General features: G+C 63.5%; 345 protein-coding genes, 2 tRNA genes and 2 pseudogenes (1 of these 349 only partly in view). 198 read left to right on the plus strand and 151 right to left on the minus strand.

Annotated elements, in window-relative coordinates; translation table 11 throughout:
• Positions 1 to 144: 144 nt before the first annotated feature.
• Both NFG58_RS08675 and NFG58_RS08680 read left to right on the plus strand, forming a co-directional pair.
• On the plus strand, positions 145 to 1,419 hold the full coding sequence (locus NFG58_RS08675) for a sugar transferase (RefSeq protein ID WP_348827982.1): 1,275 nt from the start codon (positions 145 to 147) through the stop codon (positions 1,417 to 1,419).
• 21 nt (positions 1,420 to 1,440) lie between these two features.
• Positions 1,441 to 2,802, plus strand: coding sequence for an O-antigen ligase family protein (locus NFG58_RS08680; protein ID WP_348827983.1), 1,362 nt, complete (start codon positions 1,441 to 1,443; stop codon positions 2,800 to 2,802).
• 4 nt (positions 2,803 to 2,806) lie between these two features.
• On the opposite strand, the gene NFG58_RS08685 is transcribed toward NFG58_RS08680, so the two are convergent.
• Together NFG58_RS08685 and NFG58_RS08690 are read right to left on the minus strand one after the other, a co-directional pair.
• On the minus strand, positions 2,807 to 4,111 hold the full coding sequence (locus tag NFG58_RS08685; protein WP_348827984.1) for a PIG-L family deacetylase: 1,305 nt from the start codon (positions 4,109 to 4,111) through the stop codon (positions 2,807 to 2,809).
• A complete protein-coding gene (locus NFG58_RS08690) occupies positions 4,095 to 5,282 on the minus strand; it encodes a glycosyltransferase (RefSeq protein WP_348827985.1) in 1,188 nt (395 codons plus the stop codon). Before NFG58_RS08690 ends, NFG58_RS08685 begins: the two co-directional genes overlap by 17 nt.
• A 294-nt stretch (positions 5,283 to 5,576) precedes the next feature.
• On the opposite strand from NFG58_RS08690, the gene NFG58_RS08695 reads away from it, so the two are divergent.
• The 3 genes from NFG58_RS08695 (at position 5,577) to NFG58_RS08705 (ending at position 9,116) form a co-directional block, all read left to right on the plus strand.
• Complete coding sequence (locus tag NFG58_RS08695; protein WP_253028604.1) at positions 5,577 to 6,677, plus strand: glycosyltransferase; 1,101 nt, start codon at positions 5,577 to 5,579, stop codon at positions 6,675 to 6,677.
• 123 nt (positions 6,678 to 6,800) lie between these two features.
• Complete coding sequence (gene galE / locus NFG58_RS08700; protein WP_348827986.1) at positions 6,801 to 7,823, plus strand: UDP-glucose 4-epimerase GalE; 1,023 nt, start codon at positions 6,801 to 6,803, stop codon at positions 7,821 to 7,823.
• Positions 7,824 to 8,012: 189 nt separating this feature from the next.
• Positions 8,013 to 9,116 (plus strand): glycosyltransferase, encoded by a 1,104-nt coding sequence (locus NFG58_RS08705; RefSeq protein ID WP_348827987.1) that lies wholly within the window; start codon positions 8,013 to 8,015, stop codon positions 9,114 to 9,116.
• Between the two features lie 98 nt (positions 9,117 to 9,214).
• Here NFG58_RS08705 and NFG58_RS08710 read toward each other — a convergent pair whose 3' ends face one another.
• Both NFG58_RS08710 and NFG58_RS08715 read right to left on the minus strand, forming a co-directional pair.
• Positions 9,215 to 9,949 (minus strand): lipopolysaccharide kinase InaA family protein, encoded by a 735-nt coding sequence (locus NFG58_RS08710; RefSeq protein ID WP_253028607.1) that lies wholly within the window; start codon positions 9,947 to 9,949, stop codon positions 9,215 to 9,217.
• Between the two features lie 3 nt (positions 9,950 to 9,952).
• The gene (locus tag NFG58_RS08715) at positions 9,953 to 11,059 is read right to left on the minus strand and encodes a glycosyltransferase (protein WP_348827989.1); all 1,107 of its coding nucleotides are present in this window, start codon (positions 11,057 to 11,059) and stop codon (positions 9,953 to 9,955) included.
• 195 nt (positions 11,060 to 11,254) lie between these two features.
• Between NFG58_RS08715 and NFG58_RS08720 the strand changes: the two genes are divergently transcribed.
• Both NFG58_RS08720 and NFG58_RS08725 read left to right on the plus strand, forming a co-directional pair.
• Positions 11,255 to 12,253 (plus strand): NAD-dependent epimerase, encoded by a 999-nt coding sequence (locus NFG58_RS08720; RefSeq protein ID WP_348827990.1) that lies wholly within the window; start codon positions 11,255 to 11,257, stop codon positions 12,251 to 12,253.
• Positions 12,254 to 12,411: 158 nt separating this feature from the next.
• Complete coding sequence (locus NFG58_RS08725) at positions 12,412 to 13,755, plus strand: UDP-glucose/GDP-mannose dehydrogenase family protein (protein ID WP_253028610.1); 1,344 nt, start codon at positions 12,412 to 12,414, stop codon at positions 13,753 to 13,755.
• 184 nt (positions 13,756 to 13,939) lie between these two features.
• On the opposite strand, the gene NFG58_RS08730 is transcribed toward NFG58_RS08725, so the two are convergent.
• Positions 13,940 to 14,743, minus strand: coding sequence for a lipopolysaccharide biosynthesis protein (locus NFG58_RS08730; RefSeq protein WP_253028611.1), 804 nt, complete (start codon positions 14,741 to 14,743; stop codon positions 13,940 to 13,942).
• 217 nt (positions 14,744 to 14,960) lie between these two features.
• Positions 14,961 to 16,778: an EAL domain-containing protein gene (locus tag NFG58_RS08735; RefSeq protein WP_348827991.1), complete on the minus strand. Its 1,818-nt coding sequence runs from the start codon at positions 16,776 to 16,778 to the stop codon at positions 14,961 to 14,963.
• Positions 16,779 to 17,171: 393 nt separating this feature from the next.
• Between NFG58_RS08735 and NFG58_RS08740 the strand changes: the two genes are divergently transcribed.
• Positions 17,172 to 17,903, plus strand: coding sequence for a 2OG-Fe dioxygenase family protein (locus NFG58_RS08740; RefSeq protein WP_348827992.1), 732 nt, complete (start codon positions 17,172 to 17,174; stop codon positions 17,901 to 17,903).
• Positions 17,904 to 18,210: 307 nt separating this feature from the next.
• Here NFG58_RS08740 and NFG58_RS08745 read toward each other — a convergent pair whose 3' ends face one another.
• The 6 genes from NFG58_RS08745 to NFG58_RS08770 all read right to left on the minus strand — a co-directional run bounded on the left by NFG58_RS08745 (position 18,211) and on the right by NFG58_RS08770 (position 26,239).
• Positions 18,211 to 19,332: an aminotransferase class I/II-fold pyridoxal phosphate-dependent enzyme gene (locus NFG58_RS08745; RefSeq protein WP_348827993.1), complete on the minus strand. Its 1,122-nt coding sequence runs from the start codon at positions 19,330 to 19,332 to the stop codon at positions 18,211 to 18,213.
• Between the two features lie 109 nt (positions 19,333 to 19,441).
• Positions 19,442 to 20,872, minus strand: coding sequence for an FAD-binding oxidoreductase (locus tag NFG58_RS08750; protein WP_348827994.1), 1,431 nt, complete (start codon positions 20,870 to 20,872; stop codon positions 19,442 to 19,444).
• Entirely contained in the window at positions 20,872 to 22,632 is a 1,761-nt protein-coding gene (locus tag NFG58_RS08755; RefSeq protein WP_348827995.1) for an ABC transporter ATP-binding protein, read from the minus strand. The genes NFG58_RS08750 and NFG58_RS08755 overlap by 1 nt, the downstream gene beginning before the upstream one ends.
• A gap of 3 nt (positions 22,633 to 22,635) precedes the next feature.
• Positions 22,636 to 23,469, minus strand: a complete 834-nt coding sequence (locus tag NFG58_RS08760) for an ABC transporter permease (RefSeq protein WP_045993012.1) — start codon at positions 23,467 to 23,469, stop codon at positions 22,636 to 22,638.
• Entirely contained in the window at positions 23,466 to 24,446 is a 981-nt protein-coding gene (locus NFG58_RS08765; protein WP_045993011.1) for an ABC transporter permease, read from the minus strand. The genes NFG58_RS08760 and NFG58_RS08765 overlap by 4 nt, the downstream gene beginning before the upstream one ends.
• Before the next feature lie 95 nt (positions 24,447 to 24,541).
• Complete coding sequence (locus NFG58_RS08770; RefSeq protein WP_348827996.1) at positions 24,542 to 26,239, minus strand: ABC transporter substrate-binding protein; 1,698 nt, start codon at positions 26,237 to 26,239, stop codon at positions 24,542 to 24,544.
• Positions 26,240 to 26,497: 258 nt separating this feature from the next.
• On the opposite strand from NFG58_RS08770, the gene NFG58_RS08775 reads away from it, so the two are divergent.
• The 3 genes from NFG58_RS08775 (at position 26,498) to NFG58_RS08785 (ending at position 29,711) form a co-directional block, all read left to right on the plus strand.
• Positions 26,498 to 27,196: a GntR family transcriptional regulator gene (locus tag NFG58_RS08775; RefSeq protein WP_045993010.1), complete on the plus strand. Its 699-nt coding sequence runs from the start codon at positions 26,498 to 26,500 to the stop codon at positions 27,194 to 27,196.
• Between the two features lie 182 nt (positions 27,197 to 27,378).
• Positions 27,379 to 28,686, plus strand: a complete 1,308-nt coding sequence (locus NFG58_RS08780; protein ID WP_348827997.1) for an ArgE/DapE family deacylase — start codon at positions 27,379 to 27,381, stop codon at positions 28,684 to 28,686.
• Positions 28,687 to 29,222: 536 nt separating this feature from the next.
• Positions 29,223 to 29,711: a lysozyme gene (locus NFG58_RS08785; protein ID WP_052704367.1), complete on the plus strand. Its 489-nt coding sequence runs from the start codon at positions 29,223 to 29,225 to the stop codon at positions 29,709 to 29,711.
• Positions 29,712 to 29,783: 72 nt separating this feature from the next.
• Here NFG58_RS08785 and NFG58_RS08790 read toward each other — a convergent pair whose 3' ends face one another.
• Both NFG58_RS08790 and NFG58_RS08795 read right to left on the minus strand, forming a co-directional pair.
• Positions 29,784 to 30,404 carry a TetR/AcrR family transcriptional regulator gene (locus tag NFG58_RS08790; protein ID WP_045993008.1) on the minus strand — a complete coding sequence of 207 codons (621 nt, stop codon included), beginning with the start codon at positions 30,402 to 30,404 and terminating at the stop codon, positions 29,784 to 29,786.
• A gap of 130 nt (positions 30,405 to 30,534) precedes the next feature.
• On the minus strand, positions 30,535 to 31,002 hold the full coding sequence (locus NFG58_RS08795; protein ID WP_348827998.1) for a DUF3592 domain-containing protein: 468 nt from the start codon (positions 31,000 to 31,002) through the stop codon (positions 30,535 to 30,537).
• A 119-nt stretch (positions 31,003 to 31,121) separates the two neighbouring features.
• On the opposite strand from NFG58_RS08795, the gene NFG58_RS08800 reads away from it, so the two are divergent.
• Positions 31,122 to 31,583, plus strand: coding sequence for a TerB family tellurite resistance protein (locus NFG58_RS08800; protein WP_253028722.1), 462 nt, complete (start codon positions 31,122 to 31,124; stop codon positions 31,581 to 31,583).
• Between the two features lie 126 nt (positions 31,584 to 31,709).
• Positions 31,710 to 32,951, plus strand: a complete 1,242-nt coding sequence (locus NFG58_RS08805) for an FAD-dependent oxidoreductase (protein WP_348827999.1) — start codon at positions 31,710 to 31,712, stop codon at positions 32,949 to 32,951.
• 223 nt (positions 32,952 to 33,174) lie between these two features.
• Here NFG58_RS08805 and NFG58_RS08810 read toward each other — a convergent pair whose 3' ends face one another.
• Positions 33,175 to 33,717: a hypothetical protein gene (locus NFG58_RS08810; protein WP_315900896.1), complete on the minus strand. Its 543-nt coding sequence runs from the start codon at positions 33,715 to 33,717 to the stop codon at positions 33,175 to 33,177.
• A gap of 260 nt (positions 33,718 to 33,977) precedes the next feature.
• On the opposite strand from NFG58_RS08810, the gene pyrC reads away from it, so the two are divergent.
• The 3 genes from pyrC to NFG58_RS08825 all read left to right on the plus strand — a co-directional run bounded on the left by pyrC (position 33,978) and on the right by NFG58_RS08825 (position 58,707).
• Entirely contained in the window at positions 33,978 to 35,018 is a 1,041-nt protein-coding gene (gene pyrC / locus NFG58_RS08815; protein ID WP_045993004.1) for a dihydroorotase, read from the plus strand.
• Between the two features lie 469 nt (positions 35,019 to 35,487).
• Positions 35,488 to 58,254 carry a VCBS domain-containing protein gene (locus tag NFG58_RS08820; RefSeq protein ID WP_348828000.1) on the plus strand — a complete coding sequence of 7,589 codons (22,767 nt, stop codon included), beginning with the start codon at positions 35,488 to 35,490 and terminating at the stop codon, positions 58,252 to 58,254.
• Positions 58,255 to 58,377: 123 nt separating this feature from the next.
• Positions 58,378 to 58,707: a hypothetical protein gene (locus tag NFG58_RS08825; RefSeq protein ID WP_045994806.1), complete on the plus strand. Its 330-nt coding sequence runs from the start codon at positions 58,378 to 58,380 to the stop codon at positions 58,705 to 58,707.
• A gap of 103 nt (positions 58,708 to 58,810) precedes the next feature.
• Here the strand turns inward: NFG58_RS08825 and NFG58_RS08830 are convergent, their stop codons facing one another.
• From NFG58_RS08830 to NFG58_RS08850, 5 genes are read right to left on the minus strand one after another with little or no spacing between them, the layout of a single operon-like run.
• Positions 58,811 to 60,739 (minus strand): LapD/MoxY N-terminal periplasmic domain-containing protein, encoded by a 1,929-nt coding sequence (locus NFG58_RS08830; protein ID WP_222517248.1) that lies wholly within the window; start codon positions 60,737 to 60,739, stop codon positions 58,811 to 58,813.
• A gap of 33 nt (positions 60,740 to 60,772) precedes the next feature.
• Positions 60,773 to 61,483 (minus strand): transglutaminase-like cysteine peptidase, encoded by a 711-nt coding sequence (locus NFG58_RS08835; RefSeq protein WP_213230663.1) that lies wholly within the window; start codon positions 61,481 to 61,483, stop codon positions 60,773 to 60,775.
• Positions 61,484 to 61,507: 24 nt separating this feature from the next.
• Complete coding sequence (locus NFG58_RS08840; RefSeq protein WP_108133790.1) at positions 61,508 to 62,683, minus strand: cation diffusion facilitator family transporter; 1,176 nt, start codon at positions 62,681 to 62,683, stop codon at positions 61,508 to 61,510.
• A complete protein-coding gene (locus NFG58_RS08845) occupies positions 62,680 to 63,849 on the minus strand; it encodes a 1-acyl-sn-glycerol-3-phosphate acyltransferase (RefSeq protein WP_348828001.1) in 1,170 nt (389 codons plus the stop codon). The genes NFG58_RS08840 and NFG58_RS08845 overlap by 4 nt, the downstream gene beginning before the upstream one ends.
• The gene (locus NFG58_RS08850) at positions 63,846 to 64,796 is read right to left on the minus strand and encodes a recombination-associated protein RdgC (RefSeq protein WP_045994811.1); all 951 of its coding nucleotides are present in this window, start codon (positions 64,794 to 64,796) and stop codon (positions 63,846 to 63,848) included. Before NFG58_RS08850 ends, NFG58_RS08845 begins: the two co-directional genes overlap by 4 nt.
• A gap of 209 nt (positions 64,797 to 65,005) precedes the next feature.
• Here NFG58_RS08850 and NFG58_RS08855 point away from each other — a divergent pair, with 209 nt between their 5' ends.
• The 8 genes from NFG58_RS08855 to NFG58_RS08890 all read left to right on the plus strand — a co-directional run bounded on the left by NFG58_RS08855 (position 65,006) and on the right by NFG58_RS08890 (position 76,351).
• Entirely contained in the window at positions 65,006 to 65,425 is a 420-nt protein-coding gene (locus NFG58_RS08855; RefSeq protein ID WP_348828002.1) for a thioesterase family protein, read from the plus strand.
• A 142-nt stretch (positions 65,426 to 65,567) separates the two neighbouring features.
• A complete protein-coding gene (gene gyrA, locus NFG58_RS08860; RefSeq protein ID WP_222569874.1) occupies positions 65,568 to 68,321 on the plus strand; it encodes a DNA gyrase subunit A in 2,754 nt (917 codons plus the stop codon).
• 103 nt (positions 68,322 to 68,424) lie between these two features.
• Positions 68,425 to 69,528 carry a 3-phosphoserine/phosphohydroxythreonine transaminase gene (gene serC / locus NFG58_RS08865; protein WP_253028713.1) on the plus strand — a complete coding sequence of 368 codons (1,104 nt, stop codon included), beginning with the start codon at positions 68,425 to 68,427 and terminating at the stop codon, positions 69,526 to 69,528.
• 102 nt (positions 69,529 to 69,630) lie between these two features.
• Positions 69,631 to 70,725, plus strand: coding sequence for a prephenate dehydratase (gene pheA, locus NFG58_RS08870; RefSeq protein ID WP_045994814.1), 1,095 nt, complete (start codon positions 69,631 to 69,633; stop codon positions 70,723 to 70,725).
• 47 nt (positions 70,726 to 70,772) lie between these two features.
• The gene (locus NFG58_RS08875; protein WP_348828125.1) at positions 70,773 to 73,076 is read left to right on the plus strand and encodes a bifunctional prephenate dehydrogenase/3-phosphoshikimate 1-carboxyvinyltransferase; all 2,304 of its coding nucleotides are present in this window, start codon (positions 70,773 to 70,775) and stop codon (positions 73,074 to 73,076) included.
• A complete protein-coding gene (gene cmk / locus NFG58_RS08880; RefSeq protein WP_045994816.1) occupies positions 73,073 to 73,774 on the plus strand; it encodes a (d)CMP kinase in 702 nt (233 codons plus the stop codon). Before NFG58_RS08875 ends, cmk begins: the two co-directional genes overlap by 4 nt.
• Positions 73,775 to 73,950: 176 nt before the next feature.
• Positions 73,951 to 75,627: a 30S ribosomal protein S1 gene (gene rpsA, locus NFG58_RS08885; RefSeq protein ID WP_253028711.1), complete on the plus strand. Its 1,677-nt coding sequence runs from the start codon at positions 73,951 to 73,953 to the stop codon at positions 75,625 to 75,627.
• A 343-nt stretch (positions 75,628 to 75,970) separates the two neighbouring features.
• Positions 75,971 to 76,351, plus strand: coding sequence for a histone-like nucleoid-structuring protein, MvaT/MvaU family (locus NFG58_RS08890; RefSeq protein WP_108133796.1), 381 nt, complete (start codon positions 75,971 to 75,973; stop codon positions 76,349 to 76,351).
• 424 nt (positions 76,352 to 76,775) lie between these two features.
• Here NFG58_RS08890 and NFG58_RS08895 read toward each other — a convergent pair whose 3' ends face one another.
• Complete coding sequence (locus tag NFG58_RS08895; RefSeq protein ID WP_045992373.1) at positions 76,776 to 77,582, minus strand: helix-turn-helix transcriptional regulator; 807 nt, start codon at positions 77,580 to 77,582, stop codon at positions 76,776 to 76,778.
• A gap of 361 nt (positions 77,583 to 77,943) precedes the next feature.
• On the opposite strand from NFG58_RS08895, the gene NFG58_RS08900 reads away from it, so the two are divergent.
• Entirely contained in the window at positions 77,944 to 78,240 is a 297-nt protein-coding gene (locus NFG58_RS08900) for a hypothetical protein (protein ID WP_045992371.1), read from the plus strand.
• Between the two features lie 309 nt (positions 78,241 to 78,549).
• Here NFG58_RS08900 and NFG58_RS08905 read toward each other — a convergent pair whose 3' ends face one another.
• The 4 genes from NFG58_RS08905 to NFG58_RS08920 form a co-directional block, all read right to left on the minus strand.
• Complete coding sequence (locus NFG58_RS08905; protein ID WP_348828004.1) at positions 78,550 to 79,434, minus strand: DNA replication terminus site-binding protein; 885 nt, start codon at positions 79,432 to 79,434, stop codon at positions 78,550 to 78,552.
• Between the two features lie 3 nt (positions 79,435 to 79,437).
• Positions 79,438 to 79,674, minus strand: coding sequence for a DNA gyrase inhibitor YacG (gene yacG / locus NFG58_RS08910; RefSeq protein WP_045992369.1), 237 nt, complete (start codon positions 79,672 to 79,674; stop codon positions 79,438 to 79,440).
• A 49-nt stretch (positions 79,675 to 79,723) separates the two neighbouring features.
• Positions 79,724 to 80,329, minus strand: a complete 606-nt coding sequence (coaE, locus tag NFG58_RS08915; protein WP_045992368.1) for a dephospho-CoA kinase — start codon at positions 80,327 to 80,329, stop codon at positions 79,724 to 79,726.
• Between the two features lie 179 nt (positions 80,330 to 80,508).
• Positions 80,509 to 81,366: an A24 family peptidase gene (locus tag NFG58_RS08920; protein WP_348828005.1), complete on the minus strand. Its 858-nt coding sequence runs from the start codon at positions 81,364 to 81,366 to the stop codon at positions 80,509 to 80,511.
• 199 nt (positions 81,367 to 81,565) lie between these two features.
• On the opposite strand from NFG58_RS08920, the gene nagZ reads away from it, so the two are divergent.
• A complete protein-coding gene (gene nagZ, locus NFG58_RS08925) occupies positions 81,566 to 82,579 on the plus strand; it encodes a beta-N-acetylhexosaminidase (RefSeq protein WP_108133799.1) in 1,014 nt (337 codons plus the stop codon).
• 22 nt (positions 82,580 to 82,601) lie between these two features.
• A complete protein-coding gene (locus NFG58_RS08930) occupies positions 82,602 to 83,180 on the plus strand; it encodes a hypoxanthine-guanine phosphoribosyltransferase (protein ID WP_045992365.1) in 579 nt (192 codons plus the stop codon).
• Between the two features lie 401 nt (positions 83,181 to 83,581).
• Here the strand turns inward: NFG58_RS08930 and NFG58_RS08935 are convergent, their stop codons facing one another.
• The gene (locus tag NFG58_RS08935; RefSeq protein WP_348828006.1) at positions 83,582 to 85,318 is read right to left on the minus strand and encodes an AMP-binding protein; all 1,737 of its coding nucleotides are present in this window, start codon (positions 85,316 to 85,318) and stop codon (positions 83,582 to 83,584) included.
• 127 nt (positions 85,319 to 85,445) lie between these two features.
• Positions 85,446 to 85,901 (minus strand): MerR family DNA-binding transcriptional regulator, encoded by a 456-nt coding sequence (locus NFG58_RS08940; protein WP_083970354.1) that lies wholly within the window; start codon positions 85,899 to 85,901, stop codon positions 85,446 to 85,448.
• A gap of 305 nt (positions 85,902 to 86,206) precedes the next feature.
• On the opposite strand from NFG58_RS08940, the gene NFG58_RS08945 reads away from it, so the two are divergent.
• The 5 genes from NFG58_RS08945 (at position 86,207) to NFG58_RS08965 (ending at position 92,123) form a co-directional block, all read left to right on the plus strand.
• Positions 86,207 to 87,373 (plus strand): acyl-CoA dehydrogenase family protein, encoded by a 1,167-nt coding sequence (locus NFG58_RS08945; protein WP_348828008.1) that lies wholly within the window; start codon positions 86,207 to 86,209, stop codon positions 87,371 to 87,373.
• Between the two features lie 49 nt (positions 87,374 to 87,422).
• On the plus strand, positions 87,423 to 88,550 hold the full coding sequence (locus NFG58_RS08950; RefSeq protein ID WP_222517236.1) for an enoyl-CoA hydratase/isomerase family protein: 1,128 nt from the start codon (positions 87,423 to 87,425) through the stop codon (positions 88,548 to 88,550).
• Between the two features lie 59 nt (positions 88,551 to 88,609).
• Complete coding sequence (gene mmsB / locus NFG58_RS08955) at positions 88,610 to 89,518, plus strand: 3-hydroxyisobutyrate dehydrogenase (RefSeq protein ID WP_348828009.1); 909 nt, start codon at positions 88,610 to 88,612, stop codon at positions 89,516 to 89,518.
• Positions 89,519 to 89,655: 137 nt separating this feature from the next.
• Positions 89,656 to 90,837 carry an acyl-CoA dehydrogenase gene (locus NFG58_RS08960; protein ID WP_348828010.1) on the plus strand — a complete coding sequence of 394 codons (1,182 nt, stop codon included), beginning with the start codon at positions 89,656 to 89,658 and terminating at the stop codon, positions 90,835 to 90,837.
• Positions 90,834 to 92,123, plus strand: a complete 1,290-nt coding sequence (locus NFG58_RS08965) for a CaiB/BaiF CoA-transferase family protein (protein WP_348828011.1) — start codon at positions 90,834 to 90,836, stop codon at positions 92,121 to 92,123. Before NFG58_RS08960 ends, NFG58_RS08965 begins: the two co-directional genes overlap by 4 nt.
• Before the next feature lie 155 nt (positions 92,124 to 92,278).
• On the opposite strand, the gene NFG58_RS08970 is transcribed toward NFG58_RS08965, so the two are convergent.
• The 5 genes from NFG58_RS08970 to NFG58_RS08990 all read right to left on the minus strand — a co-directional run bounded on the left by NFG58_RS08970 (position 92,279) and on the right by NFG58_RS08990 (position 98,457).
• Complete coding sequence (locus NFG58_RS08970) at positions 92,279 to 93,388, minus strand: DUF1513 domain-containing protein (RefSeq protein WP_348828012.1); 1,110 nt, start codon at positions 93,386 to 93,388, stop codon at positions 92,279 to 92,281.
• Positions 93,389 to 93,392: 4 nt separating this feature from the next.
• Positions 93,393 to 94,523: an imelysin family protein gene (locus NFG58_RS08975; protein ID WP_348828013.1), complete on the minus strand. Its 1,131-nt coding sequence runs from the start codon at positions 94,521 to 94,523 to the stop codon at positions 93,393 to 93,395.
• A complete protein-coding gene (locus NFG58_RS08980) occupies positions 94,520 to 95,938 on the minus strand; it encodes a di-heme oxidoredictase family protein (RefSeq protein WP_348828014.1) in 1,419 nt (472 codons plus the stop codon). The genes NFG58_RS08975 and NFG58_RS08980 overlap by 4 nt, the downstream gene beginning before the upstream one ends.
• Positions 95,939 to 96,065: 127 nt before the next feature.
• Complete coding sequence (locus NFG58_RS08985; RefSeq protein WP_222517230.1) at positions 96,066 to 97,346, minus strand: imelysin family protein; 1,281 nt, start codon at positions 97,344 to 97,346, stop codon at positions 96,066 to 96,068.
• 277 nt (positions 97,347 to 97,623) lie between these two features.
• Positions 97,624 to 98,457, minus strand: a complete 834-nt coding sequence (locus tag NFG58_RS08990; protein ID WP_045994921.1) for a pyruvate, water dikinase regulatory protein — start codon at positions 98,455 to 98,457, stop codon at positions 97,624 to 97,626.
• 417 nt (positions 98,458 to 98,874) lie between these two features.
• Between NFG58_RS08990 and ppsA the strand changes: the two genes are divergently transcribed.
• The 3 genes from ppsA (at position 98,875) to ggt (ending at position 103,952) form a co-directional block, all read left to right on the plus strand.
• On the plus strand, positions 98,875 to 101,247 hold the full coding sequence (gene ppsA / locus NFG58_RS08995; protein ID WP_045994922.1) for a phosphoenolpyruvate synthase: 2,373 nt from the start codon (positions 98,875 to 98,877) through the stop codon (positions 101,245 to 101,247).
• A 172-nt stretch (positions 101,248 to 101,419) separates the two neighbouring features.
• Positions 101,420 to 101,971 carry a hypothetical protein gene (locus NFG58_RS09000; RefSeq protein ID WP_348828015.1) on the plus strand — a complete coding sequence of 184 codons (552 nt, stop codon included), beginning with the start codon at positions 101,420 to 101,422 and terminating at the stop codon, positions 101,969 to 101,971.
• 142 nt (positions 101,972 to 102,113) lie between these two features.
• A complete protein-coding gene (gene ggt / locus NFG58_RS09005; RefSeq protein WP_348828016.1) occupies positions 102,114 to 103,952 on the plus strand; it encodes a gamma-glutamyltransferase in 1,839 nt (612 codons plus the stop codon).
• Positions 103,953 to 104,022: 70 nt separating this feature from the next.
• Here the strand turns inward: ggt and NFG58_RS09010 are convergent, their stop codons facing one another.
• Both NFG58_RS09010 and rraA read right to left on the minus strand, forming a co-directional pair.
• Entirely contained in the window at positions 104,023 to 105,897 is a 1,875-nt protein-coding gene (locus NFG58_RS09010) for a glycerophosphodiester phosphodiesterase family protein (protein ID WP_108447825.1), read from the minus strand.
• A gap of 141 nt (positions 105,898 to 106,038) precedes the next feature.
• Positions 106,039 to 106,524 carry a ribonuclease E activity regulator RraA gene (gene rraA, locus NFG58_RS09015; protein WP_045994927.1) on the minus strand — a complete coding sequence of 162 codons (486 nt, stop codon included), beginning with the start codon at positions 106,522 to 106,524 and terminating at the stop codon, positions 106,039 to 106,041.
• Positions 106,525 to 107,232: 708 nt separating this feature from the next.
• On the opposite strand from rraA, the gene NFG58_RS09020 reads away from it, so the two are divergent.
• Complete coding sequence (locus NFG58_RS09020) at positions 107,233 to 112,188, plus strand: tandem-95 repeat protein (protein ID WP_348828017.1); 4,956 nt, start codon at positions 107,233 to 107,235, stop codon at positions 112,186 to 112,188.
• Between the two features lie 193 nt (positions 112,189 to 112,381).
• Here NFG58_RS09020 and acnB read toward each other — a convergent pair whose 3' ends face one another.
• Positions 112,382 to 114,985, minus strand: a complete 2,604-nt coding sequence (gene acnB, locus NFG58_RS09025; protein ID WP_348828018.1) for a bifunctional aconitate hydratase 2/2-methylisocitrate dehydratase — start codon at positions 114,983 to 114,985, stop codon at positions 112,382 to 112,384.
• Positions 114,986 to 115,236: 251 nt separating this feature from the next.
• Between acnB and NFG58_RS09030 the strand changes: the two genes are divergently transcribed.
• From NFG58_RS09030 to NFG58_RS09055, 6 genes are all read left to right on the plus strand, one after another.
• A complete protein-coding gene (locus NFG58_RS09030; RefSeq protein WP_348828019.1) occupies positions 115,237 to 115,710 on the plus strand; it encodes a DUF1289 domain-containing protein in 474 nt (157 codons plus the stop codon).
• A complete protein-coding gene (locus tag NFG58_RS09035; RefSeq protein ID WP_045994931.1) occupies positions 115,707 to 116,339 on the plus strand; it encodes a tRNA-(ms[2]io[6]A)-hydroxylase in 633 nt (210 codons plus the stop codon). The genes NFG58_RS09030 and NFG58_RS09035 overlap by 4 nt, the downstream gene beginning before the upstream one ends.
• A gap of 32 nt (positions 116,340 to 116,371) precedes the next feature.
• On the plus strand, positions 116,372 to 120,283 hold the full coding sequence (locus NFG58_RS09040) for an AAA family ATPase (RefSeq protein ID WP_348828021.1): 3,912 nt from the start codon (positions 116,372 to 116,374) through the stop codon (positions 120,281 to 120,283).
• 550 nt (positions 120,284 to 120,833) lie between these two features.
• On the plus strand, positions 120,834 to 130,883 hold the full coding sequence (locus NFG58_RS09045; RefSeq protein WP_348828023.1) for a retention module-containing protein: 10,050 nt from the start codon (positions 120,834 to 120,836) through the stop codon (positions 130,881 to 130,883).
• Between the two features lie 635 nt (positions 130,884 to 131,518).
• Entirely contained in the window at positions 131,519 to 136,372 is a 4,854-nt protein-coding gene (locus NFG58_RS09050) for a retention module-containing protein (protein ID WP_348828024.1), read from the plus strand.
• On the plus strand, positions 136,338 to 137,066 hold the full coding sequence (locus tag NFG58_RS09055; protein WP_185696450.1) for a type I secretion C-terminal target domain-containing protein: 729 nt from the start codon (positions 136,338 to 136,340) through the stop codon (positions 137,064 to 137,066). Before NFG58_RS09050 ends, NFG58_RS09055 begins: the two co-directional genes overlap by 35 nt.
• Positions 137,067 to 137,288: 222 nt before the next feature.
• Here NFG58_RS09055 and NFG58_RS09060 read toward each other — a convergent pair whose 3' ends face one another.
• From NFG58_RS09060 to queC, 4 genes are all read right to left on the minus strand, one after another.
• Positions 137,289 to 137,594: a YkgJ family cysteine cluster protein gene (locus tag NFG58_RS09060; RefSeq protein WP_124804677.1), complete on the minus strand. Its 306-nt coding sequence runs from the start codon at positions 137,592 to 137,594 to the stop codon at positions 137,289 to 137,291.
• A gap of 111 nt (positions 137,595 to 137,705) precedes the next feature.
• Positions 137,706 to 138,551 (minus strand): 6-carboxytetrahydropterin synthase, encoded by an 846-nt coding sequence (locus NFG58_RS09065; protein ID WP_124804678.1) that lies wholly within the window; start codon positions 138,549 to 138,551, stop codon positions 137,706 to 137,708.
• On the minus strand, positions 138,551 to 139,204 hold the full coding sequence (queE, locus tag NFG58_RS09070; protein WP_124804679.1) for a 7-carboxy-7-deazaguanine synthase: 654 nt from the start codon (positions 139,202 to 139,204) through the stop codon (positions 138,551 to 138,553). Before queE ends, NFG58_RS09065 begins: the two co-directional genes overlap by 1 nt.
• The gene (gene queC, locus NFG58_RS09075; protein WP_124804680.1) at positions 139,197 to 139,928 is read right to left on the minus strand and encodes a 7-cyano-7-deazaguanine synthase QueC; all 732 of its coding nucleotides are present in this window, start codon (positions 139,926 to 139,928) and stop codon (positions 139,197 to 139,199) included. The genes queE and queC overlap by 8 nt, the downstream gene beginning before the upstream one ends.
• 257 nt (positions 139,929 to 140,185) lie before the next feature.
• Between queC and yegQ the strand changes: the two genes are divergently transcribed.
• Positions 140,186 to 141,502, plus strand: coding sequence for a tRNA 5-hydroxyuridine modification protein YegQ (gene yegQ / locus NFG58_RS09080; RefSeq protein WP_124804681.1), 1,317 nt, complete (start codon positions 140,186 to 140,188; stop codon positions 141,500 to 141,502).
• Between the two features lie 98 nt (positions 141,503 to 141,600).
• Positions 141,601 to 142,011 (plus strand): SRPBCC family protein, encoded by a 411-nt coding sequence (locus NFG58_RS09085; RefSeq protein ID WP_045990888.1) that lies wholly within the window; start codon positions 141,601 to 141,603, stop codon positions 142,009 to 142,011.
• A gap of 63 nt (positions 142,012 to 142,074) precedes the next feature.
• Here NFG58_RS09085 and NFG58_RS09090 read toward each other — a convergent pair whose 3' ends face one another.
• From NFG58_RS09090 to NFG58_RS09130, 9 genes are all read right to left on the minus strand, one after another.
• A complete protein-coding gene (locus NFG58_RS09090; RefSeq protein ID WP_348828025.1) occupies positions 142,075 to 143,580 on the minus strand; it encodes a diguanylate cyclase in 1,506 nt (501 codons plus the stop codon).
• A gap of 310 nt (positions 143,581 to 143,890) precedes the next feature.
• On the minus strand, positions 143,891 to 144,127 hold the full coding sequence (locus NFG58_RS09095; protein ID WP_045994332.1) for a DUF2789 domain-containing protein: 237 nt from the start codon (positions 144,125 to 144,127) through the stop codon (positions 143,891 to 143,893).
• A 98-nt stretch (positions 144,128 to 144,225) separates the two neighbouring features.
• Positions 144,226 to 145,272: an asparaginase gene (locus NFG58_RS09100; RefSeq protein WP_124804683.1), complete on the minus strand. Its 1,047-nt coding sequence runs from the start codon at positions 145,270 to 145,272 to the stop codon at positions 144,226 to 144,228.
• 43 nt (positions 145,273 to 145,315) lie between these two features.
• Positions 145,316 to 146,545, minus strand: a complete 1,230-nt coding sequence (locus NFG58_RS09105) for an MFS transporter (protein ID WP_045994330.1) — start codon at positions 146,543 to 146,545, stop codon at positions 145,316 to 145,318.
• Positions 146,546 to 146,627: 82 nt separating this feature from the next.
• A complete protein-coding gene (locus tag NFG58_RS09110; protein WP_045994329.1) occupies positions 146,628 to 147,128 on the minus strand; it encodes a hypothetical protein in 501 nt (166 codons plus the stop codon).
• Between the two features lie 119 nt (positions 147,129 to 147,247).
• A complete protein-coding gene (locus NFG58_RS09115; protein WP_124804684.1) occupies positions 147,248 to 148,594 on the minus strand; it encodes a DEAD/DEAH box helicase in 1,347 nt (448 codons plus the stop codon).
• A gap of 218 nt (positions 148,595 to 148,812) precedes the next feature.
• Positions 148,813 to 149,394 carry an ABC-type transport auxiliary lipoprotein family protein gene (locus tag NFG58_RS09120; protein ID WP_124804685.1) on the minus strand — a complete coding sequence of 194 codons (582 nt, stop codon included), beginning with the start codon at positions 149,392 to 149,394 and terminating at the stop codon, positions 148,813 to 148,815.
• Between the two features lie 82 nt (positions 149,395 to 149,476).
• On the minus strand, positions 149,477 to 151,165 hold the full coding sequence (gene pqiB, locus NFG58_RS09125; protein ID WP_108133774.1) for an intermembrane transport protein PqiB: 1,689 nt from the start codon (positions 151,163 to 151,165) through the stop codon (positions 149,477 to 149,479).
• Complete coding sequence (locus tag NFG58_RS09130; protein WP_239452601.1) at positions 151,162 to 152,577, minus strand: paraquat-inducible protein A; 1,416 nt, start codon at positions 152,575 to 152,577, stop codon at positions 151,162 to 151,164. Before NFG58_RS09130 ends, pqiB begins: the two co-directional genes overlap by 4 nt.
• 194 nt (positions 152,578 to 152,771) lie before the next feature.
• Between NFG58_RS09130 and NFG58_RS09135 the strand changes: the two genes are divergently transcribed.
• From NFG58_RS09135 to NFG58_RS09160, 6 genes are all read left to right on the plus strand, one after another.
• Positions 152,772 to 153,761 (plus strand): calcium/sodium antiporter, encoded by a 990-nt coding sequence (locus NFG58_RS09135; protein WP_108133773.1) that lies wholly within the window; start codon positions 152,772 to 152,774, stop codon positions 153,759 to 153,761.
• Positions 153,762 to 154,067: 306 nt separating this feature from the next.
• Entirely contained in the window at positions 154,068 to 155,477 is a 1,410-nt protein-coding gene (locus tag NFG58_RS09140) for a cytochrome ubiquinol oxidase subunit I (protein WP_108133772.1), read from the plus strand.
• A gap of 4 nt (positions 155,478 to 155,481) precedes the next feature.
• Positions 155,482 to 156,480: a cytochrome d ubiquinol oxidase subunit II gene (gene cydB, locus NFG58_RS09145; protein WP_108133771.1), complete on the plus strand. Its 999-nt coding sequence runs from the start codon at positions 155,482 to 155,484 to the stop codon at positions 156,478 to 156,480.
• 145 nt (positions 156,481 to 156,625) lie between these two features.
• Complete coding sequence (gene cydD, locus NFG58_RS09150) at positions 156,626 to 158,290, plus strand: thiol reductant ABC exporter subunit CydD (RefSeq protein WP_260425379.1); 1,665 nt, start codon at positions 156,626 to 156,628, stop codon at positions 158,288 to 158,290.
• Positions 158,274 to 160,076, plus strand: a complete 1,803-nt coding sequence (gene cydC, locus NFG58_RS09155; RefSeq protein ID WP_124804687.1) for a thiol reductant ABC exporter subunit CydC — start codon at positions 158,274 to 158,276, stop codon at positions 160,074 to 160,076. Before cydD ends, cydC begins: the two co-directional genes overlap by 17 nt.
• A 47-nt stretch (positions 160,077 to 160,123) precedes the next feature.
• On the plus strand, positions 160,124 to 161,119 hold the full coding sequence (locus tag NFG58_RS09160) for an adenosine deaminase (protein WP_124804688.1): 996 nt from the start codon (positions 160,124 to 160,126) through the stop codon (positions 161,117 to 161,119).
• 316 nt (positions 161,120 to 161,435) lie between these two features.
• Here NFG58_RS09160 and NFG58_RS09165 read toward each other — a convergent pair whose 3' ends face one another.
• The 6 genes from NFG58_RS09165 to xdhA form a co-directional block, all read right to left on the minus strand.
• Positions 161,436 to 162,398 (minus strand): cytochrome-c peroxidase, encoded by a 963-nt coding sequence (locus NFG58_RS09165; protein WP_124804689.1) that lies wholly within the window; start codon positions 162,396 to 162,398, stop codon positions 161,436 to 161,438.
• A 648-nt stretch (positions 162,399 to 163,046) separates the two neighbouring features.
• Positions 163,047 to 164,093, minus strand: coding sequence for a rhodanese-related sulfurtransferase (locus NFG58_RS09170; protein ID WP_124804690.1), 1,047 nt, complete (start codon positions 164,091 to 164,093; stop codon positions 163,047 to 163,049).
• 153 nt (positions 164,094 to 164,246) lie between these two features.
• Positions 164,247 to 165,542, minus strand: a complete 1,296-nt coding sequence (gene guaD / locus NFG58_RS09175; protein WP_124804763.1) for a guanine deaminase — start codon at positions 165,540 to 165,542, stop codon at positions 164,247 to 164,249.
• A 294-nt stretch (positions 165,543 to 165,836) separates the two neighbouring features.
• Positions 165,837 to 166,676 (minus strand): xanthine dehydrogenase accessory protein XdhC, encoded by an 840-nt coding sequence (xdhC, locus tag NFG58_RS09180; RefSeq protein ID WP_124804691.1) that lies wholly within the window; start codon positions 166,674 to 166,676, stop codon positions 165,837 to 165,839.
• A complete protein-coding gene (gene xdhB, locus NFG58_RS09185) occupies positions 166,673 to 169,081 on the minus strand; it encodes a xanthine dehydrogenase molybdopterin binding subunit (RefSeq protein ID WP_348828026.1) in 2,409 nt (802 codons plus the stop codon). The genes xdhC and xdhB overlap by 4 nt, the downstream gene beginning before the upstream one ends.
• Positions 169,065 to 170,543 carry a xanthine dehydrogenase small subunit gene (xdhA, locus tag NFG58_RS09190; protein WP_124804693.1) on the minus strand — a complete coding sequence of 493 codons (1,479 nt, stop codon included), beginning with the start codon at positions 170,541 to 170,543 and terminating at the stop codon, positions 169,065 to 169,067. Before xdhA ends, xdhB begins: the two co-directional genes overlap by 17 nt.
• Before the next feature lie 364 nt (positions 170,544 to 170,907).
• Between xdhA and NFG58_RS09195 the strand changes: the two genes are divergently transcribed.
• Positions 170,908 to 171,579 carry a TetR/AcrR family transcriptional regulator gene (locus NFG58_RS09195; RefSeq protein ID WP_348828027.1) on the plus strand — a complete coding sequence of 224 codons (672 nt, stop codon included), beginning with the start codon at positions 170,908 to 170,910 and terminating at the stop codon, positions 171,577 to 171,579.
• 186 nt (positions 171,580 to 171,765) lie between these two features.
• Here NFG58_RS09195 and NFG58_RS09200 read toward each other — a convergent pair whose 3' ends face one another.
• Positions 171,766 to 173,193 carry an NCS2 family permease gene (locus tag NFG58_RS09200; RefSeq protein ID WP_249742876.1) on the minus strand — a complete coding sequence of 476 codons (1,428 nt, stop codon included), beginning with the start codon at positions 173,191 to 173,193 and terminating at the stop codon, positions 171,766 to 171,768.
• Between the two features lie 294 nt (positions 173,194 to 173,487).
• Between NFG58_RS09200 and hrpB the strand changes: the two genes are divergently transcribed.
• From hrpB to NFG58_RS09215, 3 genes are all read left to right on the plus strand, one after another.
• On the plus strand, positions 173,488 to 176,070 hold the full coding sequence (hrpB, locus tag NFG58_RS09205) for an ATP-dependent helicase HrpB (RefSeq protein ID WP_348828028.1): 2,583 nt from the start codon (positions 173,488 to 173,490) through the stop codon (positions 176,068 to 176,070).
• A 110-nt stretch (positions 176,071 to 176,180) separates the two neighbouring features.
• Entirely contained in the window at positions 176,181 to 177,113 is a 933-nt protein-coding gene (locus NFG58_RS09210; RefSeq protein WP_204248984.1) for a glutaminase, read from the plus strand.
• A 108-nt stretch (positions 177,114 to 177,221) separates the two neighbouring features.
• A complete protein-coding gene (locus NFG58_RS09215; RefSeq protein ID WP_348828030.1) occupies positions 177,222 to 177,689 on the plus strand; it encodes a YchJ family protein in 468 nt (155 codons plus the stop codon).
• Between the two features lie 214 nt (positions 177,690 to 177,903).
• On the opposite strand, the gene hutU is transcribed toward NFG58_RS09215, so the two are convergent.
• The 3 genes from hutU to hutI all read right to left on the minus strand — a co-directional run bounded on the left by hutU (position 177,904) and on the right by hutI (position 181,933).
• The gene (gene hutU / locus NFG58_RS09220) at positions 177,904 to 179,595 is read right to left on the minus strand and encodes a urocanate hydratase (RefSeq protein WP_213228994.1); all 1,692 of its coding nucleotides are present in this window, start codon (positions 179,593 to 179,595) and stop codon (positions 177,904 to 177,906) included.
• Between the two features lie 36 nt (positions 179,596 to 179,631).
• A complete protein-coding gene (gene hutG, locus NFG58_RS09225) occupies positions 179,632 to 180,615 on the minus strand; it encodes a formimidoylglutamase (protein ID WP_287164515.1) in 984 nt (327 codons plus the stop codon).
• A gap of 106 nt (positions 180,616 to 180,721) precedes the next feature.
• Positions 180,722 to 181,933, minus strand: coding sequence for an imidazolonepropionase (gene hutI, locus NFG58_RS09230; RefSeq protein WP_348828031.1), 1,212 nt, complete (start codon positions 181,931 to 181,933; stop codon positions 180,722 to 180,724).
• Between the two features lie 705 nt (positions 181,934 to 182,638).
• Here hutI and NFG58_RS09235 point away from each other — a divergent pair.
• Positions 182,639 to 183,961, plus strand: coding sequence for a YjiH family protein (locus NFG58_RS09235; RefSeq protein WP_348828032.1), 1,323 nt, complete (start codon positions 182,639 to 182,641; stop codon positions 183,959 to 183,961).
• 85 nt (positions 183,962 to 184,046) lie between these two features.
• On the opposite strand, the gene hutC is transcribed toward NFG58_RS09235, so the two are convergent.
• A complete protein-coding gene (gene hutC / locus NFG58_RS09240; RefSeq protein ID WP_348828034.1) occupies positions 184,047 to 184,754 on the minus strand; it encodes a histidine utilization repressor in 708 nt (235 codons plus the stop codon).
• A 167-nt stretch (positions 184,755 to 184,921) separates the two neighbouring features.
• Here hutC and NFG58_RS09245 point away from each other — a divergent pair, with 167 nt between their 5' ends.
• Positions 184,922 to 185,623, plus strand: a complete 702-nt coding sequence (locus NFG58_RS09245; RefSeq protein ID WP_348828035.1) for a DUF938 domain-containing protein — start codon at positions 184,922 to 184,924, stop codon at positions 185,621 to 185,623.
• Positions 185,624 to 185,684: 61 nt separating this feature from the next.
• Here NFG58_RS09245 and NFG58_RS09250 read toward each other — a convergent pair whose 3' ends face one another.
• The 4 genes from NFG58_RS09250 to NFG58_RS09265 form a co-directional block, all read right to left on the minus strand.
• Positions 185,685 to 186,635, minus strand: a complete 951-nt coding sequence (locus NFG58_RS09250; RefSeq protein ID WP_348828036.1) for an NAD(P)-dependent oxidoreductase — start codon at positions 186,633 to 186,635, stop codon at positions 185,685 to 185,687.
• 63 nt (positions 186,636 to 186,698) lie between these two features.
• Entirely contained in the window at positions 186,699 to 187,991 is a 1,293-nt protein-coding gene (locus tag NFG58_RS09255; protein WP_045994308.1) for a TRAP transporter large permease, read from the minus strand.
• A 6-nt stretch (positions 187,992 to 187,997) separates the two neighbouring features.
• Entirely contained in the window at positions 187,998 to 188,510 is a 513-nt protein-coding gene (locus NFG58_RS09260; RefSeq protein WP_045994307.1) for a TRAP transporter small permease, read from the minus strand.
• A gap of 140 nt (positions 188,511 to 188,650) precedes the next feature.
• Positions 188,651 to 189,625 carry a TRAP transporter substrate-binding protein gene (locus tag NFG58_RS09265; protein WP_222516863.1) on the minus strand — a complete coding sequence of 325 codons (975 nt, stop codon included), beginning with the start codon at positions 189,623 to 189,625 and terminating at the stop codon, positions 188,651 to 188,653.
• Positions 189,626 to 189,792: 167 nt separating this feature from the next.
• Between NFG58_RS09265 and NFG58_RS09270 the strand changes: the two genes are divergently transcribed.
• Positions 189,793 to 190,833 carry a LacI family DNA-binding transcriptional regulator gene (locus NFG58_RS09270; RefSeq protein ID WP_108447857.1) on the plus strand — a complete coding sequence of 347 codons (1,041 nt, stop codon included), beginning with the start codon at positions 189,793 to 189,795 and terminating at the stop codon, positions 190,831 to 190,833.
• A gap of 60 nt (positions 190,834 to 190,893) precedes the next feature.
• On the opposite strand, the gene NFG58_RS09275 is transcribed toward NFG58_RS09270, so the two are convergent.
• From NFG58_RS09275 to NFG58_RS09305, 7 genes are all read right to left on the minus strand, one after another.
• Positions 190,894 to 191,163, minus strand: coding sequence for a hypothetical protein (locus tag NFG58_RS09275; protein WP_315900842.1), 270 nt, complete (start codon positions 191,161 to 191,163; stop codon positions 190,894 to 190,896).
• Positions 191,164 to 191,346: 183 nt separating this feature from the next.
• Positions 191,347 to 192,600, minus strand: a complete 1,254-nt coding sequence (locus tag NFG58_RS09280; RefSeq protein ID WP_108133744.1) for a TRAP transporter large permease — start codon at positions 192,598 to 192,600, stop codon at positions 191,347 to 191,349.
• Positions 192,597 to 193,097 carry a TRAP transporter small permease gene (locus NFG58_RS09285; protein ID WP_315900841.1) on the minus strand — a complete coding sequence of 167 codons (501 nt, stop codon included), beginning with the start codon at positions 193,095 to 193,097 and terminating at the stop codon, positions 192,597 to 192,599. Before NFG58_RS09285 ends, NFG58_RS09280 begins: the two co-directional genes overlap by 4 nt.
• Entirely contained in the window at positions 193,098 to 194,135 is a 1,038-nt protein-coding gene (locus NFG58_RS09290) for a TRAP transporter substrate-binding protein (protein ID WP_213229009.1), read from the minus strand. It lies immediately after the preceding gene.
• Between the two features lie 407 nt (positions 194,136 to 194,542).
• Positions 194,543 to 194,815 (minus strand): type II toxin-antitoxin system YafQ family toxin, encoded by a 273-nt coding sequence (locus NFG58_RS09295; RefSeq protein WP_222516862.1) that lies wholly within the window; start codon positions 194,813 to 194,815, stop codon positions 194,543 to 194,545.
• Positions 194,815 to 195,072, minus strand: coding sequence for a type II toxin-antitoxin system RelB/DinJ family antitoxin (locus NFG58_RS09300; protein ID WP_045994821.1), 258 nt, complete (start codon positions 195,070 to 195,072; stop codon positions 194,815 to 194,817). Before NFG58_RS09300 ends, NFG58_RS09295 begins: the two co-directional genes overlap by 1 nt.
• Positions 195,073 to 195,179: 107 nt before the next feature.
• The gene (locus NFG58_RS09305; RefSeq protein WP_222516861.1) at positions 195,180 to 196,799 is read right to left on the minus strand and encodes a glucan biosynthesis protein D; all 1,620 of its coding nucleotides are present in this window, start codon (positions 196,797 to 196,799) and stop codon (positions 195,180 to 195,182) included.
• A gap of 268 nt (positions 196,800 to 197,067) precedes the next feature.
• Between NFG58_RS09305 and NFG58_RS09310 the strand changes: the two genes are divergently transcribed.
• Both NFG58_RS09310 and NFG58_RS09315 read left to right on the plus strand, forming a co-directional pair.
• Entirely contained in the window at positions 197,068 to 198,129 is a 1,062-nt protein-coding gene (locus NFG58_RS09310) for an HlyD family secretion protein (protein ID WP_222516860.1), read from the plus strand.
• A 37-nt stretch (positions 198,130 to 198,166) separates the two neighbouring features.
• The gene (locus tag NFG58_RS09315; protein WP_261395492.1) at positions 198,167 to 199,246 is read left to right on the plus strand and encodes a DUF2955 domain-containing protein; all 1,080 of its coding nucleotides are present in this window, start codon (positions 198,167 to 198,169) and stop codon (positions 199,244 to 199,246) included.
• Between the two features lie 184 nt (positions 199,247 to 199,430).
• On the opposite strand, the gene NFG58_RS09320 is transcribed toward NFG58_RS09315, so the two are convergent.
• The 3 genes from NFG58_RS09320 to umuD form a co-directional block, all read right to left on the minus strand.
• Positions 199,431 to 200,696, minus strand: a complete 1,266-nt coding sequence (locus tag NFG58_RS09320) for a beta-propeller fold lactonase family protein (RefSeq protein WP_222516858.1) — start codon at positions 200,694 to 200,696, stop codon at positions 199,431 to 199,433.
• Between the two features lie 470 nt (positions 200,697 to 201,166).
• The gene (locus NFG58_RS09325) at positions 201,167 to 202,435 is read right to left on the minus strand and encodes a Y-family DNA polymerase (protein ID WP_108133736.1); all 1,269 of its coding nucleotides are present in this window, start codon (positions 202,433 to 202,435) and stop codon (positions 201,167 to 201,169) included.
• Positions 202,432 to 202,881 (minus strand): translesion error-prone DNA polymerase V autoproteolytic subunit, encoded by a 450-nt coding sequence (gene umuD, locus NFG58_RS09330; RefSeq protein WP_045994834.1) that lies wholly within the window; start codon positions 202,879 to 202,881, stop codon positions 202,432 to 202,434. The genes NFG58_RS09325 and umuD overlap by 4 nt, the downstream gene beginning before the upstream one ends.
• Positions 202,882 to 203,306: 425 nt before the next feature.
• Between umuD and NFG58_RS09335 the strand changes: the two genes are divergently transcribed.
• Both NFG58_RS09335 and NFG58_RS09340 read left to right on the plus strand, forming a co-directional pair.
• A complete protein-coding gene (locus tag NFG58_RS09335; RefSeq protein WP_124804705.1) occupies positions 203,307 to 204,197 on the plus strand; it encodes an AbaSI family restriction endonuclease in 891 nt (296 codons plus the stop codon).
• A gap of 72 nt (positions 204,198 to 204,269) precedes the next feature.
• A complete protein-coding gene (locus tag NFG58_RS09340; RefSeq protein ID WP_124804706.1) occupies positions 204,270 to 205,367 on the plus strand; it encodes an ADP-ribosylglycohydrolase family protein in 1,098 nt (365 codons plus the stop codon).
• A 268-nt stretch (positions 205,368 to 205,635) separates the two neighbouring features.
• On the opposite strand, the gene NFG58_RS09345 is transcribed toward NFG58_RS09340, so the two are convergent.
• The 8 genes from NFG58_RS09345 to NFG58_RS09380 form a co-directional block, all read right to left on the minus strand.
• Positions 205,636 to 205,935, minus strand: coding sequence for a DUF2442 domain-containing protein (locus tag NFG58_RS09345; protein WP_124804707.1), 300 nt, complete (start codon positions 205,933 to 205,935; stop codon positions 205,636 to 205,638).
• 179 nt (positions 205,936 to 206,114) lie between these two features.
• The gene (locus tag NFG58_RS09350) at positions 206,115 to 207,110 is read right to left on the minus strand and encodes an ion transporter (RefSeq protein ID WP_124804708.1); all 996 of its coding nucleotides are present in this window, start codon (positions 207,108 to 207,110) and stop codon (positions 206,115 to 206,117) included.
• A gap of 184 nt (positions 207,111 to 207,294) precedes the next feature.
• Positions 207,295 to 209,502 (minus strand): exodeoxyribonuclease V subunit alpha, encoded by a 2,208-nt coding sequence (recD, locus tag NFG58_RS09355; protein ID WP_124804709.1) that lies wholly within the window; start codon positions 209,500 to 209,502, stop codon positions 207,295 to 207,297.
• Positions 209,499 to 213,491 (minus strand): exodeoxyribonuclease V subunit beta, encoded by a 3,993-nt coding sequence (recB, locus tag NFG58_RS09360; RefSeq protein ID WP_124804710.1) that lies wholly within the window; start codon positions 213,489 to 213,491, stop codon positions 209,499 to 209,501. The genes recD and recB overlap by 4 nt, the downstream gene beginning before the upstream one ends.
• The gene (gene recC, locus NFG58_RS09365; RefSeq protein ID WP_348828039.1) at positions 213,488 to 217,210 is read right to left on the minus strand and encodes an exodeoxyribonuclease V subunit gamma; all 3,723 of its coding nucleotides are present in this window, start codon (positions 217,208 to 217,210) and stop codon (positions 213,488 to 213,490) included. Before recC ends, recB begins: the two co-directional genes overlap by 4 nt.
• A gap of 617 nt (positions 217,211 to 217,827) precedes the next feature.
• On the minus strand, positions 217,828 to 218,049 hold the full coding sequence (locus NFG58_RS09370; protein ID WP_124804712.1) for a hypothetical protein: 222 nt from the start codon (positions 218,047 to 218,049) through the stop codon (positions 217,828 to 217,830).
• Positions 218,050 to 218,269: 220 nt separating this feature from the next.
• Positions 218,270 to 218,629, minus strand: a complete 360-nt coding sequence (locus tag NFG58_RS09375; RefSeq protein ID WP_108133728.1) for a hypothetical protein — start codon at positions 218,627 to 218,629, stop codon at positions 218,270 to 218,272.
• Between the two features lie 553 nt (positions 218,630 to 219,182).
• A tRNA-Pro gene (locus tag NFG58_RS09380) sits at positions 219,183 to 219,259 on the minus strand.
• Between the two features lie 205 nt (positions 219,260 to 219,464).
• Here NFG58_RS09380 and NFG58_RS09385 point away from each other — a divergent pair.
• The 7 genes from NFG58_RS09385 to NFG58_RS09415 all read left to right on the plus strand — a co-directional run bounded on the left by NFG58_RS09385 (position 219,465) and on the right by NFG58_RS09415 (position 225,397).
• Positions 219,465 to 219,818, plus strand: a complete 354-nt coding sequence (locus NFG58_RS09385; protein WP_045991507.1) for a CidA/LrgA family protein — start codon at positions 219,465 to 219,467, stop codon at positions 219,816 to 219,818.
• Positions 219,818 to 220,546, plus strand: coding sequence for an LrgB family protein (locus NFG58_RS09390; RefSeq protein WP_045991506.1), 729 nt, complete (start codon positions 219,818 to 219,820; stop codon positions 220,544 to 220,546). Before NFG58_RS09385 ends, NFG58_RS09390 begins: the two co-directional genes overlap by 1 nt.
• A gap of 75 nt (positions 220,547 to 220,621) precedes the next feature.
• A complete protein-coding gene (locus tag NFG58_RS09395) occupies positions 220,622 to 220,795 on the plus strand; it encodes a DUF2970 domain-containing protein (RefSeq protein WP_083970217.1) in 174 nt (57 codons plus the stop codon).
• 135 nt (positions 220,796 to 220,930) lie between these two features.
• Entirely contained in the window at positions 220,931 to 222,043 is a 1,113-nt protein-coding gene (coxB, locus tag NFG58_RS09400) for a cytochrome c oxidase subunit II (protein ID WP_253556447.1), read from the plus strand.
• A 211-nt stretch (positions 222,044 to 222,254) separates the two neighbouring features.
• On the plus strand, positions 222,255 to 223,886 hold the full coding sequence (gene ctaD, locus NFG58_RS09405) for a cytochrome c oxidase subunit I (RefSeq protein WP_221621195.1): 1,632 nt from the start codon (positions 222,255 to 222,257) through the stop codon (positions 223,884 to 223,886).
• Positions 223,887 to 223,901: 15 nt separating this feature from the next.
• Complete coding sequence (locus NFG58_RS09410) at positions 223,902 to 224,537, plus strand: cytochrome c oxidase assembly protein (protein ID WP_124804714.1); 636 nt, start codon at positions 223,902 to 223,904, stop codon at positions 224,535 to 224,537.
• Complete coding sequence (locus NFG58_RS09415; protein ID WP_045991504.1) at positions 224,534 to 225,397, plus strand: cytochrome c oxidase subunit 3; 864 nt, start codon at positions 224,534 to 224,536, stop codon at positions 225,395 to 225,397. Before NFG58_RS09410 ends, NFG58_RS09415 begins: the two co-directional genes overlap by 4 nt.
• A gap of 21 nt (positions 225,398 to 225,418) precedes the next feature.
• Here NFG58_RS09415 and NFG58_RS09420 read toward each other — a convergent pair whose 3' ends face one another.
• The gene (locus tag NFG58_RS09420; RefSeq protein WP_045991503.1) at positions 225,419 to 225,610 is read right to left on the minus strand and encodes a DUF2909 family protein; all 192 of its coding nucleotides are present in this window, start codon (positions 225,608 to 225,610) and stop codon (positions 225,419 to 225,421) included.
• Here NFG58_RS09420 and NFG58_RS09425 point away from each other — a divergent pair.
• From NFG58_RS09425 to ihfA, 13 genes are all read left to right on the plus strand, one after another.
• Complete coding sequence (locus NFG58_RS09425) at positions 225,609 to 226,364, plus strand: SURF1 family protein (RefSeq protein WP_124804715.1); 756 nt, start codon at positions 225,609 to 225,611, stop codon at positions 226,362 to 226,364. The genes NFG58_RS09420 and NFG58_RS09425 overlap by 2 nt on opposite strands.
• Positions 226,365 to 226,569: 205 nt before the next feature.
• Positions 226,570 to 227,223 carry a hypothetical protein gene (locus NFG58_RS09430; protein ID WP_185696454.1) on the plus strand — a complete coding sequence of 218 codons (654 nt, stop codon included), beginning with the start codon at positions 226,570 to 226,572 and terminating at the stop codon, positions 227,221 to 227,223.
• Complete coding sequence (locus tag NFG58_RS09435; RefSeq protein WP_124804716.1) at positions 227,216 to 228,256, plus strand: COX15/CtaA family protein; 1,041 nt, start codon at positions 227,216 to 227,218, stop codon at positions 228,254 to 228,256. Before NFG58_RS09430 ends, NFG58_RS09435 begins: the two co-directional genes overlap by 8 nt.
• Complete coding sequence (gene cyoE / locus NFG58_RS09440) at positions 228,249 to 229,169, plus strand: heme o synthase (RefSeq protein WP_124804717.1); 921 nt, start codon at positions 228,249 to 228,251, stop codon at positions 229,167 to 229,169. Before NFG58_RS09435 ends, cyoE begins: the two co-directional genes overlap by 8 nt.
• Positions 229,170 to 229,323: 154 nt before the next feature.
• Entirely contained in the window at positions 229,324 to 229,791 is a 468-nt protein-coding gene (locus NFG58_RS09445; protein WP_045991499.1) for a DUF2489 domain-containing protein, read from the plus strand.
• A gap of 319 nt (positions 229,792 to 230,110) precedes the next feature.
• The gene (locus NFG58_RS09450; RefSeq protein WP_045991498.1) at positions 230,111 to 230,923 is read left to right on the plus strand and encodes an OmpA family protein; all 813 of its coding nucleotides are present in this window, start codon (positions 230,111 to 230,113) and stop codon (positions 230,921 to 230,923) included.
• Positions 230,924 to 231,190: 267 nt separating this feature from the next.
• Positions 231,191 to 233,089: a threonine--tRNA ligase gene (thrS, locus tag NFG58_RS09455; protein WP_348828040.1), complete on the plus strand. Its 1,899-nt coding sequence runs from the start codon at positions 231,191 to 231,193 to the stop codon at positions 233,087 to 233,089.
• A gap of 94 nt (positions 233,090 to 233,183) precedes the next feature.
• A complete protein-coding gene (gene infC / locus NFG58_RS09460) occupies positions 233,184 to 233,723 on the plus strand; it encodes a translation initiation factor IF-3 (RefSeq protein WP_083970214.1) in 540 nt (179 codons plus the stop codon).
• Positions 233,724 to 233,811: 88 nt separating this feature from the next.
• Entirely contained in the window at positions 233,812 to 234,006 is a 195-nt protein-coding gene (rpmI, locus tag NFG58_RS09465; protein ID WP_045991495.1) for a 50S ribosomal protein L35, read from the plus strand.
• A gap of 37 nt (positions 234,007 to 234,043) precedes the next feature.
• The gene (rplT, locus tag NFG58_RS09470; protein ID WP_045991494.1) at positions 234,044 to 234,397 is read left to right on the plus strand and encodes a 50S ribosomal protein L20; all 354 of its coding nucleotides are present in this window, start codon (positions 234,044 to 234,046) and stop codon (positions 234,395 to 234,397) included.
• 176 nt (positions 234,398 to 234,573) lie between these two features.
• Complete coding sequence (pheS, locus tag NFG58_RS09475; RefSeq protein WP_045991493.1) at positions 234,574 to 235,593, plus strand: phenylalanine--tRNA ligase subunit alpha; 1,020 nt, start codon at positions 234,574 to 234,576, stop codon at positions 235,591 to 235,593.
• A 65-nt stretch (positions 235,594 to 235,658) separates the two neighbouring features.
• Complete coding sequence (gene pheT, locus NFG58_RS09480) at positions 235,659 to 238,040, plus strand: phenylalanine--tRNA ligase subunit beta (protein WP_348828041.1); 2,382 nt, start codon at positions 235,659 to 235,661, stop codon at positions 238,038 to 238,040.
• 57 nt (positions 238,041 to 238,097) lie between these two features.
• Positions 238,098 to 238,394 carry an integration host factor subunit alpha gene (gene ihfA / locus NFG58_RS09485; protein WP_045991491.1) on the plus strand — a complete coding sequence of 99 codons (297 nt, stop codon included), beginning with the start codon at positions 238,098 to 238,100 and terminating at the stop codon, positions 238,392 to 238,394.
• A 270-nt stretch (positions 238,395 to 238,664) separates the two neighbouring features.
• Here the strand turns inward: ihfA and NFG58_RS09490 are convergent, their stop codons facing one another.
• The gene (locus tag NFG58_RS09490) at positions 238,665 to 240,044 is read right to left on the minus strand and encodes a nucleobase:cation symporter-2 family protein (RefSeq protein ID WP_108133571.1); all 1,380 of its coding nucleotides are present in this window, start codon (positions 240,042 to 240,044) and stop codon (positions 238,665 to 238,667) included.
• A 241-nt stretch (positions 240,045 to 240,285) separates the two neighbouring features.
• Positions 240,286 to 240,492, minus strand: coding sequence for a DUF2788 domain-containing protein (locus NFG58_RS09495; protein ID WP_045991489.1), 207 nt, complete (start codon positions 240,490 to 240,492; stop codon positions 240,286 to 240,288).
• A gap of 152 nt (positions 240,493 to 240,644) precedes the next feature.
• Here NFG58_RS09495 and NFG58_RS09500 point away from each other — a divergent pair, with 152 nt between their 5' ends.
• Both NFG58_RS09500 and NFG58_RS09505 read left to right on the plus strand, forming a co-directional pair.
• Complete coding sequence (locus tag NFG58_RS09500; RefSeq protein ID WP_045991488.1) at positions 240,645 to 241,109, plus strand: flavodoxin domain-containing protein; 465 nt, start codon at positions 240,645 to 240,647, stop codon at positions 241,107 to 241,109.
• A complete protein-coding gene (locus NFG58_RS09505; RefSeq protein ID WP_045991487.1) occupies positions 241,109 to 241,477 on the plus strand; it encodes a hypothetical protein in 369 nt (122 codons plus the stop codon). Before NFG58_RS09500 ends, NFG58_RS09505 begins: the two co-directional genes overlap by 1 nt.
• A gap of 139 nt (positions 241,478 to 241,616) precedes the next feature.
• On the opposite strand, the gene ppnN is transcribed toward NFG58_RS09505, so the two are convergent.
• Positions 241,617 to 242,990 (minus strand): nucleotide 5'-monophosphate nucleosidase PpnN, encoded by a 1,374-nt coding sequence (gene ppnN / locus NFG58_RS09510; RefSeq protein WP_045991486.1) that lies wholly within the window; start codon positions 242,988 to 242,990, stop codon positions 241,617 to 241,619.
• Between the two features lie 26 nt (positions 242,991 to 243,016).
• Complete coding sequence (locus NFG58_RS09515; protein WP_222516845.1) at positions 243,017 to 243,307, minus strand: hypothetical protein; 291 nt, start codon at positions 243,305 to 243,307, stop codon at positions 243,017 to 243,019.
• Positions 243,308 to 243,548: 241 nt separating this feature from the next.
• Here NFG58_RS09515 and NFG58_RS09520 point away from each other — a divergent pair, with 241 nt between their 5' ends.
• Positions 243,549 to 244,466, plus strand: a complete 918-nt coding sequence (locus tag NFG58_RS09520) for a LysR family transcriptional regulator (RefSeq protein WP_045991484.1) — start codon at positions 243,549 to 243,551, stop codon at positions 244,464 to 244,466.
• 80 nt (positions 244,467 to 244,546) lie between these two features.
• Here NFG58_RS09520 and gcvP read toward each other — a convergent pair whose 3' ends face one another.
• Together gcvP and gcvH are read right to left on the minus strand one after the other, a co-directional pair.
• Positions 244,547 to 247,441, minus strand: coding sequence for an aminomethyl-transferring glycine dehydrogenase (gene gcvP, locus NFG58_RS09525; RefSeq protein WP_348828043.1), 2,895 nt, complete (start codon positions 247,439 to 247,441; stop codon positions 244,547 to 244,549).
• 146 nt (positions 247,442 to 247,587) lie between these two features.
• Positions 247,588 to 247,980 carry a glycine cleavage system protein GcvH gene (gcvH, locus tag NFG58_RS09530; protein ID WP_045991479.1) on the minus strand — a complete coding sequence of 131 codons (393 nt, stop codon included), beginning with the start codon at positions 247,978 to 247,980 and terminating at the stop codon, positions 247,588 to 247,590.
• Between the two features lie 564 nt (positions 247,981 to 248,544).
• Between gcvH and NFG58_RS09535 the strand changes: the two genes are divergently transcribed.
• Together NFG58_RS09535 and gcvT are read left to right on the plus strand one after the other, a co-directional pair.
• Positions 248,545 to 249,936: a sodium:alanine symporter family protein gene (locus tag NFG58_RS09535; protein ID WP_045991478.1), complete on the plus strand. Its 1,392-nt coding sequence runs from the start codon at positions 248,545 to 248,547 to the stop codon at positions 249,934 to 249,936.
• Between the two features lie 83 nt (positions 249,937 to 250,019).
• Positions 250,020 to 251,129, plus strand: coding sequence for a glycine cleavage system aminomethyltransferase GcvT (gene gcvT, locus NFG58_RS09540; RefSeq protein ID WP_348828045.1), 1,110 nt, complete (start codon positions 250,020 to 250,022; stop codon positions 251,127 to 251,129).
• Positions 251,130 to 251,292: 163 nt separating this feature from the next.
• Here the strand turns inward: gcvT and NFG58_RS09545 are convergent, their stop codons facing one another.
• From NFG58_RS09545 to NFG58_RS09570, 6 genes are all read right to left on the minus strand, one after another.
• Positions 251,293 to 251,886: an alpha-ketoglutarate-dependent dioxygenase AlkB gene (locus NFG58_RS09545; protein ID WP_348828046.1), complete on the minus strand. Its 594-nt coding sequence runs from the start codon at positions 251,884 to 251,886 to the stop codon at positions 251,293 to 251,295.
• A 186-nt stretch (positions 251,887 to 252,072) separates the two neighbouring features.
• The gene (locus NFG58_RS09550; RefSeq protein ID WP_181248681.1) at positions 252,073 to 252,645 is read right to left on the minus strand and encodes a phosphatase PAP2 family protein; all 573 of its coding nucleotides are present in this window, start codon (positions 252,643 to 252,645) and stop codon (positions 252,073 to 252,075) included.
• A gap of 144 nt (positions 252,646 to 252,789) precedes the next feature.
• Entirely contained in the window at positions 252,790 to 253,950 is a 1,161-nt protein-coding gene (locus NFG58_RS09555; RefSeq protein WP_348828047.1) for a glycosyltransferase family 1 protein, read from the minus strand.
• A gap of 163 nt (positions 253,951 to 254,113) precedes the next feature.
• Positions 254,114 to 255,049 carry a LysM peptidoglycan-binding domain-containing protein gene (locus tag NFG58_RS09560; protein WP_348828048.1) on the minus strand — a complete coding sequence of 312 codons (936 nt, stop codon included), beginning with the start codon at positions 255,047 to 255,049 and terminating at the stop codon, positions 254,114 to 254,116.
• The gene (locus NFG58_RS09565; RefSeq protein ID WP_222569043.1) at positions 254,992 to 255,867 is read right to left on the minus strand and encodes an acyltransferase; all 876 of its coding nucleotides are present in this window, start codon (positions 255,865 to 255,867) and stop codon (positions 254,992 to 254,994) included. Before NFG58_RS09565 ends, NFG58_RS09560 begins: the two co-directional genes overlap by 58 nt.
• A gap of 130 nt (positions 255,868 to 255,997) precedes the next feature.
• Complete coding sequence (locus tag NFG58_RS09570) at positions 255,998 to 256,900, minus strand: LysR family transcriptional regulator (protein ID WP_108133579.1); 903 nt, start codon at positions 256,898 to 256,900, stop codon at positions 255,998 to 256,000.
• A gap of 182 nt (positions 256,901 to 257,082) precedes the next feature.
• On the opposite strand from NFG58_RS09570, the gene NFG58_RS09575 reads away from it, so the two are divergent.
• The 3 genes from NFG58_RS09575 (at position 257,083) to NFG58_RS09585 (ending at position 260,151) form a co-directional block, all read left to right on the plus strand.
• Positions 257,083 to 257,784, plus strand: a complete 702-nt coding sequence (locus NFG58_RS09575) for a CoA transferase subunit A (RefSeq protein ID WP_348828049.1) — start codon at positions 257,083 to 257,085, stop codon at positions 257,782 to 257,784.
• A 57-nt stretch (positions 257,785 to 257,841) separates the two neighbouring features.
• On the plus strand, positions 257,842 to 258,501 hold the full coding sequence (locus NFG58_RS09580; RefSeq protein ID WP_045991471.1) for a CoA transferase subunit B: 660 nt from the start codon (positions 257,842 to 257,844) through the stop codon (positions 258,499 to 258,501).
• Between the two features lie 357 nt (positions 258,502 to 258,858).
• On the plus strand, positions 258,859 to 260,151 hold the full coding sequence (locus tag NFG58_RS09585; RefSeq protein ID WP_045991470.1) for an MFS transporter: 1,293 nt from the start codon (positions 258,859 to 258,861) through the stop codon (positions 260,149 to 260,151).
• A gap of 9 nt (positions 260,152 to 260,160) precedes the next feature.
• Here the strand turns inward: NFG58_RS09585 and NFG58_RS09590 are convergent, their stop codons facing one another.
• The 3 genes from NFG58_RS09590 to NFG58_RS09600 all read right to left on the minus strand — a co-directional run bounded on the left by NFG58_RS09590 (position 260,161) and on the right by NFG58_RS09600 (position 262,438).
• Positions 260,161 to 260,919 (minus strand): DUF1338 domain-containing protein, encoded by a 759-nt coding sequence (locus NFG58_RS09590; protein WP_348828050.1) that lies wholly within the window; start codon positions 260,917 to 260,919, stop codon positions 260,161 to 260,163.
• Between the two features lie 237 nt (positions 260,920 to 261,156).
• Positions 261,157 to 261,420: a GrxA family glutaredoxin gene (locus tag NFG58_RS09595; protein ID WP_045991468.1), complete on the minus strand. Its 264-nt coding sequence runs from the start codon at positions 261,418 to 261,420 to the stop codon at positions 261,157 to 261,159.
• A gap of 187 nt (positions 261,421 to 261,607) precedes the next feature.
• Positions 261,608 to 262,438, minus strand: a complete 831-nt coding sequence (locus NFG58_RS09600) for an inositol monophosphatase family protein (RefSeq protein WP_108133581.1) — start codon at positions 262,436 to 262,438, stop codon at positions 261,608 to 261,610.
• A 121-nt stretch (positions 262,439 to 262,559) separates the two neighbouring features.
• On the opposite strand from NFG58_RS09600, the gene hybE reads away from it, so the two are divergent.
• A complete protein-coding gene (gene hybE, locus NFG58_RS09605) occupies positions 262,560 to 262,979 on the plus strand; it encodes a [NiFe]-hydrogenase assembly chaperone HybE (protein ID WP_108133582.1) in 420 nt (139 codons plus the stop codon).
• Positions 262,980 to 263,118: 139 nt separating this feature from the next.
• Complete coding sequence (locus tag NFG58_RS09610; RefSeq protein WP_108447995.1) at positions 263,119 to 263,889, plus strand: 3-hydroxybutyrate dehydrogenase; 771 nt, start codon at positions 263,119 to 263,121, stop codon at positions 263,887 to 263,889.
• A gap of 373 nt (positions 263,890 to 264,262) precedes the next feature.
• Here NFG58_RS09610 and NFG58_RS09615 read toward each other — a convergent pair whose 3' ends face one another.
• Entirely contained in the window at positions 264,263 to 264,802 is a 540-nt protein-coding gene (locus NFG58_RS09615; protein WP_045991464.1) for a response regulator transcription factor, read from the minus strand.
• Positions 264,803 to 264,823: 21 nt separating this feature from the next.
• Complete coding sequence (locus tag NFG58_RS09620; protein ID WP_045991463.1) at positions 264,824 to 266,083, minus strand: ATP-binding protein; 1,260 nt, start codon at positions 266,081 to 266,083, stop codon at positions 264,824 to 264,826.
• Between the two features lie 317 nt (positions 266,084 to 266,400).
• Between NFG58_RS09620 and NFG58_RS09625 the strand changes: the two genes are divergently transcribed.
• Both NFG58_RS09625 and NFG58_RS09630 read left to right on the plus strand, forming a co-directional pair.
• Positions 266,401 to 267,729, plus strand: a complete 1,329-nt coding sequence (locus NFG58_RS09625; protein ID WP_348828051.1) for an HlyD family efflux transporter periplasmic adaptor subunit — start codon at positions 266,401 to 266,403, stop codon at positions 267,727 to 267,729.
• Positions 267,726 to 270,878, plus strand: coding sequence for an efflux RND transporter permease subunit (locus NFG58_RS09630; protein ID WP_348828052.1), 3,153 nt, complete (start codon positions 267,726 to 267,728; stop codon positions 270,876 to 270,878). The genes NFG58_RS09625 and NFG58_RS09630 overlap by 4 nt, the downstream gene beginning before the upstream one ends.
• A 145-nt stretch (positions 270,879 to 271,023) precedes the next feature.
• On the opposite strand, the gene NFG58_RS09635 is transcribed toward NFG58_RS09630, so the two are convergent.
• A complete protein-coding gene (locus tag NFG58_RS09635; RefSeq protein WP_348828053.1) occupies positions 271,024 to 272,577 on the minus strand; it encodes an alkaline phosphatase D family protein in 1,554 nt (517 codons plus the stop codon).
• Positions 272,578 to 272,888: 311 nt separating this feature from the next.
• Between NFG58_RS09635 and NFG58_RS09640 the strand changes: the two genes are divergently transcribed.
• Positions 272,889 to 274,478 carry a peptide chain release factor 3 gene (locus tag NFG58_RS09640; protein ID WP_348828054.1) on the plus strand — a complete coding sequence of 530 codons (1,590 nt, stop codon included), beginning with the start codon at positions 272,889 to 272,891 and terminating at the stop codon, positions 274,476 to 274,478.
• Position 274,479: 1 nt separating this feature from the next.
• Complete coding sequence (locus NFG58_RS09645) at positions 274,480 to 275,259, plus strand: TatD family hydrolase (RefSeq protein ID WP_348828055.1); 780 nt, start codon at positions 274,480 to 274,482, stop codon at positions 275,257 to 275,259.
• Between the two features lie 54 nt (positions 275,260 to 275,313).
• On the opposite strand, the gene NFG58_RS09650 is transcribed toward NFG58_RS09645, so the two are convergent.
• Positions 275,314 to 276,342 carry a folate-binding protein gene (locus tag NFG58_RS09650; protein ID WP_348828056.1) on the minus strand — a complete coding sequence of 343 codons (1,029 nt, stop codon included), beginning with the start codon at positions 276,340 to 276,342 and terminating at the stop codon, positions 275,314 to 275,316.
• A gap of 192 nt (positions 276,343 to 276,534) precedes the next feature.
• Here NFG58_RS09650 and NFG58_RS09655 point away from each other — a divergent pair, with 192 nt between their 5' ends.
• The 10 genes from NFG58_RS09655 (at position 276,535) to NFG58_RS09700 (ending at position 290,835) form a co-directional block, all read left to right on the plus strand.
• Positions 276,535 to 276,732, plus strand: a complete 198-nt coding sequence (locus NFG58_RS09655) for a hypothetical protein (RefSeq protein ID WP_045991458.1) — start codon at positions 276,535 to 276,537, stop codon at positions 276,730 to 276,732.
• A complete protein-coding gene (locus NFG58_RS09660) occupies positions 276,732 to 277,151 on the plus strand; it encodes an OsmC family protein (protein WP_348816073.1) in 420 nt (139 codons plus the stop codon). The genes NFG58_RS09655 and NFG58_RS09660 overlap by 1 nt, the downstream gene beginning before the upstream one ends.
• A 77-nt stretch (positions 277,152 to 277,228) precedes the next feature.
• Entirely contained in the window at positions 277,229 to 279,259 is a 2,031-nt protein-coding gene (gene uvrB / locus NFG58_RS09665) for an excinuclease ABC subunit UvrB (RefSeq protein ID WP_253556291.1), read from the plus strand.
• A gap of 366 nt (positions 279,260 to 279,625) precedes the next feature.
• Complete coding sequence (locus NFG58_RS09670) at positions 279,626 to 281,131, plus strand: fumarate hydratase (protein WP_045991456.1); 1,506 nt, start codon at positions 279,626 to 279,628, stop codon at positions 281,129 to 281,131.
• A gap of 171 nt (positions 281,132 to 281,302) precedes the next feature.
• Positions 281,303 to 282,736: a cardiolipin synthase gene (gene cls / locus NFG58_RS09675; RefSeq protein ID WP_222569036.1), complete on the plus strand. Its 1,434-nt coding sequence runs from the start codon at positions 281,303 to 281,305 to the stop codon at positions 282,734 to 282,736.
• Between the two features lie 248 nt (positions 282,737 to 282,984).
• The gene (locus NFG58_RS09680; protein WP_348828057.1) at positions 282,985 to 283,902 is read left to right on the plus strand and encodes a LysR substrate-binding domain-containing protein; all 918 of its coding nucleotides are present in this window, start codon (positions 282,985 to 282,987) and stop codon (positions 283,900 to 283,902) included.
• Between the two features lie 1,235 nt (positions 283,903 to 285,137).
• Positions 285,138 to 286,472: a TolC family protein gene (locus NFG58_RS09685; RefSeq protein WP_222516831.1), complete on the plus strand. Its 1,335-nt coding sequence runs from the start codon at positions 285,138 to 285,140 to the stop codon at positions 286,470 to 286,472.
• 11 nt (positions 286,473 to 286,483) lie between these two features.
• Positions 286,484 to 287,290 (plus strand): efflux RND transporter periplasmic adaptor subunit, encoded by an 807-nt coding sequence (locus NFG58_RS09690; protein ID WP_222516830.1) that lies wholly within the window; start codon positions 286,484 to 286,486, stop codon positions 287,288 to 287,290.
• Positions 287,287 to 288,696 carry an HlyD family efflux transporter periplasmic adaptor subunit gene (locus tag NFG58_RS09695; RefSeq protein ID WP_222516829.1) on the plus strand — a complete coding sequence of 470 codons (1,410 nt, stop codon included), beginning with the start codon at positions 287,287 to 287,289 and terminating at the stop codon, positions 288,694 to 288,696. The genes NFG58_RS09690 and NFG58_RS09695 overlap by 4 nt, the downstream gene beginning before the upstream one ends.
• Positions 288,697 to 288,711: 15 nt before the next feature.
• Entirely contained in the window at positions 288,712 to 290,835 is a 2,124-nt protein-coding gene (locus NFG58_RS09700) for a site-2 protease family protein (RefSeq protein ID WP_348828058.1), read from the plus strand.
• A 1,932-nt stretch (positions 290,836 to 292,767) separates the two neighbouring features.
• On the opposite strand, the gene NFG58_RS09705 is transcribed toward NFG58_RS09700, so the two are convergent.
• Positions 292,768 to 293,370 (minus strand): hypothetical protein, encoded by a 603-nt coding sequence (locus tag NFG58_RS09705; RefSeq protein ID WP_181248679.1) that lies wholly within the window; start codon positions 293,368 to 293,370, stop codon positions 292,768 to 292,770.
• Positions 293,371 to 293,976: 606 nt separating this feature from the next.
• Positions 293,977 to 294,585: a hypothetical protein gene (locus NFG58_RS09710; RefSeq protein WP_348828059.1), complete on the minus strand. Its 609-nt coding sequence runs from the start codon at positions 294,583 to 294,585 to the stop codon at positions 293,977 to 293,979.
• Positions 294,586 to 294,930: 345 nt separating this feature from the next.
• On the opposite strand from NFG58_RS09710, the gene NFG58_RS09715 reads away from it, so the two are divergent.
• Entirely contained in the window at positions 294,931 to 306,069 is an 11,139-nt protein-coding gene (locus NFG58_RS09715) for an Ig-like domain-containing protein (protein WP_348828060.1), read from the plus strand.
• A gap of 94 nt (positions 306,070 to 306,163) precedes the next feature.
• On the opposite strand, the gene NFG58_RS09720 is transcribed toward NFG58_RS09715, so the two are convergent.
• Complete coding sequence (locus NFG58_RS09720; protein ID WP_348828061.1) at positions 306,164 to 307,255, minus strand: bifunctional nicotinamide-nucleotide adenylyltransferase/Nudix hydroxylase; 1,092 nt, start codon at positions 307,253 to 307,255, stop codon at positions 306,164 to 306,166.
• A gap of 245 nt (positions 307,256 to 307,500) precedes the next feature.
• Between NFG58_RS09720 and NFG58_RS09725 the strand changes: the two are divergent.
• Positions 307,501 to 308,397, plus strand: a pseudogene (locus NFG58_RS09725) (YihY/virulence factor BrkB family protein); the annotation flags it as partial.
• A gap of 231 nt (positions 308,398 to 308,628) precedes the next feature.
• Positions 308,629 to 308,910 carry an acylphosphatase gene (locus NFG58_RS09730; protein ID WP_348828126.1) on the plus strand — a complete coding sequence of 94 codons (282 nt, stop codon included), beginning with the start codon at positions 308,629 to 308,631 and terminating at the stop codon, positions 308,908 to 308,910.
• 144 nt (positions 308,911 to 309,054) lie between these two features.
• On the opposite strand, the gene NFG58_RS09735 is transcribed toward NFG58_RS09730, so the two are convergent.
• The 3 genes from NFG58_RS09735 to NFG58_RS09745 all read right to left on the minus strand — a co-directional run bounded on the left by NFG58_RS09735 (position 309,055) and on the right by NFG58_RS09745 (position 312,289).
• Complete coding sequence (locus NFG58_RS09735) at positions 309,055 to 309,996, minus strand: nucleoside hydrolase (RefSeq protein ID WP_348828062.1); 942 nt, start codon at positions 309,994 to 309,996, stop codon at positions 309,055 to 309,057.
• Positions 309,997 to 310,024: 28 nt separating this feature from the next.
• Positions 310,025 to 310,936, minus strand: a complete 912-nt coding sequence (locus NFG58_RS09740; protein WP_348828063.1) for a ribokinase — start codon at positions 310,934 to 310,936, stop codon at positions 310,025 to 310,027.
• A gap of 408 nt (positions 310,937 to 311,344) precedes the next feature.
• Positions 311,345 to 312,289: a D-2-hydroxyacid dehydrogenase gene (locus NFG58_RS09745; RefSeq protein ID WP_348828064.1), complete on the minus strand. Its 945-nt coding sequence runs from the start codon at positions 312,287 to 312,289 to the stop codon at positions 311,345 to 311,347.
• Positions 312,290 to 312,528: 239 nt separating this feature from the next.
• On the opposite strand from NFG58_RS09745, the gene NFG58_RS09750 reads away from it, so the two are divergent.
• Positions 312,529 to 312,801 carry a zinc ribbon domain-containing protein gene (locus NFG58_RS09750; protein WP_045994967.1) on the plus strand — a complete coding sequence of 91 codons (273 nt, stop codon included), beginning with the start codon at positions 312,529 to 312,531 and terminating at the stop codon, positions 312,799 to 312,801.
• Positions 312,802 to 312,846: 45 nt separating this feature from the next.
• Positions 312,847 to 314,625: an aspartate--tRNA ligase gene (gene aspS, locus NFG58_RS09755; protein WP_045994968.1), complete on the plus strand. Its 1,779-nt coding sequence runs from the start codon at positions 312,847 to 312,849 to the stop codon at positions 314,623 to 314,625.
• A gap of 67 nt (positions 314,626 to 314,692) precedes the next feature.
• Here the strand turns inward: aspS and ubiM are convergent, their stop codons facing one another.
• Positions 314,693 to 315,964 carry a 5-demethoxyubiquinol-8 5-hydroxylase UbiM gene (ubiM, locus tag NFG58_RS09760; RefSeq protein ID WP_348828065.1) on the minus strand — a complete coding sequence of 424 codons (1,272 nt, stop codon included), beginning with the start codon at positions 315,962 to 315,964 and terminating at the stop codon, positions 314,693 to 314,695.
• 228 nt (positions 315,965 to 316,192) lie between these two features.
• Here ubiM and NFG58_RS09765 point away from each other — a divergent pair.
• The 11 genes and pseudogenes from NFG58_RS09765 (at position 316,193) to NFG58_RS09815 (ending at position 325,579) form a co-directional block, all read left to right on the plus strand.
• Positions 316,193 to 316,946 (plus strand): annotated as a pseudogene (locus tag NFG58_RS09765) (YebC/PmpR family DNA-binding transcriptional regulator).
• A gap of 18 nt (positions 316,947 to 316,964) precedes the next feature.
• Positions 316,965 to 317,516 (plus strand): crossover junction endodeoxyribonuclease RuvC, encoded by a 552-nt coding sequence (ruvC, locus tag NFG58_RS09770; RefSeq protein WP_108133601.1) that lies wholly within the window; start codon positions 316,965 to 316,967, stop codon positions 317,514 to 317,516.
• Between the two features lie 398 nt (positions 317,517 to 317,914).
• Complete coding sequence (gene ruvA / locus NFG58_RS09775) at positions 317,915 to 318,526, plus strand: Holliday junction branch migration protein RuvA (RefSeq protein ID WP_045992044.1); 612 nt, start codon at positions 317,915 to 317,917, stop codon at positions 318,524 to 318,526.
• A gap of 2 nt (positions 318,527 to 318,528) precedes the next feature.
• The gene (ruvB, locus tag NFG58_RS09780; protein WP_348828066.1) at positions 318,529 to 319,557 is read left to right on the plus strand and encodes a Holliday junction branch migration DNA helicase RuvB; all 1,029 of its coding nucleotides are present in this window, start codon (positions 318,529 to 318,531) and stop codon (positions 319,555 to 319,557) included.
• 18 nt (positions 319,558 to 319,575) lie between these two features.
• Positions 319,576 to 320,265, plus strand: coding sequence for a protein TolQ (gene tolQ / locus NFG58_RS09785; RefSeq protein ID WP_045992046.1), 690 nt, complete (start codon positions 319,576 to 319,578; stop codon positions 320,263 to 320,265).
• A 15-nt stretch (positions 320,266 to 320,280) separates the two neighbouring features.
• On the plus strand, positions 320,281 to 320,721 hold the full coding sequence (gene tolR / locus NFG58_RS09790; protein ID WP_108133603.1) for a protein TolR: 441 nt from the start codon (positions 320,281 to 320,283) through the stop codon (positions 320,719 to 320,721).
• A gap of 8 nt (positions 320,722 to 320,729) precedes the next feature.
• Positions 320,730 to 321,995, plus strand: a complete 1,266-nt coding sequence (gene tolA, locus NFG58_RS09795; RefSeq protein WP_348828067.1) for a cell envelope integrity protein TolA — start codon at positions 320,730 to 320,732, stop codon at positions 321,993 to 321,995.
• 95 nt (positions 321,996 to 322,090) lie between these two features.
• On the plus strand, positions 322,091 to 323,350 hold the full coding sequence (gene tolB / locus NFG58_RS09800) for a Tol-Pal system beta propeller repeat protein TolB (RefSeq protein WP_240184157.1): 1,260 nt from the start codon (positions 322,091 to 322,093) through the stop codon (positions 323,348 to 323,350).
• A gap of 58 nt (positions 323,351 to 323,408) precedes the next feature.
• Positions 323,409 to 323,960 carry a peptidoglycan-associated lipoprotein Pal gene (gene pal, locus NFG58_RS09805; RefSeq protein ID WP_045992086.1) on the plus strand — a complete coding sequence of 184 codons (552 nt, stop codon included), beginning with the start codon at positions 323,409 to 323,411 and terminating at the stop codon, positions 323,958 to 323,960.
• A gap of 31 nt (positions 323,961 to 323,991) precedes the next feature.
• Positions 323,992 to 324,801: a tol-pal system protein YbgF gene (ybgF, locus tag NFG58_RS09810; protein ID WP_348828068.1), complete on the plus strand. Its 810-nt coding sequence runs from the start codon at positions 323,992 to 323,994 to the stop codon at positions 324,799 to 324,801.
• A 13-nt stretch (positions 324,802 to 324,814) separates the two neighbouring features.
• Entirely contained in the window at positions 324,815 to 325,579 is a 765-nt protein-coding gene (locus tag NFG58_RS09815) for a YciK family oxidoreductase (RefSeq protein ID WP_045992050.1), read from the plus strand.
• 243 nt (positions 325,580 to 325,822) lie between these two features.
• On the opposite strand, the gene NFG58_RS09820 is transcribed toward NFG58_RS09815, so the two are convergent.
• Positions 325,823 to 326,485, minus strand: coding sequence for an HAD-IA family hydrolase (locus NFG58_RS09820; RefSeq protein WP_222516818.1), 663 nt, complete (start codon positions 326,483 to 326,485; stop codon positions 325,823 to 325,825).
• The gene (gene ubiG, locus NFG58_RS09825) at positions 326,482 to 327,207 is read right to left on the minus strand and encodes a bifunctional 2-polyprenyl-6-hydroxyphenol methylase/3-demethylubiquinol 3-O-methyltransferase UbiG (RefSeq protein ID WP_108133608.1); all 726 of its coding nucleotides are present in this window, start codon (positions 327,205 to 327,207) and stop codon (positions 326,482 to 326,484) included. Before ubiG ends, NFG58_RS09820 begins: the two co-directional genes overlap by 4 nt.
• 145 nt (positions 327,208 to 327,352) lie before the next feature.
• Here ubiG and galU point away from each other — a divergent pair, with 145 nt between their 5' ends.
• On the plus strand, positions 327,353 to 328,243 hold the full coding sequence (gene galU, locus NFG58_RS09830) for a UTP--glucose-1-phosphate uridylyltransferase GalU (RefSeq protein ID WP_045992053.1): 891 nt from the start codon (positions 327,353 to 327,355) through the stop codon (positions 328,241 to 328,243).
• A gap of 4 nt (positions 328,244 to 328,247) precedes the next feature.
• Positions 328,248 to 329,540 carry a nucleotide sugar dehydrogenase gene (locus NFG58_RS09835; protein WP_348828069.1) on the plus strand — a complete coding sequence of 431 codons (1,293 nt, stop codon included), beginning with the start codon at positions 328,248 to 328,250 and terminating at the stop codon, positions 329,538 to 329,540.
• Positions 329,541 to 329,704: 164 nt separating this feature from the next.
• On the opposite strand, the gene NFG58_RS09840 is transcribed toward NFG58_RS09835, so the two are convergent.
• Entirely contained in the window at positions 329,705 to 330,271 is a 567-nt protein-coding gene (locus tag NFG58_RS09840; protein ID WP_348828070.1) for a Fe-Mn family superoxide dismutase, read from the minus strand.
• A 234-nt stretch (positions 330,272 to 330,505) separates the two neighbouring features.
• On the opposite strand from NFG58_RS09840, the gene NFG58_RS09845 reads away from it, so the two are divergent.
• From NFG58_RS09845 to NFG58_RS09855, 3 genes are read left to right on the plus strand one after another with little or no spacing between them, the layout of a single operon-like run.
• A complete protein-coding gene (locus NFG58_RS09845) occupies positions 330,506 to 331,375 on the plus strand; it encodes a hypothetical protein (protein ID WP_348828071.1) in 870 nt (289 codons plus the stop codon).
• A gap of 32 nt (positions 331,376 to 331,407) precedes the next feature.
• On the plus strand, positions 331,408 to 333,288 hold the full coding sequence (locus NFG58_RS09850) for an autotransporter assembly complex family protein (RefSeq protein WP_348828072.1): 1,881 nt from the start codon (positions 331,408 to 331,410) through the stop codon (positions 333,286 to 333,288).
• Positions 333,289 to 333,322: 34 nt separating this feature from the next.
• The gene (locus NFG58_RS09855) at positions 333,323 to 337,426 is read left to right on the plus strand and encodes a translocation/assembly module TamB domain-containing protein (protein ID WP_348828073.1); all 4,104 of its coding nucleotides are present in this window, start codon (positions 333,323 to 333,325) and stop codon (positions 337,424 to 337,426) included.
• A gap of 127 nt (positions 337,427 to 337,553) precedes the next feature.
• On the opposite strand, the gene NFG58_RS09860 is transcribed toward NFG58_RS09855, so the two are convergent.
• The 8 genes from NFG58_RS09860 to can all read right to left on the minus strand — a co-directional run bounded on the left by NFG58_RS09860 (position 337,554) and on the right by can (position 346,498).
• Positions 337,554 to 338,600 carry a hydrolase gene (locus tag NFG58_RS09860; protein ID WP_348828074.1) on the minus strand — a complete coding sequence of 349 codons (1,047 nt, stop codon included), beginning with the start codon at positions 338,598 to 338,600 and terminating at the stop codon, positions 337,554 to 337,556.
• 27 nt (positions 338,601 to 338,627) lie between these two features.
• Entirely contained in the window at positions 338,628 to 339,557 is a 930-nt protein-coding gene (locus NFG58_RS09865; protein WP_045992059.1) for a LysR family transcriptional regulator, read from the minus strand.
• 108 nt (positions 339,558 to 339,665) lie between these two features.
• Positions 339,666 to 340,694, minus strand: coding sequence for an oligopeptide/dipeptide ABC transporter ATP-binding protein (locus NFG58_RS09870; RefSeq protein ID WP_222569618.1), 1,029 nt, complete (start codon positions 340,692 to 340,694; stop codon positions 339,666 to 339,668).
• 65 nt (positions 340,695 to 340,759) lie between these two features.
• On the minus strand, positions 340,760 to 341,782 hold the full coding sequence (locus NFG58_RS09875; RefSeq protein WP_045992060.1) for an ABC transporter ATP-binding protein: 1,023 nt from the start codon (positions 341,780 to 341,782) through the stop codon (positions 340,760 to 340,762).
• Positions 341,783 to 341,792: 10 nt separating this feature from the next.
• Positions 341,793 to 342,734 (minus strand): ABC transporter permease, encoded by a 942-nt coding sequence (locus NFG58_RS09880; RefSeq protein WP_045992061.1) that lies wholly within the window; start codon positions 342,732 to 342,734, stop codon positions 341,793 to 341,795.
• Entirely contained in the window at positions 342,731 to 343,777 is a 1,047-nt protein-coding gene (locus tag NFG58_RS09885; RefSeq protein ID WP_045992062.1) for an ABC transporter permease, read from the minus strand. The genes NFG58_RS09880 and NFG58_RS09885 overlap by 4 nt, the downstream gene beginning before the upstream one ends.
• 104 nt (positions 343,778 to 343,881) lie before the next feature.
• Positions 343,882 to 345,453 (minus strand): ABC transporter substrate-binding protein, encoded by a 1,572-nt coding sequence (locus tag NFG58_RS09890; protein WP_108133617.1) that lies wholly within the window; start codon positions 345,451 to 345,453, stop codon positions 343,882 to 343,884.
• A gap of 397 nt (positions 345,454 to 345,850) precedes the next feature.
• On the minus strand, positions 345,851 to 346,498 hold the full coding sequence (can, locus tag NFG58_RS09895) for a carbonate dehydratase (RefSeq protein WP_045992064.1): 648 nt from the start codon (positions 346,496 to 346,498) through the stop codon (positions 345,851 to 345,853).
• A gap of 222 nt (positions 346,499 to 346,720) precedes the next feature.
• Between can and gorA the strand changes: the two genes are divergently transcribed.
• The 12 genes from gorA to NFG58_RS09955 all read left to right on the plus strand — a co-directional run bounded on the left by gorA (position 346,721) and on the right by NFG58_RS09955 (position 359,744).
• Entirely contained in the window at positions 346,721 to 348,082 is a 1,362-nt protein-coding gene (gene gorA / locus NFG58_RS09900) for a glutathione-disulfide reductase (RefSeq protein WP_240184148.1), read from the plus strand.
• A gap of 459 nt (positions 348,083 to 348,541) precedes the next feature.
• Positions 348,542 to 349,120 (plus strand): diaminobutyrate acetyltransferase, encoded by a 579-nt coding sequence (ectA, locus tag NFG58_RS09905; RefSeq protein WP_045992066.1) that lies wholly within the window; start codon positions 348,542 to 348,544, stop codon positions 349,118 to 349,120.
• 86 nt (positions 349,121 to 349,206) lie between these two features.
• A complete protein-coding gene (ectB, locus tag NFG58_RS09910) occupies positions 349,207 to 350,472 on the plus strand; it encodes a diaminobutyrate--2-oxoglutarate transaminase (protein WP_045992067.1) in 1,266 nt (421 codons plus the stop codon).
• Positions 350,473 to 350,666: 194 nt separating this feature from the next.
• Positions 350,667 to 351,059: an ectoine synthase gene (locus NFG58_RS09915; RefSeq protein WP_045992068.1), complete on the plus strand. Its 393-nt coding sequence runs from the start codon at positions 350,667 to 350,669 to the stop codon at positions 351,057 to 351,059.
• A 283-nt stretch (positions 351,060 to 351,342) separates the two neighbouring features.
• Entirely contained in the window at positions 351,343 to 352,314 is a 972-nt protein-coding gene (locus NFG58_RS09920) for a transporter (protein ID WP_348816107.1), read from the plus strand.
• A gap of 589 nt (positions 352,315 to 352,903) precedes the next feature.
• Positions 352,904 to 353,911 (plus strand): TRAP transporter substrate-binding protein, encoded by a 1,008-nt coding sequence (locus NFG58_RS09925; RefSeq protein ID WP_222569603.1) that lies wholly within the window; start codon positions 352,904 to 352,906, stop codon positions 353,909 to 353,911.
• 57 nt (positions 353,912 to 353,968) lie between these two features.
• Positions 353,969 to 354,598, plus strand: coding sequence for a TRAP transporter small permease (locus NFG58_RS09930; RefSeq protein WP_315901175.1), 630 nt, complete (start codon positions 353,969 to 353,971; stop codon positions 354,596 to 354,598).
• A 2-nt stretch (positions 354,599 to 354,600) separates the two neighbouring features.
• Complete coding sequence (locus NFG58_RS09935; protein WP_108133621.1) at positions 354,601 to 355,881, plus strand: TRAP transporter large permease; 1,281 nt, start codon at positions 354,601 to 354,603, stop codon at positions 355,879 to 355,881.
• A 73-nt stretch (positions 355,882 to 355,954) separates the two neighbouring features.
• A complete protein-coding gene (locus NFG58_RS09940; RefSeq protein ID WP_045992071.1) occupies positions 355,955 to 357,097 on the plus strand; it encodes a mandelate racemase/muconate lactonizing enzyme family protein in 1,143 nt (380 codons plus the stop codon).
• A complete protein-coding gene (locus NFG58_RS09945) occupies positions 357,094 to 357,957 on the plus strand; it encodes an amidohydrolase family protein (RefSeq protein ID WP_348828075.1) in 864 nt (287 codons plus the stop codon). The genes NFG58_RS09940 and NFG58_RS09945 overlap by 4 nt, the downstream gene beginning before the upstream one ends.
• Before the next feature lie 50 nt (positions 357,958 to 358,007).
• The gene (locus NFG58_RS09950; RefSeq protein ID WP_348828076.1) at positions 358,008 to 358,820 is read left to right on the plus strand and encodes an NAD(P)-dependent oxidoreductase; all 813 of its coding nucleotides are present in this window, start codon (positions 358,008 to 358,010) and stop codon (positions 358,818 to 358,820) included.
• 165 nt (positions 358,821 to 358,985) lie between these two features.
• Positions 358,986 to 359,744, plus strand: a complete 759-nt coding sequence (locus tag NFG58_RS09955) for a FadR/GntR family transcriptional regulator (protein WP_213227835.1) — start codon at positions 358,986 to 358,988, stop codon at positions 359,742 to 359,744.
• A 579-nt stretch (positions 359,745 to 360,323) separates the two neighbouring features.
• On the opposite strand, the gene NFG58_RS09960 is transcribed toward NFG58_RS09955, so the two are convergent.
• Complete coding sequence (locus tag NFG58_RS09960) at positions 360,324 to 360,779, minus strand: type 1 glutamine amidotransferase domain-containing protein (RefSeq protein ID WP_348816115.1); 456 nt, start codon at positions 360,777 to 360,779, stop codon at positions 360,324 to 360,326.
• Between the two features lie 694 nt (positions 360,780 to 361,473).
• On the opposite strand from NFG58_RS09960, the gene NFG58_RS09965 reads away from it, so the two are divergent.
• The 6 genes from NFG58_RS09965 (at position 361,474) to yidD (ending at position 366,325) form a co-directional block, all read left to right on the plus strand.
• Positions 361,474 to 362,325 (plus strand): ATP-dependent zinc protease, encoded by an 852-nt coding sequence (locus tag NFG58_RS09965; protein WP_108133627.1) that lies wholly within the window; start codon positions 361,474 to 361,476, stop codon positions 362,323 to 362,325.
• A 61-nt stretch (positions 362,326 to 362,386) separates the two neighbouring features.
• Positions 362,387 to 363,901: an inactive transglutaminase family protein gene (locus NFG58_RS09970; protein ID WP_348828077.1), complete on the plus strand. Its 1,515-nt coding sequence runs from the start codon at positions 362,387 to 362,389 to the stop codon at positions 363,899 to 363,901.
• A 3-nt stretch (positions 363,902 to 363,904) separates the two neighbouring features.
• Positions 363,905 to 364,885, plus strand: a complete 981-nt coding sequence (locus NFG58_RS09975) for an alpha-L-glutamate ligase-like protein (protein ID WP_348828078.1) — start codon at positions 363,905 to 363,907, stop codon at positions 364,883 to 364,885.
• 72 nt (positions 364,886 to 364,957) lie between these two features.
• The gene (locus tag NFG58_RS09980; RefSeq protein WP_348816116.1) at positions 364,958 to 365,476 is read left to right on the plus strand and encodes a transcriptional repressor; all 519 of its coding nucleotides are present in this window, start codon (positions 364,958 to 364,960) and stop codon (positions 365,474 to 365,476) included.
• Between the two features lie 5 nt (positions 365,477 to 365,481).
• Positions 365,482 to 365,925 (plus strand): phosphoribosyl-AMP cyclohydrolase, encoded by a 444-nt coding sequence (hisI, locus tag NFG58_RS09985; protein ID WP_213227839.1) that lies wholly within the window; start codon positions 365,482 to 365,484, stop codon positions 365,923 to 365,925.
• A 100-nt stretch (positions 365,926 to 366,025) separates the two neighbouring features.
• On the plus strand, positions 366,026 to 366,325 hold the full coding sequence (gene yidD, locus NFG58_RS09990) for a membrane protein insertion efficiency factor YidD (protein ID WP_348816173.1): 300 nt from the start codon (positions 366,026 to 366,028) through the stop codon (positions 366,323 to 366,325).
• 268 nt (positions 366,326 to 366,593) lie between these two features.
• On the opposite strand, the gene NFG58_RS09995 is transcribed toward yidD, so the two are convergent.
• Complete coding sequence (locus NFG58_RS09995; RefSeq protein ID WP_348828079.1) at positions 366,594 to 367,019, minus strand: SufE family protein; 426 nt, start codon at positions 367,017 to 367,019, stop codon at positions 366,594 to 366,596.
• Between the two features lie 173 nt (positions 367,020 to 367,192).
• Between NFG58_RS09995 and NFG58_RS10000 the strand changes: the two genes are divergently transcribed.
• The gene (locus NFG58_RS10000) at positions 367,193 to 367,612 is read left to right on the plus strand and encodes a hypothetical protein (protein ID WP_348828080.1); all 420 of its coding nucleotides are present in this window, start codon (positions 367,193 to 367,195) and stop codon (positions 367,610 to 367,612) included.
• A complete protein-coding gene (locus tag NFG58_RS10005) occupies positions 367,612 to 367,770 on the plus strand; it encodes a hypothetical protein (RefSeq protein ID WP_156088610.1) in 159 nt (52 codons plus the stop codon). Before NFG58_RS10000 ends, NFG58_RS10005 begins: the two co-directional genes overlap by 1 nt.
• Positions 367,771 to 367,891: 121 nt before the next feature.
• Here NFG58_RS10005 and NFG58_RS10010 read toward each other — a convergent pair whose 3' ends face one another.
• Positions 367,892 to 369,094, minus strand: coding sequence for a site-specific integrase (locus tag NFG58_RS10010; RefSeq protein WP_348828081.1), 1,203 nt, complete (start codon positions 369,092 to 369,094; stop codon positions 367,892 to 367,894).
• A 537-nt stretch (positions 369,095 to 369,631) separates the two neighbouring features.
• On the opposite strand from NFG58_RS10010, the gene NFG58_RS10015 reads away from it, so the two are divergent.
• The gene (locus NFG58_RS10015) at positions 369,632 to 370,666 is read left to right on the plus strand and encodes a DNA-binding protein (protein ID WP_213227851.1); all 1,035 of its coding nucleotides are present in this window, start codon (positions 369,632 to 369,634) and stop codon (positions 370,664 to 370,666) included.
• Positions 370,667 to 370,683: 17 nt separating this feature from the next.
• On the opposite strand, the gene NFG58_RS10020 is transcribed toward NFG58_RS10015, so the two are convergent.
• Positions 370,684 to 371,061, minus strand: a complete 378-nt coding sequence (locus NFG58_RS10020) for a hypothetical protein (protein ID WP_348828082.1) — start codon at positions 371,059 to 371,061, stop codon at positions 370,684 to 370,686.
• On the opposite strand from NFG58_RS10020, the gene tssI reads away from it, so the two are divergent.
• The 6 genes from tssI to NFG58_RS10050 all read left to right on the plus strand — a co-directional run bounded on the left by tssI (position 371,060) and on the right by NFG58_RS10050 (position 380,592).
• Positions 371,060 to 374,281 (plus strand): type VI secretion system tip protein TssI/VgrG, encoded by a 3,222-nt coding sequence (tssI, locus tag NFG58_RS10025; protein WP_348828083.1) that lies wholly within the window; start codon positions 371,060 to 371,062, stop codon positions 374,279 to 374,281. The genes NFG58_RS10020 and tssI overlap by 2 nt on opposite strands.
• A gap of 107 nt (positions 374,282 to 374,388) precedes the next feature.
• On the plus strand, positions 374,389 to 374,925 hold the full coding sequence (locus NFG58_RS10030; protein WP_348828084.1) for a hypothetical protein: 537 nt from the start codon (positions 374,389 to 374,391) through the stop codon (positions 374,923 to 374,925).
• Positions 374,858 to 379,225, plus strand: a complete 4,368-nt coding sequence (locus NFG58_RS10035; protein WP_348828085.1) for an RHS repeat-associated core domain-containing protein — start codon at positions 374,858 to 374,860, stop codon at positions 379,223 to 379,225. The genes NFG58_RS10030 and NFG58_RS10035 overlap by 68 nt, the downstream gene beginning before the upstream one ends.
• A complete protein-coding gene (locus NFG58_RS10040) occupies positions 379,222 to 379,605 on the plus strand; it encodes a hypothetical protein (protein WP_157033035.1) in 384 nt (127 codons plus the stop codon). The genes NFG58_RS10035 and NFG58_RS10040 overlap by 4 nt, the downstream gene beginning before the upstream one ends.
• A 231-nt stretch (positions 379,606 to 379,836) precedes the next feature.
• Positions 379,837 to 380,079, plus strand: coding sequence for a hypothetical protein (locus NFG58_RS10045; protein ID WP_253029262.1), 243 nt, complete (start codon positions 379,837 to 379,839; stop codon positions 380,077 to 380,079).
• A gap of 39 nt (positions 380,080 to 380,118) precedes the next feature.
• On the plus strand, positions 380,119 to 380,592 hold the full coding sequence (locus NFG58_RS10050) for a hypothetical protein (RefSeq protein WP_348828086.1): 474 nt from the start codon (positions 380,119 to 380,121) through the stop codon (positions 380,590 to 380,592).
• Between the two features lie 458 nt (positions 380,593 to 381,050).
• On the opposite strand, the gene nfuA is transcribed toward NFG58_RS10050, so the two are convergent.
• The gene (gene nfuA, locus NFG58_RS10055) at positions 381,051 to 381,641 is read right to left on the minus strand and encodes a Fe-S biogenesis protein NfuA (RefSeq protein ID WP_045992189.1); all 591 of its coding nucleotides are present in this window, start codon (positions 381,639 to 381,641) and stop codon (positions 381,051 to 381,053) included.
• Between the two features lie 320 nt (positions 381,642 to 381,961).
• Between nfuA and metH the strand changes: the two genes are divergently transcribed.
• The 5 genes from metH (at position 381,962) to NFG58_RS10080 (ending at position 390,793) form a co-directional block, all read left to right on the plus strand.
• Positions 381,962 to 385,663, plus strand: coding sequence for a methionine synthase (gene metH, locus NFG58_RS10060; protein WP_108133418.1), 3,702 nt, complete (start codon positions 381,962 to 381,964; stop codon positions 385,661 to 385,663).
• Complete coding sequence (locus NFG58_RS10065; protein WP_222516796.1) at positions 385,663 to 387,078, plus strand: MATE family efflux transporter; 1,416 nt, start codon at positions 385,663 to 385,665, stop codon at positions 387,076 to 387,078. Before metH ends, NFG58_RS10065 begins: the two co-directional genes overlap by 1 nt.
• Before the next feature lie 140 nt (positions 387,079 to 387,218).
• Positions 387,219 to 388,871 (plus strand): nitrite/sulfite reductase, encoded by a 1,653-nt coding sequence (locus NFG58_RS10070; RefSeq protein WP_045992193.1) that lies wholly within the window; start codon positions 387,219 to 387,221, stop codon positions 388,869 to 388,871.
• Complete coding sequence (locus NFG58_RS10075; RefSeq protein ID WP_045992194.1) at positions 388,864 to 389,406, plus strand: DUF934 domain-containing protein; 543 nt, start codon at positions 388,864 to 388,866, stop codon at positions 389,404 to 389,406. The genes NFG58_RS10070 and NFG58_RS10075 overlap by 8 nt, the downstream gene beginning before the upstream one ends.
• Positions 389,407 to 389,959: 553 nt before the next feature.
• Positions 389,960 to 390,793 (plus strand): AraC family transcriptional regulator, encoded by an 834-nt coding sequence (locus NFG58_RS10080; protein ID WP_348828087.1) that lies wholly within the window; start codon positions 389,960 to 389,962, stop codon positions 390,791 to 390,793.
• A 57-nt stretch (positions 390,794 to 390,850) separates the two neighbouring features.
• Here the strand turns inward: NFG58_RS10080 and NFG58_RS10085 are convergent, their stop codons facing one another.
• Positions 390,851 to 391,297, minus strand: coding sequence for a hypothetical protein (locus NFG58_RS10085; protein ID WP_222516794.1), 447 nt, complete (start codon positions 391,295 to 391,297; stop codon positions 390,851 to 390,853).
• 246 nt (positions 391,298 to 391,543) lie between these two features.
• Positions 391,544 to 392,161 carry a DNA endonuclease SmrA gene (gene smrA, locus NFG58_RS10090; protein ID WP_108133414.1) on the minus strand — a complete coding sequence of 206 codons (618 nt, stop codon included), beginning with the start codon at positions 392,159 to 392,161 and terminating at the stop codon, positions 391,544 to 391,546.
• 207 nt (positions 392,162 to 392,368) lie between these two features.
• Here smrA and NFG58_RS10095 point away from each other — a divergent pair, with 207 nt between their 5' ends.
• The 5 genes from NFG58_RS10095 to NFG58_RS10115 all read left to right on the plus strand — a co-directional run bounded on the left by NFG58_RS10095 (position 392,369) and on the right by NFG58_RS10115 (position 394,945).
• A complete protein-coding gene (locus NFG58_RS10095; protein ID WP_124804750.1) occupies positions 392,369 to 392,800 on the plus strand; it encodes a gamma-glutamylcyclotransferase family protein in 432 nt (143 codons plus the stop codon).
• An 81-nt stretch (positions 392,801 to 392,881) separates the two neighbouring features.
• Entirely contained in the window at positions 392,882 to 393,232 is a 351-nt protein-coding gene (locus NFG58_RS10100) for an arsenate reductase family protein (protein WP_108133412.1), read from the plus strand.
• Positions 393,233 to 393,303: 71 nt separating this feature from the next.
• Positions 393,304 to 393,924: an NAD(P)H:quinone oxidoreductase gene (gene wrbA / locus NFG58_RS10105; protein WP_045992200.1), complete on the plus strand. Its 621-nt coding sequence runs from the start codon at positions 393,304 to 393,306 to the stop codon at positions 393,922 to 393,924.
• Positions 393,921 to 394,325 (plus strand): DUF2069 domain-containing protein, encoded by a 405-nt coding sequence (locus tag NFG58_RS10110; protein ID WP_045992201.1) that lies wholly within the window; start codon positions 393,921 to 393,923, stop codon positions 394,323 to 394,325. The genes wrbA and NFG58_RS10110 overlap by 4 nt, the downstream gene beginning before the upstream one ends.
• A gap of 131 nt (positions 394,326 to 394,456) precedes the next feature.
• On the plus strand, positions 394,457 to 394,945 hold the full coding sequence (locus tag NFG58_RS10115) for a cytochrome c (RefSeq protein ID WP_348828088.1): 489 nt from the start codon (positions 394,457 to 394,459) through the stop codon (positions 394,943 to 394,945).
• Positions 394,946 to 394,957: 12 nt separating this feature from the next.
• Here NFG58_RS10115 and NFG58_RS10120 read toward each other — a convergent pair whose 3' ends face one another.
• Positions 394,958 to 395,785, minus strand: coding sequence for a cytochrome b/b6 domain-containing protein (locus NFG58_RS10120; RefSeq protein ID WP_348828089.1), 828 nt, complete (start codon positions 395,783 to 395,785; stop codon positions 394,958 to 394,960).
• A 264-nt stretch (positions 395,786 to 396,049) separates the two neighbouring features.
• Between NFG58_RS10120 and pdxH the strand changes: the two genes are divergently transcribed.
• Positions 396,050 to 396,691 carry a pyridoxamine 5'-phosphate oxidase gene (gene pdxH, locus NFG58_RS10125; protein WP_108133409.1) on the plus strand — a complete coding sequence of 214 codons (642 nt, stop codon included), beginning with the start codon at positions 396,050 to 396,052 and terminating at the stop codon, positions 396,689 to 396,691.
• Positions 396,692 to 396,769: 78 nt separating this feature from the next.
• On the opposite strand, the gene NFG58_RS10130 is transcribed toward pdxH, so the two are convergent.
• Positions 396,770 to 399,517 (minus strand): bifunctional acetate--CoA ligase family protein/GNAT family N-acetyltransferase, encoded by a 2,748-nt coding sequence (locus NFG58_RS10130; protein WP_348828090.1) that lies wholly within the window; start codon positions 399,515 to 399,517, stop codon positions 396,770 to 396,772.
• A 228-nt stretch (positions 399,518 to 399,745) separates the two neighbouring features.
• Here NFG58_RS10130 and NFG58_RS10135 point away from each other — a divergent pair, with 228 nt between their 5' ends.
• Both NFG58_RS10135 and NFG58_RS10140 read left to right on the plus strand, forming a co-directional pair.
• Positions 399,746 to 400,681, plus strand: coding sequence for a histone deacetylase family protein (locus NFG58_RS10135; protein WP_124804755.1), 936 nt, complete (start codon positions 399,746 to 399,748; stop codon positions 400,679 to 400,681).
• Between the two features lie 329 nt (positions 400,682 to 401,010).
• Positions 401,011 to 401,643, plus strand: coding sequence for an XRE family transcriptional regulator (locus NFG58_RS10140; RefSeq protein WP_045992207.1), 633 nt, complete (start codon positions 401,011 to 401,013; stop codon positions 401,641 to 401,643).
• Between the two features lie 31 nt (positions 401,644 to 401,674).
• Here the strand turns inward: NFG58_RS10140 and NFG58_RS10145 are convergent, their stop codons facing one another.
• Complete coding sequence (locus NFG58_RS10145; protein WP_045992208.1) at positions 401,675 to 402,532, minus strand: formate dehydrogenase accessory sulfurtransferase FdhD; 858 nt, start codon at positions 402,530 to 402,532, stop codon at positions 401,675 to 401,677.
• A 236-nt stretch (positions 402,533 to 402,768) separates the two neighbouring features.
• Between NFG58_RS10145 and NFG58_RS10150 the strand changes: the two genes are divergently transcribed.
• The 11 genes from NFG58_RS10150 to glp all read left to right on the plus strand — a co-directional run bounded on the left by NFG58_RS10150 (position 402,769) and on the right by glp (position 413,612).
• The gene (locus tag NFG58_RS10150; RefSeq protein WP_045992209.1) at positions 402,769 to 403,200 is read left to right on the plus strand and encodes a DUF3305 domain-containing protein; all 432 of its coding nucleotides are present in this window, start codon (positions 402,769 to 402,771) and stop codon (positions 403,198 to 403,200) included.
• Positions 403,197 to 404,009, plus strand: coding sequence for a DUF3306 domain-containing protein (locus NFG58_RS10155; protein ID WP_108449299.1), 813 nt, complete (start codon positions 403,197 to 403,199; stop codon positions 404,007 to 404,009). The genes NFG58_RS10150 and NFG58_RS10155 overlap by 4 nt, the downstream gene beginning before the upstream one ends.
• 119 nt (positions 404,010 to 404,128) lie before the next feature.
• Complete coding sequence (locus NFG58_RS10160) at positions 404,129 to 405,931, plus strand: 4Fe-4S binding protein (protein WP_108449300.1); 1,803 nt, start codon at positions 404,129 to 404,131, stop codon at positions 405,929 to 405,931.
• Complete coding sequence (locus NFG58_RS10165; protein ID WP_108449301.1) at positions 405,928 to 406,587, plus strand: molecular chaperone TorD family protein; 660 nt, start codon at positions 405,928 to 405,930, stop codon at positions 406,585 to 406,587. The genes NFG58_RS10160 and NFG58_RS10165 overlap by 4 nt, the downstream gene beginning before the upstream one ends.
• Before the next feature lie 2 nt (positions 406,588 to 406,589).
• Complete coding sequence (locus tag NFG58_RS10170) at positions 406,590 to 406,802, plus strand: twin-arginine translocation pathway signal (protein ID WP_108449424.1); 213 nt, start codon at positions 406,590 to 406,592, stop codon at positions 406,800 to 406,802.
• Between the two features lie 18 nt (positions 406,803 to 406,820).
• Positions 406,821 to 409,676 carry a formate dehydrogenase subunit alpha gene (locus NFG58_RS10175; RefSeq protein WP_222516786.1) on the plus strand — a complete coding sequence of 952 codons (2,856 nt, stop codon included), beginning with the start codon at positions 406,821 to 406,823 and terminating at the stop codon, positions 409,674 to 409,676.
• A 34-nt stretch (positions 409,677 to 409,710) separates the two neighbouring features.
• A complete protein-coding gene (gene fdh3B, locus NFG58_RS10180) occupies positions 409,711 to 410,334 on the plus strand; it encodes a formate dehydrogenase FDH3 subunit beta (RefSeq protein ID WP_045992214.1) in 624 nt (207 codons plus the stop codon).
• A gap of 9 nt (positions 410,335 to 410,343) precedes the next feature.
• Complete coding sequence (locus NFG58_RS10185) at positions 410,344 to 411,387, plus strand: formate dehydrogenase subunit gamma (protein ID WP_222516785.1); 1,044 nt, start codon at positions 410,344 to 410,346, stop codon at positions 411,385 to 411,387.
• 149 nt (positions 411,388 to 411,536) lie between these two features.
• Positions 411,537 to 411,866 carry a DUF1244 domain-containing protein gene (locus NFG58_RS10190; RefSeq protein WP_108133399.1) on the plus strand — a complete coding sequence of 110 codons (330 nt, stop codon included), beginning with the start codon at positions 411,537 to 411,539 and terminating at the stop codon, positions 411,864 to 411,866.
• Positions 411,867 to 411,886: 20 nt separating this feature from the next.
• The gene (gene moaB, locus NFG58_RS10195) at positions 411,887 to 412,399 is read left to right on the plus strand and encodes a molybdenum cofactor biosynthesis protein B (protein ID WP_045992220.1); all 513 of its coding nucleotides are present in this window, start codon (positions 411,887 to 411,889) and stop codon (positions 412,397 to 412,399) included.
• Complete coding sequence (gene glp / locus NFG58_RS10200) at positions 412,389 to 413,612, plus strand: gephyrin-like molybdotransferase Glp (protein WP_348828091.1); 1,224 nt, start codon at positions 412,389 to 412,391, stop codon at positions 413,610 to 413,612. Before moaB ends, glp begins: the two co-directional genes overlap by 11 nt.
• Positions 413,613 to 413,798: 186 nt before the next feature.
• Here glp and NFG58_RS10205 read toward each other — a convergent pair whose 3' ends face one another.
• The 6 genes from NFG58_RS10205 to NFG58_RS10230 all read right to left on the minus strand — a co-directional run bounded on the left by NFG58_RS10205 (position 413,799) and on the right by NFG58_RS10230 (position 416,798).
• Positions 413,799 to 414,374: an ACP phosphodiesterase gene (locus tag NFG58_RS10205; protein ID WP_348828092.1), complete on the minus strand. Its 576-nt coding sequence runs from the start codon at positions 414,372 to 414,374 to the stop codon at positions 413,799 to 413,801.
• A 10-nt stretch (positions 414,375 to 414,384) separates the two neighbouring features.
• Positions 414,385 to 414,738: a TusE/DsrC/DsvC family sulfur relay protein gene (locus NFG58_RS10210; protein ID WP_108449306.1), complete on the minus strand. Its 354-nt coding sequence runs from the start codon at positions 414,736 to 414,738 to the stop codon at positions 414,385 to 414,387.
• Between the two features lie 9 nt (positions 414,739 to 414,747).
• Positions 414,748 to 415,038: a sulfurtransferase complex subunit TusB gene (gene tusB / locus NFG58_RS10215; RefSeq protein WP_108449307.1), complete on the minus strand. Its 291-nt coding sequence runs from the start codon at positions 415,036 to 415,038 to the stop codon at positions 414,748 to 414,750.
• 112 nt (positions 415,039 to 415,150) lie between these two features.
• Positions 415,151 to 415,531, minus strand: a complete 381-nt coding sequence (locus NFG58_RS10220; RefSeq protein ID WP_045991751.1) for a DsrE family protein — start codon at positions 415,529 to 415,531, stop codon at positions 415,151 to 415,153.
• 81 nt (positions 415,532 to 415,612) lie between these two features.
• Positions 415,613 to 416,005, minus strand: a complete 393-nt coding sequence (tusD, locus tag NFG58_RS10225; RefSeq protein ID WP_045991750.1) for a sulfurtransferase complex subunit TusD — start codon at positions 416,003 to 416,005, stop codon at positions 415,613 to 415,615.
• 121 nt (positions 416,006 to 416,126) lie between these two features.
• The gene (locus NFG58_RS10230) at positions 416,127 to 416,798 is read right to left on the minus strand and encodes a Bax inhibitor-1/YccA family protein (protein WP_348828093.1); all 672 of its coding nucleotides are present in this window, start codon (positions 416,796 to 416,798) and stop codon (positions 416,127 to 416,129) included.
• 319 nt (positions 416,799 to 417,117) lie between these two features.
• On the opposite strand from NFG58_RS10230, the gene NFG58_RS10235 reads away from it, so the two are divergent.
• The 4 genes from NFG58_RS10235 to NFG58_RS10250 all read left to right on the plus strand — a co-directional run bounded on the left by NFG58_RS10235 (position 417,118) and on the right by NFG58_RS10250 (position 421,862).
• Positions 417,118 to 417,207: transfer RNA gene (locus NFG58_RS10235), tRNA-Ser, on the plus strand.
• A 380-nt stretch (positions 417,208 to 417,587) separates the two neighbouring features.
• On the plus strand, positions 417,588 to 418,913 hold the full coding sequence (locus NFG58_RS10240) for an MFS transporter (RefSeq protein WP_348828094.1): 1,326 nt from the start codon (positions 417,588 to 417,590) through the stop codon (positions 418,911 to 418,913).
• Positions 418,914 to 419,209: 296 nt separating this feature from the next.
• Positions 419,210 to 421,594: an arylsulfatase gene (locus NFG58_RS10245; RefSeq protein ID WP_348828095.1), complete on the plus strand. Its 2,385-nt coding sequence runs from the start codon at positions 419,210 to 419,212 to the stop codon at positions 421,592 to 421,594.
• 70 nt (positions 421,595 to 421,664) lie between these two features.
• On the plus strand, positions 421,665 to 421,862 hold the full coding sequence (locus NFG58_RS10250) for a hypothetical protein (RefSeq protein WP_124804775.1): 198 nt from the start codon (positions 421,665 to 421,667) through the stop codon (positions 421,860 to 421,862).
• A gap of 205 nt (positions 421,863 to 422,067) precedes the next feature.
• On the opposite strand, the gene NFG58_RS10255 is transcribed toward NFG58_RS10250, so the two are convergent.
• Positions 422,068 to 422,865, minus strand: coding sequence for a M48 family metallopeptidase (locus tag NFG58_RS10255; protein ID WP_045993710.1), 798 nt, complete (start codon positions 422,863 to 422,865; stop codon positions 422,068 to 422,070).
• Positions 422,866 to 423,080: 215 nt separating this feature from the next.
• Here NFG58_RS10255 and gdhA point away from each other — a divergent pair, with 215 nt between their 5' ends.
• Both gdhA and NFG58_RS10265 read left to right on the plus strand, forming a co-directional pair.
• Positions 423,081 to 424,433: an NADP-specific glutamate dehydrogenase gene (gene gdhA / locus NFG58_RS10260; protein ID WP_045993711.1), complete on the plus strand. Its 1,353-nt coding sequence runs from the start codon at positions 423,081 to 423,083 to the stop codon at positions 424,431 to 424,433.
• Between the two features lie 231 nt (positions 424,434 to 424,664).
• Positions 424,665 to 425,441, plus strand: coding sequence for a hypothetical protein (locus NFG58_RS10265; protein WP_124804776.1), 777 nt, complete (start codon positions 424,665 to 424,667; stop codon positions 425,439 to 425,441).
• 80 nt (positions 425,442 to 425,521) lie between these two features.
• On the opposite strand, the gene NFG58_RS10270 is transcribed toward NFG58_RS10265, so the two are convergent.
• A complete protein-coding gene (locus tag NFG58_RS10270; protein ID WP_222569499.1) occupies positions 425,522 to 427,228 on the minus strand; it encodes a potassium/proton antiporter in 1,707 nt (568 codons plus the stop codon).
• A gap of 188 nt (positions 427,229 to 427,416) precedes the next feature.
• On the opposite strand from NFG58_RS10270, the gene NFG58_RS10275 reads away from it, so the two are divergent.
• Entirely contained in the window at positions 427,417 to 428,643 is a 1,227-nt protein-coding gene (locus tag NFG58_RS10275) for an ABC transporter substrate-binding protein (protein ID WP_052704430.1), read from the plus strand.
• A gap of 86 nt (positions 428,644 to 428,729) precedes the next feature.
• Here NFG58_RS10275 and NFG58_RS10280 read toward each other — a convergent pair whose 3' ends face one another.
• Together NFG58_RS10280 and NFG58_RS10285 are read right to left on the minus strand one after the other, a co-directional pair.
• Positions 428,730 to 429,509, minus strand: coding sequence for an alpha/beta fold hydrolase (locus NFG58_RS10280; protein WP_045993713.1), 780 nt, complete (start codon positions 429,507 to 429,509; stop codon positions 428,730 to 428,732).
• Positions 429,510 to 429,712: 203 nt separating this feature from the next.
• Positions 429,713 to 430,402 (minus strand): 7-cyano-7-deazaguanine/7-aminomethyl-7-deazaguanine transporter, encoded by a 690-nt coding sequence (locus tag NFG58_RS10285; RefSeq protein ID WP_045993714.1) that lies wholly within the window; start codon positions 430,400 to 430,402, stop codon positions 429,713 to 429,715.
• Positions 430,403 to 431,113: 711 nt separating this feature from the next.
• Here NFG58_RS10285 and NFG58_RS10290 point away from each other — a divergent pair.
• Positions 431,114 to 431,443 carry a metalloregulator ArsR/SmtB family transcription factor gene (locus tag NFG58_RS10290; protein ID WP_045993715.1) on the plus strand — a complete coding sequence of 110 codons (330 nt, stop codon included), beginning with the start codon at positions 431,114 to 431,116 and terminating at the stop codon, positions 431,441 to 431,443.
• A 162-nt stretch (positions 431,444 to 431,605) separates the two neighbouring features.
• On the opposite strand, the gene sohB is transcribed toward NFG58_RS10290, so the two are convergent.
• Entirely contained in the window at positions 431,606 to 432,637 is a 1,032-nt protein-coding gene (gene sohB / locus NFG58_RS10295; RefSeq protein ID WP_348828096.1) for a protease SohB, read from the minus strand.
• Positions 432,638 to 432,780: 143 nt separating this feature from the next.
• On the opposite strand from sohB, the gene NFG58_RS10300 reads away from it, so the two are divergent.
• Positions 432,781 to 433,089, plus strand: a complete 309-nt coding sequence (locus NFG58_RS10300; RefSeq protein WP_045993717.1) for an SCP2 sterol-binding domain-containing protein — start codon at positions 432,781 to 432,783, stop codon at positions 433,087 to 433,089.
• A 38-nt stretch (positions 433,090 to 433,127) separates the two neighbouring features.
• Here NFG58_RS10300 and nudC read toward each other — a convergent pair whose 3' ends face one another.
• The 4 genes from nudC to NFG58_RS10320 are packed head-to-tail and all read right to left on the minus strand — an operon-like array spanning position 433,128 to position 435,887.
• A complete protein-coding gene (gene nudC / locus NFG58_RS10305; protein ID WP_348828097.1) occupies positions 433,128 to 433,904 on the minus strand; it encodes an NAD(+) diphosphatase in 777 nt (258 codons plus the stop codon).
• Positions 433,904 to 434,680: a DNA polymerase III subunit epsilon gene (gene dnaQ, locus NFG58_RS10310; RefSeq protein WP_253556376.1), complete on the minus strand. Its 777-nt coding sequence runs from the start codon at positions 434,678 to 434,680 to the stop codon at positions 433,904 to 433,906. The genes nudC and dnaQ overlap by 1 nt, the downstream gene beginning before the upstream one ends.
• Before the next feature lie 47 nt (positions 434,681 to 434,727).
• On the minus strand, positions 434,728 to 435,162 hold the full coding sequence (gene rnhA, locus NFG58_RS10315) for a ribonuclease HI (RefSeq protein ID WP_231498692.1): 435 nt from the start codon (positions 435,160 to 435,162) through the stop codon (positions 434,728 to 434,730).
• A gap of 23 nt (positions 435,163 to 435,185) precedes the next feature.
• A complete protein-coding gene (locus tag NFG58_RS10320) occupies positions 435,186 to 435,887 on the minus strand; it encodes a methyltransferase domain-containing protein (RefSeq protein WP_231498691.1) in 702 nt (233 codons plus the stop codon).
• 208 nt (positions 435,888 to 436,095) lie between these two features.
• Between NFG58_RS10320 and gloB the strand changes: the two genes are divergently transcribed.
• The 7 genes from gloB to NFG58_RS10355 all read left to right on the plus strand — a co-directional run bounded on the left by gloB (position 436,096) and on the right by NFG58_RS10355 (position 446,421).
• Positions 436,096 to 436,863 carry a hydroxyacylglutathione hydrolase gene (gloB, locus tag NFG58_RS10325; RefSeq protein WP_348828098.1) on the plus strand — a complete coding sequence of 256 codons (768 nt, stop codon included), beginning with the start codon at positions 436,096 to 436,098 and terminating at the stop codon, positions 436,861 to 436,863.
• A gap of 74 nt (positions 436,864 to 436,937) precedes the next feature.
• The gene (locus tag NFG58_RS10330) at positions 436,938 to 438,131 is read left to right on the plus strand and encodes a transglycosylase SLT domain-containing protein (RefSeq protein ID WP_348828099.1); all 1,194 of its coding nucleotides are present in this window, start codon (positions 436,938 to 436,940) and stop codon (positions 438,129 to 438,131) included.
• 45 nt (positions 438,132 to 438,176) lie between these two features.
• Complete coding sequence (locus NFG58_RS10335; protein ID WP_213227913.1) at positions 438,177 to 440,003, plus strand: extracellular solute-binding protein; 1,827 nt, start codon at positions 438,177 to 438,179, stop codon at positions 440,001 to 440,003.
• Positions 440,004 to 440,193: 190 nt separating this feature from the next.
• Entirely contained in the window at positions 440,194 to 441,267 is a 1,074-nt protein-coding gene (locus NFG58_RS10340; RefSeq protein WP_083970510.1) for a microcin C ABC transporter permease YejB, read from the plus strand.
• A 2-nt stretch (positions 441,268 to 441,269) separates the two neighbouring features.
• Positions 441,270 to 442,343 (plus strand): ABC transporter permease, encoded by a 1,074-nt coding sequence (locus NFG58_RS10345; protein ID WP_231498690.1) that lies wholly within the window; start codon positions 441,270 to 441,272, stop codon positions 442,341 to 442,343.
• Positions 442,333 to 443,922, plus strand: a complete 1,590-nt coding sequence (locus tag NFG58_RS10350; protein WP_348828100.1) for a dipeptide ABC transporter ATP-binding protein — start codon at positions 442,333 to 442,335, stop codon at positions 443,920 to 443,922. The genes NFG58_RS10345 and NFG58_RS10350 overlap by 11 nt, the downstream gene beginning before the upstream one ends.
• Before the next feature lie 204 nt (positions 443,923 to 444,126).
• Positions 444,127 to 446,421: a diguanylate cyclase gene (locus NFG58_RS10355; RefSeq protein ID WP_348828101.1), complete on the plus strand. Its 2,295-nt coding sequence runs from the start codon at positions 444,127 to 444,129 to the stop codon at positions 446,419 to 446,421.
• Between the two features lie 140 nt (positions 446,422 to 446,561).
• Here NFG58_RS10355 and NFG58_RS10360 read toward each other — a convergent pair whose 3' ends face one another.
• The gene (locus tag NFG58_RS10360) at positions 446,562 to 447,257 is read right to left on the minus strand and encodes a pseudouridine synthase (protein ID WP_348828102.1); all 696 of its coding nucleotides are present in this window, start codon (positions 447,255 to 447,257) and stop codon (positions 446,562 to 446,564) included.
• Positions 447,257 to 448,072 (minus strand): amidohydrolase, encoded by an 816-nt coding sequence (locus NFG58_RS10365; protein ID WP_045993728.1) that lies wholly within the window; start codon positions 448,070 to 448,072, stop codon positions 447,257 to 447,259. The genes NFG58_RS10360 and NFG58_RS10365 overlap by 1 nt, the downstream gene beginning before the upstream one ends.
• Before the next feature lie 220 nt (positions 448,073 to 448,292).
• Between NFG58_RS10365 and rarD the strand changes: the two genes are divergently transcribed.
• Entirely contained in the window at positions 448,293 to 449,192 is a 900-nt protein-coding gene (gene rarD, locus NFG58_RS10370) for an EamA family transporter RarD (protein ID WP_045993729.1), read from the plus strand.
• On the opposite strand, the gene NFG58_RS10375 is transcribed toward rarD, so the two are convergent.
• Positions 449,168 to 451,597 (minus strand): EAL domain-containing protein, encoded by a 2,430-nt coding sequence (locus NFG58_RS10375; RefSeq protein WP_348828103.1) that lies wholly within the window; start codon positions 451,595 to 451,597, stop codon positions 449,168 to 449,170. The genes rarD and NFG58_RS10375 overlap by 25 nt on opposite strands.
• 285 nt (positions 451,598 to 451,882) lie before the next feature.
• Between NFG58_RS10375 and NFG58_RS10380 the strand changes: the two genes are divergently transcribed.
• From NFG58_RS10380 to NFG58_RS10395, 4 genes are all read left to right on the plus strand, one after another.
• The gene (locus NFG58_RS10380; protein WP_348828104.1) at positions 451,883 to 453,040 is read left to right on the plus strand and encodes an FAD-dependent oxidoreductase; all 1,158 of its coding nucleotides are present in this window, start codon (positions 451,883 to 451,885) and stop codon (positions 453,038 to 453,040) included.
• Between the two features lie 99 nt (positions 453,041 to 453,139).
• Complete coding sequence (gene sulP / locus NFG58_RS10385; RefSeq protein WP_348828105.1) at positions 453,140 to 454,852, plus strand: sulfate permease; 1,713 nt, start codon at positions 453,140 to 453,142, stop codon at positions 454,850 to 454,852.
• A 303-nt stretch (positions 454,853 to 455,155) separates the two neighbouring features.
• Positions 455,156 to 455,842 carry a DNA-binding transcriptional regulator CsiR gene (csiR, locus tag NFG58_RS10390; RefSeq protein WP_108449393.1) on the plus strand — a complete coding sequence of 229 codons (687 nt, stop codon included), beginning with the start codon at positions 455,156 to 455,158 and terminating at the stop codon, positions 455,840 to 455,842.
• Positions 455,843 to 456,129: 287 nt separating this feature from the next.
• Positions 456,130 to 456,342 (plus strand): ribbon-helix-helix protein, CopG family, encoded by a 213-nt coding sequence (locus NFG58_RS10395; RefSeq protein WP_108449394.1) that lies wholly within the window; start codon positions 456,130 to 456,132, stop codon positions 456,340 to 456,342.
• A gap of 156 nt (positions 456,343 to 456,498) precedes the next feature.
• Here the strand turns inward: NFG58_RS10395 and NFG58_RS10400 are convergent, their stop codons facing one another.
• The 4 genes from NFG58_RS10400 to NFG58_RS10415 all read right to left on the minus strand — a co-directional run.
• Complete coding sequence (locus NFG58_RS10400; protein WP_045993735.1) at positions 456,499 to 458,403, minus strand: protein kinase; 1,905 nt, start codon at positions 458,401 to 458,403, stop codon at positions 456,499 to 456,501.
• A gap of 64 nt (positions 458,404 to 458,467) precedes the next feature.
• A complete protein-coding gene (locus NFG58_RS10405; protein WP_348828106.1) occupies positions 458,468 to 460,168 on the minus strand; it encodes a dihydrolipoyllysine-residue acetyltransferase in 1,701 nt (566 codons plus the stop codon).
• Positions 460,169 to 460,189: 21 nt separating this feature from the next.
• Positions 460,190 to 461,167: a transketolase C-terminal domain-containing protein gene (locus tag NFG58_RS10410; protein ID WP_045993737.1), complete on the minus strand. Its 978-nt coding sequence runs from the start codon at positions 461,165 to 461,167 to the stop codon at positions 460,190 to 460,192.
• 1 nt (position 461,168) lies between these two features.
• Positions 461,169 to 461,373: the end of a thiamine pyrophosphate-dependent dehydrogenase E1 component subunit alpha gene (locus tag NFG58_RS10415; protein ID WP_045993738.1), read on the minus strand. 1,004 nt of this gene lie beyond the right edge of the window; the window shows 205 of its 1,209 coding nt (coding positions 1,005-1,209); its start codon lies beyond the right edge, outside the window; its stop codon occupies positions 461,169 to 461,171.

Here is a 461,373-nt window from a genome sequence, read left to right on the forward strand (position 1 = left end):
GGGGGGGCGGGGTTAAGCAATCGGTTGACATTGCCCTTGATATTCATGGTGAATGATCATGTGTGCGGATTAAATACTCTTGGTCTATAGATGAATATTCTAAATTTATTTTTTTAAAAAACTGCGTATTGGTAGGGTGAATTTGTGAGTTATACCTATGAGCGTCGCCATTCAAGATGGTATGAGAAGTTTCTATTGGGTGTGCCTTTTCAAATTTTATTTGGGTTGCCTTTTGTGGTAATTTTTCCTTCTTTGGAAAGGTGGGGGTGGGGATTTTGGGACAATCCTAGCGACAACCGTATTAATACCATGTGTGCGATAGCTTTGGCTTTCGTGATAATTACATTTTTCTTGCGTAGGTTCACGAGATTTCCTGGCGTACGTGTGGCTGCTTATGTTGCTCCGACAGTAAGTTTGGCATTTCTTGTAATTGTTGCTATTTTTCTTTTCACGAGGGAGGCTTATACTCGGCAAGTTCTTTTTATGGGATACTTGGCGTGTCTTGTCTGGTTTTTTTCAGGTTACTTTATAGGTCGACGCTATCGACAATTAAAGATTGGAGTCGTCCCCGTCGGCAATGCTTTGGACATGGAGTCGCACTCAAGGATAGAATTGAGACGCCTAATTTCACCAGAGCCAGATGGGGTGCGTTACGATGCGATAGTCGCGGATTTAAGAAGCGATAACTTGGGTGCGAAGTGGGAAAGATTCTTGGCTGAGTGCACACTATGCAGAATTCCTGTATATCATGTAAGGCAAATTCAGGAGTCAATGACTGGAAAGGTAAGGGTCGATCATCTATCCGAAAATGAATTTGGTTCTTTGATGCCTTCTGCCATTTATTCAAGTGTGAAGCGTGTCATTGATTTGCTTGGAGCTTTATTGCTACTTCCTCCCTGTATTCCTATAATGCTGTTCACGGCTGTATTGATCCGAAAAGAAAGTGAAGGACCTGCCATTTTTCGGCAGAAAAGGATGGGTTATAGAGGGGAGGCCTTCGAGGTTTATAAGTTTCGTAGTATGTATGTTGGCAAAGTGGGGAAGGGATTCACTGACGGGGAAGACGATCCCCGCATAACGCGAGTGGGGAAAGTCATTAGAAAGTATAGGATAGACGAACTTCCCCAACTTTTTAATGTCATTAAAGGCGAGATGAGTTTTATTGGCCCTCGGCCAGAGTCGATGGAGCTCTCAGAATGGTACGAAAAAGATGTACCTTTTTTTAGGTATCGGCACGTTGTTCGTCCCGGTATTTCAGGGTGGGCCCAAGTCGAGCAGGGTTATGCTGCAGAAGTTGAAGGTATGATTGAAAAACTTCAATATGACTTTTATTATATAAAGCATTTCTCTCTTTGGTTGGATGTTCTTGTTTTGTTCAAGACCGTGAAGACTGTGTTTACCGGTGACGGCGCAAGATAAAATTAATTTGGTCGATAAGAAATGTTTCAAGAAAAAGATTGTGCTGTTGCTTTCTCTTCCACCTCTACACCGAAATGGATGTATATTTTTTGTCTTGGACTGACGTTCATCTATGGGGGGCTACGTATATGGCTTCCTGATGTTGGCCAGAAGGCAGGAACCGTAATAGCCTTGCTTGCATTGGTCCTGATTCTATGGAAAGGAAAGACGCTTCGAAGCAGTATGGTTTTCTGGTGTCTGCTAGGAGTCCTGATTGCACAACTGTTAAGCTGGGGGGCAGGGTACTATCACCATCCGGACTGGTTACCAGACAACCCCGAGCTGGATCGACTTGGTAAGTGGTTTTTGTTCGTAGGTGTCGCATTCTGGCTTGGTGGTATGCGTAAGCATGTGTGGACAATGTTGCTGCTCTCACTCATAGGATTTATTGCAACTTGCTTTCTTTTTGAAGGTTCGATTGAACAGTGGTTGCGAGGCATCCAGGGGAAGAGAATTGACCTTGATATAAGAAATGCCCAGCATGCCGCCATGTTTTTTGGCGTGGCTGTTATTGGTTTGTTGTGCTTTTCTAAGCGTTGCTTTTCACTTGGCCGTTTATCAGTGTTGATGGTTCCTTTTTGGGTCATTTCATTCGCAGTTTGCCTGCTGGGTGTATTCGTGACTCAGACTCGTGCAGTGTGGCTTTCGCTGACGGTAACCACGTTTCTCGCGATTCTTATATTTTTGATAGTCATATTCAAGGGGGCTGTCTCTAGAAGTATAAAAAGGCAAGGAATCGTTGCACTTGTGTGTATTATCTCTTTACTTGCAACTGCAGGTGCTGTCTTCAACGATACTCTCGAAAGACGTCTTTCGGCCGAAAACTCGGTTATGGCGAATGCTTGGCAAGGCAACTGGGAAGAAGTGCCTTACAGTAGTATTGGTAACCGGCTCCACACGTGGCGGGCTGGCCTCGAGTGGTTTGCGGAACGTCCAATCGTCGGATGGGGAGGTGAGGGCCGAGGCTTGGTGATCGACCATACGGATTGGCTTCCTCAGGCGGTGAAGAACGAGTATGGACATCTCCACAACACGCTACTGGACTTCGTCGTGAGCTACGGCCTGCTGGGGTTGTCAGTCATTATTGTTCTTGTTATATGGACTGGGTTAGGAAGCTGGAAGGCCTGGCGAGCAGGCGTTATGCCGACGGAGGTTTTTGCGTTTGGCTGGGCATTTTTTGTCTACTATTTTATTGTTAGCCTATTTGAATCCTATAGCTTCTTCTGGACAGGGTCCTACATCCAAAATGTCGTGATGGGTGTGGTGGTCACCTTTATCTGGCGCTGGCAGTTGGAAACCGGTAATTCGGTTTTCTCATGTCGAAAGAAGCTGACTGCCTCATAGAGGCTCAGGACTTTTTGCTCTGTTCAATGTGCTGTAGCACGAAATTTTCATGTGCCTTGATATGGGTTTGGAAGTAATCGTGACCGCTGTATTCACTCCAGTCTGCAGAGGGGGTTCCGCTCAGTAACCTCTTAAGCTTTCGTTTCAGTTGTCGCTCAAGCCCTGGCGTGCCTCCAAGATCGTGCATGGAGTGCAGCGCCAGGGTTTTTTGTTTCTGAGCTTCCAAGCTAAGCGGAAAGCTGGCGATCTTGTCGTCTCGAGGTGTTGGTGCGTTGATTTGGGTTGGCCACACTCCCGCAGCGGCGTGGGCGGGTCCCCTCGGGAATCCGCGGGTGCTCTTCAAATGGTTGGCGTAGAGCAGGAGGTGGTCCGGTGCGTGTTCGCTTTGCTCGATGGCTGCCTGCAGGTGGCGGGTGCTGGCGATATGGTCGGCGTGAGGGTCGATGTCTGGATGGGGCGTGATGATGGTTGTTGGTTTGATTTTGTTCAGTAGCGCTGCGAGGTCGCTCTGGAGATTTTCCCCGGTATTTTGCGCTTGCCCGTCGGTGGGGAGAGAAAGTTTGTTCCACCGGCGATAGGCGTCTGGTGTGAGCGTCGGTGCCGAGTGTGAGGGTACGAGGGTGTTTGGCGTTTCATGCAGCGCTGCAAGGGTGTCGTTGAAGTAGCCTAGCATGATGAGTTGCTCTGCCGGCACACCGGCGAGCAGCGGGGTGGTGGCGCTATTCCAGGCGCGAATAAAGCCCTTTCGCTGTGAAGCCTCCTCGAGTGAATCATCGAGCCCTGGCCAATATTGCTTGTCGAGGCGTTTAAGGCGCTCGCCCGCGGTGATGGTGACGATCCAGGTGTTCTTGGGGTGCTGGCTGTAGACACCGAAGGCAGCGAGTTCGGCGTCATCAGGGTGGGGCGCGATGATAAGGATTGGTCCGTTCGCCAGGTCCGGATTGCGAAAGCCGATTAGGGTGGCGTCCGCCTCAAGCGTCAGATGTTTCAGCGTTAGCTGGAGTTGGTCGAGTGACTCTATGCCTGTGAGGTTGATCAAGCGCTTGCCGGTCTCATTGGGCTCGAAGTACTGGGTAAAGCGTTCCGTAGGTTGGCTGTTGCTTCGGTCGATGATTGTGACTGCAGGCAACTTCCAGCGAGACGTTGCCCGGTAGCGTACCTCCAGCATCCAGGTGTTGGGTCGAACGTCGCCCGCGCTCAGTGCAGCGATGGCGGGGTCAGCCAACTGAATGATGCCATTGTGGTCGATGTTGGCCTTGCATTCCCAGTCGGGGGCAAGCGGCAAGTGGTGGTCACGCTGGATGGGCATAAAGGCGTTCCGAAGGGGCTTCTGTCAGTGCCATAAGTTGCGCGATAACGCCTTGCGGTTCAAATGCTTTGATCATCTTATCATCGACGATGACAGGGTCTTGAACGGCTTCCAGAAGCTTTTCAGCAAGGCCAGCATCGCTGGGCTCGGCCAGCAGTCTAGCCTGTGGGCCCGTCAATACCTCTCTGATGCCGCCTGGCACTTTGCAGGCGACGCACTGGGTGCCGAGGGCCAGGGCTTCGATCAAGACGATACCGAGCCCTTCGAAGTCGGAGCTGAGCACCAGGGCGGTTGCGTGTTTCATCCAGGGGTAGGGGTTGTCTCGTTGGCCCAGAAAGTGGACCCGAGCGGCAAGACCGATATCCAGCGTCATTTCTTCCAGGTGGCGACGTTCGGAGCCATCGCCAATGATCACCAGATCGTGGTCGAGGCCTTGATTCACCGCCAGGTGGTAGGCCTTGAGCAGCCGTTGCTGGTTCTTCACTGGAACCAGTCGTGCAACATGTACAAGGTAGGGGCGGGGGATGGCCGGTTCTGCCGTCTCTGTTGCCTTGCGACGTATGGCTTCGATCGGTACCGCGTTGTAGAGAAGTTCACTCCTGCTGACTTTTACCCCTTGGCGATCCAGATAGTCGCCGACTTCCTGTTGCACGCCTCTGGAGACGTGAAGTAGCTGCTTGCCCTGGTACATGGTTCTCGTTAGCCAGCGGCCTTTTGCGGTATTCGGAAATCGCCCTGTCACGGCTTCGACGACGCGCCAGGTGCGTTCGTCATCGAACGCCCAGAGGTTTTCGAAGGCGCCTTGGCCTCGAATGAGGATCAGATCGAAACGACCATGTTGAGCTTCCAGTGCTGCCACATAGTGTTTGAAGGCATTTGAGCAGCGCCTGCCGCGCCAGACGAACCCTGACTGCTTGATAAGGGGAGACAACAGCGCCTTGTCGGCAAGATGAATGAAGCGACCTAGGCCCTGGCGACTCTCGCGGTCTACGTCGTATTGGTGGAGCCGGCAGGTTTCTCTATCGGCTGACGAGACTTCCCCCTTGAGGACCAGCAGATGGGCCTCGTGGCCGGCGCTTTGCAGCGCCTTTGCAAGGGTTCTTGTGGCCTGCTCTATCCCGCCCATGCCCATTCTTCTTAGCACGAGCAATACGCGCTTTTTGTCCTTCATGCTCCCGGTCCCAGCTTTTTCTTTGATTTTTCGTTAGTTTAGCAGGTGATTGGTCGGTGCGAATGGCCGAAATAGCGCAGTTTATGATCCAGCATAGTCGGCCCAGTGGAGAGCGGGCGCCCATGGAGTAAAGGGTAGAGGTGGAGAGGAAGCATCGCCGTTGATGTTTCGAGAGGGGGTGGCTCGAACCTGCATAGCATTATGTGGTCTCATTGTTCACTTTTGCGATCGCAGGACACAAGGGCGCCTATCATGAGAACGCTGGTGGTGGTGAGATCCCTCAAGATGGGCGGGATGGAGCGGGTGGCGGTCAACCTGGCAGATGCCTTTCATGAGGCGGGCTATGAAAGCCATCTGGTATATTTTCGCAAGGTCAAGCGCCCCCTAAGACCAGAGCATTCCGAGGTCAAGGTGCATCACTTGCCGCTGCAACAGCGTAATCGATTGACGCTGGTTGGCTATGGCCTAGAAGTGTTGGCCCGCCTGTTACTCAATCCGCTGATGGGCAGGGCGTTGTTCCTGGGGCTTGGCGTAATGGGCGGCGTCGTGTTTCGGCACTGGTTGAAGCGCTTCGAGCAAGAGCACGGAAGAGTAGACCGTATCGTCTTTCGGGGCATCGGTACCTTCGAGCTGGTCTGGAGCTTTCGCGACAAACGTGCCCGCTACGTGCTCGAAAATATCTTCCACTTCAATGGTGCCAGTCGTCGCAAGGCCCTGTTTGCTCGCTGCCTATACCATCGCCGGGATATCGTGGCAGTGTCTCAGGGGGTGGCCGAAAGCTTGCGCAAGGCGCAGACACTCTGGAAATTTCGCCCACGCTCTCTCACGGTGATTCCCAATCCTTGTCCGCTGCGCTCGATCCGTGAGGCGATGCTGGAAGCCAATGACGCAATACCATCCGAGCCATACCTTTTGAACGTGGCGCGTCTGGTGCCGGCCAAGGGGCACGACCTGCTTCTGCGTGCCTACGCGCGATCCGGTACTAGCTTGCCGCTGGTGCTGGTGGGGGATGGTCAGGAACGAGATAGCCTGGTGGCCTTGGCGAACGAATTAGGCATCGCTGACAAGGTCATCTTCGCCGGTAATCAGCACAACCCGTACCCCTGGATGCGCCACGCTCGGCTGTTTGTGCTCAGCTCGCGTTTCGAAGGCATGGGCATTGTGCTGTTCGAGGCGCTAGCCTGCGGCACGCCAGTATTGTCGGTGGACTGCCCGGGAGGCGTGCGAGAGATTCTCAAGGGTGAACTCGAGACCTGTCTGGTTGAACGTAGCGAGGAAGCCCTCGCTGTCGGAATCACCGCTGCACTCGAAGGGCCCAAGCCTGAAGTGCGTGAGCAATGGCTTGACGACTTCAGACCTGAGCGGGTGGCCCAGGCCTTCGTTATCCGTCGATGAAAGCCCGTTAGTGATGGCCCGTTAGATGGCCTGTGGTTTTAGGCTGGCTGATGTAGGCATCGTGCGCCCATGTTTTGGGGGGCTGTCGAATCGGCGCCAGACTCTCTTAAGGAGACAGATGTCATGAAGGTATTGGTCACCGGTGGAGCAGGCTATATCGGGACCCACACCCTGGTCGAGCTGATCTCCGCCGGGCATGAGGTCGTTGTCTACGATAGCTTCTGCAACAGCTCACCCAGGGCTATTGCAAGGGTTGAAGAGCTGGTCGGGCAGAAGGTGCCTGTGGTCCGTGGGGATATCCGGGATCGCGCCTGTCTGGACAGAGCCTTTGCCGAGCACTCGGCGGAAGCGGTGATCCATTTTGCGGGCCTGAAGGCCGTCGGCGAAAGCTATCGGCAGCCGCTTTCCTACTACGACAGTAACGTGACGGGCACCCAGCGTTTGCTCGAGGCCATGGAGGAGGCTGGGGTCAGATCGATCGTGTTCAGTTCCTCCGCCACGGTTTACGGCGAGGACGCGCCGGTGCCTTACGTCGAGGCCATGGGACGAGGCAGACCTTCCAACCCCTATGGCGCGACCAAGGCCGTGGTGGAGCAGATGATCGAGGATCTGGTCCGGGCCGACGATCGCTGGTCCGCGTCCTTGCTTCGCTACTTCAACCCGATCGGCGCGCATCCCTCCGGGCGTATCGGTGAGGATCCCCAGGGTATCCCCAACAACTTGCTGCCGTTTATCTCCCAGGTGGCGGTGCGGCGTCTGCCGGAGCTGTCCATCTTCGGGGACGACTATCCAACCCGGGACGGCACCTGCGAGCGTGACTATCTGCACGTGGTAGATCTGGCTGTGGGGCACGTCAAGGCGCTGGAGGCGATGAAGGAAATGACATCGTCGGGTGTCGCAACCTATAACCTGGGCACCGGCAGGGGCACGACGGTCCTCGAAATGGTCCGTTCCTTCGAGCAGGTGACGGGGCAGCGGGTACCGTATCGCATCGCTTCACGCCGTGAAGGCGATCTGCCTGCCTTCTGGGCAGACGCCTCGAAGGCAAGATTGGAGCTTGGCTGGAGCGCAGAGAAAACGCTGGAAGACATGATGCGGGATAGCTGGAGTTGGCAGTCGGCAAATCCTGAGGGGTATGGAGGCTAGTTGAGATTTCTATTTTGGCAGGCGTGGCGCATGGCTGTGACTTCCGTCTAATGCTGTAAAAACTGCGCTAGAACGCTTGTTTTGTGTTTAAGCACATCAGTTGCGCACGGTAGGGCCAAGTATCTGTTCTGGTGAACGTAAGAAGCCGCTGATGATAGGGAGTCCATTCCTTGGTCGGATGCTTCCTGCATGCCTTCTCGCAGCGTATTACGCGTTCTTTTTATCGTGGATCATCTGGACTCAGGCGGAGCGCCTGTAGTGGTCAGGGATTTGATCGCAGTCATGGTCAGCGCTGGTGCAGAGGTCACCCTGCTGATCCTGAGTGACCGACAACGTCACCGTCTGCCTGCTGAGGTGCACCTGGTGACGATGCCCTATGTGGTCAAAGGGAACCTCAGCAAATGGATGCGCTATCGGGCCCACGCGAAGATGCTGGATCGCTGGTTGAAGGAGCAAGCTCACGCCTTCGATCTGGTTTATGCGCACCTGCACCACGCCCATCAGGTGGTATCGCGCTCAGGGCTCAGGGACGTCGCCTGGTATTGCCTGCATGCCGACCCGGTGATTGGCTTTCTCGGCAACAAACATGGCTTCTCGCGGTTATTGAAGAAGCGCAAGGTGCGCGCCTTGTACCAGGGCCGCAAGCTGGTCACCGTATCTCAGGCGATGCTGGATCGATTGTGTCTGCACTTTGGTGTGACGCCGTCTCGTGGCGTGGCCATCCATAATCCGGTCGCCATCGACGATATTCGCCGCTTGGCGGGCTGTGACGTCGATGACGTACCTGATGACTACCTACTCTATGTGGGGCGAATGGATATTCGCCAGAAGCGGCTGGACCGACTGCTTGACGCTTATCTAGCCAGTGGCACCGTCCTGCCATTGATCATGGTAGGTGGAGGGGCAGGGCTAGACGAGGTCAGGTCGATGGTAAAAAAGCGCCAGTTGGAGGGGCGAGTCCTGACCCTGGGGCCCCGGGAAAATCCCTATCCGTATATCGATCGGGCGCGAGCGCTGCTCCTGAGTTCCGACTATGAGGGGTTTCCGCTTGTTCTGCTCGAAGCTTTGGTCTGCCAGACCCCCGTTATCAGCGTCGATTGTCCCACCGGCCCGGCAGAGATACTGACCGGTGATTTGGCGTCGTGGCTCGTACCGCTCGACAGCATCGAGGCCTTTGGCGCCTGTATTGCTCGCCTGGTGAAGGACACGCCGCAGATTGATGACACCCAGTGTGAGCACTATCGGCTGGAGAACGTCGTCGAGCGTTACCTGGCGCTGCATGATGACGATTAGCGCACAGCCGCATTTGGGCGGCCCGCTAGCCCAGGAAAGCAGTGCCTACACTGGCTTTGTCAGGGAGAGCTGTCGCCGAGCTCGTGTTGGCTGAAACGCTACCTGCTGTCCTGGCTGAGATCCCCGTCGAACTGATCCAGGTAGTGGTGGAGGCGGGCGGAGACTTCCTTTAGGTTGTCGTGGCCACGCAGTTTGTTGGGTGTCAGCGAGTCTTCCAGCAGGCGCCATCGCTTGGCCGCCTGGCGTGGCAGGGGCCTGACGTGGGCGTCGACCCAGGTGAAGTCACCCTGCTTGTCGATCAGTAGGTTGTTGAAGTGAAGGTCGCGGTGGACAAAGCCTGCCCGGGCCAGTTGGGCCACTTCTTTGCTGAACTTGTCGAGAAAGCTCGTCTGCTGAGGGCGGGGGAGTTGATCAAACACATCGCCCGCCGTTGTCGCACCGCTGACCCGCTCCATCAAAAGAAGTGATGCGTTTCTGTTGAGGGGATTAAGGCTCAAACCCCAGCCGTGGAAACGTGGCGTGCGAAGTCCCGCCCGCTCGAGGATGCGCATGCTGAGGTACTCCTTGCGCGCATCCGACTGGGCCAGCCAGCGTTTTTCGAGATAGTCCCGTGTCAGCCACTTGAAGGGCTCGAGCGTCTTCGAGAACTTGTCCGGCACCACCTTGGCCAGAATCCTGCCGTCCTGGGAGACAAAAAAGCGGCTGGAGCCCACCGCCTCGAAGGCGGCGGTGGTCGTGGTCTGAGACAGCGCAAGACGCTCCGGCAGGTCGCGGGTGTGGAACATCAGGTAGCGTCGGCGCCGGTCGTTGAAGGGAATATCCAGAAGCTGCATGGTTCAGGCTGACCCTGACTGCAGGGCTTCGAACTTCGGCAGCACGTTTTGTGTGAGAAACTGCTGGTAGTGCCGCGGTTCGATGGTGACGGGCGCCTCGGCCATGCGCGCCATGGCGCTGGCAAGCCCTGCCTCGTCGTTGCGTGCCACCAGAAAGTCCTTAAGCTCCTGGGTCAGGATCTCCTTCGGGCCACTCGGGCAGTCGACGCTGATCACCGGGGTGTGCAGCAGCAGCGCCTCGATCAGTACTCGCGGCAGGCCTTCTGCGTCCGAGGTCAGTACCATGGCCAGGGCGTCTTGTATGTAGGGGTAGGGGTTGGCGGTATAGCCAAGCCAGTGGATGTGATCATCGAGCCCCAGCTCGCCGATCATGTCCCTTAGTCGTTGTTCATTCTCTGGCTTGCCTTTGCCCAGCAGCACCAAGGGTATATCGAGACCATGCTCGTCCCGGGCCTGGCGATAGGCCTGCAGTAGGCGGTCCTGGCGTTTGCGCGGCTCGATGGCGGCAACCGACAACAGGTAGCGGCCTTTTTCGACCCCTGGTGGCAGGCTCAGAGGCTCATCTGCCATTGCGACAAAGGGCTCCCGCTCGTAGGGATTGTAGATCGGGATGATCGTCTCGGCTTCAAGTCCCACCACCTGCTCTAGGTTTTCCTTGACGCCCTCGGACACCGCGATCACCTTGCGCCCGCCGTAGAAGCGGCGCACCTTGGCAAAGGCCTTGTCCCGGGCGGCCGGGTCACTGAACTTGGCGCTGACGTCGGACTTGATCCAGAAGTAGAGGTTGGGCCAGTCCAGGTGCCGGGTGATCTTGTCGCAGGAGCAGGAGATCACCACCTCTGGCCGCCAGGTTTTAAGGGCCTTCTGGACCTTGCGGGCCTGCCACTTTTCGGTCAGTACCGTGGAGGTCGCCTTGGTCAGGCGCGTGACCACCGCCAGGTTCTCGATATCGAGGCCATCAGGAAGGCGGTGCTCTACCTTGTCGCGCAGGGTGAAGACCTTGACGGCGTGACCACGCTGGCGCAACTGATCCGCCGTGTACAAAAGCGACTTCTGGGCGCCGCCCCCGTAGAGGTCTTCGATGACAAAGGCGATTCGCTGATGGTTCACGGTGGCTCCGGTTGAGAATCAGTGGCGGCTGCGGACACCAAAGTTTACCACAGAGCCTTGGTTGGTCTCTTTGCACCTAGAATCTGTTTGCTGCTCAAGTCGCCGGCTCGTACGCTGCGAAGGTTCGTCAAGTGGGCTTTCCTAATTTCAGTGGTATCGCGTTACAATTGGCCCAGTTTTGGAACAGGTGTACATATGAAGATTCTGATTACCGGGATGGCGGGTTTTATCGGTCACGCGGTTGCCAAGCGGTTGAGTGGTCAGGGGCACGAACTGGTCGGTGTCGACAACTTGAATGACTACTACGATGTGGCCTTGAAGGAGGCGCGCCTTGCCGATCTCAAGGGGTGTGAGGACGTCCGCTTCGAGCGTCTGGATATCGCTGATCGTGAGCACGTGGAGCGCCTGTTCAAAGAGGAGGGCTTTGACAGGGTTATCCATTTGGCGGCGCAGGCTGGCGTGCGTTATTCGCTCGAGAACCCTCACGCCTACGCGGATGCCAATCTGGTGGGGCACCTCAATATTCTTGAGGGCTGCCGTCACGGTCGGGTGGAGCACCTGGTCTATGCCTCGTCCAGTTCGGTCTACGGGTCCAACGACAAGGTGCCCTTCGCCACCGACGATGACGTCGACCACCCCATCAGTCTCTATGCGGCCACCAAGAAGGCCAACGAGCTGATGGCCCATACCTACTCCCACCTGTATGACCTGCCCACCACGGGGCTCAGGTTCTTTACCGTCTATGGCCCCTGGGGGCGTCCTGACATGGCGCTGTTCAAGTTTACACGAGCAGTGCTGGAAGGCCGGCCCATGGACGTCTACAACCATGGCGACATGTCCCGGGACTTCACCTACATCGACGATATCGTCGAGGGCGTCGTACGCGTGCTGGACGTGGTACCGACTCCTCGGGGCAGTACCGAGGTCACCACCGATACGGCCTCTGCTCCCTACGCGCTCTACAACATCGGCTGTGGTAGCCCGGTGTCGCTAATGGACTTCGTTCGTGCCATCGAGAAGGCGGTGGGGCGAGAGGCGATCTGCCACTACAAGGACATGCAGCCGGGTGATGTGCCGCGCACCTGGGCGGACACCGAAGCACTGTATCAGGCAACCGGGTATCGCCCGCAGATGCCGGTGGAAGAGGGCGTCAAGCGCTTTGTCGACTGGTATCGCCGGTTCTACGCGGTGTAAGCCATGTGTCAGCCAAGGGGCGACAAAGGGCGATAGGTTGTGCCTGCGGGCTTCTCTCGCTATCCCATTTGACCCAGGCGAAGAAACGGCTGTGCCATTTGCAGGGCGGGATTGTTATCCTTTGCCGATCAAAAATTTCATTGAGTGAGTGACAAGGGATGAAGATCACCATTTTTGGCACCGGCTACGTGGGGCTCGTCACCGGGACCTGCCTGGCGGACGTCGGTCACGATGTCATCTGCATGGACGTGGATGAGAACAAGATTGCACGCCTCGAAGCCGGGGAGATCCCGATCTTCGAGCCGGGCCTTGAGCCCATGGTCAAGGCCAACGTGTCGGCTGGGCGGCTCAAGTTCACTACCGATGCCGCCAAGGCGGTCAACCATGGTGTGTTGCAGTTTATTGCTGTGGGCACGCCGCCGGATGAAGACGGCAGCGCGGATCTGCAGTACGTGCTGGCGGTGGCCAAGGCCATCGGCGAGCACATGCAGGACGACAAGGTGGTGGTCGACAAGTCCACCGTGCCGGTGGGCACCGCCGATCGGGTCAAAGCGATGGTGGAGTCCCAGCTCGAGCAGCGCGGTGTCAGCCTGAACGTTGACGTCTGCTCCAACCCTGAGTTTCTCAAGGAAGGCGCGGCCATCGAGGACTTTGCCCACGGTGCGCGCATCGTGGTCGGTACCGACTCCGACAAGGTCAAGCAGCTGATGCGGGAGTGCTACGCGCCCTACATCCGTCTGCAGGAAAAGCTGATGTTCATGGACGTGCGGGCGGCGGAGCTGACCAAGTACGCCGCCAACGCCATGCTTGCCACCAAGATCAGCTTCATGAATGAGATCGCGAACCTGGCCGAGCGCCTCGGCGCCGACGTGGAGCAGGTGCGTCGCGGCATCGGCAGTGATCCGCGGATCGGCTACCACTTCATCTACCCGGGCTGTGGCTACGGCGGTTCCTGCTTTCCCAAGGACGTCCAGGCGCTGGCGCGCACCGCCCGCGAGGTGGATTACGAAGCCGAACTGCTGGGGGCGGTGGAAGCGGTAAACCAGCGCCAGAAGCAGACGTTGTTCGCCAAGCTGGCCAGCGCCTTCGACGGCGACCTCAAGGGCCGCACCATCGCCATCTGGGGGCTGTCGTTCAAGCCCAACACCGATGATATGCGTGACGCCCCCAGCCGTACCCTGATGGAGGCCCTGTGGGAGGCTGGCGCCAGGGTCCAGGCCTATGATCCTGAGGCCATGGGCGAGACCCGACGCATTTACGGCGAGCGTGATGACCTGATGTTGGCGGGGGATCGCATCCAGGCGGTCAAGGGCGCCGACGCCCTGGTGATCTGCACCGAGTGGAAGGAGTTCCGCTCGCTGGACTTCCCCTGGCTCAAGGAGCAACTGTCGATGCCGGTGGTGGTGGATGGCCGTAACCTCTACGACCCCGAAAGCGTGCGTCGTGCAGGGCTGATGTACTACGCCGTCGGTCGTGGTGATTCGCTTGAGGGCGTTGCGTAAAGAACGCTGAAGGAGAAGGGGCTATCTGGAAGGCGTTTTAACAGACAGCGCGTGAGCCGCATTGCCTGCTAGCTCTAATAAAGATAGCCGTAAAGAGAAGCGCCCCGAAGGCCTTGGCCTTCGGGGCGTTTTGTTATTGGCGCTGGTGTCCCGCTGGTGTCCGCCTGGCGGGAGCGAAAGGCCCTTAGTCCTTGCGGGCTGACGCCTTGCGCACCGTGCCGGCGAATTCGGCCAGGAAGGCGGCCATCACCGCCAGCATGCCGCCCAGCACGATGGCGAGAGCCATGATCAGAGCCTTGCTGGTGCCCACCGGTTCGCGACTCTGGGATGCCACGCGCTGAATGTTGCCTTCGGCGAGGTAAGCCAGCTTCTCTTCGATGTCGACCACATTTCCGGTGTAGGTGGCCACCAGCTCCGCAGCGCTCTCGGAGGAAGACTGCTTGGCGGCCTCGAGGCTCTCGTTGGCGCTGGCGAGCTGCTGCTCCAGTGTCTCGCGACGCTTGGCGAGAAGTTCATCCTGGTCAGCTTTAACTGTGTCCAGAAGCGTTTGGTGGTACTCCTGGACTAGGTCGGCATGGTCTTCGTCAGCCTCGGAGGACAGGGTCAGGAAGGCAACGTTCTCGGGCGCCTTGGCGGTGGTCTCGAAGCCCAGCCTGTCGAGGGATTTTTCTTCGAGTACTTGGCTGGAGACCGCATCGAAGTAGTAGTTGTCGATCTTGGCGACCACGCTCTCCGGGGTTTCCAGTACGCCGACACCGGCGCCACCGCTGGGCTCGCGTTCAGCCACGTTGTAGATCGATACGTAGCGGTAGCTATCAGTCATGGTCAGGGCAAAGGCAAGTGCCAGCAGCACGATGACCACAAACACCCCAGCCATCATCTTCCAGCGCCTGACCAGGATCAGGGTGATATCGACCAGCGATATCTCGTCATCCGCCGGTGGCCTTGGATAGTAGTGCTCCGGAGGTTGGGTGGGGGTGTTTGCCATTGCAGTGAGGTCCTTGCTCGCGCTTCGCCGTGTCCGAGGAGTCGGTGGCGGAGTGTTCAATGTTATGTAGAAAGTCGATGGCACAATTCATTGCGAGGTGCCTTGCAGAGGATACAGAAGCCGCTGTATCGCGCAAGCGCCTGCGTGCAAGATGAGGCTATGAAAGGGCTGGTGCGCAATGGTTGGTGCGAAGAGGGGCATCCTGATGAGGGCGCGCCTAGTGACTCATTTTGCCTGTTGGTAAAAGGACTGACTTGTCGGCACGCAACAGTCTCGCTGCCAGATCGGCATCCATGGGGCGGTGGTAGTAGAAGCCCTGGAGCAGGTCGCAGCGCATTTCCTGCAGTAGCGCCTGCTGCTCGTCGGTTTCCACGCCTTCGGCGACGACCTCGAGGCCGAGGCGGTGGCCAAGAAAGATGCTGGCTTCCATGATCGCCCTGTCCCTGGGGTCCTGGGTGCACTCGGCGATGAAGGTGCGGTCGATCTTGAGCGCGGTGATCGGCAGCACCTTGAGGTAGCTCATCGATGAGAAGCCGGTACCGAAGTCGTCGATGGCGATCTTGTAACCCTGGTCATAGAGTCTGCGCAGGCTGTCCAGCACGTCCTGGCCGGCCTCGATCAGCACATTCTCGGTGAGCTCGATGCCGATCTCGCGAGGCCCCAGGCCGTATGACGCGACGCAGGAGGCGAAGGCCTCGAACATGCCGGGCATCACCGCGTGGCGTCCGGAGACATTGACGTCCACGCGCACTTGGCGGCTGCCCTCGGCGCGCCATTGGCACTGCTGCTCGCACACCTTGTGCAGCACCCAGGTCTCCAGGCGTTTGATCAGTTCGCTGCGTTCGGCCACCGGGATGAACTCTACGGGGGAGATGGCTTCACCGTCTCGGGTCGTCCAGCGTAGTAGCGCCTCGAGGGAGTCGATATGCCCGCTGGCGGCAGCCACCTGGGGTTGGTAGACCAGGCCCAGCTCGCCGCCGCCGTCCTGATCGAGCAGGCGTTGCAGGCGTTCGGCGATGGTGTGCTGGCGCACCATCGCCGCGTGGGCCTCGGGGCTGAAGAACTGATAGGTGTTGCGGCCGGTGAGCTTGGCCCGGGTCTTGGCGGCGTCAGCACTGCCCACCAGTTCCTGCACCTCGCTGCCATTGTCGGGAAAGGTGCTGATGCCGATCGAGGCGTGTATTCTCAGCTCGCGGCCGTCCACCCGCATCGGGCGGGAGAGGCTTTCCAGCAGGCGCTCTGCCACCTGTATGGCGTCGGTGGCCATGTCCACCTGGGGCAGGGCCAGCACGAAATCATCGGTACCGAAGCGGCAGAGCAGGTCATCGCTGCGCCGGAAGGCCTGCAGGCGATTGGCCGCCTGACGGATGACCTTGTCGCCGCAGTCGTAGCCATGGGTGTCGTTGATCTCGTTGAAGTGGTCGAGGTCGACAAACAGGATCAACAGGCTGTCGTTGTGGCGCCGACATTCTGCCAGGGTCCGCTTGAGCTCGATTTCGAAGGCGTGGCGGTTGGGCAGGCCGGTCAGGCGGTCGAAGCGCGTCATGTAGTCCAGATCACGACGCGCCTTGCGCTCACCCGCCAGGTCGATGTCGATACAGAACATCAGCGGATTGTCGGTTTCCCGGCCCAGCATCACGTGGTGGGAGAAGACCGGTACGCTGGCGCCGGAACGGTGCTTGAGCTCGAGCTCTTCGGCGGGGATCTCCACGCCGCGGTGGACCCACGCCTGGTGAGCATCGATCACCGCGTCGACCATGGCCTCGGGTATCAACAGCTGTTCCAGACGCTTGCCCAGGGCTTCCTGCTCGCTGTAGCCATACAGCGCCTGACTGGCGCCATTCCAGTAGATGACGCGCCTGTCCCTGTCATACCCCTGCACCGCGACGCGTGAAAGGCTCATCAGCAGTTCACGAAAGCGCCAGTCGCTGAGCGTCAGGGACGGCAGCGGGAGGGCGTTCTCTGCGCCGCTGCCGGCATCGGCAGCGGTCGAGCGTGGTGTGTGGAATCTGTCACCGATGTGCAATGGCGTCATTTCCTGAGCAGGGGCAGCGAGGTGTGCCAGAGGGTGTGCCCGAACAAAAGTAACGAATCCGCATATATCGGCAGTGTCGTACAAATTGTCGCTAGCAGCGAGTACCAAACGACGGAATGAGTTTTTCCATTATCGGAATAAACGTCGCAGATACTCTCTTTTGGCAGCAAGTTGGTCAACGAAGTTTCTTCGTTCGCGGTATTTGACCGCTGTGTGGGCGCTCCACATGATCCTCGGTGTTGCATATGCAACATCCATGAAGTGCACATGTTTGTGCACAAAACCGAGGTTAATGACATGAAAATAGCGCAGAAAGTCGCACAAGGTCGGCATCTTGCCGCCATCGAGACGATCAACGTTGGGCTCCGGATTCCTGAATCCGGGTACTGGGATTTGTCGGTCCTTGAGGAGGTCGCCTCTCAGTCCTGGAGCAAGACGCGCCTGGCGCATATTGATCTGTCCGCCTGGCAGTCATTTCTCGGCGACCTGCCGCGGGACCCCTACGTCAATCGCCGCTGGAAGCGCATGTCCTGGCTGCACCTGAACGACGAGGGTGAGGTTGAAACCCTGAGCGAGTGTCCCATGGCCCAGGGCGGGCGCTTCAATGACGCCGCCAGCATGGCGGATCGGCTGCGCTACTACGAGCCGCTGTTGCCCGAGTTTACCGAGCGCGAGGACGTCAAGGCGTTCGTCAAGGCCTGGGCGGAGCTATGGGGGCTCGAGCGCCGCGCGCCCATTCTGATGCAGATCACCGGTGTACGTGGTGACGGCACCATGGATCCGTTGCAGGGGCAGGGTATCCACGCCGATGGCTGCAAGTACCTAAGTATCGTGGTGCTTAATCGCGACAACGTCAGTGGAGCGGTGAACACCCTGTATCGGGACAAGGCCGGCCGGCAGGAAGTCGGCCGGGTGACGCTGGCGCCGGGGGAGGTGCTGCACCTGCGTGACGATCGGCTGTTCCATAGCGTCGATGCGATCACCCAGTGCGAGCCAAGCGCCCCTTTCGAGCGCTTTATCATCATCATCAACGCCTGCTTCGTGGACGAGTTCCAGAATCGCATGTTGCGCCGCCACTTCCCCCAGGCGGTGTTGAACGAAGCGATACTGGAGAGCGCCAGCTGAAGGCCGGCGTCCACCAGGCAAGGTGGTGGCGTCGGTGGCGTTTCACCGACCTTTAGGGTCCGTGGCGAGGTCCGGGTCGAGGAGCCGGGCCAGCCGCTTGCTATGCAGGCATGCGATAGGGCCTACGGCGCTTACATCAACCCAGCATTACCGCCAGGCGACCTCGGTCGCCTGGCGGTACTTTTTATTGAGACATTCTCTGCTATTGAGACCTCGCCTGCCGTTAATATCCTGTCTGCCATTGAGGTCTCGCCTGCCATCGAAACCTTGCCTGGAAACTGACTTCTCCATCGCCTCAGTCTTGGCCTCAGACTCCTTCACGCACCGCCTGCTCCAGGCGGGCAAGTCGCCCGGGCTCGAGGGCGTCGGCCACGGCGGTGATGCGCAGCACATGGCCGAGGGCCGGGTGTGCCGGGCGTGCGATCAGCTTGCCTTCGTCCAGCAGGTCGGCGTTGACCCGCTTGGCCAGATCCGCGCCGGCCAGTCGAATGCCGATAAAGTTGGTGCCGCTCTCCAGCACGTCGGCGCCCAGCGCCTTGAAGTGCTCGGCCAGGCGCGCCCGGCGCTCCAGCACCGCCTGGATGTGGGCGTCGGTCTCGTCCTGGTGGTCCAGCACCACCTCGGCGGCGGCCAGGCTCAGGGTCGACACCGCGTAGTGGATGCGCACCTTCATCAGCATCGCCAGGGTGTCGGGCTCGGCGATGGCGTAGCCGACGCGCAGCCCGGCCAGGCCGTGGGCCTTGGACAGGGTGCGACAGCGAATTACCCCCGGCAGGGCGCGGGTAAAACTGGGCTTGGCAGCGTCGTCGCGGAAGTCGTGGTAGGCCTCGTCCAGCAGCAGCCAGCAGTCATCAGGCAGGGCGTCACGCAACCGCGCGACCGTAGCCTCGTCGTGGACGAAGCCGGTGGGGTTGTCCGGGTTGGCCAGGTAAACGAGTCGGGCGTGGTGGCGGTGGGCGGCGTCGATCAGGGCGTCGATGTCCGGCGCCAGGTGGTCGGCGGTCTCCTCGTAGTCGACCTCGATCAGGCGGCAGCCCTGGCCCTTGGCGAAGTAGCCGAAGGTGGGGTAGGTGCCGGCGGAGCTGACCACGCTGGTACCGGCGGGGGCGGTGGCCCGCAGCACCAGCGCCAGCAGGCTGTCGCAGCCGGCGTCCACCAGCAGGGTGTCCAGGTCGAAGCCGTGCAGCCGGACGAGGCGTTCGCGCACGCCCAGGGCTTCGGAGTCACCGTAGCAGTAGACGTGCTCGACCATGGCGTCACCGAAGTGCTCGCGCAGGGCGCGATGGGGCATGTCCAGGCCTTCGTTGGAGCCCAGACGGTGGGGGATCTCCTTGCCGATACGGCGCTTCAGCACCCAGATGCCAGGGAAGGGGTTGTCCGGTCCCGGGGAGTAGAGGTGGTCGGCGAAGGTGGGGGTATCGGATGCCATGGGATGTCCTGTGGGAGTTGGCTTGAAGGGTGCGGAGGCCTGTCAGAGGGTGGTCCGAGAGCGTTACGACAGCGGCCTATGCTAATAGGTCACGTCAGGTCAGGTCAGGTCAGGTCTGTAGCGCGGTCCAGGGCACCACCTTGTGGCGGTTGAGCAGGCCATGGGGGTCGAGGGTGCGCTTGAGTGTTGCCATCAGCGCGAGTTCCTCGGGGCTTCGTGAGATAGCCAGCCAGTCGCGCTTTTCCAGGCCGATGCCGTGCTCGGCGGAGATCGATCCCTTGACCCGGGCCAGCGGCTCGTAGAGGCAGGCCTCGACTTCGTGGCGGGTGTCCGGATCATCGCTGCCCACACCCACCGACAGGTGCAGGTTGCCGTCGCCCAGATGGCCGAACACCGCCAGGCGTACCTGTGGCCAACGGGCCTCGAGGCGTGCCTGGACCTCGGCGACATAGTCCTGCATCTCGCCGATCGGCAGACTGACGTCGAAGGCCATGATCGGCGAGAGCGCCTCCACCAGTCCTTCGATATCATCGCGAATCGCCCAGAGCTTGTCGCGCTGGCTTTCCGACTGGGCGATCGCGGCGTCGACCACCCAGCCCTGTTCGACGGACGCTTCGAGTGCCGCCTCGAACTGCTGGCGGTGGTGGTCCTCGTCGTTGGCCAGGGACTCGACCAGGGCGTAGTAGGGCGCGTCGGTGTCCAGCGGCGGCTGATGACGTTCTTGTTCGGTGATCAGGGCGAAGTGGTTCTGCCACATGGCCTCGAAGGCGGCGAGGCTTCCGCCAAGGCTGTCACGCAGGTGCGCAAGCAACGACGTCATTGAGGTGAAGTCGGGGCAGGCGACCAGCGCGGTGCGGGTGTCGCCAAGCGCCGGCTGCAGCTTGAGCACCGCCCGAGTCACCACGCCCAGGGTGCCTTCGCTGCCGATGAACAGCTGCTTGAGGTCGTAGCCGGCGTTGTTCTTGAGCATCGGGCTCATGGCGCTGATCACCTGGCCATCGGCCAGCACCGCCTCGAGCCCCAGCACCTGCTGGCGCATCATGCCGTAGCGGATCACCCGGTTGCCGCCGGCGTTGGTGGCGATATTGCCACCGATGCTGCAGCTGCCCCGGGCGCCTAGGTCGAGCGCGAACTGCATGCCGACCTCGCGGGCGGCCTCCTGGACCTTCTGCAGCGGCGCGCCGGCCTGCACGGTGATGGTGCCGGCCACCGGGTCGATCTCCTCGATGGCGGCAAGACGCTCGAGTGACAGCGCCAGCTCGTCCGGGGCCGCCTCGGCGCCGTGGACCAGCCCGGTCAGGCCGCCGTGGGTGACGATCGGCTGGCGGGCCTGGTGGCACAGGGCGAGCACCTCTGCCACCTGCTCGGGGGTGCCGGGCCGCACGATGGCCGCGGCGCGACAGGGCGCACCGCTCAGCCAGTCCACCTGGCGGCTTGCCACGTCGTCGCCGGTCAGCACCTGGGCGGCGCCCAGGCGCTCGCGCAGTGTCTCGATCAGCGTGGCAAGCGATGACGATAGTTGCTGGGAGGTGACGGCCATCAGTGGGTGGTCTCCTCTTTGCTGGTCTTGTCATCGGTGGTCTTGTCGCGGCCGGGAATGGCGGCGAGCAGTTCGCGGGTGTAGTCGGCCTGAGGTCGGGTGAAGACTTCCTGGGCGCTGCCCTGTTCGACGATGCGCCCCTTCTGCATGACGATGATGCGATCGCAGATCTGGGCGGCGACGCGCAGGTCGTGGGTGATGAACAGTAGCGACAGCGAGAAGCGTTGCTTCAGGTCCTCGAGCAGCTCCAGCACCTGGGCCTGGATCGATACGTCCAGCGCCGACACCGCTTCATCGGCGACGATCAACTCCGGGTCCAGTGCCAGGGCGCGGGCGATGCCGATGCGCTGGCGCTGACCGCCGGAGAACTCATGAGGGAAGCGGTCGGCGCTGCCGCCAAGCCCCACCAGTTCGAGCAGCTCGTCGGCCTTGGCCAATGCCTGGTCGCGGGGCACGCCGTTGGCGATGGGGCCCTGGGCGATGGCCATGCCCACCCGGGTGCGCGGGTTGAGTGAGGCGTAGGGGTCCTGGAACACCATCTGCACCCGGTGGCGCTGGCGCCGCAGGGCGTCGCCCTTGAGCTCGGACAGGTCTTCGCCGCCGAGCAGGATCTCGCCGCTGTCGGGACGCTCCAGGCGCACGACGCAGCGCCCCAGGGTCGACTTGCCGGAGCCCGACTCGCCGACGATGCCGATGGTCTCGCCGCGTGACAGGGTGAAGCTGACCTCGTCCAGGGCGCGTACCTCACGGGAGGGCTTGAACAGCCCGCCGCGGGAACGGAATACCCGATTCAGGTCGCGTACCTCGAGGATCGGCGTCGGCGCCATCGGCTCGCGCTCGGGCGGTGCGGCGTCGCTGGGAATGGCCTGGATCAGCGCCCGGGTATAGTCGTGACGGGGGTTGTCGAGCACCTCGTCACGGCGACCGATCTCGACGATCCGGCCGTGTCGCATCACGCACACTCGGTTGGCGATCTCGGCGACCACGCCGAAGTCGTGGGTGATGAACATCACCGCCATATGGTGGCGACGTTGCAGGTCGGCGATCAGCTCGAGGATCTGCGCCTGGGTAGTGACGTCCAGCGCGGTGGTGGGCTCATCGGCGATCAGCAGCTTCGGTTCCAGCGCCAGCGCCATGGCGATCATCACCCGCTGACGCTGGCCGCCGGAGAGTTCGAAGGGGTAGGCGCGGATGGCCCGTTCGGGCTGGGGCAGGCGGACTTCCTTGAGTAGCTCCAGCGCCCGGGCCTGACGCTCGGCGCCCCTGAGCTCGCCGTGGGCCTCGAATACCTCGGCGATCTGGTCGCCGATGCGCATCAGCGGGTTGAGGGCGGTCATCGGCTCCTGGAAGATCATGCCGATCTTCTTGCCGCGCAGCGCCCGGTGGCGCTTCTCGTCGAGGGTCAGCACGTCCTCGCCCTCGAACATCACCCGCCCGGCCACCGGGCGCACGCCCTTGGGCAGAAGGCCCATGACGGTGTTGGCGGCCATGGACTTGCCGGAGCCGGATTCGCCCACCACGCACAGGATCTCGCCGGGGCTGACCTCATAGGACAGCTCTTCCACGGCGTATTCGCGATCGGCGCCGGCGGGCAATGCGACGCTCAGGCCCTCGATGCGCAGGATCGGTTCCGGGGCGGGATCGCCGCTGTGATCGCCACAGAGATCGCCGGCGGTGGCGCTCTTCGGCACCTTCTCCGGTTCGCTGCGCGGTGCAGTGGAAGCGCTGGTGCCGCTGGCGCTGTTGTCAAAGGTATTCATGGCTCAGCGCTCCCGTGCGAGTTTGGGGTTGAGGGCGTCATCGAGCCCTTCGCCGACCAGGTTCAGCGCCAGCACGGTCAACAGGATCGCAAGGCCGGGGAAGAACGACAGCCACCAGGCCTGGCGGATCACGGTGCGCGCAGCGCCGATCATGTAGCCCCAGGACATCACGTTGGGGTCACCGAGGCCGAGAAACGACAGCGCCGACTCCAGCAGGATGGCGGTAGCCACCATCAGCGAGGCCAGCACGATGATCGGCGACAGGGTGTTGGGCAGGATCTGGCGCAGGATGATCTGGGTGTTGGTCTGGCCGACCAGGCGCGCCGCCTCGACGTATTCGCGATGGCGCAGCGACATGAACTCGGCGCGCACCAGGCGGGCCACCGGCGGCCAGCTGACGATGGCGATGGCAAGCACGATGGAGGTCACGCTGGGCTGCATGATCGCTACCAGCACGATGGCCAGGGCGAAGTTGGGGATGGTCTGGAAGAACTCGGTGAAGCGCATCAGAGCGTCGTCCACCAGGCCGCCGTAGTAGCCGGCGATGGCGCCCAGCGGCACGCCGATGGCCAGCGCCACGGCGGTGGACACCAGGCCGATCAGCAGCGATACCCAGGCGCCGTGCATCAGTCCGGCGGCGACGTTGCGGCCCATGGTGTCGGTGCCGAGCCAGAAGCCGTCCTGGGCCAGCGGCGGCAGGAAGGGGCGCTGCACCATGCGCCAGGGGGATTCCGGGAACAACACCGGGGCCAGCACGGCCATCAGGATGATCGCCCACAGGATAATCAGTCCCACCAGGGCGCCTCGGTTCTGGGCGAAACGGGCGAAGAAACTCATGCGGCGGCCCCCTTGATGCGTGGATCGGCCAGTCGATAGACCAGGTCGGTGGCGATGTTGAACAGGATCACTAGGGCGGCGGAGAAGAAAAAGATGCCGAGCAGCAGGTTGTAGTCACGCTGCATCAGCGCCTCGTACATCAGCCGGCCGATGCCCGGCCAGGCGAATACTGTCTCGGTGAGGATGGCGCCGCCGACCATCTGGCCGGCCTGCAGCCCCGCCAGGGTGATGATCGGCAACAGGGCGTTGCGCAGGATATGGCGGCGCTGAATGACCCTCGGCGCCAGGCCCTTGGCCTTGGCGGTCTTGACGAAGTCCTGCTGGGCGGCGTCGAGCATCGAGGCGCGGGTCATGCGCGTATAGATGGCCATGAAGAACAGGCCCAGGGTGGTGGCCGGCAGCACCAGATGCTTGGCCACGTCCAGGGCGTAGGCCAGGCCTTCCAGGTTGGCGCCGACGGTGAACATGCCGTAGGCGGGCAGCCAGTCCAGGTACACCGAGAACAGCACCACCGCCATCAGCGCCACCCAGAACAGCGGCGTGGCGTAGAACAGCAGGGCCAGCGCCATGATCAGCGAGCCCGAGGCCTTCTTGACGCGCATCGCGGCCATGGAGCCGGCGAGGATGCCGAGCACCAGCGACAGCACGAAGGCGGTACCGGTCAGCAGCAGGGTGGCGGGCAGGCGGTCGAGGATCAGGTCCAGCACCGGCATCTGCTGGCGGTAGGAGTAGCCGAAGTCCAGGGTCAGGATGCCGGACACGTAGTGCCACAGCTGGACATACATGGGCTGGTCCAGCCCGAACTGCTCGCGCAGCTGGGCGATGAAGGCTTCATCGGCGGCCCCGGCTTCCCCGGCCAGGATGGCCGCCGGGTCGCCGGGGGCGAGCTGGATCAGCACGAAATTGAACACGACGATCAGCAGCAGCACGATGGCGGCCTTCAACAGTCGTGAAATGATCAGGCGGGCGTAGAGCATGGTGAGGTCCCGGGCAGTAAGCCTGTGGTGATGGCAGCAGCAAAATCAGGGCTGGCGCGGCCCGTGGTGGGCCGCGCCGTATCGCCTTTTTTGGCTCAGTCGGCGATCCAGGCGTCCTTGAAGCCGTCGTTGACGCCCACCGCCGAGGTCACCAGATTGTTGACGTTGCAGCGGTAGATGGTCGGGAAGCCGAGCTCCAGCAACCAGCCGAGCGGTGCGTCCTCGAGCAGGATCTGCTGCACCTCGTGGTAGAGACGCTCACGCTCGCTGTCCGGATAGGCAGTGGCGGCGGCGTTGAACAGCTCATCTACCTCGGGGTTCTGGTAGCCCTCGACGTTGTTCCAGGGGGAGCCCTTCTCGGTGTTGGTGGACAGGTAGGTCCGCGAGATGCCGAGCGCCGGGTCGCCGTACTGGTACAGGTAGGTGAAGGCCAGGTCGAAGTCGCGCTCACCCAGGCGCTGGTTCCAGCCGCCCACGTCGGTGGCCTCGGTGCGCACGTTGATGCCCACCTCCTTGAGGTTCTGCTGTACCGCCTCGGCCCAGCGATTCCAGGTCTCGCCGTAGGGCAGCGGCAGCAGGGTGACTTCCTCGCCGTCGTACCCCATCTCGTCGAGCAGTTCCTCGGCCTTGTCCGGGTCGTAGCTGTAGCCCTCGAGGCCCGGGTCATTGAACTTGGCGTTGGAGCCAAACGGCCCTGCCGGCACCTGGCCCATGCCATTCCACAGCACGTCGCGGGCGAACTCGCGGTCCATGGCGTACATCACCGCCTGGCGGAAGCGCTTGTCGGCGGTCGGTCCTTCACGATTGTTCATCCACAGCATGGCGAAGGGGCTGAAGTACTCGTGGCCCTTCTCGGTCACGCAGGTGTTGTCCATGGCGGTCAGCCGGGGGACGTCGAAGTTCTCCACGGTGCCGTAGGGCAGCACGTCGACGGTACCGTTCTCGTAGGCCACCGCGCGGGAGGCGCCGTCCGGGATGACGTGCCAGTTGATGCCATCGAGGTAGGGCAGGCCTTCCTCGTAGTAGTCATCGAAGCGGGTCAGCTTGATGACGGTGCCGCGGTCCCAGCTGTCGAACTGGAACGGGCCGGTGCCGATGGGATGGTTGTTGGCCTCGTTGTTGCGGAAGTCAGTGCCGGCGTAGATGTGCTCGGGCACCATGGTGAAGGTGCCGGCCTCGAACGAGATCAGGAAGGGGCCGAAGGGCTTCTTCAGGGTGAACACCACGGTGTGGTCGTCGGTCGCCTCGATGCTCTCGACGTGCTCGAGCACCGCACGGGCGCTGGGGTTCAAGTCGCGGTGGAAGACGTCGGCGGAGAACACCACGTCTTCGGCGGTGAAGGCCTCGCCGTCATGCCACTTGGCGTTTTCCTGAAGGTGGAAGGTGTAGGTCAGGCCGTCTTCGCTGACCTCCCAGCTCTTGGCCAGTTGCGGCATCGGCTCCATGTCGGTGGAGTAGCGCAGCAGGCCTTCGTAGATGTTGCCGGCCACCGTGCGGGTTGGGGCGTTCTGGATCATGCCCAGCACCAGGCCCGGCGGCTCCGGCTGGATGATGGTGTCGATGACACCGCCGCGCTGGGGTTCCTGGGTGGCCTCTTGCTGGGCGTCCTGGCCGTCGTCCTGGGCCAGCGCCGGGGTGGCCGCCAGCGGCAGCAGGGCGGCGAGCCCCAGCGTCAGCAGGGAGGCGTTGAAGCGAGAGGCGCGTGCCTGAGTCGAGCTTGCCCGGGGCGAGGGGGACAGCGGCGAGCAAGATGGCAGAAAGGCGACGCGGGGGTGGCGGGAGTTCGAGGTCATATCAGGGCACCTTGGTGGCCCGGAGGTGTTGCCAGAGGTGCGTGAAACCAGGGGCAGAAAGCGCCGCCAGTGCGCTGTTGCCGGGCTTTCGCGTCGCTGAGGCCAGCTCCGGGACTGTTGTTGTTGGGGATTTCCGTAAGCCCTTTAGAACCTAGCAGCCTCGGCACAAACTGTCGACAGTCGGCAATCGACTGTTGTTCGGCGCTGGATGCGGTCATACTGGGGTATGACCCTTCAGGCCAACTACGGGAGTCGAGCATGGCCAATCCTCGGGACCCCTCAGCCGCGCCCTTCGTGGTTCAGCGCAACCTGGTGGACCAGGTGGTCGACTACTTGACCGAGGCGATCCTGGCCTCGCGCTTCGCACCGGGCGAGCGGTTGTCGGAGGCGGGGCTGGCGGCGGAGCTCGGCATCAGCCGGGCCCCGGTACGCGAGGCCGCCAGGCTGATGGAGAGCCGTGGCTTGCTGGTATCGCGACCGCGGCGCGGGTTCTTCGTGCGTACCCTGGATGTGGCCGAGCTGAGCGACGTCTTCGATCTACGCATCGGTCTGGAACGCCACGCCTTCGAGCGTGTGATGACGCGCTTCGACGCGGCTATCGAGCAGCGTCTGCATCGGCAGATCAGTCGTCTGTGCGAGGTCGCCGCCGGTGATGACGAGGGGCTCAAGATCGAGGAGGACCTGGCCTTTCATCGCCTGGTGTTCGAGCTGGCCGACAACGCCCGGCTGGCACGTGCCTTCGACGACCTGAGCTTCGAGCTGCGGCTGTGCATCACCCTGATCACCCGTACCCACGAGACCCCCGAAAGCATCGCCGCCTCCCACTGGCGGCTGCTGGAGGCACTGAAGAGCGGTGATCCTCAGCGCTGCCGGGACGAGGTGGACTACCATATTGGCGTGGCCAGGGACTCGGTGATCGAGCGGTTGGCCGATCACGCCGGGGTGGCGCGTGGCTGAACGAGTGGGCGACGTCGGGAGTGACGTCGTGGCTCAAATATAGTGAGGGAAGTCCTGGTCGAACGGTGGGCCCAGGGCCGCGGCTAGAGCCTGTATCGGGTGCGGTGGGCTTGTGCTGCAGGTGCTCGAAGGTGCATAACTAGTAAGCGTAAAACACATTTAACATGCGGAATTTGCCGTCAATGACGACACCACAACTATCCACCGATGCCCTGGACGCCAACGAACGGCGGCTGCTCGATGCCTGCGACGACTTGATGCCGGAGACCCTTGCCCTGACCAGCGCTCTGGTGCGCGAGTACAGCGTGCTGGGGGCGGAGGCCGGGGTACTTGAGGTGATGGAAAGCCATCTGCTGGACATGGGGCTGCCTGTCGAGCGCGTCCCACTGCCCGAGAAAGGCGCAGATGCCGAGCAGGCACCGGTGGCCAGGGGCGTCGACCGACACAACCTGATCTCGGTGATCAACGGCACCTCGTCCAGGCCGCACCTGATCTTCAACGGCCACCTGGACGTGGTGCCGGCGGAGCCGCTGTCGATGTGGTCTCGTCCGCCCTGGGAAGCCTGGCAGGAGGATGGCTGGCTATACGGGCGCGGCGCCGGCGACATGAAGGCCGGCATCGCCGCCATGGTGACGGCGGTGGCGGCGATGAAGCGGGCGGGGCTCGAGATCGATTTTCCGCTGACGCTGCAGACGGTGATCGAGGAAGAGTGCACCGGCCATGGTGCGCTGGCCTGCCTGGCCCGTGACGGCCGCGGCGACTTTGCGCTGATTCCCGAGCCGTTCGGGGCGACCCTGACCACGGCTCAGATCGGCACCCTGTGGTTCAAGGTGTCGCTGGACGGGGTGCCGGCCCACGTGCTGGATACCGCCGCCGGGGCCAACGCCATCGAGGCGATCCAGTCGGTGGTGGCGCCGCTCAAGGCACTGGAGGCGGAACTGAACGCCGGGCGCGAGCCGCCATATGACGAGATCGAGCACCCGTTCAACCTGAATATCGGCAAGATCGAAGGGGGCAACTGGGCGTCCAGCGTGCCGTCCCGAGCGACCCTGGAGGGGCGCATCGGCTTCGCGCCCGAAGTCCGGGTGGAAGACATCATGGAAAAGGTGCGGCGCTGCGTCGAGGCGGCCAGCGCCTCGCTGGGCCCGGGCATCTCCGGACTGGACGTCGAGTTTCACGGTTTTCGCTCCGAGGGCCACCACGTCGACACCGACAGCCCCGGAGTCGCCCTGCTGGCCGATTGCCATCGTGCCCTGACCGGTGAAGAGCTGCCCTCGGTGGCGTTGACCTGCACCACGGATCTGCGAGCGCTCAATCGACACGGCATCGCCGGGACCTGCTACGGGCCCGTAGCCGAACGCATCCATGGCATCGATGAGCGGGTCGAGATTGCCTCTATCCAGCACACCCTCAAGGCCTACGCGCTATTTCTGTATCGCTGGGGGCGCTGGGCCGAGGGCCAGGCCGCTTCCGATACCTGTCCGCAGTGATACCCATAGTCCGGCCAGCGCTGGCCCGGCCAGCCCTGGCCGGGCCCTCACGATCGCTGTGCAAGCCTGGCCTGCACGCTCGGTCCACAAGCTCAGCCTGCAAGCTCAGCGCGAAAGCCTGACCCGCAGGCCTGTCGGCAAGACCCGCCCGCCAAATCCCTCGCCTCAAGCTCGACCCGCCAAGGTTGACTGGGCCGAGCACTTTCGTCTGTGACCGCCGAACGACTCGGTTTCTGTTGTCCTGAGTCGGGGTTTTGCCGTCAGCAGGCTGCCAATCTGAAGGCGTTGCTCCATGGAGTGGAGCGGCGGGTGCTGCACGCGCGGTCTCAGGAATGTCGACCTTTCATGCAGAGCCCGCGTCAATTGGCACGGAGGGTGGCATGGCAACACAAGTGGGCAGCAAGGATGAACCGGAGGATAATCTCGCAGCCAGCGGGAAAAGGCGTACAGGGCCGAGACCGGTTTCGCTCTACGATGCGATCGACGCGGAGGTCAGGCCTCCGCCCGGTCGGCTGAGCCCGAGAGGGCGGCGATGGTTGATCAACGCCGAGGGCTGCCGGCTGATGCCCTATCTCGACCTGAGTGGAGCGCCCATCCACCACTGGCAGAAGGGGGCGACGATCGGTGTGGGCCATCTGATCATTCGACAGCAGTGGCCGCGGTTTGCCAACGGCATCGACAGGAACTGGGCGGAGTCACTGTTGCGCCAGGACCTGCGGCACGTGGAGCTTGGGGTGCTCGATCGCCTCGAGGCCTGTCGTCCCTGGGTGGGCGCGCGAGGTCTTCGTCAGCACCAGTTCGATGCCCTGGTGTTGCTGGCCTTCAATATCGGACTGGCGGCATTTTCGAACTCTTCACTGGTGGCCATGCTGTGTGATTCCCGTACCGTGACCCCCTACGCGACGCTTGAACAGGCGTGGCTTGCCTGGAAGTACGCTGGCGGCGAGGTGATGCCAGGACTGGAGCGGCGTCGCGCCGAGGAGTGGCGCATCTTTAAAGAGGGTGACTACGGGCCTGACATCTAGGCAAGTTTTCTTGTAGGGAGCCCGCTAGAAGAGGTGCCCGAAGCGGGGTGGGGCAAGGAGTCAGCCCTATCTTCAAGTCGGTGCATGCCCCGCCAGAAAAAGCTCGGTCGCGTAGCGTGCGCGGTGGTCTCTCGCCTCCAGTGTCAGCGAGGGTGGGCGCCCGACCAGCGAATCGAGCATCCATTCCCCGAGCACCATGCCGGTAAACAAGCCGGCCGAGGTGCGCGGGTCCTTTACCACCAGCTTGCCGCGGGCATGCTGGTCGCGCAGGTAGTCGGCCAGTTCACGGCGGGTACGATCCGGGCCGTGATCGAGAAACAGTGCTCCCAGCTCCGGGGCGCGCTCGGCCTCGGCGGCGATGCCACGAATCAGGCGGATGTTGGCGTTTGGCAGCGCCAGGTCGATCAGGTCTCGGGCAAGCTCCTCCAGCACCTCTTGCGGCGGACGCTCGCCGGCCTGTCCCAGTCGACACCAGACACTGGACGCCTGGGCTTCCAGGGCCGCGGTGAACAGCCCCTCCTTGTTGCCGAATAGCTTGTAGAGGGTGCTTAGCGAGCCGCCCGCGCGGGCGACGATGTCATTGACGCTGGCGCCGGCGTAGCCCTTGTCCAGGAATACCTCGCGGGCGGCGGCCAGCAGCCGCTGGCGGCGGGCCTCGCCCTTCGGTGTAGAGCATGAATCTGCGGACGTCATCGTGGCTTCCATCAATCCAGGAGGGGGCGATATCAGGCTGTCGGGACGATTGTAGTCTGCATTACACATTCATGTTTCAACGCCAGGTTGTACGGGGGGCTGGCGACAGCGAGTGGGCGTGCGGCGTGATTCAGGTCTTGAACGAGAACAGGGCAAAGGCGCCGAGGCTTGCCACCAGCAGGAAACCCGCCAGGCCGATGCGGCCCCAGGGCAGTGAGGCGTTGCCCAGATGCATCAGCTCAGGCTTGCGCGGTGAATAGCGCACACGCACGACGCTACCTACGGGGTAGCCGGCGATGTAGGCATCGGCGTCTTCCTGTCGGGTGAAGGAGGGAACGCCATCGAATCCCGCGTTGTCGGATTGAATACGCCGACCGTCGATGGTGGCTTCGAAGCGCAGCACTGCCAGGTAACGCCTTTGCTGATCGTCTCGCTCGCGCTGGTGGCGCTGGGCTTCCGCCAGCCGGACCTCGGCGTGGGTCACGGTGGCCTCGGTGGTCGGCCAGCGGTTGATGTCGCGGACCTTGTACGCGCCGACGCCGGCGATGACGGCGCCGATCAGAGCGGCGAGGGAGACGATCAGCAGCGGATGAGGCATGGTGGTATTCCGAATGAGCCCATGAATGTCGAGGGCGAAGCAGGGGGCGCCGTCACGGGCGGTTCATGAGCCTCCTGGAAAGCGCAACTCCTGGAAGGCGCAACAACGAGGAAAACACGATGACGATGATGGCGTCCCTGAAGCGTTGGATCAATGATGTGGCGCAGCAAGAGGATGCGTCGTCCAGGGTGGACCTGTCACTGGCCACGGCGGTGTTGCTGTGCGAGGTGATTCGTGCGGACTACCGCCTGGATGACAGCGAGATCCATCTGATGCGCAGCCAGCTCAAGGAACAGTTCGAACTCGAGGACGAAGCGCTGGACGAGCTGATGACACTGGCTCGGGAAGAGGCCGAGGGTGCGGTGGATCATCACCGCTTCGTGCGTGAGTTGCGTGATCGCACCGGCTATCAGGACCGGGTGGCGCTGGTACAGCAGATGTGGGCGCTGGCGTTTGCCGACGGCGAGAAGGATGCCCTGGAGGAACACCGTATTCGCGCCCTGGCGGAGTTGTTGCACGTCAGCCACTCGGACTTCGTGCGCACCCGCATCGTCGAACAGAATCGCGCCGAGGGTGTGTAGCGAAGGTCTTGGCGCTACAATAAGTTTTTCTGCATATTACGCCGTGGTCGCCATGGTTTTACTGGCGACGGGCGGCGTGTCCAGGTAATCACTCGTCATCAGACGTTATAGGACAAGGAGGGAATGATGTCGCGCAAGATGGTGGTAGTGGGAGCCGGCATGGTCGGTGTGTCGGTGGCGTGGCATCTGAGGCGCCGTGGCCACCAGGTCACACTTGTCGACCGCCGTGAGCCCGGTCGCGAGACCTCCTACGGCAACGCCGGCATCATCCAGCGCGAGGCGGTGCGTCCCTATGCCTTCCCGCGCGATCTGGCGACCTTGTTGCGGGTGGTACCCAATCGTCAGATCGACATTCGCTATCGGCCGGGCGCGATGTTCGCAAGCGCCGGGACGCTGCTCAAGTACTGGCAGAACTCGGCGCCCGCCCGTTACGAACAGATCGTACCGGAGTACGCCTCGCTGATAGGCGGCTGCCTGGAGGCCCACTCGGCGATGATCGAGGCTTCCGGTGCCGACGCGCTGGTACGTCGCCAAGGCTGGCTCGAGGTCTATCGGAGCAGCAAGGCGCTGGGCGAGCGAGCGGCCCAGGCTGAGTTGGATGCCAAGCGCTTCGGCATCCGCTTCGACTACCTCGACAGCGAGGCGCTGGCGCGCCTTGAGCCGGATCTGGAGCCCGGACTTGCCGGGGCGATCCACTGGCTCGATCCCTGGACGGTGGCAAATCCGGGTGATCTGGTGGCCGCCTACGCCAAGTCATTTTCCGATAATGGCGGTGAGATCATCCAGGCGGACGTCACCGATGTGCGCCGGCAGGGCGATACCTGGCGCATCGACACTTCGGGCGACACCCTGGAGGCAGATGGGCTGGTGATGGCGTTGGGTCCCTGGTCACAGGACTGGATGAAGGCCCTGGGTCTGTCGATCCCGCTGTTCGTCAAGCGTGGCTACCATATGCACTATGGTCAGTCGGATGACGCCAGGCTGACCCACTGGGTGATGGACGCCGAGGTAGGCTATCTGCTGGCGCCCATGAGCAGCGGGATTCGCCTGACCACGGGGGCCGAGCTCGAGCGCCTTGATGCGCCGGCCCACCTGGAACAGCTGGAGGCAGCGGAGCAGCAGGCACGCAAGCTGTTTCCGCTGGGGCAGCGTCTCGAGCCCACGCCGTGGAAAGGCGCCAGACCCTGTACCCCGGACATGAAGCCGGTTATCGGTGGCGTACCCGGGCAGTCAGGCTTGTGGCTGGCCTGTGGCCACGGTCATCAGGGCTTCACCCTGGGCCCGGTGACCGGCAAGCTGCTGGCGCAGGTCATCGATGGCGAGCAGCCGGACATCGACATGGCGCCGTTCAGGGTAGACCGCTTCTGATCCCGCGCTGGCGCCGGCCCATGCCGGAAGTGCGTTAGCGCCGTCCCATGCTGGTAGTCCGGGGCCATGCCGCCTCTGCAAGGGGCGGTATGGCGTGGCTGTCAGCGAGGGCGAAAGAGGTGGGGAAGCGGCGGGCAAGCGCCGTTGTCGGCGGCGGCGGGGCTGGTCAGGTTGGGGCCAGTCGGTGACCAGACATCGGCCCCGTCATGATCTGAGGCCTTTATCAGGCCTCGTCGGCGTCCCGACGGTGAAGGCCGGAGGCTGAGTTACCGTCGTTCGAGGTATCGTTCGAGGTAGCGTTCGCGCTATTGGTCGAGCTATGGGTCGAAAGAGCGGGCTCAGCGCCGGATGACCCGCGGCGATCGGCCAGGGCGCGTGCCAGCAGCTTGATCAGCAGCGTCACCAGGAACACCAGCCAGCTTGCCGTCGCCAGTACATTGAACAGCAGCATCTTCTGGGCGCCGCTCATCGGTGTAATCAGATGGTCGATGCCGATGGCCAGCAGAAACGCCAGGTTCAGCGGCAGCGCCAGGATGTGCATCCACATCTCCGTGCGCCGCTTGCGGACGTGGTAGCGGCCCAGCATCACCCGCACCGGGCGGTGAACGAAGCTTACCAGGATCATGCTTCCGAGCAGCAGCAGGGCGGCCAGGGCCGGCTCGGCGCTGCCGATATGCAGCGACACGCTGATCGACCAGTAAAGCATCAGCCACATCAGGCCTGCCAGGGTGGCGACGAGGTCGGCGTAGTGACGAACCTTGGGCATGTAACTCTCGCTAGGATGTTTCTGTAATAAGTCTGCGCGCGGCCAGAGGCCCTGGGACTCGTCGGCTCGTTGACGGCGCCTTGACAACGTATCGCCCCGGACATCGATGGTAACGTGCCGCGACTCCTCGACGGTGCGGATCAGATCCGGGCGCATGTCCCTCGAATGATACGCGAAATCTCACCCCGTTTGGGCCATGAAACCTTGCCCTTTACGGTATACTGCGCCCGACCATGGATCACTCGACGACAGGATAACAAGTGACTGCGATTACCTTGACCCGGCCCGACGACTGGCACCTCCACCTGCGCGACGGCGTCGCTCTGGCCTCCGTGGTGGCCGATACCGCCCGCCAGATGGGCCGTGCGATCATCATGCCGAACCTCAAGCCGCCGGTGACCAATCTGGACCAGGCACTGGACTACCGCCAACGCATCTTGGCTGCCTTGCCTGCGGAAAGCCAGTTCGAACCGCTGATGACCCTCTATCTTACCGATCGCACCACTTCGGAAGACATCGAGACGGCCTGGGGCAGCGGCAAAGTGCAGGCGGTCAAGCTGTATCCGGCCGGGGCCACCACCAATTCCGACTCAGGCGTGACCGATCTGCGTCACTGCGAGGAAGCGGTAGCCACCATGGCGCGGCTGGGGATGCCGTTGCTGGTGCATGGCGAGGTGACCGATCACGAGATCGACATCTTCGATCGCGAGGCGGTGTTCATCGAGCGGGTCATGAAGCCGCTGCTGTCCCGTCATCCTGACCTCAAGGTGGTTTTTGAGCATATTACCACCGCCGACGCGGCGCGCTTCGTGGCCGAGTCGCCGTCGAATATCGGCGCGACCATCACCGCTCATCACCTGCTCTACAACCGCAACCATATGCTGGTGGGCGGGATTCGCCCGCACTACTACTGCCTGCCGATCCTCAAGCGCGAGCGTCATCGGGAGGCGCTGATCGAGGCGGCGACCTCGGGCGACAAGAGCTTCTTCCTCGGCACCGACAGCGCGCCTCATGCCCGTCACGACAAGGAAAGTGACTGTGGCTGTGCCGGCGCCTATACCGCGCTGACGGCCATCGAGCTGTACGCCACCGCCTTTGAACAGGCCGGCGCGCTGGATCGGCTGGAAGGGTTCGCCAGTCACCACGGTCCCGACTTCTATGGCCTGCCGCGCAACAGCGACTCGATCACCCTGGACAAGGTCGAGTGGCAGGTTCCGGCAGAACTGCCGTTTGGCGAAGGCAAGACGCTGGTACCGCTGCGTGCCGGTGAAACCCTGGGCTGGAAGATGCGCCAGGACTGACAGACCTGATGCGATGACCTGGCGTGGCGACCTCGAGCCGCGGCCTGGTACCCGGACCTCATACTCGGATGAGATGTTCTGGACGGTAATCTGCTTTAGCTAGCCCTGATGATATGACTCAGGGTTTCTTGACCACGAAAACGGGGCGCCCCAAAAGGGCGCGCCGTTTTCGTATCTGGCGCCTGGGCAGCGCCGAGGTGCGGGCGAGGGGAATGCCATGGAAGGCGGCTCTGTATTGGAGGAGGGCTCGACAAGGACTGACGTGAAGCATCAAAGGGGTAGCGAAGAGGCATGGGAAAGTTGGGCCATTGGATTAGAGGTAGTTCATTGTCCTCTAGTACAGTATTGACCTATACCCCATGCATGTAATGTGCGCATAAGCACAGTTTTGTTGCTGCCGGACTAGGTTTGTCATCCCTTTGTTCACAAGGCCTAGGTCTGTCATCCAAAAAAAGAGAGACGCGCCCCTATGATCATCGCCATCGTCGTACAAGTTACCGGCCAAGCCTGGGCCAGAGATGCGGAAGGCAATCTGAGGCCCCTGGCCGAGGGCGACCGCCTGACTGAGGGCGAGGTGGTGATCACCGAAACCGGCGCTCGAGTGAACCTCGTGCAACCCGATGGCACCCGCCTGGCGCAGCTCGGTGGCGAAGTCGAGGTGGCGATTAGCGAGGCGATCAACGAGCAAGGGTCGGCCGATGACGAGGTGATAGAAGACGCCGAGGTCGCCAGGGTCCTGGCGCTGCTCGAAGAGGGCGAAGGAGATCTGCTCGAGGCGTTGGAAGCTCCTGCCGCTGGCTCCGCGGGGGGCGCCGGCGTCGAGGGCGGGCACGATTTCGTGCGTCTTTTGCGTATCGTCGAGGAAGTGTCGCCGCTGTCGTTCGAGTACGGCTATCAGCGCGAGGCCTACGACGTTCAGGAGCAGGATGGCGGGACCGCGGCCGATGAGGACGAGTCCGTCACCCTGACGGGGCTCGATGGGCCTGCGGGAGCAGCAGGCAGCGCCGATATCGGCTTTTCCTCTGCCGAACAGACCGTCAGTGAGGCAGGACTTCCTGGCGGTAGTGCATCAGGCACCGCCGCGACATCAGCGAGTGGCAGTTTTGGTGTATCCGCTCCCGATGGCCTGTCGTTCATTACCGTTGGCGGCAGTGGTCCGATCAGCTTGGATCGACTCAATGGCCTGTCCGGCAATCCGCTGACCATCGAGACGCCCCTGGGCAGCCTGACGCTGACAAGCTATAGCGGCGATGACACCGGTGGTAGCGTTGCTTACACCTACGATCTGACCGACAACGTCGACAACGACAGCGTCGACGGCGCAACCGACGATGGCGTGGTCGACAGCATCGAGATTAGTGCTGTCGACAGCGATGGCAGTACCACCAGTGGCACTCTGGATATCGCGATTCTCGACGATGCGCCCGAGGCGGTGGATGATGCCACCACGACCGGCGAGGACACAGCGGTCACCTACAACGTGCTGGTCAATACCGACGGCACCAGCGATGTCCAGGGTGCGGACGGTGCCAGTGTCACCGACGCGAGCTTGCGTGATCCGAGCCAGGGCAGTGTGAGCTTCGACAGCAACACCGGTGAGGTGACCTTTACCCCGGCGGACGGCTTCGAGGGCGACGCGGTCATCGACTACACCATCACCGACGCCGATGGCGACACCAGCGACGCGGTGTTCACCGTCACCGTGGCGGCGGACTCCACGCCCACCGTCAGCGTGCCGGACGAATCCCCCGAGTCCGAGGGCGGTCAGTTCAGCGTCAGCGAGGCGGGCCTCCCGGGCGGCAGCGCGGCGGGCGACGATAGCCAGAGCACCAATGGCAGTCTGCCGATCACCACCGGTGGCGATAGCTTGGCCTCGCTGGTGATCAACGGCCAGAACGTGACGGGCGGCGGCACGGTCGAAGGCGACTACGGCACCCTGAGTGTCAGTGTCTCTGACGGCGAGTACAGCTGGAGCTACACCCTGGACGGCAGCACCCAAGACCACACCAGCCAGGGCACCGGCAGCGACGACCTGGCGGATCAGTTCGCCATCGTCGTTACCGACAGCGATGGCGACGAGGCCTCGACTAGTCTGACCATCGACGTCAACGACGATGTGCCCGTGGCCGTGGATGACGCCGCCAACACCGGCGAAGACACCCCCGTCACCTACAACGTGCTGGCGAACGACACCCAGGGCGTGGACGGTGCCAGTGTCAGCGACGCCACCCTGCGTGATCCAAGCCAGGGTAGTGTGAGCTTCGACAGCGACACCGGTGAGGTGACCTTCACCCCGGCGGCAGGCTTCGAGGGTGACGCGGTCATCGACTACACCATTCGCGATGCCGATGGCGACACCAGCGACGCGGTGTTCACCGTGACGGTGGCGGCGGACTCCACGCCCACCGTCAGCGTGCCGGACGATTCCCCCGAGTCCGAGGGCGGTCAGTTCAGCGTCAGCGAAGCCGGATTGCCGGGCGGTAGCGCGGCAGGCGACGGTAGCCAGACCACCGGCGGCAGTCTGCCGATCACCACCGGCGGCGACAGCCTGGCCTCGTTGGTGATCAACGGCCAGAACGTGACGGGCGGCGGCACGGTCGAAGGCGACTACGGCACCCTGAGTGTCAGCGTGTCTGACGGTGAGTACAGCTGGAGCTACAGCCTGAATGGCAGCACCCAGGACCACACCAGCCAGGGCACCGGCAGCGACGATCTGGCGGATCTGTTCGCCATTGTCGTTACCGACAGCGATGGCGACGAGGCCTCGACTAGTCTGACCATCGACGTCAACGACGATGTACCCGTGGCCGTGGATGACGCCGCCAACACCGGCGAAGACACCCCCGTCACCTACAACGTGCTGGCGAACGACACCCAGGGCGTGGACGGTGCCAGTGTCACCGACGCCACCCTGCGTGATTCGAGCCAGGGCAGCGTGAGCTTCGACAGCGACACCGGTGAGGTGACCTTCACCCCGGCTGCAGGCTTCGAGGGCGATGCGGTCATCGACTACACCATTCGCGATGCCGATGGCGACACCAGCGACGCGGTGTTCACCGTCACCGTGGCGGCGGACTCCACGCCCACCGTCAGCGTGCCGGACGATTCGCCCGATGCCGAAGGTGGGCAGTTCAGCGTCAGCGAGGCGGGCCTCCCGGGTGGCAGCGCGGCAGGCGACGGCAGCCAGAGCACCGGCGGTAGTCTGCCGATCACCACCGGCGGCGATAGCCTGGCCTCGCTGGTGATCAACGGCCAGAACGTGACGGGCGGCGGCACGGTCGAAGGCGACTACGGCACCCTGAGTGTCAGCGTGTCTGACGGTGAGTACAGCTGGAGCTACAGCCTGGATGGCAGCACCCAGGACCACACCAGCCAGGGCACCGGCAGCGACGATCTGGCGGATCTGTTCGCCATTGTCGTTACCGACAGCGATGGCGACGAGGCCTCGGCCAGTCTGACCATCGACGTCAACGACGATGTGCCGAAGGCTCGTGATGACAGCGACACTATTGCCGAGGAGACCGCTTCTGTTTCCGGCAATGTGCTGGGCAACGACACCACCGGCGCCGACACCTCCGATGCCGATCCGGCCAGCGTAGCGCTGGACGCGCCGACAGGCGCCGGCCAGTACGGCACCCTGACGCTCAACAGCGACGGCAGCTACACCTATCAGCTCGACAACGATGATCCGCGGGTGCAGGCGCTCAGCGGCGAAGAGCAACTTACTGAGACCTTTGCCTACACCCTGACCGACGCCGATGGCGACACCTCACCGGCGACGCTGACCATCACGGTGACGGGGACCAATGACGGCGTCAGCCTCTCGGGCCTGGCGAGTGAAGGCAGCGACGTATCGGTCAGCGAGGCGAACCTCGCCGGCGGCAGCGATGCCGACAGCAGCGCACTGACCCAGCCTGGCAACTTCACGTTCGCCAGCGTTGATGGCGTGGCCAGCGTGCAGGTGGGTAATCAGTCGTTGACCCTGGCCCAGCTGCAGGGTCTGACCGCCGATAGCCCGGTGGTGGTCGATACCGAATACGGCAGCCTTAGCCTGACCGGCTTTACACCGGCAGATAGTGCCAACCCGGCCGCCGGCGGCAGCGTGAGCTACAGCTACACCCTGGACACCCGCGTCGACAATGACAGCCAGGCTGAAGCCACGGATGCCGGCTTCACCGAGACGGTGACCCTGGTGGTCACCGACGATGACGGCAGTGCGGCCAACGGTAGCCTCAGCATCGCCATCGCCGACGATAGCCCGTTCGCGAGTAACGACAGTGACACCATTGCCGAGGAGACCGCGTCGATCACCGGCAATGTGCTGTCCAACGACACCACCGGCGCCGACACCTCGGATGCCGATCCCGCCAGCGTGGCACTGGACGCCCCGACGGGCGCCGGCCAGTACGGCACCCTGACGCTCAACAGCGACGGCAGCTACACCTACCAGCTCGACAACGACGATCCGCGGGTGCAGGCACTCAGCGGCAAGGAAACCCTCACCGAGACCTTTGCCTACACCCTGACTGACGCCGATGGGGATACCTCACCGGCGACGCTGACCATCACCGTGACCGGCACCGACGACGGTGTCAGCCTCTCGGGGCTGGCGAGCGAAGGCAGCGACGTTTCTGTCAGCGAAGCGAATCTGGAAGAGGGCTCCGCGGCGGATGCTGCGGCTCTGACCCAGCCTGGCAACTTTACGTTCGCCAGCGTTGATGGCGTGGCCAGCGTACAGGTGGGCAACCAGTCGTTGAGCCTGGCCCAGCTGCAGGGTCTGTCCGCCGATAGCCCGGTGGTGGTCGATACCGAATACGGCAGCCTTAGCCTGACCGGCTTTACACCGTCGGATAGTGCCAACCCGGCCGCCGGCGGCACCGTGAGCTATAGCTACACCCTGGACACCCGCGTCGACAACGACAGCCAGGCTGACGCCACGGATGCCGGCTTCACCGAGACGGTGGCCCTGGTGGTCACCGACGATGACGGCAGTGCGGCCAACGGCAGCCTCAGCATCGCCATCGCCGACGATAGCCCGTTCGCGAGTAACGACAGCGACACCATTGCCGAGGAGACCGCGTCGATCACCGGCAATGTGCTGGCCAACGACACCACCGGCGCCGACACCACCGAGGCTGATCCGGCCAGCGTGGCACTGGACGCGCCGACGGGCGCCGGCCAGTACGGCACGCTGACGCTCAACAGCGACGGCAGCTACACCTACCAGCTCGACAACGACGATCCGCGGGTTCAGGCACTCAGCGGCAAGGAGACCCTCACCGAGACCTTTGCCTACACCCTGACCGATGCCGATGGGGATACCTCACCGGCGACGCTGACCATCACCGTGACCGGCACCGACGACGGTGTCAGCCTCTCGGGGCTGGCGAGCGAAGGCAGCGACGTAGCGGTGAGCGAAGCCAATCTCGCCGGCGGCAGCGATGCCGACAGCAGCGCACTGACCCAGCCTGGCAACTTTACGTTCGCCAGCGTTGATGGCGTGGCCAGCGTACAGGTGGGCAACCAGTCGTTGACCCTGGCCCAGCTGCAGGGGTTGTCCGCCGATAGTCCGGTGGTGGTCGATACCGAATACGGCAGCCTTAGCCTGACCGGCTTTACACCGGCAGATAGTGCCAACCCGGCCGCCGGCGGCACCGTGAGCTACAGCTACACCCTGGACACCCGCGTCGACAACGACAGCCAGACTGACGCCACGGATGCCGGCTTCACCGAGACGGTGACCCTGGTGGTCACCGACGATGACGGCAGTGCGGCCAACGGCAGCCTCAGCATCGCGATCGCCGACGATAGCCCGTCCGCGAGTAATGACAGCGACACCATTGCCGAGGAGACCGTTTCTGTTTCCGGCAACGTGCTGGCCAACGACACCACCGGCGCCGACACCACTGATGCCGATCCGGCCAGCGTAGCGCTGGACGCGCCGACAGGCGCCGGCCATTACGGCACGCTGACGCTCAACAGCGACGGCAGCTACACCTATCAGCTCGACAACGACGATCCGCGGGTCCAGGCGCTCAGCGGCGAAGAGCAACTCACTGAGACCTTTGCCTACATCCTGACCGACGCCGATGGCGACACCTCACCGGCGACGCTGACCATCACGCTGACGGGGACCAATGACGGCGTTAGCCTTTCGGGCCTGGCTGCCGGGGGCGGCGACGTATCGGTCAGCGAAGCCAATCTGGAAGAGGGTTCCGCGGCGGATGCTGCGGCACTGACCCAGCCCGGCAACTTCACCTTTACCAGCGCCGATGGCGTGGCCAGCGTGCAGGTGGGCAACCAGTCGCTGACCCTGGGCGATCTGCAGGGTCTGTCCGCCGATAGTCCGGTGGTGGTCGATACCGAATACGGCAGCCTTAGCCTGACCGGCTTTACACCGTCGGATAGTGCCAACCCGGCCGCTGGCGGTACGGTGAGCTACAGCTACACGCTGGACACCCGCGTCGACAACGACAGCCAGGCTGACGCCACGGATGCCGGCTTCACCGAAACGGTGGGCCTGGTGGTCACCGACGATGACGGCAGTGCGGCCAACGGCAGCCTCAGCATCGCGATCGCCGACGATAGCCCGTCCGCGAGTAACGACAGCGACACTATCGCCGAGGAGACCGCTTCCGTTTCCGGCAATGTGCTGGGCAACGACACCACCGGCGCCGATACCACCGAGGCCGATCCGGCCAGCGTAGCGCTGGACGCCCCGACGGGCGCAGGCAATTACGGCACCCTGACGCTCAACAGCGACGGCAGCTACACCTACCAGCTCGACAACGACGATCCGCGGGTGCAGGCGCTCAGCGGCAAGGAAACCCTGACCGAGACCTTTGCCTACACCCTGACCGATGCCGACGGGGACACCTCACCGGCGACGCTGACCATCACCGTGACCGGTACCGACGACGGCGTCAGCCTCTCGGGGCTGGCGAGCGAAGGCAGCGACGTAGCGGTGAGCGAAGCCAATCTGGAAGAGGGTTCTGCGGCGGATGCTGCGGCACTGACTCAGCCTGGCAACTTCACGTTCGCCAGCGTTGATGGCGTGGCCAGCGTGCAGGTGGGCAACCAGTCGTTGACCCTGGCCCAGCTGCAGGGCCTGTCCGCTGATAGCCCGGTGGTGGTCGATACCGAATACGGCAGCCTTAGCCTGACCGGCTTTACACCGGCAGATAGTGCCAACCCGGCCGCCGGCGGCACCGTGAGCTACAGCTACACCTTGGACACACGCGTCGATAACGACAGTCAGGCAGGTGCCACGGATGCCGGCTTCACCGAAACGGTGGGCCTGGTGGTCACCGACGATGACGGCAGTGCGGCCAACGGTAGCCTCAGCATCGCGATCGCTGATGATGCGCCGGAAGCGGTGGCCGACACCAACAGCATTACCGAAGAGACCGCCACGGTCGGCGGCAATGTGGTCGCGGGTGGTACCGGTGCCGATACCCTGGGCGCCGACGCCACCACGGTGACCGCCGTCAGCAGTAACAACGCCAGTGGCAACAGTGCCAGCACGGTCGACGGCAATCTGGTCATCGAGGGGCAGTACGGCACTCTGACCATCGCCTCGGACGGCAGCTACAGCTACGCGCTGGATAACACCAATCCGGCGGTGCAGGGCCTGGACGGTGACGAAAAGGCCACCGAGGTCTTCACCTACACCCTGACCGATAGCGACAACGACGTCAGCAGCACCACCCTGACGCTGACCATCCAGGGTCAGGAAGATGATGCGCCGACCGTGACGGTCGAGGACAGCGACGCCGACGTCAGTGGCGCCGACAACAGCGTGACAGAAGCCAGTGGCGAGACCGTCACCGGCAGCTTCACGGTGGGCGGCAGTGCCGGCCTTGCCAGCGTCACCATTGCGGGGGTGGAGCTGGTCGGGGCGGACTTTACCACCCCGGTGACCATCCCCAATGACGCGGGCCAGGGCAGCCTGAGCATCACCGGCTTCGATGCCGACAGCGGTACCTTCAGCTACAGCTACACCGAGACCGGCGGTGCGGCGACCCACAACGCGGCTGACGACAACATCGTCGACAGCTTCGCGATCGTGGTCACCGACCACGAAGGTGACACTGCCAGCAATAGCCTGGATATCCAGATCCTGGATACCGCGCCGGAAGCGGTGGCTGACACCAACAGCATTACCGAAGAGACCGCCACGGTCGGCGGCAATGTGGTCGCGGGTGGTACCGGTGCCGATACCCTGGGCGCCGACGCCACCAAGGTGACGGCCGTCAGCAGTAACAACGCCAGCGGCAACAGTGCCAGCACGGTCGACGGCAATCTGGTCATCGAGGGTCAGTACGGCACTCTGACCATCGCCTCGGACGGCAGCTATAGCTACGCGCTGGATAACACCAACCCGGCGGTGCAGGGCCTGGACGGTGACGAAAAGGCCACCGAGGTGTTCACCTACACCCTGACCGATAGCGACAACGACGTCAGCAGCACCACCCTGACGCTGACCATCCAGGGTCAGGAAGATGATGCGCCGACCGTGACGGTCGAGGACAGCGACGCCGACGTCAGTGGCGCCGACAACAGCGTGACAGAAGCCAGTGGCGAGACCGTCACCGGCAGCTTCACGGTGGGCGGCAGTGCCGGCCTTGCCAGCGTCACCATTGCGGGGGTGGAGCTGGTCGGGGCGGACTTTACCACCCCGGTGACCATCCCCAATGACGCGGGCCAGGGCAGCCTGATCATCACCGGCTTCGATGCCGACAGCGGCACCTTCAGCTACAGCTACACCGAGACCGGCGGTGCAGCGACCCACAACGCGGCTGACGACAACATCGTCGACAGCTTCGCGATCGTGGTCACCGACCACGAAGGTGACACCGCCAGCAATAGTCTGGACATCCAGATCCTGGATACCGCGCCGGAAGCGGTGGCCGACACCAACACCATTACCGAAGAGACCGCCACGGTCGGCGGCAATGTGATCGGCGGTACCGACAGCGGAGCGAGTGCTGGTGATGCGGCCGACACTCTGGGCGCCGATGCCACCACGGTGACGGCGGTGACCTACACCGGTGCTGACGACAACACCACCGCCGGCACGGCCAACGCCGATGGTGACCTGGTCATCGAGGGGCAGTACGGCACCCTGACCATCGCCTCGGACGGCAGCTACAGCTACGCACTGGATAACACCAACCCGGCGGTGCAGGGTCTGGACGGTGACGAAAAGGCCACCGAGGTGTTCACCTACACCCTGACCGATAGCGACAACGACGTCAGCAGCACCACCCTGACGCTGACCATCCAGGGTCAGGAAGATGATGCGCCGACCGTGACGGTCGAGGACAGCGACGCCGACGTCAGTGGCGCCGACAACAGCGTGACAGAAGCCAGTGGCGAGACCGTCACCGGCAGCTTCACGGTGGGCGGCAGTGCCGGCCTTGCCAGCGTCACCATCGCGGGGGTGGAGCTGGTCGGGGCGGACTTTACCACCCCGGTGACCATCCCCAATGACGCGGGCCAGGGCAGCCTGATCATCACCGGCTTCGATGCCGACAGCGGTACCTTCAGCTATAGCTACACCGAGACCGGCGGTGCGGCGACCCACAACGCGGCTGACGACAACATCGTCGACAGCTTCGCGATCGTGGTCACCGACCACGAAGGTGACACTGCCAGCAATAGCCTGGATATCCAGATCCTGGATACCGCGCCGGAAGCGGTGGCTGACACCAACAGCATTACCGAAGAGACCGCCACGGTCGGCGGCAATGTGATTGGCGGTACCGACAGCGGAGCGAGTGCCGGTGATGCGGCCGACACCCTGGGCGCCGACGCCACCAAGGTGACGGCCGTCAGCAGTAACAACGCCAGCGGCAACAGTGCCAGCACGGTCGACGGTAATCTGGTCATCGAGGGCCAGTACGGCACCCTGACCATCGCCTCGGACGGCAGCTACAGCTACGCGCTGGATAACACCAACCCGGCGGTGCAGGGCCTGGACGGTGACGAAAAGGCCACCGAGGTCTTCACCTACACCCTGACCGATAGCGACAACGACGTCAGCAGCACCACCCTGACGCTGACCATCCAGGGTCAGGAAGATGATGCGCCGACCGTCACGGTCGAGGATACCGATGCCGACGTCAGCGGTGCCGACAACAGCGTGACAGAAGCCAGTGGCGAGACCGTCACCGGCAGCTTCACGGTGGGCGGCAGTGCCGGCCTTGCCAGTGTCACCATTGCGGGGGTGGAGCTGGTCGGGGCGAACTTTACCACCCCGGTGACCATCCCCAACGAAGGCGGCCAGGGCAGCCTGAGCATCACCGGCTTCGATGCCGACAGTGGCACCTTCAGCTACAGCTACACCGAGACCGGTGGGGCGGCGCTCCACAACGCGGCTGACGACAACATCGTCGACAGCTTCGCGATCGTGGTCACCGACCACGAAGGTGACACCGCCAGCAATAGCCTGGACATCCAGATCCTGGATACCGCGCCGGAAGCGGTGGCCGACACCAACAGCATTACCGAAGAGACCGCCACGGTCGGCGGCAATGTGATTGGCGGTACCGACAGCGGAGCGAGTGCCGGTGATGCGGCCGATACCTTGGGCGCCGATACCACCACCGTGACCGCCGTCAGCAGTCACAACGCCAGCGACAACAGTGCCAGCACGGTCGACGGCAATCTGGTCATCGAGGGTCAGTACGGCACTCTGACCATCGCCTCGGACGGCAGCTACAGCTACGCGCTGGACAACACCAACCCGGCGGTGCAGGGCCTGGACGGTGACGAAAAGGCCACCGAGGTCTTCACCTACACCCTGACCGATAGCGACAACGACGTCAGCAGCACCACCCTGACGCTGACCATCCAGGGTCAGGAAGATGATGCGCCGACCGTGACGGTCGAGGACAGCGATGCCGACGTCAGTGGTGCCGACAACAGCGTGACAGAAGCCAGTGGCGAGACCGTCACCGGCAGCTTCACGGTGGGCGGCAGTGCCGGCCTTGCCAGCGTCACCATTGCGGGGGTGGAGCTGGTCGGGGCGGACTTTACCACCCCGGTGACCATTCCCAATGACGCGGGCCAGGGTAGCCTGAGTATCACCGGCTTCGATGCCGACAGCGGTACCTTCAGCTACAGCTACACCGAGACCGGCGGTGCGGCGAGTCACAACGCGGCTGACGACAACATCGTCGACAGCTTCGCGATCGTGGTCACCGACCACGAAGGTGACACTGCCAGCAATAGCCTGGACATCCAGATCCTGGATACCGCGCCGGAAGCGGTAGCCGACACCAACAGCATTACCGAAGAGACCGCCACGGTCGGCGGCAATGTGATTGGCGGTACCGACAGCGGAGCGAGTGCCGGTGATGCGGCTGATACTCTGGGCGCCGATACCACCACCGTGACCGCCGTCAGCAGTAACAACGCCAGTGGCAACAGTGCCAGCACGGTCGACGGCAATCTGGTCATCGAGGGTCAGTACGGCACTCTGACCATCGCCTCGGACGGCAGCTACAGCTACGCGCTGGATAACACCAATCCGGCGGTGCAGGGCCTGGACGGTGACGAAAATGCCACCGAGGTCTTTACCTACACCCTGACCGATAGCGACAACGACGTCAGCAGCACCACCCTGACGCTGACCATCCAGGGTCAGGAAGATGATGCGCCGACCGTCACGGTCGAGGATACCGATGCCGACGTCAGCGGTGCCGACAACAGCGTGACAGAAGCCAGTGGCGAGACCGTCACCGGCAGCTTCACGGTGGGCGGCAGTGCCGGCCTTGCCAGTGTCACCATTGCGGGGGTGGAGCTGGTCGGGGCGAACTTTACCACCCCGGTGACCATCCCCAACGAAGGCGGCCAGGGCAGCCTGAGCATCACCGGCTTCGATGCCGACAGTGGCACCTTCAGCTACAGCTACACCGAGACCGGTGGGGCGGCGCTCCACAACGCGGCTGACGACAACATCGTCGACAGCTTCGCGATCGTGGTCACCGACCACGAAGGTGACACTGCCAGCAATAGCCTGGACATCCAGATCCTGGATACCGCGCCGGAAGCGGTGGCCGACACCAACAGCATTACCGAAGAGACCGCCACGGTCGGCGGCAATGTGATTGGCGGTACCGACAGCGGAGCGAGTGCCGGTGATGCGGCCGACACCCTGGGCGCCGACGCCACCAAGGTGACGGCCGTCAGCAGTAACAACGCCAGCGGCAACAGTGCCAGCACGGTCGACGGTAATCTGGTCATCGAGGGCCAGTACGGCACCCTGACCATCGCCTCGGACGGCAGCTACAGCTACGCGCTGGATAACACCAACCCGGCGGTGCAGGGCCTGGACGGTGACGAAAAGGCCACCGAGGTCTTCACCTACACCCTGACCGATAGCGACAACGACGTCAGCAGCACCACCCTGACGCTGACCATCCAGGGTCAGGAAGATGATGCGCCGACCGTCACGGTCGAGGACACCGATGCCGACGTCAGCGGCGCCGACAACAGCGTGACAGAGGCCAGTGGCGAGACCGTCACCGGCAGCTTCACGGTGGGCGGCAGTGCTGGCCTTGCCAGCGTCACCATTGCGGGTGTGGAGCTGGTCGGGGCGAACTTTACCACCCCGGTGACCATCCCCAACGAAGGCGGCCAGGGCAGCCTGAGCATCACCGGCTTCGATGCCGACAGCGGCACCTTCAGCTACAGCTACACCGAGACCGGTGGGGCGGCGCTCCACAACGCGGCTGACGACAACATCGTCGACAGCTTCGCGATCGTGGTCACCGACCACGAAGGTGACACTGCCAGCAATAGCCTGGACATCCAGATCCTGGATACTGCGCCGGATGCAGATGATGACGCCACCACGACCGGTGAAGACCAGTCTGTCACCTACAACGTCCTGGCGAACGACACCCAGGGCGCGGACGGCGCCAGTGTCACCGACGCCACCCTGCGTAATCCGAGCCAGGGCAGCGTGACCTTCGACAGCGACACCGGTGAGGTGACCTTCACCCCGGCGGCGGGCTTCGAGGGCGATGCGGTCATCGACTACACCATCCGCGATGCCGATGGCGACACCAGCGACGCGGTGTTCACCGTCACCGTGGCGGCGGACTCCACGCCCACCGTCAGCGTGCCGGATGATTCCCCCGATGCCGAAGGTGGTCAGTTCAGCGTCAGCGAAGCCGGACTGCCGGGTGGCAGCGCGGCAGGCGACGGCAGCCAGAGCACCAGTGGCAGTCTGCCGATCACCACCGGTGGTGACAGCCTGGCCTCGCTGGTGATCAACGGCCAGAACGTGACGGGCGGTGGCACGGTGCAAGCCGACTACGGCACCCTGAGTGTCAGTGTGTCTGACGCTGGGGATTACAGCTGGAGCTACACCCTGGACGGCAGCACCCAGGATCACACCAGCCAGGGTTCCGGCAGTGATGACCTGGCAGACCTGTTTGCCATCGTCGTCACCGACAGCGATGGCGATACGGCACAGACCAGCCTGACCATCGACGTCAACGACGATGTGCCGGAGGCTCGTGACGACACCAACACCATTGCCGAGGAGACCGCTTCTGTTTCCGGCAATGTGCTGGCCAACGATACCACCGGCGCCGACACCACCGATGCCGATCCGGCCAGCGTGGCACTGGACGCCCCGACAGGCGCCGGCAATTACGGCACGCTGACGCTCAACAGCGACGGCAGCTACACCTACCAGCTCGACAACGACGATCCGCGGGTGCAGGCACTGAGTGGCAAGGAAACCTTGACCGAGACCTTTGCCTACACCCTGACCGACGCCGATGGGGACACCTCGCCGGCGACGCTGACCATCACCGTGTCCGGTACCGACGACGGCGTCAGCCTCTCGGGGCTGGCTACCGGGGGCAGTGACGTATCGGTGAGTGAAGCCAATCTGGAGCAAGGTTCTGCCCCGAGCGAGGGTGCGCTGACCCAGCCTGGCAGCTTCACCTTTACCAGCGTCGATGGCGTGCAAAGCGTGCAGGTGGGCAACCAGTCGCTGAGTCTGGCGCAGCTGCAGGGGCTGTCCGCCGATAGTCCGGTGGTGGTCGATACCGAATACGGCAGCCTTAGCCTGACCGGCTTTACACCGGCAGATAGTGCCAACCCGGCCGCCGGCGGCACCGTGAGCTACAGCTACACCCTGGACACCCGCGTCGACAACGACAGCCAGGACGGCGCCGACATCAACGGCTTCACCGAGACGGTGGCCCTGGTGGTCACCGACGATGACGACAGTGCGGCCAACGGTAGCCTCACCATCGCGATCGCTGACGATGCGCCGGATGCAGATGATGACGCCACCACGACCGGTGAAGACCAGTCTGTCACCTACAACGTCCTGGTCAACGACACCGAGGGCGCGGACGGCGCCAGTGTCACCGACGCCACCCTGCGTAATCCGAGCCAGGGCAGTGTGACCTTCGACAGCGACACCGGTGAGGTGACCTTCACCCCGGCGGCGGGCTTCGAGGGCGATGCGGTCATCGACTACACCATCCGCGATGCCGATGGCGACACCAGCGACGCGGTGTTCACCGTCACCGTGGCGGCGGACTCCACGCCGACCGTCAGCGTGCCGGACGATTCCCCCGATGCCGAAGGTGGTCGGTTCAGCGTCAGCGAGGCGGGCCTCGCGGGCGGTAGCGCGGCAGGCGACGGCAGCCAGAGCACCAACGGCAGCCTGCCGATCACCACCGGTGGCGACAGCCTGGCCTCGCTGGTGATCAACGGCCAGAACGTGACGGGCGGCGGCACGGTCGAGGGTGACTACGGCACCCTGAGTGTCAGTGTCTCTGACGCTGGGGAATACAGCTGGAGCTACACCCTGGACGGCAGCACCCAGGATCACACCAGCCAGGGCACCGGCAGTGATGACCTGGCGGATCTGTTCGCCATTGTCGTTACCGATAGCGATGGCGATACGGCACAGACCAGCCTGACTATCGACGTCAACGACGATGTGCCGGAGGCTCGTGACGACACCAACACCATTGCCGAGGAGACCGCTTCTGTTTCCGGCAATGTGCTGGGCAACGACACCACTGGCGCCGACACCACCGATGCCGAGCCGGCCAGTGTGGCACTGGACGGGCCGACGGGCGCCGGCAAGTACGGCACCCTGACGCTCAACAGCGACGGCAGCTACACCTACCAGCTCGACAACGACGATCCGCGGGTGCAGGCACTCAGCGGCAAGGAAACCCTGACCGAAACCTTTGCCTACACCCTGACCGACGCCGATGGCGACACCTCACCGGCGACGCTGACCATCACGGTGACCGGTACCGACGACGGCGTTAGCCTCTCGGGGCTGGCTACCGGGGGCAGTGACGTATCGGTGAGTGAAGCCAATCTGGAGCAAGGTTCTGCCCCGAGCGAGGGTGCGCTGACCCAGCCTGGCAGCTTCACCTTTACCAGCGTCGATGGGGTGGCCAGCGTGAAGGTGGGCAACCAGTCGCTGAGTCTGGCGCAGCTGCAGGGGCTGTCCGCCGATAGCCCGGTGGTGGTCGATACCGAATACGGCAGCCTTAGCCTGACCGGCTTTACACCGGCGGACAGTGCAAACCCGTCCGCCGGCGGCACGGTGAGCTACAGCTACACCCTGGACACCCGCGTCGACAACGACAGCCAGGAGGGCGCCGACATCAACGGCTTCACCGAGACGGTGGCCCTGGTGGTCACCGACGATGACGACAGTGCGGCCAACGGCAGCCTCAGCATCGCGATCGCTGACGATAGCCCGACCATCGAGTTTGTCGAAGCGCCTGCCAGCGTGGTCGAAGGCCAGGAAGTCGAGGGCACCTGGAGCACCGACGCCGGCGCCGATGGTGCCAGCGTCAGCGTGACAGTGGCAGGCGAGACCAAGCCTCTGGGCGATGGCGATACCAATTTCGTCAGCTTCGATCTCGCCGAAGGCACGCTAACCGTCACTGGCGACGGCAGCTGGACCTTTGACGCGAAGGACAACCTCGACCAGGGCAACAGCCCGTCGATCGACTTCACCATCACCACCGAAGACAGCGATGGCGATACTGCCACCGACAGCCATACCGTCACCATCACCGACGGCACCGGTCCGAGTGTCAGCGTGACGGACAGCGATCCGGCCAGCAGCAATGCGTCCGTTTCCCTGCAGGATGCCGACACCGAAGGCACCGCCTCGGATACCGACGTGGCGAGCCTGACCTTTACCGCCGGCAGTGACGCCATCACCTCGATTGCCTTCGGCGACATCGACGGTATCAGCGTCCAGGGTCTGGCGGCTGGTGAGTCCTTGGTCTGGAGCGAAAACGACGCCGGTGAGCTGGAAGGGCGCACCGAGGCCGGCGGTGACGCTGTCCTGACCTTGACCCTGAGCTCTTCTGGTCCTGTGGCCGCGGGCGAGGAGCAGGTTGTCACCGTCACTGCGACCCTGGCCGAGAGCCTGGCCCACGCGGTCGACGCCGATAGCCTGTCGATCACCGGCATCAGTGTGGTCGGCACCGATACTGACGGTACCAGCACCGAAGCGGGTGTCTCGGTCAGTGTGGCCGACGATCAGCCGACCCTCGAGATCGCCGATACCGCCGAGACCGTGGTCGAAGGCCAGAGCGCCAACGGCACCTGGACCACCGACGCCGGTGCCGATGGCGCCACCGTCAGTGTAACGGTGGCAGGCGAGACCAAGCCGCTGGGTGATGCCAGTGATGCAACGGTCAGCTTCACCACCGACGAAGGCACTCTGACCGTCGGTCGCGACGGTACCTGGACCTTCGACGCCAACGACGACCTCGACCAGGGCAACAGTCCGTCGATCGACTTCACCATCACCACCGAAGACAGCGACGGCGATACCGCCACCGATAGCCACACCGTCACCATCACCGACGGCACCGGCCCGAGCGTTTCGGTCACCGACAGCGATCCGGCCTCGACCCAGGCCAGCCTGGCACTGGATGACGACGAGACCGAAGGCGCCGCCTCGGATACCGACGTGGCGAGCCTGACCTTTACCGCCGGCAGCGACGCCATCACCTCGATCGGCTTTGGCAATATAGGTGCCGATGACAGCGTCACCGGCATCAGCGTCACCGGCCTGGATGGCGAGCTGATCTGGAGCACCAACAACGCCGGCGAGCTGGAAGGGCGCACCGAGGCAGACGGTGACGCCGTCCTTACTCTGACCCTGAGTCCGGCGGTTGACGCGAACAACCCGATCGCTGCCGGTACTCAGCAGGTCGTCACCGTGACCGCGACCCTGGCCGAGAGCCTGGCCCACGCGGTCGACGCCGATAGCCTGTCGATCACCGGCATCAGCGTGGTCGGCACCGACACCGACGGTACCAGCACCGAGGCAACCGTCTCGGTCAGCGTGGCCGACGATCAGCCGACCCTCGAGATCGCGGATACCGCGGAGACCGTGGTCGAGGGCCAGAGTGCCAACGGCACCTGGACCACCGACGCCGGTGCTGATGGGGCGACCGTCAGTGTGACGGTGGCAGGCGAAACCAAGCCGCTGGGCGATGGCGATACCGATTTCGTCAGCTTCGATCTCGCCGAAGGCACGCTAACCGTCACTGGCGACGGCACTTGGACCTTTGAGGCCAAGGACAACCTCGACCAGGGCAACAGCCCGTCGATCGACTTCACCATCGCCACCGAAGACAGCGACGGCGACACCGCCACCGACAGCCACACCGTCACCATCACCGACGGCACCGGCCCGAGTGTCAGCATCAAGGAAGGCGACGATGATGCTACTACCGAGGCGCTGGATCTGACGCTGCAGGACGCCGACACCGGAGTCTCTGCGGATCAGGACAGTGGCGTACTGACGTTTAACGCTGGTAGCGACAGCCTGGTGAACTTCGGCTTCGGCAATATAGGTGCCGATGACAGCGTCACCGGCATCAGCGTCCAGGGTCTGGCGGCTGGTGAGTCCTTGGTCTGGAGCGCAAACGACGAGGGTGAACTAGAGGCTCGACTCGCCGGCAGCGGCGACCTGGTGCTGACCCTGAGCCTGCAGGCGCCGGCCTCGGTGGCGGCTCAGAACAGTGGCGATGTCAGTGTCACGGCCACGCTCAGCGACAGTCTGCCCCATGAGGTGGCAGCGACGCTGAAGAACTCACTGTCTATCGAGGGCGTGAGTGTGGTGGCGAGCCAGGCTGATGGGGATAGTACGACGGCTACCGTCAAGGTTTCGGTGGTCGATGACGCGCCGGAGGCGGTGAATGATCAGCTCGATGGCGTGCAGTCTTCGCAGGTGATCAGCAAGGGTGCCGATGTTGGTCTGCTGGCCAATGACACCCAGGGCGCCGACGGCGCCACTGTGACCTTCGTCGATGAGTCTTCCCTGCAGGGTTCCTTGACGTGGAACGCCGATGGCAGCTTTGACTATACGGCCAAGGACAACGCCAGCTACACCGAGGTGGTCAACTACACCATCACCGACGCCGACGGTGATACCAGTCAGGCCACCCTGACCATCAATGTCGAAAACGGTACGCCGACGACTCAGCCGACTAACGTGCAGGTCAACGAGGCCGGGCTTGACGAGGGTTCCCAGTCGGCGACCAATTCAGAGCAAGTGAAAGGGCAATTGGTGGCGACCGATGCCCAAGGCGACGACTTGACCTTCAAGGCGGAGACCCTCAAGGGCAACTATGGCGAGATCGACATCCGCGCCGATGGTTCCTTCACCTACACCCTGACCAAACCGGTCACCTCGTCGGATAACCCCGTCGATGACGCCGAGAGCTTTGTCTATACGGTGACCGACAGCCACGGCAATTCTGCCACCGGCACCATTACCGTCGATGTCATCGATGATGTGCCTCAGGCCGTCAATGACACCCCCGCTGCGCTGCAGTCCGGTACCTCGTTGACCACCACAGCGGGCAACGGAATGCTGGCCAATGACGTCCAGGGTGCGGACGGGGCCACGGTCATCTCCGTCGATGACAGCGGGCTGCGTGGTCAGCTCAGCTGGAACGCCGACGGCAGTTACACCTACACCGCCGACGCCAACGATAGTTATGAAGAGGTAGTGAGCTACACCATCAGGGACGCCGATGGCGATACCAGCCAGGCGACCATCAAGTTTGTGGTGAACGACGGCTCGCCCACGGCCAATGCCAGCGCAGCTACCGTCAGCGAGGCCGGGCTTGCCACGGGCAGCGATGCCGCCAGCAATAGCGAAGTGGCGGAAGGCCAGCTTCAGGCAAGTGATGCCCAGGGCGATGCACTGACGTTCACCGCCACGACCCTGCGCGGCAGCTACGGCACTCTGGTCATCGAGGAGAATGGGTCCTACACCTATACCCTCGATACCGCCGTGACCGGCGCTGAGGCGGATAACGGTCAGAACACCCTGAATGGCCAGGACGTATTCAGCTATACCGTGATCGATGCCCACGGCAATAGCTCGACTGCCAGCATCAGCATCAATATTGTCGATGACGTGCCAACGGCGGTCGATGACGTTGTGAGCACCGCCGAGGACACTGAGGTCACCGTCGACGTACTGGCCAACGACGAGGGCGGAGCCGATGGCGCCACTCTGGTGTCGGCGAGCATGGCGTCGGGCTACGAGAGTGCTGGCAGGGTGACCATCGATAGCGACAGCGGTGAGGTGACCTTCACTCCGGCGGCGGGCTTCGAGGGCGCCGCGGTCATCGACTACGCCATCACCGATGCCGACGGCGACACCAGCAACGCCACCTTGACTGTCAATGTGGCGGCTGACTCCACGCCGGAGGCCACCAATGGTGTCGCTCGCGTGGACGAAGATGGCCTGTCGGGTGGCAATGCCGGTGGCCCGGGTGATGCGGCCGGTGAGGCGACCGTCGTCACCGGGACGCTTGGCTATTCCTTTGGCAACGATGGGGCAGCGAGCTCAAGTGCCTTTAGCTGGAGTCTTGATGGCCTGCCCACGGTAACGGCCAGTGGCCAGGCGGTGTCCTACACGTTGAGCGACGACGGCCGCACGGTCACGGGGCGTGACGCCTCCAACGCACTGGTGTTGACCGTTGCCCTGACCGGGGTGGCGAACGGCGCCTACAAGGTGACACTGCACCAGCCTCTGGACCATGGTGAGCAGGGTACGGAGGACTCTCTGGCGTTCAATGTCGGCTACACCATCGTCGATTCCGATGGCAGCCCGGCCAGTGGTCAGTTGCAGGTGCTGGTCAACGACGACAGCCCGGAGGCCTTTACCTCGGATTCGGCTGCTCTCGTCGATGGTCGAGGCGGTCAGCTGAACTTTGCTGGCGTGTCTGGTGCCGATGGGGTCAAGGACGTGACCTTCACCGATGTGCAGGGGCAGCCAGCCACTGACGCGGACGGCAACCCCCTCTACTTTGACAGCGAGGCGCTGACCTATCAGGTATCCACCGACGGTCATCAGTTGCAGGCGGTGACTGCGGATGGGGTTGTCGGCTTTACGGTCACCCTGGATCCGGCCGGAGACGGCTATCAGATCAACGTTGCCGATGGCGAGATCAGCAACGGGCGTGTCGAGCGTGCCGATATCTCTGAACTGAGTCTCGATGGTGTCGTGCAGTACCACGGCATTAACTACCAGGACGATGAGGGTGACAACGACGTTCTCTACTCGACGCCCAATGGCGTTGGCATGGTGCCGCTGGACGGCACGCTCGGTGTCTTCGGTGGTGTAAGTCCCGGTATCGAGCTTAACGAAGTCATCCGCATCAGTTTCCTCGATAGCCTGGGGTTCTCTGTCACCGGTGAGCCGAGCTGGCAGGGGCACGAAAGTGTGTCCGAGGTGACCCAGACCATCCATGTTGAAGGTGACGGTGCCAAGGCAGTGGTCACCGTGGCTGCCTTCAACTACGCAAGTGATGTGCCGGGTTCTGGGTCTCCCAGCCAGACGGTGGACAACGATATTCGTCTGAGCGCCGATGACGTCCGCATTCTCGATCAGACAGGCACCGATGTTACCAACAAGGTGTCCATCAGCGTCGATGGGGCCGGCCGTCTGATTCTGGATGGTGTGGAGGATGGATGGTCGTTCGAACTCAGTCCGGATGGTGGGCTCCAGGGTATCGAGGTGGTGGGCGGTAGCAATACGCCCTTTACCCTGGGCGATATGGACTATCGGCTTGGTGAGGCGGGGGATGCCTTTGACATCGAGCTCGGATTGACCGGTATTGATGGTGACGGCGATAACGCTGCGGGCAGCCTGACCGTCGAAGTCAGCGCTCCAGATCAACTGTTCGTCGGTGATAACTCCGACAATAGTGTTTCCGGCGGTGGCGGCAGTGATGTCATGGTCGGCGATGGCGGTGGCAGGTTCACCGTGGTGAATCCGGCTCAGAACTACAACATCTCTCTGATTCTCGATTCCTCGGGCAGTATGGGCGAGGATTCAGGTACTGAAGGCTTGACTCGTATGGAGCTGGCCAAGAGAGCACTAAAGAACCTGGTCGAGCAGCTCGCTGACTTTGAAGGTACCGTCAACGTTCAAATCATTGATTTTGATGAAGGCGCAAGCGCAGTAGAAGCGCTTGACTTAGGATCCTCGTCGGAAGACCTCGAGGACATTATTGAGCACATTGATGAGGCGTTAGCCAGTGGGGGGACGAATTACGAAGCGGCATTTACCGAATCTGAAGGATGGCTGAAGGCGCTTTCGGAGAATAATGGTTACGAGAATTTGACGTTTTTCTTGACGGATGGTCAGCCGACCTTCTATGTCACCGATACAGGCGATGTCGGTGGAACCGGTAGGAGCTTTGGGGTCGATGAGTTTGTGAATTCTATCGATGCCTTTGGAGAGCTTTCTGCGATCAGTCGCGTCGAAGCGATTGGTATAGGTTCTGGTGTTGATAAGGATATTCTAAGATTTTTTGACAACACCGATGTACTGGATGAAGGAAGCGGTAGAGCGATTGAGCTGAGCGGTTCCCGTGTACTGGCCGACTTTTCGGGTAGAAACGATGAGTTGGATGCCCGGGGAGCGTGGACGCTGTATGGGGATCAGCGGAGCTCCTTGCGAGTTTCTGGCGGGCAACTCGAGCTGACGGACGTAACGTCCGGGACAAACAGTTGGAGTGCGTACGCGATTAGCGATTCCTTTGCGTTAGATTCTGCGCCTGGCAAAGAAACGGCTATAGAAATTCGTTACAGAACGGATCTTTATGGCCCCGATGATGAGTTTCAATACCTGATTCAGAAATACGATAGTCAGGGGGGATGGAGCACTGTATACAGTGAAGTAGGCGGTGAAAGCGAAAGCTGGACAACGTTAGAAAGTAGCTTCCTCGATTCTGGGGTTTATCGAATTATCGTTAACGTGGTGAACGGTTCGGGGCAATCTGACAGCATCACTTTGGATAAGATTACGGTAAACGAGTACGTGCTGTCGGCGGCCTCAGGCGAGCCTTCCATCGTCAACACCGCCGAGGAGCTCGAGGCGGTGCTCAAGGGCGGCTCGTCCTTCGATAAGCTGGCGGAACTCGGCGACGATGTACTCGATGGGACGGATCGCGGTGACATCATCTTCGGCGACACCATCAATACCGACCATCTGGAATGGACCAATGGCGATGGTGAAGAATTCAGGGCAGGCGAGCATGATGGCCTTGGTTTTGCCGGGCTGTTCGAGTTCCTCAAGTGGTCGGAAAATGGCGGAGCGGATCCCGACGAGACCCAGGTGCTCGAGTACATTCGAGGAAACTATGAATCCTTGATGGACACCGAGCGCAAGGATGGCGGCGCCGATACCCTCAAGGGTGGTGACGGTGACGACACCCTGATCGGCGGCGGTGGTAGCGACACGCTATATGGTGAGGAAGGCGATGACCTGCTGCTCGGTGGTGCCGGCGATGACACCCTGGTCGGAGGACTCGGGGCGGATACCTTCGCCTGGGTGCTGGGTGATGAGGGAGTGGGCGGGGATCCCGCCGACGACGTCATCACCGACTTCCACGTCGCGCCGGCCGGTGTCGACGCCAGCCAGGACCCAGAGGCCGATGTGCTGGATCTCAGCGAGTTGCTGCAAGGCTACGACAAGGACGACGACCAGCAGTCGCTGAATGACTATATCCACGCGGAGAAGGAAGGAGATGATATTGTGCTGTACGTCAAGAGCGACGGAAATCTGGCGGACGACAATGGCAACGCTGATCAGGTCATCACCCTGGAAGGCGTGGCCAACGCGGCCCCGAGTGCCGATGATTTCCTGACGCAGTTGCTCAACCAGGGCCAGCTGGATGTGTAGGCAGGCGCTCGGTCCCGTCGTATAGCGCGAAACGGGCAAGGCCCTCGGCGGGAAACGCCGAGGGCTACTGATCAAGGGAAACTTGATATATGCTCGACCAACAAAGATTGCGGAGAACGTGACATGTACGTCCAGCGTGACGGGGAAGGAAAGCTTGTCTGTGTCAGCCGGGAGCCTACAGCGACCTGCGACGAATTCATGGCGCCGGATGATCAGGAGCTGTTGTTCTTCCTGTCAGACGGTAACGAGCGCAACGAACAGTCCCAGTTCCATGCCTCCGACCTGGCCTTTGTGCGGGTGCTCGAGGACGTGCTTGATCTGCTGATGGACAAGGGCGTGATCAGCTTCACCGATCTGCCTGACGCGGCCCGCCGCAAGATCATGGACCGCCAGTCATTGCGTCGTCGCTACAATGATGTGGATCTGGTAGGGGACGACGACCCCCTCATCTAAGCGCTGAGCATCTGCACCTCTCAAGTCGCATGCGTCGACCTGGGCAAGACAAAGGGCCACCTTCGGGTGGCCCTTTGTTGTGTAGCCTTCATGTCATCGACGTTCACGAGTGCCTGTCGGTTTCCATCCTGGCGGACACGGCAGGGCCGGTGACACCGTCCAGGCCCAGCTCGAACAGGGTGTCGATATCGCGATCCTCGTCGATGCCCTCGGCGATGGCCTGGATCGCCAGCGAATGGCATAGGGTCGCCATGCCCCTGAGAATGGTCTGCTGCTCCGGCCGCTCCGACACGCCACGACACAGGGTGGCGTCGATCTTGATGTAGGACAGCCCAAGGTCCTGCAGATCTCCCAGCTGGCGGAAGGCCGCACCGACGTGCTCCATGCCCAGATGACAGCCGAAGGGGGCCAGCGACTGGCAGAGATATCGGAAGCTCTCGAGATCGCTTCGGGCGATCGACTCCGGCACCTCGATCCACAGGAAGGGGGCCGAGTCCGGGCGGGCGCTGAGTCGTTGCTGCAGGGCGATCACGACATTCGGCTGGGTAATCGCTGCATGGGACAAATTGATGCCAAGCGGCTGCCGGTGGTGATGGATGGTGTCGAGGGCGGCATCGATCACCTTGATATCCAGGCTGTCGTGGAGGCGCAGACGGGCGATCCAGGGCATGAAGACACCCGCCTGACGCCATTCGCCCTTGATGTTGAGGCGTGCTGGGGCCTCGTGATGCAGCAACTGTCCGCGTCGATCCAGCACCGGATACTGTCCCAGCAGGACGCCGTGCTCCATCGCTTCGACCAGCGATGAGCGCCACTCGGCGCGGCTGCGGTAGAGCGTTTCCTGCTCCACGTTGTGGCAGGACTCGATCGCCCGTCCAGGACGGCTCTCGGCCAGTGACAGGGCGCCATCCAGTGCGGCCATCAGGGTGGTGCGCTCCTGGCCGTGGTGGTAGACCGCCAGGGCAGCGGGGAGCCGCAGAACCGGTGCGTTCTGTTCGGCCAGGGTCGACAGATTGTCGTCCAGCCGTTCGCGGGCCCAGCTTTCGTCGACGTTGCCGCACAGCATCAGGGCGAAGTCACTGCCGTTGAGGCGACCCACATAGCCTTCGCCATGGGCCTCGGCGATGGCGGTCAGGCGTTGGCAAAGGTCGCTGAGCACGCCGTTGGTGTGCAAGTGGCCGCGGCGTTCGTTGAGCGCGGCCAGGTCGGTGGCACGGATCATCGCCACCACGCCGTAGCTGGATTCACCCTGTTGCTCGAGGCTGTAGTTGAGGCGGTCGATAAAGGCTTCCCGGGTCAAGGCCCCGGTCACCGTGTCATGCAGCAACTGGCGGCGTAGCCGGTCGATCTGTTCGCTCTCGCGCTGGAGCATCTCGCGCACGCTTTCCGACAACCGGTTCATGGCGTCGGACACTTCGCGCAGTTCCAGTGTGCGGGGCAGCGGGGCGACGGTGAAGCGACGCTGGCCGATATCGTTGGCCTGGCGCGTCAGGGTCTTCAGCGGGGTGCGGATCTGGCGTACCAGCAGGTAGGCAATCAGCAGGCTGAGTGCACCTGCTGCCACGAACCAGGCGGCCATCCGCAGGGTGCTCTGCCACAGCGACTGGTAGGCGAAGCCATGTGCGCTTTCGAGCTGCAAGGTGCCAAGCTGCTGCCAGCCATCCTGGATGACCGCAGTGCCGGCGGGGACCTCGAAGGCGACCAGCTCACGGAACCATCCCGGTACGCCAGTCTCTTCGGGGGCTGATGAGACGCGACGAATGATCGGTCTGTCCTGGGTGTCGAGCAGCTGGATCTTGCGGTAGTGGCCAGTATCGAACTGCGCCGAGATCAAAAGCTCCAGCGTCACTTCATCCTTGTCAGGCATCTGGCTCATGCTCAGGGCCAGGGCATTGGCGTTGTCCGCGTTCTTGATCAGTATTTCTTTTTCGATGTAGGCGCGGCTGCCCGATACGGCCACCACCAGACTGCCGATCAGGGCAATCAGCAGGATGGCAATGATGGCGAGCCAGAGTTGTTTGATCAACGACATGGCGGCGTCTCTAGATGAAGGATTGGCATGATGTCACTGGATTCCCTGTTGGCGCATGCGATCCAGCGCGTTTCGCCAGCGCGACAGGCGCGCCAGGGGATCCGCCCGTGATTGGGTGGTGCCACCCGCCCACAGGCCACTGCTGTTGAAGCTGAATAGCGGGTCCAGATCGGTGCGCAGGCTGGCACGGGAAATGCCGGCGGCAATATTGTCGAGAATCAGGGGCTCGGCGCCTGGCGTCTCGTAGTAGCCGAGCACCATATGGGCCTGGGTGATCTGGCTACGTCCCAGTCGAGCACGCACATAGATCATGCGCAACTTGCTGATGGGAATGCCGAGCTCCTTGAGGGTCACGTATTTGGCGATGGAGTAATCTTCACAGTCGCCTGCGCCGCGTCCCAGCGATTCGATGGGAGTAGCCCAGTAGTCGCTCTGGCGCCAGATGGTGCGATCCTCGAGCCACTGCATCTTGCGATTGAAGAAGTCGTTGACGTCGCGCAGCTGAGTACGAAGGTCGGCGCCTCTCAGGCGATCGATCAGGTTGAGCCATTCGTCCAGGGCTCTTACCCCCTGACTTCCGTACTCGGCGCTCATGGCCGCGCGCATTCGCGCATGGTCGAGCGTCGCGTCCACCGGTGCGGGTGCCAGCGCCAGGAAGGCGCCCAACAGGCTCGCAGACCCCCAGGCGAGCCAGGAAGGGGGACGGCGGCGAGACGGGCGAGACAAGACGGCATCTGGGCTCATGGCGAGTTCCAAGCCGGGCGGAGGTCAGGCCTTGCCGGGCCCTTGCCACAGCTTCAGTTGGCCTACCCAGGGCAGGGTGTCGAGGTCTCGGCACAATTGATGAGCCAAGTCATCGAGATCCCCATGATGGATATCAGAGTCAACGTACAACGAAATGTCGATGCGGTCATCCAAATAGTGCAGATTCAGCGCCGTACGGTGTTGCCAGGCACGCTGATGCGACCAGCGTTCATCCAGCAGTTGCTCGATCTCCTCGCGCAGCGGCAAGCCCGGGCGCAGGCTGTGTTCGGTCTGTCCTTCGTCGTCCTCGGGGTCGATGTGGAAGGTGACATCCTTCAGGCGGGTGTGCGCTTCGCGTAGTTGTCGACTGACCGCATTACCGATCTCGTGGGCTTCGGACACCGTGACCCTGGGAGCGACCACGATATGCAGATCGAGCACGACGTCGCTTCCGAGCTGGCGGGTGCGCAGATCGTGCACGCTCTTGACGCCCGGGACCGACTCCGCCAGTCGGCGCATCGCACGCTGCTCTTCGACCGGCAGGGCGGTGTCGATCAACTCCCGCGAAGACTGCCACATCAGCCGTCCGCCGACCCAACCCACCATCAGGCCGACCACGATGGCGGCCACCGCGTCCATCCAGCCGACGCCGAACTGCCCCGCCACCAGGCCGACCAGCACCACCAGGGTGGACATGGCATCGGTACGCGAGTGCCAGGCGTTGGCCTCGAGCAGCGGTGAGTCGAAGCGGCGGGCGGCGCGCAAGGTGTAGTGGTAGATCGCCTCTTTGGCCAGCAGCGAGACCACGGCCACGGCGATGGCAACGAGGCCGGGTGCGGCGCTCGAAGACCGATCGAGCAGGCGCTCGACACTCGACCAGGCGATGGCACCAGCGACGAAGATCAGCACACTGCCGAGCCACAGTGTCGCCAGGGTCTCGATTCGGCCGTGGCCGTAGGGATGGTCGCGGTCGGGTTCCTGGCGGCCGTAGTGGGTGGCCGCCAGCACGAAGGCGTCGGTGACGATATCCGAAAAGGAGTGGATGCCGTCGGCAATCAGGGCGGCCGACCCGACGATCACACCGGTCACCAGTTTGAGCACGCCGACGACAAGGTCCACGCCGGCGCCGATCAGGGTGACGCCCTGGGCCGTCCAGGCAAAGGCGTGTCTGGAGCGCCCCGGCTGGCTTTTCTGGCTCACGACGAAGGCTCGCTCCGCGCGCAGTTGATGACAGGGTTGGCGTACTGGGCCAGCCACCAGGATCTGAGGTCTTCCGGGACTTCGGAAAGCCGTTGCGCGAACCGATCGCGGTCGGCCTCTGACACCTCGGACAGGTCTACCAGCTCAGGATGGCTGCCCAGGGCCTCCAGCGCCAGATGGTGGCTGGGAAAGAGGTGATAGCCGCTCAGCACCTGGCGGTCGATCTCGGCAGCGACCGCTTCCGGCGTATCGAAGCTGCGATCGATCGGCGTGCCGAAGCGCAGATGAACACGCCCCTTGTGGCCGGTGATGCCGGCGACGATGGAGCTGATGTCCTCGAACTCGCTCTTGTTGTAGCTGCCGTCTTCACTGATGGCCTTCAGCTCCCTGGCCTTCTGCACGTCGCAGGGGTCGTACTCGTAGCTGATCGATACCGGCACCAGGCGCAGGGCTTCAATGCCTTCCCCGAGCGGGGCATGACGGTTGTCGGCACGGTAGGCCATGGTCATCATCTTGATGATCGCGGGGTCGGTACGATCGATGCCGTCCTTGGCCCGGCCTTCGCGCTGGGCCATCCAGATCGAGTGATTGTCGTCCTGAATGGAGTGGCGGATGTAGCTCGACAGCTTGTGGTAGGCCTGCAGCATGGCGCGCTTGCCGCGAGCACTGCGCGGCACAATGAAGCTCTTGTTGAGCCGCATCAGATCGGTGACGTAGGGCTTCTTGAGCAGGTTGTCACCGATGGCAATGCGCACGGTGTTGCGGCCGGCGAGGTACAGCGCATAGTTGACGAAGGCCGGATCCAGCGAGATGTCGCGATGGTTGCCGATAAACAGGTAGGCGGTATCGGGGTCCAGACGATCGAGGCCGTCGACGCGAAAGTCGTCGGTGGAGGTCTTCAGCATGCGCTGCATGTAGGCCGCGATGCGTTGCTGAAACGCCGTCACGCTGGTGACGTCGCGTGTCTCACGCTTGATCGCCCAACTGGCCAGCGTGCGTGACAGGCGGGGCATCATGCGGGAAAGGCGCGGCAGCCGGTAGCGGGTCAGGGCGCTCAACAGCTCCGGGTCCTCTGCCAGGCGAGTCAGGGTCGTCGCCACCTCGTCGTCCTGATAGGGGCGAATATCGTGCCAGGGATCCTGCGGGGCATCGGATGTCGAAGTCATGGTGTCGTCGCAGTGAGGTCAGTAGCCGAAACAGAAGAACTCTGGGCTTCGCCGCCCAGCCAGTCGATCAGGCGGTCGACGCTTTCACCCAGGGTCTGGGCCATCAGAATGAAGTCGGTTTCCATGCGCAGCACGGCATCGTCGCCGTCATCTGCCTGGTTGGCTTCGTCGATCAAGGCGTCATCGAAGGCCAGTGACTTGACCGCCAGGTCGTCGTGGAGCACGAAACGCAGGCGCCCCTCCATGCCCAGCGCCAGCTTGCTGGCCTGTCGGCCGCTTTCGAGCAGTTGCTGAATGTCGTCGCCGTCGAGGTCCACCTGACGTGCCTTGAGCACGCCGTCGTCGCCCTTGGCCTTGAGTTCGACCTGGTCGCCGAGCAGCATGTCGGCGGGGCGCGAGGAGGCGTCGTTGAGCCAGGTGGTCATGGCGCGAATCGGCAGTGTCTGGGCCGAGAGCGGCGTTACCTTGAGGCTTCCCAGGGACTCGCGCAACAGATCCAGCAGCTCTTCGGCGCGCTTTCGGCTGGAGCTGTTGACGGCGATCAAGTTTCGCCGGGTATCCCACCAGAGGTCAGTCTTCTGGCTGCGTACGAAGGCCCTGGGCAACAGTTCCTCGTAGACCTGCTCCTTGATTGCCTGCTTTTCCTGGCGGCGTAGCTTGCGGCTTTCCTGGGTCTCGATGACCTCGACGCGCTCGTCGACTTCTTCGCGGACCACCGAAGCGGGCAGGATGCGCTCCTGGCGCAGGGCGGTCATCAGGCGCTGGCCCTTAAGTTCGTGGAGATAGCGATCGCTACCCCGTCCGGCAGGCGTCGTCCAGCCGATGCGGCGGGCTTCGGTGCCACCGAGCGGGCGGAAAGCCTGTTCGGCGAGGGCCGTCTCCAGCTGCTCGCTGTCCAGGGTGCTGGCGTCGTGCAGACGGTAGAGGTGCAAGTGCTTGAACCACATGGAGCAATTCTCGGGTCAAAAAGGAGGCACATTATGGCGAATGGTCCCTTCGGGTGCCAGTTGCCAGCCATTGCAATGGTCGATTGAACAGGGTTGCGGCCAAGCCTAGCAGGCTGCGTCGCCCGCGCCCGTCCCTCTTTGGTGACAGTGTTGCCACTTTGCCCGCTCGAGGTCAGAATCAAACAGTAGTTTAAATGAGGAGCAATGACATGGAAGACGCTATCAGCACCACTTCGCTGAAGGTTCGTGGCTACCACCTGGACGGGTATGGCCACGTCAATCACGCCCGTTACCTGGAGTTCATGGAGGAAGGGCGCTGGGACTATTTCGACAAGCATCCGGCGCTGATGTCTCGCCTGGGAAAGGGAGATGTCGCCTTCGTCGCGGTCAATCTCAATATCGACTATCGCCAGGCGGCGGTGGCCGGTGACGAGCTGGATATTTCCACCCGTCTGTCGGCCCTGGGCGGGCGCAGCGCCAAGATGCGCCACGAGATCCTGCGCCGCCGCGATGGAGCCATGGTAGCTCGCGCCGAGCTAACCTTCGTGCTGCTGGACGTGGCCAGCAGCAGTGCGGTGGCGATCGAGGGTGAGCTGCGTGATGCCCTGGCGCCGCTGGTGGTGTCATGACGGCAGCGGTCAAGGCGCCGCACACAACGACAGACGCTGCGCGGAAGGCCCCAAGGGTGGTATGCTAGGTCGCTGTATTTGTGCGCCTTGTCACGGCTGCGTGACGCGCCTACCTGTTGCTGTGCAAAGGACTTGACGACCCATGGGTGACATCGCCAGAGAGATTCTGCCAGTCAATATCGAGGACGAGCTGAAGCAGTCGTACCTCGATTACGCGATGAGCGTGATCATCGGCCGAGCGCTGCCGGACGTGCGCGATGGCCTGAAGCCGGTTCATCGGCGTGTGCTGTTTGCGATGCACGAGCTGGGTAACGACTGGAACAAGCCATACAAGAAGTCCGCCCGTGTGGTGGGTGACGTGATCGGTAAGTACCACCCCCACGGCGACAGTGCGGTGTACGACACCATCGTGCGTATGGCCCAGGACTTCTCGATGCGCCACGTGCTGGTCGATGGCCAGGGCAACTTCGGCTCCATCGACGGCGACAACGCCGCCGCCATGCGTTACACCGAGGTGCGCATGGCGCGCCTGGCCCACGAGCTGCTGGCCGATCTCGAGAAGGATACTGTCGACTGGGTCGACAACTACGACGGTACCGAGCGGATCCCCGACGTGCTGCCGACCAAGGTGCCGAACCTGCTGGTCAACGGCTCCTCGGGCATCGCCGTGGGCATGGCGACCAATATCCCGCCCCACAACATGAACGAGATCATCAACGCCTGCCTGGCGCTAGTCGACGACTACACCCTGAGCGTCGATGATCTGATGGAGCATGTGCCGGGGCCCGACTTCCCCACCGGCGGTATCATCAACGGCCGCGCGGGCATCCTCGAGGCCTATCGTACCGGCCGCGGGCGCATCTACATTCGCGCCAAGCACACCATCGAACACGACGACAAGTCCGGCCGTGACCACATCATCGTCACCGAGCTGCCTTACCAGGTGAACAAGGCGCGGCTGATCGAGAAGATCGCCGAGCTGGTCAAGGACAAGAAGATCGAGGGAATCGCCGAGTTGCGCGACGAGTCCGACAAGGACGGTCTGCGGGTGGTGATCGAGGTCAAGCGCGGCGAGAGTGGCGAGGTGGTGGTGAACAACCTGTTCGCCCAGACCCAGCTGCAGAATGTCTTCGGCATCAATATGGTGGCGCTGGAGGACGGCGAGCCGAAGACCATGAACCTCAAGCAGGTGCTCGAGGCCTTCATTCGCCACCGTCGCGAGGTGGTCACCCGGCGCACCCTGTTCGAACTGAAGAAGGCGCGTGAGCGCGGCCACATCCTCGAAGGCCTGGCGGTGGCGATCTCCAACATCGACGAGGTGATCGAGCTGATCAAGGCCTCGCCGAATGCTGCCGAAGCCAAGGAAAAGCTGTTGGCCAAGTCCTGGCAGCCCGGCCAGGTCACCGGCATGCTGGAGCGCGCCGGCGCCACCTCGTGCAAGCCCGAAGACCTGGAAGAAGGCTTTGGTCTGGACCAGGCCGGAGGCGAGTACCGTCTGTCGCCGGCCCAGGCCCAGGCCATCCTCGAGCTGCGCCTGCACCGCCTGACCGGCCTCGAGACCGAGAAGCTGCTCGACGAGTATCTGTCGATCCTCGAGAAGATCGCCGAGCTGATGGCCATCCTGGCCTCCGCCGATCGCCTGCTCGAGGTGATTCGCGAAGAGCTGATCGCGGTGCGCGATCAGTTCGCCGACGAGCGTCGTACCGACATTCAGGCAAGCCACCTGGACCTGTCCATCGAGGACCTGATCGCCGAGGAAGACATGGTGGTCACGGTGTCCCGTTCCGGTTACGCCAAGACCCAGCCGTTGTCGGACTATCAGGCCCAGCGTCGTGGTGGTCGTGGCAAGTCGGCCACCGCGATGAAGGACGAGGACGTCATCGAGCACCTGCTGGTGGCCTCGACCCACGACACCGTGCTGCTGTTCTCCAATCGCGGCAAGGTCTACTGGCTCAAGGTCTACGAGATGCCTGCAGCCAGTCGCGGGTCCCGCGGCAAGCCGCTGGTCAACCTGCTGCCGCTGGAAGAAGGCGAGTCGATCAACGCCATCATGCCGGTCAAGGACTATGATCCGGACTGCTACATCTTCTTTGCCACCGCCCGGGGCACGGTCAAGCGCACCAGCCTTGAGCAGTTCTCGCGTCCGCGCAGCGTTGGCCTGATCGCCATCGACCTGGAGGAGGGCGATCGCCTGGTGGGCGCCGCCATTACCTCCGGCAGCGACCACGCCATGCTGCTGTCGTCCAACGGCAAGGCGATCCGCTTCGAGGAGTCCCAGGTCCGTGCCATGGGCCGCACCGCGCGCGGTGTGCGTGGCATGCGACTGCTCGATGGCGCCGAGGTGATCAGCCTGATCATCCCGCAGAGTCTCGAGATCGATGCCGACGCCGAGGGCGGTGAGCGTGGCGAGGCCGGTGATGTCGACGCCAGCGGTGACGACGGCCAGATCTATATCCTCACCGGCAGCGAAAACGGCTACGGCAAGCGTACCCGTCTCGAGGAGTTCCCGCTGCGTGGTCGTGGCGGCCAGGGCGTGATCGCGATGCAGACCAGCGCCCGCAATGGCGCCATGGTGGCGGCGATGCAGGTCTGTTCCAGCGATGAGATGATGCTGATCACCGATCGCGGCACCCTGGTGCGCACCCGGGTCGAGGAAGTCTCGATCAGTTCGCGCAACACCCAGGGCGTCACCCTGATCCGCCTCGGCGAGGCCGAGGCGCTGGTCAAGACCGTGCGTATCCAGGAGCTTGAAGGCGACGACGAGCTCGATGCCGAGGGCGAAGAAGGTAGTGAGGACGCCGTCGAGAACTCGGCAGATGACGCCGCCGAGGGTGGCAGCGCCGAACCGGGCGACGACAGCGCGGCCGACGACAGCAACACCGACAATAACGACTGATCCGGGGTGCCACGGTGTCCGCGATGGACGCCGTGGCCCACCTATATAGTGACTGGCGGGCGTCGCCGGACGCCTGCCCTTGACGATCAATCGCCAGGACACCATGACACGCCACTACAATTTCTGCGCGGGGCCCGCCGCGCTGCCTACCGCAGTACTCGAACGTGCCCAGCGCGAGATGCTGGACTATCAGGGCCGTGGGCTCTCGGTGATGGAGATGAGCCACCGCTCCAGCGAGTACGTGGCCATCGCCGAGCGCGCCGAGGCCGACCTGCGTGAACTGCTCGCAGTGCCCGACAACTATCGGGTGCTGTTCACCCAGGGTGGTGCCACCCAGCAGTTTGCCGCGGTGCCCATGAACCTGCTTGGCCACGGCGGCCGGGCCAACTTCATCGAAACCGGTATCTGGGGCAACAAGGCGATCAAGGAGGCGCGGCATCTATTCGGCAGCGCCCACATTGCCGCCTCCAGCGCCGAGAATGGCCATGTCGAAGCACCGCAGCAGGCTGATATCGCGCTGTCCGACGACGCCGCCTACCTCCACGTGACCCCCAACGAGACCATCGGTGGTCTGGCACTGGACTTTGTGCCCGTGGCGCGGCGCGGCGACGGGGTAGAGGTGCCGTTGGTGGCGGATCTTTCCTCGACCATCCTGTCTGAGCCGCTGGACGTCTCGCGCTTCGGTGTGATCTACGCTGGCGCCCAGAAGAACATCGGGCCGGCCGGGCTGGTGCTGGTGATCGTGCGTGATGATCTGCTCGACCAGGCGGTGAGCGAGATGCCGTCCTTGTTCAGCTATCGTCAGTTGGCCGAGGCAGGGTCGATGATCAACACGCCGGCTACCTATAGCTGGTACCTGGCGGGTCTGGTGTTCGACTGGCTCAAGCGCGACGTCGGGGGTCTCGAGGCGATGGCCGAGATCAATGATCGCAAGGCGGCCAAGCTCTACGAGGCCATCGACCGCAGCGACTTCTATTCCAACCCCATCGCGGTGCGTAATCGCTCGAAGATGAATGTGCCCTTCGTGCTGGCCGACAGCGCCCTGGATAACGCCTTCCTGGAAGAGGCGGAAGCAGCGGGGCTTTTGAATCTCAAGGGCCATCGCAGCGTCGGCGGTATGCGCGCAAGCCTCTATAACGCGGTGCCTGAGGCCGCGGTGGACGCCCTGGTGGCGTTCATGGGCGATTTCGAGAAGCGGCGCGGCTGAGGTTCGTGCGAGAGCTGGCGCACCCAGTAAAGAGGTGGCGGGGCCAGGTTTCGCCAGCCATGCGTCAACGCCCGGTCACGGGGCGTTACAAGGAGACAACCCATGAGTGATTCGCAAGAGCCGAACCTCTCGTCGCTGCGTCAGCGCATCGACCATATCGACACCGAGATCCTGCGCCTGATCAGCGAGCGTGCCGAGTGTGCGCGCCAGGTGGCGGAGACCAAGACCGCAAGCGACCCCCAGGCGGTGTTCTATCGCCCCGAGCGCGAGGCCCAGGTGCTGCGCCGGGTGATGGAGCTCAACCAGGGGCCGCTGGACAGCGAAGAAATGGCACGGCTGTTTCGCGAGATCATGTCGGCCTGCCTGGCGCTGGAACAGCCGATCAAGGTGGCCTATCTCGGCCCCGAGGGTACCTTTACCCAGCAGGCTGCGCTCAAGCACTTCGGCGACAGCGCCATCAGCCTGCCCATGGCGGCCATCGACGAGGTCTTCCGTGAGGTCGAGGCCGGCGCGGTGAACTACGGCGTGGTACCGGTGGAAAACTCCACCGAAGGCGTGATCAACCATACCCTGGATTCCTTCATCGATTCGGGGCTGCGCATCAGCGGTGAGGTGGTGCTGCGCATCCATCATCACCTGCTGGTGGCCGACACTACTCTCAAGGACAAGGTGTCGCGTATCTACTCGCACCCTCAGTCCTTCGCCCAGTGTCGCAAATGGCTCGATGCCCACTTCCCCCACGCCGAGCGGGTACCGGTGTCGTCCAACGCCGAGGCGGCCAGGCTGGTCAAGAGCGAGTGGCACAGTGCGGCCATCGCCGGCGACATGGCGGCCAAGCTCTATGGCCTTAGCCACGTGGCGGAGAAGATCGAGGATCGCCCGGACAACTCCACGCGTTTCCTGATCATCGGCAACCAGGACGTGCCCATGTCCGGGGTCGACAAGACGTCGCTGGTGGTGGCGACCCGCAACCAGCCGGGTGCCTTGCACGACCTGCTCGAGCCGTTCCACCGCCACCAGATCGACCTGACGCGTCTGGAGACGCGACCCTCGCGCACCGGTGCCTGGAACTATGTGTTCTTCATCGACTTCTGTGGCCACGTCGAGGAGCCGCGGGTGTCGGCGCTGCTCGAGGAGGTGCGCCTGCGTGTCTCCGAGGTCAAGGTGCTCGGCTCCTACCCCCAGGGGGTCCTGTAGTAATGCAGGAAGAAGGAATGCAGCAAGAAGGAATGCAGGACGTCGCAATGCAGGAAGTGGCAACGCGTGGCGCAGTACCCGCATCCTTGCCTCGGGCTTCACGCATCGTCATCGTTGGACTTGGCTTGATCGGAGGGTCGCTGGCCGCCGCCTTGCGCAAGGCGGGGGTGGGGCAGGGGGATGACAGTCTCATCCTGGCCTGTGACCCAGACCCGAAGGAGCTCGAGTGCGGACGTCGCATGGGGTTGATCGACGCGGGCTCGACACAACTCTCCGAGGTCATCGAGGGGGCTACCCTGGTGGTGCTGGCGGTACCGGTGCTGGCCATGGGCCAGGTCATGGGCGAGCTAGGCGCGTTGCGTGGCCGCGCTGCCGGCGATCTGGTGATCACCGACGTCGGCAGCACCAAGGCAGCGATCGAGGCGGCCGCCATCGAGGCCTTCGGTGAGCTTCCCGCGCGCTTTGTGCTGGGGCATCCCATCGCCGGCTCGGAAAAGAGCGGCGTGGCGGCGGCCAATCCGGAGCTGTACCAGGCCCACAAGGTGATCCTGACGCCTACCTGCGCCACCGACCCCGGTGCGCTTGAGCGTGTACGGGCCCTGTGGCAGTTGACCGGTGCCGAGGTGCTGGAGATGGACGTGGCTCGCCACGATCAGGTGCTGGCGCGCACCAGCCATCTGCCGCATCTGCTGGCTTTCTCGCTGGTGGATACCCTGGCGCGCCAGGATGAGCGCCTCGATATCTTCCGCTACGCCGCCGGCGGCTTTCGCGACTTCACCCGCATCGCCGGTAGTGATCCGGTGATGTGGCGAGACATCTTTCAGGCGAACCGGGGTGCCGTGCTCGAAGCCCTGGATGACTTCGAGTCAGGTCTGGCCCGACTCAGGGACGCGGTGAACCGTGGTGATGGCGACGGTCTGCTGGCCACCTTCGACCGCGCCAGTCATGCGCGCCACTATTTCGATACTCTGTTGAATCAGACCAGTTATCAGGCGGAATATCAGATGCAAGAATCAGCCATGCTGCGCTACCGGGTGGCCCCGGGCGGAAGCGTCACCGGTCGCATCCGGGTCCCCGGCGACAAGTCGGTTTCCCATCGCTCGATCATGCTCGGCGCGCTGTCCGAGGGCGTTACCGAGGTGTCCGGATTCCTCGAGGGCGAGGACAGCCTCGCCACGCTCCAGGCCTTCCGCGAGATGGGGGTGGCCATCGAGGGCCCGCACCAGGGCCGCGTGACCATCCATGGGGTCGGCATGCACGGCCTGAAGAAGCCGGCAGGTCCGCTCTACGTCGGCAATGCCGGCACCGCCATGCGGCTGTTTGCCGGGCTGCTGGCGGGGCAGGCCTTCGACACCGAATTGACCGGTGATACCTCGCTGACACGTCGTCCCATGGGGCGGGTGGCCGATCCGCTGCGCCAGATGGGGGCGGTGATCGACACCGCCGAAGGCGGGCGTCCTCCGCTTAGGATCAAGGGCGGCCAGGCGCTGAAGGGCATCCACTACGACATGCCCATGGCCAGCGCCCAGGTGAAGTCCTGTCTGCTGCTGGCGGGGATGTTTGCCGAGGGCGAGACTCGAGTGCGTGAACCCGCACCGACCCGCGATCACACCGAGCGCATGCTCAATGGCTTTGGCTACGCCGTCGAGCGCGAAGGCGATACCTGCTGGCTGCAGGGCGGCGGCAAGCTGGCCGCTGGTCCGATCGATGTACCCTCGGATATCTCCTCGGCGACCTTCTTCCTGGTGGCGGCGGCCATCACCCCGGGGTCGGATCTGGTGCTGGAGCACGTCGGCATCAATCCGACCCGGATCGGGGTGATCAATATCCTGACCGCCATGGGGGCGGACCTGCGCCTCGAGAACGAGCGAGAGGTAGGAGGTGAGCCGGTCGCCGACCTGCATATCCGCTATCGGCCGCTAAAGGGCATCGACATTCCCGAAGACCAGGTGCCGCTGGCCATCGACGAGTTCCCGGCGCTGTTCATTGCCGCGGCCAACGCCGAAGGCACCACGCGACTTCGCGGTGCCGAGGAGCTCCGGGTCAAGGAGTCCGATCGCCTGCAGTCCATGGCCGACGGCATGAGCGTGCTGGGTATCGACAACACCCTTTATGACGATGGCATCGACATCGTCGGCAAGGGCGGCGACGGCGCCAACTATGGCGGCGGGCGCGTGGACAGTCATGAGGATCATCGCATCGCCATGGCCTTCACCATCGCGGCCCTGCGAGCCTCGAGTCCGATCGAAGTCAACGACTGCGCCAACGTGGCTACGTCCTTCCCCGGCTTTGTGGAGCTGGCACGAGGTGTCGGCCTTGAACTCGAAGAGGTACGCGAGGAGCAGGCATGAGCGATCATGACGAGCATTCGGCCCCGGTGCTGACCATCGATGGCCCCGGCGGCGCCGGCAAGGGCACCATCAGCCGGCTGATTGCCGAGCGACTGGGCTGGCATCTGCTGGATAGCGGCAGCCTCTACCGACTGACCGCGCTGTCGGCTATCGGCAAGGGCATCGCGCTGGACGATGAGCCGGCGCTGGCGGCGCTGGCCTCGGCCCTCGATGTGGTGTTTCGCGCCGAGAACGGCGAGGCGGTGGTCGAGCTCGAAGGGCGTGACGTGACTCGCGAGATTCGCACCGAGCAGGTGGGCAACAGTGCCTCTCTGGTGGCGGCGTTGCCGGCGGTGCGCCAGGCGCTGCTCGAGCGTCAGCGGGACTTCCGCCAGGCGCCCGGCCTGGTCGCCGATGGCCGTGACATGGGCACCGTGGTGTTCGTCGATGCGCCCTTGAAGATATTTCTGACCGCCAGCGCCGAGGAAAGGGCGCGCCGGCGTCACCTGCAGTTGCGGGAGGCCGGGGTGGATGCTAGTCTATCGAGTCTTTTGAAGGAGATTCAGGCGCGCGACGACCGCGATACGCAGCGTAGCGTGGCGCCGTTGGTGCCGGCCGATGATGCCATCGAGCTCGACACGACCCGCCTGAGCATACCGGAAGTGGTTGATCGGCTGTCCGAACTGTTGTCCCGAAAGGGGCTCCTGTCCGGCACCTGAACTCCCTTGCGGCGTCCCCGGCCAGATGTCACGACGTGCCCGAGTACAGGAAACGGAAAACTCGGTCAGGTCCAACCAGTGCCAACATCCCCGGGGGTTTTTGAATATGGCCCGCACTTGCTGGTGGTGCGGAGAAGCGGCCCTGCCGCACTCAACGTTGATCACGTAGGAACATCATGAGCGAAAGCTTTGCTGAACTGTTTGAACAGTCTCTCCAGGACATCAACATGGAGCCGGGCGCGATCGTCGCGGCTACTGTCGTCGACATCGAAGGTGACTGGGTCACCGTCAATGCCGGCCTGAAGTCCGAAGGTCAGATCCCTGCCGCGCAATTCCGCGACGACAGCGGCGAACTGACCATTGCCGTCGGTGACGAGGTCCACGTGGCCCTCGAAGCTGTGGAAGACGGCTTCGGCGAAACCCGCCTGTCCCGCGAGAAGGCCAAGCGTGCCGAAGCGTGGAAGGTGCTGGAAGCTGCCTTCGAGAAGGAAGAGATCGTCAAGGGCGTGATCAACGGCAAGGTCAAGGGCGGCTTCACTGTCGACGTCGACTCCATCCGTGCCTTCCTGCCCGGCTCTCTGGTCGACGTTCGTCCGGTGCGCGACACCACGCACCTGGAGAACAAAGAGCTCGACTTCAAGGTCATCAAGCTCGATCCGAAGCGCAACAACGTTGTCGTTTCCCGTCGTGCCGTTCTCGAAGCCGAGAACAGCGCCGAGCGTGAAGCGCTGCTCGCCACCCTGCAGGAAGGCCAGCAGATCATCGGTATCGTCAAGAACCTGACCGACTACGGTGCCTTCGTTGATCTGGGCGGCGTTGACGGCCTGCTCCACATCACCGATATGGCCTGGAAGCGCATCAAGCATCCGAGCGAGATCGTGGCCGTCGGCGACGAGATCACCGTCAAGGTGCTGAAGTTCGACCGCGAGCGCAACCGCGTCTCCCTGGGTCTGAAGCAGCTGGGCGAAGATCCGTGGGTCAACATCAAGGATCGTTACCCGGAAGGCACCAAGGTGCACGCCCGTGTCACCAACCTCACCGACTACGGCTGCTTCGCCGAGCTGGAAGAGGGTGTCGAGGGTCTGGTTCACGTCTCCGAAATGGACTGGACCAACAAGAACATCCATCCGTCCAAGGTGGTTCAGGTCGGTGACGATGTTGACGTCATGGTGCTGGATATCGACGAAGAGCGTCGTCGTATCTCCCTGGGTATCAAGCAGTGCACCGCCAACCCGTGGGAAACCTTCAACGCCCAGTTCAACAAGGGCGACCGCGTTGCCGGTACCATCAAGTCCATCACCGACTTCGGTATCTTCATCGGTCTGGACGGCGGCATCGACGGCCTGGTTCACCTGTCCGACATCTCCTGGACCGAGACTGGCGAAGAAGCCGTGCGTTCCTTCAAGAAGGGCGATGAGGCCGAAGCCGTCATCCTGTCCATCGATCCGGAGCGTGAGCGCATCTCCCTGGGTATCAAGCAGCTCGATACCGACCCGGTTGCCGAGTTCCTGGCTGTCAACGACAAGGGCACCATCGTTACCGGTCGTGTCGTCGAGGTTGACGCCAAGGAAGCTCACGTCGAGCTGGCGACTGACGTCGTTGCCGTGCTCAAGGCGTCCGAGATCAGCGCTGACCGTGTCGAAGACGCGCGCAACGTGCTGAACGAAGGCGACAGCGTCGAGGCCCGTATCGTCGGCGTCGATCGCAAGAACCGTCAGATCGCCCTGTCCGTCAAGGCCAAGGACCAGGACGACACCCGTCGCAACATGAGCAAGCTGCGCGACCAGGAAGTCGAGACCGGTGGCCCGACCACCATCGGCGACCTGATCAAGCAGCAGATGGGTCAGGACTAAGCCGGACCCCCGACACTGTTCGGGACTGGTAATGGTCAAGAGCGCTTCCTCCGGGGAGCGCTCTTTTTTTATATGTAAGAAATTGTAGAGGGCTTGAATGCCCCTCGTGGCGGCGCTGCCTCAGTATTATTGGTGAGTGGGGCGAGTTTTTACCGCATATGCTTGAGGGGACGTGTTTTGGGGTTGATGCCCTTGTTGTAAGCATCTACCGTTTGTTTGACAGGATTTTGACTTTGCCTTTGGCCAATAACGTTTGAATAACGTCGTTTGGCTGGTTGTCATATACTCATGCAGGAGTGATAATGCCTCTGCATCCGAAAGCAACTACTATAGGCGTACCTTAATGTCTTCACTTTTGAATGACTATATGCAGATGGAGCAGCAGCTCCAGCAACTGCAGGAAAGACTTGGTCAGCTCCAGAACGATGACCGTCTTAAGTCCGAACTCGAGTTCAAGGGAAAGCTCGAAGAGCTGATGAAAGAGTTCGACAAGAGCGCATCTGACGTCATCGCCATCCTGGATCCGAAGGCCGCTGCTTCCCCGGCAAAGGCCGCTGCCCCGGCCGCTGGCGGTCGTCGCAAGCGCAAGCTCAAGATCTACAAGAACCCGAATACCGGCGAAGTCGTCGAAACTCGTGGTGGCAATCAGAAGACGTTGAAGGCCTGGAAGGAAGAGCACGGTAATGACACCGTCGAGTCCTGGCTGGTACGTGTAGAAGACTGATGATTGTTTGAGCCGCAGACGAGGGAGTGCCTTGGACGTTGCATCGGTCCGGCACTGTTTCGATCTTCAGGCTTGCGGTGCCAGAAGCCGTCTTGAACCATCGACATGACAGTGACGTCGTCGTATTGTTCGGGACGGTTTCTTTTTGCACGGTATTCCTTGATCGGCTGCGTCTCGTTGGAGGCGAAGCCCGAAGCCCGTAGCTTCGACTGCCCCTTGCGATGTTTCTGGTTTCCGGGGAGGGGGCGAAGCGTGGCCTCCCACTGCAACAGTGTGATGCAGGAACAGTGTGATCCAGGCGAGGCGGGGCTGTGGCCTTGCCGTTGCCGGTACTCTGCTTGAATTCTGGTATGATGGAACGCAAAAGGTGGCCACCGAAGTGGCCACCAGAAGGGAGGCTTGCGGGCTCGGAGAGGCTAAGCGATCAGTCCTCTTCGAGTAGCGGCAGTCGCAGTTCCAGCCCATACTTGCCTTTGACCAGCTGAGGCGCTTCGCCGCTCAGGTAGACGCCGTGTTCGGACAGGCCGCGACAGGCCATGAACAGCATGGCGCTGGTCAGGTGTGAGCTGTCCTCGAGGGTGATGCAGGCGTGTCGCTGGGCCGGCAGCATGACCAGGCGGAACGGCAGTGGCAGCGCCAGGCGGTGTGCGTGTTCCTCGTCGACGTGGACACCCAGGTCGATACGGGGCGCCTCGCTGGCCAGCGGGTGATCGTGAAGAATAGCGATCGGTGCCGCATTGGTGAGGCGTGCCGGGAGATCGTAGGCGCCTTCGGCATTACGCTGCCAGTTGTCCAGGTTCTCGATGATTTCGGGCGGCTGATAGAGGCGGGTGACCGCGGCACGCCGCAGCGGCAGGTCGGCCATCTTCACCGAGAAGTGGGGCAGATTGTGGCGCTGGCGATAGAGTTCCAGGCGCTGGTTCTGGCGGTACTCCCGGGGAGCGACACGGTAGCGGCGCTGGAAGGCGCGGGTGAACGCCGAGTGATTGCGATAGCCGCAGCGTTTGGCGATATCATGTACGCCGTGGGGCGTATGGATCAGCAGCCTGGCGGCCTTCTCGAGCCGCAGCATGTCGCGGTAGGCACTTGGCGAAATGCCGAACGACTGGCGGAAGCGCCGACGCACCTGGGATGAGGAGTACCCCATACGCGTGGCAAGATCTTCGATACTCAGCTGACTGTCCAGGGTTTCCTGGAGCCAGATTTCGGCGCGCATCATCTCGTTGAACATGGTCTTGCCTCCCTGAACCATCGGCGCGGACCCGACCCTCCCTGGGTCCTCGGAGAGCGAATCCGAGCGTCCGTATCGCTGGTCGTTGTAGTCGGAACATCCGCCTGTCCCGAGGTATGATGGTGTAGGTTTGTAGCGTTAGGATACATCCTGTTACGTAGTTATGCAGTCTAGCGCGCCTGTCTGGCAAGTGCAATGTGCCGTTTTGATCGTTTGTGCACAAAACGTCAGTGATGGATTGCATATCTAACATGCTGTTGTGAAAGTAAAAAAGGCGTTATTTTCGAGCCTTTCTTGATAAGGTGGTGCCGCAGGATACTGAATCTGTCGCACCTCCATCGACGTTAACGACTGGTAACAAATGAAATCTCAGAGTTCCCAAAAGCCTATGGATGAACGCGAGAAGCTTCGCCGCTTTCGTGAATTGGATGACGCCTTCGCGGAAGCGCTGCGCAGCCTGGACAACCCGAACAAGGCCGCCGAGATCCCCACCGGCCCTCCGGTCCGCTCCATCGACAGCCTGGAAGAAGAAGAGCAGCGTCGTAAGGAAGAGGACTTCGAGCGGCGGCTGCTGGGCTTGATCCAGGAATATGCCCAGACCCCTGAATCGGTGCGGGAATTGGTCGCCACGCTGCAATCGATGGGGCGCATCGCCTGACCGCATGACCTCTGCCTTTGTCAGGGGTCATCGAGATGGGTCTTGCCGGACTTCAACCTGTGCGATTTTGACAGGGATTTTCCGACGGCTCTGTGGGTAAAGGCCGTGGCGTCTTTGCGCAAATACTGCAAAATGATGTCAGCAATTGCTGATGTCAGCGCTTGCCGACAGGCGCGCGCTGCTTATGGCGGTTGCCGGAACGCAGGCGCCTGAGGTGGGGTGCAGGTGCATTGGCAGGTCAGGGGCAAGCCTCGTTGAGCGGGCGCGCTGGTGTGCGACGCACCGGGCCCTTCAGCGGTAGCGGGCCCTTCAGCGGTAGCGAAAGACTCTCAAGCTTGGCAGGAAGGGGCTGTCCTCGAGGCGTTCGTCGCTTCTCCGGGCGCGTTGGCGTTCGGCTGGCGGTTGTGCCGGCGGAAGGTTGTGATGGGGGAGCTGCGCCTGGGGCACAAGCAGGGGTAGAGCCGCATTCATGGCACGCCTGAGGCGACCGTCCGGCAGAGGGTCCCGGTAAAAGAGGTTGGCTCGCATCAGCGGTGCCTGTCGTTGCACCTGGGCCAGGGGCTCGCTGGAAGGAATGCCGGCGAGGCGCTCGAGTTGAATGCGAATGTGCGGTGACTCGGTGTCGAAGGCCATCAGCTTGCGCTCGACTTCGGCCACGCTCAAGCGGGTGATGGAGCGTCCGCTGGCGTACCAGGCCAGACGAACCCGCTCCACCGGCGCCTCGGCGATGGGCAGGACGCGCCAGGTCTGTTTCAGATGGAGGCGGGCGAGGCCGGCGCCCCCCAGGTGATCATTGAGTTCCGGGTGGCGTATCGGCAGCCTGGCCTTGATCTCGGGTATCAGTTGGGGCGATTGCTGGCGAATGTCGCTCAGCCGTTCAGAAAACTCAGCCTTGGCCTGGTTCAGCGCCAGAGCCGCCTCGCAGGTAACCGGGTCCGCGGCCACCAGTCCGATATAGCTGCGGGTGACACGGCCGTCCTGGCCGTCGGCATACCACAGATCCAGTAACGCCTGGCGCAGCCAGTCCGCATCGGCTGTCTCGCGATCGAAGGACCAGGCAGGAAGGCGTGATGCCTGCCAGCGGTCGACGACCTCTCTGGCGCACGCGATGATCCGATCGAACCCTGCGTCGAGCTCTGCCAATAGCTGGTAGGCGGGCCGTGACGGGGCGCTGGCATTGCCTGGCCGGTCCATCGTTCAGTCCTGGTTATGCAGGTCGCGTTCGGCTCTGGCGACCCACTCATCGATGCTGGTTTCGTCCATGGCGGGTTCGCCGGCAATGCGATGGCTGCCATCGGCCCAGGCCCCCAGGTCAATAAGACGACAGCGCTTGCTGCAGAAGGGGCGATAGCTGTTCTCGGGCGTCCAGAGTACTTCCTTGCGACATTGTGGGCAAGCAACCTTCAAGGTGCCCTGACGAGTGCTGTGTGACATGTGGGGCTCCTGATGCAAGACGTAAACGTCGATAGCGGAAGAGGCAGGCTCAGGCCTTGGCGGCGAGTCTGCGATAGGTGGCATCCAGTGCCTTGACGGCCTCGGAGAGCGCCGCTAGATCACCGTCATTGGTGATGACATCGTCGGCCAGTGACACCCGCTCGTCACGACCCATCTGCGAGGCCACGATAGCCTTGGCCTGGGCCAGGTCGACATCGTCACGCTGGGTAGTGCGTTCGATCTGCAGCGCTTCTGGTACGTCCACCACCAGGGTGCGCTGGACCATGTCCACCTGCCCGGATTCAAACAGCAACGGGGAAACCAGCAGCACATAGGGGGCGTCTTGCTGCCGCAGCAGTGACAGTCTCGTGACCAACCGTTCGCGCACGCGTGGATGGGTGGTCGCTTCAAGCCAGCGGCGTTCCTTTTCGTCGGCGAAGACGAGGGCGCGCAGGGCTGCACGGTCGAGGCGACCTTCCCTGGTCAGTATGGCATCTCCATATCGGTCGACGATGGCCTTGAGGGCCGGCTCGCCCGGGGCGACCACCTCGCGCGCGATATCGTCGGCATCGACCCAGCGAGCGCCGTGATCGCCAAACAGACGGGCCACCGTCGATTTGCCTGAGGCGATGCCACCAGTCAGTCCAATTATCATGCCACCCGTACTCCCTTCGTGTGTTCAGCGTAGTGCTTGTGTGGTGCAGTAGCCTGGGCCTTGAGTGCAACGTCGGCAAGCGACGATCAAAGGTTGCAGCGCTGAGAGAACGCAGTTTACGAGGTGCAACCCTGCATTTCGAGACGCCATTCACCCCGTCTCACCGAGCGCAGCCGTCTTCATGTCAGTCCCGACAGCGCCTGATATCCGGTGAGCAGTTCATTGCCGGCGAGCAGGCCGAGACCGCCGGCCAATACCAGCGAAGGACCGAACGGCAAGGGCTGGCCCCTCAGGTGTCGGGACCTCCACTGTATCAGCAGACCCGAAATTGCACCTAGCAAGGCGGCGATCAATATCACCAGTGGCAACAGTTGCCAGCCGAGCCAGGCGCCGAGTGCGGCAATCAGCTTGACGTCACCAAGCCCCATGCCGTCGCGTCCGGTGAGGACGTGAAAGGCCTTGCCGATGGCCCACAGCACGGCGTAGCCGGCGGTGGCCCCGATCACCGCATCATCCAGGCTGGCGGGGTTGAACAGCAGCTGGTAAAGCAGGCCACACCATAAAAGGGGCAGGGTAAGGGCGTCGGGAAGCAGTTGGGTGCGCAGATCGATCACCGCCAGGGCCAGCAGCGTCAGGCTGGCGCCGTAAAGCCACAGGGCAGGCCAGGTGGGCCCGTGGAGGATGCAGAAGCAGACCGCTAGCAGGGCGCTGGCCAGTTCCACCAGCGGATACTGGATGCTGATGCGTCCCTGGCAGTTGGCGCAGCGTCCGCGACGCTTGAGCCATCCCAGCAACGGCAGGTTGTCGTGCCAGGCGATGGGGGTGAGACAGCGCGGACAGCGAGAGCGTGGGTGGGCCAGTGACAGTGGCTCCTCGATATCGTCTGACAATTCGAGAGCCGCGCGGGCCTCGGTGCGCCACTGTTGCATCAACATGACCGGAAGGCGGGTGATGACGACATTGAGAAAGCTGCCGAGGCATAACCCCAGCAGAGCAACAAGAGCAAGAGAAGCGAAAGTGACATCCGAAAAAAGCAAAAGGAGCTCCGTGGTTCGGGGGCGGTCAAAGGAGGCTATTCTACCGTTGGCAAGAGGCGATTGTCTGGTGATACGGCAAGGCAGCGGGTGATGTCAGGGGCCTGGACGTCCCTTGCCGGGCTTCCTGCGTCGCCCTTGGGGTGTCACCTGCTCAGCCATTAGTCTAAAATTGTTCCCTTTTTCCGATCAGGTAAGCGACATGACCCAGACGTTCGGACCCGTGATGCTGGATCTCGATGGCCATGAGCTATCGGCAGAGGAGCGATCGCTGCTCGAGCATCCCGCCACCGGTGGTGTCATCCTGTTTGGACGCAACACTCGAGATGCGCACCAGGTGCGCGAACTGTGCCGGTCGATTCGAGAGGTGCGTCCTGATCTTCTGCTGGGCATCGACCAGGAAGGAGGGCGTGTCCAGCGCCTGAAAGACGGAGTCACCCGGCTGCCGCCGATGTCCCGCCTGGGGCAGGAGTACCTGGACTCACCCGAGACGGCCGTACGGCTGTGCCAGGACGCCGGCTGGCTACTGGGTATGGAAATGGCCGCCTGTGGCCTCGATCTGAGCTTCGCGCCGGTGCTGGATGTCGACGTCGGGCTGTCATCGGTGATCGGTGATCGCAGCTTTGCCGGTGACCCCGAGACCGTGGCGCTGCTGGCGGGCGCCTTTGTCGAGGGGCTGCACGACGCGGGGATGGCGGCGGTCGGCAAGCACTTTCCGGGGCATGGGGGGGTGAAGGCCGATACCCACCATGAAGTCGCGCGTGACGAACGTAGCCTCGACGAACTCCGACAGCACGACCTGGTGCCGTTTCAGTCTCTGGCACCCAAGCTCGATGGCATGATGCCGGCTCATGTGGTGTATCCCGCCTTTGACCCAAGGCCTGCAGGATTCTCGCGCCCCTGGCTTGGCATGCTGCGTGAGAGCCTGGGCTTCAAGGGCCTGATCTTTTCAGATGACCTGACCATGGCCGGCGCTCAGGTCGCCGGTGGGCCGGTGGAGCGCGCCCAGGCGGCCCTCGACGCCGGCTGTGACATGGTGCTGGTGTGCAATGACCGAGCCGCTGCCAAGGCGGTGCTCGATGCCTGCGCCGAGCGTACCGTTCGCCGGGCTTCACGCTTGCGCTATGGCCGCGCTCGTCCTGACCTGGACGCCTTGCCGGCCCTGTCTCGCTGGCGCCGGGTACACGCTCGCCTCGAGGCGATGACTTCCGATTGATGTTTGAAACGAGTTGACTGTTATGCCGAAACTGGACCCTGCCCATAGCGCTTCACGTGACGATATGCGTGAGGTGATGGACACCGCGGATTGCCTGATCAGCCATGATGAAGTCGAGCGTGCGCTCGATCGCATGGCCGAGGAGATTACCCGGGATCTCGGCGATGAACTGCCGGTGTTCTACTGCGTAATGAACGGTGGCTTGATCACGACCGGTCACCTGCTGCCGCGTCTGGGCTTTCCGCTGGAGGTGGACTACCTGCACGCCACTCGCTATCGCGGCAAGACCCGAGGGGGCGAGCTGTTCTGGCGTGTCTCGCCGGAGATTCCCATGGCCGGACGTCATGTGGTGATCGTCGACGATATCCTCGACGAAGGTGCCACCCTGGCGGCCATCCTCGACTATTGCCGCGAGGCCGGCGCCAAGAGCATCTCCACCGCGGTACTGGTGGACAAGAATCACGACCGCAAGGCAGTGCCTGGCCTCAAGGCCGATTACTGCAGCCTGGAGGTCGCCGACCGCTATGTCTTTGGTTTCGGGATGGACATTAAGGGCTATTGGCGCAACGCCCCCGGCATCTTCGCGCCGAAGGGGATGTAGGGTAAGGGCAAGACCGACCGCTACGTCTCTGGTTTCGGTATGCTGATATAAGGTCGGTAAAGGTTACTGGCGCAACGCCCCCGGCATCTTCGCGCCGAAGGGGATGTAGGGTAAGGGCAAGACCGACCGCTACGTCTTTGGTTTCGGTCTGCTGATATAAGGTCAGCAAGGGCTATTGGCGCAACGCACCCGGCATCTTCGCGCCGAATGGGATGTAAAAAGGTTAGGGCAAGACCGACCGCCAGTGTCCGGCGTCAGCAAGACAAGAAGCGCCCCGGGGATACCCTCCGGGGCGCTTCTGATTTTGGGTACCAGGTAAGCCAGGAGCTTGGCTTTCAAGTTCTTGGCTTTCAGGCCCTTGGCTTTCAGGACCTTGGCTTTCAGGTCCTGCTATTCAGGACTCAGGCCAGTCCAAGTTCGTGGGTGGCTTCCTCACGCATCTTGAACTTCTGTACCTTGCCGGTGACGGTCATCGGGAACTCGTCGACGAACTTGACGTAGCGCGGCACCTTGTAGTGCGCGATCTTGCCCTTGCAGAAGGCCTTGAGTCCTTCCTCGTCGAGCTGTTCGCCTTCGCTGAGCTTGACCCAGGCCATGACCTCCTCGCCGTACTTCTGGTCGGGTACACCGATGACCTGGACGTCGGAGATGGCGGGATGGGTGTAGAGGAAGTCCTCGATCTCGCGGGGGTAGATGTTCTCGCCGCCGCGAATGATCATGTCCTTGATACGCCCGACGATGGCCACATAGCCTTCATCGTCCATGGTCGCTAGATCGCCGGTATGCATCCAGCCGGCGTTGTCGATGGCCTTGGCGGTGGCTTCCTCGTTGTTCCAGTAGCCGAGCATCACGCTGTAGCCACGGGTGCACAGCTCGCCGGTCTCGCCCTTCGGAACCACCGCGCCGCTTTCCGGATGCACCAGCTTGACCTCCAGATGCGGGTGGATGGTGCCCACCGTGGTGACGCGCTTGTCCAGCGGGGCATCGGTGGTGGTCTGGAAGCTGACCGGGCTGGTTTCGGTCATGCCGTAGCAGATGGTCACGTCCTGCATGTTCATCTGGTCGATGACCCGTCGCATCACCTCGATCGGGCAGATGGAGCCTGCCATGATCCCGGTACGTAGCGACGACAGGTCGTAGCGTTCGAAGTCCGGGTGTTCGAGCTCTGCGATGAACATGGTGGGGACACCGTACAACGTGGTGGCCTTTTCTTCCGCCACCGCTGCCAGGGTGGTCTCGGGGTCGAAGCCGTCGGCGGGGTAGATCATGGTGGCGCCGTGGGTCACGCAGCCAAGGTTGCCCATCACCATGCCGAAGCAATGGTAAAGCGGTACCGGAATCACCATGCGGTCCTGATCGGTCAGGTTCATCGCCCTGGCCACGAACATGCCGTTGTTGAGGATGTTGTGGTGGGACAGGGTGGCGCCCTTGGGCGCACCGGTGGTGCCGGAGGTGTACTGGATGTTGATTGGTTCGTCGAACTGCAGACCTGACTGCACCTCGGCCAATTCCTCGGCGCTGACTTCGTCGCTGCGCTCGAAGATGCGCTCCCAGGCCAGCATGCCTGGCAGGGTCTTGGCCGAGTCGAGGCAGATGACACGCTTTAGCTCGGGCAGTCCGGCCAGTTTGAGCGGGCCAGCCCCCTGGACGTCGTTGACCTCCGGGGCCAGCTCGGCCAGGGTGGCCACGTAGTCCGAGGTCTTGAAGCTGCCCTGGAGGATCAGCGTCGAGGTGCCCGACTGCTTGAGCGCGTAGTCGAGCTCATGGGTGCGGTAACTCGGATTGATGTTGACCAGGATGGCGCCGATCTTGGCGGTGGCGAACTGGGTGATCGTCCATTCAGCGCAGTTGGGTGACCAGATGCCCACCCGGTCGCCTTTCTTGACGCCCATGGCCAGCAGCGCGCGGGCCGCCTGGTTCACCTCGTCCTGGAGCTCGCGCCAGCGATAGCGTAGCCCCTGGTGGCGGCTGATCAAGGCGTCCTGGTCGGGGAAGCGGGATACCGTTTCGTCGAAGCAGTCACCGATGGTCTGGCCCTTCAGGGGCAGGTCACTGATGCCGCTGACGTAGCTCACGCTCGAGGGTGAGGGCGCGGTCGAGGGAGCGAGATCGGGAGAGGAAGCAGACTGGCGTGTCATCGTGGCTCTCGTCTTGTCGTCTGGTGATTGCCGTGGGGCAGGGTGTTGTCATTGTTCGGGGCAGAGCATTGGCAGTCAGGGTGTCGCAGCAGGCGAGGGACCAGCAGCCAGTCGTGGAGGACGGGAGCTAGCCCTTCTCGCCGAGCTGACCCAGGGCGTCCCGGGCTCGCCGGTCGACATCGTCCATCTCGAGGCGCATCAGGCGGATATCCTCGAGCTGACGGTCGAGCTCGGCACGCTTCTCGGCGATGATCTCGAGTAGACGCTTGAGCTGGCGGGCGTTTCCGTCCGGCATGGCGTCGTACATCATCACCACCTCGCGTATCTCGGCCAGCGAGAACCCGAGCCGCTTGCCTCTGAGCGTCAGTTTCAGGCGCACCCGATCCTTCTCGCGATAGATGCGCTTCTGACCCTGGCGTCGGGGCGCCAACAGCCCTTCCTGCTCATAGAAGCGGATAGTCCGAGGCGTCACCTCGAACATCTTGGCCAGCTCTCCGATACTGTAGGTGCGGGAGATCGCGGTGGGCTGGCGAGCTTCGCTGGAGGAGCCTGAGGCGCGGTTGGCGCTGGCGGTTTTGCTCATGATGCTCTGTCCTGTTGGGAGGACCCGACGCGGCGGGGTCCTTGGAAAAGACACTAGTCAAAGTTTACGTTAACGTAAAGTGGATGTAGCGAAATTGACCCTCGCCCGGGCAAGGCGCCCCGGTGTTCAGGGCCGCAGCGACGTGTACGACTATGGGTTGATAGGTCGAAAACCGAGCAAGTGCTAGGTTGGGTCCCATTGCATGGCGGGGAAGCCGCCCGGCCGGCTGAATGGCCAGCCGAACGGTTCGCTGTCCGACTCGCTGTCTGGCTCGCCATCGACGTCTTGAACATGAGGATGCCACCATGGACTTTTCCCTTACCGACGATCAGAAGGCCCTGGTCGACGCCGCCGCCGACTTTGCCCGAGTCGAACTCAAGGATCACGCCGCCGAGTGGGACGCCACGTCGCACTTTCCGCTGGACGTCATCCGGCGTGCCGGCGAAGCGGGCTTTCTGGGGATCTATACCCCGGAAGAACACGGCGGACTGGGACTCTCGCGCCTGGATGCGTCGCTGATCTTCGAGCAGCTGTCGCAGGGCTGTATCGCCACCACCGCCTACCTGACCATCCACAACATGGTCACCTGGATGATTGCCAACTGGGCCACCGACGGCGTCCGTGATCGCTACGTCGAGGCCATGGTCAGTGGTGAGTGGCTCGGTTCCTATTGCCTTACCGAACCCGGTGCCGGTTCGGATGCCGCCAATCTGCGTACCAAGGCCGTGCGAGACGGTGATGATTATGTCATCGATGGGGCCAAGATGTTCATCTCCGGTGCCGGTTCCACCGAGGTGCTGGTGGTGATGGCGCGCACCGGTGAGCCGGATAGCGGCGCCCGTGGCGTCTCGGCCTTTGTGGTACCGGCGGACGCCGAGGGCGTCAGCTATGGCAAGAACGAGGACAAGATGGGCTGGAAGAGCCAGCCGACTCGACTGGTCAGCTTCGATGGTGTGCGGGTGGCCGCCGATCATCGTCTGGGTGAAGAGGGCGAGGGTTTCCGGTTTGCCATGAAGGGGCTGGACGGTGGCCGTCTCAATATTGCCAGCTGTTCGCTGGGGGCGGCCCAGCATGCGCTGACCCTGGCGCGCAACTACCTCGGCGAGCGCAAGCAATTCGGTCGCGAGCTGTCGTCCTTTCAAGCGCTGCAGTTCCGTCTCGCCGACATGGCCACGGAATTGATGGCGGCCCGTCTGATGGTGCGCCAGGCCGCCTGGCGGCTGGACCAGGGCGATCCCGAGGCGACCGCCCACTGCGCCATGGCCAAGCGCTTTGCCACGGACATCGGCTTCAAGGTCTGCAACGAGGCACTGCAACTCCACGGGGGCTACGGTTACATTCGTGAGTACCCGCTGGAGCGCCTGGTCCGCGATACCCGGGTGCACCAGATTCTCGAGGGGACCAACGAGATCATGCGCCTGATCGTCGGTCGTCGCCTGCTCGCCGACGGCGTGGTCGAATCGCTGCAGTGACGTCGGAGTGAACAGACAGCGCATGGAAAAGAGTGCAAGGAGCCAAACAATGAGTCACGACCTGGTCAGATTCGAACGCCGTCCGGCGGCCGGCGGCGGTTGCATCGGTATCGCCACCCTGAACGCGCCCAAGGCCTTGAACGCCTTGTCGCTCGAGATGATCGAGCTGCTCGACGAAAAACTCGAGGAGTGGGCCCAGGACCCCGATGTTCACGCGGTATGGCTTGACGGTGAGGGGGACAAGGCCTTCTGCGCCGGTGGCGATGTGGTGGCGCTGGTGCGAGAGCTCAAGCGCGAGCAGGAGTCCGGGCGCGGTGTCGGCAGCTATGCCAGCCACTACTTTTCCGCCGAGTATCGCCTCGACTATCGGCTGCATACCTATCCCAAGCCGTTGCTGGTGTGGGCGGACGGCATCGTCATGGGCGGTGGGCTCGGCCTGACCGCCGGTGGTCGGCATCGTCTGGTGACCGAGACCACTCGGATCGCCATGCCGGAGATCACCATCGGTCTGTATCCGGATATCGGGGCCAGCTGGTTTCTCAACAAGATGCCGCCGGGGGTCGGGCTCTACCTGGGCCTTACCGGTGCCAGCATCAACGCCAGGGACGCCCTTGACCTGGGCATGGCGGATCGTTTCGTTCCGCGCGAGCGGCGCGACGAGCTGCTCGCGCGGCTCTGCGACTGCCACTTCGCCCCCGGCCACGTGGATGACGCCGAGGCGCTGGTGTGCGACGTACTCGGTGAATTCGAGGCGCCGGAGAAGGCTCCCGGGGCGCAGGTCTGGCCCCATCTGGATCACATCACCTCGCTGACCCTCAAGGGCCGCGTGGAGGACGCCGTGGCTGCCATCCTGGGCGATGATCGCGACGATGACTGGCTTTCGGCCAATCGCGCACGACTCGAGAAGGGCTGTCCACTGACCGCGCACCTGGCCTGGCGGATGCTCGAGCGACATCGCCACTCCTCGCTGGCCGACGCCTTCCGCGACGAGCTGGTGGTATCGATCCAGTGCAACGTGCTGGGCGACTTCGCCGAGGGAGTGCGCGCGCTGTTGATCGACAAGGACAAGTCACCGCAGTGGCGGCATCGAGACGTCGCAAGCGTCGGCAGCGCCGATCTGGCGGCGATGTTCGGAGCCCCCTGGGGCAACGGTCCCGGGCCACTGGACGACCTTTGATCGCCGCTTGACGGGACAGCACAACAATCACAATTCGTTAGATAGCCAGGAGACATCTTATGCAAATCGCCTTTATCGGCCTTGGCAACATGGGCGCGCCGATGGCCGCCAATCTGGTCGGCGCGGGCCACCAGGTGCGGGTCTTCGACCTGGTCGAGTCGGCCATGGCGACGCTTGAAGAGCAGGGCGCGAGTCGGGCGAGTTCCGCCCTGGAGGCCGCCGAAGGCGCCGAGGTGGTGGTCTCGATGCTGCCGGCGGGGGCGCACGTCAAGGCGCTGTACCTCGGCCGTGACGGCGCCGAGGGACTGCTTGACCAGCTCTCGTCGCGGCCCTTGTTGCTCGATGCCTCCACCATTTCGCCGGACGATGCCCGGCTGGTGGCGGGCGAGGCCTCCAAGCGTGGTCTGGCCTACCTCGATGCGCCGGTGTCTGGCGGCATCGGGGGCGCCAAGGCCGGCACCCTGACCTTTATCGTCGGTGGCGACGCCGACGCCTACGAGCAGGCCCGTCCGGTGCTCGAGGCCATGGGCAAGAACCTGTTCCACGCAGGCCCCAGTGGCAGCGGCCAGGTGGCCAAGATCTGCAACAACATGCTGCTTGGCATCCTGATGAGCGGTACCGCCGAGGCGCTGTCTCTCGGGGTCAAGAACGGCATGGATCCGGCTGTGCTGTCGGAGATCATGAAGCAGAGCAGCGGCGGCAACTGGGCATTGAACGTCTACAACCCCTGGCCCGGGGTGATGGAGGGTTCCGCCGCCTCACGTGACTATCAGGGCGGCTTCTTGACCGACCTGATGGCCAAGGACCTGGGGCTTGCCTGGGAGCTGGCGCTTGAGTCCCGCGCCAGCGTGCCGATGGGTTCCCAGGCGCGCAACCTGTTCGCGCTGCACAGCGCCCAGGGCAACGGCGGTCTGGATTTTTCCAGCATCCAGTCGCTGTACCGGGCCGGCGAGTCGTCCGGCCAATAGCCTGGCTGACGACGTTCGGGCCTCGTCGTTCGACGTCGAGGCCCGTGATTCGTCATCGCTCGACCAAGGTGGGGGTTGGCAAGATCGACCATTAGGTCTACATTTGGTGAAAATGTAGAAATTCTGGAGCCCCCGCCATGACCAGCATCACCCCCGTTACCTGGGAAGATCCCTTCCGCCTCGTCGATCAACTCGACGAGGAAGAGCGTATGGTCCAGCAGACCGCCCACGACTACTGCCAGGAAAAGCTGCTGCCCCGGGTGCTCGAGGCCAACCGTCACGAGCGCTTCGATCGCGAGATCATGAACGAGATGGGGGAGCTTGGACTGCTCGGCGCCACCATCGATGGCTACGGCTGTGCTGGCATGAACTACGTCAGCTACGGCCTGATCGCCCGTGAGGTCGAGCGGGTCGATTCCGGCTATCGCAGCGCCATGAGCGTGCAGTCGAGCCTGGTCATGTACCCGATCCACGCCTTCGGCAGCGACGCCCAGCGCGATCGCTACCTGCCGAAGCTTGCCAGCGGTGAGTGGGTGGGCTGCTTCGGTCTGACCGAGCCGGACCATGGCTCCGATCCCGGCAGCATGTCGACCCGGGCCTATCGCACCGACTCCGGCTGGCGCCTGAACGGCACCAAGACCTGGATCACCAACTCGCCGATCGCCGACGTTTTCGTGGTCTGGGCACGGGACGAGGAGGGGGTGGTCCGCGGCTTCGTGCTCGAGAAGGGCATGCCTGGTCTCAGCGCCCCCAAGATCGAGGGCAAGTTCAGCCTGCGCGCCTCCATCACCGGCCAGATCGCGATACAGGACGTCGAGGTCTCCGACGAACAGCGTCTGCCTGGCGTGCAGGGCCTGAAGGGGCCTTTCTCCTGTCTCAACCGCGCCCGCTACGGCATCAGCTGGGGTGCCATGGGCGCCGCCGAGGCCTGCTGGCACGCCGCACGTGACTACACCATGGAGCGCAAGCAGTTCGGCCGCCCGCTGGCCGCCAATCAGCTGATCCAGAAGAAGCTCGCCGACATGCAGACCGAGATCGCCCTGGGCCTGCAGGCGTCGCTGCGGGTGGGACGGATGATAGACGACGGCCAACTGGTGCCCGAGGCGATTTCGCTGATCAAGCGCAACAACTGTGGCAAGGCGCTGGATATCGCCCGGGTCGCCCGGGACATGCACGGCGGCAACGGCATCAGCGACGAGTACCACGTCATCCGTCATGTCATGAACCTCGAGGCGGTCAACACCTACGAAGGCACCCACGATGTGCATGCCCTGATCCTCGGGCGTGCCCAGACCGGCCTGCAGGCCTTCACCGGGTGAGTGACACCGCCATGCACCAGGCAGACAGCCCAGCGAAGGCCGGCGCCGGCAATACGGCAGGCGAGAGCGCGCAAGCTGCCAGCGCCGCCAGGCCGCTCGAGGGGGTTACCGTGCTGGACATGTCGCGGGTGCTGGCCGGCCCCTGGTGCGGCCAGCTGCTCGGCGACCTCGGCGCTCGGGTGATCAAGATCGAGCACCCCGGTCGTGGCGATGACACTCGCGGCTGGGGGCCGCCCTGGCATCAGGGCGAGCCGATCGACGGTGATGCGGTCGAACGCCAGGCCGCCTATTACCTCTGCGCCAATCGTGCCAAGCAGTCGCTGGCGGTGGACATCGCAAGCGCGGATGGCCAGCGCCTGATCAAGGCGTTGGCCAAGGGCGCCGACATCGTGCTCGAGAATTTCAAGGTCGGTGGGCTCGCTCGCTATGGCCTCGACGCTGCCTCGCTGCGAGAGATCAATCCGGCGCTGGTGGTGTGTTCCATCACCGGCTTTGGCCAGACCGGACCCTACGCCCACCGGGCAGGCTACGACTTCATGATTCAGGCCATGGGCGGCTTGATGAGTCTGACCGGCGACGCCGACGGCATGCCGATGAAGACCGGAGTGGCGATCACCGACGTGATGACCGGGCTTTACGCCACCGTGGGGGTGCTGGCGGCATTGCATCGCCGGCGCGAGACCGGCGAGGGCAGCCACGTGGACCTGGCGTTGCTCGACGTTCAGGTGGCGACCCTGGCCAACCAGGCGCTCAATACCCTGGTCAGCGGTGTGGCACCGCAGCGCTTCGGCAATGCTCATCCGAATATCGTGCCCTACCAGGCGTTCGCCTGCCGCGATGGTCATCTGGTGCTGACCGTGGGCAACGACGCCCAGTTCGCTCGCCTGGCTGAGTTGCTCGGGCACCCCGAATGGGCCGAAGGCGACTACGCCACCAACGAAGGACGGGTCGCCCATCGCCAGGATCTGGTGGCCTTGATCCAGGGCATTCTGAGCGGCGGCGAGCGAGATCACTGGCTCGCCGAATGCGAGGCCCGGGGGATACCGGCAGGGCCCATCCATACCTTGCCGGAAGTGTTCGCCGATCCTCAGGTGCGTCACCGTGGCATGGCCCGGGAGATCGACGGCGTGCCCCAGGTCGCCAACCCGCTGCGCTTCGATGGGGCCAGTGCCACCGCCGATTCCGCGCCACCACGCCTTGGAGAGCACAGCGACAGGGTGCTGGCCGAGATGGGGTTGTCTTTAGCGGACATCGAGCGACTGCGCAGGGAAGGCATCATCCGCTAAGCGCCCCCAGCAGTACCCGAGTGCACAACGGCCAGGCCCGAAGGGGCCTGGCCGTGTTGTTGGCGCGGTCGTCGATGCCAGGGGCGATGTCAGGATTGATGCCAGGGTCGATGTCCTGGTGGACGGCCCGATGGCCGATAACCCGCGGGTGGTGATCAGGTCAGATGGTTGTCCCAGCGCAGCGGCAAGGCGGCCAGTTGGCGATGGCGGCCGCCATCGTCGATGCGGTGGACCTCGCCACCGCCGGTGGTGACCAGATAGCCTCCGGCGCCGTCGCAGCGAACGCCTGCCGCGTCCACGATATCGAACTGTGCCAGCAGCTCGCCGCTGTTCCTGCCCAGCACCAGCACCTTGTTGCCTCGTGGGGCGGAAATCGCCGCACTCGGGCGCACCTGGCTGGCCGCCACGCTGGCGGTGTACTGGGCCAGACGCCCTTGCAGGGGCGAAGGCAGCACCTGCTCGCTGAAGCTGCCGTCTGGCGCGCGCCTGGCGATCAGCGGGTGGTCGGTCTCCCACTCGGGGCCCTGGAACTGGTAGCCGGCGACGACGGTGCCGTCGGGGGCGATGTCCAGATGGCGACAGCTCAGCTGGTGGTGGGATGGCCGATGGCGTTCGAGGATCTCGCCGCTATGGCGATCGAGCAGCAGCAGGGCGGGGTCCATGTCCGAGAGGTTGAGCTTGGCCCGCCCGCTGTCGGGATGGGTGCGGATACCGCCCAGCGCCACCACCAGGGTCTCGCCATCGGGCATCAGGCCGACCTCGTGGGGACCGATGCCGTCGAGAAGGTGGTCGCCCACATGCCGGTAGCCTTGCTCGGCGTCGTGCACCTGAACCAGCCCCATGGCGTCGTCGATGCGATTGGCGGTGACGTAGAGCCAGCGACCGCTCGGGTCGAACACGCCGTGGCCATAGAAGTGCCGGCCCTGTCCTGCGCTGATCTCGAGTGTCGATGCCTGGCGTCTGGCGTCGAGCACATGGAAGCGTTGGCCTGGCCGTCGAGCGAACAGTACCACCTCGTCGCGGCCCGGCCTGAGGCAGCCGCCGTGGCAGCGCTCCGGGCTCGGCAGCAGAAAGTGACCCGCGCCGTCGCGGCGCAGCCCTGCCAGGTGGTGTCCACCGTCGCTGTCGTCCACCGCGCTGAAGTACCACTGCCGGCGGCCATCATCGTCCAGCGCCCACAGACTGGCCGGCAGGCCGGTGGCGGCCAGTCCCAACAGCGACGCCTTGAGCAGGCGCCGCCGGGACAGAGAAGGAAGTGACGGCACCGGGTCAGTCTCCGTCGCTGGAATTGAAGCCCTTGACCACCCCCAGGGCGGGGGCGATCTGATCATCGAGCAGCGCCCGCAGCTGGGCCACCTCCAGGTAGAGGGTCGCCAGTTCTTGTTGTGCAGCCGGGGAGCTGGAATCGCCATCGGCATGGTTGGCCAACGCATCGACGATACCGGTGTCGATCGCCTCGGCCTGATCGAGCGTGTCCTCGAGCTGGCGAGCAAAGGCGTCGCCCAGCTCGGCATGGCCGGCCTGGTCCAGCCAGGTCGCAAGGCCCGGCTCGAAGTACTGCTGGAGACCCGCCAGGCTGGCGGCCGCCAGGGCCACCGACTGGCCACTGCGCCAGGCCTCTGCGCGATAGGCGTTGGGCGCGGCGCCCATCAAGCCGAGCGGCTCGCCGAGGCGCTTGTCCTCCAGAATCTCGAGAGACTGCATCGCCCCGTGCAGGGTCGCCTCGTTGTAGCTGTCGGTGGCCAGGTAGTGCGGCGCAAAGGCCTGCCAGTCGGCAACCACGGCGTCGCTGACGGCGACCAGGTGGCTGCCGATGGCCCCAGCCAGGGCGCAGGGCAGGGGGTCGCCCAGCGAGCGGCTGGCCATGACGTCGTCGTAGAGCAGTACTTCCAGCGCCGGGAAGCCCTGCTCGGCGACGCCGGCCTCGGCGATGTCGTCGGCGCCGACGGGGGCGTCCTGGCGTAGCCTGGCGCCGACGCGGGTACCCACAAGATTCTTGGCGTCGGGCCAGAACTGGAGCTGCCAGGCACGGCTGTCCACCTCGATCGGCCCGAAGTCGACAAAGCGCACCGCTTGCCAGGCCTGGTAGGCCGCAAGCCACTCACTGCGCAGCGCCGGGCGGTCGACCCCGGCCTCGCCGCAGCTCGCCTTCAGGCGTTCGGCCAGTGCCTGAGTCCGGCTCGCCAGTTGCCGATAGCCAAGCCCGATATCGTGATGCCAGACGCTGCGCGGGGTGCTTTCGTTCTCTGCATCGTGCGCAGTGTCAGCGCTGGTGTCAGCGTCGGCGTCAGAGGACCCCTGGGCCAGGGCCGTCCCTGGCCCGCCCATCGTCAAGCCAGCGGTCGCCAGCAGCAGGGCGGCTGCCAGGGCGCTACCCGAGTGTCGTGGAGAAGTCGTCATAGGGAGTTCAGGAAGTCCAGTAGTTGTTGGCGCTCATGGGCCTCGAGCGCCTTGTAGGCATCTCGTGAAGCTTCGGCTTCACCGGCGTGCCACAGGATCGCCTCTTCCAGGGTGCGAGCCCGTCCGTCGTGCAGGAAGCCAGCCTGGGGGTTGACGCTCTGGGCCAGGCCAAGCCCCCACAGCGGCGGGGTGCGCCACTCATTGCCGTCGGCCTGGTACTCGGGGCGACCGTCGGTGAGGCCCTCGCCCATGTCGTGCAGCAGCATGTCGGTGTAGGCCCACAGGGTCTGTCCGGCCAATTCGGCGCGCTCGGTGTCTTCCGGCGTGGTCAGCGACGGGCGATGACAGCTGGCGCAACCCAGGGTGTTGAAGTGACGGGCGCCGGCCTGGACGTCTGGCGAATCCATGTCGCGCCGCTCGGGTACGGCCAGGCTCGAGGCGTAGAAGGTGATGAAGTCGGCGACCTCGTCACTGACTTCGGGATCGCCGCCATCGGGGAAGTTCTCGCAGCCCTGGCCCGGCATACAGTCGGTGCTCGCGGCCAGGCGCGAGGTCAGGCCCATGTCGCCGGCAAAGGCGTGCAGGCTCTGCTGCTCCACCGTGGGCTCACCGGCCTTCCAGCCGAACCGTCCCAGCACGGTGGTCTGCTGGCGCACGTCCCACACTCGGTTTGGCCGGCCCGAGATGCCATCGCCGTCGGCGTCCTGCTCATCCGCCCAGGCCAGGATCTGCGCCTCGTCGACCACCTCGAGCAGGCCCAGGCCGATCATCGGCGGGGCGACCCGGGGGGAGGTCAGCAGATTCTCGGGCAGCTCCCCGTAAGCGGGGTTCTCGATGGAATAGACGGGCGCCGCGAGCACCACGTGGTGTCCGTCGTCGAAGCTGATCTCGCGATCCTCGAGGGTGCGTACCATGTCGGCTTCCGGCGTGGCGCCGGGAATCGCCGCAGTCTGAAGCTGGCGCCCGTAGTGGGGCACCGGAACGGCGCCGGTGCGCCTTACGATGTCATGATCCTCGTCGCTTTCGGCGGGCAGCGACAGGCGCAGGAACAGTGACACCGGCGCCTCGCCAGGGGCCGGAGGGTGACCGCGGCCGTCCTTGATATGGCAGCCCTGGCAGCTATTGGTGTTGATCAGCGGTCCGAGGCCGTCACGGGCATCGGTGCTGGCCGGTGCCACCACCCAGGGGTTGCGGAAAAAACTGTTGCCGACGCTGAAGTCCAGGCGCTTGGTCATGCTCATGTTGCCAAGGGGCAGCGAGTAGGCGTTGTGGTCGAACTGGCTGACCGAGCCTTCGCCACCCGAGCGTGGGTCGTTCTGGATGGGCGGCGCGTCGTTTGCGCTGACCGGCGCGCTGATGACGAGGGCCGTAAGCAACGCTGACAGAGCAGGGGGGAGCGACGGAAATTGACGCATCAGGCGTTTCCTTGAAACAGGTGAGCCGCACGCGGGCCGTGCGGCTTCTTGGGGCGAATGACTCTCATTGCATCATCCGCCAAGGCGTTATCACCTGATCTGGATCAAGCGGGGTCCAGTGACGGGGTCAGAAAGTATGACCGGCGTCGTCGGGCTGCAGCGAGGTGACACCCAGTTCGCCTGCGGCCTGCTCGATGGAGCCGGTCTGGGTGACCAGCGCCAGGATGGCATCGTTGACGATGGCGGCGCCTTGATCATTGCTCGGTGCGATCATCATGTCGAAGGTCATCGGCGAGTCGCTGCGCTCGGCGGTCTCCTTGAGGGTGCCGAGCGCGTCCATGGAGGCCTCGATCTGCTGCTCCAGGGTCTGGGCCAGCTCGCTGTCGCGCTGGGCCAGCAGGGCTTCCACGCCCGGACCTTCCAGGGTGGTGCCGTCGATGCGCTGGTAGCTGCCGGTGTAGACGTTCTGGATGCCCTGACCGTTGTAGTAGTGCGAGTTGTGAGTGTTGTCGCTGAAGCAGTCGTGCTCGTCCTCGTAGGAGTTGGCCTCCAGCGCGACCTTCATGCGCTCACCGGCGAGCTCCCCCAGTGACAGTGAGCCCATGCCGAAGAGGATGCGGCGCAGGCCTTCTTCAGCCGGTTGCGCGGTCAGTTCGCTGCGGTAGTTGTCGCCGTCTACCGGCGCCCACTGGGCGACCATCCATTCCAGATCGTTGATCAACAGCTGACTGGCTGCCTTCAGATAGGCCCGGCGGCGGTCGCAGTGGCCGTTGCTACAGTCTTCGCCCTGGGCGAAGTCGCTGGCGGGGCGCTCGCCGGCGCCGGCCTCGTAGCCGTGCTGATCCTGGCCCCACAGCAGAAACTCGATGGCGTGGTAGCCGGTGGCCACGTTGGCCTCGGAGCCGCCGATCTCGTTGAGCTCGGCCAGCAGCTCCGGGCTCAGGGTACTGACGTCGATCTCTTCGCCGCCGACGTTGATGCGCTCGGAGGCAATGATGTTGGCGGTAGCGCCGGCGTTGCCCAGCTCGTGCTGGTAGCCGTCCTGAGCGACGTAGTCGATCATGCCTTCGTCCAGCGGCCAGGCGTTGAGCTGGCCTTCCCAGTCGTCGACGATGGCGTTGCCGAAGCGGAAGACTTCACTCTGCTGGTAGGGTACCCGCGCCTCACGCCAGGCCTTCTTGGCGGCGGCCAGGGTCTCGGGGGTCGGCGCGGCCAGCAGGCTGTCGATGGCCTCGTCCAGTGCCTTGGCCGTCTTCAGCGCGTCGCTGTAGGTGGTGTGGGCGAGATCGGTGTAGTGGCTGACCACCGCCTCGGCGGTAACGTCTTCGGCAGCGACGTGGCTAGACACGACAAGGGCACTGGCGGCAATGGCAAGCGCCAGGGGACGGCGGACGAGACGGGAGATCATGGGGCGTTACCTTTTCTCAGGACGGTTATTCTTGCGCGGCGACGACAGGTAAGGGATGGCTGCGCCGGGGAGTCCACTACGGAAAGAAATAGTAACGAGATTGACTATCATTGCAAGTCGCTGGGTGCGCTGGAACGGTCCGGAGCCTGGTGACTCAGCCCTATGCCCAAGCCCACGGACACTGCGCTGTGATGCAGCCGAGCAGGGCAGCGACTCGACCGGGAGATGGCGGAAAGGAGGCACCTTCCCGCCATGGACCGGCGGACGCAGGCGGGTGTCAGCGCGGTGAGAAGCGGCGGTTGATGCCGGTCTCGGCGATCATGCGGGTGGAGATTTCTTCCACCGAGAAGCGGGTGGCATCGATAAAGGGGATATGCAGCTGGCGGAACATGGATTCGGCCTGGGCGACCTCCTGCATGCACTGGTCCATGCTGCTGTAACGGCTGTTGGGGCGACGTTCGTGGCGGATGGCGGCAAGCCGGCGCGGGTCGATGGTCAGGCCGAACAGCTTGTGGCGCTGCTTGGCCAGTACCGGCGGCAACTTCAGGGTGCCGCTGTCGTCCTGGTCGTCTTCGGTCAGCGGGTAGTTGGCCGCGCGCACCCCGAACTGCAGCGCCAGGTACAGTGAGGTCGGCGTCTTGCCGCAGCGTGACACCCCGACCAGGATGACATCCGCCTGGTCGTACTGGTGGGTACGGGCGCCGTCGTCGTTGTCGAGGGCGAAGTGTACCGAGTGGATGCGGTCCATATAGACATCGTCGCTGGAGATGGCGTGGGTACGCCCGACGCTGTAGGAGGAGTGGGTGTCCAGCTCGCGCTCCAGCGGCTCGAGGAAGGTGGAGAATATGTCGACCTTGAAGCCCGGTGCCTGGCGAATCACCGCGCGGATCTTCTCGTCGACGATGGTGTCGATGATGATCGGCTGCACGCCGTCGCGCACGGCGGTGGCCTCGATGATGCTGACCAGCGAGCGCGCCTTCTCGATGGTGTCGATGTAGGGCTTGGTCAGCTTGCGGATGTCGACGTTCTCGAACTGGGCCAGCAGGCTGCGGCCCAGGCTCTCGGCGGTGATGCCGGTGCCGTCGGAAATGAAGAAGGCGGTTCGGGTCATGACGATTCCCTTGAAGACAGTGATGGCATTGTCCGTTTACCGCTGCGGTGAGACAAGTTGTCGCTGTTCCAAAGTAAACCTAAGGCGGCACAGGCGTGCCCGACTACAAGATAGGCTGGCTTTCGATCAGCCTCTGAAAAAAGTCCTGGCGGCGGGGCCGAGCCAAGCATTCGCGCGCCTTTCAGATACTTTGACGCCAGCATCCGACGTCATGATTTGCGCGCCCTGGCGGAGACCTCGATAGCGGCGTCAGGGCGCTGACTACAGGAATCGTCGATTTCCCCCGGGTGTTGTAAAAATCCTCCAGTGACTTCGCTCTTAGACCAATGGCGAATATGGCGAGGCGCTGATAGAGTCGCCAGCATCCAGTCATGACGGCGCGTCACGGACGAGGTCGTCGACATCCAAGGGGGTCACGTGGACAAGTACATTCTGTGGTTTGATCAGCTGGGCATGAACGACGTCGAGCGAGTCGGGGGCAAGAATGCTTCCCTGGGCGAGATGATTTCCAACCTGTCCGGCGCCGGCGTCACGGTGCCTGGCGGTTTCGCCACCACCGCCGAGGCCTATCGCGAGTTCCTCTCCCACGAGGGGCTCAACGATCGAATCAACCAGGAGCTTGCGCGTCTCGACGTCGATGACGTCAATGCCCTTGCCGAGGCCGGCAGCAAGATTCGCCAGTGGGTCATCGATACCCCGCTGCCGCCGGCCTTCGAGGCCGCCCTGCGTGAAGCCTACGAGCTGATGCTCGGCAAGCATCCCAACCTCAAGGTGGCGGTGCGCAGCTCCGCTACCGCCGAGGATCTTCCCGACGCGTCCTTCGCCGGACAGCAGGAAACCTTCCTCAATATCGAAGGCTACGACAACATCAAGCGGGCGGTGCACGAGGTGTTCGCGTCCTTGTTCAACGACCGCGCGATTTCCTACCGGGTGCACCGTGGCTATGCCCACGAGAACGTGGCGCTGTCCGCCGGCGTGCAGAAGATGGTGCGCTCCGAGACCGGGGCCAGCGGCGTGATGTTCACCCTGGACACCGAGTCCGGCTTCCGTGATGCGGTGTTCGTGACCTCGTCGTGGGGCCTCGGCGAGACCGTGGTGCAGGGCGCGGTGAACCCTGACGAGTTCTACGTCCACAAGACCACCCTGGCGGCAGGCCGCCCGGCGGTGCTGCGGCGTAACCTCGGCTCCAAGCTGATCAAGATGGTCTACACCGGTGATGCCAGCGCCGGCAAGTCGGTGGAGACCGTGGATGTGCCACTGTCCGATCGTGGCCGTTTCAGCATCAACGACGAACAGGTGATGGCGCTGGCGCGTCAGGCGATGACCATCGAAGAGCACTACGGCCGTCCCATGGACATCGAGTGGGCACTGGACGGTGACGATCAAAAGCTCTACATCGTTCAGGCGCGTCCCGAGACCGTGGTGTCCCAGCAGGAGGGCGGCTCGCTGGAGCGCTTCCAGCTCAAGGAGAAGGGGCGCACCCTGGTCACCGGTCGCGCCATCGGTCAGCGCATCGGTCGTGGTGCGGTCAAGGTCATCCTGAGCCCGGACGAGATGGACAAGGTCAACGCCGGGGACGTGCTGGTCACCGACATGACCGACCCGGACTGGGAACCGATCATGAAGCGCGCTTCTGCCATCGTCACCAACCGTGGCGGTCGCACCTGTCACGCGGCGATCATCGCCCGCGAACTGGGTATCCCGGCGGTGGTGGGCTGTGGTGATGCCACCGACGTGCTGCGCGATGGCCGTGAAGTCACCGTGTCCTGCGCCGAGGGAGATGCCGGCCACGTCTACGATGGTCTGCTGGAGTTCGACCGCAACGTCACCAGCGTCGATGCCATGCCGGACATCCCGTTCAAGATCATGATGAACGTGGGCAACCCGGATCGCGCCTTCAGCTTCTCCACCCTGCCCAACGCCGGTGTCGGCCTGGCGCGTCTGGAGTTCATCATCAACCGCATGATCGGCGTTCACCCCAAGGCGCTGCTGGAATACGACACCCTGCCCAGCGAACTGCAGCAGACCATCGATCTGCGTATCGCCGGCTACGACGATCCGGTCAGCTTCTACGTCGACAAGCTGGTGGAGGGTATCTCGACCCTGGCGGCGGCCTTCTATCCGGAGCGGGTCATCGTGCGAATGTCGGACTTCAAGTCCAACGAGTACGAGAACCTGATCGGCGGCAAGCTCTACGAGCCCGGTGAAGAGAACCCGATGCTCGGTTTCCGCGGCGCCTCGCGCTACATCTCCGAGAACTTCCGGCCGTGCTTCGAGCTTGAGTGTCGGGCGATGAAGCGGGTGCGCGACGAGATGGGCCTCGACAACGTCGAGCTGATGATTCCCTTCGTGCGTACCACCGAAGAAGCCAGTGAAGTGGTCGACCTGCTGGCGGCCAATGGCCTCAAGCGCGGCGATAACGGGCTCAAGGTCATCATGATGTGCGAGCTGCCGGCCAACGCCCTGCTGGCCGATGAGTTCCTCGAGTACTTCGACGGCTTCTCCATTGGCTCCAACGATCTGACCCAGTTGACCCTCGGTCTCGATCGCGACTCCGGTATCGTCGCGCACCTGTTCGATGAGCGGAACCCGGCGGTCAAGAAGCTGCTGGCCATGGCGATCCAGGCCTGCAAGGCCAAGGGCAAGTACGTGGGGATCTGCGGCCAGGGGCCGTCTGACCATCCGGAACTGGCCAAGTGGCTGATGGAGCAGGGCATCGACTCGGTGTCACTGAACCCGGACGCGGTGCTGGAGACCTGGTTCATGCTGGCCGGCGAGACCATCGGCTGAGCATCACCATGCTGTGAGACGGCGACGCGATCGCCCGCCTGTCGACGCCGCGGACCTTCCGCGGCGTCGTTGCGTTGTGCGGGTGTGCGAAACTCGCTCAATCGCCTCGAGGGGCTCCCCAAGTGCCCGCTAACTTGGCACCATGGGAAGCTTTTCTTTTCAGGATCTTGTGATGGCGTATCTGTTGGTCATGGGCAGCGTGCTGCTGTCCATCGGGGTGTGCCTGGGCTGGGCCTGCTGGTCGCTGGGGCGCTGGACTCTCGGGCGGCTGCTGCCAGGGGGGCGTCAGTCATCGGGCACGGCAACACAAAAGGCGAAGCCAGGACCCAGGGCCCGCAGTCGCAGCGATGCCCCGACCAAGGCGTCGAGCAAGGCCGCGAACAAGGCCCCGGCCAAGTCAGAACCCAGGCAGGAACCCAGGGCCTCACGGGGCAAGGCTGCTCCGGCAAAGGCGGTCAAGAACAAGGAGCCTACGCCTCCCTGGGCATTGACTCGGGGCCTGTCACGCTTTGGCTCGGCGCTGCCGCTGGGCCTGCTGATGGCGTTGATATACGGTGTGGTACGCCTGGCCGAGAAGGGCATGGCGGCCAGGGCCGAAAGCACCCCTGAGGGTTATCACCAGTTGGTGTCGGTGCTCGGTGTGACCGCCGTGGCGCTGCTGGCGCTGGCACTGGTCTCGTGGTTCTGCCGCTGGCGGCTGGATCGCTACGAGCGCCGGCAATGAGTCAGCGCTGCTCGTCGGCGGTAAAGGATGCCGGTGGAACACGTACATGACAGCGAGCCTGCGTGCCGTCTCGACGCTCAGGGCCTATGCTGAATCAAGCAATCAAGACTCTCCCGTATTACTCATCACAAAAGGAGCGGTGATGACATCGCGTACTTCGCCACGGTTGGCGCGTCTGGCGTCTTCCATCGTTTGCGGCAATCTGCTGCTGGCCGGCCTGCTGACGACACCGGCTCTTGCCCAGGAGGGGTTTGAATACGCTCGTCCGGACATCTCGCCGGAATCGAGTTCCGGCTACCAGGAGAAGCCCGGCTGGTCGACCTCGTCCTTTGCGGTGGCGGCGGCGAACCCTCTGGCCACCGACGCCGGCTATCAGGTGATCAAGGCCGGAGGCTCGGCCATCGATGCCGCCATCGCGGTGCAGATGGTACTGACGCTGGTGGAACCCCAGTCCAGCGGCATCGGCGGTGGTTCCTTTCTGATGCTGTTCGACGGGGAAGAGGTCCACGCCTTCGATGGCCGTGAAAAGGCCCCGTTGGGCGCCGACGAGTCCCTGTTTCTGAATGCCGACGGCGATCCGATCGACTTCATGACCGCCGTCGAGAGCGGGCGTTCGGTGGGGGTGCCCGGTACCTTGAGGATGCTGGAGCTGGCGCACGACGAATACGGCGAGCTGCCGTGGAAGTCACTGTTTGCGCCGGCCATCACCCTGGCCACGGAAGGTTTCGAGATCAGCCCGCGTCTGCATCAGAGCCTGGTGTCGACGCCAAGCCTTGCTGAGGACGAGATCGCCGGGGCCTACTTCTTCGATGACCAGGGCGAGCCGCTTGAGGTGGGAACGACCCTACGCAATCCCGCTTTGGCGGCGATTCTGACCAAGGTGGCCGAGGAGGGCAGCTCTGCGCTTCACACCGGCGAGTTTGCCGAGGATCTGGTGTCCCGGGTGCAGAATCACCCGGAGCTGCCCGGTACCCTGAGTCTCGAGGACATGGCGGGTTACGCAGCACTCGAGCGTGAGCCGCTATGCACCCCCTGGCGTGAATGGGAGGTCTGCGGCTTCCCGCCACCCTCATCGGGACACCTGACCGTGATGCAGATACTCGGCATGATGGAGGCCTTGCCGGAGATCGAGACCGCCATCCACGAGGGCGTACCCACGGTGGATTGGCTACATCCGTTTCTCGAGGCCTCGCGCCTGGCCTTTGCCGATCGCGGCCGCTACATCGGTGACAGCGATTTTGTCGAACCCCCCGGCGGTGACTGGAACACGCTGCTGGCACCGGACTATCTGGCCAAGCGCGCCGAGCTGATCAAGCAGCAGAGCATGGGTAGCGGCGAGGCGCGCCCCGGCAACCCCGGTTCGCTGGAGACCGCCTATGCCTCTCAGCCCCAGCAGCCCGAGCACGGCACCAGCCATATCAGCATCGTCGACCCCCGGGGCCAGGCGGTCGCCATGACCTCGAGCATCGAGCAGGCGTTTGGTTCGCGCATCATGGCCAACGGTGGCGGTGAGCTTGATGGCGGCTATCTGCTCAACAATGAGTTGACCGACTTTTCCTTCACGCCGACGGATGAGCAGGGCACACCGATCGCCAATCGGGTGCAGCCCGGCAAGCGGCCGCGTTCGAGCATGAGTCCGACGCTGGTGTTCGAGCGTGAGAGCGGCGAGCTGGTAGCGAGCCTCGGGTCTCCCGGAGGCGCGGCGATCATCCACTACACCGCCCAGACACTGGATGCCATGCTTACGCGTGGTGTGGACGCCCAGCAGGCGCTCGATCTGCCCCATGCGATCACCACCGGTGGCACCGTCTATCTGGAGCAGGGCCGCTTCCCCGAGGCCACGCTGCGCGATCTGCGGGGGCTTGGCCACGAGGTCGAGACCCGCGAGTTGACCAGCGGTCTGCAGGCGCTGAAGGTCACCGAAGACGGCTTCTATGGGGGGGCTGATCCCCGCCGTGAAGGCGTCGTGATGGGCGATTGAAGCGCGCCATTCGCTTCACGGACTGATGTTGCCCCCGCTCCCGGCTACCGCCGGGGCGGGGGTTCTTCGTTCAGTCGTCGGCCAGCCAGTGGCGCAGCTTGGTCAGCAGTAGCTCGGCGTCGCTCATCCTGCGTCGTTCGCGCAGCAGCGCGCTGAGTCTTTCGGGGCGGTCGGTGATGATGCCGTCCACGCCCATGTCGATAAGTCTGGCCATGCGGCCAGGATCGTTGACCGTCCAGGCGTAGAGCGGCGTCTGGTTGAGGTGGGCGCGTCGCAGTTGATCATCGTCGATCTGGCTGTTGCGCAGGCCGAGCCCGTCGAAGCGACGCTGCGGCAGGCTGCCGGGCAGGGCCCACTCTGCCAGCAGCAGTGTCCTGGCGCGAGGTTCCTGGGCGTCGATCAGATGGATCTGACGGTACGACAAGGACGCAAGCCAAGTGGTCTCGAATAGCCTGGGATCGCCACAGATCATGCGCGCCAGGCGGTCTTCTGCCTGGTCTCGGCAGTGCAGGCGCCAGCGGCGTTCGGCGTCGAGCTCTGCCACGACCGCCTCGATCAGCGCCTGTTCCTGGCCACGGCTCGGCTTGAGCTCGATGATCAGGTCGGCGCGGCCACGCACCGCAGCCAGGGCCTGGTCGAGCCTGGCCAGGCGTTCGCCGGCGAAGGCATGGCTGAAGCCTGATCCGACATCCAGCGTTGCCAACTCCTGCCAGTTCAGGTCGGTGACCCGCCGCGGGTCTCCCGCAAGACGCTGCAGCGTGGCATCGTGGCTCAGCACCACGCTGCCGTCGGCACTCAGGCGCACATCGATCTCGATCTGATCGGCGCCGTCTTCCAGGGCCTGACGGATGGCCGACAGGCTGTTCTCAGGCGCTACCTCCGAACTGCCCCGGTGGGCGATCACCTCGACCTCGTCATTGAGCTCCTGTCGCTCCACCATCAGCCACGCCTGGGAGACAGCGAATACCAGGATGCCGACCTCCACCGCCCAGGCCAACCGCCCCGGGTGGGCGTCAGCCGGTGGAGGATCGGGGCGCGGCAGGCGATGGGCGCGGCGCAGGTACAGGCAGGTCGCCAGCAGGGCGTTGAGCACGATCACCGCGAAGGCGACACTGAGCGTCAGCAGGGTCGCGGCGGTGACCACCAGCAACATGGTCGTGATGACCACCGCGCCGATCTCGGGCAGTGTCGACAAGAGGGGGGCGACCCAGGCGCTGAAGGCGATCGATACCGCCGACGGCAGCACCAGCAGTACCGCCAGCATCGAAAAGATGACCCGCGCAAGTCCTCCCTGGCGGTGCCGGGTCAACTGGTAGCTGCGGCGCATCGCTGCGACAGGCGAGAGACCCTCCAGTACCACGCAGGGCAGCGCCAGCCACCATCGGATGTAGAGTCGCGCCGCCAGCGCGGCCCAGAGTCCGACCAGCGGAAGCAGGGTCGAGGTGTAGAGCCAGAAGGCCGGTGGGCGCACCCGCCGCACATAGTAGGGATCCAGGTGACCGAGCAGGGAATCGTGGACCAGGCTGGCACAGGCGGCGACGAGGGTCAGGGCCAGCAGGTGAATCGACACCTGCAGGCTGGCGAGGCCCAACAGCCTGGGAAGACGATGCAGACTCTGCCACAGGGCGATCAAGGCCTGGCGCGCGTGGGAGCCCTGGCGCTCCACCGCCACCAGCATCATCCCGGCCTGCTGCAGGTAAAGCAGCGTCAGCAGGATGACGGCAAAGGCGAGGATCCAGCTGAAGCCGAGCGGCGACAGCAGCAGTTCGACCGCATCCACCGTGGTGACCAGGGGGCGGCCAACCCGCGATAGCCAGCCGGCCAGCAGCCAGCCCATGGCCGGCAGCAATGCAGCCGAGGCGAACAGCGTGAACAGCAGATGGTAGGCCAGCAGAGGACGCAGGTGGTCATGCAGGCTGGTGTAGACATCCCTGGCAAGCGTCATGAGTCTAAAGTGTGCCGTTGGACGTGGGTAGCAGGAGCAGGGGGCGCTGCGCGCCGAGGACCCACCGAGTGAGCGATGGCGTCAGTGGTGGGGGTCACAGGACCCCCGGCGGTCGGTGGACCAAGGAAGAGCGATGACCCGTCAATCGAGTTCGAGGCGGGACTCGGCGACTAGAATGCCGTTGTTGTCGGCGTAGACCCATTGGCCCGGTGCGAAGTCGACACCGGCGAAGGCGACGGGAACATCACGCTGGCCTTCGCCGCGCTTCTCGCTCTTGCGTGGGTGGGCGCCGAGGGCCTGGATGCCCAGATCGGTCTCCGCCAGGATGTCCACGTCGCGCACGCAGCCATACATGATCACCCCGGCCCAGCCATTGCCGGCCGCCTGTTCCGCGAGCATGTCGCCGAGCATGGCGCAGCGGGTTGACCCGCCTGCGTCCACCACCAGCACTGCGCCGTCTCCTGGTTCGGCGACCGCCTGCTTGACCAGCGAGTTGTCTTCGAAGCACTTGACCGTTTTCACCGGGCCGAAGAAGGCCTCCTGGCCCCCGTAGTTGACGAAGATCGGGTCGCACACCGCCACCTCTGGGTAGGCGTCGCAGATATCGGGCGTGACAATCTGGGTCATTGGAGCGTCTCCGTGGCTAGTCCTGGCATGATGCCACAGGTGTCGATGTTATCCAGCCCCCGGGGGATGACGGGCTGAGGAGGTCGAGCGTGGGAATGGATTTCGGTGATCTCTGATAAATTGTGCGCGAGTCGTCAAATCGGTCGTTGAAAAGTGGCGTCGTTTCACCGGCTTGTCCACGTTCAGCCCAGAGATGTGATCGATGCCTTGGCGAAACGCCCTGGCAATCCGCCTGATCTTTTTCCACTGAAGGTACGATGATTTGCCTGGCACCCGAGTGCGAGTGCATGTCGTTGGCCTCCGTTCGCTGTTGGTGAGTTCCTCTCATGATTCCGGCATCAGACCGGCGCTGATCTTTCGTGGTGCTGGCGAATCGATAGCGGGCCGGGCCGAGGGTCGGTCGTGCAAGGCCGGTACTATGCAGCGCTGCAAGCCACGGGGGAAGCCGGAGACGCCAGCGCGATAGCGGTGTGGCCAGGCTCGCCCCTTGAATCCAAAGATCCGTTGCGGATAAGGGGATCTTGAGGTCATTGCCGATTTCCGCATAAGCCATCGGCGATGACCAAGTTCGGCCGTCGCAATGCCAGCCGTCCGCATATCTTTGGCCAGGTGAAAGGCGTCACTCGGCCAAGCTCCAGTCGTGCGTTGATCGTGCAAGCCGCGGACCCGGCGTCTTTCCTTCTTGGCATCGACACAGGGGATGGCGTCATGGCGAACCAGAGCAGTGATTTCAGGGTGGATGAGGCGGGGCTGGATGACGGCACCCGGGCGGGTGCCGTTGCGACCTCGGTAGGGGGCGTCTATGAGCGGCCGCCAGGAGGACAGATCGAGGGCTTTGTCGTCAACGGTGTCGACCTGACCGGTGGCGGCAGCCTCAGCGGTGACTTTGGCACCCTGACGGTGGCGGTGGACGCCCAGGGCAACTATCGCTGGGACTACCAGTTGACCGACAACTCTGACGATCACCGTTCCCAGGGGCGCGGCGACGAGGGCATCAACGATCCGTTCAAGGTGGAAGTGAACGGGGGAAGCCAAGGGGTGCAGAGCGACAATCTGCGGATTTTCGTCAAGGATGACGTGCCCGATGCCACCGCCACGGCACCGAGCTCGGTGGCCGAAGGGGAGGTGGCGCGCGGTACCTGGTCGGTCAATGCTGGCGCCGATGGTCTGCGTGAAATGCGCGTCTACGTGTCGGAGGAGATCGGCTTCTACCGTCTGGACACACCCATCGAGTTGTCGGTGGGCACCCTGATCGTGAACTCCGACGGTAGCTGGGAGTTCGAGGCCAGGGACGGGCTCGACCAGACCACCCATCCGGAGCTCGAGTTCACCCTCAGGCCCATCGATAACGATGGGGACCGCGGACGGGCGAAGGTCACGGTAGAGATCACCGACGCCAATGTCCCCACAACGCCAACGAGCGATGATGACCCCTACACCCGGTCTCCGTCGGTGGTGCTCGACGAGGACGGCCTGGCTGGGGGCAACCCCGGAGGCCCTGAGGACGTGGCCGGTGAGGCCACCAGCGCCAGCGCGCGGCTTGGCTATGACTTTGGTGCCGATGGACCTGCCGCCAGCGGGGCCTTCTACTGGACCACGGACGGCCTGCCGACCAATCTGCAGAGCCAGGGCAGCGCCGTCGTCTACGAGGTGTCGGCCGACGGCCTCAGCCTGACCGGCCGTGACGAGGTGAGCGGCGAAGCCGTGTTCACGGTGGTGCGCGCAGATGACTCGGATCTGGTGACGGTGTCCCTACTGCGCCCGCTGGATCACTTCGCCACCGGCACCGAGGACGACATCGATCTGTCGCTCGGCTATGTGGTGAAGGATGCCGATGGCAGCGAGGCCAAGGGCTATCTGGTGGTCACCGTCGACGACGACACCCCAGTGGTCGTCGACGACTATTCCAGCGCCGGGTCCGGCGAGTCGGTGAGCGCGGATGTGCTGGCCAATGACAGCCCGGGCGCCGACCTGGGGCACCTGGTCAGTGCCGAAGTAGTATCCGGCCAAGGGCAGGTGGTGATCAATGACGACCAGACGCTGACCTTCACCCCCGCTGACGATTTCAGCGGCACCGCCCGCATCAAGTACAAGGTGCTGGACTGCGACGGAGACCCGATGGTCGGCCACTGGACCGTCAAGGTCGAGGACACCGATGGCAAGCCGGTGACCAGTGATGTGCATCGCATCGTGCTCGATGAGGATGGATTGCCAGGGGGTAATGCCGGCGGCAATGGCGACGTGGTCGGTGAGCCGATCAGCGCCGTGAGGGACCTCCAGATTGACTTTGGTGCCGATGGACCGGCGGCGGGAGGCGGCTTCGCCTGGAGTGCGGACATCGCGCTGACCGCAGGCCCCCAGAGCCCTACCGACGACAATCCTCGCAGTGATCTCGATGGCCTCACCTCCCAGGGTAGCGAGGTGAGCTTTGAGGTGGTCGATGGGGGGCGTGGCCTGATCGGCCGCAACGAGGCCGGCGAGAGTGTCATTACGGTGAGTCTGGAAGACGGCTCGGACGTGGCTCGCGCCGTTCTGCATCGACCCATCGATCATCTGCGGCCGTTCAGCGAGGACAATATCTTCCTTGGTCTGTCCTACACGGTCACCGACGCCGACGGTGACACCGCTCAGGGGCAGCTCGAGCTGCTCATCGATGACGACACCGCAGAGACCGAGGATGACAGCTCGGTATCCGACAATGGTGCTGCGGTGACCCTGGACGTGCTGGCCAATGATGCCGTCGGCGCCGATGGTGGCCGCGTGACAGCCGCCAATGTGGTGGGAGACAGCGAGGTTACCGGCTCGGTAGTGCTCAACCAGGATGGCACCCTGACCTTTACCCCCGACCCCGGCCAGAGTGGTGTGGCCACCGTGCGTTACACCCTGACCGACGGCGATGGCGACCCTCGCTTTGCCGAGTGGACGATCATCGTGGACGCCGACGGTACCCCGACGACGCCGAGTGGTGATGACGTGCCCGTGGCAGTGGTCGATGAGGATGGCCTGGCGGGAGGTATCGCGGGGGGTATCGACGATGTCGCGGGTGAAGCGACTCAGGTGGCCGGAGTACTTGGCTACGATGCCGGCACGGATGGCGCCGGCGACTTCCGCTGGTTGGCCCCGAGTCCGAGCGGGCTGACCTCCGGGGGCACGCCGGTCATGTTCTCGCTCAGCGGCGATGGTCGCCAGCTGGTGGGCAGCGCAGGCGGCAGCGTCGTCTTGACGGCGGTACTGACCAATCTGCTCACGGGTGCCTATCAGGTCACCCTGGCCGGTCCGCTGGACCACAGCGACCCTGGCTCCGAGGATGACATTGATCTGACCCTGAACTACGTCGTCAGCGATAGTGACGGCGACGAAGCCCAGGGCAGCTTGAATGTCGTGGTCGACGACGATTCGCCGCTGGCGGCGGACGACGCGGCAAGCGCGAGCGGCGGCGCGCCGGTGGTCATCGAGGTGCTCGACAACGATCAAGCGGGTGCCGATGGGGCAAGCGTGACGGCGGCTGCGGTGCGTGGAGGAGACAGCGTCGGTACGGTAAGCGTGAACACCGACGGATCGCTGACCTTCGTCCCCAACCCGACCTTTGGCGGGCAGGCGGTGATCGATTACACCCTGACCGACAACGATGGGGATAGCGCCGAGGCCGAAGCGACGGTCAGCGTCGAAGGTCCTGCGGACGAACTGGTGGTGGGGGACAACGACGACGATAACGAAGCGACAGGGGCCGGTGGCGACGTGCTGATCGGTGATCGAGGTGGCCTGGAGGCGGTGCTGACGCCGGCCACCAACTACAACATTTCGCTGATTGTCGATACCACCGGCAGCATGGTGGTGCCGTCGGGGACGCCAGGCCTGAGTCGACTCGAGCTGGTTCAGGCGGCGCTCAAGAACCTGTTGACCGACCTGGTGGCCCATGACGGCCAGATCAACCTGCAGATCGTCGATTTTGGCACCAATGCCGTCGATCATATCGTCATCGACCTCAACAGCGCTGACGATATCGCCAAGGTGGTGAGCTTCATCGACGGTTTCAGGGCGGAGGGCGGCACCAATCTGGAAGCCGGCATTCGCACTGCATCTGGATGGCTGGCGGCGCAGGACGCCGATCCCCGGTTCGCCGACTTTGAGGACCTGAGCTTCATCCTGACCGATGGTGGGCCCACACACTACACGGATGATGCCGGACGCACGGTGAGCGCCACAGCGATCGACGCCACCGCCATCAAGGAGGCCGCCGACGCCTATACCGAGCTGGCCGCGCTCAGTAGCGTGCGAGCGGTCGGCATCGGTGATGCGACCAGGGAAGATGTTCTCGAGTTTTTCGACAATACGGATGTGTCGGGCACCGGGGCGCTGTCTTACCAGGGCACCGTGGTCGATGGTGTCAGGCTTGCCAATTTCACGCGCGGTTCGACGGACGCGCTGAGGGTAGAGACCTGGACCAAGGTCTCCGACGCCAACACGGTGGCAGCCCAGTTCGGGGGCAAGTTGCGGATCAGGGACAACGCTAATGACAACCAGGCGGCGGAAGTGGTCAGTACCTCTTTCTTCGTCGATGACGATCCCGATGACCAGCTGTACACCTCGCTGCTGTTTCGCTACAGCACCAGTGTGTTCAGTCAGTCGAACGATTCGATGGGTTATGTGGTCGAGGTGCGCGAAGGTGGCCAATGGCAGGAGTACGCCAGCAGTTCACTGACCTACGCCCCGAACTGGACGACGGTCGATACCGGCTTTCTCGAGACGGGGGAGTATCGTCTCCGGTTCCTGGTCGACAGCGGCAACCGCACCAACGACAGTCTTGATATCGATCAGATCCGACTGGAGCAGCGCCTGCTCGACGATGGAGACATTCTCGAGACCGGGCAGGTGGAGGTGGTCAATACCGCCGAAGAACTGGAAGCGGCCCTGTTTGGCGGAGGCAGCCAAGCCGAGTTGGCCGCGCTCGGCGATGATGTCCTGGCAGGCAACGAGGGAGACGATGTCCTGTTCGGCGATACCGTCAACAGCGATGGACTGTCCTGGGTGGATGGCGACAGTGGCGAGAGTTTCCAGGCGGGAGAACACGATGGCTTGGGTTATCTCGGCCTTGTCGAGTTCCTGAGGTGGGGCGTGAATGGTGGGGCGGAGCCGACGGATCAGCAGATCATCGACTACGTCAGGGACAACGTCGAGACCCTGGCTATCGCGGATCGGTCTGACGGTGGCAACGACAGCCTGTCCGGCGGTGCCGGTGATGACATCCTGATCGGTGGCGGCGGCGACGACCTGCTGGTCGGCGGTGCCGATGATGATCTGTTGGTCGGTGGTGCCGGGGCCGATGTCTTCGCCTGGGAGTTTGGTGACGCGGGCAGCACAACGGCACCGGCGCAGGATACCGTGGCCGACTTCACCGTCGGTGAGTATGGCGTTGAGGCCGAGGCCGACCGGCTCGATCTTGCCGATCTTCTTCAGGGCGCCGACGAGGACAATCTGGCGGACTACCTTCAGGCCAGTCAGGACGGGGACGATACCCTGTTGTCCATCAGCAGCGAAGGCAACCTGGCGGCTGGAGGTGTCAACGCCGATCAGGTCGTTGTGCTTCAGGGCGTGCAGATGGGCGCAGACGGTGACGCCTTCCTGCAGAATCTGCTCGACGATGGTCAGTTGAGGGTCGAGTAAAGCAGGCGAGTAAAGCAGGCGAGGGAAGATGGGGTGGGCGGTCAGCCGCCCACCCAGTGACACGGCCTTTGCTGGCAAGGCATGAAAAAGCGCCCCGGGGAGTTGAACGCAACTCGCTCCCCGGGGCGCTTCCTTGTGATTCAAGGCTCGAGTCGGTCTGGCGACAGGCTCGAGCCGTTGACCGTCAGATGACTCAGGCTTCCTGAGCCACCGGAATCACGTTCGAGGCGGCCTTCTGGTACTCCTCGATTTCGTGGAAGTTCATGTAGCGATAGATCTCGCCGGCCATGGCGTCGAACTCGCCCATGTAGCGACGGTACTCATCGACGCTCGGCAGGCGACCTTCCACGGCGGCCACGGCGGCCAGTTCGGCGGAGGCCAGGAAGACGTCGGCGCCATCACCCAGACGGTTGGGGAAGTTGCGGGTGGAGGTGGATACCACCGTGCTCTTGGCGGCGACGCGGGCCTGGTTACCCATGCACAGCGAGCAACCCGGCATTTCCATGCGTGCGCCGGCGCGGCCGTAGATGCCGTAGTAGCCTTCCTCGGTCAGCTGGTGCTGGTCCATCTTGGTCGGCGGGGCGAGCCACAGCTTGGTCTTCAGGCTGCCGGCGGGCTGCTTCTCGAGCAGCTTGCCGGCGGCGCGGAAGTGACCGATGTTGGTCATGCACGAACCGATGAACACCTCGTCGATGCTCTGACCTGCCACCTCGGACAGCAGACGGGCGTCGTCCGGGTCGTTGGGGGCACACAGTACCGGCTCCTTGAGCTGCTCCAGGTCGATCTCGATGACCTCGGCATACTCGGCGTCGGCGTCTGCGCGCATCAGGCTCGGATCGGCCAGCCACTCTTCCATGGCCAGGATGCGACGCTCGATGGTGCGCTTGTCACCGTAGCCATTGGCGATCATCCACTTGAGCAGGGTGATGTTCGACTTCAGGTACTCGGAGACAGAGTCTTCGGACAGGGTGATGGTGCAGCCCGCCGCGGAGCGCTCGGCACTGGCATCGGACAGCTCGAAGGCCTGCTCGACGGTAAGATCCTCGAGGCCCTCGATCTCCAGCACGCGACCAGAGAAGGCGTTCTTCTTGCCGGACTTCTCGACGGTCAGAAGTCCCTTCTGGATGGCGTAGTAGGGAATGGCATGGACCAGGTCACGCAGGGTGACACCAGGCTGACGCTTGCCCTTGAAGCGCACCAGGATGGACTCCGGCATGTCCAGCGGCATGACACCGGTGGCGGCGGCGAAGGCCACCAGACCAGAGCCCGCCGGGAAGGAGATGCCCATCGGGAAACGCGTGTGGGAGTCACCGCCGGTGCCGACGGTGTCCGGCAGCAGCATGCGGTTCAGCCAGGAGTGGATGATGCCGTCGCCCGGGCGCAGCGATACGCCGCCGCGGTTCATGATGAAGTCCGGCAGGGTGTGGTGGGTTTCCACGTCCACCGGCTTCGGGTAGGCACTGGTGTGGCAGAACGACTGCATGACCAGATCCGCCTGGAAGCCCAGGCAGGCCAGGTCCTTGAGCTCGTCACGGGTCATCGGACCGGTGGTGTCCTGAGAGCCGACGGTGGTCATCTTCGGCTCGCAGTACATGCCGGGACGCACGCCTTCCAGGCCGCAGGCCTTGCCGACCATCTTCTGGGCCAGGGTGAAGCCCTTGCCGGTGTCCTTGGGCTGCTCGGGCAGACGGAAGACGTCGGACTGCTCCAGACCCAGCGACTTGCGGGCGTTGTCGGTCAGACCGCGACCGATGATCAGCGGGATACGACCGCCTGCGCGGACCTCGTCGAGGATGACCTGAGTCTTCAGCTCGAAGGTGGAGATCACTTCGTCGGTGTCGTGACGGCAGACCTTGCCTTCATAAGGGTAGACGTCGATGACGTCGCCCATTTCCATCTTCGACACATCCATCTCGACCGGCAGGGCGCCGGCGTCTTCCATGGTGTTGAAGAAGATCGGGGCGATCTTGCCGCCGAAGCAGAAGCCACCGGCGCGCTTGTTGGGCACGTTGGGGATGTCGTCGCCGAAGAACCACAGCACCGAGTTGGTGGCGGACTTGCGCGAGGAACCGGTACCCACCACATCGCCGACGTAGGCCACCGGGAAGCCCTTGGCCTTGACCGCTTCGATCTGCGCCATGGGGCCCTTGGTGCCGGGGACTTCGGGCTCGATGCCGTCACGCTCGTTCTTGAGCATGGCGTTGGCGTGCAGCGGAATATCCGGGCGTGACCAGGCGTCGGGGGCCGGGGACAGGTCGTCGGTGTTGGTCTCGCCGGGCACCTTGAACACGGTCAGGGTGATCTTGTCGGCCAGTGCCGGCTTGGACAGGAACCATTCGGCGTCGGCCCAGGACTGCATCACGTCCTTGGCCACCTCGTTGCCGGCCTTGGCGCGGTCGGCGACGTCGTGGAAGGCGTCGAACATCAGCAGGGTGTGCTTGAGCTGCTCGCCGGCTTCCTTGGCAAGCTCGGCATCATCGAGCAGTTCGACCAGGGTCGCGATGTTGTAACCACCCTGCATGGTGCCCAGCAGCTTGACGGCATGCACCTTGTCGATGAGCGGAGATTCGGCTTCGCCCTTGGCCAGGGCGGTCAGGAAACCGGCCTTGACGTAGGCGGCCTCGTCCACCCCGGGCGGAACGCGGTTGGTCAGCAGATCGAGGACAGTCTCTTCTTCTCCGGCGGGCGGCGCCTTGAGCAGTTCGACCAGTTCGGCGACCTGTTCGGCGTTCAGCGGCTTGGGGGGAATGCCTTCCTGGGCACGCTCTTCGACATGTTGGCGATAGGCTTCAAGCACGTGGGGGCCCTCATTGGTTTGTGGTGGTCACGCTCGAACGCGTCTCGCTCGAACGTGAGGGACACGCTGTCAACGGTGGCCGGGATTCTAGAATAAACTGTCGACAATGTTAAGAGAGCCCGTCATGACGGGCTTTGAACTTTGGTCGCCGAGGCCGGTTCGTGCCTATTCGACTGGGGTAGGGGTGTGTCCGCTCGAGGCAGGCGTTACCATGTGCCGATTCAATTTTTAGCACGATGAGGTGTCCGACGATGACCCAAGTTGTGGTGTCGCCCTGCGTCGGGCTGTGTTCGACCACGGTGGGCGATAACGTCTGCCGTGGCTGTCAGCGCCATGATCAGGAAATTCTGCGCTGGTTCTCGCTGGATGGCGATGAGCGCGAGAGGCGGATCGGGGAACTGGACGCTCTGCGTATCGAGGTGGCCGCGAATTTCGTCGAGGTGATCGACGAAGACCTGCTGGAGCGCCAGATGCGACGCCATCGTGTGCGTTTTCGTTCGTCCCAGCCGGCGACGTCGCGGGTGATAGAGCTGCTGCGGGTGGGGCGTGATCGTATCGGCGACCTGGCAGCCTACGGCATCGCGCTGCGCCCAGGTGTGCCGGACCAGCCTCAGCAGTTGTACGCCGCCATCAGCCAGGCCCTTCAGCAGGCCGGCGAAGAACGTCGGACACTTCATCTCGAGTCCGGGCCCGATGGGGCCCAGCAATGGAAACCGCTTTCATGAATGTCACCATCAGCCCCGACCATGACACCTCGCTGCCTGAGGAGCTTCTCGATTTCCTGCCGTGTGCGACGCCGAATGCATGGGTCGAGTGGGCGCTGGACAATGAAACCCTGTTGTTGATCGATCACGCCCAGTGCGAGAAGAAAGCGGCGTCCACGGCCATGAGTCTGATGTATCGCTACGTGGATCACGTCGACCTGCTGACCAAGATGTCGCAGTTGGCTCGTGAAGAGCTTCTGCACTTCGAGCAGGTCGTGAAAATCATGCGCGCCAGGGGGATTGAGTACCGCCATCTCAGCGCATCGCGCTATGCTGAAGGACTGAGGGAACTGGTCAGGCGCGATGAGCCGGAGCGTCTGGTGGATGTGCTGATCGTCGGTGCCTTGATCGAGGCGCGCAGTTGTGAACGCTTTGCGCGACTTATTCCACATCTCGACGACGAACTTGCCAAGTTCTACCGAGGTCTGGTTAAGTCGGAAGGACGCCACTTCGAGGACTACATCACACTGGCGAGCCAGCTTTCAGACGCGCCGATAGAAGCGCGCATTGCGGTCTTCAAGGCCCGCGAAGAGCAACTTGTGACGACCCCGGACGTCGCCTTTCGATTTCACAGCGGTGTGCCGGCCTGAGGCCGATAGCACCGCCACGCAGGGACACCATCATGCGGGACGCCCAACACGATGCTTCCCAGATAACGGACCAGGACCACCTGGCACTCTTTGGGCACTTTTCCCTCAACCTGGGAGACGATGTCCTCGTTCAATTCAGCTACGACAAGGTCAAGGCGCTGCTGGTCTACCTGCTGCTGCATCAGCAGCCGGTCAACCGCGCGACCCTGGCCGAACTGCTGTGGCCCGACCAGGGGTTGTCCTCCGGTCGCACCAACCTGAGACATGCCCTTCACTGTCTGCGCCAGTCGCTGGGGGATGAGGCCGACAAGGTGTTGACGGTGTCGCGCCAGACCATCGCCTTTCAACTGCCGGTGCAATGGGGGTTCGATGTTCATGACCTGCAGCGGCTACTGGAGGGTAGTCGTGACATCGACACCCTGGAAGAATTGCTGGGGTTGTATCGAGGCGACCTGGTGGAGGAGCTGCAGCTGCCGGCCTGTCCCGACTTCCAGCGTTGGCTGATTCAGGTGCGCAACGAGTGGCGCCAGCGAGTCATTCGCTTCGCTGAAGACGTGCTCGACCAGGAAGGCAGCATCCCCGATGCGCTGTTGCAGGAGCTGGTCAGCCGATTTTCCGGCTACGCTCCCTTTCATGAAAAGCTGGTGCGCCAACTGGCCGAGCAAGGCCAGATGGCGGCGGCGCATGAGCAGTACAACGCCTTCCTGCAGTTGCTGGCGCTGTCCGGGCAACAGCCAGACCCCAGTTTCCTGCAGTTGGCTTGCTACTGGTCCGACGGGCAGCCCGAAAACCCGTCCTTGTCGCCCAAGGGCGCCTTCTCGCGGACCCTGGCGATGGACAGTCCGCCGCTCGGCGAAGAGGAGGTCGAGCACCGGCAGCTGTCGGTCATGGCGATTCGCCTGACACTGGACGGCGACATGGGCAGCCGGGCCGAGACGCGGGCCTGTCTGGCATTACAGATCGAACTGATGCGCTGGCTCGAGAAGCAGTGCCACCATCTGGGTGGCTTCTGGTTGCCCGGTGCCACGGGCGGGCTGGGGCTTGCGTGTTTCGGTACCCATGGGCCGGCGCATCAGCTGGCCGAACTGGTGGCCCTGTACGAACACTGTCGACGTCTGTTGGCGGAAGAGTCGCAGCGACACTGGACCGGTGAAGGGAGCCTGCCCCGCATGACCCTGGCGGCGGGCCTGAACAGCGGCCAGGTGGTCTATCTGCCGTCGCGCCACCTGGTGGATCCGCTGGGTCAGGTGACCCAGCGGGCACTCGACCTGATGAGCGCCGCCGAGGGCAGCGAACTCGTCATTTCTCAGGAGGCCAGCCAGCACATGCCGCCGGCGCTGGACCTGCAACCGAGGTTGTTTTCCCGGTTGGTGGCAAGCGACGGCCGAGTCCGCCTGCGTGCCCTGGTGCTGGGCACCAATGAGGGCGGCCGTGACGCGACGCCGCCAAGCCTGGTGGGGCGCGAAAACGCGCTGCGCATGCTGCGCGACGCCCTGGCGCGGGCCGGTATCGGTCTGCGTCAGAGCGTGCTGGTGAAGGGGCCTTCCGGGCTTGGCAAGTCGGCTCTGCTGGTGGGGTTTCGTCACCTTGAGCAGAGTCGCGATGCCACCATCTGCTGGCAGCCCAACACCCGCATGTCGGTGCAGGAATCCTATGGTGTGGCGCGCCACCTGGTGCGCTGGCACCTGGGGGGCGAGATCGACAGCGAGGGCCTGGCGGCGTTGGTCGAGCGCCTGGGGCTAAGCGAGCTGGATGACGACGATATTCGTTGGCTTGAAGAGGCCATGGGTATTCGCGAACCTCACGAAGTCTCGCTGCTGGCGCAGAGCAGCGAGGCGGTGGAAGCGGTGGTGGCGCTTCTGCATGGGCTGATTCATGAGCTGTCACAGGAACGTCCGCTGGTACTGATGATCGACGACCTGCAGTGGGTCGACGAGCCATCGTTCAAGGTGCTGGCCGGCCTCCAGGCGCGGCTGCCGATCAACTGTCCGCTGTTGTTGATCGCCAGCCATCATGGTCGTGAATCCTTGCCCACCCGACTGCACTGGGATCAGCAGATTGCGCTTGGCAGGCTCGATGCCATGCAGTCATCGCGGCTGTTGACCCAGCTGGCTCGGCGCTATCGGCTGCATCTGTCGCCGCGCCTGCGAGGCCAGATCATCGAGCGCTGCGATGGCGTCCCGCTCTACCTGCAGGAGATATGTCGTCGTCTCGACATGGACCGGCGGGAAGGGCGTAGCGTCCAGCTCGACGAACTTCCCCACGGCCTGCTTGGCCTGTTGACCAGTCGCATCGATCAACTGGATGGCGATCGCGAAGTGGCACACATCGCGGCGGTGCTGGGGCGCCACTTCCGCTTCGACTTTCTGGCCGAGTGCAGTGGTTGGGAGCCGGAACGGCTGAGCCGGGCGCTGGAAGAAATGCGTCGACTCGAGATCATCGAGCCGTCCGATGGTGACGTGGGGGCGCGAGAATTTCAGTTCACCCACCAGCTTCTGCATGAGGCAGCCTATCTTTCCTGTCCGCGTGACGTGCGGGTCGATATGCATCGCCGCGTGGTTCAGTTGATCGAAGAGCGTTTCCCGGTGTGGATCAGTCGTCATCCCGGTGACTTCGCCATGCACCTGCGGCGCAGCGGTCATTACGCTCGAGGCGCGCGCTACTTCGAGCTTGCCGCCCGGGAGGCGCTCAAGGTCAGTGCCAATCGCACAGCACTTAAGATGGCCGACGCCGGCCTCGCCAGTCTGCGCCAGGTCGAGCCCCAGGCTGAGCGTGAAATCAGCCTGCTGACGGTGCGTGGTCAGGCCGCTTTCGCCCTGGAGGGGCATGGTTCGCCTACCGCCCACGAGAGCTTCGTCAAGGCTCGCGAGCTGCTGGCTGAGTGCGCCACCGACCTCGAGGACGAGGACGATCTCGAGCAGGCGTTCCTGGTCAAGTGGGGACTATGGGTTGGCTGCAGCCAGCGCAACGCCCACGCCGACGCCTTTCTGCTGGCCTCGCGGCTGAACGATCTCGCCTTGCGTCTTGAGGACCCGCGCTACCAGCGCCTGGCCGACTACGCCGGGGCAAGCTGTGAGTACTGGGCTGGCAGAATTCGCCAGGCCTATGACCATCTGGAAGAGCTGGATCCGCTGAACAAGCCGATGATGATCGAGTGGTTGCCGTTCTCTGACCACCCTCAGGTGGCGGCTGCCTGCTTCCAGGGATGGGCGCTGTGCCTGCGTGGCGACTACCAGCGGGCGGAACGTCATGTGGAATCGGCCATCCGCCTGGCGGAAGAGATCCATCATCCCGGCAGTCTGGCGATGGCGCTGATGTACGCCTCCGCGTTGTACCGCCAGCTTGGGCATGTCCACGAGGCGGCCAATCGGGCCCAGCGAGCGTATGAGCTCACCGGCAGTTCCGATCTGCACCTATGGCAGGTCGCCTCCCGTGCGGTACTGGGATGGCAGCAGGCGTTGGCGGGGAGTCGTGAAGGCCTGCAGCAGCTTCAGGCGGCCCACGAGGAACTGGCAGAAGTGACCGGCCGGGACCCGAGTCAGCGTCCGAACCTGTGGTACGTGGACGCCTGTCTTGCCATGGGGGAGCTGGAGCAGGCCGAAGACTATCTGGATCAGTGTCTGCTGATGGCCCGAGAGCGCACGACGTTGTTTGTCCCGGAGCTTGCCACCCAGTTGGCGCTGGTACGCCACCGCCTGGGTCGCGACGCCGAAGCGGTACGGACCCTCGCCGAGCAGGCGCGCACCCAGGCGGAGCGGGACGGCAACCTTCATCAATTGCTCGGGGCCCTGGAAGTCTGGCTGACGTGTGTCGATCCCGACGACGATGCGGTTCGAAGCGAGTTTCGCCGCCTGCTGTCCCAGGTCAGCCTGAGCGATGCGCCGGTGTTGATGCGCTGGCGAAGCCTGCTTGATCGTCGGGTATCGCAGACCACCGACGCTTGATGCGCTAGCTACCCATTCACTGACGTCTCACCGACAAGACGACGCCCCGACTGGCTTGGCCAGTCGGGCGTTTCTGTTTGTTTCTCCCAGGCGCCTCGCGCTGTCAGCTCTAGGGCTTGTCTGAAAAGTGCCTGCGCTCGGTAATACGGCGTTAAAAATCGGATCAAAATGCTCATTTACACCCCGTAAACTGCGCTTTCTCACCGATTTTTGCCTTGTCTAACCTTCGCTCGTCGACTTTTCGGACAGCGCCTAGGCGTCCCCAGTCTGTCTGTTCCCGCTGCCAGCGCTCCTGTGCAAGGGCCAATTTCGCACCAGGCTGTTCCGAAATCAGCACGAAATAGACGAGAAAACGTACAAAAGTGGCAGCAAAAAGCATGGCTTTCTATGGTGACTAGGAAGAAAGCAGTATCTCGGAAGGTGCATTACTTGATCGTAGCGACTATTGGCCATTGGTACAGTGTGTAACGACGTGTAACGTAAGTGGTATTCTTCGTACCAGTTTACTAGCCATTGTCTTACGCCCCGTTACGAAAAACTCGAGGTCCCCGTGCCTGTTACCATCGCTATTGTCAGCTCATTGCAAGGAAACGCCTGGGTCAAACGGCCGAATGGCGACGTCATCGCTCTGGAAGAAGGGGATCGTCTGGAGGTCGGCGATATCGTCATCACGGCGGACGGCACCCTCGTGACGCTGCAGTTTGCGGACGGCAGGCCCGGTGTCACTCTGGTCGATGCGCAGCAGGTTTCGTTGCCCGAGGAGATGGGGCAGGGCGACGCTTCCTCGGTTGAGGTGTTGGATCAGGAGCAGGTCACGGAGCTGTTGCGGCTGCTTGAGTCGGAGGTGCCCGATCTGCTCGAGGCGATAGAGGCGCCTGGCCTGGGGGAAAGTGGCGGTGGCGCGGAAGAGGGCTTCGATTTCGTGCGCCTGTTGCGCATCTCTGAGTCTGTTGATCCCCAGAGTTACTCCTTTGGTGGGGCGGGAGCAGTGGAGTCGCTGGAGCCGGTAGAGGGCGGTGGGACTCCCGTCGCCGACGACGAAGATGCCTCCTTGGCGGAAGGTGGGCCCGATCTTCCGCCGGTCGAAGAGGGTGAGGGCTCCGTTTCGGCCGGAGACAACAGCGTCGTTGAAGGAAGTGGTCAATCTGTCACCGGCAGCGTGACAGTGACGGCTCCTGCCGGTGTGGCGCGTGTTGCTGTCTCGGGCGTCGATGTATCGGGCGCTTCGGCCGCATCGCCGGTCCTGATCGATGGACAGCACGGTACCCTTGCGATCACGGGCTTCGATCCTGATACCGGGACGATCGACTACGTCTATACCGAAGACGGCCAGCCAGCCGACCACTCTGCCGGAGACGACAGCGTATTTGACCGCTTCGAGGTGGTGGTGACCGACAACCGGGGGGCGCAAGCCAGCGACAGCCTCGACATCAATATCCTCGATACCGTGCCGTTGGCTGAAGATGACGCTGCCCGGGTCGGCGAAGATAGCAGTGCGCCGATTTCCGGTGACCTGCTGGATAACGACCTTGCCAGGTCCGATGGACTGAGTTTCGTAGGTTTCGACGACACTTCAGCAAGATATGGCACCTTCACCGATCACGGTGCCGGCACCTGGAGCTACTCCGTCAATACGGTGAATGCCGCGGTGCAGGCCCTTGATGATGGCGAGCATCTGATGGAGACCTTCAGCTACACCGTCAAGGACGCCGATGGCGATATCAGTACTGCGACCTTGACCGTGCTGATCGACGGTAGCACGGATGGTGATCCCAATGTGGTGATCCAGGACAGCGATGGTGACGTCACGGCCGGCGATAACAGCGTAGTGGAGGGCAGTGGTGAGACGGTCTCTGGCGTGATGCTGCTGACAGCCAGCGCAGGAATCGGCACTGCGACCATCGCCGGGTCGGATATTACAAAGGCTACCGCGGACAATCCGGTGGTGATCGACACCGATCAGGGCAAGCTTGAGATCGTCGGCTTTGACAACGGTGCTGTTGATTATCGCTATACCGAGAACTCGCAAGGTGCGGATCACAGCGCCGGCGATGACAGTGTTGTCGATCGCTTCGAGGTAGTGGTCACAGACACTGTCGGTGAAAGCCGTTCTGACAGTCTGGACATCAACATCCTCGATACCGAGCCCGAGGCCGTGGCCGACACCACCAGCACCGCCGAGGACACGGCGGTCAGCTACAACGTGCTGAATAATGATGACGGCACCAGCGACACCCAGGGCGCCGACGGCGCGACCCTGACCGACGTCCGCGTGCAGGGCGGGGCCAGTGTGGGTTCGGTGAGCTTCGCGCCCAATGGCGAGATCACCTTTACCCCGGCGGATGGCTTCGAAGGCAAGGCGGTCATCGACTACACCCTCACCGATGGCGACGGTGACACCGCGTCCTCGACCCTGACCGTGACGGTGGCGGCGGACTCCATGCCGACCATCGACCCGAGCGGCCCGGACGGCGATCCGACGACCGCCGATGGCGCCTATAGCGTGCAGGAAGCGGGGCTGGATGGCGGAACGAATCAGCCTGCCGGCAGTAACGCCGCCAGCAACAGCGAGACCACCGACGGCCAGTTCAAGAGCAGCACCGGCAACGATGACCTGGCGCGCTACGAGGTCCAGAACAGCGACGGCGACTGGGTCCCGATCAATACCGATGGCACCACGGTCACCGGCGATTACGGCAGCCTGACGGTGAACACCGACGGCCGCTGGTCGTACACCCTGACAAGCAGCGCGAGTCAGGACGACAAGGACAAAACGGGTCTGGACGATAGCGTGCCCGAGACCTTCGGCGTGCGGGTGGTGGACAGCGATGGCGATACCTCCGACCCGGCCAATCTCACTATCGCCATCGGTGACGATGGCCCGAGTGCGGTGGCCGACACCACCAGCACCGCCGAGGACTCGGCGGTCAGCTACAACGTGCTCAACAACAGTGATGACACCAGCGATACCCAGGGCGCCGATGGCGCGACCCTGACCGCGGCCAGCGTGCAGGGCGGGGATGGCGTCGGTCGCGTAACCTTCACCAGCGATGGCAACGTCACCTTTACCCCGGCGGCGGGCTTCGAAGGCCAGGCGGTGATCGACTACACCCTCACCGACGGCGACGGTGATACCGCGTTATCGACCCTGACCGTGACGGTGGCGGCGGACTCCACGCCGACCATCGACCCGAGCGGCCCGGACGGCGATCCGACGACCGCCGATGGCGCCTATAGCGTGCAGGAAGCGGGGCTTGATGGTGGTGCAGATCAGTCCCCGGGCAGTAACGCCACCAGCAACAGCGAGACCACCAGCGGCCAGTTCAAGAGCAGCACCGGCAACGATGACCTTGCGCGCTACGAGGTCCAGAACAGCGACGGCGACTGGGTCGAGATCACCGCCGATGGCACCACGGTCACCGGTGATTACGGTAGCCTGACGGTGAACACCGACGGCCGCTGGTCGTACACCCTGACAAGCAGCGCGAGTCAGGACGACAAGGACAAAACGGGTCTGGATGACAGCGTGCCGGAGACCTTCGGTGTGCGGGTAGTGGACAGCGATGGCGATACCTCCGCTGATGGCACCCTGAGCATCACCATCGGTGACGATGGCCCGAGTGCGGTGGCCGACACCACCAGCACCGCCGAAGACACGGCGGTCAGCTACAACGTGCTCAACAACAGTGATGACACCAGCGACACCCAGGGTGCCGATGGTGCCACCCTGACCACCGCCGCTCTGCGCAATCCGAGCCAGGGCAGCGTGAGCTTTACCAGCGATGGCAGCGTCACCTTTACCCCGGCGGCGGGCTTCGAAGGTAAGGCGGTGATCGACTACACCCTCACCGATGGCGACGGTGATACCGCGTCCTCGACCCTGACCGTGACGGTGGCGGCCGACTCCACACCGACCATCGACCCGAGCGGCCCGGACGGTGATCCGACGACCGCCGATGGCGCCTATAGCGTGCAGGAAGCGGGGCTGGACGGCGGAACGAATCAGCCTGCCGGCAGTAACGCCGCCAGCAACAGCGAGACCACCAGCGGCCAGTTCAAGAGCAGCACCGGCAACGATGACCTGGCGCGCTATGAGGTAAAGGACAGCGACGGCAACTGGGTCGAGATCAATGCCGATGGCACCACGGTCGCCGGTGATTACGGCACCCTGACGGTGAACACCGACGGCAACTGGTCGTACACCCTGACAAGCAGCGCGAGTCAGGACGACAAGGACAGAACGGGTCTGGATGACAGCGTGCCCGAGACCTTCGGTGTGCGGGTGGTGGACAGCGATGGCGATACCTCCGCTGATGGCACCCTGAGCATCGCCATCGGTGACGATGGCCCGAGTGCGGTAGCCGACACCACCAGCACCGATAAAGGTACGTCGAAATCCTACAACGTGCTGAAGAATGATGACGGCACCAGCGACACCCCGGGCGCCGATGGCGCGATCCTGACCGAGGCCAGGGTGCAGGGCGGCGATAGCGTCGGTCGCGTAACCTTCACCAGCGACGGTAACGTCACCTTTACCCCGGCGGCGGGCTTCGAAGGCAAGGCGGTCATCGACTACATCCTCACCGACGGCGACGGTGACACCGCGTCCTCGACGCTGACCGTGACGGTGGAGCCCGACACCACGCCAACCACACCGTCGACCGACACCGATCCGACCACCCAGAGCCCCGTGGCGATCGTCGATGAGGATGGTTTGTCCGGTGGCAACAAGGGGGGTACTGGCGATGTGGACGGACAGTTCACTGTCGCCACTGGAGATCTGGGTTACCGCTTTGGTGACGATGGTGCGGCCAGCACCAAGGCTTTCCAATGGAATCTGACGGATCTGCCCGAGCTCTATACAGCAGACGGGCGCAAGGTCGCGTTCTCACTTGTCGACGGTGGACATACCGTGGCCGGCAGCGTAGCCGGCGCCAGCGGCGCCAGCGGCGCCGAGTCAGTCATCACCATAAAGCTGACAGATGAGGCCGCCGGCGATTACCAGGTGACGCTGCATCAGGCGCTCGAGCACGCCGAGCGCGAAGACGAGAATGATGTGTCATTTGACGTCGGCTATACCATCACCGATGGCGATGGTAGCAAGGCGATAGGCAAGTTGACGGTAGTGATCGATGACGATACGCCGGTGGCCTTCGATACCGTCGATGGCGTGTTGTCTTCAGGCACCGTTGGCGATATCAACTTCGCAGATGCAGCGGGAGCCGACGGTATCGGCGCCGTGCAGTTTTCCTCGGCGTTGGATGGCAGCGCTGTGCTGAGCCTGAACGGCGCGACCCTGGTGACCTCAAATGGCGAACGTCTCACCTACCGGCTGAACGATGGAGGAAAGATGCTTGAGGCGACGACGGCCGGTGGCGACGTGGCCTTCGAAATAGCTCTGGCGGCGGATGGCTCCAGCTACGAGGTGAATGTCCTTGATGATGCCATCATGACGCTGGCGGACTCAGGCCAGGCTATCAGTGATGGCAGAACAGAAGTCTTTTATGAAGGGCACAATACCTCTACTCAAGGCCATCGGTTTGTGGCGTTTGACGGTAGCGATGGCGGCCCCGATGTGGTGGTGTCCGCCTGGTCTTTCAATTTTCCGGGCGAGTCCTGGTTGAGAACGGATGGCGGCACCCAATTGGCACCAGGCGGTGACGACAGGACCACGTACAACGAAGTGGCACGTTTCGACTTCGTCGATAATCTGAGCTTTTCCGACGAGGAGCCCAATTGGGAGCAACACCGGGGCGTTACTCGTTTTGAACAGGTAGTCGACCTCGCCAACCTGGATGGGCGGACAACACCCGCATCGTTCAAGGTAACCGCCATTGCCTTGGCCCCTGACGGTGACAACACCAGCGGTCATCCGCACGAGGTCAGCGGCGATGCGCTTGCCCTGGATGTTGATGAGCTCCGTTTTCTGGATGGCTCAGGAAACGACATTACCGCGTCCGTGACGATCGTGGAGAATTCTGATGGAACTCTTTCGGTGTCTGGGGTTCCCGATGGCGCTCGACTCGTCCTCGAGACCGAGAGTGCGTTCGAGGCGATCGAAATCCGCGCCACGAATACCAATACGCGAGTCGGTTTTACCCTGGGGGATTTCGAGTACACCTGGCTGAACGGGACCTTCGATGCTGACGACGCATTGTCCCTGGCGCTGCAGGGAACCGACGGGGATGGTGACACCGCCGAGGGGACTCTGGAGCTTACGCTGCCGGGCAGGGCTCAGTTGGCCGGACTCGACCCTTTCGCTTCCGAACTGGTCGTCAGCGAGGCCAACCTGGCCGATGGTAGTCAGCGCAATAGCAGCGAACTGACACGCGCCGGCAGCTTCGATGTCGATACGCCGGATGGACTCGAGACGCTGAGCATCGGAGGTCGAAGCCTGACGCTTGCCGACCTGCAAGCCTTGTCCGGCGATCCCGTCGCCCTGGATACCCCGTACGGCACTCTGACCTTGACGGGATACAGCGGTGATGCGAGCGGAGGTACGCTCAGCTACGAGTATCTGCTGGAGCGTAAGGTCGACAACGACAGTCAGAGCGGGGCCACGGATACGGAATTCGCGGATACCTTCGCTGTTGAGGTGGTTGATGTCCGGGGCAATACGGCGTCTGGCGAACTGGATGTCGCCATCATCGATGATACTCCCTCTGATTTTGTGGCAGACACCGGGCTCCTGGTGACGGGCTCCAGCGGCCATATCAACTTCGAAGAGGCCGGCGCAGACGGTCTTCGCGATATCGGCTTCGACGCCTCGCTCGATGGACAGCGAGTGTTTGATCAGGATGGTAACGCGCTTTTCCTGGTGACTCGGCCGCTACTCTGGAAGTTGAGTGCCGACGGCTTGACCCTTCAAGCGGTCGCTGGCGACACAGTGGCCTTTGAGGTGGGCCTGGCAGGAGACGGCTCACAGTACGATGTGACCAGCTTCGAGCGTATCAACGCTGGCCAGGTACAATCTGGTTTCGTTCAACGGGATGCCAAGACCTTCGGGGGAGGAAATAGCGCTCGTACCTTTACCAACTCCGCTGATGACGAAGCCCCGGTCGTGTTGTTTACCGGCTATAACACCAATGCCAACAGTGCGATTGGTGCGAATTTCAACAGTGCCAGTAGTGCGGATCGGCTCTTTGTTGGCGGGTTCAACGGCAATGATGCGGGAACGCAGAAGACCGGTGCCAACGAGGTGATGCGCTTCGATTTTGTCGATTCAGCCACCTATGGCGGCCAAGGCCTATCCTGGGGGGAGCATCAAGAGGTCGTTCGCTTCAGCTACGGTATCAACCCCGGCGCGGCCGGCGGTCCTTCCAGTCAGGCAACCTCTACCCATATCTTGCAGGCTATCGTCTATGACGGTGATGGGGGCGGTTCAGGGATACCCTTCGAGCAGCAAGGCAGGGTGCTTGCGCTTTCGCCAGACGATGTGAGATTGCCGTCGGGTGGCAACGTGACGGTGCTGGCTGACGGTAGTCTGAGGATCAGTGGCGTCCCCAGTGGCGGATACGTGCATCTAAACACCGATGAGCCGTTCGAGGCCATCAACTTGTATGGCGTCAGTAATGCCAGTGCCTTCTATCTGACGCGCACGTCGAACTCGGCCTTGACCGAGGCCGGCAGCATCGACATCGCCCTGAGTGCGACCGACAACGACGGGGATGCCGCCAGCGGTACCTTGACGCTGGAAAACAGGGAGGCAGCGATCCCGTCAACGCCGGAAAGCGATGGCGATCCGAGCACCCTGAACCCGACGGCCACCCTCGACGAGGATGGCCTGGCCGGTGGCAACGCTGGCGGCAGCGGCGATGTGGCGGGTGAGGACACGGTCACGAGCGGAACACTGGGCTACAGCTTTGGCAACGATGGCGCTGCGGCGAGCGGGGCCTTTACCTGGAACGTCGCGAGCCTGCCGGGCGATCTGAAGACGGCAGATGGTCGAGCGGTAAGTTTCCAGTTGAGCAGCGATGGCCACACCCTGACCGGCACGGCGAGCGATGGCAGTGGCGGCAGCGAAGACGTGGTCACCATCGCCTTGACCGATCAGAGCAGTGGAGCCTATCAGGTGACGCTGCACCAGGCGCTCGCTCATGCAGCCGGCAACGACGAAAACGATCTGCTGTTCGATGCCACCTATACCATCGTCGACGCCGATGGCAGCCAGGCCGATGGTGCCCTGTCAGTGGTCATCGATGACGATGCCCCGGTGGCGACGAGCGACACCAACGCCATCATCGAGAACATGGCGCCGGTCTCCGGCAACGTGATCGGTGGTCCGGGGGCGTCCAGTGGTGATCAGGCCGACGCCCCCGGTGCTGATGGGGCCAGCGTCACCGCCGTCAGCCAGGGTTCTACCACGGTGTCCTCGTTGAATGCCGACGGCAAGCTGGTGATCAAGGGGCAGTACGGCACCCTGACCCTCGACACCCAGGGCGGCTATAGCTACGCGCTTGATAGTGACAATGCCGAGGTCGCGGCGCTCGACAAGGGCCAGACCGTCGATGAGAGCTTTACCTATACGCTGACCGATGGGGACGGCGATGCCAGTGACGCCAGCCTGACCATTACCGTGACCGCCACCGACAACGACGCCCTGGTGGTTGGAACCAACAGCGACGATACCGTCCAGGGTGGTGGTGGCAATGACGTCCTGATCGGCGACACCGGCGGCAAGTACACCGTGGTGGAGCCGGCGCAGAACTATAACTTGTCCTTTATCCTGGATACGTCGGGCAGCATGGCGTTTAAGCTTGGCGATACCGGCAAGACGCGGCTTGAGGTCGCGGTAGAGGCGCTCAAGGCCAAGCTTGATGAGCTCGCGACGTTTGAGGGCATCATTAATGTACAACTTGTCGGTTTTGCCCAGGCCGCGAAGTCGGAACCGTTCTTGAACTTGTCACAGGACAATGTCCAGGATGCCAAGGACTTTCTGGATTCTTTAGAGGCGAAAGATGGCACCAACTACCAAGAAGCCTTTAACGTCGCCAGCGACTGGATGACGGAAACCAGCTCCAATGGCTACAACAATGTGGCTTACTTCCTGAGTGACGGTAGCCCGACACTTCATAACACCACTGCGGGCACTGGTGTGACCGCTTCGCCCAACGATTCCACTGCGCTGGACGTCTCGCAGGCTGTCAAGGCGTACGAGACACTTGCCCAGATTAGTCAAGTGGAAGCCATTGGTATCGGCAACGATGTCAATCGCGAGATACTCAAGGTGGTTGATAACACCGCTGACGGTGGCTTGACAATGGTGCCGTTACCCTATGCGTCAGGTGAGACGCAATCGGTCGATTATCCAGCAACCTTCGATGCCGGTGACACGGGCAGCCTGGGACAACTGGAGAACTGGCACCAGACAGGTGGCAGCGGGTCGGTCAGCGTCGTGAGAAATGGCAGCAGGACGTATCTACGTATCGCTGACAGCGGCACCAATGATGGAGCTACCACGGTGGTCAGCGACAGCATCACAATGTCTGAGCCGGTTAACGCCAACGACTTCTACAGTCTTGCCTTTACTTACCAGACAAGTGACAGAGAAAGTTCCAACGGAATTGTTCGGGACCACTTTGTCTGGCGAGTGGAAAAGCTGAACGATGATGGCACCTGGGAAGTCGTGTCAAACAATTTCGAGAATGCGGTAGGTACCACCACCACTACCCAGATCATGGCCAATAGTCTGAAAGGGGGGACGTACCGGCTCGCTTTCGATGTGGATAACGGTACCGGTTCGTCCGACTTCGTATTAGCGGTGGGAGGCGTTTCACGCAGTCTCTATCGCTACACCGACGACGAACTGGTGCCAGCCGGTGAAGATCTTATCGTCAATTCCGCCGAGGAGTTCGAGACCGCACTCGATGGTGGCTCGTCTTCCGATGTGCCGCAGGAGGTGGGCAACGACCATCTGATCGGGGGTGCGGGGGACGATATCCTGTTCGGCGATCAGATCGAACCCGCAGGCGTCGGTGGTGAGGCCGGTAGTGGCTACGACGGTCTGGTCGACTATCTGACTGGCCAGAACGGTGCGGAGCCGACCCAGGAAGAGACGCTCGACTTCATCAAGGCCAACTACGACAAGTTGATCGATAAGACCCGTGCCGATGGCGGCCAGGACCTTCTGGAAGGCGGGCAGGGCGACGATCAATTGTTTGCCAGCGCCAACGATGACATCTTGATCGGCGGCGCCGGTGACGACTTCCTGCTGGGTGGACTGGGGTCCGACACCTTCAAATGGAATCTGGGAGACGCCGGCAGTGCCACCGACCCGGCCCTCGACGTGGTCAGTGATTTCCACGTCGAGGACCAGACTCTGAGCATGGATCCGAATGCCGACAAGCTGTCCCTGGGGGATCTGCTCAACGACTTTGACTCCTCGAGCACTGACCCTGACCAGTCGGCGTTGGATAGTTTTGTCTTCGCCCAAGAGGAAGGCGGTGGCACCGTGCTCTACATCAAGAGCGATGGCGGGCTCGATGATCAGCACAGCAACGCCGATCAGAAGATCACCCTGAGCGGTGTCAGCATGGGCGGTCAGTCGTCGGAGGCCTTCCTGACGATGCTGCGTAATTACGGGCAGCTCGACGTGGAGTAGGCCTGGGTCGTCATGACCAGAGTTGCCATAAGAGAGAGCCGGGCCACCTTTGGGTGGCCCGGCATTTTCTTGTTCTTGGATTGCAAACAGGATGTTAAAAGGCAACGTTTATTTCTGCTCGATTCCTTAGGGCTTGTCTGAAAAGTGCCTGCGCTCGGTAATACGGCGTTAAAAATCGGATCAAAATGCTCATTTACACCCCGTAAACTGCGCTTTCTCACCAATTTTTGCCTTGTCTAACCTTCGCTCGTCGACTTTTCGGACAGCGCCTAGTTCTTTGCCCCTTTTCCTTTCGCCTTTAATTGCCTATTCAAGATTCGCCTTTCCTGTATTTTCTCAAGCCGTCGGTCACTTGCAACGGAGTATCTAGCGACACGCTGTTCTAGATCGGGCACAACAGAAAGAAATGTCCTACAAAATCTGCAATAACAAGCATATCCGTTTACGGCGGAGAGTAAAAAAATACCGTAACTGCAAAGAAAAAAGGAAAAATCAGGGCGAAACATTTCAAGATCTGATGTCCTATTGTCCATTGGTACACTGTGTAACCTCCTGTTACACGGATAGCATGATTCGTATTAGTTTGTGGTTATATTCTTACTTTTATATACGAATATTGCGAGGTCCATGTGCCTGTGACAAACGTCGTCGTCACTTCTCTGCAAGGTAAGGCCTGGGCTAAACGCCCGGATGGTGAAGTTATCGCTCTGGAAGAAGGAGATAGCCTGAACGCCGGCGATATCATTGTCACTGCCGAGGGTTCGCGTGTGGCTCTTCAGTTCGATGATGGTAGACCCGCGGCCCTCCTCGTAGGAGCCCAACAGGTTTCGTTGCCCGAAGAGCAGGGACAGGGCGATGCAAGCTCCGTCGACTTTTTGGGCCGGGAGGATGTTTCGAAACTGTTGGAATTGATCGCTGAGGGTTCCACCGACATTCTCGAAGCGCTCGAGGAGCCCAGTGCGGGTGGTGGGGAGGGGGCAAGCCATGATGGGTTTGACTTTGTACGTTTGATGAGAATTACCGAAACCTCTGGCTCACAGTCCTATTCCTTCGGTGATCCTTTCATTGTCGAATCGGCTGGGCACGGGGAGGTGGGTGGTATAGCTGATGACATGGATGATAGCGATGCCGATTCGGGCGCTCCGTCAATAGAGTTTGAAGACGGTGATGGAGGGGCAACTGCCGGGTTCCACAGTGCCGTCGAGGGCAGTCAGGCGTTTCTGGCCGGCCGTTTTACTGTGTCGGCGCCGGCTGGAGTCGCATCGATCAGTGTTGGTAGGCGAGACATCGCAGGTGCTTCCGACGAGAGTCCACTGGTGCTTGAAGGGGAGCACGGTACGTTAATCATTACCGGTTTTAATCCGGAAAGCGGAATCGTTACCTACCAGTACACCGAGAATGGACTGGCTGCCAACCACGCGGCTGGTGACGGTAGCGTGTTTGATCGTTTTGACATCGTGGTGACCGATTCTACCGGTGAAACTGTCAGCGAGAGTCTGGACATCAATATCATCGATACCGCCCCCGACGCCAACGATGACAGCGCGGCACTGGGTGAAGAGGCGGTGACGGCCATCAGCGGTAATGTGCTCGACAATGACAGCGCCGGCGCCGACAGCATGACCTTTGATGGTTTCACCGGCAACGCCTCCGCCAGCTATGGCAGCTTCATCCACAATGACGACGGTAGCTGGAGCTACCGCGTGGATCCTGACAACGCCGACGTTCAAGCGTTGAAGGACAACCAGACGCTGAAAGAAGCCTTCAGCTACACCCTCACCGATGCCGACGGTGATACCAGCAGCGCGACGCTGACGATCACCATCAACGGCAGCGACGACGACGTGCCGACGATCGAGATTCCCGACGGCAATGAGCCAGAGGGCAACGAGCCAGACGGCAACGAGTCAGACGGCAGTGATCCGAGCGGTCCCGAGGTGGTGGCCGGCGATCACAGCGTGGTGGAAGGTAGCGGAGCCACGGTCACTGGCAGCATGACGGTGGCGGCGGATGCCGGCATCAAGCAGGTGACCCTGGCCGACCAGAGTGGCAAGACCGTCGATATCACTGGGGCGAGCACTGGTCCGGGGGCACCCAAGAGCGTTGTGGTGGAAGGCAAGCACGGCAGCGTCACGGTGACCGATTACGATGCGGCCAGCGGCAAGATCACCTACTCCTACACCGAGAGTGGCGAGAGGGCAGATCACAGCGGTGACGCCACGGTGTTGGACAGCTTTGCGCTGACGGTGACCGACAACGAGGGCGATAGCACGAGCGCCAACCTGGAGATCAACATCCTCGATACCTCGCCAGAGGCGGTCGCCGACACCACCGAGACGGCGGAAGACACGGCGAAAACCTACAACGTGTTGACCAATAATGACGGCACAAGCGACACCCAAGGCGACGATGGCGCAATCCTGACCAAGGCCTCGGTCCGGGGTGGGGAAGGCGTCGGTACGGTGGCCATCGCGTCCAACGGTGAGATCACCTTTACTCCGGCAGGGGCCTTCGAAGGCGACGCCGTGATCGACTACACCATCACCGATGGTGACGGAGACAAGTCGTCTTCGACATTGACGGTGAAGGTGGCGCAAGACTCCACCCCCAGCGTTCCCGGAGATGGCGACAACCCGACTACCCAGAGCCCGAAGGCGACCGTCGACGAAGACGGACTGGCTGGTGGCAACGCCGGAGGTACCGGCGATGTGGCAGGAGAGGCCTCCGTCGTGAAAGGCGAGCTGGGCTACCGCTTTGGCGACGATGGCGCCGCCGATAGCAACGCCTTCCAGTGGAACCTGGCTGGTCTGCCCGACGACCTCAAGACAGCGGACGGTCGTGAGGTGAGCTTTGAGCTCAGCCCTGATGGGCACACGCTCACCGGGACGGTGACCGATAGCAACTCCGAAAAAGAACCGGTGATCACCATCGCCATGGCCGATCAGGCCGAGGGCAAGTACAAGGTGACGTTGCACCAGGCGCTTGAGCATGCGGCGGGCGATGACGAGAACGACCTGACGTTTGACATCGGCTACACCGTGACCGATGCCGATGGCAGCGAGGTCCAGGGCACGCTGTCGGTGCTGATTGACGATGATACGCCTGTTGTCTGGGAGGCGGAGCAAGCGCAGTTAAAATCTGGCCAGACGGGTGAGGTTCGCTTCGAGGCGGGTGCCGATGACATTGGTAAAGTGACATTCAGCGACGTAATGAACGGTACCGAGGTCACGAGTGTCAATGGCGGGACGCTGCTCACGTCGAACGGCGAGGTTCTGACTTACCAATTGAGTGGCGACGGCAAGACGTTGGAGGCGAAGACCGCGAGTGGCGGCGTGGCCTTCAAGGCGAGCCTGTCGGCGGATGGCTCTACCTACGAGGTAGAGGTCATCGATGAGGGGATCAGGGCATTTGATGATGCCAGCAAGGAAATCAGTGAAGGCAGCAAGCACGTTGTGCGTGAGTTTGGCACCGATGGGTCCGGCTCGGGCCATCGTTTCATCGCCTTTGAGGGTGCCGATGGAGCAGCCGATGTCGTGGCGTCCGCCTGGACCTATAAAGGCCCCTGGGCGTCCTGGTTGCGAACTGATGGGGATACACAACTAGCCGCGGGTCACGACAATCTGACGGGACTCGACGAAGCTGTACGCCTCGATTTCGTTGATAACCTGCGTTTTTCTGACACCGCACCAAGCTGGGATAACCATCGAGGCATTACGCACTTCCGTCAGTTTATCAATGCGGAAAACGGGACGTTGACGGATGTCGGGATCAAAGCGATTGCCGCGGCTCCAGATGGTACCGATACCAGTGGCCATCCGGTTGCCGTCAGCGGCCACGTGCTGGAACTTGCGAAAAGTGATGTTCGCTTGGTGAATGGTGCCGGCAAGGATATCACCTCGTTGGTGACGATTGAGGAAAACGCCGATGGCACCCTCAATGTGAGAAACATTCCCGCCGATGCCCAGCTGGTGCTTACAACCGGCGAGGCCTTTGAAGCGATCGAGTTTCGTGGCTTGGACGGCACAAGGCCATTTTCGGTCGGCGACTTTGCCTATTCCGAGGCGGAGAAAGATCCGGCGCTGTCCTTGTCACTGGCCGGAACAGATGGTGACGGCGACACTGTCGATGGCACCCTGACCCTGGCACTGCCGGATGATGACCAGCTACTCGTCGGAGGCGGTGGCGATGACAGCATCACCGGTGGGAGTGGTGATGATGTGGTTCTCGGTGATGCTGGCGGGAAGCATGCCGTGCTTGAACCTGCCAAGGACTATAACCTTTCCTTTATCGTGGATGTTTCGCCAAGCATGGGCGCCGTGTTGGAAAACGGCAATTCACGCTTCAAGGTGGCGATCGAGGCGATACGTGCCAAGCTTACCGAGCTGGCCGATTTCGAGGGGACAATCCATGTCCAGATCGTGGCGTTCGGCGGGAAGTATTCGCCTTCGATCGCATTCAATGATTTCTCACCTGAAGATCTGGGTGACGTCAATGACTTTCTGGATAGTAGAGCGATTATTTCTGGAACCAATTTCGAGCAAGCCTTTGTTACCGCTACTGAGTGGATGACGGATGTTAGTCGGAGCGGTTTCAATAACGTTGCCTACTTCATGACGGATGGTCAGCCTAATTCTCACAATGACAACGGTCAAGTTGGTGTCAGTGATGCGGGGAATATTACCACCTATAAGGATGTTACCAATGCGCTTGAAGGATACAAACCGCTGGCCGCCATCAGTCGGGTGGAAGCGATCGGGATAGGTGATGATGTAGGTCGCGATTTTCTGAAGATTTTCGACAACACGGCAGATGGTGAGTTGGAGATGGTGCCGATTCCTCTGGAATCCGGGGCTTCGGTAGGCAGTACCGAAATGCTTGCCACTTTTGACACGGGGGACACGGGAAGACTCGCTTCCATCGATAATTGGGCGGTGGAGACAACCAATGGCCACATAGCCATTGATAGAACCCCGGTCGGCACCTATCTGCGCGTTCGAGACAGTGGTGCTGGCGATGGCAGTACTGTCGCCACCAGCGATGCTATCGTCCTGGATGAGCCTGCTGGTGCCAACCAGTTCTATACCTTGTCATTTGACTACGTGACCGACACCCCAAACGACTTCGAAAAGGAAGGGAATCCAAGCGACAGATTCTCTTGGTCGCTGGAAATGCAAAATGAGGAAGGCGACTGGGATGTTGTTGCCACCTCGCTGCCAATATCGCCGTCGGGCAGTATCAATAGTAGCTCGACTCAGTTTATGGCAAATGGGTTGAAAGGAGGAACATACAGGCTGCAGTTCGAAGTAGAAAACGCTGCTGGGAACTTCTTCTCACTGCTTATTCATGACATCTCACTCGATCTTTACAGCTACACGGACGACCAGCTTGTACCGGCTGGTGAGGTGGCCATCGTCAATTCTGCCGAGGAGTTTGCAACGGCGCTGGAGGGGGGGGGTGTCATTCGATCAGCCAGCGGACCTTGGCGGTGACACCCTGGACGGTGGCGCGGGTGATGACGTGCTGTTCGGTGATCAGATCGACCCTGCGGGTGTCGGTGGTGAGGCGGGTAGTGGCTACGCCGGGCTCGTCGATTACTTGACCACTCAGAACAGCGGGACAGAGCCGACCCAGAAAGAGATATTGGCCTTTATCAAGGACAACTATGAAGCCCTGTCGGGTGACAGCCGTAACGACGGTGGTCAGGATCGCATCGATGGTGGAAAAGGCAACGATCAGCTCTTCGCGGGCAGCGGGGACGACGTGCTGATTGGCGGTGCTGGCGATGATCTTCTGCTTGGTGGGCTCGGTTCCGACACCTTCCAGTGGAGTCTGGGTGATGTCGGTAGTACGACGGACCCCGCCCACGATACGGTCAGTGATTTCCACGTCAAGGATGCGGCTCTGAGCATGGACCCAGAGGCCGATAAGCTGGCATTGGGGGATCTGCTCAACGACTTTGACTCCACGAGTACTGATCCCGATCAGTCGGCGCTGGACAGCTTTATCTTTGCCCAGGAGGAGAACGGAGACACCGTGCTCTACATCAAGAGCGATGGCGGGCTCGACGTCCAGCACAGCAACGCCGACCAGAAGATTACCCTGGACGGTGTCAGCATGGAGGGTCAGTCGTCGGAGGTCTTCCTGACGATGCTGCGCAATAACGGGCAGCTCGACGTGGAATAGTTTAGTGCCGTCACCACCTGGGTTGGGGTTTATACAGCCCGGAGTGTCATAAAGAGTGCCGGGCCACCTTTGGGTGGCGCGGCCTTTTCTTGTTGGTGGATCACTGATGAGGAGGCAGTGGAGAGGGCGTCAGTAGGGAGCGCGGAAATGAGGGTTGCCTGAACATAGACAACCGGTGCAGAAGACGCTGAGCGACGGCTACTCGGCGCAAGTAAGCCCGACTCAGGTCAGGCGTTCGAGTTCGTCAATATTGGCCAGCGCCTGGTCTCGATGGCTGCCACAGATATCGGCATCGTAGTCGAAGCGCTCGCACACCGCCGGACGCTCGGGTCGGCCGAACAGGCGGCACAGGTTGTCGTCGTCGAGCTGCACGCAGCGGATGCCGGCGGGCTTGCCCGCCGGCATGCCGGGAATCGGGGAGCTGATCGACGGCGCAATGCAGCAGGCGCCGCAGCCGGGGCGGCAGCCCTGTTCGCCGGTCGCTGTGCGGGTCTCTTGCGGCGAGGAGGAGGTGATCAGTTCGCTCATGACGTTGGTTGGCTCATGGCATTCTTCAAATGCGCTTGGTTGTCTCGGTGGTCGGTCTCTCTTGCGGATCTCGAGATGCTATCGAGAAGTTATCGAGAAGTTATCGAGACGTTATCGAGATCGTTCGCCGGGGCTTCTTGCCGTGGCGCCCTTGTCGACGCCTTCATAGGCGCGCACCGCGGTGTCCTCTCCGGTGTCTCGGGCGACGGTCGCCGCCAGCCACTGGGCGATGCGTTCCACCGTGGTGGCGCCGGGCAGGACATGACAGCGCTCGCGGGGCAGGCGCAGGTGAAACAGGCCCTGGGGCGAGCGGTAGCCGCACTGCAGCATGTCGCCCTGGTGCTGTTCCAGGTCGTGTTCGTCCACCAGGTAGGTATCGTCGAGCCAGCGGGCGTAGCGGCGCTCGAGCTCCGGCTGTCGCACGCCGCGCTGAACGATTTCCAGCCGCGAGCGGTGGCCGTGGGCGATACGCTGGCAGTTGCCGGCGTGGCGGCGAAGGCCGTGGCTGTATGTGTAGGCGGCGCCATCGATGGACTCATCGGCGAGGCTGAGTTCGATGCTGGATACCCGCTCGGGCGGTTGGCGCATCAACTGGCGTGACAGGTGCTCGGCCATGGCCTCGGGGGTGATTCTGCGCCAGGGTAGCAGGGTAAAGGCCTGGCGGGGCCCGCGCACCTCCATCGCGTATGGCGTCGTGGTGCGTACGCAGATACCTTCGCGACATTCGCTGACGCTGACGCCAGGGGCTTCGGTAGGCACCAGCAGGGTGTGATCGGCGCCGCCGTCGAGACGTGCTTTGATCCAGGGTTTGACCTCGCCGAAGTCGAACAGCATGCCGTCTTCACCGAGCTCTCCATCGAGTTCGACGTCGACCAGCCAGCTTGCGCCGATCAGTCCACGATCGGGACACCAAAGCGACACGTCGAGATGTGTCAGTCGTCGTACAAAGAGTGCCATCAGTCGATTCCCGCGATCTTGTGGGTCTGCAGCGACAGCCGCCAGCGTGGATGCGCCATGCAGTGCTCTACCGTGGCACAGAGTGGCTCCTTGCGAGCGTCGCTGGCCATCAGCCCGGAGGTGTCCATCGGCTGCAGCAGAAAATGGTCGAAGTCGAGCCCCTCGAAACGTTCCGGCGGGGCGTCGGTCTGGGGATGGACGAGCTTCAGCTCGTCACCGCGGGTCTGCACCAGCGGCGCATTGCCCTTGGGGCTGACACATAGCCAGTCGATACCGTCCGGCGCGGCCAGAGTACCGTTGGTCTCCACGCCAATCTCGAAGCCGGCAGCGTGCACCGCGTCGATCAAGGCGGCATCCAGCTGCAGCAGGGGCTCGCCACCGGTGAACACGACGTAGGGCGTGACACCCTCGTGGGGGTGTGGCCACAAGCGGGTGATGTGCTCGGCCAGGGCGTCGGCGGTGGCAAAGCGTCCGCCGTTCTGACCATCGGTGCCGACGAAGTCGGTGTCGCAGAAGCGACACTGGGCGCTGGCGCGGTCCTGCTCGCGACCCGACCAGAGATTGCAGCCGGCAAAGCGACAGAAGACGCTGGCGCGGCCGGCCTGTACGCCTTCTCCCTGAAGGGTATAGAAGGCTTCCTTGACGCTATACATCCTGGTGCGCTCCGCTCTGGTCTGCCTGTGCAATCGCCGGCTCCTGCCGGGTATTGGCGGCGTAGGCCAACGGATCTTCGACACCCTGGTCGGCGAAGGCGGCGAGCCGCTCCAGACAGCTGCCGCAGCGGCCACAGGCCAGGCGCCGGCCCTCGTAACAGGTCCAGGTGTCGCGGTAGTTCAGTCCCATGGACAGTCCGTCGGCCAGAATCTCGCTCTTGCTGGACCGTAGATAGGGTGCGTGGATCTCTACCGGCGAGAAATTGGCGATGGCGGCCACCGCATTCATCTGCTCGACAAACTCGGGACGACAATCCGGATAGAGCACGTGGTCACCGCCGTGGGCGCCGTAGTCGACGCGACTGGCGCCGATATTCACCGCCTTGGCGATGGCCAGCGACAGCAGCACCATGTTGCGATTGGGGACCACGGTGGCGGCGAGGTTGTCTTCGGCGTAGTCACCGCCAGGGATCTTGCGATTGGCGTCGGTCAGCGCAGAGTTGTCGATCAGGCCATGAATGGCGGTGATGTCGACGACCTGATGAGGGATCTTCAACTCCTGACAGACATGGCGGGCCACCTCGAGTTCGCGGGCGTGGCGCTGGCCATAGTCGAATGACAGGGCGTGAACTTCGAGGCCTTCGTGCAAGGCGCGATGAAGTACGGTGAAAGAGTCCATGCCACCGGAGTAGATCACCACGGTGGAGCGGGAAGTCGTGCTCATGAAGGGGGTCTCGATTCGGAGAATTTGGGGTGGCGACAAGAATCGCCAGCGGCCGGGGTCCGGTCCGGCGCGACAAGGGTAACGAAAGCCGGACGGCAACACCAGTGCGGCGTTGATGCCGGCGACTTGCTCCTTGTCAACGTCCGTTGCTCGCGGTTGTGGCAGGCTGCGCGGTTTACTGCTGTCTGCCCGGTTTAATCCCGAACCATGCCCGGCACAAGCCCGGACCAAGCCCGGCCCACGAGAGAGACGCCTGGATGAATGCCCCTGAACTACTGTCACCGGCCGGCACCTACCGGCATATGCGCTTCGCCTTCGCCTATGGCGCCGATGCGGTCTATGCCGGTCAGCCGCGCTACTCACTGCGTGTACGCAACAATGACTTCGGCCTCGACAACCTGACCCGAGGCATCGCTGAGGCCCAGGCGCGTGGCAAGCGCTTCTACGTGGCTTCCAATATCGCTCCGCACAATGCCAAGCTCAGGACCTACCTGAAGGACATGGCACCGATCGTCGAGGCGGGGCCGGATGCGCTGATCATGTCCGACCCTGGCTTGATCATGATGGTGCGTGAGCGTTGGCCTGACCAGGTGATCCATCTGTCGGTGCAGGCCAACGTGGTCAATCACGCGGCGGCTCGCTTCTGGCAGTCCCAGGGGATCTCCCGGGTGATCCTGTCGCGAGAGCTGTCGCTTGAGGAAATCGCCGAGATCCGTGCCGAGTGCCCGACCCTGGAGATCGAGACGTTCGTTCACGGTGCCCTGTGCATCGCCTATTCCGGGCGCTGTCTGCTGTCGGGCTACTTCAACCGGCGCGACCCCAACCAGGGCACCTGTACCAACGCCTGTCGCTGGAACTACCGGACCCACCCGGCCGGCACTGACGCCTGTGGCGACCTGATCCCGGCGCAGGACGTGGCACAGGGCCGGGAGGAGCGCTCGGCGCTGATCGAGGACCCACAGCGGCCTGGCGAACTGATGCCGGTGTTCGAGGACGAGCACGGTAGCTACATCATGAATTCCAAGGATCTGCGCGCCGTTCAGCACGTGGCGAGGCTCACCGAGATGGGGGTCAGTTCGCTGAAGATAGAAGGGCGAACCAAGTCGCCCTACTATGTAGCACGTACCGCCCAGGTCTATCGTCGTGCCATCGATGACGCCGTGGCCGGGCGCCCCTTCGACATCGGGCTGATGGATGAGCTCGAAAACCTGGCCAACCGGGGGTATACCGAAGGCTTCTACCGACGCCACGTCCACGACGAGTACCAGAATTACGAGCGTGGGCACTCGGTGGGCGTTCACCAGCAGTTCGTCGGCCAGATCCTGGGACAAGCGCCATCAGGTTGGCTGGATATCGAGGTCAAGAACCGCTTCGAGGTCGGCGATCGCCTCGAGCTGATGCTGCCCTCCGGCAACCGTCGTTTCACCCTTGAGGCGATGGAGGCGGGCAACGGCAGCGCGCTGAAGGTGGCGCCCGGGGACGGTCACCGGGTAAGGGTCAAGCTGCCGGGGGAGTCGCCGTCGCCCGACGAGTTCGAGTTCGCTCTGTTGCTGCGGGACCTGCCGTCAGCCTGATGATAGGCACGTCTTTACAAGGGCCTGGGGAACCGGGATGCTAGGCTCCGTAGCAGCCTTACCTTGGAGCATCCCTCAGGCAAGGAGTCGGTCTGGCCATGCCCACCATCGAACACAGCGCCACGCTTCCCGCGCCTCCCGAGCGCGTCTTCGCCCTGCTCGAAAAGGTCGAGGATTTCGCCGACTATTCGGATCTGATCACCGAGATCGAGCCGCTCGGGGACGATCGCTATCGCTGGCATGTCCACGCGGTCGGCATGGACTGGACCTTCGAGGTGCAGGTGACCGAGAAGTCGCCACCCAGCCGACTGGCCTGGGAGTCGATCGACGGTGTGCGCAATCAGGGCCGCTATGAACTCGAAGCGGTCGATGAAGGTACCGCGGTCAGCCTGATCGTCGACTACCAGATCCGCAATCGGCTGGTCGCCAAGGCGGTCAATCGCGCGGCTCGCCCGCTGGTCGCCAAGGTCAGCGCCCAGATCCTGGAGCGGGTCGAGGCGCGTCTCTAGCGAGTGCCTTGGCGTCTACTGCCGCGGCGTCTGGCAGAGATCTTGTTCTGATCAAGTGCTGCTTCAGGGTGTTTCCCCGGCGCGCTCCTGCAGTTGTTGAGCTTGACTGATGCGGGCACGGCCGGCCTGCTTGGCCTGGTACATCTGCAGGTCCGCCTTTTCCACCAGCGACGCTGCGTCGATGCTGTCCATGCCGGGCTGACATTGGGCGATGCCGATGGAGGCGCTGACGTAAAGGGGGCGCTGGTCGACCTGGGCCATCGGCTGCTCGGCAAGCCACTGCTGTAGCCGCTGCGCGACCCGCAAAGCTCCTGGCTCCGGCGTGTTCCGCAGGGCGATGACGAACTCCTCTCCGCCGTAGCGGGCCGCCAGGTCCGACTCACGGATGGCGTCACGCAGGGTAGCGGCGACATTGACCAGCACGATGTCGCCGAGTCGGTGGCCGTAGCGGTCGTTGAGCGGCTTGAAGTGATCCAGATCGAGAAATAGCACCGACAGAGGCTTGTCTCGCGCATGGGCGTCCTCGAGCATCTCCTCGAGGCGCCGTTCCAGCGCGGCGCGATTGGCGAGACCGGTGAGGGCATCGGTGCTGGCGCGCACATCCAGCGCCTCATTGTCGCGTTGGAGCGAAATCAGCTGGTCCTCACGATGGTGCAACCGCTCGGCCAGGCTCATGGTCAGCCCATGCAGGCGCTGCTTGCCGGCGACCAGCAGGCGTTCGATATCCTCATCTGCCGACAGCGAGGTGGCGAGAAAATCCGGCAAGGTCTCAAGGCGACTCGCGAGTTCATCGACAAGACGTGCCTGGGCATTGCCGTCCATGTTCATGCGTTGCTGAAAACGATGAAGCACGGCGGGGATGGCGTCGCTGTTGTCGTCCAGACAGCATCCGGCCAGTTCGTCGGCGAGCTCCAGGCAAAGGCCGTCGAGCCATTCGTGGTGACGCTGGCCTTCCGGCTCGAGAGGGCGCTGAAGGAACAGGTTGGTGGGCAGCTGCCAGCGCCGTGCCAGCCAGCTCGACGCCTGGTCGCGGTCGCAGCCAAGATGCCGGTGTTCCAGAGCCAGGCGCTGTTCGCGGGTGGCGGCCTGGGCGGTCAGCTCGAAGTAGTTCGGGTCCAATGCGTACAGCAGCAGTACCCCGACCTCGCGTAGCAGGGCGCGCGTCGACAATTCGCCCGGATGGCGGGGATTTACCACCTTGGCGATGGCCGGAATCAAGTGCGCGGCTGCGAGGGTGCGTCGCCAATAGTCGGCCAGGGGGCCGCGGGTCGCGTCGCGCACCAGGGTGAAACCCAAAAGCGCGGTGAGGGTGCCATCGATACCGAGGCGTGTCACCGCGTGCTCGCAGCAGATGACGGGATCGCAACCGCGGCGATAGTAGGGGCTGTTGGCCAGCCGCAGCAGCTGCAGGCACAGGGCCGGGTCACGGGACAGCAGGGTCGCGAAGTCGGTCAGCGGCGCGTCGTGATTGCTCGCCAGTACCAGCAGCTCGGACACCACGGCAGGCAGAGAGGGAAGACGCGTGGCGGGCTCGAGCCGCGCTTCGATATCAGGGGGAAGACAGGTCACGTCGAAAAGGCCATCGATTGTCGTTGTGCGATTGGTGTCAGGGCCGATCCATCGGCCTGATAGTGGCGCGAGCCGCCGACATCAGCGGCTCGCGCAGCTTGTAAAGGACTTGTCCGAAGAGTCGACGAGCGCAGCTACTTTTCAGACGAGCCCCAGGCTTTATACGAAAAGTTGACGAGCGATGGTTAGACAAGGCAAAAATCGGTGAGAAAGCGCAGTTTACGAGGTGTAAATGAGCATCTTGACCCGATTTTTAACGCCGTATTTCCGAGCGCAGGCACTTTTCGCACAAGCACTTTTCGCACAAGCCCTAGGGTTTGCGCAGTGAAGCGTCCAGATGATCGACCACCTCGGCCCAGTCGGCATCGGCCTCGATGGCTTCGCGCAGAAATTCCGACTGTCCCTCGTTCCAGCAGGCCGCATCGGGCAGTTCGACCCCCTCCGGAATCGGCGAGTTGCGATCGATGAATCGTTTGATGGCTTCCGGCTCGGATGCCAGGCCCAGCTGTTCAAACAACTCGCTGAAGGGGTGATCCGGGTGTTCCATGAGCAACTCCTTGTCATGACGGGGACTCCCTAACCTTACTCCATCATCGCCCCTTGAGTGTCAATAGAGCATAAAATTGCTCCGTGACCTGTGTGATGTCAACCTCGTTCTCCGACCAGCGGAGTTCGAAACAGCCGACGTCTCTGTTCCTGCGAGAGGGGCAGCGACAGCAGATGCACCAGTTTGGTATAGGCCGACTCAGGGGTCATGTCGTCGCCGGATACCACCTCGGCGTCGGCCAGCATCTTGCCGGCAGCGTAGTGTCCGATGTCGATGGTGCCGTGTGGGCATTGGCTGATCGCGACCAGTAGCTTGCCCTGGCCACTGGCCTCTGCCAGCACGGCGCCAAGCTCGGGGTCGTCAGGTACATTGCCGCCGCCCCACACCTCGATCAGGGCGCCCTTGACGCGGTCATCACCCAGCCAGGCCGCCAGCTGCCAGGGTTGAATGCCCGGCCACAGGACCACCCGCACCACCTGCTCTCCCAGGCCATGATAGTCGCCGAGCTCGTAGCGGGGTGCGCCGCGCTGCGTAGCCTCGAGGCTGTGCTCGCGATGCAGCCGGAAGTCGTTGCCGTGGCGCTTCCCCAGCAGGTCAAGGTTGGGGCTTTCGAAGGCATCCGGCTCGCGAGTGTGCCACTTGCGAGCCCGGCTGCCCCGCAGCAGCTTGTCGCCAAAGCTCACCGCCACTTCCTGCAATTCAGGCATGGCGGCGTAGCGCAGCGCGCTCTCGAGATTGTACAGGGCGTCACTGTGCTGCTGGGCCAGCGGCGCCATGGAGCCGGTCACCACCACCGGGCGATCGATGCCCTGAAGCTGGTAGGCCAGGCTCGAGGCGGTCCAGGCCAGGGTGTCGGTGCCGTGCAGCACGACCACGCCGCGATGGCGATTGGCCTGCTCGGCGACAAGCGCGGCCAGCCGGGCCCAGTCCTCGGGACGGGCGCCGCTGGAGTCGATGGGTTGGTCGACCTCGATCCAGGTAAAGGGTGGCAGAGCGGTCCTGCGATCGTCGGGTAGTGTGGCCAGGGCGTCGCGCACCCGGGCTTCCATGTCGGGGCCGGGGGCGAGGCCTGAGGGGGTGTCGATCATGCCGATGGTGCCGCCGGCGTAGATCACCAGCACCGGGTCCAGGGGTGAGTGGGTCATGGGTGGGCTTCCTGCACAAGGAGTGAAGACACGAGTGACAGTATCAGCGTGAGCCTCGGCGAGGCGCGCAGCGGGTGATGACGTTATCGTCGGCGTCGAAGCAGAGCTGACGCTGACGACCGGCGAACCAGGCGAAGCTGGCGGCGGCGGCGGCGATCCCCATCAACAGCCAGGCGATGGCGGTGATCGGTGCCTGCAGGTCAAGCATGATACCGACGCTCAAGGGGCCCAGGGCGGCCAGGGCATAGCCGCCACCCTGGGCCAGTCCGGACAGGCGGCCTGCCAGACGCGAATCGGCGCTGCGCAGCACGATCAGGGTCAGCGCCAGGGAGAAGTTGCCGCCCTGGCCGAGCCCCAGCAGTAGTGCGCCGAGGTAGCGCAGGGAGGTGTCGGCCATCAGCAGGATCCACAGGCCACTGGCGGTGCTGGCAAGGACCAGCAGCAGCGCCGGGCGCTGATCGCGACCGAAGCGGGCCAGCCAGGGTGCCAGTAGCGCAGAAATCAGCTGGACCATCACCGACATGCCCATCAACAGGCCGGCCTCGGCCTCGCCGATGCCGCGCTGCATCAACAGCGTCGGCAGCCAGCCGAAGACGATGTAGGCCAGCGACGATTGGGTGCCCATCAATAGCGCCACCTGCCAGGCCAGGGGCTGGCGTAGCAGGCCACGGGTCATGCCGGTGCCGGGGTCACCCGCCATCCGCGGGGTAGCGGCGGTGCGCGGCATGTAAAGCTCCCAGGCGATCAGCGCTGCCATGGCCAGCAGCGACCAGGCCGCCAGACTGCGTGTCCAGCCACCCAGCAGGTCGCTCAGGGGAATCGCCAGGCCGGCGCCCAGGGCGCCACCCAGACACAGGGCCATGGTGTAGACCCCGGTCATCAGGTCGGCGCCCCGGGGCAGCTCGCGCTTGACCAGCGCCGGTAGCAGGGCCCCCGATACACCGATACCGGCACCCACCAGCAGGGTGCCGGCGTAGAGCGCGAGGGGACTTCCCTGCCAGCGCAGCAGCAGACCGCTGGTGATGACCACCAGACCCAGCGACAAGGCGCGTTCCGGGCCGTACTGGCGCGACAGGCGGGGCGCCAGCGGAGCGAACAGACCCAGGCACAGCACCGGCAGGGTGGTCAGGGCACCGATGGCGCTGGGGGACAGGCCGGTATCCTGCTGCACACGGGCGAGCAGCGGGGCAAGCGAAGAGAGTGCCGGTCTCAGGTTGAGGCCGACCAGTACCATCAGCACCAGAAAGCGCCAGGGCAGGGACGTGACCTTCATCGGGGGCTCCAGCGGGTGGACCACCGCAGCGGGGAAGGCGCGCCGCCGGAGGCGCAGGCCCCGCGGACGGCGGCCTGTACGGTTATTTCAGGAAGCGACGCAGATCGCCACGCACCTGATCATTGAAGGTCAGGAACTGGCTGTGGCGATCGCCGTCGACGCCATCGATGCGCACGGCGGTGGCCATGCCCTTGTCGACCAGTAGCTGGTCGTAGATCTCCAGGGTGATCTTTTCGACCGGGGTGTCGCCGGGGGCGCACTGGCCATTCTCCAGGCGGAAGGTCTCGAGCAGGCTGGCGCGTACGCGAGTGGCACCGCCTTCGGCCAGCACGCGACGCACGAACATCCAGCCTTCGCAGGTCAGTGCCACGCCGTCATGGTCGCGCAGGTAGAGGGTGCGATAGCAGGCCCCCTGCTCGGCGCCTTTCTCTGCCATGCTGCGGTAGGCCTCGGTCATGCGAGCGGCACTGACCCGCGCCTCGTCGATCTTGGTCTGGGCGCCGCGATGCTCGTTGTCGAGTTGCGCCTGCTTCTGGAAGGCCCGGAAGCGGCGATATTCCTTGATCAGTTCTGGAGATGCCATATCGCTGTCCTGCTGAGATGGAAGGGGGCGGCAAGCCGCCCCCCGGATTGCTCTTGTCCAGCCGCTCGGGGCTCTGCCTGCACCGACGCTCAGGGCTATGCCTGAGCCGATGCTCGAGCTTATGCCTGTCCCTGGCGGTTGCCCTGGCCGGAGCGCCTGCGCCTGCGACGTGCAGGCTGCTCGCCATTGCCGTTGCGGGCATTGCCGCCGCCACCGCCACCGTCACCACGTCGTCCGTTGCCGCGCTGGGAGCTATTGTTGCCACCCTGGCTGCGGCGCTGACCACCACCGCGCTTGTTGCGGCCGTTCTCGATGGGCTCCGGCTTGGCGTTGGGGTCGGGCTCGAAGCCCGGTTCGATGCGCTTCTCGAGGTCACGCTTGATCATGCGCTCGATGTTCTTCAGCAAGCCATGTTCATCGACGCACACCAGCGAGATGGCCTGGCCTTCGTTGCCGGCACGGCCGGTACGACCGATGCGGTGGACGTAGTCCTCGGCGACGTTGGGCAGCTCGAAGTTGACCACGTGGGGCAGTTCGTCGATGTCGAGACCACGGGCGGCGATGTCGGTGGCCACCAGAACCTGCAGCTCGCCGGCCTTGAACGCCGCCAGGGCGCGGGTACGGGCTGACTGGCTCTTGTTGCCGTGGATCGCCATGGCAGAGATGTCGCGCTTGTCGAGGTGCTCGGCCAGGCGGTTGGCGCCGTGCTTGGTGCGAGTGAACACCAGCACCTGGAACCAGCGTTGGCTAGTGATCAGGTGTGACAGCAGCTCGCGCTTGCGTTCCCGGTCCACTCGGTAGACGGCCTGGTCGACGGTCTCGGCGGTGGTATTGCGGCGTGCGACCTCGATCATCTCCGGGCGGTCGAGCAGCTTGTCGGCCAGCGCCTGGATCTCGCTGGAGAAGGTCGCCGAGAACAGCAGGTTCTGACGCTTCTCGGGCAACAGCTTCAGCACACGGCGGATGTCGTGGATAAAGCCCATGTCGAGCATGCGGTCGGCTTCGTCGAGCACCAGGATCTCGACGCTCGACAGATCCACGTGGCCCTGCTGGTGCAGGTCGAGCAGGCGGCCAGGCGTTGCCACCAACACATCGAGACCGGGCCGCAGGGCGTCGATCTGGGGCTGTTGTCCGACGCCACCGAAGATCACGTGGTGACGCAGTGACAGGTGCTGACCGTAGTCGCGCACGCTCTCGCCGACCTGGGCGGCGAGTTCACGGGTGGGCGTGAGCACCAGGGCACGGACCTGGCGCTTGGAGGGGCGAGGGCCATCGGCCAGGCGCTGCAGCATCGGCAGGGTAAAGCCCGCTGTCTTGCCGGTGCCGGTCTGGGCACTGGCCAGCAGGTCACCACCCTTGAGTACCGCGGGGATGGCCTGACGCTGAATCGGAGTCGGGGTGTCATAGCCTTGCGCCGTGACGGCGCGAAGCAATTCGGCACGCAGGCCGAGATCGGAAAAACTCATGCAAACTCCAGCACGCACGCACTCGCTGGACGCCACCGTTCTGATGGCGTCGGTCCCGGACAAGGCGTGGGGAAAAATTCGGTGACCGCTCTAGCGGGGGACCCCCGTCACCGTTGCGGGCATGATGCCAGATTTGCCGGCCCGGCGCATCGGCGGGGGTGAAAAGAAGTCGGGCCGGCAGAACCTTGATGAGGGGCGCGGAGGCGTTGTCGAGACGCTCAGGGAGCGACACGGACCCGGGCGGCGATATCATCGGCCACCTGATCCCAGGTGCGCCCCAGCGCCCGTACCAGTGCCGAATAGCCGTCGCTGTCCAGCGACTCGGTGGCCTCGAAGCTGTCGCTGTCCACCACCTGGCGCTGGCTGTCACGCAACAGCCACTGGCCCGAGGCCACGGCGTAGCCGTCATAGTGGCCCTGGAAGCGGTCGACGCTCAATTCCAGCGTCAGGGCGTTGCCGCTGTCGCCGGACAGGAGCACCCGGCGTCCAGGCAGTCTGGCCTCCAGGCGGTCGCGTAGGCCGCGTTCGAGTTGCTGTGCCAGCGGTGCCGCCCATTGGTGGGACTTGGCCTCGTTCAGCGAGATGTCGTCGAGTTGAAGGACGATGCCTTCGGCCTCGAGGTAGTTGGCGAGCCTGGGTGTGGACACCAGCAACGGCGTTTCGTCGGCGCTGGGGACCCGGGCATCGCTGCTGCCTGCATCCGAGGGCAGCACATAGTGGTTCATGGGGGCGGTGCCGCTGGCGCAGCCGCCCAGCCACAGCGCCAGCAGGGGAACACACAGGCGATGTATCGGCCTCATGGAGAACTCCTTTCCGGTGAGGTCAGTGTTGTCGATGCTTCCGTCTATCCCGCCCGAGTCCGCAGACTCGGGCGGGAGGCGATCAGCGCGGTGCCCGCGGGATCGGGTCCTCGGTCTGGATGCTGTCGAACAGCAGCGCGCGGGGATCGTCGCTGATCTTGCGAGCGGCCGGCTGCAGGTCACGCACCAGACGTTCGACCTCGTTCAGGGTGCGGGTCAGGTCCTGGTAGACGCTGGATTCCGGCGACAGCCCGTCGAGGGTGCGGCGCAGCTCGACCAGGGTCTGGTTGAGGTTGCCGGGCAAGCCCTGGGTCTCGGGGTTGTCGAGCAGACTGTTCATGCTCTGCACCAGTGAGCGGGCCTGAGTCAGCATCGCCTCTGAGACCTGAAGGTTGCGGTCGAGTCCCGACAGGATAGGCTCGATCTCGAGGCGGTTGAGCTTGTCGAGCAGGGCGGTGACCTGGGCCTGGATCTGGGCAAGGCCAGCCGAGGCGGTGGGGAACACCGGGCGGTCGGCGAAGGTCTCGGCCAGATACTGGCCCTGCAGCTCTTCGTCGATCTTGAGGTCGACGAACAGCGCCCCGGTCAACAGGCTGCCGCTCTTGAGGGTCGCGCGCAGGCCACGCTCGAACAGCCGGTCGAAGCGCTCACGCCACTCCTGCAGATCCAGCTCATTGGCGCCGATGCCCAGACGCTGGGGTTCGATGCGGATCAGCACCGGGATGGCCAGCTTGTCGCGGTTTTCCGGCTGGGGCGAGGTGAAGTTCCAGGGGACGGCTGCCACGGTACCGATGCGCACGCCACGGAATTCCACCGGGGCTCCGCGGGACAGGCCGCGTACCGTATCTTCGTTGAGCAGCACGTACTCGAGATAGCGATTGAAGGTACCCTGGCGGGCGGCCTCCTCATCGGCATAGAGTTCGTAGGAGGCGTCCTCTTCCGCCTCCTTGCCGGCGGGAACATCGTCGGGCACGCCAAAGGTGACGCCGCCGCCGAGCAGCGCTTCCAGCGACTCGACCTGCACCTGAAAACCGTCGGAACCGAAGCGCACGTCGATGCCGCTGGTGGCCCAGAAGCGGGTGTTCTCGGTGACCAGGGTGTCGTAGGGGCTCTCGATGAAGATGCGGTGGTGCATGCTCTGGGTGGAGACATCGAAGTCGGCCTCCTCGACCCGTCCGACGCTGACCCCCTGGAAGGTGACGGCGTCGCCGACGCTGAGCGAGTTGCCGACCTGGCTGACCAGGTTGAGGCGCAGCCCCTGGGCGCCAGGTGGTGCCACCGGAGGCTGGTCGCTGACGTCGAATTCACGGGCATCCACCTCGCTCTGACCCGGCTCGAGCTGGATATAGGCACCGGAGAGAACGGTGCCGAGTCCGCTGATACCCTCGCGCCCGATGCGCGGCTTGACCACCCAGAAATGGGTGTCCTCGACCAGCATCTTCTCGGCCTGGGGTTCCATCTGAGCGGTGATCTCGACGCCGGAGAGATCGTCGCTGAGTGCTACCGAGGTGACCTTGCCGACCTCCACGTTACGGGTCTTGATCAACGTCTTGCCGGCCTCGATGCCGTCGGCGGATGGCAGGTGCAGCGCGATCTGGGGGCCGCGGCTGGCGTAGTTGTCGTAGACCAGCCAGGCGCCGATCAGCAGTGCCACAAAGGGCACGATCCACACCGGCGACAGCCGTTTCTGCTGGGTCGGCGCGGCGCGGTGCATGTCCTTGCTGGACGGCGCTGGCGGGTTGTCGGGGTGGCGCTTATCGGCGTCACTCATGGTGTGCTTCCTTGTTCATCCGGCGCAGTGCGATGGGGTGAAGGGGCGGCGTCGGACGCCAGGCCCGAGTGGTCGCCGTGCAACCCGTCATTATCCGGGGAGTCCATCGGGTTGCAGGGATCCTCGCTGCCGTCCCACAGCAGGCGAGGCTCAAAACTCATGGCCGCCAGCATGGTGATGATCACCACGCCACCGAAGGCCAGCGCAGCGGGGCCAGGATCGATCGACATCAGCGCACCGGCGCGGATCAGGGCCACCAGGATGGCTACCACGAAGACGTCGACCATCGACCAGCGTCCGATCAGTTCGGTCAATCGGTAGAGCCGCGCTCGCACCACCGAGCGCATGCCCGGTGCCCGCGGCGCCACCAGGCACAGCCAGACCAGCGCCAGCAGCTTACCGATGGGCACGATGACGCTGGCCACGAAGATCACCAGCGCCACCGGCCAGGAACCGTGGCTGACCAGGTAGATGACACCGCCGATGATGGTCTGCGGGTCGGAGCTGCCTAGGCTGGTGGTGTACATGATGGGATAGACATTGGCGGGGATATAGAGCACTGCGGCGGTGAACAGCAGCGCCCAGGTGGTCTGCAGGCTGCGCGGCCGGCGGGCGTGCAGCTTCTCGCTGCAGCGCACGCAACGGCCATGGCCCTCGCTGTCCAGGCAGTTGATCAGCCCGCAGGTGGGGCAGCCGGTGAGCCCCTGGGAAGCCGCGGTCTCGCCGGTGCGCGTGCCCTCCGGTGCCAGCGGCTCGCCGCTGAGCGAGAACCACAGCCAGTCCTTGTCCAGTGACAGGGTCGTCGCCAGCAGCAGGATGGCGTAGGCGATAAAGGCCCAGAACGACGGTCCGAGGGAAATTTCGGCAAGTCCTGCCACCTTGATCAGCGCCACCATGGTGCCGACGATAAAGACGTCGGCCATCAGCCATGGCGCGATGTGGGAAAGTCCACGGGCCAGGGTGCGGCTATAGGGCAGACGGCGGGGCAGCATCAGGCTGATCTGCAGCCACACCACCGTCAGCAGATAGATCGCCGGCAACACGATGATCGACATCAGCACCACCATGGCGACGATGGGCTGGTGGTGCTCGAGCATCTGGGTGGCGGTCTGGGCCACTTCTATTTCGTTGCCGACGCCACGCGTACTGAAGCCGATAAACGGAAAGGACAGGGCCAGCGCCAATGCCACCAGCGATGCCAGCGACAGCGCCAGGCTGCGCTGGGCGGGGAAGGCATGACGCTTGACCAGGTCGTGACCACAGCGGACACAGTCCGCTTCTTCACCGGGACGCAGCGGCGGCAGCGCCATGATCCAGTCGCACTCGTGACAGGCACGCAGGCGCCGGCGCGACCTGATGCGCACCTCGGGGGGAGGATGCTGGGTGACGGAGGCGTTGCGGATCCGTTCCAGGGGGCCACGTACGGGGGTCGTCACAGTGGTAGGGGGACTCCGGTCTTGAAAGAGGGTTCTGTTCGTCTGCATTTCGTCGCGAATCAGGCGCTGATGGCTTAACAAGCTGATCCTGCGAATTAAATAGTGTGGCACGTTGACGTGGGTGACACCATAGACAAAGATGCGACCGATATCATGGGTGAGGAGTTGACATGTTGCTTCCCGTTTTGGCGGTTCTGGGTGGCCTGGTGGTGCTGGTGTGGAGCGCCGAACGCTTTGTCGAGGGCGCCGCGGCCACCGCTGCGCGGCTGGGACTGTCGCCCTTGCTGGTGGGCATGCTGGTGATCGGCTTCGGCACCTCGGCACCGGAATTGACGGTGTCGGCGCTGTCTGCGGCACAGGGCAACCCGGGGCTGGCACTCGGTAACGCCTATGGCTCGAATATCGCCAACATCGGCCTGATCCTGGGGCTGGTGGCGCTGATCTCCCCGCTGGCGGTGCATTCATCGGTGATTCGGCGCGAATTGCCGGTGCTCGGTGCCGCCACCCTGGTGTCGGCGTTGATGATGTGGGGCGGGCTTATCTCCCGGCTGGAGGGCGCGCTGCTGCTGCTGGCGCTGCTGGTGTTCATGGTCGCAAGCGTGATCCAGAGCCGGCGCGAGGAAGCCGCCGCCAGGGCGGACGCCCTGGCCACCGATACCGTGCAGGAACTCGATGCTCATCCCATGTCGCTGGGCAAGGGCATCTTCCTTACCGTGCTGGGCCTGGCCCTGCTGGTCGTCAGTTCCCGGCTGCTGGTGTGGGGCGCGGTGGATATCGCCCAGGGACTCGGGGTGTCCGACGTCATCATCGGGCTGACCGTGGTCGCCATCGGCACATCGCTGCCGGAACTGGCCTCGTCCATCAGTGCCCTGCGTCGCAAGGAGCATGATCTGGTGCTGGGCAACGTGGTCGGCTCCAACCTGTTCAACACCCTGGGGGTGGTGGGGCTGGCCGCCGTCATCGCGCCGATCGAGGCCGGGCGTGAGGTGCTGATGCGAGACTGGTCGCTGATGACCGCCATGACCCTGATGATGGCGGTGTTCGCGTTGGGCTGGAAGGGCCGGGCGGGGCGCATCAATCGGTTCGAGGGTGGCGTCCTGGTTGCCGTCTACCTGGCCTACACCGCCTATCTGGTATCGCTGGTGCTGGGGCAGTCCTGACCTGACACCTGGCTACGTTCCCTTGTCACGGCAAAGGCAAGGGAGGTGGGCTGACAAGCGGGTAGGTGATCGGCCATGGGTGCGTGCGACAATTGGCCATGGGACAGAGGCCTGCGGGACCTCTATGCTGAGGGCAAGCGGGATCGAAGATGCATGATTGTGCATAGATAGATTGCCAGGCTAGCCGAGCAAGGCTGCGCTCTATCGACTCGATTCCGCTCGGGTTCGATGCTGTCCTGCCAGGGTCGGGTTGTGTTCCCGAGGCAGGGCGGTGCCGTCGGTTATCCCTGCCTCGAGGAGTCGCTCATGGAACTGGATCCCGTGCTTCTGTCACGTATACAGTTCGCCTTCGTCGTATCCTTCCACGCCATCTTCCCCGTCTTTACCATAGGGCTGGCGTCCTATGTCGCTGTCCTGCATGGACTCTTCTACAAGACCGGCAATCCCGCCTGGGATCGACTGGCCGCCTTCTGGGTCAAGGTCTTCGCCGTGGTCTTCGGCATGGGCGTGGTCTCCGGGATCGTCATGGCCTTCCAGTTCGGAACCAACTGGAGCAACTTCAGTCAGGCGACGTCCAATTTCCTCGGCCCCATGCTGAGCTATGAAGTGGTCACCGCCTTCTTCCTGGAAGCCGGCTTCCTCGGGGTGTTGCTGTTTGGACGTGGCAAGGTGGCCGAGGGGGTTCACCTGTTCGCCGCCATCATGGTCGCGGTGGGCACCTTCATCTCGGCCTTCTGGATCCTGTCCACCAATAGCTGGATGCAGACCCCCGCCGGGGTGGAAATGATCGACGGCCACTTCAGCGTCACCAGTTGGGGCGAGGCCATGTTCAATGCCTCCTTCCCTTATCGCTTTGCCCACATGGCGCTGGCTTCCTTCCTGACCGGCGGCTTCGTGGTGGCCGGCGTCAGCGCCTGGTATCTGCTGATCGGTCGCGACGTCGAGGCCAACCGCAAGGCCCTGTCCATGTGCATGTGGCTGTTGCTGGTGCTGGCGCCGGTACAGGCGGTGGTCGGCGACGCCCATGGTCTCAATACGCTTGAGCATCAGCCGACCAAGGTGGCGGCGATGGAGGCCAACTGGGAGACCCAGTCCGGGGTGCCCCTGCTGCTGTTCGCCTGGCCGGACAAGGAGGCCCAGGAAAATCACTTCGAGATCGGCATTCCGCGCCTGGCCAGCCTGATCCTGACCCATGACCTGGACGGCGAGGTACCCGGGCTCAAGGAGGTCCCGGTAGAGGAGCAACCACCGGTGTGGTTCGTGTTCTGGTCATTCCGCGCCATGGTCGGCATGGGCATGCTGATGATCGCTGTGGCCTTCACCGGCCTGTGGTTGCGCCGTGGCGGTCGCCTGTACAAGAGCCGCCCCTTCCTGCAGACGCTGAGACTCATGAGCGTGGCGCCCTTTATCGCGGTGCTGGGTGGCTGGTTTGTCACCGAAGCGGGCCGCGCGCCCTGGCTGGTGTACGGCATGATGACCCAGGCCGAGGGGGTGACGCCGTCGCTCAGTGGCTGGATGGTGCTCGCTACCCTGATCGGCTATGTGCTGGTCTACGCGGTGGTGTTCCTGACCGGGGGCTACTACCTCACCCGGGTGGTGCGCCAGGGCATGCTGGCCGAGGAGCCCCACGACGACGAGGTCGAGACGGCCAAGCGACCGCTGTCCGCCGCCCACGCCACCCTCGAGGCCGACGCCGGCCGCCAGTTCGGGAGTTGATGACATGGAATTGATCAACCTTTCTGCCATCTGGGCCCTGATCATCGGGTTCGGCGTGATGATGTACATCCTGATGGATGGCTTCGATCTCGGGGTGGGTATCCTCTACCCCTTCGCCCCGGACGAGCACGCCCGGGATGTGATGATGAACTCGGTAGCGCCGATATGGGACGGTAACGAGACCTGGCTGGTGCTCGGCGGGGCGGGACTTCTGGCGGCCTTTCCGCTGGTCTACACCATCCTGCTGCCGGCGCTCTATCTTGGGGTCTTCCTGATGTTGGCCGGCCTGATCTTCCGTGGCATCGCCTTCGAGTTCCGCTTCAAGTCGGTTCGTAATCGTCACTGGTGGAACCGCGCCTTCTGCTGGGGCTCGATGGTCGCCACCTTCTGTCAGGGGGTCGTGGTCGGCGCCTACATCGAGGGCTTCGAGGTCGCCAACAATGTCTACGTGGGCGGTCCTTTCGACTGGCTGACGCCTTTCACCGTGATCACTGGCCTTGCACTGATGGCGGGCTATGCGCTGCTGGGGGCGACCTGGACGATTTTGAAGTCCGAGGGGCAGGTGCAGGAATGGGCCTACCGCATCACGCCCAGGCTGCTGGGACTGGTGCTGGCGGGCTTTGCCGTGATCAGTATCTGGACGCCGTTCGTCGACGACTTCGTGCGTGAGCGCTGGTTCGGCCACCTGACACTGTTCTGGGTGTTCCCGGCACTGGCGTTGCTGTGCGCCGCCATGGTGTGGCGTTCGGTGGCCCGTCGCCGTGAGGGCCAGCCGTTCGTGGCTACCCTGGGACTGTTCTTCTTCACCTACCTGGGGCTGGTGGCCAGCAAGTGGCCCTACCTGATCCCGCCGGACATCACCCTGTGGGATGCCGCCTCGGCTCCGGAGAGCCAGCTGTTTCTGCTGCTCGGGGTGCTGTTCGTGATCCCGGTGGTACTGGGCTACACCGCCTGGTCCTACTGGGTGTTCCGCGGCAAGGTAAGAGGGGGCGGCTATCACTAAGTCGTCTGGTGCTGAGTCGTCTCGTCCTGAGTCGTCTCGTTCTGAGTCGTCTCGTTCTGAGTCGTCTCGTTCTGAGTCGTCTCGCGGCGAGGCCACCAGGGCGCGGCTGTGGCTCGACCAGCACACCGGGGCTCAGCGTCGTCCGCTGACCCTGGCCGCGGCCTTCGCGGTGCTGGCAGGACTCGCGGGTGTGGTCCAATGGGTACTGCTGGCCAAGGTGCTGGTACTGGCGATCGAGGGTGAGCGTTCCCTGAGCCAGCTATGGCCCTGGCTTGTCTCTCTACTGGGGTTTCTGGCGCTGCGTGCCGGGGCTGGCTTTGCTCAGGAGTGTCTGGCCCAGCGAGCCAGCCAGCGCCTTCGCCGCGCGGTACGCCACGAGTTGCTCGAGCATCTGTTTGCGCTGGGACCGGTGCGTGCTGGTCGCCATCACAGTGCCGGGCTGGCCCATCGCCTTGTCGAGCAGGTCGAGGCACTGGACGGCTACACCTCACGTTTCTGGGTGCAACTTCGGGTGGTGATGGTGGTGCCGCTGGTCATCTTCGCCATCATCGCCTGGCACAACTGGCTGGCGGCGCTGCTGCTGGCGATCACCGCGCCGCTGATTCCCTTGTTCATGGCGCTGGTGGGCATGGGCGCCGAATCGCTCAATCGCGACCAGTTCGCGGCGGTGACGCGACTGTCCGGGCACTTCGTCGATCGGGTGCGGGGCATCGCCACCATTCGACTGTTCGGTGCCGGCGACAGGGTCACCGACGAGGTTGCCCAGGTCGCCGACGACTATCGCCGGCGCACCCTGAAGCCCTTGCGACTGGCCTTTCTGTCATCGGCGGTGCTCGAATTCTTCTCCTCGGTGGCGATTGCGGCGCTGGCCATCTACATCGGCTTTGGCCTGCTCGGGGACCTGCCGCTGGAGGTGGCCGATTCGCTGACGCTGGCCAGTGGCCTGACCATCCTGCTGCTGGCCCCGGAGTTCTTTCAGCCGCTGCGCACACTGTCCCAGCACTACCACGACCGTGCCTCGGCGCTGGCCGCCGCCCAGGCCCTGACGGAACTGCTCGATGAACCCGTCGATCCGTCGCGAGTGTCGCCCGTCTCGGCGCCTGGCACCGCCGAAAGTCCCGCTTCTTCAGTGTTGTCCGGTGGCCAGCTTGCGCGGCTCGAAGGCGCCTGCCTGGATCACCCTGGGCGTGGCCGCGTGCTGGGTCCGCTGGACTTCCGGGTGGACACCGGTGAAGTGGTGGTGATCAGCGGCCCATCGGGTGCCGGCAAGTCGAGCCTGCTGGCGATGCTGGCGGGGTTTGTCGGGCCTGGCGAGGGGACGCGCCAATCGGCACCGGGCATCGCCTTTGCCTGGATGGACCAGCGCCCGCTGCTGATCCAGGGCAGCCTCGCCGACAATCTTCGCCTGACGGCACCGAACGCTGGTGATGACGACCTGCGTACAGCGCTCGAGCAGGCGGGGCTTGGGACGCTGGTCGCGGCTCTGCCCGAGGGACTCGATACCCGGATCGGCGAAAATGGCCTGGGCCTGTCCGGCGGGCAGGCCCAGCGCCTGGCGCTGGCTCGGGTGTTCCTGAGTGATGCCGCGCTGGTGCTGCTGGACGAGCCGACGGCGAGTCTGGATCGAGAGACCGAAGCGGTACTGATCCGCGGCTTTCGGCGTCTGGCCGGCCAGGGCCGGGCGCTGGTCATCGCCAGCCACCACCCGGCCATCCTGGCGATGGGGGACCGGCGTGTGGAGCTGCTCGATGGGCGAGTCACCGCGAGTGGAAGGGAACAGCAAGAGGTGGCCGATGGCGTTGTCGACTGAGCGCACGGATACGGGATTCGCTGCGGCGATTGCCAGTCTGCGTCCGTGGATCGAGGTGCATGCGTCGTTTCGTCGGCGCCTGGTGCTTGGCGTGGTGCTGATGGTGCTGACCGCGCTGTCGGCGCTGGGGCTGCTGGCGGTGTCGGGCTGGTTCATCACCGCCAGCGCGCTGACCGGCGCGGCCTTGGCCGCGGGTATGGCGGCTACCCTGGACGTCTACACCCCCGGGGCGGGCATTCGTCTGTTTGCGGTGTCCCGTACCGTGTCACGCTACGTCGAACGCCTCTACAACCACGACACCATCCTGCGACTGCTGGCACGCCTGAGGGCGCGCTGCTTCTCGGGCCTGGTGGTGATGGACGGCGCCAGCCTCGGGGCAAGGCGATCCGGCGACTGGCTCAACCGTCTGACCGCCGATATCGATACCCTGGACGCGCTTTACCTGCGGCTGCTGGCGCCGGCGGCGATGGCGCTGGTGCTGGGGGCGGCGCTGGTAGCGTTGGTGGCGGTGTGGCTGCCCCAGGCCGCGCTGGTGCTGGGTGTCTTGCTGCTGTTCGGCTGGAGCTGGCTGACCCTCGGACAGGCCCGCCTGGGCCTGGCGGCCTGTCGTCGCCGCGTCGCCGGGCTGGAGCGACTGCGCTCAGCCATGATCGAAACCCTTGGCGGTCTGAGTGAACTCGAATCCTACGGCGCATTGGCGCGCCGCCGTGGCGAGCTTGAAGCCCTCGAGGACGAGCTGCTGGCGGCCCAGTGGCGACTGTCACTGATCACCGGGTTTGGCAATGTTCTGACGACGCTGGTGATGGGGGGCGCCTGGTGGCTTGTATTGATCGGTGGCCTCGCCGCCTTCGGCAGCGGCCAGTTGGGCGCCGCCGTGCTGGTGATGTTGCCGTTGGCCTCGCTGGCCCTGGCCGAGGGGTTGGCAAGCCTGCCCGCCGCCTTCACCCAGGCCGGCGCGAGTCTCGCCGCCGCCGAGCGGCTCAACGCTATCGACCAGCAGCGTGCAGCGCCAGTACAAGCCTCAGACACCACCCGAGCTGTTGCAGTGCACGCTGCGCCTCGAAGCGGGACCGCCGAGTGTGGAGGGCTGGAGGTCTGTGCTACGTCGCTGAGTTTTCGTTATCCGCAGGCGCTCGATCAGGCGCTGTCGCCCCTGAGCTTCCGGCTGGCGCCGGGGGAGAGGGCCGCGATCTGTGGCCCCTCAGGCAGTGGCAAGTCGACGCTGCTGGCGCTGCTTGCCGGGGAGTTGCGGGGCTACCAGGGTCGCTTGACCCTGAACGGCCAGGCGGTGGAAGCCCTCGACACGCAGTGGTTGAGCAGCCAAGTGGGCTGTCTGACCCAGCGGGTGGAGCTGTTTGACGCAAGCCTTGCCGAGAATCTGCGTCTGGGCGCCCCCGAGGCGAGCCCGGAGCGGCTGTGGCAGGCGCTTTCTGCGGTAGACCTGGCCGACTGGGCGCAGGGTCTGCCCGCTGGGCTCGAGACACGCGTGGGGGAAGGGGGACGACAGCTTTCCGGCGGCCAGGCGCGACGTCTGGGCCTGGCGCGTCTGTGGCTGACCGATCCCGCCCTGGTGGTGCTCGATGAGCCTTATGCCTCGCTGGATGCGGCCACCGCGCAGCGGGTGGCCGAGGGCATCGGCCCCTGGTTGGCCGCACGCACGGTGCTGATGCTGGTGCACCATCATGATCCCGACTCGCCGTCGCCCGGCATGGAGCACATCCCCAGGGTCATCGACATGGCGGCCGGTACGCCATGGCAAGCCGGGGGCGAATGCGTCACCATGTGAACGACGACACCTGATTTCTACGGTTCGATGCCACAGGGCCAGACACCATGACCGACGACTTTCTGACCCGCCTGCCCAAGGCGGAACTGCATCTGCACATCGAGGGTACGCTGGAGCCGGAGCTGATGTTTGCGCTGGCCGAGCGTAACGGGGTCAGCCTGCCTTACGCCGATATCGAGGCGGCCCGACAGGCTTACGACTTCAGCGACCTGGAGTCCTTTCTCGATCTTTACTATCAGGGCATGAGCGTGCTGGTCCGCGCCCGGGACTTCGAGGACCTGGCGATGGACTACTTCCGGCGCGCCGCCGCCGAGGGAGTGGTGCATATCGAGATGCACGTGGACCCCCAGGCCCACCTGTCCCGTGGCGTGGCGCTGTCCGAGGTGATGGAAGGCCTGACGGCCGCTTGTGCCAAGGCCCGCTCCGAGCTGGATATTTCCACCGCCATGATCCTCGCCTTTCTGCGTGATCAGCCCGCCGCCGATGCCATGCAGCTGCTCGAGGACAGCACGCCCTGGCATGACCACTTCAGTGCCGTGGGGCTGGACAGCGCTGAGCGAGGCAATCCGCCGAGCAAGTTCCAGGAGGTCTTTGCCCGGGCGCGGGAGCTGGGCCTCGAGCGCGTGGCCCACGCAGGTGAGGAGGGGCCACCGAGCTATATCCGCGAGGCGCTGGATGAGCTTCAGGTGTGTCGCATCGACCATGGCGTAAGGGCGATCGAGGACGTCGAGCTGATGGAGCGGCTGGCCGACGAAGGCACCGTGCTGACGGTGTGTCCGCTGTCCAATGTGCGCCTGAAAGTGGTGGAACGGCTCGAAGATCATGGCCTGCCGACGCTGATCGACGCAGGACTGGTGGTAACCATCAACTCCGATGACCCGGCCTACTTCGGCGGTGGCATGCGCGACAACTTCGCCGCCTGTCAGCGGGCCTTCGGCTGGTCCAACGAGACCCTCAAGTGGCTGGCCGGCAACGCCATCGAGGCTGCCTTCATGGATGAGGAGAGGAGGCAGGCGCTGAGACAGCGGCTGGTGGAATCCTAGGGCTTGTCTGAAAACTGCCTGCGCTCGGTAATACGGCGTTAAAAATCGGATCAACATGCTCATTTACACCCCGTAAACTGCGCTTTCTCACCGATTTTTGCCTTGTCTAACCATCACTCGTCGACTTTTCCGACAGCGCCTAGGCCTTGCCGTAAAAGTGCCTGCATTCGCCGACGTTTCAGACAGTGCCTGACGCCGGGACTGGCACGTCAAGCGCCGCCTTGCCCCTTGTCGGGGGAGGCGGCGCTGGCGTTTGCAGGGGGCTATTGGTGATAGTACCGGGTCAGGCCTGGCCCGGGGCTGGATCAGGACTGGATCAGGGCAGAGCAGGTACCGTGACCACTGGCTGCTCTCCTGTCAGGGCATGCAGGAAGCTGACCAGCCGTTCGACGGTCGCTTCATCAAGCTCCCGCTTGAGCATCTGCTCGCCCATGATGGGCACGACGTCTTCAAGCGTCTCGGCTGAGCCGTCGTGAAAGTAGGGGTAGGTCAGGGCGACATTGCGCAGTGACGCCGTCCTGAAGGCCTGTCGATCGCTTTCCTCGTTGGTGACCGCGAAGCGCCCGAGATCATCTGATCCCGGCACCTGGATCGGGTGGAACAGGCTGTCGCTGAAGTTGGCGCCGCGGTGACAGCTGATGCACCCGACGTCCACGAAGTCCTTCATGCCGGCCTTCTGCTGATCGGTCAGGGCAGCCTCGTCACCGAGCAGGTAGCGATCGAGCGGAGCATTCGGCGTATTCAGCGTGCGCTCGAAGCTGGCGATGGCGTCGGCCAGGTTGCCGGAGGACAGCGGGGCCTCGTCGGCGGGAAATGCCGTCTGGAAGTGATCGGAATATCCGTCGACGGCGGAAAGGCGGGCAAGGGCGCCGTCCAGATCGTGGGCCATCTCGATGCTGTTCTGGATAGGACCCAACGCCTGGCCTTCCAGGTCGGGTTCGCGACCATCCCAGAATTGTGAGCCAAGAAAGCCCGAGTTGAGCACGGTGGGGGAGTTGCGTTCGCCTGTCTGGCCATCGTGGCCGACCGCCGTCGGCAGTCGATCCGTCCACGCCAGGGCCGGGTTGTGACAGGAAGCGCAGCTGATGTTGCTGCTCTTTGACAGCCGGGGTTCGAAGAACAGCATCTTGCCAAGCGCTACCTTCTCAGCGGTGAGGCTGTTGTCGGCGGGGATGGGGGGAAGCGAAGGTAGCGGGGTGAAATACTGCCGATAGTCCTGTTGCTCGGCGGATTCGGCGCTGGATTTTGTTGCCGCTGGATACTGGGAGGCGACGGCCATGCTGCAGGCCAGAAAAGTGCCGGTTAAAAGAGTGCCGGTCAAAAAAGTGCCAGTCAATAAAGCGCAGGCAAGAGCAGGGGGACGGTTGCTGGGCCAAGGTCGCATCATGTATTCCCTTCGTTGCGTCACGGTATGCCGTCTGGGCGGGCGACCTGGGGCTGCCGTTTTTCGGCGAACGGCATGGGGTAAACCAGTATCGGTACAGGTCGACGACGAATCCCGATGCTCAAGGCGTGCTTGTTGTCACCAGATGGCACTGAGGCTTGCCCGCGCTGGTGTTAGTAATAGGTGATCCTGTGTGGGCTGCGGCCGCTTTTCGGGCAACGGGCGGTGTGGAAGATTGCTGAGGCATGTTGTCGAAGCGAAAGCGTCGGAATTTGAGGCGTTTTCGGCGTGATCGCCGACCGAGGCGAGGAAGAGGTTGAACAGGCCCAGGCCGTTTCTTTCAGTACACTTGGGGGCGCTTCGGCGCGCCCTTCGCTACCGGCGAAGCCCTCGGTGACACGCAAAAGAGGCGCCCGTCTCTGGTAAAAATCCCAGGGCGCCTCTTTTTTGGTCTGGCGGTTGGTCTGGCAGGTGTTGTGGCTGGAGGGCCGGCGTGCATGAGCCGGCATGCATCAACGGGCGTGCAACACCAGAAGCCGTGTATCAGCCTTGTTGGCGATTGGCCTCGCGCGCCGCTTCCCTGGCGCGTCGCTTGGCCTCGCGACGCTCTTCCATGCGTGCCACCGCGTCGGCACCCAGGTGGGCCTCGCCGCGCTCCCGGGCGAGGCGCATCTGGCGCTCACGCTCGGCGAAGCGGGCCTTCTGCTCGTCGCTCAGGCGGTCGTAGCAGCGCGGGCAACAGACGCCTTTTTCATAGTACTCGCTCTGCTTGTCCTGCTCGGTGATCGGCATGCGGCAGGCGTGACACTGGTCATAGCGTCCCGGCTTGAGGTCATGGTCGACGGTGACCCTGTCGTCGAACACGAAGCACTCGCCACGCCACAGGGTCTTGTCCTTCGGTACGTCCTCCAGGTACTTCAGGATGCCGCCCTTGAGGTGGTAGACGTCCTCGAATCCCTGCTCCTTGAGGTAGGCGGTGGACTTCTCGCAACGGATGCCGCCGGTACAGAACATCGCCACCTTCTTGTGGCGACTCGGGTCCAGGGTCTTCTTCACGTACTCGGGGAAGTCGCGAAAGGCGCTGGTGGCCGGATTGACCGCGCCCTCGAAGGTGCCTACCTCGACCTCGTAGTCGTTGCGGGTGTCGATCAGCAGAACCTCGGGGTCCTGGATCAGCTCGTTCCAGTCCTTGGGGTCCACGTAGGTGCCGACGGTATGGCGCGGGTCGATGCCCTCGACGCCCATGGTCACGATCTCGCGCTTGAGCTTGACCTTGGTACGCATGAAGGGCGCACGTCGGGTCAGCGACTCCTTGGTGTCGAGCTCGGCCAGGCGCGGGTCGGCGCGCAGCCAGGCGAGCACCGCGTCGATGCCCTGGCGGGTGCCGGCGACGGTGCCATTGATGCCTTCACGGGCCAGCAGCAGGGTGCCGCGCACCTGATGCTCGAGCAGGGTGTCGAGCAGCGGCTCGCGCAGCGCCTTGTAGTCGTCGAGGGTGACGAACTTGTACAGCGCGCACACCACCAGGGTGTCTGGACCAGAAGTGGCGGTTTCGGTGGCTGTGTCAGGGGATGAAGTATCGTGACTCATGGTTGTCCTCGTGCGAGCCGGAGCGTAAATCCGGAGCAGCGTTGGCAGCGTGTGGTATTCAAGGCGCGCATTCTAGCGCACTCGCCGAGGAATTTCCCGGCCAGCCATCCACCCCATGCAAGCGCCGGTCGCCGGCGCCTGTCGTCGGGTTCTTCAGGTCTGGCGGCGGTGCTGCAGGCGTCCCCCCGCCCAGGTCTCGTAGATGGCGCGGTCGTCCCCCAGCATCATCAGGGTGAACAGCTCCTCCGCCAGCGACTGGGTGCGCCCCATGCGTCGAGCCAGCAGCGGCGAGGCGAACAGGTCGATGACCACGAAGTCGGCGTCACGACCGGGGGTCAGGCTGCCGATGCGATCGTCCAGTGACAGCGATACGGCGTTGCCTCGGGTCAGGTCATGAAAGCCTGCCCAGGCGGTCAGTGGTGTGCCCCTGAGCTGGCCGACCTGATAGGCCGCCTTGAGGGTGGCAAGTCCCGACAGGTCGGTACCGGCGCCGATGTCGCTGGCAAGCGTCAGATTCAGCCCCTGGGCCCGGGCGCCGGCCCGGTCAAACAGGCCACTGCCGAGAAACAGGTTGGAGCTGGGACAGAAGGCGATGTTGGCGCCGCGCTCGGCCAGTCGCGCACGCATCTCGTCGTCCAGGTGGATGCCGTGGGCAAAGGTGCTGCGCGGCCCCACCAGCCCGGATTCCTCGTAGACCGCCAGGTAGTCGCGGCTGCCCGGAAACAGCTCGGCCACCCAGTCGAGCTCACCCAGGTTCTCCGACAGGTGGGTCTGCAGCCACAGGCTCGGATCATTGCGCAGAAGGCCACCGGCGGCGTCGAGCTGGGCGCGGGTGGAGGTAGGCGCGAAGCGTGGGGTGACGCTGTAGCCGAGACGCGCGGTGCCGTGCCAGTCACTGATCAGGCGCTCGCTGTCGCGGATGCCGCCGTAGGTGTCGTCGGTGAGCGCTTCGGGGGCATGGCGGTCCATCAGTACCTTGCCGGCCAGCATGCACAGGTCGCGGCGTTGGGCCGCGCTGAAGAAGGCGTCGGTCGAGGCCGGGTGGCTCGAGCAGAACACCTGGGCGGTGGTGGTGCCTACCCGCATCAGTTCGTCGAGGAAGACGTCGGCCATCTGCTCGGCGTGTTCGCGCTGGGCAAAGCGACATTCCTCGGGGAAGGTGTACTCGTTGAGCCAGTCGAGCAGCTGGCGTCCGTAGGAGGCCATGATCTCGAGCTGCACATAGTGCACATGGCTGTCGATGAAGCCTGGCATCACCAGCTTGTCGCGGTGGTCGATGACGCTGGCGTCGGCGGGCAGGTGGGGGGCGAGCTCGGTATAGTCGCCCACCGCCTGGACGACACCCTCGGCCCACCACAGCACGCCGTCGGCGAAGTAGCTGACGCTACCCTCGAGCGGGGTGTCGCCGTCACCGGGATCGGCGTTGAAGCTGAGGATGCGCGCGCGCATGACCCAGCTCGATGAGCAGGGGCCGCCGGCGGGACTGGTGGAGGCGCCGGCGGAAGTTCCGGAGAAAGCCTCGGGCTTGGGCGCGGTGCTGGCAGAGGCGTTAAGGGTCTCGGTCATGGGGCACTCTTTATCGGGTCGTCGCTTATAGGGTCATCGCGTCATCGCACTGTGGCGGTGACGTTGTGGTCAGGGGCGGCTGGCCTGGCGGCTTGATCAGGTGGCAGGCGCGGCGGCCAGGGAGGCAGACGCCTGGCGCTACCCGGCCAGACGGGTAACGGCCGGGCCAGGACAGGTTCAGGAAAACAGGCGTCGTACCTCTGCGCTTTCCAGGCCGCGCAGCGCGTCGCGACGTGCCCCCTCCGGCCTGGGGCTTGCCAGTGGCAGCAGCTCGGCCAGGGCGGCCAGGGCGACGGCGTAGGGCGTCTTGTCGCCGCCGGAGTCGCCGATCGGGCAGCGCACGGCGTCGATGCGATCTTGCGGGATGCCGGCACGCTCCAGTCGCCCGCGGAAGCTGGCCCACTTGCTGCGCGAGCCGATCAGCCCGATCGAGGCCATGTCGCCGCGCCTGAGCAGTGCCTCCACCAGGGCGTAGTCCTCGGCGTGGTCGTGGGTCAGCACCAGCACGTGGCTGCCGCCAGGCAGCGACTCGGCGCTGGTGTTGCAGTCGTCCAGCCGGTGGTGGTGCTGGCCTGGTGCCGGGTTGAGCCCGCTGAAGGCGTCCTCGCGGCTATCGTACCAGTCGAGTCGCCAGCCAAGCGGCGCCGCCAATGAGGCCACCGCGCGGCCCACGTGGCCGGCGCCGAACAGCGCCAGGCGCGTGGCCGTACCGAGATCCGTTTCGAGCAGCACGTTGACGAAGCCGCCGCAGCACTGGCCACTGCGGCCACCCAGCGAAAAGGCCTCCATGCTGAGGCCGGCCTCACCGCGCTCGAGGCGTTCCCGGGCGCAGGCGATCAGTTGCCATTCGAAGGTGCCGCCGCCCAGGGTGTCGATGATGGCGTCGGCGGTGATCACCATCCTGGCGCCAGGCTCACGTGGGGTCGACCCCTGGCTGGTCACCTGGGTGGCCAGCACATGGGGCAGGCCGGCGCGTCGGAGGCGGGCCAGGGCGTCGTACCAGCGCTCGCCGCTCATGGGGTGCCTCCTGCACGACTCTCATTCACCCAGCGTGCCAGGCGTGCCGCCGCCATGACCCGCTCAGGTGTTGCCGGGGTGTCCAGCCGTACCGCCTGGCGGTAGTCGGTGAGGCTCGCCAGGGCGTCGCGCAGCGCGCACCACACCGACATCCCCAGCATGAAGGGCGGCTCACCCACCGCCTTGGAGCGGTAGATGCTGGCCATGGAGTTGGGGTGGCCCTGCATCAGCTCGACGTTGAAGGTGGCCGGCAGATCGCCGTAGGCGGGGATCTTGTAGGTGGCCGGGCCGAACGAGGTCAACTGGCCCCGCTCGTTCCACTTCAGTTCCTCGCTGGTCAGCCACCCCATGCCCTGGATAAAGCCGCCTTCCACCTGGCCCACGTCGATGGCCGGATTGAGCGAGTCGCCCACGTCGTGGAGGATGTCGACCCGATCCACCTGGTACTCGCCGGTGAGGGTGTCCAGTGCCACCTCGGCGACGGCGGCGCCATAGGCGAAGTAGTAGAAGGGGCGTCCGCTGCCGCTGGCCCGATCGTAGTGGATCAACGGCGTTGCGTAGAAGCCTTTCTCGGACAGCGACACCCGACCCAGGTAAGCGTCCTGGATGAGCTCGCCCCAGGCGATACGTCGTTCGCTGCCACCGATGCCGGCGATCAGCTCGCCCTGTTCCAGACGCATGTCCTGACGGTCGAGCTGGTAGCGTTCGGCGGCGAAGTAGAACAGCCGCGACTTCAGCTTGCTGGCCGCGTCGCGGGCCGCCTGGCCGTTCAGATCGGCCCCGCTGGAGGCCGCCGTGGGTGAGGTGTTGGGCACCTTGTCGGTACGGCTGGCGCTGATGCGTACCGCTTCGAGATCGAGCCCCAGCTCGCGGGCGACCACCTGGCACACCTTGGTGTGCAGGCCCTGGCCCATCTCGATACCGCCGTGATTGATCATCACGCTGCCGTCGGTGTAGACGTGCAGCAGGGCACCGGCCTGGTTGAGGTGCTGGGCGGTGAAGGAGATGCCGAACTTCACCGGGGTCAGCGCCAGGCCCCTGCGGATGACCGGGCTGTCGGCGTTGAACTCGGTGATCGCCTGGCGCCGGGACCAGTAGTCGCTCGAGGTCTCGAGCCGCTCGATCAGGTCATGCAGCAGCGTGATCTGGTCCACCGTCTGGCCATAGTGGGTCTGGTCGCGGCCTTGGCGATACAGGTTGCGCTTGCGCACCGTCAGGGGATCCTCGCCCACGCGGCGGGCGATGTCCTCCATGGCGGCTTCGATCACCATCATGCCCTGGGGACCACCGAAGCCACGAAAGGCGGTGTTTGACGCGGTGCTGGTACGGGCGCGATGACCGGTGACCCGAGCCTGGCCCAGTGAATAGGCGTTGTCGGCGTGGAACATGGCGCGGTCGACGATGGCTTCGGACAGATCCGGCGAGTATCCGCAGTCGCCGATGACGGTGATGTCACCGCCCTGGATCACGCCCTGTTCATCGACACCGAGCCGATAGCGGTTGTGGAAGGGGTGGCGCTTGCCGGTGACCTTCATGTCCTCGGCCCGGGGCAGGCGAACACGGCAGCTCTTGCCGGTGCGGCGGGCGATCAGCGCCGCCAGGCAGGCCCAGGGCGAGGCCTGGGTTTCCTTGCCGCCGAAGCCGCCGCCCATGCGGCGTACCTCCACGGTGACCGCGTGGAAGGGGATGCCCAGCACCTCGGCGATCAGCTTCTGGGTCTCGCTGGGATGCTGATTGGAGGTGTGGACCATCACGCCTTCGTCTTCGGTGGGGTGGACCACGCAGGCCTGCCCCTCCAGATAGAAGTGCTCCTGGCCACCGACGAACTGCTCGTCCTCGATGACGTGTGTCGCGCCGGCCAGGGCGGCCTCCCAGTCACCGCTCTGCTGGCGGTGGGTCGGGCGCACCACGTCGCCGGCCTCGGCGGCGGCCACTGGGTCGAGGCTCGCCTCGACCTCATCGATCTCCAGGCGCGCCTTCTTGACCGCCTGACGCGCCGCACGATGGCTGGTGGCGGCGACGCAGAAGATCACCTGGCCGGCGTAGAGTACCTCGCCGTCGGCCATGATCGGATCGCCGGGAAAGACCGGGCCGATATCGGTGTGGCCCGGGACGTCGGCGACGCTGATCACGTCGACCACGCCCGGGGCGCTGCGCACGGCGGACAGGTCCAGCCCGGTGATGCGTCCGCTGGCGACCGGCGAGAGTCCCACCGCCAGGTGCAGCGCGTCCGCCGGCAGCGCCAGGTCGTCGATGTAGGCGGCGCGCCCGGTGACGTGCTTGACCGCGCTTTCGTGGCGAGCGGCGCTGCCCGAGAAGCCCTTGGCCGCCGGCGCGTGGCGGGGAGTATCGGCAGTATCGCTGGCCGCGGAGGCAGGTGTGGTCAGATCAGTGAGCGTACGCATGGAGCATCACCTCCTGGGTCGGGTGCTGAGAGTCCTGGGATGCCGCGTCGGCGACGACCAGGCGCAGGCGTTCGATCAGTGCAGCGGCGGCGTGCCGACGATAGTCGCTGCTGCCACGCACATCGCTCATGGGCTGAAAGTCTTCGGCCAGCGCATCGATGGCGGCGGCGAACCGCTCGGGTGAAGGGGCATGGCCTTCCAGTGCCGCCTCGGCGCCGGTTGCCCGGGCCGGGATCGCAGCCATGCCGCCGAAGGCCAGGCGGACCTCGGCCAGGGCGCCGTCCTTCAGGGCCCAGCTAAAGGCACCGAGTACCGCCGAGATGTCGTCCTCACGCCGTTTTGACAGTTTCCAGACCTTGAGCTGGCGGTCAGCTGCCAGCGTCGGCAGGAAGATCGCTTCCAGGCACTCGTCCGGCGCCAGGGCGGTCTTCTTGTAGTCGATGAAGAAGTCCGCCGCGGCGAGTTCGCGACTGCCGCCGGGTCCGGTCAGGCACAGGCAGGCGTCGAGTGCCAGCAGTACCGGTGGGGTGTCGCCGATGGGCGAGGCGTTGGCCACGTTGCCACCCAGGGTGCCGCGGTTGCGCACCTGACCAGAGCCCAGTCGATGCAGGAGGTGATGGAAGGCGGGATAGCGCTCGGCAAACAGCGGTTCCAGTTGCGTGTAGGTGACGGCAGCACCGACCCACATCCCTGGTCGACCGCTGGCGTCGTGGCCCGCTTCCAGCACCTTGAGCTGTTCTACCCGGGTGACATCGATGACCTCGGCGAAGTCCGCCAGATTCTGGGTGACTTCGAGCCAGAGATCGGTGCCGCCGGCCACCAGGCGGGCGTCGGGGTGGCGGGCGCGCAGTTCGACCAGCTCATCGAGGCGGCGCGGCTGGTAAAAGCCGCTGTGGGTAGCAGGCTCACCCACATTGGTGGCAAGCGTTTGGGCAAGGGCGTCATCGTCGAGCCATTCGGGCCGGAAGCCCGGGGTGTCGCCCATGGCCAGGGCGGCGTCGCGGATCGGGCGATAGCCGGTGCAGCGACACAGGTTGCCGCCCAGCGCCGCTTCCAGTCGCTCAGGCGTCAGTGGCGCGGGCCGCGCGCGGTCATCTTCATGAAGGGTGAACAGCGACATGACGATACCCGGGGTGCAGAAGCCGCATTGGCTGCCGTGGTGTTCCACCATGGCGGCCTGGCAAGGATGCAGCTCGTCCCCCCGGGACAACCCCTCGACGGTGACCAGGTGGCGTCCATTGAGCTGGTGGGCCGGCATGATGCAGGCGTTGGCGCTGTGATAGCGCAGGTTGCCGTCGGCATCGGGCTCGCCGATCGCCACGGTGCAGGCACCGCAGTCGCCGGAGGCGCAGCCTTCCTTGGTGCCGGTCTGGTTGAGGCGCTCGCGCAGCAGGTCGAGCACGCTGAGGTGGGCCTCGGCGTCGACGCGCCGTGGCCGCCCGTTGAGGAAGAACTCGATCATGGTCAGGTCCGCTTATGTTGTCGTTGTCGTCGTTGATGTCCTGGTCGATGTCCTGGTTGCAGGCTGAGCCGAGTGGTTGTCAGCGAGTCGGTACCAAGGGGCATCGCCATGGCAAGGGGGTAACTTCATTCTTGACCAATCGGTCAGCTTCTTCAAGTCACGCCGTCGAGTTTTTTTCGGTGCCCGCCGCGTGTTCCTGTCGGCGACCACAGCAGAGGCCTAAAAAGCTGCCCGTCACAGGCGCTGTCGCGCCAGGTTAGCCGCTTTGCCCAATTGCCAGAGCGGTGGGGTTCAGGCACTCTTTTCCTCCTTGCCGACCCACCTGCAACCGGCGGTGGCGGGCGATTCGACGACCGGGATAACCATGGGCTCACAGCTTGATGACACGGCGCTGAAGGCGCCGCTGGAGGCGGAGGCTGGTGCCATTCGCCAGCGTAACGAACGCGACATACTCGACGCCGCCGAGCGAGTGTTTTCGCGTCACGGCTATCGGGGCGCCAGCCTGAAGCTGATTGCCGAGGAAGCCGGGCTGCCCAAGTCCAATGTGCTCTACTACATGGGCAGCAAGAAGGCGCTGTACGTTCGCCTGCTGGAAGGGGTGATGGAGCGCTGGAACATGATGCTCGACGATATCTCGGTGGATGATGATCCCGCCGAGGTGCTCAGTGCCTTTATCCGCTCGAAGATGGAGATGTCTCGACGCCACCCCGAGGCCTCGCGCCTGTTTGCTGGCGAGATCCTTCAGGGCGCTCCCTTTCTGCAGGACTATCTGCGTGGCGAGCTGCGCGACTGGGTCGAAAGCCGTGCCGAGGTGTTTCGTCAGTGGGCCGAGCGCGGCCTGATGGACCCGGTGGACCCGGTATCCTTGATCTTCCTGATCTGGTCGGCGACCCAGCACTATGCAGATTTTCAAAGCCAGGTCGCCGGCATCACCGGCCATGACGACTTCACCGATGACGATATGCAGCGGGTCACCGATTTTCTGATCCAGGTGGTCCTGAAGGGCTGTGGGGTAAGATCTTCCTTCGCGCCATAGCAGGGGACGTCGCCAGCACTACGCTGCTCATTACCTGCCAAAGCCAGGTCGCCGGCATCACCGGCCATGACGACTTCACCGACGAAGATATGCAGCGGGTCACCGACTTTCTGACCCAGGTGGTATTGAAAGGCTGCGGGGTGGTGTCGGCGCCACGGGGCTGAGGCCCGGTGGCGCTTGCTTACGCTATTGCGCTGTCACCAGCATGATCGCGGACAGCACCGCGGACACCCACATGGCGGGTTTGATCTCGGTGAACTTGCCGGTGGCCAGCTTGATCAGCACGAAGCTCATGAAGCCGAAGGCGATGCCCAGGGTGATCGAGTAGGTCAACGGCATCAGGATGATCGCCAGAAAGGCAGGAAAGGCCTCCTCGAAGCGTCCCCAGTCGATCTTGCCCACCGGGGCCATCATGAACAGCCCCACCAGCACCAGCGCCGGCGAGGTGGCGATGCCCGGCACCAGCGACAGCAGCGGCGACAGGAACAGAAACGGCAGGAACAGCAGCGCGATCACCAGCGCGGTCAGGCCGGTGCGCCCGCCCTGGGCGACCCCTGCGCCGGACTCGATAAAGGTCTGGGCGGCGCTGGTGCCAAGCGGAGCGGCGATCATCGAGGCGAAGGCGTCCACCGTCATCGAGCGCTTGAGATTGCGCGGGTTGCCCTTGGCGTCCTTGAGCCCCGCGGATTCCGACAGCGCCATGAAGCACGACAGCGCATCGAAGAAGTTGGTGAACAGCATCACGAAGATAAAGGGCAGGTAGGCGACCTTGAGAGCCCCCAGCACGTCGACCTGACCCAGCGCCGAGAAGTCTGGCCAGGCGGCCAGTCCCTGCCATGCCACGACCACCTCGTCACCCCACAGACGCCCCATCGGTGCGGCCAGCAGGGTGGTGGTGGCGATGCCGAGGATCAGGGCGCCGTTGAAGCCGCGGATGACCAGCACGGCGGTCACGATCAGGCCGATGAAGAAGGTGGCGAGACTTGCGTCCAGGCTGCCCAGGCTGACCAGGGTGGCGGGGCTTGCCACGATGAAGCCGGCGTTCTTGAGCCCGATAAAGGTGATGAACAGGCCGATACCGCAGGTGATGGCGTAGCGCAGCGACGGCGGAATGGCGTCGATGATCGCCTCGCGGACGTTGAACATGGCCAGTACGGCGAACATCACACCGGACCAGAACACGCACCCGAGCGCGACCTCCCAGGACAGGCCCGCCCCCAGTACCAGGGTGTAGGTGAACAGGGCGTTCATGCCCATGCCGGGTGCCACCAGGATGGGGTTGCGCGCGTACAGCGCCATGGCCAGGCTGCTCAGAAAGCTGATGACCACCGTGGCCGACAGCGCCGCCGAGAAGGGAATGCCGGCGTCCGACAACACCGCTGGATTGACCACGATGATGTACATACCCGCCAGAAAGGTGGCGATCCCGGCCAGCAGTTCGGTCTTCAGCGAACTGCCCCGGCGGCTGACGTTGAAGTAGCGATCCAGCCAGGCAAGCCGGCCGACGGCGTCCTGGCTGGTTTGATCCGCAGTGCCGTCGTCGCCGTCAGGGCGACTCGCGCTGGCTGCCGGATGACGGTCGCGCGGTGAAAGCGTGGACGTGGTCTCGCTCATCTCAGGGTCCTCTTGTCGTTGTAGTGGCCGCTGTCGATTGTCTGGGTGATGCCGCGACGGGCGTCGCGCTTAAAAAACCTGACCTTTCGGTCAGCTTGAAGAGCGTAGACAAAAACGTCATCTACTGGCAACAAAATGTTGTTGCTGGTGTATACAGGTCGGGCCTCGGGCGGGGTCGCTGCCGCCGGGCCATGTGGCAGCGGCGTGCTATCATCGGCGGCGCATTACTGCCTTGCTTGTGCAGTCCAGTACAGCCCAGTTCAGTCCCGTCCCACGCCAGGAGCCCCCGAGCCGATGTCTTCACCGCCCAGCCTGCCCATCGACGCCCGACTGCCTCAGCTCACCGCAGCGCTCGAACAGCAAAACCGGGCGCTGCTGGTGGCCGAGCCCGGGGCCGGCAAGACCACCCGGGTACCGCTGGCCCTTCTCGACTGTGACTGGTGCGGTGGCGACGATGGTCGTGGGCGTCTGCTGCTGTTGGAGCCTCGTCGGGTGGCGGCGCGTCTGGCGGCGGGCCATATGGCCGATCTGCTGGGCGAGCGGCCGGGCGAGACGGTGGGATACCGCATGCGTGGCGAGAGCCGGGTCGGCCCGACGACTCGCCTCGAAGTCGTCACCCAGGGCGTGCTGTCGCGCATGCTGCAGCATGACCCCATGCTGGAGGGCGTCACCGGCATCCTCTTCGACGAGTTCCATGAACGCAGTCTGGAGGCCGACCTGGGGCTGGCGCTGGCCCTCGACGTCCAGCAGGGGCTGCGCGAGGACCTGCGCCTGGTGGTGATGTCCGCCACCCTGGACGTGGCCGCCATGCAAGGCGTGCTGGGGCAGGACGTGGCGGTGATCGAGTGCCCGGGGCGGCAGTATCCGGTCCAGACGCTGTATCGGCCGCTGTCCCAGCGCGCCTCGGCGGAGGAGCAGCAGGGCCGGGTGGTCATGGAGGCGCTGCAGGCGTCCGATCCTGTGTCCCATGGCGGGGATGACGATGCCAGGGTTGGTGGTGATCCTGCCGGCGACGTGCTGGTGATCCTGCCTGGGGTTGCCGAAATCGAACGTCTCGGGCGCTGGCTGGGCGAGCGGCTGGAGGATATCGCGGTACTGCCGCTGCATGGACGCTTGCCGCTCGAGCAGCAGCGCGCTGCCCTTCGTCCTGACCCGAATGGCCGGCGTCGGGTGGTGCTGGCCACCGCCATCGCCGAGTCCAGTGTCACCGTGGATGGCGTGCGCAGCGTGGTCGATGCCGGACTGGAGCGGGTGCCGGTGTTCAGCCCGCGTACCGGGCTTTCGCGTCTCGAGACCCGCCGTGTCAACCGAGCCAGCGCCGATCAGCGGCGTGGGCGGGCAGGGCGCCAGGGGCCTGGACGCTGCTATCGGCTGTGGGCGGAAGAGCAGCCGCTGCCGCCCCACGCCGAGCCGGAGATACACCAGGCAGACCTGTCCGGCCTGGCCTTTGAACTGGCTCGCTGGGGCGTCAAGGACGCGTCCGCGCTTGCCTGGGTGACTTCGCCAGGGACAGCGGCCCTGGACAGCGGGCATCGACTGTTGCAGTCCCTCGGGCTGGTCGAGCCTGATGGCGGCTTGAGTTCGCTGGGCCGGGTAGCCGGACGCTGGCCGGTGCATCCCCGGCTCGCCGCCATGCTGGAGCGAGCCAGCCGCGCCGGCGAGGCGTCGCTGGCCCTGGCCTGCGCCCTGGCTGCCTGGCTCGAGGGTCGTCAGGGCGCCTCGCGGGAGCCGGATCTGGAGCGGGTGTTTTCGCAGCTGTTGTCGTCGCAAAGGCCTGATCCCGCCTGGCAGCGGGAGGCCCGGCGACTGTGCAAGCGTGCCGGGGTGGCGCTGGGCAAGGCCCGTATGGGCGAGCCGCGTGGGAGAGGCGAGACGGGCGCCTCAATAACCCTGGGCGAGCTTCTGCTCTGCGCCTACCCCGACCGAGTCGCTCAGCACCTTTCGCCCGGACGCTTTCGCCTGCGTGGCGGTGGCCTGGTGACGCTGGCAAGCGATCACCCCCTGGCCCACGCGCCCCTGCTGGTCGCGGTGGACCTGGACGGTCGCCAGCGTGAGGCTCGGCTCTATCGTGGTGTGCGGATCGAGGAGGCGGCGCTGCTGGCGCATTTTCCTGAACTTGGCGACTGGACCGAGCGGGTCGCCTGGAAAGCATCGGCGGGACGCTTGGAAGGCGAGCGGGTACGCGCCCTCGATGCCGTGGTGCTGGAGCGCAAGCCCCTGGCAGGACCGCCGAGTCGAGAGGCGAGGCATAGGGCGCTGCTCGACGCCCTGGGGCAGCGCGAGGCGCTGCCGCTGGACGAGGCGGCAGAACAGCTCAGAAGACGGGTAGCGCTGCTGCGACGGGCGCATGATCCCCAGTGGCCGGAGCTTGACGACGCCAGCCTGATGGCCGAGCTCGAGGACTGGCTCGGTCCGCATCTGGATGGCCTGTCGCGGCTCGATCAGGTGTTGGCGCTGCCCTGGGAACGGCTGTTGCGCGAACGTCTGCCGTGGCCGTTGGCGGGCCAGCTGGACGAGCTGGCACCGCGACGGCTGGCGCTGCCAAGCGGTGACAGTGCGGCCTTGCGCTATGAGCGTGAGGTCGATGACGGCGACGAGCACGGCACGCGTATCGTGCCGGTGCTGGCCGCCAAGCTGCAGGCCCTGTTCGGTTGCGAGGCCACACCGCATATCGTCGACGGGCGGGTGCCGGTACGCCTGGAATTGCTGTCCCCGGCGCGGCGTCCGCTGGCGACGACCATGGACCTTCGAAGCTTCTGGCACAACGTCTACCCCGAGGTGCGCAAGGAGAACCGCGGCCGCTACCCCAAGCACCCCTGGCCAGAAGATCCGCTTGCCGCCGAGGCGACCATGCGCACCAAGCGGCGCGGGCGCTGAGCGGGACATATCGCCCGGGAGATTGTCCCCGGCCGGGAACCGGCGTTGACAGCCACGAAGGAGGGGGCGACCATCGCCAGCCTTGTCAGGCTCCTGGAAGAATCACGCTCATGGGAAAGACCCTTACGCCGGAACAACTGCAGGCGCTGGTCGAGAGGCTGGATCGCGAGGCTCGTCAGGCTGGCGAGTGGGGCCAGGTGGCAAGCTATATCCCCGAACTTGCCTGTGTTGATCCCCGCCAGTTCGCCATCAGTGTGTGCACCGTGGATGGACAGGAGTTTCATGCCGGCGACGCCGCCAAGGCCTTTTCGATCCAGAGCGTGTCGAAGGTCTTCACCCTGGCGCTGGCGCTGGGGCGCCACGGCGATGGCCTGTGGCAGCGGGTCGGGCGCGAGCCATCGGGCCGGGCCTTCAACTCCATCGTCCAGCTGGAGGTGGAAGACGGCATTCCCCGCAATCCCTTCATCAACGCCGGGGCGATTGTCACCACCGACGCGGTGCTCGGGTGCAATGCGCCACGCGACACCCTCGGCGAGATTCTGCGCTTTCTGCGCGAGGCCTCCGGCGACGAGGACATCCACATCAACGAGCAGGTGGCGCGCTCCGAGCATGCCACCGGGGATCGCAACTTCTCCCTGGCCTACTTCCTGCGTTCCTGCGGCAACCTGACCAACGACTGTGACCGGGTGCTGGGCACCTACTTCCATCACTGCGCCATCGAGATGTCCACCGCCCAGCTCGCCAGGGCCACACGCTTTCTGTGTGGTGGCTTCGAGGGCCAGCGCATGATCGGGCTCGAGCGGGTACGGGCGATCAATGCGTTGATGATGACCTGCGGCCACTACGATGGCTCGGGGGACTTCGCCTATCGGGTCGGCTTCCCGGGCAAGAGCGGTGTCGGGGGCGGGATCATGGCGGTGGTACCCAACGTGGCCTCGATCGCGGTGTGGTCGCCGGGCCTGGATCGCTACGGCAATTCGCTCAAGGGCACCGCCGCCCTGGAAGGGCTTTCCAAGGCCACAGGCTGGTCGGTATTTGCGTGAGGCCGGTACAGGTCGGCAGTCTGTTTAAAGCGTTGCCACCCACGTCGGGTGTTCGTACAAGGCCCGCGCTGTGGCAAAGCGCAAGGTAGATAAGAGGAGAGCCGTACCTTGACTACAACGTCATCCACCCGCTGCCCCTGCGGCAGTGGTCTGGTCCTCGAGCACTGCTGCGGTCTGCTGCACCAGGGCGAGAACGCAGGTTCGCCTGAGGCGCTGATGCGCTCGCGCTTTGCGGCCTTCGCCCTCGGGCTCGAGGACTACCTTCGCCATAGCTGGCACCCGGACAGTTGCCCGGCGCAACTGGGCGATGACGACGATACCCGCTGGAAGCGTCTCGAGATACTCGATAGCGGTGAAACAGGCGACCAGGGCTGGGTGCAGTTTCGTGCGACCTTTGCCGAGGGCACGCCGGGGCGGCAGCGCTGGGGCGTGCTGGAAGAGCGCTCGCGCTTTGTGCGCCACCAGGGACGCTGGGTCTATCTGGATGGCGAGGCCAGGGTGTCTCGACTCAAGCCGGGACGCAACGATCCCTGTCCCTGTGGCAGTGCGCGCAAGTTCAAGCAGTGCTGTGCCTGACCCGTCGCCGGCCGCTTCAGGGGCGTCGGCGCACGTTTCAAGTGGCATCGAAGTGAATCACGGTCGTACACGATAAAGGCCGCCCCGAGGGGCGGCCTTTGTGCAGGCGTCTGCGCTTTTTACATGGCGCTCCCGGGCAGGAGGCGCGCTAAGGGACAAGGCGCCTCGATGCCAGGGTCGGGCGCGCCAGCGGCTGGCCGCGCCCGGGACGGCATCAGTCCTTGAGCATCGGCAGGTCGAGGCCGTTGTCGCGGGCACACTGGCTGGCGATGTCGTAGCCGGCGTCGGCATGGCGCATCACGCCGCTTGCCGGGTCGTTGCGCAGGACGCGGGCCAGGCGGGCATCGGCCTCGTCGGTACCGTCGGCGACGATGACCACACCGGCGTGCTGGGAGAAGCCCATGCCGACACCCCCGCCGTGGTGCAGCGAGACCCAGGTAGCGCCGCCTGCGGTGTTGGCCAGGGCGTTGAGCAGCGGCCAGTCGGACACGGCGTCGCTGCCGTCCAGCATGGACTCGGTCTCGCGGTTGGGGCTGGCCACGGAACCGGAGTCGAGGTGGTCACGGCCGATGACGATGGGCGCCTTGAGTTCGCCGTTCTTGACCATCTCGTTGAAGGCGCGGCCGAGGCGCGCGCGATCCTTCAGACCGACCCAGCAGATACGCGCCGGCAGACCCTGGAAGCTGATGCGCTCCTTGGCCATGTCGAGCCAGTGGTGCAGGTGCTCGTCGTCGGGGATCAGCTCCTTGACCTTGGCGTCGGTCTTGTAGATGTCCTCCGGATCGCCGGACAGCGCCACCCAGCGGAACGGGCCGATGCCCTGGCAGAACAGCGGACGAATGTAGGCCGGGACGAAGCCGGGGAAGTCGAAGGCATTCTCGACGCCTTCTTCCTGGGCCATCTGGCGGATGTTGTTGCCGTAGTCGAAGGTGGGCACGCCCATCTTCTGGAACTCGAGCATCGCACGCACATGCACCGCCATGGACGCCTTGGCGGCCTTGACCACTGCGTCAGGCTCGCTCTTGGCGCGGGCCACGTACTCGTCCCAGGTCCAGCCAGAGGGCAGGTAGCCGTGCAGCGGGTCATGGGCGCTGGTCTGGTCGGTGACCATGTCCGGCTTGACGCCGCGCTTGACCAGTTCCGGCAGGACGTCGGCGGCGTTGGCGCAAAGACCGATGGAGATGGCCTTGCCTTCACTGGTGTAGCGGGCAAGACGCTCGAGCGCGTCGTCCAGGTCGTTGGCCTGCTCGTCCAGATAACGGGTACGCAGACGGAAGTCGATGCTCGACTGCTGGCACTCGATGTTCAGCGAGCAGGCACCGGCCAGGGTCGCCGCCAGCGGCTGGGCGCCGCCCATGCCGCCGAGGCCGGCGGTCAGTACCCAGCGGCCCTTGAGGTCGCCGTTGAAGTGCTGACGGCCTGCCTCGACGAAGGTCTCGTAGGTGCCCTGGACGATGCCCTGGGAGCCGATGTAGATCCAGGACCCGGCGGTCATCTGGCCGTACATCATCAGTCCTTTCTTGTCGAGCTCGTTGAAGTGCTCCCAGTTGGCCCAGGCCGGCACCAGGTTGGAGTTGGCGATCAGTACCCGCGGCGCGTCCTTGTGGGTCGGGATCACCGCCACCGGCTTGCCGGACTGGATCAGCAGGGTCTGGTCGTCCTCCAGGCGCTTGAGCACCTCGACGATCTTGTCGAAGCATTCCCAGGTGCGGGCAGCGCGACCGATGCCACCGTACACCACCAGATCCTCGGGACGCTCGGCGACGTCAGGGTGGAGGTTGTTCATCAGCATGCGCAGGGCGGCTTCGGTCAGCCAGCTCTTGCACGACAGCTCGGTGCCGGTGGGGGCGGCGATCTTGCGTGAAGGATCGTGACGGTCGTTCAGCGAGGGCGTGATCTGGTTCATGTCGGTACCTGTAGTGAAAGGGAATAAAAGGCTCGGTCAGGCGTTGGACCGGGTCAGTTGATGGACCAGGCGGGCGGCGAGACGCGCCGTGCGTTGGTCGATGTCATACGCCGGGTTGACTTCGGCGATGTCGATCAGGCGGAGCTTGCGCGAGCGACGCAGGAACTCGAGGATCGGCTCGAAGTGGGTCAGAATCACGCCCCGCGAGGCGGGAGCGCTGACGCCAGGGGCATCGCTTGCAGGGAAGACATCCATGTCGATGGTCAGGTAGACGTGATCGCAGTCGGCTACCAGACGCTGCACGTCGCGCTTGATGTACGCGATGCGGCTATCGCGAAACTCGCGATCCTCGACCACCAGCGACTTGAGCCGCTTGGCGGTGTGAAACAGGGCACGGGTGTTGGCCGCCTGGCTGACTCCGAGGCAGGCGTAGCGGAACGGCCAGCGACGCCGGGCGCAGTCGGCGGCGATCTGGGCGAAGGGCGTGCCGGAAGACGTCTGTTCGCTGGGGTCGCGCAGGTCGAAGTGGGCGTCCAGGTTGATGATCGCCACGGTGGGCCTGCGGTGGCCCTTGTCCAGATGCTCGGAGAGGCCGCGCCAGCTGGCGTAGGCGACTTCGTGACCGCCGCCCAGCACCACCGGCTGGTGGCCCTGGTCGAGGATCTCGGTCACCCGCGCGCCCAGCGCCTCCTGGGCATCCTCGAGGCCATTGCCGACGCAGTGCACGTCGCCGGCATCGTAGGCCGGGGCGTCGCGGTGCCAGGCCATGGGGGCGAGGGCACGGCGAATGGCGGCGGGGCCATCGGCGGCGCCCACCCGCCCCTTGTTGCGGGCGACACCGGCATCACTGGCAAAGCCCGTCACCACGACGCCAGGCTCGGCGCCGGAACGGTAGGCGGCGATGCGCTGGTGCCAGCGCTCGCTGTTGGGCTCGGGGTCGGTACGCCCCTGCCAGATGCCCATGTCCGCTTCGGTCAGCGGCGCGATGGGAGACGAGGGGGAAGCGAGCTGCTCATCCATGGGTCAATACGCCCTCCAGCAGGCGATGCTTGAGCCGTCCCGGCTGGACGGCATGGTGTCTGGGTCAGCCGCCGGGGTCATGGATGACCAGGGGGAAGATAGCTGCTCATCCATGGGTCAATACGCCCTCCAGCAGGCGATGCTTGAGCCGTCCCGGCTGGACGGCATAGGCCAGTTCGGCCGGGCTATCGATGTTCCAGACGCACAGGTCGGCGGAAGCGCCGACAGCGATGCGTCCAAGGTCTGGCTGGCCGATGGCCTGGGCGGCGTGGCGGGTCATGCCGGCCAGTGCCTCCTGGGGCGTCAGGCGCAGCAGGGTGCAGGCCATGTTCAGCATCAGGGTCGGCAGCACGATGGGCGAGGTGCCCGGATTGGCGTCCGAGGCCACCGCCATGGCGACGCCGGCACGACGCATGGCGTCGATCGGTGGGTGCTGCGTTTCGCGCAGGGTGTAGAAGGCACCGGGCAGCAGGACGCCGACGGTCGCGGCATCGGCCATCGCCGCGATGCCGTCGTCGTCCAGGTACTCGATATGGTCGGCGGATAACCCTCGGAACTGGGCCACCAGGGCCGCGCCACCGGACAGCGAAAGCTGCTCGGCGTGGGCCTTGACCGGCAGGTCAAGCGCCCTGGCCGCCTCGAACACGCGTCGGGACTGTTCGCTCGAGAAGGCGATGCGCTCGCAGAACACGTCGACCGCATCGACCAGGCCCTCGGCGTGGGCCGCCGGCAGGATCTGGTTGCACACCAGCTCGATGTAGCCATCGGCGTCGCCTGCATACTCCGGTGGCAGGGCATGGGCGGCCAGCAGGGTGGTAGTGACGCGAACGGGCAGTTGCTCGCCGAGACGTCGCGCCACCCGCAGCATCTTCAGTTCGTCGGCCAGGGTCAGGCCGTAACCGGACTTGATTTCGACGCTGGTCACGCCGTCCTCGATCATCGACGTGAGGCGCTTTGCAGCGGCGTCGAACAGGACCGATTCGTCGGCTTCCCGGGTCGCCGTGACGGTGCCCAGGATGCCGCCACCGCGACGCGCGATCTCTTCGTAGGAGGCGCCTTGCAGGCGCAGCTCGAATTCGTCGCTGCGCTGCCCGCCGAAGACCAGGTGGGTATGGCAGTCGATCAGGCCCGGTGTCATGACGCCGCCTTGCCCCATGTCGACGGCGTCGCGATGTTGACTCGGGTCAAGGGTCTGCATGGTGCCCAGGGCGCAGATCCGTCCATCCTCGACCGCTACCCAGTGACGCTCGGGCAGGGTGGTCAGTCCGTCGAAGATCGCCAGATCGCGCCACAGCAGGCGCTTGGATTGCTCGGACATGGGGATGCTCCGTGTCGGGTAATGTATATACAAATAATGCCTTCAAGCCGTTTCGTCAAGCCGCCGAGTCGCCAGTGATGCATCGCCCGAACCTCGGGTCTGGCCTGATGGATGGTTGTTGAAACAGCGGCTTGCAGGCGTTTTTTGGGCTTGGTTCCAGGCCGTGACGCATCAGTAGACCATGGTCGTAGTGCGCGGATAGGCGTGAAATCTCGACGGATTGCTTCGGTAAACGTATATACAGGGTCGCGGGTGCACCAGGCCTGTCCTCTGTGAAGCATCGCACCGGGGGAGCGCAGGTCGGCTAGGCCGAGTGCACCCCGTCTTGGCCACGGGATCGTTACCGGCTTTTCTGAACCCCGAATCGTCCAGGGACCTGAGAGCGTTTCGAGCACGCGCGGGAGACGTCGGGTGCCCAACGGGATCGCTCGACAGCATCATGTATATACAGGAAAGTGTGGTTCTGGAGCCCTTGCCGGTTCGTCCGATGCCCTGACCGGCGGCCTGTCTGCGACGGTGCAGGAAAGAGGTGTGGTGGAGCGTGATAACGCCGTTTAACGAACGAATCTGAGGAGAAGCTTGTGGCATATTAGACCATCGTCTAAAGGCGCTGTGGGGGAGTGCTTTGCCACTATAGCGGTTGAAATGTATATACAAACAAGATGACACTTACGAGTTGGTTCACACTTCGACGAGGTTCCCTTCATGGCGACGACTCCTGGTTCCTCGGTAGGCCAGCCACCCCTCGGCCTGCTGTTGTTCAAGCTGTTGGTGCCCAGCGCCATTGGCATCTTCATCTTCTTTGTTCCGGTTGCCTGGGAAGGTCGAACCACGATTCCGCTGGATCATCTGGTGACCGCGGCACGGACCGGGCTCGGTGACTGGGCGAGGTTCTACGCCCTGGCGCTGATCATCGCCGGCGCGGCCTATCCGTTGATCAAGGGAGACTGGCGACGCAGTCTCACCGACAAGATCTTCACCGTGCTCAAGCTTCTGGGGGTGGTGGCGGCGCTGTTGACCATGACCACCGCCGGTCCGGCACTGCTGCATCAGCCGGACATGCTGCCCTTTCTCTACGACAAGCTGGTGATTCCGGTGGGGCTGATCGTGCCGATCGGTGCCATCTTCCTGGCGCTGCTGCTGAGCTATGGGCTACTGGAGCTGATCGGCATCCTGGTTCAGCCCGTCATGCGCCCGCTGTGGCGTACCCCGGGTCGAAGCGCCATCGACGCGGTGGCCTCCTTTGTCGGCAGCTACTCGATCGGACTGTTGATCACCAGCCGTGCCTACGCCGGTGGCCAGTACTCGGCCCGAGAAGCGGCCATCATTGCCACCGGTTTCTCTACCGTCTCCGCGCCGTTCATGATCATCGTCGCCAAGACCCTGGGGCTGATGGACTACTGGAACGCCTACTTCTGGATCACCCTGGTGATCACTTTCGTTGTCTCGGCGGTGACCGCGCGGTTGTGGCCGCTGTCAGGCATGGACAACACCGCGACCGACGGCGAACCTGAAGCGCGGAAGGGGGATCGCCTGGCGCTGGCGTGGCGCACCGGTATCAAGGTGGCCGAGCAGGCGCCGCGGCTGGGATCCAGCGTACGCAAGAATCTGACCGAAGGGCTGGTGATGGCGATCAGCATCCTGCCGTCGATCATGTCGGTGGGGCTGCTGGGGCTGCTGGTGGCCAAGTACACGCCGGTGTTCGAGTGGCTGGGCTGGCTGTTCTATCCGGTGGTGGCGATCTTCGGCATCGACAATGCCCAGGAACTGGCCCAGGCCAGCGCAGCGGGCCTGGCCGAGATGTTCCTGCCGGCGCTGCTGCTCGGTGGCGACGCGGGAATCGACTTCGTGGCGCGCTTTGCCGCCGGCGTGGTGTCGGTGTCGTCCATCCTGTTCTTTTCGGCGTCCATTCCCTGCGTGCTGGCCACCCGGATTCCCATCACCATCTGGCAGATGCTGGTGGTGTGGGCGGTGCGGGTGGCACTCACCCTGGTGATGGCGATCCCGGCGGCCATGCTGCTGCAGTAACCTTGTCGATCGCTGTCGCCGTAAGTACGAGGGCCGGACAATCACTGTCCGGCCCTCGTGCGTTGGTGGAGGCTGTGTCCGTCCCTCAGTCCTTCCACGCCGAGCGCAACTTGTAGCGATCTCCTGGGTGGATCAGCACGGCGTAACTGATGAGCAGGTCATTTGACCAGGTGCGCCGCCGCAACTGCAGGCAAGGGAGGGAGGTGGAGATGGCCAGCTCCGCGGCCTGTTGTATGTCTGCCGAAACGGCCTCGACCACGTGTTCGATATCGGTGATCGGCCAGGTTTGGATCAGCACCTGATGGGGCGTGGTGAGCGTGAAGTCGGCGTCCAGATAATCGGGCACGTGGCGGGGATTGACGTAGCGCATCTCGAGCTGGATGGGCTCGTCATTTTCGTGGTGAACGATGCGGGTATGGAAGACCTTGCTGCCTCGCTTGACCCCCAGCTGCAACGCGATGTCCTCACTGGCGTCGATCGCTTCGGCACGCTGTACTCTGGCACGGTAGTGATGGCCGCGGCCGCGGACCTCTTCGGCGATATTGTGGACCTCCATCAGCGAGGATTCCGCCTTGCGTTCGGTGACGAAGGTTCCCGCGCCCGGCTGGCGGGTAAGGTAGCCGCGCTGAACCAGTTCGCGGATGGCCTTGTTGGCGGTCATGCGACTGACGTTGAAGTCGAGCGCCAGCTGCTCCTCACCCGGAATGCGATGGTCGGTGGGCCATTCCCCCCGCTGGATCTTGGCCAGGATGTGCTGTTGAATCTCGAGGTAGCGAGGCGCGGGTCGAGCCATGGGCCGTCCTTGGTGAAGATGAAGGGTATCTTTTGCTAGTGTACCGGGACGATCATCGCTTGGCATCGTTGCGCAAGCCGTTGATGCCAGACGTTACCATGCTTCCGTTATATCCGTTTGGCCATTGCCGCTCTTGTTACTCCCCTTGTTTACCGTGAGGTTTTCCCATGTCCGACGCGAGACTCTCCAGTCCAGCGGCGCTTCGCAATCGCGAGCCCATCCACGCGGTGCTGCGCCAGTGCCTGGGACGCCATGCCCGCGTACTGGAGCTCGCCAGCGGCAGTGGTGAGCACGGACTCTATATGACGCAGTGCCAGCCGGGCTGGCGATGGCAGCCGAGTGACGTTTCCGAGGCGGCGCTGGCGTCCATCGCTGCCTGGCGCGCGCTTGCAGCAGCAGAAGATAGGCAAGGGGCAGCGGAGGGTGACAGGCAAGGCGAAAGCGAAGCGCAACGGGCAGGGTCATCTGGGCGAGAGCCGGAGCAAGCGACGCAAGGGGGCGGCAATCTGCTGGCGCCGGTGCGCCGCGACGTGCTGGAACCCTGGCCGGATGACACCTTTGACGCCCTGGTGGCGATCAATCTGATCCATATCTCGCCGTGGGAAGTGACGCCTGCGCTGATGGCAAAGGCCCAGGCCCACCTCGAGCCGGGTGGCGTGCTGTTGCTGTACGGCCCTTACCGACGTGGTGGTGAGCATACCGCGCCGTCCAATGCGGCCTTCGACGCCGACTTGAGGCGCCGTGACCCGCGCTGGGGCGTGCGGGACCTGGAGCAGGTAACCGAGGTTGCCGCCGAGCACGGCCTGAGCCGGGAGGCCGTCCACGAGCTGCCGGCCAACAATCTGGCGCTGGTGTTCCGTCGGCAGTGATGGCGGAAGCGGATCGACCCGTCTGCGAGCGGCCGGCCTTTGACAGGCCGGCCGTGTCGTTTCAGGCGTTCTTCTTGAGCCAGCGATGGTAGTCCTCGAGCCCCTCGCGGATATCGGTAAATTGCGGCTCGAAGCCCAGATCCGTGCGCGCGCGGGTGATGTCCAGGGGGCTGCCACGCACCACGAAGGGGCCAGGCCCCAGACGCATGCCGCTGTCGTGGCCGAGCAGTTCGGTGACGCTGTCGACGATGTCCTGGTGGGCGATCGGCACCCCGCAGGAAATGTTGTAGTGGCGGTGAGGCACGCTGTCGGCATCGAACAGCGCCAGGATGCCCCTCGCGGTGTCCTCGACGTGGGTCCAGTCGGTGGTCTGGTCGCGTCCGTTGTCAGGGTGCACATCGCGTAGCCCTTCGAGTGGCCCGAACATCGCCTGGTAGACCGCGTGCATGTGGGACGGGCGCTTGCCGGGGCCATACACGAAGAACAGTCGGGCCTGACGGATATCCATGCCGTAGGTCGCCGTGTACTGGTCGCCGTAGAGCTCGCCGGAAATCTTGGTGGCGCCGTAAAGGTCGGTGGCCTTGTAGGGCATGGTCTCGACCTGGGGGCCGGCGGCGTCGCCGTAGACCGCGCCGGAGCTCATGTTGACCACCTTGTCGATGCCCAGCAGGCGGCAGGTCTCGTAGACGTTCAGGGTGCCCATGGCGTTGATCGACAGGTGCTTGAACGGGCGGGTCTGGAAGCTTGGCCCGGCGATCACCGAGACGCCGTGGATGACCCCTTCCAGCTCGTCGCGATAGCGCAGAAAGGTCTCGAACAGGGTGTGGGTGTCGAGCACGTCGACCGCTTCGAAGTGGACGTTGTCACGCACTTCCTCGAGATAGTCGAGCCCCATGCGGTCGACGTGGGGGGCGGCCATATCGCAGATGATGACCTTCTTGCCCTGGCGGGCAAGCAGGGTGGCGACCCAGGAACCGACGTGGCCGAGGCCACCGGTGATCAGTACAGCCATGGCATGACTCCTATTGAGATAAGCCCGCCGGGCAAGGACCTGGAGCCTTGCCCGGTCGCGGCGTCATTTGAGCAAGAGGTTGGGGAGGAACATCACGATGGACGGAAACAGCGTGATCACGATCAGCACCGCCACCAGCGGGATGTAGAACGGCAGGGTGGCCCGCACCAGGGTGTTGAAGGGCAGGTCGGTGATCTTCTGGATGGCGAACAGCACCGTGCCCACCGGTGGCGTGATCAGCCCGATCATCAGGTTGAAGATCATCAGCACGCCGAAGTGCACCGGATCGATGCCGTACTGCACCACCACCGGCACCAGCAGCGGCGTCAGCAGAAACAGCGCCGGCACGGAATCGATGAACAGCCCGATCAGCAGGATGAACAGGCTCAGCAGCAGAAGCAGCAGCATCGGATCGCTGACGGTAGCGAGCAGGAAGTCGGCGACCAGGGCGGTGACCTGATAACGCGCCAGGATCCAGCTATAGAGCGCGCTGCCGGCGATGATCAGCAGCAGCACCGAGGTGTCGATGGCGGTGTCACGCAGGATCTGGACGAACTCGCGCAGGGTGATCGAGCGATAGACGCAGAACGAGATGATCATGCAGTAGAGCAGCGCCACCACCGAGGCCTCGGTGGGGGTGAAAAGCCCCGACAGGATGCCGACCAGGATGATCACTGGCGTCAGCATGGGCAGCAGACCCCGCGACAGTGCACGGGTGAATTCGGCCATGGTGGCGCGGGCCCGGGTCGGGTAGCCACGACGATGGGAGATCACCGCCACCATCACCATCAGGCCGGCACCCATGAACAGGCCCGGCAGGATGGAGCCGAGAAAGATCGCGGCGATGGAGGCGTTGGCCAGGGCGCCATAGATGACCGCCGGAATGCTGGGCGGGATAATCGGCCCGATGGTGGCGGAACTGGCGGTGACCGCGGCGCTGAAGTCGGTGGGAAAGCCATCGTCTTCCATGGCCTTTATCTCCACCGCGCCAAGCCCGCCAGCATCGGCCACCGCTGAGCCCGACATGCCGGCAAACAGCATGCTCGCCAGCACGTTGACGTGGCCGAGCCCGCCCTTGAGGTGACCCACGGCGCAGCGCGCCACGTCGAACACCCGATCAGAGATGCCGGCGGAGTTCATCAGCCGGCCGATCAGCAGAAAGGCGGGAATCGCCAGCAGGGTGAAGCTGTTGACGCCGTACAGGGTGCGCTGGGCGATCATCTCCAGCGGGATCTCGGCGAAGCCACGGGTGTAGGCCAGCACCGCCGCCGATGAGGCGATCATCGCAAAGGCGACCGGCACCCCCAGCATCAGCAGCACGATCAGGCCGACGAACATGATGGCAAAGATTTCCATGGTGTCTTACTCCTTGGGTTCGTCAGGCAAGGTGGAAGGCTTGCCGCGCAGACGAACGACGAGGTCCTCCACCAGCAGCAGTGCCATCAGGCCGGCAGCGACCAGCTGCATCAGGTACAGGTAGGAAAAGCTCATGTCGAAGGTGCTGGCGAAGATGCCGGCGGTGCGCTCCATCATGTTGAAGGCGCCCCCCATGATCATCAGAAGCACCAGGATGCTGATGGCGTCGGCGGCGACCGCCGCCCAGCGCTGGGCGCCCGCTGGCAGCAGGTCGGTGACGACGGTGATGCGGATGTGTTCCTGGTAGCGCAGCGCCAGCACCGAACCGAGAAAGATCTCCGCCAGGAACAGATAGCGGGAAACCTCGTCGGTCCAGGGCACCGCGACGCCGAGGGCATAGCGTGCGATTACCTGAATGGCCATGACCAGCAGCATCAGGCCGAAGGCACCGACTACCACGGTGGTCAACAACCACCAGAAAGCACCCAGTGCCCGGGACAGGGTAGGAGATGAGGTCATCGGACACTCCGTTGCCCCCGCCGGGTGGCGGGGACTTGACTCAAGGGAGGGGGCCTCGGTCGGCGAGGCCCCGTGGGACGGTCAGATGCTGTGCAAACCCTCGAGGCGCCAAGGCCTCAAAGGCTCGCGCCGCCTCGGACTTACTGGATCAGTGACAGCACATAGTCACGAACGGCCGGGTCGTAGTCCTGGGCGATCTCTTCCACCGCGGGGCGTGCGGCCTGACGGAAGGCGGCGACATCGGGCTCGACCACCTCCATGCCTTCTTCCTTGAGTTTTTCAAACAGCTCCGCCTGACCATCGCTGACCAGTTGATCGCCCCAGGTGGTGGCGTCGTCGATGGCGGACAGGACGATGTCACGGTGTTCGTCGGACAGTTCCTGATAGACGTCTTCGTTCATCAGCCAGTGGAAGAACGAGTAGACGTGCTCGGTGCGGCTGACATAGTCCTGCACCTCGAACAGCTTGCCGGCGTAGATGTTGTCCACCGGGTTTTCCTGCATGTCGATGACGCCGGTCTGCAGCGAGGTGTAGACCTCCGGCCAGGCGATCGGGCTCGGCAGTGCGCCGATCTCGCCCCATACCGCGACCCAGGGCGCGATCTCCGGCACGCGCATGCGCACCTCGCTGACGTCCTCCGGGGTCTCGACCGGGGTCTTGGCCGTCAGGTTGCGGGGGTTGCGCGCCGACAGGCCCACCAGGCGCATGTTGCCCTTGGCGATCAGGCTCTGATTCAGCGCCTCGCCGATCTCGCCTTCGTAGATCTTGCGCGCCTGGTCACTGGAGTCGTAAACGAAGGGCAGGTCGGCGGCGGCAAACTCGGGGGCATACAGGGTCATCGGCATGGAGCCACCGAGGGCGATGGCGTACTCGCCATAGCTGGCGCCTTCCAGGTGGTCGCGCTCGCCACCGACCTCGGTGCCAAGCAGGGTCACCGTCAGCTCGCCATCGGACTCGCTCTCGATGGTGTCCTTGAGGCGCTCGCCGATCTTGAACATGGCGTGGGACGGGTCGGTGTGGATGGCGATGGCCAGGTCTTCGGCGGCGGCGGTGCCAGCGGCGCCGAGCGAGATGGCGGTGACCAGGGCAAGGGGGGTGAGGCTGCGTGCGTTCATTGTCGTTGTCTCCTCGGGGCGTATCGTCCGACGACGCTATTGCGTCGAGGCGTAGTCGAAAGGTAGCCGACATTGCATGGGTAGCGCTACCATTAAGATGGTAGCGCTACCCATACTTTGGTCTTGGGTTACACTGTGGCCAAAGGAATCTTCGAGGAAGGACGCCAATGGACAGCCAGGAAATTCGCTCACGCAAGCGCCACCGGGGCAAGGGCCGAGTGACCCTGGCCGACGTGGCCCGGCAGGCGGGGGTCGCGCCGATCACCGTATCGCGGGCGCTGAATACGCCGGGGCGAGTCTCCGCCGAGGTCAAGCAGCGTGTCGACGCGGCGGTGGAGGCGCTTGGCTATGTGCCCAACCTGATCGCCGGGGGGCTTGCCGCGGCTGGTACCCGGGTGATCCCGGTGATCGTGCCGTCGCTGGCGATCCTGACCTTTATCGAGGTCATCGATGCCATCCAGAAACGACTGGAGGCGGCGGGGTACCAGATGCTGCTGGCCACCACCGACTGGGATCTGGACCGCGAGGCCAGTCTGGTCGATACGGTGCTCGGCTACTCGCCGTCCGGGGTGATCCTGACCGGTCTGCGCCACCGGCCCCGAGTGATCTCGCGACTCAGGGACTGGGGACGCCCGGTGGTAGAGATCATGGAAGTGGGCGACGACCCCATCGACATGAACGTGGGGGTGGACGGCGTCGCCCTGGGTCACGCTATGGCGTCCCATCTGCTTGAGCAGGGCTATCGGCGTATCGCCTTCGTCGGCTCTCACCTGGGCCATGACTACCGGGCGGCTCAACGCCTGGAGGGCCACCAGCGGGCGCTGGAGGAGGCGGGTGCGGCCTGTGGCGGGGTGCTGGAGTACCACGAGCCGGCGTCCTACGAGGTCGGGGTGCGGGCGCTGGAGGATGTGATGGCAATGACACCGCGACCTGACGCCATTCACTGCTCCAACGATATCGTCGCCAGCGGCGTGCTGCTGGCGGCCAGCCGCCAGGGCATCAGGATTCCCGAGGAGCTGGCGGTCGGTGGCTATCTGGGGTTGCCGCTGGCGGAGCACCTGACGCCGAAGCTGACCACCCTGGCGGTGGCCCGTAGCGAGATGGGCACCCAGGCGGCGGAACTGCTGCTCGAGCGTCTGTCCGGCAAGACCCCGGAACGGCCGATCCGGGATCTGGGATTCACCCTGGTGAAGGGCGGCAGCACCTAAGCATCAGCAGGTCCTGGCGAGGCCTGTACCACCGGTGAAATGAGGGAGCAAATCGGGCGATCATTCTTCCGGGATAACGCCCGGTTCACGATACTTGACGCCTTCGTTCTGGCGCTCCTGTTCGGTCTTGTGCTCATCCACCGGGGGAACGCCCCAGACCGTCTCCTTGTGTCCGTCATCGTAGGTGTAGGTGGTGCAGCCGGCGAGGCTTGCCAGCAGCAGGGCGGCGATCATGGCGGCGATCATGGCGCGGCTCGGCAGGCCGATCCTTGCTTGGTGCAGGAAGGCGCGAAGGCCGGGGCGGGCAACGACAGGCAGGCGAAGGGACATGAAGGCTCCGGATGTCAGGGTACGGTGAAGCTGCAAAGGAGTCGCCGATGAAGCGGTCCATCGCCAGTATGGCGCTGTGGCAGCAAAGAAAAAACCGCGGATCCTGGTGACAGCATCCGCGGCTCGCTGGTTGGCGCTAAATAGGCTTTTTCGCCTCCAGCGTCAGGACGATAGCCTCCGGCGTCAGGAGGAGAGCCACAGGGGCACGTAGACCACCAGCAAAAGCACGCCGATCAGCCCCAGCAGGTAGGGCAGGATGGCACGGGTGATACGCTCGAGCGGCAGCTGGGTCACCGAAGAGGCCACGTACAGGTTGATCGCCACCGGCGGGGTGATCATGCCGATCGCCAGCCCCACCACGATGATCAGGCCAAAGTGCACCGGGTCGATGCCGAGCTGGGTCACCAGCGGCAGCAATACTGGGGTCAGGATGATCAGGGCGCTGGCGGTCTCGATGAACACCCCGGTCAGCAGGATCACCGCCACCACCAGCAGCAGGATGACGTAGGGATCGGTGGACAGCGACAGCACCGACTGGGCGATCTGGGCCGGCACCTGGGCGCTGGACAAAGTCCAGCTCAGCACCGCCGAGGTGGCGATCACCAGCATGATCACCGAGGTGGTGATCGCCGAGCGGATCATCACGGCGTAGACGTCCCGATAGGTCAGGTCGCGATAGACGAACAGCGACACCAGCAGGGCGTAGACCACCGCCACCACCGCCGCCTCGCTGGGGGTGAAGACCCCCGAGAAGATCCCGCCGAGGATGATGACCGGCGTCATCAGCCCCCAGCTTGCTGCACGCAGGGTCCGCCAGATGGTCGCCAGCGACAGCGGGCTGCCGTGGGGGTACTGGCGGCGGTGGGCCTGGACCAGGGCGATGGCACCGAGGCCAAGACCCATGGCCAGCCCCGGCAGAAAGCCCGCCAGAAACAGGTCCGACACCGACTCCTGGGCGATGACCGCGTAGATGATCATCGGCACCGAGGGTGGGATCACCACGCCGATGGTGCCGCTGGCGGCGATCAGGCTGGCGGCGGAGGCCGGGTCATAGCCCTTGCGCTTGAGTTCCGGCACCAGGCTCGAGCCCACCGCAGCGGTGGTGGCCGCACCGGAGCCGGAGATGGCGGCAAAGAACATCCCGGCCAGTACCGACACCAGCGAAAGCCCGCCCTTGAGAAAGCCGAACAGGCTGTCGGCGAAGTCGACCAGCTTGCGGCTGACCGCGCCCTGGGCCATGAGGTCGCCGGTGAGGATAAACATCGGCACCGCGACCAGGGCGAAGGTGTTGATGCCCTGGAACATCTGCTGGGGCACTACCGCGAGCGGTGTGCCCTGGACTACCAGCGTCGCCAGGGTGCTGGCGCCGATGGTGAAGGCGATGGGCACGCCGATCAGCATCAGCACCACGAAGGAGATGAACAGCAACAGCATCACGTCACCTCCTGCGGGCTCGCCGGCGTCTGGCCGGTGAGCTCTCGCACGATCGCCACCAGGGTGGTGAAGGCCATCAAGGCGCCCGCCAGCGGCATCACCGCGTAGATCCATGTCATCGACAGGCGCAGTGACGCCGACTTCTGGAAACTCTGCAACTGCATGTAGTTCCAGCCGATGACGATCAGCGCCAGCAGAAAGGCCAGCACCACCAGGTGGGCGATGATCCTGGCGATTCGTCCGCCGAGGCCGGGCAGGGTGTCGACCACGAAGGTCACGGCGATATGACGGCCGGCGCGGTAGGCCAGGGTGGCGGCCAGGAAGGTGATCCAGACCAGCAGAAAGCGTGCGACCTCTTCGGTCCAGCCCACCGCGGTGAAGGCCACCCGGGAGATGATCTGCAGGGAGATGACGCCGATCAACGCCGCCATGGCGGCGAACACCACCGGGCGTGTCACGGCGTCGAGTCCCCGCTCAAGGCGTTCGAGCAGGGACAGCACTTACTTGGACTCCCCGGCCTTCAGCGCTTCCTGGATGCGCGGCAGGTAGTCGCCGAACTGCTCGCCGTAGGTCTCGTAGACCGGAGCGACGGCGTCCTGGAAGGCGGCGATGTCGGGAGACTCCTCGATCTGCATGCCGGCTTCCTTGAGTTCGGCAAGCTGCTGTTCGGCCATGGCGGCGTTCTGCTCACGCTCGTACTCGGCGGCTTCCTGGGCGGCGGCCTCGACGACCTCCTGGGCGGCCTCGGGCAGCTTCTGCCAGGACGGCATACCCATGACGAAGATCGCCGGGGCGTAGGTGTGGCGCGACAGCGTCATGTAGTCCTGGGTCTCGTTGAGCTTGAACGAGTGGATCACGTTGATCGGGTTTTCCTGGCCATCGATGGTGCCCTGCTGCATGGCGGTCAGCGCCTCGGTCCAGGCCATCGGCACGGCATTGGCGCCGAGTTCGCGGAAGGTGTCGACGTAGACCGGGTTTTCCATGACCCGGATGCGCAGGCCGTCGATGTCCTCGGGGCTTGCCACCGGGCGCTCGGAGTTGGTCAGGTTGCGGAAACCGCGCTCGGCGTAGGCCAGGCCCTTGAGGTTGACGTCGGCCAGCCTGTCGAGCAGTTCCTGGCCGATGGGGCCGTCGAGTACCGAGTAGGCCTCCTCGGGCGAGGCGAACAGGAACGGCAGTTCGAACACCGCCATGGGCTCGACGAAGTTGGCCACCGGGCCGTTGGTGATCACGCCCATGTCGACGGTGCCGATCTGCATGCCCTCGAGCAGGGTGCGCTCATCACCCAGGGTGGCGTTGGGGAAGATCTCGACGTCGACCTTGCCGTCGGTGCGGGCTTCGACCAGTTCCTCGAACTTGGTAGCGGCGATATGGAAGCCGTCCTGCTCGTTGACCACGTGGGCCAGGCGCAGCTTGACCGGGTCCATGTCGGCGAAGTCGTTGGCCTGGGCGGCGGACGTGGCAAGCGCAGTGGACAGAGCGATGCCGGCGGCCAGGGTGGTCAGGGCAAGGGGGCGGGGCGCGATGTGGCGTGTCATGGGGGTTCCTTGGTGGTGTTCAGCGAAAATGGCGTCTTCTCGGCGGGCCGTCACTTTACGATGGTAGCCGCCTAGCGCCTTGTTTTTGTTGAGAGGTTGGAGTGATCTAGCAGCCACGATCATGCCGGAAGCGGCGCCACGCGGTCAATTCGGCTGGGTTGAGGGGGGAGAGCAAAGGATCAGAGCAGGGGAATCACCCTGTGTCGTGGTGTCGGGAACCGCCATGTGGGGAAGGGTTTCAGGCTAGGCGCTGTCCGAAAAGTCGACGAGCGAAGGTTAGACAAGGCAAAAATCGGTGAGACAGCGCAGTTTACGGGGTGTAAATGAGCATTTTGACCGGGCTGGCGCACCAGCCGATTTTTAACGCCGTATTACCGAGCGCAGGCACTTTCCAGACAAGCCCTAGCCTACTCGCGGAAGAGATCAGCGTGGCTACCTGTCCGGGCCAATTGCAGTTGGTCATCCACGACGCGATACAGCAACAGCCAATCGGGCTCGATATGGGCATCTCGGTAACCCTTCCAGTTTCCCTGCAATGCATGATCCTGGTAGGTATACGGCAAGGGCGCTTGCTCAAGCAGCAGGCCCAGCAGTCGGCGTAGCTTGTCCATGTCCTTGCCGCGCTTCTGGACCCGCTTTACGTCTCGCTTGAACTGGCTTGAGCGGACTGGGGTCAGCATTAGATGCCTAGATCGTCGAACAGCGCATCCGCACTATCGAAGCGCTTGCCCTTTCCGGCTTCCAGCTCTTCCAGCGCCTTGGTCGTGGTGGCGCTTGGTACCTGCACCGCAAACGGCAGGCGCTTTTCGTCGGCGATCCGCAGCATCAGCAGGCGGATGGCGTCGGACACGGTCAGGCCCATGGCATCGAGGGCGGCGGTGGCGCGCTCTTTGGTCTCGCTGTCGATGCGAGCTCGGACCACGGTATCGGTACCCATGAATGTCTCCTTCTCATTGGTAGCCACTGTGTAGCTACATTGTGGCCTGGCCCTGGCAACTTGTCATCAAGGAAGGAGGGCGCCCCGCATCGTCGGTGGGGGGGCGACTACAAGTGATCGGGGTTATGTAGCTCGCGCTCATCGCCGGGCGGCGGCGTCCACTGGTAGATCCAGGTCTCCGACAGCGGCTTGCCTTCGCTATCGCGCAGATACAGACGCAGATTGATCGGCTCGGTGCCCTCGTCCGGTGGTACCACATCGAACATGGCCCGGTAGCCCTGGATGGCGTCCAGCGGTCGGGCCGAGGTGATCTCGACGCGCCCGGCGCTGGTCTCGATGACCGGCTCCACCTCGACCTCGCTTGCGTCATCGAAGGGGAAGGGGCCGCCGCGGAAGTCCAACGCGAAGCGCCAGCTGAAGTACTCGCGACGTTGGCCGACGACGCCACCCAGTCCGGTACGGGTCGCCACGCAGCGCGACAGGCTGGGTTGCTGTCGCGGCAGGTCGTACCAGCTCAGACGATAGGCATAGCGCAGCTCCTGGCCGGCCTCCACCGGGGCCTTGGGTTGCCAGTAGGCCACGATATTGTCGAAGGTCTCGTCCTTGGCAGACAGCTCCACCAGATCCACGCTACCTTCGCCCCAGCCCTCGGTAGGTTCGACCCACACGCTGGGTCGGCGATCGTAGTAGACGCCATCGTCCTGGTAGTGGTCGAAGTCGTGGTCGCGCTGGGCCAGGCCGAAGCCCTGAACATTGGTGGCGGAATAGGCGTTGTAGCGAAGCTGGGGTGGGTTCACCAGCGGGCGCCACAGCCATTCGCCGCTTTCGGTGTGGATCGACAGCCCATCCGAGTCATGGATCTCCGGGCGCCAGTCATAGTTGACGTCACGATCGTTCTCGCCGACCAGGTACATGCTGGTCAGTGGCGCGATGCCCAGACGCTCGATCGTCTTGCGCGGATAGAGGGTGGCGGCCACGTCCATGACCACGCCTTCGACGTCGCGACGAATATCGAAGCGGTAGGCCCCGGTGGTGCTCTCCGACTCGAGCAGGGCGTAGACGATGACCTTGTCTTCACCCTCGGGCTGTTCCAGCCAGAAGCGGGTGAAGTCGGGGAATTCCTCGGGTTCGCTGCCGGCGGTGTCGATGGCCAGGCCCCTGGCCGACATGCCGTACTGCATGCTCTGACTGACCGCACGGAAGTAGCTGGCGCCCAGGAAGGAGGCGATATCGCGCTTGGGGTCCTGATGATGGTGCAGGCGGAAGCCGGCGAAGCCGAGGCGTTCGGACAGCGTATCGGTATCGACCACGCTATCCCCATCGGCGTTGGAAAAGTTGAATAGCGCCGGGTCGTAGGCCAGTTCCTGCGCCTGCCCCTGGCTGACCTGGTAGATCCTGACCGGGGTGGTGAAGCCACGACCCAGGTGAAACAGCTGGGCCGTATAGGGCGCGTCGCTGTTGCTCCACAGGGCGTGGTCGGCACGGTAGCCGATGGCCTGGTAGTCGTCCCAGGAAAGGGACTTGAGCTGGTCGGGCAGTTCGCCTTCGTGATCCTGGTGAGGTTGCCCTGACAGATGGCGGGCGAAGCCTTTCAACCAGGCGTAGTCGAAGGAGACCTTTTCTCCGGTGGTCATGAGCCGCTGGTCCAGCGCGGCCAGCAGCGGGGAGATTGGCAGGGCGTAGGCGCTGAGGGCGGTGGCCGCCTTGAGGAAGTCACGTCGCTGCATTTCCATCATCCTTGTGGGTCGAGCATGTCGGGTGTCGGGCGACTGCCTGGGTAAGCAGTCGCTACGCCTGGTCGAGCACGTCGAAGGGTACGACTGCCCGAATCAGCAAAGGTTCAGGAAATGTGCATGAAGGGTCGCAATATTGTTAACAGGCTAACAAAGTGCTAGTCTACGCGGCCGGTCGACGGGGGACGCCTTCGTCAAATACCGAGCGGCTCCGTCACGTGAGCCCGTCAAGTCAGCCCGTCGTGTAACCAAGAGGAATACCATGACCCCCGACCAGCGCTTCAGGTGGATCGTTCGCCTGGCCTTGGGCATGTTCGTCCTGATGTTTGCCTATTTTGTGGTGGCAGATACCTACATGCCGATGACCCCGGAGGCGCGGGTCATGCGCCCGGTGGTGCGTATCGCCCCGGAAGTCAGCGGCCCCGTCGAGCGGGTCCACGTCAGCAATAACGACCATGTCGAGGCGGGTGATCCGCTGTTTCGTATCGACCCCGCGCCCTTCGAGCTGGCGCTTGAGCAGGCGCGACTGGAACTGGAGGCAGCGCGTCAGCAGAACGAGACTTTGAGCGCCAGCATCGCATCGGCCCGCGCCGCCCTCGAAGCGGCCCGCGCCAGGGCCCAGGAGAGCGCCCAGGAGCGCCGGCGAGGCGAGCGCTTGATTAGCCAGAACAGCATCTCGCGCCAGCGCCTCGATGGCCTGGTAGCCACCGACCGTCAGGCCCAGGCCGAGGTCAAGTCCGCCGAGGCGGAAGTGGCGCGCCTGGAGGCCGAACTGGGTGCCGAGGGGGAGGCCAACTTGCGTTTGCGTCAGGCCCGCAACGCCCTGGAGCAGGCCGAGCTCGATCTCGACCACACCTTGGTGCGGGCCCAGCATTCCGGCACGCTGAGCAACCTGCAACTCGAGGTGGGTGACTACGCCACCCAGGGACAGCCAGCGCTGGCGCTGATCACCGATGAGGTCGAACTGATCGCGGACTTCCGCGAGAAGAGCCTGCGCAAGGTCGCCGCCGGCGACGAGGCCCGTGTGGTCTTCGACGCCATGCCAGGCCAGGTCTTTGCCGCCCGGGTCGAGAAGCGTGACGCAGGGGTCTACGACGGACAGATCAGCGCCGACGGTAACCTGGCCGACATCCCCACCACCGACCGCTGGCTGCGCGACGCCCAGCGCCTTCGCCTGCACCTTTCGCTGGCCGGGGACGCACCGACGAGTCTGCCCACCGGCTCCCGCGCCACGGTGCAGCTGTTTCCCGGGGAGCACCCGCTGGCCCATCCGCTGGGGGCGCTGCAGATTCGGCTGATGTCCTGGCTGCATTATGTTTACTAAGCAGCCACGGGCGTCGTCTACCAAGCAGCCACGGGCCTTGTTTGCCAAGAGGCTACGGGCGTCGTCAGGGCAGCAGCAACCGAAGGCCTCGAAGCTCAGCGACAACGGCCTGCGCCAGTGTCTGCGTATCGCGGTGGGGGCCTGGCTCGGCTTTCTGATCAGCCAGCTGATGCACTGGAACTATGGTGTCTTCTTCACCGTCTTTCCGATGTTTCTGCTGGGGATCATTCCGGTGTTCAACGCCCATGTGGTGCGCCAGTTCCTGGGTAACGCCTGCCTCAATGTGGTCGAGATCAGCCTGGTGGTGGGGTTGACCCAGCATCTGCCGGTGGTGATGACGGGACTGGTGTTCCTGATGTTCCTGGGACGCTTCACCCTGATGGCCAGGGGGCCGTTGTTCGTGTTCGGCGCCAACGGCGTGCTGACCCTGAGCATCATGCTGCATTTCGCCAGTTACCCCGACCTCGACCTGTTCGACCTGCTGGCCAGCAACAGCGTGGCGAGTTTTCTGGCGGTGGCCATCGCAGCCCTGATGCACTGGCTGTTTCCCGATGTCACGCCGCGACAGCCGCCGCCACGTCAGGCCAAGACAGCGGCGCTGAAGCGCCATCAGGCGTTGATCGGGGCGCTGACCGCGACCCTGTCCTTTCTGGTGTTTCAATTGCTCGATCTGCGCGACTCCCTGTCCGCGCAGATGGCGACCATCCTGATCCTGTTTGCCCTCGGCTACCATGGCGCCCGGATGTCGGCCTGGCGTCGTGCCATCGGCACTCTGTTGGGCTGCAACCTGGCACTGGTGCTGCAACTGGTGCTGTTCACCAAGAGCGACCATCTGCTGCTGGTGCTGCTGGCCTACGCCATCGGTCTTTTGCTGTTCGCACGGGAGCACGTCATCGAGAACGCCGGCTCCGGCATCGGCTTCGGCGGGCTGACGACCCTGGGTATCCTGTTTGGCCAGTACCTGAGACCCGATCAGGATCTGGTCGTCGACGCCGTCTATCGGTTCAGCTCGATGTGCGTGGCACTGCTGGCCACCCTGGCGGTGATGGCGGTACTGCATCGGCTGCTGGATCTATGGCCTGCGGTCTCGAGCCGGGAAGCACCGCACACGAGCTGAGTTTTCTTATGCCGCTTGCAACAGAGAAGGGGGCCGTGTCAGCACGGCCCCCTTTTTAGCTACTTTACCTACCCGCCTGATCTGGCGATTTTGGTCAGCTCTCTGGTGAAGCTTTGTGGCATAGCTTTGTGGCCCAGCGTCGTGGCTCTGGTCGCCGACCTCTAGGCCTGCTCCGAAAAGTCGCCTAGCCGCCCTGGGGCAGCGGGATGGTCACCAGTCCGTAGGAGTGGACTTCGGCGCTGCCGGGATAGGCATCAACCACGCTCAGGCTGCCGTCATCGTGCTGGATCTCGAACACCCAGGTCTTGCCGGTGTTGCCGCTGATGATGTTGACGTAGTTGCCGTCGGCGCTCAGGTCCATGTCGGCGAAATACTCGTTGTAATCCTCGGCGCGGTAGGCGGCTTCTTCCAGCAGAGCGATGCTGCCGTCCTCGGGATCGACGCTGAAGGTCGACAGGCTCGAGGTATGGGAGTTGGTGGTCCAGGCGTACTTGCCGTCCTCCGAGGTGGTGACCCAGCAGGCGGCCTGCTCGCCACCCCAGATGTCGTCGCCGGTCATCACATCCGCCGACACCAGGGTCAGCTTGCCGTTCTCGTCGATGTCGTAGGACGACATGGAGCCGGTCTGGCCCTCGTATTCCTGCAGGAAGGGATACTTGGCCTTCGATTCCTCGGAGGACGGGTGGAACTGGTAGCCCTGGGTGATATAGCGGGTTTCGGTCACCAGCAGGGTGCTGTGGCCGTCCGGGCGAGTGACCAGCTTGGTGCCGATGGGCAGGGCGAAGAAGCGCTCCTCGCTCAAGTGCGGCGACTCAAGGCTCGAGATCGGCTCCTGCGACAGGAGGCCTTCGTCGTCCACCGCATAGACATGCACCATGCCGGTAAGAAAGCCGACAAGCGTCAGGTACTTGCCGTCCTCGGTGAACTCCATGCTGACCGGAGAATCATCCAGCGGCCGAACGGAGTCGGGGATCTCGGTCAGGTTGCCATCGCCATCGATGGTAAAGCCCTTGATCACCCCCGGCTCATCGTTGGCACCATCGGTGCTGGCGACGTAGACGATGTCGCCATGGCCGTCGATGGCCTTGGGTTTGGCGCCGCCGGCATCCACCACATTGTTGAGCGTCAGCGTCAGGTCGTCTTCGACGTGAAGTGACGACAGGGTGCCGTCGCCGACGTTGGCCACCAGTACGTTGCGGTTGTCTGCCGAACGCCACACGCCGTAGGCCGAACCGAGCGGGTCGAGGCCGCCATCCATGCCGTTGCCCGTGCCGCCGGTGGTGTACTCGCCGACCTTTTCCAGGGTGCCATCGTCAAACTGGCGCCAGGCGATCAGCGAGTTCTCGTCGGCGTTGTTGGTGGCGACGTAGACACCACCCGTCACGTCCTTGGCCATGGCAGGCAGGGAAACCGAAAGCAGGACGAGGCCAATCAAGACTGGATTTTTCATAGCGTACCTTGGTCAGTTTTTGCTTTTCTTGTGCCGCGATGCCGGCAGTTCCAGGCACTCGGGCTCGTCGTGTTCCAGCGTCATAGTCTGCGTAGACGCGAGCCGGTGCGTCCTTACACCCACCAGAGTAATAAGGAACCCAGGTGAGCTGCCTCGCACTGTAGCCTCAGCGTTGTGCTCGGGAGTAACGAGCCAACAAGCAGATGGAGTTTCGTTTTCCAGGTTGCCCAAGCGAGAGCATCTAGCAGAAACTGTGCTTTAAAGAATCGTTGTTGAGAGAAAGCTTAGGCAAGATTGGGCCGCAATGATGCAGGTGACTGTCGTCAAACGCGCGTAAAGGTTTGAGAATTTCTGACTGCTTCCGGCGATAGCCTGTGTGATGGCCTGGCGCACAGATTTTCCGTTCGTCGTGTTGGTATCTTGGGGGAAAAGAGGGTGGCCGCCCGTCAAGGTGTGTGTCATACCGACTGCTACAGCCTGGCAATTGGCAGCTCATCCCAGCGAGTGGTGTAGCGCGAGGTGCGATGTTCGCACTTGAGCTGCCAGGCCGCGTCCACGCTGGTCTTGCCAAGGCTCAAGGCGCCGCGACCGTGCTTCTGGTTGATCGCGTCCAGGGTGTCCATCAGGCGCTGATTGCGTTCTTTTTTGCCGTCGTCGACGGCAAACAGATCCTGCTGCAGGCTTGCCTTGTCGGCGATGTCGAGTAGCATCACGCCGGCCTTCATATACTGGTGTCCTGGGCGATAGATACGCGCAAGCGCCCGGGTCGCGGTTGCCACGATCTCGAGGCTGTCGTCGCTGGGACGCGCCAGCGGAACCACCAGCGAAGGGTGGTGCTGGGGCAGATCCTGACGATGCTTGTTGGTCTTCAAGAACACCAGCAGCGCCCGCGCCACGCTGCCCTGACCACGCAGCTTTTCAGCACCGCGGCCGGCATGGGCGCGCACTGCCTGACGCAACTGCGCGAGATCATCGGTGGGCCGACCAAAGGAGCGGCTGGTCATGATCCGTTCGCGCGGGGCGCCGACGTCGTCGAGGCGGATGCAGGATTCGCCGCGAAGTTCGCGTACCGTGCGTTCCAGCACCACGCTGAAATGGCGGCGGATATGCTTGGGGTCGGCTTCACGTAGCTGCCAGGCGGACTCGATGCCGAGCTGCCCAAGCCGGGCGGCGGTGCGCCCGGCGACGCCCCAGACCTCGGTGACCGGCAGGCGTTGCAGCAGCGCCCGGGTTGCCGCCGAATCGGCCTCGAGCACGTGGACGCCGTCTGCGCGGGGATCCTTCTTGGCCTGGTGGTTGGCGATCTTTGCCAGGGTGCGGCTGGTCGCCACGCCGACGCCGACGGGAATGCCGGTGTGGCGCATCACCGTGTGTCGCAAGCGCCGGCAGTGGGCGTCCAGCCCGGCGGGTGCCATGCCCGCGAGGTCGAGAAAGCACTCGTCGATGCTGTATACCTCGACGGCGGGAGCAAACTCCCGCAGCGTATCGACCACCCGACGCGACATGTCGCCGTAGAGCGCATAGTTGCTCGACAGCAGGATGCACTGCCTGCGCAGCGCGCCCTCGATCTTGAAGGCAGGCATGCCCATGGCAACGCCGAGGTCCTTGATCTCCTGGCTGCGGGCGATGACGCAGCCGTCGTTGTTGGACAGCACCCCCACAGGCTTGCCGCGAAGCGAGGGGTCGAAGACCCGCTCACAGCTGACGTAGAAGTTGTTGCAGTCGACCAGCGCGATCACCGCGCGACTCCCGCTGCCAGGGCGTGGATATTGTGGGTGACCACGCCCCATAGGTCGCAGTCGCGACCGTTGAGCGGAATCGGCGCGAAGGCCTCATTGGCCGCCAGCAGGTAGGGTCGATTGCCGATATAGCCAAGCTGCTTGCAGGTCAGCTCACCGTCGACGCTGGCGATCAGCACCGAACCGCTGCACGGCTCCAGCGAGCGATCCACGATCAGCAGATCCCCGTCGAAGATGCCGAGGCCCTTCATCGACTCGCCCTTGGCGCGCAGGTAGAAGGTGGCGCTGGGGTGGGGCACCAGATGCGCCACCAGATCGAGCTGTCCCTCCAGGTAGTCATCGGCCGGTGACGGAAAGCCCGCGCGAACCTCGGTCGCCGCCAGCGGCAAGGCGGTCCTGGGCGCGTGCGGATCGACCCGCCCCAGCACCTCCACCTCAAGACTCATGGCACAGGCTCCCGTCGTTGCCATAGGCGCTACACGAAAGGGTTCGCCAAACAAGGGAATAGTCGTCGCGCATGGGGGCCTCCTGAATCGCAGATACTGTTTGGATATACAGTATCAGGAGGTGCATGGCTGCGCCAGCACAGGAGGGCGGGGGCAAAGTTGGCTTGGTGAGCGAGATGGGGTTGGTTGGATTGGGAGTAGGGAATTGGAAGGTGGATGACGAGGTTGGTGGGGCTGTCGGTAATAGTTGGTACTCTTGCACGAACTTATGGATTGTGGCTTAGACAAGGCAACGGTTGAAGTGCGTTTATATAGGTAAACGGCAATTTAACGTATAGTAAAATAAGTGCTGTTACCCTCTGATGTATGTGATATTTTTATATCTAGAATAATTGTTATGATGATTAAAAGGTTTGGTGGATTTGATGGCAAAAGAACTTTCTAAAGCTGACTACATTCTTAGGAGTCTGCAGAAAATATCCCACAAAAGATGGGAGCTGTACATTGTTTCTCGAATAATTCATAAAATTGATGATGACGTTGAATTCGTATGTCAGCAGCTTGTATATCGGCCAGAGGGCTATCGCGCCTTGACTGATATTTATTTTCCTCAGTTCAATCTGCATCTGGAGATTGATGAAAAGCATCACAAAAACCAAATTTCTGAAGATGTTGAGAGAAGTGATGATATTGTTTTAGCTACAGGACACGAAATTCATAGGATAAAAACGTATGGCGATGAAGGGATGTTTAAAGATATTTCTATTGTTGCGGAAGAAACTGATAATTTCATCGATAAACTGAACAAAATTAAAGAGATTGGTGTTGACAACGGCACGTTTGTTCCTTGGGACTGGGATTTCGCTTATTCTTCACGGAGATGGATCAATCAAGGATACTTGGACGTTGCCGATAATCCTGTTTTTCGAACGCAGGCAGAAGCCTTGAGATGTTTTGGTTTTAAAGGTAAAGCACTGCAGCGTGGCGCTTGGGGGATACCTGATGGTAGTACCGATGTTGTATGGTTTCCCAGACTTTTTAGACATGGTATGTGGCACAATAAAATAACAAAAGATGGTGAGCGTATTTACGAGTGTGCTGAAAATCTTGACGGGAAAAAATCTATTGAGACTCAGTTGATAGACGCTGAGAGAAATCCGGAAAGAAAAACAATTGTTTTTGCCAAAGCTAAAGACTCCTTGGGAAGAAACCTTCTTCGGTTTGTTGGTACATTTAAATTAAATATTGCAAGATCGACGGAGGATTGTATTGTGTTTGATCGTATAGGTACGAGGGAAAAAGTTCGATTTTTGTGAATAGGTGATTTTTGATTCTAAAACCAACCATTCTGTTTTAGTGTTTTTGATTTTTTTGGTGTAATTGTGGATATGAAAAATAAAACTCATGAAATAAGACAAAAGTTCGTTGGTTGCCTACTAGGGGGCGCTGTCGGTGACGCACTTGGCGCTCCGGTAGAGTTTATAACTCATGTTGAGATTGTCTCTAAATTTGGTGAGTCTGGTATAACTGAGTACGTGCCGTGTTATGGTGGTATAGGTCGAATTACTGATGATACCCAAATGGTATTGTTTACTGCCGAGGGGCTGCTGCGCGGTCATGTACGGGGCGCCAGACGTGGGATATGTCACATAGCCAGCGTAATCTCCAGTGCTTATGAGCGCTGGCTTTATACACAAGGGTATCGGTCGCGAATGGAAACAGGAGAAGACTGGCTCACTAGTGGTTGGTTAGCCGGACATGCAGAATTACAAAATCAACGTGCGCCGGGTCGTACTTGTATCTCGGCATTGCGATCGATGGAAAGATATGGCGCTTCAGCTAAGAACAACAGTAAAGGCTGTGGTGGACTCATGCGAGTGGCGCCATGTGGACTTTTCATTTGGCCTTCTACGACTGGCAGCGATGCTTTCCATCTGGGTATGCAAGCCGCGAGTATTACTCATGGTCATCCCAGCGGCTATTTGACTGCTGGAGTGCTGTCGGAATTAATCTTGCATCTTATCAATGGTAAAGGTCTCAGAGATTCACTTGGCAAAGTGAAGGAGGCACTTGTGGCATATGAAGGGCACGAAGAGACGCTTGATGCTCTGGAAAAAGCTGAAGCGTTGGCCGATATTTCGAGTAATCACTTCGAGGCTATTAGTAAGCTGGGACAAGGGTGGGTAGCAGAAGAGGCACTTTCTATTGCTGTCTATTGCGCCTTGGTTGCCAAAGATCTCCGCCATGGAGTCTGCCTTGCAGTTAATCATGATGGTGACTCTGATTCTACTGGCGCTATTGCTGGCAATCTATTGGGCGCCATGATGGGGGTCTCGGCCATCCCGGAGAGTTGGTTGGAACCGCTAGAATTACGGGACGTGATAACTGAAATGGCTGAGGATTTAGTGGATAGCAATGAATGGGACTTGGATGATTTTGGCGGCGTCGACAATGATTGGGTATGGAAAAAATATCCGGGATATTGACAGCTTCGACAACAAGCGTTCAAGAAACTAGTCCATTGATTTCTTGGTGACGCCATCTTGCTTGCTGACTCGTCGTGTCGATTGGCTTGCGTCCTAAGGCTGAATTTCGGTCAATCGATGCCTTTTCTACCGAGCACCGACAGGTACTAAATGTTGAATAAGGTCTGCGAGTATGCCAGTGACTGCTTAATTGTCGGGTCCCGGATGTTTGTTAATGACCGTTTCACCGAACCGTCCGCGGGCGCCCCCTTTGGCGCCATCCTTTAGCTCAGGAGGGGGAGCCAAATTGGCCTTGCAGGAGGGCGGGGGCGTAGAGGTCTGCATCGAGTTGGGGCCAATGAAGGCCAAGCCCGGTGGGAGAAACCTCTATGTCGGCCAGGGCTTCTGGCGTGGCGTCGGTGAGACCTTGCACTAGGTGCGGCGGGATCGCGAGCTCAAGCCCTGAGTTCAGGTGCATGATGACGCGATGGGTGCGACTGTCGTATCGCGCGGAAACGACGTGGGCGTGATCGCGTTCACAGGCCATGCGGGCCTCTGCCTGCCGGACGTCATCTTCAGTAATGGCCACGTGTCTCTCCCTGTTCGCAGGCGTCTCCCTCGGTGCAGTCATCGATTGTGCCACCATCGCATTCCACAGCATTAGCCGTGGTTGTGCCGTGTAGCTTAGCGACCGCAGATCCATCGTAAAGAATAAGCGAGACCTGAATGCCCAGTAGGCCACAGGGCTCCCCCTGTGGCCCGCTCCCTTCACGCGTACTTGTCGTGCCAGCGCTTGACCGCGATACGTTCCTTGAGCAGCTCCAGCATATCGACCAGCACCTGTTCGGTGATCTGTTCGGTCTCGGGGTCGGTGCGCAGCCAGGCGTCGAAGCCGCTGTCGGCCATATGTTCGACCAGCGAGGAGAACTCCCTGGACTTGAGACCATTCAGGGCTTCATCGACCAGATGGCAGGCGAGGTCGGACATCGATGACTCCAGCCCCTGAGTGAGCTGGGAGCCCATGGGCAGGCGCTTGAGTCGCTGAAGCTCCGGCGTTTCGGCCAGGGTGCGGGCGACCAGGCCGCGCACGTAGGCCAGTGTCGCGAAACGGTTGTGGTGGGCGATGTCGCCGACCATGGTCTCGAGGCGCTGGCTGACTTCCCGCACCAGGGCCTCCTTGCGCGGCGTGACGATCTTTTCGATGGCCGGTGAGGCCAGGCCGTCGCCGCTGGTGAGCTCCTGCTGGACGTTGTCGAGCAGGCGGATGGCAATACGATCGGTAAGTTCTTCCATCAGGATGTCGGCGTACTTGGCGACAACCGAGTAGAGATACCAGCGACGCACGTCGATCAGTCCCAGGCGGTGCAGGCGGTGCAGCAGCGAGATCACACGCAGGATACGCAGCAGGCGGAAGCCGGCGAGGGGAATACACCCCAGCACGTCGTACCAGTGCACGAAGGGGTAAAAGAACCAGCGGTGGTAGCGGCGTTGGTAGATGGCAACGGCCCAGCCAAGCAGCACATCGAACAGGAAGACGGCGACGAAGGCCAGGTCGATGCTGAAGAAGTTGGCATGGATATGCCGGTCGTAGGTGCCGTGCAGGCCAGGGGCCGCCGCCTCGAAGGCGGCGTTGAGCGGTGGCAGCAGAAACAGGCTGTCGAACAGCAACAGCGCCAGGTTGGCGATCACCAGCGCGATGATGAACAGGTCCCACACCAGATGAGCCCGCTCCAGGGCGGGCGAGGTCGTGCGGGTGGCGGGCATGAGTCCTCCTTGGATGCGTGTGACACTCCTTTCTTCACCAGCCTAGAGCGTCCTGGCGTTGGTCGCATCCCCACCTCGCCTTGTGCCAAAGCGTCGTTGGCGATGTGAGGATGCGGCTTTCTGTCGATGGGCAGCATCTTCGGGCTACTGAACCGGAACAATATGCCGAGCGATTTTGCAGGGCCTATGTTTCGGGCGACTGAAACAGCCGGCTCTGACGCGCAATCCGTCGTTCGATGGCCTTGGCCAGCACCACGTTGCTTGCGCTGAGCAGAGTGAAGGTCTTCTTGGCGCGGGTGACGGCGGTGTAGACCAGTTCGCGGGTCAGGATCGGCGACAGGGTGTCCGGCATCACCAGGGCGGTATGGACGAACTCCGAGCCCTGGGACTTGTGCACCGTCATCGCGAATACCGTCTCGACCCGCTGCAGCCGGCTGGGCAGCACCCAGCGGATGCCGCCCTGGCCGTCACCGGCAGGAAAGGCCACGCGCAGGGTGGTACCGGCCTCGGGGTTGGCGAACTCCACCGGCACCTTGAGGGCAATGCCGATATCTCCGTTCATCAGCTTGAGCGCGTAGTCGTTGCCGGTGACCAGCACCGGGCGGCCTTCGTACCAGTGGGTGCTGTGATCCGGCTTGTCGATCAGTCCGGCCCGTGCCAGCGCCTGCTCGATGCGCTGATTGAGCGATTCGACCCCGTAGTGGCCGGCGCGCAGCGGCGTCAGCAACTGGAACTGGGCGTGGGCCTCGAGGATGGCAGAGGCCCAGCGGTCCCACTCGGCTCGCTCGGATGACAGCGACGGGCGTGGCCGCAGCAGACCGCTTTGCTCGAGTGCGCCAGCTTCCGGGGTGTCGGGACGCGGGCTGATGGCGCCCAGATAGAAGCGATAGCCCCAGGCCGCGTCCTGGCCTCGGCCATCCAGCGCCAGGGTCATCAGGCGCCGTTCGTTGGCGCGGGGCAGGGCCTGGCGCTGCGCCTGGGGAAAGGCGGTGTCGTCCAGCACCGCGAGCGCCCGCCGGCTGTCGCCGGCGTTGATGGCGCGGGCAAGCTGGCCGATACCGCTGGCGTCATCGAAGCGAAAGGAGTGGCGCAGCATGGCGACGGACTGATCCAGCGCCCGGCCGTCGCCGTCGTGCAGTGCTTCAGGCAACGACAGCCCGGTAGCCGCTTCGAGCCAGTCGCTGACGTCGTTGCGATAGTGGCCCTGTTCGGCCCTGGCGCACAGGTTGCCGAGGACCGCCCCGGCTTCCACCGAGGCGAGCTGGTCCTTGTCGCCGAGCAGCACCAGGCGTGCATGGGGCGGCAGGGCGTCGAGCAGTGCCGCCATCATGTCGATGTCGACCATCGACGCCTCGTCCACCGCCACCATGTCCAGCGGCAGGGGGTTGAGGCGATGATGATGGAAGTGACGGGTATCGGGTCGGGCGCCGAGCAGCCGGTGCAGGGTCGAGACCTCGTGGGGAATCGAGGCGCGTACCTGGGCGGCGTCCGGTAGCGGCAGTTCGTCGAGGGCGGCGATCTGGTCGCGAATGGATTCGCTGAGTCGCGCCGCCGCCTTGCCGGTGGGGGCGGCCAGGCGTATCGCCAGGGGGGCGCCCCGCTCAGCGATGGCCTGGGTCTGCAACAGCGCCAGCAGGCGGATGACGGTGGTGGTCTTGCCGGTGCCTGGGCCGCCGGTGATCACCGCGAAGGGCGCGCGTGCGCCCAGCGCACAGGCGAGCTTCTGGGAGGCGGCCTGGTCGGCACGCGGATCGGACGGGGGAAACAGCGTATCCAGCACCGGACGCAGGCGGGCGGCGTCACCGTCGGCGGTTGGATGATCCTTGGTTGAAGTGCCGGGCGTCGACAGCCGCGCGGCAATGGCGCTGGCGACCCGCTGTTCGTTGCGCCAGTAGCGGCGTAGATAGAGGCGCTCTGCCTCCAGTACCAGGGGGCTGGCGCCTGGGCCTTGCGCCACCGCCGACCAGCGCTGAAGCCGGTTTACCCAGTCGTCGCCGAGACGGCCGAGCAGGGCCTCCGGCGGGGGCGGGGCGGCGTCGTCACGTGCCACGTCGCGAGCGACGGCGATCAGTGTCTCGGGCTGGCGGCGGGCCTGATTCAGGTCCAGCAGCAGATGCCCCTGGCCGGCCTGGTGGCTGACCAGCATGGCCGCCAGCAGGCAGCTGGCGTCGCCGTCCGGCGCGAGGCTCGCCAGGCGGTGGGGCAGCGCCGCGTCGAGATCACGGATCCAGCCGTACTCGGCCCAGGCAAACAGCAGCGACAGCAGCGCCTCGGGGTCGGCCAGTGCCTGCTCCGGGGTGGCAAAGGGCGAGGACGGCAGGGCGGTCGAGGCTGAATCGCCCGGTGTCTCGCCGTTCCCCTCGCGGTGTACCTCAGGGTTAGCCTCGCTCATGCCATTGCCTCCCCGCTGGTGTCATTGTCATGGCCGGTGGCGCTTTCGTGGGTTGCTCTCGCGGCGTGGCCCGCCTGTCCCGCCAGGATATCGTCGAGTGCCTCGATAAAGGCTCGGGGCGGCTTGATCGCGGCGACGCCGCGCGAGGGCGCGGTAATACCGCGCAGAAAGACCAGCATGGCCCCTCCAACGTGGCGGTCATAGTCGTAGTCCGGCAGGCTCTGGCGCAGGTGGCGATGCAGTGCCACCAGGTAGAGCGCGAGCTGCATGTCGTAGCGCTTGTCGAGCATGGCGGCGCGCATGGCGTCCTGATGGTAGGCGTCATCGTCGGGGCCCAGCCAGTTGGACTTCCAGTCGATGATATAGAAGCGCCCCTGATGCTCGGCCAGGAGGTCGATAAAGCCCTTGAGCAGGCCGTTGAGGCGCTGATAGCCCAGTTGGGGCCTGGGCTCTCCGGGATACAGATACTGGCGGGTGAGCTTGTCCATGGCCGGGGTGATGGCGTCATGGGTGGCGAACCAGAAGTCGGGCTCGGCGCGGTAGCGCTCAAGGCGCGCCAGCACCGGACCATCGTAGGCATCCTCGCCGTCGGGGCGCTCTTGTGTGGTCGAGGTCAACGGCGTGTTCAGCCAGTGACGGATGCCATCGGTCAGCGCCTGGGTGTGTGCTTCCCAGCCGCGGCGGCGGCAGCGTTGGGCCAGGCGGGCGAGCAGGCCCGCATCGTCAAGCGCGCTGTTGAAGCCGTGCTCGGCCAGCGCTTCCAGCACGCCGTGCAGGAAGGTGCCAGGGCCTGGGCCCCGCGGGAAAGCGTGCAGGGTGCCGGGCTGGGGGGCGCCGGCTTCCCGCGCCGCGGGCACCAGGCGGGCGTCCAGATGCTCTTCCTCGAGCACTTCGGCCTCGGGTGTCTCGGGCGCGGTGGCTCCCTTCTGGGCCAGCGATGAGTAACTCGCGATCCACCAGGGGGCAAAGGGCCGGTGGCTAGGCGTGCGTGCGCCCTTGGTGGCGAGCTCGGTGGTGACCGGGTGGTACTGGATCTGGGGGCTATCACCGCTGGCGTCGATGGCGTCCAGGGCGATGGCGTCGAAGCCACCGCTCATGGTCTCCCAGCGCTCGCGCAGGTTTGTCAGGTCAGGGATCGCCTCGCCGCCGGCCAGCAGATAGCCCAGCGCTGACTTGTGCAGGGTGGCGCTCCTGGCGTTGCCGAGCTTGAGGGGGGCAAGGCCAACGAAGGTGGCGTGACGCGCTCGGGTCAAGGCGACGTACAGAAGCCGTACCTCCTCGGATAGTCGTTCGTCGTCGGCAAGCTCAAAGCCCTCTTTGGCCATCTCCTTCTTGGCCGCCAGTTCGAGCAGCGGCCGGTCGTCGACGTGGTACAGGGGCGTGCCGGACTGGCCGCTGATCTCCTTGTAGGTGCACAGAAATGGCAGGCACACCAGCGGATACTCGAGTCCCTTGGACTTGAAGATGGTCACCACCTGGATCAGGTCAGCGTCGCTTTCCAGGCGCAGGATCTGCTCGTCGTGGCCAGGGTCGTCGAGGTGTTCGGCGAGCACGCGAATCAGGGCGTGGTCGCCGTCCAGGGTGTCGCTGGCCTGCTGGGCCCATTCGGCCAGATGCAGCAGGTTGGTCAGGCGACGCTGGCCCTGGTGGGCGCCGAGCAGTCGCTCGGGGATCCGGTAGTCGTGCAGCAACTGGCGCAGCGCCGGTAATACGCCCCGACGCTGCCAGCGCAGGCGGTAGCCGAGAAAACGCTCCTGTACCCGCTCCCAGGCGGTCTCGTCGCGTTGCAGCCGGTCGAGCTCGGCCAGCCCCAGGCCCAGGGTGGCGGTGGCCAGGGCCGTGCGCAGGGTCGACACCGACTCCGGGTTGGCCATGGCCTTGAGCCAGTGATGCAGGTCGCGGGCCTCGGCGGTGGCGAAGACGCTGTCACGATCCGACAGGTAAACGCTGGCCAGGCCGCGCTCGCTCAAGGCGTTGCGGATGGCGCTGGCCTCGCTGCGATCGCGCACCAGGATGGCGATATCGCCGGCCTTCAGCGGTGTGAGCTTGCCGTCACCGGCGTTCGTTGAGGTGGCGAAACCGGCGCTTGGAGTGCCCTCGCCAGGACTGGCCTGATTGAGCCAGTCGGCAATGCGGTCGGCGCAGTGGCGGGAGGCCTCGTGCAGGTAGCCTTCCTTGTTGAGACAGCCGTTGTCCTTGTTGCCGTCGGCGATCAGCCAGCCGGTCAGCGCGGCGGCGGGTTTGCCATCCAGGCACAGGGTTTCCTTGCGACCGTTGGCGCCGACGGATTGAAATGGCAGCGGATTGTGGTCGTCGGCGGCGAAGCGGAAGGCGGCGCGGGGGTGGCGCTGCTCGGCGAATGCGAACAGCCGGTTGACCGCCGCCACGGCGGCCTCGCTCGAGCGGAAGTTGGTGTCCAGGCTGTGGTGGTGCCCGCGGGTGGCGTGACGGGCGCCCAGGTAGGTGTAGATGTCGCCGCCGCGAAAGCCGTAGATCGCCTGCTTGGGATCGCCGATCAGGATCAGCGCCGTGGCGTCATGCTCAGGAGCGCCTGGCCCATCCAGTTCGTGCTGGGCGTCTGGCTCAGCGGTGGGCGCATCGCCGATACGATAGACCCGCTCGAAGATGCGGTACTGGGCCGGATCGGTGTCCTGGAACTCGTCGATCATGGCCACCGGGAACTGCTGGCGAATGCGCCGCGCCAGGGTCTCGCCGCCGTCGCCGTCCAGGGCGCCGGCAAGTCCGGTGATCATGTCGTTGAAGCCCATCTGGGCGTTGGCCTCGAGCTGCTCGGACAGCCGCCGGCTGACCCAGTCGCGGGCATCCGCCAGCACCTGGGGGTAGAGCTCGCGCTGCAGGGTCTCGACCTGCTCGTCGTTGTGACGACACGCCTCCAGGGCCTCGAACAGCCCAAGCTCGGGCACCTCGGTACCCTTCTTGACCCGCAGCTTGGAGCGCGCGAGCTTCTGCACGAAGCTTGCCTCGGCAAGGGGTCGCTTGCCGTTTGCCCAGTCGCCGAGCTGTTCCAGCCAGCCGTCGAAGGTGTCGTCGTCATCCTTGCCGCGAAAGCTGCCGCCGTGCATCGCCGGGCGCAGCGCGCGCAGGCAGTCGTGCACTGCCTCCTTGTCATCCAGGTAGGCGCGGCGGGCGGCGTCTTCCAGCCTGTCGGCGCTCCCTCGGGCGTCGCTGAACTGGGCGAGATGGGCACCGAAATCACCAGCGGCCAATGGCTCGCCGCAGAAGACCAGGCTGGCATCCTCGCGGCTCAGCAGATTGCGCAGCGCCTTGTTAAGCCCCTGGGGCGAGCCGAACAGCTCGACCATGGACGCGGCCAGGGGCTCGTCGAGGGGGTAGACGCGGGTGCGCCAGTAGTCGGTAACCGCCTCCTGGGTCATCTCGCCGAGATCCTTGACCACCTCCTGGCGAAACAGCTTGCCGCTGTCGAAGGCGTGCTCCTTGAGCATTCGCTGACACCAGCTATGGATGGTCGAGATGGCGGCGTCGTCCATCCATTCGGCGGCAAGCATCAGTCGTCGGGCGCAGGCGGGCCAGGCGTCGCGCTCGAAGTCGTCGCGCAGCGCGGCCAGCAGCGGGTCGCGTTCGGCGAGGCCGTCGTCCGCGGCCGTGGTCGAGCCGTCGTCCCTGTCACCGGCGCGAAAGGCCTCGGCGGCCTGGACCAGGCGCGCCCGGATACGATCGCGCAGCTCCTGGCTTGCGGCCTCGGTAAAGGTCACCACCAGGATATCCGGCGGCACCAGCGGCTGGCTGAAGCCATTGTCGCGTCTGCTGGCCGGGTTGTTCGGCTGGCCGTGGCCCAGCACCAGACGCACGTAGAGCAGCGCGATGGTGAAGGTCTTGCCGGTGCCGGCGCTGGCCTCGATCAGCTGGCTGCCCTGCAGCGGCAGCGCCAATGGCAGCGGTGTCTGGCCGGCGTTGTCCGGGGAAGGCGGCTGGTCGTCGGTGGAAAAAAGGTCGGACGGCAGGCTCATGCGGATTCCTTCCCGGTGGTGGCGTTACTTTTGCCCGATGACTTGTCAGAGCCCTTGTCAGAGCCCTTGCGAGCGCTGCGCGCCGTGCTGATCCAGCCATGCAGGTCGGCGTAGAGCTCACGACAGGCCTCGTCAAAGCCCTCGGCGCCGATCAACTCATCCAGGCTTGGAAACTCGCGCAGCAGCAGCGGGCTTCGCTCCGACAGTTTTTCCCAGGCCTGCTCCCAGGCCTTGCGCAACGTGGCTGATGACTGGGCGTCTGCCGGTGGCCAGGCTGCATCCTCTGCCACGGGATATTCCTCGAGCAGGGCGAAGGCGATGTCGGGGTGGCAGGGCGTGGCGCCCTGCATGGCGGTGAGCCAGCGCCGCATCAGCGCATCCAGGCGTCTTGCGGCCTGTTCGCGGGGCATGCCGGGGATCTCCAGCACGCCGCTGGGTGATACCAGATGGCTCGGCGAGTTTGGGTAGAGGCACTGCAGCGCCAGGTGCGCCGGCCAGTGACGCAGAATCTGGCTCCAGTGAAAATGCTCGCCCTGGTGGATCTGGCTGGTCAACAGCACGATGCGGGCGACCTCATCCGCACCCGCGTCGCCCTCGTCGCTGGCCCCGGAGGAGGGGGCAGAGTCGGTCGCGTGCAGGTGGGACAGGGCGTCCTCCAGTACCAGGGTCTCACTCGAGTCGGGCAAGGGAAGGCGACTGTTGTGGCGAAGCTGCGGTGCCCGCTCCAGCGAGTGTGGATAGCGCTCTAGCAGTTCACGGTAGTGGTCGAGGGCGTCGGGGATTCGCTCCAGCAACTGGCGGCGGATCACCGGGCCTACCGGTGGCGGCGGGTAGTGGCCGGCGCGTTGCTGGCGCTGGACCTGGCGTTCGATCAACAGAGCCGGGTCGCAGGCGCGGTCGTGGGCCAGACGCTGGCCAAGCGGCTGCACCAGGGCCTCGCGCTGCTGCCATCTGGCAAGGCCGGCGAAGGCGAAGGGTTCGTCATCGTCGCTCAGCGTCTGTTCGTCGCGCATGCTGGTGGACAGGCGCTGCTGGAACAGGGCGCCGACGGGATCGCGCAGCAGGCCAGAAAGCTGCGACAGGCCGATGGCGCCTTCGGGGCGCCAGGGCGGCAGCGCCTCATCGGCTGAGGTGGCCGCCATCGGGTCCGGGTGACGTGAATCACGCTGGTGCAGGGTCTGCCACTCGTCTGCATAGGTATAAAGCGGCGAGCCCGCCAGGAAATAGCCGGCGCCGAAGGGCTGCAGCGGGTGCTCGGTGGTCAGGGCGGTGAGCAGGGCCTCAGTCATCTGCTGCTCTTCGGCCAGCGAGCGCTCATCGTGGGGCGGTTGGTCGGGAAGGCGCCAGCCCTTGCCGAGGTGATCGCGCAGCTGCCCGACCAGCACGCTGGGCGGCTTCTCGCCGTTGTCCTGGGGGCTGCGTCCGCACCAGCTGATGGTCAGTCGGTCCCGCGCTGACAGCAGTGCCTCGAGGAACAGGTAGCGGTCGTCGTCACGCCGGGAGCGGTCGCCGGCGCGATAGTGTCCGCGCATGGCCATCAGGTCGAAGTCCATGGCCTCGGCGCGGCGCGGGTAGGCGCCGTCGCTCATGCCCAGCAGCACGACGTGGCGGAAGGGGATTGCGCGCATGGGCATCAGGGTGGCGAAGGTGATGCGGCCCATCATGAAGCTCTGGGACAGCTGGGGCTGGTCGATGCGCGACAGCCAGCTTTCACGCACCACCGCCAGCGGCAGGCGGATGCCGACCTCGGCCGAATCGACCTCCTCGTGCCAGGTCTCGAGCGCCCCCTGGATGCGCCCGAGCAAGGCCTCTTCGGCACTGGAGCCGGGGGCCAGGGTGCGCTCCAGCATGGTTCCCAGAACCTGGTCCCATTGGCTGGCGGTCTTGGGTTCGAGCAGGCTCTGACGGACCTCGTCGAGGGTCATGATCAGCCGGTACAGCGGTCCCACGAGGGTGGCGTCGAGGCCGGCGACTTCGTCGTAGGGCACGACGTCGCCCCAGTCCTCGCCGTCGTCGCTGGCCTCGCCCACGGCGTAGCCCATCAGCATGCGCTCCAGGCCGAAGCGCCAGGTGTGCAGCTCGTCGTGTTCCGGCAGACCGAGTTCGGCTCGCTGGGAGGCATCGAGGCCCCAGCGTACGTTGGCCTCGCGAATCCAGCGTTGCAGGGTGGATAGGTCCCCCTCGCCAAGGCCAAAGCGCGTGCGGATGGCCGGGATGTCCAGCAGGTCGAGGATCTCGCTGGCGCGAAAGCGCAGACGCGGCAGCGACAGCAGGGTCTCCAGTGCCACCAGCATGGGTTCGCGATGGCGTTCCTGCTGGTCGGCCACGTGGTAGGGCAAGTGGCGCTTCTCGCCCGGGGCGAACTGGCCGAATACCGCGTCGATATAGGGCGCGTAGTCGTTGATGTCCGGCACCATCACCATCACGTCCCTGGGTTCGAGAGTCGCATCCTCGGCGAAGGCCTCGAGCAGCTGGTCGTGCAGGACCTCCAGTTCACGCTGAGGGCTGTGGCAGATGTGAAAACGGATCGAGTGGTCCTGCTCGGGATCAAGCGCTGGCCACTCGGCCTGGGTCTCCGCCAGCGGGCGCAGGTTGAGGATGTCGTCCTGCAGCTGGCCCAGCAGGGTGTCGGTGGGCGGCGCCAGGAACAGATCCACCGAGTCGTCGAGCAGGGCGCTCAACGCCTCCACGTCGGTGTGGTCGTGTTCGCTGAGCAGCTGCAGGTAGTCGCGGCCCTGCTTGCCCCATGCCGCCAGCAGCGGATGGGCGTGCAGATGCAGCTGTTCGAGCGAGTGGTGAAGCTCCGCCGGCATGCCCTGGCGACGGCGCTGGCGCACGTGGCGGCGCAGGACCTCCTGGGTCTCGATGATCTCGCCCCAGTAGAACTGGCAGGGGTTGAGCAGACACAGCACCACCTCGCTGATGCTGGACAGGGCGGCCAGCACCTCCAGGGTCTGCTGGGGCAGCGACGAAATGCCGAACACCACGATACGCGGCGGTATTTCCGGGGGGCAGGCCGTCTCGCCCTGTTCGACCTCGCGGGTCAGCTGCTCGGCGGCCCGCTTGAAGCGCTGGTGCACGGCGCCGCGGTGACTGTGGCGCTGGTCGGCAGGCAGGGCGTCGCTGATCCTGCGCCACAGTGCCGGCTGCCAGCGCTGGTCATCGGGGACCTCTGTGACACGGTTACCGGGCAGGGTGAGCACATCGTCCCCGGCCTCCCAGGCGGTGAGCCAGTCGGCGCGATAGACCTGGTACTGATCGAACAGGTCAGCCAGGCGCTCGGCCAGCTGGTAACGCTTGCGCTGCTCATCGTCTTCGCGCAGGTAACGTGCCAGCGGCTCGAACAGCGGGTCGTCCAGGGCTTCGGGCAGCAGCTTCATCAGGTGCCAGCGCAGGCGACTCTTGTCCCAGGGAGAGGTGGTCGGCACCTGCCCCGAGCCTTCCACCGCCTCGATCACCGCGCGGTAGGCCTGCCACTGAAAGCGCGCGGGCAGGGCAACGTCGGTGCCGAGACAGACGCCGTAGCCCGGTTCGCCCTGGCGCTCGGCGATCGAGGTCTTGAGCCACTGGGCGATACCGTTGCTTTGCACCAGAAAAAGGGTGCGCGCCAGCGGATGCAGCGGGCGTCGTCCCAGCCACTTCAGGGTCAGATCACGCAGATCCTCCATACGGTTGCCCTGCAGGACGATCAAGCCCGAGGCGGCGGTGGTATCGGTCATGGCGAGTTCTCTGTACTGCGTGAAGGCGTGGCAGCCCGAGGCGGTGGCGGCGCTAGCTTGAGCAGCACACGCCAAGGCATCGTCGGGACGTCTCGGCATAGCCTAATGGATGCGGCGGCGGGGATCACCATCACCGGATGACCACAGTGTCTGGTCGTAGACGGGCGTCATCTATAGGCCAACATCGCAAGGTAGGCCTCGTCTGTGATGAAGCGGCGTTTCGATGGGGGCGAGCAAGTGTCGGACTCGGCCAGGCGGCGCTTTGCCGAGCACTACCGAGATGGCAACAGTTCATCGACCGGGGCGATATAGCGGCGAGCCGGGTCGTAGCGCTTTATCAGGCCATCGGCGGGCAACCGTTCAGTCGGCCAGAGCTAAAGATCGATAGTGAGCAGGTAGCGCTTCATGGATGATTTCCATCAAACAACGTTTCGATGACGTCCTCTTCCAGCGGAGCATCCCAGCCAGCCTCCGCCTCGATACGACCCTTGGTCAGTCCATAGAGCTCATTCAGGCCAAATCCTCGATCTTTCAAGGCTTCAATGCGTGCAACCGGCTTCCCGTTCTTGCAGATCAGTACCTCCTGCCCGCGCTGAGCGGCAGCGATCCCGGAGTCCTTATCGAGAGTCCCGATTTCTGACCACGAACCACAGCCAGATAGCGACACTCAGCGACAGATAGACCACCAGCGGAAGGGCGAGAAACAGCGCCAGCACCTTGATCGAGAAACCTTCCTTGAAAAAGTAGACGATCAGCAGCAGCGGGAAGATGCTGGCAACCAGCAGCGGCCCAGCCTCACGCCGTATCCACTGGACGACCGCGGTGGTCTTGTTGCGCATAAGCGTCCTCTGGTGGTCGTGGTTGGTGTTGCAGGAACAGCCGGAGCACCACTGACGACATCTTCCTGCCGGTGATGTCGGCGACGTTGTGCCGGTGATCTTCGCAGGGACTACAACGAGATGGTGACTCGCCTGGCTGCGCGCCTTCAGGGCGTCGAAGAAAGGCCGTCGGCGCACGTGTAATCCTGCAGGCGCTGCCGACGGCCTGCTGCATCGCAGATCAGAGCATCTCTTCGATGTTGTTGATGGTGGGTTCGAGAATCAGCTCGCCTGTGCCCTGTTGCACCACGCGATTGGGTTCGATGAAGCAGGTCACTAGGCACCTGGCGCTTTCACCACCATCAGAGATGGTGAAGGTCTTCTTGGTGGAGACAACCCTGCCCTGCACAAAGACCAGGCTGGTTTTTTCGCCTTCCTCCGCCGTGAAGGGAAGCTCGATCAGATCATCGGTAGCTGGAACTTCCTGCAAGGAGTCGATCTGGTGCTCCGGCATTTCCAGTGGCGTGGGTTTCAGCAACAGTGGCTCTAGGGACTTGGTGTTCAGGGAGTCCGTAAGCTGAAACATCAGTCGGTAGTTCATGTCAGTTCCTGATTGGTGTCGTGAGACGCAGCCACTGCTGTGCGTCGATTTCCTGCCGGCCATTCCTGCTCGCCCTGGCGGCTGCTCGAGACGAGCAGGTCTACCCCGTCTGCTGCCTTGTATCCGTTGGCCGGCAGATGTCGGGTATGGAACGCCAGAGAATTCAACCATTTGTCGAATAAGATCAGGCTAATATATAGCATTGGTAATATCCGATCGCCAGCACTTTACGGTGAGGGTTCGATGCGGCGGCTGGCGGTATAGAGGCACTGAGCGCAGGTCGCGGTAGCACCCTCGGTCCCGCAGGGGCATCGGCTCCAGACAGCGCGATGTAACGGCGCCACGAGGAGGAAAAAGCGAGAAGGGTGAAAGTAGCAAGTGGGCCGAGTGGATAGTGCAGGAGATAGTGCTGTCGATAGCGGAGTAAAAAGAGGAGTGGGGTCAGTTCAGGCGGTGCCCACGTGTGAACTCGATGCGATGAGAAGGGGGGGCGAAAACGACGAAAAACGGCCACCGCTCTGATGAGCAAGGTGACCGTCATTCTTGAATTCAGTGGTCGGAGCGACAGGATTCGAACCTGCGACCTTTGCAACCCCATTGCAACGCGCTACCAAGCTGCGCCACGCTCCGACTTGGCCTATGGGTTGTGTGACCGTCTGGCCTGTCCCCCGAAGACGAGGCGTATACTAGCGCGTTCATTTCAAAATGAAAAGCCCCTTTTGCGCTTTTATTTCAATTGGTTGGAAATTGACCAGTCCCGGGCGTCAGCGCTGCCCACTTTGTCCGTGCTCTGACACACTATTGGTAGGCAATGGGACACGAGGAGGACCAGGGAATGCCGCTGATTCTGGGAATGAGTCTACTGCTGGCGTGTCAGTTCGCTGGTGAGTTGATCGCGCGGGGGCTGACGTTACCGATACCCGGGCCGGTGATCGGAATGGTGATCCTGCTGATCGGGCTGTCGATTCGCGGCAAGGTGCCGAAGAGCCTGCGTACGACAGGGGAAGGTCTGCTGCGTTACCTGACGCTTCTGTTTGTGCCTGCGGGTGTCGGGTTGATGGTGCATGGCCGCCTGATCGCCGATGACTGGCTCGCCATTGCGGCGACGCTGGTGCTGTCCACGGCCTTGACCCTGGCGGTCACCGCCTGGGTCATGGCAAGGCTGGCTGCTCGCCGGGGAGGTCAGTAATGGATGTGGCCGAACTCGATGAGCTGTGGGTCTATCTGTCCGGCAATCCGCTGTTGTCGCTGCTGGTCACGCTGTTGGCGTTCGCCCTGGCGGTGCGCATCAACAAGTGGCTGGGCGGCACGCCGCTGCTTCACGCGGTGACCCTGAGTATTGCCCTGATCATCTCCTTCCTGCTGGTCACCGGGATCGACTACGCCACCTACTTCGAGGGCGCCCAGTTCATCCACTTTTTGCTGGGGCCAGCCACGGTGGCGCTGGCCATCCCGCTGTATGACCATCGCGAGCGGGTGCGTCAGCTACTGCTGCCGCTGTTGGTAGCTTGTGGCGCGGGTATCGTGACCGCGGTGGCCTCGACCCTTGGTATTGCCCTGTTGTTCGGGGCGGCGCCAGAAACCGTGCTGTCGTTGGCGCCGCGCTCGGTAACGTCGCCCATCGCCATGGGGGTGGCGGAGAAGATAGGCGGTATTCCGTCGCTGGCGGCGGGGCTTGTGTTGATTACCGGCTCCATCGGCTGTGCGCTGGGGCCGTTCATCTTTCGTCTACTCGGCATCAAGGACCCGGTGATCCAGGGCTTTACCATGGGACTCTCCGCCCACGGCTTTGGTACGGCCCAGGCGTTCGCCAAGCTGGGGGCCATGGCCGGCGCCTTCTCTGGTCTTGCCATGGGTCTGACGGGCTTGATCACCGCCTTTTTGCTGCCGCTGATTGTGGCGATATTCGGACTCTGACCTTCGTCTAATGCGCAACGCAAATTGTCTCCGGCTGAACTATGGTCAAGCGAAGGGATTGGGCCGGAGGTCAAGATGTGGAAGACCATCAAGTCGGTACTCGCCGCGTTTTTCGGCGTGCAACGCGAGTCCCGGCGTCAGGAAGACTTCACCACCGGCAAGGCGTCCAGCTTTATCGTCGTAGGCATCCTCATGGGGGTGCTGTTTGTCGTGATTCTGATCGTGATCGCCACCCTGGCGGCGGGTTGAGTGACCCGTTGGCAGGGTGGCGTCTTGCGTTGACGGCTCGGCCCGCTACACGCGGGGCAGTGACCAGGCTCTTCTATACTCGAGCCATTGGCGAGCGAACAAGATAACAACGAGCTCCAGGAGGCATCGATGCGCATGCGGCATGTGTGGATGACTGCGGGAACGCTGTTCGCAGGACTCGGAGGGCACCTCCAGGCGTCCGACTGGAACATGCCGGTCGGGGTGACGGACGTCAGTCGTGAGGTGTATTCGCTGCACATGACGATCTTCTGGATCTGCGTGATCATTGGCGTGGTAGTCTTCGGCGCCATGTTCTACTCGCTGTTCCGCTATCGTCACTCCCAGGGCGCAAAGGCCGCCAAGTTCCATGAGCACACCACCGTCGAGGTGATCTGGACGGCCCTGCCGTTGCTCATTCTGGTCGGCATGGCAGTGCCGGCTACCGCCACGCTCAAGAAGATGTACGACGCCTCCGACGCCGACCTGGATGTGATGGTGACCGGCCAGCAATGGCGCTGGCACTACAGCTACCTGGGTGAAGATGTCGACTTTACCTCCAACCTTGCGACCCCCCGCGAGCAGATCTCCGGCGAGAGCGAGAAGGGGGAAAACTATCTACTCGAAGTCGATGAACCACTGGTGCTGCCGGTGGGCAAGAAGGTACGCCTGCTGCTGACCGCCGACGACGTCATCCACTCATGGTGGGTGCCCGAACTGGCGGTCAAGCAGGACGCGGTGCCAGGCTTCGTCAACGAAAACTGGGTGCGCATCAACGAGCCCGGCATCTATCGCGGCCAGTGCGCGGAACTCTGCGGCAAGGATCACGGTTTCATGCCAGTGGTGGTCGAGGCGGTCGAGCAGGAGCAGTTCGATACCTGGTTGGCCGAGCGCAAGGCCGCTGCTGCCCAGGAGGCCCAGGGGGTGGATCGCGAGTGGTCCATGGACGAACTGATGGAGCGTGGCGAGCAGGTCTACGGCTCCATCTGCGCCTCCTGTCACCAGGCCGATGGTAGTGGCCTGCCGCCTGCCTTCCCGGCGCTGGCGGGCAACCAGGCATTGCTGGACGAGCCGGAGCGCCATCTGGATACCGTCGTCAATGGTGTCTCGGGTACCGCCATGCCGGCCTTCCGCACCACCCTGAATCCGGTGGAGATCGCCGCCGTCATCACCTACGAACGCAACGCCTGGGGTAATGAGACAGGCGAGGTGACCCAGCCGGCCGATATCGCCGACATGCTGTCCGAGTAGCCGGACGAACGGCTGTCGGGATCGCGATTGGAGCAGCCGTTCAGGTGCCGGGAAATGCAAGCACAAGAGATGAACGAGCAAGGGAATAGCGAACAAGGGATGGTCGACGAACGACCAGTCCGAGCAACCGGGGGCTCTCAGGAGTCACGTTGAACGCACCATCGACGCCCGCCAAGAGTCAGGCAGGCGGCCAACAGGGGAGATCTTCGCCATGGCGTCACTGCCTCCCAAGCATCGACTCGAGTCGTCGGCCTCCGAGGCCAGCTCGGCGGGACACGACGAGCATCACTATCGCCCAGGCGGTCTGATGCGCTGGGTACTGACCACCAATCACAAGGAGATCGGTACCCTTTATCTGATCTTCTCCTTGACCATGTTTCTGATCGGTGGGGTCTTCGCGCTGGTGGTGCGGGCCGAATTGTTCCAGCCCGGTCTTCAGCTGGTGCAGCCCGAGTTCTTCAACCAGATGACCACCATGCATGGCCTGATCATGGTGTTCGGCGCGGTGATGCCGGCTTTTGTCGGGCTGGCCAACTGGATGGTACCGCTGCAGATCGGGGCGCCGGACATGGCGCTGCCGAGGCTCAACAACTTCAGCTTCTGGCTGCTGCCGATCGCCTTTACCCTGATGTTAAGTACGCTGTTCATGCCGGGCGGGGCACCGAATTTCGGCTGGACCTTCTATGCGCCGCTGTCCACCACCTACGCGCCGCCGTCCACCACCTTCTTTATATTATCGCTGCACATCGCCGGTATCAGCTCGATCCTGGGGGCGATCAATATCATCGCCACCATCCTGAACCTGCGCGCACCGGGCATGCGCCTGATGGACATGACCCTGTTCGTCTGGACCTGGTTGATCACCGCCTTCCTGCTGATCGCGGTAATGCCGGTGCTGGCCGGGGTGGTCACCATGATGCTGATGGACATCAACTTCGGCACCAGCTTCTTCAATGCCGGCGGCGGTGGTGATCCGGTGCTGTTCCAGCATCTGTTCTGGTTCTTCGGGCATCCCGAGGTCTACATCATGATCCTGCCGGCCTTCGGCATCGTTTCGGTGATCATTCCGACGTTCGCCCGCAAGCGGCTGTTCGGCTATGCCTCCATGGTTTACGCCACCGCTTCCATCGCCATCCTGTCGTTTTTGGTGTGGGCACACCACATGTTCGTGGTGGGGTTACCGTTGGTGGCGGAGCTGTTCTTCATGTACAGCACCATGCTGATCGCAGTGCCGACCGGGGTGAAGGTGTTCAACTGGATCACCACCCTGTTCCGGGGTTCGATCAGCTTCGAGCCGGCGATGCTGTTCGCCATCGCCTTTGTGGTGCTGTTTACCATCGGTGGCTTCTCGGGGCTGATGTTGGCGATCTCGCCGGCGGACTTCCAGTACCACGACACCTACTTCGTGGTGGCGCACTTCCACTACGTGCTGGTGCCCGGCGCGGTGTTCTCGATCATGGCGGGGGTCTACTACTGGCTGCCCAAGTGGACCGGCCACTACCCGCACCTGCGGCTGTCCCAGTGGCACTTCTGGCTGTCGATGATCGGGGTCAATCTGACCTTCTTCCCGATGCATTTTTCCGGGCTTGCCGGCATGCCGCGAAGAATTCCCGACTACTCGTTGCAGTTTGCCGACTTCAACATGCTCTCCAGTATCGGTGCCTTCATGTTCGGCTTCTCGCAACTGTTGTTCGTGATCATCGTGATCATGTGCGTGCGGGGCGGCAAGAAGGCGCCGGCCAAGGCCTGGGATGGCGCCGAGGATCTTGAATGGACGGTGCCGAGCCCGGCGCCTCTGCATACCTTCGAGCACCCGCCTCAGTATCGGCCGGTGGAGCACTGAGTCGGGAGTGTCGCCATGACGGACGTCGTCGAGGATCGCAGTCCCCAGGTTCGACGAACCGTGGTGAAGACTCTGGTGGTGCTGGCGGGGATGTTTGGCTTCGCGTTTGCCCTGGTCCCGCTGTATGACGTCTTCTGCCAGGTGACGGGACTCAACGGCAAGACCTCGACCAGCGCACAGACGCTGGTGCACGAAGAGGTCGATACCGAACGCACGGTGACGATGCAGTTCGTGACCCGTAGCAGTGCGGGATTGCCGTGGAAGCTGGAGGCCCACAGTCGCCAGGTTCGGGTTCACCCAGGGCAGAGCACGGAGGTGTATTTCACCTTTCGCAATCTGGGTGACCAGGCGCTGGTGGCAAGGGCGGTGCCCAGCGTGACCCCGTCTCCGGCGTCGTTACATCTGCGCAAGCTGGCCTGTTTCTGTTTCGACAATCAACGGCTGGCGCCGGGGGAGAGCTTCGAGGCGCCACTGGTGTTTCAACTGACCCGCGATCTCCCCGAAGAGATCAAGACCGTGACCCTGGTGTACACGCTCTACCCGCAGGACCAGGGACCGGACGTGGCGGTGGCGACGGTGGCCGACGGCGCACCGGGCAGTGACAAGGGACGCCGACCGGCGTCTGGCGAAGATCCAGGAGGTGAAGCATGAGTGGTGGCAGCTACTACGTACCCGCGACCAGCAAGTGGCCGATCCTCGGTTCCCTGGCCATGGGCGTGATGATGGTCGGCGGGGGCACCTGGCTGGTGCACGGGGCGGCGGGGTCGCCGATCATGCTGGCGGGGCTGGTGGGCATCCTGGCGGTGATGGTGCTGTGGTTCAGGGATGTCATCAAGGAGTCCATGTCAGGGCTCTATGACGCCCAGATGGATCGGTCCTTCCGCTGGGGCATGGGTTGGTTCATCTTCTCGGAAGTGATGTTCTTCGGCGCCTTCTTCGGTGCGCTGTTCTATGTGCGGACTTTGGCGCTGCCATGGCTCGATGGTGAAGGTGCCAAGGGCGTGTCGGCATTGCTGTGGCCCGACTTCACCGCCAGTTGGCCGCTGGAGAACCCACCGGACAGCGCCATCTCGGGGCCGACCGAGACCCTGAGCCCTTGGCAGCTGCCGCTGGTCAACACCCTGCTGCTGGTGTCCTCGAGCATTACCCTGACGGTCGCCCACGAAGCGTTGAAGATGGGGGAGCGTCGCGCTACCCACAACTGGTTGTTCGGTACGGTGCTGCTGGGCACCTTCTTCATCATCATCCAGGGGGTCGAGTACTACGAAGCCTACCATCACCTGGGCCTGACTCTGGAGGCGGGCATCTACGGCTCGACCTTCTTCATGCTGACGGGCTTCCATGGCCTTCACGTCATCATCGGCACCATCATCCTGGCCAGCATCCTGATGCGTATCCGCAAGGGCCATTTCAGTGGCGACAACCACTTCGGTTTCGAGGCGGCGGCCTGGTACTGGCACTTTGTCGACGTGGTCTGGCTGGGGCTGTTCATCTTTGTCTACGTGTTCTGAGGCAGGCGGCGTGGGGGCCGCTCAGCCGATCGTACCGGTGGCGAAGCCATAGGCCAGCAACGCCAGCAGCAGGGCGGCCAGGGCTACCCGGATCTTTAGCGAGACCAGCAGGCGGCGTGAGTGGCTGTCGTCCTTGAGCAGGAAGCCGACCCCGGCCGCGAGACTGGCCAGCATGGCCACGAACACGATCAGAATCAGGATCTTGAGCAGCATGGTGAGAGTCCGTTCGAGTGAGGGGAAAAGGCGTGGTCCGGGTCGGCTGGTGGCCTGGTGCCTGCTGTGTGCAGCGCTGATGGCGCTGGGTATCGGCCTTGGACTATGGCAGTGGGAGCGCGCCGCCGGCAAGCGCGACTATCTTGCAAACCTTGCCGAGGCACCGACCTTGAACATGCCAGGGACATTGCCGCCGGACGGCAGCCGCCTGTCGCTCGAAGGCGTCTTTCAGGCCGACGAAACCCTCTACCTGGACAATCGGATGCTCGGCAATCGACTCGGGGTGGCGGTGCTCACGCCCTTTGTCGACGTCGAGGGACAGCGGTGGCTGGTGGAGCGCGGCTTTCTCGAGACAGGGGTGTCGCGCCAGGCGCCCCACGCAGCGACGCCGAAGGGGCTGGTGTCGCTGAGCGGTGACTGGCAGGCGGATGGCCGGCGTACGCCGCGGTTCGGTGACAACCTCGAAGGCACGCGACTGCAGCGCATCGAACTCGGAGCCTGGGACGAGGAGTTCAGCTTTGCCGGTTGGCTGCATCAGCGCCAGGGTCCCGGGCATCTGGAGGACTGGTGGACGCCTAACGTCATGCCACCAGAGCGACATCTGGCCTATGCACTGCAGTGGTGGGGGCTTTCGCTGGTGGCGCTGCTGGCGCTGCTGTTTGGAGGTCGACGACTCTATCGCGATCTTTGCGCGGCGGGCGTCACGAGCGCTGAAAGGTCAATTGTTGATATGTCCGCCAGGCAAGAACGCTAAGGCCGAGAGATGGCGAGACTGCGAAAGAAAACCGCGGAAGACAACAACGCCGCGAAAGACAGGAAAGGGTCGAAAGACAAGCGACATCGGCGAGGGCAAGAGGCTAGCGCGAGAGCACGACACTAGCGCGAGAACGACAGATACCCGATAGCCCAGCGGACACGACAGGACCGAACGTGTCGACGCAAGGAGTGGAGGTGCGAGGATGACGACGATGGGGTGGCAGCGGCTGAAGCTGGTCGCACTGATCGCGATCTTTGTGATGCCCATGGCGCTTGCCTGGGGCATGGTCGAGTTCCGTATCGGGATTCCCGACAACCGTACCGCCCACGGGGCGCTTGATGCCGATGTGCCGCCGCTGTCCCGGTGGCCGGCTCTTGAGCGCACAGACATTGCCAGTCGCGATCGTGGAGGGGAGGTCGCGGCGCATGCCTGGACCCTGGCCTACGATTGCGGCGATAGCTGCGCCGAAGACGCGGATCGCTGGTGGCGCCTGCACCGAGCGCTGGGCAAGGACGCCCATCGTCTGAGTCGGTTGCGCGTAGGCGGAGACGCTGCCGCCTTGCCTGGCGAGTCGCTGATGACCTGGACCGAGTCGCCGGAGTGGGCCAGTCAGGGGCAGGCGTGGCTGCTTGACCCCCAGGGGTGGGTGGCGGTCGCCTATCCTGCCGGGGTGGAGACCCGGGCGGTGATGGACGACATCGAGCATCTGTTCAAGCGCAACCCCGAGCCACCGCTTGCTGTCCTGGGCGAAGATCCCGGTGAGGCCGAGGCTACGCAAGGTGCCACCGAACTGGTCAGTCTGCACGACAGCAAAGGTGCCAGCGAAGACGCCCGCCAGGAGGTGCGCCATGAATGATCGACGCCTGGCGACGCTGCGGCTCTTGAGTCTGGTGGGGGCCCTGTTCACCGCTCTGGTCATCATGGCCGGTGCCTTCACCCGGTTGCTGGATGCGGGGCTGGGTTGTCCCGACTGGCCGGGGTGCTATGGGGCGCTGGTCGTGCCCGATGCAAGCAGCGCTCTGCTGCATAGTCCGGATGCACCGCTGGAGGCATCCAAGGCCTGGATGGAAATGATTCATCGCTACCTGGCCGGATGTCTCGGGGTCATGGTGATGGCCCTGCTGGTGCTGGCCTGGCCCAGGCGGCGCAAGCCTGGGTTTCCCTGGCGTCTGATGCTGATGCTGTTCGCCGCCTTGATGGTGCAGGGGGCCTTCGGTGCCTACACCGTGACCCTCAAGCTGTGGCCCCAGGTGGTAACCCTTCACCTGCTGGGTGGACTCACGGTGATGACGCTGTTCATCTGGCTGCATCTGCGCCTGCGTCGTGTCGCCAGGGGCGAGGCGGCGCTCGCTGCCCGACCACTGGGGGCGCTGATGGGGGTGGCCACCATGCTGCTGGTGCTGCAACTGGCGTTGGGAGGCTGGACCTCCAGCAACTACGCGGGCATCGCCTGTCAGGGGTTTCCCACCTGCAATAGCCAGTGGGTGCCCGACACCGACTGGGGTGAGGGCTTTCACCTTACCCAGACGGTGGGGCCCAACTATCTGCACGGGGCCCTGCACGCCGAAGCACGCACGACGATCCATCTGGCCCATCGGCTGGGAGCGCTGGTGTTGACGCTGGCGCTGGCACTGGTGGTGATCCGTCGCTGGCATCGCCGTGAGATGCGGCCCTGGCTGCTGACGCTGGCCGGGGCGACGGCTTTGCAGGTCGCCCTGGGTATCGCCAATGTGCTGCTGTGGCTGCCGCTGGGCCTGGCGCTTCTGCATACTGCCGGCGCGGTACTGCTGGTCTTCAGTTTTACCCTGGTGGCGTGGAAGCAGCGCCATTCAAGACAGGCGGTGAAGGGACGTCAACGTCAGACCAGAGGAGGGTGGCTCCATGCGTGAAGCACAGGCCATGGGGGCAGCGACCCATCCGCTATGGCGTGACTTGCTGACGTTGTGCAAATGGCGAGTGGTCATGGTGATGCTGGTATGCGCCCTGGTGGGGATGTTGCTGGCGATTCCCGGTGCGATATCGCCAGCTGCGCTTAACGCCATGGTGTGCGGGCTTATCGGGATTGCACTGGCCGCCGCCGGGGCGGCGGCGATCAACCACGTGGTGGATCGCAAGCTGGATGCGCGGATGCATCGCACCTCGCGGCGCCCGCTGGCGTCCGGTCGCTTGTCGACGCCACTGGCGCTGGCCTGGGCGCTGTCATTGTCCACCTCGGGGGTGGCGCTGCTGGCGCTGACCGTCAATCCGTTGACCGCTTGGCTTACGCTGTTGTCGCTGGTCGGTTATGCGTTGATCTACACGGTGTTTTTGAAACGGGCCACGCCGCAGAATATCGTCATCGGTGGTGTCGCCGGTGCCGCGCCGCCACTGCTGGGCTGGACCAGCGTGACCGGGACAGTGGGAGCCGAGCCGCTGCTGCTCATGTTGATCATCTTTGCCTGGACGCCGCCGCACTTCTGGGCGCTGGCGATCTACAAACGCGATGAATACGCCGAGGCAGGGGTGCCGATGCTGCCGGTGACCCATGGCCTCGCCTTTGCCAGACTGCAGGTCTGGCTGTATGGCTGGTTGACAGTGGCGGCCACCTTGCTGCCGTTCACCATCGGCATGAGTGGGTGGCTCTATCTGGTCAGCGTCTGTGTGCTCAATCTACGCTTCATGCAGTGGAATCTCAGGGTCTGGCGTGGACACGACGAACAGGCGCCCTTGCAGGCCTTCTGGTTTTCCATTCGCTATCTGCTTGGCGTCTTTCTGGCCTTGTTGCTGGATCACTATCTGAGTATCGCCTTGAGTCCTGCATAGCCCCTGCCGTCATTCAACGGTTCGGTGTCACGGGAGTGTCATCGGCAGGTGGCAACAATGCAGACGGCAGTCACCGGTCTTTCTCGCGATGGATGGTTCAGCCTCTCTGGTAGATGTGTAGAATGCCCCCTTTGACCATCGCACAGGGGGCTGCATGTCCACGACGCTCGCTTATGCCTTGCTCGGGCTTGGCATTGTCATCATTGCCGCGTTGGCGTGGTACGCCTGGTCGTTGAAGAATGAGGTGCGGCGCCGAGAGGGAGTGATTCGGGACGAGGAACGTCGTGCCAGGGAAAATGGCCTGGAAAACCTCGGTCTGGTTGCGTCGGCGCTATTGCAGCGTCAGGTCGATGTGACCGAAGGCTGCTGGCGGTTGAAAGTATTGTTCGAGATCATCGATCCGGCACTGCTTGAGCGGCGCGAGTTCAGAGTCTTTGCCGAGGTCTACGAACAGACCCGTCATCTGCACACACATCAGGCGCGTCAAGAGCTTACGCCCAAGGAGCGGTTCGCTGAAGACAAGCAGCGACTGGCCGTGGAAGAAGCGAATCGCGACGATGTGCTGGCTGCGGCACAGGCTGCGCTGGATTTTCAAGCCCGTTACCCCGACTCTCTCAATTGAGCGATCTCGAACACTGTTCGATGAAGTGAATGACGGGCGGGTATCGCCTGTGCTAGTTTGATTGTACAGAAGCGATACGTCATGATATCGCCTGCAAGGGATTGGTCGTGCAGCAATTGTCTTGCACGATGGGCCGTTGGCAGAAGACGTTGAGATATTGGCGACTAATAGACTGGCTAGGCGCTGTATTTCATGCTTTTCTTGCCTATGAGGAAGTAGGGTACCTATCCTGTTTCTCGATCGGCACAACATTGGACCCGCTGAAGAACAGGGTTACCCGTATTCAGCATTGAGTGTCAGATAGAAGAAGGAGTCTTACATGAAAAAATCAACGACTGGCTTGCTGCTCGGTTCTGCACTGGTTGTCGGCCTCTCCGGCTGCGCCAGCTCCGCCTCTCAGTCCTCCTCCGGCATGAGCGCATCTGACGCCAAGCCGTGGTACCAGCACCCGATGGTGTGTGGTATCGCTGGTGGTCTGATCGGCGGTGGTATCGGCTACGGCACCACCAGCGATGACGACGAGGAAACCGGCGCTGCTGTCGGCGCGACCGTCGGCACCGTGGCTGGCGCTCTGCTGTGTGCCGAGCCGAACAAGGAGCCGATGAACGCTCCGAAGGATTCCGACGGTGACGGCGTCTACGACGCCAACGACCAGTGCCCGGGTACTCCGGCCGGTGTCGCCGTGGACGCAGTGGGTTGCCCGCTGGATTCCGACAACGATGGCGTGCCGGACTTCCAGGACCAGTGCCCGGGTACTCCGGCTGGCGTCGAGGTCAACTCCCTCGGTTGCGAAAAGGACCTGGTCCTGCGTGACGTGAACTTCGAGTTCGACTCCGCCGTCCTGACCGCTCAGGCTGAGCAGGTTCTGGCTGGTGTTGCCGAGCGTCTGCGCGCCAACCCGAACGTCGGCGTGCGCATCGAAGGTCACACCGACAGCGTCGGTTCCGACAGCTACAACAAGCAGCTGTCTCAGGAGCGTGCCGCTTCCGTTGCTCGCTTCCTGGCGAGCCAGGGTGTTCAGCCGAACCGCATGCGTGCCATCGGTTACGGTGAAGAGCAGCCCATCGCGACCAACGACACCGATGCAGGTCGTGCGGAAAACCGTCGTGTGGAACTGGGTGAGTGGCAGTAAGTCTGCCCTGACCGAGTCCGTCTCGATCGCCTGATCGAGCACGATGACATCAGCGAGGCGCCTTCGGGCGCCTCGCTGCGTTTCGGGTGGTGGTGGCCAGGCTTGCCATTCCGCTCGCTAAAGGTGTCGCGACGCCCTCCACAGGGGTAGAGCATGGCGCCGGCGGCGCCATTTCTGATATTCTATGTCGCTGTTTCACCCCTCGAATCCATTTTGGCGACACGTGATCCCTGGTATGGATCACCACTGCGCACAAGGACAGCTTGCATGCCCATCGTGACACTGCCTGACGGCAGTCAGAGAACCTTCGATTCCCCCCTTAGCGTCATGGAACTGGCCGAGAGCATCGGCCCGGGACTTGCCAAGGCCTGCGTGGCCGGCAAGATCGACGGCGTATTGGTGGACGCCGCGGACCTGATCGAGACGGACGCCGAGGTGGCGATCCTGACCGCACGTGACGAGGAAGGCATGGAGATCATCCGGCATTCCTGTGCCCACCTGATCGGGCACGCGGTCAAGCAGCTCTATCCCGAGGCCAAGATGGCCATCGGCCCGGTGATCACCGACGGCTTCTATTACGACATCGATTTCGGCCAGTCGATCACCCCGGAAGACCTCGAGACCATCGAGAAGCGCATGAAGCAGCTGATCGATGAAGAGTACGACGTGGTCCGCGAGTACGTCGATCGCGATGCCGCGATGCTGGAATTCCTGCATCGCGATGAGCCCTACAAGCAGGAAATCGTGCGCGGGATTCCCGAAGGCGACACTATTCGCCTCTACCGCCACAAGGAATATACCGACATGTGTCGTGGGCCCCACGTGCCCAACACGCGTCACCTCAAGGCGTTCAAGCTGACCAAGCTGGCCGGTGCCTACTGGCGCGGCAATGCCGACAACGCCATGCTGACCCGCATCTACGGCACCGCCTGGGGCGACAAGAAGCAGCTCAAGGCCTACCTGCACCGCCTCGAGGAGGCCGAGAAGCGCGATCACCGCAAGCTGGCGCGTCGTCTCGACCTCTTCCACATGCAGGAAGAGGCGCCGGGCATGGTGTTCTGGCACCCCAACGGCTGGACCCTGTGGCAGCGCGTCGAGCAGTACATGCGCGGCGTCTACAAGGAGGGCGGCTATCAGGAGATTCGCTGTCCCCAGATCATGGACGTGTCGTTGTGGAAGAAGTCCGGCCATTGGGATAACTACGCCGACGGCATGTTCTTCACCGAGTCCGAGAAGCGTGAGTACGCGCTCAAGCCGATGAACTGCCCGGGCCACGTCCAGGTGTTCAACTCCGGCCTGCGCAGCTACCGTGAACTGCCGGTGCGCTTCGGCGAATTCGGCGGCTGTCACCGTAATGAGCCGTCCGGCGCGCTGCACGGCATCATGCGAGTGCGCGCCTTTACCCAGGACGACGGCCACATCTTCTGTACCGAAGAACAGGTGCAGCCTGAGGTGACGAGCTTCCATCGCCAGGCACTCAAGGTCTACAGCGACTTTGGCTTCGAGGATATCGCGATCAAGATCGCCCTGCGCCCGGAAAAGCGCATCGGCGACGACGACACCTGGGATCGTGCCGAGAACGCCCTGCGTGGCGCGCTGGAGGCCTGTGGGGTCGAGTGGCAGGAGCTGCCGGGCGAGGGCGCCTTCTATGGTCCCAAGATCGAGTATCACATGAAGGACTGCCTGGGCCGAGAGTGGCAGGTCGGGACCATGCAGGTCGACTTCATGATGCCCACGCGCCTGGGTGCCCAGTACGTGACCGAAGAGGGCGAACGCAAGCCGCCGGTCATGCTGCACCGTGCCATCGTCGGTTCCATGGAGCGCTTCATCGGCATCCTGATCGAGCACTACGCCGGCGCCATGCCGCTGTGGCTCGCGCCGGAGCAGGCGGTGGTGATGATCATCACCGATGCCCAGAAGGAATACGCCGAAGCCTTGACCTCACGACTGCAAAAAATCGGTCTTCGCGTCAAGTCGGACTTGAGGAACGAGAAGATCGGCTTTAAAATTCGCGAGCATACGTTGCAGAAGGTACCCTATCTCCTGGTGGTCGGAGATAAGGAAGTAGAGGCCGACTCGGTGGCTGTGCGTACGCGCAGCGGCGAAAATCTGGGCACCATGACCGTGGACGCCTTTATTGAACGAGTTCAGGCCGAGCGGTACTAACGGGTAGGCGGCATGGGCCGCCCCCTCGTGTGAGGCTCTAGGCACGCACCTTCCCAGCTCTCGCACCTTCCAAAGCTACAGTGGAGACGGAACCATCAAGAGAAGCAACCCCAGAGGACGCCCCCAGGACAAGCGTCCGCCAATGAACGAGCGCATCACCGAAGATCAGGTCCGCCTGATCGCCAGCGACGGCGAACAGCTTGGCATCGTGGATACCCGCGACGCCCTTGAGCGTGCCGAAGCGGAAGGGATGGACCTCGTACAGATTTCCAATGCCGATCCGATCGTCTGCAAGATCATGGATTACGGCAAGTTCGTCTTCGAGCAGAAGAAGCAGAAAGCTGCTCAGAAGAAGAAGCAGAAGCAAATCCAGGTCAAGGAAGTCAAATTCCGTCCTGGCACCGACGAGGGTGACTATCAGGTCAAGATGAAGAACCTGATTCGATTCCTCGAAGGTGGCGACAAGGGCAAGGTCACCCTGCGTTTCCGCGGGCGTGAAATGGCGCACCAGGACATCGGCCGCAAGCTGATGGAACGGATCGCAGCGGATCTCGAGGAAATCGGGACCGTGGAATCCTTCCCCAAGATGGAAGGGCGCCAGATGATCATGATCATTGCCCCCAAGAAGAAGTGATCCGACGGCCGGTTCAACGATTGGTCAGCCTGTGAAGGCTGGCCATTGGCCCCGGATTTTCTAAAGAAACTCGAGCGGAGTTATTCTCATGCCGAAGATCAAGAGCAACAGCGGCGCTGCCAAGCGCTTCAAGAAGACTGCCAACGGCTTCAAGCACAAGCAGTCCTTCCGTAGTCACATTCTGACCAAGAAGTCCACCAAGCGTAAGCGTCAGCTGCGCGGCATGCAGCAGATCCACGACGCCGACAAGGCACTCGTGCGTCGCATGCTGCCGTACGTATAAACCCTTGGTGAACCCCCTTTAACGTCAGGAGAGTGCTATGACTCGTGTCAAGCGTGGTGTCGTCGCCCGTCGTCGTCACAAGAAGATCATGAAGCAGGCCAAGGGCTACTACGGTGCCCGTTCGCGCGTCTTTCGCGTTGCCAAGCAGGCCGTCATCAAGGCCGGCCAGTACGCGTACCGCGACCGTCGCCAGCGCAAGCGTCAGTTCCGTGCCCTGTGGATCCAGCGTATCAACGCCGGTGCCCGTCAGCACGGTCTGTCCTACAGCCGCTTCGTCGGTGGTCTGAAGAAGGCCGGTATCGAAATCGACCGCAAGGTCCTGGCTGACCTGGCCGTTCACGAGAAGGCAGCGTTTGCTGCCATCGTCGAGAAGGCCAAGGCTGCCCAGTAAGCGCGTTCGAATGATGAGCGAGCTCTCCCCATGGGGAGACGAGCGTTCATGATCGCCCCAGGGGAAGAGCAGCCGCTCTTCCCCTGTTTTTTTGGCGACCCCTTTTTCATCGCGATCTCTCTACTATTGCGCGACCACTCCACCACTGAACGATCAACGATATCGGAGCTCAACGTATGGACCACCTTCCCGACCTGGTTCAACAAGCTCGCGACGCCATCCAGTCAGCCGACTCCATGGCCGCACTCGACGAGATTCGCGTCAAGTACCTGGGCAAGAAGGGCGAACTGACCGCGCTGCTCAAGGGGCTCGGCAAGCTGCCCGCCGAGGAGCGCCCGGCGGCCGGTGAGCGCATCAACCAGGCCAAGCAGGAGCTGGCCAAGGAACTCGATACCCGGCGCGAGGCCCTGGCCAAGGCCGAGCTCGACGCCAAGCTTGCCGCAGAACGCCTGGACGTGACCCTGCCGGGTCGTGGACAGCCCACTGGTGGCCTGCATCCGGTGACACGCACCCTGGAGCGTATCGAAGGCCTGTTCCGTCGCATCGGCTACGAGGTGGCGGTGGGGCCAGAGCTCGAAGACGACCACCACAACTTTGAAGCCTTGAACATCCCGGCCCACCATCCGGCGCGGGGCATGGCCGATACCTTCTATTTCGACGCCACTCGGCTGCTGCGCACCCACACCTCGCCGGTCCAGGTGCGCACCATGAAGGCCGAGGAGCCGCCGATCCGCATCGTCTGCCCGGGTCGGGTGTACCGCAGTGACTCGGATCTGACCCATACCCCGATGTTCCATCAGGTCGAGGGCCTGCTGATCGAGGAAGACGTCAGTTTCGCCGACCTCAAGGGCACCATCGAAGACTTTCTGCATGCCTTCTTCGAGCGCGATGACCTGTCGGTACGTTTCCGTCCGTCCTACTTCCCCTTTACCGAGCCCTCCGCCGAGGTCGATATCGCCTGCGTGATGTGTGCCGGTGAAGGTTGCCGTGTGTGCTCCCACACCGGCTGGCTCGAGGTGATGGGCTGCGGCATGGTTCACCCGGAAGTCTTCCGTCACGGCGGCATCGATCCCGAGCGCTATACCGGTTTCGCCTTCGGCATGGGTGCCGAGCGCCTGGCCATGCTGCGCTATGGCGTCAACGATCTGCGCCTGTTCTTTGAAAACGATCTGCGCTTTCTTCGTCAGTTTCACTGAGCGCTGCGGGCCAAAGGGCCCGATAAAGAACATCGAATGCAGGAACAGGACGTCAAGGAGTCCTCATGAAAGTATCCGAACAGTGGCTGCGTGAGTGGGTATCTCCGCAGCTTTCCACCCAGGGGCTTGCCGACCAGATCACCATGGCGGGGCTCGAGGTGGACGCCGTCGAACCCGTGGCGGCGGCCTTCAGCGAGGTGGTAGTGGCCAAGGTGGTCGACAAGGCCCAGCACCCTGATGCCGACAAGCTCAACGTCTGTCAGGTCGACGACGGAAGCGGCGAGACCGTGCAGGTGGTATGTGGCGCCCCCAATGTGGCCGCCGGCCAGCATATCCCGTTCGCCCGGGTGGGCGCGGTATTGCCGGGTGACTTCAAGATCAAGAAGGCCAAGCTCAGGGGCGTCGAGTCCCGCGGCATGATCTGCTCAGCTTCCGAACTGGGCCTGGAGGAGGGCACCTCCGAGGGCATCCTGGTGTTGCCCGAGGACGCTCCGGTGGGCACCGCCCTGCGTGACTACCTGGGCCTGGATGACCACACCATCGAGGTCGATCTGACGCCGAACCGCGGTGACTGTCTGAGCGTCCAGGGCCTGGCCCGCGAAGTCGGCGTGCTCAACCGTCTTGGCCTGGACGAGCCGGAGATCTCCGAGGTTGCGGCCAGTCATGACGAAACCTTCCCGGTCAGGGTCGAGGACGTTGAGCGCTGTCCGCGCTATATCGGCCGTCTGATCAAGGGCGTCGATATCAACCGTCCCACGCCGATGTGGATGGTGGAGCGTCTTCGCCGCAGCGGCGTGCGCGCCATCGATCCGGCGGTGGACGTGACCAACTACGTGATGCTGGAACTGGGTCAGCCGCTGCATGCCTTCGATCGTGCCAACCTCGAGGGTGCCGTGATTGTGCGTCTGGCGCGCCAGGGCGAGGAGCTTGTGCTGCTCGATGGCCAGACCGTCAGCCTCGACCCGAGTACCCTGATCATCGCCGACGAGAAGGGACCGCTGGCCCTGGCCGGCGTGATGGGCGGCGAACACTCCGGTGTCAGCGAGGCCACCCGCGATATCTTCCTGGAAGGCGCCTTCTTCACCCCCTTGGCGGTGGCCGGGCAAGCGCGCTCCTACGGGCTTCACACCGATGCCTCGCATCGTTTCGAACGCGGCGTCGATCCCGAGTTGACGCGCCGTGCCATCGAGCGGGCCACCGAGCTTCTGATCGCCATCTGCGGCGGCGAAGCCGGGCCGCTCAATGAGCAGGCATCCGACGCGCACCTGCCGGCTCAGCGTGAGGTGACCCTGCGCACCGATCGGCTGGCCAAGGCGCTGTCCAAGCGCCTGGACGACGCCGAGGTCGGCGAGATCCTCGAGCGCCTGGGCATGGCGGTGGAAAGCATCGACGCTGGCTTCCGGGTCAAGGTGCCGAGCTGGCGTTTCGACGTCACCATCGAGGAAGACCTGATCGAGGAAGTGGCGCGGATTCACGGCTATAACCGTTTGCCGGTGCGTCGACCCGCCGTGCGCCTGGCCCTCAAGGCAGACCATGAGTCCAGGAGCCCGTTGTCGCGGTTGCGTCGTCAAATGACCGCACGTGGCTACCAGGAAGCGATCACCTACAGTTTCGTCGCCCCGGAGCTGCAGCGTGTGCTGCTGCCCGAAGCGGTGTCGCCGGTGCTGGCCAACCCGATTTCTGCGGATCTGTCGGTGATGCGGGCGAGCCTGTTCCCGGGCCTGGTCAGGGCGCTTGAGCACAATCTCAATCGCCAGCAGACCCGTGTGCGCCTGTTCGAGAGCGGCCTCGTTTTCCGCGGTGAGCTCGATGAACTGGAGCAGGTGCCGATGCTCGGCGCCATCGTCTGCGGCTCGCGCCTTCCCGAAGGCTGGGCCGGCGGTCGCGACAAGGTCGACTTCTTCGATCTCAAGGGTGACCTCGAGAGTCTGTTCGAAGTAACCGGCAGCGCCGACGCCTGGCGTTTCGAGCCGGGCGAGCACCCGTCACTGCATCCCGGACAGTGCGCGCGCATCCTCCATCGCGGCGAGGAAGCCGGCTGGATCGGCACCCTGCACCCGGCGGTCAAGGCCAAGCTTGGTCTCAAGACCGACGCCGTGTTGTTCGAGGTGCGCCTCGACGCGCTCAGCCAGGGCAGCATCCCTGCCTTTGCGCCGCTGTCACGGTATCCCGAGGTGCGTCGCGACCTGGCCTTTGTGGTGGATGAGGACCAGCCGGTGCAGGCGCTGCTCGACCGGGTGCGTGCCGAAGCCGGTGAATGGCTCACCGAACTGGGGCTTTTCGACGTCTATCAGGGTAAAGGCGTAGCCGAAGGTCGTAAGAGTGTGGCCTTGGGCTTGACCTGGCAGCATCCTTCGCGCACGCTAAATGACGAAGAAATCAATCAGTTGGTCGATGCCATCGTGGCAACGGCTCGGCAGGGACTCAATGCCGAGCTGCGTGCCTGACGCTTTCCCCTGACGGGCGCGGACGGTTGGCGTGACCATCACCATGAGGATAAGAACATGGGAGCGTTGACCAAGGCAGAACTGGCCGAGCATCTGCATACCGAGCTCGGCCTGTCCAAGCGGGAGGCGAAGACCATGGTGGAAGCCTTCTTCGAGGAAATTCGCGCCTGTCTGCGGGAAAACGAGCAGGTCAAGCTGTCGGGATTCGGCAATTTCGATCTGCGCGACAAGCGTGAAAGGCCTGGGCGAAACCCCAAGACGGGAGAAGAGATTCCGATCTCGGCTCGGCGTGTGGTGACCTTCCGGCCCGGGCAGAAATTGAAAAGCCAGGTGGGGCATCCCGAGGAAGCCTAGAGGAGTGAAGCCTTGGCTTTGCCGGCCTCGTCCGATCGCCAAGCGTTGCTCCACGATGGTGTCGTCTTGCAACGTCTGTCTTGAAAGGCCCTGGCCCGTAAAGGCGTCACCCTGAAGAAGTGTCGTAACCGAAGGTCGTGACGCAAAGTGTCATCGTAAAATGCGCCGCCCCAAAAGGGCGGCGCTTTTTTTGTGGCGGGGCTGGAGTGGAGCCTTGCAACAGCTCCTTTGCAGCCGTGGCTGATATCAAGGTCATAGGCGTACCGGGCGTCAGCCTTCCTCGGTACTCTGGCGATCGAGATTCGTCTGTCGGGCTTCTTCCTCCCTTTCCTGAGCCTCCTGGGCCAGTGTCTTGCGCGGCAACAGCAGGTTCAACAGGAAGGCGCTGATCGCGGCGATCACGATGGGTGCGCCTGTGACCACGTCCTTGACCGTTTCCGGGAACTGTTCGATCGCCGACGGCACCGAGGTGATGCCCAGGCTCAGGGCCAGCGACAGCCCGACGATGGTCATGTTGCGGGCGGTCATCTCGTCCTTGATCAGCAGCTGGATGCCGGTCACCGTGATCATTCCGAACACGGTGATGGTGGCGCCACCGATGACCGGATAGGGGATGGTCGTCATCAGCGCGCCGAACTTGGGGCTGAGGCCGGCCAGCAGCACGATGACACCCGCCAGCATGAAGACGCTTCTACTGATGACCTTGGTGATCGCCACGATGCCGACGTTCTGGCTGTAGGTGGAGGTCGGCAGGGCGCCGAAGAAGGTGCTCAGGGTGGTCGTCAGGCCATTGCCGAGCAGGCCGCCGGTGAGTTCCTTTGTCGCCAGTTCCCGGTTCATCCCCGCCACGCTGGTCGCGGAGAGATCGCCAATCGTCTGGACTGAATTGATCACGCAGATCACCACCATGGAAATGATGGCCGCGGAGTGAAACTCCATCTCGAACGGCATCAACTCCGGCACCGCCAGCCATGGGGCGTTGTTCACCGGGGAAAAGTCGATCATGCCCAGGGGGATGGCGACCAGATAGCCCACCAGCATGCCGATGATGATGGCCGACAGCTTGACCACGCCGCGCCCGAACTGGGACGCCACCAGGACGGTGACCAGCGTCAGAACGCCCAGGCCCCAGTTGACGAGATCACCGAAGCCTTCGGCGTTGACGTTGCCACTGCCAGCCATGTAACGGATGGCGATGTCGTACAGCGACAGTCCGATCACCAGCACCACGGTGCCCGCCACCACCGGGGGAAAGAGGTGGCGGATGAACTGGATGAAGTAGCCCACCACCATCATGGTGATGCCACCGATCAATTGGGCGCCCAGGATGCCCTCGATGCCGTACTGGGCGCCGACGGCGATCAGCGTTGGCACATAGGCGAAGCCGACACCGAAGATGGCCGGCAGGCGGGCGCCGAACTTCCAGACGCCGTAGAGGTGGAAGAGGGTGCAGACGCCGGAGGCAAGCACCGCTACCTGAATCAGCTGGAGTTTTTCCGCCGGGGTGGCGCCGACCACGCCGGCGACGATAAGCGGCGGAGTGATGACACCGGCGATCATCGCCAGCACGTGTTGAAGCGAAATGGGCAGCGCCCGGGCTATGCCGGGCCGGCCGTGGAAGTCGAACAGTGTCGTGGGGGGTGTCTGCATGATCCTGGCCATTGTGGTTGTTGTCAGGGCGTCTCTAGTCACTGAATACACTATGCAGCGCTAGTGTATCCAATGTAGGACGACAAACTGTATACAACAATGGTTCGATACCTGATATCGGCGGTACGAACAAAACGGCAGAATCGGTAAGACAACGACGCCATGGACAATGGCGATGTCGACCTGGAGGCTGAGGCTCTGGTGGAAGAGTCGACGAGAGCAAGTGTCGCCAGGAGCGGTGCTAGACCCCCTTGCCTTCCAGATACCAGGTAATGACGACCTTTGCCACGTAGCCCAGCATGCCGGCGCCAAGCACGATGAACAGCATCAGGGTGCCGAAGCGGCCAGCCTTGGACTGCTTCGCCAGGTCCCAGATGATAAAGCACATGAACAGGATCAGGCCGCCGATCATGATGGGGGTGATCCAGGCCTCGAAGGTCTCGCGCATGGGGCTCTCGCTTGTGTGGTGGCGGTGGGCGGGGGAGTGTGAACTGGCCTGCCATGGTATCCGGTCCAGACACGGCTTGCAGCGCCCGAGGGATGCGCAGGCGCCAGCCTACGTGCTAGAATCCGACCAAAATTCTCAGGTAATTCCATCACATGCCTACTCTCAAGATACTGGTTGGCACCATGTACGGTGGTGCTCTCGACGTAGCCGAACAGGTCAAGCCGTTATTCGAGGACGCGGGCTACGAGGTTTCGGTGCTCGAAAACCCGACCCTGGCCGACGTCACAGACGATGCACCCGATCTGGCGCTGTTCTGCGTGTCTACCACCGGCAGCGGTGACTTCCCGGGTAATTTCGTCAGCTTCGTGCGCGAGTTGCAGGACAAGAGTCCCGGCCTTGGGCAACTTCGCTATGGCCTGATCGCCCTGGGTGACAGCTCCTACGGCGAAACCTTCTGCGGCGCCGGGCGTCGCCTGGACCAGCTGCTCGAGGAGCAGGGCGCAACACGCCTCGACGACCGGCTCGAGATCGACGCCATGGAGACCTTCATGGCCGATGACGAGGCGCTGCCCTGGGTCGAGGGCTGGATTGCCCGTCAGAACCTGAAGGTGGCCTGATGGCCAGGGCGATCGCGAGCCCTGCTCGCCTGAGCCTGATGGTCGGCCTGATGCTGGTGCTTGCGCTGACCCTGCCGCGCTACCAGATGGCCGGTCTCGATACCCGCGAGACGCTGGGCTATATCGTGCTCGGCGTACTGGCCCTGGCCAGCCTGTTTCAGTGGCGGTTGCTCGATGGCGCGGGACGCTCGCGCTTTCTACGCATGCTGTTCACCCTGCTGGGCTGCATGGTCGTGGGCCTGGTGGTAATGGCGATCTACAGCACCCTGGTCGATGGCATGGCGCTTGGTCTGGCGGTGCTTTCCCAGGGGGCGACCGCAGGACTGTTGCTGCACGCCGTGGTGCTGGTGTTCTCGAAGCGGGATTGAGCCTTGCGGCGGAGCTCTGGTGACGGCGGTCTTGTTGGCGCCGATGCGCTCTGCACGTTCAGTAAGAAAACACATCGCCCCGAGCCTTGCGGCTCGGGGCGATGTGTTTTTATGGTGCTGCGGATACGGATGAGGGCGATCAGGCGACAGCGCCGCCCAGGGTATAGCAGGGGACATAGTCACCCGCGAGTTTCATGCGACCCTGGGCGACGAAGGACGTCAGCAGGGCGTCGAGCTTCTCCATCAGGTCGGCCTCGGCGTGCAGGCGGAAGGGGCCGTGGGCCTCGATGGCGCGAATGCCCTGTTCCTTGACGTTGCCGGCGACGATGCCGGAAAAGGCGCGGCGCAGATTGGCGGCCAGTTCGTGCTTGGGCAGTTCACGGTTCAGCGCCAGCGACGCCATGGCTTCGTGGGTCGGCACGAAGGGCTCCTGGAAGTTACGCGCGATGGTCAGGCGCCAGTTGTAGTAGAAGGCGTCCTGGCGGGCGCGCCGATACTCTGTGACCTTGTCGATGTTGGCGCGCATGGTGCGGGCCACCTCGGTCGGGTCATCGATAATGATCTGATAGAGCTCGCGCACCGATTCGCCGAGGGTGTAGACCAGGAATTCGTCGATTCGCTGGAAGTACGCGGCGGCGCTGGCGGGGCCGGTGAACACCACCGGGAACTCCATGTCGGCGTTGTCCGGGTGCAGCAGGATGCCGAGCAGGTAGAGGATTTCCTCGGCGGTACCGACCCCGCCGGGGAAGACGATGATGCCGTGGCCCAGGCGCACGAAGGCTTCCAGGCGCTTCTCGATATCCGGCATCACCACCAGTTCGTTGACGATGGGATTCGGCGCCTCGGCGGCGATGATGCCGGGCTCCGACACCCCCAGGTAACGGCCGGGGTAGCGGCGCTGCTTGGCGTGGGCGACGTTGGCGCCCTTCATCGGTCCCTTCATGGCGCCAGGGCCGCAGCCGGTGCAGATGTCGAGATCGCGAAGCCCCAGGTGGTAGCCCACGTCCTTGGTGTACTCGTACTCCTCGCGGGAGATCGAGTGACCCCCCCAGCACACCACCAGGCTGGGATCCCGGCTAGGCTTGAGCGTGCCGGCCTTGCGCAGGATGTGGAACACCGCGTTGGTGGTGCCCTCGCCGGTGGCCAGGTCGAAGCGCGACTGGTTCTGGATCTCGTTGTAGACGTAGACGATGTCGCGCAACACGCTGGAGATATGCTCGCGGATGCCGCGAATCATGCGGCCGTCGACGAAGGCCTCGGCGGGGGCATCGGTCAGCTTCAGACGTACCCCGCGGTCCTGCTGCAAAAGCTCGATATCGAAGTTGGGGTAGGTCTCGAGCAGGGCCAGGCCGTCATCCATGGGGTTGCCGGAATTGAGCACCGCCAGCGTACAGCGGCGCAGCATCTCGTGCAGGCCGGTCTGGGAGCTGTCGCGCAGACGATTGACCTCGTGCTGGGACAGAATCTCGAGGCTGCCCTCGGGGGAGATCGTGGTGGAAATGGTCTCTGGCATACAAGGCTTCCTTGTCTGGGCGGGTGTCAGGGCGCAGGGGCCTTGGCACACGCCTGATTGAAGAGGGCGCGCACGGCGCTCTGATCCGCGTCGCTCATGCCGTCCTGGGCAAAGGCGCCGTCCAGCCATTCATGGAAGACGGCGTCGAAATCGTCACTGGTGACTTCGCTCGGGTCGTAGTCCAGCTGGTCCACCACCAGGGGGATCTGGGGAATCAGATAGCCCAGCGGAAACAGCTCCTCGGCGCTGGCGTCACGCTCCATGTCGATCAGGGCATCATGGATGGCGTCGGCACGGGCGGCGATGGGGTCATGCATGGTGGTGAACTCTTGGTCGGAGGTGGTGTGAAATGAACGCTCTATCATGGCTCGATGCTACCACGGCCGGGCGTCAGGGCGCACCGCTGCGGGCTTCGTGCCGAAGTGGTAGACTATGCCGACCCAAGGAAAGGGCCTCGTGCACTGCGTGGGCATTTCCTCAATTGGCCTTGGTTTGCAGCAGCCATGACCTGGCTTGTCGCTGGCCTGCAAACCGGACGGATCACCCTGGCGTCACTCCATGTTCAATGCCCTGTACTTCCGCACCTTCATCACCCTGGTAGAGACCGGCAGCTTCACCCGTACCGCCCAGCGTCTCGAGATGACCCAGCCGGGGGTGAGCCAGCACGTGCGCAAGCTCGAGCGTTATCTGGACAAGACCCTGCTGGAGCGCCAGGGGCGCCGCTTCCGGCTGACCGAGGCCGGCCGCCGAGCTTACGACTACGCGGTAAAGCTGTTTTCCGAGCATGAACAGTTTCGTCACTCTCTGGACGACGAGAGTCTCGACAGCGGCGAGTGTCGGCTGGCGTCACCCGGCAGCATCGGGCTGATGCTCTATCCGTTTATCCTGGGCCAGCAGCAGCGGCATCCAGGACTGACCGTATCCTATTGCTTCGCCTTTCATCAGGAGATCCTGGCCGATGTGCTGGCCGGTCGGCACGATCTCGGCATCGTCACCGAGGTCACCCGTCACCCGGATCTCGAGTGCGAGGCGTGGCACGACGAACCCTTGAGCCTGGTAGTGCCGGCGGACTTTACCGGCACCAGCCTCAATGACCTGCTGGGGCTCGGCTTCATCAGCTATACCGATGGTCTGGACAAGGCCGGTAGCCTGCTGCGAGCCAATTTTCCCGACGACTTCAGCTCCATGAGCCACTTCCCGCGACAGGGCTTCACCAACGAGGTGGGCATGGTGCTCGACGCCGTGGCCCGTGGCCTCGGCTTCAGCGTGGTCTCGCGCCTGGTGCTCGAGACCTCGCCCTGGCAACGTCAGGTGCGCGAGATGACCCTGACCCACCCCATGGACGAGACGCTCTACCTCGTCAGTCGACGCGGGGCGCGGGTCCCCAGTCGCTACCACCACCTGCTCGAGGCCTTTCGCGAGCAGCGCCATCTGGAGCGCTTCGGCCACCCCGAGGGTCGCCAGGCCGAGGGCTGAGGCGTCAGTCCTTCCTGCACACATGCGATAAACGACAGAACCCCGCCGTGGCGGGGTTCTGTGCTTTGCCTGCGACGGGATCAGTCGCGGTATTCGTCGATGCTCGGGCAGGAGCAGATCAGCTGGCGATCGCCCAGCACGTTGTCGACCCGGTTGACCGCCGGCCAGTACTTGGCACCCTTGACCGCCTCGGAGGGGAAGGCGCCGATCTCGCGGGAGTAGCCCCGGTTCCAGTCCGCGTCCATCAGGTCGGCCATGGTGTGCGGGGCCTTCACCAGAGGGTTGTCCTCCAGGCTCCACTCGCCGCTCTCGACCCGGGCGATCTCCTCGCGGATGCCGATCATGGCGTCACAGAAGCGGTCCAGCTCATAGAGTGACTCCGACTCGGTGGGCTCGATCATCAGGGTGCCGGCCACCGGGAAGGACATGGTGGGGGCGTGGAAGCCGTAGTCCATCAGGCGCTTGGCGATGTCTTCCTCGCTGATGCCGGAGGCCGCCTTGAGCGGACGGATGTCGATGATGCACTCGTGGGCCACGGTGCCGTTCTGGCCCTTGTAGAGCACCGGATAGTGCGCTTCCAGGCGAGTGGCGATGTAGTTGGCGCCGAGGATGGCAAGCTCGGTGGCTTCGCGCAGGCCGCGTGCGCCCATCATCTTGATGTAGGCCCAGGAGATCGGCAGGATCGAGGCCGAGCCGAAGGCCGCCGCGGACACCGCGCCGGAGTCCTCTTCGACACCGTCGATCGGGGTCACGCTGTGGTTGGCCACATGGGGCGCCAGGTGCGCCTTGACACCGATCGGGCCCATGCCGGGGCCACCACCGCCGTGGGGGATACAGAAGGTCTTGTGCAGGTTGAGGTGGCTGACGTCGCCGCCGAAGTCACCCGGACGTGCCAGGCCGACCTGCGCATTCATGTTGGCGCCGTCGATATACACCTGGCCACCGTTGGCGTGGACGATGTCGCAGGCCTCGCGCACGCCTTCCTCGAACACCCCGTGGGTGGACGGGTAGGTGAGCATGATCGCGGACAGTGCCTGTGAGTGCTGCTCGGCCTTGGCCTTGAGGTCGGCCAGGTCGATGTTGCCATCCTCGTCGCACTCCACCACCACCACGCGCATGCTGCACATGGCAGCAGAGGCCGGGTTGGTGCCGTGGGCGGAGCTGGGGATCAGGCAGACGTCACGGTGGCCCTCGCCCTGGGCCGCCTGGTAGCGACGGATCGCCAGCAGACCGGCGTATTCGCCCTGGGCGCCGGAGTTGGGCTGCATCGAGATGTGGTCGTAGCCGGTGATCTCCACCAGGAAGGCCGCCAGTTCGTCGATCATCTGGCGATAGCCGGCGACCTGATCCTTCGGCGCGAAGGGATGGATGCGGGCGAACTCCGGCCAGGTGATCGGCATCATCTCGGTGGTGGCGTTGAGCTTCATGGTGCAGGAGCCCAGCGGAATCATCGCGTGGGCCAGCGACAGGTCCTTGTTCTCCAGGCGCTTGAGGTAGCGCAGCATCTCGGTCTCGCTGCGATAGCGCTGGAAGGTCGGGTGCTCAAGGAAGTCGCTCTCGCGTCGGCAAGCCGCAGGAATGCCGCTGGCCTGGGACTCGAGGATGCCGTCGTCGAGTTCGCGCACGCCAAGGCCGTGCTCCTCGCCCAGCAGCACGTCGAACAGCGCGTCCAGATCGTGGGCGGTGGTGGTCTCGTCGAGGCTGACACCCACGTCGCCGTTGTCGAAGTAGCGCAGGTTGATCTCGTGGGTCATGGCTCGACCGTGGATCTTGCCGCGATCGACCCCGGTCAGACGCAGGGTGTCGAAGTAGCTGTCGTTGGCCAGGCTGACGCCTTTCTGGGCCAGGCCGGTGGCCAGGATGGTGGTCAGCCGATGGATGCGCCCGGCGATGGTGCGCAGGCCCTCGGCGCCGTGATACACCGCGTAGAAGCCGGCGATGTTGGCCAGCAGCGCCTGGGCGGTGCAGATGTTGGAGGTGGCCTTCTCGCGACGGATGTGCTGCTCGCGGGTCTGCATGGCCATGCGCAGGGCGGTGTTGCCGCGGGCATCCTTCGACACCCCGATGATACGGCCGGGGATCGAGCGCTTGAGCTTGTCGGTGGTGGCGAAGAAGGCAGCGTGGGGGCCACCGAAGCCCATCGGCACGCCGAAACGCTGGCTCGAGCCGACCACGATATCGGCGCCCATGGCGCCGGGCTCCTTGAGCAGTACCAGGGCCATCAGGTCGGTGGCAACGCAGGTCATCACGCCACGCTTCTTGGCCTCGGCGATCAGCGGTGCCAGGTCGTGGACGCGGCCGTCATTGCCGGGGTACTGCAGCAGTGCGCCGAAGACGTCATGGCTTGCGAGTTCTTCCGCCGGGGCGATGACGATCTCGTAGCCGAACCAGGAGGCGCGGGTCTCGAGTACGTCCAGGGTCTGGGGGAATACATCGTCGGCAACGAAGAAGGCATTGGTCTTGGCCTTCTTGTTGGAGCGTCGGCACAGCGCCATGGCCTCGGCGGCGGCGGTGGCTTCATCCAGCAGCGAGGCGTTGGCCAATTCCATCCCGGTCAGGTCCATCACCATCTGCTGGAAGTTCAGCAGGCCTTCCAGGCGGCCCTGGGAGATCTCGGGCTGATAGGGGGTGTAGGCGGTGTACCAGCCCGGGTTTTCCAGCACGTTGCGCTGAATGACCGCCGGCAGGTGGGTGTCGTAGTAGCCCTGGCCAATGTAGCTGCGGGCGACCTTGTTCTGGCGGGCCAGACGATACAGGTAGTCCAGCGCCTCGGCTTCGGCCTTGGGGGGATCCAGATCGAGCTCACGGCCCAGGCGAATGTTGGCGGGCACCGTCTTGTCGATCAAGGACTCCACGCCTTCGACACCCAGGGCCGACAGCATCTTGGCCCTGTCGTCCCCATCGGGACCATTGTGACGACGGAGAAAGGCATCGTGATCGGCCAGTTCGGCCAGGCGACGTGTATCGAAAGCCATGGAACACCTTGAGTGTGACGGACCCCGAAGATCCGGATGAATAACGGGTTGCCTCGCGTGGTGGCGGGCGCGTTGGCCGGGGCCACATGGCCCCGGCGAGGGGAGGGAGTGGCTCCCCCTGGTGGCGCGGGTCGCAGAGGCCCGGCTCAGCCTTCGGCGTCGACCACCGCCTGATAGGCGTCGGCGTCGAGCAGGTCGTCGAGGGCGCTCTGGTCGTCGAGGCGCACCTTCATGATCCAGCCATCCTCGTAAGGCGCTTCGTTGACGGTCTCCGGAGCGTCCTCGAGGGACTCGTTGACCTCGACGATCTCGCCGTCCACCGGCGCATAAAGGTCAGAGGCGGCCTTGACCGACTCGATAACGCCGAATTCGTCGCCCTTGGCGAGGCTGGTGCCGACCTCGGGCAGGTCGACGAAGACCACGTCACCCAGGGCTTCCTGAGCGTGATCGGTGATGCCGATGGTGACGGTTCCGTCGCCGTTGTCCTGAATCCATTCGTGGCTGTCGACATAGCGCAGGTTGGCGGGGATTGAGCTCATCTCGATTTCCTATACGAAAAAGGTTTTCCGGTTTCGCGCATGCTAACGCCATTCTCGGCGTTTGGCGAGTCCATGATGAGAGAAAAACGGGGTGGTCGCCGCACTCTCAAGACATAGGGTGGAACGACTCGCGGTTGGCGTCCAGTCCACGCCCGTGGCTGAAGCCACGGTGAGGTGATAGGGATGGGCGGATGGCACGTGATGGACGCGTTGGTGGCGAGACCCGGCATGATTCGACGTTGGCGACTATGCTACAGACGTCGAAGAGGCGCGGGGGCCTTCAGCGACCAAAGGGGGATTTGCCAAGACCAAACGCCTTGGCTAAGGTGGCAAAAGTTTCCAATAGGAAACACGGTTGACGTTCATGCAAACAACGGCTGGCGAAGCGGCGTTAGCGTGGACAAGCGTTGCTGGTGCCCTTGCGACAATATCCGCTATCGTAGGCGGGTCCGTGCTGTCGATTCGTCTGACATGCCTGTTATTCCGATAACAATTCACGGTAAACAGGCTTTCTGCTGGTCGACAGCGCATAACAACAAGTGCCGAGTCAAAAGGGAGACTTCCGTGGAAGCACTCAACAATATCTTCTCCGCCATCAATGGGGTGGTGTGGGGACCGATCATGCTGATCCTGTTGCTGGGGGTGGGTATCTACCTCCAGTTGGGTCTCAAGCTCATGCCCATCCGCAAGCTGGGGATGGGGTTCAAGCTGATGTGGGGCGGGCGTGACAGCAAGTCCGAAAGCAAGGATGAAGGCGAGATCTCGCCGTTCAACGCCTTGATGACGGCGCTGTCGGCGACCATCGGTACCGGTAACATCGCCGGTGTGGCCACGGCGATCGCCCTGGGTGGCCCCGGTGCGGTGTTCTGGATGTGGATCACCGCCCTGGTGGGCATGGCGACCAAGTTTGCCGAGGCGGTGCTGGCGGTGCGCTATCGCGAGACCGATGACACCGGTTTCCATATCGGCGGACCGATGTACTACATCAAGAACGGACTCGGCCGCAAATGGCTGTGGCTGGGTGGCGCCTTCGCCTTCTTCGGCGCCGTGGCCGCCTTCGGTATCGGCAACACCGTGCAGTCCAACTCGGTGGCCGACGCCCTCGAGTCGAGCTTCGGCATCGAGCCCTGGATTACCGGTGTGGTGATCATGGTGCTGGCCGGTGCGGTGATCCTCGGCGGCATCAAGCGCATCGCCAAGGTGGCCGGCAAGCTGGTCCCGATCATGGGTATCGCCTACATCATCGCCGGTGTCAGTGCCCTGGCGGTCAATGCCGACCAGATCGGCGGCGCCCTGAGCAACATCTTCTACTACGCTTTCAATCCCCATGCCGCCATGGGTGGCTTCGCCGGCGCAGCCGTGATGGCGGCCATCCGGTTCGGTGTCGCTCGGGGTATCTTCTCCAACGAGGCCGGTCTTGGCAGCGCGCCGATCGCCCACGCCGCGGCCCAGACCAAGAACCCGGTTCGCCAGGGGCTGATCGCCATGCTCGGTACCTTTATCGATACCATCATGGTGTGCACCATCACTGCCCTGGTGATCCTGACCGCGCCGATCTGGGAGACCGGTGAGGCCGGCGCCTCGCTGACCGCGCTGTCGTTCGACAATGCCCTACCCAATGGCTGGGGTGAGGCCATCGTGTCGATCGCCCTGGCGATCTTCGCCTTCACCACCATCCTTGGCTGGTCCTTCTATGGCGAGAAGTGCTTCCAGTTCCTGTTCGGTACCCGCTCGATCATGATCTACAGGGTACTGTTCGTGCTGGCCATTCCGGTGGGTGCCCTGGCCCAGCTTGGCTTCATCTGGCTGATGGCCGACACCTTCAACGCCATGATGGCGATTCCCAACCTGATCGCCCTGGCGCTGCTGTCGCCGGTGGTGTTCAAGCTGACCAAGGACTACTTCGACGGCAAGGACATCCTGCCGGGCGAGGCCCTTGATCACGACAAGTCCTGAGCCTGAGCCGACCACGGGAGGTGCCCTCAGGGGCACCTCCTGTCGTTGCAAGGGTTCTTTCACGAACCACGAGACGAAACGCCATGAGTGAAATCAAGACGACACCGCTGAATGCCCTGCATCGAGAGCTGGGGGCCAAGATGGTCCCGTTCGCGGGCTATGACATGCCCGTTCAGTATCCGCTGGGGGTCAAGAAAGAGCACGAGCATACCCGCGCGGCCTGCGGCCTGTTCGACGTCTCGCACATGGCGCAGATCCTGATTCGTGGCGAGAACGCGCTGGCCGCGCTGGAGACCCTGGTGCCGGCGGATCTGGTCGGCCTGCCCGAAGGCATGCAACGCTATGGCCTGTTTACCAGCGAAGACGGCGGGATCCTCGATGACCTGATGACGGTCAACGCCGGTGACCACCTTTACCTGGTGGTCAACGCGGCCTGTCGTGATCAGGACATCGCCCATCTGCGTCGCGGGCTGCCCGACCACGAAGTCGAGGTGGTCGATCGCGGCCTGCTGGCGCTGCAGGGGCCGAAGACCGCCGATGTCATGGCGCGCCTGTGTCCGGCAGCCTGCGAGATGGTGTTCATGCAGCATGGTCGCTTCGACATCGACGGTATCCCGGTGTGGATCAGCCGCAGCGGCTATACCGGCGAGGATGGCTTCGAGATCTCGGTGCCGGCTGATCAGACCGACGCCCTGGCGCGCAAGCTGCTGGCCGAGGAAGAGGTCGAGGCCATTGGCCTGGGGGCGCGTGATTCCCTGCGCCTGGAGGCCGGGCTCTGTCTCTACGGCCACGATATCGATACCACCACGACGCCGGTGGAGGCGGGGCTGATCTGGGCCATTGGCAAGCCACGTCGTCGTGGCGGCGAGCGCGCCGGTGGCTTCCCGGGGGCTGATCTGGTGCTGCACCAAGTCGAAGTCAAGGATCACCAGCGCAAGCGCGTCGGCCTGCTGGGCGAGGGGCGTGCCCCGGTGCGCGAAGGTGCCGAGCTCTACAGCGAGGACGATCGTCTACTCGGGCAGGTGACCTCCGGTGGCTTTGGCCCCAGCGTCGGCAAGCCGGTGGCCATGGGCTACGTCAGCCTCGATCACGCCGAGATCGGCACCACCGTGTACGCCGAGGTGCGTGGCAAGCGTCTGCCGATGACGGTGACGCGCATGCCGGTCATCACACCGGGTTACTATCGCGGCTGACAACGCGGCTGACAACGCGGCTGACATCTCGATAGATAACGCGTTATACCGTTATCTTGTGTGGCGGAAAGTGCCATCGGATGAACGATCAACGGCGCCCACAGGGCGCCGTTTTTATGTCCTGGAGAAAGAGACGGCTCGGGTCTGGCGCCGGCATTGCAGATCAGACGACAAGCCGACGAAAGGTCAGGTTGATTCGCTCGCCCGGGATCTTGCGCGGCAGCAGGGCGTGTTCGAGCTGTTCCTGGCAGCCTGGCCCCATCCATAGCAGGCTGCCGCTTTCGAGCCAGACGTTGAAGGCCTCGGACGAGCGGTCCTTCCAGCGAAAGCGCATGGGACGGGTCGCTCCCAGGCTGATGGAGGCGATGGTAGGGCAGTCGCCAAGTACCGCTTCGTTATCGCAGTGCCAGCCCATGCGGTCCTCGCCGTTGCGATAGCGGTTGATCAGTACGCTATTGAAGGCGCTGGTCGGTGTGCTCTTGTCGACGGCTGAAAACCGTTCGAGCAGGTCATTGAGACGATCACGCAGGGCCGCCACCGTCGGATGCCAGGGGCAGGGCGCGAAGTCCCTGCCGGAGTAGCGATAGGCATGATCGCCCATCCATACCTGCTGGCGGGGAATGGGATGACTGCGCCCGTAAAGGGTCAGTTCGGGCTGCTGCCAGTCGAGTTCCTGGCGTAGCCTATCCTGCAGGTCGCTGGCGTCGGACTCGCTTATGAGCCCGGGCAGGTAGTAAAGCGGCGGGGTCTCGACCAAGGTTTGGGATGGCGCTTCGAGTGGTGCTTCGTGTAGCAATTCGAGCAGCGCTTTGGGGTCATGTGGAGGCATTCAAGCAGGATGCCAGTGAAGGCTGGCTGACGCCACCGATCAGGAGCGGTGGCGCTTGTTCTAGAGGTGCGGGCGAGATGCGGGCGAGCGGCAGTGATGCCCCCCGAGGCGGCGTCAGTGGGACGCCGCGATCAGCAGAGTGGTCGAGGAAAGCCCGAGGCTAGCCAGGGCCATGCCATAGCCGAGCGCCGCGCCGGCAAGGACGTCACTGTAGTAGTGCAGTCCCAGACCCACCCGCGAGATGGCGATCAGGCCCGCCAGGGGCAGCAGCCAGGGCAGCAGGGCGGGGCTGTGTACCGCGACCAGGGTGCAGAACATCACCGCGTGCATGGTGTGGCCGCTGGGGAAGCTGTAGCGGTCCCTGGCCGGTTCGTTGCACTGGATGCTGCCGCCAAAGGTGATGAAGGGCCGCTCTCGACACAGACGGGTCTTCAGCAGCTTGTACACCGCGATCGCCACCACGGCGGTGACGGTGTATTCGAGCATCAGGCGCAGACCGATATCGCGGCCGTGGATCGCCGGCAGCGCCAGGATCAGCGCCACCCAGATCGGCCAGTCGCCCAGCTTGCTGGAGATCTTCAAGGTGGATAGCCAGGGGCGGTGAATGCTGAGGCCGGCGGTGCGCTGGCACAGTTGCCACTCGAGCATATCCAGGCGGTCGAACATCTGCGGGATTTTAGTGGGCATGTCACATCTCCCTGGCGGTAAGTCGTCTTCTAGCGTCTTGTGTCGTCATGTGTCGTCATGTGTCGTCATGTGTCGTGCCAGGGCCCGCTGCCTGTGGCCTCCACGCCGCCGCTCGCTCTGGCGGCGGGGTGTTCAACGAGCGATCTAGGCCTTGGCGGGGTCCGACAGGCCGGTTCCCGACGTCAGGGCTTGGTGATGGGCGTCGAGGAAGGTCTGGGCGATGGACGGCCAGCGGTAGGCCAGGGCGCGTTCCCGGGCGGCGCGGCCCAGGCGGGCGTAGCGTGCCTGCTGCTGGCATAGCGCTGTCGCCTGTTGGCGGAATTCGGCGTTGTCACCGGCGGCGACGCTGACACCATCCTTGTCGGTGGTGATCAACTCGGCGCCGGCCGCGTGGCGGAAGGCTACCACCGCCAGGCCGCTGGCCATGGCTTCGAGAATGACGTTGCCCCAGGTCTCCGACAGCGAGGGAAAGACGAAGATGTCGGCGCTGGCGTAGTGGATCTGCATCTCGGCGGAATCGATGAAGCCGGTAAAGATGGCGTCCGGCAGGGCCTTTTCCAGCGATGCCCGCCCGGGGCCGTCGCCCACCACCACCAGGCACATGTCGGGGCGCGCCTCGAGCATGTCGAGAAAGGTGTCGCGCAACAGCTCCAGGTTCTTCTCCGGCGCCAGTCGGCCCACGTAAAGCGCCACCGGCTGGTGCTGGCCGACACCCCAGCTGTCGCGTAGTTGCTGACTACGCTTGGCGGGGGTGAAACGATCGCCTTCGATGCCGCGTGCCATGACGCTGACGCGCTCGAAGCCTCTTTGCGCAAGCTCCCGGGCTTGCTGATGGGTCGGTACCAGGGTCGCCGCACAGCGATTGTGAAAATGCCGCAGGCGATTGCGTACCAGTGGCGCCAGCCACGGCAGACCATAGTCCTGGCAGTAGTGATCGAAGTTGGTGTGCCAGCCGCTGACCACGGGAATGTCCAGCTTTTCTGCCGCGCGCAGGGCTGACCAGCCCAAGGGGCCTTCGGTCGCTACATAGATGGCGTCGGGACGATTGTCGCGCCATAGCCTGCGCAAACGACTGGCGGAGGCCCAGCCGATACGCACTTCCTTGTAGCGCGGCATCGACATGCCGCGTACGCGAAGTTCGTGGGCCATCCCGGTAGCGGGTTCGGTGGAGCCGTCGACGGGGGCCGGCCGGACCAGCTGCAGCGTCACGCCAAGAGCACGCAGTTCCTGGCTGATGCGCCCCAGCGTATGGGCGACCCCATTGATATCAGGAGACCAGGTTTCGCTGACCAGACAGATGCGCATGGAATTCCTCGTACCGGTCGGGCCCCGTATGGCCCGCTCCCGAGACAGAGTGATGCTCCAGCATGACATCTCTAGGTCAGCGATATGAACAGGCTGTTACGGTGTCGACGGGGCCGGGCGACGGACAAGCGGTCTGTGCTTGCGTCGACTCGGCCCGCAGCGCTCAGCGAAGGATGGTGTCCGGGTCGATGGGCTTGCCGCCATGGCGCATGTCGAACAGCAGATCGTGGCGGCCGGTCGAGGCATGCTTGCCGACCACGCACAGTGGGGTGCCGCGGCTGACCTGTTCTCCCTGCTTGACCAGCAGGTCGTCACATAGCGCGTAGACACTCTGCAGGTTGTCGGCGTGGTGCACGATCACCACCTGGCCCAGTTGGCGCATGCCGTCGGCAAACCGCACCTGGCCATCGGCAACGGCCTTGGCCCGGGCGCCCTCGTCGGTGGCCAGCAGCATCGGCTGCAGGCTGCCGCGGCTGTCCTTCCCGTAACGGCGCACCACCCGGTAGTCGTCCAGCGGCCAGGGCCAGCCACGAGCGTTTGAGGCGACCGGACCGGGATCCGGCAACGAAGCGGAGCGAGAGGGGCTGGACGTGCCTGAGCTGCTGGATGATGAGCGGCTGGCGACCGATCCGCTGGCCAGCGGCACCTGGATCACCTGGCCGACCTTGAGGTCGGTGGCGCGGACGCCAGGGTTGGCACTCTGGATGCGCTGAGCGGTGGTGCCGAAGCGCCTGGCAACGGCGCTATAGGTGTCGCCGGGGCGGATCTGATAGCGATAGGGGCCACCGGACGGCGCCCGCTCCTGATGAGAGGGCACCAGCAGGCGCTGACCCACGGCCAGGTGGCGGGCGTCGACACCCGGATTGAAGCGCTGCAGTCGCAATAGCGGTACGCCGGCGCGGCGGGCGATGGAGCCGAGGGTGTCGCCGCGCTGCACGCTGATCCAGTCGCCGGCAATGCTGCTGCCGGCGACGCTGGCGCTGCGTTGCGATGACGCCGGCGATGCCCCCTGACCGGCGCAGCCGGCCAGCAGCAGGGCGATCACCAGCGGTGCGAGTCGAGTGAGGCGTCCTTGTTCTGCCACAGGGCGTTGAGCCATGAGTGGAAGCGTTCCTTGTAGTGCGGGTCGTCGTGATAGCGCCCCTCCAGCATCCACGGCGCCACGTCGAGGCGGCGTGCATCAAGGCGAATGGCCTTCTCCTGGCCGCACAGAAAGCGCCAGAAGCTGGGTTGGCTCGACTGGTAGTCGATGGTGAGGTCGATGATGGCGTCGAGACGATCGCCGAGCAGGTTCAGTACCTGGGCGATGCCGCCGGCCTTGGGGCGCAACAGATGGCGAAAGGGGCTCTGCCTGGCCTCGCGCTTGGCCGGGGTGAAACGGGTCCCTTCGACAAAGTTGATGATGGCAATGGGGACGTCGCGGGCACGCTTGCACATGCGCTCGGTGGCCTTGCGATCGCGCTCGGCAAGGCGTGGGTTGGCGGCCAGGCGCTCCTTGCTGTAGCGGCGCATGAAGGGAAACTCCAGTGCCCACCAGGCCATGCCTACTACCGGGATCCAGATGAGTTGCTGCTTGAGAAAGAAGCGCGGCATCGGGATCTTGCGATGAAAGGCCATCATCAGCAGGAAGATGTCGGTCCAGCTCCGATGGTTGGACAGCACCAGGTACCAGGCGTCCGGGCTCAGCCCCTCGGGCACCGACATGCGAAGGTCGGGCTTGACCCAGTGACGCATCCACCACAGGTTGAAACCGATCCAGTTGAGGGCGATGGCGTTGAGTCCGGCCAGCACGCGCCGCTGCCAGCGTCGCCCGGGGGTGACCACCTTGAGCAGGGTCAGGATCACCAACGGGATGGTCCAGAATAGCGTGTTGCCAACCAGCAGCAGAACGCTGATCAGGCCCTTGAGGGTCGACATTCCTTGGATAACCTCGCAACAGCAGATAGAGCGGGTGTCGCCTGGCCGTGACAGTGGGCGAGGCAGGCCCGCCAATCCTAATGGATCCGGTGCCGGCTGCCCAGTGCGAGGGTCCACGGCCATGTCGGCGTCATGCTTCGGAGAGGGTCGGTGTCTCGATATTGTCGACCAGTACCTGGAGCATGGCGCGGGCGGCCACCGACAGCTCGTGGGGGTTCCAGGTGACCACCCCCACGGCGCGCTCGATGACGGGATCCTTGAGCGGGCGGCAGACCGCGCCGGCCTCCTGCATCTGACGCAGGCACAGCGAGGGCACGGCGCTGACGCCCAGGCCATTGGCCACCATGCGCCCGACGCTGGCGAGCTGATGGGTCTCGAAGGCTACCTTGAGGGCCCCGTGGCGGGCACCGAGCTGCTGCTCCAGCAGGCGGCGTACCATGGAAGGCCGCTGCAGCGCCACGAAGTCCCAGCTCATCAGGCTTTCCCAGTCGAGGCTCGAATGCTGTACCAGAGGCGAGCGTGGGGGCAGCACGGCCACGAAGCGGTCGTGAAACAGCGCAGTGAAGTGCAGGCTGCCGGTGGCCTCCGGCTCGAAGGCGATGCCCATCTCCACCTGGCGCTGGCGCACCATGTCGATCACCTGCTCGTTGACCACGTCATGTACGGTGACGTTGATACGCGGGTGCTGGCGGTGAAACACCCCCAGCGCCGGGGCCAGCAGATTGCCGGCAAAGGCCGGCATGGCGGCCAGGGAGAGCCGTCCAAGTTGCAGGGTGAAGCGTTGGCGCAGGGCGTCCTCGGTGTTGTCCCATTCCACCAGCAAGCGTTTGGCCAGTGGCACCAGGGACTCACCTTCGGGGGTCAGGCGGACGCTTCGGGTCGTGCGGATCAGCAGTCTACCGCCTAGGCTGTCCTCGAGACCCTTGATCGCCAGGCTCAGCGCCGGCTGGGAGAGGTGGAGCTGTTCACAGGCCTGGGTGAAGCTCAGGGTTCTGGCCACCGCCAGAAAGGCACGCAGTTGCTTGACGGTCACGACATGCTACCAAGGTCAAATTTATTTAAAGATATAAATAATCAATAAAGAAAACAAACTTAACAAATATATGGGGGCGAGCAACACTGCCTTCAGTGCTACCTTGAGGCAGGGCGGGGCACCGGAACGGTGCCGGTTCGCCACCTCTCCTTTCACTTTCATCGACAGACGAGGCGCCCCACATGGCCGGATTCGACAAGCGCGTGTATTCCTATGAAGAGGCGATGGACGGCATCGAGAGCGGTATGACGGTGCTGGCCGGAGGCTTCGGTCTCTGCGGCATTCCGGAGAACCTGATCGCCGAGATCAAGCGTCGCGGGGTCAAGGACCTCACGGTGGTCTCCAACAACTGTGGCGTCGATGGCTTTGGCCTCGGGGTGCTGCTGGAGGATCGTCAGATCAGCAAGATCCTGGCCTCCTACGTGGGCGAGAACGCCCTGTTCGAGCGTCAGATGCTCGACGGCGAGATCGATGTGCAGCTGACCCCGCAGGGGACCCTGGCCGAAAAGATGCGCGCCGGTGGTGCCGGTATTCCCGCCTTCTACACCGCGACCGGCTATGGCACCCCCATCGGTGAGGGCAAGGAAGTGCGCGAATTCGACGGTCGCCACTATATCCTCGAAGAGGCCATCGTCGGTGACTTCGCCATCGTCAAGGGCTGGAAGGCCGATCGCTACGGCAATGTGGTCTATCGCAAGACCGCCCAGAACTTCAATCCCATGGTCGCCACCGCCGGCAAGATCACGGTGGTCGAGGTCGAAGAGATCGTCGAGCCGGGCGAGCTGGATCCGGCCGAGATCCACACGCCCGGTATCTACGTCGACCGCCTGATCCAGGGCACCTTCGAGAAGCGTATCGAGAAGCGCACCGTACACCAGGGCTGATCAGGCGCATCGCCCTGACGCAACGACTTCTCCAAAGAACAGCAAAGAGGCATCAAGATGGCACTCACTCGTGAACAGATGGCGCAGCGTGTCGCGCGCGAACTCGAAGACGGCTTTTACGTGAACCTGGGCATCGGCATTCCGACCCTGGTGGCAAACTATATTCCGGAAGGCATGGACGTGATGCTGCAGTCCGAGAACGGTCTGCTCGGCATGGGGCGTTACCCCACCGAGGAAGAGGTCGATCCGGACATGATCAACGCAGGCAAGCAGACCGTCACCGCGCGTCCGGGGTCGGCGATCTTTTCCTCGGCGGAGTCCTTCGCGATGATTCGCGGCGGTCACGTCGACCTGACGGTGCTGGGCGCCTTCGAGGTTGACCAGAACGGCAACATCGCTTCCTGGATGATCCCGGGCAAGCTGATCAAGGGCATGGGCGGAGCCATGGACCTGGTGGCGGGTGCCGAAAACATCATCTGCACCATGACCCACGCCTCCAAGGACGGCACTTCCAAGCTGCTGGAGTCCTGCAGCCTGCCGCTGACCGGTGCCGGCTGCATCAATCGTGTGCTGACCGATCTGGCCTATCTGGAGATCGATAACGGCGCCTTTATCCTCAAGGAGCGGGCACCGGGCGTCAGTGTCGAGGAGATCAAGGAAAAGACCGCCGGCAAGCTGATCGTGCCGGATGACGTCCCGGAAATGGTCTTCGACTGACCAAAACGCCCTTTGACCAGCGTCACCCTTGCCGAGCCAGCATGTTCTGCTGGCTGATACCTTGAGCGAGAACAAGGTTTTGGCACCCTCGCAGCGGGCCGGCTTACGCCGGGCCCGCTGGCGTTTGCGAGACCCTGTCGCGGTTGCCGAATTTATGACCATCTTGAGTCCGGTGCCGCAGTGATCGGGCTTTTGGACGGTTCAAACGCCTTGATGCACAGCTTTATCCACAGAATCTGTGGATGAACCTCGTGGGAGGGATGGAGAGTCTAGCCCTGGCAGGTACAATGCGGCGCCCAGGTCACTGGTCGAGACGGGCTCTCGGCCGGCCATTCGCCATCGCCACGGAGGTCTGTGTTGCGCGCACTCCCTGCCACTCTCCCGGTTCTGTTCCTGTGTGAGATCAGCTTCCTGCTGGGTCACGGTCTGATCATGACCCTGCTCGGGGTCCGCATGTCGCTGGAGGGCTTCCCCTCCCAGATGGCGGGGCTTCTGATGTCGAGCTTCTCGCTGGGGTTCGTGGCCGGAAGCTACTGGCTCGAGAAGCGCATTCGCAGCGTCGGCCATATTCGCGTGTTCGCCGCCTGTGCGGCGTCGCTGGCAGTTACCGCCATGCTTCATGGACTGTGGATCAATCCCTGGGCCTGGCTGGTCTGGCGGCTGATCGGGGGTGGTGCCACGGCGGGCCTGTTGATGGTCATGGAGTCCTGGGTGTCGGGGGAGTCCAGCAACGATAATCGCGGTCGCGTGCTGGGCTGGTACATGGTGATTTCGACCACCTCGCTGGCCGGCGGCCAGTGGATGCTCAATCTGGCCGACCCGGGCGGCCCGGTACTGTTCTCGGTGGTGGGGATGCTGTTTGCGCTGTCGCTGGTCCCGTTGTCGATTCATCGTATCCAGGGGCCCAGTCGTCACCACGACGTGACGCCGCGCAAGATTCGTCTGTCGACCCTGTATCGGCGGGCGCCGGTGGGCCTGGTCGGTGCCTTTACCGGCGGCCTGATGGTGCAGGCGTTCTTTGCCATGACTCCGTACTACGGTCAGGAAATCGGCCTGACCACCGCCCAGACCGCCAAGTTCATGGCGGTTACGACTCTGGTGGCGCTGGTCGCCCAGTGGGGGCTGGGACGGGTTTCGGATCGTCTCGACCGGCGTCGCGTCATTCTGTGGATGGCGATCGTGATGACTGTCACCGGTGCTCTGATCTCGGCGGCGGCCGGTGCCAGCTTCTGGCTGCTGCTGGCGATCGCCTGCGGCCACACTGCCATGCTCCATACCCTGTACTCGCTCAGTCTGGCCCATACCAATGACTGGCTCGAACCCGAGGAGGTGGTCGCTGCCAATGCCAAGCTGATGATCTGGTACGGCATCGGCTCGGTCATCGGGCCTTTCAGTGCCTCGCTGGTGATGCAGGCGGCGGGTCCCGACGGACTATGGCTGTTTCTCGGCATGGCGGCCTTTGCCCTGGCCATGTTCGTGATGGTCAGGCTCCACGGTGAGCGGGGCAAGTCGGTCGAGCAGGAGCCCTTCGTCGCTCAGCCGGTGATGGAGACTCCGCACTTCGCCGAGATCGATCCCCGCTACGAGCCCCAGCAGCTTGAGCTGGACCTGGAGGGTGAAGAAGAGCACACAGCCGACGCCGTCGGCTAACGCCCGGCGTCAGGTGATTTCGCAGCGGCTGTGGGGTGGCAGCATCACGTCGGCGGTGCGCTGCTGGCCCGCACTGGCCTGTTTTTCCAAGAGCAGCAGGCCGCCGAGCTGCACCCGATGTTCATCTCCCTGGGCGAACGCCAGACGCCGAGAGCAGGTCGGGTAGAAGCGGTGTTCGACCATCGCCGACAGCGGGAGCGCCAGATCCTCGTTCTGTCCGGCGTGCAGGCCATGTTGCTGGAGTGCCTGGTCCAGCTCGACCAGGCTTCTGTCGAGTCTGCGGCAATCGAAGGCGACGTGATGCACCCGGGGGCCCATGACCGCCAGCCAGCCGGCCAGTGGATGGGCGCGATGAAGCTGCTGGTAGCTGTCCCAGTCAGGCATCGACCAGGGTCGGTTGGCGCCAAGCAATGGGGTTCGTTCTGCGTTGCCGGTGGCGACCAGCTTCAGCAGAGTATCGCGAGGCTGACGCGACAGACGGGTGGTCTGCAGCTCGACGATGTTCAGTCTCGGCCCTTCTTCACGGCCGGCGAACAGGCAGGCGAGCAGGCCTCGGTCGGGAAGGGCGTAGCGATATAGAGGGCGGTAGCCGTGCTGTTCAAGATCCGGCAACAGGGAGGCCAGGCTCCAGGGGGACTGGCTCACGGTGACCAGCGTGAAGCACTCGACCGGCGCATCCACCGGCCACAGGCGCAGCGCACCGATGTCAGGGTGCTGATGGACGTAGTCCAGCCACAATTGCTGAACGAAGCGCTGCTGCTCTGTCATTGCCGATCCTTGCCTGCCAGGAAGCCTGTTCTGTGAGTATAGGCAGGAAGGAGGGACGATCTTTCAACGACGGGCGAACGTTCAACGGTTTCGGCGGCCAGACGGGTGAGGGCAAGCTCTGTTGGCCAGGATGGGCAGGGCAGGTGGCATGACCAGGCGCACGTTTCGTGGGGTCTTCAGCAAGAAAACGGGAAGCCCGTGTGGGCTTCCCGTCTTGTTACCGGCTGTGCCGTCGGTTCAGGCAGGCATCAGCTCATTGTCGCGAACGTACTGGTCGAACTCGGTAAAGCCGCCCACGTGGGTCTGGTCGACGAAGATCTGCGGCACGGTGGTGACCGGCTTGCCGATGGTCTTTTCCATATCGGCCTTGGTGATGCCTTCTTCGTGGATGTCCACGTAGCGGTAGCCCTCGATGCGACCGGCGTCGCTCAGGGAGTTGGCGAGCTCCTTGGCACGTACGCAGAAGGGGCAGCCGGGGCGACCGAAGATGACAACAATCATGAAAGCTCCTCGCATCGTTGATGCAGTGGGTAGTGTTGAATCAGCGACCTGTCCGGCGCCATGCGGCGGGACGGTCAATGAGTAAGTGGATGGCGCGCATTGTGACGGATTGCGTCGCGGAAGGCCAATAGCGTTGCTGAATGCCGTCCGATCGAACACGGCTATCGACATGGCGAAAAGTCGACGCTCAACCGATACCGATATCGCGCAATTCCCCTGCGTCGGCCTGGCGCAGCAGCTCTCCGAGTTCGTCGAAGATCGCCGGGGCGCTGACCAGCAGGTTCTCGCCGTAAAGGTCCTCGGGCAGGCCCTCCGGGCAGGGATACAGGTGCCCGGTGCGGGCGCCGGCCTCTCGGGCGATCAGCCAGCCTGCGGCGAAATCCCAGGGAGAGACGGTTTCGTAGTAGGCATCCAGGCGACCACAGGCGACATCGCACAGGTCCAGGGCGGCGGCGCCGTTGCGACGCACATCGCGACAGTGGTGAAGCACCGCGCCAAGGCGTCGCATCAGGGGCAGACGGCTGTCACGCCGGTACGGAAAGCCGGTACCGACCAGGCTCTGCTCGAGGGACTCGCTCTGGCTTGCGCTGATCGACTGTCCATTGCGCCAGGCACCCTTGTCGCGTATCGCGGTGAAGGTCTCGCCGAGGAAGGGGGCATGGACCACGCCCAATTGGGTGACGCCATCCTTGACGTAGGCGATGGACACCGCCACATGGAAAAGCCCGTGGGCGAAATTGACGGTACCATCGATGGGATCGACCACCCACAGGGCGCCATCTTGTTCCACGGCATCCTTGTCGGGGGCCAGCTCCTCACTGAGGCGGTCCTCGCCGGGGAAGGCCGATTCCAGGCGTTCGGTGATCATGGTGTCCACCGCCACGTCGGTATCGGTGACCAGCTCCTGGCCTTCCTTGAAGTGATGCTTGAGGTCGTCACCTTCGCGGGCATCGCGGATCATCTTGCCAGCCGCCGTGGCGATGTCGATGGTGGCTTCCAGACGTTCCTCGAGGGTCATGGGCGACTCCTTGCAGGGGGAGGGATTTTGGCTGAAGTCTAACATTCCCGTTCGGCGCGTGCCTGTGGGAGTCGAGGACAGTAACGGGGTATCAAGGGTTCAACAGTGACAGGAAGGTGTGATGTCTGCGTTATCGATGGAGCAGTACCGGCGGCTGGAACGTCTTGCCAGGGAATTCAGTGATCGTCACCTGCGGGCGTTCAAGGCGCGCCCGGAGTTTCACCCCCGGCTTGCGGTGGATGCCTTGTGTTTTGCGCCCTGTCCTGGCCGTCCTGGATGGCTGGTTGGCGCCTGGCTGACGCCCTGCGACCTGTCGCTGGCGCTGGTGCGGGAATCCGCCGAGGCGTGCGATACGGGCACGGCCGGGCCTCAGGTGCTGGAGCTGCCAAGGGGGGAATTCGAGCTGGAGCCGGAAATCATGGCCGGGGACATATTGTGGCGCTGCCTGCTGTTGAACGACCTTGGCGATGTCGACGACATGGGCGAGGCCTGTCGCCTGGCACAGCGGCTGATGGACAAGGTGATGACGGCCCCCGAGTGAGCGATCGAGACCTTTGTCCGGCTGGCGCTGCAATGCAGCACTGGCATATGCTGGGATGCTGATGTAGGCATTGGCAGGCATCGTCATCAGCGACGCCACCCGTTCGACGGGTGATGTGTTCCAGACCCAGAGGAGAGCAATAGTGAGCGATCATTCCACTCCCAGAGTTGCCCTGGTGACAGGCACCAGCAGCGGCATCGGTGCGGCGGTCGTCGCCCATCTGCGTGCTCAGGGGCATCAAGTCCTGGCGGTCGACTTCAACCCGGCCGGACGGGAGGTGGCCGAGGCCGAGGGTGCGGTCTTCCACGAGGCCGATCTCACCCAGGCCGAGGCCTGTCGCGGCGCCGTCGATGAAGCCCTGAGGCGCTTCGGGCGGCTGGATATTCTGGTCAACAACGCCGGCATCCAGCACGTCGCTCCCATCGAGGAGTTCCCCCAGGAAAAATGGCGTCAGATCATCGATCTGATGCTGACCGCGCCCTTCCTGCTGACCCAGGCGGCCTGGCCGTCAATGCGCGAGAATGGTTGGGGGCGCATCGTCAATATCGCCTCGGTCCATGCCCAGGTGGCCTCGCCCGGCAAGGCCGCCTACATCAGCGCCAAGCATGGCATGATCGGACTGACCAAGACCGCTGCGCTGGAAGGCGGCGCCCAGGGCATCACCGCCAACGCCCTGTGTCCGGCCTACGTCAAGACGCCACTGGTGGACAATCAGATCGCCGACCAGGCCAGACTCCATGGGATGGAGGAGCAGGAGGTGATCGAACAGATCATGCTCAAGAATGCCGCCGTTAAGCGCTTGATCGACCCCTCCGAGGTGGCGAGCCTGGTCGGGTATCTTGCCTCGGATGCGGCCGGTGCAGTCACCGGCGCCAGCTGGAATATCGATCTGGGCTGGACCGCCCAGTAAAGCACGCTGTTGCAGAGCCTCCGTTGCAGACCTTTCTGTTTCAGACCCTCTGTTGCAGACCCCCTGGCGCTTGGCCCTTCGTGTTGAGAGCCTGGGGGTAAAATGCACGGGTGCAAGAACCTCTGATCTAGAGGTGCCTGGCGCAATGAAGGACGGTAGGGAAGGCCGGTAGAGAGAAGGACGGTAGAGAGGGCCGGTAGAGAAGGACGGAGAGACACCCGACGTCGGGCATGCACTAGCGTGCTGAGCTCAAACAAGAGACGCAGCCCTTGGGCTGCGTCTCTTTTGTATCGGGTGTCCGCTGTATCGGGCGTCTGCTTTAGCGCGGGGCTACTGTCTCGAGAGCTATCACCAGCGGCGTACGATGGTTTCATCAACGCCGGACTGGCCGCTTCTGCAGCTTGCGCTGCAGGGTGCGACGGTGCATGCCGAGCGCTCTGGCGGTGGCCGAGATGTTGCCGTCGTGTTCCTGCAGCACCTTCTGGATATGCTCCCAGGTCAGGCGGTTGATCGACGGGGGATTGTCCGCCACCTCGGTCTCGGGATTGCCCTCACGCTGTTCCAGGGCGCTGAGTACCTCGTCGGCGTCCACTGGCTTGCACAGGTAGTTGACCGCGCCGAGCTTGATCGCCTCCACCGCCGTGGCGATGCTGGAGTAGCCGGTCAGCACCACGATGCGGCAGTCGGGAACCACCTCCAGCAGTTCGGGCAACAGCTTCAACCCCGAGTCCTGGTCGAGCTTGAGGTCCAGGGTGGCGACCTCAGGCTGGTGGCGACGCGCCAGTTCCAGCGCCTGGGTGGCGTCATGGGCCACCTCGACCTCGTGGCCGCGGCGCTGCATGGCGCGTTCGAGTACGTGGCAAAAGACCTCATCGTCATCGATGATCAGTAGCCGGTGTGCGGTGTCTTGCATGATGTCCTCGTGAATGGAGACTCAGCCGACGCGGGGCAGGGTGACCTCGGTCAGGGTGCCGCCGTCGTGATGATTATACAGACTGACGCCCCCGCCGAAGCGATTGATGGTGGCATGGGTCAGGAACAGGCCGATTCCCAGTCCCTTGCTCTTGGTCGACACGAAGGTCTCGCCGAGCTGGTCGGCGATCGACATGGGGATGCCTGGCCCATGATCGCGGATATCGATGATCACCTTGTCGGCGGTCCAGTCGAGCTGGATCTCGATATCGTCTGGCTGGGCGTCGGCGGCGTTGTTCAGCAGGTTGGTCAGCGCCTGGTCCAGGGTGGTATCCACCGCGATCGATGGCTGGCCGCGTCGGCGTGCGACCTCAAGGCGATGGGTAACGTCCGGGCGCAGCACCAGCCAGCGGTCGATCACGCCATCGAGCCAGCTCTGGGCGTCGCGGGTCTCCGGCTCGTCCTTGCGCCTGAGGTCGGCGCTTTCGACCAGGTTGCGCAGGCGCGCCTTGCAGGTGTCAACCTGCTGGCGCAAGAGGTCGATATCTTCCACCAGCCTGGGGTCGTCGTGGTGTTCGTTCTTGAGTTCGGACAGTACCACCGCCATGGTCGACAGCGGCGTGCCGAGTTCGTGGGCGGTGCCGGCGGCCTGGGTCGCTACCGCCAGCACCTGTTCCGAGCGCAGCGCCGCCTCGCGAGTCCGAGCCAGGGTCTGGTCGCGATGGCGCAGGGCGTGGGCCATCTTGTAGATGAAGAAGGTCACCAGCCCTGCCGACAGGAAGAAGTTGAGCCACATGCCCAGCACGTGAAGGTTGACGCTGGAGGCGTAGTGGGAGCCCAGCTGCGGCACCGGATGGTAGACCACCATCAGGGCGCTATAGGCGGCCATGGCGGTGAGTGCCAGGATCCAGGCGTGACGCCAGGGCAGGGTGGCGGCGGCGATGGTCACCGGCACCAGATAGTAGGTGATGAAGGGATTGGTCGCACCGCCGGTAAAGTAGAACAGCAGGGTCAGCCCGGCCACGTCCAGCAGCAGGTGGATCAGGTACTCGTGATGGCTGACATCCCTGGGCCGGCCCAGGCGCCACCAGGTGGCGATATTGATCAGGCCCATGGCGACGATCACCGCGATCACCGCAGGAACGTCGAGGGCGAAGTCCAGCAGCTCGATGCCGACGATGATGGCGACCAGGAAGCCGGTCCAGGTGATGCCGCGTACGAAGGTCAGGCGGATCAGATTGCGGTTGGGCGTCGACAGCGGCAATGGAAGGGCGGCAGGCATGATCTCTCCCTCGATGAGTGGCGGCATGATAGCGCATCGCAGCCCCGGCCGTCGTGGGGCGCGCGCTACAGGCACGGCGCCCGGATCGGTGGCTCCGCTCCCAGGGGCATGCGCACAAGGGACAAGGTCGTTGGCGGTGAGCGATTGCGTCTCGCCCGTGGCTGGGCAACAGTGGCAGGAGCCTGTGCAGCGAAGACGCCAGGTGGTGTCTTCGACGTGACTGTCGGCTTGAGCACACTACCAAGTGGCTTTATCGGCATGCGTTGACACAGCGCTTCATCGGCAAAGGGCGCGGTCTGAACAAGGGAATGGATGGAATGCTGAAGCGACTGCTACCGATCGTGGTTCTGGCGATCGGCGTGGGTGGGTTCTGGCTGTTGAAGGTGACGCGGCCGGCGCCGCCTCCGGTAACGGTGGAAGAGCGAGAGTGGCCGGTCGCCGCCATGACGCTGTCGCTGGGCCGCCACGCACCGACCCTGGCGCTCTACGGCGAGGTGCTGGCGCCGGATCGCCTGAGGTTGGTGGCGTCGCTGGATGGCCACGTCGGGCAGCGCCCGGTACATGATGGTGACCGGGTCGAAGAGGGCGACCTGCTGGTAGCCCTGGCCGAGGAAGACGTGGTGCCGGTGGTGACGCGGGCCGAGGCGGAGGTGGCACGGCTGGAGGCTGAGATCGAGGCGGAAAAGATTCGCTTCGAGAGCGATCGACAGGCGCTGGCCCGGGAACAGTCGCTGCTCGACAACGCCCGCAGTCAGCTCGAGCGTATGCGCTCGCTGGTGCGGCGTAATCTGGCCTCCCGGGCCGAGCTTGACGCCGACGAGAACGAAATCGCTCGAGCCCAGGTGACGCTGGTCAGTCGCCAGGGCGAACTCGACGGACACCCCGCCAGGCTGACCAGTCTCGAGGCCCAGCGGCGCCAGGCCGAGGCGTCGCTGGCCGAAGCCCGTCGCGATGCGCGAAGGGCCCGGGCCGAAGCGCCTTTCGACGGTATCGCCACCGCTGTTGAAGTCGCGCCGGGCGACCGGGTGCGCGAGGGTGACGCCCTGCTCGATCTGATCCCGCTCGATGGCCTCGAGGTGCGTGCCCGGGTGCCCAGGGGCGTGCAGTCCGAACTGGTGTCGAGCCTGGCCGATGGCGCTCCCCCTGAGGCCGTCGACGACGAGGGCGGGCGCTATCGGCTGAGAGCACTGTCGGGCCAGGGGGACCCCGCCGGCACCGAGGCCATCCTCGAGGTGGTGTCCTCGCCGGCCCGCCTGCGGCCTGGTTCGCTGGTATCGCTATCGCTTGCCCGTCCCGAGGTGGCCGACAGTGCGGCGATACCCTTCAGCGCCCTGTACGGTGCCGATCGGATCTACGTTATCGAAGAGGGGCGCCTGCGGCCGATTGAGGTCAGGCGACACGGCGAGACCAGCGGTCCTGACGGGAGCTCCTGGGTGATCGTCAGCGGTGACGGTCTGGCCGACGGCCAGCGCCTGGCCATCACCCATCTGCCCAACGCCATCGAAGGACTGCGGGTGGTGGACCTGTCCCGGGGTAGCGGGCCCGCCGATATCAGCGCAACCCAGGCGCCGGCTGGCCAGAGGTCTGGTGAGCCCGTGAGCTCACCGTCCGCGGGCGACGATGTTCGGGCGGAGGCCGGCCCGTGAGCGAAGATACCCAACCGAATGCTCCCAGAGGCCCGATCGGCTTCTTTGTCCGCCACCGGGTCGCGGCCAACCTGGTGATGCTGGTGATGCTGATCGGCGGCGCCCTGGGCCTGTCGCGGATGAACATCCAGTTCTTCCCCGATTTTGCGCTGGACATCGTCTCGGTGCAGACCGTCTACAGCGGCGCCTCGGCGGAAGACGTGGAGCAGGGCATCACCATCCCGCTGGAGCAGCGCCTACGCAATCTCGATGGCCTGAAGCGGATGACCTCGACCTCGGCCCAGGGGGTGTCGAGCATTACCCTGGAGTTCTACGAGGGTACCGACCCGGTGCTGGCGCTGGACGATGTGCGCGAGCAGGTCGATGGCTTCACCAACCTGCCCGGGGACGCCGAGGAGCCGCGCGTTTCGCGGGCCCAGAACTTCGAGCCGGTGGCCCGCCTGATACTGTCCGGTGACGTCGATCGCGAGGCGCTGCGGAGGCTGGCCCGGCGTTTCGAGGACGAGCTGCTGTCGGCCGGGATCGATCGGGTCGAGCTGGTCGGGCTGCCGGAGCAGCAGATCAGCGTGGAGGTGCCGGTGGAGCGCCTCGGCGAGCTGGACCTGAGCCTGCCGGAGATCGCCGAGCGCATCGAGGGACTATCGCTGGACCTGCCCGCGGGGCTGCTTGGCAGTCAGGACGGCGAGCGCGAGCTGCGCGCGGTGGAACAGCGCCGCAGCGCCGAGGAGTTCGCCGATATCGCGGTGCGCGGAGGCCAGCGGGTGCGTCTGGCGCTCGGTGACATCGCGGTGATCCGCCAGGAGAACCGTCCGCGACAGGTGGAGGTGCTCCACCATGGACAACCGGCGGTGGAGCTGATGCTGCAGCGCTCGGAGAGCGGCAACTCACTGGCCGCCGCCGAGGTGCTCAATGGCTGGCTGGAGCAAACCCGCGCGGAACTGCCGGAGAGCATCACGCTGGAGGTACACGACGAGACCTGGCAGCTGATCGCCGATCGCATCGGTCTGCTGATCAACAATGGCCTGGGCGGGCTGGTGCTGGTACTGGCGCTGTTGTACCTGTTCCTGCCGGCGCGGGTGGCGCTGTGGGTGGCCATCGGTATTCCCACCGCCTTTCTCGGCGCACTGGCGGTGTTCTGGGGCATCGGCGGCTCGGTCAACATGATCTCGCTGTTTGCCCTGATCATGGCGTTGGGGGTGATCGTTGACGACGCCATCGTCGTCGGCGAGGACGCCGATGCTCACTTTCGCGCAGGCGAGGCGGCACGCCTGGCCTCGGCGGGTGCGGCCCGCAGGATGCTGTGGCCGGTGGTGGCGTCGTCGCTGACCACCGTGGCCGCCTTCATGCCGCTGTTGATGGTGGGGGGAATCATCGGCAACATCCTGCGCGACATTCCGGTGGTGATGATCTGCGTGCTGGTGGCATCGTTGCTTGAGTGCTTCGTGGTGCTGCCGGCCCACCTGCGCAACGCCTTCTCGCCCCGCGTCGGCGGCGAGCGCCGTCCGGGACCGCTGGGGCGTCTGCGAGGTGCCTTCGACAGCGGCTTCGATCGTTTTCGCCAGGGGCCCTTCCGACGCTTCTCCGCCAGCACCCTGCGCCATCGGGCGCTGACCTTGAGCGCGGCGCTGGCGCTGGTGCTGGTGACGGTGGGACTCCTGGCGGGCGGGCGTCTGGCGTTCAATTTCTTCCCCACGCCGGAGCCGAATATCCTCTACGCCAACCTGAGTTTCGTCACCGGCACCTCTCGAGATAGGGTCGAAGACTATCTGGCCACCATGCAAAAGGCCCTCGACGACACCGAAGAGGATCTCGGCGGGGATCTGGTGCGCAGCGCCGTGGTGCGCGTGGGTGGCACCCTGTCCGCCGACGCCAGCGGGCGTACCGGTGACAATGTCGGCTCGATCATGGTCGAGCTGGTGCCGTCCGACCGGCGCTCGGTGCGCAATCTGCCGTTTATCCGTGCCTGGCGAGAGCGTCTGTCCGAGGTCCCGGGACTCGACACCCTGTCCATCGTCGAGCGCAGCGGCGGGCCACCGGGGCGTGACGTCAACGTGCGCCTGGTCGGCGAGTCCGCCGAGTCGCTGAAGCGGGCGGCGGAATCACTGACCCGTAGCCTCGGACAGTTGCCCGGGGTGCTGGAGCCCGAGGACGACATGCCCTGGGGGCGCGAACAGCTGATCTACTCGGTTAACGCCTATGGTCAGGCGCTGGGCCTGACCACCCGGGAACTCGGACGCCAGCTGCGGGCAGCCTTCGATGGCGTGCTGGTGCAGACCTACCAGGACGGTGCCGACGAGATCGAGGTGCGGGTGCTGCTGCCGCAGGACCAGCGTGAGCACCTGGCGACCCTGCCGCGGCTGATGGTGCGAGTGGACGATGGCCGCCTGGTGCCATTGGACCAGGTGATGGCACTGGATCACCGCCAGGGCTTCGAGGCGCTGCGTCACGCCGATGGCCGTCTGGCCGTCGAAGTCAGCGCCGACCTCGACACCGAGGTGACCAACACCGCCACGGTGGTCGAGGCGCTGCAAGCCGAGGTGCTGCCGGCGCTGACCGAGCGCTACCACCTGAGCTACACCTTCGAGGGCCAGGCGGCGGACCAGCGTGATACCTTCGCCGACATGCGTACCGGTCTGATCATCGGGCTGGGGCTGATGTACGTGGTGCTGGCTTGGGTATTTGCCTCCTGGAGCCTGCCGCTGATCGTGATGGCGACCATTCCGCTGGCGCTGGTGGGGGCTTTGCTGGGCCATTGGGTGATGGGGCTGGATCTCACCATCCTGTCGATGTTCGGACTGTTCGGGCTGTCCGGGATCGTGGTCAACAATGCGATCATCCTGGTGACCTTCTATCGTCACGAGCGTGACGCCGGGCGGGATATCGACGCGGCTCTCAACGAGGCGGTGGTGCAGCGGGTCAGGGCCATGTTCCTGACATCCCTGACGACCATCGGTGGACTGACCCCACTGCTGTTCGAGACCTCGCTGCAGGCTCAGTTCCTGATCCCCATGGCGGTGACCATCGCCTTCGGCCTCGGTGTCTCGACCCTGCTGGTGCTGGCGGTGATCCCGGTGTTGCTGAGCTACCTGGAACACCTCAAGGCCGCGCTGGCCTCACGGACATCACGTCACACCACGTCTGAGGGCTAGGCCGCTATAGGGGGGGCGCAGTCGGACCTGCGCATGGTGGGCCTGTCGTGCGCTCCATTGGGCCCGTGGCCTCAGGGGCAAAGGGCAAGCGCCGCCTTGACGGCGGCGCTGTCGGGTCTTGGCAGCGACAGGCGGCATCGCTTGGCTAGCTGGCCTGCTGGGGCGTCAATACCTGCTGATGCAGGCTGTTGCCCTCGGTGTCCTTGAGGGTGACGGTGAGCGCCAGGCTGTCGCCATCCAGGTCCACCTGGCCGAAGAACTGAAAGCCTTCGCTGGGCGGCAGGTTGGCTCGACCATCGGCGGGGGCCTTCTGGAACACCACCTCCGGGCCAAAGGTGGCGTCCAGGGTATTGGGGCCGAAGGTACCGGCGTGCAGCGGGCCGCTGACGAATTCCCAGAAGGGCGTGAACTGCTGGAAGCTGGCACGTTCCGGCGCATAGTGATGGGCGGCCGTGTAGTGGACATCGGCGGTCAGCCACACCACGTTGGCGATGGCGTTGTCGTGGATCGCCTTGAGCAGTCGGGCGATCTCGTGCTCGCGCCCGGAAGGGGCGCCACCCTCGCCATTGGCCACCGCTTCGAAGTGCTCGCCGTCGGCGACCACCAGGCCCACCGGCATGTCGGAGGCGATGATCTTCCAGGTGGCCGTCGAGGCCTTCAGCGCCGCGATCAAGTCGTCCACCTGGCGAGCCCCCATCAGGCTCGAGGCCGGGTCGTCTGCGCCCTGGGTATTGGTGCTGTTGGCCGCGCGATAGGTACGCATGTCGAGCATGAACACCTCGAGTTCGGGACCGTAGGTGAAACGACGGCGAATCATCTCGGGGGCCTCGGGGCGCTGACGGATCGGCATCGAGTCGAGGAAGGCGCGGCGGGCACGCGCCGCCAGCAGCGAGACGTTCTTCTCGGTGTAGCGCGGATCATCGAGGATCTCGCCGGGGTACCAGTTGTTGACGGTCTCGTGGTCGTCCCACTGGGCGTACATCGGTACCTCGGCGTTGAAGCGCTTGAGGTTGTCGTCCAGCAGGTTGTAGAGGTACTGGCCGCGATACTCATCCAGGGTCTCGGCTACCTTGCTCTTTGCTTCGGTCATGCGGTTGCGCCAGACGCTGCCGTCCTCCAGGTTCACGCTTTCTTCGAGCGGGCCATCGGCGTAGATGGTGTCGCCGGAGTGCAGGAAGAAGTCGGGCGACTGCTTGAGCATGGTGTCGTAGATGCGCATGCCGCCGCGGGATTCGTCGATGCCCCAGCCCTGGCCGACGGTATCGCCCGACCACACGAAACGTACCGAACGGCGTGAGCGTCCCGGCATGACCAGCCGGCCGATGACCGGCTCGCTGACGGCGCGGTCGTCGCCGAGGGCCGCAAAGTGCACGCGGTAGAACACCTCCGGCAGGTCGGCCAGGCCGGTGACGTCGAGCTTGGCGGTAAGCCCGCTGGCCGGCAGGGCGGTGGGTCCCTGCAGGGTACGGGCGTTGTTGAAGGCAGCGTTGTCAGCGATGTCCAGCAGCATCCGCGAGGGGCGGTCGGCACGCGACCAGATGATGGCGCGGTCGGTGCCGACGTCGCCGCTCATTACCCCGGAGGTGATCACGGGTCGACGGGATTCGGCCAGCACGATGCCGGGGGCGGCGGTGATCAGGCCGAGGCCGGCACCGGCCTTGAGGCCGAGTCCGAGAAACTGGCGTCGGGTGGGTTGCATGGGGCTCTCCTTGTCGTTGCGTCCGGTGGTCTTGGCGGGGTGGCGCGTCGCCCTTCGCGGGGGAGTGGTCGCGGCCAGTCGCCTAGCATTGCGGCCGTCGATGACAGCTTGATCGCGAATCTATTGCATTAATGCGAAGCGCAATGAACCGCAGAGCCGCAACGAAACGCGAGGGGGCTCGATAGAGAGGATGATGGTGCCAGTATAGTCAGATGCAGCCAGGGCCCCTGTCGCGGTATCATGGCGCCCTTGCGCATGGGGGCCTTGTCCCCGTGCCCCACTTTTTTACGAGCAAGCAGGCAACCGTCTCCATGTCCAACCCCAAGCAGGCCCAGGAAACCGGGCTTCGGCGCACCTTTGCCATCATCAGCCACCCGGACGCGGGCAAGACCACCATCACCGAAAAGATGTTGTTGTTCGGAAACGCCATCCAGCTGGCCGGTTCGGTAAAGAGCAAGCGTGACGATCGCCACGCCACCTCGGACTGGATGAAGATGGAGCAGGAGCGCGGTATCTCCGTGACCACCTCGGTGATGCAGTTCCCCTACGGCGGTCGCATGGTCAACCTGCTCGATACGCCGGGCCACGAGGACTTCTCCGAGGATACCTACCGCACCCTGACCGCGGTGGACTCAGCGCTGATGGTGATCGACGGCGCCAAGGGCGTCGAGGACCGCACCATCAAGCTGATGGAGGTCTGCCGCCTGCGCACCACGCCCATCCTCACCTTCGTCAACAAGATGGACCGCGACATCCGTGACCCCATCGAGGTGATGGATGAGGTCGAGACGGTGCTCAATATCCAGTGTGCGCCGATGACCTGGCCGATCGGCATGGGGCGTCAGTTCAAGGGGGTCTATCACCTCTACAATGACGTCATCCACCTGTACACCCAGGGGCAAGGCAACCGAATTCCGGAAGACAAGCGCATCGAAGGCCTCGATAGCCCCGAGGTGGACGAGGTGCTCGGCGAGGATCTGGCCGAGGAACTGCGCATGGAGGTCGAGCTGGTGCGCGGTGCCTCCCACAGCTTCGACCTCGAGGCCTATCGCCGTGGCGAGCTGACGCCGGTGTACTTCGGTACCGCCATGGGCAACTTCGGCGTGCGCGAGATGCTCGATGGCTTCGTCGAGTATGCGCCGCCGCCCCAGGCGCGGGAAACCGACGTGCGCGAGGTGCCGGCCGAGGACGAGCGCTTCACCGGCTTCGTGTTCAAGATCCAGGCCAACATGGATCCCAATCACCGTGACCGCATCGCCTTCCTGCGGGTGTGCTCGGGCAAGTACCAGAAGAACATGAAGATGCGCCATGTGCGCATCAACAAGGACGTCAAGATCGCCGACGCCCTGACCTTCATGGCCTCCGATCGTGCCCACGTGGAAGAAGCCTGGCCCGGTGACATCATCGGCCTGCACAACCATGGCACCATCCAGATCGGTGACACCTTCACCCAGGGCGAGGACATGCGATTCACCGGCATTCCCCACTTCGCCCCGGAGCTGTTCAAGCGGGTCAGGCTCAAGGACCCGCTGAAGATGAAGGCCTTGCAGAAGGGCCTGCAGCAGCTTTCGGAGGAGGGCGCCACCCAGGTATTCATGCCGTTGGACAACAACGACCTGATCCTTGGCGCCGTCGGTACCCTGCAGTTCGATGTGGTCGCCCATCGCCTCAAGGAAGAGTACAAGGTCGACTGCATGTATGAAGGGGTGAACGTCAATACCGCCCGCTGGATCTACTGCGACGATCCGAAGATGCTCGAGGAGTTCAAGCGCAAGGCCAGCACCAACCTGGCCATCGACGGCGGTGGCTACCTGACCTATATCGCCCCGACCCGGGTCAATCTGCAGATGACCCAGGAGCGCTGGCCGGAAATACGGTTCAGGGAGACCCGCGAGCACTAAAATGCTGATCGACGCTCACTGCCACCTCGACTTTGCCGACTTCGACGCCGATCGCGACGCGGTCCTGTCCAGGGCCAGGCGGGCGGGCGTCGAACAGCTGGTGGTCGCTGGTACCCACCGTGACGCCTGGCAGGGCACCCTGGGCCTGGCCGAGCAGACGGGGTTGCACGCCTGTCTCGGTCTGCATCCGGTGTTTCTGGAGCATCATCGGCTGGATGGCGAGGATGACGACATCAGCGCGCTGGGCCAGGCGCTGGAGGCCCACCCTCGCTGCGTCGCCTTGGGGGAGTGCGGGATCGATGCGCGTTTTGGCGACACCCTCGATCGCCAATGGCACTTGTTCGATGCCCAGCTCAGGCTGGCGCGGGATCTGCGCCTGCCGGTGGTGATCCACTGTGTGCGTGCCAACGACGACGTCGCCAAGCGTCTGGCCCAGTTCGGGCTTCCCGCAGGGGGCCTCATCCATGCCTTCGCCGGCTCTCCGGAGCAGGCGAGCCGCTTTGTCGATCTGGGGTTTACGCTGGGCCTTGGGGGGGCGGTGACCTATCCCCGGGCCAGGAGGGTGCGCCGGGCGGTGGCGTCGCTGCCCGATGACGCCTACGTGCTGGAGACGGATAGTCCTGACATGCCGTTGTCGGGCCACCAGGGCGAGCGCAATGAACCTGCCCTGGTGGCCGAGGTGTGTCGCCACGTGGCCGAGATCAGAGGGCAGACACCGGAAACCGTGGCGCTGCACTCCAGTGACAATGCCCGCCGGCTGTTCGGCCTGCCGGCACCCTGACCCGGGCGACGGCGGGATTATCGCCCGGGTCGAAATACCCAGGCGTCAGCGATGTCATACCAGACTCTCGGGGTCGAGGCGATCGATGGCGTAGGGCAGGTGCAGCAGCTTCAGACGTTGATCCTCGCAGCTGAGGGCGGCCTCATCGGCGCGGGTATTCAGCACCGCCAGTACCTCGGCCTGCCCATAGGCATCGAGGGCGTTTGCCACCACCTCGCCCTGGCGCTTGCCGCTTTCGTCGATCACCTCGCTGCCCAGCGGCGGCAGTCGAGCCCCCTCTAGCTGGGCGCGATACAGGCGCTTCTTGACCTGGCCGCGGAAGTGGGCGCGGGCCACCACTTCCTGCCCGGTGTAGCAGCCTTTCTTGAAACTGATGCCTGCCAGTGCCTCCCAATTGAGCATCTGGGGCAGGTAGGCATCCTGCTGATCGGCATCGATGAAACACAGCCCCGCCTGGATATCCGCCAGCCGCCATACCTGATTGCCCACCGGCTGACACTGCTGGATCAGGCGCGAGAACAAGGCCTCTGCCTGGTCTTCTGGCAGCATGATCAGGTAGCGGGGGCGAGGGCCAGGCTGGCCGAGCACCAGGGTGTCGCCGTGGCTCGCCTGGCGCCAGGGATCGGGCGGTGTCAGGTCGCAGTCGACCTCGGTCAGGGCGGGTGCTTCCTGGCCGATCAGGCCGATCAGCGCCAGGTCATCGCGAGCCGTCAGCTCGGCCTTGTAGAAGGCGGCGAACTTGCCCAGGTGCTGGGCCAGCGGGGCTACCAGACTGCGATGCAGCACGATCCTGAAGCGTTCGTCGTCGACCTTCATCAGCTGGCCGTTGGCCAGCATGCGCCCCTTGGGGGTGCAGAAGCAGGTCAGCGGGGCGAAGTGGCCATTGGCGTGGGCGAGCTGGGCACTGGTCTGGCCCTGCAGAAAGCGCTCAGCGTCGGGGCCGACCACGTCCAGCGCGCCGAGATGGACCAGCGGGGTGGCCACGGTGCTGTCCAGGGCAAGGCGGGCCGCGTCGGGGGTGTCGAAGTCGACCTGGTCCGAGCCGGTCAAGCGGCCGCCGTGGGCGGTGATCCAATCCGTCATGAGCAATCCTGTCGCGCGTATCGAAAAAAGGTGAAGTTTGCGCCTGTCAGCAATGTGAGGGTGAGACGCCCCTTTTGCAAGGTACGGGCAGAAGAACCCGCACGGGGTGTCGTGCTAAGCTTTTCCACCAGTTTCAAGCTTGCTGTTACGATCTTCGGTCCTTCCGCTTCACCCGCCAAGGAGGCGCGCCTCATGTCCCAGCAATCCCTGACCTTCCAGGGCGTCGACAACGCCGACCAGGTCAACCAGATCACCACCGCCTTGATGATGCTCGACGGCGTCGACAGCGTGGAGGTCGGCCGCCATGGAGCCGAGGTGGAAGGGCGCGCGCGTCGCGAGGCCCTGATCGAGGCGATCAAGCGACTCAAGCTCGGCATCGAGGTGAAATGATGAGTATCGAGATTACTACCGAGAAGGATGGGAAGCTGCGCCAGCGGGTCAGCATCGACAGCTTCGACGACCTGCTGGTCGATGTGCCGGTTGCTTACGGCGGCGATGGCCTTGCGCCGGACCCCCACGACTACTTCGATCTGTCGCTGGGGGCGTGCAAGGCGATCACCTCGCGCATGTACGCGCAGCGCAAGGAGTGGCCGCTGGAAGGCGTCAGCGTCACGGTCACCAGAGACGAGCGTGACGAGCGCAAGGGCGTCTACCGGCTCGATGTGGCGATGACCTTTCACGGCATCGAGGATCCCGAGCGGCTGGCACGGCTCGAGGAGATCAGCCACAAGTGCCCGATCCACCGCTTGATGACCACTTCCACGGTGGAAATCACCACGCGAACGCTGGCGCCAACGGCCCAAACCTGACGTCGGCGAGCGTGCGCGAGACTTGAAGTCGGCGCCAGCCGCCCCGATCTGGGTGGTGTCCCCCAGCAGGAGTCATGATGAGCAAGTCCTTTCGTCTGTCGTCGAAGTTCCAGCCTGCCGGTGACCAGCCGAGCGCTATCGAAAGCCTGGTCGGCGGGCTCGATTCGGGCCTGGCCCACCAGACCCTGCTCGGGGTGACCGGTTCGGGCAAGACCTTCACCATGGCCAACATCGTCGAGCGATTGCAGCGGCCGACCATCGTCATGGCGCCGAACAAGACCCTGGCGGCCCAGTTGTACGGGGAGTTCAAGGCGTTCTTCCCGGACAACGCCGTGGAGTACTTCGTCTCCTACTACGACTACTACCAGCCCGAGGCCTATGTGCCCTCGTCGGACACCTTCATCGAGAAGGACGCCTCGATCAATGACCATATCGAGCAGATGCGACTGTCGGCGACCAAGGCCCTGCTGGAGCGTCGCGATGCGCTGATCGTGGTGTCGGTGTCGGCGATCTACGGCCTGGGTGATCCGGACCAGTATCTGAAGATGCGCCTGCACTTCACCCGCGGCGAACTGATCGATCAGCGCGGCTTTCTGCGTCGTCTGGCGGAACTGCAGTACACCCGCAACGACATGGACTTCAAGCGCGGCACCTATCGGGTGCGTGGCGACGTCATCGACATCTTCCCTGCCGACGCCGAGGATGAGGCGGTCAGGGTGGAGCTGTTCGACGACGAGATCGACACCATCAGCCTGTTCGATCCGCTGACCGGCGAGGTGCGCGGCAAGGTGCCGCGCATGACCATCTATCCCAAGAGCCACTACGTGACCCCGCGGGAGACCATCCTGGCGGCGGTGGATCGGATCAAGGAGGAGCTGGTCGAGCGACTGACCTTCCTGCGCAAGGAAGACCGTCTGGTCGAGGCCCAGCGGCTGGAGCAGCGTACCCTCTACGATATCGAAATGATGCTGGAGCTGGGCTACTGCAACGGTATCGAGAACTACTCGCGCTACCTGTCCGGACGCAACCCCGGCGAGCCGCCCCCCACCTTCTTCGACTACCTGCCCGCCGACGCGCTGCTGTTCATCGACGAGTCCCACGTCAGTGTGCCCCAGGTGGGCGGCATGTACCGCGGCGACCGCTCGCGCAAGGAGACCCTGGTCGAGTACGGTTTCCGCCTGCCGTCGGCCCTGGACAACCGTCCGATGAAGTTCGAGGAGTGGGAGCGGATCTCGCCCCAGACCATCTTCGTCTCGGCCACGCCGGGTCCCTACGAGGCCGAGCACGCCGGCCAGGTGGTGGAGCAGGTGGTACGTCCCACCGGCCTGCTGGATCCCGAGATCGAAGTGCGTCCGGCCTCGACCCAGGTGGATGACCTGCTGTCGGAGATCCGTTTGCGCACCGCCGTGGGCGAGCGGGTGCTGGTCACCACCCTGACCAAGCGGATGGCGGAAGACCTGACCGAGTATCTCGACGAACACGACGTCAAGGTGCGCTACCTGCACTCGGACATCGACACGGTGGAGCGGGTCGAGATCATCCGCGACCTGCGCCTGGGCAAGTTCGACGTGCTGGTCGGCATCAACCTGCTGCGCGAGGGCCTGGATATCCCCGAGGTATCACTAGTGGCGATCCTCGACGCCGACAAGGAAGGCTTCCTGCGCGCCGAACGTTCGCTGATCCAGACGGTGGGGCGAGCCGCGCGTAACGCCAACGGCAAGGCGATCCTCTACGGCGACCGCATCACCGACTCGATGCGCAAGACCATCGACGAGACCGAGCGGCGCCGCGCCAAGCAGACGGCACACAACGAGGAACACGGCATCACGCCGCAGACGGTGACCCGCTCGGTGGCGGATATCCTCGAAGCCGCCCAGGCACCGGGCAGCCGCAAGACTCGTGGACGCAAGGGCGAGCGCAAGGTGGCCGAACCGGAAGCGGTCTACGATCCCGCCAGCCTGTCGCCGGAGGAACTGCGCAAGGAGATGACGCGGCTCGAGGACGCCATGAGCGAGGCCGCCGCCAATCTGGAGTTCGAAGAAGCGGCGCGGTTGCGCGATCGCCTGCATGGGCTCAGAGAGCGTCAGCTGGCACTCGGGGCGGTATAAAGGAGGCAGCGTAAGCGGGGCGGGCGAATCTGGCAGTCCGTCCTGCCTAGACCGTGTCCCTGGCTCCTCTAATCGCGTGTTATACCGTTATCTTGCCCGATCGGCCTGATCTTCCGCCTGGCTGCCCTTTCTGTCCTGGCTGGCGCATCTTGTTCAATTGGCGCAGTGGAGGCTCGTTCTCCAGAGTGAGGCGGGATCTCCGCCAGCCGGCAAGCAAACGCCGGGTCAGTAGCGCGTTAAACGAACTGGCACAGACGGCTGCCGAGCCGTGGCGTAATGCGCTACACTACGGGCCCTCGCAAGCCCGCCATGTCGCCTACGGGACGCCAAGAGAGCGGGCGTATCGACCCAGCCAAGGAGTCTGCCATGACCGTGATCCGCCAGGACGACCTCATCACGAGTGTCGCCGATGCCCTGCAGTACATCTCCTACTACCACCCCAAGGACTTTATCGACGCCATGGCGGCCGCCTACGAGCGGGAGGAGAACCCGGCGGCGAAGGATGCCATCGCCCAGATCCTGATCAATTCGCGGATGTGTGCCACCGGCCATCGTCCGATCTGCCAGGATACCGGCATCGTCACGGTCTTCGTCCATGTGGGCATGAACGTGCGCTTCGAGGCCGACATGAGCCTCGATGACATGATCAACGAAGGGGTGCGCCGGGCCTATAACTTCCCGGACAACGTGCTGCGCGCCTCGGTGCTGGCCGACCCCGACGGCAAGCGTCAGAACACAAAGGACAACACTCCGGCGGTGATCCACCACAAGCTGGTGCCTGGCGATACCGTCGAGGTTCACGTGGCGGCCAAGGGCGGCGGCAGCGAGGCCAAGTCCAAGTTTGCCATGCTCAATCCCTCCGACTCCGTGGTCGACTGGGTCATGGAACAGCTGCCGAAGATGGGCGCAGGCTGGTGTCCGCCCGGCATGCTCGGCATCGGCATCGGCGGAACCGCCGAGAAGGCCATGGAGCTGGCCAAGGAAGCCCTGCTCGATCCGATCGACATCCAGGACCTCCAGGCCAGGGGCGCTGCCAACCGCGCCGAGGAGCTGCGCCTGGAGCTGTTCGACAAGGTCAACCGCAGCGGCATCGGTGCCCAGGGGCTGGGTGGCCTGACCACGGTGCTCGACATCAAGGTCAAGGATTACCCGACCCACGCCGCCAACAAGCCGGTGGCGATCATCCCCAACTGCGCGGCGACCCGGCATGCCCACTTTACCCTGGACGGCAGTGGCCCGGCGGCGCTCAAGGCGCCCAAGCTCGAGGATTGGCCGGAGATCACCCGTGAAGCCGGTGGCAACGTCAAGCGCGTCAATCTCGACGAGGTCACCCCGGAAGAGGTGAAGACCTGGCAGCCGGGCGATACCCTGTTGCTCAACGGCAAGCTGTTGACCGGGCGCGACGCGGCGCACAAGCGCATGGTCGACATGCTGGCCAAGGGCGAGTCGCTGCCGGTGGATCTGAAGGGGCGCTTCATCTACTACGTGGGGCCGGTCGATCCGGTCGGTGACGAAGTAGTGGGGCCGGCTGGACCGACCACCGCCACGCGCATGGACAAGTTCACCCGCACCATGCTCGAGCAGACAGGACTGTTGGGCATGGTCGGCAAGGCCGAGCGTGGTCAGATCGCGATCGAGGCCATCCGTGACAACCAGGCGGTGTACTTGATGGCGGTGGGTGGTGCGGCCTACCTGGTGTCCCAGGCGATCAAGGCCTCCAGGGTTGTCGGTTTCGAGGACCTGGGCATGGAAGCCATCTACGAGTTCGAGGTGGAGGACATGCCGGTGACCGTGGCGGTGGATAGCCAGGGGTCATCGGTGCACCAGACCGGTCCGGCCAAGTGGAAGGAAATCATCGCCGAGAGCGTCTGATCTCCCCATGCCATGTCTCGCCCCGGTGCATGGCGAGACACGATAGGCGGCCCCGTCATCTGGCGGGGCCGCCTGCGTTACGGGTATGCTGAAGTCCGCAATAACGCTAGCTAGTGCGCCCCGACGCTCAGCGCTCGATGTGGTGCGGTGTCACACGGATGGAGACCTTCGATGACCTCATGGCTACTTGGCCTGGCCATCTTTCTGATTCACCTGGGCGGGGCCATCTCCGCCGTGCTCGCGCTGATGTCGAGTCGAACCTCTCAGGGGGCGATCGCCTGGATCATTTCGCTGGTCGCCATGCCGTATCTGGCGTTGCCGGCCTACTGGGTCTTCGGCCGACCACGCTTCTACGGCTATGTGTCGGCGCGCGGCCAGCGCGATACGCTGCTGCGGCGCGTGTTGTTGCGCTATCGAGATCGCTTCGATTCCTATCTGGTGGGGGCCACCGACGCCGACGTCAAGGCGGTCGAAAAGCTTGCCATGATGCCGCTGACCCGCGCCAACTCGACGGAGCTGCTGGTCGATGGCGATCAGACCTTCGACAGCCTGTTTGCCGGTATCGATGCGGCCCGCTCTTATATCCTCATTCAGTTCTTCATCGTGCGTAATGATGAACTTGGTCGTCGGCTGCAGGAACATCTGGTGCGGGCGGCACGGCGCCAGGTACGGGTCTACTTCCTGTACGACGAGATCGGTAGCCGGCAGCTTGGCGACGGCTATCTGGGCGAGCTGCGCGAGGCGGGCATCCACGTCAGCGCCTTTCACTCCTCGCGCGGATGGCGTCACCGTTTCCAGCTCAATTTCCGCAACCATCGCAAGATCCTGGTAGTGGACGGTCGCGAAGGCTGGCTCGGTGGTTTCAACGTGGGGGTGGAGTATCTGGGACAGGATCCTCGCCACGGTCCCTGGCGCGATACCCATCTGAAGCTGGTCGGGCCGAGTGTGCTGGGGCTGCAGGAAGCCTTCTGGGAGGACTGGCACTGGGCCACCGGCACCATGCTGAGTCTTTCCTGGGCGCCCCAGGTGGATCAGCCCACGCTCGATGAAGGCAACGGGCGCCACGTGGTAATCGTCCCCTCGGGCCCGGCGGATCCCCAGGAGACCGCGAGCCTGCTGGTCCAGCACCTGATCCACAGCGCCCATCGGCGTCTGTGGGTGACCAGTCCGTACTTCGTTCCCGATGAGGGCGTCCAGGACGCACTGCGCCTGGCCGCCATGCGCGGGGTGGATGTGCGCATCATGATGCCGGAACGTCCCGACCATCTGCTGGTGTTCCTGTCGGCCTTCGCCTTCCTGCCGGACATGATCCGCGCCGGGGTCAAGGTCTATCGCTATCAGCCGGGATTTCTCCATCAGAAGGTCATGCTGATCGATGACAGCGCCGCCAGTGTCGGTACCGTCAATCTGGACAACCGCTCCTTCCGATTGAACTTCGAGATCACCGCTCTGGTGCCACATCAGGCGTTCGCCCTGGAGGTGGAGGCCATGCTGGAACAGGACTTCGCCAACTGCCGCGAGGTCAGCCTCGACGAGCTGCGCTCGCGTCCGCTGTGGCGCAAGCTGGTGTCCCGGGCCGCCTACCTGCTGGCGCCTGTGCAGTAGTCTGTGCAGTCGCCGCTGCTGCCTTGCCATCCCCCCGAGGCAAAAAGATCAAGGCTCTGCTGGAGGCTGGTCAATGTCCGGCACAGTGGCACGCAGCATGGCGGAGCAATAAAGCGTCAGTATTCCCTTGGGAAGGTGGGCGCTTTCCGGTACATTTAGCCGTTTTATCGGGCGGTCTGATGTGGCCCCTTCGGTCACGTTCAAGGCGATGGCGTCCCGTGTGGTTGGTGTCTTGACAAGGAGTGCTGGTGAATCTAGAAACGAAATGGCTCGAGGACTTCGTTGCGCTGTCCAACACCCGCAGCTTCTCGGCCTCCGCACGCCAGCGCCACGTCACCCAGCCGGCCTTCAGTCGCCGTATTCGCTCACTCGAACAGGCGGTGGGCGTCACCCTGGTGGATCGCTCGACCACGCCCATCGACCTGACCCCTCAGGGGCAGCTGTTTCTGGTGACCGCTCGCAATATCGTCGAGCAGCTCAACGAGTCCCTCGGCCATCTGCGCGGCCTGGCCATGGCCAACGAGGCGCTGGACGTGGTGGCAGCCCATTCGCTGGCGCTGAGCTTCTTCCCTCAATGGATCTCGCGGCTGCAGAAGGGGCTCGGGGAGTTGCCGACGCGGCTGGTGGCGATGAACGTGGGGGAGGCCATCCATGTGCTGCGCGAAGGCAACTGCGACCTGATGCTGGCCTACTACGACCCCTACGCCAGCATGCAGCTTGACGGGGAAGTCTTTCCCTCCTTTTCCATCGGGCGGGTCAAGATGATACCGGTGAGCCTGCCGGATGAGCAGGGAGCGCCGCGCTTCCCTCTGGACGGTGACGACTCCCTGCCGTACCTGGCCTACACCCAGGGTGCCTTTCTCGGGCGTAGCGTGCGCATGCTGTTGAAGAATGACCCGTTGCGCATGCGCTTGCGTACCGTCTACGAGACCGCCATGGCCGAGGGGCTCAAGGCCATGGTCATGCAGGGCGTGGGCATGGCCTGGATACCCGATTTCTGCCTCAGGCAGGAGCTGAAGAGCGGGACGGTGGTGCGGGCCGGTGGCGAGCAATGGGACGTCCCGCTGGAGATCCGCCTGTATCGCTGTTCACTGGTGCATAAGCCCGGTGTCGAAAAACTGTGGCGCCAGATGATGAAGCTGCCGCGAGACTTCCTCGAGGCCTGATGTAGGTGCGATCAGGCCAACCAGATCAGGCCAACCACTGTCGGCCACGCACTGCATCGCTGTTCACTACTCCTGGTTGCATTCAGTAAGCCCGGCGTCGAAAAACTGTGGCGCCAGATGATGAAACTGCCGCGAGACTTCCTCGAGGCCTGATGTAGGTGTGTTTCTGTCGGCCACGCACTGCATCGCTGTTCACTACTCCTGGTGTCATTCAGTAAGCCCGGTGTCGAAAAACTGTGGCGCCAGATGATGAAGCTGCCGCGAGACTTCCTCGAGGCCTGATCGCCTTTACCTCTGACAAGCGCCTGAGGACCTGTGCCCGTCAGGCGCTATCCCCTCCTTGTACGACGACAGACAGGCAAGCCGCTGCTGGACCCGGCATGGAGGTGCCATGTCGCTCAGTGGTTGCGAAGACCCCCGCGTCTATTCCCATTTCCTGTCTTTGATCCCGCTTTGTTTTCCTGGTTGATCCCAACATTCGTGTCCTGACGTTTTTACCATGCTTTCCTGACTGATCCTGGCTGTCGCGTACTGGCGTTTTCGCTCTAGATGGCTTGGAAATTCACGATGCTGGCTGGTGGCGCTTGTCCCGTTAAGCGAGGGTTTCGCATCCGATGGCATGCAGCTAGGTCATGCCTTTCTCGCGCTACCTGCTGCGTGTGTATCCGTACCCAGCCAATGAAAAGGAGCATGAAAGGTGTAACAAAAGAGGGCCTTTCTCGCCCAGGTGACACTCTGTGCACTACCGAACGTTGTCGGTCATGACTGTGATCAAGGTCAAGAAACTGGGCCAACCTTTGCGCTCTTCGGGTTTTCATATTGACCCATTGTCCAGCTCTCTGGATAGTTGATTACACGAAGTAACATAAGTTATACGCTCGCTTTCTCGACGTTTGTGCGCTGTTGCAATGTTGGGCGCCTGTCGGTGGCGGCCGGTAGGCAGGTGCGCAACCAGCAGGCAAGACGCGTCACTCTTGAAGGCTGAGGTAATTTCGGCAGGGGGCACAGGGATGGTCGATAAAAAGTGTGGAGTGGCAGGCCAGAGGGCCTCGTGCTTCGGAAAGCAATATGGAAAGACCTGGGTCGGCGTCGCAACGGCGCTGGTGCTGTCCGGCTGCGCTGTCACCCCTCAACCGATGTCGCAACAGGCCAATGAACAACGCGCCGACGACCTGTTGGCGAGGGTCACGGCCAGTCAGGAACCCGTTATTGCCCCAATCGATCTCTATTCGGCAATGGCCCGCGCCATCAAGTACAACCTGGACTATCGGGTGGAAGTGATGGAGCAGGCCCTGCGCACCAAGGAGCTCGATCTGGCGCACTACGATTTGCTGCCCAAGGTGGTCGGCAACCTCAACTTTACCGGACGCGACAATGAACCGGGCAGTTCCAGCATTTCTCTGTTGAGTGGTCAGGAGTCGCTGGAACCTTCGTCATCCAGCGAACGCAACCAGTTGGCGACCGACCTTACCATGAGCTGGGACGTGCTCGATTTTGGCCTGTCCTATGTGCGGGCTCAGCAGAGGGCCGACAGCGTCATGCTGGCCGAGGAAAGCAAGCGCAAGGTCATCCAGCGCATCATCGAGGATGTACGCGCCGCCTACTGGCGAGCGGTCAGCGCAGAACGTCTGTTGGCCAAGACTCGAGAGCTCGAGGAGAGCACACGAAGGGCGCTGGATCAGGCCCACCGTCAGCAGCGCAGTGCTTTGACGGCGCCGCTTCCTGCGCTTAGCTATGAACGTGAACTGCTGACCATTCGCCGCGACCTCGAGTCACTGACGCGGGAGCTGCGGGTGTCCAAGCAGCAGTTGGCGGCGCTGATGAACCTTCCGCCCGAGCAACCCTACCAACTGGTGTTGCCGCCGCGTGACCTGGCCTGGAAAGGGATCGACCTTTCCTACGACACCATGTTGAAGCTGGCGGTGATGAATCGCCCGGAGCTGCGCGAAGTCGCCTACCAATTGCGCAACAACGAGCGCGAGGGCACCACAGCGATTCTGGAAACCTTGCCGAGTCTCAAGCTTTTCGTCGGAGCCAACTATAGCGACGACGACTTTCTCTACAACAGTGACTGGGTCAGCTATGGCGCTCGCGCCAGCTGGAACCTGCTGAAGGTGTTCAGTCTGCCGGCCCGTCAGGATCGTATCGACGCCCAGAGCGATCTGCTCGATGCACGGAGCCTGGCATTGACCATGGCGGTGGCGACTCAGGTATCGGTGACCCGAGCACGCTATGAACTGCGGCGCGGAGAACTCGGCACGGCCAAGCGATTCCTTGAGGTGCAGCGAGCGATCGAGCATCAGGTGGAAGCCGGCTATCGTGCCAGGCACGTCAGCGAACAGACCCTGATTCGTGAACAGATGAATACCCTGCTGGCCGAGGTGCGGATGGATCAGGCGCTGTCGGACCTCCAGGGGGCCTACGCCAATGTCTATACGGCCACAGGCATCGACGCAGTGGATGCCGGCATGAGCAGCAACGAAAGCGTCCTGGAGCTTGCCGATGATCTGCGTGCTCTGTGGGCGCAGCGTGGCGATGCCTTGGCCATTGACGTGGTGGCATCGCCATGAGGGCGCACGGGATGAACAGCAGAAGCCTGGGGGCGGGGCAGTGTGGCCAGCGGACTCGCACGCTCTGGCCGGGACTCGTGCTGGCAGTGCTGCTGTCGGGGGCTGCCCAGGCCAGCGACATGGGCGAGGCCAGAGGCATCCTGAGGGCCGAGCACGAGGCGATACTGTCGAGTCGTCTATCGGCCAGAGTGCTTGAGGTGCCGTTCAAGGAAGGCGACCACTTCGATGCCGATGAGGTGCTGGTCGGCTTCGACTGCGCCGGACTCGACGCCGAGTTGCGTGCGACGGAGGCTAAGGCCGCAGCGGAATCCCGCAACGCCGCCATGCAGAACGAACTGTTGCAGATGGGCGCCACCGGACAGGCGGATGCCGACATTGCACGTTTCAAGGTGCGTGAGCAGCGGGCCCGGGTGGCCGCCATCCAGGAGCAACGCAAGGATTGTCAGATCAAGGCGCCTTTTGCCGGGCGAGTGGTTGAGCCCATGGTACGCCCCAACGAGACGCCGGAAGCCAACGCTCCCCTGATCCAGGTGGTGAGTGACGGCGCACTGGAATTGCATATGGTGGTGCCTTCCTGCTGGTTGAGTTGGATGACCCGGGGTAGCGCCTTCGGCTTCGAGGTGGACGAGACCGGCGACAGGCTTGACGCAGAAGTGTCGCGCATCTCGGCTGCCGTCGATCCCGTCAGCCAGACCGTCAAGGTGATCAGCCGAGTGGACAATGCACCGGCACGGGTTCTTCCCGGGATGAGCGGCACCGCGACCTGGCCCTCCAGGGGGGGCGGTGAGGGCAGGCGCTGTGGAGTGACCTCCTCATGACGAGTGTGGCGATTGAGCGCCAGTCTACTACCGAGGCGCAACACCCGGTGGCGGAGGGTCAGGCCAGAGCGAGTGGCTCGGAGGTGGGGCCAGGTGGCGAGCGGCTGATTCGTATCGAAGGCGCCTTGCGCCACTGTGACAGCCTCGACCAGCTGTGGTGCCACCTGGCCAATGAGGGGCAGAGCCTGCTCCAGGCTCGCCAGTCACTGGTGTTTTGCCTGTCGGGCAGAAATCGCTGGCGAGTCAAGGCGGTGGGAGGACTTGCGCGGGTGCCTCATGACAGTGCTCAGGTGCTTGCCTACCAGCATCTGGTGGGCAGTGACTGGCGTGAACACCGGGACGAGACGCAACCGCGCTTGCTGGATCTTGCCAACGTCCTGGAGGACGAAGGCATACCCGCCATGCGCCATGGGCTGTGGATACCGCTAAGCTATGGCGACCGGCCCATCGGCGCCGGTTGGTTACTGACTCGCGAGCGTGCCTGGGAAACACCGCACCTGGCCCTGGCCAGTCGTCTTGCCCAGGCCTACGGTCACGGCGCCAGCGCGATCCGAGGTCGACGCCGTGTGTCTCTTGGGCGAGCACGGGGGGCGCGCGGACTGGCGCTGGCTACGGTGCTGGGCCTGGGGGCAGCCTTGGCGCTGGTGCAGGTACCGCTGACGTCGAGGGCGCCCGCTGAGGTGGTCGCCAGTGAGCCGTTTGTCGTGGCGGCACCGATGGCGGGCGTCGTCGACCGCATCCTGGTCGCTCCCGGCGCCCGGGTGGCGCTGGGTGATCCGCTGGTGCAGCTGGTGGACGTGGAACTACGCAATGACTTCGAAGTTGCCCAGCGCAAGGTTCAGGTGGCCCAGTCCAAGGCGTTGAGGCTACAGCAGGCTGCCATCGCAAGCAGTGAGGCCAAGCGCGAGCTCGCCATCGCTCGCAGCGAGCTGAGAGTTGCCGAAGCCGAGCGAGATTATGCCCATGACCTGCTCGACAAGGCGGTAGTTCGCGCCGAGCGCAGCGGGGTCGCCCTCTATGGCGACCCGCAGGATTGGGTAGGGCGTCCCGTGCGGGTGGGTGAAGCCGTGATGCAGGTAGCGGACCCGGCGGATATTGCTTTCCGGCTCGAAGTGGCGGCCGCCGACGCCGTCACCCTCGAACGTGGAGCCTCGGTGGATGTGTTTCTTGATGCAGCACCCCTCGAACCGGTGTCGGCGGTCGTGGCACGGGCCGCCTACAAGGCCGAAAAGAACGCCAGCGGTATCGCCAATTTCAAGGTGATGGCGATACCGGAAACGCCGAGAGAAGACATGCCGCGGCTGGGTCTCAGAGGCACGGCGCGAATCCATGGTGAGCCGGTATCACTGTTCTACTATCTGTTCCGGCGCCCGATCGTCACCTTCAGACAGTTGACAGGCGTCTAGGCCGTGGCCAGGGCAATGGAGGGCACGTCTGATTCAGCAAAGCAGGAGCTGCTTGGGTCGCTTCGTCAGGAGCTCGAGCTGATCGAAGGTGGGGCAGAACCAGGCAAGGCCGCTCGCTGGAAGATTCATGACCCGCTGGCCGGACGTTTTTTCGAGATTGATGCCAGGGTCGTCGATATTCTCGCCTGCTGGTCGGCGGGGACGGTGGAGGCTTTGAGGCGACGTCTTGACGCCCGCGGACACGTTGACATCAGCGAAGATGATATTCGCCAGATCCAGCAATTTCTGGATCACAACGACCTGCTCGAGGCCAGCGAAGGCCGCAGCTTCGACAAGGCTCGGCGATATCGTGAGGCCAGCCGGCCATCCTGGTGGAAGTGGCTGCTTCATCACTACCTTTTCGTGCGTATCCCCCTGGTGTATCCAGGGCGTGGGTTGAAGCGATGCCTACCGCTGGTCGCCATCTTCTTTCATCGAGGCTTTTGGCTCTTCACGGCGATCCTGGGTGTCATTGGCCTCTACCTTGTTTCTCGCCAATGGGAGAGCTTCTTCACCACCTTGCCGGCGATGTTCAGCGTTTCCGGTGTGGTCGCGTTTTCCCTGAGTCTGGTGCTGGTGAAGACGCTGCATGAGCTTGGCCACGGCTTCTGTGCGACCCGCTTTGGGGTTCGTGTGTCGAGCATGGGGGTGGCGCTGATCGTGATGATGCCGGTGCTGTTTACCGACACCACCGATGCCTGGCGGCTGCCCCGGCGGCGCAAACGTGTGCTGATCGATCTGGCCGGGGTGGCGGTGGAACTGGTCATCGCTGTCTATGCCACTCTGGCCTGGGTTTTTCTACCGGATGGCGCTCTGCGGTTCGTGGCCTTTGCGCTTGCCACCACCGGTTGGGTGCTGAGCCTGGCGGTGAACCTCAATCCCCTGATGCGCTTCGACGGCTACTACCTGTTCAGTGACCTGCTCGGCATTGTCAACCTGCAGGAGCGGGGCTTTGCCATGGGGCGCTGGTGGTTGAGGGAAGGGCTTTTCGGTTTTAGCGATACGCCGCCGGAAGCGCTGAGTCGTGCCAAGCGCCGGGTATTGATCGGCTATGCCCTGGCGGTATGGGTGTATCGCTTCTTTCTGTTTCTCGGGATTGCCCTGGTGGTCTACCACCTCTTTTTCAAGGTGCTGGGCGTCTTTCTCTTCAGCGTGGAAATTCTATGGTTCATTGTCATGCCGATACTGCGTGAGCTGATGGTCTGGTGGAAAAGACGCAGGGAGGCCGGCCGGCGCGTTCTGATGACCCTGGCGGTGGCCGCCGGCATCGCTGTCTTCGTTGCCTTGCCTCTGCCTCATCGAATCACGGTGCCGGTGGTGTTCGGTGCCAGTCAACAGGTTCCGGTGTTTGCCCATCGCGCCGCCAGGGTCGAGCAGGTGCTGGTCCGCGTCGGCGATGTCGTCGAGCGGGGGCAGGTACTGGTCAGGCTCGAAGTGCCAGCGTTGCAACAGCGGGAAAGAACGGTGCAGGAACATCTGAATCTGGTGGATAGACGCCTGGACCGACGAAGTGCCGACAACACGGACCTGTCCCAGAGTCTGGTGCTGGAGAGCGAACGGGACATGCAACGCCAGCAGCTCGCTGGACTCACCGATCAACGTCGTCGGCTCGACGTCATCGCCCCCATGGACGGCACGGTGGTTGAGCTTGCCGACTACCTGCATCCGGGCCGCTGGGTCGGCACAGACCTTCGTCTGGCGTTGGTAGCCAGTACGGATCGGCTATCCGCCCGTGGCTACGTCAGCAGCGATGATCTGGGATTGCTGGCGCTCGGTCAGCCTTGTTTTTTTGTCGATGACGAACGTCTCTGGCCGCAGACCCCCATGCACGTCGAGCGAATCGCCGCCGCCGCTTCCCGTTACGTCGATCAGTGGATGTTGGCGTCAGACCACGGCGGGCCCATCGCGGCACGGCCCGATGACCAACGCTCCGTACCGGAAGGTGCGCTATTCGAACTGATGGCGGTCTCTGACCAGGACCAATCGTCGCCGCTCACCGAGCTTCGCGGGGAGCTTCACCTGGAGGGGCAACCGTCGAGCCTGGCAGCCAGCATGGCACGCCGCGTGGCCCAGGTGCTGGTGCGTGAGTGGGGGTCATAGGCGTCGCAGTCATTTAAACCTGACACGTCCAGGTGACGGTCAGCCCGAATTCAAAGAGGGAGATCCGACATGATCAAGGACGACTTGTTGATTCGCGAACTCGAAGCCCGGGTGTTGCTGGATGCTGCCAGTACCGCCACCGTCGATAACGTCAAGCAAGCGGCTGACGCCGCGGTCGCAACGACAGATGCGGGCTCCGCGGATCATGATGCAGGCCATGATGTATTGATGAGCGCCCTGCAGCACGTGGAAGCCCAGAAGGGCGGGCGCGAGCGTGCTGCCGGGGGCTCCGACATCGATGGAGATGGCGTCCTGGATGTCGACGATATCGATGATGACGGGGACGGTATTCTCGATTCAGTGGAAGGTGGGTCACAGAAAATAACCTGCAACGGCGTGACGAGCGGCGGGGCTTCTTCGAGTGATCTGGATCGCCTGGTAGACGGGAAAACAAACACTTACTTTATCTCGTCCACTGCAGAGCAAATCAGCGATTTTACGTTCAACTTTGATCCACCCATCGATCGTATCTATGGGATCGATCTGTGGAACAATGCGGGAAGTATACTTAATGATTCGCAATCTATTGGCTCGATAGGTGAGATCAGGTTTTATAATTCTTCCGGGGACTTGATCTATTCAAGCACTCGATATGCTGCCACTAACTCTATCCCCGAAGGGGCGGCGGGTTGGCCACTTCATATGGATATACCGAAAGATATTCACGGCGTGGCAAGTATTCAGTTTTTCAATATTAAAGAGCAGGCGGGAGGTGGATCAGGTATTGCGGTGACAGAAGTCGAATTCTTCGGCAGGATCGACAGTGACGGAGACGGAGCCGCTGATTCTGCTGACCTGGATAGCGACAACGATGGTATCACCGACAACATCGAGGCCCAGTCCAGCAAGGGGTATGTGGCGCCCAGCGGCATCGACAAGGACAAGGATGGCCTGGATGACGCCTACGATGCTGCCACCGCCAATACCTCCGCTACGGCCAGCAAGGGCCTGGCGCCGGTCGATACCGATGGCGACAGCACCACAGACTACCTCGACAGCGACTCCGACGACGACGGCAAGCAGGACATCGCCGAGCGCGACGCTGGGGCCTGGTCCATCACTAGTGAAACCGATACCGATGGCGACGGTCTGCTCGACATCTTCGAGGGAGCGGATGCCAATGATGGCTTTGACGCCAACGACGAGCTGATCAAGGATGGGAGATTTACCCTTTCCGATAGTGACAACGACGTCAGCGCGGATGGCTCAGACGCGGTGCCGAGCGTAGCTGACTTTGACTATCGTGATAGCGCTCGCCTCGACCCGGATGGTGATGGTATCGATAACAGCGTCGATATCGATGATGATAATGATGGGATTATCGACGATAACGAGTATGACTTTAGTCGACCAAATCTGGTGGAGAATGGCGGATTTTCCGGTGGGGATTCCTCTGGTTGGTATTTCAGCGGCTCAGACCTTGTTGATAACAATACTTCAAAGCCTAGTTGGGTTAATAGTGCAAAAAACTCATCGCTGAGCGGGGGCCTCTTTGATGAGATCAGCCCTGGTGAGAATGGTGGGAATCATAGTCTGGTAAATGCAGCGGATGGCAGCGAGTCACTTGTCTACAAGTTCGGCAAGGAGTTGGCGGCAGGTGACTATCGATACAGCTTCGATCTCTCAAAAACGTATTCGCGTGGTTCGGATGGCTATAATATATTTATCTGGGATTTTGATGCTGGGAAGCGCGTCAAGACGCTTGCGTACGGCCTTATCGGCGATCTTCCTGGAAGCGGTATTTTCAAGACGTTTAGCGGTGTGTTTGATCTGAGCAAGGCCGGCAACTATGGCATCGTGATGGTGGTCGATCAGGACGGGGACGGAGGAAACGGTGACTACGCCATGGACCGGGTGGCGTTTCAATATATTTCAAAGGATACCGATGGTGATGGTATCTGCGATGACAAGGATATCGACAGCGACAACGATGGCATCACCGATAACGTCGAGGCGCAGACGACCCAGGATTATATAAAACCTTCTGGCACCGATGTCGACAAGGACGGACTCGATGACGCCTACGACAAGGACACCAGCAATACCTCCGCTACGGCCAGCAAGGGGCTGACGCCGGTCGATACCGATAGGGACACCACGGCAGACTACCTCGATCGTGACTCCGACGACGATGGTAAGTTGGATATCGCCGAGCGTGATGATGGGGCCTCTTCCATTACGGATGCGACCGACACCGATCATGATGGCCTGTTGGATATCTTCGAGGGAACGAACGCCAACGATGGCTATGATGCAAACGATGAAAATGTCACGGAGAATGGTTTTACGCTGGCTGATTCCGACGACGATCTGCCGGCGGATGGCGACGGAGCACAACCACTTGTTGTCGATTTTGACTATCGGGAAAATGCTGTCTTGGATCGTGACGGCGATGGTATCATCGATACGGTTGATATCGATCAGGATAACGACGGCATCATTGATGTTACCGAAGGAAAAGATACCTCTGTACAAGAACAAATCGACACGACCGATATCGCCAACGACAAGATACCGGATCTTGACTTTAACAGCACAAAGGTAGAGGTGACCTCAAATACCACCGAGGGTAGCCTCAGCTATGGTCAAGAAGCCGGAGCGGTAAACTTTGACTATTCCGCGGATAATGTGGCAACGGTCAGTCTTGCAACAGATACCTTTGTGGACTTCGTTATCGACAGCAAGAACGTACCTAGTAGCAGACAGTTTGATAGGTATGACCAGCTTACCGTATCGAGCCCCGGTGCCTATATCGTGGTCTACGATCCCAACAATGTCCTGAATGTCGCTCAGGGGATTTATCTCAACTCGCTCACATTCAGCATGAGAGGATTGGGGAACCTGTACGGACTGTCGTGGTCAGTAAGGGTCGTTGATGTAAAAACGGTGACCCTGAGCATGGGGTGGCATCCTGACTACAATGTGGCTGCCAATGTAGGGTCATGTGTCAGGATTGGTATCGGTGGTGTGGCGAAGGACACCGACCGTGACAATATCGCCGATCACCTGGATGTCGACAGTGATAATGATGGCATCACCGACAATGTCGAGGCGCAGACGACCCAGGATTACATAAAGCCTTCAGGCACCGATGTCGACAAGGACGGACTCGATGACGCCTACGACAAGGACACCAGCAATACCTCCGCTACGGCCAGCAAGGGGCTGACGCCGGTCGATACCGATGGCGACAGCACGGCAGACTATCTCGATCGCGACTCCGACAACGATGGCATGCCGGATATTGCCGAACGCGATGATGGCGCCTGGGCCATCACGGATGCTACCGACACCGATCATGATGGCCTGCTGGATATCTTCGAGGGAACGAATGCCAACGATGGCTATGATGCCAACGATGACAACCTTGTTGACGGCAACTTTGCGCTCTCTGACAGCGACAACGACGTCGCGGCCGACGGCAGCGACGCTTCGCCCCCCGGTTCCGACCTGGATTATCGGGATAGCCAGATTGATACCGATGGTGACGGAATCGCAGATAGCTTGGACATCGATGACGACAATGATGGAATCCTTGATATCAATGAGTGGGGTGAGGGTGTCGCGGGAAATTGGATAGGAACAGACTACTGGGACAACTCTTCCATCAAGGTGGATGGCGGCGAAATCGTCGTGGGTGAAGCCGGGGATGTATTCGACGGTGATGATTCGAGTAGCGATTACATACATATCGATACAGGAGGCAGGAAAGGGGAGCTTGATCCGCCGATAGTGATATCTGTCTCTGTAGTAGATTCCTTGTCGAATTCTGGTTTGACGGTCGATCAGTTTTATATTGCCAATGATCGCGGTATTGTTGGTGATGGGATAAGATCAGCTACTATCAGGGTGTATGGGAAGGATGGGCTGCTGGGCGAGGAAGTTTTAGCGAATATTGGTGGTGATAATACGAGTACGCACGATATTTATAACTTTAGTCATGTGTATCGCGGCGTTCTCCGGTTTGAAGTTGTTATCACGAGTACCTATGAAACTGGCCCCTCAATAAAAGGATATAAGCTTCAGCTAAGGGAATTGGGGCTTGCCAGTTCCGGCAACCATGCGGCCTACAGGGACAGTGATAAAGACGGCGTCTTTGATCACCTGGATATCGACAGTGACAATGATGGCATCACCGACAATGTCGAGGCGCAGACGACCCAGGATTATATAAAACCTTCTGGCACCGATGCCGACAAGGACGGGCTCGATGACGCCTACGACAAGGACACCAGCAATACCACCGCTACTGCCAGCAAAGGGCTGACGCCGGTCGATACCGATGGCGACAGCACGGCAGACTACCTCGATCGCGACTCCGACAACGACGGCAAGCTGGATATCGCCGAGCGCGACGATGGCGCAACGTCGCTCAGTGACAGCACCGATACCGACGGCGACGGGCTCCTCGACATCTTCGAGGGATCGGACGCCAACGATGGCTTTGATGCCAATGATGAGAACCTTGTTGACGGCAACTTTGGGCTCTCTGACGACGACAACGATATCGCAGCAGACGGTAGCGACGCCTCGCCACCCGGTTTCGACCTGGACTACCGTGACAGCATCGATCCGCCGACGGCGGTGGAAGACGCCGGGAAGACCAATGAGGATGTGGCGCTGGTGGTCACCAAGGATAAGGGCTTGTTATCCAACGATACCCTGGCGGGGGCCACCGAAATCGCCTCGGCGGCCATCGACACCGACGGTGACGGCGTGGCCGATACCGCCCTGGTACTGGGGCAGGCCAATACCGTCAAGGACAGTGACGGCAATGTCATCGGCAAGCTGACGCTGGCCAAGGATGGCTCCTACCGGTTCGATCCGGTGGCGAACTTTTTCGGTGCACTGCCGATCATCAGCTACACCCTGAAGGGATCCGGAGGCTACGCCAGTTCGACGCTTACGATTACGGTGAACGCCGTCAATGATGCCCCTGTGGTCACCAACGACAGGGGCGATGCCAAGGAAGACGAGACGCTGAGTGTCGACAAGAGCGAAGGACTTCTGGCCAATGACAGCGATGTGGACGGGGATAGTCTGGCCATCTCCGGTTTCAGCGTGGCCGGAGTCACCGGCAGCTTCGCTGCGGGTGAGACCGCCAGCATCCCCGGCAAGGGGACGCTAACGCTCAACGCAGATGGCTCCTACAGCTTTACCCCGGCGCCCAACTACCACGGCAGTGTCCCGGAGATCACCTACACCGTCAGCGACGGCAAGGGCGGGACCTCCAGCGGTTCCCTGACCATTACGGTTGCCTCGGTGGAAGACAGCGTGTCACTTGGCGGCCTCGGGGATGGCAGCGACGGCAGCGATGGCAGCGTCAACGAATCGGCCTTGACCGGGGGCTCTGCCGCCGGCGGCAGTGGTAGTGTGCACACGGGCTCCTTTACCCTGGGGCCTGCCTCGAGCCTCGACAGCCTGACCATCGGTGTCACGATGATAACCCGGGCACAGCTGGAGGCCAGTGGCACCACCGCGATCACCATCACGGGTAGCTACGGTGAGCTGTCGATTAACGGCTATGACAGCGATACCGGGGTCGTGTCCTACCGCTACGTCCTGTCGTCCGTCGCCGATCATGGGTCGGATCCGGTCCTGGACAGCTTTACCATCGGCACCACCGACAGCGATGGCGACGAGACCTACAACGCAGGCACGCTGGCCATCCTGGTGGTCGATGACGTATCGACCGCCAAGGCAGACCAGGGCAGCGTCGACGAAGACGCCAGCGGCGGCAGTTCGCTGACGGGCAATGTCGTTTCCAATGACACCCTGGGGGCCGATGGGGCCGCCGACAGCGGTGCACTCAGCGCGGTCGGCAAGGGCGAGGCTGCGCCTTCGGGGGGTGTGGGCAGCAGCATTGCCGGTGACTACGGTAGCCTGGTGATGGACGCCAGTGGCAAGTACCTCTACACCCTGGACAACGCCAACGCTACGGTCAACGGCCTGCAGAAGGGGCAAACCCTCACCGAGACCTTTATCTATCAGATCACCGACGCTGACGGCGATACCAGCACGGCGACCCTGACCATCACCATCAAGGGCGCCAACGACGCCCCGACAGCGGAGGATATCACCGCCAAGTGTGCAGAGGACGGCGAGACCACGGGCACCATCGTCGGCGAGGACCCTGATGGTGACTCCTTGAGCTTTACCCTTGATGCTCAGCCCGAGGGGGGAACCGTCACCCTCGACGAGGACACCGGCGCCTTCACCTTCGTGCCGGACGCCAACGTCAACGGCGACATCACCTTCAGCGTCACGGTGGATGACGGCCACGGCGGCAAGACCCAGGTAGAGGTGACGGTCAAGGTTAGTGCGGTCAATGATGTGCCGGTCGCGTCAGACGACAGCGCCAGCACAGCGGAGGACACCCCCTTGATCGTTGGCAAGGACGAGGGCGTGCTGAGTAATGACAGTGATATCGATGGCGATGCCTTGTCGGTGGCAAGCTTCAGCGTCGAGGGGCTGACGGGCACTTTCACGGCAGGGGAAACCGCTACCATTGCCGGGGTGGGGACCCTGACCTTGAACGCCGATGGTTCCTACCGCTTCGATCCCGCGCTCAACTACCATGGCAGCGTACCCAAGGTGACCTATGTGCTCAGCGACGGGCACGTCAGCGACACCGCCACCCTCAGCATCACGGTCGATTCGGTCGACGATAGCGTGTCGGTGGGCGGGCTCGGTGATGGCGGGGACGGCGTCGACGGAGAGGTCAAGGAGTCAGGGTTGGTCGATGCCGAGGGCACAGGACTGACCCACGACGGCACCTTTACGCTGGGTCCGGCGGACAGCCTGGCGAGCTTTACCCTGGGTGGTTCAACCATAACGCTGGCCCAGCTCGAGGCCAGTGCCACGACGCCGATCAAGGTAAGCGGCAGCCACGGGACCCTGACGATCAAGGGCTATGATCGCCAGACCGGGACGCTGAGCTATCGCTACACCCTGACTTCCGCCGCCGACCACTCAAGTGGTGCGGTGAAGGACAGCTTTACCATCGATGTGACCGATGTCGAGGGAGATATCACCAGGGGTATCGGTACCCTGTCGATCCGCATCACCGATGATGCGCCGTCGGCCACCGCCGATACCGGTTCGGTGACCGAGGACGGCGCCGCCTCCACAGGCAACGTTCTGAGCAACGACCGGCAGGGCGCTGATGGCAGCAAGGTGTCAAAGGTGGGTGTTGCCGAATCCACCGATGGGGGAAGCGTCGGCAGCGCCCTTGTGGGCAGCTTCGGCACCCTGACGCTCAACGCCGATGGCAGCTATGTCTATGCGCTGGACAACACCAACGCCATGGTCAATGCACTGCAGCAGGGCGAGACCCTGACCGAAACCTACAGCTACCAGATCATCGACGCCGACGGCGATACCAGCACCGTCACCCTGACCATTACCATCAAGGGGGCCAACGATGCACCGACCGCCTCGGTCGACGCCTTGACCACATCGGAAGATACGCCGGTGGACGGCAGCATCGTGGCCGAGGACGTGGATGGCGATAACCTGTCCTTTGATCTGGTCGCCCAGCCGGAAGGCGGTACCGTCAGCCTGAGTGAGGATGGCAGTTTCACCTTCACTCCCGACGCCAACGTCAATGGTGACATTACCTTCAGCGTAACCGTCTCCGACGGCAACGGAGGCACCGTCACCGTCGAGGTCAGCGTCACGGTGACGCCGGTCAATGACGCCCCGACGGTGGTGGATGACAAGGCCGAGACCAACGAAGACACGACACTCGAGGTCGCCAAGGACAAGGGGGTACTGGCCAACGATGCTGATGTGGAAGGCGATAGCCTGAGCGTCAGCGGCTTCAGTGTCGAGGGCGTGACGGGCAGCTTCAAGGCGGGCGAAACCGCCACCATTGCCGGGGTGGGGACCCTGACCCTGAACGCCGACGGTTCCTATACCTTCGTGCCGGCGACCAACTACAACGGCAGCGTGCCGAAGGTCACCTACAGCGTCAGTGATGGAAACGGCGGGACCACCAGCGGTGCGCTGGCTATCACAGTCAAGCCGGTGGATGACGAGGTCAGCCTGGGCGGGCTTGGCGATGGCAACGATGGCAGTGACGGCAACGCCATGACCGACGGCTCTGTCAAGGAGTCGGGCCTGACCGGTGGCTCGGATGTGGCGGGCGGCGGGGTATCCCACAGCGGCAGCTTCACGCTGGGGCCCGCCGATAGTCTGGCAAGCCTGTCCATTGGCACTACATCGATTACTCGGGCGCAGCTGGAGGCCAGCGCCACCACCCCGATCAAGATCAACGGCACCCATGGTCTGCTGACCATTACCGGCTACGACCAGAAGACCGGTATCGTCAGCTACACCTTCACACTGACCACTAATGCCAGCCATGGCGATGGTGAGGTCCACGAAAGCTTCGTCATTGGGGTGACCGACGTCGAGGGAGATGTCACCGCCAATGCGGGCACTCTGACCATCGCCGTCATCGACGATGCACCGGTGGCCAAGGCCGATACCGGTCAGGCCGTGGAGGACGGTGGCAACATCAGTGGCTCGGTCATCGGCAACGACCTGGCAGGAGCCGATGGCGCCCCCAGCAAGGGGCTGGTCAACGCGGTGGGTAGCGGTGAGGCGTCGCCGAGCGGCGGTGTCGGCAGCAGCGTCGCCGGCAGTTACGGTAGCCTGATCCTGGATGCCAACGGCAACTACCTCTACAAACTCGATAGCACGAACAGTGAGGTAAACGCGCTGGCGGTGGGGGCAAACCTGACCGAGGTCTTTACCTATCAGATCATCGATGCCGATGGTGATACCAGTACAGCGACCCTGACCATCACCATCATGGGCGCGAACGATGCCCCTGTGGCCAGCGTGGATGCGATATCCACGCCTGAAGACACGCCGGTCTCCGGCAAGATTACCGCCAGCGACGTGGATGGCGATTCGCTGTCCTTCGATCTGGTGGCCCAGCCGGACGGGGGCACGGTTACACTGAATGAAGACGGCAGCTTCACCTTTACTCCCGACGCCAACGTCAACGGTGATGTCAGCTTCAGCGTTACGGTAGACGACGGTCACGGCGGTACCACCACGGTGGAAGTTACGGTGACGGTGACGCCGGTCAACGATACTCCTGTGGCCACCCCGGACACCAACAGCACGAGTGAAGACACCCCCCTTGTGGTGAACAAGGACAGTGGGGTACTGGCCAACGACAGCGATATGGATGGTGATAGTCTCAGCGTCAGCGGCTTTTCCATCGAGGGCGTGACGGGAACCTTCGAGCCGGGCGAGACGGTCGCCATCGAGGGCGTCGGCAAATTCACCTTGAACGCCGATGGCTCCTACCGCTTCGAGCCGGAGCTGAACTACCACGGTGACGTGCCAAAGATCAGCTACAGCGTCAGCGATGGTGCCGGCGGAACTACCACCGGAACGCTCCAGCTCACCGTCGAGGCGGTCGACGACAAGGTCACCGTCGGTGGTCTGGGCGATGGTAGTGATGACGGTGATGGTGCCAACGATGGACAGGTCAGCGAGTCCGGCCTGGCGGGGGGGACCGGTACCCTGGGTAGTGGCGTCTCCCATACCGGCAGCTTCACCCTGGGACCGGCGGACAGCCTCGCCAGTATCAGCCTTGGCGGAACCACCTTGACGCTTGACCAGCTGGTCAACAGTGCCGGTACGCCGATCAGGATCCAGGGTGGCCACGGCGAGCTGGTGATCAATGGCTACGACAGGGCCAGTGGCACGGTCAGCTATATCTATACCCTCACGGCACACGCCGACCATAGCCAGGGGCCTGTCAGTGACGATTTTGCGATCGCCGTCACCGACGTCGAGGGTGACGTCACTGCGGATGCCGGTACCCTGTCGATCGCCATACTCGATGATGCACCGAAGGCCGTGAACGACGTCGACGACGCGATCAACAAGCCGAATCAACCCAGCAGCATCGCCGATGGAAACGTCTTGACCGGAGACGGAGGCGACGATCCCGATGCCATGGACGGTGACGCCGATCTCCTGGGCGGTGACGGTGGCACGGTCAGTGCAGTGGGGGCAGGATCAGATGGGCCGTCGGCGTCCCATATCGGACAGGGGCTTCAGGGCGAATACGGCACCCTTGTCCTGAACGCCGACGGCAGCTACCGCTATGTACCCGATTTCGACTCGGACACGGTCAAGGGGCTGCCTGCCGGGCGACACGTTTCAGACACCTTTACCTACCAGATCACCGATCCTGACGGAGATACGGCCACCGCTACCCTGACCATTCGCATCTACGGCACGACGGCGGTCGTTGGCACGGAAGGGGGCGAGGTAGACGAAGCTCAACTCAACACGGATGGCGCCACCGGCACAGACCCTGGAGACTCGGGTGAGGTGATCTACGAGGGATCATTCTCGGTGGTGGACCGAGTGGAGCAGCAGCTCGAGACCCTGACCATCGGCGACACGAGTTTCACCCCGAGCGAGTTGGCAGCGTTGTCCGCCGACAATCCGTCGGTACGCATCGAGACCGATCACGGCTATTTCGAGATTATCGGCTACCAGCTAGGCGACGGCACCGACGTGCGGGAAAACACCGTGACGTTTCGTTTCGTGCTGACCGAGCAGGCCGATCACTCCGGAGGCGCGGTGTTCGACCACGTCGAGGTGTCGATGACCGATACCTTCGGCAACGACACCAAGGGTTACGGCAAGGACCTCAAGGTCGAGATTCTCGATGACGCGCCGATCGCCGCCAAGGACAGCGTCAGCGTCGCCGAGGACGGCGATGCCGGCGCCGGTAGTGTGTTGACCAATGACCGCGAGGGTGCCGATGGAGACGTCACGGTGACGGCGTCGGGCCCGGGCTCCAGCGTCAGCTCAGACGGTGTCGGTAGCGAGGTTGTCGGCAAATACGGCAGTCTGACCCTGGCCGCCGACGGCAGCTATATCTACACCCTGGACAACACCAATACGGAGGTCGATAGCCTCAAATCGGGTGGTTCGCTGACCGAGATCTTCAGCTATCAGATCACCGACGCCGACGGCAGCACGTCCACCGTGACTCTGACCATCACCATCGAGGGGGCCAACGACGCGCCGACGGCCAGCGTCGATGCATTGACGACCCAGGAGGATACCCCGGTCAGCGGTACCATCGAGGCCAGTGACGTTGAAGGAGATGACCTCAGCTTCGATCTGGTCGCGCAGCCCGACGGGGGCAAGGTCACGCTCAACGACGATGGCACTTTTACCTTCACCCCCGACGACAACGTCAATGGCGATATCACCTTCAAGGTCACGGTTTCCGATGGCAATGGCGGTACCACCACTGTCGAGGTCACGGTCAAGGTGGAGGCGGTCAATGATCTACCGAAGGTGACCGGCGAGACCGCCAGTACCCCCGAGGACACGCCGCTTGACTCGTCGAGCGACGACAGTCTGCCTGGTCTGCTCGACAACGACAGTGACATCGAGACCGATCACGACAGCCTGGTGGTCGTGGACGTTCGCGTCGACGGCATGAGCGAGAGCATCGATGTCGGTGAGACCGTCACCATCGATGGTGTCGGCAAGCTGACGGTGGAGGCCGATGGTGTCTGGCGATTCGAACCGGCACTCAACTACCACGGCAAGGTACCAACGATCACCTACACCGTCAGCGATGGCGAGGGTGGGACCAGCACCGCCACCCTGGACATCACGGTCACGCCGGTGGATGACCAGGTCAACCTGGGCGGCCTGGGCGACGGTAACGATGGCAGCGAGGGAGGCAACATCAGTGACGGCTCCGTCAGCGAGGCCGGCCTGGCCGGGGGCAGCGATGAAGGTAACGGGCTGATCCATAGTGGCAGCTTTACCCTGGGGCCGGCGGACAGCCTGGCGAGCTTTACCCTGGGCAGTCGCAGCATCAGCCTTGCCGAGCTCGAGGCCAGCGCGTCGTCACCCATCGCGATCGAGGGCCGCTACGGCACCTTGACCATCGAAGGCTACGATCGCGCCACCGGTACGGTCAGCTACCGCTATCTGCTGACCTCAAACGCAGATCACTCCAACGAGCCGGTCAGCGACGACTTCATGATCAGCGTGACCGACGTGGAGGGTGAGGTCACCGCCGACGCCGGGACGCTGGTGATCGACATCGACGATGATAGTCCGAGTGCGACCAATGACAGCGGCGTAGTCGTCGAGGACGGTGCTGCCGGCGCAGGCAGCGTCTGGGCCAATGATCGCCCGGGTGCCGATGGTGCGGATGCCAATGGGGCGGTGGTCGGGGTAGGTGTGGAAGGCGGAAGTCTCGATGGGGCCACCGGCGTCTCGCTAGAGGGGAGCTACGGCAGCCTGATCCTCAACGCCGATGGCAGCTATAGCTATACGTTGGACAACACCAATGGCGAGGTGGACGGGCTCCAGGTCGGTGACACGCGGACCGACACGTTCAGCTATCAGATTCGCGACGCCGACGGCGATCTCGCCACCGCCACCTTGACGATCACCATTCGTGGAGCCAACGACGCGCCGGAGGCTTCTGCGGAAAAGGTGACCGCCAGCGAGGATACTCCGGTGGATGGCAAGATCATCGCCACCGACGTCGATGACGATGAGCTCACCTTCAGTCTGGATGCGCAGCCTGAGGGTGGCACCGTTAGCCTCGATGAGGAAGGTAACATTACCTTTACCCCGGATGCCAACTTCAACGGCGACACCAGCTTCACCGTCACCGTGACCGACCCTTCCGGTGCCACCGTCACGGTGGAGGTCGATGTCTCGGTGACACCGGTCAATGACGCGCCGTCCGCCAAGAACGACCAGGCCACGATCGCCGAGGACACGCCTCTGACGGTCGCCGCCGAAGACGGCCTGCTGGCCAACGATAGCGATATCGAGGGCGATAGCCTCAGTGTTACGGGCTTCAGTGTCGATGGTATCGAGGGAACCTTCCTGGCAGGGCAGACCGCCGTCATCGAAGGCGTCGGCGAGCTGACCATCAGCGCCAATGGCAGCTACCGTTTCGTGCCGGCGCTGAACTACAACGGCGAAGTGCCACTGGTCACCTACACCGTCAGTGACGATGGGGGCGCGACCTCCGACGCGAGCCTGAGCATTTCGGTCACGGCGGTGGACGACAAGGTGACTGTCGGTGGGCTGGGGGATGGAGGCGGTGAGCCAGGAGGGGGCGATTCAGCAGGCGACGCCACCACCGATGGGTCGGTTGACGAGGCCGGTCTGACAGGAGGCAGCCACGAGGGCTTGGGCCTGAGCCACAGTGGCACCTTTACCCTTGGACCAGCCGACAGTCTGTCCAGCCTGACCCTGGGGGGAAGCACCATCAGCCTGGATCAGCTCAAGGACTGTGGTAGCCATCCCATCGAGGTGACCGGCGATCACGGCACCCTGGTGCTGCGCTACTACGACCCCGCCACCGGAGAGGTGAGCTATACCTACTATCTGGCCTCGAGGGCCGATCACTCCGGCGGCGCGGTCAACGACAGCTTCGCCATCGGCGTCACCGACGTGGAGGGCGAGACCACCGCCAACATTGGTACCCTGGCCATCGCCATCATCGATGATGGTCCTGGCACCGGCAATGACCGTGGTGAGGTGAGCGAGGAAGGCTCAGAGCCGGGAAGCGACTGCAGCGGTAACGTCCTCCTCAATGACCACTATGGTGTCGATGACGTTGCGGTGGATGGCGGGGTCACGGCGGTCGGGTCAGGTCAGTCATCGCCCGAAGGTGGCGTTGGCGAGCCGGTGGAGGGCCGTTACGGTAGCCTGGTGCTGAACGCGGACGGCAGCTATTCCTATACGCTGGACAACAGCAACCCGGTGGTGGACGCGCTCAAACCGGGGCAGACGCTCACCGAGACCTTCAGCTACACCATCACCGACAGCGATGGCAGTGTTTCGACCGCGACGCTGACGATCAGCGTTCTCGGCGCCAACGACGCCCCTGTCGCCAGCGTAGATCCCATCGTCACCACCGAGGATACCCCGGTCGAGGGGCGTGTCGTCGCCACCGACGTGGACAATGACGACCTGACCTTCCGTCTCGACCATCAACCGGGCGGCGGCAGCGTCACGCTCAATGAGGATGGCACCTTCACCTTTGTGCCCGATCCCGACGTCAGTGGCGATATCAGCTTCAGCGTGACCGTGACCGACGCCAGCGGTGCCACCACTACCGTGGTAGTCACCGTCTCGGTTGAGCCGGTCAATGACGCCCCTGTGGCCAGTGCCGATCCTATCGTCACCGGTAGCGGTGAAGCCGCCGCTGGTCAGGTGGTGGCATCGGACGTTGAAGGGGATGATCTCACCTTCGCGCTGGATGACGGTCCTCGACACGGTCAGCTTACCCTGAACCCGGATGGATCCTTCGTCTATGTGCCGGAAGCAGGCTTCTCCGGCAGCGACAGCTTTGTCGTCGCGGTGTCGGACGGGCAGGGCGGTGTAACCTACGTGACCGTCTCGGTGACGGTGGAGCCCCTCAATAGCTTGTATATCGGTGACCGTGCGCCCGAAGTCCCGTCGCAGGATGTCGAGTCGGATGCTGAAGGGCCCTTGATGCATGCCGATGGCATGGTCGATGAGGTGGTCAATCAGTACGGAGGCCTTGGTGGCCTTGCCGACCTGTCTGCGGATGGGGCAGTAAGAGCGGCGGTACACGGCATCTCGGCGCTGACCGACGCTGAAATGGAGGTGGTAAACAAGGATCAGCCGAGAGAATCCAGCGCCTGGAACTCCTCGATGCTGCAGGAAGCCAGGTCGCTGGCTCATCCCGGTGAGGTGCGAGCGACGTCGTGGGCAAGCAGCGATGGCCGAGCGACGCTGGAGGCTCTGGTCGAGAACGAGCGGGCGTGGCTCAAGCTGCCGGAAGGGCAACGCGACATCAAGGTGTCATTACCCGGGGGACGAGCCTTGCCGGACTGGATTCAGCGTCCCTCGATCGGTCAGTTGCTGATCGAACGCTCGGCGGCGCTGGAAAAGGTGACGCTGGATATCGATAGCCGAGGCAGTGAAGGGGAAGCACATCACTATCGCCTGGTGCTGGACCTGGACAAGGTGCGGCTGGAGGTGAGTGAAGGTGAGCCATCGTTCCCTGTGGCCGCGCCAGGCTTCAGCGAGCAGCTCAGTCGGGCCCATCACCGGTCGAATGACCTGGACCCGAATCTGCTTGAGGCATTGTCGCTGCTGACCGAGCACGATTGACGGTTAGCCAGGCCGTCACAAGCAGGAAACTTGGCGGACAGGGGGCCTCCCTTGTCCGCCATGTCGTTACCGCCGTTGGATCTTGCCGCGTGCCTCAGGAGCGTCGATCGGCAGGCAGCCCGAGAAAGTTCTGGATGATGAAGAAGTGATCCTCGAACAGGCTTTCCGGCTCGAGTTCCGCCAGGGGCACCCAGCGCGCATGGTCGCCCCCCTTGACGGGCTTCAGCCTCGGCAGGTTCTGATCCGGTCTCAGGGCAAAGTAGAAGGCTTCTGCCAGGGTTCGTCCACGCCAGCTTCGGTGCGGCTCGTCGAATAGCCGTTGACCGCGTAGCGATCCCTTGAGCACCGGCTCCGGCACCTTCAGCCGAATGCGTTCGCGCAGCTCTCGCAGACAGGCGTCCATCAGTCGTTCCTGGGCGCTGATAAAGCCCCCGGGCAGGGCATAGAGTCCCTTGCCGGGTGCCGAGGTGCGCCGCACCAGCAGCACATGGCCCGACTGCACCACAACCGCACAGACGGTGACGAAGATCGGCGGGTAGGGCGCCTGGGCCCAGGCCGAACGGTACTGGTCGAGCAATTGCTGTTCTTCACCGAGCTGGCGGTAGGGCTTGCCGCTCATGAAGCGCCGGATATGCTCCACCACTCCCGGTGGAAGATCGTGGCTTGCGTTGGTGGAGAGATACTCTACCGCCGAGCCCTCGGAGCGAAATAGCCGTTCTCGAATCTGGCTGGCGGAGATCGCTTCGACCAGCGGTACGCTCACCGACTCCCACTGGGGGAACAGTGACAGGTAGTAGCTCGACTGACCGCGGCTGGCGCCGATCAGCCCGATACGTGGTAACCGTGCGCTCTCGGGATGGGCTAGATCGCGCACCTTGCGCTGGACGTCGTGTACCCAGACATCGTCGTTGTAGAGCGCATCCAGCAGCGGCACGATCTCGAGGCGAGCGTTGTCGTCTTCGTCGAAGGCGCTGCGCAGCATCTGGCGGCGTTCGTCGAAACGCCAGGGGTTTCGCAGTGAGCGCGCCTGCCACGCGGAGCCTACCAGCACGATGACCTGTCTGGCCTGCTTGAGGGCCGCCCGAATCACCGCCAGATGGCCGAGGTGCGGGGGCTGAAAGCGTCCGATGAACACCAGGCAGTCGAACTCGGTCTGCGGCGGAGAGGTGACCAGATCGGTGGGCATGGAGGACTCCTGGAAAACGTCGCCGCCATTATGGTGGCGACGACTGGCAGGCGCAAACAGACCGGTGCAAACAGACAGGCTCCAGGGATAGGTGAATGAGGCTAGATGAAGGAGGCTTGATAAACCCGTCACGATGATCCGGTCGTGATGAACTGGCAGCGCTTGGGCGTCGCGTTGGCGCATGTTTCTGCGTATACCGTCGGTGTTAGGTATGCTGAGGGCAACGATAATGACGAGGGAACGCCATGATCATTCAGTTTTTCGCCTTCTGGTGGGGGGTGCTGCGTCGCTCGGTGGCGTTGTGGCTGGAGCGCAACGCCTTCAGCTACGCCGGCTCGCTGGCGTTCTATACCCTGTTTTCGCTGGCGCCGACGGTAATCATCGCGGTAACGGTGATCGGTGTGGTGCTGGGCGAGGAGGCGGCACAGGGGCAAATCTTCGCCCAGTTGCAGGGCACCATGGGCCCCGAGGCGGCCACCGCCATCGAGCATGCCGTCGCCCAGTCGCGCATCCAGGAGTCCGGCCTGTTGCCGACGCTGCTGGGTTTTGCCGCCCTGGCGGTTGGTGCCACTACGGTGTTCGGCCAGATGCAGTTCTCGCTGAACACCATCTGGGGTGTCGCGGCACGCCCCAGCAGCAACAGTCTGTGGATCTTCGTCAAGAATCGCATGCTGTCACTGACGATCGTGCTGGCGATCGGCTTCATCCTGCTGGTGTCGGTGGGGCTCGGGGTGTTCGTCAGGGCGGCACTGAAGGCCGCCGACGATGTGCTGCCCTACGTCAGCCTGCTGACACGAGGGGTGGAGCTGCTGGTGTCGATCGGCGTGATCGCCGCGCTCTTTGCCACTATCTTCAAGGTGTTGCCCGACGTGGTGCTGCGCTGGCGCGACGTCATCGTCGGTGCGGTTGTCACGGCCTTGCTGTTCTCGATAGGGCGCACCGGTATCGCGCTCTATCTGGCCTACAACGCGACTGCCTCGACCTACGGCGCGGCGGGGTCGGTGGTGGTGGTACTACTGTGGGTCTACTACTCCTCGCTGATCCTGCTGTTTGGCGCCGCCTTTACCAAGGTCCATCTACTCGCCCGGCACAAGCCCATCATCCCGCGCAACAGCGCCGTGCTGGTCAAGCAGGAACTGCTCGATCAGCAGAGCGTGCGTGCCCAGTTGAGCGCCGAAGAAGAACGGGAATTCGAGCAGGAGGCTCGCGAGCGTCAGCATGAGGCGGAGCTGGAGGCAGGGGGAGCGGAGACTGCTGGCACGGTGGAGAGTCGTCAGGCCAACGAAGATGACGAGGTCAGCGTCGATGATACCGTTCAAGATGCCGATGTCGCCAGAGAGGAACCAATGGACGAGCAGCAGGAGGCAGCCACGATGTCCGATGACACCCTATGCCTGGAGGCCCTGGTGGAAGGGCGAGTACAGGGCGTGAGCTATCGCGTTGCCACCAGGCAGCAAGCCGAGGCAGAGGGGCTTGCGGGGTATGCGCGCAACCTGCCGGACGGCAGTGTCGAGGTGTTGCTGTGTGGACCTCGTGACGCGGTGGAACGGGTCGCCGACTGGCTTGAATATGGGCCCGAGCAGGCCGAAGTGACCCAGGTCACCACCCGTGAGGTGACGCTGGATAAGCCGCCGAGGGATTTCACGACGGGCTAGAGCCCGGTGTAGAGCGCCCGCGGTCGTCGCCGCTGGCGCCATGACCTCAAAGGTCCAGCGATAGAAGAGCCCCGGGCGGGCACGACGGATAATGTCGAGGGACAGTGTCGTGCCCGCCCGGGGCTTTTTGCTGGCTTGAGTCGTTCAGGCCAGGGTGTCCGCGATCCAGTCGCTGACGGCCTTGCCGTCTACCTTCATGCAGACGTCGACCACGGGTGTCTGTGACCAGCGGTCGGCGATAAAGCCTCTGCCTTCCGGCGCGAGGATGGTCTGCCCCTCGGCCGGCCCTTCGGTGACCACACCGAGGTGGCCGCGGGTGGTCTCGAACAGGTCCGGGCGCAGTAGCCAGGCCAGGGCCACACTGTCATGGGGGCAGCAGCCGTCGATGCCGAGGGCTTCACGATAGAAGGCGCGATAGAAGTCGTAGCTGCCGGCCAGAATCTTGCCGAGCTCGCCCTGGCCTGCCTCGATGCGGGCCATGTGTTCCGGCGTCAGGATGCAGCGATGGGTCACGTCGAGCCCCACCAGGGTCAGCGGCCAGTCGGCGGTCAGGACGCGCTGCGCGGCGTGGGCATCATTGAAGATGTTGGCTTCTGCCACCGGGGTGACGTTGCCGCCTTCGCGAATGGAGCCGCCCATGATGACCACCTGCTTGACCAGGCGGGTGATCTCGGGGTCCAGCTGCAGCGCTGCAGCTAGGTTGCCCAACGGGCCGACCGCCACCAGGGTGACCTCGCCCGGACGCTGGCGCACGGTGTCGACGATAAACTGGGCGGCGCTGCGAGCGTCGGCCTGTCCCTTGACCTCGGGCAGGCTGATATTGCCCAGGCCGTTGTCGCCATGGATATGCTTGGGTGCCGGATGACGAGGCTTGACCATGGGGCAGGCCGAGCCCTGGGCCACCGGCACCGGCTGGCCAGCGATCTCGCCGAGCAGCAGGGCATTGTGGGTCGCCGTCTCGATGTCGACGTTGCCGAAGGTGGTGGTCATGCCGAGCAGCTCAATGTCGGGATGGCGCAGGGCGATGGCGATGGCCTGGGCGTCGTCGACGCCCGGGTCGGTATCGAAGATGATCGGGGTGCTCACGGAAGCTCCTGTGATTGGCCTGAAGGTCTCAACGGATGGCGTGCTGGCCGCTCGCCAGCGCTGTGTCGACCTCGTCGCGGGTCGGAATGCTGGCGGCCGCGCCCTGGCGCTGAACGCCGAGGGCGGCGGCGGTGGAGGCCAGCGCCAGGCAATCCGCCACGGTCTTTTGTTCCTGCATCGCGGCCAGATAGTAGCCGATGAAGGTGTCCCCGGCGGCGGTGGTGTCAACCGCCTCGACCCGACTCGCCGCCTGGAACTGGCGCTGTCCGCCGTGCTGATGCCAGGCGCCTTCGCCTCCGAGCGTCAGCACCAGTTGGGTGCTGGGCAGGCGCTCGGAAAGGGCGGTGAGCAAGGCGTCGGCATCGGTATCCTCTGCAACACCGGCCAGCCAGGCGGCCTCGCCCCGATTGACGAAAAGGAGATCGCACCGGTCGAGCGGCAGGTCCAGCACGGCGTCGCTCATCGGCGCCGGGTTGAAGGCGATGTTCAGTCCCTTTTCATGTCCGAGCCGGATCGCATCGGACAGGGCGCTGCATTCATTCTGCAGCAGCAGCCAGTCGCCGGCCTGAGTGCCCTCCATCAGCCTGGAAAGGTCGTCGGCCGCGTGGTGGTGGTTGGCTCCGGGGAACAGCAGGATGGCGTTCTCTGCGCCGTCGTCGACCTGGATGATGGCGTGGCCGGAGGGGGCGGCCACCTCGGCAATACCATTGACGTCGACCCCGGCATCGGCAAGCTGCTGGCGGGCCCAGCCATCCTGGGCATTCAGGCTTCCCCAGTGAGCCACCTGACCTCCGGCCTTGGCCAGCGCGAGCGACTGGTTGGCTCCCTTGCCTCCAAGGCCGACTCGGTGCTCATGACTCGCCAGGGTTTCCCCCGGGCGAACGAGATGGGGAACGCGATAGACATGGTCGAGATTGATCGACCCGTAGTTGTACAGCATGGGGTGTCCGATGAGGGGGTGGGCTCAGCGCGAAGTATCGGAGTGATGCCGGGCCGACGCAAGGGTGCAACCGCCATCGGTAACGAGGCTGCTGTTTTTTTCCAAAGTTATACCGTTATCTTAGTTTAGCAAAACCCGAATGTGCCAATTGCACCGAGTTGTTACTCATAGGCGATGAGGACAGGCCGTTGGGAGGCGTCGCATTCGCTAAACTCGCCCGAACATGCCGATCAGGGGCGCGATAACGTTGCATCGGCGTGGCGATAACGTTGCATAAGCTTGGCATCAGCGTGACGATAACCTTGTATCAGCGTGACGAAAGCCTGGAGAGAGCTCAGCAAGGGGCAGGGTGCCAACAGTGGCCTGGTGTCAGGCGGGCACGGTCTTCTGTGCCCGCCATGGACGGCGTCAGCTCTCTTGCGCAGCGTTCCGCAGATTGTCGACGGTCAGCTTGACGATGTTCTGTCGCGCTTCAGGGGTGATCCAGGCGCTGTGCGGGGTGACCAGCAGGTTAAGGCGCGGCGACTCGTTGACTGCGTCGATCAAGGCGTGGCCGTCACGGGGCGGCTCCGCGGGAAGGACATCGACGGCAAGGCCTCCCAATTGCCCTTCGCGCAGGGCGGCCAGAGCGGCTTCTTCATCGATCACTCCACCCCTGGCGCAGTTCACCAGCAGGGCGCCTTTCTTGATGGTCTTGAGGTTGTCCGCGTTGAGCAGATGACGACTGTGTTCGGTCAACGGGCAATGCAGGCTGACCACGTCGGCCTCGGGCAGCAGCTCGGCCAGTGCCGGGCGCCGGTCATTGGCCTCTTTGCCTGGTCGCGCGCTGAAGCTCACCCGCATGCCGAATGCCTCGGCCAGGGCGGCCACCTTGGAGCCCAGTTCACCCTGTCCCACCAGCACCAGATGCTTGCCTTCGAGTTGCAGGGTCGGGTGGTCCATCAGACAGAAGAACGGGCTCTGTCCCCAACGGCCTTCGGCCACGTCGCGCTGGTACTGCGGCAGGCGAGTGGCCAGGGCGAGGATCAGCATCAGCGTATGCTGGGCGACACTGGCGGTTCCGTAGGCGTTGACGTTGTCGACGCGGATGCCACGCTCTTTCGCCACCTCCATGTCGATATTGTTGGTGCCGGTGGCCAGTACGCAGATATGCCGCAAGGAGGGCAGGGCGTTCAGGGTATCGGCATCCAGCACCACCTTGTTGACGATGGCGACGTCGGCGCCGGCCAGCCGTTCACGCGCCTCGGCGGGGGTGCTGGTGGGGTGAACCTCGAGGCTCTCGAGCTGCTCGCGCAGCGGTGCCAGGTCGATATCAGTACCCAGGCTGTCGGCGTCCAGTAATACAGCTTTCATCGCTTCTCCTGTTGTGTTTGGTGGGTGTGGTGAGTCTGGTGGCGAAGATCGGTGCACAGGGCTGGGCCTTGAGGCGCTCAGCACGCTATAATGCGCCCCTTTGATTTGGGCTTGGAATTGCTGTTGGCCGGCCCTATATCGCATGTCGGGATCGGAAGCGGCGTGATCGAGGGTGTGTCAGGCAGATCAGACGCCGGCTTCCCGCCCCGCAGGAACAATGCGAACGGAGACCTAGAACCATGCCCATCTACGAATATCAGTGCAAGGCCTGTGGCCATCGGCTGGAGAAGCTGCAGCGCATGAGCGCCGCTCCCTTGACCGACTGCCCGGCCTGTGAAGCTCCGGAACTGAACCGCCTGGTCTCGGCGGCTGGCTTCCGTCTTGCGGGTGGCGGCTGGTACGAGACCGACTTCAAGACCGGTGGCACCAAGAAGAATCTGGCGGGTGACAGCGGCGGAGGCGGTGCCTCCTCCGGTGGTGGCTCCGCTTCCGGTGACGGCGCCGCTGCCTGATCCAACGAATTGCCTTTACCTTCACGCAACATGACAGGAACCAACATGCGCAGCCATTATTGCGGCCAGCTCAACGAAACCCTGGTGGACCAGACGGTCAGCCTGTGCGGCTGGGTACACCGCCGCCGTGACCACGGTGGGGTGATCTTCCTCGACCTTCGCGATCGTGACGGTATCGCCCAGGTCGTGGTCGACCCCGATACCGCCGAGGCCTTCGCCAATGCCGACCGCGCCCGCAGCGAGTACGTGCTGCGCATCCAGGGCCGAGTGCGCATGCGTCCCGAGGGAACCCAGAACCCGAACATGCCGACCGGCCTGATCGAGGTGCTGGCCAAGGAAGTGGAGGTGCTCAACACCGCCGCCACGCCGCCGTTCCAGCTCGACGAGCACGGCAAGGTGGGTGAGGAAATTCGCCTCAAGCACCGCTACATCGACCTGCGTCGCCCGGAGATGATCGAGAAGCTGCGTCTGCGCTCTCGCATCTCCCATAGCGTGCGGGCCTTCCTCGAGGGCGAGGGCTTCCTCGACATCGAGACGCCGGTGCTGACCCGGGCGACCCCGGAAGGTGCACGTGACTATCTGGTGCCGAGCCGGACCCACGCAGGCAGCTTCTTTGCGCTGCCGCAGTCGCCTCAGCTGTTCAAGCAGCTGCTGATGGTGGCGGGCTTCGATCGCTACTACCAGATCGCCAAGTGCTTCCGTGACGAGGACCTGCGTGCCGACCGTCAGCCGGAATTTACCCAGATCGACCTCGAGGCCTCCTTCGTCGAAGAGGCCGACATCATGCGCATCACCGAGTCCATGGTGCAGGGCCTGTTCAAGGACGTGCTCGACGTGGATCTGGGCGAGTTCCCGCGCATGACCTGGCATGAGGCGATGCATCGTTTCGGCTCCGACAAGCCGGACCTGCGCATCCCGCTGGAGCTGACCGACGTCGATGACCTGATGAAGGAGGTGGACTTCAAGGTCTTCTCCGGTCCGGCCAACGCTGATGACGGCCGTGTCGCCGCGCTCAAGGTGAGCGGTGGCGCCAAGCTGTCGCGCAAGGAAATCGACGAGTACACCAAGTTCGTCGGTATCTACGGCGCGCGGGGCCTCGCCTGGATCAAGGTCAACGAGCGTGCCAAGGGCATCGAGGGCCTGCAATCGCCGATCGTCAAGTTCATGGAAGGCGTGATCGAGACCCTGCTGGATCGTGTGGGTGCCGAAGACGGTGACATCATCTTCTTTGGTGCCGACAAGGCGCGCATCGTCAACGAGGCGCTGGGGGCTCTGCGGGTCAAGCTGGGTGAGGATCTCGATCTCTACACCCAGCCCTGGGCGCCGCTGTGGGTCGTCGACTTCCCGATGTTCGAGGCCGACGACAACGGTCGCCTGAGCCCGCTGCATCACCCCTTCACCTCGCCGGCGTGCAGCCCCGAGGAGCTCAAGGCCAACCCGGCCGAGGCCCTGTCGCGTGCCTATGACATGGTGCTCAACGGGACGGAGCTGGGTGGCGGCTCGATCCGTATCCACGATCAGGCCATGCAGAGCGTGGTATTCGAGATCCTGGGTATCGGTGAAGAAGAAGCCCGCGAGAAGTTCGGCTTCCTGCTGGACGCGCTGCACTACGGTGCGCCGCCCCACGGTGGTCTGGCCTTCGGTCTCGATCGCCTGGTCATGCTGATGACCGGCGCTCGTACCATCCGCGAGGTCATCGCCTTCCCCAAGACCCAGAGTGCAGCCTGTCTGATGACCGACGCCCCTGGCGAGGTCAGCAACGACCAGCTCAAGGATCTGAGTATCCGCCTGCGTCAGAAGGCCAAGCCCGAAGCCGGCGAATAACGCTACGCTATCGTGCTGTACCGAAAAAGCCCCTGCCCATCGGCGGGGGTTTTTCGTTGATGGGAAATCAGCCCAGCAGCCTGGACAGTGGTGACTGCAAGGAAGACGCCGCGCGACGGGCCAGCGACGGAAGGTTGGTGAGAGGTGATAGAGACGATAGAGGCGTGAGCGGTGAGCCACCATGAGGCTCGGTCAGGTGCTGTCCGATCATTCTACGCGCCGGTGCCAGTCGGTCACCCAGGCGCAGTCCCAGGTGACGGACCATTCGAGCGTGCACTCCGTCATCGGTGTAAAGGCCAACGATGGCCTGGGTGGCTTGATACAGCGGCCAGGTGGCCAGCCGATGCTCGCGCTCGTAGCGCTTCAGCAGTTGCGGGTCGGCGATGTCCTGTCCGAGTTGGTGGGCGCGGATCAGCCGGCGGGCCAGGCGGTGCTGACTCTGGGCGCCAAAGTTGAAGCCGTGTGCCGTCACCGGATGCATGCCCACCGCAGCGTCACCGACCAGGGCAAAGCGTTCGGCCACGAAGCGCTCTGCGTAGGCGCTTACCAGGGGATAGACGTGGGTCTCTCCCTCCAGGGTCATGGCGCCGAGCCTGCCTCCGTAGCGATGGGCCAACGCCTGCGACAGTGCCTCGGGCGGCAGCGCGGTAAGCTCCGACATCTGCTGGCTGGGCAGGGTCACCACCGCCGACGACAGGTGTTCGTGCAATGGCAACAACGCCAGGGTCTGGCCGTGGTCGAACCACTCCCAGGCAGACTGGTCATGGGCGCGTTGGTGGCGAACCCGACACACCAGCATGCTGCGGCCGTTATCGCGCATGCGCGCAGCGATGCCCATCTGACGGCGGGATTCGGAGAAGCGACTGTCCGCGGCCACCGCCAGACGAGCCGACAGGCGAGTACCGTCTTCCAGTGCCAGACGCGCCGCACCGGGGTCGCTGGTGATGCTTTCCAGCGCCGAGAAGTGCCAGTCGATGCCGTCCATGCGTTCGGCTTCCTCGAAGGCGGCGCGGCGTATCAGATGGTTCGGCACCATGAAGCCCAGTGGTCGATCGTTGCCGGAGTCGAAGTCCATGGCAAAGGACGACTGTCCGTTGAACACCTTGGCATGCGTCAGCGGTGCCACCTCGTGCTGGGGGATCCGCTGCCACACACCAATGTCGGCAAGCAGGTCGCAGGATGCCTGGGTCATGGCGATCTCGCGCCCATCGGGCCTGGGTTCGGCCAGTCGAGGGCGATCGATTCGATCGATCAGTGCCACACTCAAGCCGGCACCGGCCAGTGCTCGCGCCAGGCATAGGCCCACTGGCCCTGCACCAATGATGGCCACATCCTTCATTCGTCACTCCTGAGCTGGATTCGCTGGTGAGCTGCACGCGCGGTAGAATGCGCGATAAATCAAGCGCCCGACGCTAGCACAACGGGTGATCAGGTGGCGGGCTTTGTGGCGCGCATTTGATCCAGCGCCGGGTTCAGGTGCTTTTGGCAGGCTCCTTCAGGGCCTTGTCTTCCAATATCGCCCGGCGACGTGCGAAGCGTCGGCTTCCAGCAACCAACGGGATGCACCATGGCAGGACATAGCAAGTGGTCGAACATCAAGCATCGCAAGGCCGCCCAGGATGCCCAAGCGCGGCAAGATATTCTCCAAGCTGATCCGCGAGCTGGGCGTGGCCGCTCGTCAGGGCGGGCCCGAACCCGCTGACAATCCGCGTCTGCGGGCCGCCATCGACAAGGCCCTGTCCAATAACATGACCAAGGACACGATCCAGCGGGCGGTGGATCGCGGGGCAGGGCAGAATGATGGCGATGACATGGAGGAGATCACCTACGAGGGCTATGGTCCGGAAGGCGTCGCCATCCTGGTGCAGTGCATGAGCGACAACCGCAATCGAACTGTCTCAGATGTGCGACACGCGTTTTCCAAGCATGGCGGTAACCTGGGCACCAGCGGATCGGTCGCCTTCATGTTCCATCACCAGGGGCGACTGACCCTGGCACCGGGAACCTCTGAGGAGGCAGCCATGGCGGCCACCCTGGAGGCGGAGCCCGAGGATATCCTGACCGACGAAGACGGCAGCCTGGAGGTGGTGACATCACCGGAGCGCTTTGGTGCCGTCAAGGATGCCCTGCTGGCCGCGGAGCTTGAGCCCGTCTACAGCGACGTCGGACTCTTCGCCGATACCACCACGCCCATCGAGGATGCCGATCTCGCGCGCCGTGTGCTCGCCCTGATCGATCAACTCGAAGACCTCGATGACGTGCAAAATGTTTTCACCAATGCGGACTTCAATGATGCCATTCTTGCCGAACTGGAGCGCTGACCTGCCGGGGAACCCGGCATGATCGTGCTGGGGATCGATCCTGGCTCGCGTATCACCGGCTACGGGGTACTCGACGCCAGCGAGCGGCAGCCGCGCTACATCGCCAGTGGCTGCATCCGGCTCAAGGATGAGTCCCTGGCCCAGCGCCTGGCGCAGGTCTATGCCGGGATCAGCGAGTTGATCGGGATCCACCGTCCCGCGGCCTTCGCCATCGAGCAGGTGTTCATGTCGAAAAATGCCGACTCTGCGCTGAAACTGGGCCAGGCGCGGGGCGCCGCCATCGTCTGCGCCGCCAATCACGGCCTGGATGTGCACGAGTATGGGCCGCGCCAGATCAAGCAGGCGGTCACCGGCAGCGGTGGTGCCGACAAGACCCAGGTGCAGCACATGATCACGGCGACGCTGGGACTGTCCGGCACGCCCCAGGCGGACGCCGCCGATGCTCTGGGAATCGCCCTGACGCACTGCTACGCGTCACGTGGCTTGATCACCCAGGGCTCCTTCGGTGGGCGGCCCAGCGGCTCCAGGGGGGGCGGCAAGGGGACGTCCTGGCGCCAGTATCGTCCCTAGGCGCTGTCCGAAAAGTCGACGAGCGAAGGTTAGACAAGGCAAAAATCGGTGAGAAAGCGCAGTTTACGGGGTGTAAATGAGCATTTTGACCGGGCTGGCGCACCAGCCGATTTTTAACGCCGTATTACCGAGCGCAGGCACTTTTCAGACAAGCCCTAGGTTTTTTTACGCCGATGCGCCGGGTTGTTGTTGCTGCATCGGCTGACGTTCAGGCTGTCGCAAAGTGGCGACGGAAGCATTATCGAACAGCGTTTGTTTGTGCTGGCGGGGCCCAGGCTGCCACCGTATAGTGGGATGCAAGGTACGCTTGCAGGGTAGCCGCTCCCGCGATTCGTGACCGCCGTCTCAGGTACACTGGCGATCACTTTTACCGCCGAGATCAAGGAAGTATTCGCGCCATGATTGGACGCATCACGGGCACACTGCTCGAAACCCAACCACCCTGGCTGGTGGTCGACGTCAATGGCGTCGGCTACGAGATGGAAGCCTCCATGACCACCCTGGTCGCCCTGCCGGGCGCCGGGGAGCGGGTGTCGCTGTACACCCATCTGACCGTGCGCGACGATGCCCATCTGCTGTATGCCTTTGCCCGCGAGCAGGAGCGCGCGCTATTTCGCGCACTGATCAAGGTCAACGGTATCGGCCCCAAGCTGGCCCTGGCGATTCTCTCCGGCATGGACGAGGACGCCTTCATCCGCTGCGTGATGGAAGACGACGTCAAGGCGCTGACACGTCTGCCTGGCGTCGGCAAGAAGACGGCCGAACGTCTGGTGATCGAGATGCGCGATCGCTTTCCCCACTGGCAGCATCCCGACAGCCTGCCGCTCGAAGGGAACGCTCAGCCGTCCACACCGGTATCCGGCAAGACGGCATTGGCTGACGCCGAGGCGGCGCTGGTCAGTCTGGGCTACAAGCCCACCGAGGCAAGCCGCATGTTGTCCGGCCTCGAGGATGAGGGCAGCACAGAAGCCATGATCAAGGCGGCGTTGGCGCGCCGCATGGCGGGTTGACCATGATCGATACCGACCGACTGATCGCCGCCGATCCGCAGGAAGGAGAAGGGCGGGTGGACCACGCCATCCGCCCCAGGCGCCTGGCCGACTATATCGGCCAGCCCCGGGTCAGGGAGCAGCTCGAGATCTTCATCCACGCCGCCCGGGCCCGGGACGAGAGTCTCGACCACACCCTGGTATTCGGCCCGCCTGGACTCGGCAAGACCACCCTGGCCAATATCATCGCCACCGAGATGGGCGTGGGCCTGACCTCGACCTCCGGACCGGTGCTCGAGCGTGCCGGCGACCTGGCCGCCATGCTCACCAATCTCAAGGCCGGTGACGTCCTGTTCATCGACGAGATCCATCGACTCTCGCCGGTGGTGGAAGAGATCCTCTATCCCGCCATGGAAGACTTCCAGCTTGATATCGTCATCGGTGAGGGCCCTGCGGCCCGCTCGATCAAGCTCGATCTGCCCCCCTTTACCCTGGTCGGGGCGACCACCCGAGCCGGGCGTCTGACGTCACCGCTGCGTGATCGTTTCGGTATCGTGCAGCGCCTCGAGTTCTATGCCATCGACGAGCTGACCGAGATCGTGGCACGCTCGGCGCGCCTGCTCGAGGTGCACACCGACACGGACGGCGCCCGTGAGGTGGCCAGGCGCTCCCGTGGCACACCACGTATCGCCAACCGGCTGCTGCGGCGGGTTCGCGACTTCGCCGAGGTCAAGGCGGCAGGGCGCATCACCGCCGAGGTGGCCGACCAGGCGCTCAACATGCTGCACGTTGACCACCATGGCCTCGACCATATGGACCGTCGTCTGCTGCTGGCGATGCTCGAGAAGTTCGACGGTGGCCCGGTGGGCGTGGATTCGCTGTCGGCGGCCATCGGCGAGGAGCGCGACACCATAGAGGACGTGATCGAACCCTACCTGATTCAGCAAGGTCTGATGATGCGCACCGCACGAGGCCGGGTGGTGACGCGCCAGGCCTGGACCTATTTCGGCATGGCCCCTGACGACCAGGCCTTCGACGCTTCCAACGACTGACCCGAGACGAGGATTTCCGTGAACGACTCCATGTCCATTCCCCATCTGATCATGAACGCCAGCGGCGTGGTGCAATTTGTCATGCTGCTGCTGATGATCGGTTCCGTGCTTTCCTGGATCGTGGTGTTCCAGCGCAGCTTTGTGATGCGCCGTGCACGCAAGGCGCATCGCGCCTTCGAGGACCGCTTCTGGTCCGGCGTCGACCTCAACGAGCTGTATCGAGACGCCCCGGCCGAGGGCGAGACCCAGGGCGCCGAGCACATCTTTCGCGCCGGCTTTCGCGAGTTCAATCGACTGATGCCGAAGACCCGCAGCCCCCAGGCGATCCTCGACGGCGTCCAACGCAGCATGCGGGTGGCCTGGTCACGTGAAGAAGAGCGCCTGAACCTGCACCTGGTGTTCCTCGCCACGGTGGCCTCGGCCAGCCCCTATATCGGCCTGTTCGGCACCGTCTGGGGCATCATGGGCTCCTTCCAGTCGCTGTCGATGGCCCAGCAGGCGACCCTGGCCACGGTGGCACCATGGATCGCGGAGGCGCTTGTCGCGACCGCCATGGGCCTGTTTGCAGCGATCCCCGCGGTCATCTTCTATAACCGCCTGTCGGCGGAATCGTCGCGCCTGCTGGGTAAGTACGAAGACTTTGCCGAGGAGTTCCACTCCATCCTGCACCGCAACCTGCAGGGCCGGCCCGACGCCGGCGCCGCCTGATCAAGGAGACGCCGCATGCTTGGACCCTTCAATCGCCGTGGGCGCAGCAAGCCCATGGGGGAAATCAATGTGGTCCCCTTTATCGACGTCATGCTGGTGCTGCTGGTGATCTTCATGATCACCGCGCCGATGCTGACCCAGGGGGTCAAGGTCGACCTGCCTCAGGCGACATCGGAGCCGATCGAGGACACCGAAGACACCGACCCGATCATCGTCTCGGTGGACAAGGAAGGGCAGTACTTCATCAGCCTCGGTGGCGACGAGACCCAGGTCAGCCTGGACGAGTTGAGTGACCGCGTGGTCATTCTGCTCGAGCGCAACCCCGGTACGCCGGTCATGGTGCGGGGTGATCGCAACGTCTCCTACGGCCAGGTGGTGACCTTGATGAGCACGCTGCAGGTGGCCGGCGTCGCCAACGTCGGGTTGATCTCCGAACCCCCGCCCCAGGACGGTTAGGAGCGCTCATGGCGAAACCACAGCGGCGAAAGACACTCAAGCGTTCCGCCGGGCGAGTTGGCTATGGTCTGCCGACGGTGCTGGCCGTTGCCCTGCACCTGGGTATCCTGGTCATCAGTGTGATCAAGTGGCCGAGCAGTGAACCCGAGGCGCCCAACAACGCCATCGTGCAGGCTACCCTGATCAGCACCGAGACACGTACCGATCAGGCCCAGCAGGCGGCCGAGGCACGCACCCGCGCGGCCGAACGTCAGGCTCAGGAAGAAGCCGAGCGCCAGGCCCAGGAGGAGGCCGAACGTCAGGCCCGCGAGGCCGCAGAGCAGCAGGCCGCCGAAGAGGCCGAGCGTCAGGCGGCAGAACAACAGGCTCAGCAGGAAGCCGAGCAGCAGGCAAGGGAAGAAGCTGCCGAACAAGCCCAGGCGGAAGCCGAACGGCGGGCCGCCGAGGCCGAAGCCGCCGCCCAGCGCAAGGCCGAAGAGGAAGCCGAGCGTGAAGCCGCTCGCCAGCAGGCCGAGCAGGAGCGCCAGGCCGAAGCCGAGCGACGTCGTCAGGAAGAGGCGGCGCGACAGCAGGAGGCCGAACGACAGGCCCGCGAGGAAGCCGAGCAGAAAGCAAGAGAGGAAGCCGAGCAGCAGGCAAGAGAGGAGGCTGAGCGCAAGGCACAGGAAGAAGCCGAACGTCAGGCCCGCGAGGCAGCCGAGCAGAAAGCAAGAGAGGAAGCGGAGCAGCAGGCAAGAGAGGAAGCCGAGCGCAAGGCACAGGAAGAGGCCGAACGTCAGGCCCGCGAGGAAGCCGAGCAAAAGGCACGAGAAGAAGCCGAACGTCAGGCCCGCCAGGAAGCGGAACGCAAGGCACAGGAAGAGGCCGAGCGCCAGGCCCGCGAGGCCGCCGAACAGAAGGCCAGAGAAGAGGCCGAGCGGCAGCTTCAGCGGATCATCGAGGGCGATTCCAGTGCCGTCTCCAACGCCGAACAGGGGAACGAGGCCGCCAATGGCTTTATCCAGCTGGTGCGGCGTGCGGTGGAGCAGGCCTGGGTCATCCCGCCCAATGTGGGCGACGGCACCACCGCCGAGGTACAGGTCAGGTTGGGGCCCTCGGGTGAAGTATTTGCTGCAACGGTCACACGTTCGAGCGGAAACGCCGCCTTCGACAACTCCGCCATCCAGGCGGTGGAGTCTGCTGCTCCGTTCACCGAACTGCGAGACCTTCCCAGCGGCGTGCAACGCGACTATCGTCAATTCAATCTGCGATTCAGACCGGGAGACATTCGCTGATGAGAGCCTTGAATGCGAGTTGGTGGACCAGGAGGGTCAGCATGACCGTCGCTCACACAAGCCTTGCCAAGCGTCTGCTTGCTGTTGTGGCAGGCATGCTGGTATGGCTGGCCGGGCCAGCGGCCCAGGCCGATCTGACCATCGATATCACCCGTGGCAACGAAAGGGCCACACCGATCGCGGTGGTGCCCTTCGCCGACCAGGCGGGTGGGCTACCGGAGGATATCGCCCAGGTCGTCTCCGATGACCTGGAGCGCAGCGGCTACTTCGAACCGTTGCCGCGCTCAGAAATGTTCAACCAGCCCTCGAGCAGCGAAGAGGTCACCTACGGTGACTGGCGCAGTCTCGACTCGCGCTACCTGGTGGTCGGCAGCACCAGTCAGGAGGGTGGCCAGGTCAAGGTGCGCTTCGAGCTTCTCGACGTCAGTGGCGAGACCCGGCTGCTGGGCGAGACGGTCACGGCATCGAGTTCCGATCTGCGCGGCGCGGCGCACTATATCAGTGACCAGATCTTCGAGGAGATCACCGGAATTCGTGGCGCCTTCTCGACCCGCATCGCCTATGTCACCTCGCAGGGGGTGGGCGACAACACCCAGTACGGGCTCTATGTGGCCGACGCCGATGGGCGCAACAGCCAGCAGGTCCTGACGTCCGATGAACCGATCATGTCACCGGCCTGGTCGCCGGATGGCGGCAAGCTGGCCTATGTGTCCTTCGAGACCGAACGGCCGGCCATCTACGTGCAGAATCTGGCCACCGGTCAGCGCGTCAAGCTGACCGACTTCGAGGGGCTCAACAGCGCACCGAGCTGGTCGCCGGATGGTCGTCGCCTGGCGATGGCGCTGTCCCGGGACGGCCAGCCCGAGATCTACGTGATGGATATCGGCTCGCGCAACGTTCAGCGTGTCACCAACTCCTCGAGCATCGAAACCGAGCCGGCCTGGGCGCCGGACGGCCGCTCCCTGATCTTCACCTCGGACCGCTCGGGCGGCCCCCAGATCTATCGCCAGAGCGTGTCCGGTGGTGAGGCCGAGCGTCTGACCTACACCGGCAACTACAATGCTCGTGGTCGCCTGTCGCCGGATGGCGAAACGCTGTTCTTGATCCACCGCGGCAACAATGGCTATCAGGTGGCCAAGCAGGACCTCGAGAGCGGGCGTCTGGTGGAAATCAGTGATGCCCAGCAGGCCGAATCTCCCAGTATCGCGCCCAATGGCACCATGGTAATCTTCGCCACCCAGCAGGGTAGCACCGGGGTGCTGGGAGCGGTCACCGCCGATGGACGTGCGCAGTTCCGTCTGCCCGCCGCCCAGGGCGATGTCCGTGAGCCGGCCTGGTCCCCGTTTCTGAACTGATTCGACGGCCATATGCCGATGAATCGACTTTGATGCATCACGCAAGGAGAGTGACACGATGTTTCTCAAGCCCTACGCCCGTTCGCTGGCCATCGCCGCTTCCCTGGCCGTTCTGGCTGGCTGTTCCAGCACCGGCGGCACCCAGGACGGCAGCGCCGCAGGCACCGGTACCGGCGGTACCATGGGTGGCACCGGCGTCGGTACCGGCACCGCCGGCAGCGGCCAGGTCAGCGGCTCCGGCTATGGCACCGACGGTGCCGGCCAGATGGCCGACGGCCGCATCCCGGAAGTGCGCACCATCTACTTCAACTACGACAGCGACGCCATCCGTCCCGAGTTCGAATCGGTGGTCAACGCCCACGCCCAGTACCTGAGCAGCAACCCCAACGCCTCCGTCGTGCTGCAGGGCCACACCGACGAGCGCGGTACCCGCGAGTACAACCTCGCGCTTGGCGAGCGTCGTGCCGGGTCCGTCGAGCGCTACCTGCGCCTGCAGGGCGTCAATCCCTCGCAGATGGAAGTGGTGAGCTACGGCGAAGAGCGCCCCGCAGCTCGCGGCAGCAACGAGGATGCCTTTGCACAGAACCGCCGTGTGGTCTTTGCTTACTGAAAGCCACTGACGTCGGACGTGGGAGAAGTCAATGAGACACAGTCTTAAGGGACTGTGCGGCGCGGGAGCCCTGGTGCTCCCGTTGTCCGTCATGGTACCCGCCATCCTGTCACCTGCACTGGCTCAGCAGCCGGTCGTCAGAGACCTCAGCGGTGGCAACAGCTTTTACGATCAGACGGCCACCCAGGCCCAGGCCAGCGGCAATCTCGCACTGTTCAACCAGGTCGAGCAGCACCAGCGCGAGTTGCGAGAATTGCGCGGGCAGATCGAAGAACTGCGCTACCAGCTCGATCAGCTCAAGCAGCAGAGTCGCCAGCAGTACATGGACCTCGATCAGCGCATGTCCGAGTTGCCGCGCCAGGCAGCGCCGCCAAGCGCCCCGAGTGAGCCCTCGGAGCCGCCGAGCGAATCCGCAGACAGCAGCGGCAGCGGAGCATCCTCTTCGTCCTCTGGCCAGGCCAGCGATGATGCCAGGGAGGCCTATCAGTCGGCGTTCTCCAAGGTGCAGTCGCGAGACTTCGATCAGGCGATCAGCGACTTCGATACCTTCGTCGATCGTTATCCCGACTCCAGCCTGACCGCCAACGCCTACTACTGGCTCGGTGAATTGCATTCGGCACAGTCGTCCTTTGGCGATGCCGCCGTTGCCTTCGAGACCGTACTGGACCGTTTTCCCGACAGCAGCAAGGTTCCCGACGCCATGTACAAGCTGGGGCTGCTGAAAGCGCGGCAGGGAGATACCGAAGGCGGCCACGCACTTCTGGAATCCGTCCAGCAGGACTATCCTGACAGCAATGCGGCATCTCTTGCCGATGACTATTTGCGTCAGGCCGGGGCCTGATCAAGGAAGCGCCATGACCGAGTGCAAGATTGATTACCAGGCACCTCAAGACCTGCTAAAGGATCGCATTCTGCTGGTGACCGGTGCCGGAGACGGCATCGGGCGTACCGCGGCGATCGAATACGCACGTCGCGGGGCCACCGTGATTCTGCTGGGCCGTACTACCGCCAAGCTCGAGAAGGTGTATGACGAGATCGAGGCCGCCGGAGGTCCGCAACCTGCGATCTTCCCGTTGAACTTCGAAGGGGCGACGCTCAAGGATTACCACGATATGGCCGAAGCGCTGGACAAGGAGTTCGGCCGGCTCGACGGTATCCTGCACAACGCCGGGCAGCTAGGCCGGATCACTCCGTTCGAGCAGTACAATCCGGAACTGTGGGATCAGGTCATGCAGGTCAACATCAACGGGCCCATCTGGATGACCCAGGCGCTGTTGCCACTGCTGACCAAGTCTGCCGACGCCTCGGTGATCTTTACCTCGTCGAGTGTTGGCCGCAAGGGGCGGGCCTACTGGGGTGCCTATTCGGTCTCCAAGTTCGCCACCGAAGGCTTTGCCCAGGTACTGGCCGAGGAGATCGATCATCTGGGGACCCTGAGGATCAACACCCTCAACCCCGGGGCGACCCGCACCGCCATGCGCAAGAGCGCCTACCCGGGCGAGGACCCCATGAGCCTGCGGACCGCAGAGGACATCATGCCGACCTATCTGTGGCTGATGGGCCCTGACAGCAAGGGCCGCAACGGGGAAGCCTTCGACGCCCAGCCGCCGAGAAGCTGACGTCACAGGCGAGCGAAGCGAGCAACGAGCGTTGCAAAAGGAACGGCGAGCCGATCGGCCCGCCGTTCCTTGCGTCTCACCGCCGAAACTGCCGATCCCGCCCCCAGCGCCAGCGAAGCTCAGGTCGCGCCTCGTGTCGTCGTGCAGCGCCGCCCTGGCCTCGTCGACCTCTGGCTTCCAGCAACGTCTCAGTGGCCTCTCAATGGCCTCTCAATGGCCTCTCAGCGTCCTCTCACTAGACTCTCAGTGCCTTTTCAGCGCCTCGAGAACCGCCTCCGCGGTATCGAACCAGCGGTCGGCCGGCCAGTCCCGGTAATCTTCTTCCTCGGCAATGTAACCATAGCCCACGGCGATAGCCGGCATGCCCGCGGCTTTTGCCGCCTGCATGTCGCGCACGTGGTCGCCTAGATACCAGCACGCCTCCGGCGCGACGTCGAGGCGCCTGGCCGCCTCCAGCAGTGGCTCTGGATGTGGCTTCTTCACCGGCAGGTCATCCGCGCAGAGCATGACGCCTGGCGCGAGTCCCAGCGCCTCGACCAGGGGCTCGGCATACAGACGTGGCTTGTTGGTGACGATCCCCCAGGGCCGGTCGAGGCCATCCCAGTGGAGCAGCAGACGATCGAGCGGCGGGAACACCTGGCTGTGTTCGGCCACCGCTTCGGCGTAGAGATCGAGCAGCTGCTGACGTGCTGCCGCGTGGTCGGGATGCTCGCTTTCGAGCCCCAGCGCGAGGGTGACCAGGGCGCTGCCACCATTGGACACCTGGGCGCGAATGGCAGGGTAGGGCAGCTCGTCCAGACCATGCAGCCGGCGCAATCGATTGGTGGCCTGGGCCAGGTCAGGGGCGGTATCCACCAGGGTGCCATCAAGGTCGAACAGCAGGGCGTGAGGTAGCGAATCGTTCACGCGGTCTCCTTGCGACAGATCATCAGGTAGTTGACCGAGACGTCGTTGGCAGACAGCGAGAAGCGACGAGTGATCGGGTGGTAGACCAGACCGCTTTGCTCCTCGATCTCGAGTCCTGCATCGCGACACCAGCGGGCCAGTTCGGCTGGGCGGATGAAACGGGCGTAGTCATGGGTACCACGAGGTACCATGCCGAGCACGTATTCCGCGCCGAGAATAGCCAGGGCGTAGGACTTGGGATTTCGATTGATGGTCGACAGCGCGAGCTGTCCGCCGGGCTTGAGCAGGCGAGCGCAGGCACGCACGATGGCTTCGGGATCGGGCACGTGCTCGAGCATTTCCAGGCAGGTCACCACTTCGAAGCGCTCCGGCGCTTCCTCGGCCATGTCTTCGACGCTGATGTAGCGGTATTCGAGAGCGACCCCCTGCTCATCGGCGTGTTGACGCGCAACCGCGAGCGACGCCTCGGCCAGATCGATACCGGTCACCCGAGCGCCGCGGCGTGCCATGGCCTCGGAGAGGATGCCTCCGCCGCAACCGACGTCCAGCACTTCGCGTCCGGCCAGTCCCACTCTGGCGTCGATGAAATCGAGCCTCAGCGGGTTGATGGCATGCAGCGGTTTAAATTCGCCTTCGGGATCCCACCAGCGTTCGGCCAGCGCGGAGAACTTGTCGATCTCGTTGTGGTCCACGTTGGCGGAAGGGGTATCGGATATGCTCATCTGTATCTCCAGGGCGTTCCATGCCGCCGATGTCAGCGGACCGAGTTCGTCTGGTACGCTATTCTACGCATTCCCTGTTCCGAGTCCCATGGCCCAGATCGCCATGGACGACAGCCGAACCCAATTTCGAGAAGAAGGAAGTCTCATGATCCGCAAGGCCGTTCTCCCCGTCGCAGGTTTTGGCACACGGTGTCTGCCGGCGTCCAAGGCCATCCCCAAGGAAATGATCACCATCGTCGATCGCCCGGTGATCCAGTACGTGGTACAGGAGGCCGTTGCGGCGGGCATTCGTGACATCGTGCTGGTGACCCACGGCACCAAGAGCGCCATCGAGAACCACTTCGACAAGCATTTTGAACTGGAGGCCGGGCTCGAGGCCAAGGGCAAGACCGAGCTGCTCGAGGAGCTGCGTGCCATCGTTCCTGCCGACGTCAACATCATCAGCGTGCGTCAGCCTGAACCTCTGGGCCTCGGCCACGCGGTGCTGTGCGCCCGTCCAGTGATCGGTGACGACGAGCCCTTTGCCGTGCTGTTGCCCGACGTACTGGTCGATGATGATGGCCTTGAGCGCAATGACCTTGCCGGCATGATCGACGCCTTCGAGCGCACCGGGCGCTCCCAGCTGATGGTGGAAGAAGTTCCGCGCGAGCTGGTCTACAAGTACGGCATCGTCGCACCCAAGGGCGAGTCCCCCGAGCCCGGTGAGTCCTGTGAGCTTTCCGGCCTGGTCGAGAAACCCAAGGTTGAGGAGGCGCCCTCCAACCTGTCGGTGATCGGACGCTACATGTTGCCGGGTCGTATCTTCCCGCTGCTGGCCAAGACCCCGCCCGGCGCCGGCAACGAGATCCAGCTTACCGACGCCATCGAGGAGCTGCGCGTCGCCGAAGGGGTGGACGCCTACCGCATGCAGGGCACCACCTACGACTGCGGCCACCAGCTCGGCTACCTGGAGGCGATCCTGGCCTATGGTCGGCGCCACTCCCGCTACGGCAAGGGCTTCACCGAGCTGCTGAAACGCTACGCCGCCGAGGACTGAAGCCATGAAGGTCGTGATACATGGAAGTGAGCTTTCGGCAGCCACCGCTGCCGCCGCGCTCTCCTGGGTGGGGCATGATGTCTGCTGGCAACCGCTGGATCGCCGCTGGAGCGAGCTCAAGGATAGTGACTGGCTGATCCGTGAGCCTTCGGTACTGCAACGCCTGACGGAGGCCATGGAGGCCGGGCACCTGACCCTGGAACGGAACAGCGAGGCCGACGGCCCGGATATCGATGTGCTGTGGCTGGCCTTGTCACCGACCCAGCGCGACGATGCCAGCCGTCTGGTGGAGGAGAACGCCTCACGTCTTGCCGACGGTGCCATCATCGTCAACAACGCGACCTTTCCGGTAGGGGACACCGAGCGGCTCGAGTCTGTGCTCGAGGGCCAGAATGTGACCTCGGTGGCACTGCCTGACACCCTCGAGGAAGGGCGCGCCTGGGAGACCTTTACCCGCGCCCGCAGCTGGCTGCTAGGCTGCGACGATGACCACGCCGAGCGCCAGGTGCGAGAATTGATGCGTGCCTTCAATCGGCGTCACGAGGTGTTCAAGCGGATGCCTCGACGTGCCGCGGAGCTGACCAAGCTGGCCATCAATGGCATGCTGGCGACCCGTATCAGCTACATGAACGAGATGGCCGGGCTAGCCGACACCCTGGGCGTGGACGTGGAGTACGTGCGTCAGGGCATGGGGGCAGACCAGCGCATCGGCTATGAATACCTGTACCCCGGATGTGGCTTCGGTGGCCCCAATTTCAGCCGGGATCTGGTGGGCCTGGTGGATGTCCAGTCGGCCAGCGGCCGCCACTCCGAATTGCTCGACCAGGTGCTCGAGATCAACGAGCACAAGAAGGAGACGCTGTTCCGCAAGCTGTGGGCTCACTATCAGGGGCGTCTGGAAGGGCGCACCGTGGCCATCTGGGGGGCTGCCTTCAAGCCCGGCACCGCACGCATCGATCATGCGCCCGTGCTGACCCTGCTGCGCGCCCTGTGGGCCCAGGGTGTGCACGTCAGATTGCATGACCCCGCTGCGCTCCCTGCCGTACGTGCGGTGGTCGGTGACCACCCGCTGTTGAGCCTGCATCAGGACGACCCGCTCGACGCCTGCCGGGGCGCCGATGCGCTGATGCTGGTCACCGAGTGGAAGGCCTACTGGAATCCTGACTGGATGGCGCTGAAACGACAGCTGGAGGGCGCCCTGATCCTCGATGGTCGCAATATCTATGACCCCCAGTACGTCGCCGCCCAGGGCTTTCACTATCGCGGCATCGGCCGACGTGCCGATCCGTCAACCTGATATATCGATCAGGGCCTGACAGCCGAACCATCGGCCCGGCACCGGGTCTGTCCCGTAAAGAGCGCAGTATTTACTGCGCTCTTTGCTTTGGTGCCTTGTTCTGTCTTGGCCAGACCAGACCAGACCAGACCAGGCCCAACCTGAGCTGCTCGAGGTGTCATCGGTCAATGACAGTCGCCGAGATTCTGGGCGACAAAGTCCCAGTGAATCAGCGGCCAGAGTTGCTCCACCGGAGATTTTCCACAGCCAAGATCCATGACCAGCAGCGGCCTGCCCGATGCGGCATCAAGCCGCTGGCCACGCGCACTGATCGTCAGGCTCATGCCACGGTTGGAGTGCAGCAGCCACAGCCAGCCTGGCCGCCGGCTCCCTTGCTCCAGTTCGTCCTCGACCCGCCCGTGCATCGCCTCTCTCAATCCTGTAAAGGAACCGAACGTCTGTGTCAGTTCCTCGTTCAGTCGACCCTCCGGTGCTGTCGGGCGCGGTAACAGGCAGTGCCAGAACAGGGTAAGGTTCCAGGCTTCGACCGCATGTTCGAGCACCTCACCATGGGCCTTTGACACTACGTCCTCGAGGGACCTCGTAGCCGTGCCTGAGCCGCTCGCCCAACGATTGAGCGCTGTCAGATGACGTTGATGGTCCCCCTGATAGCGATCCTCGACCCAGGCCTTCGAGAGGTAGGGTTCCAGTTGGTGGCTATCGAAGGGCAGCGCGGGCAATTCAAGGATCATGGGGACTCCGGGGTCGTGAACGTCATGGTGAAGCGAGGTATGGCAGGTGCCCCACAGCAAGGCGTTGATAGGGATAGCGCTAACGCGTTATCCGTCTGCCGTGCGTAAATATGGTAAAAAACCTTACACTATCAGCCAACTTTGGCCGCCAAGGCCCGTGGCACGTGATCGGCCCTGAGCCAGCGACGTCATCCGGTGCCACAGTGCCACACGCTGAACCGCAAGGAGAGTTTCATGGGGTATCCACCGGAAGTCGGCCGTCCGGGCGCTATCGTACCCGATCCAGGAGAGAGTGTATCCGCCGCTCGCTATCGCCGGCCCCCGGCGCCTAGACTTTGGCCGTTATGGCTACTGGTGCTGTTGATTATCTGTGCAGTGGGGGCCGCTGGCTGGCTGGCCTGGCAGGAACGTCAGCGGCTCGAGGGTGAGCTGACCCGCTTGAGGGGGGAGTTGTCCAACATTCATGCGCGGTTCGATGCCGAGCAGGGAGAAGGGGACCTGGTGGCGGACATCCAGCGTCGAGTGGCCGAACTCGAACAGCGGGACGATGCCCTGGCCCAGCGACTCGAGTCGACCGCCGAGGATATAAGAAACACTGTTTCCGAACAGGCACAGACAACGCTGGACCAACACAGCAACAACGCCGACACTCTGCAGGATGTCGAAGAGCGTATCGCCTCCATCGCCGATACGCTGGCGGCGACACGCACATCGCTGGGTGCCGTTGAACGAGCCGGCGACAATGCCCGAGGTGCCCTGGAGGCTCGCATGGACCGCTTCGATGATGCCCGCGAGTCCTTTGCCGGCCGGTTGGGGTCGCTGACCACCAGGGTCGATGAGGTGGTAACGCGCCTGGATACCCGACTGGGCCAGCTATTGCCGCGGTTCGACACCCTGGAGCAGCGGCTTGCCTCCCTGGACGAGGACGTTGAAGGCCTGCGCCAATCGCGCCAAGATGGTGCGGAGGAACGTCGCGCAATGGAAGCCAGGCTCGAGCAGCGCCTGGATGCGCTGGATGACAGCGCCCGGTCGCTTGGCGCCGATCTTCGCGAACTGCGTCAGTCCCAGCTCGCGTTCAGCGCCCAACTGGAGGCGCTGCGTTGATCCAGCACCCACGTCAGGAAAGCCAGTCTATTATGGAAAATCGCGTTCCCGCTTGTTCGGGTCTGGGTCCGTTCGTCCGTCGATCAGGGGCCGCCCTTTGCCTGGTCTCGGTGTCGGTGCCGGCCCTGGGCATGGATGCCGAGATCGTCGGTATCGAAGGGGATATGGCCAACAATGTCGAGGTCTACCTGCAGGGGCTCGACGGCAGCCAGTATCGTGTGGAGCGGCTGCGCAACGAGGTGGTTCGACTGACCCAGGAGGCGATGCGGGTCTACGGCTACTATGAACCGCAGATCGAGATGCGTTTCGACCGCGATGACGAGCCCCAGGAGGTCTTCCTCACCATCGACAAGGGGGAGCCGGTCAAGCTGGAAGTGATCGATTTCACCCTGGAGGGCGACGCCCGCGATGACGCCCCCTTTCAGTTGGCGATCGACGCCTATCCGCAAGAGGAAGGCGACATCCTCAAACACGCCCCCTACGAGAGTCTCAAGGGCAGGCTGCAGGGCCTGACCGTGGAGCGAGGCTACTTCGATTGGCAGTTCACCGATGAGCGTATGGAAATTCGCCCTTGGGCCAACAGCGCCCGGCTGTACCTGGGCATGGACAGCGGGCCGCGCTATCGCTTCGGCAGGGTCAATTTCAAGGGCCATCACATCGTCGAGGAACGCCTGCGCAATCTGGTGCCCTTCGACTACGGCGATCCTTACCTGGCAAGCGACGTCGCCGAACTCAACAACCAGTTGAGCGAGACCGAATGGTTCGGCTCGCTGACGGTACGCCCCCGCCTGGAACGCCAGAAGGGCTCCCTGGCGCTGCCCGAGAACGACAACTGGTGGTACTCGGTGGACGTCGCGGAGATCCCGACGCCGTACCAGGGGCCGCGGATCAGCCGCGACGCTCTGGCGGTGGCGCTTGGACTGTATCCGCCGGAGTTCCCGACCATGCCGATCGATGTCAGCGTGACGCCGGCGGATCGTCACCAGTTCGAGGCGGGTATCGGCTTCGCCACCGATGTGGGGCCGCGCCTGCAGTTCTCCTGGGAGCAGCCCTGGGTCAACCGCTACGGCCATAGCTGGACCAATCAGCTATATCTGTCGGCACCGGATCAGCAGTTCAGCGGCACCTACAAGATCCCGCTGGAGGATCCGCTCAACGATAGCTACCGACTGCAGTACGGGCTGCGCCAGCAGGACATCGAGGACACCGAAAGCTTCGAGAGTACTGTCGATTTTGGTCGGCACTGGGTGTTCGAGAATGACTGGGAGCAGACGGTCTATCTGCGCGCCACCTACGAGGACTTTACCCAGGGGGAGCAGTCCGATCAGGTGCTGCTGCTTTATCCCGGGGTAAGCTGGTCGCGTACCCGTACGCGCAACCCTCAGTTTCCCACCTGGGGCGATCGTCAGAATCTCGAGCTGCAGTACTCCAGCGATGCCTGGGGCTCTGATGCCGAGTTCTTCCGCATGACCGGCGATACCGCCTGGATCCGCAAGTTGGGTGACGACAACCGCTTTATCGGCCGACTGGGTGTCGGCGCGATCAATACCGACGATTTCGAGAAGATTCCCCCTTCGCTTCGCTTCTTTACCGGTGGTGACTCCAGCGTGCGTGGCTACAGCTACGAGTCGCTGTCGCCGGAAGACGAGAACGGCGACCTGGAAGGCGGTCAGCACGAGTTCACCGCCAGCGTCGAGGCCCAGCGCCGGATCACCGGCAAGTGGTGGGGCGCTGCCTTCTTCGATGTCGGTGACGCCTTCTCCGAGTGGTGGCCGGGCGACCTGAACAAGGGCGCGGGTCTGGGCGTGCGCTGGATTTCTCCGGTCGGCCCGATCCGCTTCGATGTCGCCCATCCCTTCGATGACGAAGACGACAATTTCCGGCTGCACTTCGCCATCGGGCCCGAGTTTTGAACCCGATGCCGCTGGCCCCTGACACGAGGCTTCAATGAGAAAAGGACGCGCCCTGTGGGCCCTGACACGTCTGCTGATCTGGCTGCCGTTGACCCTGGTTGGCCTGGTGCTGCTGATTGGCGGCCTGGTGCTGAGTCCCTGGGGCACCCGAATGGCGCTGGATCAGGGCCAGCGCATGGGCTTTCTCGAGTACGAGGCGGTCGAAGGCGCGCTGCTCGACACCTTTGCGCTGGATGGCTTTCGCATGGAGATGGGCAGCCTGCGGCTGTCGGTGGACGCGTTGTCGCTGTCCTGGGCAGAGGACTGCGTTCTTGATGGCCGGCTGTGTCTTGATTACCTGAGGGTGTCGGGTACCGACGTACGCCTGGGCGAGAGCGAAGCCGCGGAGGAGCCTCCCGTAGAACCCGAGCCGACCAGCGCCGAGCCGGGGCCCCTGGCGCTGCCGTTTCCCGTCGAGATCCGTGAACTGGCGGTCGAGGACGTCGCCGTGCAACTAGCCGACGGCACTCGACTGGCCTGGGACAGCTTCACCACCGCGGCGGTGGCCGAGGGCGATACCCTTAGCGTTCGACCTACGCGCCTGGCGGGTCTTCATCTGACCCTGCCGTTGACGCCCGGCGCCATGCTGGCCCTGAGCGACGCCGAACACGAAGGGCCCATCGTCAGCGCCGAGGCCATCGACGCCGCCATCGCGGTGCGCTCGCCGTTGCCGAGCGAGGCCGCCGCCGAGATGGAAGGGGCCGCAGCCAAGGCCGATGACATCCCGCTGGGTGAGCGTGAGCGTCTGGTGCTGCCCGAGGTCACCTTGCCACTGGCCATTGAAGTACCCGAGCTGGTGGTCGAGGACACCACCGTCGACGGTGCCTTCGACTACCACGTCGAGCGTCTGGACCTGAGTCTCGATGCCCGCGGCCAGACCGTTACCATCGAGCCCCTGGCGGTGGCCTCCGCCGATGCCGACGCCGAGCTCCAGGCCCGCGCCACGTTGAGCGGCGACTACCCGCTGGAGCTCAATTTTGCCGCCGATCTGTACCTGCCGGAAATCTTCCCGGCGCTGTCCGGCGAGCGGGTCGAGCTGAGTGCAGCCGGCAGTCTGGCCGACCTGGAAATCGACCTGAAGACCTCGGGCCCGGTGGACACCCACCTGGTCGCCCGACTCGACGCCCTCGACCCCACGTTGCCCTTCAGCGCCACCTTCCAGAGCCCCAGACTGCAATGGCCGCTGCCTGGCATGGACAGCCCCCTGCCTGAAGGCATCGAAGAGACTGGCGAGGTGAGCGACGCCGAGACAAGCGCACCAGACAATGCTGAAGCAAGTAATCCCGAAGCGGACAATGCCACCGCTGCCACGGCCGAGGTGGGGCCGTGGATCGCCCGCGATCTGGATCTCGCCATCGAGGGTTCCCTGACCGGCTATACGCTGCAACTGGCCCTGGCCGCCGAGGGACCGGATGTACCGCCAACCACCCTGGCCCTTCAGGGCCAGGGGGATCTTTCACAGTTTGCCTGGGCGCCGCTTGAGGTCGCACCGGAGGGCGCCGGCGCGCTCAGCACCGAGGGACGTGTCGACTGGTCTGACGGCGTCTCGGTGGAGGCGGCAGCGACCCTCACGGGCCTTAATCCGGAACCCTTCGTCGAAGGGCTCGCGGGGGATATCGACGGCACCCTGCAGGTGGCTTTCACCCAAACCGATGAGGGTTGGCGGGTGGAGGTGCCGGCGCTGGATATCGAGGGTACCCTCGATGGCCGACCGCTGTCGCTGGAGGCCCAGCTCGCCGGCAACAGCAATATGCAATGGGACATCGACAGCCTCGATTTCCGCCAGGGCGACAATCGCATCCAGGCCGTCGGCCAGGTCAGCGAGTCCAACCTCGACGTCGACGCCGAGATATCACTGCCGGACATGGCGAGCCTGTATCCGGGGCTTGCCGGCGAGCTATCCGGAGACATCACGGCCAGCGGCAGCCTCCAGGCGCCCCAGCTTGACCTTGCCTTGAATGGCAGCGGGGTAGCGTTCGAGGAAAATCGTGTCGGCGAGCTGTCGCTGTCCGGCCGTGTGGCCGGAATCGACGACCCCGAGCTCGATATTGGTCTTGAGGCAAGACAGGTCGAAGCCGGCGGTCAGCGATTCTCCGATATCGCCCTGGATCTCGATGGGCGGCTGTCGGATCACCGCCTGGAGCTCACCGTGGAAGGCAGCGAGGAGGGGCCACTCAACCGTCTGGTGCTGGCCCTTGACGGGGCCATGAACGAGGCCCGCGACCGCTACCAGGGGACCCTGTCGCCGCTGGAAGTCACGCTGCCCCAGGGCGATATCGCCCTCGATGATCCGCTGAGCTTCGAGGCCGACCTGGCCGCGGGGTCGGTCCAGGCCGAGCCCTTCTGCCTGGCACGTCGCCAGGGCGGCGCCGTGTGCATCAGTGAGCCGCTGAGCGCCTCGGCGGACGCCGGCTCGCTGACCCTCGAGATCAATGAGCTGCCCATGGACCTGGTCAACGAGGCCTTGCCTCAGGGCTGGGCCATCGACGGCGACACCGGCGCTCGTGTCGTCGCTGGCTGGTCGGCCGGCGGCAGTCGCTGGCAGGCCGACGTCCAGGTCGACAGCGAGGTCAGCGTGACCGGCGAGGACGCCTATGGCCAGCCTTGGTCGGTGCCAGCCACCAGCATGTCGCTCAGTGCAGACGCCAGCGAGGCCCGCATCGACATGGACCTGGCGCTGTCACTGGCCCAGAGCGGCGATATCGACCTGGCCCTGGCCATCGACGATCCCATGGGACGCGGCGGCCTGGACGGTACCCTGACCATCACCGACGTGCGCCTGGCACCCTATCAGCCATTGGCGGCCGGCCTCGATAAACTCGAGGGCAGTCTTGGCGGCACCATCCGTATCGCCGGCAGCCGCGAGGCCCCCGACCTCAGTGGCGACATCAGTCTGACCGGGCTCAGGGTCCACGGTGGTGATATTCCCCTGGCGGTCACCGACGGACGGCTGGATATCGCGCTGTCCGGCGACAGCGCGCGGATTTCCGGCCATGTGGACGCCGAGGAAGGGCGCCTGAATATCAGCGGTGACGCCGCCTGGCCTGACGGTAGCTGGGAGGCCAACATGGCGCTGTCCGCGGTGCAGGATCCACTGCTCGCCGCCATGCCGGCCTTCGGCAAGCTGAAGCTGGCCCCGGACCTGACCATCACCGCCAACCCCTCGCGACTGCGGGTACGTGGCGAGGTGCGGATCCCCTGGGCCAGGCTCAAGGTCGGTGACGTTCCGGCGTCCGCGGTCACCCCGAGCGGTGACGAGATCATCATCACCCGCGAGATGGACGAGGAGGCCAAGGAGGCCGAACGGCGTGCCCAGGAAGACCCGGTAGGAGAATCCACCGCCGAGGCCATGGCCGAGGCGGGCATGGCCATCGACATCCGCGTACGGCTGCTGCTGGGACCCGACATGCGCCTGAGCGCCTACGGTCTGCAGACCGAGCTCGAAGGGGATCTGGAGGTGCGCCAGAACAACGGGCCGCTGCAGTTGTTCGGCGACGTCAGCCTGGTCGATGGCCGCTTCCGTGCCTACGGCCAGGATCTGCAGATTCGCCAGGGCAAGCTGATCTTCGCCGGCCCGCCGAGTCTGCCGACGCTGGACTTCGAGGCCATCCGTAACCCGGCCAGCACCGAAGACGGAGTGATCGCCGGTCTCAAGGTCACCGGTACCGCCAGCCAGCCCGATCTGGAGATCTTCTCCGAGCCGTCGATGGACGAGTCTCGGGCGCTGTCCTACGTGCTGCGCGGCCGGGCGCCGGATGACAGCGGCGACTCCAGCGGCGCCCTGACCTCGGCGCTGATCGGCCTGACCCTGGGCAAGACCGGGGGGGCGGTAGGCGCCATGGGTGAGGCCTTCGGCATCCAGGATCTGTCACTGGATACCTCCGGCAGTGGCGAGAGCAGTCAGGTGGTGGTCAGCGGCCGTCTCACCGACCGTCTGGAGGTGGGCTACGGCGTCGGCATCTTCTCGCCCATCGCCGAGCTGACCCTGACCTACCAGCTATGGAGGAGCCTCTACCTGGAAGCCGTCTCCGGCGCCGCCCAGGCGGTGGACCTGATCTACACCTGGAGCCTGCCGGGAGATCCTCCGGAACTGCAGTGACCAAGCGCGCAGCACTCCACGCAACACACGGCGTAAAGCACAAGAGCCCCGGCCATGGCCGGGGCTCTTGTGTGATGATGCGTGACATTGTTTGATCTGAGTTGCCCTTGCATGAGCAGGAGCCATGTCATTGCTGGTCCAGCGACAATTCCTGCAGGTAGCGCGCCAGCCGTCGGCCAAGCCAGGGGCGAGGGCGGCGAGGGCCTGGCTCCATGAATCCGACATGGCCGCCGCGTTCGGCGACTTCGAGGGTCACCAGCGGCGAGCGAGCCGGGAAACGCTCGATTAGGTCGGCCGGCATGAAAGGATCGTCACGGGCATGCAGCATCAGGGTGGGAACGGCCACCCGATCGAGCACCGGGCCGCTGGAGGCACGGGCATAGTAGTCATCGGCGTCCCGGAAGCCGTGCATCGGCGCCGTGATGACGTCGTCGTAGTCGCGCAGGCGCTTCAGCCGGCGCACCTGCTCGACGCTGACCTTGAGGGAAAGCTCGCCGCGTTCGAGCCGAGGTATCACCTTGCGCTTGAGCGAGGCCAGCAGGTGGCGTTCGTAGACCCGCGAAAAACCCTCGCCCAGGCGCTGGGCGCAGGCCGCCAGATCCAGCGGCGCGCTGATCACCACCGCGGCGTCGAGCCCCAACGAGTTAGCGTCCTCTTCGGCGACCAGCCGAAGCAACATATTGCCCCCCAGCGACACGCCACCGGCGACCTTGGGTGCCTCGGGATAGCGATCGCCCAGTACCTCAAGCAATACCTTGGCGTCGCCGGTATCGCCGCTGTGGTAAGCGCGCGGCAAGCGGTTGGGGCGTGAGCCACAGCCACGGAAGTGCATCAGCAACGCCCGATAGCCCTGGTCTCTGGCGGCCGCCAGCAGATCGTGCGCGTAGGGCGAGGTGATTCCCCCCTCGAGGCCATGGAACAGCACGAACAGCGGGGCGCTCTGGTCATCGGGTTCCGGCAGCACCCAACTAAGCTCCACCTCGTCACCGTCGGGCAGGTCGAGAAATTCCTGTCGCCAGTCCACCTCCGCGGGACGAAGTACCCTCGGCAGCAGGGTCTGGACATGCGGATTGGACAGCCAGCGGGCGGCACGAAAGCCGCCCGGTGTTGCTGCATCCGCGCGAAGGCCCGAGGTGGCCGGGGGCAAGCTTGAATGGGCGTCAGGCTGGGGCAAGGCAAGGTCTCCGGGGGCATCGGGGCGTCATGGTTGAGCCTCGGCGTCGAGGGCGTGAGCACACAGCTCCTGCCAGGCGGCATCGACCGCCGCGCGACGGGTCGAGAGGTGGCGATACAGGCGGATATCGAAGGACACCGTCCAGCGTGGTGGTCCTGCCGCCACCAGCGCGCCGGAGGCCAGGGCCTCGCCCAGGCTGCGCTCGGGCAACCAGCCCAGGCCATAGCCCAGCGCGACCAGTTCTCGGATATTGCCGCTCTGTACGCTCTCGTTGAGCACCGTCAGGGTAGGGGCGTCGCCGAGTCGGTCCAGATGGGAGCGGATGGCGGCGTCGATCATGCCCCGGGGATGATAGGCGATCAACGGCAGGGCGCGCCCCTTGCCGCCTTCCAGCGCAAAGCGAGGCTGGCCGCTGGCATCCGGCAGGCACACCGGCATAAAGCGCTCGCGGCCGATGACGCAGTAATCGGTGTCTTCGTTGGCCAGTTCCAGCGGATTGCCGCTGGTCGGCCAGTAGCACAGGGCAAGATCGATCTCGCCGGAGGCCAGTCCCTGGAAATAGTCGCCCACCAGCCAGGCCGTGGCACGCAGGTAGGGCTGCAGCGGCGGTGGCGACTGCCAGCCGCTGAGCCACTGGGGCAGGAACTGCGCCAGCAGGCTCTGGGGTGCCCCCAGGCGTAGCTGTCCGGCCTGTTCCTCAGCCATCTGCGCCAGTCGCTGGCGGGTAAGGTCGACCCGCCGGGTGACGTCGTGACACATGGCGAGGAAGGCCTCGCCGGCCGGCGTCAGCGACAGCGGCAGGGTCTGACGGTTGATCAGGGTGGTGCCCATCTCCTCTTCGAGCAGCTTGATGCGCCGGGAGAAGGTGGGCTGGGTCACGTTCTGTTCTTCGGCGGCACGGGAAAAATGACGCGTGCGGGCCAAGGCGAGAAAGTCTTCCAGCCAACGTATTTCCATGGAAGTATCACCTGTCCTGCGAAACGTCGATTGTGCCAGATAACCCGACGCCGGGCGTACCCGGCGTCGGCGTGTTGCAGGTGACGGCGATGGAGGTCAAGGCAGCGGTCAAGACAGACGACCTTCCTCGACACCATGACAGGCGACCTGGCCGCCCTCATCGGTGGCGATCAGACGGGGAATCTCCCGGCGGCAGCGGTCGTTGGCGTGGGGGCAGCGCCCGTGGAACACACAGCCCGACGGCAGGTTGACCGGAGTCGGTACCTCGCCCTGCAGACGCAGATGCTGGGGACGATCGTCTTCCAGCCGGGGAATCGCCGACATCAAGGCCTGGGTGTAGGGGTGGCGTGGACGGGCGAACAGCGTCGCCGTGGGCGCCACCTCGCACACGCGGCCCAGATACATCACCGCCACCCGGGTACCGAAATGCTCCACCACCGCCAGGTCGTGGGTGATGAACAGGTAGGTGAGATGGTGCTCGCGCTGGGCTTCCATCAACAGGTTCAGCACCTGGGCCTGGATCGACACGTCCAGTGCCGAAATCGGCTCGTCGGCGACGATGAATTCCGGATCCACCGCCAGCGCTCGGGCGATGGCGATACGCTGTCGTTGGCCACCGGAGAACTCGTGGCCGTAGCGCGAGCCCCAGTCCGGGGCGATGCCCACCGAGCTCATCACCTCGTGGACCTTGTCGACGACCTGCTGTGGCTTCCAGTCGGGGTGGTGAAGGCGGATCGGCTCTTCCAGCGTCTGCTGGATGGTCATACGAGGATTGAGCGAGGCGTAGGGGTTCTGGAAGATCATCTGCATGCGCTGACGGAAAGGCAGCAATGCTTTCGAATCGAGATGATCGATACGCTCGCCGTCGTAATGGATCTCGCCGGCGCTGGGCCGCAGCAGGCCCATCACGGTACGCGCTACCGTCGACTTGCCGCAGCCGGACTCGCCCACCACGCACAGCGACTCCCCGCGGCGGATGTCCAGGTCGACCCCGTTGATCGCGTGCACGTGCTGTTGCTCGCGCACGATACGCCCACGCCGGAACTTGAGCTGCTCGAGGAAATCCCCGGACAGCGAAAAGCGCTTTTCCAGTCCGCGGATCTCGAGCAGGCTGTCGCCTCCAGCGGCAGGGTTCATGTCGGCGGGGCCGTCCTGCTGAATCGGCTCGGTCGGCGGTTTGACGGCTGGCTGAGTGGTCTGGCTCATGAGTTGTCCTCCCTGGCCACGATGCGTTCGGCATCCTGCATCTCGGCGACCATATGGCAGGCCACCTCACAGTTGCCGGAGCGCACGAAGGCCGGTACCTCGGTCTTGCAGGGTGTCCGTTCGCTGCCGTCTTGGCGCTGGGTAAAGTCGCAGCGCGGATGAAATGGACAGCCGCTGGGGAGCTGGCTCAACGACGGCATGCTGCCGCGTATCTGGTTGAGCCGCTCGCCCGGGGTCGCCATCTGGGGCAGGGCATTGATCAACCCTTGGGTGTAGGGATGCTGCGGATCATTGATGATCTCTCGGGTCGGGCCCTGCTCGATCACCCGGCCGGCGTACATCACCAGCATGCGCTGGGTTACCTGGCTGACCACGCCAAGATCGTGGGTGATCAGGATCAGGCCGACGTTGTGCTTCTCGCACAGCTCCAGCAACAGCGCCATGATCTCCGCCTGAATGGTCACATCCAGGGCGGTGGTGGGCTCGTCGGCGATGATGATATCCGGGTCGAGCAGCAACGCGATGGCGATGATGATGCGCTGACGCATCCCGCCGGACAGCTCATGGGGATACTGGTCCAGGCGCTTTTCCGGCGACGGGATCTGCACCTGCTCGAGCTTGCGCAGCGAGATCGCGCGGGCTTCCTTGCTGGAGATACGGCGGTGAGCCTTGAGGCATTCCACCATCTGCTCACCGATGGACAGCACCGGATTGAGCGTCATCATCGGATCCTGGAAGATCATCGAGATGCGGTGGCCGCGCACCTTGCGCAGGGCGCGCTCGCCGAGCCCGGTCAGTTCCTGGCCATCGAAGGTGATGCTGCCACCGGCGATATAGCCCGGCTTGGCTATCAGATTCAGCAGGCTGAAGGCGGCGACCGACTTGCCGGCGCCGGATTCGCCCACGATGCCCAGACGCTCGCCACGATCCAGGCTGAACGACACATCGCGCAGTGCCTTCACGTCGCCCTGTCGCAGGGCGAAGCGCACGTCGAGGTGATTGACGTCGAGTAGTGCCATGATGTCTACCTCAGCCCTTGTACAGTCGTGGATTGAGCACGTCGCGCAGCCAGTCGCCGAGCAGGTTGATCACCAGCACCAGCACCACCAGCACCAGGCCCGGAATCAGGGTGATCCACCAGGAACCGGACTGGATGTAGTCGAAGCCGGACTTGATCAACGAGCCCAGCGACGGCTGGGTCTCGGGCATGCCGAGGCCGAGAAACGACAGCGCCGCCTCGGAAATGATGGCGTTGGCCACCTGCACGGTGGAGATGACGAAGATCGGCGACAGGGTGTTGGGCAGGATGTGACGGAACATGATCCGCCGGCTGCGCAGGCCCATCACCCGGGCGGCGTCGACGTACTCCTTGGAGCGCTCTGCCAGCACCGAGGCACGCACGGTACGGGCGTACTGGGGCCATTCGGCCAGGCCGATGATCAGCACCAGCAGCCACATGGCATAGTCGGAGTAGGTGGCGCCGCCGAAGATCGCCTTGAACAGGGCGCCCACCACGATGGCCACCATCAACGTCGAGAACGACAGCTGGATATCTGCCAGGCGCATCAGAAAGGCGTCGACGCGCCCACCCAGATAGCCCGCCAGCAAACCGAAGCACACCCCCAGGGTGGCCTGCAGCGCCACGGCGCCGAAGCCGATGACCAGCGACACCCGCATGCCGTAGAGGATGGTCGAGAGCAGGTCGCGCCCCTGGGAATCGGTACCCATCAGGTACTGGGGGTCGGCGCCGTCGATCCAGAACGGCGGCAGCTCGGATGCAAGGATGTCGATCTGGGCCAGGTCGTAGGGATCGGCCGGCGCAAGCCAAGGCGCCAGCAGCGCGGCCAGGACCATCACCACGAAGATCAGAAGACTGGTCTGGGCGATCAGGTCGCGTTTGAAACTGTACAAGAGGTAGGAGTCGCGAAACCGCTCCCACCGGCTGCTCGTCGCAGTGCTCTGGGTGCTCATGCGGGCTTACCTGTCAGCTTGACGGTGGGATTGACCAGGCCATAGATCAAGTCGACCAGGGTGTTGGTGATCACGAAGATCAGGCCGACGATCATCAGGTAGGTCACGATCAGGGGGATGTCCGAGCGCTCGATGGCGTCGAGGAACATCAGGCCCATGCCGGGCCACTGGAACACCGTCTCGGTGAGGATGGTGTAGGCCACCAGGGTGCCGATCTGCACGCCGCCGACGGTGATGACCGGCAACATGGTGTTCTTCAGCGCGTGCAGGAAGTAGATGCGACGCATCGAGATGCCCTTGGCCCGGGCGAACTTGACGTACTCCGACTGCATCACCTCGAGCATCTCGGCGCGGATCAGGCGAATGAACAGCGGCAGCATGATCGAGGCCAGCGAGATGGCCGGCAGCACCAGGTAGGTCAGCCCTTCCAGCGAGGCGAAGTTGGTGGTCCAGGTGCCGAACACGTGGATCGGGTCGCCGCGACCGTAGGCCGGCATGCCGCCCTCGGTGGACAGCAGGCCGTTGAGCCAGGCGCCCCAGCCGGTATCGGCGGGGAAGGGCGTGAAGCTCACGCCGATGGCGAACAGCTGGATCAACACGATAGCGGTGAGAAACACCGGGATGGAGATGCCGATGATCGACACCCCCATGAAGAAACGGGACAGCCAGGCGCGGGGCTTGATCGCGCTGTAGACGCCGATCGGCACCGACAGGAAGATGATCAGGAGGGTCGAGGCGAATACCAGCTCGAGGGTCGCCGGCAGGTGTCGCAGGACCACCTCGGTAGTCGGCTCGTTGTAGATGTACGAATAGCCGAAGTCGAACTGGGCGGCGTTGACGGCGAAACGGAAGTACTGCACCAGGAAGGGATCGTTGAGCCCCAGTTCCTCGCGCAGCACCTCGCGCTCGCTCTCGGGCACCGACTGACCCACCATCTGCTGGATGGGATCACCCAGGTTGTCCTGGATGGCGAAGGCGATCACGCTGATGACAAACATCACCAGCAGCGCATGAAAGAGGCGCTTGATCAGAAATGCGATCATGGGGATTGTCCAGGGTACAGGCGCTCGACTCCGCGACCATGTCACGGAGCCGAGGCAGCTGCTGAATGGGAGCTTGCAGGCACCGCGTGGCGGTGCCTGTCGTCTTACTCTTCTTCGATGACCAGATCCCCGAGGTAGGGGAAGTTCATCACGTTGACCACCGGCTCGATGTCGACGTTGGCCGCCGAGGCCCAGGCCAGGTTCTGCCAGTGCAGCGGAATGAAGGCGGCATCGTCGTAGAGGCCCTGCTCGAGCTCACGCAGCATCTCGCCACGCTTCTCCAGATCCACCTCGAGGTTGGCGTCGACCATCAGCTGGTCGAGCTCCTCGTTGCAGTAGTTGCCGGCGTTGTACTGGCCGCCACCGCTGTCGGCGTCCGGACACTCGGTCAGGTACTGGTGGAAGTTGGCGGAGTCTTCGGTGTCGGAGTGCCAGCCGATCATCATCATGTCGGCAGCGCGATCATCGTACTCGCCCCAGTACTGGGCCTTGGGCAGGGTCTTCAGGTCCACCGTGACGTTGATCCGCGCCAGCATGGCGGCTACCGCCTGGGCGATCTTGGCGTCGTTCACGTAGCGGTTGTTGGGCGCCATCATGCTGACCGAGAAGCCGTCCTCATAGCCCGCTTCGGCCATCAGTTCCTTGGCCCGGTCGAGATCGAAGCGCGGCTCGAGATCCGGGTTGTGGCCGGAGTAACCCTCCGGCGAGAACTGGGCGGCCGGGGTGGCGAAGCCCTTCATCAGACGATCGGCGATGCCTTCCTGGTTGATCGCGTAGTTGAAGGCCTGGCGAACACGCGGGTCCTGGAAGGCCTCGACCCGCTCCTGGTTCATGTGGAACAGGATGATGCGGGTGCCCGACATGGTCACCAGATTGGTGTCCTCGTCGCTCTCGATGCGCTCCAGATCGTTGGGCGGTACCGGCGCGATGAAGTCGACGTCACCGGACAGCAGGGCGGCGACGCGGGTGGCGTTCTCGCCGATCGGAGTCAGGGTGATGGCGTCGACGTTGCCCGGGGACTCGCTGTCCCAGTAGTCATCGAAGCGTTCGAAGTCGACCCGAACGCCCTGCTGGCGGTTGGTCACCTGGAAGGGGCCGGTACCGGAGATGTTGCGCGAGGCGTAGGAGTTGCCGTTCTTGACGATCTCGTCCTTGGCCTTGCCGCCGTCGGTCTCGCCGGAATAGAACTGGCTGTCCATCGGGAAAATGTAGGTGGCCATGTTCAGCAGCAGCGGGTTGGGCCGCTTGGAGATGATCTCCACGGTGTGCTCATCGACCACGTTGACCGTCTCGATGGGCTCGAAGATCGCTTTGAAGTCCGGGCTGCGCTTGAGGCGCTCGACGGTCCAGGCGACGTCCTCGGCGGTGAAGGGGTTGCCGGAATGGAAGGTGACCCCTTCGCGCAGGCTGATGCGCATGGTGGTGTCGTCGACCTGCTCCCACTCGGTGGCGAGTCTGGGCTCGAACTCGAAGTCCTTGGTCCAGCGCACCAGCGGATCGAAGGCCATGTGCGACAGTTGCAGGATACCGCCGGAGAGCTGCTCATGGATGTCCAGCGACACCGGATCGGCGTCGTAGGCCATGCGCAGGGTGTTTTCGGCCAGTGCGGTCTGGGGCAGGGCAGCCGTCAGCATGGCGGCACCGAGGGCACCGGCCAGAAGGGTCTTCTTGAACATGGAAGGAGTTCCTGCTTGTTGAGGTTGTTGTAATTGCCAGTCGGACGCCTTGGTCAATGTTGTAAGCGCCGGCTAGTCAATGTCCTGCATCAACATAGTGAGGTGTCGCGTTTAAACACAATCGAAATTGTGACAGCACCCATGCGAGGAACGAATATGGGCCCGGGGAGCGTGTCTTCAAGGAGCAGACAAGCGCTGAGCGACGAGAAGGTGGCGCAGACAGAAAAGTAAGGGGAAATAGAGGAGCTGAGGTAGCCGGCGGAGGCGAGTGAGGTAACCGCAAGTGCAAGCGCCCCCAAACGAGATTCGGGGGCGCGAAAGGGCAATCGACACAGCGCCGAGGCGACAGTGGTGTCCAGGGTCGCCTGGCGGTCAATCGGTCAGTTCAGACCAGCCGTCACTGCTGGGGCGGGCAGACGCGATCGATGCGATAGAGCTGGGCGACCTGATCCAGGCCGTGGACGCTGCATTCCAGGTCGGTGACACGACCGTCACTGAGGCCATACACCCAGCCATGCACCGACAGCGCCTGGCCGCGCTGCCAGGCACGCTGGACGATCTTGGTACGACACAGCGTCTTGACCTGAGACTTGACGTTGAGCTCGCACATGCGATCCACCTGCTCGTCCAGCGGCAGATGCTCGAGTTCCGAGCGATGCATGCTGTAGAGTTCGCGTACGCTGTGCAACCAGTTGTCCACCATACCGTTCTCGCCGCCGGTGACCGCAGCGCGCACGCCGCCACAGTTGTAGTGGCCGACGATCATGATGTGACGTACCTTGAGCACGTCCACCGCGAACTGCACCACCGACAGGGCGTTCATGTCATTGTGGTAGAGCAGGTTGGCGACGTTGCGGTGGACGAACACCTCACCCGGGGGAAGGTCGATGATCTGGTTGGCCGGCACGCGGCTGTCGGAACAACCGATCCACAGATACTCCGGGCTTTGCTGCTGAGCAAGGCGGGCAAAGAAATCAGGGTCTTCCTGGCAGATTCTGTCGGCCCAGGCCCGATTATTGGCGAGCAGATTGTCGATATCACTCATGAACTTTCCCCGTGCAAGCAGTGGATGGCTAAAGTGGTGCATGTTTTTACCCCCCTCGGTCAAGGTGGTCAAGCACCCTCCCGTGGTAGCCAGCCCGCTGGTATCATGGGAAGGTTTCCCATCCTGGTGGGCCTCGAGGCAGGTCCCTGGTAGGCCAGGCCCCTAATGATCCGAAAGCGGTCCCGACAACAAGGGCCCCAGCAACAGAATCAGGAGACGCAAGTGTCACAATTCGACTATGACCTCTTTGTCATCGGTGCCGGCTCCGGTGGTGTCCGCGCTGCCCGTACCGCGGCGGCAACCGGGGCCAGGGTGGCCGTCGCCGAGGATCGCTACCTCGGCGGTACCTGCGTCAACGTGGGCTGCGTGCCCAAGAAGCTCTACTCCTACGCCGCACACTTCCACGAGGCTTTCGACGACGCTCGCGGTTTCGGCTGGCAGCTCGACCAGGCGCCGAGCTTCGACTGGGCGACCCTGCGCGACAACAAGATCGGTGAGATCAAGCGACTCAACGGCATCTACGGCAAGCTGCTGGACAACGCCGGGGTGCGCCTGATCAACGGTCGCGCCAAGGTGGTGGACGAACACCGTGTCGAGGTCGGCGGCGAGACCATCAGCGCCGAGAAGATCCTGGTGGCGGTGGGTGGCTGGCCCTGGGTGCCGCCGTTCCCCGGCAGCGAACTGGCCATGAACTCCAACCAGATCTTCGACCTGGACGAGTTTCCCAAGCGCTTTCTGGTGCTTGGCGGCGGCTATATCGCCGTGGAGTTCGCCAGCATCTTCAACGGCCTGGGCGCCGACGCCCACCTGCTGTATCGCGGCGACCTGTTCCTGCGCGGCTTCGACCAGGAGGTGCGCGAGTTCACCCGCGACGAGATGGCCAAGAAGGGCGTCAACCTGCACTTCAACACCAACATCGAGTCCCTCGAGAAGGTCGAAGGCGGGATCAAGGCCACCCTGACCAACGGCGAGACCCTTGAGGTGGATGCCGTGCTGTCCGCCACCGGCCGCAAGCCGCATCTGGAAGGCCTGGGCCTGGACCAGCTCGACATCGCGCTCAACGAGAACGGCTCCATCCAGGTCAACGATCGCTTCGAGACCTCGGTGCCCTCGATCCTGGCGCTGGGCGACGTGACCGGCGGTCCTGAGCTTACGCCGGTGGCCCTGGCCGAGGCCATGCATCTGGTTGCACACCACTACGGTGACGCGCCCAAGGCGCCGATGAACTACGACAACATCGCCACTGCGGTGTTCTGCCATCCCAACATCGGCACCGTTGGCCTGTCCGAAGAGAAGGCCCGCGAGGTGTGCAAGGCGGTCCGCGTCTACAGCGCCGACTTCCGTCCCATGAAGCACACCCTGTCCGGCAGCGATGAACGCTGCCTGATGAAGCTGATCGTCGACGACGAAAGCGACGTGGTGGTAGGGGCGCACATGGTCGGCGAGGAGGCCGGCGAGGTGATCCAGGGCATCGCCATCGCGGTGCGTGCGGGCCTGACCAAGGCAGATTTCGACGCCACCGTGGGCATCCACCCAACCGGCGCCGAAGAGTTCGTCACCATGCGCACGCCGACGCGTACCTGAGTCCGGCGTCACGATACGACAAGGGCACCAGTGGGTGCCCTTATCTTTTGACGAGAGACCAAGGCCGCCTGTTTTGGATGCCACCGTCGGCATCCACCCGACCGGCGCCGAAGAGTTTGTCACCATGCGCACGCCGACGCGTACCTGAGACCGGCGTCACGATACGACAAGGGCACCTGTGGGTGCCCTTTTTTGTGGCCTTTTCTCGCCGATCCGAAAGGGCCGACTATACTGCTTCAGGCGGACGAAATCGTCTCGTTGGAGAGGCAATCGATTACGCCAAAGGGATAGGGGAGGTGAGCGGCAGTGATCGCTCCGAGCCGCCATGAGACGTGGCCTGGCGCCGCTCGCATAATTTTTTTTTATGCTTCCAGGGGTTAAGAATAATCCAGATTTTGAAATGTCATACTCGACTGTTATAATGGTTGTCCAAATTCGCTACAGCGAAGCATAACGAACATGACCGCAAGCACTGAGCCCTTCACACCATCAGCCGACCTCGCCAAGCCTACGGTGGCGGACGCGGTGGTGGGTCACGAAGCGGCGCCGCTGTTTATTCGCAAGTCCACTCCCGAGGATGGCTGGGGCATCTACGAGCTGGTCAAGTCCTGCCCGCCCCTGGACGTCAACTCCGCCTACGCCTACCTGTTGCTGGCCACCCAGTTCCGTGACAGTTGTGCTGTTGCCACCAACGAGGAAGGCGAGATCGTCGGCTTTGTCTCCGGCTACGTGAAGTCCAATGCTCCGGACACCTACTTTCTGTGGCAGGTCGCGGTGGGCGAGAAGGCCCGCGGTACCGGTCTTGCCCGCAGACTGGTCGAAGCCATCCTGACCCGCCCTGAATTTGCCGAGGTCCACCACCTCGAGACCACCATCACACCGGATAACCAGGCTTCCTGGGGCTTGTTCCGCCGCCTGGCCGATCGCTGGCAGGCGCCGTTGAACAGCCGCGAGTACTTCTCTACCGACCAATTGGGTGGAGAGCACGATCCGGAAAACCTGGTGCGCATCGGTCCCTTCGACACGACGCGTATCTAACGGCTTCCAGGGTGGTGACAGGGCGGCCAGCGTCCGTCGCCACCGATACCCGATAACTTCCCCTACGAACCCGACAGGAGGTCGCAATGCAGACCCAGATCCTCGAACGCATGGAATCCGAAGTTCGTACCTATTCCCGTTCCTTCCCGGTGGTCTTCACCAAGGCGCAGAACGCTCGCCTGACCGACGAGGAAGGCCGCGAGTACATCGACTTTCTGGCCGGTGCCGGCACCTTGAACTACGGCCATAACAACCCGCACCTGAAGCAGGCGCTGGTCGACTACCTGGCCACCGACGGCATCATCCACGGTCTTGATTTCTGGACCGCCGCCAAGCGCGACTATCTGGAGACCCTGGAAGAGGTGATCCTCAAGCCGCGTGGTCTTGACTACAAGGTCCACCTCCCGGGGCCGACCGGCACCAATGCCGTCGAGGCTGCCATTCGCCTCGCTCGTGTGGCCAAGGGTCGTCATAACATCGTGACCTTCACCAATGGCTTCCACGGCGTCACCATGGGAGCGCTGGCCACCACCGGCAACCGCAAGTTCCGCGAGGCGACCGGCGGTATTCCGACCCAGGGTGCAGCCTTCATGCCCTTCGATGGTTACATGGGTAGCGAGACCGATACCCTGGACTACTTCGAGAAGCTGCTCGGCGACAAGTCCGGCGGTCTCGACGTGCCCGCCGCGGTCATCGTCGAAACGGTCCAGGGCGAGGGCGGCATCAACGTGGCCGGCCTGGATTGGCTCAAGCGTCTCGAGGGCATCTGCCGCGACAATGACATCCTGCTGATCATCGATGACATCCAGGCGGGCTGCGGTCGTACCGGCAAGTTCTTCAGCTTCGAGCACGCCGGCATCACACCGGACATCGTCACCAACTCCAAGTCGCTGTCCGCACTCGGCCTGCCGTTCGCCCACGTGCTGATGCGTCCGGAGCTCGACAAGTGGAAGCCGGGTCAGTACAACGGTACCTTCCGTGGTTTCAACCTGGCCTTCGTCACCGCCACCGCTGCCATGCGCAAGTACTGGAGCGACGATACCTTCGAGCGTGACATCCAGCGCAAGGCGCGGATCGTGGAAGAGCGCTTTCAGAAGATCGCCGCCTGGCTCAGCGACAAGGGGTATCCGGCATCCGAGCGTGGCCGCGGCCTGATGCGCGGCATCGACGTGGAAAGCGGCGATATCGCCGACAAGATCACCGCCAAGGCCTTCGAGAACGGCCTGGTGATCGAGACCAGTGGCCAGGACGGTGAGGTGGTCAAGTGCCTGTGTCCGCTGACCATCACCGACGAGGATCTGATCGAAGGTCTCGATATCCTCGAGCGCAGCACCCACGAGGCGCTAAGCTGAAACAGGATACGCCCGCAGGCTATCTGCGGGCAGGCGCCAGCAGCAAGGTGCCGCTGATCCTGCCCTGAGCAATATGTAAAGCGAGGGCTCGCCCTCGCTTTTTCTGCGGACGCCACCAGCGCTCGAAGCCTCGCACAGGGCCTTTCGATGCCCGGCACCGCCGACGCCCCCGACACCCGACAACGGAGAATTCGATGATCGTTCGCAACCTGGAAGAAGCCCGTCAGACCGACCGCCTGGTAAAGGCCGAGAACGGTAACTGGGACAGCACCCGCCTGATGCTCGCCGATGACGGCGGTCAGTGTTCCTTCCACATCACCCGTATCTTCGAGGGTACCGAGACCCACATCCACTACAAGCATCACTTCGAGGCGGTGTTCTGCATCGAGGGCGAAGGCGAAGTGGAGACCCTGGCCGACGGCAAGATCTGGCCGATCAAGCCGGGCGACATCTACATCCTGGATCAGCATGACGAGCACCTGCTGCGTGCTTCCAAGACCATGCACCTGGCCTGCGTGTTCACTCCGGGCCTGACCGGCAAGGAAGTGCACCGCGAAGATGGCTCCTACGCGCCCGCCGGCGAGTAAGGGCGTACCGCCAGGATTGAACAGGAAAGAGCAAGTGTGGGAGCGGGCAAGTCTCGCTTCCCGCACCCGACAACGGCGCCCCTTGGGGCGCCGTTGTCGTATCTGGCCAATCGACCGAAGTAATCGCAGGACGACCGAAGTAGTCGCAGGACGCTGGAGGTAGACGTCACGGGAAGAGCAGCAGGGTACGTGGGGGCATAGGAGGCAGGTACGTCAAAATTGTGCCCAAAAGTTCGTAGTGCTTCCTATACTTTGCAGCAAACTTCTCAATGGAACCGTCCCCATGGCCATTTGTCGCCCCCGACTCCTGACCTCCGGTATGTATCACTACCTGCTGGCAGCGCCGATCCTTGGTGCAGCACTGCTGGCCCCAGCGACGGCTCATGCCTCGGAAGGTGGCAGCAGCATCTATGTACCGGGCGCCTATAACGACTTTGCCGCAGGCTTGGCCCCGCCACCCGGGGTCTATGCGCGCAACGACCTGGTGCGCTACGAGGGCGATATCGGCGCGCGCCCCCTGGGCGGGCGGCTGTCGGCGGGTCTCGACCAGACGCTGTGGTTCAACCTGCTCAAGCTGACCTGGGTGACCGACGTCGAGTGGCTCGGTGCCACCTACATCGCCGGGATCAATCTTCCCTACGTGTTTGACGTCAGCGTCGATCTCGAGGCCAGCATCCCGGGCCAGGAACGCTTCAACACCGGAAGCAACAGCGGCTTCGGTGATCCGTACCTGGTGCCGGTCGCCCTCAACTGGGCCAACGGGACTCACCACACCACGGCGGCGGTGGGTATCAATATTCCGGTGGGGCGCTACGACGAGAACGATCGGATCAACCTGGGGCGGCACTACTGGTCGATCGATCCCACCATTACCTACAGCTGGCTGCCCGAAAGCGGATGGGACCTGTCGATGACCGCGGGCATCCTGTTCAACTTCAAGAACGATGCCACCGACTATACCACCGGCGACGAGTTTCACCTGGACGTGCTGGCGGCGAAGTACCTGACACCAAGCTTCGGACTGGGTCTGGCCGGGTACGTTTACGAACAGCTCGAGTCGGACTCGGGACCGGTACCGGATCGCCTGGAAGATGGTTTTCGCAGTAGCGGGGCAGGGGTAGGGCCGGCTTTCATGAAGAGTGTCTCACTGGGCCAGGCGCCGGTCACCTTGATCGGCAAGTGGCTTCACGATGTGTCATCCGAAAATCGCTTCGATGGCGATACGGTGTCGCTGTCGGCGGCCTGGGCCTTCTAGCCAACTCCCGACCAGCGCCCGATCCGATGGTTCGGGCGCGCCGCCTCGATCCTTCCCTCGAACGAATCTCCGTCATGTTTTCGGGCGCTCAGCGGCGCCCGATTCTCCCGTTGTTCTGCATCGATATTGTCTGCGCTGAATGTCTTTATCAGCCGAGGCCATGCTCGTCCCACGAGACCTCCCGTCGCCTATGCAGCTCATGCTGCACAGGGACACAGCGGGCCACGCGCCACGCTTCAAAATTACAGCATTTTACAAATAAACTGCCGCTGCAGCGGGGCCTCTCTGCACCAGAAACAGGTTTCGGACAGATCGTTATTGCCCGCTAATAAAGAGCTTTTCCGAAAAATGTCGATCATGTTGGCCGCCTTGGCTAACGCACCTCGACAGTGGCATTGCACTTTAGTCAAAAAGTGTCAGGAAGGGGTTGCAGCCAGGAAGTCCTCTCTTCTACTTTGTCATACATAGTATGCCATGGTTTCCAGAAAACGGCTCAGGCCATCGCCATGTGATGGCAGTACGAGAGGGCCGGACACTTGCCCAACCGGGTATGACAACAACGCCAACAAGGTCAACCAGAGGACTCGCCATGAATCCCGCCGCTTCACGCAAGCTCACACGCGCCATCCATCTTGCCGGCCTGGCCGCGACCACCGCCTTGCTGGCAACGCCAGCCCTGGCCGAACAGTGGCGCGGCTGGAACATTCATCCTCCCGAGTACCCCAACAGCATTGCACTGGAGACCTTCGCCAAGGAGGTGGACGAGCGAACGGAAGGGCGCATCACGCCAAAGGTCTACCACAACGCCGTGCTGGGGGATCAGCCCGATGCCATCGAGCAGACCCGCAACGGTGCTCTGGATTTCGGCAACTTCAACATGGGCCCCATGGGTCCGATGGTGCCGGCTGCCAACGTGCTCTCGCTGCCTTTCATCTTTGAAAGTGAAGAGCGCATGTACGAACTGATGGATGGCGAGATCGGCGAACGCTTCGCCGCAGCGATGGAGGAGCAGGGCCTGGTCGCGCTGGGTTGGTTCGGGGCAGGCTCGCGCAGCCTCTACAACACCGACCATCCGGTCGAGACTCCGAAAGATGTCGAGGGCATGAAGGTCCGGGTCATGAACAACGACCTCTACGTCGACATGATCGACGCTCTGGGCGGCAACGCCACCCCCATGGCCTACGGTGAGGTCTACCAATCGCTGACGACCGGTGTGATCGACGGCGCCGAGAACAACTTCCCGTCCTACGAATCCAGCGGTCACTACGAGGTTGCCGGCTACTACTCGCTGACCAACCACCTGGTCATTCCCGAGTGCCTGTGCATGGCCCGCAGTACCTGGGACGAGCTGTCCGAAGAGGACCAGGCGGCGGTCCGGGAGGCCGGGCAGATCGCCACCGAGCAGCAGCGTGAACTGTGGGAAGAGCGTACCGCCGCCAGTCGGCAAACGGCGCTGGACGCAGGCGTCGAGATCAATGAGGTTCCGGACAAGTCAGAATTCCAGGCGCTGATGCAACCGGTCTATGAGGGCTTTCTTGCCGAGAACCCGGACCTGGCCTCGCTGGTCGACGACATTCGTGCGGCTCAGGCCGACTGATCCCATTGATACGAGAGCCCCGTCCCCGGTGCCGGGGGCGGGCGGGGAGGCTGATGCGTGAACGCACCCACCGACACCTCTGACGTCGGGTCCGAGCAAACCGAGTCAGAGCAAGAGGGCGCCACGGTACGCCGTGGTGCCTTTCCTCCGGCATCGCCGGAGTCACGAAGCATACGCTACAAGCGAGAAACACCCAGCCGACTGGACCGCATCCTCGACAGTATGGCCCATGGTTGCATCATGGTGGCCGGGGTGCTGCTGGTGTTGCTGATCATCACCTTTGGCTGGCTGGTATTTGGCCGCTACGTGCTCAATGACACCCCCACCTGGGTCGAGCAGACGGCGCTTCTGAGCGTGGCCTACATCACCTTTCTCGGCGCCGCTGCCGGCGTTCGTCACAACAGCCACCTGTCCATCGACCTGCTACGCGACAACATGCCGGCGCCGATCAAGGGTCTGATGCACCATCTGGCGGATCTGTTCGTGGTGGCCTTTGGCGGCTTCATGGCCTGGCAGGGCTGGCAGTTGATGATGACCAACCTGGCACGACCTATCCCGATGCTCGGACTCTCCGAAAGCTGGCGTGCCGCGCCGCTGGCGATCTGTGGCGCGCTGATGGTGCTGTTCGCTGTGGCCAACATCGTCAAGCGGCTTGGCGGCCGGCACAACCCGACCCAGGAGGACTGAGCATGGGACTCGCTATCGTTTTTGGACTCTTTGCCCTGGGACTGGCCGTCGGCGCTCCGGTGGCCTTTGCGGTAGGACTGGCAGCAGTAGGGGGCTTTCTCTATGAGGGACTGCCGCTGTTCGTGGCATTCCAGCGCATCCTCTCGGGCATTTCGGTGTTTTCCCTGCTGGCCATTCCGTTCTTTATCTTCGCCGGCGAGCTGATGCTGCACGGCGGTATTTCCCAGCGCCTGGTGCGCCTGGCCTCTGCCGCAGTGGGCCGGGTGCGCGGAGGGCTCGGGGTGGTCAATGTGACCTCTTCGATGCTGTTCGGCGGGATTTCCGGTTCCGCGGTGGCGGACACCTCAGCGCTCGGCTCCATCCTGATTCCGGTGATGAAGGAAAAGGGCTACGACGCGGACTACGCGGTCAACGTGACGGTGACTTCGTCGGTGGCCGGGGTGGTGATTCCGCCCAGCCACAACATGATCCTCTACGCCGTGGCGGCCGGTGGCGGCCTGTCCATCACCAAGCTGTTCATGGCGGGCATCGTGCCGGGCATCCTGATGTGTGGCCTGCTGGCCCTGGCCGCCTATCTGGTAGCGGTCAAGCGTGGTTACCAGGGCGAACGCTTTCCGGGCTGGCAGGCGCTGGCGATCAGCTTTGCCGCCGCACTGCCAGGGTTGCTGACCGCGGTTATCATCGTGGGCGGCGTGCTGTCTGGCGTGCTGACGGTGACCGAGTCAGGCGCCTTCGGGGCCATCTACGCCATCGTCGTCACCGCGCTGGTCTATCGCGAGCTGCGCTGGGCATCGTTCAAGCAGGCGGTCTACCAGTCGGTGCGCACCACCGCACTGGTGATGATCCTGGTCGGCTGCGCCTCGGCGTTCTCCTATCTGCTCGCCCTCTATAGCGTGCCGGAGTTGCTGTCCAACACGCTGCTCGGGATCACCGACAATCCGCTCGCCATCCTGCTGATGCTGAACCTGATCCTGCTGGCACTCGGCATGATCATGGACATGGCGGCGCTGATCCTGATCTGCACGCCGATCTTTCTGCCGATTGCCGCCCAGTTCGGCATGGATCCGATTCAGTTCGGCATCATGATGATGATGAATCTGGGGCTGGGGCTGTGCACGCCGCCGGTGGGTGCCTGCCTGTTTGTCGGCAGCGTGGTCGGCAAGATCAAGATTGAACAGACCGTTCGCACCATCTGGCCGTTTTACCTGGCGTTGTTCGCCGCTCTGATGCTGGTGACCTACGTTCCGGCACTGTCCATGGCGCTGCCCAACATGCTGGAGTGATGGCGACCATGCCAAGCCCCCTTCGACGAGGCGCCACACGCCGCTGACCACCTACAGGAAAAGAGGCACACCGATGAAGATCGCCAGGGTCGAGACCCATCTGCTGGATCATCCCCTTGAACAGGCCTTCGAAAGTGCTTCCATGCGCTTCGAACGCCGCCAGCACTGCCTGGTGGAGATCACCTGCGAAGACGGCACCGTCGGCTGGGGGGAGTGCCTCGGTCCGGCCCAGGCCAACGCCGCGGTGGTGGCCACCTACGCCGACACCCTGATCGGCGCCAACCCGCTGGAGCATGAAAGACTGTGGCTCGTGCTCTACAACCGGCTGCGTGACCAGGGCCAGCGGGGGCTGACCATGACGGCCCTCAGCGGCATCGACATCGCGCTGTGGGACATCAAGGGCAAGCACTACGGTGCCAGCGTGTCGGAGCTCTTGGGAGGGCGTTTTCGCGAACGCGTCCAGGCCTACGCCACCGGCTCCTTTCGTCGCGATGGCGTGGACCGGGTCAGTGATATCGCCGCGGAGGTGGCGGGCTACGCCGAGGAAGGCTTTCACGGGGTCAAGATCAAGATCGGCTTCAACGTCGAGGAAGATCTTCGGGTCATCGCCGCCGTGCGCGAGGCCATCGGTCCCGATCGGCGTCTGATGATCGATGCCAACCACGGCTATGACCTGCTGGAGGCCCTCGAGGTCGGCAAGCGGGCGGCGGCTTACGACGTCGACTGGTTCGAGGAACCGGTACTACCGGAGCAGATTCATACCTATCGCGCGGTGCGCGATGGCCAGCCTCTACCGGTCGCCAGTGGCGAGAACTGGCATGGCCGCTACGCCATGCAGGAGCCGCTGGCCAGTCGCGCCATCGATATCTGCCAGCCCGACATATGCGGCGTCGGCGGCTTCACCGAGATGCGGCGCGTCGTGGATATGGCGGCGCTTCATGGCGTGCGCCTGATTCCCCATGTGTGGGGCACCGCCGTGTGCATCGCCGCCAGCCTTCAGGCCATGGCGGCGCTGCCGCCCAATCCGCCGAGACGTGAGCCGATCGAACCCATCATGGAGTTCGATCGGACCCACAATCCCTTCCGCCAGGCCATTGTTACCCAGCCGCTGGAGCATCATCAGGGCTGGGTCGATATCCCTGACGGCCCTGGACTGGGCATCGAGATCGATCGCGACGCCCTGACACGTTTCGCCCTCAAGGAGACAAGACAGTGATACCGGCCAATACCCGTCCGCTGGAAGGGCGCGCGCCCAGGCTGAAGGCACCCGCCGGCGCCACCGATTGCCATATTCATCTCTTCCTCGATGGCTACAAAGGCCAGCCAGGCGGGCCGGCGATCAAGGAGTTGGCAACCGTCGAGGATCTCCGGCGCTTCCAGCGCTGGATGGGGCTCGACAGGGTGGTCGTGACCCAGTCCAACGCCTATCAGTTCGACAATGGCGCCTTGCTTGCTTCGCTCGATCAACTGGGCCTGGACAAGGCCCGCGGGGTCGCCGCCGTCAGTCCTGACACCCCGCTGAAAACCCTCGAAGACTGGCATGGCCGAGGTGTGCGCGGCGCACGCATCATGAACCTGGGCGGAGGCGCCATGCCGTTGGCTCGCCTGCCCGAGGTCGAGCCGTTGATCGCGCCCCTTGGGTGGCACCTGATGGTGCAGTTCAATGGCCGCGAGCTCGACCAGCACCTGCCGATGCTGGAACGTATCGAGTGCCCGTACATCATCGATCATATCGGCAAGTTCATCGATCCGGTGCCGGCCGATGATCCTCGCGTCGACGCCATTCTCAGGTTGCTCGATCGCGGCAACGCCTGGTTCAAGATCTGCGCCGGTTATGAAACCAGCCTGAGCGGAGGGCCCGACTACGACGACGTCGGCGCCATCGCCCGGCGGGTCATCAACCACGCCCCGGAACGCATCCTCTGGGGCAGCAACTGGCCCCATGTTGGTGTCCCGCGAGTTCAGTACCCCGACGACCCTGACCAGCTCGACGTACTGCTGGCCTGGGCCAATGAGCAGCAGCGCCAACGCATCCTGGTCGACAATCCCGCCGAACTGTACGGCTTCGGTCGCTGAAGGCGCGTATCACGAGACCCGAGACACGACACCCGAGAAGGAATTCTGACATGTTGAATCGACTGCTGGTCACCGGCGCCGCCGGGGGCCTGGGCACCGCTCTGAGACCTCATTTGAGTCGCTTGGCGAAGGAGGTCCGGCTGTCCGACATGGTCGCCGTCGACCAGGACGTGACCCACGACACCCGCCATGAAGAGATCTTCACGGCAGACCTGACCGACGTCGATGCTGTCGCTCGCCTGGTCGAAGGCTGCGATGGTGTTATCCACCTGGGCGGTGTATCGGTGGAGCGTTCCTGGCAGCAGATCCTGCCGGCCAACATCATGGGCACCTATCACCTCTATGAGGCGGTGCGCCGTCATGACAAGCCGCGGGTGGTATTCGCCAGTTCCAACCACGTCATCGGCTTCTACCCACAGCATCAGCGGCTGGACGCCAAGGTGCCGAAACGCCCGGATTCGCTCTATGGCGTGTCGAAAGGCTTCGGCGAGGACCTCGCCAGCCTGTACTTCGACAAGTTCGGTGTCGAGACCCTGGCGGTGCGTATCGGCTCCTGCTTTCCCGAGCCCGCCGATGCCCGCATGCTGGCCACCTGGATGAGCGTCGAGGATTTCATGGCGTTGCTCGAGCGCGCCTTCTGCGTCCCTGAACTGGGCTACACCGTGGTCTACGGCGCCTCCAACAACGCCGAACAATGGTGGGACAATCGCGAAGCAGGTTTTCTGGGCTGGGTGCCAAGGGACAGCTCCGAACCCTGGCGTGCCGAGATCGAGGCCAGGGGAGGGCGGTTGGCTCCCGATGACCCTTCGGTGCGCTTCCAGGGCGGCAAGTTTGCAGGCCAGGGCCACCCTGACGATAAATAGCCACTGAATCGTCGCGGAAAGCCACCAGGCATCCGTACACCGGGGACCTGACGCCATCGCCTTGATACACTGGCGTCCTGATAGTCAGTGCTGATATACAGCCCTGAAAAATAGCGCTTTGCGGCACGTCGCGTCATCGCCACGCGAACTGAAGAGGAATCGACCATGGCAGCCAAGCCAGCACCCCGCACGGAACCGGCACCGCTAAACGTCAAGAAGCTGACGCGTGAAGGCAGTCTGTCGATGAACGTGGCCGACCAGCTGGAAGGTCTGATCACCGCCGGAACCATCGCCGTCGGCGAGAAGCTGCCGACAGAAAGCGGCCTGTGTGATTCCTTCGGTGTCAGCAGGACGGTGATTCGCGAGGCGGTGGCTCACCTCAAGTCGCTGGGCCTGGTCGAGGCACGGCGTGGTGTCGGCACCACGGTGATCCGGGCCGCACCGGCCGAGGCCATGCCCGCCAAGCGGATTCGCCCGACCACCGTCGAAGATATCCTGCATGTCATCGAGCTGCGGCTTAATCTGGAGCCTGCGGCGGCAGCACTGGCCGCCGAGCGCTTCGAGGCCGACGACGAGACTCGCCTGCGTGATACCCATGCGGCCTTCGTCAAGGCTCGTCAGCAGCGTAGCCAGGCGCGTAACGAGGACTTCGAGTTCCACCACGCGATTGCCAGGGCCACCCACAATCCGTTCTTCCCTCAGGCGCTGGAGCAGCTCAACCTGAGCGCGATTCCGCGCTCGAAGCTCGCGACCAGCGAGGTCAATACCGACTCCACCAGCACCTATCTCAAGCGCGTGGAAGCCGAGCACCAGGACGTTCTCGACGCGATCCTGTCACGCGACCCCGACGCCGCCAGAGCCGCCATGGCGCGCCACCTGGAACGCGCCCGGGAGACTTACCAGCAGTTCAAGGAGAAGGGTTGAGTCAGTGCCGGCCGCCAGTACGTCAGTTGTCATCGGTTGACGCAGTCCGCTCGACAGGACTGCCAGTTCGATGATCTGAATCCGTTGGGCTCGGTGGGAAGCTACCGCCGAGTTCGAGGTAAGTTCGAGGCTGTTATCAGCCTTCACAAGCTTTCATGACCCATAGTTCGCATAATCTATATTATGTTAAATGAGGTGTTTGCCGGTTCTCCCGGACAAGCCTCTGATGCTCTGCTGCCTCCCCTTTGGCGCTTGCGGCCTCCATGTCGATCGTCTGGCTGATTTTCCATCCTGCACAACCCAGCGACGCTTCCTCTCCGCTTGCGAGCACAGGCTAGCTGGCAGGAACCTCACGTTCGATGTCACATCGTGCCACACCGTCGTCTGAAACCCGTCCTCCGGCATCCAGGCAGGCGTCCTGGAGATGCCAGAGCTGGTAACGGCTTCCTGCGTAGAACCCCATGACGAGTCCGGCGACCAGCGCCGTGATGACGATAATCGCTATCGTGCGTCTTCCCTGACGATGTCTGGCTGCCATGGTGATGTCCGGATAGAAGAGATCTTGCTGACCGACGGTGATCAGTCGCCCAACGCTTCCAGCACCAGTTCGGCCACGCGTCGGCCCGAGGCTGGATTTTGCCCGGTGACCAGCCGCTCATCGACTACGGCGAATGGCTCCCAGGCGCGATCCGCCTTCAAATAGAGCCCGCCACGCTCGACAAGCTCCGTTTCGGTAAGAAACGGCACGATGTCGTCGAGCTTGGCCAGGTGCTCCTCGTGATTGGAGAAGCCGGTCACCTTCATGCCCTTGATCAGGTATTCCCCATCATCCCGGGTCACATTGAGCAAGCCCACGGCACCGTGACACACAGAGGATACGATACCGTCTGCCTCGTAGATGTCCCGACACAGGCGTTGGAGCGTCTCGTTGCCCGGAAAGTCCCAGATGACTCCATGCCCGCCCGCCAGATAGATTGCCCGATAGTCCGCTGCGTTGACCTCGTCCAGGGCCAGCGTCGTACCCAGGCGGTTCATGAAGTCCTTGTTCTGATAAGTCCTTGTTCTGATAGTAGTCCCAGTCAATCGCTTCGGCGGCCGCCAGACTGTGGGGATCGATGGGCGTATAGCCCCCCTTGGGGCTTGCGATGTCGCAGGTCCAGCCAGCCTGTTCGACATGATCGATGAAATGCACGGCTTCACCTAGCCACAGACCCGTGGCTCGATCATGATTGGGATACTTGGCGTGACTGGTCACTACCACAAGAATCTTGTTATCCATGGCGAGGGCTCCGACGAGAACGTTGAACCTTGTAGTCGACTCTGTCGCTATCTTGTTGCGTTATTGTAGTCAGCCTCGTGCTAGCTTCAGCAAAGCACGAAAGGTTCTGCATAGTGGAAGCGGAATGCCCAGGGGCGTGTATAGGGACTTGTGTAGCCGCCAATACTCAGGCAACTCCTTGGGTCTATTGTCCCGATTTCTGATGAGGTAGACATGGGCCCCGCTCAGTAGACACCCTTGCGCTTTTCCAGGGGTGCGGGCTCGGGATTGTGGGCGGTTCTCAGCAGTACAGCGGAGCACCTGAGGCGTGATCAACCCGGCCCCAGCATGGACAGCGCTGGCGTCGCTCCTTATCATCGCTTCAATTTGTCTCGTTCGATTAGCTTCCTCGGAAGTGGTCTTGTCGAGTCACACCATTTTTGTCGATGCCGATACAAGGACGCTAGCGTCATGCCCCTCCGACCGACTCGTTTTCTTTCTTTGGCCGCCGCCGCGATGCTCGGTGGCTGTGCTCTGGCACCGGTCGACGCTCCGCCTCCTCCTGAGCCTCTCACGCCTTCGGAATTTCACGCCGAGATCCGAGGGCTCGAGACGCGCCTGGCGGGACGCTGCGACCTGACCCACGACATGCTCAGTGAACAGGCGGCGCAGGATCGCCGCATGACCGCCGATATCCGCGAAGTCGGTAGCCTGCTGCGCGGCGTACGCCAAGATCTGGCCGGGCTCGAGCGCGGCAGCGCGGAGCCCGGTCCTCGGACGACGCAGTGTGAGGCCAGCACCGAATCCGGTATCGACAACAAGGAACTGCTGGGACGCAGCGAGTGGGTTGGCTTGCCCGATGTGGGCACCTATCTGAAGGCGCGGATCGACTCCGGGGCCAATACCTCATCGCTGTCCGCTACCGATGTCACCACCTTCGAACGGGATGGTGACGAATGGGTGCGCTTCAAGCTGGGCCTCAATGAAGAGGATTCGGTGGTCGAGGCCGTGCGCGATGAATGGATCGAGGCGCCGGTAGAACGCAAGGTGACCATCGTCCAGGCCAACGGTGAAGAAAGCCGCCCCGTGGTCAGCCTGCTGATGACCCTCGGCCCGCTGCGTGAACAGGTCGAATTCACCCTGAACGACCGCACCCACCTGAGCTATCCCGTCCTGCTTGGCCGTCGTTTCCTGTTGGATATCGCCGTCATCGACGTGGCACGCCACTACCTGCACGACCGTCCCGAATTCCCAGGAGGGGAATCGGCCAGCGAAGCCGCCGACGAGGAAGCGGCCGATCGTGATGATCAGGAACAGCCCTGAGATAACGCTGTGTGCCGACGCCCCGGGGCGTCGGCCTTTCGCTCCCGATTAAGGAAGACCCATGTCCAGACTGCCCTTTTATCTGATCGTCGCCCTGCTGATGGTGGTTGGCATCGCGATGAGCATTCACCGCCACGTGGAATTCGAGGTCCCCTGGACGCCGGGTGAACAGCGCCAGGTCTGGGAAATCGAGGCTCAGGTCACCTTCGATGGCCAGGGCGAGCCGGCCAAGGTGGACATGGCCCTGCCCTCCTCTCAGGCCGGTTTTCGGGTGCTGACCGAGCACACCGCCTCGCCGGGTTATGGCCTGGCGTTCCTGCAGGAAAACGGCGCACGTCGCGCCGAGTGGTCCACCCGCGAGGCGGTGGGCGATCAGCGCCTCTACTACACCGCCCAGGTACTGGTGACCGAAGGTGCCCGCAAGGCAACCGCTCCGCCCCCGCCGCCGCCGGTGACCGATGTCGCCTGGGAGCGTCCCTACGACACCGCCGCCCAGCAGGTGATCGACCGCGCCTGGGCACGCTCGTCCGACGCCTTTACCTTCGCCCGTGAATTGCTGAGCGAATTCGCCGATGACCGCCAGGGGGAAAATGCCAGGCTACTGCTGACCCAGTTCGATCGTGTGCCGCTAGCCGTGCGCCTGTTGAACCAGGCCGGCGTTGCCGCCCGTGAGGTCAGTGGCCTGATGCTCGACAGCGGCCGTCGGCGCCAGAGCCTGACCTCGTGGATACAGGTCTATGACGGCGACAGGCGCGCCCTGTTCAATCCGGCTACCGGCGAACAGGGCAAGCCCGACAACCTGTTGATGTGGGAAAGCGCTGGCAATGCCGTGCTCGAGGTGGAAGGCGGTCGCGATTCACGTATTTCCTTCTCCATGCTGGTACGCAATCAGCCCGCCGCGGCGGCAGTGCGCAGCCAGCTCGCCGAGGACAGCGATACCCTGCTCAACTTCTCGATTCACAGCTTGCCGCTCGAGGAGCAGGCGCTGTTCCAGACCATCCTGCTGATCCCGATCGGTGCGCTGGTGGTGGTGCTGCTGCGGGTGCTGATCGGCATCAAGACGTCCGGTACCTTCATGCCGGTACTGATTGCCCTGGCCTTCATCCAGACCACCCTGCTCACCGGCCTGGTCGGGTTTCTGCTGGTGGTGGCCGTCGGTCTGGTCATCCGCAGCTATCTGTCACACTTGAATCTATTGCTGGTGGCCAGGGTGACGGCGGTGATAATAACGGTGATAGCGATCATCTCGATCTTCACCGTGCTGTCCTATCGCTTTGGCCTCAATGCGGGCCTGACGATCACCTTCTTCCCGATGATCATCCTGTCCTGGACCATCGAACGGATGTCGATCCTGTGGGAAGAAGAAGGCCCCAAGGAGGTGCTGATCCAGGGCGGCGGCAGCCTGCTGACCGCGGTACTGGCCTATCTGGCGATGAACAATCCGTGGATTCGCCACATCACCTTCAACTTCCTCGGCCTGCAGCTCATCCTGATGGCGCTGATCCTGCTGCTGGGCAACTACACCGGTTACCGGCTGCTCGAACTGCGTCGTTTCAAGCCAGTCACGGAGGACTGAGCCATGCTCAACTGGACCAGTCCCGGCAAGCTCAAGGCCAAGGGCATCATCGGCATGAACCGGCGTAACATCCGTTACATCGGTCGCTACAACAGTCGCAAGCTATATCCGCTGGTGGATGACAAGCTCAAGACCAAGCTGCTGGCACAGGAATACGGCATCACCACGCCGGAGCATATCGGTACGGTGTCGACCCAGTTTAGTGTCAAGCACATCAGCGAGATGCTGGCGGGCCACAACGGTTTTGTGATCAAGCCGGCCAAGGGCAGCGGCGGCAAGGGCATCCTGGTCATCGAGCGCGTCGAGGGCAAGCACTTCATCAAGCCCAGCGGCGCGGAGCTGGATATCGAGGATGTCGAACGCCACGTCTCCAATATCCTTTCGGGGCTCTATTCGCTTGGGGGCTCCCCGGACGTTGCCTTGGTCGAGGGGCTGATCAACTTCGATACCACCTTCGCTGCCTATACCTACGAAGGCGTGCCGGATATCCGTGTCATCGTGTTCAAGGGCTACCCGGTGATGGCGATGATGCGGCTGTCCACTGCCGCCTCCGACGGCAAGGCCAACCTGCACCAGGGCGCGGTGGGCGTCGGTATCGATATCGCCAGCGGGCGCGCCGTACGAGGCGTCCAGTTCGATCGTTCGCGCACCGATCATCCCGATACCGGCCATGAACTGGCCAGCCTGCAGATCGCTGGCTGGACCACCCTTCTTGAACTCGCCTCCGGCTGCTACGAGATGACCGGGCTTGGCTATCTCGGCACCGACATGGTGCTCGATCGTGACCGCGGCCCCATGTTGCTCGAGCTGAACGCCCGCCCTGGCCTGGCGATCCAGATGGCCAATGGCGAAGGCTTGCGGCGACGCCTCGATCTGATCGAGGCGCAGACCGAGGAGCGCAGCGCTGCCGAGCGGGTGGCCTTCGCCCAGCACCACTTCGCCCGCCAGGGCGAGCTGCAGGAAGCCCCGGCAGAAGCCATTTGACAGTTTCGCGTGTCTGGCCCGCCGGCGGGCCAGCGCGTAGACTAGGTTGCCGCTTCGTGAATATTGGACCCCATGACCGAAACCGCCCTGCTACAACAGGCTGAAGCTCACTGCGCACATCGTGGCGTGCGCTTCACCCCCATCCGGCGACGTGTACTGGAACTGATCGGTGAGGCCAGTGGCGGCCTCAAGGCTTACGATCTGCTGGATCGGCTAGCCAAGGATCACGCCGCCGCGCGCCCCCCGACGGTGTACCGTGCGCTGGAGTTCCTGATCGAACAGGGACTGGTACATCGCATCGAGTCGCTCAATGCCTACGTCGCTTGCCCCTGCCCCGAGCATGCCCATCGCTTCCAGTTGCTGATCTGCCGGGACTGCGGGCGCGTCGAGGAATTGCACCTCGACGAGATCAACGAGCAACTGGCAAGTCGTGCCAGGACACTGGGCTTCCAGGTACAGCGCCAGACCATCGAACTGCTTGGCCTGTGCCAGGCCTGCCAAGGCAGCCGCAACGATGGTGCCGAGGAGCGTGCCGACGCGACCGTTGATCCAGTCAATACAGCCTCTTCCACCCCCAAGGACGCCACCTGAGCCCCATGACCGACCTGCTCAAACGCCTCGAGCGCGAACCCTGCGATAGCCGTCATTCTCTCGAAGAGGTGCTGGCCAATGTGCGATTCAACGGCGATGGCCTGCTGCCGGCGATCGCCCAGCAGCACGATAGCGGCGAAGTGCTGATGATGGCATGGATGAACCGGGAAGCGCTGGAGGAAACGCTGCGCACTGGCCGGGTATGCTACTACTCCCGCTCCCGCGCCAAGCTGTGGCGCAAGGGCGAGTCTTCCGGCCAGCAGCAGCATCTCAAGAGTGCGTCGCTGGACTGTGACGGCGATACGCTGCTGCTGCAGGTCGAGCAGACCGGTCCAGCCTGCCATACCGGCCGTCGTAGCTGTTTCTATCTGTCCCTGGAAGCTGACAGCGCCCGCATCAACAGCGCTGCGCTGATCGATCCCGATGAGCTCTACACCAAGGGATCCTGAGTCACCGGCGACGGCCGGGGCTGACAGCAGTCGTGGTCGCGATGATCGATCGCCCCCCGCGCAGGAGCCATCACCCCGGGCGCGCGGACCGAAGCGCTGGCTGGCATGGCCGTTACTGGCGCTGATTCGCCTCTACCAGGGTGTCATCAGCCCATTGCTGGGCCCACGCTGTCGCTACTGGCCAAGCTGCTCGCACTACAGTCACGAAGCCATAACGGTTCACGGTCCGATACGGGGCGGTTGGCTAGCGCTCAAGCGTATTCTGCGCTGCCATCCTGGCGCCAAGGGCGGCATCGATCCCGTGCCTGGCGGGCCCAGCGAGAGGCTTTGCCGCCAGGATCCGGAGCTCGACGAGTGGTTTGAGGTGCGCGGCGACAGCGACTCGAGATCAGCGGACTGACGCGGGCGCCTCGTCGATGCCCAGGGTTCAAGCGTCAGGCAGCTTCCTGCTCCGCGACGCGATAGATGCGCTCGAGCATGGCGTTGAGGCCATTTTCTGCGCTGCCATCCTGGCGCCAAGGGCGGCATCGATCCCGTGCCTGGCGGGCCCAGCGAGAGGCTTTGCCGCCAGGATCCGGAGCTCGACGAGTGGTTTGAGGTGCGCGGCGACAGCGACTCGAGATCAGCGGACTGACGCGGGCGCCTCGTCGATGCCCAGGGTTCAAGCGTCAGGCAGCTTCCTGCTCCGCGACGCGATAGATGCGCTCGAGCATGGCGTTGAGGCCATTGCTGCGGGTCGGCGACAGGTGCTTGTCGAGACCCAGGTCCTTGAGAAAATGCGGACTGGTGGCGAGGATGTCGCTGGGCTTTCGCTCGTTGTAGATGCGCATCAGCACGGCGATCAGCCCTGACACGATGGCGGCGTCCGAGATGGCGGCAAAGTGCAGGGTGTCGCCCTGGCGCTCGTGGTGCATCCACACATTGGACTGACAGCCCTGAATCTTCAGCTCGTCACGCTTGTGCTCATCGGGGAAGGCCGGCAGTGCCTTGCCCATGTCGATGATGTACTGATAGCGGTCCATCCAGTTGTCGAACAGTTCAAACTCTTCCAGCAGCTCCTGCTGGGCCTGTTCTGCGGTACTCGTCGTGGTCATGGTGACTCCCTAGAATGCTGCCAGGATTATACCTGCCAGGCCCCGCCGTCGTCCTCCCCCGGTCAGCCCCGGTTCGGAGAACCCGGCCAGGCGTCATGCTAGAATTCGCCTTGAGCGGGTGACAACGGAGCACTCGCTGTCGCTCGCCGCCTAAGCTACATAAAGAGATCGACATGCAAGCGCCAGACCCCCAAGGACAGGGCCCGCATCGCTCACGTGATAGACGACTCGATGCACTGGAAAAGGAGCTCGACCAGTACCTGGGCTCGTCACGGGCCGGCAAGACTGGCACGCCGGCCTCCGAGCGAGGCCTGACGCAGCAGCAGCTGGAAGAGATCATCGCTCACCTGGCCGCCCAGCGACGGGCCAAGCGAGCGGTCATCCTTACCAATCTGCTGGATCTGGCCGATCGCGCGGGCACCACCGTCGGCGCGCTTTCGCTGATTGCGCTGTTCTTCGCCGACAAGGATAGCTCGGGGGCGACGCTGGTGGTGGCCAGCACGGCCAAGCCGCTTTGGGGCGCCTTCGTTGGCTTTGGTCTGGCACTCGTGGCATCCTATGCCAAGGCCCTGCTCACCTGGAGGGACAAGTGATGACATTCCATATCGCCATGCTGATCATGCTGGGCGCCACCTTGGCGCTGGCGGTGGCCGCCTACCGACTCGACCGTGGCTACAAGTCCGACGTCAAGGCGCTCACCGAGCACGCCAATCGTTATATCGCCCGAAAGCGCGGCCCCCTCGAGCACTAGGATTGCCTGGTTGGCTCCATTGGCGGGCTCCACTGGTGGGTTCTACTGGCGGGTTCTACTGGCGGATTCTGCTAGCCGCCCCCAGCCAGAAACCTGTCCAGGGGGGCTGTTTCTTCATTCCTTATTCTCCCCCCTTCCCTTGCCCCCATTTTGGTCCCTCTGCCTGGCCAAGGCCGTGCAGCGACTGCTGGCGATGCCATTCCTCGTCTTCGGTGTGAAGGTAGCGTGTCGTCGTCTCCAGGCGTGAGTGACGTGCCGACTGCGCCAGATAACGAAGCTCCACGCCCGCCTGGGCCTGATGGGTCAGAGCGGTATGCCTGAGCCAGTGCGGCGTAGCCTGTCGTAGCCGTGCCACCGCCTGGGGATCTCCGCCCTGCTCTTCCAGGCAGTCCGCGGCCTGGCTGAAGGTCGTGCGTATCAGTCGGTACAACTGGTTGTCACCTAGCGCGGTCTTACCATCCAGGCGTCTCAACAGTGGCGCTGGATCCCTGGCGGGATCGGCCGGCTCGCCGTAGAGCGTCCGCGCCTCCCGGACCAGCTCGATCATGTCGGGCGGCACCGGAATCTCGGCAAACTTGCCGCCCTTGCCGACCACCTGCCACCACCAGCGCCCTTCCCGCCTCACCAGATCCCCCATGCGCGCCTGGCTCATCTCGTTGATCCGCGGGGCCAGCAGGTAGGCAAAGCCGAACACCAGTCGCCGCCTGATCCAGAGAAATCTGGCTCGTCGGTCGGCACCTGGCTCCAGTGGCTCATTGAGCCAGGCCCACAGCCAGTCCCACAGCGGACGCTCCAGATAGCGCTCGACACGCCGCTGGCCATTGTTGAGTCGCCTGCGCTTGTCGCGCATCAATCGAAACGGGTTGCGCGACAGCCAGCCCGCCTCGACCAGCCAGGCCATCATGCCTTGCAGGATCACCAGACTCTGGCGTCGACTTGCCGGCGACAGTGGGCCACGAAACGGTCGCCAACGAGGATCCTGACGCGGCCTGACCGGTCCTACCCACTGCTCACGGGGGCGCGGGTCGGCGAGAAAGGTCTCGAACTCATCAAGGTGACCCCGGGTCATCTGGGCCAACGAAAGGCGGCGCTCTTCAAGCCACAGCAGCAGCCGCTCGGCCTCGCGGCGGTAGGCGCGCTGGGTCTGCGCACTGCCGGCGTATTCGGCAAACCAGTGAGCCACCGCCTGCCAGTCATCTTCCGCCTCGATCAGGGCCTTCGGGGACGACGAAGACGGTAATTCGCCGTCGACCAGGGTGCCCCCCGGCGTGCTGCCGACGATCGCCCTGCCGTCCTGTGCCGGTACTGTGGGATGGTTACTCATGCATTGTCACACCTTGAATCCACATCAGACCAAAGACCCCTTTTTCATGGATGATCGCTGAAGTTGCAGTGCTTTTCGCGTCCTTTCCTGTCGCAGCACGCGTGATATCACGCGTCGCCTTTGTTCTACTCTCTGGCTCTGGCCACGCCATTTGCCACCCCCTCTCGCTACACCCGGGCCTCTATGCGCCCTTATGCGCCCTCTCCCCTTTGAATACTGCAGCTGTAGGAGCAAAAACTCAAGATAAGGCGCGTAATCTTGATTTTTTGTCGAATATCATAAATATGCCTACGTATTTACGCGTTATGTAATTACACGTACTATCGCCTTTGCTTAATGGAAATGATGGCTGGCGGCATCAGCCGCCCCCTCACGGAGCAGGCAGGGGTTCGCAGGAATGTGAGCACCGCTCACATGACGACACCGCTAGGCAGTGCCAACGGGTGTCACAGAAAGCGAACCGGAGCATGGCGAGCGAGGGGGCATTCAGGCATGATCAGCCGCTGGCGGAATCGACCACCGCACAAGGAGAGCTTCATGGCCCGTACCGGGATCACCTACGACGACGTTCAACGAGCGGTGGATACCCTGCTCAAGCAGCAGGAAGCCCCCAGCGTTCAGAAGGTCCGAGAGATACTCGGCACCGGCAGCTTCACCACCATCAGCGAACATCTGCGCGAATGGCGTTCACGCCGGGAAGAGCGACGAGACGTTCCGCCACCCCAGGGGATGCCCGTGGAGCTTCAGGGATTGGCCGAAGAGCTCTGGAGCAAGGCCCAGGAGGCGGCAGCGGAAAACCTGGCCCACTATCGCCAGGAGGCCGATCGCAACGTGGAAGGCGCGCTTGAAAAGGTGGCCGCCGCTGATCGTCGCGCCGAGGACGCCGAACAGCGCGAAAGCGCCCTGTCGGCCCATCTGTCATCCATGGAGCAGCGCCTGCAGGAGGCGGCCTCGGAATCGGCACGACTGGCGAGCGCCAATCAGGCGCTGGAGCAGCAGCTCATCAAGGAAGGCGAGCGCGCCACCCAGCTCGAAGCTCAGCTTGATCGTCTGCAGCAGGACAAGGAGCGTGAAGGCAGGGAGTACCAGCAGGCGCTGGATGACCAGCAGAAGCAGCATCGCGAGCGCCTGGCCCAGGAAGAACAGCGCCACGAGGCCGCCGAGGCGCGGCTGATGGCCATGCTGGACGAAGCACGCCAGGAACGACAAAGTGCGGAAAAGGCCCATGCCCAGCGCCTCAAGCAGGCCGATCAGCGCCAGGAGGTGTTGCAGCAGCAGCTTCAGGCACTGCGGGGCGAACTGTCAGAAGAGGAAAAGCGCCATCGCGAGACGCAGATGGAGCGCTCGCGAGCCGAGGAGAACCTGCGCGCTCGAGGCCACGAGGTAGACCTGCTCAACGAGCGTATCGAAGAGCAGAGGCGCCTGCTGGCAAATCAGTCAGAGCGACTCAAGGCGCTCGAGGCCAAGCTTGACGAGAAGATCTGGGCGCTGGCCAGACAACAGCGCGAACGCGCCGATGACAACGAAGGCACATCCAGCGGAAACGCCAAACAACAGACCTCTTCGCCCTAGGGCTGCGCCTCCAGGATTCAGGCAGCGGCCTGGCCGTGTGATTGCATAGGGTGGCATTCACACGGCACGCCCGGGATCCAGCGCAGCGGCACTGCAAACCACAAGCCGCCATTCAGGGCCCAAGCGGCGTGCACCGCCTCCTTCAATGCCCGGTTTGCGGTGTTGCCAAGGCACAGCTTGCTCGACATGTCGTTTTCCTGCGTAAGCCCTTTCTGAAAACGCCTTTCCCCTGCTGCCCGGGCCCCGTCCCGCCGGTAAGATCCTCCAGATTCGGACTGACGGAATCGTTCAGGGAGGAACCGCCATGCCATCTGCTCCCCATCATTTGCGCTCATCACTGCGTCTTCCATCGGCGCCCACCGGGTGGGCACGTTTGGCAGGAGGGTGCTGAGCATGGACGATCCCTCCTGGTCCTCGTATCGCCCAAGCGACCTGCTGGGTGCCTTCGATGTCACACTGAGTCAGGATCAGCGCCTGCTCAAGTTTCATCTGGGCGGGCAATCGCTGATCCCCCATCGCCTGGTCGGTGAAGAGGCCATTTCGCGCCCCTTCTGCTACACCCTGGACGTGATCTCCCAGCGTGGCGACATCGAGCTCAAGTCGCTGATCGCCCAGCCGGCACTGATCGAGATCCGCCAGGCCGACGGCGGCTACCGTCCGCTCTCTGGCCTGGTCGACTCCGCCGCCCTGCTCGGCGAAGACGGTGGCGTCTACTACTACCAACTGGTGCTGGTGCCCTGGCTATCCCTGTTGAGCCTCGGTCGTGACAGCCGCATCTTCCAGGACAAGAACGTCACCGAGGTGATCGAGGCGGTACTCCAGGGCCACGAGATCGCCAAGGGGCGCTACCGCTTTGATCTTCGTCGCGACTACCCCGCGCGCAGCTACTGCGTGCAGTACCGAGAGAGCGACTTCCACTTCGTCAACCGGCTGATGGAACAAGAAGGACTGTTTTTCTATTTCAGCCATGGCGAAGGCGATCACTGCCTGGTGGTCACCGACAGCGTAGATACCTGCCCAGCGGTCACCCCCCAGGCCATCCGCTTCCATCGCCAGGCCGCCACCGAGGCCGAGGACGCACTGACCCAGTGGGGTGGGCACCGTCAGCAGCAGCCCACCCGCGTAAGCCTCGCCACCTTCAACTACAAGCAGCCTCGCCACCCCAGCGACATCGCCCAGGACACCATCCGCGACCAGGGCCACCTGCCGGACACCGAGGTCTACGATTATCCAGGCGAGTACTACTACCCGGACCACCGTCGCGGTGAACGACTGGCGGTCAATCGTCTGGAAGCCCTGGAGTCCCGCGCCAAGCGCTTCCATGGTGCCGGTGGCGCCCGCCAGCTTCAGGTCGGTGGCCACTTTACCCTGACCCAGCATGGCCAGCATGAGCGCGGCGACGACAGCGAGCGCGAGTTTCTGGTGCTGGGCCTCACCCTGCATGCAGAGAATGCCCTGCCGGTATCGGCGCATCTGTCGACCCTGCCCGGAAGCTTGCAGGAACAGCTCGATCAGGCGCGTCGCGCCCACGGGCTGGATCTCTCGGATAAAGGCTCCAGCCTCCACCGTGACGATTACCAGCGCGCCGGCACCGGCCACTATCTGGTCGACATCGAGACCCAGCGCCTGTGCCTGCCCTATCGCTCGAGCCTCGACCATCCGCGCCCGGTGATGGGAGGCCCCCAGACCGCCACCGTGGTGGGGCCGGAAGGCGAGGAAATCCACACCGACCGGCTCAACCGGGTCAAGGTGCAGTTTCACTGGGACCGGCTGGGTCACCACGACGCTGGCTCGAGCTGCTGGCTGAGGGTCAGCGAGCCCAACGCCAGCGCCGGCTGGGGCGCGGTCTTTGTCCCGCGCATCGGCCAGGAGGTGATCGTTGACTTTCTCGAGGGCGACCCGGATCGCCCCTTGATCACCGGCCGGGTCTACAACGGCGATGAACGTCCGGAATGGCACTCCAACGGCCTGCTGTCGGGCTTCAAGTCGAAGACCTATCGCGGCGGCAAGTACAACGAGCTGGTGTTCGATGACGCCACCGACCAGGAGCGGGTGCGGCTCAACTCCGAGCACGCCAAGAGCCAGTTGAACCTCGGCTATCTGATCCACCAGCACGGCAATACCCGCGGCGACTTTCGTGGCACCGGCTTCGAGCTGCGCACCGACGCCTACGGCGCCGTGCGCGCCAACCAGGGCCTGCTGGTCAGCAGTTGGGGACAGCTGGGTGCCAACGGTGAGCAGCTCGACATGCGCCCCGCCTGGCGCGAGCTACAAAGCGCCTGGCAGCTTGCCGACAGCCTCAGCGACAGCGCTGTCGACCACGACGCCGAGGCGCTTGCCAGCCGCACCGACCTGCACAAGGCCAGCGACGACGCCCAGGGGCGCCACGGTAGTGCCGACTCTGCCGCAGCCTTCGACGGCAGCAGTGCGACAACGGCAAGCAAAGGTGGGCGTGGCGAGGCCGCGCGACTCAAGGAGCCCTGGCTGCAATTGGCCTCCCCGGCGGGCATCGCCATCAGCACCCCCCAGTCTACCCACCTGGCCCAGGGCAAGTCGCTGAGCGTCACCGCAAGCGAAGACATCAACCTGGCCGCCGGCAAACGCCTGGTCGCCAGCATCGCCGACCGGCTGTCGCTGTTCGTCCAGCGCGCCGGGATCAAGCTGTTCGCCGCCCAGGGCAAGGTCGAGGTACAGGCCCAGAGCGACGAGATGGTGCTGACAGCAGAGAAAAAGCTCAGCATCACCTCCACCGAAGACGCCGTGCACATTGCCGCTGCCGAGGAAGTGCTGCTGACCTGCGGTGGCGGCTATATCCGACTCAAGGGTGGCGACATCGAAATTCACGCCCCCGGCACTATCGACGTCAAGGGCAGCCAGCACCTGTTTGGCGGGCCCACGAGTCTGAGTTATCCGCTGGACAACCTTCCAGAAACCGAACCCTCCAACCTGGATCTTGAACACCTCTATGGCAACGGTCGGCCGGTGCCCGGCGCCCGCTATCGCGCTTTCCTCGCCGATGGCTCGGTACGCCAAGGGGTGCTGGACGCCGCCGGCAAGGCAACGCTGTCTGGGCTGCCTCTGGGGGGTGTCCAGGTCGAGTACTTCCAGGACCCGCGAGAAATCGACAAACGGCCCCAGGCATGGCCCGTCAAGGTGCCGATCAAGCCAACGTACGCCACCACGTCCAGCGACACCCAGACTGCTGTGTCAGGCAGCTCCAGAGATCAGGGATCGCCTCCCCAAGCGCCCAGCCTCCTTCAGTCTCCCGGCTGGACAGGTGGTACGCCTGGAGGAAGGCCAAACACTTCCGGCGCGAGTTTATCGTCGCCAGGTTGGCCCGAGGGGCCTCCGTTGCCAACCATCCCAGGTGACATCCCGAGCGCTCTTCCGGGGCGAGTCGGTCAGCAAGCCAGGACACAACTCGAAAAAATCGCGCAGGAGAAGCTTCAGGAGCAGCTCCCAGGGCTTGGCAATACCGAGCTGTCATCACCCGGTTGGAAGGGTGACGTCCCCACCAGGCCGACATTCGGCGACCTCAAGGACACCCCTCACGCTCAGGACACCGACCTGACGTCGCCAGGCTGGCCTGGTGGATCACCGAAGAAACGCTCCTGAGTCGACAGGCCAATATCGCCAAGGGGCTCGGTGGGTAGCGGTCAATACCTCACTAAATGCATCAGGGATGGCGCCCTCTTGTGGGGACATAAGGAAGGAAACTTAGCATGGTCGCGAGAACAAGCTGGGGCAACCACGTCATTCCAGGTTTGGACCACGATCCTCTGAAAGAGGCACTCAATCACCGCCGGGTGATCACCGCCGAGCCCTACAGCGAAGGCGAGACCCCGGAAGCCGTGATCATGATGGACGTGGAGGAAGATTCCGTCACGGTACTCGACGTGGTCGTCCAGGCCGCCTACATGCTGCCGGTGGTCGGTAACGTCATGGCCATCGGCGACGTCGCTCGCGACGTGGTTGACCTCGATGGCAACGACGTAGACGGCACGCCGAACTACCAGAACGTCTGGCTCTGGGCGGTGCTGGTGATCGACGCCATCGGTCTGGTGCCCGCCGTCGGCAACGCCTCCCGCCCTATCCGCGTGGGTACCCGTGAGGGCATACAGGCGTTTGCCCGCGGTGAAGGCGTCGACATCGCCGCTCAGATTCTGGTCAACCAAGGCCGGCGGTGCGGCGATGGATTTTCTGGCAGAACTCGACTCCAAGCTCGAGGAACAGAAACCGAAGCTGTTGCGCGAAATTGACACCATCGTCGGCAAACTCGCCGAGTTCATCAACAACCCGGTCGATGCCGCCACCCAGGCCGGCCTGATCGACAAAAACCCCGAGTGGTGGAACCTTCTCGAGAAAGGCAAGCGTGTCGTATTCATTGCCTTTGACCGCCTGCTCGAGGCCTTTGGTGACGACCGTCAGCGCCTCATCGCCTTCCTCGGCCAGCTCGGCGGGATGGCCAGGTCCATGGTCAACGCCGGGTTCGAGCGCCTGTTGCCGATGATACGCGACCTGGCCCAGGCGACTCGCCGCCGGTCGTCGCAAAGTAGGGGCGTCAATCACCAGGGCACCGCCGTCACCGGGCAACATACGGTCCACTACCTGTCGGCAGACAATCGCCAGACCACCCGCCACGAAGCCGAGCCAAGCGCCACTCCGGCCGGCTGCGTGTGCTCGCTGCATCGCCCCACCCCCACCAGTCCCAACCCCGTGGACTATGTGATGGGTGACGAGAACCTGTGGCACACCGACTTCAGCGTACCGGGGCTGATCGACGTCGAGTGGACCCGCTACTACCGCTCCAGCATCGACGAACTCGATGACAGCGAGCTGGGCGCCCGCTGGAGCAGCCCGTTCCATACCCGCTTCGAGGCCCTGGGCGAGCAGTTGACCTTTATCGACAGCCTGAACCGCGCCCTGCCCATCGAGCCCATCGAGGTGGGCGGCAGCCGCTTCCTCCCGCGTGAAAGCGTGACCCTGGAACACCCCGACAGCGAGCACTACCGGCTTCACTACCTCGACGGCAGTCAGGAGCTCTACCGCCGCATCGGCAAGTCCGGGCCGGGCGAGCGCGTCCATTTCCGCCTGGTCGAGCAGCGCGAGCGCGACGGCCGCGCCCTGCACCTGAGCTATCGCCAGGGCCGACTGGACCGGCTGACCGACGGCGCCGCCCTGCTGCTGCGCTTTCACTACAGCAGCGCGGGGCTGCTGGCCAAGGTGGTGCGCCACTATCCCGGGGCGGACGTCACCAAACACAATGACGAAGCCGCCGAGGCGCACGAGCCCGAGGTGCTGGTCCGCTACCAGCACAGCGCCGACGGTGATCTGATCGAAAGTCGTGATATGCGCGGCTACACCCGCGAGTACCAGTACCAGCACCATCTGGTCACCCGCTACACCCACCGCAGTGGCCTGGCGGTGGAGCTCGAGTGGGACTGGCCGGGCAAGGCCGAGGGCGCCCTGCCCGCCGCTCACGATGCGCGCTGCGTACGCAACCGCCTGGAAGACGGCAGCGAAGACACCCGCTTCGAGTACCATCGCGGCCTGTGGTACACCCGCGTCACCGACGCCGACGGCGTGGTGACCTTCTACCGCTACAACTATCACAACCAGATCGAGTCGATCACTCACCCCTTCCACCCGGCGCTGGGCAGCGAGCACTGGCGCTGGGACGAGCACGGCCGGCTGATCCGCCATATCGACGGCGAAGGACGCACCACCCACTATCGCTATGACGACCAGGGTCGGCTGATCGAGACGGTCGATCCCCAGGGCCTGAGCACCCGCATCGACTACGACGACAAGGGCCTGCCGGTGCGCGTCACCGAGCCTGACGGACGCGAACGCTCGCTGCGCTTCGATGAACGCGGGCTGCCGCTGCAAGAAATCGCCCCGAGCGGGCGTGTCACCACCTTCAGTCACAACGCGCGCGGCCTGCTCACGGCGATGACCGACGCCGCCGGCAACACCTACCAGTACCGCTGGAACGACCAGGGTCGGCTGACCAGTGCCAGCGACTGTTCACGCAAGACCACCCAGTTTCGCTACGACCACCGCGGCTGGCTGATCGAGCGCCGTGACGCCGCCGGGCATCGCACCCATTACACCCGTGACGCCACCGGCCTGCTGTTGAGCGTCGAGCACCCCGACGGCGCCATCGAGCACTTCTCCCACGACGGCGAAGGCCGGCTGACCCAGTATCTCGATCCCACCGGGCAGCGCACCCGCTATCGCTACAATGGCAAGGGCCAGCCGATCGAGCGCCGGGACCCCATGGGCCAGCGTTTCGCCTACCACTACGACCGCCTGCTGCGGCTGTCGGCGCTGACCAACCAGAACGGCGACCGCTGGCAGTTCCGCTATGACGGCGGTGGACGACTGATCGAGGACACCGGCTTCGACGGGCGCACCCGCCACTACCGCTACGACGATGGCGGCGCCCTGATCGAGCGTCGCGAAGGCGAGCTGGTCACCACCTTCACCCGCGACGCCATGGGCCGGGTGCTGGAGCGCGAGAGCCAGCGACCGGGCCAGCCCGCGCTGACCACCCGCTACGGCTACGACCCGCTGGGACGCCTGACCCGCGCGGCCAGCCGCCACAGCGAGACGCGCTTTCACTTCGACACCGCCGACAACCTGATCGCCGAGGTGCAGCGTCATCAGCTGCCCAACGGCGGTGACTACTCCAGCGTCACCCGCCACACCCACGACGCCCTGGGCAACCGCGAGACCACCACCCTGCCCGACGGCCAGACCCTGGCCTGGCTGCGCTATGGCTCCGGCCATGTCCACGCCATGACCCTGGACCAGCGCGAGCTGATGGCCTTCGAGCGCGACGACCTGCATCGCGAGGTGCGCCGCCACCAGGGCAGCCGCGAGGTCGAGTCACGCTTCGACCCGCTGGGACGCCTGATCGAGCAGCACATTCGCACCCTCGAAGCATCCGTCGAGGACCGCCCCCGACACCCCACCGTCAGGCGCCAGTGGCACTACAGTGCCAACGGCCTGCTCAGCCAGGTGGACGACAACCTGCGTGGCACCACCCGCTACGGCTACGACCCGTTGGGCCGGCTGCGCCAGGCAAGCGCCCCAGGGCTTGAGGAAGTGTTCGCCTTCGACCCGGCCGGCAATCTGGTCGATCCCGTGCCGCCAGAACGAACCAGCGAAAACGGCAGCAACACCCTGCCCTCCGACGCCACCCGCTGGCGACGCGAGCGCCCCCGTGATCACCTCGACCACGGATCCGAGGAGCGCATTCGCCTCGACTACCCAGGCGCACCGGCCAGCCTGTCGCCGGCCATGGGCAACTTGCTCAAGCGCTACGCCGGCACCCACTACCACTACGACGCCAGCGGCAACCTGACCCGACGCATCGCCCCCAGCGGCGAGACCTGGCACTACCAGTACGACCCCGAACACCGGCTGATCGAGGCCTGCCACTACCCCCATGCCCCCGCCGCAGGCGATGACATTGTGCCGCGCATGCGTGCCCGCTACGCCTACGACGGCCTCGGCCGACGGGTGTGGAAAGAGGTGAACCGACTAGGCCAGCCCAGTGAGCTGACGGTGTTCAACTGGGACGGTGACCTGCTGCAAAGCGAAGAGCGTTTTGTCGGAGGCCTGCCGCCGCTGTTTCGCCCCGAACGCCTGGAACTGGCCCGCGAGAACCCCGAACGGCCTCACTCGCTACCGATCGCCCAGCGCTGCCATCGGCTCGAGTACCCCGGCCTCACCCCCGAACGGCGGGTGGTCTACCTGTTCGAACCCGACAGCTTCGTGCCTGCCGCCAAGCTCGAAAACCGCTTCGAGGCCGTCCACACTCGCAGCGGCACCGGGGCGGTGCTCTACACCGAACACCAGCCAACCGAGCCGACGCTCTACAGCATCCACACCGACCACCTCGGCACCCCGATGGAGCTGGCAGAATGCGACGGCAAGCTCGCCTGGGTCGGCCACTACCGCGCCTGGGGCGAGCTCACCAAGGCCAGTGACGGCCACGGCAACCCCAGCACCACCGACAATCCGCTGCGCTTCCAGGGTCAGTACCTGGATGAAGAAACCGGGCTGCACTACAACCGCCATCGGTACTATGATCCAGAGACGGGACGCTTCACCACCCAGGACCCGATAGGACTGGCCGGCGGCGAAAACCTGTACATGTACGCCCCCAATCCGACAGGATGGGTGGATCCGCTGGGGTTGAGTAGGGACAATGGGTGTAACTGTCCTGATTCGGGGGTTCCTCGGCGGGGTTACCACAATGAGACCTACAGTAATAAACCTGTCAAACCAGAGGACGCAACAGACCGATGGGACGAATTTTTGGGTCCGGGACCTCACACTGATATTCATCCTCGAACGGGTGCTCCCGACCGCGATAGAATCGTATCTTCAGATGGTGCTCGCAGTATCCGTTACGGTTCCCATGAAATGAATAGTTCCTCCACCAAACATCATTATCACGAAGAAATCTGGTCGCTGGATACAGAAAACAATGTTATGAATGTAGATAACACTGTTATTAGGGTTCCACAGAGAAAGACATCGCGATGAATGTAAAAATCGAAGAGATCAAAGTACTCAATAAAAATACTTTTGTTAACTTTGCCAGCCCCTTAGGAAGAGGGAAGGCTATATGGCTGGGAAATATGCCAATAAAAAACGAGAATTATGATGTTGAGATAGATATTGACGAGAAACTCTGGTGGGGATCAACAATACTTGGTGCAAACTCAAAACAACCAAAAATAAAGGAAGGAAAAGATAGTATTGAGCTAACTGGGGAGGTGGTAGCAATTGAAGAAGATGGACTATTAATTGTATCTATTGGGGGAAGTCTAATATTTGTGGAAACAGATTTAGAAAAAAACCCACAAAAACCGTTCGTGACAATGAGAACACATCATTTAACTATGCATGACAGCAATTATTAATTGCAATGTCTCGTATATTATCAAACGGCCAACAAACCCCATCTTCTGCAACTAAATAGGGCTCTTCGTAGCTGGATGTGGAATGCAACCGGGAAAATATCGAGAGCTCATAACCCCCCCCTACCGACTAACGCACCCGCTATTGGCTCTATCTAACGACAGGCGGCAAGGGCCAGCCGCCACAGCGAGACGCGCTTTCACTTCGACACCGCCGACAACCTGATCGCCGAGGTGCAGCGTCATCAGCTGCCCAACGGCGGTGACTACTCCAGCGTCACCCGCCACACCCACGACGCCCTGGGCAACCGCGAGACCACCACCCTGCCCGACGGCCAGACCCTGGCCTGGCTGCGCTATGGCTCCGGCCATGTCCACGCCATGACCCTGGACCAGCGCGAGCTGATGGCCTTCGAGCGCGACGACCTGCATCGCGAAGTGCGCCGTCACCAGGGCAGCTCGGCATGGTGCGGTTGATGCATTCAGGCATACAGTACCTACCACAAAAGGAATCCTATGAATAATAACGATGAATTTCATCAGACAGTGTCCGTAATTATTGACTTACCTAGGGTGTACTCCCCTGGTGAGTCAAACAGAATCCTTAAGACCGCCGGAGCAAACTTAAATTATGACACTTATAGTTTTTATCGGAAAGAGAAAGCCCCTGCGTGGCAATCTGAAACAATCATACAGCTAAAGCTTTTTCTTTCCGGAAAACTTGTGGACGCACAAGATCCGATCGACAAAATTGAACTTGAATACCCGCTGGCAACATTAGACTCTAAATATATAGGACAATTTGGTGCTCTAGTCGATGAAATCTCCAACATATTTGGTGGTGCTTTAACTTTGTGTGGGAATAAAGTTTCTGGAAAAGATGTAATAGCACATTGCGACAAATTATCTTCAGAGCTAATGGAGTCATGGGGAGAAGAACCTGGAAGCAAACATCTTAGAATAATGATTGAATCCATGTATTCAGGGTAAGTGGCTTTCTCAAACTCTTGGATGCAGAAAACATCCGGCTCTTCGACGCTGGATGTGGAGTTCGCCATATAAAGTTTCGGGAGGTCACGCCCCTACCAACCAGCACTATCGACTCTTCACAACGACAAGCGGCAAGGGCGAGCCGACCGAACGCCGTGCCCCCATGGTCCAGCTCTTATTATTTATATTCGAGCTACCACTACGACTGCCTGCTGCGGCTCTCGGCGCTAACCAACCAGAACAGCGACCGCCGGCAGTTCCGCTATGACTTCGGTGGAGGGCTGATCGCAGACACCGGCTCGACAGGGGGGGTGCCTGTCGCTCCCCAACCAGTCTCGCGCGCCCCTACCCCTAATGGTTTACCCAAACACCACAACGCCGCTCCATGGAGCGGCGTTGTTGATTCACCTTTGATCCTGAGGGCGGAACCTCAGTGCGCCAGTCGGCGCGGTTGAACGTCAACGGTAGTAGGCGTTGGTGGTGTCGGTGTGGTCGGTGACGTCGCGGATGCCGGCAAGTTCCGGGATGCGCTCCATCAGCGTCTTCTCGACGCCTTCCTTGAGGGTCAGGTCCACCGCGGCGCAGCCCTGACAGCCGCCGCCGAAGGCCAGCACCGCCACCTGGTCGTCGGTCAGCTGCATCAGCTTGATCTCGCCACCGTGGGCCGCCAGGCCCGGGTTGATCTCGCTGTAGAGGATGTAGTTGATGCGATCCTCGAGCGGGCTGTCGGCGTTGACCTTGGGCATCTTGGCGTTGGGCGCCTTGATGGTCAGCTGGCCGCCCATGCGGTCGGCGTTGAAGTCGACCACCGCCTCTTCCAGGAACGGAATGCTGTTGGCGTCGAGATAGACGGCGATCTTGGAAAGCTCCAGGCGCTCGTCGCTGGGCTCTTCCTCGCCCGGCCGGCAGTACGCCAGGCAGGTCTCGGCGTAGGGCGTGCCCGGCTGGGTGATGAAGATCCGCACCGCGATACCTTCGACGTTCTGCTTCTCGAGCAGCTCCGCCAGGTAGTCCTGTGCGCTGTCGGTGATCTGGATATTCTCGCTCATGGGTCTCTCGCTAGTTCGCCCCGCCTGACAGCGGGCGCTGTGGCCCCGCGGGTTTGGTCAGGACCATGGTAAGCGACACCTGCGTCAGACTCAATCCCGAGTATTTTACTCGGATTTTGGTTTCCGCCTGCGCAGGTACGCTGCCCCTGCCGCCAGGCCCGGTGCTTTGGTACCATATGGCCCCTTCGACCGACTCCCGAGACATCGCCGTGTATTCCGGCATGCACATGGGGGTCCTGCCGCGTGGACACAAGCGCTGGCCCATAAAAATTTTATCGTTCGTCGACCTGACAAGCGTCTAGCTGGAGACACACCCGCCCATGGCCGTAGCAGCACCGACCCCTCAGACAGCCCGCCTCATCGATAGCCTGAAAGACCGCATTCTGATGCTGGATGGCGGCATGGGCACGATGTTGCAGAATGCGGCCTTGAGCGAGGAAGACTTCCGCGGCGAGCGCTTCAAGGACTGGCCGTCGGACCTCAAGGGCAACAACGATCTGCTGGCTCTGACCTGCCCGGACCTGGTGGCGCGCATCCATCGCGACTATCTGCTGGCCGGTGCCGACATCCTCGAGACCAATACCTTCAACTCGACCCGCCTGTCCCAGTCGGACTACGGCATGGAGGAGCTGGTCCCGGAGCTCAATCGCGAAGCCGCTCGGCTGGCCCGCCAGGTGTGCGACGACGTCGGCGAAGAGACCGGGGTGCCCCGCTACGTGGCCGGGGTGCTTGGCCCTACCTCGCGCACCGCCTCGCTGTCGCCGGACGTCAATGACCCGGCCAAGCGCAACGTGACCTTCGATGCCCTGCGTGACAACTACCGCGAGGCAGCCCTGGCACTGATCGAAGGCGGCTCCGATCTGATCATGATCGAGACCATCTTCGACACCCTGAACGCCAAGGCGGCGATCTACGCCCTCGAAGAGATCTTCGACGAGACCGGCGAGCGCCTGCCGGTAATGATCTCGGGCACCATTACCGACGCCTCCGGGCGCACCCTGTCGGGCCAGACCACCGAGGCCTTCTGGAATTCGGTGCGCCACGCCCAGCCGCTGACCGTGGGCCTCAACTGTGCCCTCGGCGCAGAGGAGCTGCGCCCCTACGTCGAGGAGCTGTCGACCAAGGCCGACACCTTCGTCTCGGCTCACCCCAACGCGGGCCTGCCCAACGAGTTCGGCGAGTACGACCAGACCCCCGAGGAGATGGCCGAGATCGTCGCCGAATTCGCGCGCAGTGGCCTGGTCAACATCATCGGTGGCTGCTGTGGCTCCACACCCGAGCATATCGCCGCCATCCACCGCGCGATCAAGGATCTGCCCCCGCGCCAGATTCCGGACCGCAGCAGAGCCTGCCGTCTGTCCGGCCTTGAGCCGTTCAACATCGAGCATGATTCGCTGTTCGTCAACGTCGGTGAGCGTACCAACGTCACAGGCTCTGCTCGCTTCAAGCGACTGATCAAGGAAGAGGACTACACCACCGCCCTGGAGGTGGCGCTCGAGCAGGTCGAGAACGGCGCCCAGGTGATCGACATCAACATGGACGAGGGGATGCTCGAGTCCCAGGAAGCCATGGTGCGCTTTCTCAATCTGATCGCCGGTGAGCCGGACATCGCTCGGGTGCCGATCATGGTCGACTCCTCCAAGTGGGAGATCATCGAGGCCGGCCTCAAGTGCATCCAGGGCAAGGCGGTGGTCAACTCGATCTCGCTCAAGGAAGGCGAAGAGGCCTTCCGCCACCAGGCCACCGAGTGCCGCCGTCATGGCGCCGCCGTGGTGGTGATGGCCTTCGACGAGTCCGGCCAGGCGGACACCTTCGCGCGCAAGACCGAAATCTGCCAGCGCGCCTACCGGGTGCTGGTGGACGACATCGGCTTCCCCGCAGAAGACATCATCTTCGACCCCAACATCTTTGCCATCGCCACCGGCATCGACGAACACAACAACTACGCGGTGGACTTCATCGAGGCTACCCGCTGGATTCGCGAACACCTGCCCCACGCCATGGTGTCGGGCGGCGTTTCCAACGTGTCCTTCTCGTTTCGCGGCAACAATCCGGTGCGCGAGGCGATCCACTCGGTATTTCTCTACCACGCGATTCGCGCAGGGCTCACCATGGGCATCGTCAACGCCGGCCAGCTGGCGGTCTATGACGACCTGCCGGAAGAGCTGCGCGAAGCCGTCGAGGATGTGGTGCTCAATCGCCGTGATGACAGCACCGAGCGGCTGCTCGATATCGCCGACAAGTACAAGGGCGACGGCTCCGGCGGTGAGAAGAAGGAGGACCTCGAGTGGCGTAGCTGGGAGGTCGAGAAGCGCATCGAGCATGCTCTGGTCAAGGGCATCACCGCCTACATCGAGGATGACACCGAACTGGCCCGCCAGCGCGCGACCCGCCCCATCGAGGTGATCGAGGGGCCGCTGATGGACGGCATGAACGTGGTCGGCGATCTGTTCGGTGCCGGCAAGATGTTCCTGCCCCAGGTGGTCAAGTCGGCGCGGGTGATGAAGCAGGCGGTGGCCTACCTGATCCCCTACATCGAGGCGGAAAAGAGCGAAGACACCCAGGCCAAGGGCAAGATCGTCATGGCCACGGTCAAGGGCGACGTCCACGACATCGGCAAGAACATCGTCGGCGTGGTGCTCCAGTGCAACAACTACGAGGTGATCGACCTCGGCGTGATGGTGCCCGCCGACAAGATCCTCAAGACCGCCCGGGAAGAGAACGCCGATATCATCGGCCTGTCGGGACTGATCACCCCCTCGCTTGACGAGATGGTCCATGTAGCCAAGGAGATGCAGCGCCAGGGCTTCGAGCTGCCGCTGCTGATCGGCGGCGCCACCACCTCCAAGGCGCACACCGCGGTCAAGATCGAACCCCAGTACGAGCAGCCGGTGATCTATGTGACCGACGCCTCACGTGCCGTGGGCGTGGCCGGCAAGCTGCTGTCACCGGGGCTGAAAGAGGCCTACGTCAACGAGATCCGGGAAGAGTACGTCAAGGTCCGCGAGCGCAATGCCAAGCGCCGCCCCAAGGCCGCCGACCTGTCCTACGCCGATGCCCGGGCGCGCAAGCCGGCGCTGGACTGGCAGGGGTATACCCCGCCGGCGCCGACCTTTACCGGTCTCAAGGTGTTCGAGGACTACGACCTCAACGAACTGGTCGATCGTATCGACTGGACGCCCTTCTTCATGAGCTGGGAGCTGGTCGGCAAGTATCCGAAGATCCTCGACGACAAGGTGGTCGGCGAAGCCGCACGCCAACTGTTCGACGAGGCCCAGGTGATGCTGCGCAAGTTGATCGACGAACGCCTGATCCAGGCGCGCGGGGTCATCGGCCTCTGGCCCGCCAACAGCGTCGATGATGACGTCATCGAAGTCTATTCCGACGAGACCCGCGGCGAGGTGATCGAGCGTCTGCACCATATTCGCCAGCAGACCACCAAGAACCGAGAGGGAGTCTGCTACAGCCTGGCCGACTTCATTGCCCCGAAGGACAGCGGCAAGCCGGACTGGATCGGTGGCTTCGCGGTCACCGCCGGTCACGGCGTCGAGGAGCTGTCTGCGGCCTACAAGGCCAAGGGCGACGACTACAACGCCATCATGGTGCAGGCGCTGGCCGATCGCCTGGCCGAGGCCTTTGCCGAACTGATCCATGAGCGGGTGCGCAAGGAGTTCTGGGCCTACGTACCCGAGGAACAGCTCGACAATGAGGCGTTGATTGCCGAGAAGTACCAGGGCATCCGCCCTGCCCCTGGCTACCCCGCCTGCCCTGACCACACCGAGAAGGCGACGCTGTTCCGCATGCTCGACGCCGAGGCCAGCACCGGGCTCGAACTGACCGAGAGCTTTGCCATGTGGCCGGCGGCGGCGGTGTCCGGCTGGTACTTCTCCCACCCGCAGTCGAAGTACTTTGCCACCGGCAAGATTACCCGGGATCAGGTCGAGGCCCTGGCCAGTCGCAAGGGCATGGAGCTGGACGTCATGGAACGCTGGCTGTCGCCGGTACTGTCCTACGACGCCTGATGCGTTCCCTGCAACAACAGGCCCTGCTGCCCGACCTGACGCGCTGGCGTCTGATCCTGCGCCTGGCGCTGCCGATCATGGCCGGCATGTTGAGCCAGAGCCTGATGAACCTGTTCGATGCCGCCCTGGTGGGCCGGCTCGGCGAGACCGAGCTGGCCGCCGCCGGCATCGGCGGCTACGCCATGTTCATGGTCACCGCCTGCCTGTTCGGGCTGTCGTCGGGGGTTCAGGCCCAGGTAGCGCGGCGCCATGGCGAACGCCATCAGACGCCCGTTGCCTCGGCGGCCGCCGACCTTGGCGTTGAGCTGCGCCACGATCCACGCGGGGAGCCGCTGGCGGCGGGACTTACCCTGGCCGTCATGATCGGCCTGCCGTTGATGGTTCTGTGTCTGTGGCAGGCCGGTCCGATCATGGCCTGGCTCAACGACGATCCGCGGTTGACGTCGATGGCGGTGGACTACTTTCGCTGGCGTCTGATCGCGCTGCTGCCGGTGGCGATGATCTTCTGCTACCGAGGCTACTGGAACGGCATCCAGCAGACCGGCCTGTACCTGCGGATCATGCTGGTAATGCATCTGGTCAACCTGCTGGCCAGCATCGGCCTGATCTTCGGCTACTGGGGCCTGCCCGCCATGGGCGTCAGCGGTGCCGGGCTCGGCAGCAGCCTGTCGCTGTTTGCCGGTGTCGCCATCTGGGCCTGGTTGAGCCATACGCCTGGCCATCGCGGCACTCGTCACAGGCCGTGTCATTCGCCTTGGCGACTCGGCGGCAGCACCATGGCCACCACCCTGAAGCTGGCCACGCCGCACTCCTTTCAGCAGCTCTGGTTCGCCGCCGGCTACGCCGTGCTGTTCTGGATCCTCGGTCAGGTCGACACCGCCAGCGTGGCGGTGGGCCATGTGCTGGTCAACTTATCGCTGTTGCTGATTCTGCCCGGCGTGGGCCTGGGCATGGCGGCGATGAGCCTGGTCGGCGAGGCGCTGGGGCGCGAGTCGCCGGAAAGGGCCCACCGCTGGGGCTGGGAGGTGGTGCACATGGCCTGGTTGCTGCTCGCTGCCCTGTCCCTGCCCATGGCGTTGATGCCGGAAGCCGTGCTGGGCCTGTTTCTACATGACCCCGAACTGATCGCCCTGGGCGTCGATCCGCTGCGCCTGACCGCGCTGATGATCGTGCTCGACGCCGCCGCCCTGGTGTTCACCCAGGCATTGCTCGGCGCCGGCGCCAACCGTACGGTGATGCAGCTGACCTTGACCGGTCAGTGGCTGGTCTTCCTGCCGCTGGCCTGGTGGTTCGGCGTGCATGAAGGCTTCGGCCTGGCCGGCATCTGGTGGTGTCAGCTAGGCTACCGCGCGCTCAACTCACTGTGCTTTGCGGTGATCTGGCAACGCCGCCGCTGGCAGAGTCTGAAGGTGTAGCGCCCCGCACGACGCCTATCAACACCTTTTAATTACCTTTTGCACCCAAACTATGACTATTTATTCTTTTATAGCATAATGGCGTGCAGGTAGAGTAACCCGCAACGTCCCGTCATTCCCTGGCTGCAGGAACGCGCTGAATGTATCGCTACGACAACCATGATCAGACCCTGGTCGACGAACGCGTCGCACAGTTCCGCGACCAGATGCGTCGCTACCTCGAAGGCAAGATCAGCGAGGAAGAATTCCTCCCGATCCGGGTGCAGAACGGTCTGTACGTACAGCGTTACGCGCCCATGCTTCGCATCGCCATCCCCTATGGCATGCTGGCCTCCTACCAGCTGCGCAAGCTCGGTGAGCTGGCCGCCCGCTATGACCGCGGCTACGGCCACTTCACCACCCGTACCAATCTTCAGCTGAACTGGCCGAAGCTCGAGGACGTGCCCGAAATGCTGGCACAGCTCGCCAGCGTGCAGATGCACTCGATCCAGACCAGCGGCAACGATATCCGCAACACCACCACCGACCAGTTCGCCGGCATCGCTGCCGATGAAGAAGTGGATCCGCGTCCCTGGTGTGAGCTGATTCGTCAGTGGTCGACCTTCCACCCGGAGTTCTACTACCTGCCGCGCAAGTTCAAGATCGCCGTGACCGGCGCCGCCGAGGATCGTGCCGCCATTCAGGTCCACGACATCGGTCTGCGTCTGTGGCGCAACGACGCCGGCGACGTCCGCGTGAAGGTGCTGGTCGGTGGCGGTCTCGGCCGTACTCCGATGATCGGCGAGACCATCTGCGAGGACCTGCCCTGGCAGCACCTGCTGACCTACCTCGAGGCAGTGTTGCGGGTCTACAACCAGTTCGGTCGCCGCGACAACAAGTTCAAGGCGCGCATCAAGATCCTGACCAAGGCACTCGGCATCGACGAGATGCGGCGGCGCGTCGAGGAAGAATGGGCCCACCTCAAGGACGGCGCCCAGACCCTCAATCAGCAGGCCATCGACGACATGGCGGCGCACTTCGTCGATCCGCCCCGTCGCAAGGTGGATGACGCCGCCATCGAGGCCTTCGAGGCGTTGCGTCGGGACAACCGGGCCTTCGCCCGCTTCGTCACCAACAACGTCACCGACCACAAGGTGCCGGGCTACAAGGCCGTCACCCTGTCACTCAAGCGCAGTGGTCACTCGCCGGGTGACGTCACCTCCGAGCAGATGGCCCAGATCGCCGACCTGGCCGACGAGTACAGCTTCGGCGAGCTGCGGGTGACCCACGAGCAGAATCTGGTGCTGTCCGACGTGGCCGTCGACCGCATCGAGGAGTTGTGGCACAAGCTCGAGGAGCTGCGCCTGGCCAACCCCACCGTGGGCACCCTGGCGGACCTTATCTGCTGCCCTGGCGGCGACTACTGCGCCCTGGCCAACGCCAAGTCCATTCCGGTGGCCCAGGCGATCCAGGAGCGCTTCGACAGCCTCGACTTCCTCTACGACCTTGGCCCGCTGGATCTCAACATTTCCGGCTGCATGAACGCCTGCGGTCATCACCACGTCGGCCACATCGGCATTCTCGGCGTGGACAAGAAAGGCGAGGAGTATTACCAGATATCCCTCGGCGGCAGTCAGGGCAACGAATCCTCGCTGGGCAAGATCCTCGGCCCCTCCTTCTTCCGCGAAGATGTGCCGGAGGTCATCGACAAGGTGCTGCAGGTGTATGTTGGCGCCCGCGAAGCCGACGAAACCTTCATCGACACCTATCGCCGCATCGGTCTGAAACCCTTCAAGGAGCACGTTTATGCCTGAGCAGACGCCGCAACGCCCGCTGATCAAGGAACGCCGCCTGGTGGAAGACGCCTGGGTGCTCCAGTCTGACGTCGATGACGAGGGTGCAACCCCCGTCAAGCCCATGACCATCGTCCGCCTGGACGTCTGGCTGGCCGCAGAGCGTCGCGACGACCTGGCGCCCTGGCTACCCAGCGACACCCAGCTCGATGAGGACACCGTCGCCGCACTCAGAGACGCGCCGCTGATCGCCATCGACTTTCCCAAGTTTACCGACGGCCGCGGCTATTCGCTGGCCCGGGTACTCAGGGAGCGTCACGGTTTCAAGGGCGAGATCCGTGCCGTGGGCGACGTGCTGATCGACCAGTTGTCCTATATGGCACGCTGTGGCTTCGACGCCTTTTCGCTGCGCGAAGACCAGGTCGTGGAAGACGCCCTGGCCTCGCTCACGGTGTTCTCGCGCCACTACCAGGTGTCCGTCGACAACCCGGAGCCGATGTTCCTGCGCCGTCAGCGCGAGGCGCGTGAACGCCAGCGCGAAACCGCCGTCGCCTGACCCTATCCGGGTTGGACGGCTTGCCTGGTTCGACCGACCTCCTGCCAGGCAAGCAGGAAGCATCACCATCAACAATGCCGCGATCTCCGGCGCCGTCGCCCCAGTGGTGACAGGCTGGCGCCAGCAGGAATCGCGGCATTGTCGTGTTTGGTGGAAGGGGCACCAGCAGATGGGATATCGATGCGCCGCGTTTCATGTCAGCCCATGCCCATCCATGCACAATATGTAAGCCAGCGATCCTGAAAGACGAGCCAATCTCATCTTTTTCTCAGGCATTGGAGGTAGCTCGCCACTGGCCGCCGAACCAGTTGGCGTAGTGATCTATGCTGAACAAGCGCCGCTGCTCGAACGCGCAACAGATGATGATCACGCACCCCAGAACTTGTTCAGGCTCCTTATGTCCAGCGAAGCGCCATCCCCCCTGGCGGCCTTTCAGCGCTATTCGACAATGTCGGTAGCACCCGAGTTGCGCTTCGACTATTGGCGCAGCCTGCATTCCGACATACAGCTCGAGCTTCCCCAAGGCCGGCGCGCTGACGACTATCGAGCCTGCGTGATCAGTGCTTCAAGCGCTGGTGGTGCCGTCCTTGGCTGGTGTACCAACGACGACACCGCTGCTCACTTTGCCCAGGACAACAGCGACTTTGTGCTGGTCAGCCTGACGCTCGCGGGGGAAGCACGCCTACAGCAAGCCGACGGCCAGCGACATCGTGTCACCAGCCAGAGTGGTCTGGTGGTACTGGATAGCCTCCAGCCCCTGTCCAGCCTCGCCATGCAGCACTCGATGCTGTACCTGATGATTCCCCGGCCCCAGGTCAAGGCCAGGGCGCCTGATGCGCTGACGCGGGCCGAGTCGAGCCCCTTCAGCCTTCCCGACAACGCCATGACCCGGTTGCTCACGACCCATCTGCTTGGCGTCATCAAGGAGCAAGAGGCCCTCGCCGGCGAGGACTTGGCCTGCGCACTGGATACCGCTCGCGACATGAGCCTGGTAGCGCTGGCGCAGTTGAAAGGGCCGCTGTCGCTCGAGTGGGAGGCGACCCAGCGCGAAAGCCTGATGAATGCCGCCTGTCGTTATATCGAACTGCACGCCGGTGAGCCTCGGTTGAACGTCGACAGCATCGCTCACGCCTTGGGCTGCTCCCGTGCCGGGCTCTACCGCGCCTTTAGCGACCACCCAGAGAGCGTGGCCGAGACGCTCAGGCGCACCCGGCTGGAACAGGCAAGGGCCAGACTCAAGACCCGCCATCCGCCCAGCATCGATCAGCTTTCGTACCATTGTGGCTACCTTAACGCCGCCAGCTTCACCCGTGCCTTCAAGCGTCAATACGGTGCCAGCCCCCAGGACTGGCACCGAGAGTGGTGCGAGCGTCAGTTGCTGCTCTGATGTCTGGCGACATCAACGTCCTTGTCTGTCGTCTCCGCCCCCGATGCCAGAGGTCGACTAGCCAAGCTCTTCGAGCAGATGGGCCCGGGCATCCTCCAGAGGCTCGATGACGTGAAGCGTGTAGAAAGACAGCAGCAAGGCCCGCTCTTGCTCGTCAAGCGGTCGAGAGCTCCCCTGGTCGCCCAGCGCCAGCCGCTGCTGACACCTTGTCGCCGTTTCACTCGCCTGCTCGACTAGTGCCATGGCGCGATCACGCAGATGATCCAGCTTTTGCTGGTCATGGTCGGTGAATACCGGGCCGAAGTCCTGAATCCGCCGGTTCGCCCGGTCCAGCCGGCGCAGCAATGGCATCAGCTCATCGCAGTGCCAGTAGCGGTGCCCCAAGGTAGGTATCGAGTGATGCTTGAACCACTGCCAGTGGTCGTGAAGTTCCGCGATGATCATGTAGCCCCCTGCCAACTGAATGACGTCGTAAGGCCACTGCACCGGCAGTGGATGACTCATCAAGTCGCTCCCCACCTTGCCGTGACCCTGCCAGCGCATTGCTTGCCACTATCGCGCTATAGGAACCCTAGTCGCGGCAGCCAGTGCAGACTGTTCCAACTTGATGCCGATTGTCTCGATGGCGTCCTTGGCGAGGCCACGCAAGCGATACGGCGCCATCTGCAGGATGGCGCCGGGTGGAAAGGAAATAAAAAAGAGGATCGATGCAGGAAAGCGGCCGGGAAGCCGCAACAGGCTTCGCCAGGTCTATCCGCGACGCTTCTGCTGGCGTTCGCGGTTCGCCGCGCGGGCGCGCTCGCTCTTCCTGAGCATCACCCAGGTGGCGCCGAGTCCACCGTCAGCCTCCTGAGCAGACACGAACGCCTGGACCTCGTCGAGGGCGGGTAGCCACTTGGCCAGACAGGAGCGCAGCACATTGGCGGCGCCATCGATCTCGCGGCTGCGTCCATGGACGATCAACACCGAGCGCAGATCGGCCGCGTAGGCGTCGCGGATGAACTGGGGCAGACTCCCCCGGCATTCATGCAACGGGCGCCGCAGCAGGTGAAGACTGGCCTGCACCGGATAGCCGCCCTGCCGCAGGCGCTCGACCACCCCGGTCTGAATGCCATCGCGGCGGTATTCCAGCGGATCGAAGGGAGGCACCAGATCGACGAAGTCGTCACTGAGACCATCAAGCCCGTCGTCTCCACTCAGGGCATGACGACGCCTGGCCAGCTGTGATTCGGTTGGCGCGCCTCGGCGACGGCCGGCATCGGCACGATTGTTGGCCTGGCGCAGTGGTTGGACGTCCCCCATCATGGCCTTGAAGTCCACATCATCATGGGCACCATCAAAAGACTCGGCGCGGAGAAATTCGCTCATGGGGCACCTCCTCGTCTTGGCGGGAATCTTTATCCTAGCAAGGCCGGGACCGCCGCCGATAGAGGGAAAGGATAGAAGGAATGGCTAGCGGGAATGAATAGCGGGCGACCTCGGTTCGACAAGCCGGCCGCCTGGTGAGAGGCTAGTCAAGCGAGACACGCCACCTTTCGATTTCCGGCACACACCGCTCATTTGTCACTGGTCCCCATGAACACCCTGACGCTCTGGCTTGCCCGCCTGCTCTGTCTTGTTGGCGCACTGATCATCGGCCTTTATGGCTGGTTCTGGTACACCTACCAGAGCCCCTATGGCTATACACCTCCGGCTGCCATGGAGCAGTCCGCTGACGGCCCCCACCCAGTCTTTGTCTACGGCACCCTGCGCTCCCCATGGGTGCGCTGGCTGGTGACCGGAGAAAGACTCGAGTCGACGCCCGCACTGCTCCCGGGGTATCGCCGAGAGGGGCTCGACCTGGAGGTCGATCGTGACGACCAGGTGGCCGGACAGCTACTGGCGGTGGATAGCGAGACCCTGGCCGAACTGGACCGCTACGAGCGTCTGGGCGTGCGCTACGAGCGCGTCAGGCTAACCCTCGCTCGCGGCGCTGAGGTCTGGGCCTATCGCCTTCTCGAGCAATGACCTGTCTTGGCGGCGCGTCGTTGTGGCCGGTCGCGCCGGCGATCTACAATAGCCGCCGATTCCCACTCGACCGGAGCTGTCATGGCTGCACTCACGCTATTGCATAACCCTCGCTGTTCGAAGTCCCGCGAAGCCCTTGCCCTGCTGGAGCAGGCCGGCGCCGAGGTCCAGGTCCGCCGCTACCTCGACGATCCCCTGGACGGTGAGGAATTGCGTGGCCTGATCGCCCGGCTGGACGGCAAGCTCAGCGACCTGGTGCGCGCCAACGAGACCGAATGGAAGAGTCTGGGCGCCGACCGTGAGGATGAATCCCAGGTGGTGGCTGCCATCCTGGCCCATCCTCGAATCCTCCAGCGCCCGATTCTCGACAACGGCGAGCGAGCGGTAATCGGCCGCCCGCCCGAGGCCATCACGTCACTGCTGGAGAGTTGAGGCCAGCCAGCCTCTTCGCCCGTTGCCTCGGGCTTTCGTCAACCCATAGGCTCTTGCCATAAGGAAAGTGCATGTCGGATCTGCCCTACGTTCTGGTCCTCTACTACTCCCGCCAGGGCGCCACCCGGGCGCTGGCCGAGCGCATCGCCGCCGGTGTCGAGTCTGTCGCCGGCGTCGATGCTCGCCTGCGTACCGTGGCTCCGGTGTCACCGACCTGTGAAGCGGTGGACCCGGAAATTCCCGCCGAAGGCGCTATCTACGCTGACCTCGACGATCTTCGCAACGCCAGTGGCCTGGCGCTCGGCAGCCCCACACGCTTCGGCAACATGGCGGCTCCTCTCAAGCACTTTCTCGACGGCACCAGCGAGCTGTGGCTGTCAGGAGCGCTGATCGACAAGCCCGCCACCGCCTTCACCTCCACCTCGAGCCTGCACGGCGGCCAGGAGACGACGCTGGTAACGATGCTGATGCCGCTGCTCCACCATGGCATGGTCTACGCCGGGCTGCCCTACAGCGAGACGGCCCTGACCCGCACCCAGGGCGGAGGCACCCCCTACGGCGTCAGCCACCTGGCTGGCGTTCGCAGCGATCGCCCGCTGGACGAACACGAGCGTGAGCTGGCCTTCGCCCAGGGCGCGCGCCTGGCGCGGCTGACGCTCGCTCTGGCTGACGCCCGCAAGGGGGCCTCATGAGAGCCTGGCTTGAGGGGGTAGAACAGCGCCGCGGGCTTGACCGCCTGACCCGACAGTCGCGCCAGCTGGTGCTGGTCGGCTTTGGCCTGCTGCTGGCAATGATGGTGTACCGCGGTATCGCGGTGGAAGCCGACGGCAATCGTTTCGGTCCGATGATCGCCTTCGTGCTGCCTCTTGTGCTGTTTCTGCCATCCATCCTGACCCGCCGTCCACGGGGCCATGCCTGGCTGGCCTTCGTCAGTCTGCTCTACTTCGCCCAGGGGGTGATGATCGCCACCCTGCCGGGACTCGGTCTGCGTGGCGTCGCTGAGGCACTGGTGGCGCTGGTGCTGTTTACCGGCTGCATGGGCTACGCACGCTTTCGCTCTCGTCAGATGCGACAGCACCAGGGCAATTCATAGCTCTTGTTCAGGCCGACCGTCATGCCCTTCTGGCGGCAGCCTCTCTCCTTGCTATCTTGAGGATGTCGTTGCATTCGCGACGCCATCCTCGATAACGCCCGGCCCATGTCGCCAGGCAAGGAGTAAGGACAATGACCGTGACCCCGTTGCATGCCCTCGTGACCGGACTTGGACTAACGTTGGCCAGCGCCTGTGCACTCGCCGAGGAACTCCCCGATGCCAGCGTCGAGATCGAAGACGCCATCGAATACCGTCAGGATGCGCTGGGCGTGATGGCCTGGCAGATCGGCCCGCTGGGCGCGATGGCCCAGGGCAAGCGCGACTTCGACGCCGAACTGTTTCTCGAGAAGGCGCGTCGCCTCGCCGCCGTGGCGCCGCTACCCTGGGAAGGTTTCGTCAAGGGCTCACTGCAGGGAGACGACCATGGCGTCGATACCGATGCCCTGGCGGACATCGCCGATGACTACGAAGACTTCGACCAGCGCTACCACACCCTGATCGAGGAAACCGCAAAACTCGCCGAGATGGCCGATGGTGGTGACCAGGACGCGCTGTTCAAGCAGGTGGCCACCGTCGGCAATACCTGCAAGGGGTGTCACGACAACTTCCGCGCCGAGTGAGCCTTCGGCGTTTCACAAGCGCCCCCACAGCCACATCACACACCCCGTACTGAACAGGGCCAGCAGCGCCGCTCGCACCATCAGGGCCGAGCGGCCAGGCTCTACCCCCTTGCCGCTGCTTCCACGTTGCCCTTGCTGGTGATCTGACGCCCGATCTGACTCTTGATCTGACTGTTGCTCTGGTTGCTGGTGGGTCTCTGCGTCCGTCTCGGCCCAGTGCGCACCCCGCGGCAGCGTCTTGCGGCCGCTGAACATGGCGCCTACCAGTCGCTCGCCGAGGCAGCGATGGGCCACCAGTGCCCCCAGGTGAAGCACGATCAGCGCCAGCAGCACATTCGCGTTGAGGTGATGAATCCACAGAGCCGTGTCGCTGACTGCTGCTGGCACCAGGGTATGCAGCGGCGCCTCGAAGAAGATGTCATCGGTGACAAAGAGCCCCGTCAGCGCCTGAATCGTCAGGCTCGTCAGCATCGCCAGCACCGCCCAGCCCCCCAGCGGATTGTGACCGGCAAAGATATCGGCACGTCGCTTCATCAGGTCTCTGGCATAGGCCAGCGTTACCGAGGGAGAGCGCAGCCAGGAGCCGATGCGCGCGTGGTGATCGCCGACCAGCGCCCACCCCCAGCGAAACAGCAAAAGCCCAAGCGCTATCAGCCCAGCCCTGGCGTGCACGTTCTGCGGAAAGTCGAACAGGTCGGTCTCCACCTTCATGGTCAGGAATGAGAGTACAACGCAGACCACCAGCCCCCAGTGGAATAGCCGGATGGCCAGGCTCCAGACACGCCGGCTACGCCCTGACGGCCTGTGCTCGGCGGCTGACGTTGACTCGACAGATGGCATGGTCGCTCCCCCTCGCTGATAAAGGCACCACGCCTGGCGCCAGTGACGATATACTCAAGATAGCCACTCCCTGTGGTGGCGCCTTGCCAAAGCGGTACTTGCTAAAGCTGTAGCAGCTGACATTCATCATGACTCGCGACGATGACGGTGGTGTTCCCGGCGACGCGGGGCGACATCTCGGACACAAGGTGCGATGATTTATCAATTGGACGACGGTACCCCTAGTGGCCGTCCTTTTTTTGTCTGATTCCACCGGAGATACCGATGACCCGTGATATTGCGGACATTCGACGTGACTATGAAGGCGGCAGCCTGGACGAAGGCCAGGTACCCAAGGATCCCTTCACCATGTTCGATGAGTGGTTCGCCCTGGCCCTGGATACCGATCCCCAGGATGCCAATGCCATGACCCTGTCGACCGTGGACAGCCAGGGCCTGCCCCACGCGCGGGTGGTGCTGCTCAAGGGGTTCGATCAAAACGGGATGGTCTTCTACACCAACTATCACAGCCACAAGGGTAGCGAACTGGCCAACGTCCCCCATGCGGCCCTGACCTTCTGGTGGCCCAAGCTGGCGCGCCAGGTGCGCATCGAGGGACGCACCGAGCAGGTCGCCGAGCAGGAGTCGGACGAGTATTTTGCAAGCCGTCCCCGCGGCAGCCAGCTCGGGGCCTGGATCGCCACCCAGAGCGTGGTCATCCCCGATCGCGACTGGATCGAGCAGCGCCAGCGGCGCTTCGAGAAGGCCTACGAAGGCCAGGATATCCCGCGCCCGGTGCACTGGGGCGGCTACCGCGTCGTCCCCGAAATGATCGAGTTCTGGCAAGGACAGCCCAGTCGCCTGCATGACCGGGTTCGCTACGGCCGCCGCGATGGCCACTGGGAAGTGGTGCGGCTGGCACCCTGAACGAATCATCCGACCGGCTCCCGCCTTGCAAGCACAGGCGGGAGGCCAGGCCGGCGGTCCTGGAATCGAACCGACCTGCTACTCCATCGGCCGTTCCAGGCGGTGGCGCTGCCAATCGTTGCCCGGCTCGTTGAGGCGCAGCACTGCGTCCACCACCTGCTCCTCCATGTTGAAGCTTTGTCGGAACCCGAGGTGCTTCATCAGTGCGCGCATGGGGTGATTGTCGATCATGATCTTGCCGACCATCTCCAGGGTGCCGACCCCCTTGCAGTAGCGGATCATCTTTTCCATCAGACGACTGCCGATACCGAGCCCCTGAAGGTCATCGCGGATGATGATCGAAAACTCGGTTCGGATATTGTCGGGATCGTTCCAGACCCGAACCACCCCCAGCATCTCCTTGCTGCCGTCTTCGCAAAGACGCTCGGCGATAAACGCCATCTGTCGGTCGTAGTTGATATGGGCCAGGCGCGACAGATCGCCCTGGCTTAAATCGGTCTTGTTGTGGAAGTAGCGAAAGCGGATGCTCTCCTCGGACAACTGTCCGTGGAAGTCGGTAATCAGCGGGGCATCTTCAGCCCGAATGGGCCTGAACTCGACGTCCCAGCCGTTTCTGAGCTTGACCCACTCCCTCAGTTCTTCGGGATAGGGCATGATCGCGAAGCGCGCCGGAGAACCGAGGTCCATGGCGAAGTCCACCGCCACCATGCCGTCGCGATTTAGCAGCAGCGGGTTGATCTCGAGACCACGCAGCCGAGGCAGGTCGGTGGCCATCTGCGACAGGGTCACCAGTAGTTGGCACAGCCTTTGTTCATCGCGCTGTGGATCACTCGAGTGCTCACGAATCAGCCGCGCGGCGTGGGTACGAGACACCATGTCCGCGGCCAGCGTCATGTTCAAGGGCGGCAGAGAGACCTGTCGATCCGCCAGAATATTGACCTTGTAGCCGCCGATGCCGAATAGAATCAGTGGTCCGAAGACCGGATCCCGGGTGATGCCCGCGCACAGCTGCATCGAATGCTTGCCACGTTGCATGGGCTGGAGGCAGAACTCTCGCACGCGAAAGCCGGGAAATTTCTCGGAGACCTTCTCGCTGAGGCGATCCACCGCCTCGGCCACGTCGCCGGGTCTGGCCAGATCCTGGACCAGCCCCGCCGACAGCTTGTGAGGATGTCGCCGGTAACGAAATGGCCGACTGTTGCCGTCGTGCACGATCTTGATTGCGAAGGGGCCCGTCAGCTCCCGGGCGGCCTCCTCGGCGGCCTGGGCACCGTCGGGATAGCGACTCTCCGCCACTGGCAGGCCGTAGGCCTTGAGCACCTGGGCGGTCTCGCTATGGGTCAGGCTCTCGCGACCATCGGCGAGCACCTCGTCGATCAGCCGGTGGCAGCGCTCTCGCACCTCGGCCGAGGTCGAAAACGGCAGGCTCGGGGGCGTCTGCTGCAATAACGACTGGACCCGCTGATAGTCGACCATGTGCATGAAGGCCTTCACCGCCTTCTCCGGCGACAGATAGGTGGGTACACCCGCTTCGTGACACAGGTGACGAGCGCCGATCGCCTGTTCGAAGCCCATCCAGCTGGTCAACAAGTTACGCCGAAAGCGCTTGCGTTCACGGATCAGCGCCTCGGCGGTCGCCTTGGAAGGCGCCAGACGCGTCGGAGCATGGACCACCAGTACGGCGTCCACATTGGGGTCGGCGGCGACGATCTCCAACGCCGCCACGAAGCGTTCCGGGGTGGCGTAGCCCCCGAGATCCACCGGGTTTTCGCCGGGCTTGCTGATATCGAGGTCTCGCTCACGCAGCGATGTCTGGGTAGCCTCCTCGAATTCGGCCAGACGACCTCCGGCGTTGATCAACTTGTCGATGGCCAGCATGGCCGGCCCCAGCCCGTTGGATACGATCGCCAGACGGTCACCCTTGAGTGGGCGCATCCGTGACAGTGTCTCCAGGGCGTCATACAGCTCGTCGGAATCGTTGACCCTTACCACGCCCGCACGCGCGAAGGCCGCATCGAAGACCCGATCACGATGGGTGACGCCTGGCGTCGGTGGCAGGCCGCTGAGGTCGGCTTGGCTGGTCCTGCCACTCTTGATCGCCAGTACCAGCCGATTGCGCGACGCATCACGCACGGCGGTCATGAAGTGCTGGGCGTCGTGGACCCGTTCAAGGTGCAACAGGATCGCCTGGGTGGGCGAATTCTGGTTGATGTAGTCGATCAGGTCGGGAAGCATGACATCGACGCTTTCCCCCAACGTCAGCAGGTGAGAAAAGCCGATCCCGCGCCCGGCCGCCCAGTCGATCATGGCGTTGGCCAGCATGCCCGACTGCCCCAGATACGCCACCTTGCCCCTGGGCACCGTATGACTGGAGTAGGACGCATTGAGCCGTCGTCCCGGCACGATCAAGCCCATGCACTCCGGCCCCAGTATTCGAATGCCGGAGGACCGGGCCGCATCGAGCATGCGCTGGCGGATCGACGACTTGCCGCCTTCGTCCTGTTCGAGCTGACTGCCACCGGACAGCACCAGGGCCGCTCGCACCCCGCGTTCACCCAGCCGGCTCAACAGTTTCGGCAGGGTCGAGACCGGCGAACACAGGATCGCCAGGTCCACCACCTCGGGAAGTTGAGAGGTGCGAGCGACGCACTCGACCCCGTGGACGCTGGCGTACCCCTTGGGGTTGACCGCCCACAGCTTGCCGCCGTAGCCGCCGTCAAGCAGATTGCGAATGACCTGCCCACCCGTGGACTCAGGCTTCTCGGAGGCACCCACCACGGCGATCGAGGCGGGATCGAAAAAGCGACGAAGAAACTGGGTGCTCACAGGTGGTCTCCTCAGGCGACGGGTAGCCGACACCCTGGCGGCGAATTGTGCGGACTTGCGCACTTGAACGTTATGGAAATAGTGCCGGAGTGTGGCGCTACCCCACAACCACGTCCAGCGCTAGCTTGACCAGGAACAAGGCATCCTTGGCATCACGCTTCGACCATTTGCCACTGTCTCGGGGTCCGTATTACTCCTAAGGTGGCGCCAGACCAGTCGGAGATATCGATGATCACAGCCTTTCTCAGTCACCCGTACTGCCAGCGTCATGACATGGGGCCGGATCATCCCGAGAGTCCCTTGAGACTCGATGCCATCAGGGCGCAACTGATGCGCTCTGGCGTGCTGCAACACGCGATGCAGGCAGACGCTCGGGAGGCCACTGAAGAGCAGTTGCAGCGCGTGCATCCCGAGGCGCACCTCGCTCGGCTGGAGCAGGCTTCGCCCCAGGAGGGGCACGCCTCGATCGACGCCGATACCCTGATGAACAGCGACAGCCTGCAGGCCGCACGTCTGGCCGCCGGCGCCGTGGTCAAGGGGGTCGATCAGGTGTTCCGCGGTCAGGCCGACAATGTCTTCTGTGCGGTCAGGCCTCCCGGTCACCACGCCGAGGCCCAGGAGGCCATGGGCTTCTGCTTCTACAACAATGTTGCCGTCGGCGCGGCCCACGCCCGCGCCGTCCACGGAGCGCGGCGCATCGCCATCCTCGACTTCGATGTCCACCAGTGCAACGGCACCATCGACATCTTCAAGAATGACCCCGAGGTGATGGTCTGCACCAGCTTCCAGTATCCCTTCTACCCCTGGCGCTATCTGGATACCCCTTACCCCAACGTGGTCCACACGCCGCTGCCCGCCGGCACCGAAAGCGCTGGTTTTCGCGCGGCCATCGAGCGTGACTGGTGGCCCGCTCTTGAAGACTTCGGCCCTGAGCTGATACTGGTCTCGGCGGGCTTCGACGCCCATCGCGACGACCCCATGGCAGAGTTGTGTCTCGCCGACGAGGACTACCACTGGATCACCCAGGGCATCCTCGATATTGCCCGGCGACATGCCGAGGGCCGCGTCGTCTCGGTGCTGGAAGGGGGCTATGACCTGGCGGCGCTGGGACGTTCGGTGGAAGCCCATCTGCGGGCCCTGCTGGGGTTGGCCTACCAGCCCTGACGACGGCGACTGGAGCCGTCTTGGCGAATCGCCTTTCACCTGGTGGCTTGGCTCACCCCCTTGCCCTTGCTTTGCCTTGTCCCTGTCACTGTCCCTGCCCCTGCCATCGGCCTGTGTTTCCCGATACCGGGAAACATGTCCGGGAAATATCGACGCGCCGAACCGCCTCATGGTGGACTCAGCTGCCAGGCTGTCAGCAAACTCCAGTAGCAGGCCGGGGCAGATAGTCCAGATAGAAAACCCGGGTCGAATGCCCGCCGAGACACAGGCAGGGAGTGGCGACGCTGTGGTAGCCTAGAGGAAACCTGGTTTCCTATTGTGAACACGACATGGCGCAACACACCGATCAGGAGGCGGCACTCAAGATCGCCTCCGGCCGCAAGGCCTTCGTCGAACCCCTTCGTCTGGGGGAGCGACTCAAGGAGATTCGTCTGGCCAACCAGTGGACCCTGGAGGACGTCAGCCAGAAGACCGGTCTCGCGCGCTCGACCCTGTCGAAGATCGAGAACGATCAGATCTCGCCGACCTTTACCGCCGTTCAGAAGCTGATCGGCGGCCTCGACATCGACCTGCCCCAACTGCTGTCACCGCCCAGGCAGCAGACCCGCACCATGGGCAGGCGAGACATGACGCGCCGCGGCGAAGGCCAGCGCCACCCTACCCCAACCTACGAACACGAGCTGCTCAGCTGTGAGCTGGCGCAAAAGCGCATGATCCCGTTCAAGACCATCGTGCGCGCCAGACACTTCGAGGAATTTTCCGAGTGGGTGCGCCATGATGGCGAGGAATTCCTGATGGTGCTGGACGGCGAGATTCTGCTGTACTCGGAATTCTACGAGCCGCTGCGCCTGGTTGCAGGCGACAGTATCTACTTCGACAGCGACATGGGTCACGCGCTGGTTTCGGTGAGTGAAGAGGACGCCACCGTACTGTCGGTCTGTACCCGTCGCGAGAACACCTGAGCGACAACGTCTGGGAAGCCCCCGATGGCGCCTAGTCTTTCGTCTGCCGGCGCTTGATATCTCCGGGACGCCGGGCCGGCTGTGCGTCGAAGTCGAAGCGCTCGCGCCCATGGACAATCTGGAGCCTGCGCCCCTTGGCCCGAGCGATCAGCAGCACGCCGAAGCGCCGGGCCAGCTCCACGCCCTTCTGGGTAACGCCTGAGCGCGACACCAGCACCGAGATACCCATCTGGGCCACCTTGAGCACCATCTCAGACGTCAGCCGTCCGGTGGTATAGAAGATGTCCGCCTGGCCGAGCGGCAGGTCGTCGAGCCACTCTCGGCCAGCCAGGGTGTCCACCGCATTATGCCGGCCCACGTCTTCAACAAAGTCGAGCACCTCGGTCTGGCGACATAACGCACAGCCATGGACAGCCCCCGCGCTGCGGTAGGTCTCGTTGTAGTCTCCCAGGTTGTCGAGCAGCCGATAGATCACCGACTGACTCACCCTGGCCTGGGACAGCCGGGTCTGTGGCACCGCATCGAGCAGGCGGCCGAATACCGTGCCCTGACCGCAGCCGGTGGTAACGGTGCGCTGGCCTAGCCGTTGCTCCAGATCCTCCGGCGAATGGCGAGTGACCACCGCCGCAGCCTCGACTTCCCAGTCGACCATCACCGCCTCGAGGTCTTCGCGCTGCGTAATCAACCCCTGATTGCGCAAATAGCCCACCACCAACGCCTCCGGGTCCGCTCCCAGCGACATCAGGGTGACGATCTCCCGCCGGTTGAGGTACACCGTCAGCGAGCGCTCCGCGGCGATAGCCTGACGGTGCGACTCGCCGAACTCATCGACGACGTCGATCTCGATGGTGGGCGGCAACAGGGCGTGACTACGTTGTATGGTCGACATCTCGATCCCCGATAAACGTTCCCGATAAACATTCCCTACAAACCTTTCCGATAGACCTTCCCATCGGACAATAAGCGCTGAGGTGGCCGGATAACGTCGAATTGACGGCGTGATGCGGAAACTGCTTTGCTAATACTACTTGCTGACACGAGTCGGCCGATAAAAGCAGTCGGAACCACGGATCAGGTTCGACGGCATGACTGACCGCATCCTGCCATTGCCAAGGACATTACGCCATGACGAGGCTAGCCAATCGCCGGCCACTCAGTGTGACGATCACGCCACAGGACAAGGTAATCAAGGGCTTTCGCCAGCGCAGCTGGGCAGTCGAGCGTCTGGAGCCTGGCGATCAGGGGCCCAGCGTCGTGACGCTGGTGCTCAGCCTGACCGAGCGGGCGGCTTATCGGTTCAACCTTCAGGCCGCTGCCCCACGTCTGTTTATCCGCGCCGGACACAGCGACGGAGAGCCCCACATCGATGCCATCACCGCCAGCCAGGACGTCGCGGCCAATTGGATGGACGGAGAACACCGAGTGCTCGCCACAGAGATGCCACTGGCGATCCAGGCCTGGATAGAGGCCTATCTGGTGGCCCATGGCGAGGCGCCGATCGAGGGACGCAAGAAAAAGCGCAAGGGTGCCGGACGTGCCAGGGAGAACACCCCATGAGTCGCCTGTCACAGTGGTCCCGCAGAAAGCTCAAGGACCCGTCGGTTGTCGACGGCGCCCCCCCTGACGCCACCGCCGCCAGTGATGGTGCTCTCGACACGCAGCGAGCCCCCGCCGCCCCAATTGCCAGCAGCGATGCCGAACCGTGCCACTCCGAGGTCGATACCGCTGCCGCGCCCGAGCACGATGCGCACGACGGCGCACCACCCGCGGACGCGACCTCTGATGCGGACGTCGAGCTACCGCCTCCCGAGTCGCTGGCGCCCGGCAGCGATATTCGGGCATACCTCGCCTCGGGCGTGGACCGGGCGCTCAAGAAACGCGCCCTGCGCCAGCTGTTTCGCGGTGAACGCTACAACCTGCGCGACGGGCTGGATGACTATGATGATGACTTTCGCGCCAAGCTGACCCCCTTGCCCAGCGAGACCGCCCAGCGCCTGCGCCGGTGGTGGGATAACGTCGATGACGAGGAGACCGCGGAAGATAGCGTCGCCGACTCAGCGGGCGAAACGCCAGACGCTCTTTCAGACACCCCGCCAGACGCCCTGCCAGACACCCCGCCAGGGCACAGCGATCAGGGAGACGGCGCTAGCGACGAGGACGTCGCCGATACCACCACGACGCCATCACCGTCACAGTCACAGTCGCAAGCCAACGCCACAACGTCGGAGGCCATGACACAAGCTGGCGAACGAGGTGTCAGCCACACCTCCGCATCCGCCAAGGCAGGCCGTGCAGCGCCAGCCGCTGGCCGGGCGCTGGCTGCCAGCGAGGAAGATCCCGAGGGGCCTGGTCCCACCTCGTCATAGCGGTGCTTACCGCCTTCGACCAAGGAGTGTTGGCGCATTTGATGTAGAGCGCTCACACTTGGGGATGACACATAAGAAAAAAATCATAACGAACACAAAGTTTTCGACCGTGAGTCAGCATGAACCAGAAAATCGCAACCGTGCCGGTGGACACCGAGGTCAACCGGCAGGCCCGTGAGCGAGCCCTTGGCGCCGTCTCCTGGCCGCTCAATCTCGTCGCAGCAACGGTGGGTTACCAAAGCCATGGCCATCTACTGGCGATTGGCGACAGCGCGTCCCTGCTGGAAGTGCTGGAGCGTGCACGAGGGCTTGAACAAGGGCTTGCCAGTATCACGCTGGTGGTGACCGATGTGCCGGATGATGCTCTGTTGCAGCGTGCCGAGGCTGCCGATGTGCAGCTCCAGCCGCTACTCGCCTCCCAACTCGGACGGCTGCACCTGGAAGGCTACCTTGGCCACTTCAGCGCCTGGCTCGACGGCCATGAGGGCCCCATCGAGCTTGCCCGGGCACTGCTGGGCCGAGAACACCATGACCTGGTGCTGGATCTGACACCGACACCGCGCCTGCCCCTGGAACTGCCACCTCCCGGCTATTTTCATGCCCCGGTCGCCGGTGAAGCGCGCACGACACTGATCGACGGCCTCGGCGACTATATCGGTGAATTCGAAAAGCCCCGCTACTTCGAGGTCCACGCCGATCGCTGCGCCCACTCCACTCGTGGCTTCGGTGGCTGTACCCGCTGTCTGGAAGTGTGTCCCGCCGACGCCATCAAGAGCGTCCCCGGACGCATCGATGCCCGCATCGAGATCGATCCCTACCTGTGTCAGGGGGTCGGTAGCTGTACCAGCGCCTGCCCCACCGGGGCCATCGAATTCCGCCAACCGCATAGCCTGCGTCAGCAGGACACCCTGCTCGCCTGGCTCGACCACTACCACGCCGCCGGCGGCCAGTCGGCGGTGCTGCGCTTCGTTCAGGCCGATCACGCCCAGCACCTGCAACCCGACGCGGCCGGCCACGTCATCGATGTGGCGCTGGAAGATCTGGGTTCTGCCGGCGTCGACCATTGGCTGTCGGCCATTGCCGCCGGCGCCTGCGAAGTGCGCATCCAGGCCTACTCCGACATGCCGGACAGGCTGGTCGCTCACCTGGAGGATCAGCTGGCCCAGGGCAGAGCGATCCTCGAGGCGCTGGGGCATGATCCCGGCCGACTGCAGTGGTTCAGCGACGAGGAGCAGGAAAGCTCGCTCGCCCTGCCTCGCCATGCGGGTCTGACGCCCCAGCTGCGCTCCCTGGAACAGGCTCAAGCGTTCGGGAGCGACAAGGACACCCCGTCGGCCACGGTACAAATGGCCGGCGGGCGAACCGGCAATACAGGGGCAACAGATGGCGCAGAAGCGCCGGGCAAGCGCGAGCGTCTCACCCTGGTACTGGACCATCTGGCCACCACTGGCCATGTGGACGGCGAGCGGCACCCGATGCCTCCGGGCAGCCCATTCGGGGGCATCGAGGTCAATGCCGATGCCTGCACTCTGTGCATGGGCTGTGTTGCCAGCTGCCCGACCGGCGCGCTCGGCGCCGGAGGTGACACCCCGCGCCTCGACTTTCGCGAAGCAGACTGCGTCCAGTGCGGCCTGTGCAGCAAGAGCTGTCCAGAATCCGCCATCCGCCTGTCTCCCGGCTTCCTCGCCAGCGCGGAACGCAGCCAGTGGCGAGTGTGCCACGAAGACGCACCCTTTCACTGCATCGTCTGTGGCAGCGCCTTCGCCAACGCCCGCACCATCGCCGCCATCCAGCAGAAACTGGCCAACCATGCGTACTTCAGTGGTGACCAGGCACGTCGGCTGGAAATGTGTCAGGACTGCCGGGTCAAGGACGTATGGCACGAGATGGCGACCAATCCGGAGGCCCAGCTCAAGCTATGACCACGCACGACATTCCTGACTCCCGCACCGAAGAAGCCGATCTGAGGGCCGACATCTACGCCCTGCTGGCGGCACTGCTGCGCGAGCCCCCCAGCGAAGCCCTTCGCCAGTGGCTTGCCGGCCTCGAGGGAGAGCCGGACGACATTCGTTTGAGCCAGGCCTGGAGTCGGCTGGCCACCGCTGCTGCCGACAGCGACGTCGAACGCCTGGAGCGTGCCCACTTTCGTCATCTGATCGGGGTCATCCAGGGCGACGTGCTGCCCTACGCCTCCTACTACCGCGAAGGCGGCCTGATGGAAGCATCACTGGTCGCACTGCGCCGGGATCTCAAGACGCTGGGCATCCAGCGCTCTGCCGACGTCTCGGAGCCGGAAGATCATCTGGCGGCAATGTGCGAGGTCATGGCGATGCTGATCGGCCAGAACGATCAGCGAGCCGGCAGCTTCTTCCATCGCCACCTGGCACCCTGGGCCAACCGCTGCATGCACGATCTTGCCCGGGTCGACACCCCCTTCTATGCGGCGCTGGGTGAACTGGCGACGCTGTTTTTCCAGCGCGAGAGCGCCATCCTGATCGACAACACTACCCTTGGAACCCCTGTGCCCGGCACCAGCGTCCACGAGGACCGAGGCCAGGCCCTTGGAGCAGGAGAATGAGCATGAGCACAACGCCCAACACTCAACGCCGTCGTCTTCTCAAGGCCCTGGGGGGCGGCACCGTGGCCGCCGGTGCCGCGGTGGTGGTCGGCCAGGCCTCGGTTGCTGTGGCGCGCGATGACAGCGCCACGACCGCCACCGAGAAACCCGATGACAGCGCCGGTTACCGCGAGACAGAACACGTACGTGCCTTCTACGCATCCCTGCGCGACTGACAACAAGGAGAGCCTGCCATGCGACTGACACGTACCTCCACCACACCCAAGGTCTCCGGTCTCGGCATTTCCCGGCGCCAGTTCCTCAAGCGCAGTGGCGCGGCGACCAGCGGTGTCGCCGGTCTTGGACTGTTCGGCTCACCGATGATGCAACGCGCCGAGGCGGTCGAGAAGACGCCCTACAGCGATGCTCCGGTGGAAACCCGCCGCACCATCTGCTCCCACTGTTCGGTGGGCTGTGGCGTCTACGCCGAGGTCCAGGAAGGGGTCTGGACTCACCAGGAACCGGCCTTCGATCACCCGATCAATCGCGGTGCCCACTGCGCCAAGGGCGCTTCACTACGCCAGCACGGTCACTCCACCCGCCGCCTCAAGTACCCGATGAAGCTGGTCGGGGGCGAGTGGCAACGTCTGTCCTGGGACCAGGCCATCGACGAAATCGGTGCCAAGGTGCTGGAACTGACCGAGCAGCATGGCCCGGACAGTGTCTACTGGCTCGGCTCGGCCAAGTTCAGCAACGAACAGGCCTACCTGATGCGCAAGTTCGCGGCGCTGGCCGGTACCAACAATACCGACCACCAGGCGCGCATCTGCCACTCCACCACCGTGGCGGGCGTCGCCAATACCTGGGGCTACGGAGCGATGACTAACTCGCTCAACGACCTCCAGAACAGCCGCTCGATCATGTTCATCGGCTCCAACCCCAGCGAAGCGCACCCGGTGGCGATGCAGCACATCCTGCTGGCCAAGGAGCGCAGCCAGGCCGAAATCATCGTCGTCGATCCGCGCTTCACCCGCACGGCGGCCAAGGCCGACCACTACGTGCGGATCCGGCCGGGTTCCGACGTGGCCTTCATCTGGGGCCTGCTCTGGCACATCTTCGAGAACGGCTGGGAAGACCAGCAGTACATCGACCAGCGCGTCTACGCCATGGACGAGGTCCGCAACGAGGTTGCCAACTTCCCGCCGAGTGAAGTGGAGCGCATCACCGGGGTGCCGGAAGCCGCCATGTACGATACCGCCAGGCGGCTGGCAGAAAACCGTCCCGGCTGCATCGTCTGGTGCATGGGCGGCACCCAGCACACCACCGGCAACAACAACACCCGGGCCTACTGCATCCTCGAACTGGCGCTGGGCAATATCGGCAAGTCAGGCGGCGGCGCCAACATCTTCCGGGGGCACGACAATGTCCAGGGGGCGACCGATCTCGGCCTGATGTCTCATTCGCTACCCGGCTATTACGGTCTGTCGGAAGCCGCCTGGAAGCACTGGGCGCAGATCTGGGACCTCGATTACGAATGGCTCAAGAGCCGCTTCGATCAGACCGAGTACGCCGACGGCTACCCCATGCACTCCAGCGGCATCACGGTATCGCGCTGGATCGATGGCGTCCTCGAGCAAGACCAGGACATCTCCCAGCGCACCAGCCTGAAGGCGATGTTCTACTGGGGTCACGCGGTCAACTCCCAGACCCGCGGCACCGAAATGCAGAAAGCGATGCAGAAGCTCGAGATGATGGTCATCGTCGACCCCTATCCCACCGTCGCCGGGGTCATGCACGATCGCAGCGATGGCGTCTATCTTCTGCCGGCGGCCACCCAGTTCGAGACCTACGGCAGCGTCACCGCCACCAACCGCTCTCTGCAGTGGCGTGACCGGGTGGTGGAGCCGGCCTTCGAGGCCAAGCCCGACCACAGCATCATGTACCTGCTGAGCCAGCGCCTCGGATTTGCCGACGAGCTGTTCAAGAACATTCAGATCAACGGCGAGGAGCCGCTGATCGAGGACATTACCCGGGAGTTCAACCGCGGCATGTGGACCGTAGGTTACACCGGGCAGAGCCCCGAGCGGCTCAAGACCCACCAGCAGAACTGGCATACCTTCAGCTTCCGCGATCTGCGTGCCGAAGGCGGCCCGGCCGACGGCGATTACTACGGCCTGCCATGGCCCTGCTGGGGTACCGCAGAGCTCAATCACCCCGGCACCCCCATTCTGTACGACACCAGCAAACCGGTGTCCCAGGGCGGCCTGACCTTCCGTGCGCGTTTTGGCATCGAGCACGAAGGCACCCCGATTCTCGCCGACAACTCGTTCAGCGCCGGTTCCGATCTCGAGGACGGCTACCCCGAGTTCAGCGCCCAGATGCTCAAGGACCTGGGCTGGTGGGATGAGCTGACCGACGAAGAAAAGGCCGCGGCGGAAGGCAAGAACTGGAAGACCGACCTGTCCGGCGGCATCCAGCGCGTTGCCATCGCCCATGAATGCTCACCTTTCGGCAACGCCAAGGCGCGCTGCAACGTCTGGACCTTCCCCGACCCGATTCCCAAGCACCGCGAGCCGCTCTATACCTCACGCCGGGATCTGGTCGAGGACTACCCCACCTGGGATGACGTCGCCTCGCACTACCGCCTGCCGACGCTGTACCAGAGCATTCAGCAGAATGATGCCAGCAAGAAGTACCCGATCATCATGACTTCTGGCCGCCTGGTCGAGTACGAAGGCGGCGGCGAGGAAACGCGCTCCATGTCATGGCTGGCCGAGCTGCAGCAGGAGATGTTCGTCGAGATCAACCCTGCCCTGGCCAACGACCTGGGGGTCAAGGACGGCAACATGGTGTGGGTGGAAGGCGCCGAAGGCGGCCGTATCAAGGTCAAGGCCATGGTGACGCCTCGGGTAGCGCGGGAAGTGGTGTTCATGCCCTTCCACTTCGGCGGCATGTTCCAGGGCGAAAGCCTGGCCGACCGCTATCCGGATGGCACCACGCCCTACGTGATCGGTGAGGCGGTCAACACCGCCACCACCTACGGCTACGACTCGGTGACCCAGATGCAGGAAACCAAGTGCACCCTGTGTCGCATCGAACTCGCCAGCTAGACACCGACGTCACCGAACCAACAGGAGTTTCGACATGGCCCAGATGAAATTCATGTGTGACGCCGAGCGCTGCATCGAGTGCAATGGTTGCGTCACCGCCTGCAAGAACGCCAACGAGGTCGAGTGGGGCATCCAGCGCCGCCGGGTGGTCACCCTGAACGACGGCGAGCCGTCCGAGGTGTCCATCTCGGTGGCCTGCATGCACTGCGATGACGCACCCTGCATGGCGGTCTGCCCCACCGACTGCTTCTACAAGACAGACGACGGCATCGTGCTGCACGACAAGGATCTGTGCATCGGCTGCGGTTACTGCCTGTACGCCTGCCCCTTCGGCGCGCCGCAGTTTCCCCAGCAGGACGCCTTCGGCGAGCGCGGCAAGATGGACAAGTGCACCTTCTGTGCCGGCGGCCCCGCCGACAGCCCCGAAGAAGAGTACGAGAAATACGGCGCCAACCGCATCGCCGAGGGCAAGCTGCCGCTGTGCGCCGAAATGTGCTCGACCAAGGCGCTGCTGGCAGGCGATGCCCAGACCGTTGCCGACATCTTCCGCGAGCGGGTGGTGCGCCGTGGTCACAAGGATGGCGCCTGGTCGGATATCGGCAATGGCTCGCCCTCGGCGATCGACGCCATGGCCTACGACGCCACACGTAACCAGTGAGGAGGCCCCATGAACCTTCGTGATGCCTTGCCTCGACCGGGTGGAGCCCTGGGGCTGGTGCTGCCAGCACTGCTGCTGTTGTTGCTGGCCTGCGCCGCTCCCGCCATGGGTGCCGACCCCAATGCCGAGATCGCCACCGCCGTACCCAGCGCCGACGCCGATACCTGGCGCCAGGTGAAGGATGGCGAGTCCTTTATCGATACCCGCCACGATTCGACCTACAGCCTGATCAACCAGAGCGGCGAGAGCTGGCGCCAATGGCGCAACAAGTGGGTCTCGCCCTTCGGGCTGATCGCCGTGGGCGGCATGCTGGCGATGATCACCATCTTCTATCTGATCGTCGGTCGCAGCCGCCTCGAGGAGCCACGCACCGGGCGTAAGCTGTTGCGCTGGTCGGTACTCAGCCGGGCGCTGCACTGGACCCTGGCGACGCTGTTCATCATCCTGGCGCTGACGGGCCTCAACATTCTCTACGGCAAGTTCGTGTTCAAGCCAGTGTTTGGCGACGCCTTCTGGGCTGCGATGATCAGCGGCACAAAGTTCCTGCACAACTACATCGGTCCGTTCTTCGGTCTGCTGCTGATCTTCGTGCTGTTGCGCTTTCTCAAGCACAACTGGATCAAGGCCCACGATATCGAGTGGTTCAAGCAAGGCGGCGGCATGGTCGGCGACAAGCATCCAGACGCCGGCTTTGCCAACGGAGGCGAGAAGGCCTGGTTCTGGCTGTTGGCCACGGCCGGCATGGTTGTCTTCGTCAGTGGCCTGGTACTGGATTTCCCGAACTTCGACCAGAGCCGGGACACCATGCAGTGGGCCAACATCATCCATGCGGTGGGTGCCCTCGCGCTTACCGCCGTCTCCTTCGGTCACATCTATATCGGCACCCTGGGGACCGAGGGTGCGCTCGAGGGCATGACCACCGGCTACGTCGACGAAAGCTGGGCCAAGCAGCACCACAACCTGTGGTACGAAGAGGTCAAGGATCAGGCCGAGGCGCCGGCTGACGTGGAGGCCACCGACGATACCAAACCGGAATCTCCCAGCCCTTCCTGAGCGCAGCCCCACCCACGGTGAGCGCTATCCCTCTCGCCGCCCCGGGCTCACTCGGGGCGGCATTCTTTTGCCGCTGTTCTTGTGACGGTCTTGCGTTACCATCGTGGGACAGTCGCCCGACTGATCGTTTTCTGTTACTGGAGTCCCCCATGCAGCACCTCGATGAGGCCACTCGCACCGAACTCGAGGCGGCCGCCTTCCGCCGCCTGCTTCGCCACCTTGACGACAACAAGGATGTGCAGAACATCGATTTGATGATTCTGGCGGACTTCTGCCGCAACTGCCTGTCCAAGTGGCTGGTCGCCGCCGCCGAAGAGCGCGGTGAGACGCTCGACTACGAAAGCGCCCGTGAACACGTCTACGGCATGCCCTACAGCGAATGGAAGGACATGTATCAGGCCAAGGCCACCCCCGAACAGATGGCGGCCTTCGAGGCTCGCCAGCAGGCCAAGCAGCAGCGTACCGGTGACAAGGAGTGACGCCAGTGAGTCAGGACACCATGATCGGGTTGAAGGTGGCGGTGCTGACCGTCTCCGACACCCGCACCGAAGACACCGATCGCAGCGGTCAGGCGCTGGTGCAGCGACTCGAGGACGCCGGCCACCAGCTCGCCGACAAGCAGATCGTAATCGACGACATCTATCGTATCCGCGCGGTGGTGTCAGGCTGGATCGCCGACCCCGAAGTGCAGGTGATCCTGACCACCGGCGGTACCGGCTTCACCGGACGGGATTCCACCCCGGAGGCGGTATCGGCCCTGCTCGACAAGCGCATCGAGGGCTTCGGCGAGCTGTTCCGCCAGCTGTCCTATCAGGAAATCGGCAGCTCCACCGTGCAAAGCCGCTGCCTGGGAGGCATGGCCAATCACACCGTGGTGTTCTGCCTGCCGGGCTCCACCGGCGCTTGCCGCACCGCCTGGGACGGCATCCTTGCCGAGCAGCTCGACAGCCGTCACCGGCCCTGCAACTTCGCCAATCTGGTGATACCGGAGCGGGGGCAGCATGACGTCTAGCCACGCAGCGTCACTGGCGCCCATGGAGGACGCCCTGGCCACCCTGCTCGATGGCGTCGCGCCGCTGCCGGTGGAGCGCCAGCCCTGCGAACAGGCCGAAGGCCGTGTGCTGGCAGCCCCAGTCGTGGCGGCCCTGGATGTACCGCCGTTCGACAATAGCGCCATGGACGGTTACGCCCTGCACCATGAAGACGCCGGACAACGCCTGCCGGTGGCCCTGCGAGTGGCCGCCGGGGCCCCGGGCGAGCGACTGGAGCGCGGCCGCTGTGCCCGCATCTTTACCGGTGGCCAGCTGCCCGAAGGCGCCGACTGTGTGGTGATGCAGGAGAAGGTCCAGCGCGAGGGTGATGAGGCCGTCATTCCCGCCGACATCCCGGCGGGCGACAACGTGCGCCGGCGGGGCCGCGACGTACGCGCAGGCGCCCCGCTGCTGGACGCCGGCACTCGGCTGGACGCCGCCGCACTTGGCCACCTGGCAGGCCAGGGTATCGTCGAAGTGGACGTCCACCGCCGACCCAGGGTGGCCTTGCTGTCCACCGGCGACGAGATCATCGATCCGGGCAAGCCCCTGGCACCTGGCCAGATCTACAACTCCAACCGCCCCATGCTCAAGAGCCTGCTGGAGCGCTTCGGCGCCGAAATAGTGCTCACGCGCAGCGTACCGGATAGCCCGGAGGGTACCCGCGCCTGTCTGAAGGAGGCCGCCGAGGTAGCGGACCTGGTGGTCTCCACCGGCGGCGTCAGCGTCGGTGAGGAAGATCACGTCAAGGCGGCGCTGGAGTCACTGGGCACGCTGAACCTGTGGCGCCTGGCCATTCGTCCCGGCAAGCCGCTGGCCCTGGGCCAGATGGAAGGTCCTGGCGGCACGCCGGTGCGGTTTGTCGGCTTGCCCGGCAATCCGGTGTCCAGCTATGTCGGTGCCTGGCTATTCTTGCGCCCGCTGCTGGGTGCCCTGCAGGGCTGTGAGTCCATGGCGGAGCTACCGCGGCTATGGGCCCGCAGCGACTTTGCCACCTCCACCGGTCCGCGCCAGCACTACATGCGGGTGCGCCTCGTCTTCGGCCCACAGGGCGTCAGCGCCCTGGCGTTTTCCGACCAGAATTCCGGGGTACTGTCATCCTGCATTGATGCCGACGCCCTGGCGGTGATCCCGCCCCATTGCGAGATAGCGCCGGGCGACAAGGTGGAATGCCTGTGGCTGCGGACCTGGTAGCGGTCCGCTGAAGCAGCGCGGTAGTCGCTAGGCGCGGTCCGAAAAGTCGACGAGCGAAGGTTAGACAAGGCAAAAATCGGTGAGACAGCACAGTTTACGGGGTGTAAATGAGCATGTTGACCGGGCTAGCGCACCAGCCGATTTTTAACGCCGTATTACCGAGCGCAGGCACTTTTCAGACAAGCCCTAGGAACCCGAGGTCTCGAGTTCCGCGCGGGTATCGCGCCACAGGGTCGCAAAGTCGTCGTCCAGTTGACGATAGTCATCGCGCAGATGCGGTACCAGTTCGGCCAGTCGGTTGGGCCCGGACAGGCGTGAGCCAATGCCGGCGATGGCACGGCAGGTGAAGCCGAGGCTGGCGTAGCGGCGCAGCCAGTCCTCACGCACCAGTACCGGCACCATGGTGGCCAGCCGCTGCGGTGCGCCGTGGTACTCGAACAGTCGATAGCATCGCTCGATCACGACCTCGCGCTCGTGCGGGTCGCTGGTAGCCAGATCCCGAGCGAGAAAGTGGTCCCACATCAGATCCAGGGCAATACCGGCCACACGACGACTCGCCGCAGGTGCCCGACGTCGAGCAGCAAGTACCGAGGGATGGCGATCGACGAAGGCGTCCACCCGCCGGTGATGATGTATGCCTGCTGCGACGCCTTCGGGCCACTGGCCGAGATCGCGCCCCTTGACGCCGTCGGCGATCAGGTTGCCGAGCAGAAAGTCGTCGTTACCGGCACGCGCGAGCCAGGCGTGGGCGAGAAAGTTCAACGCCGCACGTCTACAGGCAGTTGGTTGGTTTGGGCAGGCCCGCCAAACGGGCGCCCAGCTTGGGGGGACTGCCGGGGAACAGCTTCATCAGGTACAGCGAGCTCCCCTTGTCCTTGCCCAGCGCCTGGCCCACCGCCTTGACCAGCGGGCGCATGGCCGGAGCCTGCTCGAAGCGCGCATAGAAGTCTCGCAGGACGTCGATCACCTGCCAGTGTTCGTCGCCGAGGGTGATGCCCTCTTCCGCCGCCAGCGCCTCGGCGACGGCGGGACTCCAGTCATCGAGATTGATCAGATAGCCTTCCGGGTCCAGGGGGACGGAGGCCTGGCCGAGTTCCAGGGTTCGTGCAGTTTCAGTGCTTGCCATCGTGTTACCTCAGTACCAGCTGACCACTTTATCGGCCTCTTCGGTGAGCCTGACAAAACCGTCCACGTCGACGACTTCGATGCCGGTGGCACAGTGTTCGCTCAAGCCGCGCGCCTCGAGATCTTCGGCCAGCGCCAGTAGACGACCGGGCAGAGACGACCACAGCGCCTGCTGGGCCGGCAGAGCGCCAAGCACGGCGTCTTCGATCAATAACAGCTTGTCGTCTTCTGCCAACGCCCGTAGCGCCTGCCGATAGACCGTCGACTCCAGCGGTGAACGATTGAGGGTGTGCAGTATCATCCCGATTCCTGGTAGTGGTCGTGGGTGAGTCCAGTGGCTGACGTCGATGGGTGAAACCTGGCGGGAGCGAGCCCCGACAGAGACGCGGTCTCGAGTCGTCTGTGACGCCGATTCAGAAGGTCAGCACCAATGCGTGCTCCGCCATCAGGGCGGCAATGGCGTCACCCTCGATGACAGTGGCATCCGGCGTCAGCGTCTCGGGCGCCACGCCCAACTCGGCAAGTCCTGCCCCATCCACGAACAGCCGGTCGATGTCGTACATCTCGAGCATGGCCAGCGTCGGCTGGGTGCCCTTCTGCCCCAGCGGACCGGCGCCCTGCCCCGGCACCAGTGCCGCCACGCCACTGGCCATGAACAACAGTGATACCCGGCGTCCGAAGGCGGCGGCCACCAGCGCCGTGTCGAGACCTTCTTTCAGGTAGCTGGTGCCATGGGGGCCATGACGAAGAATCACCAGCAGATCCCCCGAATCGTCGTTGGGTTCCTCAATCATCGACCTTCCACTCTTCTCGGTTCAGCGTTGCCCTGCTCGGGACCCATTGCCTGGCGGCAGTCGGCAGCAGCTCGGTGTTGTTCAGGCACCAAAGGTTACCAGCCTGTCACACTCGAGGCCCAGGTCCACCAGCTGCCCGAGGCCGGTCAGCTCGAACGGCGCCTGGACACTGTGGCCTTGCTTGCCGTGCCTGGCTGCCTCGTCGGCGTCGACGATGCCTCGGCGCAGTGCGGCGGCGATGCATACCTCGAGACGCACGCCATGCTCCTGGTTCAGCGTGGTCCAGCCGTCGACCAGATGAGGCTCGTCCTGGGGCGGCGATGCCAGGCGCGCGGCGTTGTGAACGCCATCGCGATAGAAGAAGACGGCCTCCAGGTGGTGACCGCGGGCGATCACCGCACGGGCGAAGCGCAGCGCGCTGTGTGCGGCCTGATGGCTGTAGGGGGCACCCAGCAGCAGGATGGCATAACGCATGGTATTCCCTTGGCTCCCGCCAACGTCGGGAGTTGAACAAAGCGGGTCATCAAAAACACGTCGGCCCCGCCAAGGCGGGCCCGACAGTGTACGACAGTTGTGCCAGAACGTCTTGCGACGATCAGTCCTGGCTGACCACGCCCAGCAGCGACAGCAGGCTGATGAACAGGTTGTAGATCGACACATAGAGAGTGATGGTGGCGAGGATGTAGTTGGTCTCGCCGGCACGGTGCACGATCTCGCTGGTCTGGTACAGGATCGCCGCGGAGGAGAACAGCACGAAGCCAGCCGATACCATCAGCGACAGCGACGGAATGTTGAAGATCAACGCCGCCACCATGGCCAGGATCAGCACGATGGCGCCAGCCATCATGAAGTTCGCCAGGAAGCTGAAGTCCTTGCGAGTGATCAACGCCACCGCCGACAGACCAAAGAAGGTCAGGCCGGTCATGCCCAGTGCGGTCATGATCAGCTCGGGACCGTTGGACAGCGTCAGATAGGCGCTCAGGATCGGGCCGAGGGTGAAGCCCATGAAGCCAGTGAAGGCAAAGGTCGCCAGCAGGCCGAGGGCCGAGTTGGCGGTCTTGTGGACCAGGAACATCAGGCCGTAGGCGCCGATGAAGAACACCAGAATGTTCATCTGCTGTACACCGAAGGCCACGGCGGCCCCTGCGGTGATGGCAGAGAACAGTAGTGTCATCGCCAGCAAGCCGTAGGTGTTGCGCAGAACCTTGTTCGTCGCAGCGACCTGCGTCTGGGTCTGACGATTCACCTGTGACTCTTGATAAGCCATGTATCCAGAGCTCCCTGTTGGTTGACATGCATTCGACACAGCATGCCCCCAGCAAGTTCCCGACGCAAGCCGCCTGGCGACGGGGTTTCAACGCCATTCAAGCGATCAGACTGGCCCATGGGCCCGCCATGGGCGGCGCGAACACTGTTTCCTATCGGCGACAAAAAATTGCTTAGCTGCACAATTTTTGCGCAGTCACCCTATTGCAACAGCTCCCTTGAAGGCATCAGGGAGGGGTGTCGCTCTATCGCGTAAGACATTGATCGCACACAAGTGTTGACGTGGGGAGAAAAGCTGGTAAAGTACACCGCCGTGAGCCGGAGGGATGGCAGAGCGGTTGAATGCACCGGTCTTGAAAACCGGCAAGGGTTAACGCCCTTCCAGGGTTCGAATCCCTGTCCCTCCGCCACCTCGAATCCAGAAGGGGATCAGTCGACAGACTGATCCCCTTCTTCGTTTTTTCCCTCTTCCCTCTTCCCTCTTCCTTCAACAGCTCCCTGCCTTTCGGCACGCCAATCCTTCGACGGTCTCGAGGCGCTGCCCCGCCATGGTTCTTCACACCAGTGACTGCACATCTGGTTCTGCACACCAGCCCCAGCAGCAAGGTCTGTTCACCGGTTGTCGTGAAAAGGTCACCGATTGTCGTTGATGGATTGGCGACAACGCCGCAAATCGTGCACCCTGCTTGCATCTGTTGCTCCAGGCAGCACGACAGGGACGAACCAGACACGATGCATCAAGGCGCCAGATAACTACAGGTGGCGCAACGTGCATGTCGGAGGAGCTAGCATGAGGTCTCTTTCCAGCACCGGTTTTGCGGTTTTCGGCGCGGCCCTGGTCGCCATCAGCTACGGACTCGCCCGTTTTGCCTTCGGCCTGTTTGTCCCCCAGATTCGCGATGAGCTGTCGCTGACGCCTGATGCCATCGGCATCATCGGCGCCCTTCCCCTGATCAGCTTCCTGCTGTCCACGGCGGTGGCGCCTTACGCCACCGATCGTCTTGGTGCCCGCTACGCAGCGGTACTGTCCGGGCTTTTCGGTATCGTCGGCCTGGCACTGATCAGCCGTGCGGCCGATGCGACCATGCTCAGCATCGGGGTGTTCGCCTGCGGCATCTGTACCGGCCTGATGATGCCCGCACTCACCGCCGGGATGCAGGCGCTGGTGAGACGCTCACTGCATGCTCGTGTCAGTTCGGTCATGAATGCGGGAACCAGTATCGGCGTGATCGTCGCCGTGCCAACGGTACTGTTCATGGCGGACGCCTGGCGACTGGCCTATCTGTCCTTCGCCCTGCTGACGGTCATCGGCGTGTGCGCTACCTGGCTGTACCTACCCTCGGTGTCGCGCATCACGCCTTCCAACGCCGCCGACCCACCTGCATTGCGTGAACTGCCGTGGTCACGGCTCGTGAGGCTTACCCTGTTTTCCTACGCGATGGGCTTCATCTCGGCCGCCTACTGGATCTTTGCTCCGGACCTGGTGGTGACCCTTGGCGGTCTGTCACCAAGCGCCACGGGGTGGCTGTGGCTCGCCGTCGGCATCGCCGGTCTCGGCGGTGCGGTGGTGGCGGATCTGGCCGACCGCAACAATCCGCCCATCACCCAGGCCTTGATGCTGACCATGCTGGCGGCAAGCCTGGCATTGCTTGCCGCCAGCTCCGCCCAACCCGTGCTGGCGGCATTCTCCGCTCTGGTCTTTGGCCTCGCCTACATGAGCTTGACGGGTCTTTACCTGATGACCGGCATTCGCCTGCTGCCCGGACGCCTGGCGATGGGGCCGGTGCTGCCTTTCATGGCCGTGTCGCTTGGCCAGGCCACCGGCTCGCCGGTCATCGGCGCTCTGCTCAATGTCTTCAGCTATGCCGAGGGGTTCGCCATTTTCGCGTCAATCGGCATCCTGGTTGCCCTGCTGTCGCCCTTGTACCCAGGCCATATTCATCAGGTGGGCGATGAAGAGGTGGAGGATCCTCCAGGCCTCCAGTCCGCCTACGATCTACAGCTTCAGAACGAAGCGGGCGAGCCACTGGAGGACCCTGAATACTTGCCCGGGGAAGACCCACGAGATGAGCCGACCGCCGGTCTTGAACACAGCCATAAAGAAGAACGGGGCTGACCCAAGACGCAGCAGCGACATAGCGGTATGCCCGGCATAAGTCATGCCCCTGCCAGGACCATGCGGCAATCCTGACCGGGGTCAATCACCCCAGATAACGTCGCGTCATCTCCCCTCAGTGTTATCGCCGCCGATAGCTCGGCCTGCTGTGATAGGCGCTCAACGATTTCTGAACGAGTCGCTACCGAAACACGGCAACGATTGTCGCCAGGGACACGCCCGTCGAGCCAGCGTTTCCATGCGCAGCAATCCGCTATCGAGGAAGGTGTGTCATGCAGAGGTCCGTGCAAAGGTCCATGCAAGTCATGGTCGGCGTCCTCGCCGGCCTGGTGCTGCTCTCTCCCGTATCGGGCCCGGTTGGGGCAAGCCAGCCCGAGACCGGTCGGCCCGAGACGGACGGAGCGTTATTACCCTTCGCCCCCGCCCCCATGCCGAGCGATGTACCACCTCGCCTCCAGGACGCCACCATGCAGTGGCCGGACGAGCCGTCCCACCTGCCGGAAGACGCCCCCAATGTTCTGATCGTCATGCTGGATGATGTGGGCTTCGGGGTGTCCGAGGTCTTCGGTGGCGAAATCAGGATGCCAGCGCTGTCGCGCCTGGCCGATGAAGGCATCGAGTACACCGGCTTTCATACCACGTCCATCTGCTCTCCCACGCGGGCGTCCCTGCTGACCGGTCGCAATCATACCCGGGTGGGCTCCGGTACCATTGCCGAACGGGCGGTGGCCTTCGACGGCTATACCGGCGTGATTCCGAAGAATGCCGCCACCATGGCCGAGGTGCTCAAGCAGTACGGCTACCACACCGCCGCCTTCGGCAAGTGGCACAACACCCCGGCGGTCGAGACGACAGCGATCGGCCCCAAGGATCGCTGGCCCACCGGCTATGGTTTCGAGCACTTCTACGGCTTTCTGGGGGGCGAGACGTCTCAGTGGGAGCCACGCCTGACCGTGGACACCCTGCATGTCGAGCCCCCCGAAGACGATCCCGACTACCACCTGACCGAGGACCTGACCGACCAGGCGCTCGCGTGGCTCGCCGACTACCGGGCCTTCGATCCGGACAAGCCGTTTTTCATGTACTGGGCGCCGGGTGGGGCCCACGGCCCCCATCACGTTGCACCGCAATGGGCCGATCGCTACGACGGCCAGTTCGACGATGGCTGGGATGCCTACCGCGTGCGCACCCACCAGCGACAGCTCGAGATGGGCATCATTCCGCCGGGCACAGCACTCACGCCACGCGACGACAGCCTGCAAGGGTGGGACGAGATTCCCGAGAGCCAGCGCGACTTCCAGACTCGCCTGATGGAAATCTACGCCGGCTTCGTGGAGCACACCGACAGCCAGGTCGAGCGACTGCTCGAGGGCATGGCGGAAATGGGGCTCAGAGACAATACCCTGGTCATCTACATCGTCGGGGACAATGGCTCCAGTGCCGAAGGCCAGCACGGCTCGATCAGCGAACTGCTGGCCCAGAACAATATCGGCAGCAGTGTCGCCCAGCAGCTGGAGGTACTGGATCGCATGGGCAGCCTCGATGTTCTCGGCAGCCCCCAGACCGAAAACATGTACCACGCCGGCTGGGCCTGGGCGGGCAGCACTCCCTTCAAGGGCACCAAGCTGCTCGGTGCCTATTTCGGCGGGACCCGCAACCCCATGGTCATCTCCTGGCCCGGCCATATCGCACCGGATGAGCAGGTACGTCACCAGTTCCACCACGTGGTGGATATTGCCCCGACCCTCTACGACATTCTGGACATCCCGCTGCCGGACGTCGTCAACGGCTACCCGCAGATGCCGATGGACGGTATCAGCCTGGCCTACACCTTCGACGACGCCGATGCCCCCGGACGCAAGCACCACCAGTTCTTCGACAATAACGGCAGTCGAGGGCTCTACCTGGATGGCTACTTTGCCGGTACCTTTGGCCCGCTGGTTCCCTGGGATACCTCGAGCGCGGCACAGCGGATCGCCGACTGGGATTCCGCCGAAGATGTGTGGGAACTCTACGACCTGCGAAGCGATTTTTCCCAGGCCAGAGATCTGGCCCACGCTCAGCCTGAGCGACTGGCCATGATGAAACAACGCTTCATGGATATCGCCGAGGACAACAAGGCCTTCCCCACCGGTGCGGGCAACTGGCTTCGCGTCCACCCCGAGGACCGGGTCAAGACGCGCTACGATCACTGGACCTTTACCCAGACAACTCAACGCATGCCGGAATTTTCGGCCCCCGGCGTTGGTCGCCAGAGCACCCGGGCCAGCCTGCGTATCGACACCGGCCAGGGCGATGCCGAGGGCGTGCTGTATGCCATCGGAGGTGCCGGCGGCGGGCTCAGCGTCTATCTTGATCAGGGCAGGCTGACCTACGAGTACAATATGCTGCTGATGGAGAATACCCGCATTCACACAGCCGCCCTGGCCCCGGGCAGCCACGACATCGTCATCACCACCCGGATCCCGGTGCCCGGTAAAGCGGCGCAGGTGACGATCGAGGTGGATGGGCAGACCGCGGCGGAAGGTCAGGTGCTCTCGACGGTCCCCCTGGCCTTCAGCGCCAGCGAGACCTTCGACGTGGGCCGCGATCTGGGCTCCCCCGTCTCACGCCACTACGCAGAGCGACGCCCTTTCGCCTTTGGCGGCAAGATAGAAGCCTTTACGATCGAGCTGCTCTAATTGGTGAGGCTTTCGAACTTTACGTCGGCAATCAGGGTCATACCCGTGAACTATGCCGAGATGGATGGACATGAAGCATTATCGTGTAGAGAGTTATCAGACAAGAACGATGAAGCGCACTCGCTGGGCGGTGGTGGCATTTTCGGATTCCTCTCCCAACGCCTCACGGCGGGTGGTCTCTCGCCACGATGGACAGGACGAAGCCAGGGCCGCCGCCGCGGCCCTGGCCTTTGAAGACAAGCTCGGTCGAACGCCTACCAACGTCTGACGCGCCTGTTGATCTGATTTTTAACGCCGTATTACCCAGCGCAGGCGCTTTTCGCACAAGCCCTAGGCGCTGTCCGAAAAGTCGACGAGCGAAGGTTAGACAAGGCAAAAATCGGTGAGACAGCGCAGTTTACGGGGTGTAAATGAGCATTTTGATCCGATTTTTAACGCCGTATTACCGAGCGCAGGCACTTTTCGCACAAGCCCTAGCAGCGGCTGGGCGAAACGCCTCTGTAAACCTCCTTGGCCTGCACCATCTCGGCTCGCAAGCCTTCGATACGTGACTGATGCCCCGGATGGGTGGACAGGATCTCCGGCGGTTGATCACCGCCAACCGATGCCATATTGCGCCAGAGGGCGACGCTCTCGCCGGGATCGAATCCGGCGCGCGCCATGATGGCCAGCCCCATCACGTCGGCTTCGGACTCATGGGCACGACTGAACGGCAAGGCGATACCGAGCTGGCTGCCGATGCCCAGCGCCTGGAGCAAGGGCTCCTGACCCACGTCGCCCTCGCTCATCAGTCCTACCACCAGCAGCACGGCCTTGATGCCCAGTTGCTGGGTCAATCGTTCGTTGCCATGGTCGGCGAGCACATGGGCGATCTCGTGACCGACCACCGCCGCCAGCTGGGCGGGCGTCTGAGCGACCTGCAACAGCCCCGAGTGCACGCCGATGCGCCCTCCCGGCAAGGCAAAGGCATTTGGCGAGGGATTGTCGAACACGACCACCTGCCAGTCGTCAGGCATCTCGACCTTGGGATAGACGAGCCGCGCGGACTTGATCAAGGCGTCGCTGACACATTGGACCTCGGCCTTGATGGCGGCATCGGTGGAAAGCGGTAGCTGGCTTCGCATCTGCTCAAAGGCGTCACCCCCCATGTCGCTCATCACGAAGCCAGGCACCAAGGCAAGCTGGCTACGCCCGGTGGGTGTCTCGTCGCAGCCCCCCAGCCCGACGGCCAGCAATAGCGTCAGTACCACGGGAAAATAGGATCGTTTCATCGAGCCTGACCTTTTCATGAAAAGCTGCTGGGCGACCATCGCCCTATCGTCTGAATGATGCCGTTTGTCACGGTGTTTGACTACGGCCGACGTCAGACGCATCTGGAATTCGCCATAAAGCGCATCCTGCTGTCTGACCAGCCGCCCCACTCCTATAGTGAACGAGCCAGCGACGGCACAACGCCGAAGGAAGCCTCAAGAAAGGAGACGCGGCCGTGGATTACCTGCACAACACTCTGGAAGGGCTGAAAGCCACCAGTCCCGCCCAGGCGGAGTTCTATGCCGCTGCAGAGAAGATCCTGGCGTCCCTGAGGCCCCTGCTGGAGTCAGACGCCCGCTACCTCGAGCACGCCATCATCGAGCGACTGGTGGAGCCCGAGCGCCAGCTGATGTTTCGCGTCTGCTGGACCGACGACAACGGCAAGATCCAGGTCAACAAGGGGTACCGTGTCCAGTTCAACTCGGCTCTCGGCCCCTACAAGGGGGGCCTTCGCTTTCACCCCAGCGTCAACGCCAGCATCATCAAGTTTCTCGGGTTCGAGCAGATCTTCAAGAACGCTCTGACCGGGCTCGCGCTCGGTGGCGCCAAGGGCGGCGCCAACTTCGACCCGCGCGGACGCTCCGACGGGGAAATCATGCGCTTCTGCCAGGCGTTCATGACCCAACTGGTGGATCATCTTGGGCCCACCGTGGATGTCCCTGCGGGCGATATCGGCGTCGGCGCCAGAGAGATCGGCTACCTCTATGGCCAGTACAAGCGACTGACGCGACGTCACGAAGGGGTGATTACCGGCAAGGGGCTGGACTGGGGCGGATCGCTGGGCCGCAAGGAGGCCACCGGCTACGGCGCCGCCTACTTTGCCCAGCACATGCTGGCAGCCCGGGGTGAAGAACTGCGCGGCAAGACCTGCCTGGTCTCCGGCGCGGGCAATGTCGCCATCTATACCATCGAGAAGCTCCATCAGCTGGATGCCCTGCCGGTCACCTGCAGCGATTCCGGTGGCTGCCTCCACGACCCGGACGGCATCGATCTGGAGGCTCTCAAGCGCTTGAAGGAGGTCGAGCGCGTCTCGCTTGAAGGCTACCTGAAGGATCACCCCCGGGCCCGCTTCATTGCGCTGGACGACTACCCCGCCGACGGCCACGCCGTCTGGCGCATCCCTGGCCAGGTCGCCTTTCCCTGCGCGACCCAGGGCGAGGTCACCCTGGCCGACGCCGAGGCGATGCTCGCCAATGGGCTCGAGTGTCTATGCGAGGGGGCCAACCTGCCGACCCTGCCGTTGGCGGTGGACCGTCTGCTGGAGGCCCGCATCGCCTACGCCCCCGGCAAGGCGGCCAACGCCGGCGGCGTCTCCACCAGTCAACTGGAAATGGCGCAGAACGCCAGCATGCAGATCTGGCCGCTGGAGAAGGTCGATGCCCACCTCCAGGCGATCATGGCCAATATCCATCGCTGCTGTGCGTCCACCGCAGAGGAATTCGGCGAGCCCCACAACCTGGTGCTGGGCGCCAACATTGCGGGATTCAGGCGCGTCGCCAATGCCATGATCGACCAGGGGGCCTGGTAAATCCTGGGACAGGTTTGTCCGGGGGACGGTTGGCAACAAGGACCCTGCCGATCCGCCCGCCGGCAGATAAGCACAAAAACGCATATTACATGCAAGACCGACTACACTATGCCGAAATAGCAATCGAGCCCGCGTTGCAGGGGCTCTCTCATCGGCTGGGGGAATGTCGGGATGCATCAGGGAAGAGTCAGGATTCGGGGCGGCGAGCTCTGCGAACAGAATGGCCTGAGGGTGAACGTTCCGTTAGCCAGCAGATCCGTTGGTGCCGCGCTGCTGATCGGCACACTGGCGATCAGCCCCGGCGTCCTGGCCGAGCAGGAACTCGGACAGGCCGCCTCCGACCCCACTGCGCCACTGATGAACTTCCAGCTACAGAATTCCTGGAGCCCGGAAGTCCACGGCACCAATGATTCACAGAACATCGTACAGTTCAGAACGGCGCTGCCCTACCGGCTGGCGGGCCACCAGCACATCTTTCGCCTGACGGTGCCCTCACTGACCGAGGATCCCGGCGGTTCCACCGGCCTTAGCGATTCTACGGTGTTCGACCTCACCACCTTCGAACACTCCTGGGGTCGTTCTGGCTTCGGTGTGGTCGCCCTTCTGCCGACCGGCGGTGAGCATCGTGGCGCCGAACAGTGGGGTCTGGGTCCGGCGGTCGGGTTTGCGGCCTCGCGGGGCTCCTTCCTGTATGGCGCCTTCAACCAGAACATCTTCAGTGTCGCCGGTGAGGACGATCGCGAGGACGTCAACCTGAGCATCCTGCAGCCCATCATCAATCTCGGGCTCGGCCAGGGCTGGTCAGTGGGCACTTCGGAGATGAACATCACCTACGACTGGGAGCACAGCGACTGGAGCAGCCTGCCCGTGGGTGGCCGACTCAGCAAACTGGTAAAGCTGGGAGACTCCCCGCTGCAGATCAGTGGTCTGTATGAACACAACTTCGCCGACGACTACGCCGTGCCCGAAGACCAATTTTCGCTGCAGTTCAAGTTGCTGGTGCCCTGACGGGCTCTTCCAGGGCATCTTGGCAAGGGGCTTTCTCGACAGACCCCGCTCGATTCTTTCCGATACTGGAACGCTGCGCCTCAGTAGAGGCGCAGACCCACACGGGTGATATGGTTGCCTTCCATCTCGCTCACCACCCAGTGGATGCCATGCCAGTCGACGTCGTCGCCTACCACCGGATGCCCGCCCAAGCGTAGTCCCATGAATTCACCCAGTGTCAGCGAGGCCTCGCCGGGGCTCAGGGTCAACGCATAGGCATCGGCCACATCGCCCATCCTGGCGTCCGCATCCAGGGTAAAGGTGCCGAAGAAGGCTCGCTGCTGGCGATGCTTGGCGTCGCCGTTGAACAGCCGGTTCAATGCTGGCAGATCGTCGCTCTTGCCGATGACACAGATGATATCGTCGATGCGCAACTGTGTACTGCCCTTGGGGTGCAGCATCACGTGCTGGCGGAACAGGGCAGAGATCAAGGCACCTGAGGGAAAGCGCAGCAGCCGAATCGGGACGTCTTCGAGATCGGCATTTTCGACCTTGTAGACGAACATCTCGAAGTCGTTTTCAGGCAGGATGCCAAGTGGCCCCCGATGATTGGGAGTGGCACTGTCCGGCACCATGACCTTCATGCGGCGTGCCATCCAGGGCAAGCTTCCGCCCTGGATCAACAGCGACAGCAACACCACCGCGAAGGCCACATTGAAGTAGAGGCCAGCTTGCTCGACGCCACCGATGACAGGAAAGATCGCCAGCACGATGGGCACGGCACCGCGAAGTCCCACCCAGGAAATGAAACCCACCTCGCGCCAGCGGAAATGGAAAAATGGCTTGAGCGTCAGCACCACCGCCAACGGACGCGCCACGAAGATCAGCGCCAGGGCCACGATCGAAGCCGGTAACAGCACTTCCAGCAGTGCCGAAGGTGTCACCAGCAAGCCAAGCACCAGAAATAGCCCGATCTGACTTAGCCAGGCCAGTCCGTCATGCACCGGCAAGATGAAGTTGAGGTGCCGCCCCGGTTGATTGCCGATCATCAACCCGGCCAGATAAATCGCCAGGAAGCCACTGCCCCCCAGGGCACTGGTCAAGCCAAAGACGCAGAACCCCAACGCCAGGGCCAGCAGCGAGTAAAGGCCCGGCGCAAGATCCACATAGCGCAGCAAGCGACCGATCAGCCAGCCCGCGCCAAGCCCGATGGCGATGGCCATGGCGAACTGCTGAACGAAGAACAGCAGCATGTCCAGGGGGCCACCGAGGTCCCCCACCAGCGCCTCGACCAGCACCAGGGTAAGAAAGATCGCCATGGGATCGTTGGTGCCGGACTCGATTTCCAGGGTGGCGCCGACCCGTTCGTTGAGGTTGAGCCCTCTGCCACTGAGCATCGAGAAGACCGCCGCAGCGTCGGTAGAACCGACGATGGCCCCGACCAGCAGGCCCTGCAGCAACGATAGATCGAAGACCCACATCGCCAGCAGACCGACCAGACCGCTGGTGATGAAGACCCCGACGGTAGCGAGCCCCAGGGCGGGTTTGAAACCGACGCGAAAGGTCTTGAGCCGTGTCCTCAGGCCACCATCCAGCAGGATCATCGCCAGGGCGAGATGGCCGATGACAAAGGCCAGCGAGTAGTTGTCGAAGTCGATACCCAGCAGGCCGTCTTCACCCGCCAGCATGCCGAGTATCAGGAACAGCACCAGCAGTGGCACACCGGCCAGAGCGGAAAGCCGACTGGCCAGCACACTCAGCGCAATCAGCGTTCCACACAGAAGAAAGAGACTATTGATCGAATCCATGCGCATCCCTTGCAACGTTCATCATGATTGTCTCACGCCCGGCCCCACGCCGCGATCTGTCGAGTGTAACGTGATTCATCGAGCGCACTTCGAATTACCAGGATGTTGATGGATGCCGCTGGTGAACGAAGCTCGCCCTTGGATACACTAGCGCGCTGGTACGAATGCCTGACCCATGGAGATTGTTGATGCCCAAGTCGTCGCCCAGGCAACACCGGCTAATCCGGCTTGCGGGCTTGAGCTTGCTGCTGGCAAGCCTCGGCGCGTTGCCCCCTGCCCTGGCCGAGCCGGAGGCGCCCGCTGAAGCCGCAGCGCAGCAACAGGCAGCCCCGCCCCTTGCCCAGGAGCAACAGGTCGAGACTTCTTCCGAGCAGATCGGCGGAACGCCCCCTACAAGCGCCGAAGCGGCGGTGGTGAGCGATATCCTCGAGCGCTACCGTGGATTGCCTGGTGGACCCGGTATCGACACGCCCGCGATGCCGGTGGCACCGTCGGCCACGGCGGCTCCTGCCGATCCGATCGCACCGCCACCGGTCACCGAGCTGACTCTAGTGCTGGAATGGTCACCCGGGCCGCAGCACGCTGCCTTGCTGGTGGCTCAGGAGAGGGGGCTGTTCTCGCGGCGCGGACTGAACGTCGTGCTGCAGACCCCCGCCGATCCCGACGTACCTGCCAAGCTGGTGGCGGCATCCCAGGCGGATCTGGCACTGACCGACCAGCTGACCCTGCACCGGCTGGTGGACCAGGGGCGCCCCATCATCAGGGTAGCCACCTTGAGCGAATTGCCACTGTCGGCGCTGCTGGTACGCGAAGATGCGGACATCGACTCGGTGCTGGGACTGATCGATCACCGGATCGGCTACGCGCAGCGCGCGGGACAAGACGTCTTGCTCAGGGCCATCCTTCAACACGAAGGATTGAACCTGTCCCATGTCGAGGCCAAGGACGTGCACTTCAGCGTGATACGCGCGATGAACGAAGGCTGGATCGATGCCTTTATCGGCGGCGCGGCACTGTCTCTGCCGCGAGAGCTCGCCGACCTCGGCATCGCTACCCGCGCCATGCCGACCGAGACACTGGGTATCCCGGTGCATGACGGCCTGGTCGTCGTGGCCAACCAGGACCACTTTCAGGCACAGAAGGACGCCATTCGCGCCTTCGTCGACGCACTGGAACAAGCCACACGCTGGATCATCGACCATCCCGCCGCGAGCTGGGAGATCATGACTCGACTCGAGCCGACCATGGACAGCCCCGCCAATGCCGAGGCCTGGCCCGACATCAGGCGCCGACTCAGCCTGCGCCCCGGCGCCATGGACCACGGCCGCTATCGTCGCCTGGAGCGCTATCTACATGACCAGAAGATCGTCGAACGCTTGACCCCGATCTCGCGCCTGGGCAAGGACCCCGGCTAATCACTGGCGCCTGGGCAAGCACCCCGGCTAATCAGCGGCACCTGGACCAGGACCCCGGCCAATCACCGGCGCCTTGATTGCACTGGCTAGTCGTCCAGAGAGGCCAGAAATTCGGCCACTTGCTCCTGAAACTCCTGCGCCCGCTCGGTGTGCAGCCAGTGACCAGCGTCCAGGGTCTTGACTTCGGCCCTGGGCAGGACGGCGCGCAGCGACTCAAGCAGGTCATCGGCGACGTAGTCGGAGCGACTACCGCGCAACACCAGCGTCGGCACATCGATGCTTCCTTCGCCACCGGGCGGTGCCATGATCTGGCCGTAGCCGGCTTCGATCGCATCGAGATTGACCCTTAGGCGTAGTACGCGATCGTCGTCGCGCACCAGATTGGTAGCCAGAAACATGCGGGTGGGCTTGTCGTCGATCACCTCAGCCATCAAGGCATCGGCCTCTCGCCGGTCGGTAGGCTCACCCTGTTCGACACGCCGCAGTGCGCTGAAGACGCTATCGTGACGGTGTTCATAGGCGACCGGCGCGATATCGGCAACGATCAGCGACGCCACCAGCTCAGGGTGCAGCCTGGCCAGGGTCATCACCACCTTGCCGCCCATGGAGTGGCCAAGCAGGTGCCCTCTGGTGACGCCGCAGCGGTCCATCACCGCTGCCACGTCTTCGGCCATCTGGTCATAGTCCATACCCTCGGCATGAGGAGAACGGCCATGATTGCGAAGATCCAGGGCGATCACACGGCGCTCGCCCGACCACTGTTTCACATGGGAGCGCCAGTTGTCGGCGCTACCCAGCAGGCCATGAACGATGACCAATGGCTCTCCCTGACCACCACTGTCCGTATATTCCAGGGAAACCGTCATAGCTGCACTCCTTTGAGCGATCGAAGGTTGGAAGAGAGCCGGTAGAACGTCGTACTTCACGACACCAGCATAGTACTGAACGTGCCAGGCGGGGCGCGGAGCCAGGCTGCAAGCACGACCAGAGCAAACCAGGGCGGGGCTAGATCGGAACCAGATCGTAACACCGGCCCAGCAGGCTCAACCGCCGGGGATCGAGGCCCTTATCAGCGTCCCTCTCCCCGAGCGACCTGCTCCGGCCAGACGTCCTGACTGCCGGTCACCGCCACCAGTCGCTGGCTCAGATAACGCAGCAGCACGCCGTACAGGGGCAGGAAAAAGGCCAGACTGATCGCAAGTTTGATGGCGTAGTCGACCGCTGCGATTTCTGGCCAATGCTGCGCCATGAACGGGTCAGGGCCAGCCTCGAAGGCGATGGAGAAGAACGCCACGGTATCCACCAGATTACCGACCAGGGTCGACGCCGCCGGCGCCACCCACCAGTGCTTGAGTCGCCTGAGCCGGTCGAAGACCTGCACGTCGAGCAATTGTCCGAGCAGGTAGGCCATGAAACTGGCCAGTGCGATCCGGGCGACAAACAGATCGAAACCATCGAAGGCTGCAAGGCCAGCGAAGCCGCCCTGCGGGAAGACCACCGAGACAACGTACGACACCACCAGCGCGGGCAGCATCACGCGCATCACGATAGCGCGCGCCGGCCCCTTGCCGAACAGGCGTACCGTCAGATCGGTGGCCAGGAAGATGAAGGGAAAGCTGAAAGCGCCCCAGGTCGTGTGCAAGCCAAACACCGTAAACGGCAACTGGACCAGGTAGTTGCTGGCGGCGATAACGACGATATGGAAAACGACCATCAACGCCAGCAGACGGCGGCGCTGTTCGAAGGACAGAGTGAACATCATGATTCCTTTTTCGCAAGGGGTGAGGGAACCCTGGGAACAACCACAATACGGCTACAGGCACGCTTGGCTGCGATACCTCTGGATGGCGCAAGATTTCGAGCCGGATGGCGAAAAGTCTCGCGCCACCGCGTGGGGTGCAAATTTGGCGGCACAAATTATACGAGACAAGCCTGCGCCTTGCCAGCACTCCCTTGCTCGACCCCTTCCCGTTTACCCACAGGCCACCCCGGGTAGACGGGCAAAATCAGATAACTGCAGATCCAGGCACCAGATGTGCCATACAGGATACCTAGAGAAACCTGATATTGCACAATATTGTCAGTCTGCTAAATACAAATACAAGAAACAACGCGGTGGACACATTTTGAAAAACTTATTATCTAATTCTGCCGAAACGGTCACAAACACGCGTTTAAGACGCGTTTACTTCAACAATGCGCTATTATTGAGAAGTTTCTTAATCACTAACGGAAAGAAAGGCTTCGGCTTTCATCAGCGACCAAATGAAAGGAGTCCTGCGCCCCGGACCAACACTATTCCGTGGAGCCGGATACGCCGAATCCGACTAGCGGATCTCTTCGATGAGGATGACAAGCCATCCATGCACAACACCTCGATCCCTATTGCCGTCCCTCTCGGGTGGCGCCTAGCGCCACGACGTCCAACGGGTGAAATTCGTGTCAGTCACCGCTGCAAGGGAGAGTGCTGATGAACAGCTCACAACGTGTTGCCGGCCGCCTGCTTGAGGGTGGAGATGCCGTGGTAGACAGAGCGAGCGGCCTGCTGAAAGCCATCGCCAACGACAATCGCCTACGAATCCTGTGTCTACTTGAAGGCAACGAGCTGTCCGTGACAGAGCTCAATCAACGCCTGAGCCTGAGCCAGTCGGCCCTATCCCAGCACCTTGCCATCCTCAGGCGAGCCGAGCTGGTCAGTACTCGGCGCTCCTCCCAGACCATCTACTACTCACTGCAAGGCGACAGCGCGAGCATCATGATCGCCGCCATCGTCAAGATGAACGCAGCCAACGACGACTGAAGCGCGACCACAGACTCTGGTCAGGCGCTTCGCACCCGATAGCCCTCGCTGGAGGGCATCGGGCTCGCTCGATGGACAGAACGACACGGGCAGGCGGAGCTGGGGCGGCTCAGATCAGGCAGTATTGCGATCCAATATTGCGAACCGCGACGCGCGCTTCGCCTACCGATGCTCCCAGCCGGACGCATCGACACGCTCTTCCACCCGATCGAGCGCCTGCTCGACCATGCCAGAGGCGGAAAAACCAAGACGCTCGGCCAGTGATGGCACCGCCGCAAGCCTCAGGCTCAGCACCTTGCCACGCTCCATCGCCTTGCTGAGATAAGCCTCGCTGGTGGTGACCTCATCCGCCAACCCTCTGGACACGGCCTCTTCTCCGTACCAGACCTCGCCGGTGGACACGGCGTCGATATCCACGCCGGAGCGGCGCTGGTCGACGTAGTCCTTGAACTTGGCATGGATGGCGTCGAGGTCCGCCTGCAGCTTGTCTCTGCCTTCCTCGGTGTTTTCGCCCAGCACGGTGAGCGTGCGCTTGTAGCGCCCGGCGGTCACCAGCTCCACATCGACGTCATGGCGCTTGAGCAGGCGGTGGACATTCGGGATCTGGGCCACCACGCCGATGGAGCCGATTACCGCAAACGGGGCCACCAGGATGCGTTGTGCGTTGCACGCCATCAGGTAGCCGCCGCTGGCCGCTACCTTATCCACGCAGACCGTGGTCTTGAGGCCCCCCTCGGTGAGCCGGTGCAGTTCCGCCGCCCCCTGCCCATAGGTGTGGACCAGGCCTCCGGGGCTCTCCAGCCGAATGACCACCTCGTCCCCTTCCTTAGCCACACCAAGCAGCAAGGACACTTCGCGAGCCAGGCGGTCCACGCCGCTGGCCTTGAGGTTGCCATGAAAATCGATCACCCAGGTGGTGGCGCTCGATGCCACGGCTTCATCCTGCCTGGGCTTTGTATCCCGACGCCACGGCCAGCGCAGGCGAGACCGCTTTTCTGTGCCTGTCCTGGCGTGTATCAAACGCTCACGCCACTGACGCTGACGCTGACCCAGGTCCTCGATCCTGAGTTGCTCCCTGGGTACACTGCCGCCACCCTTGGCCCGGGCAAGCACGATCAGCGCCAACAGCACGACCCCTGCCACCAGCAGCAGCTGAACAAAAAAGGTCAGGATCTCACCCAGCCAGTCTTCCATCGCTCTCTCCCTGTCAGCCGGCACGCTTCTGCAAAGACCTGGACCTTGACGGTCATAGGCCCTGAACGGCGCCCGGCCTTGATTGAAACATTCGTTTGAAATACGCTGCCTGACAGCGACTCACACAACTGCAAGGAATTCTCATGTCACAGACACTCGATACGCTACGCTCTCGCTTCAATCCCGACGCAGCCCAGGGCATGCACGAGATATTCCAGTTCCATTTCAGCGATACCGAGGATCACTATGTCGTCATCGACGATGGCGCACTGGACATCCAGCAGGGCGAGCACGACGATCCCTCTGTCAGCCTGAGCATGAGCAGCGACACCCTCAAGGGCATCATGACCGGTGATATCAACGGCATGACAGCCTTCATGACCGGCAAGCTCAAGGCGACCGGCAATATCATGCTGGCGACCCGCCTGACCGAGCTGTTTCCCGAGAAGTGATGCTCAAATGGGCAGTGGCTCCTCCCGGCGACTGCCCGTCAGGACCGACCGTCACGCACCTCCGACAGGTGCAACTCGATCAACTCCCGCGAGATCGAATAGAGCGGCGGCAACTGCGGTAGCTGTCGTGGCGAGAACCAGGCGGCGTCTTCGATCTCGTGGCCGTCGATCACGATGCGTCGGCTTGCCGCCTCGACCAGATAGCCCAGCATCAGGGAGTGGGGGAAAGGCCAGGCCTGACTGCGAATATAACGCAGCCGCCCCAGCTTCAGACCGACCTCCTCGTGGACCTCGCGATGCACCGCCTGCTCCGCCGACTCTCCCGGTTCGATGAATCCTGCCAGGGTGGAATAGCGTCCGGGTGGAAAACGCGGGCTACGAGCCAGCAACAGCGACTCCCCATGGGTCACCAGGGTGATGATGCAGGGCGAGATGCGCGGGTAGTTGCGATGACCGCAATTGTCGCAGTGCATCGCAAACTCGTGTTCCAGGCGTCTCGCTTGGCTGCCGCAACGCCCGCAGAAGCGATGGTTGTCCATCCAGGCGCCCACCTGCAGCGCCGTTGACACCAGCCCGTACCATGACTCGGGCAACCTCGACAGCCAGCTACGACCGTCTGGCCAGTCGGCGCCTGGGCTGTCTTCAAGACGCAGCCCCACCGGTTCGTCCGACCACCAGCACAACGGCTGAACACGCTCATCCCAGGGCTCGACCGACCCCAGCGGCGTATTGTCCAGGCCAGGCGCCATACAGCCTTTCGCCAGGCGAATGATACGGCCCGACTCGACACCTCTTGGCAGCTCTCGATGCAGCATCAGGCACCGTCCTGCGTGGCGCTGCCGGGGCCGGCGTAGGCAGGGTCCAGGTCGTCCCAGCGACACTCACCTGCCTTGCCACGCACCTTGTCGAGCTTGGCCAGATGGGCCGCCATCTCCTGCTCCGTCGGGCGTACCACGCTCAGCCGCCCCGGCTCCAATGACAGCCGACGCACCGAAAGCTCGCCGGGCACCGCCGCCTGCTGGTCGCTGTCGTTGCCCGCATCCAGGGTCAGGGCGGTCTGTCCACCGGTCATCGCCAGATAGACGTCTGCCAGGATCTCGGCATCGAGCAAGGCCCCGTGCAGCACGCGGTGACCATTGTCGATGTCGTAGCGCTTGCAAAGCGCGTCGAGGCTGTTGCGCTGCCCCGGGTGCAGTCCCCGTGCCATGGTCAGGGTATCGAGGATACGACAGTGATCCTTGACGGGCCCTGCATATAGCTCGGGGTGGGTGGCCTTCAACAGCTTGAATTCGTGGTCGATGAAGCCGACATCGAAGGGCGCGTTATGGATGACCAGTTCGGCCCCGCGGATAAACTCCCAGAAGTCGGCCGCCACCTCGGCGAACACCGGCTCATTGGCGACCCGCTCGTTGGTGATGCCGTGGACACCGATCGCCTCGGCATCGATCTCACGCTCGGGATTGATGTATTGATGGTAGGAATTTCCGGTCAGACGCCGGTTTATCATCTCCACGGCGCCGATCTCGATGAGACGGTGGCCGTCGCGAGTCTCGATACCGGTGGTCTCGGTATCCAGTACAATCTGTCGCATTCTGGGTCCCTGAAGTCGGATGGGCTGTGGGGTGTGGGCCGACGGCGTCAGGCGCCTTCCAGCAACTCGTCGATGGCCTCGTTGACCAGGGCGTCGGCGGCCTCGTTTCCAGGGTGGCCGCTGTGCCCCTTGACCCAATGCCAGCTGACCTGGTGTCGGCGTGTCTGCTCATGCAGCTCGCGCCACAGATCGGCGTTCTTCACCGGCTGCCTGGAAGCCGTCTTCCAGCCACGCTTGATCCAGCCATGGATCCATTCGGTGATGCCCTTGCGCAGATACTCCGAATCGGTCCAGAGATCCACGTGACACTCGCGCTTGAGCGTCTTCAGCGCCATGATCGCGGCGGTCAGCTCCATTCGGTTGTTGGTGGTATCACGCTCGGCGCCCTTGAGCGACTTGCGGTGATCCCCGCTTTCCAGCAGCGCTCCCCAGCCGCCGGGTCCGGGATTGCCGCGGCAACCCCCGTCGGTGTAAATGGTCACGACAGGGAGTGAATCGGGAGTGGTCAACGCATTGCTACCTTCTTCTGCTTGGGGGTCTGCCGCACACTGGGCTCGAGCCTGGTGGTGCCGAGTGCGGTGTTACCGACCGGCAAGCCGAACAGCGGGCGTTTTCCCTGGGTACAGGCCAGCTGCGAGCGGCAGCGAGCCTGGATGATATAACAATCGCCCAGGGGCAGGTTGTGGCGCCGGCCAAGGGTCTCCAGCATGCCATTGCCACCGGCGAGCCCCGGCAGGCGAAATCGGCAGTAGTCTACCCGCTCGATCTCGAAGTCGACAAACTGAAGCCAGTCCTTCATCGTCCGCGGCGTTCGCCATACACCCTGCCCCGGCAGCTGCCGCCGGCGGCGAGGCCGAACCCTCATCAAGCCCGACGATGACAGCGGGGACCAGCCGAGCAGCACCAGTCGCCCCTGCGGCGAGACCACCCGGGCGGCCTCCTGCAGAAGCTGGTGGGGGTGGGACACCACCTCCAGCAAGTGATTGAGCACCACCACGTCCATCGCTCCGTCGGGCAGTGCCAAGCGCTCAGGACGGCAAACCAGCGTGCTGGAACTTTCCGCCAGCTCCCTGGTCGGAGACCACCGTATCCAGTGGCGAACCGCGCTCATGTCGGCCAGTGGCTCGGCCAGTGACATTTCAAGACCGTGCTGGCCGCACCAGCGTTCGGCCAGCGGGCCCAGGCAGGCTCGCTCGGAACGCCGCACGGCGCATCCGCTGTCGCTGGACCAATAGCGTCGAGCGTGCCGCACCAGGCACGCGAGCTCCATCGGCTCCGACGCATTTGACATAGTCGACCTGTGCCTCCAAAGTGTCTGATTTTGCAAGGCGAAAAAACGAAGTTTACTGAAGTCTGCGCCGGCCGCCCAGCTAGAGGCTGCCCGCTCAAGGCTCGCTCCGAGGACCCTGCCGACCATGTTAAGCGTGACACCGATTCCAGCCTTTAGCGACAACTATATCTGGCTGCTGCGCCAGGATTCGAGTCAAGAGGTCTGCGTCGTGGATCCCGGTGACGCCGAGCCTGTTCTGCGCTTTCTCGAACGTGAAGGGCTGAGCCTGGGCTGCATCCTGCTGACCCATCACCACCATGACCACACCGGCGGCGTTGCCGAACTGATCCAGCGCTATTCGCCCCGGGTGATCGGGCCGGATAACCCCGAGATCGCAGGCGTCGACGAGATGGTGCGTGACGGTGACGAGTTTCGCGTCATGGGCCGCCTGTTCGAGGTGATGGCGGTGCCTGGGCACACCCTGGACCATCTGGCCTTCTTTACCGCAGGCATCCCGCCGCTGCTGTTCTGTGGGGACACCCTGTTCAGCGGTGGCTGCGGACGCCTGTTCGAAGGTACCCCGGAGCAGATGAAGGGGTCCCTCGACCGACTGAATTCCCTGCCGGCGGATACACTGGTATTCTCCGCGCACGAATATACATTGGCTAACCTCGCTTTTGCGAAGGCGGCCAACCCCGGCAACCCCGACGTTGCCACCGCCTTCGACGAATGTCAGAAGGCACGAGATCTGGACCGACCCACGCTGCCTACAACGATGGAACGTGAGCGCCGCATCAATCCCTTCCTTCGTTGCGATGATGAAGATGTCAAGCGCGCTGCCTCAGCCCATGGGTCGACCGATAGCACGGACGCCACCTTTGCCACGCTAAGAGCCTGGAAGGATTCCTTCTGAACGGCTCGGCGTCCTGAACCATCGTCCCACAGGACGCCCGCGATAAGCATCGCGGGCCAGGAGTTTCTGTACGCATGACATTTCACACGACCCGTAGACGACTTCTTGGCGCGGCCAGCAGTCTGGCCCTCCTTGGCTCGTTGATGGCCGGTGCCTATACATCCCAGGCCTCGCCACTCCCCCCCGGTGGCGCCATGCCATATGGCGGAACCAGCGCTGACGCAAGCGCCGCGCCTTCGCATCAACACCTGACACGCCATTTCTGGGATGCCCTGGAACTCGAGCCGCAGGATGCGTGGACGAGTCTGCGGGCGGATTTCCAGTGGCAGGACCAGCCGGTCAATGCCCGCGTGCAGGAATGGATCGACTACTACCGGGACAGCCCCCATAACGTGGCGGAGATCACCGAGCGCGCCCGCCCCTGGCTCGCCTGGATCACCCAGCAGGTCGAATCACGTGGTCTGCCGGGCGAGATCGCGCTGATCCCCTTCGTCGAGAGCTCCTTCGATCCCAAGGCACGTAGCCACTTTGGCGCCGTCGGACTGTGGCAGATCATGCCGCGTACCGGTGACGCCCTCGGCCTCAAGCGCAATGGTGCCTGGGATGGCCGCAATGATGTCGTGGCCTCCACCCGCGCCGCCCTGGACTACATCGAGATGCAGGCGGATCAGTGGTACGAGGGCGACCTCCAGTTGTCACTCGCGGCATACAACGCCGGCGCCGGCACCGTCAACAATGCCCGCCGTGCGGCACAGGCCCGCGGACTCACCGGCGACTACTGGGATCTCAACCTGCCCTCGGAGACCATGGCGTACGTGCCGAAGCTGATGGCCATCTCGCGGATCATCAATGATCCCGAGCGCTATGGCGTCAATCTTCCGGAGATCAGCGGCTCGGCGGCCTTTGCCAAGGTCTCGGTCACCGCACCGATCTCGTTGAACAAGGCAGCCGCTCTGGCCGGAGTGACCACCCACGAGCTGAGCGAACTGAACCCCGGACTCAAGTCGCGCAACGTCAACCCGCGTCACACCCGTCAGATTCTGGTGCCGGCAGAGAGCGCCGCCACCCTGCGCAATGCCTTGAGCAACCTGGGGCAGATCGAAGTGGCCAGCGCCTCCGACGAGACCCATGTCGTCGAGAGCGGAGACACCTTGAACCGCATCGCCATGCTTCATTCCATCTCGCCTCGGGACCTGGCACGCTGGAATGGCATCGACAACCCGCAGGCTCTTCAACCCGGTCAGCAACTGACACTTTCCGGTCGGTAAAGCGGGCGCCACGGTGGCGCCCCTCAGGACAAGGACTCCACCGCCATGCGACAGGTGGCAATTGGCGCCTGCCTGCTGGGCGCCCTGCTGGCGACCGCCAGCGAGGCCGCAGACGTTTCCAGCGTGCCCACCGTGCACGCCCTTCCGCTCTATGGTGAGCCGGCCCTGCCGGCTGACTTTCGCCACTTTCCCCATGCCAATCCTGATGCTCCGTCAGGCGGTGATTTGATTCGCGCCGCCCAGGGCAGCTTCGATTCGACCAATCCGTTTATTGTTCGTGGCACGCCAGCCTCTGGCCTTACACAGATCTACGACACCCTGCTCGAATCGAACCCGGGAGAGCCCTTCACCATGTATGGGCTCCTGGCCGAGGGTATCCGCCTGGACCCCGAACGGCGCTGGGTCGAGTTCGACCTGCGCCCCGAAGCGCGCTTCCATGACGGCGAACCCGTGGACGCCCAGGACGTGGTATTCAGCTTCGAGACGCTGACCACCAAGGGGCAGCCCTTCTACCGCGCCTACTACAGCGATGTCGACAGCGTCACCGCCATCGACAGCGACACCGTGCACTTCGACCTCGGTGACAGCGAAAGCCGTGAACTACCGCTGATCCTGGGCCAGATGCCGATCCTGCCCGAGCATTACTGGCGTGATCGCGACTTCGAGGCGGTGACCCGCGATTCGCTGCTCGGCTCCGGCCCCTATCGGATCGCCGAGGTCGATCCGGGCCGCCGCATCGTCTACGAGCGCGTCGACGACTACTGGGGTAGCGAGGTACCGGTCAACGTCGGCCGACACAATATCGGACGGCTGATCTACGATTACTATCGCGACCAGACGGTGGCACTGGAGGCCTTCAAGGCCGGCAATCTCGACTTCCGCCTCGAGAATTCCGCGAGCAACTGGGCCACGGCCTACGACTTCCCGGCGCGCGAGCAGGGCTTTGTCAGGCAGCTTCAGGTCCATGACGGCCAGCCCGCCGGCATGCAGGCCTACGTCATGAACCTGCGCAAGGCCAAGTTTCAGGATCGCCGCGTGCGCGAGGCGATCACTCTTGCCTTCGACTTCCCCTGGCTGAACAGAAACCTGTTCTACGATGCCTATGCGCGCACCGACAGCTACTTCGAGAATTCCGAGATGGAAGCCACCGGCTTGCCGTCCGAAGACGAGCTGGCACTGCTCAAGCCCTTCCGCGACCAGCTGCCGGAGAGCGTCTTCAGCGAGCCACTGCCGATGCAGCAGCCCCAGGAGATGCGTCCACGCCTGAGGAAGGCCCTGGAACTCCTGCGTGAGGCCGGCTACGAGGCCCGTGACGGGGTAATGATCGACCCCGAGAATGGCGAGCCACTGCACGTCGAGATCCTGCTTTACAGCACCCAGTTCGAGCGCATCGCCCAACCGCTGCTGCGAAGGCTGGCCCGACTGGGGGTGCAGGGCAATATCCGTACCGTCGACGTCAATCAGTACCTCAATCGTCTGCGCAGCTTCGACTTCGACATGGTGGTGGGCAGCTTTCCGCAGTCCTTGAGTCCCGGCAATGAACAGCGTGAGTTCTGGGGCAGCGAGTATGCCGAACGCCCCCAGAGCCGGAATCTGATCGGCCTTAAGGATCCCGTCATCGACGCTCTGGTCGATCGCCTGATCGCCGCCGACTCGCGCCAGGCACTGGACACCGCCGCCCAGGCGCTGGACAGAGTGCTGCGCTGGGGCTTCTACGTGGTCCCGCAGTTCCATCTGGCCGCCCACCGCATCGCTGTGTGGGACAAGTTTGCCTGGCAGGAGCCCTTCCCCGAGTACACGCTGGACCTGAGCGCCTGGTGGGTAGACCCTGAACGCGAGGCGGTCATCGAGGATCGTCAGCGTAGCCGTTGATTCAACGGCGGCCCAAGGGCGCTGTGCTGTGGTAAGAAGGTCAAAGATTCAGAGGGCAGGCGCACGTGTCCAGCCCGAACGGCAGGCCCGACCACGCCGGCGGCCCTGATACAGAAAATGTTTCTGGTGGTGCGAAGCGTCGTGCGAAACGACGCTTCGCCTTGGCAAACCCAATCCTCAAGGAAATGCCGTGGGTGCCTACGTACTGCGCCGTCTGCTGCTGATGATCCCCACCCTGCTGGGGATCATGCTGCTCAACTTCATCATCGTCCAGGCCGCGCCGGGCGGGCCCATCGACCAGTTGCTGGCACGTTTCGAGGGCTTTTCCAGCGAGGCCAGTACGCGCCTGCAGGGCGGTGGCGGCGAGACCATCGATAGCGGCGAGTCTCGCGGCAGCCGCGGGATCCCCGAGCAGTTCATCACCCAGCTTGAGCAGCAGTTCGGCTTCGACAAGCCGGCCCATGAACGCTTTATCGACATGATGGTGGACTACGCCACCTTCGACTTCGGCGAGAGCTTCTTTCGCGGCGAGGCGGTCACCACCCTGATGTTCGAGCGACTTCCGGTGTCGATCTCGCTAGGTCTGTGGACGACCCTGCTGGTGTATCTGGTGTCGATCCCGTTGGGGGTACGCAAGGCCCTGAGACACGGCTCCGCCTTCGATGTCTGGACCTCCGGCCTGGTCATCGTCGGCTACGCCATTCCCGGCTTCCTGTTCGCTATCCTGCTGATCGTGCTGTTCGCCGGCGGCAGTTACTTCGACGTCTTCCCGCTGCGAGGGCTGACGTCACCGGACTTTTCCGAGCTCAGCGCCTGGGGCAAGGTCAAGGACTACCTGTGGCATATCGTGCTGCCGGTCAGCGCCTCGGCCATCGGCAGCTTCGCCACCCTGACCATGCTGACCAAGAACAGCTTTCTCGACGAGATCCACCGCCAGTACGTGCTGACCGCCCGGGCCAAGGGTGCCAGCGACAGGCGGGTGCTCTATGGCCACGTCTTCCGCAACGCCATGCTGATCATCATTGCCGGGATGCCGTCGGCGCTGATCGGGATCTTCTTCACCGGCTCGCTGCTGATCGAGGTGATCTTCTCGCTCAACGGGCTGGGCCTGCTCGGCTTCGAGGCGGTCATGCAGCGTGACTATCCGGTGATCTTCGGCACCCTCTACCTCTACACCCTGATCGGCCTGATACTCAAACTGGTATCCGACCTGACGTACGTCTGGGTGGATCCGCGCATCGACTTCGAGACACGGGAATCCTGATCGTGCCTAGCCTTTCTCCCATCACCCGCCGTCGCCTCGCCGTCTTTCGCCACCAGCGCCGGGCCTGGTGGTCACTGTGGGCCTTCGGCCTACTGTTCGTGCTCAGCCTGGGGGCCGAACTCATCGCCAATGACAAGCCGCTGCTGGTGCAGTATCAGCAGCAATGGTACTTCCCGATGCTGGTCGACTATCCGGATACCGTCTTCGACGGCTTTCTGCCGACCGCGGCGGACTATCACGATGACTTCACCCGCAACGCCATCGAGTCGGATGGCTGGATGCTGTGGGCGCCGATTCCGTTCTCCTACGACACCCTGGACGAGTATCTCGACCACCCTGCGCCGTCCCCCCCGGATGGCCGCCACTGGCTGGGTACCGATGACCAGGGTCGTGACGTGCTGGCGCGGGTGATCTACGGCTTTCGCCTGTCGGTGATCTTTGCTCTGGTGCTGACCGCCGGGTCGCTGGTGCTGGGGGTGCTGGCCGGTGGGGTGCAGGGCTATTTCGGCGGCAAGGTCGACCTGATCGGCCAGCGCCTGACCGAGATATGGTCGGGGTTGCCGGTGCTGTTCCTGCTGATCATCCTGGCCAGCCTGGTGGAACCCAATCTGTGGTGGCTGCTCGGGATCATGCTGCTGTTTTCCTGGCTCGGACTGGTGGATATCGTGCGTGCCGAGTTTCTGCGTGCGCGCAATCTGGAGTACGTACGGGCGGCCAAGGCCATGGGGCTGCCGTCACATCTGATCATGTGGCGCCATGTGCTGCCCAACGCCATGGTGGCGACCCTGACCTTCATACCCTTCCTCTTCACCGGCGCCATCACCACCCTCACAGCGCTGGATTTTCTCGGTTTCGGGCTGCCGCCAGGTTCGCCATCCCTGGGCGAGCTGGTGGCCCAGGGCAAGAACAACCTCCAGGCACCATGGCTTGGGATTACCGCCTTCATGACCCTGGCGGTCATGCTGTCGCTGCTGGTGTTCATCGGCGAGGGGATCCGCGACGCCTTCGATCCGCGCCACGTCCAAAGCGCCAGCGGCAACACGACACCGCAAGGAAGCCCCGCGCATGAACAATGACACCCTGCTGTCGCTGGATCGGCTGACGATCGGCTTCGGCGACACCACCGTGGTCAAGGAACTGTCGCTGGACGTCAGGCGCGGAGAGACCCTGGCGCTGGTGGGTGAGTCGGGGTCCGGCAAGTCGGTCACCGCGCTTGGCGCGCTCAACCTGCTGCCGCCCAACGCCACAATCAAAGGCGGTAGATGGCTCGGCGACACCGACCTGTCGCGGCTGACGCCGCGCAAATGGCAGGGGCTGCTCGGCAACCGCGTCGGTTTCGTGTTTCAGGAGCCGATGACCTCGCTCAATCCGCTGCACACCATCGGACGACAGCTGGCGGAGACCCTGCGCCTGCATCAGGGCCTGCGAGGCCGCGGGGCTCGCCACCGCTGCCGCGAACTGCTGGAACAGGTAAAACTGCCGCGAGCCGAGGAACTGCTCGATGCCTGGCCCCACCAGCTTTCCGGCGGGCAGCGTCAGCGGGTAATGATCGCCATGGCCATCGCCAACCAGCCTGAGCTGCTGGTGGCCGATGAACCCACCACCGCCCTGGACGTGACCGTACAGCAGGAGGTACTCGCCCTGCTGGCCGAGCTGCGTGATCACCACGGCATGGGCATGCTGTTCATCACCCACGACCTGAATCTGGTGCGTCGACACGCCGACCGCGTGTGTGTCATGCGTCATGGCGAGCACCAGGAAACCGGGACCGTAGAGCGGGTCTTCCAATCGCCCCAGAGCGCCCACGCGCGGGAATTGCTGGACGCCGAGCCGGAAGGTGTCCCGACCCCCTGTGGCGATGCCCCGACCCTGATCGAGGCCCGCCAGCTAAGCGTCACCTTCGAACGACGCCGACGCCTGTTCCAGCGTCCCCAGCCTGGCTTCGAGGCGCTGGCCCCGCTGGACTTGCACATCGCCGCCGGCGAGACCCTGGGCGTGGTCGGCGAATCGGGATCCGGCAAGACCACCCTGGCCTCCGCTCTGCTGCGCCTGAACCAGGCCAAGGGAATCATCGACTTCGCCGGCGCCAGGCTGGATCAGCTAACGGGCAAGGCACTGCGCCAGCAGCGCAGAAATCTGCAGATCGTATTCCAGGATCCTTACGGCTCTCTCTCTCCGCGAATGCCGGTGGCGGATATCATCAGCGAGGGACTTCGCTATCATCAGCCTGAGCTTTCCGAGCAGGAAGTCAGCGCTCGGGTCCGTGCGACCTTGCGTGAGGTGGAGCTCCCGGAACACGTCGCCCAACGCTATCCCCACGAGTTCTCCGGCGGCCAGCGCCAACGCATCGCGGTGGCCCGAGCGATCATCCTCGAGCCGCGCCTGATCGTACTCGATGAACCGACCTCGGCACTGGACAGGACAGTGCAGAAACAACTGATCGCCCTGCTCAGGGACCTCCAGGCACGGCGCGGACTGAGCTATCTGTTCATCAGCCACGACCTGGCGGTGGTGCGCGCCATGGCCCACAGGGTGATGGTGCTGAAGGAAGGCCGCCTGATCGAACAGGGGGCCTGCATGGACGTACTTTCCCGGCCGGCCGATCCCTACACCAGGGCTCTGGTCAAGGCGGCGGGGCTTGAGCCCCAGGGATGAAGCAAGGGTGACAGGGGGTGTCCCGACAGGGGGGCGGTAGAAGGCATGGCATCTGAGCGCGGTTGCCGCCAAGCGCTCCATGGCGGTTCATGCCGGGACTGGGGCCGTCCAGGCCCCAAACGTTTATTCTTTCGACTATGCCGTCGAATGTTGTTATTGCCACCTCGTTCTATACTGGCCGGGTTACCGTCCATAGGTCTCGCCATGTTCCGCTGCATCACGCTTCTTGTACTCGCCCTGCTCTGGCTGCCCGGCAGTCAGGTACTGGCTGGCGAGCTCGCGTTGAATGATGACTGGCAATATCGTTGGGGGGACTCGCCCCGCACTCCTGACGGAGAGCTTGAGTGGCTCACCGCCGCTGAAGGGGAATGGAAGTCCCTGGAGGGCATCGGCAATCCCCCTGGTCGTGACGGTCGCGACAGCCTCTGGCTGCGTCGGGAGCTACCCGCCGGTGACTGGCTTCAGCCGGCGCTGTTCGTCTCAAGCCTCAACCTGGTCGCCGAAGCCTACGTCGATGGGCAACACGTCTATCGCCACGGTCAGCTCGAAGGACCGGACGCCGGGGCCTTCGCCGGCTGGACCTGGCACGCCATCGAGCTGCCCTCGCCCACCCAGGGCAAGACCCTGTACCTGCGCCTGAAGTCGTCCTACAAGGACATCGGGCTTTGGGGCAAGGTCGTGATCATGGAACAGTCACGGATACTGCCCTCGATTCTCGAGGCCACCAAGGGCGAACTGGTGATCGCCCTTGCCTGCCTGATCGTCGCAGCCCTGGCGCTCGTGCTGATCCTGACCCAGCCCGAACGCTGGCGACTGGGTAGCCTCGGGCTCTTCTCGCTGGCGGTCGGACTCATGGTGCTGGCCGAGAGCGACGCCAGCCAACTGATCGTGTTCGCGCCCCTGGCGTGGGACTATGTGGCCGCCATCGCCTATTTTTCGTTGCCGGTGGCCATGGCGCTGATCCTCGAGCACTGGTTTCCGCAGATCCCGCGCCAGGGCATGCGACGTCTGTGGCTAGGCTTGCTGGCATACGCCATCATCGCCCCGGCGCTGGCGATGCTGGACGTGATATCGCTTCCTCCGACCTTTCCGTTGTTCGACCTGATACTGCTCGGAGCGCTGGCCTACATGGCACGCTGGCTGTTTCGCTACCGACGAGAGTTCGACAGCGACCAACGCCTGATCGTCGCCAGCTACGCCATCTTTGCTGCCATCGCCATCACCGACATGCTGGTGGCCCACGGCCTGGTGGGCTGGATCAGTGTACCGGTTCACCTTGGTGCCCTGGCCTTCATCGTCGCCATGATCGTCATCTCCACGCGCCACTATGCTCGCTCCCAACGCCAGTTGCAGCGACTCAACGATCACCTCGAGCAAGAGGTGGCCGAGCGTACCCGGCAACTGGAAAGCCTCGCAGAACAGGAGAGACAACGTGCCCTGGTGCTGGCCACCGAACACCACAAGACCCAGCGACTGGCCAGTCTGATCGACACGCTGCAGGCATGCACCAGCCTCGAGGAAGCGCTATGCCTGACCCAGCGGGCCATGCCGGAGATACTGGAACCGATGCAGGGCGCCTTCTACCGGCCTCAGGATCAACCGGACAACATGACGCTGGAACTGTTCTGGCCCACCACCTATCGCCCCCCGGCTTGGCTGGACACCACCGCGATTCCGCCGCTTCGAACGCGCACGGAAGAAAGCCTGCCCGCCCTGGACGACCTGCTCACGATCTCAACCAGGAGGCCGCCCTCGGACCCTTCGGCACCTTCCCCTGCCGACAACCTGCCTCACTGGGTCTTTCCGCTGGACTTGACCGGCCCGGATCGTCAGCATCGTCGACTGGGCGTGATCTGCGTCGTGCCCGACGGGCCACTGGTCAAGCGCCCGCAGTACTGGGATCGCACCCGCAGCTTTATCGAACTCGGCGTCAGCCGCCTGGCCCTAGTACTGTCGAGCATCGCCCTGCAGGAAGAACTATCGGCGCTATCCTATCGCGATGATCTGACCGGACTGCACAATCGTCGCTACTTCGACGAGCTTTTTGCCCATGAGACGGCCATTTCGCTGCGCAAGAAGAGCCCCTTGGCGGTGGTCATCCTGGACATCGATCACTTCAAGAAATTCAATGACCGCTATGGCCATGCGGCGGGTGACACGGTACTTGAAGGGGTTGGCAGAATGCTGGCCAACAGCTTTCGTGACATCGACGTGGTCTGTCGCTTTGGTGGAGAGGAGTTCGTCGTGCTGCTGCCCGGCGCCGAGGCCGACGACGCTCATCATCGCATGCAGCGCATGTGCCACGCCCTGGCCAGCGCGAGCTTCCGCCACGAGGGCCAGAGCCTGGGTACGGTATCGGTATCCTGCGGCATCGCCAGCTTCCCGGCTACCAGCGACGATCCGAGCTGCCTGCTGGCGATGGCAGACAGCGCACTGTATCGGGCCAAGCACGCAGGGCGGGCGCGCATCGCACTCGCCACGCCTCACGAGAACGACTAGCCGGCCGGGGAAGCCGCCTGGAGGGGCCTGAAGCACTCTCGCTACAGCGCCCGGCCCCGCGCTATCCAATCAGCAGCACCAGGCCCCGCGCTATCCAATCAGCGCCCGGCCTCGTGCGGTCAAACCAGCGCCCCGCGCTGTCAAAACAGCTCGCGTTCCTCGGCTGTCAATTCGCGCCATTGGCCGGGTTCGAGAGACGCATCCAGTGTCAAGGGGCCGATCGTGTGGCGATGCAGCGTTTCGACATGGTTGCCGATGGCGGCGAACATGCGACGGACCTGATGATAACGCCCTTCGACGATGGCGAGTTCGACCTCCCTCGGCCCGTGACAGGTCAGGGTAGCGGGACGCGTCGGGGTCTCCTCGCCCTCCAGCATGATGCCCTCGGCAAAACGTGCGACGGCCTCGTCAGGGTTGTCCAGGTCCCGTGCCAGCAGGGCCTGGTATACCTTGGCGCTGCGATGGCGAGGCGAGGTGATGCGGTGGGACCACTGGCCATCGTCGCTCAACAACAGCAAGCCAGTGGTGTCGACGTCCAGCCGCCCTACCGGCTGCAGACGCTCGGCCTTGGGCAGATCGATCAGGTCAACCGCCCGCGGGTAGAGTCCCCGTCTGGCCGTGCACTCCACCCCGACGGGCTTGTGCAGCATGATGTAACGAAGTCCAACCAGCTCAAGAAGTCGTCCCTCCCAGCGCACCTCGTCATCACTCGCCACATGTCGCGCAGCCTTCTTTTCAAGCTCGCCGTTGACCGTTACCTCCCCGCGCACCAGGGCTCGCTTGGCCAGGCTGCGCGTCAGGTCGGTGGTCTCGCTGAGAAAGCGGTCCAGACGCATCAGTTGGCCTCGTCATCGGCGAGTTGAAAGGCATCGGCATCCTGCCATGCCGGGAACTTCTCCCGGAATGCCGCCAATTCGTCGCGGTCGAGCACTCCGGTCTTGATAAAGGGCTCATCACGCGCCTCGTCGATCAGCGCCTCACCCTTGGCATCGATCAACATGGAGTCACCCGAGTAGGCGAGGCCCTTGGCGTCCTCACCGACGCGGTTGACACCGATCACCGGGGCCAGGTTCTCGATGGCACGCGCCTGCAGCAGTGTGCGCCAGGGATGGCGCCTCGGCGCCGGCCAGTTGGCAACACATAGAAGGGCGTCATATTCGAAGTGGGTCGATGGGTTCTGGCGTTGACGCAGCCATACCGGAAAGCGCAGGTCGTAGCAGACGCTCAGCAGGATGCGGAAGCCATTGAGCTCGACGATCACGCGCTCACGACCCATGTCGTAGCGTTCATGCTCGCCTGCCATGCGGAAGAGATGGCGCTTGTCATACCAGCTGATGTCGCCGTCCGGTCGCGCCCAGACCAGGCGGTTGAAGTACTCGCCCTGCTCCTCGATGGCCACGCTGCCGGTAACCACGCAGCCTCGTTGGCGAGCCTGATCCACAAGCCATGCCACCACGCTGCTGTCCGCCATGGGCTGGGCCATCTCGCGTGAGTTCATGGTGAACCCGGTGGCGAACATTTCCGGCAGCACGATCAGGTCGGTATCGTTGGCGCCCAGGTCCGCCAGGCTGTCCTCCAGCATCCGGCAGTTGGACTCGGGATCTTCCCAGTGAAGGTTGCACTGGACAAGCGTCGTACGCAGCTGTGTCATGGTAATCTCATCAATTGACGTCGTCCCCCTAGCCTAAACGACACAGCGCCTTGTCGCAGCAGGTGGCGACGGTCGAATGCCCCAGGCCCCGGAAAACCCACCGTCATCCGGCCTGACGCGACGCGGCGATCAGCTCAACCTTCGCTACTAACATCGATACCAACATCGATACCAACGTCGACACCAACTTCGGCACCAACTCTGAACGGGAATTCGCGGCATGAAAGGACTCTCCACTCCCTCGGCCCAGGGCGTCGCCTTTGCGCTGCTGGCTTATGGCACCTGGGGTGGATTTCCCCTTTTCTTCGCATTGTTCGACGGCGTGGGTGCACTCGAGATACTCGCCCATCGCGTCATCTGGTCGTGCCTGTTTCTGGCACTGGTCATCAGTCTGCTCAAGCGCTGGTCGGTCATCGCCAATATTCGCCAGGCACCTCGGCAACTGCTGCCGGCGCTCGCCTGCGCTCTGCTCATCGGCGCCAACTGGGGCCTTTATATCTACTCGGTAGAGACTCACCGGGTGCTGCAGGCGAGCCTGGGCTATTTCATGACACCGCTGGTCAACGTGGCGCTGGGCGTGGTGGTGCTCAAGGAACGCGTCGCGCCGACGCAGCGCCTGGCCATTGGCCTTGCCCTCGGTGCCATCGTGCTGCAGCTATTCCAGTTGGGCACCTTGCCCTGGCTGAGCCTGTGCCTGGCGGTGTCCTTCGGCACTTACGGACTGCTGCGCAAGCAGCTTGCGCTGGACGGGCTGTCGGGCCTGTTCATCGAAACGCTGCTGCTCCTTCCACTGGCGCTGCTGCTGATACAACAGCTGCCGGTCAGCCACTTCGATGGGGCGCTATTCTTCACCGCCCCCTACAGCGCCGCGCTGCTGATGGCCTCCGGGGTGCTGACGGCCCTGCCGCTGCTGGCCTTTGCCGGCGCTGCGCGCCGGCTGACCCTCGGTACTCTGGGATTTCTGATGTACATCAATCCGACGCTGCAGTTTCTGATTGCGTTGTGGGTGTTCAACGAGCCCCTGGCGGTCGAGCAGCTTACTACCTTCGTGCTGATCTGGATCGCGCTGGCGCTCTACTCCTGGTCGAGCCTGCGTCAGCAGCGCCGAGTGCCCACCTGACGCAGTACCGTCGTCGGCATCGGGCCCGCTGGCTTTTCGCCATAGACCGCGACCAGATCCTCCAGCTCCATCGGTGGCGCGAAGAAGTAGCCCTGCCCTTCCTGGACCCCCAGGGTGATCAGCCAACTTGCGTCCTCGACGGTCTCGACGCCTTCCGCCACCACCGTCAGTTCCATGCGATGGCAGAGTCCCACCAGCGCCGCATAAGCCTGACGCGCCTGATCGAAACGCCGCGCGGCGTGAAGTAAGGAATAATCCAGCTTGATCGCCGCCAAGGGCAGGCGCTGAAGCAGGTTGAAGGCCGTGTAGCCGCTACCGAAGTCGTCCAGGGCGACGCCAATACCGCGTTCGTGGAGCCGCCTCATCTGTCGCTGAACCCGCTCGACGTCATCGACATGCTCGTGCTCCACCAGTTCGAGTGCCAGACAGCGTGGAGGCAGCCTACGTCGCGCCAGTTCAGTCACCATGAAATCGGGGAAGTCATCGGCCACGAGCGTCGAAAGGTGGACATTGACCGAGACGGTACCGAGCCAGGCCGCGCCTCGCAGTTCCATCAGCCAGTCGAGGGTGCGGCCGATCACCCAACGGTCGAAACGCTCCGCCAGGCCGAGCATCAGAACGACCGGAAGAAACTCCGGCGGCGGAATATTGCCCGCGTCGGGATGACACCAACGGATCAACACCTCGGCGCCGACCAAGGTTCTGCTCGAGGGCGCCATCTTGGGTTGGGCCACCAGACGCCATTGATTGCCGGGATTCTCGATCAGCAGACTGACCTGCCGGCACAGCCAACGCAGCTGAGTCTCGTGATAGGGACCCGCCGCGGTCACCCTGAGCACCGGACGTACCCAACCTTCGCTTTCCAGCCGCTGCACCCCCTCTTCCAGCGAAGCCAGACAGTTGCTCAGGTCCGTGGAGTGTCCGGGCACCACCACCACACTGGCATGCCAGCGCAGGACCCGTGCGCTGTCGCGTTGCTGAAACTGCCCCACCAGGGCCAGGTAGCTATCGAGCTGGGATTCCACATCGGGGCCGTGGGCCTGGGCAGGGACCATGCCGATCAGCTGCTCTTCGCCCCCCAGATACAGCCGCCAGCCCTTGGGGAGGTGCGCCTTGAAGACATCGATACTGATCCGTAGAAGACCCTCCAGACTGCCGCTGCCAAAGCGCCTGCGATAGCTCCTGAGTTCGGGTGAGACCAGCACAAACAGCCACTCCACCTCCTCGCATCGACTGCCTCGATAGTCGCTTACCAACGCCAGCCTGGTAGGCAGACCAAAGCGCTGATCGACCATCAACTTGCGACGAAGACGTCGCGACCTGTTGCGCGCCACCAGCAAGGCCCCCACGCCCAGCAGCGAGCCAACCGCCACCACCGACACCCCGTACAACGCCTGACGATACTCCCGCGCGACCTGCTCCAGCCGCCCGCGAACGCCGATCCACTGGAACGGGAGGTTGTCATGGCCCTCGAACAGACGGTACCAGCGGGCATCGATCAGGTGACGCTGGGCCATCACCGAGGAGCTGGCCGGTACCAGGTCAAAGGCTGGCGTCAGCGCCAGTTCCACGGCGGCGTGGGCAAGGAAGTCGACATCGAGAATCGCCCCGCCGGCACAGCCTATCGCCATCTGGAATTCGAAATGGCAGAACACCGGATAGCCCTGGGCGGCCAGCGCTTCCAGTCGATGGGCGGTACTTCCCGCCCCTTCGGACCAACCGGAGTCCTGCCCCCCTTGCATGTACAGTCGAGTACCCGGCGGGCTTCGCGATAATCGCTCGATCACCTCTTCCGGGGTCCAGCCAGTGACCACATCGACCAGGGTCACATCGGCGACACTGCCGATCACCTCCACCATGTCATCGACGACATTGAAGGCGTGTTCGGAGTCTTCGGCCAGCAGCATCAAAGGCACCGGTGAGCCAAAGGTTTCCACCAGCATATTGAGCGACTGCGCCATGACCGGGTAGGACTTGAGCAGTTTCACTCCAAGCGCCTGGGCCTGCTCCCTGAAGCGGTCATCATTGAGTCCCAGTGCCACCACCTTGCGAGGCCAGGGGAGCTCGTCACGATACTCCAGATAGAAGGCCATGGCGGGGTCATCGGCAATGATCAGACTACCGCTTTCATTCAAGGTGCTGGCGGTCAATCGCTGGAGCAGGGCCTCATGGGCCAGCGGCCGCGCCAGGCGCAGCGCATCGACATACTCCACCAGCAGTTGTCGGTCTGCGCTGGCTTCGTGACGAAAACGCGCCTCGACACTGCTTACCACATCGTCATTCCACCGGTACCCCTGGTGGTAAGAGGTCAACAGTGTCAGTGAAGCACCCTGCGACTCGTCCAGTTCATCACCCGATAGCATCGCAGAAGCGACCATGGCCACCAGGCCAAGGGTGGTCGGCACAAGTCTCCTGAGTCTCACCAGTAGCAGTGACCTCAACCACGGGAGAGGGCACGGCCCGAGCAGGATGTGCATGAGTAAGGCTCCCACGGGAGCGTCTGCTGGCGACGTTCGATCAAGTGCTGTCTCGCCCCGTAGATGAAGCCTAGAAGCCACCGATGTTCCCCTCGCGCTCCCTTTGGAGGTAGCGATGGACTGAAGATAGGGATAGGTCCAGCGCGCACCGTCTTTGACCTCGCGCATGTCAGCCGGGATGATCGCTACTCGCTTTCAGGATGACGGCCGCCCATGTCCTCGACCACCGCGCGATCCCGCCCTACCGCTATCGGCAGCAAGCCACGGCTGCTGCTGATCGGGGCAGGCCACGCCCATCTGCATCTGCTGCACCAGAGCTCCTTGCTGTCGCGCTTCGATGTCACCCTGGTCGACCCCGGCGCCTTCTGGTATTCGGGCCTGGCCAGCGGTGTGCTGGCCGGCGACCATTCACCTGCGACCGACAGGATCGATCCTGCGACGCTCTGTCATGGGCGAGGGGTTGCACTGGTCAGGGCGCGTCTTTGTGGGCTGAACACCGACGCGCGCCAGGCCCTGCTGTCCAACGGGACCTCTCTGGCGTTTGATCGACTGGGGCTGAATCTGGGCTCTGCTCCTGTGTTGCGGTCGAGCGATGATGAAGCCAGCAGCGATAGCGCAGCCTCGCTACCAGGCGACAAGCAGACACACTGGCAGATCAAGCCCATCCCCCACCTGGTGCAGCTGCGGCGCAGCCTCGAGCGTCGGTTTCAGCGCCGACAGTCGGTGAGTGTCGAGATTCTCGGTGCCGGCGCCAGCGGGGTCGAGATCGCCTGCGCCATCGAAGCGCTCGGCCGCCACCACCAGATCGCCGCTGGTGCTCTGACCATTCGCCTGCGACATCGCGGCTCTGGCCTCTTGCCAGAAGCGCCCGCGCGAGCCCGACGCTACCTGTTGGCAGCCCTGGAGCGTCGCGGAATCCTTGTCGTCGACAGCCACCATGACCGACATCTGCCGGCGTCCGACATCGTCGACGCCACTGGGCTGGGTCCTCCGCGAGGACTCGAGAGGTTCGGCCTGCCGACGATCGATGGTCGCGGTATAGCCATCGACCCGTCGCTTGAGGTCCAGGGGACCGACGGCGTCTTTGCCAGCGGAGACTGTGCTGCACTGATCGACCATCCCTTGCCACGGCTGGGCGTCCACGGGGTTCGTCAGGGCCCCGTACTGGCCCAGAACCTGATCGCATCGCTGGACCCGCAGGCGTCACTGACCTCTTACCGCCCGCCTGCGCGGGCCTTGTCCATCGTCAATCTCGGCCACGGCGAAGCCCTGGCGCTCTACGGAAACGCCTGGTGGGGCGGACGACTGGCCAGCCGCCTGAAACGTCATCTGGACCTGAATTTCATGCAGCGTACCAGGCGTCTGCGCTGACAAGACTCTACTCGCTCACCGCTTTCGGCTAGGCTAGAGGTTTCTCGGCAAGCGCCTGCGCCAGGCCCCCAATACCCTGACTAGGACGTCGGCATTTCCATGATCAAGCGTTACCTTCCGATTCTTGCCTGGTTGCCACACTATACGCCGCGTCTGCTGGGGGGCGATCTGCTGGCGGGTATCATCGTCACCGTCATGGTGATCCCCCAGTCGCTGGCCTACGCCATTCTGGCGGGTCTGCCTGCCGTGGTCGGACTCTATGCCAGTCTGCTACCGGCGGTGGTCTACGCCATGCTGGGCACCAGCCGGTCGCTGGCGGTGGGCCCGGTGGCGATCATCGCTCTGATGACTGGCGCCGCTCTGACCAAGGTGGCCACTCCCGGTAGCGCCGCGTACGTCGAGGCGGCGCTGGTGCTGGCACTGCTGTCGGGACTGATGCTGACCGCCATGGGCATGCTGCGCCTGGGCTTTTTCGCCAACTTTCTCAGCCACCCGGTCATCGGTGGCTTTCTCTCAGCCTCGGGACTGCTGATCGCCATCAGTCAGCTATCTCACCTGCTGGGCATCGAGGCCGGTGGCTATACCGCCCTGGCACTGATCTACAGCCAGCTATCCCACCTCGACCAGACCAACCTGACGACCCTGGCGATGGGCGCCTCGACCCTGCTTTTCCTGTGGGCGACCCGCCGCTATGGACAACACGCTCTGACGGCACTGGGCCTGCCCAGAGGGCCTGCCAGCATGCTGGTACGCGCAGGTCCCGTGGCAGCGGTGGTCGTCACTACGCTGATCAGCTGGCGATGGGATCTTGCCTCCAGGGGGGTTGCGACCGTGGGGCAGATCCCCGCCGGCCTGCCAGCCTTCGGTCTGCCGACATTCGAGCTGGGCCTGTGGCATGCGCTGCTGGTGCCGGCGCTGTTGATCAGTGTGGTGGGCTTTGTCGAGTCCATCTCGATGGCCCAGATGCTGGCCGCAAAGCGCCGCGAGCGTGTCTCCCCCAATCAGGAGTTGATCGGACTCGGCGGCGCCAACCTGGCCGCTGCTGTCACCGCCGGCATGCCGGTCACCGGCGGACTGTCGCGCACCGTGATCAATCAGCAGTCTGGTGCACGCACCCCCATGGCCGGTCTGTTTGCCGCCATCGGTATCGGTGTGGTGACCCTGGCGCTCACCCCCCTGCTGGAACATCTTCCGATCGCCACCCTCGCCGCCACCATCACCGTGGCCATACTGACGCTGGTGGATATCCCGCTGATTCGCCAGACCTGGCGCTACTCCCGCAGCGACTTCTCGGCCCTGGCGGTGACCATGCTGCTGACGCTGGTGGAGGGCGTCGAAGCCGGCATCATCGCCGGGGTAGGTCTCTCGATTGCGCTTTTCCTGTACCGTACCAGTCGCCCCCACAGCGCCATCGTCGGCCGCATCCCTGGCAGTGAGCACTTCCGCTCGATCACCCGGCATCAGGTCGAGACCGTCAGCCATCTCGCCCTGTTCCGGGTCGACGAAAGCCTCTATTTCGCCAACGCCCGCTATCTCGAAGACACCCTCTATACACTGGTGGCCCAGCGCCCCGAGCTAAGCGACGTGGTACTTATCTGCTCTGCAGTGAATCTGATCGACGCCTCGGCGCTGGAAAGCCTGGACGCGATCAATGCCCGTCTGAAGGACTCTCGCGTCACCCTACACCTGGCCGAGGTCAAGGGGCCGGTGATGGACCGGCTGAAGCATTCCGACTTTCTCGATGAATTGACCGGCCGCGTGTTCCTGAGTACCTATGCCGCCTGGACGGAGCTTCGACGCACCCGGGACTGATCCACCAGACTCGCCTCGCCGGACGATGCCCGGTAGCTGCCCGGTAGCTGCCCGGTAGCTGCCCGGTAGCTGCCCGGTATCTGCCCGGTAGCTGCCCGGTAGCTGCCCGACAACCACCAGGCGAGGCTGGAGCCGTGTCGATCTTGCGGGTCAAAGGGCCCGCCTCGAGCCATCGTTGCCGCAGATAGAAAAGCCGGACCTGCTGCCATCGACACAACTGGGTGCCGACCGATGCCTTAGGAGAATATCGACATTGTCGGCATTGCGGTAAGATGGCCCGGTGATACATGGACGGGCCACGAGATGGAAGACTCACCCAAGCAGAACCTCGCCATCAGCGCTTACCGCTGGCTCAAGCAGGACATCATTCGTGGCGTCTTCGCCCCGGGCGAAAAGCTGTTGATGGCAAGGCTGAAAGAACGCTACGACCTGGGCGTGGGGCCGCTGCGCGAAGCCCTGTCCCAGCTGGTTGCCGACCGTCTGGTGGTTGCCATCAGTCAACGCGGTTATCGGGTGGCCCCCATGTCGCTGGCGGAGCTCGAGGATCTGTACGATGCCCGCGCCCAGCTCGAGGGGCTGATGCTGGAGTTGGCCATCCAACGCGGTGACGATCGCTGGGAAGCCGATATCATCGCTACCGCGCACACCCTGGCCAAGGTCGAAAGTGTCAGCTCCTCCGAGGAGCTGCTCGATATCTGGGACAGTCGCCACAAGGCCTACCACAGTGCCATCGTGGCCGGTTGCAACTCGCCTCACCTGATGCAGGTGCGCGACACCCTGTTCGACCAGGTCGAGCGCTACCGCCACCTGTGGCTTCGCGAGACGGTGTTTTCCAGCGAGGCCCTGGCGGTCAAGCGTGACGAACATGCGGCACTGACCGAGGCGGTATTGAGTCGGGACGCCGGCAAGGCCCGGCGCATGATGCGTGACCATCTGATGACGCCGGTACCGATCATCACCGAAGTGATGGCCCGGCGCGGCCTGGATTGAGTCACCATGACGGCGCTTACGCTTGAGCAAGGCAGTTGGCCTGCGCTCACCTGCGCTCAAAGAAGGGCCACACTCCCGCCTCGGCGCGCAGTGAGCTACTCCCCAAGGGAGAGCGACAGCGCCAGACGGATAGCTGCACACTTGGAAGTGCACCGTGCCTGGTCCTGAACCTCGATGGGCGCGGGCACCGTCTAGACAGGGCCCGGGATTGTCACCGGACTGTCACCCGTAACACCTAGACTTTTCATAAATCTGATAGCCGTACGCGTTGCCACCGGAGGAATACCATGCCCCATCTACTCAGATTCTCGCGGGACCTGGAGGCACGCCTGGATTTCCTGGCCGAAAAGACCGGCCTGTCGAAGGCTGCACTGATCGAACGTCTGGTCAGCGAAGGCGCCGAAATCCTCGAAGCCGAGCTGGCCCACGAGGGCGCCGGCAGCCAGCGTGCGGAGCGCTCCATCGATCAACTTCTGCGCGAAAGCGGGCTCGGCGCCTGACGACTCGCCTGAAAAGTGCCTGCGCTCGGTAATACGGCGTTAAAAATCGGCTGGTGCGCCAGCCCGGTCAAAATGCTCATTTACACCCCGTAAACTGCGCTTTCTCACCGATTTTTGCCTTGTCTAACCTTCGCTCGTCAACTTTTCGGACAAAGGCTAGCGCTGCGCCTGGTGCAGACCTTCTCGCAGCGCTTCTGACTCCCCCCCGGCCGGCTGCTCGGACATCGCTCTTGCCAGCGCCGCTCTGGGGTCGCGAGGATAGTAGCGTTCCGGCTGACGTGCCACGTGGGGAAAGAACCGCGTGTCCTTGTAAGGCATCTTCATGAAGCCTGAGATACCCAGTCCCTCGATCAGCTTCACCGCATCGACGATGTCCTCGAGACAGTCATGGAATTCCTGCTCCCTTGAAGGGTCGAGCAGCCGATAGTGGTGGTGAATCTTGAGATGCGACGGCAGCACCTCGAAGATGATCATGCCGGTGTGGTGGATATCATTGAGCGCCTGCAACGAGGTGATGATCGCCTCCGGCAGGACCAGCAATTCCTCAGGGTCGGGACCGTCCTCGAAATAGCTGTGCAGACGGGAGCGATCCTCCAGTTCCGGCACCGCGCTGACCTCATAGGACAGTTTCAGCGACGGATCGACCACGAAGGGGTGATCCGGACTGGTACGCTCCAGGTGCAGGGTATCGCGGGCATTGAACAGGCAGCTCTTGAAGATGCCCCGCCGATGGATCGCCCGCGCCAGGGTCACCATGTTGTTGACCGCCGCCACGAAGGCTCGTTTGAGCCCTGCGTCGTGCAGATTCAATGACGAGTCGATATAGACGCCATCGGCCTCCCAGCGCACCGCCAGTCCTCCGACCACCGGGTACTTGCCCAGCCGGCTGACGGCGGCCAGAAAGGCTTTTTCGGTCTCCCCCATGCCCTGCATGAAGTTGCGATAGTAGCGATCGAGCTGAACATCGTTGACGTCATTGAGCGTCTCCTCCACGCCCTCTTCCCTCAGAAATGCCTTGCGCGAGCTGTACACCACGGTATCGATCTCGCGACTCAGCGCGCGGCTCCACACCGGCACCTGTGCCACTTCCTGGGGCCGCGGCAGATCGAGCATCACCAACCGTCCCAGGCGCGGCATTTCGGTAATGAAGTGGTCGCCGGCCCTCAACCGCACCTCGGGGTCGGGATCGAGCATCCCGTCCAGGGTCCTGGCAAACTCCATCGGCAGACCCAGCGAGGTGGCGGGAATGGCGCGATGTCCAAAACGGCAGGACTGCGCCGAGGCCAGCGCGTAGAGGGTCCCGGCGACACCCTGCTCGTCGAAGCGCGGTGATGACAGCGCGCCCCCAAGCTGGTCCTCGCCGATGAAATAGACGTCCCCGAGCCTGGCGTTGGTCTGCTGCAGATTGTCGGACATCAGCTCCATCACGTTGGCGGTGACGAACTGCAGCCGTGCGTCGAGCTGTGCAAATACCGACGACCCCCAGTCGATCAGCGCCACCGTTTCGTCGCGGGCGTCAAACACCAGATTCGACGGTTTGATGTCGCCATGGACCACCGGCTTTCTCGGGGCGCCGGCGGGGGTGGTTTCACGCCTCAGCTCACGCAGGATATCCGCCAGTTGGGTGGCGATACGCACCACCAGCCGTGGTGACAGCCGACCCTGACGCAGCGATACCTCCTCCAGATTGAGCCCCGGAGCCCGCTCCATCACCAGAATCGCCTGGTGGCGCACCCGTTGATAGGCGACCAGCGCCGGCACACGGGGATGCACCACCTGCTCGAGCATGAAGGCCTCTTCCTCGAGGCGATCCTGCAGGTGCTGCGGCAACGTGACCCGGCTGAACTTGAAGACGTGATGGCGCTGGTCGGGACTGACCCCGGCAAACACGAAACCGTAGGCGCCCTTGCCGACCAGCTCGATGCGCCGATAGCCCAGCTGCTCGAGCTGGGTACGACACAGCGCGACCCACTCCTTGAGCTTGCGCGCGTCGTCCTGGCTGAGCAGGTAGATCGACTGATCTTCCGGGATGTAGAACTGCTGCAACGGGGCCTGGGGCATGGCGGTATCCTCCACCGATACACGATGCCACGGCGGCGCCTCGGGCGCACGCCGTCACAACCGTTCAGGACAGGTGAAGCAGCATGCTTTCAGGGTCCTCGAGATAGCCTTTCCAGGCATTGCAGAAACGCGCGATGGTGCCGCCATCCAGCAAGCGATGATCACCGGCCCAGGTCACCGTCATGATGCCCCGACGCACGACCTGCCCTGCCTCGTCGAAGCGTGGCAGCCACTGGGTCTTGCCGATGGCCACGATCGCCGACTCGGGGATATTGATGATGGGGGCGGCATAGGTCCCGCCGAGGGCACCGATGTTGGAGATACTGATCGTGCCTCCCTTGAGGTCGCTGGCAGCCACCCGCCCCTCGCGCGCGGCCTCGGTCAGGCGCTGCACCTCGGCGGCGATCTCAAGCAGGCTCAGGCGCTCACAGCCCTTGATATTGGGCACCATCAGGCCGGCCTTGCCGTCCACCGCCATGCCCACGTTGCAGTGGGGCGGATAGTGGATTTCGGTGGCCTCGTCATTGAGACGCGCATTGACCAGGGGATGTTCGTCGATCGCCAGCGCCAGCGCCTTGATGAAAAACGGCATCAGGGTGAGCTTGACGTCCCTGGCTTCGGCCTGGGGCTTGAGCCGGCCGCGCAGGGCCAGCAGGTCGGTGACGTCGATCTCTTCACCGTACTGGAAGTGCGGCACGCTGCTGGCCGCCGCCACCATCTGGCGCGCCATGGCCGCCCGGACCCCGCGCAGCGGTTCCACTCGCACCTCTCCCTCGTCGCGGGCTGTTGCATCGGTGCCGGCGAGAGAGCCCGCCCCTGCTGACTCGGACCTGGAATCGGACCCGGAATCGGCCGCGCAAGCAGCACCGCTGTGTCGAGCGCCATCGAGAAAGTTCAGCACGTCTTCCTTCAACACGCGGCCCTGGCGACCGCTGCCGGGAATGTCCTCGAGTCGCAGCTGGTGTTCTCGGATCAGTCTGCGTACCGCCGGGCTCGCCGGGATGCGCCCGTAGGGGCCCTTGCCCCCCTCGGACGCAGCCGTGTGCGCGGGAGAGTCACTCTTCCGGGTCGGGGTCGGGGGCGACGCCTCCTCGACCGCCAGCGCTTCACCAGCGGCGGCGGCACCCGCCACCTGATAGGCAAACAGCGGCGCATGGACCTTGGCCATCTCGCCCTTGGCCACATACAGCTCGGCAACGACCCCATCCTCCGGCGCAGTGATCTCGACCATGGCCTTGTCGGTCATGACATCGACCAGTCGCTGGTCTTCGCTGATCTCGTCACCCTGGGCCACGTGCCATTCGACGATCTCGCACTCGACGATGCCCTCACCGATATCGGGCAGAATAAAGTCTACCCGTCGCCCCGCACCGCCCTTTTCGCTGGAGCTCGACGGCGGCTCTACTGGCTCTGCCGGCTCCTGGACAGGCGCCTCTTTCGGGCTGGCGGCTTGCGCCGGGGCATTGCCTTCGCTTTCAGTCTGACCCTCATCACGCTGGGCCTCTTCGCCCTGACCATCGCCGCCCTGATGCTCGCCACGATAGGCAAACAAGGGCGCATGGACTCGAGCCATTTCACCCTTGGCCACGTGCAGCCTGGTAACGACGCCGGCTTCCGGGGCGGTGATTTCCACCAGCGCCTTGTCCGTCATCACCTCGACCACAGGCTGGTCTTCGGCGATGGTATCACCCTCGGCAATCTTCCATTCCATCACCTCACACTCGACGATGCCCTCGCCGATGTCAGGCAGCTTGAACTCTGTCATGTCTTGGCTCCCGGCGCCGTCTCAGTAGTGGAGTGAGGTCTTGATGGCCTCGTAGATCTTCAGATGGTCGGGCAGATACTCCTTCTCCAGCGTCAGCGGAAAAGGTGTATCGATGCCGGTCACCCGTTGGATCGGCGACTCCAGGTAAAGAAAGCAGCGCTCCTGAATGGCAGCGGCGATCTCTCCGGCGAAGCCCCCTGTGCGGGGCGCCTCGTGGGTGATGACCAGGCGGCCTGTCTTCAGTACCGACTCGGCGACGGTATCCTCGTCCCAGGGCAGGATGCTGCGCAGATCGATCACTTCGCAGGACACCCCGTCCTTTTCTGCCATCTCCACCGCCCGATCGATCACCTCCATCTGAGCCCCCCAGCCCAGCAGCGTGATATCGGCTCCTTCCTTGGTCACCTCGGCTTCTCCCAGCGGCAGCTGGTAATCCTCTTCCGGGACCTCGCCGGTGGAGGCGCGATAGAGGCGCTTCGGCTCGAAGAACAGCACGGGATCTGGGTCACGAATGGCGGCCAGCAACAGGCCCTTGGCCTCGTAGGGATTGCGCGGCACCACGATCTTGAGACCCGGGGTGTGGGCGAAATAGGCCTCGGGCGACTGGGAGTGATAGAGGCCACCGGAGATACCACCGCCGTAGGGCGCGCGGATGGTCAACCCGCCGACGTTGAACAGATCGCCGGAGCGGTAGCGAAACTTGGCGGTCTCGTTGACGATCTGGTCGAAGGCCGGAAAGATGTAGTCGGCGAACTGGATCTCCGCCACCGGCACCGATCCCTGGGCCGCCAGCCCATTGGCGAAGCCGATGATGCCCTGCTCCACCAATGGCGTGTTGAAGCAGCGCGCCTTGCCGTACTTTTCCTGAAGGTGACTGGTCGCACGGAAGACGCCACCGAAGCCCCCGACGTCCTCACCGAAGCACAGCACCTTGTCGTCTTCGGCCATGGCGATGTCCAGCGCCTGGTTGATGGCCTGCAGCATATTGATGGTCGGCATCTCAGTCCCCTCCCTGGTCGGCATCGCGATGGCTCAACGCCGGGTCCAGCGACCTGGCCCCACGCGGATAGGCCTCCGGGTAGCGACGAACATGCTGCTTGAGAGCATCGAGCTGATGCTGCAGCGCAGGCGTCACGTCGGCATAGACGTCGGTGACCATGGTATCGATCGCCGGAGGTGGGCGCTTTTCGGCCCGTTTCATGGTT

Origin of the sequence: Halomonas sp. RT37 (assembly GCF_040070525.1) — a bacterium.
Lineage (GTDB): Bacteria > Pseudomonadota > Gammaproteobacteria > Pseudomonadales > Halomonadaceae > Halomonas > Halomonas litopenaei.

Coding starts and splice junctions, on each gene's coding strand:
- dnaQ (WP_253556376.1), bottom strand. CDS start 434,680: ATGCGACAGATTGTACTGGATACCGAGACCACCGGTATCGAGACTCGC.
- NFG58_RS09835 (WP_348828069.1), top strand. CDS start 328,248: ATGAAGGTCGTGATACATGGAAGTGAGCTTTCGGCAGCCACCGCTGCC.
- serC (WP_253028713.1), top strand. CDS start 68,425: ATGACACGCCACTACAATTTCTGCGCGGGGCCCGCCGCGCTGCCTACC.
- NFG58_RS10165 (WP_108449301.1), top strand. CDS start 405,928: ATGACCACGCACGACATTCCTGACTCCCGCACCGAAGAAGCCGATCTG.
- NFG58_RS09845 (WP_348828071.1), top strand. CDS start 330,506: ATGGGGTATCCACCGGAAGTCGGCCGTCCGGGCGCTATCGTACCCGAT.
- NFG58_RS09260 (WP_045994307.1), bottom strand. CDS start 188,510: ATGACCTCATCTCCTACCCTGTCCCGGGCACTGGGTGCTTTCTGGTGG.
- pdxH (WP_108133409.1), top strand. CDS start 396,050: ATGACCCGTGATATTGCGGACATTCGACGTGACTATGAAGGCGGCAGC.
- NFG58_RS10135 (WP_124804755.1), top strand. CDS start 399,746: ATGATCACAGCCTTTCTCAGTCACCCGTACTGCCAGCGTCATGACATG.
- NFG58_RS08825 (WP_045994806.1), top strand. CDS start 58,378: ATGTACGTCCAGCGTGACGGGGAAGGAAAGCTTGTCTGTGTCAGCCGG.
- NFG58_RS10175 (WP_222516786.1), top strand. CDS start 406,821: ATGCGACTGACACGTACCTCCACCACACCCAAGGTCTCCGGTCTCGGC.
- NFG58_RS09335 (WP_124804705.1), top strand. CDS start 203,307: ATGGCAAAAGAACTTTCTAAAGCTGACTACATTCTTAGGAGTCTGCAG.
- NFG58_RS10210 (WP_108449306.1), bottom strand. CDS start 414,738: ATGGCAAGCACTGAAACTGCACGAACCCTGGAACTCGGCCAGGCCTCC.
- NFG58_RS09865 (WP_045992059.1), bottom strand. CDS start 339,557: ATGGAAATACGTTGGCTGGAAGACTTTCTCGCCTTGGCCCGCACGCGT.
- NFG58_RS09700 (WP_348828058.1), top strand. CDS start 288,712: ATGGAGGGCACGTCTGATTCAGCAAAGCAGGAGCTGCTTGGGTCGCTT.
- NFG58_RS10240 (WP_348828094.1), top strand. CDS start 417,588: ATGAGGTCTCTTTCCAGCACCGGTTTTGCGGTTTTCGGCGCGGCCCTG.
- NFG58_RS10110 (WP_045992201.1), top strand. CDS start 393,921: ATGAGAGCCTGGCTTGAGGGGGTAGAACAGCGCCGCGGGCTTGACCGC.
- ectB (WP_045992067.1), top strand. CDS start 349,207: ATGCAGACCCAGATCCTCGAACGCATGGAATCCGAAGTTCGTACCTAT.
- NFG58_RS08710 (WP_253028607.1), bottom strand. CDS start 9,949: ATGCAGCTTCTGGATATTCCCTTCAACGACCGGCGCCGACGCTACCTG.
- NFG58_RS09425 (WP_124804715.1), top strand. CDS start 225,609: ATGGTGAGAGTCCGTTCGAGTGAGGGGAAAAGGCGTGGTCCGGGTCGG.
- tusB (WP_108449307.1), bottom strand. CDS start 415,038: ATGATACTGCACACCCTCAATCGTTCACCGCTGGAGTCGACGGTCTAT.
- gloB (WP_348828098.1), top strand. CDS start 436,096: ATGTTAAGCGTGACACCGATTCCAGCCTTTAGCGACAACTATATCTGG.
- tusD (WP_045991750.1), bottom strand. CDS start 416,005: ATGCGTTATGCCATCCTGCTGCTGGGTGCCCCCTACAGCCATCAGGCC.
- NFG58_RS09085 (WP_045990888.1), top strand. CDS start 141,601: ATGCCCACCATCGAACACAGCGCCACGCTTCCCGCGCCTCCCGAGCGC.
- NFG58_RS08820 (WP_348828000.1), top strand. CDS start 35,488: ATGATCATCGCCATCGTCGTACAAGTTACCGGCCAAGCCTGGGCCAGA.
- gcvH (WP_045991479.1), bottom strand. CDS start 247,980: ATGAGCTCAATCCCCGCCAACCTGCGCTATGTCGACAGCCACGAATGG.
- sohB (WP_348828096.1), bottom strand. CDS start 432,637: ATGGAAGACTGGCTGGGTGAGATCCTGACCTTTTTTGTTCAGCTGCTG.
- NFG58_RS10015 (WP_213227851.1), top strand. CDS start 369,632: ATGGCCCGTACCGGGATCACCTACGACGACGTTCAACGAGCGGTGGAT.
- NFG58_RS09560 (WP_348828048.1), bottom strand. CDS start 255,049: ATGGCTCAACGCCCTGTGGCAGAACAAGGACGCCTCACTCGACTCGCA.
- NFG58_RS09270 (WP_108447857.1), top strand. CDS start 189,793: ATGGACAGCCAGGAAATTCGCTCACGCAAGCGCCACCGGGGCAAGGGC.
- NFG58_RS09745 (WP_348828064.1), bottom strand. CDS start 312,289: ATGAAAGCTGTATTACTGGACGCCGACAGCCTGGGTACTGATATCGAC.
- NFG58_RS09650 (WP_348828056.1), bottom strand. CDS start 276,342: ATGACGGATTGGATCACCGCCCACGGCGGCCGCTTGACCGGCTCGGAC.
- NFG58_RS10300 (WP_045993717.1), top strand. CDS start 432,781: ATGTCACAGACACTCGATACGCTACGCTCTCGCTTCAATCCCGACGCA.
- NFG58_RS10285 (WP_045993714.1), bottom strand. CDS start 430,402: ATGTTCACTCTGTCCTTCGAACAGCGCCGCCGTCTGCTGGCGTTGATG.
- smrA (WP_108133414.1), bottom strand. CDS start 392,161: ATGAGCGAATTTCTCCGCGCCGAGTCTTTTGATGGTGCCCATGATGAT.
- NFG58_RS08800 (WP_253028722.1), top strand. CDS start 31,122: ATGACGATGATGGCGTCCCTGAAGCGTTGGATCAATGATGTGGCGCAG.
- xdhC (WP_124804691.1), bottom strand. CDS start 166,676: ATGAGCGGCGAGCGCTGGTACGACGCCCTGGCCCGCCTCCGACGCGCC.
- coaE (WP_045992368.1), bottom strand. CDS start 80,329: ATGATAATTGGACTGACTGGTGGCATCGCCTCAGGCAAATCGACGGTG.
- gcvP (WP_348828043.1), bottom strand. CDS start 247,441: ATGGCTTTCGATACACGTCGCCTGGCCGAACTGGCCGATCACGATGCC.
- rraA (WP_045994927.1), bottom strand. CDS start 106,524: ATGACCCAGATTGTCACGCCCGATATCTGCGACGCCTACCCAGAGGTG.
- NFG58_RS10405 (WP_348828106.1), bottom strand. CDS start 460,168: ATGACAGAGTTCAAGCTGCCTGACATCGGCGAGGGCATCGTCGAGTGT.
- NFG58_RS09595 (WP_045991468.1), bottom strand. CDS start 261,420: ATGATTGTTGTCATCTTCGGTCGCCCCGGCTGCCCCTTCTGCGTACGT.
- NFG58_RS10115 (WP_348828088.1), top strand. CDS start 394,457: ATGACCGTGACCCCGTTGCATGCCCTCGTGACCGGACTTGGACTAACG.
- NFG58_RS10100 (WP_108133412.1), top strand. CDS start 392,882: ATGGCTGCACTCACGCTATTGCATAACCCTCGCTGTTCGAAGTCCCGC.
- hutC (WP_348828034.1), bottom strand. CDS start 184,754: ATGGCTCGACCCGCGCCTCGCTACCTCGAGATTCAACAGCACATCCTG.
- NFG58_RS09100 (WP_124804683.1), bottom strand. CDS start 145,272: ATGACCCACTCACCCCTGGACCCGGTGCTGGTGATCTACGCCGGCGGC.
- NFG58_RS09855 (WP_348828073.1), top strand. CDS start 333,323: ATGAGAAAAGGACGCGCCCTGTGGGCCCTGACACGTCTGCTGATCTGG.
- NFG58_RS09340 (WP_124804706.1), top strand. CDS start 204,270: ATGAAAAATAAAACTCATGAAATAAGACAAAAGTTCGTTGGTTGCCTA.
- galE (WP_348827986.1), top strand. CDS start 6,801: ATGAAGGTATTGGTCACCGGTGGAGCAGGCTATATCGGGACCCACACC.
- NFG58_RS08685 (WP_348827984.1), bottom strand. CDS start 4,111: ATGCCCATCCAGCGTGACCACCACTTGCCGCTTGCCCCCGACTGGGAA.
- NFG58_RS08770 (WP_348827996.1), bottom strand. CDS start 26,239: ATGACCTCGAACTCCCGCCACCCCCGCGTCGCCTTTCTGCCATCTTGC.
- queC (WP_124804680.1), bottom strand. CDS start 139,928: ATGAGCACGACTTCCCGCTCCACCGTGGTGATCTACTCCGGTGGCATG.
- NFG58_RS08875 (WP_348828125.1), top strand. CDS start 70,773: ATGCAGGAAGTGGCAACGCGTGGCGCAGTACCCGCATCCTTGCCTCGG.
- moaB (WP_045992220.1), top strand. CDS start 411,887: ATGATCGGGTTGAAGGTGGCGGTGCTGACCGTCTCCGACACCCGCACC.
- NFG58_RS09950 (WP_348828076.1), top strand. CDS start 358,008: ATGTTGAATCGACTGCTGGTCACCGGCGCCGCCGGGGGCCTGGGCACC.
- NFG58_RS09645 (WP_348828055.1), top strand. CDS start 274,480: ATGCTGATCGACGCTCACTGCCACCTCGACTTTGCCGACTTCGACGCC.
- NFG58_RS10400 (WP_045993735.1), bottom strand. CDS start 458,403: ATGCCCCAGGCCCCGTTGCAGCAGTTCTACATCCCGGAAGATCAGTCG.
- NFG58_RS09200 (WP_249742876.1), bottom strand. CDS start 173,193: ATGAGCGAGACCACGTCCACGCTTTCACCGCGCGACCGTCATCCGGCA.
- hutG (WP_287164515.1), bottom strand. CDS start 180,615: ATGGATGAGCAGCTCGCTTCCCCCTCGTCTCCCATCGCGCCGCTGACC.
- NFG58_RS10280 (WP_045993713.1), bottom strand. CDS start 429,509: ATGACGGTTTCCCTGGAATATACGGACAGTGGTGGTCAGGGAGAGCCA.
- NFG58_RS09135 (WP_108133773.1), top strand. CDS start 152,772: ATGTTGCTTCCCGTTTTGGCGGTTCTGGGTGGCCTGGTGGTGCTGGTG.
- NFG58_RS09490 (WP_108133571.1), bottom strand. CDS start 240,044: ATGCAGACACCCCCCACGACACTGTTCGACTTCCACGGCCGGCCCGGC.
- galU (WP_045992053.1), top strand. CDS start 327,353: ATGATCCGCAAGGCCGTTCTCCCCGTCGCAGGTTTTGGCACACGGTGT.
- NFG58_RS10020 (WP_348828082.1), bottom strand. CDS start 371,061: ATGCTCAGCACCCTCCTGCCAAACGTGCCCACCCGGTGGGCGCCGATG.
- NFG58_RS10095 (WP_124804750.1), top strand. CDS start 392,369: ATGAACACCCTGACGCTCTGGCTTGCCCGCCTGCTCTGTCTTGTTGGC.
- NFG58_RS09625 (WP_348828051.1), top strand. CDS start 266,401: ATGCTGAAGCGACTGCTACCGATCGTGGTTCTGGCGATCGGCGTGGGT.
- NFG58_RS09250 (WP_348828036.1), bottom strand. CDS start 186,635: ATGGCTGTACTGATCACCGGTGGCCTCGGCCACGTCGGTTCCTGGGTC.
- NFG58_RS08905 (WP_348828004.1), bottom strand. CDS start 79,434: ATGGACCGGCCAGGCAATGCCAGCGCCCCGTCACGGCCCGCCTACCAG.
- NFG58_RS09995 (WP_348828079.1), bottom strand. CDS start 367,019: ATGACCACGACGAGTACCGCAGAACAGGCCCAGCAGGAGCTGCTGGAA.
- ubiM (WP_348828065.1), bottom strand. CDS start 315,964: ATGAAGGATGTGGCCATCATTGGTGCAGGGCCAGTGGGCCTATGCCTG.
- NFG58_RS08765 (WP_045993011.1), bottom strand. CDS start 24,446: ATGCTCTACGCCCGCCTGATCATTTCACGACTGTTGAAGGCCGCCATC.
- NFG58_RS08680 (WP_348827983.1), top strand. CDS start 1,441: ATGTTTCAAGAAAAAGATTGTGCTGTTGCTTTCTCTTCCACCTCTACA.
- NFG58_RS09010 (WP_108447825.1), bottom strand. CDS start 105,897: ATGACGCTTGCCAGGGATGTCTACACCAGCCTGCATGACCACCTGCGT.
- hrpB (WP_348828028.1), top strand. CDS start 173,488: ATGTCTTCACCGCCCAGCCTGCCCATCGACGCCCGACTGCCTCAGCTC.
- NFG58_RS10245 (WP_348828095.1), top strand. CDS start 419,210: ATGCAAGTCATGGTCGGCGTCCTCGCCGGCCTGGTGCTGCTCTCTCCC.
- NFG58_RS09020 (WP_348828017.1), top strand. CDS start 107,233: ATGGCGAACCAGAGCAGTGATTTCAGGGTGGATGAGGCGGGGCTGGAT.
- NFG58_RS09385 (WP_045991507.1), top strand. CDS start 219,465: ATGCCGCTGATTCTGGGAATGAGTCTACTGCTGGCGTGTCAGTTCGCT.
- NFG58_RS09065 (WP_124804678.1), bottom strand. CDS start 138,551: ATGGCACTCTTTGTACGACGACTGACACATCTCGACGTGTCGCTTTGG.
- NFG58_RS10380 (WP_348828104.1), top strand. CDS start 451,883: ATGTCCTCGACCACCGCGCGATCCCGCCCTACCGCTATCGGCAGCAAG.
- cydC (WP_124804687.1), top strand. CDS start 158,274: ATGGCGTTGTCGACTGAGCGCACGGATACGGGATTCGCTGCGGCGATT.
- NFG58_RS08720 (WP_348827990.1), top strand. CDS start 11,255: ATGAAGATTCTGATTACCGGGATGGCGGGTTTTATCGGTCACGCGGTT.
- NFG58_RS09815 (WP_045992050.1), top strand. CDS start 324,815: ATGACCGAGTGCAAGATTGATTACCAGGCACCTCAAGACCTGCTAAAG.
- NFG58_RS09980 (WP_348816116.1), top strand. CDS start 364,958: ATGACCGAAACCGCCCTGCTACAACAGGCTGAAGCTCACTGCGCACAT.
- recB (WP_124804710.1), bottom strand. CDS start 213,491: ATGAGCCTGCCGTCCGACCTTTTTTCCACCGACGACCAGCCGCCTTCC.
- cls (WP_222569036.1), top strand. CDS start 281,303: ATGACCTCATGGCTACTTGGCCTGGCCATCTTTCTGATTCACCTGGGC.
- NFG58_RS09000 (WP_348828015.1), top strand. CDS start 101,420: ATGGCGTATCTGTTGGTCATGGGCAGCGTGCTGCTGTCCATCGGGGTG.
- NFG58_RS09245 (WP_348828035.1), top strand. CDS start 184,922: ATGTCCGACGCGAGACTCTCCAGTCCAGCGGCGCTTCGCAATCGCGAG.
- NFG58_RS10010 (WP_348828081.1), bottom strand. CDS start 369,094: ATGAGTAACCATCCCACAGTACCGGCACAGGACGGCAGGGCGATCGTC.
- NFG58_RS09750 (WP_045994967.1), top strand. CDS start 312,529: ATGCCCATCTACGAATATCAGTGCAAGGCCTGTGGCCATCGGCTGGAG.
- NFG58_RS10035 (WP_348828085.1), top strand. CDS start 374,858: ATGGATTTTCTGGCAGAACTCGACTCCAAGCTCGAGGAACAGAAACCG.
- NFG58_RS08845 (WP_348828001.1), bottom strand. CDS start 63,849: ATGACTTCGACATCCGATGCCCCGCAGGATCCCTGGCACGATATTCGC.
- NFG58_RS08755 (WP_348827995.1), bottom strand. CDS start 22,632: ATGAATACCTTTGACAACAGCGCCAGCGGCACCAGCGCTTCCACTGCA.
- NFG58_RS10255 (WP_045993710.1), bottom strand. CDS start 422,865: ATGAAACGATCCTATTTTCCCGTGGTACTGACGCTATTGCTGGCCGTC.
- NFG58_RS09170 (WP_124804690.1), bottom strand. CDS start 164,093: ATGAGTCACGATACTTCATCCCCTGACACAGCCACCGAAACCGCCACT.
- NFG58_RS09115 (WP_124804684.1), bottom strand. CDS start 148,594: ATGAGTTTTTCCGATCTCGGCCTGCGTGCCGAATTGCTTCGCGCCGTC.
- NFG58_RS09415 (WP_045991504.1), top strand. CDS start 224,534: ATGAGTGGTGGCAGCTACTACGTACCCGCGACCAGCAAGTGGCCGATC.
- NFG58_RS10155 (WP_108449299.1), top strand. CDS start 403,197: ATGAGTCGCCTGTCACAGTGGTCCCGCAGAAAGCTCAAGGACCCGTCG.
- rplT (WP_045991494.1), top strand. CDS start 234,044: ATGACTCGTGTCAAGCGTGGTGTCGTCGCCCGTCGTCGTCACAAGAAG.
- NFG58_RS10410 (WP_045993737.1), bottom strand. CDS start 461,167: ATGCCGACCATCAATATGCTGCAGGCCATCAACCAGGCGCTGGACATC.
- NFG58_RS10040 (WP_157033035.1), top strand. CDS start 379,222: ATGAATGTAAAAATCGAAGAGATCAAAGTACTCAATAAAAATACTTTT.
- tssI (WP_348828083.1), top strand. CDS start 371,060: ATGGACGATCCCTCCTGGTCCTCGTATCGCCCAAGCGACCTGCTGGGT.
- NFG58_RS08725 (WP_253028610.1), top strand. CDS start 12,412: ATGAAGATCACCATTTTTGGCACCGGCTACGTGGGGCTCGTCACCGGG.
- tolB (WP_240184157.1), top strand. CDS start 322,091: ATGCTGGTATGGCTGGCCGGGCCAGCGGCCCAGGCCGATCTGACCATC.
- NFG58_RS09890 (WP_108133617.1), bottom strand. CDS start 345,453: ATGTTCAAGAAGACCCTTCTGGCCGGTGCCCTCGGTGCCGCCATGCTG.
- hutI (WP_348828031.1), bottom strand. CDS start 181,933: ATGTCCGAGCAATCCAAGCGCCTGCTGTGGCGCGATCTGGCGATCTTC.
- coxB (WP_253556447.1), top strand. CDS start 220,931: ATGCGGCATGTGTGGATGACTGCGGGAACGCTGTTCGCAGGACTCGGA.
- pqiB (WP_108133774.1), bottom strand. CDS start 151,165: ATGAGTGACGCCGATAAGCGCCACCCCGACAACCCGCCAGCGCCGTCC.
- NFG58_RS08950 (WP_222517236.1), top strand. CDS start 87,423: ATGAGTCACGACCTGGTCAGATTCGAACGCCGTCCGGCGGCCGGCGGC.
- tolA (WP_348828067.1), top strand. CDS start 320,730: ATGGCGAAACCACAGCGGCGAAAGACACTCAAGCGTTCCGCCGGGCGA.
- NFG58_RS10220 (WP_045991751.1), bottom strand. CDS start 415,531: ATGATTGAGGAACCCAACGACGATTCGGGGGATCTGCTGGTGATTCTT.
- NFG58_RS08850 (WP_045994811.1), bottom strand. CDS start 64,796: ATGTGGTTCAAGCACTTGCACCTCTACCGTCTGCACGACGCCAGCACC.
- NFG58_RS08895 (WP_045992373.1), bottom strand. CDS start 77,582: ATGTTCAACGAGATGATGCGCGCCGAAATCTGGCTCCAGGAAACCCTG.
- NFG58_RS08940 (WP_083970354.1), bottom strand. CDS start 85,901: ATGAGCAAAACCGCCAGCGCCAACCGCGCCTCAGGCTCCTCCAGCGAA.
- NFG58_RS09740 (WP_348828063.1), bottom strand. CDS start 310,936: ATGCTGTACAACTACGGGTCGATCAATCTCGACCATGTCTATCGCGTT.
- pheA (WP_045994814.1), top strand. CDS start 69,631: ATGAGTGATTCGCAAGAGCCGAACCTCTCGTCGCTGCGTCAGCGCATC.
- NFG58_RS10005 (WP_156088610.1), top strand. CDS start 367,612: ATGACATTCCATATCGCCATGCTGATCATGCTGGGCGCCACCTTGGCG.
- NFG58_RS09040 (WP_348828021.1), top strand. CDS start 116,372: ATGCGGGACGCCCAACACGATGCTTCCCAGATAACGGACCAGGACCAC.
- nudC (WP_348828097.1), bottom strand. CDS start 433,904: ATGCTGCATCGAGAGCTGCCAAGAGGTGTCGAGTCGGGCCGTATCATT.
- NFG58_RS09580 (WP_045991471.1), top strand. CDS start 257,842: ATGGCACTCACTCGTGAACAGATGGCGCAGCGTGTCGCGCGCGAACTC.
- NFG58_RS09395 (WP_083970217.1), top strand. CDS start 220,622: ATGTGGAAGACCATCAAGTCGGTACTCGCCGCGTTTTTCGGCGTGCAA.
- NFG58_RS09265 (WP_222516863.1), bottom strand. CDS start 189,625: ATGAACGCACGCAGCCTCACCCCCCTTGCCCTGGTCACCGCCATCTCG.
- NFG58_RS08775 (WP_045993010.1), top strand. CDS start 26,498: ATGGCCAATCCTCGGGACCCCTCAGCCGCGCCCTTCGTGGTTCAGCGC.
- NFG58_RS08900 (WP_045992371.1), top strand. CDS start 77,944: ATGAAATCTCAGAGTTCCCAAAAGCCTATGGATGAACGCGAGAAGCTT.
- NFG58_RS09875 (WP_045992060.1), bottom strand. CDS start 341,782: ATGGCACTACTCGACGTCAATCACCTCGACGTGCGCTTCGCCCTGCGA.
- hutU (WP_213228994.1), bottom strand. CDS start 179,595: ATGAACCAGATCACGCCCTCGCTGAACGACCGTCACGATCCTTCACGC.
- gcvT (WP_348828045.1), top strand. CDS start 250,020: ATGAGTGAAATCAAGACGACACCGCTGAATGCCCTGCATCGAGAGCTG.
- NFG58_RS10065 (WP_222516796.1), top strand. CDS start 385,663: ATGCGTTCCCTGCAACAACAGGCCCTGCTGCCCGACCTGACGCGCTGG.
- NFG58_RS09660 (WP_348816073.1), top strand. CDS start 276,732: ATGAGTATCGAGATTACTACCGAGAAGGATGGGAAGCTGCGCCAGCGG.
- NFG58_RS09275 (WP_315900842.1), bottom strand. CDS start 191,163: ATGTCCCTTCGCCTGCCTGTCGTTGCCCGCCCCGGCCTTCGCGCCTTC.
- NFG58_RS08810 (WP_315900896.1), bottom strand. CDS start 33,717: ATGCCCAAGGTTCGTCACTACGCCGACCTCGTCGCCACCCTGGCAGGC.
- ctaD (WP_221621195.1), top strand. CDS start 222,255: ATGGCGTCACTGCCTCCCAAGCATCGACTCGAGTCGTCGGCCTCCGAG.
- can (WP_045992064.1), bottom strand. CDS start 346,498: ATGAGTGATATCGACAATCTGCTCGCCAATAATCGGGCCTGGGCCGAC.
- recD (WP_124804709.1), bottom strand. CDS start 209,502: ATGAGCGAGGCTAACCCTGAGGTACACCGCGAGGGGAACGGCGAGACA.
- queE (WP_124804679.1), bottom strand. CDS start 139,204: ATGTATAGCGTCAAGGAAGCCTTCTATACCCTTCAGGGAGAAGGCGTA.
- NFG58_RS10170 (WP_108449424.1), top strand. CDS start 406,590: ATGAGCACAACGCCCAACACTCAACGCCGTCGTCTTCTCAAGGCCCTG.
- NFG58_RS09160 (WP_124804688.1), top strand. CDS start 160,124: ATGACCGACGACTTTCTGACCCGCCTGCCCAAGGCGGAACTGCATCTG.
- glp (WP_348828091.1), top strand. CDS start 412,389: ATGACGTCTAGCCACGCAGCGTCACTGGCGCCCATGGAGGACGCCCTG.
- NFG58_RS08835 (WP_213230663.1), bottom strand. CDS start 61,483: ATGAGCCCAGATGCCGTCTTGTCTCGCCCGTCTCGCCGCCGTCCCCCT.
- NFG58_RS09495 (WP_045991489.1), bottom strand. CDS start 240,492: ATGCGCGAGACCTTCGAGGCCTGGATCACCCCCATCATGATCGGCGGC.
- NFG58_RS09300 (WP_045994821.1), bottom strand. CDS start 195,072: ATGGGTACCGATACCGTGGTCCGAGCTCGCATCGACAGCGAGACCAAA.
- NFG58_RS09870 (WP_222569618.1), bottom strand. CDS start 340,694: ATGAACCCTGCCGCTGGAGGCGACAGCCTGCTCGAGATCCGCGGACTG.
- NFG58_RS09375 (WP_108133728.1), bottom strand. CDS start 218,629: ATGAACTACCGACTGATGTTTCAGCTTACGGACTCCCTGAACACCAAG.
- ubiG (WP_108133608.1), bottom strand. CDS start 327,207: ATGAGCATATCCGATACCCCTTCCGCCAACGTGGACCACAACGAGATC.
- NFG58_RS10075 (WP_045992194.1), top strand. CDS start 388,864: ATGCCTGAGCAGACGCCGCAACGCCCGCTGATCAAGGAACGCCGCCTG.
- NFG58_RS10190 (WP_108133399.1), top strand. CDS start 411,537: ATGCAGCACCTCGATGAGGCCACTCGCACCGAACTCGAGGCGGCCGCC.
- rpmI (WP_045991495.1), top strand. CDS start 233,812: ATGCCGAAGATCAAGAGCAACAGCGGCGCTGCCAAGCGCTTCAAGAAG.
- NFG58_RS08990 (WP_045994921.1), bottom strand. CDS start 98,457: ATGACCCGAACCGCCTTCTTCATTTCCGACGGCACCGGCATCACCGCC.
- NFG58_RS09590 (WP_348828050.1), bottom strand. CDS start 260,919: ATGACAGAGCAGCAGCGCTTCGTTCAGCAATTGTGGCTGGACTACGTC.
- NFG58_RS09885 (WP_045992062.1), bottom strand. CDS start 343,777: ATGATCGCATTTCTGATCAAGCGCCTCTTTCATGCGCTGCTGGTGATG.
- rarD (WP_045993729.1), top strand. CDS start 448,293: ATGAAAGGACTCTCCACTCCCTCGGCCCAGGGCGTCGCCTTTGCGCTG.
- recC (WP_348828039.1), bottom strand. CDS start 217,210: ATGACCGATACCACCGCCGCCTCGGGCTTGATCGTCCTGCAGGGCAAC.
- NFG58_RS09060 (WP_124804677.1), bottom strand. CDS start 137,594: ATGAGCGAACTGATCACCTCCTCCTCGCCGCAAGAGACCCGCACAGCG.
- NFG58_RS08960 (WP_348828010.1), top strand. CDS start 89,656: ATGACCAGCATCACCCCCGTTACCTGGGAAGATCCCTTCCGCCTCGTC.
- NFG58_RS10050 (WP_348828086.1), top strand. CDS start 380,119: ATGAATAATAACGATGAATTTCATCAGACAGTGTCCGTAATTATTGAC.
- NFG58_RS09390 (WP_045991506.1), top strand. CDS start 219,818: ATGGATGTGGCCGAACTCGATGAGCTGTGGGTCTATCTGTCCGGCAAT.
- uvrB (WP_253556291.1), top strand. CDS start 277,229: ATGAGCAAGTCCTTTCGTCTGTCGTCGAAGTTCCAGCCTGCCGGTGAC.
- NFG58_RS09915 (WP_045992068.1), top strand. CDS start 350,667: ATGATCGTTCGCAACCTGGAAGAAGCCCGTCAGACCGACCGCCTGGTA.
- NFG58_RS08705 (WP_348827987.1), top strand. CDS start 8,013: ATGCCTTCTCGCAGCGTATTACGCGTTCTTTTTATCGTGGATCATCTG.
- NFG58_RS10395 (WP_108449394.1), top strand. CDS start 456,130: ATGCCCCATCTACTCAGATTCTCGCGGGACCTGGAGGCACGCCTGGAT.
- ectA (WP_045992066.1), top strand. CDS start 348,542: ATGACCGCAAGCACTGAGCCCTTCACACCATCAGCCGACCTCGCCAAG.
- xdhA (WP_124804693.1), bottom strand. CDS start 170,543: ATGATCGAGTTCTTCCTCAACGGGCGGCCACGGCGCGTCGACGCCGAG.
- NFG58_RS08695 (WP_253028604.1), top strand. CDS start 5,577: ATGGAGCGGGTGGCGGTCAACCTGGCAGATGCCTTTCATGAGGCGGGC.
- NFG58_RS09520 (WP_045991484.1), top strand. CDS start 243,549: ATGTTCAATGCCCTGTACTTCCGCACCTTCATCACCCTGGTAGAGACC.
- NFG58_RS08780 (WP_348827997.1), top strand. CDS start 27,379: ATGACGACACCACAACTATCCACCGATGCCCTGGACGCCAACGAACGG.
- NFG58_RS09925 (WP_222569603.1), top strand. CDS start 352,904: ATGAATCCCGCCGCTTCACGCAAGCTCACACGCGCCATCCATCTTGCC.
- NFG58_RS08890 (WP_108133796.1), top strand. CDS start 75,971: ATGTCTTCACTTTTGAATGACTATATGCAGATGGAGCAGCAGCTCCAG.
- ruvA (WP_045992044.1), top strand. CDS start 317,915: ATGATTGGACGCATCACGGGCACACTGCTCGAAACCCAACCACCCTGG.
- NFG58_RS09640 (WP_348828054.1), top strand. CDS start 272,889: ATGTCCAACCCCAAGCAGGCCCAGGAAACCGGGCTTCGGCGCACCTTT.
- NFG58_RS09635 (WP_348828053.1), bottom strand. CDS start 272,577: ATGCAACCCACCCGACGCCAGTTTCTCGGACTCGGCCTCAAGGCCGGT.
- NFG58_RS08730 (WP_253028611.1), bottom strand. CDS start 14,743: ATGGCAAACACCCCCACCCAACCTCCGGAGCACTACTATCCAAGGCCA.
- NFG58_RS09955 (WP_213227835.1), top strand. CDS start 358,986: ATGGCAGCCAAGCCAGCACCCCGCACGGAACCGGCACCGCTAAACGTC.
- NFG58_RS09410 (WP_124804714.1), top strand. CDS start 223,902: ATGACGGACGTCGTCGAGGATCGCAGTCCCCAGGTTCGACGAACCGTG.
- NFG58_RS10250 (WP_124804775.1), top strand. CDS start 421,665: ATGAAGCATTATCGTGTAGAGAGTTATCAGACAAGAACGATGAAGCGC.
- NFG58_RS09710 (WP_348828059.1), bottom strand. CDS start 294,585: ATGTATGTAATCGCTACTCGAATCATCACCGTCGAATACATCCCCGGC.
- ruvB (WP_348828066.1), top strand. CDS start 318,529: ATGATCGATACCGACCGACTGATCGCCGCCGATCCGCAGGAAGGAGAA.
- NFG58_RS09295 (WP_222516862.1), bottom strand. CDS start 194,815: ATGCTGACCCCAGTCCGCTCAAGCCAGTTCAAGCGAGACGTAAAGCGG.
- NFG58_RS09350 (WP_124804708.1), bottom strand. CDS start 207,110: ATGCCCGCCACCCGCACGACCTCGCCCGCCCTGGAGCGGGCTCATCTG.
- NFG58_RS09095 (WP_045994332.1), bottom strand. CDS start 144,127: ATGGAACACCCGGATCACCCCTTCAGCGAGTTGTTTGAACAGCTGGGC.
- NFG58_RS09620 (WP_045991463.1), bottom strand. CDS start 266,083: ATGCCTGCCGCCCTTCCATTGCCGCTGTCGACGCCCAACCGCAATCTG.
- NFG58_RS09695 (WP_222516829.1), top strand. CDS start 287,287: ATGACGAGTGTGGCGATTGAGCGCCAGTCTACTACCGAGGCGCAACAC.
- wrbA (WP_045992200.1), top strand. CDS start 393,304: ATGTCGGATCTGCCCTACGTTCTGGTCCTCTACTACTCCCGCCAGGGC.
- NFG58_RS09960 (WP_348816115.1), bottom strand. CDS start 360,779: ATGAACCGCCTGGGTACGACGCTGGCCCTGGACGAGGTCAACGCAGCG.
- NFG58_RS08795 (WP_348827998.1), bottom strand. CDS start 31,002: ATGCCTCATCCGCTGCTGATCGTCTCCCTCGCCGCTCTGATCGGCGCC.
- NFG58_RS09500 (WP_045991488.1), top strand. CDS start 240,645: ATGCCTACTCTCAAGATACTGGTTGGCACCATGTACGGTGGTGCTCTC.
- fdh3B (WP_045992214.1), top strand. CDS start 409,711: ATGGCCCAGATGAAATTCATGTGTGACGCCGAGCGCTGCATCGAGTGC.
- rpsA (WP_253028711.1), top strand. CDS start 73,951: ATGAGCGAAAGCTTTGCTGAACTGTTTGAACAGTCTCTCCAGGACATC.
- yegQ (WP_124804681.1), top strand. CDS start 140,186: ATGAATGCCCCTGAACTACTGTCACCGGCCGGCACCTACCGGCATATG.
- NFG58_RS10160 (WP_108449300.1), top strand. CDS start 404,129: ATGAACCAGAAAATCGCAACCGTGCCGGTGGACACCGAGGTCAACCGG.
- umuD (WP_045994834.1), bottom strand. CDS start 202,881: ATGAGTCTTGAGGTGGAGGTGCTGGGGCGGGTCGATCCGCACGCGCCC.
- NFG58_RS10355 (WP_348828101.1), top strand. CDS start 444,127: ATGTTCCGCTGCATCACGCTTCTTGTACTCGCCCTGCTCTGGCTGCCC.
- NFG58_RS10070 (WP_045992193.1), top strand. CDS start 387,219: ATGTATCGCTACGACAACCATGATCAGACCCTGGTCGACGAACGCGTC.
- NFG58_RS09575 (WP_348828049.1), top strand. CDS start 257,083: ATGGCCGGATTCGACAAGCGCGTGTATTCCTATGAAGAGGCGATGGAC.
- NFG58_RS08735 (WP_348827991.1), bottom strand. CDS start 16,778: ATGACGCCATTGCACATCGGTGACAGATTCCACACACCACGCTCGACC.
- NFG58_RS10290 (WP_045993715.1), top strand. CDS start 431,114: ATGAACAGCTCACAACGTGTTGCCGGCCGCCTGCTTGAGGGTGGAGAT.
- NFG58_RS09505 (WP_045991487.1), top strand. CDS start 241,109: ATGGCCAGGGCGATCGCGAGCCCTGCTCGCCTGAGCCTGATGGTCGGC.
- NFG58_RS09975 (WP_348828078.1), top strand. CDS start 363,905: ATGCTCAACTGGACCAGTCCCGGCAAGCTCAAGGCCAAGGGCATCATC.
- ggt (WP_348828016.1), top strand. CDS start 102,114: ATGACATCGCGTACTTCGCCACGGTTGGCGCGTCTGGCGTCTTCCATC.
- NFG58_RS09615 (WP_045991464.1), bottom strand. CDS start 264,802: ATGCAAGACACCGCACACCGGCTACTGATCATCGATGACGATGAGGTC.
- NFG58_RS10120 (WP_348828089.1), bottom strand. CDS start 395,785: ATGCCATCTGTCGAGTCAACGTCAGCCGCCGAGCACAGGCCGTCAGGG.
- NFG58_RS09685 (WP_222516831.1), top strand. CDS start 285,138: ATGGCCCGCGCCATCAAGTACAACCTGGACTATCGGGTGGAAGTGATG.
- NFG58_RS08790 (WP_045993008.1), bottom strand. CDS start 30,404: ATGACGTCCGCAGATTCATGCTCTACACCGAAGGGCGAGGCCCGCCGC.
- NFG58_RS09880 (WP_045992061.1), bottom strand. CDS start 342,734: ATGAGCACCCAGAGCACTGCGACGAGCAGCCGGTGGGAGCGGTTTCGC.
- NFG58_RS09920 (WP_348816107.1), top strand. CDS start 351,343: ATGGCCATTTGTCGCCCCCGACTCCTGACCTCCGGTATGTATCACTAC.
- csiR (WP_108449393.1), top strand. CDS start 455,156: ATGGAAGACTCACCCAAGCAGAACCTCGCCATCAGCGCTTACCGCTGG.
- NFG58_RS09430 (WP_185696454.1), top strand. CDS start 226,570: ATGACGACGATGGGGTGGCAGCGGCTGAAGCTGGTCGCACTGATCGCG.
- NFG58_RS10085 (WP_222516794.1), bottom strand. CDS start 391,297: ATGAGTCATCCACTGCCGGTGCAGTGGCCTTACGACGTCATTCAGTTG.
- NFG58_RS09970 (WP_348828077.1), top strand. CDS start 362,387: ATGTCCAGACTGCCCTTTTATCTGATCGTCGCCCTGCTGATGGTGGTT.
- NFG58_RS08750 (WP_348827994.1), bottom strand. CDS start 20,872: ATGGCCGTCACCTCCCAGCAACTATCGTCATCGCTTGCCACGCTGATC.
- pal (WP_045992086.1), top strand. CDS start 323,409: ATGTTTCTCAAGCCCTACGCCCGTTCGCTGGCCATCGCCGCTTCCCTG.
- cydB (WP_108133771.1), top strand. CDS start 155,482: ATGGAATTGATCAACCTTTCTGCCATCTGGGCCCTGATCATCGGGTTC.
- NFG58_RS08745 (WP_348827993.1), bottom strand. CDS start 19,332: ATGGCATCCGATACCCCCACCTTCGCCGACCACCTCTACTCCCCGGGA.
- NFG58_RS09165 (WP_124804689.1), bottom strand. CDS start 162,398: ATGGCCGTCGCCTCCCAGTATCCAGCGGCAACAAAATCCAGCGCCGAA.
- NFG58_RS09235 (WP_348828032.1), top strand. CDS start 182,639: ATGGCGACGACTCCTGGTTCCTCGGTAGGCCAGCCACCCCTCGGCCTG.
- NFG58_RS10230 (WP_348828093.1), bottom strand. CDS start 416,798: ATGGCTTATCAAGAGTCACAGGTGAATCGTCAGACCCAGACGCAGGTC.
- hisI (WP_213227839.1), top strand. CDS start 365,482: ATGACCGACCTGCTCAAACGCCTCGAGCGCGAACCCTGCGATAGCCGT.
- pheT (WP_348828041.1), top strand. CDS start 235,659: ATGAAAGTATCCGAACAGTGGCTGCGTGAGTGGGTATCTCCGCAGCTT.
- NFG58_RS09195 (WP_348828027.1), top strand. CDS start 170,908: ATGGGCTCACAGCTTGATGACACGGCGCTGAAGGCGCCGCTGGAGGCG.
- NFG58_RS09555 (WP_348828047.1), bottom strand. CDS start 253,950: ATGCGCATCTGTCTGGTCAGCGAAACCTGGTCTCCTGATATCAATGGG.
- NFG58_RS09105 (WP_045994330.1), bottom strand. CDS start 146,545: ATGAAGGTCACGTCCCTGCCCTGGCGCTTTCTGGTGCTGATGGTACTG.
- NFG58_RS09655 (WP_045991458.1), top strand. CDS start 276,535: ATGTCCCAGCAATCCCTGACCTTCCAGGGCGTCGACAACGCCGACCAG.
- NFG58_RS09310 (WP_222516860.1), top strand. CDS start 197,068: ATGACCCCCGACCAGCGCTTCAGGTGGATCGTTCGCCTGGCCTTGGGC.
- NFG58_RS08985 (WP_222517230.1), bottom strand. CDS start 97,346: ATGATCTCCCGTCTCGTCCGCCGTCCCCTGGCGCTTGCCATTGCCGCC.
- NFG58_RS08805 (WP_348827999.1), top strand. CDS start 31,710: ATGTCGCGCAAGATGGTGGTAGTGGGAGCCGGCATGGTCGGTGTGTCG.
- NFG58_RS10140 (WP_045992207.1), top strand. CDS start 401,011: ATGGCGCAACACACCGATCAGGAGGCGGCACTCAAGATCGCCTCCGGC.
- NFG58_RS08935 (WP_348828006.1), bottom strand. CDS start 85,318: ATGACACGCCAGTCTGCTTCCTCTCCCGATCTCGCTCCCTCGACCGCG.
- NFG58_RS09690 (WP_222516830.1), top strand. CDS start 286,484: ATGAACAGCAGAAGCCTGGGGGCGGGGCAGTGTGGCCAGCGGACTCGC.
- yacG (WP_045992369.1), bottom strand. CDS start 79,674: ATGTCACACAGCACTCGTCAGGGCACCTTGAAGGTTGCTTGCCCACAA.
- ybgF (WP_348828068.1), top strand. CDS start 323,992: ATGAGACACAGTCTTAAGGGACTGTGCGGCGCGGGAGCCCTGGTGCTC.
- metH (WP_108133418.1), top strand. CDS start 381,962: ATGGCCGTAGCAGCACCGACCCCTCAGACAGCCCGCCTCATCGATAGC.
- NFG58_RS09670 (WP_045991456.1), top strand. CDS start 279,626: ATGACCGTGATCCGCCAGGACGACCTCATCACGAGTGTCGCCGATGCC.
- NFG58_RS10185 (WP_222516785.1), top strand. CDS start 410,344: ATGAACCTTCGTGATGCCTTGCCTCGACCGGGTGGAGCCCTGGGGCTG.
- NFG58_RS09450 (WP_045991498.1), top strand. CDS start 230,111: ATGAAAAAATCAACGACTGGCTTGCTGCTCGGTTCTGCACTGGTTGTC.
- NFG58_RS10330 (WP_348828099.1), top strand. CDS start 436,938: ATGACATTTCACACGACCCGTAGACGACTTCTTGGCGCGGCCAGCAGT.
- NFG58_RS09290 (WP_213229009.1), bottom strand. CDS start 194,135: ATGACACGCCACATCGCGCCCCGCCCCCTTGCCCTGACCACCCTGGCC.
- NFG58_RS09035 (WP_045994931.1), top strand. CDS start 115,707: ATGAATGTCACCATCAGCCCCGACCATGACACCTCGCTGCCTGAGGAG.
- NFG58_RS10365 (WP_045993728.1), bottom strand. CDS start 448,072: ATGACACAGCTGCGTACGACGCTTGTCCAGTGCAACCTTCACTGGGAA.
- pheS (WP_045991493.1), top strand. CDS start 234,574: ATGGACCACCTTCCCGACCTGGTTCAACAAGCTCGCGACGCCATCCAG.
- NFG58_RS09320 (WP_222516858.1), bottom strand. CDS start 200,696: ATGAAAAATCCAGTCTTGATTGGCCTCGTCCTGCTTTCGGTTTCCCTG.
- guaD (WP_124804763.1), bottom strand. CDS start 165,542: ATGCGCGCGCGCATCCTCAGCTTCAACGCCGATCCCGGTGACGGCGAC.
- nfuA (WP_045992189.1), bottom strand. CDS start 381,641: ATGAGCGAGAATATCCAGATCACCGACAGCGCACAGGACTACCTGGCG.
- NFG58_RS09445 (WP_045991499.1), top strand. CDS start 229,324: ATGTCCACGACGCTCGCTTATGCCTTGCTCGGGCTTGGCATTGTCATC.
- NFG58_RS10270 (WP_222569499.1), bottom strand. CDS start 427,228: ATGGATTCGATCAATAGTCTCTTTCTTCTGTGTGGAACGCTGATTGCG.
- NFG58_RS08980 (WP_348828014.1), bottom strand. CDS start 95,938: ATGCGTCAATTTCCGTCGCTCCCCCCTGCTCTGTCAGCGTTGCTTACG.
- NFG58_RS08855 (WP_348828002.1), top strand. CDS start 65,006: ATGGAAGACGCTATCAGCACCACTTCGCTGAAGGTTCGTGGCTACCAC.
- sulP (WP_348828105.1), top strand. CDS start 453,140: ATGATCAAGCGTTACCTTCCGATTCTTGCCTGGTTGCCACACTATACG.
- NFG58_RS09370 (WP_124804712.1), bottom strand. CDS start 218,049: ATGCGCAACAAGACCACCGCGGTCGTCCAGTGGATACGGCGTGAGGCT.
- NFG58_RS08975 (WP_348828013.1), bottom strand. CDS start 94,523: ATGACGACTTCTCCACGACACTCGGGTAGCGCCCTGGCAGCCGCCCTG.
- NFG58_RS09840 (WP_348828070.1), bottom strand. CDS start 330,271: ATGATCCTTGAATTGCCCGCGCTGCCCTTCGATAGCCACCAACTGGAA.
- NFG58_RS09940 (WP_045992071.1), top strand. CDS start 355,955: ATGAAGATCGCCAGGGTCGAGACCCATCTGCTGGATCATCCCCTTGAA.
- NFG58_RS09435 (WP_124804716.1), top strand. CDS start 227,216: ATGAATGATCGACGCCTGGCGACGCTGCGGCTCTTGAGTCTGGTGGGG.
- NFG58_RS10030 (WP_348828084.1), top strand. CDS start 374,389: ATGGTCGCGAGAACAAGCTGGGGCAACCACGTCATTCCAGGTTTGGAC.
- NFG58_RS09720 (WP_348828061.1), bottom strand. CDS start 307,255: ATGCCCACCGATCTGGTCACCTCTCCGCCGCAGACCGAGTTCGACTGC.
- NFG58_RS10145 (WP_045992208.1), bottom strand. CDS start 402,532: ATGTCGACCATACAACGTAGTCACGCCCTGTTGCCGCCCACCATCGAG.
- NFG58_RS10360 (WP_348828102.1), bottom strand. CDS start 447,257: ATGCGTCTGGACCGCTTTCTCAGCGAGACCACCGACCTGACGCGCAGC.
- NFG58_RS09305 (WP_222516861.1), bottom strand. CDS start 196,799: ATGCAGCGACGTGACTTCCTCAAGGCGGCCACCGCCCTCAGCGCCTAC.
- NFG58_RS09030 (WP_348828019.1), top strand. CDS start 115,237: ATGACCCAAGTTGTGGTGTCGCCCTGCGTCGGGCTGTGTTCGACCACG.
- aspS (WP_045994968.1), top strand. CDS start 312,847: ATGCGCAGCCATTATTGCGGCCAGCTCAACGAAACCCTGGTGGACCAG.
- mmsB (WP_348828009.1), top strand. CDS start 88,610: ATGCAAATCGCCTTTATCGGCCTTGGCAACATGGGCGCGCCGATGGCC.
- NFG58_RS10335 (WP_213227913.1), top strand. CDS start 438,177: ATGCGACAGGTGGCAATTGGCGCCTGCCTGCTGGGCGCCCTGCTGGCG.
- NFG58_RS08690 (WP_348827985.1), bottom strand. CDS start 5,282: ATGAAGGACAAAAAGCGCGTATTGCTCGTGCTAAGAAGAATGGGCATG.
- NFG58_RS09420 (WP_045991503.1), bottom strand. CDS start 225,610: ATGCTGCTCAAGATCCTGATTCTGATCGTGTTCGTGGCCATGCTGGCC.
- NFG58_RS09110 (WP_045994329.1), bottom strand. CDS start 147,128: ATGGCATCTCCAGAACTGATCAAGGAATATCGCCGCTTCCGGGCCTTC.
- NFG58_RS09120 (WP_124804685.1), bottom strand. CDS start 149,394: ATGAGGCCGATACATCGCCTGTGTGTTCCCCTGCTGGCGCTGTGGCTG.
- NFG58_RS10275 (WP_052704430.1), top strand. CDS start 427,417: ATGCCCAAGTCGTCGCCCAGGCAACACCGGCTAATCCGGCTTGCGGGC.
- NFG58_RS09550 (WP_181248681.1), bottom strand. CDS start 252,645: ATGCCCACTAAAATCCCGCAGATGTTCGACCGCCTGGATATGCTCGAG.
- NFG58_RS09730 (WP_348828126.1), top strand. CDS start 308,629: ATGTCCGATGACACCCTATGCCTGGAGGCCCTGGTGGAAGGGCGAGTA.
- NFG58_RS08930 (WP_045992365.1), top strand. CDS start 82,602: ATGCCGAAACTGGACCCTGCCCATAGCGCTTCACGTGACGATATGCGT.
- xdhB (WP_348828026.1), bottom strand. CDS start 169,081: ATGCGTACGCTCACTGATCTGACCACACCTGCCTCCGCGGCCAGCGAT.
- NFG58_RS09850 (WP_348828072.1), top strand. CDS start 331,408: ATGGAAAATCGCGTTCCCGCTTGTTCGGGTCTGGGTCCGTTCGTCCGT.
- NFG58_RS09600 (WP_108133581.1), bottom strand. CDS start 262,438: ATGACCCTCGAGGAACGTCTGGAAGCCACCATCGACATCGCCACGGCG.
- NFG58_RS10350 (WP_348828100.1), top strand. CDS start 442,333: ATGAACAATGACACCCTGCTGTCGCTGGATCGGCTGACGATCGGCTTC.
- tolR (WP_108133603.1), top strand. CDS start 320,281: ATGCTTGGACCCTTCAATCGCCGTGGGCGCAGCAAGCCCATGGGGGAA.
- NFG58_RS09965 (WP_108133627.1), top strand. CDS start 361,474: ATGCCCCTCCGACCGACTCGTTTTCTTTCTTTGGCCGCCGCCGCGATG.
- ruvC (WP_108133601.1), top strand. CDS start 316,965: ATGATCGTGCTGGGGATCGATCCTGGCTCGCGTATCACCGGCTACGGG.
- cmk (WP_045994816.1), top strand. CDS start 73,073: ATGAGCGATCATGACGAGCATTCGGCCCCGGTGCTGACCATCGATGGC.
- NFG58_RS09210 (WP_204248984.1), top strand. CDS start 176,181: ATGGGAAAGACCCTTACGCCGGAACAACTGCAGGCGCTGGTCGAGAGG.
- NFG58_RS10150 (WP_045992209.1), top strand. CDS start 402,769: ATGACGAGGCTAGCCAATCGCCGGCCACTCAGTGTGACGATCACGCCA.
- NFG58_RS10000 (WP_348828080.1), top strand. CDS start 367,193: ATGCAAGCGCCAGACCCCCAAGGACAGGGCCCGCATCGCTCACGTGAT.
- NFG58_RS09565 (WP_222569043.1), bottom strand. CDS start 255,867: ATGTCGACCCTCAAGGGCCTGATCAGCGTTCTGCTGCTGGTTGGCAAC.
- ppnN (WP_045991486.1), bottom strand. CDS start 242,990: ATGCCAGAGACCATTTCCACCACGATCTCCCCCGAGGGCAGCCTCGAG.
- nagZ (WP_108133799.1), top strand. CDS start 81,566: ATGACCCAGACGTTCGGACCCGTGATGCTGGATCTCGATGGCCATGAG.
- NFG58_RS09515 (WP_222516845.1), bottom strand. CDS start 243,307: ATGCATGACCCCATCGCCGCCCGTGCCGACGCCATCCATGATGCCCTG.
- NFG58_RS09255 (WP_045994308.1), bottom strand. CDS start 187,991: ATGGAAATCTTTGCCATCATGTTCGTCGGCCTGATCGTGCTGCTGATG.
- thrS (WP_348828040.1), top strand. CDS start 231,191: ATGCCCATCGTGACACTGCCTGACGGCAGTCAGAGAACCTTCGATTCC.
- NFG58_RS09935 (WP_108133621.1), top strand. CDS start 354,601: ATGGGACTCGCTATCGTTTTTGGACTCTTTGCCCTGGGACTGGCCGTC.
- NFG58_RS08945 (WP_348828008.1), top strand. CDS start 86,207: ATGGACTTTTCCCTTACCGACGATCAGAAGGCCCTGGTCGACGCCGCC.
- NFG58_RS09140 (WP_108133772.1), top strand. CDS start 154,068: ATGGAACTGGATCCCGTGCTTCTGTCACGTATACAGTTCGCCTTCGTC.
- NFG58_RS08760 (WP_045993012.1), bottom strand. CDS start 23,469: ATGAGTTTCTTCGCCCGTTTCGCCCAGAACCGAGGCGCCCTGGTGGGA.
- gyrA (WP_222569874.1), top strand. CDS start 65,568: ATGGGTGACATCGCCAGAGAGATTCTGCCAGTCAATATCGAGGACGAG.
- cyoE (WP_124804717.1), top strand. CDS start 228,249: ATGCGTGAAGCACAGGCCATGGGGGCAGCGACCCATCCGCTATGGCGT.
- ihfA (WP_045991491.1), top strand. CDS start 238,098: ATGGGAGCGTTGACCAAGGCAGAACTGGCCGAGCATCTGCATACCGAG.
- hybE (WP_108133582.1), top strand. CDS start 262,560: ATGTCTGCGTTATCGATGGAGCAGTACCGGCGGCTGGAACGTCTTGCC.
- NFG58_RS08830 (WP_222517248.1), bottom strand. CDS start 60,739: ATGTCGTTGATCAAACAACTCTGGCTCGCCATCATTGCCATCCTGCTG.